The sequence below is a fragment of the Paracoccus tegillarcae genome (assembly GCF_002847305.1).
Taxonomy (GTDB): Bacteria; Pseudomonadota; Alphaproteobacteria; order Rhodobacterales; family Rhodobacteraceae; genus Paracoccus; species Paracoccus tegillarcae.
In genome coordinates, this window is record NZ_CP025408.1 from 2,634,312 (window position 1) to 3,092,165 (window position 457,854).

The following is a 457,854-nucleotide window of genomic DNA, read 5'->3' on the forward strand; positions in this document are numbered from 1 at the left end:
GCGAATTCCCCATGGCGCTGACCAGACCCGAAGGGCGTGCGATTGCCGAGCGTTGGCTTGCTGAATCGCGGGTTTCACGTGATGCGGCACGCTTTGCCCTGCCACCGTCTCTGGCGCATCTGGGTGCGGGCGACGTTGTTCGGATGCGCGCCACCGATGACCGTTCGCATTTATGGCGCATCGACCGGATAGAACGCGCAGGTGCGCTCATCGTTGATGCACAAAGGGTCGAACCGGGTATTTATGTGCCGGCACTTTCGGTGGAAATCAGCGGCTCGATCAAGGCATATCAGCCACCGCTGCCGGTCAGGTCGGTTGTTCTGGATCTGCCATTGATGCGGGGTGATGAGGTGCCTCATGCCCCCTATCTGGCGGCTGCGGCGAAACCCTGGCCGGGTCATGTGGCAGCGTATTTATCAAACGATGCGCAGGGTGGTTTCGAATTGAACCAGATCCTGCGTCAACCCGCCATGATCGGGGTTACGGAAACGCCGTTGTCAGCCGCGCGGCCCGGGATGCTGGACCGCGGTCAGCCCCTGCGTTTGCGACTGCAGGGCGGCGAGTTGAGTTCGGTCGCTCAATCCGCCTTGTTGAATGGCGCGAATTTGCTGGCCATCGGCGACGGCAGCGAGAACGGTTGGGAGTTGCTGCAGTTTACCAACGCCAACCTGGTCGCAGCGGGCGTCTGGGAGGTCAGCGACCGCCTGCGCGGGCAGGCGGGAACCGACGCGCTGATCCCTGCAGTCTGGCCGGTTGGCAGCACCGTCGTCATCGTCGACCGCGCTTTGCGGCAGTTCGATCTGCCGCCTTCCGTGCGCGGGCAACAGCGGTTCTGGCAGGTTGGCCCGGCCGAGCGTCCCTTGGGCGACATGACCTATCGGTCGGGCTCGTTCACGCTGCGCGGGATCGGCCTGCGGCCCTATGCGCCCTGCCATCTGCGCCGCGAAGGGCGGAAGATCACCTGGGTGCGGCGCACGCGGATCGATGGCGATGGTTGGGACGGCCCGGACGTGCCCTTGGGCGAAAGCCGCGAACAGTACTTGCTGCGGCTGCGGCAGCAAGGTGCCGTTCTTTACGAAGTGCGCACCGACGCGCCCGAGCATGAGGTCCCGCAAACGGTCTGGCAACAGGCCGCGACCGGCGGGGCATTCCATATCGAAGTGGCCCAGTTGTCAGATCAGTTTGGCGCGGGTCCGTTTGTCAGGAGGAAAATCGATGGCGAGCAATGATACCAGCAGGTTGGGCATGCCTCTGTTGCAACCGGCGCAGGCCCAAAAGCATGTGACCGTGAATGAGGCGCTGATGCGTCTGGACGGGATGGTCGGACTGGTGTTGCAAAGCGCCACCAGAACCTCGCCGCCAGCCAGCGTCACCGATGGGTTGTGCTGGTCGGTGCCCGCGTCCGCAACGGGCGCGTGGCAGGGACGACAGGGTCAGATCGCGATTGCCTCAAATGGCGGCTGGGTGTTCCAGCCCCCATCAGCCGGGCAACGCGCCTTTGTTGCGGACCAAGGCGTCAGCGCGATCCATGACGGCAGCGATTGGGCGGCGGGTGCGCTGACTCTTGGTCCTCTGGGCGGGGGGCTGTCTGCCGGGCTGGCCGAGGCAGAGGTGAACGTTTCGGCGGGGCCTAGCATCGTGACTGCCCTGCAGATACCCGCCGGCGTGATGGTCATCGGCGCAACAGCAAGGGTCAGTCAGGCGCTGACCGGCGGCTTGACCAGTTGGCAATTGGGCACCCAGGGGGCCGAGAATCGCTTTGGTCAGGGGCTGGGCAAGGGGCTGGGCAGTTGGGCGCGCGGTATCCTGAGCCAACCGGTGACCTACTGGAATGCCGAAAACCTGATCATGACCGCCGTCGGCGGCAATTTTTCGGGTGGTCGTGTCAAGATGGCGGTTCACTGGCTGTCGTTGCGCCTGCCGAATTGAAGTTTTGTCCGCCCGTCCTTTCACCCTCGCCGCCGATGGTATAAATAGGGTGCTGAAACAAGACGGGCGGGCATGCCATGAATATGCAGAGCAATGTGAAACCCGGCGTCGCGCGCGAGCGTCTGGCGATCTGGACACAGATCAATGACGAGGCGCGAGAAGCCGTGCAGGCAGAGCCGCTGCTGGGCGCGCTTATGCATGCGGGCCTGCTGCATCATCCCACTCTGGAAGCGGCCATGGCTTACCGGTTCTCGATGAAGCTGGCATCGGGCGAAATGAGCGAGCAACTGCTGCGCGAGATCGCAGATGCGGCCTATGCTCGGGATCCATCGCTGGGCGATTCCGCGCGTGATGATCTGCTGGCCGTCTATGATCGCGATCCAGCGACACATCGGCTGATCCAGCCTATTCTGTTTTTCAAGGGTTTTCAGGCCTTGCAGGCCTATCGCATCGCACATTGGCTGTGGCGCGAGGGTCGCAGCGACATGGCCTATCTGGTCCAGATGCGCTGCTCAGAGTGCTTTGGCGTGGATATTCATCCCGGCGCGCGCATCGGCAATGGCGTCATGATCGACCATGCGCATTCCATCGTCATCGGTGAGACCGCCGTCGTCGGCAATGATGTCTCGATGCTGCATTCCGTGACCCTGGGCGGTACCGGCAAGGAAGATGGCGACCGTCACCCGAAGATCGGTGATGGCGTGCTGATCGGCGCGGGTGCCAAGGTGCTGGGCAATATCAGTGTCGGCGATCATTCGCGGATCGCGGCCGGCTCGGTGGTCCTGCAGGATGTGCCGCGTTGCAAGACGGTTGCTGGCGTTCCAGCCCGCGTGATCGGTGATGCCGGTTGCAGCGAGCCGTCCATTTCCATGAATCAAGTGCTGGGCATCGAGGATTATCTCTGAGCCCAGTCCTTGGCGGCGCTACCGGTCAGATCCGATAGCGTCAGCCCCTCCTGATCCAGCCGTTCGCCCAATTCCTGCGCGATCCGGCTGGCCAACGAAAATCCCTGATAAATCAATGCCGAATACAGCTGCAGGGCGGTCGCGCCTGCTTGCAGTTTGTCCCATGCTTGCTGTGTGGTCGAGATACCTCCCACACCGATCAGCGGAATTTTCCCCTCCGTCGCAAGATACAACCGCGCCAGAATACCGGTCGATCGGTTGAACAATGGCGCCCCCGAAAGCCCCCCAGCCTGCGCCGTTTGCGGATCGTGCGCGCCATCACGCGATAGCGTCGTATTGGTTGCTATGATCGCGTCGATCCGGGCCTCGCGCGCAACGGCTGCGATGTCTCGCAGCGCGGTCTCATCCAGATCGGGCGCGATCTTGACAAAGACCGGCGGGCGGGTCGTCAGCGAATTTCGCGCGCTCATCACCCCATCCAGCAGCGCGGCCAGCGCCGCCGCGCCCTGCAGGTCGCGCAGTCGCTCGGTATTGGGCGAACTGATATTCACCGTCAGAAAATCGGCGCTATCCCCCGCAATCCGCACGACCTTGGCGAAATCGGCGGCACGATCGGCGCTGTCCTTGTTTGCACCGATGTTCAGGCCGACCGGGATTCCTTTTGGACGGGTGGCCAGCCGCGCGGCCATCGCGCGCGCACCCTCATTGTTAAAGCCGAAACGGTTGATGATCGCCCGATCCTGCGTCAGCCGGAACAGGCGCGGCCTGGGATTGCCGGGCTGCGCGCGCGGGGTCGCGGCGCCCAGTTCGATAAAGCCGAAACCCGCACGCATCAGCGGCGCTACCGCGCGTGCGTTCTTGTCATAGCCTGCCGCCAGCCCGACCGGGTTTGGCAGATCCAGTCCCGCCAGCCGCAGCCGCAGCCGATCCGAGGTTACGGGCTTGCCGGGCAGGGGCACCAGACCAGCCGCCAGCGCCTTCAGCGACAGATCATGTGCCCTTTCAGGGTCCAGCCGATGCAGCGCGGCCAGCCCCAGCTTTTCCAACGCACTCATTCAAGCGGCCCGGTTTCATGGCCGTCGGGGCCAAGCGTCACCGCGCGGGTCCAACGCAGGTCATCCATCCGTAATTCCCGGTACAGATGCGGGAAGTCCTGTCCCCCGCGAGAAACCTCCCACCGCAGATCCGGCCCCAATGCGTCAGCCTCGACAGCAAGCAGCATCAGCTCCGGCGCGCCGCCGAAATGCTTGGCCAGCGTTTCAGCCAACTGCGCGGCAGTGGAGAAATGAACATACCCATCGGCGCGATCAACCGGCGCACCGACCGTGCGGCCCTGGGCCTGCAGCTCTGCCCATTCGGCGGGGCGAAGAATCTTGTAAATCAGCATGGCGGCATTTGCCGTGCCTTGCCGGTTGCGGTCAAGTCCGCGTTGTCATCGCGTCGATACGAACTGACGTTAGGGCCGGCGCTGATAAGTTTGACCGCCGCGACCTGCTGCGCCAAGCTGTCAGGATAGACCAACAGGAACCCCGAAAGGAATCACGCATGAAAACCCGTCTTCTTCTGGCTGCATCGGCAGCGGCGCTGGCGGCTGGTACGGCGCAGGCCGAAACCGTTCTGCATATCCTGCACACGAACGATTTTCACAGCCGAATTGAATCGATCAACGCCTATGACAGCACCTGTGATGCCGAGACCGAGACCGCAGGCGAATGCTTTGGCGGCACCGCGCGCTTCGTGACCAAGCTGGCCGAGCTGCGCAACCAGTTCGAAGAGGCGGGCGAACCGGTGCTGTTGCTCGATGGCGGCGACCAGTTCCAGGGATCGCTGTTCTATACCACCTACAAGGGCGAGGCCGCCGCCGAATTCATGAACCAGCTGGGCTATGACGCAATGGCCGTCGGCAACCATGAATTCGACGATGGCCCCGAAGTGCTGGCGGGCTTCATGGACAAGGTCGAGTTCCCGGTGATCTCGGCCAATATCGACCCGTCGCAGAACGAGGCGCTCAAGGACAAGCTCAAGGGCAGCGCCATCATCGAGATCGGCAACCACAAGATCGGCATCGTCGGCGGCACCACGCTGGACACGCCCGAGATCGCGGCACCGGGCGATGATGTCATCTTCATGGACGATATCGAAAGCGTCACCGCGGATGTGCAGGAACTGACCGATCAGGGCGTGACCATGATCATCGGCCTGACCCATAACGGCTACCTGCGCGATCAGGAAATGGCGGCGGCGGTGCCGGGGCTGGATGCACTGGTCGGTGGCCACTCGAACACCTTCCTCAGCAATGACGACGACGGCGCGGACGGCCCCTATCCGACGCTCGTTGCAGGTGCGGATGGCCGTGACGTGCCGGTCGTGCAGGCCTATGCATATGGCAAATATCTGGGCCACCTCAAGCTGACCTTCGATGATGAGGGCAACGTGACCGCGGCCGAGGGCGGCCCCATCGTCATGGACGGCACCGTCACCCCGGACGAGGCGACGCTGACCCGGATCTCGGAACTGGGCGCGCCGATCGAGGAACTCAAGAACAAGCAGGTGGCCGAAATCGCAGCCCCCATCGACGGTGACCGCTCGAATTGCCGCGCCAAGGAATGCGAAATGGGCAATGTCGTGTCCGAAGCCATGCTGGAGCGGGTCAAGGATCAGGGCATCAGCATCGCGATCTCGAACGGCGGCGGTCTGCGCGCCTCGATCGACCAGGGCCCGGTGACCATGGGCGAGGTACTGACCGTGCTGCCGTTCCAGAACACCCTGTCGACCTTCGAGGTGAACGGCGCCGATGTGGTGACCGCGCTTGAAAACGGCGCCAGCCAGCTGGAAGAGGCCGGCGGCCGCTTCGCACAGGTTGCCGGTCTGAAATACACCATCACTGCGGGCAACGAACCGGGCAGCCGGATCAGCGATGTCACGGTGATGAAAGACGGCGAGTGGGCACCGATCGACGAGGCCGCCACCTACGGCGTGGTCTCCAACAACTACGTGCGCGGCGGCGGCGACGGTTATGAAATCTTCGAAACCAACGCCCAGAACGTCTACGACTTCGGCCCCGATCTGGCCGATGTGCTGGCCGAATACCTGGCCGCGCAGGGCCCCGATTTCACACCCGTTCTGGATGGTCGCATCACGGTGAACTGACCTTGGTCTGATCCACACCAAAAGGCCCCGGTTCACGCCGGGGCCTTTCCAATCCGAAGTCCCGCCAAACCAAGCCCATCAATGCCGCAATGGCGCGATGCGGTTTTGAATGGCGGGATTGCGCCCAACTTGACGTCTTTCTGCGATTGCATAAAGCTGATTGAAGAATTCAGTTAGGGTGTAAAATGCCTTTAGAAGTAAATCTCCCGCTCATACTCCTCGCAGCACTCGTCGCATCGGTCAGTCCTGGCCCTGCGACGCTTGTCTGGACCTGTCGCGGTTTGGTGCCGCTCCTTTGACCACGTAATGTGCAGCAAAGGAGATGAACCATGGGCACAGTCAGGACGGATGAATTTCGCAAGGATGCAGTGCGGATTGCGCTGACCAGCGGGCTTTCGCGGCGTCAAGTTGCGGATGATCTTGGGGTCGGCTTGTCGACCCTCAATAAGTGGGTGAACGCACACCGGGACACGGACGTAGTCTCAGCCGAGGATCGCGAGTTGGCGCGTGAGAACGAACGGCTTCGGCGCGAGAACCGTATCCTCAAGGAGGAGAGGGACATCCTAAAAAAAGCCACCCAGTTCTTCGCGGGCCAAAAGCCGTGAGGTTCAGGTTCATCGAAGAACAGCGCGGGGCCTTCCCGATCGACCGGCTTTGCCAGGTGATGAATGTCAGCCCGCGTGGATTACGGGCCTTCCGCAGCCTCCCAGCCAGCCACAGGCAGCGCATGGACATGGTCGTTCTGGCGCATATCAAGGAACAGTCGCGTCTGAGCTTGGGCAGCTATGGTCGGCCGAGGATGACAGAGGAGCTGAAAGAGGTTGGTGTCGATGTCGGGCATCGACGCGTCGGTCGCCTGATGCGCGAAAACAGGATCATCGTTGAAAGAACGCGTAAGTTCAAAGCCACGACCGACAGCGCCCATACGTTCAACATCGCCCCGAACCTGCTGGATCGCGACTTTAGTGCAGCCGGGCCCAACCAGAAATGGGCGGGCGACATCAGCTACATCTGGACCCGCGAGGGCTGGCTATATCTGGCAGTCATCCTGGACCTGCACTCCCGCCGCGTGATCGGCTGGGCTGTCAGCAACCGGATGAAGCGCGATCTGGCGATCCGGGCCTTGAAGATGGCGATTGCCTTCAGGTCGCCACCCAAAGGCTGCATCTTCCACAGCGACAGGGGCAGCCAATACTGTTCGCATGACTACCAGAAGATCCTGCGCCAGCATGGCTTCAAAGTCTCGATGAGCGGCAAAGGTAATTGTTATGACAATGCGGCCGTCGAGACATTCTTCAAAACCATCAAGGCCGAGCTGATCTGGCGGCGGTCATGGGTAACCCGGCGGCACGCTGAGATGGCGATCTTCGAATACATCAATGGGTTCTACAATCCGCGTCGACGGCACTCAGCACTGGGCTGGAAAAGCCCGGTCGCTTTTGAACGGAAGGTGGCTTAAACGAGCACTCGGAGCGGCACAAATACGTGACAGGTCCAGGCCGAGCGTCTGGGTCGGTTGACCACGGAGCTCGGGCCGGACGTTCTGGTGCTGCTGCGTTTCGATGGCAGCGACCACCTGAATGACCTCTTCGAATACCGCGTCGAAGCTCTGGCCATTCGCGACGATCTGGATTTCGATGCGCTTGTCGGCACTCATGCCACGGTCGAGATTGAAGCCCATGACCAGATGCGGCCCTTTGACGGGATCGTCACTTCGGCCAGATGGGCCGGCGTGGGCGAGAACGGGCATCGCTATGACCTGACGCTGCGGCCGTGGTTCTGGCTGGCCGGGCGGCGGCGGAACCAGCGGATTTTCCATAACAAGACCGTCGTGCAGATCGTGCAGGAACTGCTGTCCGATTATGCGTCCTTGGGCGATCCGGCGCTGGAGATCAGCCTGTCGAAGGATTATCCGACCCTTGAATACACGGTGCAATACCGCGAATCCGATCTGGATTTCGCCCGCCGCCAGTTGGAGCGGGCTGGTATCAGCTTCCATTTCCGCCACGCGATGGGCAGCCACACGCTGGTGCTGACCGACGATGCGCTGGCGCATGTGGACGTCGGCCCGCGCCCGTTCAAGCGCTATGACGGCCATCACCAGTATGAGCAGGAGCATTTCTGGGACTGGGCGCCGGAACGCAACATCACCACCGGGGCGGTGCGGCTGACCGACTATAACTTCAAGAAACCGACCCAGGCGATGGAGGTCGACCGTCTGGGTGACGCCCAGCACGCGCAGGGTCAGATCGAAAGTTTCGACTATCCGGGCGATTATCTGGCGCAGGATGTGGGTCGGCTGGTGGTGGGCCTGCGGACCGAACAGGAACGCGGCGCGGATCGGCGCAACCGGGCGGTGGGCGATTGTGTCAGCCTTGGCGCGGGCAAGCGGATGACCCTGTCCGGCGATCAGGTGCCGGGCACGGGCGAGACCTATCTGTGCCTCTCGGCCAGCCATCACTTCGTCAGTGAAGCCTATGGCTCCGGCGGTCAGGGCAGCGACGGCTATTCCTTCACCGGCAGCTATGTACTGATTCCCGACACGGCCCCGATGGCCCCGCCAAAGCGCACGCCGCTGGCGGTGGTACAGGGCCCACAGACCGCCGAAGTGGTCGGCGAAGACGAGATCGACTGCGACGAATACGGCCGGATCTTGGTGCGGTTCCACTGGGATCTGGACAAGGCTTATTCGATGCGCTGCAGGGTCAGCCAGAACTGGGCCGGCGCCGGCTGGGGCGGCATGGTCATCCCCCGCATCGGCATGGAGGTGCTGGTCGAGTTCCTCGAAGGCGATCCCGACAAGCCGGTCGTGGTGGGCAATGTCTTCAATGGCAAGAATGATGCGCCCTATCCGTTGCCCGCGCATAAGACCAAGGCCGTGTGGCGATCCAAGACCCACAAGGGCGAAGGCTTCAACGAGTTGAGCTTTGAGGACGAGGTCGGGCAGGAGAATATCGCGCTGCACGCGCAGAAGGACCAGACGCTGAAGGTCCTGAACAACCGCATGAAGCGGGTGGACAATGATCAGATCGAAAGCGTCGGCAGCAACAAATCCATCGAGATCGGCAGCAATCATCAGGAGCGTATCGGCGGCTCGATGAACCTGACCGTCGGCGGCGGCAAGATGGGGCTGTTCGCGGCGCTGGCGGGGATTGCCGGTCAGGCAACCAAGGACGCACTGAATGTGGCCGAAGAGGCTGGTGATCCGTCGATCCCGGCCTTTCTGGGCGGCGTCGTGGCCGCGACCGTGGGCGGCGAGATGGCATCGAGCCCGCTGATTTCGGCCTTTGACGGTGCGGGGCAGAACCGCGCGGTTGCGGGGGCCCAGCAGGTCGGCACCGGCACGGCGCTCGGGTCCGTGCTGTCGGCGATCATGCCGGTCTCGGGTGTGATGAACACGCTGGTCGAGAAATTCCAGGCCGACACGATCGGCCTGGCGCGGACCGAGCAGATTGGCCTGTTCAAGAACACCATGGTCGGCGCGGTGCGCAATACCATGGTCGGGCAGAAGGAGTTCACCAAGGTCGGCGTCGAGCAGCGCCTGCAGGTCGGCAAGACCAAGACCGTCGATGTCGGCGAGGAGTACACCACCCATACCGGCCAGCGCGCGGCGCATTCTTCGGGCAAGCTCTATCAGATTTCATCCGAGGAGAAGTTCGAGGGCAGCTCGAAGGTCTGGGAGATAAAGGCCGACGACACGCTGCTGCTGTCCGCCCCCGGCGGCTATGTCGAGATCAACAGATCCGGCGTCCGCATCCGCGGCCTGAAAGTGCTGATCGAGGGCAATGCCATCGACTTCAAATCCGGCGGCCCCGGCGAAGGCAGCAAATGCCTGCGCGCCATGGCCAAATCCGCAACGCCGTTCGTGAGGTAGGGGAATGGTCGGCATGAGCGACGCCGCCATCGGCGATCTGGCGAAATCATTGCACAAGAACGGGGTCACGGCCGAAGATATCGCATCTGCAGACGCAATGGCCGACGACGATCTTTCACCAGACAGCGACGACGTGCCGTGCAAGGCCTGCCAGGAAGATATCTGCAAGGCGTTAAAGAAACAGTCGGCCCGCAACAAGGACGAGCAGGAGAAGGCCCAACTGGCCGCCGCGACCTATGATCCGAACGCGCCCTTGCCCGAAGGGTATCGCCGGGCAACCGCGGCTGATCTGCAGAAAATGGGCCTGTCGGACGGGGCGGGGACCAACATTCTGGTGTTGAGTGATGAGCCGGATTTTCATGCCGAGGCTTTTGTCAAAACTGATCCGGTCAGTCGCGCCGAAAGCTATGTGGTCGGCTTCAAAGGGACGGAGATGCTGAGCGGCAGTGATTGGGGGACCAATTTCGGTCAGGGTCTCGGGCGCAAGACAGCATATTATATGCAGGCGAATAGCATCGGAGAGAAACTACGTGGAGGCGGGGTTAGCCCGATATCATTTGTCGGTCATTCGCTTGGTGGCGGTTTGGCGGCGACAGCATCTGGTGCCTCTGGCCTTCCGGCCCAGACCTTCAATGCCGCCGGCTTGTCAGGCAATACACTTGACGATTTATCGCTGGCGAATTCCGATTTGATCAAAAACACAAGCGTCACGGGAGATATTCTGACTGGCGTGCAAAATAGGACGATTGCCCCTGATGCCTTTGGTGTCAGCCGTAGCATTGCCGATGTTAAGGCGGCCAATTACTCGCGCGGAGCCTGGACCGGCAACACCTATAATTCTGGCATTGAAAACAACGCCAAGAGCGGGGTTTAATTGCATTTCATGGAAGAGGTGCAGAAATCCCTGGAGCAGGAAGAAACCGTGATCCGACGACAGATGGAGGCGAATCGATGCGGCAGGTGACAAGAGCCGTCATTGCTCTGGCGCTGATCGCATCGCTGGCGGTGGGATGGGCGGTTGCGAAGGATGAGGGGCGGAACACGGAGCAAAAAGTAGATATTTATGAAATGTATAATGATCTGCCGATCATCTTCTGGCGGATCAGTCAGCGGAACTATCCGGCAGTGGACGCCCTGCTTAAGGCCGGTGCCGATATAGAGACGCGTGGATTCTTTGGAATGACCCCTGTGATCGCGGCAGCAACAGGCGATGGTTGGGGCATGGTGAAGCTCCTGATCGAGCGTGGCGCGGATCTGAACGCTTACGCAGGAAATGGTATGACGGTTGCCAATCTGGCCCTGACCTCCCGCGTCCTGCTCGACAGCCCGAACGGGCAAGACCTGCAGGATGTCCGTGCCATCCTTGCCGAACGTGGGCTTTACGACGATATCCCGACCCCTGCCGAGCTGCGCGAACAGATGGAGGCCGGCACCTTGCCCCGCCCGCCCTATTTCGACGCATGGCGCGCAACGCATTGGCCCGCCGATGCCAATGCCCGCGCCGACAAGATCCGCGCCGCGAGATGAGAAACCTGTGGGGCGCACGGGATGAAAGAGGTGCAGAATTCCCTGAAACAGGAGGAAGCGCAGATCAAGCGCGAGATGGAGGCAAATCGGTGCGGCAGGTGACAAAAGTTGCGATTGCCCTGGCGGCGATCACATCGCTCGCAGTGGGCTGGGCCGTCGCGAATGACGAGAGGCAGGATATGACAAAGAAAGTCGATATTTACGCAGTGTATAATGACCTGCCGATCATCTTCTGGCGGATTGATCAGCAGAATTATCCGGCAGTCGACGCATTGCTTAAAGCCGGGGCCGATATCGAGACGCGTGGGATCTTCGGGATGACCCCCGTTATTTGGGCGGCGAGTGGTGGTAGTTGGGGTATGGTCAAATTCCTCATTGACCGAGGCGCAAACCTGACGGCTTACGCAGAAGATGGCATGACGGTTGCCAATCTGGCCCTGAACTCCCGCGTCCTGCTCGACAGCCCGAACGGGCAAGACCTGCAGGATGTTCGCGCCATCCTTGCCGAACGTGGGCTTTACGACAATATCCCGACTCGTGCAGAGCTGCGCGAACAGATGGAGGCCGGCACCTTGTCCCGCCCGCCCTATTTCGACGCATGGCGCGCGACCCACTGGCCCGCCGATGCCAATGCCCGCGCCGACAAGATCCGGGCGCAACAGTGATATTTCGCCTTCAGGCCGGGCGGTATTTTGAGAGCGAGGCAGACCTTGCAGCAGGACGACCATAGGCCATCGATTCTGATCCATGCGACCAATTTTACCGGTGATAGTCTGAGTCGTCTGCAGGACAGTTGGATTTCATGGAAGAGGTGCAGAAATCCCTGGAGCAGGAAGAAACCGTGATCCGACGACAGATGGAGGCGAATCGATGCGGCAGGTGACAAGAGCCGTCATTGCTCTGGCGCTGATCGCATCGCTGGCGGTGGGATTGGCGGTTGCAAAGGATGAGGGGCGGAACATGGAGCAAAAAGTCGATATTTATGAAATGTATAATGATCTGCCGATCATCTTCTGGCGGATCAGTCAGCGGAACTATCCGGCAGTGGACGCCCTGCTTAAGGCCGGTGCCGATATAGAGACGCGTGGATTCTTTGGAATGACCCCTGTGATCGCGGCAGCAACAGGCGATGGTTGGGGCATGGTGAAGCTCCTGATCGAGCGTGGCGCGGATCTGAACGCTTACGCAGGAAATGGTATGACGGTTGCCAATCTGGCCCTGACCTCCCGCGTCCTCCTAGACAGCCCGAACGGGCAAGACCTGCAGGATGTCCGTGCCATCCTTGCCGAACGTGGGCTTTACGACGATATCCCGACCCCTGCCGAGCTGCGCGAACAGATGGAGGCCGGCACCTTGCCCCGCCCGCCCTATTTCGACGCATGGCGCGCAACGCATTGGCCCGCCGATGCCAATGCCCGCGCCGACAAAATCAGGGCGCAGCCGTGAGTTAAGGTTCAATTAAGCGGTGCACGTTAGATTGTGAGGAAGGTGATGCAGCAGTACGACCCATGGGCGATTGACCCGGTCAGGCAGCCAGCACAGGCTAAATCTGAAACGGACGCACGGCCAAAACCGCCTGCATCGCTGGAAGAGGCGCTGTTGTCATTGGATCACAAGTCCGCGCCGGTCTTCGCGGTGCTCGATGGTGCGCAGTTCGACAACCTGCCGCAGGAGCTGCTGCTGGGCGATTTCGTCAGCCGCCCGCTCTACCTGGACCGCGGCGAGAACAACCCCGACCAGATCATCACCGCCCCGCATATGGTCTGGCTCGACGAACGCCCGGAGAAAGTTACCGGACGCGCGCCAAAAGACACCATCCCAGCTCTGCTGGCCCTCATCGTCAATCGCCCCGCCGCAGTGTTCTGGCAATGCCCGGACGGGGCGGATGCCCTCTACAAGCACCTCAGGGGCATCAATATGGTGATGATTCCGAAGGAATTTGCACCGCCTGCGGATTTTGCTCGTTTGGACGATGAGCAGCTCGGCCAATCTCCTTCCCATGAAGCGGTCTTGTTCCGCCATGCAGACGCCAATGTCATCGCGCAGACCCTGCCGGCGATGGACGCCGCCGAAATGGCACGCTTTTATGGCCCCGCCACGCACTTGTTCTTCGCGTCAGATCCGGACTGGGCAAATGGCCGGGATTGGCTGCAGGCAGATCGGTCTGACGGATTGCCAAAACCGCAATCAGGGCTGCTGACCCTCAGCGCCGCGACGATGGAGGGCATCAAGCACGCGCGAGAGCGCAGGTCACTTCAGCGAACCGCCGGCTTTCTGCGCAGAACGCTTCCTCGTGATTTTCAGGGTCTGTCAGATCATCAGCTTGAGCAGATCGCGCGCAACAGCCGGAAGTCGGGCAAGGAACTGGGCGTCAGTAGTGCAGGCGCGCATCAGAGGTGGGCATATCTGATGGCAATCACCGAGGGCCGCGTGGCAGAGGAACGCCGCGTGCGCGATTTTATTCGATCAGGCGATGACAAGCCTGATCGTCAGGTAAAGTTTGCTATGCTGGACACGCTGGAGCGCATGAAGGCAGTCGCGGCGGAGATCGACCCATGAGCACAGCGGGACCCGCGGGAGCCGCGGGAGAACTGGGTGGCAGGGTTGCCGGGGGTGTGATTGGTGGGGTCATCGGATCGTTCATTCCGCCGCCTGGTCTTGGAACCTTGCTCGGTCGCGCTGTCGGATCACGCCTCGGTGGGTTGGCTGGTCGTGCGGCGGCGACAGCACTGCAGGATCACATCAACAGCATGGAAGAGGCTGAAGACGAGGCAGAGGAGAGTGACCAGGCGACCACTGCAGAAGAAGAGGCGGTATGTCGCGAGTGCCGCGAGCGGTGTCAAAAAATTGCGGACGACATCAATCGCCTCATGTATCGGAACAAGCGAGGACCGGGCACCCAACGGGGGACTCATGGATTAGCCTTACGACGGGCAGAGCAAATTCGCGGTGAGTACGGCCCTGGGCAAGTGAAGATGGGATATAAAATCAAGAACGGTGTGCGGGTACCCGATATCAAAGAACCATGGCAAACACATCGCGAAGAGATTCAACGCCAGCAAGATCAGCTAAAAAAGAAAATCAACGAATATGACTCGGGAGACTGCAACAAGCATATTCCTGACGCATTCAATCGGCAAGAAGCTGATCGTATGATGGAAACATCTTTCAATCCGACCCCCGAGGAGTGGTTGGGGCCATACCATCCACTTTGTGATGGATTGGGTGAGGCAATCCGGCAGAACTCTACGCCAAAACTACCTAGATTTCTTCGCGCGGGGCAAGGAAGCGGAACCAGAGGATTGATGTCATGATAAAAAGGTTCGATTTCTCTCGCTGTAACTCAAGCGGCATACGATGGAGCCTTCCTTTTCATAGCACTGATTTGGTGTTTGATCATCGTGCCCTTATGGGTTTAGGCTTCATGTCCAAGGCACTGCAAAGCGCATTAAGGAAGTGGTTAGAAAACGAGAATTTTCTAATAACAGAGCGCCCTACATTTGAATCATTTCCAAATCACGGTCAGCTTTCGTTGTCAGAGGTATTTGAGATTTTTACACGAGAGAATGAAGCGCTAGGCTCGGAGCTCAATGAATATATTGAGTGGCTTGAAAGGGTGGGCGGACGAAAAGAAGACGGGTTTGAAGATAATCGTAGCGCTTGGGCATCTATCCTTACACTCCTTGCCTGTCGCCCAGAAAGGTTATCGGGTCACCAACCGTCCAGAGAACTGCTTCGTTTTTTGCAAGTGGTGCGGGAGAAGGTGGTTGAGCCAGACAAGCGACTAAAATCCCTTGAAGGAAAGCTTCAGCCAGACTGGGATCAATACGAAAAGATCTCTGATCCCGTCACTCCACGCAGCGACTGGGACAGCTTGATCTATGAGGAAGTCGTATTGGATTTCGATATCGATTTGGCAACGCCGCTAGTTATCGCCCCGGAAAAATACAATTTCTCTAAGGTTATAGACTGGTACGATGAAAATTTTAACAAATCGCAAAAAGAAGGATTATTTTCCGAAATTTCACAGATAGCAACTCGTGAGCGAACTGTGAACTTCGATCTTTTGACATTGCCGCTCGAACAGATGCGGTATCGACCCACAGGCAGTGTGGCCGCATAGCTATTTTCGCTCATGCTGCTTGACGCTGCTGTGGGAGACGTGTGACCTTAGAATCATTGAGGGGATAATCGTGTGTCGAAGCCAGTCGCACTTATTGGTCATCTTCACAGCTGCCCAGTCCACGGCGGTGGGCCGGTGATGAACCCCGGACAAACCCTTGTCAGGCTCAACGGCTTTCCGCCACTGCGGCTCGTGATACCTCACGCATGCGCGATTACTTGCGAATTGTCCGGCCTGCCAGCGGCTCGTCAGGTAATTGGCTAATATCTTGAATATCAACGAAAGAGGGGATCACCATCTCGATAAAAACGGAGTGCCTGTCCCGAAAAATTAAGGTGCTTCTCATATTTCTCCGGGAACCACGATACGAAACAATAGGAATGGCGGCCTAATGTCATGATGATGCACCTTGATGATTTCTTAGAAAAATACGATCTCTACGATAAGGCTGTTTTGTCCATAGCTGAGGCGTCTCAAGACAGTGTTCTTCTGAGTTTCGATCTCTATAGCGAGGACGATCCTGATCGGAATGACTATGGCAAAGAATATTTGCTTCTCGTTACGATTCCACGATCGCAAATAAAAGTCATCACGGGACCTCTCTTTATAAGTGAGCCGGAATGCTATGGTCAGGTGCTCGAAGATTCCTCGGAAGGAAAAGCACTGTTTATAGGAATTGAATGGTCAAGATATTCGAACAATTACTATGAATGGAGTAAACTGCAAATCGGGTCTGGGGCGCTAGATACAAAGGAAGTTATTGTTGAAAGAAAGCAATGATTAACTTTTCTCACGATCGACTGCTCAACGTGACGCCTGCTTGGTATTGGATGGTGTCAGACCGCGCTGGCGAATTCGATGACGCCTTATTGCGCCCTATAAAAAGGCTTGATGTCGTTCACGCTGCAACGGAGAGATTACTTCTCTAAGCAGCAGAGCATTGATCCGTCGGGATCTGATACCCAGATAAGTAATAATGTGCGCGAGATGCTTGAACGGCTGGAGGACGCCGGTGAAGACATTGATCGTATTTATGAATGGGGGCGCGCGTTAGATTCAGATATGTGGAGCTATGCAGAGTTCGAAGGACGCCCATCTGCTTCGCTTTGGGACAATACGATTGGTTGGTGGCGACCTGATGAACTCGCTAAGCTTGATCGGTCTGGCGTGGATGTGCGAGATCGGCTCTATGCCTCTTGGAATGAACAGGTCAATAAGCCCGCGGCTGCCCTGAAGCACCGTGTGAAGCTTGATCGAAAAGGGTGGCAGGAAGATGAAACTCGTCGATCGGAATGGGATAACTTTCTCTGGGACAAGTGGTTCAAGGAGTTTCAATACGATCCCGCTAAGGTCGCCGCAGATGGATATCGGCGGATGCTTTTCCGCGAATGGTGGCGCAAGATTGGGCCGACAATCACGCCGGAAGAGCGGGTCCAGATGGTGCGTTGGCATGAAGAGGGTTCACGAGCACGCGACAAGGATGGCTTTCTTCAAGCCAACGACATCGGCTGGATAGGAGATGCCGTGATGACGGACGTGTTTCCGCCCTTTTTCGACGTAGTTGCAAAGTCGCGATAGTCGCCATGATTGAGGAAAGCGATGTCCAAACCAGTCGCACTTGTCGGCCATCCGCACACCTGTCCGATCCACGGCGGTGGGCCGGTGATGAACCCCGGGCAGGCTTTCGTGAGGTTCAACGGCATTCCGCTAGCGGTCGAAGGTGGGCAATGCGGCTGTCCCGGGACGCCTCCGCTGCCCGACCCGATGGTGAAGGGCTCAGGCATGGTCAAGATCAACGGGCGCGGCGTCATGCGTATCGGCGACAAGACGGCGCATGGTGGCAAGATTGCGATGGGCGTTCCGACGCTGAAAGCCGACTGACCTCGGTCCGGTCGGGACGGTGATGGGGCAATGATACAGATGGTGGAACGCAACGACATATCGGGTCTGCTGGGCTTTATCGGCCGGGACGAGATCTGGCGCGAGCGGCTGCAGGATGCGGTCGCGGAGCATCTGTTGCCGGCGCTTGAGGAGTTCGATCTCGATCATGACGACCTGACCGATCTTCTGGGCGAGCAGTGGTCGGGCGTGCTCTGGGGCTGCGGTTTCGAGGATTTCCTTGGCCACCGCTACGGCGACGGCAATATCGTCGATCTTTACCTGAAGCGTCGAGGATGGAAGGAAAGCGTGCTGAACCGGGCCTATTTCGCGGCGCTGCGCGATAACCCGGTCAGCCTTTATGAGGTCAGTGATGTCCGGCCCGGCACCTCGATGGTGCTGCGCGATCTGCTGACGGATGCCGCGGCCGTCACCGTGCGCGAGAAATCCGCCAGCCGCACACTGAAACGATGGGACCGGATCGCTGTCCGCGTGGTGCCCGAGCGCGATCACCATGTGATTTCTGGTGCCCTGCTTCCCTTCTCGTCCGAGGCCACCGATCTGCTGCTCTCGGGCCTGCGCGATGCGTTGAAGATGAAGAAACGCGATCTGCTGCGGCTGACGTCCGAACAACTGTCGAGCTGCGCGCCGATCTTCACCGCCGCCTGGCTGTTCACGGAAATTGCCCGGACGCTCGATCCCGCCGTGCCGGAACTGTTCAATTCGGACGGCGATGAGGTGATGTTCCACGACCTGCGCTTCCCCTTCGCCGCCGGCGCGACGCAGAGACAGGTCGCGACGGGACTGGACAGGGTGAAGGCGCTTCTGCCCGAGGGGCCGAAATTCTGGAACTGGATTGCCGTGCGAAAAGGTCGAGGCGCCCGACCCGCAAGCGGCACCATGCTGGAAAGCCAGATGGAGAGCGGGGAAACGGTGCTGGGGAGGCTGGAGCTGAAGGGCAAAGCGCTGCTGGTCAGCGTCAATTCGGCCAGGCGCGCGAAGAAGGCCGAGGCGCTGGTGAGCAAGGCGGTGGGCGAGCTTTTGAAACCCCCGCTGACCAGGATCCGCACCGTCGAGCAGATGATGGCCGAGCGGCGAAGCGAAAAGCCTGGGGACGCGGCCGAAGACATCCCGCCCGAAATCGCGCGTCAGATCATGCAGGAATACATGGACCGTCACTATCGCGAAACGCTGGACGCGCCATTACCGATGCTGGGCGGCAAATCTCCCCGTCAGGCGGCACGCAGCGCGGCCGGGCGCGAGAAGGTGGTCGAGTGGCTGAAATATCTGGAGAACGGCAATGCCCGCGGTGAAGGGGGAGCCGTCGCCGAATACGATTTCGGCTGGATGTGGGCCGAACTTGGGCTGGAGGGGCACAGGAAATGAGCGCCATTTGCCTGACCTGCTGCGATGCTCCGATGGTGTCGAAAAACGCTTACCTCAACGCCACCTCAACCCTTGGCTGCAGTTTTCGCGCAGGTTGCGCCGTCCAAAGCCGCTTAATGCGGTCAAGCGTCGGAATGAAAATCGCTAGGAATCAAACGGTTGTCGAGTAAGATGCTGAAATCGCTCGGTTTTCAATTTTCTCCCCTGATCGGCTCAGAGCCTGAAGGTCGTAGCTTCAAATCCTACCCTCGCCACCAAAAAATACCAGGATATCAAACGCTTGAATGTCGACCGAAATGGTGAGGCATAGCCATCAGCAGTTTACATCAACGCCACGTCAACGCTTGGGGAGACGCGTGGACCCTATTCGGCCAACTAAATAGCACGACCATTGATTGCGGAATTCTGACAGGCTAGCGCCACTTGCAATGCTGCCCGTCCATCCAATGCAGTTGCCGATGGTGTACGGTCTTCTGTCACCGATGAATAAAACTCACCGAGCGCATTATAGAATGACATGTCGTAACGCTCGAGGAAGAAGTGCTTCAGGGGCTGCTTCGCCTCGGTGGCTGTGGCCCCCCAACGCAGGACATTTTCGTCACAATGATTAACCGTCTGCAGCAGCCCGTCGTCGCCGAATGCCTCAATCCGCTGATCAATTCCATAGGCACAGCTGCGCGAATTGTTGATGTGCACGAGCAGCCCTGAGGGCATTTTGAGCGTCGTCATTGGCAGATCATAATCGCCTTCGGCGCAGATCCGGGGGTCATGGACGCAGCTGCCAGTGGCGATGACCTGCACTGGCGATTCTCCGGCGATCCAGCACATTAAATCGATGTCATGGATTGTCGCATCGACGAAATAGCCGCCAGAATTGCGCACATATTCGATCGGCGGCGGGGCCGGCTCACGACTTGTGCTCACCAACATCGTAAGGCGTCCGATCTCGCCATTGCGCACGGCGGCAGCGAGCGCGGCGTTATCGGAATCAAAGCGCCTGTTGAAGCCCAGCATGAAGGGCACCCGATGCTCCTTTAGTGTTTCGAGGCATTCGTCAACCCGCACGAGTGACTGGTCCAACGGCTTTTCGCAGTAGATCGGCTTTCCCGCCTGCGCTGCGCGGACTATGTAATCCACATGCGTATTCGTCGGCGTCGCGATGATGACCGCATCGACGGCGGGATCGCCCAGCACGTCGTCCAGAACCGTCATCGCCCGGCCGCCATATTGATCGGCGACCGCATTGGAAGAGCTTTCGCGCGGATTGAACATAACCTCCAGCCTCAGCCCGTTATGTGCGTTGATCTTGGGGCCATAGACATGGGCCATGCGACTCGTTCCCAGCAATGCAACTCCCAGCATCGTTCTACCTCGCATCCTCATTGATCATCGCCGCGGCCTTTTCGCCGATCATGATTGTGGCCGCATTCGTGTTGCCGGTGACGATGCGCGGCATGATCGACGCATCGACGACACGCAGTCCATCAATTCCGCGCACACGCAGACGCGGATCAACTACCGCATCAGGACCAGCGCCCATCTTGCAGCTGCCGACAGGATGCAGCAAAGATAGACCCGAGCCGCGACAATATTCCAGCAATTCCTGGTCCGATTGCAGGTCTTCGCCCGGCGTAAGCTCGGTCCCTACGCAACGTGCCATCGGATCGGTCGCGGCGATGCGACGCCCGAATCTGAGACCTGCGATGGCGGCGCGCTGATCGACCTCATCTGCGAGGAAATTGAACTGGATTTCCGGTGCATCGCATGGCTTGGGACCGGTCAGCCGGACATGCCCGCGCGAATTGGGGCGCATATGTTCAGCAAGAATGGTGAAGCCGGAAAAGGGCAGAGGCTTCAGGTGTTCGTCGGTGCACCATGCCATGAAAGTTACCATCATGTCGGGGCGGTCAATGTCGGGTCCCGATTTTATGAACGTGTTCGAGTAGTTAACATTGTCCGCGAAAGGCCCGGTGCGGAACAGCAGATAGAGCAGCAGCTGCCCACCTTTCAGCTTGTTGTTGTAAAGATCGTTGACTGTCGATTTAACGGTAGAGCGATATTCAGCCCCGACGCAGAAGTGGTCCTGAAGGTTCTCGCCAACGCCGGGCAGATCATGCTGTGGCGAGACGCCATTCGATCGCAGCAGGCTGGCGGGGCCAATGCTGGAAAGCTGCAAAAGTTGCGGAGAGTTGAAGGAGCCGCCGCACAAGATCACCTCGCGCCGCGCGCGGGCGGAATGGCGGCCGGGAGGATCTGACCAAGTGACGCCTGTCGCACGTCGGCCGTCCAGATCGATCCGTTCGACCAAGGCTTTTAGCTGCATTTTGATGTTATTTTGCGCGGACCGCGCAGATATCCGGCTGCGGTGCTCCATCGGCGGCCTTTCCTGGTCGTGGTCTGGACATAGCCCATGCCCTCTTACCGGGCGCCGTTGAAATCATCACTACGTGGGACGCCCAAGGCTTCGGACGCGGCATGGAACCCCTCTCCCAATGCGTGCTCCGTGCGCAGATCAGATACCGCGACCGGTCCGCCTACGCCGTGATATTCGCTGGCACCGCGCTCCTGGTCTTCACAAGACTTGAAATCTAGCAAGACCTCGTCCTAGCCCCAGCCGATGCATCCATCCGCAGCCCAGCCATCGAAATCCTGCGGCTGGCCACGCATATAAATCATGCCGTTGATCGCACCGGTTCCGCCCAGCACCTTGCCACGTGGCTGGAACAGGCGCCGCCCGTTCACATGCGGCTCTGGCAGGCTTTCGTAACACCAGTTCACGGACGGGTTATCATAAAGCAGGGAATATCCCAGAGGTATATGGATGAACGGGTTGCGATCGCTTCCGCCTGCCTCCAGCAGCAAGACCTTGTGACCAGCTTCTCCCAATCTGCTGGCGACAGCGCATCCGGCAGAGCCGGCCCCGATCACAATGAAATCAAACTCCTCACCCATCCTTCTTCGCCCCCTGAATACCTTTCAGGCCAGAGGGTGACACGGGCTTGGAGCGCAACGGGACAGCCAACATATCAGATATGGACAAACCGGCGCCTTCAGAGATTTGCCAGAACTGAAATCATCGGTTCCGGATGGAATGCACCAGGAAAGGCGCTGTGATGACACGTGAAGAGCTGCTGCGAATCCTCAGCTTCGTGGATTCGAACCGCAGGATCGCTGAAAAGGATACGCGATTGTCCGCAGTTGACCCGAGATGGAACATTATCTCTTTCGCAATTCGCCGTCATCTGGAGGGAAAATTGATTACGGTGACTTCGGCTGGGTGACAATCTTGCCGACACGTGAGGTGCGTCGCGCAAAAGGACGCGCGATCGAGGCGATCTGGCCCGAGAACGTCCGGCGCGCGCAAGCGGGCGCCAAACATCGCCAACGGCAAACCGCGAGGTCAACCGTTACCTCGTTTCCATGCGCGGGATGATCCTGCAGCCACTGACGCCGCCAGCCGTGACGTCGTGGTGAATGCAATCCACAGTCTGGGCAGATGCCGTTTGGTGTCAGACTGCCCGATACAATCCACCTGCCGGTTTCACTTCGCTCAACGCTTTGAACCGAAACATCGCTCCCGGGCGACCAGTGGTGCTTCGAAATCATGACTATCCCTCCTGAATTTTCCAGTCTCAGGATAGTTGCGCCACACAAATTGAGGATGACCCGATTTTAGGGCAACGCGATACTCCCTCTTGAGCGGGTGGGGCCTTCGCTGTTTCGCGCGCCTTCATAGTTGCTGCGCCACGGTCTGAAGCCAACTGGCGAAGGCCTCCATCGCCGGGCTTTCGCCGCGCGCGGCGGGCCGGATCAGGGCGTAGTGGGTCATTCCCGGCAAAGGCCGCGCATGAACGCGGTGCAATGTTCCGGACGCCAGTGCCGCCTGCACAAAAATATCGGGCAATAGCGCAAGCCCCAGACCTGCCTGTGCCGCTGAAATGACCATATCGAAATGTTGCACCCTTGGCCCCTGCAAGCGCTCAGACGTTGCGTCTCCTGCACTGGCATACCAGTCATTCCAAAGTTCTGGCCGGGTTGTAAGCTGAATGAGCGGGTATTTCGCCAAGTCCGCTGTGGTCAGATCCCGCCCTTTGGCGACAAGGCGCGGGGACGCCACCAGGACCAGCGTTTCCTCTAGCAAGGGCATCACATCGGTGTCCTTGCGGGCCATTACCGCGCGTTGGATCGCGGCATCAAAGGGGCTATCTTCAAAATCCACGGGATGCAGGGCCGCGCCAAGGTCAATTGAAACATCGGGGTGCGTTTCCAGAAATTCCGGCAAACGCGGGATCAGCCATGTGGCGGCAAACGTGGGCAAAACCGCCAGCCGCAAAACATCACCGCCTTTGCCAAACGCCATCGCCATCTTGGCGGATCGGTCAAGTGCGTCCAGAATATCGCGGGCGTCTCGCACCATTGCGCGACCGGCATCTGACAATTGCAACCTTTTGCGGACCCGGTGGAAAAGCTGCACCCCCAGCCGTTCTTCCAGTGAGCGGATCGAGCGGCTGACAGCACTTTGTGTCAAGTTCAGCGTATCCGCTGCACGCGATACCGAGCCAAGATCGCTGCAAGACACCAATGCACGCAGTTCCTGAACGCTGGGAGTATAATTGGGGCGATAGATCATATCATGCGTAAAACTCATGAAGTGTGGAATTTCTATTGTTAGCATCCTGGCCCCGGCTTTGCTAGGACGAGGCAAACCAAAAGGAACCCGACATGCGGCTGAAAGCCAAAGACGCCCCCGATCTGAACCGGTTCAACTGGGAGGATCCCTTCTCGCTTGAAACCCAACTTACCGAAGAAGAGCGCATGTTGCGCAATGCGGCCAAGGCTTATGCGCAGAATAAGCTGCAACCGCGCGTCATTGCTGCTTACCGCGATGAGCAAACCGATGTGGAGATCTTCCGCGAGATGGGTGAGATGGGTTTGCTCGGTGTCACGATCCCCGAGGAATACGGTGGTGTCGGCGCATCCTATGTGGCGTACGGCCTTGTCGCGCGTGAGGTGGAGCGGGTCGACAGCGGGTATCGGTCGTTAATGTCAGTGCAAAGCTCGCTCGTGATGTATCCGATTTACGCCTACGGGTCCGAGGAGCAGCGCAAGAAATACCTGCCCAAGCTGGCAACCGGCGAGTGGATCGGCTGCTTTGGCTTGACGGAGCCTGATGCAGGCAGTGACCCGTCCGGCATGAAAACCGTCGCGAAGAAAACCGCGAATGGCTACGCGATTTCCGGCGCGAAGATGTGGATTTCCAACAGCCCGATTGCCGATGTGTTCATCGTCTGGGCCAAATCCGAGGCCCATGGCGGCAAGATTCGCTGCTTTGTGCTGGAAAAAGGTATGAAAGGCCTGTCCGTTCCAAAAGTAGGCGGCAAACTTTCCCTGCGCGCAAGCATCACTGGCGAGATCGTGATGGAAGGTGTGGAAGTTGGCGAGGATGCGCTGCTGCCCAACGTTGAGGGCCTGAAAGGCCCCTTCGGATGTCTTAACCGTGCGCGCTACGGGATCAGCTGGGGTGTGATGGGGGCGGCCGAATTCTGCATGGAGGCGGCACGGCAGTATGGCCTTGACCGCAAGCAGTTCGGCAAGCCGCTGGCGCAATCCCAGTTGCAACAGCTCAAGCTGGCCAACATGCTGACGGAAATCAGCCTAGGGCTGCAAGCCAGCCTGCGCGTCGGCCGCCTTTTGGATGAGGCCGAGGCCGCGCCGGAAATGATTTCGGTGATCAAGCGCAACAACTGTGGCAAGGCGCTCGACATCGCACGGATGTCGCGGGACATGCACGGCGGCAACGGGATTTCCGAAGAATTCCAGATCATGCGCCACATGGTGAACCTTGAAACGGTGAACACCTATGAAGGCACCCATGACATTCACGCGCTGATCATCGGGCGCGCGATCACCGGTTTACAGGCGTTTTTCTAGGCCTGCGACACCAGGCAGCGGCGGGCGTTTGTCCGCCTTGTCAATACCGCTTTGCCCGCGAAAGGTCGTATGATGACGAGAGCTGCGCTTATTCTCACGATCAATCCGGGCACAACCACAACCCGGTTTGGGTTGTTTGCGCCTGATGCCGGGGCTGTAACCCCTGTCACCGAGGCGACCATCGAGCATGATGAGAAGGCCATGGCCAGTTTCGCCGAGATTGCGGATCAGCTTGAGTTTCGCGCGCAGGCGATTGCCGAATTTCTGAGCACTATTCCCGGCGGTGTCACCCTGGGCGCCGTGGCCGGGCGCGGCGGTATGCTGAGCCCGGTGCCAGCCGGTGTGATCGCGGTGAACGATGCGCTGGTGGCGTTCGCCCTGCACACGCCGGTGTATCGGCATGCCTCCAACCTGGGCGCGCCGCTTGCGCAGGCTATCGCCCGACAGCACGGCATTCCTGCCTTCATCGTGGACCCTGTGTCGGTTGACGAACTGCCAGATGTGGCACGCGTTTCCGGCTTTCCGGAACTGCCGCGCTTTTCCTTCGTCCATGCTCTGAATATTCGTGCCTGCGGGCGGCGGCTTGCGGACGGGTTGGGCAAACCTTTTGAGGGGCTGAACGCGGTTGTGGCGCATATGGGCGCGGGCGTGTCCATTGCGGCGATTAAAAACGGGCGGATCGTTGAAAGCTCCAACCGGATGGAGAATTCGCCGTTCTCGCCAGAACGGGCGGGTGGCCTGCCGATCATGCCGCTGATCGAGCTGTGCTATTCAGGCAAATACACCCATGCCGAGTTGACCAGAAAGCTTTACGGGCAGGGCGGTGTCTTTGCCTATCTGGGCACGAAAGATATGCGGCAGGTCGAGGCAAGGATAGCGGGTGGTGACGCGCAGGCCGCCCTCGTCTGGGAGGCGATGATCTATCAATTCCGCAAGGCAATCGGGGCGATGGCGGCGGTGCTGGACTTTCAATCGGACGGGATCATCCTGACCGGCGGCATGGCGCATTCGCCCTGCGTGGTGGAGGCGCTGACCGCCGGTTGCCGCGCGCTTGCCCCCGTGCATGTCTATCCGGGCAGCCACGAAAGCGAGGCGCTGGCCGCCGGTGCCGCCCGCGTGATGGCCGGGGTCGAAACCGCCCTGAACTGGCCGGTTGTGCCGGGCGGAGAGCGCATCGCATGTTGATCAAGAGCTTTGCCGCGCTTGAGAGCGCTATGTCCGAGCGCGCGCCTTTGCGGGTTGTGGTCGCAGGGGCCGGTGACAGCCGCGTTCTGGATGCGCTGGCGGCGGCTGCACAGGATAACCTGATCGGCGCGGCGATCCTTGTGGGCGACGGCGTCGAGATAAAGCGCCTTCTTCCCGGATCACTCACAGACATTGCGGATATCATCAACGCGCCAGAGGCGGACGCATGTGCGGTCATGGCCGTGGCGGTCGTGCGACAGGGCCGCGCCGATGTGCTCGTGAAGGGCAGTGTGAACAGCGCCGCCTACCTGCGCGCCGTTGTGAACAAGGAAACCGGCCTGCGTAAATCCGGCCCCTTGTCGAACCTCACGCTGGCCGAAATGCCATCGCTGGACCGGCTGATTGGCGCGACGGACAATGGCATCATCCTGGCCCCGACACTTGAGCAAAAGCGCGCGATCCTGCGCAATACCCAGGCCCTGTTTCTGGGCCTCGGTATCAGCCATCCCCGCGTCGCCGCGATTGCCGCCTCCGAGAAAGTCTCGGAGCGGCAGCCCGCCACCACAGATGCCGCCGCCCTGAGTGCAGAGGCGCGCCAGGGTGATTTCGGGACGATGTCCATCGAGGGGCCTTTCGGCTATGACGTCGCCCTGTCAAAGGCCGCCGCCGAGGCCAAGGGGATCACCGACAGCGCGGTTGCGGGCCGCGCTGACCTGATCCTGTTTCCCAACATCGAGGCCGGCAATGCGACCGTAAAGGCGTGGAAACTGCATGGGCAGGCCCGCACCGCGAGCGTGGTGTTGGGCGCATCCGTGCCGGTGTTGCTGAACTCACGCTCCGATGCTGTGGAACAGCGCAGGCTGGGTCTGGTGCTTGCACAGGCCATCATTGCAGGATTGGCGCTTCAAGATGGAGATTGAAACGGTTGGCGGCATCGGCGCGGGTCAAATGGGAAACGGGATTGCGCAGGCCGGTTTTGATGTATTGCTCAACGATGTGAGCCAGGACCACCTCGACGATGCCGAGGCGCGCATCACCAAAAACCTCGACTGCTTGTTTGCCAAGGGCAAGCTGGATGGGGATGAGAAGGAGCGTACGCTAAGCCGTATCCAGACCACGCTGGAGCTTTCCGCCCTCGGCCCGATGGATCTGGTTATCGAGGCGGCGTCAGAATGCGAAAGCATCAAGAACACTATATTTGCGGACCGGCGTTGTTGCAAAACTCGGGCCACGAAGGATTCACTTCGCGAATCCATGCGGTTAGACGGGGTGGATGAGTGAGCCACCACCCGCCCGATATCGCACCACGAACTGGTCCAGCTACAACGCATCACTCAGGAAGCGTGGTTCGCTGCTGATCTGGGTCGATAAGGATATGACTTGGCTCGCGCCGCGCGACGGAAGGCCTCGTCGGCCCCCGGTTTTTTCCGATGCTGCGATCCAGTTTTGTCTCTCGATCAAAGTGCTGTTCAAGCTGCTTTTGCGCCAGACCGCCGGTATGGTTGCCAGCCTGCTGCGGATGGTGGGCATAGACTGGCCGGTGCCCGATTTCTCCACTCTGTGTCGTCGGCAGAGGACACTGGCAGTTCAGATGCCGTATCGCTGTGCTGGTGGGCCGCTCAACCTGCTCGTAGACAGCACCGGCATCAAATTCCTCGGCGACGGTGAATGGCAGGCCCGCAAGCATGGTGTTCAAGGGCGGCGTCAATGGCGCAAGGTACATCTGGCGATGAACACCGCCACGTCCGACATCCGCGCCATCGAGTTTACCCCCAGCCGCGATGGCGATAGTCCGGTGCTTCCGGACCTGCTTGGTCAGATCTCCGAAGACGAGGAGATCGGCACCGTGACCTCCGACGGCGCCTACGACACGCGCCGTTGCCACAAGGCTATCATCGAGTGGCAGGCTATCCCGATCATTCCGATCCGCAGGAACGGACGCCTCTGGAAAGACGACTGTCCGGCAGCCCGCGCGCGCAACGAAACCCTGCGCGCAACACGATACTATGGGAAGGCGTTTTGGAAACGCTGGACGGGATACCATGCGCGAAGCCGCGTCGAGGCGAAGATGCGCTGTCTCAAGGCCTTCGGAGAACGCATCGCCGCAAGAGACCCCGACCGACAGACGGCCGAAATCCAAATCCGCATCGCCCTCATCAACCGCTTCAATGCACTCGGCACCGCCGAAAACGAACGCGTGGCATAGCCCCAGCGGGGAAAGGGGCAGTCATGCCTCAAGCGGGAATTGCGCAACAACGCCGGTTTTGATGTTGCGTCATGTCGACCTCTTGATCTGATGGAGGCCACGCCCTCAGGCGTGAACCTTGTCGATTGCGGCTTCAATCGAGGCCTCAAGTTTGTCCAATGCCTCATCCACCTGGTTTGACGGCGTGGTCAGAGGCGGTAGAATACGCACCACGTTGCCCCGCGTGCCGCAGGGCAAGATGATCAGGCCGCGGTCTTCGGCTTGTGCGACAATCTCGTGGGTCAGCGCGACATCCGGCTCGCGGGTCTGACGGCTTGTGACCAACTCGAATGCGACCATGGCCCCAAGGCCGCGCACATCACCAATGGCTTCCATGCCTTGACGGCTGGCGATGGCCTTCAACCGTGCGGTGATCGCTTCGCCGATTTCGGCGGCCCGCACACACAGGTTCTCTTCCTCGATGATATCCAGCATCGCGTTTGCCGCCGCAACCGCCAGCGGGTTGCCCGCATAGGTGCCGCCGATGCCGCCGACAGGGGCTGCGTCAATCACTTCGGCACGGCCCGTGACAGCCGAAAGCGGGAAGCCACCGGCCAGCCCCTTGGCCATGGTGACAAGGTCCGCCGCCACGCCCGGATGTTCAAAACCAAACATCTTGCCCGTGCGCGCCATACCGGCCTGGACCTCATCGGCGATCAGGATGATGCCATGCTCATCGGCAATTTCGCGCAAGCGGCGCAGGAAGTCGAAATCCGCGACGTTGAAGCCGCCCTCGCCCTGAACAGGCTCCACGATGATGGCCGCGATACGCTCGGGATCGAGGCTCGATTTGAACACCATATCCAGGTTCGACAGGCTCATCTCGGGAGTCACACCGTGATAGGCGTTTGGAAAAGCGACATGATAGATTTCGGCCGGCATTGCCCCAAAGGCTTTCTTGTAGCCCGCAACCTTGCCGCCGAGGGCCATGCCCAGCAGGGTCCGGCCATGGTAGCCGCCCGAAAACGCAATCACGCCGGACCGACCGGTGAAGGCACGCGCCATCTTGATCGCGTTTTCCACAGCCTCTACGCCAGTTGTGGCCAGCATCGTTTTCTTGGGAAAGTCGCCCAATGTGAGATCATTCAGGCGCTCCGCCAGCCGTATGTAGCTCTCGTAGGGGGCGACGTGAAAGCAGGTATGTGTGAAAGCTTCGGCTTGTTTGGCGACAGCCGCCATCAGCTTGGGGTGGCGGTGACCTGCATTGTTCACCGCAATGCCAGCGGCAAAGTCGATGTAGCGTTTTCCATCGGCATCCCACAGCTCGGCATTTTCGGCATGGGTCACATAGATGCCACGCGTCGAGACGCCTTTTGCGACAGCGTTGTCGCGACGGATCTTCAGTTCAGCAGAATTTTCCATGACAGGTCTCCTTGAGTTATCTCGACCTGTACGCATGCTCAATATATTGAGCAAGAAATTTCTTTCTAATTGAGCAATCTTGTGCTGCCGGGTTATATGTCAGGCCGGAGGGTGGCATGCTTGAATTTGACGTTGGCGCAAGGCTCAAGGAGCTTAGAGTTCAGAACGGGCTTTCGCAAAGACAGCTCGCGGAATCGGCTGGCGTACCACACGGTCAGGTTTCGATGATCGAGACAAACAAATCTAGTCCGTCTGTCTCATCTTTGCGCAAGATACTGGGCGGATTGTCTATTGGAATGACCGAATTTTTTGAGCCTGAAGCTCAGGAAGAAGAACGGCCCTTCTTTACCCCCTCGGATCTGCGCGACCTCACCTCTCGACTGTATTCGGAGCAATGCCCCGAGGGGAAGATCACGTTAAAGCAGGTTGGCAATGCCAGATTGCACAACCTTCAGATCCTGCACGAGACCTACGAGCCCGGCGCGGACACCGGCGAAGACATGCTGGAGCACCCGTCAAATGAGGGAGGCATTGTCGTGTCGGGCGAAATTGAAGTCACTGTCAAAGGCAGTGTCAGTGTTCTCAAAGCCGGTGATTCCTATCTCTTCAACTCGCGCGAACCCCATCGCTTTCGCAACATCAGCGACCGCCCGGCCACCGTCATCTCTGCGTGCACGCCACCTTATCTTTAGAGGTTGGTCACTGTCTGCGTGAGCACGCGTCCGGCCGGGCTTTCCGGGAGCAGAAAAGTGTATCTACGCTCATGATTCTCGGCGGTTTCGTATAAGACTTGGCACAATCGCGTGCTCTACATGGCCGCGCGAGTATCGTTCTGAAACGTCTCACACGGATAGCAACGAGAACAAACGGAAAGAATATGACGTTAGGGCACTATTTTTAGTTGTTCACTCGAAAGCTGTTTCCCAGCCCGCCCCCGCCGCTTCTGTCCGAGCGGGTGTGTGCACAAGATTTTGTGCGTTTTTTTCCAAAGTGACACGCGAGGACCATGATAACGTCGCCGAAACACAAATCCTGTTTGGGGGGACCAGTTCGTGGGAGAGGGTACGGCATGACGTCTGATGCAAAAGCTAAAAAAGCGCTGATGACTGCTGCGCAATGGCAGGCTTCTGTGTCCGACACTTTCTTTCCTCTTGAGACGCTGATGTCTGACGAAGAGTCCTTTGCGGGTGACCTGGCGACATGGAGTCTTGGCGCCATCGGTCTGTCACAAATGCGGTGCGACGGGATTCTGTACAAACGGCACAAGCGCCATTTTCTCAATGAAGTTGACAGCAGCCTGCTGATCACCATCCCGCGTATGACCAAGGTTGGCTTTAGTCAGAACGCGCGGCAGGCAACGTGCTCACCCGGACAGTTTCTGGTCGAGCGAGGTGATTTGCCCTATGAGTTCTGGCACAAAGACAAAAATGAGCTGCTGGTTCTGAAGGTCTCGTCCGAAAATGTGCGCGCGCGCATCGGCTCCACTGACCGGCTGGGGGCGCTCAGTTTTGACGGCACCGAAGGTGTTGCGAATTTCTTCCTCGATGTGGTGCAGACAACAGCGCAGCACGTGGATTTTCTGGACGAAGCGGCGCGCGTCGCTGCTGGGGCGCATATCCTTGACTTGCTATGTCTTGCCATCCGCAACGACGATCGCGTCCTCGACAGCAACAAGTCGTCCATTCGGGCGGCCCACCTGCATCGCGCCGAACAATTCATCCGCAACAATCTGGGCGAGGAGGACCTGTGTTCCAGTCTGGTTGCGGAAGCTTGCAACCTATCGCAGCGCTATTTGCAGCAGCTGTTTTCGGATGCAGACAAAACGGTTTCCGGGTTCATTCGTGAAAAGCGGCTGATCAGGGCGCGCGAAGATCTGAGCGTCGGAAGCTCCACCACGATTGCCGAAATTGCCCACCGCTGGGGCTTTTCGGATCAATCTCAATTCAACAAGGCATACCGCGCCCGTTTTGGCTGCACGCCAACGGACACCCGCAAGGCCGGGCAGCAGAAACAAGGGACTGCACGGCCCTAAATACCTGAACAGTATCGAGAAACCTGAATTGGCGCAGCACGAGCTGGCGCCAGCCCGTTGCCCTATTGTCTTTTGAAGGATGACAGAATGAAAAACACCAGAGTAGCTGTCGATGTCGGCGGAACCTTTACGGACGTCTGCATCATGGATGAAACCACCGGCGCCATTCGCATCGAGAAAACATCGTCAACGCCCGATGATCCGATGCAGGCCATTCTCAATGGGATAGAGCAAGGCGGCATTGATCTGAGCACGGTGTCCATGTTCTCACACGGCACCACCGTGGCGACGAATGCCCTGATCACGCGCAATCTGGCGCGGACGGCCATGATCTGCACCGAGGGGTTCCGCGATGTCGTCGAGATCCGCCGCGCGAACAAGGAAGACCTGTGGGACACATATAAAGATGTGGCCAAGCCCTATATCCCGCGCCGCGACCGGCTTGTAGTCAAGGAATGTGTCGATGCGGACGGCACCGTTCTGGAGCCGTTGGACGAAGAAGGCGCATTGAGCGTCGCCCATATCCTGAAGAAGCGCAACGTGGCGTCCGTAGCGATTTGCTTCATGAACTCCTACACGAACGGCGCCAACGAAGAGCGGATGCGCGAAATTCTCCTGAGCGTGATGCCGGATATTCCCGTGTCGGTCTCCTCCCAGGTTCTGCCGGAGATTTTCGAGCATGAGCGGTTCTCCACCACGATGGCCAACGCCGCCGTGTCGCCGTCGGTTGTGGATTATGTCGAGCGGCTTGAGGGCAAGCTCTCGGACGGTGGCTATGAACGCGATCTGCTTTTGCTGCACACCGGCGGCGGCGTGATGACCCCGGCAAGCGTCAAGGATTTCGCGGCGCGTCTGGCGGGTTCGGGCATTGCTGCGGGCGCTATTGCCAGCCGCTTCATCGGCAACCTTTGTGGATTTGAGAATTCCATCGGGTTTGACATGGGCGGCACCAGCACGGATGTTTCGCTGGTCTATGAAGGCAAGTCGCGGGTCACCAAGGACTGGTATATCGAGTACGGCTACCCGATCCGGTTCCCCTCCATCGAAGTGTTGACCATCGGCGCGGGCGGGGGGTCGCTGGCCTGGAAAGACGAGGGCGGTTCGCTGCGCAACGGCCCGCAGTCCGCAGGCGCTTTCCCGGGGCCTGCCTGCTACAAGAACGGCAACAAGGTCGCGACGAACACCGACGCAAACGTTGTTCTGGGCCGTCTGGGCACGTCCCTTGCAGGTGGGAAAATAACGCTTGATCCCGATTTGGCGGAAACCGCAGTCAGGGAGTCCGTTGCGGAACCTTTCGGCATGGAGTTGCACGAAGCTGCGGAAGCGGTTGTCGCCGTCGCCAATGCGAACATGGCGAACGCTGTGCGCCTCTTGTCGATCAGCCGTGGATACGATCCGCGCGACTTTGCCCTGGTGGCCTTTGGTGGCGCGGGTGCCTTGCACGGCGCTGCAATCGCAAGGGAGCTGTCTATTCCAACAGTCATCGTCCCCCCAAATCCGGGCGTCACATCTGCTTTGGGCTGCCTGCTTGTGGATATCCAGCATGACTTCTCCGAAAGTTTCATGGCTGCTGCCGCCACAACCAAGCCTGCGGATATCGAGGCTGCTTTCAGTCGCCTTGAGGCCCTTGCCGCCGAACGTTTAAGTCACGAGGGCGTCGTGCCCAAAGACATCCTTATGCAGCGCACGGTCGAGATGATGTATCAAGGACAGTGGCGATCCCTCGCGGTGGCGGCACCTTCAGAAGTGACCGACATTGATGTGCTGATCGACGGGTTCCACAGCGAACACGAACGCGAGTTCAACTATCGTCGCGATGATGCGCCTGTGTCTATTTTCCGCGTCGGTCTTGCCGCCACGGGGATGGTGCCAAAGGCCGAGCTGCAAACCCACAAGATAGAAAAGAACACCCCCACAACAGACGCCATGCGAGACGTTTGGTTCGGTGGCAAGGCCTTCCCTGCGATGGTTTTTGAACGCGACAACCTGAGCGCCGGCGCGACCTTCGAAGGTCCGGCAATTGTCGAGCAGTTCGATTCAACCATCGTGATCCCGCCGAACACGACCGCCGAGGTCGACACTTACAAGAACATCCTCATCCGCGTTCAGGAGTAAAGATATGACTGATATGAAAACGCTTGATCCTGTCACGTTCGAAGTTCTCAAGAACTCGTTTATCACGTCCGTGGATCAGATGGCGGAGCAAATGCTGCGCACATGCTACTCCTTTGTGATTTACAACCGTGACTTTTCCAACGCGTTGCATGACGCCGAGGGCAACTCGGTCGCACAGGGCAATGCGGATATCGCGGTGCACGTCGGGACGCTGCACTTCACCTGCAAGGATGTCATTCGCGTCTTCAAGGGCGATATGTATCCGGGCGACGTCTATGCGATCAACGACCCCTACGCAGGGGGCACCCACTTCAGCGATGTGCGCCTGGTGCGTCCGATCTTTGACGAAGACGAGCTTATCGGTTTTTCACAGTCCAACGGTCACTGGTCCGATCTGGGGGGCTCTGTCCCGGGATCATTCGACGTAACGGCCAAAGACATGTTCCGCGAAGCAGTGCGCATCACACCCGTGCGCCTGTTCCGGGCCGGGGACTTTTGCTCGGATGTCGCGAATCTGATTGCAAACAACACGCGAGACCCTGCCTCGATCATCGGTGACATCCATTCGCAGGCACAGGCGACACTGGTGGCCGAGCGTGAGATCCTGCGCCTGGTCCGCAAGTATGGCCGCGAACAGGTGATGCAGGGCATGAATGAGGTCCAGGACTACGTTGAGCGCGCCGTGCGTCAACGTATTGCGGCCCTGCCGGACGGCACGTGGGAATCCGTGGATTACATCGACCGCGACCCGTCCGGCGGCGAGGGGATGATCCCGATCCATATCAAGATGACGATCAAGGGCGACCAAATCCACTACGATTTCGAAGGAAGCCATCCGACGATCGGGTCGATGTACAATTCGGCGCCGGGGGCCACGTTCTCGGCCGTTGTTGCGGGAATGAAGACCTTTTTCCCCGACTTGCCTCTGAACAGTGGTTTCTACCGCGTGATTTCCATCGACGCCCCGGAAAACTCGGTAGTAAGCGCACAATGGCCGGTGGCTGTCACAGGCTTCCTGATGCCCTTCGAGAAAATCATGAACTCCGTGTTCGAGATGTGGTCGGAAATCATACCGGAGCGGGCCATCGCCTGCGCTTTCAATCTGGAATATCTTCTGGCCGGTGGCACGGACAAACGTCGTGATGAAGACGCGACCTTCATGTTCTATGAATGGCTACCCGGTGGTTGGGGCGGTCGTCGGGGCAAGGATGGCAGCGATGTCACCACCGCGTGTTTCGGCACCGGGCTGATGTCGCAGCCCAATGAGGGCAACGAGCGGGTCAACCCGACCCGCACCCTGGAGTTCCAGATCAAGCAGGACAGCGCGGGCCCCGGCAAGTGGCGTGGCGGGACGGGGGTGCAGAAAACCTCGTTGTTGCTGGAAAGCGAAAAGTCGGTGATGTCCTATGTCTGTGATCGTGAACGGGCAGTTGTGTGGGGCGTTGAGGGCGGTCTGCCTTCCATGCCTCATGGCTTGACGATCAAGCGCGCGGGGTCTGACACCTCGGAATGGCTCGGCTCTGTCTTCTCAGACTTCCCGATGTATTCCGGCGATGAGTTTGCGCGCCCGACCGCTGGCGGTGGTGGCTTTGGCGATCCGCTTGAGCGGTCGACCGACAACGTGATGACGGATGTCATTGATGACTACGTGTCGGTGGAAAGGGCGGCACTGGATTATGGTGTCGTGGTCGAGGAGATCGACGCCGATCTTTGCGAATACAAGGTGGATGAGGCCGCGACCGAAAAGTTGCGGGCCCACATCCGGGCCAATCGGGTTGCCTGGGCGCGGATGGATCCCGACAAGGTCGCGCAGATGTATCGCAACGGTGAAATCAATGCGATGGATGCTGTCCGCCGCTATGCGGTGATCCTCGATTGGGAAACTGGCGAGCCTCTTCCGAAGACAATCGAACAGTTCCGCGAGAGCTTCGAGCGCCGCAGCGTGGCCCATTGGTCCTGAAGCGACCCTGCAAAGGCGATGGCCGCCATTGATCGGCGGCCATCAGCGTGGATGGTCACGCACGAACCAAAGGGGAAGAATGTGTCACTTGAACTGAAGTCAATCAGCGTTGCTTTCGGTGGCTTCAAGGCGCTGAACGATGTGACGCTGTCCCTCCGCAAGGCAGAGATCGTCGGATTGATCGGTCCGAACGGTGCTGGAAAAACCACTTGTGTAAACGTGATCACAGGCTTTCAGGAGCCCAGTTCGGGCACTGCCACGCTGGATGACGTGTCGATCAGCGGCAAGGCGCCCTTCGATATCCGGCGTCGCGGGCTTGCGCGGACCTTTCAGGCGGGGCGGTTGTTCACGGGCCTAGATGTTCTGGACAATCTGGCCGTGACCGGCGTTGGCCTTGGCCATTCGCGCAAAGCGTCCGAGGAGGAGGCTCTGCGCCTGCTGACATGGATGGGGGCCGCGCATCTGGCTGAATTGCCAGCTGCCGGCCTGCCTTACACCGATGAGCGGCGCGTCGGGATTGCGCGGGCCCTGATGCTCGCTCCGGACTTTTTGTTGCTGGACGAACCGGCGGCGGGGATGTCCGAGGCTGAGGCCGAAGACCTTGCGCAGATCATCCGGAGGATTGCGGAGGAACTTCAATGCGGTGTCTTGCTGATCGAGCATAACGTCGGACTGGTCCTGTCGCTCTCGAACCATGTCTATGTCCTTGATGCGGGCATGATCATCGAAGAGGGCGACAAGGATGCGATCCTTGGCAGCCGGGCGGTGCGTGAAGCCTATCTTGGCGCCGAACACACGGAGGACGCGTGATGTCGAAGCTGGGTATTTTCGATGTCTCGGTTCGCTACGGCAAGGTGCCGGCGCTGACAGAGGTTTCCTTCACCGTCGAGGAGGGCGAGCGATTGTTCATTTCCGGGTCCAATGGTGCTGGAAAGACGTCGTTGCTCAAGGCGGTCTGCGGTGCGGTTTCAACGACCCATGGGCGTATCGAAGTGGATGGTGACATGCTCACCGGCCAGTCGCCCGAGGCCATCGCCCGTCTGGGGTTGACGATGGTGCCCGAGGGTCGGGAGATATTTGGAACCCTCACGGTTGAGGAAAACCTGCGCGTCGGCACCGGTATCCGCCACGACACCGAGGCCATCGAGACCGACATCGACGAGGTTTACCAGAGTTTCCCAATACTTGGCGAGCGGCGCCATGCCAACGCCGGTGCGTTGTCGGGCGGGCAGCAACAGATGCTGGCGATCGGGCGCGGATTGATGACCAACCCCAAGCTGATGCTGGTGGATGAGCCCTCCCTTGGACTGGCCCCGAACATTGTCGATCAGGTCTATGAGACGCTGGTCAATTTGCAGAATGAACGCGGCCTCACCCTCATCATCGTCGAGCAAAGCTCGTCCCGCGCGGCCCGTGTCGGCGGGCGCATGGTTCTATTGGGCGGCGGTAAGGTGATGGGTGACGGCGATGCGGCAACCTTTGCGGAAAGCGACCTGCTCAAGGAAGCGTATTTCGGGCAGGACAAGTCAAAGGACGCGACATGAATGCAATTCCACAGCTTCTTTTTGACGCGCTCAGTCTTGGCGGCATCTATGCGATGGCGGCTTTGGGGATCGCGCTGATTTTCGGCGTGATGAAACTGGTGAACTTCGCCCATGGCGAATACATTGCCTTTTGCGTTTTTGCATTGATCGTGCCGTCCACGGATGCCGTGGCTGTCATGTTCCTTGGCAAAGCCCCGGCGATCCTGCTGATCCCGATCATGCTTTCGATTGGGGCCATCATCGCCGTCGCGTCTGAGTTCCTTGTATTCCGGCACATGCGCAATGCGACACCGGTCGCGATGATGATCTCATCCTTCGCGCTGGGTTTTGTGATCCAGAATGTCCTCTTGCTGGTCTACAGCAGCCGCCCCAAGGCGATCAGCCTCTGGCCAGAACTGAACCAGCCGATCAGCGTGGCTGGCGCCTCGATCCCGCTTTTGCAGATCATCGTGATTTTCACGGCCTTGCTCGTGGTCGTGTCGCTGGCCTTGCTTCTTAAGCGCACACGGCTCGGGCTGGAGATGCGGGCGGCGGCAGAGAATTTCACCATGGCGCGTCTGTTGGGTGTGCGCGCCAATGTGGTGATTACCGGTGCCTTCGCGCTGTCGGGCGCGCTGGCTGCGGCGGTCGCGCTGATCATGGTGACGCAAACCGGCGTTGCAGACATCCGGATGGGTGGACAGATCATGCTGGTTGCTTTCATCGCCACGGTGATCGGCGGTCTAGGGAGCTTGCCCGGCGCCGTCGCAGCGGGGTTCCTGATCGGTGCCGCTTCGGTGATGCTGCAAGGCTTCCTTCCGCTTGAAGCCCGCCCTTTCCGCGATGCGTTCCTCTACACGCTGGTCATCGTCAGCCTGCTGCTCAGGCCCGATGGGCTGTTTGCGCCCAAATCATCAAAGCCGAGGGTGTAACGCATGGCACACACAAATAAGCAAAAGCGCCTCAGCGCATGGTCCACGCCGTTTCTGTTGATCGCCGTTCTGGTCGTGTTCACGCTTCTTGTCACGTTTCTGGGGGACAATTCCCTTGCGCGCATGGCGGCGCAAACCATGATCCGCGTGACGTTCGTCGTCGGCCTTTGGATCTTCGTCGGAAACTCCGGCATCGTCAGCTTTGGCCATGTGGGGTTCATGGCGATTGGCGCCTATTGCTCGGCGTGGCTGACGCTCAGACCGCAGATGAAAGGCATGTTCCTGCCGGATCTATGGCCCTTCCTGGCAACGGCTGAATGGCCCGTCCTGCCAGCGGCCATCGCATCGGGGTTGCTTGCCTCCATCGTTGCGCTGTTGGCGGGTGCCGCCATCCTGCGGTTGTCGGGCATCGCCGCTTCTATCGCGACCTTCGCCTTTCTCGCCATCGTCTACACCGTCTACTCAAGCTGGGAAGGCGTGACGGGGGCCACGTCGTCGGTCGTCGGACTGGCGCGCTACGCGGATCAATGGGTCACTCTGGGCTGGGCCAGCGTCGCTGTCCTTGCGGCGGCCTGGTATGCGAACTCATCCTCCGGCCTTGCCCTGCGCGCCAGCCGCGAAGACGAGGTCGCAGCCGATGCAAGCGGCATCAACATGTATCGCCACCGTCTGATCTCATTGGTGATATCCGCCTTTTTCGCGGGTGTGGCCGGTGCCTTGTTCGGGCATTCGCTGGGGGTGCTGAACCCCAACAGCTTCTACCTCGGCGTGACATTTATAACCCTTGCGATGCTCGTCGTCGGGGGCATCGGCAGCCTGACCGGCGCTGTCGTTGGTGTGCTTGCGCTGTCGATCATCATCGAAGCGCTGGTACGCATGGAGCACGGGATGGAGATCGGGGAGGTGACATATGCGCTGCCTACGGGCGCCCAGGAAATCATCATCGGTCTCATCATGATCTTCGTGCTCATTCTGCGTCCGGCGGGTTTGAGCGGCGGAAAAGAACTCCGACTGCGGATCGGTGCCCGCTGATCGGGATAAAGTCACATCAACACCACTTTGGGAGGAAACAAATGAAACACTTACTTACAGCAACAATACTTGCGATCAGCCTCGGCGCGCCCGCGATAGCCGATGACATTACGGTCGGGTTTGCGATTGCAAAGTCCGGTTGGGTGGAAGCATACGATTCACCCGCGGTCGCTGCCGCGCGTATTCGGATCGACGAGATCAACGCAGCAGGCGGCCTTCTTGGCAAGCAGATCAAATGGATCGAGGCCGATACCAAGAGCGATCAGGCGCAATCGGCCAGTGCGGGCCTTGAAATGGTCGATGCTGGTGCGGACATGCTGGTTGTTTCCTGTGACTACGATTTTGGCGCTCCCTCAGCACTTGCGGCCGAGAGTGCGGGTCTGAACTCGTTCTTCCTGTGTGCAGAAGACATCAAGGCGGGGATTCAGGGCGTCGGCCCGAACAGCTTCTCCGCGTCGATTCTGGCTGCGGTTCAGGGCGCGACCGTTGCTGAATGGTCCGTGCAGGCCCGTGATGCAAAGACCGGCTACGTGCTTCTTGATACCACCATCGAATACGACAAGGGGATCTGCACCGGCTTTGACTGGATGTTCCCAAAGGCCGGCGGCGAGATCGTGGGCCGCGACACGTTTCTGAACAATGACGCCTCCATCGCCAGCCAGATCACGCGCATCAAGGGGCTGGAAGAGGAGCCCGATGTCATCATGCTTTGTTCCTACATTCCCGGGGCGGCTTCCGCTGTGCGCCAGATTCGCGCCGCGGGGATCAACTCGTTGATCCTGAACGGGTCGGCGGTGGATGGTTCCTATTGGCTGGATGCAGCCCCCGACCTGTCGAACTTCATCGTGCCGGTTCAAGGGTCGGTTTACGGGGATGACACACGGCCTGCGGTCAACGCATTCCGCGATGCATTCGCAGCCGAAACCGGCGCGGCGCCGGCCAGCACCTATGCCTATCCCGGGTATTTGCTGATCGACCTCTGGGCCAAGGCCGTGGAACGGGCGGGCACGGTTGAGGCCTCTGCCGTCACGGCGGAACTCGAAAAGATGGACAATGAGCCGACGATTTTCGGCCCGCGCAGCTTCTCCGATGAGCTTCACCATCAGAACACGGCCGAGATGCAGATTGTCGAAATCACCAACGGGACGCCCGGCGTGATCGACAGCTTCACAATCAGCGAGCCTGTCCCGCTTGATGTGCTTCTGCAATAATCAATAACGCAGGCTGCGCTCCGGCCGGGGTGCAGCCTGCTTTCCCAATAGCGCCATGCAGTTGGCGCAAGAGTGCTTCATTTGAGGAGGTCGTCGATATGTATGATGGCAAGCTGGACGTACTGCGACAAGCACTGTTCTGTTCAAGAACGAAAAAACGCGGGTGACCGAATAGCGGTTTCCGACAAGCGGAGACAACACCGGCTGGCATAAGTGCAGTGCCGTGCGCGGCAGGACCGCAGTAAAGCGCGCAAGGTCAGTGTCTTGTGTGTAGAGGTCTCTTTTTCCACCGAAATGCCGTTGTGAAATGGGGAGTGGCCACCGACGTCGAGCGAGGTAAAGCCCTCTCCCAGCCCGCCAGGACCGGCAAACAGATCGACAATCCCGAACGTGGCTGGCAAATCAGGAACCACTCGAATTCAGATCATTGGCAGTATACTAAGTCAACAAGCCGAAGCTAGGGGGCAATTGCCGGACAGCGTCGACAGTCGGACCCGATCCCGTTTGATGGCGGGGATAGGCGGGAAGGACACGAAGCCCGAACTGGTCCTTCGGCGATCCTTGCATGCGCTGGGCTTCCGATACCGTCTGCACGTCAAGGGTGTGCACGGAAAGCCGGATATTGTGATGCCAAAGTAAAAGGCAGTCATCTTCGTCCATGGCTGCTTCTGGCATCGACATCAGGGCTGCCGATACACGACAACCCCATTGACGCGACCGGACTTTTGGAAGGACAAATTCGACGCGAATGTCGCCCGGGACGAGGCCGTTAGATCGGCGCTGTCGCAGACCGCATGGCGGGTCGCCACGGTTTGGGAATGTACCCTGCGAACCGAGGCAGGTGTGGCTGCAGCAAGAGACGTCGTGGCGGCCTTGCTCCTTGACGGTGGCTCCGAACTTGCGATCGGCGAGGCCGATACCGCGACATCGAAGCGATCGAGGCGCAATGCGGCATCGTCAGGACGGCTCTGAAATCTTGCCGACATTGGTGCGAGCTGGCCAACGTCGTCGGAACGCCGAGGGGTAAATTCTGTCATACGGACTTTCTCCACGGCCGCACCTCGGGCATCGCCGCTGGCATTTCCACCTCCCGTAGCATGCCGCCTGCGATCAGCCCGTCACGGGCCCAGCCCAGCGCCTGCCACCAGTTGTCATAGGCACGGCGCGCGGCCTCGATCTGCTCAGCATGCGGCGGCCAGATGACGGGACAGGCCAGTATCTCGATCGCGCGCCACTTACCGCGGGTCAGTGCGCGTCCGGTTCCGACGATGATGGTGCTGGCGCGCTCGCCATGCTGGTTGCGCTTGGTCTCAACCGGCACGCAGCGCGGGACAGCGCCGGGCATCCAGTCCGGGGTCAGCCCCGCACGCGCCAGCTCCGCCACTCGGATCGCCATGCGCTTGCCGCCAAGGGTGTCCGGGATCCCGGCGATGGTGGCGGCGATCACCTCGGCGTCCGCGTGGGTGCAACCGCCGATCTTGCGCTGGCCCCCGTAAATCTTGCAGCCCAGCGCGGCACGCTGCAGGAGGACCTATTCTAGGCCAAAGCCGAAGCCTTCCTCGGTCACGTACTGGGGCGGCGGCAGCTCCTGCTGAGCCTTCTCGACTCGGAAGGCCCATTCCATCGCCGCCTGGACGCCCAGCGCGCGCTTCATTCCGGTGCCGCCGGTGCGGATAATCTGTCGATGTAGGGTCATCGCACGCCGCGGATTCGGAGGCGCTCTGGAGTGACCAGTCCGCGCGACAGCATGACGTCGCGCATGGTGTTGCTGATCGCGCTGACCGGCAGGTAGCGGCTGGAGTTCACCATCTCGGCGTAGAAGGCGGGCAGGTCGGTGATCGGTTATTCCGGAGGTGCGGCTCCGGCCTTCCGCTTGCGCCGTTTCCGCCCTGCATCCACGACCTTGCGCTGGGCGGCGCGTTGCATGGCGCGGTCCAGCGCCTTGGGGCCGTCGGGGGGCTTGGCGGGAGGCTTAGGCCAACCTCACGCAACACCCCGCCGTTCGCAGGCCAGCGTTGTCCGATCGCGTTGGCGGTCGATGGCTGACGGCGGCGTAACCTGGGCTGGACACGACTTAACCAATATCACGCTGTCGGGGCGGGTTTCAGATCGAGTTCCTCGATCATCGCGTCGCGCATGACGAATTTCTGCGCCTTGCCGGTCACCGTCATCGGCAATTCGGGTTTGAACCGTACGTAGCGCGGGACTTTGTAATGCGCCATCAGAGACTTGGCGAAATCCCTGATTTCAGCCTCATCCGCATCTGCGCCCGGTTTCAGCACGATCCAAGCGCAGACTTCTTCGCCATATTTGACATCGGGTACGCCGAATACCTGCACCAGTTGCACCGAGGGATGGCGGAACAGATATTCCTCAATCTCGCGCGGATAGATATTTTCGCCGCCCCGGATCAGCATGTCCTTGACCCGCCCGACGATGTTGCAGAAACCCTGATCATCCATCGTCGCCAGATCGCCTGTCTGCATCCAGCCGTCATCGTCAATGGCATCGGCGGTCTTTGCGGGCTCGTTCCAATAGCCCTTCATCACCGAATAGCCGCGGGTGCACAGTTCGCCTGTCGCGCCGACCGGAACGGTATTGCCATCATCATCGGTCAGCTTGACCTCAAGGTGAGGGTGAATGCGACCGACTGTGGTCACGCGCTTGTCGATCGGATCATCGGTATGGGATTGGAATGACACCGGCGAGGTTTCGGTCATGCCATAGGCAATCGTGACCTCATCCATATTCATGCGTTCGACCACGCGCTTCATGATCTCGATCGGGCAGGGTGCGCCTGCCATGATGCCGGTGCGCAGAGTTCTTAGATCGTGTTTGGCAAAGTCGTCGGAATCCAGCATGGAGGCAAACATCGTCGGTACGCCGTAAAGCGCGGTGCAGGATTCGTCTGCGACGGATTTCAACACCTGCTCGGGGTCGAACCCCTCACCAGGAAACACCATCGCCGCACCTTTGGAAACCGAGCCAAGCACCCCCATCACCATGCCAAAGCAGTGATATAGCGGCACCGGAATGCACAACCGGTCCTCATGCGTGAAACGCATGGTTTGGGTAACAAAATGGCCGTTATTGACGATGTTGCGATGACTGAGTGTCGCGCCCTTGGGCAGCCCCGTGGTGCCCGAGGTGAACTGGATATTGATCGCATCATCCGGGCGCAGGGCGCTGCTGATCGGTTCAAGACGGGCCGGATCGGCGGGTGTCGCGGCAATTTTTGCAAAGTTCAGAATGCCTGGAATATCGGTGGCGTCCCCCATGCGAATGACAATACGCAGATCGGGCAGGCGTTCAGACATCAGCGCGCCGGGACGACAGCTGTCCAACCCGGGCGCGACTTGCCGGATCATGCCCAGATAGTCCGAGGCCTTGAACCGATCTGCCAGAACCAGACAACGCACGCCCACATGACGCAGCGCGTATTCCAATTCGCCCACGCGATAGGCGGGATTGACGTTGACCAGGATCGCGCCGATCCGGGCTGTGGCGAATTGCGTCAGCACCCATTCGGGCCGGTTGGGTGACCAGATGCCGACCCTGTCGCCCGGACCGATGCCCAGATCCAGCAGACCCGTGGCCAGTCGGTCCACCGCCTGACCGAATTCGGCATAGCTCAGCCGCAAGCCGTGTTCGCGAAAGATCAGCGCATCGCGGTCGCCATACGCAGCGATCGCCGCTTGCAACAACCCGGCGATGGTTTCGTCGCGCAGCGGGCTGTCTGTCGGCCCGGCGACACGGCTTTCGCCGGCGCTGACGGGCGCTTCGTGATACATGCTCATCTCGTCCTCCTCATCTCAATCGACCCCATGGGACCGGATATCACTCAGTTAATTCTTGCCCCAGACCAACGCCGCCAGCACGACCCACAGACCGGCCCCGATGACAGGCGCGATCCGATAGGCAATGGCCGGCATCCGCCATCGGATCGTCCGGCGCGCAGTGGCTCCCTGGGATTGGATCAGCCAGCGCCGACAGGCCAAGGCCACATGGGTAATCGCCAGCCCCGCAAACAGCCACCAACTGGCAATGTGAAGGGCGCGCAGATTGGGGTCGGTCGCGAACCTTTCCGGAACGCCCGGCACGCGATCGCCAAAGGGCCACCAGATCGGGGCGTATCCCCAACCTGGCCCCATTCCATGCAGGATCGGCCCCGTCAGCGGAATGACCAATGCACCCACAAGCAACCCCCAGAATACCGCACGCCCAAGCGGCATTGCCCAACTGATCCGGCCAGTCGCAGCGGCCCTGCGCCGCCATGGCCTCATGCTCAGTGCGAAACCCACGGCAAGATACAGCATCGCCAGTCCGGCGGTCTTGTGCAATCCGTAAACCGTCACGGTCCACGCAGCATCACGCCCCGCCGCATAGGGCAGCGCGTCGCCGTAAAGGCCGATGCCGATGACCAGCACCAGCCCCGGCGCGATTACCCAATGCAGGGTCCGCTCTAACCGGTGACGCAGCTTGCGCTTGTCCATTTACAATGATCCTTGGACCGGAAAACTCGCCGGTGGCAGTTTGCAGTCAGGCCATTTTTGGCCGCCGAGGTGACGAAATTTATCATATGATTTTCAATCAGATATCCAGTATTCGGCCAACGGCGCGACTTACGTAATCGTTGACAGAATCCGCCGTGGGGCCTATTCCCAACGGCGGGAGATGTGACAGCATGGACAGCCCCTGGATTATCTCGGAGCCCCTGGCCGCGGTCGAGGCGATCACCACCGGCGGTGGTGACACCGACTGCCAGTCCAACAGCGTGATGCCGCTGCGCGTCTTTGTTTCCAGTCTTGAACGGTTGGCGGGCAATGCCGCCGATGCGGCGGCGCTGTGGCGCGCGGGCGAGGTCATGGATCTGGCCCATCTGGGTGCGATTGGTTGCGCCATGACTGCCGCGCCGACACTCGGGGCCGCGCTGCGCTGTTTCGTCAACTATTTCGGCACTGTGCAATCGGCTTCTTCGCTGTCGATGGAGCAGGATGGGGACATGGTTGCCCTGCGCTACCGGGTGCTGGACGAAGATATCTGGCCCCGTGCAGCCGACGCCCAACTGACGCTTGGCGTGATTTGCGGAACAGCGCGGCGATTTGCGCCCGATGCAGACCGCGCGCTGATCGCGCAGTTGGAAGTTGCCGAAAGCGCGCCGGCACGGGCCATTACTGCCCATCTCGAGCGGCAAGTTCGCGGGGGCATGGACAATGCGTTGTTCATTCCCGCACGACTGCTGGATCGCACGGTCCGGTTGGTTTCCGATAATCCATCTGCGGCGCATTTTCGTGACGCGGTTCAAACGCTGGATCAGCACCAGCGCAACGTCCGGCTTAAACAGCCCGTCAGTGATCGGGTGATTGACCTGCTGCTGCGGCGGATGGGCCAGGACGGCGCAGATCTGGGCGGCGATCAGGACGCCATCGCCCGCGCAATGGGCATGTCGCGCCGGACCCTGCGCCGCAAGTTGGAGGCCGAGGGGACATCGTTTCACGAACTGAACGAAAGTTGCCGGCGCAATGTCGGGCGTGCTCTGTTGGCGCGCAGTGACCTGCCAATGATCGAGATCGCATTGCGGTTGGGTTACTCTGATCATACCGCGTTCTCGCGTGCCTTCACACGTTGGTTCGGCGTGTCGCCGCGCGAGTTGCGCAAGACCGAGGGATCGGCGCGCAGCAACGCCACCTGATCGAAGGCCATCTCTCGTGCAGGCCCTGCATGGGCAATCACGATGATCGTGCGGTCAGGAAATCGGTCACGGATGACGGTCAGAATGGTGCGTGCTGTCGGGGTGTCGACTTCGGACAGGCATTCATCCAGCACCAGCACCCGGAACGGCAGCAACAGCGCGCGCGCCAGTGCGATCCGCTGACGCTCGCCCCCCGACAGGTTTCGGCCTGCCTCGTCAATGGCGACATCGGTGGTGAGGGACAGTCCGGCCATGGCCAGAACGGCTGTCATCTGATCGTCGCTGGCTTCTGGATCGGCCAGGTGCAAATTGTCGGCGACCGTGCCGCGAAACAGCAAGGCTGCCTGCGGAACCACAGCCACCGCCCGGCGCAGCGACTGGCGGTCAAGTCCGGCCACATCTTCGCCGTCCAGAAAGACCCGCGCGCCGGGCGCGGGCGCGACCAACCCGGCGGCCAGCGCAATCAGCGTCGATTTGCCAATGCCAGATGGGCCATCGATCAGCACTGTCTCGCCTGCATGGATGGTCAGATCGACGGGCAGATGGCGGCTTGCCATTGCGCGGGCCTGCACCAGACGCAATGTGCCGCTACCGGGCGAAGGCGCGCGACCACCGCGTTCATCGGCATCAGGCTCTGCAATGGCGGTCAGCCGCGCCAGTGCCACCTGCGCCTGCGCCTGCGCGTGATAAAGGCCCAGCAGGTTCTGCAATGGCCCCGTCATCATGCCGACATAGCTGAGAAAGGCGATCAACGCGCCGATCTGCCATTGCCCGGAAACCACCAGCCAGCCGCCGCCCAGCAGAATGGCGGTCCGCACCAATGCGCCGGTCAATTGCGGCACGAAGCTGACGAATTCAGACCAGCGGCGCTGGCGCAACAAAAGCATTACCTGTTGAGCTTGCAGCGGAACAAATCCCGTCAGTCGCGAGGGTTGTGCGCCAAGTGTTCGCAGTGTTGGCAACCCCGCAAAGCCCTCGGCCAGATAGGATGAAAGTTCGCCGCGATTGCTGCGCAACTGATCGGCGCGCTCGCGGGTGCGGGGACGCGCCCAGATCAGAAAGCCCAGATTGATCGGGGCTGCCATCAGCGGGATCAACGCCAGCCGCCAATCCAGGACGAACAGCATCACGGTCCCACCGACCAGCCGGAACACCGAGGAAGCGGCGGCCAGGACCGTGTCGAAGGCAAATCTCTGGATCTCGGCCGTATCGCCGTCGATGCGCGCCATTCCCTCACCTACGGTCAGGGCGGGACGGTCGGGGCGACGGTGCAGCGCGGCGTCCAGCATTCTTGAGCGCAGATCAATCAGCATCTGTGCCGAAAATCGCAGATGCAGCAGGCTGTTGACGACCGATCCGCAAAGGATCAGCAGACCGACCGCAAAGGCCATTGCGGCATAGCGCAGAACGGTATGCCAATCCTGCGCGACAAGGCCCTGGTCGATCAACAACTTGGTCAGCCATGGCGGCACCAGGGCAATCAGCGCCGCAGTCAGCGAGGTCGCCAGAACCAGCGCAATGCCCGGCAAGGCACGCGCAAGGACGGGCGTCAGCCAGGACAGAGCCGCAGGACCAAACAGCCCGCGCACCATCAGGGCGGCGATCCGCTCTCGCAGGGTCATCGGGCGGGAACGGCGGCCAGCCGCCGCTCAGGCCCGATATGGCGCGCGTGCTTGGCCAGCCATTGGAACGGATCTGACCCTGCCTCGGCAAAGCCGGCGGCCAGATGGCCGGCCACGCGTGCAGCGGCCAGGCTGGCCCCACCCATGCCTGTTCCGCCATGTTCGGGCGAGGCGCACCACGCGCCGATCACGCCGTCGGGTAGCAGTGACAGATCCGGCCAACCACAGCGCGCGTCGCCGGTCGCGGCGATGACACCGGGATAGGCCGCAGGCCAGCAAGGGCCGCCACGCGAAGGCGATGCCGCCACCAGCGAACAACCCCGGGCCAAAGCCGCCTTGCAGGCTTGTCGCAGCACGCGCCGATCAGAAGCCAGCCCAAGACTGAGAACGATTACCGCGCAGTCTGCCGACAACCAGTCGATGGCCCGCGCAACACGGTCGGCGCTGGTGATCGGGCGGTCGTCAAAAACCTGCGCGTGATGCAGCCTTGCATCCGGCGCGGCGCGGCGAATGATGGCCCCAACAGCCGTGCCGTGCCCCAGACGGTCGGGCATTGCAGGCCCGCAACCTTCGGCAAAAAAGGCCCGCGCATCAGCCATGGTATCAGGCGGCCCGCCGCTGTCGACGATGCCGACCGTCAGCCTGCGCACCACAGCCATGTCACTCTGCCCGTTGGAACACCCGGACCGAGGCCAGCGAGATTGCCGCCCCGTCCGGCATCATGACCTCGCCGGTTCTTTCCAGGGTTTCGGCGTCATATGCGGCCACATCCCCCATTGCGCCGCCCAGATAGACGGTCTTTCCATCCGATGACAGATTGACCGAATAATAGCTGTGGGGCAGGGGCACGCGCTTGATCGGGGCCGAGGCTTCAAGGTCAAAGCTCGACAGGAAGTTATAGGCGCCATAGACGCGGTTCTTGTCGGTCGGGCTGACGGCGGTCGAGAAATAGAAGATATCCGCAACCTCGACCTCTTGCATCTTCAATTCGCCGCTGGTCAGGTCCTGCGTCAGGATGCCGGTGCGGAACGCGGTCGGATCATCTGCTGCCAGATCCAGACGCGCAGCGTAGAACGGCGTCGCGATCACGTCGGCCTGTTCAAATTGCGACCACACATCCAGCACATCGGGTTGGGAATATTTCTCGGTCTGCCAACCGTGGATGGGCTTGTCCTCGATCTGTTTGCCAGTCGCGTCAAAGACATACATGTGGCGGCCCATGCCGTAGATCTTTTGGCCATCACTGGACCATGCAATCAGGGTGATCTGGCGCGGCACCTCGGCGGTGGATTTCAACGCACCTGTTTCCGCGTCGTAAAACGCCAGCCGCGTCGGTTGGACCTGAAATTCATCGGCCAGCATTTTCACCGGGCTTTGATAGACAGCCAGCGTCGTGCCATCGGGCGACAGATCCATGCCAAACATGCCCTTGACCCGTTCGTCGGCGGTGGTCATGTCGATCCTGTTGATCGTCTCGCCTGACATCAGATCGACGATGGCGATGCTTTCCAGCTTGTTCATCAAGACATAGGCGCGCGTGCCATCTGCGTTGACGACCGGCAGTTGCGGCAGCGGGCCTGCATCGGTCAGTGTGATCACCTTGTCGACGGACATGGCGGCGGCATCGACAACGACCAGCTTGTTCGGTCGCACCGGCACCATCAGGAAATCCTTGGCGATGGCGGGCAGCGTCATGCCCATCAGCGCGGCGATGGCGGCGGCGGTTCGTGTCAATTGCAGGGCCATGATCACACCTTGCTTTTCGGGAATACGGATTGCAGTTGCCGCCAGTCCTTGCCCACGTCAGAGGCATCGTCAGACCAGCCGGGATAGGTGTTCATCGTGTCTGCCACCTGCGCCGGCCACCAGCAGGGATCGGCGCAGCCGTAAAGGTCTGCCTCCATCGGCTGGCAGAGGTTGCTGACACCACCAAAGGCGTCGACCTCCCAACCGGGGTCGAAGGATGTTGTGCAGCCGACCATCGAGTTCATGGCGACCACTTCGTCTTCCTTGCCCTCGGCGGCAGCTTCCGTGAACTGGCGCGCCTTGGCATTCGCGGGGGTCAGATGTTTCATCAGGCGGCACTCCTGGGCTGAAGATGGGCGCGAAAAAAGGACGGGTTGGCGCGCATGATGCGGGTATAGGCCTCGATCCCGAAATCGACCCAATCGCGCAGCAGGTCGCAATAGTGATAGACCGGTGCGAAGGGATCGTTCTGGCGCGCATAGCTTTCGTGATAACAACCGCCCGCGCAGATAGAGCGGATGCGGCAGGTCTTGCAGCCAAAGGCACTGCGATCCTGCGCCGTCTCGACAAAGGTGGCCAGTTTCGGAACGTCGATCCCGGTGGTCACATTGCCATAGGTCGGCTGGTTCGATCCGACAAAGCGGTGGCACAGGTGCAGATCGCCGTCCTTGTCGACCGCCAGCAACCCCAGACCAGCGCCGCAGGGCACGGCCTTTTTCATGCCCTTGGCGATATCGGAGAGCAGCTGATGCATGTTTGAGAAACCGATATTCTCGCCCCGGATCGCGGCGTCAACATAGCGCCGGCCTAGGGTTTTCATATCCTCAAAGACGGATTTCAGCATGTCGGGCTGAAGGTTGAACACGGCAATCGGACCCGAGGTCGCGGGGCCAAAGCCGACCTCTGCAAAGCCCAGATCGTTGATCATGTGGTCGTGGATCGCCAGCACGTCGGTCACACCGGCGGTCAGCGTGACCCGCACACCCACGGGGCGAGAGCGATAGCGCGCCAGCAACATCCGGACCTTGCCGGCCACCACGTCATAGGTGCCGCGTCCGCCCACGGTCTTGCGGTTCTTGTCGTGCAGCGCGCGGGGGCCGTCCATGCTGACGGTCAGACCAAAGCGGTGCGCGTCGAACCAGTCGGCAAGGTCTTCGGTCAGAAGTGTGGCATTGGTTGTCAGGGTGAAATCCACCGCCTTGCCCAGTTCTGCCACGCGGGCCTCGGTGTAATCCACGACCTGCCGGATCAGCGGCATGTTCGACAGGGGCTCACCGCCGAAAAACACCACATTCACCTTGTCGCGCGACGCCGCCTGCACCAGCAGAAGATCAATGGCCGCGCGGGCGGTCTCAAAGCTCATCTTTTCGCCCTTTGCGGGCGTGGTCAGGTCTTCCTTGTAGCAATAGGTGCAGGCCAGATTGCAGCCGGTATTCACGTTCAGGATGATCGTCGACAGTGGAATGTCTTCGACTTTCTGTACGGTCAGCGGTTTGCCCGGATCAGCACTGTCGCGCAGGATATCCAGCGAGATCAGGCTTTGCAGGCAGTCGGCCAGCGCGTCAGGCGCAAACTGTTCGCCCAGTTCTGCGCGAAGCATTTCGGCATCGGCGACGCCCACCCGGCGGAACAGTTCATAGACCGAGCGGCTGACCTCATCCATCTCGAACAGGCTGGTTGTCGGTACATGCATCAGCATGGCCAACCCGTCGACATCGACGCGGTGGGCGTTGTGGGGAATTAGTGTCAGGGAACCCATGATATGTCCTCAGCGGATCGGAGTGTCGACAAAGCGCTGAACGGTGGCGTAAAGGTGCCCGCGTCCTTCCAGCGTCGCGTCGCCATCCTTGACCGTCGCGATAACGGCCAGATTTCCGGTATTGTTGGTGCCCATCACCCGTTCTGGATTGGGCCCTGCATCGGCGGGATGGAAGGTGCCGGTTTCGTCGATCTGCCCGGCAAACTCCGCATCCTTCATCGCAGCGGCGGCGGCGTCGAAATCCGTGACCTTCCACTCTGCCTGCAAGGTGCCGATGCGAATATCATCCTCGGTTTCGGGCTTGCCGTCTGGGCCGTTCAGCCAGCCAACCGCATCAAAGATAGCGGGCTGTTTCGGGATCGGCCCCTCATTGCCGCCAATGCGCGAATAGGTCATCGGTGGCTCGACCGTCACCCGGTCCAGCGCGGAATAGACCGCCACGCCGTCTGCCAGACTGGCATCGCCAACGCCCAGGGCGGCGCGGCCTTCGGTTGCATCTGCGGCAGCCGTTACCGTCAGCACGACGGCACCCGCATCACTGCTGACCACCTCGGCGGTCAGTCCTGCCGGCAACACCGGATCGCCACTTAGCCCGACACCAGAGATGCGCATTTCGACCGTTTCACCGGCTTTCACATGATCGGGCGCGACCGAGATGATCTGCGGCGCGGCGTCGGTTCTGACCGCATGAATGCGACCACCCATTGCGCTTTGTTCGGCGTGGAACCAACGGCCATCCATTGAACCGTCATCGCGCAGCGCCATGACCTCGCGCAGTTCAGCGTCACCCGATGTCATCGTCGCGCGCCATTCGCCCGCACCATAGAGATAGGCCTGGCCATTGCGCGTCTCGCTGTCGCCATTTGCGAAATTCAGGGTTTGGCTGGTGGTATAGCCGTCACCCTCGCGGGCAATCGTCAGCGTGCCGTCATAGGTGCCGCGTCCCGGCTGCCGACCTGCAACGCGCCATTCGCCAGACAGATCCGCATCGGATTTCGCCGGATTGTCGCCGTGCACATAGCGTTCGGTCAGTTCCTTCAGCACTTGATCATTGGCAACGGCCCACCAGTCGCGATCACGCGCCAGCGCCTGATACTCAAGCGAAGGAAACTGCCCCAGATGGAAGTTGATCAGCTTTTTCCAATCCTCGGGCGTCCGCCGCTGCAACGCCACGCGAGCATAGGAATGGCAACGCCCGCAGGTCTCGGTCATCAATTGATCGACGCCGGTGTCGCTGGCATTCGGTTCCTGCTCAAGGATATACCGGTAGCCGTCAGTTTCCTCGACCGACAGCCCGCGCGTATCCGACAGATAGCGCACGACCGAGACGAATTCGTCATCGCTGAGCGGCACACCGTAGTTCCGCATCATCCGGACCACGTTCATTTCCCACGCCTCCGGGGTGCGGCGACCATCATCGATGCGGGAATATTTTCCATCATCGCCCTGCACATGGCAGGCGGCGCAGATGTTCGAGACAATCTCTTCGCCAGTGTCGGCAATGGCGGGCGTGGCCAGCGCAAAGGCGGCGGATGTCATGAGGGTCGCAAATATCGTGCGGTGCATCGCTTTGAAAATCCTCTGGCTAGGCGGGTGGCCGCCGGACTGGGTAGCAGTGATTGAACCACCCCGCTGGCCAGCAAAGTTGACATTTCCGGACACAGTCGGTGTGCCGTGAAGATTGGCCGGAAATGTCAAGTTTCGTGCCGGCGGATGCGAAAGCTGGTCCGCATGGCAAAGCCTGGGGATCAAGAATTCGATGTAATCGTGCTGGGCGGTGGCCCCGCCGGGTCAGTCTTTGCATGGCTGGCGGCACGGGATGGGCGGCGGGTTGCGCTGGTCGATCCCTGCCGGGTGGTTCCGCGAACCGAAGGGCTAAGCCCGCGCCTGCGCGATTGGATGCAACGCACCGGGCTTTATGATCCTCAGGCAATCGGCGCGGTTGAGGCGCGGCGGACCAGCGACTGGAACGGGAATGCCACGGCCATCAATTCCGAACTGATCGTCGATCGCGCGGCACTTGATCACCACCTGCGCGACATGGCACGCCGCGCCGGAGCGACGCTGATCCGCGACAGTGGCGCACCCGGCCCCGGTCAGGTCCAACTCGCGGGGCAAAAGGTGATGCACGGGCGCTTCATCATCGACGCTCGCGGCAGACGGGCAGGGCAGGGCACGCGCCGATCACATCGCGGCCCGGCGACGATTGCCATCGGCGCAGGCGTGCAGCTTGAGACGGGACAGGGCGCGGGAACATGGGTGATTCCGCTGGATCAGGGCTGGCTGTGGCTGGCGCGGCGCGATGACGGATCCGGCTGGGTGCAATTGGTGCTGGATGCCGCCGATCCGATGGGCCAATCGCCTGACCAAAGGCTTCGATCGGGGCTCGAGGCAGCCGCCGAGCGACTGCCAGTCATTCACAGCGTCCATCAGGATCTGCTGGTCCGCGACGCAACCCCGGTGCTTGGCGCGCCGTCGGATGATCTGGGCGTGATGGCCATTGGCGACGCGGCCTCGGCCATGGACCCATTGTCGGGGCACGGGTTGTTCTGGGCCGTATCCTCGGCACTGACCGCAACGGCCGTCCGGCGCACATTGGAACAGCGCGAAGATGCGGAAACGGTCGCGATGGCCCGGCGCTTTTTGCGTCAGCGCCACGAGGACGTGTATCCCAGACAGGCCCGCCTTGGCCGGGATTTCATCCGCAGCCAGACCGCGCGCCTGCACCTGCCCTTCTGGCAGCGTCGGGCCGCGTTTCCAGATGATATTCCGATTGCCTCGGATCGCATCACTAGCAGCCTTGCCCGGCGCATCATTGTCGAAAACGGCTTGCTGACCGCAGCAGAGGTTGTGCTGACACCTCACGCGCCTGCCGGCGTGGCATGGGTCGGGACGCAAAAGGCCGCCGACCTTTTTCGTGCGGCGTCGGCGGGGCGGGACCGATAGGCGCGCTACGTCTCGTCTTGCCTGGCGGGTTCCGAGCTTGGCGATGGCTGACGTCCAAGGCTCGAATAACCTCAACAAACCGATCTCAAAGCGGCATGATCGGCCCCGCCTTCATGATGCCTGTCCAGCGACAGTAGGCGGCCTTCACGCGCTTGCATGTTTCAACCGCCATGGCGGTGCCAACGTTGAGGCCGCTTGCGCCGGCCAGCAACGAAGTCACTGGCGCCGGTTTGGCCGAAACTTGCTTTCATCTCTACTCCTCCGTCTGGCAGAGCCAGATCGGTGGCGTCCGACGATCAGCGCGTTGATGCTGAACAGCCTATTGCGGGTTGCGCGGAAAGGTCGGGGCGCCCTCTGGCACAGATACCCATGAAAGCTTTTGTTCGCACCAGATATGGGCAACCGGCGCGAATGGCTCTGGATTGTCCAGCGTGCCGCCCTTGATCATCTCGATCCCCTCATAGGCCGGCCCTTCGGAACGGAAATGCGTGCCGCAATTCGAACAGAAATGGCGATTGAACGGCTGGCCGCTGGCGCCGGTCGTGTCCACATATGTGGCGATGGTGTCGCCGGTGACAGTCACCGAGCCAAACGGCATCCCCAGATTGAAGCTATGCGTGGAGCCAGAGTTCTTGCGGCAATTCTCGCAATAGCAGTTCACCACCATGACGGGGTCGGTGTCGCTGGTGTAGCGAATGCTGCCGCACAGGCAGCCTCCTTCGATCTTGGACATTTCATTTCACCTTTCATTCGGTTTGGGTTTACGGGCTCATTGACCCCCAAGGGCGGCAAGGTGGCCGCCGGTTACGGGCTCGCGCCCGCCGCCGACCATTTAGGATTGCGCGAACTGTACTATACACCAGCACAGGTCCCTTCGTTCATTCCGGCAATGCGAAGGCGATGATGTAATCGGCCCAATCATTCGGATTGTACCGCGCACCGCCTGCGGTCAGCACGATGTACTGGCGACCATCAGGCCCGATATAGGTCATCGGGGTCGACTGAGAGCCAGACGGCAAGCGGCCTTTCCACAGAACGTCGCCCGTCTCGGTATCATAGGCGCGCAGGTAGTAGTCCTGCGTTCCCGAATGGAAGGTCAGACCCGATCCGGTCGTGATGGCACCGCCCAAAGCAGGCATGCCGACATAGAAGGGCAGCGGATTCTGCAGGCCAATCCCGACAAGCGTCGCGTCCTTTCCGGTTCCCGCTGGCTGCTGCCAGACCAACTCGCCGCTGGCGACATCCACGGCCGACACGGTCCCCCAGGGCGGCTGCAGGCAGGGGACGCCCAATGGCGACATGAAGTTGACGACCGAATGGGCGTAGGGAAGACCGAATTGCGCCGACAGAGCCCCATGAGGATCGCCCTCAAAGTCGGGGTTATCCTTGCGGAACTGTTCGCGCGGCAGCAGCTGCGTCACCACAGGCATCCGCATATCCGCCACGACCATGATATTGCGGCCCTGATCCACGGAGGCGCTGCCCCAGTTCATGCCGCCGTTATTGCCCGGATAGACAAGCGTTTTTTGCGTAGACTGCGGGGTGAAATCGCCCTCATATTTGTAGCTCTTAAACATGATGCGGCACATCATCTGGTCGATGGGGGTCGCGCCCCACATCTGCTTTTCGCTTAGCGGATCGCCACCGATGGCGGCCATGCCGGTCGAATAGGGCTGTGTTTCGGCGTAATATTCACCGTCGATCACGCCATCACCGGCCGGCACCGGCTTTTCCTCGACCGTCTTGATGGGCTGCCCATTGCGGCGGTCCAGCACAAAGATCTGGCCGCGCTTGGTGGTCTGGATCACGGCAGGAATGGCTCCGCCATTTCCGTCGGGCACATTGGCAAGGGCGGGCTGCGACGGCAGGTCATAGTCCCAGAGGTCGTGGTTCTGGGTCCGGAAATGCCAGGCTTCGCGCCCATCATCCAGCCGCAGCGCGACAAGCGACGCATTATATTCGTCGTCAAAGTCGCGCCGATGCCCGCCGTAATAGTCAGGCGTCGCATTGCCAAGCGGCAGATAGACCAGACCAAGTTCTTCATCGATCGAGATCCCGCTCCAGACATTGGGGGTGCCTCGCGTATAGGTTTCGCCTTCTGGGGGAAGGTTGGTGATCTCGGGGTTGCCCAGATCCCATGCCCAGACCTGTGCGCCGGTGCGTGCGTCAAAGGCACGCACGGCACCCGAAGGCTCGCCCATGCTCACATTGTCGGCGACCCATGCCCCGAGGATGATCTTGTCGCCACCGATGAAAGGCCCGGTTGTCTGGGCGAGAAAGCCGGGAAGCGGGGGGATCACCGTGTTTTCGTCGATGGGATCGCCGGGCACCAACTGGCCCATTCCGGCCGCAAGATCGAGCATGCCATTCGTGCCGAACGTCTCGCAGGTGCTGCCATCCGATGCCCTGAGCGAGATCAACCGCGTGTCGGTGGTCGTCATCACGATCCGGGGGCCACATGTATCCTGTGGGCCGGGATCGAAATAGGCCAGTGTCCGGCAACGTTTCCAATAGGGTGATGCGCCCTGCGGGTCGAACTGCCATTTGATTTCGCCGGTGATGCCGTCAAGCGCAGTTACCTGAGAGCCCGAGGCGCATTGATAAAGCGTGCCATCGACGTAAAGCGGCGTGTTCTGGTCCTGAAGGTTTTGCGACTGATCGGCGATAAAGCCGGTCTGCGCGACCCAGGCAACCTCTAGCTGAGAAACATTCTCGGGCGTGATCTGTTCGGCGGTGGAATAGCGCAGACCTTCGCTGGTCTTGCCCCAGGCAACCCAGTTCTCGCCCACGTTTTCGGTTGCTGCGGATACCTGACCGGGCGTGATGCTGACATCGTTTTGCACAACATCATGGGGCATGAACATCAGGGCCATGAAACCAGCGAATATCGCCGATAGCCCAATGCCACCGGCCACGAAGGGCCGCGCAGAGGCGGGTCGCCCCGCACCCTCACGGACAAGCGGCAGCAGCAACAACGCGCAGGCGGCAAGGAAGACGGGCGCAACCAGACGCGGGACCAGCGGCCAGAACGAGAACCCGACCTCCCAGATGGCCCAGAGGACTGTGCCGAGGAACACGAACAGATATAGGTAAAGACCGTTCGCCTGTCCGCGGAAGGTGCGAAAGGCCGCCAAGGACATGAGCAGCCCGGTGATCGCGTAATACCAGCTTCCTCCGAGGGTGATCAGGTAGATCCCCCCAAATGTCAGAATAAGGCCGACGACGCCGAGGACGAATCCGAAGACGCGCAGCAAAAGATGCGGGGCGGGTTGATGTGGTGAGGTCACGGTTATCTCCTGAGGTTTTCGTCTAGGATGTTTGCGACACCGCAATCGGGGCCATCTTCAGTGGTTATTGGGTGTGCGTCGGGACCAGCCGCCCCGGCAGGCAGGGCGGCCCGGCTTAGCGCCGCTTTTTGAGGAAGTTCGTGGTCCTGCCGGCTAGTCCGCCCCAAGGGGGGCCAAGCTTTTCGAACAGGTTGATAAAGCCGATCTTGTGGACCGACCGCGCATGGCTGAAGCGTTTGAACCCGGCATGGCCGTGATACCCGCCGATACCGCTTGCACCGACACCGCCGAACGACATGCTTTCCTGCGCCGCGTGAAGCATCGTCCCGTTCAGCGTCACGCCGCCGGAAATCGAGCGATCAAGGATTCCCTTCAACTGCCGCTTGTCCTTGCCGAAGGCGTAAAGCGCCAGCGGACGGTCCCTTGCGTTGATATATTCCGCCACCTCGTCAAGGGTCTCGTAGCCAATGATTGGCAGGATCGGCCCAAAGATTTCCTCGGTCAGCAGCAAGTTATCCTCGGGCGTGTCGATCACGACCGTGGGCGGGATCTTGCGAAATTCGGCGGTGCCATCGTCGTCCAGGCTCAGAACCCGGGCACCGGCGGCGCGGGCATCGCTGATCGCGACAGCCAGTCGGTCATAATGCCGTGGCGAGATGATCGAGGTATAGTCGCCGTTCTTGGCGAGACTCGGATATTTTACCCGTGCCTGTTCGATCACCAGCTTGGCGAACTCTTCGACCTTGTCCTTGGGAACCAGCGCGTAATCGGGCGAAATGCAGGTTTGCCCGGCATTCAGATATTTGCCGAACGAGATACTGCGGGCGGCGGCCTCCAGCGGGTAATCATCGCAGACGACAACCGGCGATTTGCCACCCAGTTCAAGGGTCACAGGCGTCAGGTTTGCTGCCGCCGCCTGCATCACCTTGCGTCCGACCGGGGTCGAGCCGGTAAAGACCAGATGATCGAATGGAAGACCGGAAAAGGCCTGCGCGATCTCGGCATCGCCGACAATCACGGCGACCTCGGTCTCATCGAATTTTTCGGCGATCTTTTCGGCCAACAGCGCCGAGGTGCGGGGCGTCAATTCGGACGGTTTGATCATCGCCCGGTTGCCGGCGGCAAGGGCATCGACCAGCGGGCCGAGCGCCAGAAAAATCGGATAGTTCCAAGGCGAGATGATGCCGATCACGCCAAGCGGCTCATACCGCACCCAGGCTTTTGCCGGCTGAAACGACAGGTCCACGTGACGGCGTTCGTCGCGCATCCAGCGGCGCAGGTTCTTACGGGCCGTGCGCAGCGAATTCAGCGTAAGGACAATATCCAGAAGTCGCGATTCATGCGCGGATCTGTTGCAGAAATCAGCCGAAATCGCCTCAACAAAAGCGGTTTCGTTTTCAAGCAGCATGTTCCGCAGGCGGTCCAGCCGGTCCAGACGTTCCTCGGCCGTGGCGGCGACGCCTGTTCGCGCCGCCTTGTGCATGTTGTCGAAACGTCTGCGAAGGGTCTGTTGGGTATCAGGCGATTGAGCGCCGATCTCGCGATCATGTTTCATTGCAGAGTCCACCATCTTGAAGGTTAGGGTTTCTTTGGCTCCGACAGCCCGCGCCTGTGCGGCTTTGCGTTGATCGGAGAACCGTGTGGGGCAGCCGGTCGCAAGCTCACGCATTTCCTTGCGCTGCCGGCTGCCCCATTGGCCTGCGCCATGCGCCTATTTCATCGCATCACGCACGACGCTTTCGATGCCGGCCTCATCCAGCTTGTAGTGCCCGTACAGATGCGTCGGCGGGCCGATCAGCGAGTACTCATCCTTGATCCCGTGACGGATCAGGCGGGCATTGCCGGGGTTCTCGGCCATCACTTCGGCCACGGCTGACCCCAGACCGCCAAGCACGTTATGCTCTTCGATCGTCAGGATGACCTTGGACCGCGAGGCGGCTTCCAGCACCGCGTCGACGTCCAGCGGCTTGATCGTCGCCATGTCCAGAAGCCCGACCGAGTGACCCTCGGCGTTCAGCTTTTTGGCCACTTGCAGCGACGGGTGAACCGGCATGCCACAGGCAATGATGGTGACCTCGTCGCCCTTCATATGCTCATGCGCCTTGCCGATCTCGAAGGTGAACGAACCCTCTTCATAGACCTCGGGATTACGTCCGCGCCCGGTGCGATAGTAGATCGGGCCGTCATAATCCTTGGATGCCATCATCGCGGCATATTGCTGGTTGTCATCCGAGGGCGAAATGATCGTCATGTTGGCGATCGACCGCAGCGCGCCGATATCCTCGGTCGCATGGTGCGATGAGCCGTAAAAACCAAAAGCCAGGCCGGTATGGTGCCCCAAAAAGCGCACGTTCTGCTGGCTATAGGCGACGTCCATCCTGATCTGTTCATTGCAGAGCAGCGCAAGAAAGGCCGACATGCCCGACACCCAGGGTGTCGCGCCGGTCGTGGCCAGACCCGCGGCCATCGACACGGTGTTCTGTTCGGACAGACCGGTATTGATGACGCGATCGGGATGTTTCTCATAGAACTTGGCCAGCCCGCCAGAATAGATCAGGTCAGGCGTCAGCGCGACGACGGGCGTGCCGCCCTCATACAGATCGATCAGCGCATCGGACGGACGCAGCAGGTCCGGAAAGATGTCGCCCATCATGCGGTAGTGCCAGGAGCCTTCGGACAGTTTTTCCAGTTTGGTCATTTCAAATCTCCTTGCTCATGATTTCCTGAGCGGCAATTTCGGAATCGCCGGGCGTCAGATAGCCCAGATGCCAGCCGGTTTCGTTTTCCATCAGGTCGATGCCACGGCCCTTGACCGTATGGGCAATGACGCAGGCGGGGCCTTGGCGGGTCTTGTCGGCCTTCAACCGGCGCAGCAGCGTCGTGACGGCCTCCAGATCGTGGCCGTCGACCTCGTGGGTCTCAAAGCCGAATGCGCGCCATTTCCCGGCGATGTCGCCGATATCGTTGACCTCGGTGACCGCGCCGTCCAACTGGTATTTGTTGTTATCCACGATCGCGATGAGGTTGTTCACCTTCTTCGCCACGGCAGCGGTTGCCGCCTCCCAGACCTGGCCCTCTTGCTGCTCACCGTCGCCCATCATCGCAAAGGCGGTGAAGTCCTTGCCCTGGAACCGTGCGCCGAGGGCCATGCCAAGTGCATTTGACAGCGCATGTCCGATGGACCCCGAGGAAAAGTCGATGCCGGGCACCTTGGTCATGTCCGGGTGGTCACCCAGCGGATTTCCAAGGCTGCAATAGCCATCCAGCACGTCTTTATCGAGCCAGCCCAGATCGGCGAGGATCGGGTAGAGGCCGATGGCCGCATGGCCCTTGCCAAAGGTGAACCGGTCGCGGTCTTCCCAATCCGGGTCGCCCTCCTTGACCGACATCACGCCGTAATACAGCGAGGCAAACAGTTCGGCGCAAGAAAAGACGGAACTGTAATGTCCGATCTTTGGCAGCATGATCAGCCGAATCGTTTCCAGCCGGACCATTCGCGCCTTCTCGCGCATGAGGTCGATTTCTTCAGCAGTCGGCCGCAAATCATTGCGGGCGACAGTGCCGGTTTGAGTAGAGGTCATTGTGTCTCCAGTGCGGTGATCAGGTTTCAGTCGTTGGCTGGCGGCATTGCGCCAGCCGAGGCTTCGCCGGTTTCCCCGGTCAGTCCGAATGCAAACCGCAGCAGTCGCGGCCTCGAAGCTGACACAAGCGCGCTCGACGGGACGCGCAGTGAATTTGCGTGATGTCGCGCGGTCGTTGCCCGCTGCTGGTTGACGTCACATCACATCGTGCAACCTGAATACGCCTGTGACGCATGCGGCAGTTGACGTTGGGCGATCAGAATTTGACCCTATGTGACAGGGGCGTGACCTTTTCAGTGTCAGCGCCCCCCAAAAGCGCGTCGCTGGGTGCTCTCGACCTTCAGCGTTGAGCTGGCAAAGCCGATCACCGCCCTCTGCGAAGGGTGATCCAAGAGGGAAAAGCGCTGGTCACGTCGTCAAATGCCGGAGCCATAGGCGGATCGACGTGATATCAATGAAGCCAAGGAAGCTTTCTGCAATCTTGTCGTGGCGGGTTGCGACCTGCCGGGCGTTCTTGAGCCTGTTGAAGCAGCGTTCGACCAAGTTGCGCAGGCGATACAGCCAGCGATCCACGCCGACGCGCTTCTTGCGAGGCTTGCGCATCGGGATCACCAGCAGCACATTTCGTGCTTACATATCGTTCCTGATCTTGTCTGCATCGCAACCACGATCTGCGAGAAGCACGCTCGGGAGAGGCATATTATCCGCCATCATCATATCGAAACCGAGAGAGTCCGACGTCTGGCCCGGCGTGAGCACTGACCTCAGAGGGGGCCTGTGCGCAGTGACGAGGAGGTGGATCTTGGTCGTCATCCGACTGAAGAGTTGGAGCCTCCGGCAAACCCGGTGCGGTTCAGATTCCCTTTTTTCAACACGACCTAGCGTTATGGCAGAACCTGTTTGTCATAGAACATGAATGCCTAAGCGATTTTCAGACACCTCGGACGCTACGCTTCCAAAACGCCCATATTGCAGCAAGGGCTATCGCAAATAGAGGAGCTTAGGGATTTCTCGGCAAGGCGTTCTACCAATTGCAAGCGCAGTATCACCCATGGTCGGAGCGCGCGATCGAGTGGACCTGTCACGTATTTGTGCCGCTCCGAGTGCTCGTTTAAGCCACCTTCCGTTCAAAAGCGACCGGGCTTTTCCAGCCCAGTGCTGAGTGCCGTCGACGCGGATTGTAGAACCCATTGATGTATTCGAAGATCGCCATCTCAGCGTGCCGCCGGGTTACCCATGACCGCCGCCAGATCAGCTCGGCCTTGATGGTTTTGAAGAATGTCTCGACGGCCGCATTGTCATAACAATTACCTTTGCCGCTCATCGAGACTTTGAAGCCATGCTGGCGCAGGATCTTCTGGTAGTCATGCGAACAGTATTGGCTGCCCCTGTCGCTGTGGAAGATGCAGCCTTTGGGTGGCGACCTGAAGGCAATCGCCATCTTCAAGGCCCGGATCGCCAGATCGCGCTTCATCCGGTTGCTGACAGCCCAGCCGATCACGCGGCGGGAGTGCAGGTCCAGGATGACTGCCAGATATAGCCAGCCCTCGCGGGTCCAGATGTAGCTGATGTCGCCCGCCCATTTCTGGTTGGGCCCGGCTGCACTAAAGTCGCGATCCAGCAGGTTCGGGGCGATGTTGAACGTATGGGCGCTGTCGGTCGTGGCTTTGAACTTACGCGTTCTTTCAACGATGATCCTGTTTTCGCGCATCAGGCGACCGACGCGTCGATGCCCGACATCGACACCAACCTCTTTCAGCTCCTCTGTCATCCTCGGCCGACCATAGCTGCCCAAGCTCAGACGCGACTGTTCCTTGATATGCGCCAGAACGACCATGTCCATGCGCTGCCTGTGGCTGGCTGGGAGGCTGCGGAAGGCCCGTAATCCACGCGGGCTGACATTCATCACCTGGCAAAGCCGGTCGATCGGGAAGGCCCCGCGCTGTTCTTCGATGAACCTGAACCTCACGGCTTTTGGCCCGCGAAGAACTGGGTGGCTTTTTTTAGGATGTCCCTCTCCTCCTTGAGGATACGGTTCTCGCGCCGAAGCCGTTCGTTCTCACGCGCCAACTCGCGATCCTCGGCTGAGACTACGTCCGTGTCCCGGTGTGCGTTCACCCACTTATTGAGGGTCGACAAGCCGACCCCAAGATCATCCGCAACTTGACGCCGCGAAAGCCCGCTGGTCAGCGCAATCCGCACTGCATCCTTGCGAAATTCATCCGTCCTGACTGTGCCCATGGTTCATCTCCTTTGCTGCACATTACGTGGTCAAAGGAGCGGCACCAAACCGCGACAGGTCCAATTACGGCTACAGCTACCGCGAGGCGGAGGTCGAGCTGATCACCCTGCGGGCCATCGGCTCCGCGACGGCCCGCAAGATCGAGATCCCAAAGGTGCAAAAGACCGACGGAAGCTCGGTGGATCGCGCGCTGATGTTCGTGCGCGCCACCACCTTCGACGACGGCAAGACGCTGGAAACCCCGCGCTATGACCGGATGAAACTTTACGCGGGCGATGTGGTCAATGGCCCGGCCATCCTCATTCAGCACAATTCCACCACGCTGGTCCCGCCGGGCTATGCGGCCGAGACGCTGGATCACGGCAATACCCGTATCTGCCTTGTCGCCGCCGCGTGAGAAAGGGAGAGACAGATATGAACGTCATGACAAAACCCGAGTTCACCGAGGTGGACCCGATCACGCTTCAGGTCATCCGCGGCTCGTTCGAGACTGTCGCCGAGGAACTGGGCCATGTGCTGTATCGCATGTCCTTTTCCTCGATCATCCGCGAAAGCCAGGATCTGGGCGCGGGGCTGTTCGACACTGATTACAACACGCTTTGCGAAAGTGAATCGACGCCGATGCATATAGGCTCGATCCCCGGTTATCTGCGCGGGATCGCGGAAACCATCGAGGACGGCGAATGGTATGAGGGCGATGTGGTCGTTCACAACCATCCCTATTACGGCGCTTCGCATACGCCCGATCTGGCTATCGTCGTACCGGTCTTCTTCAAGGGCAGGCTGGTGGGCTTTGCCGGGAATACGGCCCATCACGTCGATATCGGCGCGGCAACGCCCGGTCTGATCATCGACGTCCCCGATGTCTTTGCCGAAGGGATGTTGCTCGCGGGCGTTAAGCTGTACCGCAAGGGCGAGGCCAACACCGCGATGTGGAACTATATCCGCATGAACAGCCGCGCCGCACAGCAGCTTGTCAGCGATATCGAGGCGCAGGTTGCCTCGGCCCGACTGGGGGCAAAGCGGTTTGTCGAATTGCTGGAGAAATACGGCGAGGATGTCGTCTTCGGCTCGGCCAATCAACTGATGGATTACTCCGAGCGGATGACGCGCCAGCGCCTTTCCGAGATCCCCGATGGTGATTACGAGGCCGAGGGCTGGCTTGACGACGATGGCCGCAACCGTGGCCAGCGGCTGCGCGTCAAGGTGACGGTTCGCGTGCGTGGCGATGAGGTAGAGGTGGATCTGACGGGATCGGCGGACCAGACGCCGACCGCCTATAACGTGCCCTTCGAGGGCTCGACCAAGGTGGCGGCCTATGCAGCCTTTCGCAAGCTGCTGCTCGATACGGCGACATCCGAGATGCGGGTGCCGTCCAACGAGGGATCCTTCCGCCCGATCAAGGTGACCGCGCCGCTGGGTTCGATCTTCAATCCCAGATTCCCCGCCTCTGCCGAGGCACGCTTTACCCAGTGCAACCGGATGATTGATCTCATCATCCGCGCACTGGCCCCGGTTATGCCCGACACGGTGATCGCGGGCTCATCAGCGTCGATTTCATTCGCCGCCTATTCCGGGGTGCGACCCTCGGGCGAATACTGGGTGTTTCTGGAGGTCAACGAGGGCGCCTATGGCGGCAGGCCGCGGTCCGATGGGCCCGACGCGATCGACAACCTGATGGCCAATACGCGCAATAATCCGCTCGAAGATCTGGCGATGCATATCCCGATGATCTGCGACCGCTACGAGTTGCGTGACGACGTGCCGCCGGGGGCGGGGGAGTATCGCGGCGGTATCGGCGTGGTCAAATCGCAGCGCGTGCTGTCACCGGGTTTCATAACCCATGAAAGCGAACGGCATTCCGAGGCGCCTTGGGGTATCTTCGGCGGCCATGAGGGCGCGGTCGGCAAATGCCTGCTCTACAATGCCGCGACGCCTGATGACGTGACCGAGATGCATTCGAAGTTTTCGGGCCTCGAGGTCGGGGCCGGCGATGTGATGGCCTATTACAGCCCCAATGGTGGCGGTTTCGGCGATCCGCTGAAGCGGCGGGCGCAGAAGGTGCTGGAGGATGTCCTGGACGGGTTCTGCAGCGTCGACCATGCCCGCCGAGCCTATGGCGTGATCGTCGATCTGGAAGAAGAGACTGTCGATATCGAAGCCACCAACAAGCTGCGCGACAAGATGAAGGCCGCAAGCTGAACCATACCCCCGGCGCACAAAATGCGCCGGGATTTTTTTAATTATAACAAAGCACAAACAGACAACAGGGGATCAAAATGAGTGTCGCAGATCAAGTACGGGATGCCGAACACGAGCGCAGCGCGCTTGTCGAGGAATCCATTCTGCCCACCCTGCTGGGCCAACGACCCATCGGGATGCTGGGCTATGCCTGGATCTGGGTGGGTATTGCAGTAATAATCGCGACCTATTCGCTGGGCGCGGCTGGGGTAGAAGGCGGCGTGCCTCTGCTGACCGTGGTCCTGACAATATTGCTGGCCAATCTGTGCATTGGTGCCGTCATGCTGATGACCGCTGATATCGGTACCGAGCACGGCCTGACGTTTGCCGTCTACCTGCGCGCGCCCTTTGGGATCCACGGCACCCATCTGCCGGCGATTTCACGCGGGTTGGTGGCCGCCATGTGGTTTGGCATCCAGACCTATCTGGGCGCGCTGGCGTTAAACGGCATCGGCCAGTATTTTTTTGGCTTTGACAACTGGGCCATCTGGTATGGCGTCTTTGCCCTTGTGCAAGTGGCCAATACCGCATCCGGCATCAAGTCTGTGGAACGCCTGGCTTCGCTTGCCGCGCCGGCGATCATTGCGATCTCGGTTTGGATGTATTTCACCATTGAGGGCGTGGCCAATACACAAGGCATCAACATCTGGACCTTCGAGGCCACCGGAGAGATGTCGCTTCTGGTGCTGTTCGTCGCAAATCTGGGCTTCTGGTCCACTATGGCGATCGACGTCCCCAATCTGACCCGCTTTGTAAAAACCAAGGCCCACGCCCGAGGCTTTATGGCGCGCAATCGCAACATCTTTGTCGGTCAGATTCTGGCTCTGCCGATCACTCAGGCCTTTATCGCGGGGCTGGGTGCGGTTTCGTTTATCGCTACCGGCAACTGGAACCCGGTCGAGGTCATTCAGGGCGAAGGGCAGGGCCTGTCGCTGGTGCTGCTGCTGGCCCTGGTGGTGCTGGCGCAATGGTCGACCAACAACTCGGCCAACCTGATCCCCTCGGCGCTGACCTTCATCAACCTCGCGCCGCGTCTGATCAACTACAAGATGGCGGTGGTGATCGCAGGGATCGTCGGCACGCTTTGCTTTCCATGGCAGATCCTGAACAACCTTTTCGTTTTCCTGGGCTATTACGGCGCCTTCCTGTCGGCCATCGGCGGCATCATGGTGGCGGATTACTACCTGTTGCGCAAACGGCGGCTCAACGTGCCAGACCTCTATAAACTTGACGGGCAGTTTCGCTATGCGGGCGGTTTCAACCCGGCCGGAATGATCGCCTGGGTGGTCGCGGGCGGTATTGCGGCATGGTATTCGCAATATGCTTTTGTCCTCGGTTTTCCGCTGGGATTGGTGATCTACCTGATCCTCATGAAGGGCATGGTGCTGGGCGCCCATCCGCAACGGGAAATCGAAAGCGGCTTTTCGAACGAATTCCTGGCGACGTCCGAGGGCAAAAGCTGGGTCTATATGGGAAAGGGACAATTCCAGCGCATGACCGAGGCCGAGGCGCAGGGCAGCGCCGTGACGCGTGAAGACCTCTGAGCGTTCATTGTCACAAAGCCATATGAGCCGCCGCGCCCTCGGGCGCGGCTTTTTCGGCTATTGGGTCGCGGCTTGCGATTGCGACATGGCCCAATCCGAAAACTGCCGGATTTGCGCCTGCACAGCCAGTGGTGCGCGTTTCGATGTGATCAGGTAGTAGTCAAACTCGTCTATCATTGGCTTATCTGACAGGCTGACCAATGCACCGGTCGCGAGATCAGCCTCGATCATCGCGCGCGGGCACAGCGCCACGCCCTGTCCAGACAGCGCCGCTGCGCGCAGAAGGTTGAAATCTTCGAAGGTCGTGCCTGACAAAGGACCGGAAACGTCGTGACCCGCATGTGCGAACCAGCGCAGCCAGTCGGTCTCGTCGCCATCATGGAGCAGCCCCAACTGATTGAAATCGTCCGCCATGCCTTGTCGATCATGTTGCGCGAGTACGGCCGGGCTGCAGACGGGCACTCTGTCGCCGCTGAGGAAAAACCGCGCGTCGATCATCGCTCCGGTGGGCGCGTCAGGCAGAAAGGTGAAGGCGACATGAACATCAGAAAAATCGATGTCATAGCCATGTATAGCATAGACGATGCGCGTCTCGATCTCGGGATATGCGGCGCGAAATTGTGACAGGCGCGGGATCAGCCAGCACATCGCGACCGATGGAATGGCGGCGATCACCAGTGGCTGGCTGCCGGTGCCGACGCGCGCGTGGTGGCAGGCAGCATCAATTTCGCTCAGGGCCCGCGAGAGGGTATTGGCCAGTTCCAGCCCATGCGGCAAGAGGACCGTCCGGTTTCCCTCGCGGCTGAAAAGCGGACCGCCCAGCCAGGTCTCGAAGTTGCGAATCTGGTGGCTGACCGCAGACTGCGTCACGAACAGCGCATCGGCCGCAGCCTTAAAAGAGCCAACCCGCGCAACCGCTTCGAATGCCCGGATCGCGTTGAGGGGAGGTAAGGCCATGAAACCACCCGTTGATGAGAAAAACTAAACCTACCGTTACGTAACATCGTTTGACCGGCGCAGGCAAGAAATGCTGTTTTGACGCCAGATGCGGCGCTGTTCGCCGTGACGGGATCAAACGGAGGACTTTATGGAAAGAGAGCGCTTGCAGAATTACGTCGGCAATGGCGACAAGGCCAAGGCGACCTTTTCCGACGCGGAAATGCAACGTCGGCTGGATGGCATCCGCACCTACATGAGCAAGGCTGGCATCGATGCGGCGCTGTTCACCAGCTACCATTGCGTCAACTATTATTCCGACTTCATCTATTGCCAGTTTGGCCGTCGCTACGGCTTTCTGGTCGATCATGACATCGCGACATCGATCAGCGCCGGCATCGACGGTGGCCAACCCTGGCGCCGCAGCTTTGGCGGCAAGAACGTCACCTATACCGACTGGCAGAAAGACAATTATTTTCATGCCATCCGCACTCTGCTTCCCGGCGGCGCCAAGTGCATCGGGATTGAGTTCGACCACATCACCATCGACACGCTGGCGCTGCTGAAGGCCGAGTTCCCGCAGATCGAATTCGTTGATATTGCTGCGGCGTCGATGCGCCTGCGCATGATCAAATCTGCCGAAGAGATCGCCCATATCGAGAAGATGACCCGGATCGCCGATATCGGTGGTGCGGCCTGTGTCGCGGCAACCGCAGTGGGCGTGCCCGAACATGAAGTGGCGCTGCACTCGACCGCGACGATGATCCGCGAGATCGCGAAGGTCTGGCCAGATGGAGAGCTGCTGGATACCTGGACCTGGTTCCAGTCGGGGCTGAACACCGATGGTGCGCATAACCCTGTCACCAGCCGCAAGATCGAATCCGGTGATATCCTGTCGCTGAACTGTTTCCCGATGGTCGCAGGCTATTACGTGGCACTGGAACGGACACTGTTTGCCGAACATGCAAGCGACGCGCATATCGCCATGTGGGAGTTGAACTGCAAGGTGCATGACCGCGGCAAGGAATTGCTGGTGCCGGGTAACAAGTGCTCCGATATCGCCAAGGAATTGAATGATATCTACGCAGAGGCCGATCTGCTGCAATATCGCAGCTTTGGCTATGGCCACTCATTCGGCGTGCTCGGCCATTACTACGGTCGCGAGGCCGGTCTGGAACTGCGCGAAGATTGCGACACCGTGCTGGAGGAGGGCATGGTCGTGTCGATGGAGCCGATGATCACCATCCCGGAAAACATGCCGGGCGCCGGTGGCTACCGCGAGCACGATATTCTGGTGATCGAAGAGGCCGGCAGCCGCAATATCACCGGCTTTCCCTATGGCCCCGAGCATTTGATCGTACAGGGCGCCAGCAAGGCCGCCTGACCCCAAAAATCGCGCCCCGACCAACGGTCCGGGGCGCGTGTCATTTCAGATCATATCGAAGGGAGGAAAGATGTTCTTCGATTCCTGGGTTCTCGACTGGTTCACCATACTGAACCTCGCCACGCTGGCCTTGGCCGTGCTGGGCCTGATTGTCGAACGCGCCAAGCCGTAGAAGACGGCCTGACAGCTTTGGCGCGCGGGAGGCGCGCTTCCACCCATATTTGGAGGAGTAACAGGTGGACACCATTCCATATATCAACTGGCTGATCATGGCGGCGTCTTTTGTCGTGCTGATCTGGCTTGGCTGGAAGTCCAGCAAGACCGTTCACGCCAATAATGACGATGAATCCGGCTTTCTTGTCGCGGGCCGGTCACTCGGCCCCTTCGTGGGTGCCGCAACGATTGTGGCCACCGGTTATTCCGGCTGGGGGTTCATGGGCTCGCCGGGCGTGGCCTATCAATACGGGGCCATCGAATTGCTGGGCAACTTCATGTTTGCGCCGGCAATGGTCATCGCCGTGCTGTTCTTCGCCCGTTTCCTTGCGCGCCGCGCGGAAACGCTGGGCAGCAATACGATCCCTGAATATGCAGCGCAGCTTCATGGGACCGGCGGCATGGCCCGACTGGTGCACGGGGTGGCCGCACTTGTCACCATCGTCCTGTTGCTGGTGTTCCTGACCAGCCAGATCAAGGCGGTGGGTATTCTGGCCGCCGGCTGGCTTGATCTGCCGCAAGCCTGGGGCGCGACGCTGATGATTGCGATCATCATCCTTTACACGATGCTTGGAGGTCTGACGGCCGTGGCCTGGACGGACACGCTGATGCTGATGGGCATGTTGATTGCCGCCGTCATCATCTGCGTTCAGGTGTTCAGCGATATCCCGCTGGGCCAGATGATCGCCGATCTCAAGGCCATCGACCCGGCATTGGTCAACCCCGCAACCTCGGATCCCTATGGACCCGGTCGCGGATCGGTCTTTCTGGTGCTGCCCTACGCGCTGATGTTCTCGGCTGTGCTGCCTTACATGGCGGTGCGCTTTCTCGCCTTCCGGCCGGACGTCAAATTCTCGGTCGTGGCGATGTGGACAGCGCCCTTCGCCTGCATCCTGTCGCTGATCCCGATTGTCGGGCTCTATATGCGGATCAAGATGCCCGAACTGGCCGAGGCGGATCAGGCAATGCCGGTTTATCTGGAGACCTTCCTGCATCCGGTTCTGGGCGGGTTCATTACGCTCTGCATCCTGTTCGCCATGCAATCGACCGCCAACTCGCTGTTGCACACGGTGTCGTCGGCCGCATCGCATGACCTGCGTCTGGCTCTGTTCCCGACCCACGAGAACCCGCGCACGGTGCTGCTGATCAACCGGGTTGCGGTGGCCGCCTTTGGTCTCTTTGGTCTGGGCATGATGCTGTATACGCCGCCGTTCTTCCTGTCCTGGCTGGGTATTCTTGGCACCGGGACGCTGCTGGCCGCGCTTGTCGGTCCGGTCTTTGTCTCGGCCTTCTGGCGTGGCAATGCCTATGGCGCGCTTGCGGCGATGGTCGGGGGATTTTGCACCTCGGGCTATCTGCTGATCTGGACCGATGCGGGCTGGGTCGTCGGGCCGCTGGTCGGCTGCGCCATCTCGACGGCGCTTTATGTCGGCGTGAGCCTTGCGACAGTGGGATTGGCCGCGCGTCACGCCAACGCCTGATTTTAGGCAATGATAAGTGAGAAGGGGCGGCTCCTGGCGGGCTGCCCCTTATTTCACTGCCACCTGCGCGACGCGCCAGACCTGAGGTGTCTGATCGTGGCGCGCGCGGAAGATCCTGATGAAATGCGACGCATCTGTGAAGCCGGTGTCTTGCGCGATCTGTGTGATCGTTCGCTCGGACCGCGACAGCAGCCATTCCGCATGATTCAGGCGCAACAGCTTGCCGGCCTCGGACGGGCTGGTGCCCAGATGTTCGGCAAAATGACGTTCCAGCTTGCGGCGGCTGACCTTCAGTCGCGCGGCAAGCGCTGCAACCGTCAGCGGTGTGTCGATGGTCTGTTGCATTGCCAGCAGTGCCCGGCGCACCAGCGCGTCGCGCGTGGCAAGTTCGATCGGTAATCCCGGCTGTGGGCGCTCGGCGGCCTGCGCCTCGTCGATCATCATGATGGCAAGGCTTTTGCGGGCCGCTGCCCGGCCCACATGCCGATCCACCAGAAACGCCGCCAGATGCGCCGAACTGGTGCCGCCGGAACAGGTCAGCCGGTCACGGTCGACCACGAAGATCTGGTCCGAGACGGGGGTTATTCCATCGAAACTTTCAAGAAAGTCGTTGTGGTGAAACCAACTGACACAGCAGCGATAGCCGTTCATCAGCCCGGCGCGGTGCAGCACGAAGGCCCCGGTGCAGACGCCCACCAGCGGCACGTTTGCCCGCGCAGCCCGGCGCAAAAATTCGGTCGCCTCGGGCGGGACGCGCTCAAGCTCTTCCATCAGCCCGCCGACCACGACGATGTAGTCAAACCGCGCCGGATCGCCCAGCCTTTCATCCGGCTGCACAGACAGCCCACAGCTTGATGCGACCGGGTTCATGTCATGTGACAACACCCGCCAGCTGCACAGGATCGGTCGCGATCGGTCGCCCTCGTCGGCGGCCAGTCGCAGCACATCGACGAAATTCGCAAAGGCGCAGATCGTAAAGCGCCGGGTCAGGACGATACCGACTTTCAGGCGCTGAGAGGTGGAAACTGCGGATGCTGTGGGCATGGCGCATACATAACATTATTCTGGCGCAATTATACAGTTCAAAATGGCATGTCATCGGGCAAGGAAAGGAAACCGAGTTCGCCCGCGATGGAAGGCCCTGACATGACCCATTTTTCCGCGATGTCGCTGCTTAAGAACGCTTTGACGGGACACAAGAACTGGCCCGAACAATGGCCCGAGGCCCAGCCCAGGGCGGAATATGACGTCGTCATCGTGGGTGCTGGCGGTCATGGTCTGGGGGCCGCTTACTATCTCGCCAAGGAACACGGCATCACCAATGTCGCGGTGATCGAGAAGGGTTGGCTTGGTGGCGGCAATACGGGTCGTAACACCACGATCATCAGGTCGAATTACCTCTATGACGAAAGCGCCAAGCTTTACGATCATGCTCTGGACCTGTGGGAGAACCTGTCGACCGAGCTGAACTATAACGTCATGTATTCCAAGCGCGGCGTGATGATGCTGGCGCATAACGTGCATGACGTGCAGTCCTTCCAGCGCCATATCCATGCCAACCGTCTGAACGGCGTGGACAACCGCTGGCTTACGCCGGCGGAGGCCAAGAAATTCTGCCCGCCACTGAACATTGCGCCCGATGCGCGCTATCCGGTGATGGGCGCAGCGCTGCAACAGCGCGCCGGCACCGCGCGACACGATGCGGTGGCCTGGGGGTATGCGCGGGCGGCGGCGAAACGGGGCGTGGACATCATCCAGAATTGCCCCGTCATCGCGATCCGGCGCGGCCCAGATGGTTCGGTCGAAGGGGTCGATACCGCCAAGGGTTTCATCAAGGCCAAGAAGGTCGCAGTTTCCGCAGCCGGTCACACATCGGTCGTGATGGAAAGCGCGGGGGTGCGGATGCCGCTGGAAAGCTATCCATTGCAGGCGCTGGTCAGCGAGCCGGTCAAGCCGGTCTTTCCCTGTGTCGTGATGTCGAACACCGTGCACGCCTATATCAGCCAGTCCGACAAGGGCGAGCTGGTCATCGGCTCGGGCACCGACCAATACACCAGCTATTCGCAACGGGGTGGCCTGCCGCTGATCGAACATACCGTGGCCGCGATTTGCGAAGTGTTTCCGATTTTCACGCGAATGCGGATGCTGCGCAAATGGGGCGGCATCGTTGATGTGACACCTGACCGTTCGGCCATCCTGGGCAAGACGCCGGTCAAAGGGCTTTACGTCAATTGCGGCTGGGGCACGGGCGGCTTCAAGGCCACGCCGGGGGCTGCACATACGCTGGCCTGGACCGTCGCCAAGGATGAGCCGCACCCGATCAATGCACCCTTCACGCTGGAACGGTTCACCACCGGTCGTCTGATCGACGAAGCCGCCGCTGCCGCCGTCGCGCATTAAGGAGTCACACCCATGCTTTTGATCCATTGCCCCTATTGCGACGACACGCTGCCAGAGCTGGAATTTGCCTATGCCGGCGAGGCGCATATCGCCCGCCCGGTCGATCCGTCGGCGCTGAGCGACGAGGAATGGCGCGATTTTCTGTTCATCCGTACCAACGTCAAGGGTGTGCATGCCGAACGCTGGCGGCACATCAACGGCTGCGGACGGTTCTTCAACGCGCTGCGCGACACCGTCTCTGACCAGTTCCTGACCACCTACAAGGCGGGCGAGAAGCGCCCGGACCTCAACAGACTGGAGGCTGCGGAATGAACATGTATCGCGTTGCCGGACGGGGCCGTGTCGATCAGGGCCAGCCTGTCAAATTCACCTTCGATGGCCAGGCAGTTACCGGCTGTCAGGGCGACACGCTGGCCTCGGCATTACTGGCCAACGGTCAGCATTTGATGGGGCGCAGCTTCAAGTACCACCGTCCCCGCGGCGTGGTCACGGCCGGGTCGGAAGAACCGAACGCTTTGATGGGCGTCACCCGTGGCACGGGTCGGTTCGAGCCGAACACCCGCGCCACCATGCAGGAAATCTATCCGGGCCTGACCGCCGAAAGCCAGAACAAGTGGCCAACGCTGGCCTTCGATCTGGGTGCGATCAACGACCGACTGTATATGCTGTTTTCCGCAGGGTTCTATTACAAGACCTTCATGTGGCCGCGCAGCTTTTGGGACTCTGTCTACGAGCCCTTCATCCGCAAGGCCGCAGGTCTGGGCAAAGCGCCCACCGAGGTGGACCCCGACACCTATGCCAGCCGTTACCTGCATTGCGACGTTCTGGTCTTGGGCGCTGGCCCCTCCGGTCTTGCCGCCGCGCTGACCGCAGGGCGGGCAGGGGCCAATGTGGTGATCGTGGACGAACATTCGGAAATGGGCGGCACGCTGCTGTCCGAACCGCAGGCGCAGATCGACGGTATCCCGGCTTGGGAATGGCTTAAGGGCGCGGTGTCGGAACTGGATGCGCTGGACAATGTGCGTCGGATGACCCGGACCACGGCCATCGGCTATTACCATCAGAACATGATCGGCATGATCGAGCGGATCACCGATCATCTGGTTACCTTGCCCAAGGATGCACCGCGCGAACGCATGTGGCGGGTGCGTGCCGGCGAGGTAGTGTTGGCACAGGGGGCCATCGAACGCCCGCTGGTCTTCGACGGCAACGACGCACCCGGAGTGATGCTGTCAGGTGCGGCCCAAACCTTCCTCAATCGCTTTGGAGTGCTGGTCGGCAAAACGCCCGCAGTGCTGACCAGCCATGACAGCGCATGGCACACCGCCTTTGACATGGCCGAGGCAGGCGCCCGCGTCGCTGCCATCATTGACACGCGCGATATCGTGGAGATTGCGCTGCAGGATCGCGCAAAATTGCTGGGCATTCCGGTCAAGCTGGGGCACACCGCGACCGCCACCAAGGGCCGTCTGCGCGTCAAGGGCGTGCGGGTCAACCCGGTGCGCGCCGGGGCCGTCGGATCGGGCGAGTGGCTGGAATGCGATGCGCTGCTGGCCTGCGGCGGCTGGACGCCCTCGCTGCATCTTTTCTCGCATACCAAGGGCGCGCTCGACTGGGACGCCGATGCGCGGGTCTATCTGCCCGGACGCAAGTCCGAAGCGGTGCAGATCGCCGGCGCGGGCCGGGGTCTTTGGGGTATTGGCGCGGCTTTGGATGATGGCGCCAAGGCCGGTGCGGACGCGCTCAAGTGCCTTGGCACATCCGCTGCTGCATCTTCTTACGAGGTTGCGAATGATCGCGTGGGCACAGGCGAATTCCATAAGGAATTGCCGACCGACCGCAGCCCCGGCAAAGCCAAGGCCTTCGTCGATTTTCAGAACGACGTGACTGCCAAGGACCTGCGCCTTGCTGTCCGCGAGGGCATGCGATCGATCGAACACGTCAAGCGCTATACGACGAACGGCATGGCGACCGATCAGGGCAAGCTGAGCAACATGAACGGCCTGACGATTGCCGCTGATGCGCTTGGCAAGGAACCGCCGCAGGTTGGCCTGACCACGTTCCGTCCGCCCTATACGCCGACGACCTTTGGCGCATTCTGCGGCTATCACAAGGGTGGGCAATTCGAAGTGACGCGCCGCACGCCCATCGACAGTTGGGCCGCGGAAAACGGAGCAGAGTTCGAGCCGGTCGCCCTGTGGCGGCGCGCATGGTATTTTCCCAAGGTGGGCGAGGACATGCACAAGGCGGTAGCGCGCGAATGCAAGTCAACGCGCGAAAGTCTTGGTATCTTCGATGCCTCGACGCTGGGCAAGATCGAGGTTTCTGGCCCCGATGCGGTCGAGTTCATGAATCGCATGTATACCAACCCCTGGACCAAGCTGGGTGTCGGGCGTGCGCGCTATGGCCTGCTTTTGGGTGAGGACGGGTTCATCCGCGATGACGGTGTCATCGGACGCATGCGCGACGACCTGTTCCACGTCACCACGACGACAGGCGGCGCCGCGCGGGTGCTGAACATGATGGAGGATTACCTTCAGACGGAATGGCCCGATCTCAAGGTCTGGCTGACCTCCACCACCGAGGAATGGGCGACGATTGCAGTCAACGGGCCGAATGCCCGCAAGCTGCTCGCGCCGTTCGTTGAGGGTTGCGACATGTCGAACGAGGCCTTCCCGCACATGTCGGTGCGCGAATGCACCGTCGTGGGTTTCCCGTCGCGGCTGTTCCGGATCAGCTTTACCGGCGAGTTGGGCTTTGAAATCAACGTGCCCGCACGTCACGGACGCGCACTTTGGGAAAAGCTTTGGGAGGCGGGCCAGCAATACGATATCTGCCCCTATGGCACTGAAACGATGCACGTGTTGCGCGCTGAAAAAGGCTTCATCATCGTGGGTCAGGACACGGACGGCACCGTCACGCCGCAGGATGCCGGTCTGACCTGGGCGATCGGCAAGGCAAAGCCGGACTTTGTCGGCAAACGCTCGCTCGATCGCCCCGATATCGTGGCGCCGAACCGCAAGCAGCTTGTGGGCCTTCTGACCGAGGATCCCAAGACGGTTCTGATCGAGGGTGCGCAGATCGTCGACAATCCCAACCAGCCGAAACCTATGAAGATGATCGGGCATGTGACCTCATCCTACTGGTCCGAATCTCTGGGCCGGTCGGTGGCGATGGCGGTGATCGAAGGCGGGCATGACAAGATGGACCAGACCATCTTCGTGCCGCGCGCCGATGGCGTACCGATCAAGGCCAAGGTGAGCAGCACGATGTTCTATGATCCCAAGGGCGAACGCCTTTTGGTCGAATAACAGGGAGGACGGATCCATGAATGCACATGTGTCTAAGCTGGGTGACGTGACCCTGTCGGTGCTGCCGCCGGTGGCGCGTTTCAACCTGCGCATCGCGCCGGACGATCTCAAAGCCGCATCAGGTGCCTTTGGACTCGAGTTGCCCACCGGTGTGGGACAGGGCGCCCATAAGGGCTCTCGATCGGCGTGGTGCATGGGGCCTGATGAATGGCTGCTGCACGCCCCCGAGGCCCAGCAGGACGCCATCGAGACCGCCTTCGCGGGCATCCGCCAGACCGCCGCGCATAGCCTCGTGGTGATTTCGGACCGCGAGATCACCTATGGGCTGAGCGGGCCGCGTGCGACCGAGTTGCTCACGACCGGTTGTCCCATTGACCTCAGCCGTATCGCAGTGGGCAACGCCAAGCGCACGGTCTTCGACTATGCGCAGGTCGTTTTGATCCGCGATGGCGAGACCGACTGGCGGCTTGAGGTGTGGCGGTCCTTCGCGCCGCATGTCGAGGCGCTTCTAAGCACCGCACAACACGAGTTCGAAAGCGGTTTCTGACCGTTCAGCGTGACATTTCTCGTGCTATCCGCGTCGCGCGATACGCGCGGCGTGCAACCCCCGAACTGCCGGAGACACCCCCATGTTGACGACCCTCGACCGCAATGCCCTGTCCGATGTCGCCATTGCCGATGCCATCGGCCATGAACTTGACCGCCAGCAAGACCAGATCGAACTGATCGCGTCGGAGAACATCGTCAGCCGCGACGTGCTTTTGGCGCAAGGCTCCGTGCTGACCAACAAATATGCCGAGGGCTATCCGGGGCGGCGCTATTACGGCGGTTGTGAGCATGTCGATACAGTCGAGCAGATCGCCATCGACCGCGCGCGTGAATTGTTCGGCGCGGGCTTTGCCAACGTCCAGCCGCATTCCGGTGCGCAGGCCAACCAGGCGGTGTTTTTGGCGCTACTTCAGCCGGGCGACCGGATCATGGGTCTGGATCTCGCGCATGGCGGGCATCTGACGCATGGCTCGCCCGTCACCATGTCGGGCAAATGGTTTGACGTGGTCAGCTATGAGGTTTCCGAAGACGATCACCTGATCGACATGGACAAGGTGCGTGCCCGCGCTCTGGAGGCCAAGCCCAAGTTGATCGTGGCCGGCGCGTCGGCCTATCCGCGTCACATGGATTTCGCCGCTTTCCGCGCGATTGCTGACGAGGTTGGCGCCTATCTGATGGTCGACATGGCGCATTATGCAGGTCTGATCGCGGCGGGCGAATATCCCGATCCGATCCCCCATGCCCATGTCGTGACGTCCACAACCCACAAGACGCTGCGCGGCCCGCGCGGCGGGATCATTCTCAGCAATGACGAGGCGCTGGCAAAGAAGGTCAACTCCGCCGTCTTCCCTGGCAACCAGGGCGGACCACTGATGCATGTGATCGCTGCCAAGGCTGTGGCCTTCGGCGAGGCTCTGCAGCCGGGCTTCAAGACCTACGCACAAAATGTCATCGCCAATGCGCGCGCCCTGTCCGAGGTGCTGGTCGCGGGCGGTCTTGGCGTCGTGTCGGGTGGCACCGATTGCCATATGGTTCTGGTCGATCTGCGTCCCAAGGGCGTGACCGGCAAGGTGGCCGAGATCGCGCTGGAGCGCGCGGGCCTGACCTGCAACAAGAATGCCATTCCGTTTGATCCCGAAAAGCCTTTCGTGACCTCCGGTGTGCGGCTCGGCACTTCTGCGGGCACCACGCGCGGCTTCGCAGAGGCCGAGTTCCGCAAAATCGGCCATTTGATCCTGCGGGTGATCGACGCGCTCGCAGTGAACCCCGAGGGCGATGCGGATGTCGAGGCGGCTGTCCTGGCCGACGTCCAGGCGCTTTGCGCGGCGCATCCGATCTATGCGGATCTGGCCTGAGCCATGTTCCTGTCGGTCTTCGACATCTTCAAGATCGGCGTCGGCCCTTCGTCATCGCATACGATGGGGCCGATGACCGCCGCCGCGCGCTTTCTTGACGATCTGCGCGGTGGGGCCGAGAAAATTCCGGGCGCGGGCAAGCTTGCCCGCCTGAGCGCCTCGTTGCATGGCTCGCTTGCCTTTACCGGCAAGGGCCATGCCACGGACCGGGCGGTTATCCTTGGACTGATGGGATGTGAACCGGCCACGATCGATCCCGACAAGGCCGAAGAGCTAGAGGCCGAACTGCGCGCGACCGGCCGCATCAGCCCGCCCGGACTTTGCGTTCTGGACTTCGATCCAGAAAACGATCTGGTGTTCGACTACGGCCCGCCATTGCCGGGCCATCCCAATGGCCTGATGCTGCGTGCCTTTGACGAGCGCGGCAATCCCTACCTGACCCAGATCTATTATTCCATCGGCGGCGGTTTTGTCGTGACCGAGGCCGAGCTCGCGGCCGAAAAGGCCGCCAAAACGCAGTCGCTCAGTGCTGAAAAGGTTGCGATGGGCTATCCCTACCCCTTTGGCTCGGCTGCGGAAATGCTGGATATGGGCCGCGCCTCTGGCAAAAGCATCGCCGAGATGAAGCGCGCCAACGAATGTGCGCATCAGGATATCGCCCCCCGCGAACTGTCCAGGCAGATCACCCGCATCTGCGATGTGATGCATGCCTGTATCGATCGGGGTCTGAGGATGGATGGGATCTTGCCCGGCGGCCTCGGCGTCAAGCGGCGCGCAAAGGCGATCCATGAGCAGTTGCTGGCCGAGCGTGGCAGCAACCTGCGACAGCCCCACGCGGCAAACGACTGGCTCAGCGTCTATGCAATGGCCGTGAACGAGGAAAACGCCGCCGGGGGCCGTGTCGTCACATCGCCCACCAATGGCGCGGCAGGCGTGGTGCCCTCTGTGCTGCGCTATTACCGTGATCAATGCATCGGCGCGACGGAAGCCGGCGCCGAAACGCTGATGCTCACCGCGTCGGCGATCGGCGGGCTGATCAAACACCGTGCGTCGATCTCGGGGGCGGAATGCGGCTGTCAGGCAGAAGTGGGCAGCGCCTCCGCGATGGCTGCCGCAGGGCTCTGCGCGGCCCTTGGCGGCACGAATGAGCAGATCGAGAACGCTGCCGAAATCGCCCTTGAGCATCATCTCGGCATGACCTGCGATCCCGCCGCCGGGCTGGTACAGGTCCCCTGTATCGAGCGCAACGGGTTGGGCGCGATCAAGGCGGTCAGCGCCGCAAGCCTTGCCCTGCGCGGCGACGGCTCGCATTTCATGCCACTGGACAATTGCATCGAGACGATGCGCCAGACCGGCGAGGACATGAACACCAAATACAAGGAGACAAGCCTTGGAGGCCTTGCAGTCAACCTACCCGAATGCTGATCTTCCGGTCCCGCCCGTCGAGACCGAGCGGATGATCCTTCGCGTGTCGTGTCGGGCGCAGCCCGGTATCGTCGCGGCAATCACCGCGGCACTTGCGGATTGCGGGGCCAATCTGGTGGAAAGCAACCAGTTCTGGGACGAGGGTTGCGGCCGCTTCTTCCTGCGGGTCAGCTTTCTCGCGCCCGTTGCGGCAGATATCGCTGGCGCCTTGATGTCGGCGCGCGAAGCCTTCGACCTTGATCTCGACTTGGCGCCCGCCGCGCGCAAGCCCCGGTTGATCGTCATGGTGTCGAAATTCGATCACGCGCTCTTGCATCTTCTCTATCAAGCCCACAGCGGCTGGCTCAACGCCGAGATTTGCGCCATTGTGTCGAACCATCCCGACGCCGAGGGCGTGGCCGCGCGCGAGGGGGTGCCGTTTCATCACTGGCCCGTCACGCGCGATACCAAGCCCGAGATCGAAGCGCGACTTGTCGATCTGGCCGACGCGCTAGAGGCGGATCTCGTGGTGCTGGCACGTTACATGCAGATCCTGTCGGACGATCTGGCGCGCAAGCTTTCGGGCCGCGCAATCAATATCCATCATTCCTTCTTGCCCAGCTTCAAGGGGGCCAAGCCCTACCATCAGGCCCATGCCCGTGGCGTAAAGCATATCGGGGCCACGGCGCATTACGTCACCGGCGATCTCGATGAGGGGCCGATCATCGAACAGGATGTCGAGCGTGTGAGCCACACGATGATGCCGGATGATCTTGTCGCCATCGGCAGGGATATCGAATCCCGCGTATTGGCGCGGGCCGTAAAGCTGCATCTTGAAGGACGGGTTTTCATCAACGGCGCGAAAACGGTCGTGCTTTGATGCGCAGGACGACACTGTCTCTTGTATGAGAGCTTGGCGTCTGTCCCGCTTGCCAGCCATCTCTCGGTGCTGCTGCAAACGGGAAAAAACGAACGCCGTTTTTGGACCAGTTTAGTGAGGGCGCTTCAATGCAGACGCCTGGCAAATGCAGAACCAATTGTGTTTTGGTGCTGCCTGAAAATCCATGACGATCCAGCGCTTCCTTGCCTTGATCAGGTCAGCAGCTCCATCGGCCACAAGACGATCTGCGGGAAGGCCGCGACAAGGATCAGCACAAGGATGTTGATCGCATAGAAGGGCAGGGCCGCCTTGATCAGCGTGGGAATCGGCAGCTTTGACACATAGGCCGTCGCGAACAGGCATGTGCCGACCGGCGGTGAGGCCAGCCCCACCGCCAGTGACGCCGACATGAAGATCAGGAAATGCATCGGGTGCACGCCGGCCTGAACGGCTGCGGGCATCAGCACCGGGATCAGCATCAGGGCGGCGGCGACGATGTCCATCAGCATGCCGACGATAAGGAAGATCACGCCCATGAAGATCAGAACCAGAAACCCCGATCCGCCCAGTATGTCCAGCAGGCCGGATGCCTTTCGCGGCAATTGATCGACGGTAAAGATATAGGTCGCCGCGCTCGCGACCATCAGGATCAGCAGCACCGCGCCCGCGGTGCGCCCGGCCTGAATGGCCAGTTCCAGCACGTCGCGCCAGCCGATTTCACGGTGCAGCAGCCCGGCGACCAGCAGCGTGTATACCACGGCCAGACCTGCGGCCTCGGTTGGGGTGACGATGCCTGAAAACATGCCGGTCAGAATAATGATCGGCGCACCAACAGAAGGCAGCGCACGCATCAAGGCGCGGGCGGTTCGGCGTGGATCGAAGACGACTTGCTTGCCGTAACCTCGTCGGCGCGACACCCAATAGTTATAAAGCGCAAGGCTAAGTGCCAGCAGAATGCCCGGCCCCAGACCGCCGGCCAGTGCGCCGCCGACCGATTGACCGGACGCCGCCGCCGCGATGATGATCAGGATCGACGGCGGCACCAGCGTGGCCAGCGTGGCGGTGATCAGCGTCAGGGCCGCCGAATAGGGCAGGGGATAGCCCCGCGATGTCATCGACCGGATGGTGATCGGGCCTAGGCTGGCGATATCGGCGACCGATGAACCCGAAATGCCGCCGAAGACAAAGGATGATGCGATATTCACCTGTCCAAGCCCGCCCCGGAATCGCCCGATCAGGGCCTCGGCGGCATCGAAGATGCGTTCCGACAACCCGCCGCGTTCCATGATCAGCCCGGCCATGATGAACAGCGGCACCGCGATCAGCAGGAATGAATTGATGGACGTCGCCATGGTCTGCGTGATCATGCTGATCGGCAGGCCGAACCACCACAGCACCGACAGCGTACTCAGTCCCAAAGCGACCGCCAGCGGGACGCCCAGAACGGCGAGGACGAAGAATATGGCAAGCAGCGTAAGGCTCATTTGGCATTCCCTTCATGACTGGCAACGGCCTTCTGGAAATCGGACTTGTCGGCATGGCCTTGGCAGGCGTCGACCACGACACCGATGATTGACAGGGCAGAACCCAGTACCAGCGGCAGCGTGGCCCACCACATGCCGACCTGCAGGATCGGGGACTTTTCGCCGAACGTGATCTGCTGGGAGAGTAGTTTGTAGCCATAATAGGTCACGGCGACGAACAGGATGACGGTTGCGACCGCCGGCACGATTGTAAAGACCAGCCGCAGGCGGCGCGACGTCGACACCGGCGCGATTTCCAGTGCCGGATGTGCGCCTGCACGAAAAGAGGCCGCCAGCCCCAGCCAGACCGTCCAGATGAACAGAAAACGCGACAGTTCTTCGGTCCAGGGGATCGAGGCGCCAACCAGCCTTGATCCTACCTGCAAGGCGATCAGGGCGACCATGCCCAGCACCGCCAGCAGGATCGCGGCATCGACGATGCGCCAGAGCAACCTGTCAAGCCTTTGCATCTTCCCATCCTCCATATGCCGCCGCGCCGACCCTCCCGCCGGCGATCAGGTGCCCCGCACGCCGTCGCGGGGGCACCGTCTGTTCACTGGTTGACGAAATCCAGGCTTTTCTGCATGAACTCCGCGCCGATCTGGTCTTCGAACTCAGGATAGATGCTGCGGGCGATTTCCTGCACGCGCTCCAGTTTACCATCAGCGAAATGGTTCACCTGCATGCCCTCGTCCTGCAGCTTGGCGATGATATCCTGTTCGGCCGCGATTTCTTCGGCGTCATGTTCCGCGATCATCTCGTCTGCGGCTTGCTGCACGGCCTCGCGATGTTCTTCGGGGATGCTGTCCCAGGCGTTGCCAGACAGCGCCACCAAGAAGCTGTCGGCGAGGTGCTGAGTGATGTTCAACTGTCCCTGAACCTCCGAGAACTTGTTGTTATAGGGCACTTCGACCGGGTTTTCCTGACCGTCGATGGCGCCCAGTTGCAGTGCCGAATAGACCTCGGAAAAGGCCATCGGGGTCGGGTTGGCGCCAAGGGCTTCGAACAGCGCCACGAACAGCGGGTTGTTCGGGGTGCGCAGAGTTACGCCCTGAAAGTCCTCGGCCGTGGTGATGGCGGTGTCGCGCGTTGTCACGTCGCGGAAGGTGCGCAGGAAAAAGCCCAGCCCGTGGATGCCGAACCGATCCAGCGATGCCAGCAGTTCGTCGCCGGGTTCCCCGCCCAGATAGGCCTGAAGCTGATCGTAATCGGCAAACAGATAGGGCAGCGAGATCGCGTTCATCTTGGGTTCAAACGACGCGTAGACAGAGCTTGCAAGGATCAGCCCGTCAAGCGCGCCGGACCCCAACTGGTTGACCGCCGCATTCTGGTCGCCGCCGAACAGAACGCCGTCGGGAAAGACCTCGATTGCGACCTCACCATCGGTCTTTTCGCTGACCAGTTCGGCAAAACGGGTGGCCGCACGTCCGACGGAACTGCCGGCAGGATCAGGCACCGCCATGCGCAGCGAGGTCTGGGCATAGGCGCCCGACGCCAGGCCGGTCAGCGCAGTGGTTGCGATTGCCAAGGCGGCCAGGCTGCCGGTCAAAGCCCGGCGAGTGATGGATATGGTCATGTTTTCCTCCCTTGTTTCAAGATATTGGCGAATGGTGGCGCGCTTATGTCGCGCGCCCGTTCCGCCGCCGCAGTTCGATCAGAAGTGCGGAGTGGTCCAGATCGCCACCGCCATGGGCGATGAGATCGTCGAAAAGCCCGTCCACGAGATTGAGAACGGGCAGCTCAAGCCCCAGTGCTGCGGCGACATCGCGTGCGGCGCGGGTATCTTTCAGCTGATAGCGCGCCGGCCCGCCGGGTTCGAAGTCGCCTTCGATCATCCGCCTGCCGTGCAGGTCCAGGATCCGCGAATTGGCGAAGCCGCCCAACAAGGCCTCGCGGACCTTGGCCGGGGCTGCGCCGCCGGCCTCGGCCAGCAGCAGGGCCTCGGACACCGTCGCGATGGTCGATGCGACGGTGATCTGGTTGATCAGCTTGGTCAGTGCGCCGGTGCCCGCCGGGCCGATATGAACGACCGTGCCCATCGGGGACAGCAGCGGCATCGCGGCCTGCAAATCCGCAGCGTCCCCGCCTGCCATGATCGACAGGTTTCCGGCCTTGGCGGCAGGTGTGCCGCCCGATACCGGCGCGTCGATCCAGCGCAGCCCCAGATCCGTCGCCTGCGCGGCAAGATCGAGCGCTTCTTGATGACCAATCGACGACATGACGATCAGCAGCGCGCCGGGCGCAAGCGCCTTTGCCGCGCCATCCTTGAACAGGACCTGACGACAGGCTGCGCCGTCCGACAGCATGACAATGCAGGCCTGCGCATCCTTCGCGGCCTCTGCCGGGCTGGCGGCAACCGCTACACCATTGCCAAGCGCACGGGCCTTATCGACGCTGCGGTTCCAGGCGCGAATATCCGCACCGGCCCTGGCCAGATTGACGCATATCGGGCCGCCCATCAGCCCGGTGCCCAGGAACGCGACCGGCCCGATCACGGGATCAGCCTGTCGAAGAACTGGACCGGGCCTTCGGTGCACAGATGTAGGCTGTCGCGGAACGCGGCCAGATGCGGAGTTTCCAGATGGCGTTCGAACGCGGCGCGGTCGGTATAGACCTCATAGAAGGTGACGCGCGTCGGACTGGCCGCGCGGTCGATGCAAACGTCGAATTGCAGGCAATCGGGTTCATCCGCGACCGATTGCGTGGCGTCCGCGTGCGCAGCCTCCAGAAACGCGTCGAGGTTTTCGTCGCTGACCTCAAAACTGGGCAGGACAACATAGCTCATGCCGCCACCGAGGCTTTCGGCCCCATGGTTTGCACCTGTTCCTGACGCACGCTGACGACGTCCAGATCGTCGACCAGATCGACATCGTCCAGCGTCACGATCTGATCGCGCGGCACGTCGCGCTTCAGCTTGACCTTGTGGGCCAGACCGATCGGCAGCGCGTTTATCCGCGTGGACAGGGTTGCGGGAACCGCTTTTGCCCATGTCGCAAAGCCACCCTCGCCGTCCAGCCAGTCACCGGCCTTCAGATCGCTTTTGGCGGTGGCCACCGCGTCGCCGCGATATTCCTTGGATGAGCCGGTCGGTTCCCCGCGCAATACCGCCGACAGGACAGAGACAGAGGTTTCCAACCCGATCAGGTGGAAGGGCCGCCACATGGACCCGTACCAGCCGGAATCGTCGGTCAGCAGGCCATATTGTTCAAAGCAGCCGCGCGTATATTCATCAGGCGCGCGGAAGGTCACGAACATGCCGTATTGGATGTTGTTCAGCACGACGCGCCCATCCGGTTCGCGGCTGGCGGCGATGTCGGTCAGCCCGGCTTTGGGCAGGCGCCCGCCGTTGGATTCCGGCTTGAAGACCTGCGCCAGATCCTGAAGTCCTGCGGGATAGAAGGCCAGCCCGTCATCGGGGCAGTCCAGCCCGGTGCCATTGGCGATGGCGGCCATTTCGATGGCGGCCTTGGTGCCATCGGTGAACGAGTTGTACATCTTCGGATTGAAATCGCCCTGCGCCACGAATTCCTCGGACCAGCCGAAATAACCCCAGACCGTGTCGGGGGTGGAATAGCGATAGGGCGGGCGGAAATTCATGCCCTTGCCGGCCGAGACCAGTTCGAACCCGCAGGACCGCACCCAATCGACCAATTCGCAGCAGAACGCGGGCTGATCGCCGTAGGCCATGGAATAGACGACACCCTTTTCGCGCGCTTTCTGGGCGAGGATGGGTCCGCACATCACGTCGGCCTCGACATTGACCATGACGAGATGCTTGCCCGCGTCGATGGCTTGCAGCGCGTGGCGAACGCCGGCCAGCGGGTGGCCCGTCGCCTCGATGATGCATTCGATCCCGTCATAGGCGCACAAAGCCCCCGCATCGTCGGTCACGAAGGTCCGGCCGCTGTCCATGGCATCCCCGAACGACGTGGCGGCGTATTCTCCGTCTTCCCATCCAGTGCGCGCCAGCGATTTGCGAACCTTGCCGACATCCAGATCAGCGACCGCGACGATATGGTAACCCTCGATTTTTCGGGCCTGCGCAAGCACCATGGATCCGAACTTGCCGGCGCCGATCAGGCCAACCCGAATCGGCTTTCCATCGGCATTTCGTTCAGCCAGCATCGTTGACAGGTTCATGACGTTCTTCCTCTGCAGAGATGGCGTTATCGCGCCTGTTAATCTGACAGAAGGAAACGGCCCTGCGCATGCCTGCGGCACGCGACTGGAAGGGCGATCAACACCGCGCCTGCCATGACCGGGCCTGTTCCTCCTCCCACGGTCGGGGGAAGATTGGCGCAAGTTCGTCAGAAAGAAAAATTACATTTTCTTTTCGTTATTGTAGAAAATCTGCGCTGTTTGCGGGGCTGCTCTGGCGCCATTGGGCGGCTTCGTCACGTAGCCACTCGATCAACCGCATTACCCGGTGACGCCGGAGGTTGGAACGCGGACAGACCAGCCATTGCGTCGCGGTTTGCAGCATGGGCGTCTGTGCGACCGGCATGACCAGCCGGCCTGAGCGCAGTTCCTCTTCCATCATCAGCTCGCTTTCCAGTGCCACCCCCAGCCCGAGCGCTGCGGCGTCGATGGCCATATGCGACCGATCGAATGACAGTGCGGTGTTGTTGGCGGGCGGGGCGAGGCGCATCGCCTCGGCCCAGGCGCGCCACTGAATCTGCGCCTTGAGCGACCGGATAATCGGCAGGTCCAGCACCTCGGCCGGCGTCAGCGCACCTGGCGCCGCAAGTTGTGGTGAGCAGACGGGCAGAAAGCGTTCCTCGGTCAGCGGCTCGGTATAAAGGCCGGGCCAGCCGCCGAGCCCGTGGCGGATTTCCAGATCGACATTGTCGCGGTTGAAATCGACAGGCTCGTTGCTGCCATCAATGCGGATATTTGTGTCGGGCATCAGTTCAAGAAACCGGCCAAGACGGGGCAGCAGCCATTTGGTCGAAATCGTCGGCGTCGTGCGGATGACCATATTGGCCGTCTGCCGGGTGCCGCGCATCAGTTCCGTCGCCTGCATGACGCCTTCGACCTTGTCAGAGATCAGTTCGAAATAGCGTTCGCCGGCCTCTGTCAGGCGAATGCTGCGGCCATCGCGGGCCACCAGCGTGGTGCCGATCTGTTCCTCCAGCGCCTTGATTTGCTGGCTGACCGCAGATGGCGTGACGTTCAATTCGTTCGCGGCCTGCACAATCGAGTTGTGGCGAGCAACGTGATAAAAGACGGCAATGGCACGAAATGGCGGCAAGTCGGCGTATCCATATAAATGCGGTTCGGTTGCATTGTTGGAACTAAGCCTGCTTTCGAAGGATGAGGCAACGATCAGAAGGAGGTTTTTGGTCCGCAGTATTGACCGGGGTTTGCCGAAACCTAACGGGCCGGCTGACGGCTATCAGTCGTTCACGGCCCGTGGGGGCATCGCATTCGGAGCAGAGATCTCGCGCAGCACGCCGTCCACGATCTGATCGGATTGCGTCGATCATATGATGGTTCAGAAAGGCAGTTGGACGGTCAGCCATATGGCGCGTCACAGCAGGCGGGCAGCGCCGACCAATCGTGATGAACCCCAGGCCGCGCTGGTGGCATTTCACCTTGACCGGCAAGATGGCGCGACAAGGCCATGCTGAGCACGACACTGGTTAGAAATGGACCTGATCGTGGTGGCGTCGTCCTGTCCTAAAGATCTGTTGCCGATGACTGCCGAGGGTTCTGTGCCGTGCGATCTTTCGGTGATGAGCTTTTCCAGCGAATCCCGCAGCATCGGACAATACTGACCGCTCTTGGCTGTCAGCCCGATTTAGCTGTAGATCGGTCACGGGAGGCCGCGGGCAATTGGCAAGACAGCCAGCGAACGGCGTAGACGGTACCCTCTGGTGGTCCTCGGCCCATACCCTGAAATCGAGAGGTTGGCCTTATCGGCTCGCCCGGCGGTTACGTTCGCGGCCAAGACCCACCAACAGCAAGGCGGATCACTCTTGTCGCCCATCGCCCAGCATTTTTCGCGCTCGGGCAGCCTCGGCGCGCATGGCGGACGCGAAAAGTGTCACGTCGATCTCGGTCGCGACAAAGGTGGCGCCGATGTCGAGGCAGGCTTTCTGCATGTCGGCGTTCAGCGTGAGAATCCCGCCGGCCTTGCCGGCGGCCACGATCCGGCGCATCGCATCAAGGACTGTTTTTTCAACTTCTGGCGCGCCGGCATTGCCGATAAAGCCCATATCGGCGGCAAGGTCTGATGGGCCGATAAAGACGCCGTCGATGCCCTCGACCATGAGAATGTCGTCCAGCGCCTCCATGCCGGCATTGTTCTCGACCTGGACGAGAAGGCAAATCTCGTTTTGCGCCGTGGTCAGATAGTCGGATATCGCGGCAAAGCTGGACGCCCGGGCCAGCGCAGAACCGACGCCCCGGATGCCATGCGGCGGATAGGTGACGGCGCGCACGGGGTCTCTTGCCTGTGCTGCGCTTTCGACCATGGGGACAAGCAATGTCTGGGCGCCGGCATCGAGCAGTTGCTTGATCATCCAGCTTTCGCCGATTGTCGGGCGAACGACCGCATGGCTGTCAAAGGCTGAAATCACCTGAAGCTGCCTGATGATGGATCGCAGGTCGTTGGGCGCGTGTTCGGCGTCGATCAGCAGCCAGTCGAAACCGGCCCCGGCGCTGATTTCGGCGGCATAGCTGTCGGCAAGGCCGAGCCAGCATCCCAGTTGCGGCTTGCCCGACGTGATCGCGGCCTTGAACGGGTTGTGAGGGGCGGGCATGGCTGTTCCTTTAGGCGAAAGAGATATCAACGGCGCCGAAGGGACCGAAATCGGCCTCAATGCGGCTGCCCGGCGGACATTCAACCGGGCGGATGAAAGAGCCGGAGAGGATGATCTGACCTGGCTCGATCCGTTGGCCGTATTGCGCCATGCGCCGTGCCAGCCAGACCACGCTTTCGACCGGATCGTTCAGAACCCCTGCGCCCAACCCGGTTTCCTCGACCTCGCCATTGCGCGAGGTGATCGCACCGACCCATCGCAGATCCACGCCATCCACCGGATGGCGTTCAGCGCCCAGAACGATCCCGGCATTGGCGGCATTGTCGCTGATCGTGTCGAACACGGTTCGCGTTTTTCCGGTGGCCGGATCGGCGCGCCTGATCCGGGTGTCGAGGATCTCCAGCGACGGCGCGACGTAATCGGTTGCCGCCACCACATCGGCGTGGGTGATATCAGCCCCACCCAAGGCCGACTTCATGACAAAGGCGATCTCGGCCTCGATCCGGGGTTGGATGAACCGCCCCGCAGGCACGGTCGAACCGGGTTCAAACAGCATGTTGTCGAACAGAATGCCGCTATCGGGGATGTCGATGTTCAGCGCATTTTGCATCGCTTTCGAAGTCAGGCCGATCTTCCAGCCAATCACCTTGCGGCCCTCGTCCAGCTTGGCGCGGTAGATCGCGTTCTGCACCGCGTAGGCGTCGTCCATGCCCATTTCAGGGTGGCGGGCGGTCAGCAACCCGATCTGCTGGCCGGTGGCTTCGGCCTGCAACAGATCGGCTGCCGCGCGGGCGTGATCTTCGGGGGTCATATCGTCTCGTCCTCCACACCGTTGCGCAAAGTGCCGATGCCTTCTACCTCGACCTCGACCACATCGCCGGGCGCGAGATAGCGTGGCGGATCGAACCGCGCGCCAGCGCCGGTCGGCGTGCCGGTGACGATGATGTCGCCGGGCAACAGGGTCATGAAGGTCGAAATATACGCGATTTCCTCGCGGATCGGGAACATCATCCGGTCCAGCGTGTCATCCTGTCGGACCTCGCCGTTCACGCGGGTGACGATGCGGGCGTTGTCCAACTGGGCGGGATCGGTGAACGGAACCAGCCAGGGACCGATCGAGCCGGAACGGTCCCAGTTCTTGCCCTGCGTGACGTTGAACTTGGCGTGCCGAACCCAGTCGCGGATCGTGCCTTCGTTGCACAGCGTCAGCGCGGCGATATGATCGTAGGCACCCCCGGCCGCGATGCGGCGACCGGCCTTGCCGATGACAATCGCCACCTCGCCCTCATAGTCCAGCGTATGGTTCTCGGGCGGGCGTACGAGGTTCTGCCCATGTCCGGTAAAGCCGCTGGCAAAACGCGGGAACAGCGACATGTGTTTCGGCTGCGCGCTGCCATCCTTGTATTCGGCGTTGCGGTCGGGGAAATTCACGCCAACACAGAGGATGCGGCGCGCGTTCGGCATGACCATCTCGTGGGTAACGCCGGTATGGGTGATCCTGCCATTTTCCGCGGCTGCGATCAGGTCGTCCAGCCCGCCGGATGCAATGGCGTCATAGAGCGAGTTCCATTGCGGAAAAGCCGCGTTCAGCGCAATCGCGCCCTCTTGGGTGAAGGCGCCGTAGAACGTTTCGCCCCCGACGGAATAGGTTCCAAGCCTCATGAAATGCTCCTCCAGACATCGTCGATGACCTCTGCGGCCATCAGGACGTCGTTTCGTGTGGTGTCGAACTGGCCCACTTGCAGGCGAATGACCTTTCGTCCGCCAAAGGCCGCTTGGGTCAAATAGATCCGGCCATCGTCGTTGATGGCATCTACCAGCCTTTGCTGTGTGTGATCGTCGCCGGGACAGCGGAATGAGAACAGGCTCAGAATGGGTTCGGTGACGATCTCGAACCCGTCAAGCGCCCGGATCGCATCGCAGACCTCGCCGGCCCAGGCCACATGGTTGCGCATCCGTGTCCGCAGTCCATCCAGGCCGTAGCTGCGGATCAGAAACCAGATTTTCAGCGCCCGGAAACGCCGGCCAAGCGGGATCGTCCATTCCGAGTAATTGGTCACGGCATCGCCCGTGGTTTTCAGATATTCCGGTTCGATCCTCAGCGTGTTCAGCTGCGGTCCGGGATCCTTGAGGAACTGCACCGAGCAGTCGAACTGTGCGCCCAGCCACTTATGCGGGTTAAAGACGATGCTGTCCGCGCGCTCTGCGCCTTGCCAGAAATCGGCGCGAAATTCGGGGCAGATCATCGCAGAACCCGCCCATGCCGCGTCGAGATGGGTGTAAAGATCCTCTGCCTGGGCAATGTCGAAGAGGGGGGCCAGATCGTCTGCCGCGCCAATGCCGGTGCCGCCGGTGATGGCGATCAGGCCGGCGGGGATATGTCCGTCAGCGCGGTCTTGGGCGATCGCGGCCCGTAGCGCCGCGACGTCAAGGGCATAGCGCGGGCCTGTGGTGGGCAATTTGACAAGATTTTCCTGTCCGATACCCGCGACCCAGCAGGCGCGGTCGATCGAGGAATGGGCCTGGTCCGAGCAATAGATCCTCAGGTTGCCTTTGCGCGAAAGGCCGTCGCGATTGCCGGTATAGCCTGTTGCGCGTTCTCGCATGGTCAGGACCGCCGACAGAGTTGCCGACGAGGCGCTGTCCTGAATGACGCCAGTGAACGTTTCCGGCAGCGCCATGGCCTGACGCAGCCAGTCGATGACCACGGTTTCAAGCTCGGTGGCGGCGGGCGATGTCTGCCACAGCATGCATTGCGCAGCCAGCGTGGTCACCAGCATGTCTGCCAGCATCGATGGCGGGGCGGCATTTGCGGGGAAATAGGCAAAGAAACGCGGATGCTGCCAATGGGTCATTCCGGGCATCACGATACGTTCGAAATCCGCCATGATGGCGTCCATCGGCTCGCTGCCATCCGGTGGCATCGCGGGCAGTTGTGCCGCGATGTCGCCGGGTTTTGTCCGCGCACGCACAGGCCTGTCGGCCAGCGTCTGATGGTAACTGGCCGCCCAGTCAGAGATATGTCGGCCCCAGTGAGAAAATTCGTCCCAGTTCATCAAGCGATCTCCCTGTGGTCGGGTATTATGCCGCCGATGCAGACATATTTGAGTTCCAGGCAGTCATCGAGCCCGTGACGCGAGCCCTCGCGCCCAGGGCCGGACATCTTGACCCCGCCGAAAGGTGCTTTGGCCGTCGAGATCAGGCCGGGGTCACACAGCGAAAACATCTTCACCTCAGGGCGCAATGATCGGGCTTGCGGCCAGTTCCGAGTCCTTCACATCGGTGCCTGCAAACGGCGTGCCGTGCTCGAACCAGCTGCGAGGCGCAGGTGCGCCCCAAAGGGTCTGGCGCTGCGGGTCCTTGAGGTCCCACTTTATCGCCTCCAGATCCGGATCGACGGTCTGATAGTCCGAGCAGTAGATCTCGATCCGATGACCGTCAGGGTCCAGCACATAGAGGAAAAAGGCGTTCGAGATGCCGTGCCGTCCCGGGCCGCGCTCGATATTGTCGACATAACCAGAGGTGGCCATCAGATCGAGCAGATCGATGATGTTCAGCGGTGTCGGCACCCAAAAGGCGACGTGGTGCATGCGTGGGCCGGTGCCATTGGTGAAGGCCATGTCATGGACACCGCCCTTGCGATGCATCCAGGCGGCCCAAAGCTTGCCGCTTTCTTCGTCCTCGGTGTATTCTGTCACGCGGAAGCCGAAGTCGCTGTAAAAGGCCACGCTCTCGTCCACGCTGGTTGAAAAGCAGTTGAAATGGTCGATCCGCAGCGGCTTTACGCCCCGGTAAAGCGCATATTTCTGGTGGATCGGCTCGAGGCGATCCATCTTGTGATAGAATTCCAGCGGGATGCCCATATTGTCCGAGGTCAGAAGCGTGCGGCCCTGATAGGGGCGTTCGACCCATTCCGTCGGGCGCCCCTTGTCGGCAAAGTATGTTTGGGCCTTGTCGAGGTCAGCTTCGTCATAGGTCTTGAAGCCCATGACCTCGACGGTTCCGGGAATGTCGGACTTTTGCAGGATCACGCAGTGATGCCCGCGCTCTTCCATCGCGCGCAGATAGATGTGGCTGTCGCTTTCATCGGTCACCTGCAATCCAAGAATTTCGGTATAGAATTTCCGCGACGCGGCGAGGTCTGCGACGTTCAGGCAGACATGGCTCAGCCGGATTGTATTGAAAGTCGGGTAGAGGTTCGGGGCGGGAATGGGCATGTGAGTGTCCTCGGATCGGGTTTTCAGATCATGTCGCGGTCGGTTTCGACCATTGCGGCCTCGTCGAGCATATGCGCGCTGCGACCGCCGGTGGCGGGGCCGGCCCGTTGCAGCAACAGCGTCGCGGGCGCGCGCATGCGGTCAGTGGCGAGAAGTGTGGATGTCATTCTGTGTCCTTCCCCTGCCTGTCTCAGGCGCCGAGCCGCATGATCTTGTGCTGACCCAGGGCAAAGCCGATATGCTTTTGCTCCATGTAGAATTCGAACGACCAGTCGCCGCCGTCGCGACCGATGCCGCTGGCCTTCACACCGCCAAAGGGCGTGGGCAGATGGCGGACGTTTTCCGAATTCACCCAGATCATCCCTGCCTCAAGTTCTTCGGTAAAGCGCAAGGCGCGGGTCAGATCGTTGGTCCAGACATATCCGGTCAGCCCGTATTGCGTGTCATTGGCGATGGCCAGCGCCTCTTCCTCGGTCGAGAAGGGGATGGAGGTCAGAACCGGGCCAAAGATCTCCTCTTGCGCGATCCGCATCTGGTTGTTGGCGTTGGTAAACAGCGTCGGGCGGACGAAATAGCCCTCGTCGCCGATTGTGACACCGCCCGCAGCGACGGTCGCGCCGTCTTCCTTGGCGATGTCGAAATACGAGGTGACCTTGTTGTAATGTTCCTCGGACACTATCGGGCCGATTTCGGTCGCCGGGTCCAGCGGATGGCCGACCTTGATGTTGTTCACACGTTCGATCAGTTTGGCCTCGAACTCTTCGCGGATGTTGTCCTGCACCAACAGCCGCGATGACGAGGTGCAGCGCTCGCCGTTGATCGAGTAGATCATGAAGATCACCGCGTCGAGCGCGCGCTCCAGATCGGCATCCTCGAAAACGATCACAGGATTCTTGCCGCCCAACTCGAGATGCATCCGCTTGAGCGTGTCAGCGCCCTGTTTGGTGATGATAGAGCCGGTGCGGCTTTCCCCGACAAAGGCGATGGCCTTGATCGCGGGATGTTCGGTCAGGGCCTTGCCCGCGCCTTCGCCGAAACCGTTTACCGTATTCAGCACACCGGGCGGCAGACCGGCCTCTTCTGCGATCTCGACCAGCAGCCGGGCGGTCAGCGGTGATGCCTCTGCGGGTTTGTGAACTACGGTGCAGCCCGCGGCCAGCGCCGGGGCGATTTTCCAGGTGGACAACATGAAGGGCGTGTTCCACGGCGTGATGACGCCGACCGGGCCGATCGGCTTGCGCGTGGTCACATTCATCAGCGTCGGTGATTTGAGATGCTGTCCGTCACGAGCCTGCACCACCTGATCGGCGAAATAGCGGAAATTCTCGGCGCCGCGCAGCGCGGCCTTGGACATGAAGCGCAGGGTCTGGCCGGTGTCCCAGCATTCGCACAGTGCGATCTCTTCGGCGCGTGCCTCGATCGCCTCTGCCACATTGATCAGGATCTTCTTGCGCTCTAGCGCGGGCATGTCACGCCAGGCCGGAAAGGCATCGGCGGCAGCCCTGGCGGCGGCGTCGATATCCGTGGCCGTGCCGTGTGCCACGTCGCAGATCACGCTCTTGTCGACGGGCGTGGTGTTCTGGAACACGCCGCCGGAACCGGGGCGGTCCTGCCCGGCAATGCGGTTCAGGATGCCGCTTGTGCGAAACCGGGCCAGATAGCCGTCGAGCTTTTCGATATTTTCGGCGGGCTGAGACATGGAGAACTAATCCTTCAGATGGTCACGGATGGTGCCGGCCTTGGGCGACAGGGCAGGGTCGATGTCGCGCATCTCCAGCGACAGCGCGAGCGGACGCGACGCCATGAGCGGCGCGAGAAAGTCGTGGGCCGCGGCAAAGATCGCCTGCGTGGCGGCGGTCTTTACATCGTCGGGGCGACCGGCCCGCAAACGGATCGAGATATCGACATAGCCGTGATGCGGGTTGCCGTCGGCGATGCTCCAATGAGGGGCCGGGATTGCCCGAACCCGTATGCCGGCGTCGGGAAAGGCATCGATCTTGACCGCCGCCCGGCGAAGGTGATCGCAAAATGCAGACATGTCGATCTCTTGCTCGAGATTGGCCGAATAATCGACGATCAGATGGGGCATCAGATTTCCTTGCCAAGCTAATAGTTGCGATCTTAAGTTTATATTGCTTGCGATGTCAACTAAATTCATGGCCTATATGAGGTCAGGAGAAAAGCGGGCCATGGACGAGCAAGAAAAGATGAAGCCTTCGACGGAACTGCCGACGACGGCGCGGTCTCTGCCCATTGCCCTGATGCGCGCTCGCGAAAAGGTCATGGCGCCGATCCGCGAGATGCTTGCCCATTCGGGGATCACCGAACAGCAGTGGCGCATCCTGCGCGTGCTGTCAGAGCACGGCGATCAGGAGGCCAGCAAACTCGCGGAACGGGCAAGCCTGTTGCTGCCCAGCCAGACGCGGATCCTTCAGTCGATGCTGGAAAAGGGGTATGTGACGCGGACCGCCAGTGAGACAGATCGCCGGCGTCAGACCATCGGCATTACGCCCAAGGGCCAGGCCATCATCAAAGAGAATCTTCCGCAGGCGATTGCCATATCGGACAGGTTCCGGCAGGCGCTCGGCCCGGCGAGGTACGATCTGCTACTTGATTGTCTGGAAGAGCTGGAAGAGCGGCTCTGAGGATCGGGGACGGCTGGCCCCCGATCTGATTTGCAATGCGGGATCGTCAGATCGCCGCCAGTCCGGCCTCGGTTGCCGACAGGATCGTGGCGATGTCAGCGCTTTCGACGATCAGCGGCGGCGAAAAGATGATCATGTTGCCCGACACGCGCAGCATGGCACCGGATTCGTAGGCGGCCTTCTGGACGGCCATGCCAACCTCCTTGCCTGCGGGTTTCTTGGTTGCCCGGTCCGAGACCAGTTCGATGGCGCACATCAGCCCTTCGCCGCGCACGTCGCCGACCACATCAAAGCGTCGGCCAAGATCCTGCAGGCCCGCAATCAGTTCCTGCCCGCGCGTGCCCGCATTTTCCCAGATCCGCAGACGACGGATCTCTGCCAGAACCGCCAGCGCCGCCGCCGCCCCGACCGGGTGGCCGGAATAGGTGTAGCCGGTGTCGACCGAGGCAATGCCGGCCGTGTCGTTTTCGAATACATCGGCCACCTTTTCCGAAATCATCGTCGCGCCAAAGGGGAAATAGCCGTTGGTGATCGCCTTGGCTGTGCACATGAAGTCGGGCTGCACGCCCCAATGACGCGCGCCGCTTTCGCTGCCGGTGCGGCCAAAGGCGGTGATGACCTCATCCGAAATCAGCAGGATGCCATGCCGGTCGCAGGTCTCGCGCACCGCTGGCATAAAGGACTTATGCGGCGGGTAGACGCCGCCCGCGCCCAGCACCGGCTCCATGATGAAGGCGGCAATGGTGTCTGCGCCCTGAAATGCGATCTCGTCCTCAAGCGCCGCAATGCAGAGCGCGGCAAGCTTTTCCGGGTCGGATTCGTCGAACGGGTTGCGGTACGCGTTCGGTGCGGGGATGTGGTGGCATCCGGCAAGCAGCGGCTCGTAGGCGGCGCGGAACTTGGAATTGCCGTTGACAGAGGCGCCGCCGAAATGTGTGCCGTGATAGCCTTTCTTGAGGCTGATGAACTTGGTGCGGCCATTTTCGCCGCGCACGCGATGATATTGCCGTGCCAGTTTCAGCGCGGTCTCGACCGAATCCGAACCGCCTGATGTAAAGAAGGCGCGGGTCAATCCGTCCGGTGCGAAGAAATCGGCCAATTCGTAGCTGAGCTCGATGGCCTTGTCATTCGTCGTCCCGCGAAAGCAGGAATAATAGGGCAAGGCGGACAGTTGCTCGGCAATCGCTCGTTTGGCCGGTTCGCAGGAATAGCCAAGATTGACATTCCACAATCCGCCCACCGCATCGACCACCTTGTGACCATCTACGTCGATGATGCTGACACCCTCGCCACCGGTCACGATTGTCGGCGGGTTCATATGCGCATCGACCGGATGGGTCATCGGCTGCCAGAAGTTCCGGCCATTGTTTTCCTTGAGAAAATTCGAATCTTTCATGCTTTCCTCCTCAGGCGATTGCGGACACGCCAAGCAAGTCGAGGGCGCGGGCATAGGACGCGCCGGGGTTGGTGACATCGAAATGAACGGTTTGCATGCCGACACGTTCGGCGCCGGCAATGTTGCGCGCCTGATCATCCACAAAGACGCAATCGGCAGGCGCAAGCCCAAGCTGAATGATGCAATCTTCATAGGCGCGTGGATCGGGTTTCAGGATCCGGGTGTAGGTCGCATCGACCACCACATCGAGATCGTCCCAAAAGGGCAGGCCATGCCTGAAATCCGCGCCGTAAAAGAGATCAAGCTCATTCGAGAGAACGGCGAGTTTCAGCCCCGACGCCTTGACGGTCTTCATCGCGGCCAGCGCCTCGGGGCGCAGGATTTCGCTGGCCTCCGCACCGCGTGCGGCGATCACGAATTCCTGCATCAAGGTCCATTCCGCACCGACCAGGGCGCCCACCTCTTGCGTGCGGGTCAGCCAATAGTCACGCTCGCTGATCTCGTCGGCCTGCATCGCGCGCCAGAGCGGGTCACCCGCCGGGTCAAAGGGGCCGCGCCATGTCAGGCTGCCCGGTGCCAGTCCGAGCGCGCGTTCAGAATGCTCATGGGTTTCGAACATCGTGCGGCTGATGACGCCGCCGAAATCCAGGACAAGCGCGCCTTGTGGGTCAGTCATGCTGCCAAACTCTCTTGATCGATTGGGGAAAGACGCCGCCAAGCTCTTCGGTGACGTCAATGGATCCGGATTTGAGCGCGTCCCTGATCCGCGCTTCCAGTTCATCGGTATGGCGCGAGACCGGGATGGCCACCGCCAGTGAGCCGATGGACAATTCGCCGATGTCGAAGATCGGGGCGGCAAAGGAACGAACATCTGTCTCGAACCCCTGATCGACATGGGCGATGCCCGATGCGCGGGTCCGCGCGACCTCTTGGCGCAGGCCGCCCGGGTCGGTGATCGTGCGATCGGTCCATTGCTCCAACGGTTGGGACAGGACACGGTCCAGCAGATCCGGTGCCCCGAACGCAAGCTGACACAGGCCAGAGGATGTCGCGTGCATGGGCAGGATCTCTGAGGGTTTGAGATGCACCCGCGTGCCATGAATTGTTGCGTCATGATGATAGAGCGGCGACATCGCCGCGCCGTCAAACAGGGCAACATGCACCAGTTCGCCCAGTGTTTCGGATATGCGATCCACCAGTGGCTTGACCGCCGCACGGGTTGGAAACAGCATCTCGCGAACGGCCGCCAGCCTCAGAATCGCCGGGCCAAGGCGATACGCACGAGACGCCGTATTCTTTTCTAGAAAGCCTGATTCGGTCAGTTCGGTCAGATGGCGATGCACGGTCGCCTTGTCCTGTCCGCTGAGCTTGCGAAACTCGGTCAAGCCGATCTCTGGCCTCTCTGTCGAAAAGAAATTCAGCAAGTTCAGTGATTTGGTGATTGTACCCACGTTCAGACCTTGCCTGCTTGGGCGAGTGTTCGTCGCAAAAATCATGCGCCGGATCGCCGGGTTAATAGTTGCCTTGATAAATTGTTTGACAGATGTGCCTCAGTTGTTCAATGTATTTTTGCGACAATAGGTTCACATAATGAACCCTAAGAGCATGGCGTCTGATCCGCCAAAGGGAGTAGGAAATGAAGAAACGCGTATTGGTTCTCGCCGCAGCCTCGGCCCTCGCCGCAACGGCCGCGGTTGCGGAATACCCCGACAAGCCGGTGAGCTTCATCGTTCCGTGGCCGCCGGGCGATCTTGAGGATATTCTGACGCGCCTGATTGCCGACGAGTTCCAAGAGATGTACGGCGTTCCGGCAGCCGTCGTGAACAAGCCTGGCGGCGGCGGCGGTCCTTTCCCCGGTGCCGTGGACGTCGCGACCGCTGATCCAGATGGTTACACCATCGGATCTTTCGTGACCGATGTGCCCATCAGCGCCGCAGAGGTCGGGATTCCGCAACTGGACCCGAACCCTTTCGAACCCATCGGGATTTTCATGACCTACCCGTTCGTCATCGCCGTGGGCGCAGACGCGCCCTACAGCACCTGGGAAGAACTGGCCGCCTACGGCAAGGAAAACGACGTGGCCGTCGGGCATTTCGGCAGCTTTCTGCCCCCCACCCAGATCACCTTCGCCGCAGCGATCGAGTCGGGCTTTGACTTTTCCAGCGAGGCCGCTTTCGACGCGCTGGACTGCAATACGCTGGATTCGGGCGATGTCGACGTGATCAACACGACGCTGCAACAGATCTTTCCGTGCAAGGACAGCGTCAAGATCCTCGCCTCCATCGGTTCGGAACGGATCGGCATCACGCCCGATGTCCCAACCGTCCAGGAACTCGTGCCTGATCTGACGCTGTCGCTCTGGAACGGTCTTTTCGTGCACAAGGATGTGCCGGCAGAGGCGCGCGAAAAGATCGAGGCGGCGGCCAAATCGGCGCTGGAAAAAGAGGCGGCCCAGAAGCTGATCGAACAGACCGGTGTTCTGATCTACTGGCAGAACGCGGAAGAATCAGCCGCCCAGATCGAGGCTGACACGGCAGTGATCGAACGGGTCGCAGAAATTCTCGGAAATTAAGCCCGGATCACCAACGGGGTGGCGATGCAGCCGCCCCGCCAAATTTCAGGGGAGTGCCTCCGCGTGTCTCGCGTCCAGACCCTTCAAGAGTTGTTCAAACGCTATCGGCGGCCCGGCGACAAGGTCTTTGCCTTCGCCTTTTTCATGCTGTCATTGTTTCTGCTGACCCAACTGCCGCACGAGACGGAATGGGTTGAGAAACGCACCAACTGGTATGCGCAACCGATGCTGTGGTCATCGATCGGTGTGCTGGGGATGGTGTTCTTCGGCTTCCTGCATCTGGTCAGCACCTGGATTTCGCCAAAGATCCCGGGGCGCTGGAAAGAGGTTGGCTTTTGGCTGCAATCTCTGGAATTTGTTGTCTATTTCCTGATTTACGTCGCGATTGTTCCGCAATTGGGCTACCTGCCGTCGACGCTGTTCTTCTGCCTGTTTCTGGCTGTGCGAACCGGGTTTCGGACCGCGAACATGCTGCTCTATGCGGCTGTATTTGCCTGTGTCACCGCAATCTTCTTTCGTGGCTTTCTGCAGGTGAAGATCCCGGCAGGCGCCATTTACGATTACCTGCCCGAACCTCTGCGCGGCATCGCGCTGATCTACCTGTGAGGCGCTGATGGACACGCTGCTATCCTCAATTCAGATCCTCGCCCAATGGCAGGTTCTTGTCGCCCTGCTGATCGGCTCTGTCGGGGGTGTCATCATCGGCGCGCTTCCCGGTGTCGGGGCGCCTGTTGCCATCGCCATTCTGCTGCCCGCGACCTTTGCCTTTGAGCCCATTGTGGGGCTGACGATGATGCTGGGCGTCTATGGGTCATCGATGTATGGCGGGGCGCTGCCCGCGGTGCTGATCAACACGCCCGGAACGGCGGTGAACGCGCTGACCACCTATGACGGCTATCCGATGACCAAGCGCGGCGAAGGGCGTCGCGCGCTGTCGCTGGCCTATTCGGCCTCTTTCTTCGGCGGCATCTTTTCGATCCTCTGCCTGATTGTTCTGTCGCCAGCCCTCGCCGCCATCGCGCCGCATTTCGGCAGCCGAGAGATATTTCTGGCCGCTTTTCTCGGCATTGTGCTGGTCGTGCTCGCGCATCGCGGGCAGGTCTTTGCCGCCGCCATGCTCGCCTTTTTCGGTATTTTTCTCCAGACCGTCGGGCTGGAGCCGGTCAAATATACAGCGCGCTATACGTTCGACGTGGCCTTCCTGTCGGGCGGGATCGATCTGATTGTCGTGGTGCTGGGCCTGTTCGCCGTTTCACAGTCACTGCTGCTGCTGACCGACAAGGACCATGCGCCGGGCGAGGCCAAGATGGAGGGCAACCTGTTCTCGGGCATGAAGGAACTGATTGGCTACAAGCGGGTCGCCACGGTGTCGTCCAGCCTCGGCGTCATCATGGGCATGATCCCCGGCACCGGAGAGTTCACGGCGCAGTTCCTGTCCTATACCTACGCCCAGAAAACCTCGAAGGATCCGGACAAGTTTGGCGATGGCTCGCCCGAAGGGCTGATCGCGTCCGAGGCGTCCAACAATGCGGTGCCCGGCGCTGCGATGATCCCGTTGCTGGCGCTGGGGATACCGGGCGAGGCGCTGACGGCGATGATGCTGTCGGTGCTATATATTCACAACGTGACGCCGGGTCCGGCACTGTTCCAGAACCAGCTCGACTTTGTCATCGCACTCTATATCGCACTGATCCTGCTCAACATCATCGTTGTCGCCTTCCTGATGGTTTCGACCAACTGGCTGCTGAGGATCATCACCATTCCCACTCGTTTCCTCGGCATCATGATCCTGACGCTCGCGTTTGTCGGCGTCTATTCCATGCGGAACGCGATTTCGGATTGTGCTGTTGCCGCAGGTTTTGGCGTCTTCGGGATGATCCTGAAACGGCTGAATCTGCCGATCGTGCCGATCATCCTTGGCATGGTTCTGGGCGGGATCATGGAGGTAAAGCTGCGCTCGGCCATGGCGCGCGTCAACACGCCGCTAGATTTCATTGATCGGCCCATCGCGGCGTTTCTCTTTGTGATGATCCTGCTGGTCTTTGCCATCCACATCCGCGCCGCGATCCGCGAACACCGCCTGAAAGTGGGTAAGGGTAAGGTCGGGCCGGAAGAAAACACCCAACATGGATAAACGAAATGCTTGAACAATCTGCCATCGACGCGCTGCGCGTCGAGACGCTCTCTGCCCGTGGGCATTTTATCGATGGCCGGTCCGTGGATGCGGGCGACAGCCGGGCGCTGGACGTGGTGTCACCGATAGACGGGCAGGTGCTGACCACAATCGCCGACGGCACGCCGGCGGTTATGGACCGGGCGGTGGCTGTGGCGCGTGCTGCGTTTGAGGACGGACGCTGGTCGCGTCTGGCCCCGGCTGCCCGCAAGAAGGTGCTGCTGAAACTGGCCGATCTGATCGAGCGGCGGGCGCTGGCGCTGACGGTGCTGGGCGTGCGCGACAACGGCACAGAGATCAACATGGCCTACAAGGCCGAGGCGCTTTCGGCAGCGGCCACCTTTCGCTATTATGCCGAGGCCATCGACAAGGTCTTTGGCCAGATCGCGCCCACCGCGCCGGACATTCTGGGCCTTGTCCACCACGCGCCGGTGGGGGTCGTCGGTGCCATCGTGCCTTGGAATTTCCCGTTGATGATCGGCGCATGGAAGATAGCGCCGGCGCTGGCGGCCGGTAATTCCATTGTGCTGAAACCGGCGGAATCGGCGTCGCTGTCGCTTTTGATGATCGCAGAACTGGCCGCCGAAGCCGGTGTGCCTGACGGCGTGTTCAATGTGGTCACCGGCAAGGGCGCGGTCGTCGGTGAGGCGCTGGCGCTGTCGATGGATGTAGATATCCTGGTATTCACGGGCTCTGGCGCGACGGGGCGGCGGCTCATGGAATACGCGGCGCGCTCCAACCTCAAGCGGTGCTATCTCGAACTGGGTGGCAAATCGCCCAACATCATCTTCAACGACGCCAAGGATCTGGCACAGGCCGCCAAGGTTTCGGCCGCAGGGATCTTTCGCAATTCCGGGCAGGTCTGTGTCGCGGGTTCGCGGTTGCTGGTGCAGGAAGACATTCATGATGATTTCGTAGCCGAGCTATGTCGCCACGCCGAGGCGTTCCGGGTCGGCGATCCGCTGGATCTGAGCAGCCAGATCGGCGCGGTTCATTCACTGCCTGAACTGGAGGCAAACCTGTCTTTTGTCGAGAAGGCGGCCAGCGAGGGCGCCGAACGCGCCACCGGCGGCGACCGCATCCTGACCGAGACCGGGGGCTATTACATGCAACCGACCGTGATGACCGGGGTAAAACCGCAGGACACCCTGTCGCAACAAGAGGTCTTTGGCCCGGTGCTGGCCGTGACCCACTTCAAGGACGAGGCCGAGGCGCTGCGCATTGCCAATTCCACGGTCTACGGTCTGGCGGCTGGGGTCTGGACCGCAGACCTTTCGCGCGCGCATCGCATGGTGGCGGGCATCCGGGCCGGTGTGGTGCATGTCAACACCTATGGCGGGCCCGATATGACGGTGCCGCTGGGCGGGGTAAAACAGTCCGGCAACGGGCATGACAAGTCACTGCACGCGCTGGAGAAATACGTCGATCTCAAGACCGCCTGGATCCAGCTGTGAGGACATGACCATGACCCTGCCGTCTGCATCTGCCGCCCTGATCGAGCGCCGCGCGCGGTTGCTTGGACCGAATGTCGCGACCTTTTACGACGAGCCCGTGCATGTCGTGAAAGGCGAAGGCGTCTGGCTGTGGGATGCAGATGGGCGCAAATACCTGGATTGCTATAACAACGTGCCTCATGTGGGGCATTGCAACGAACGGGTCGTCGAGGCGATCTGCCAGCAGGCGCGCAGGCTGAACACCCATACGCGCTATCTGCATGACGGCATCCTCGACTATATCGAAAGGCTGACGGCAACCTTTGATCGCAGCCTGTCCACCGCGATCATGACCTGTACCGGATCAGAGGCGAACGACATCGCCCTGCGCATGGCCGAAAGCATGACCGGCAAGCGCGGGATCATCGCCACGGACGCCACCTATCATGGCAACACCGCGCTGGTCAGCCAGCTTTCCCGCAGCAACATCCCCGAGGTCGGGTTCGGTCTGGACCAATATTTCCGCCACGTCCCGGCGCCGGACAGCTATCGCAACCCTGACCCGGACGGCGCCCTTTTCGCGCAGGCCGTCGCCGAACAGATCGCCGAATTGCAGGCATCGGGCATCGGGTTTGCGGCACTGATCGTCTGCCCGTTCTTTCTCAACGAAGGGTTCCCGACGCAGGCCGATGGCTGGCTCAAACCTGCGGCAGAGGTGGTGCGCAAGGCGGGCGGGCTGCTGATCTGCGATGAGGTGCAATCGGGGTTCGGCCGGATCGGCAGTCATTTCTGGGCCCATCAGAAACAGGGGGTCGTGCCCGATATCGTCGTTCTGGGCAAACCGATGGCCAACGGGCACCCCGTTGGCGCCGTCGTCACCACGCCAGAGATCATGGCCGGGTTCCGGACCGCGTTTCGATATTTCAACACATTCGGCGGCAACCCGGTATCCTGTGCGGCGGCGATGGCGGTGCTGGACGAGTTGCAGGACAGGGACCTCATGGCGCACGCGGCCAGAGTGGGGGCCTATGCCCACGAGCGTCTAAAGGCATTGGCGCAGAAATACGATGTGATTGGCGATCTGCGTGGCTCGGGCATGGTTTTCGGGGCCGAGATGGTTCTCGACCGCGAAAGCAAGGCACCGGCCAGTGAATTCACCGACCGGGTCATCAACAAGATGCGGCAGCGCGGGATCATCCATTCCAAGCTTGGCCGACACAAGAACACGCTGAAGATCCGCCCTCCGATGCCCTTTGGCACAGAGCACGCGGACCTGCTTTTCGACACGCTGGACGCGGTTCTGGCCGAAACGCCGCTGGCCGCATGAACGACACGGCACAAATCGTCGAACGGGCGCTGGCATTATGGGGGCTGGAGGGCTCGGCCTGGTCGCTTGTCGCCGCTCGTGAGAACCGTGTCTACCGGGTGGACCATCCCGGCGGGCGACACGCGTTGCGCCTGCACCGCCCCGGCTATCGCAGCGACGCAGAATTGCGATCCGAGTTGCAATGGGTAGAGGCGGTTTCGCAAGGCGGGCTGTCCGTGCCCTTGCCAGTTCCGTCCATCTCCGGCGATTTTCTGGTGACGGTCGATGGCTGCCAGATCGACCTCGTGCACTGGCTGGATGGTCGGCAGATGGGCGCGACGGGGGTGCCGCTGGCGCTGGACAATCGCACCGGCCTCTTTCGCAGCATCGGTCAAGAGATGGCCCGTCTGCACCGTGCCTCTGACGCCTGGTCGCCCGCAGCCGATTTCACGCGCCCGGCATGGGATCGCGCCGGCCTGTTGGGGGCGGCACCGTTATGGGGGCGCTTTTGGGAGAATGCATCGCTTTCGCCGGCCGATCGGGATCTGCTGTGCCAGTTTCGGTCGCGCGCCGATCAAGCCCTGAAGGAATTGCAGCCGGACCTCGATTTCGGGCTGATCCACGCCGATCTTGTGCGTGAGAACCTGTTGATCGACGGCGACAGGATCCAACTGATCGACTTTGACGATGGGGGCTTTGGCTACCGGCTGTTCGACCTTGCGACAACATTGGGCAAGACCCTGTCCGAACCGGATTTCGATGACCTGAAAGCCGCGCTTGTCGAGGGATACAGAGCTGTGCGCCCTCTCGATACGACTCATCTCGACCTTTTCATGGCGCTGCGCGCGACGACCTATGTCGGCTGGATCATTTCTCGTCTGAACGAAGAGGGCGCGGAGGAACGGAGCGCACGTTTCATCCGGGACGCCACCGATCGGGTGCAAACCTGGATGGCGCAGGACCATGCGCCAGGGAGCAGAAGGACAGCATGAGCAAGAAAACGATCCTCGTTATCGGGACTTTCGATACCAAAAGCGTCGAGCTAGAATATCTGGCCGGTCGCATCCGTCAGCAGGGGGGCGAGGTGCTGACGATGGATGTCAGCGTGCTGGGCGAGCCGCAGCGCCCGACCGACCTGTCCAAGCACGACGTGGCGGCAGCCGGGGGGATGTCGATCGACGAGGTGATTGCGCTGGGCGACGAACACCGGGCGTTTCAGGTAATGACACGTGGCGCCGTCGATCTGGTGGCAAGTGGCCACCGGGAGGGCAAGTTCGACGGGATGATTGCGCTTGGCGGCACGATGGGCACAGATCTTGCGCTGGATTGTGCCAAGGCGCTGCCGATGGGCGTGCCGAAATACATCGTCTCCACCGTCGCCTGCTCACCGTTGATAGAGCCAAACCGCCTTGCCGCGGATGTGCAGATGATCCTTTGGGCCGGCGGATTGTTCGGGATGAACCAGATCTGCAAATCCTCCCTTTCCCAAGCCGCCGGTGCCGTGCTTGGCGCCGCCAGGGCGGTCGAGCCCCCCACATGGGACCGCTCTCTGATTGGCATGACCTCGCTGGGCTCGTCCTGCCTGAAATACATGAAGCGCCTGCAACCGGCCTTGGTCGAGCGCGGTTTCGACGTCGCGGTTTTCCACACGACCGGCATGGGCGGCATGGCCTTTGAGGCATTGGCGGCCGAGGGTGCCTTTTGTTGTGTGATGGATTTCTCATTGCAGGAATTCGTCAACGACCAGCATGGTTCGCTGGTCAGCAGTGGCGATCACCGGGTGACCTCGGCGGGGCGGATGGGCATTCCGCAACTGGTGGCACCGGGCGCGATGGATCTCATCGACCTCGCCGGGTGGCAGGATATTCCCGAAAGCCTCGCGGATCGGCCGTTCCATCAGCACAACCGGCTTATCAAAAGCTCGGTTTTCGCAGCCGAGGAACGCCGGGCATTGGCGCGCAGCCTTGCGGAACGGCTGGAGCAGGCGCAAGGGCCGACGCATTTCTTCCTGCCGGCAGGCGGTCTGGAGGAGTGGGACCGCGAGGGGCAGGAGGCGCATGATCCCGAAGGGCTGAAAGCCTTCGTCGACGAAATACGCCGCATCTTGCCGGGCAAGGTCGAGATGACGGATCTGGACTGCCATATCAATGACGAAGAATTCGTTCAGGCCGTTCTTTCAAAATTCGACCAGTGGGTTGATGAAGGGATCGTGAAGCGCAGGCAAAAGGCGCCGCAATAACTGCGCTTTTCGTACCTTCCGATGCGTCGAGCCCGCGCGGATGGCTGTGTTTCGACAGGGACGCGCTCTGCGGTTGGCATACGCCGTCAAATCGGCGGGCCCGTGCGGCTGACTTGGGTCAGAACATGGAGTTCGGTCGCGCGAGACCAAAGCCGTTTTGTTCGACCAGCATCGCTGTGCCGCATCTGATTATCGTGCGGCAGATCCTAGTAGGACGGCGGCGAGATGGCGCTGACGATCTCTGCCGGGGTTTTTCCTGCGTTGCGAAACCGGTGGGGTTGTCTGCTGTCGAAATAATAGCCGTCGCCTGCCTGCAATTCGCGTGTCGCCTCGCCCACTGTGACCTCGACGCGACCAGAAACAACATAACCGGCCTCTTGCGCGACATGGGACAGCAATTCGCCGCTATCTGCGCCCACGGCATAGCTTTCCTTGAGGAATTGAAAGCTGCGATAGGGGTGGTTCAGCCCGATCAGCCGGTAAGAGATGGTTTCGGGATTGCCGATTTCGGGCAGTTCCGCTGCCGGGTAGAAGGGGCTGCCAGCGCCCTGTTGGATGCCGCCCAGAAACTCGGCCAGCCGGCTGCCAAGCGCGTCAAGAATGGCCTGTAGTGTATCAATTGTCGGGCTGACGGCATCGCGCTCTATCATTGAAATCGTGGTGTGCGAGACGCCAGAGCGTGCCGCCAGCTCACGCATGCTCAACTGGCGGCGTTGCCGTAGCTGAGTAAGATCTTTGCCAATTCTGGCCACTATAATCACCGTTATCATCGCACATATATCGTAATATTGTACCCGTACCGACCCAATTGGAAACTATATTTTCCGCACGCCTAGCGCCGACTATTCAGGGCGCATCTGTCCGCTACACTTCCTCGAACCTGCACATGCCACCGGCCGGGTCCGGTTTGAGTTTCGACGAAAGGGAACGCCATCATGTCCGATACCGCCTTGCCGCAAGGTGTGAGCCATCTCAAGGCACCGGCCCGCAGCGCTGCGTCTGACAACGCGCCCGTTGCCGAAACCGTGGCTGACGTGCTGGACCGCGTCAAACGCGAGGGTGATACAGCCGTGCGCGACTTTGCGCAGCGTTTCGACAAGGTGGATCTTGCCGATCTGGAGGTCACGCCTGAGGAACGCGATGCGGCAGTTGCCGCACTTGATCCGCAGACGCGCGCAGACACAGAGTTTGCCATCGAGAATGTGCGGGCCTTTGCGCAGGCGCAGTTCGCGACGATTGGCGGATTGGACGACTTTCAGCCGCGTCCGGGCGTGCATCTGGGGCACAGGGTGATCCCGCTGCAGCGTGTGGGCTGCTATGTGCCCGGCGGTCGCTACCCGCTGCTATCCGCACCGATCATGACCATCGTTCCGGCCAAGGTCGCGGGCGTGGATGAGATCATCGCCTGCCTTCCGCCCAATGCCCATCAGGCGATGATTGCAGGCTGCCATCTGGCGGGGGCTGATCGGGTGTTCAGGATCGGCGGCGCGCAAGCCATCGCGGCCATGGCCTATGGCACCGAAACCGTGCCGCGCGTGGACAAGATCGTGGGGCCGGGCAATGCCTATGTGAACGAGGCCAAGCGGCAGGTCTTTGGGCCCGTGGGCATCGATCAGCTGGCCGGCCCTTCGGAAATCTACATCCTCGCCGATAGCAGTGGTGATGCGGCCATGATCGCCACCGATCTGCTGGCCCAGGCCGAACATGACGTGCGCACGCGGGTCGGCCTGATCACCACGGATGAGGCTTTGGGGCGCGCCGTTCTGCAAGAGGTCGAGGCGCAACTAGGCGAACTGCCGACGGCGCATACCGCAGGCCCCGCGTGGCGCGATTATGGCGAGATCGCGATTTGTGCCGATGAGAATACGATGATCGCCTATTCCGATCAGATCGCCGCCGAACACCTACAGGTTCACACCAGGGATCCGCAGGCCATGGCAGGCAAACTGCGCAATTATGGATCACTGTTTATCGGTGAATTGGCCAGTGTTGTGTATTCCGACAAATGCGCCGGCACCAACCACACGCTGCCCACCATGGCGGCGGGGCGCTATACCGGCGGGCTTTGGGTCGGGGCCTATCTGAAGGTGGTGACGCATCAGTGGCTGACGCCGGACGGCGTGCGCGAGGTTGCACCCGCCGCCGTCCGCCAAAGCGCCAGTGAAGGGCTGGAGGGCCATCGCCGCGCAGCGCAGCTGCGGCTGGACCGGCTTCAGACCAGATAGGGGCTGCGTGCCGAATGGTCCGTGGCGGCCTCAAAGGCCGCGCCGACACGGCAGATCATCGCCTCGGCGTGGTGGCGCGCGAGGATCTGCATCCCCAGGGGCAGGCCGCCCGAAAAGCCGATCGGCAGCGACATCGCCGGATGGCCGGTCAGGTTGAAGGGCAGGGTGCGCATCGCTGTCCACACTGTTTCATCGCCCTGCAACGCGGCAACCGGGGGTGCCGGCGCAAGCGTCGTGGGCGTGACGATCACATCGTGATCCTGAAACAGCAGTTCGGTTTCGGCGCGGATGCGAATGCCGACGGCGCGTGCGCGTGCCACGTCTTCGGCACTTAGCCCGACGCCGCCCATCAGGGATTGCCGCGCCTGTCGTCCGTAAAGATCGGGGCTTTGTCGCAATCCCTGCTGATGCTGTGCCAGCGCCTCGGCATGCAGGATGACGGCGCCTGCAGCCTCGGCAATGTCATAATCCTGCATGGTGATCAGATCGATGCGCGCGCCCAGCAGCGACAGATCCGATACGGCGTCGTCCATTGCCCTCGTCAGATCCGGGGTGGCCTCTGGGTCGTGCGCGAACCAGTCGCGTGCGTAGCCGATGCGCAGCCCCTGGATACCGGCACCAAGCGCCGCACACGCGCCCGCCGTTGGGGCCATCGCGTCCAGCATCAGCGCGGCCTCAGTCACGCTGGCGGTCATTGGCCCGACGTGATCCAGGCTGGGTGACAGCGGGAAAACGCCCTCGGTCGGCACCAACCCAAAGGTCGGCTTTAACCCTACCAGCCCGCAATAGGCGGCCGGGCTGCGCACCGACCCGCCGGTATCCGTTCCAATCGCCATGCGAACCAGCCCGGCGGCCACCGCCGCCGCTGAGCCTGACGACGAGCCGCCAGTGATGTGATCGTGGCTACATGGGTTCTTGGCAGGCGGATAGGCGGCATCATGGCTGGGTCCGGTCAGCGCGAATTCATAGCTTGCAAGCTGGCCGATCGGGATCGCGCCTGCCTTGCGCAGCCGCGCGACCACTGGGGCATCCCGATCCGCGATACGATCCGCGAACAGGCGGCTGCCGCAGCGGGTATCCGCGCCCTCGACGTCGATCAGATCCTTCACGCCAAAGGGGATGCCGTGCAAGGGGCCGGCATCTTCACCGCGGCGCAACGCCAGATCGGCCTGATCGGCGGCGTTGCGCGCGCCCTCGGCATCCAGCGCAACGAACGCGCCCAGATCCGGGTCGCGCGCGGCGATGCGTTCCAGATGCGCCTCGATCAGATCGCGACAGCTCAGACCGCCCCGCCGCAGCGCAGCGGCGGTTTCGGGGATAGGCAGGTCAGCGGGGTGCATCGGTTTTGCTTTGCGCCGTGGACAACAGGGCGGCGGCTTTTTCGAGGCTTAGAAAGACGCGCAAGCCTGCCTGCGCGTCGCGCGGGTCCAGCGGCAACCCTTCCTGCGCCAGCGCCTTTTCAAAACGCGTCATATCATCCCGCGCTGCCATCCTAAGTCCGCGCCTTTTCAAAGGCGGTCCAGGCGGCTTCGAAGGCGGCAAAGTCAAAACCCGGCGCGCTTGCGGGTTCAAGGACCAGCCGCTCTGTCTCTAGCAGCCGGCGGATCGCCTCGCCCAGTGTGGGGATCACCTCGGGCGGAACGACCAGTGCACCGTGGCGGTCGGCATGGATCAGATCGCCATCTGCAACCTGCATCCCGAAGACGCGCACCGGCTGGCCGATGCTGCGGATATGCACGAAGCCATGGCTGGGACCGACCGAACCGGCGATCACCGGATAGCCCTTTGGCAGATCGCCCAGATCGCGCACGACACCATTGGTCAGCGTGCCGGCGATGCCAAAGCCCTTGTGGACGGTCGTGTTGATCTCGCCCCAATAGGCGCCGATGGCATTGGGATAATCCAGATCCTCGACCACCGCGACAGACGGTTGCGCGGCCTCGGCCATATAGCGGTAGTAATCCATCCGGCGGGTGCGGATCACCTCTGGCGCCTCGGTTGGCGGCGCAATTGCCGAAAGGCTGGCGGTGCGGGCAAATCCGACCAACGCGCCGCCCTCGGGTTCGGTGCAGACGACCGTGCCACGGGTGAACTGGTCAAAGCCGCGCCGCCCCTGCGCGACCTCTATCGCATTGCAGACGGTCGGCGTGTCGACAGATTTCAGTAGCTTGAGAAGATCGGTGTCCATCATGCCTCCAACCAGCGGGCCAGCGCCGCTGTCGTTTCCTGTGGTTTCTCGAGCACCGGCAGATGCGCGGCGCCATTGATGATTTCCAGCGTCGAGCCGGGGATCAGATCATGCATCAGTTCGTGCCTCTCGACCGGGCAAAGGCGGTCGTCGCGGCCACACAGGACCAGCGTCGGCACGCTGACGTTGCGCAGCACATCTTGCCGGTCGGGCCGGTCGCGCAGGGCAAGTGACTGGTTCTCGAAGACTGCGGGGCCCAGGTCCATGGCCATCTTCATGCACAGATCCAGAATGGCCTGCTTGCCGGGACCATCGGCCAGATAGTTCGGCTTCATCTCGTCGCGGATCACCTCTCGCAACTGTCCGGCCTGCACGGCGGCAATCTGCGGCGCGCGACGGGCCTGCACCTCGGGCAGTTCAGCGCGAGGGTTGGTGTCCAGCAGGGCCAGGCGTTCGATCCGGTCGGGCGCCTGGGCCAGGACCTCCATCGCGACAATCCCGCCCATGGACAGCCCGGCCAATGCGAAACGTGGCGGGGCATGGGCCAGCACCTCGGCTGCCAGCGCGGCCATCGTGGCGTGCCCTGCAATCGGCGGCAGATGTAGCGTGCGATCCAGTCCGAGTGCGGCGATCTGCGGGGCAAACAGCCGCGCGTCGCACATCATCCCGGGCAGCAGGACCAGCGGCGTCATGAGACCAGCGCCGCCCCATCGGCCATGGCTTTCAGCTTGGCATAGGCGATATCGGGATCGACCGCGCCAAAGCCTGCGAATGTTCCAAAACCGCAATCCGACCCCGCGATTACCCGATCATTGCCGACAATCTCTGCAAAGCGCGTCAGGCGCTGTGCCACCAGTTCCGGGTGCTCGACGAAATTGGTCGTGGTATCTACCACACCGGGAACGAGGATCCGGTCATCAGGAATATCGGCTTTGCGGTCCCGAAAGGTGGTCCATTCGTGCCCGTGGCGTGGGTTCGAGGTTTCAAAGAGCAGATAGCGCGCCTTGACCGACATCAGCGTGTCGAACATCTGGGCCATCGGAATGTCGCAGATATGCGGCCCCTCGTAATTGCCCCAGCAGATGTGAATGCGCACGCGATCCTGTGGAATATCGGCCAATGCGTGGTTCAGCGCCTCGACATGGCTGTTGGCGACGCGCACGAATTCCGCATCCGTCAGATCGGTGAACAGCATGTGGCGTGACAGGGCCAGATCCGGGCAATCCAGTTGCAGATCCAGCCCGGCGGCGACGATGGTTTCGTATTCGGCCTTCATGGCATCGGCCAGCGCGGCCAAATAGGCCTCGCGCGTCTTGTAGTAGTCGTTCTGCAGGAACAGCGAGATCACGCCCGGCGAGGCTGCGTTCATAAAACCGCGCGACACACCATGTTCGGACATCGCGGCCTTGAGGTTGGCGATGTCCTTTTGCAGTTCGTCCTGACCTTTGGATTTCACCTCGCCCACGCACATCGGCCGCGCGTATTGCGGTGTGCCACCGGACTCGGCGATCCGCTTCAGAAAGCCGGGAAACCGCTTGAGATCGGCGGGCGCGTTGCGCGGGCTATCGCCGTCAAAGCCGGTGTAGCGGTCCTTCACATAGGTCGCATAGCTGATCTTTGACGTCTCGCCATCCGAAACGATATCAACGCCGGCCTCGACCTGTTTGCGCACGGTGTCCGAAACAGCACGGGTCATTGCAGCGTCGAACGCGTTCGGGTCGAACGGCGTGCCGTGTTCGCGGGCAAAGATGAAATCGACGACCTCTTGCGTGCGGGGCAGGCTGCCGACATGGGTGGTCAGGATGGTCATGGTCACCTCGGGGTTCGGGGCGCCAACCAGCGCCCCTTTGGGATCAGGGTTGCCAGGTCAGACCGGCCGGATCGCTGGTGCCGACTGCACGATACAGCGCCGCCTCTCCAGTCATGGAGGGGGTGACCGCATAGTCCAGATTTTCCGGCACACTCATGGTGTCGCCCGGTGCCAGCGTCGCCGCGCCGCCATCCCAGACCACCTTCCAGTGTCCCGTGACCGGCATCAGCACAGCGGGGTAAGCATGGCCTGAGGGCGTGTCCCGGGCTGAAGCGCGGGTGATGAAGTCCACCTCGAAGCCGGGCTTGTCGCGCAGCTTGGCATCCGCGCCGATGACCTTGGCGGGCTGCCGATCTGCAAGCGCCACCAGATCCAGATATCGCGCAACATAGTTCGGCACGACATCTGCCGTGGTCGGCTCGGGGATGGCTTTCAACTGCTCGTCCGTCAGCAGCGGCATGGGCTTTACGCCGTCGGGCAGCGTCTGGCCCTTCTTGCTGTCGTAAAGCTTGCCTGTTTCGGACAGGATCAGCCCGTGATCCTTTGCGTCTTCGATCACCTGCGGCGCCCAGATGACGCCGCCGCCGGCATCGTCACCGCCAAGGATCGCCATGATCATGCCGTAATCCGTGCCGATATTCTCGAACCCGCGAAAGATGCCGGTCGGGATGTTGAAGATATCACCCGGCTCCAGCACCACCTCGCCGGCATCGCCCCACCGGCCCCAGAAAAAGCGCCAGCGTCCCTTGAGCACAAAGAAAACCTCGGCGGTGCGGTGGACATGCAGGCTGTTGCGGCATTTCGGCGGCTGACCCGCTGCACCGATATTAAAGCCGTGCGGGATCGAGATGTGGACGTGCTGGTCAGGGCTTTCGCTGACGCCCCCGCCGATGATGGTGAAGTTTTCCTTTTGGTCCGATCCGGGCGTGTGGGCGTCAATAAAGGCTGTTTTGCAGGGCTGCAGATCGCCGTAGCGGACGATGCGCTCTTCCATGTCCAGGGGTGTCATATCTTTGTTCCATATCATTTATCCGTTGCGGGCAGGGCTGTTGGATTCAGCCGCCCGGCGGATGCGGGTTCAGCCTTTTGGCGCGCAAGGCGTGGCGCCAGACATGGAAACGTCGCAAAGCAGCACTTTCGCGCAGCATCACAGGTCCCCCGTGTGCAGAAGGATCTGTTTCCAGATTGCGGTTTCGTCGAACAAAACCCATTCGCGGCGCAGACCCCATGGCCCGAATTCCGCGTGGGAGAGGCCCAGCAGATAGACCTCGGCGCCGGTCGGTCGGCCGAATGCGCCCCAACCGGAATGGGTGCCGTGCAAGCTCCAGCGCAGCGCGGCGCGCGGCGGCATCAGCGGATCATCCTGTCCGATGCGGTGGTGAATGGTGAAATTGGCGTCGGGAAAAGCTGCGCGTAGCCCCATCCAGAACTGATCGGCGGCGTCCGGGCCGTGGCCGGTGATCCCGCCCGGATGTTCAAGCTGACAGGCGCGGTCGTATTCGGCCGGGATCGCCGCCATATCCGCGCCCATGATCCGGCCCAGCAGATCGGCGTAGCGCTGCCCCCATTCATTGTCATTGCCACAGCCCTGATAGGGGCCGGGCCGGTCGGTCATGGGCGACAGCGGTGCGATGCAGGCATCGGGGCCGCCCTGCTGGGCGATCTGGTCGCGGGCATAGGCGGCGGGGTCCAGCCCCATCTGGCGCACGATGGCGCCCTGATCGCGGATCAGCCATTCGTCGTCGATCATGTTATTGCGGGCATGACAGTCGGCAATGATGCGATAGCGCAGCTTGCGCCCGCTGGCCTTGCCATAGACACCATCGCCCGTATGCGTCGCCAGCGAGACGATCCGATGCGAGGACAGCATGCCGTCTTCGGGTGTCCCCGACCAGATCACATCCTCGCCCAGCAATTGCCGGTCGGGAAATTCGGCCAGCGTTGCCATGGTGGCTGCGATCACGCCCTGATTGCCGACCACGACCGATGCCGGTGAACGCACGACGATATCGGGCGCGTAGTAATGGTGCAGCGTCGCGACGCCGCGGTCTTCCCAGATCTCGCGGGTGATCCCGAGGATGTAATCGGGAAAATCGCGGAACTTCGGATCAAATCCCTTCATCAACTCCAACCTTCTGGAATGCGGGCCGATCCGCGCAGGATCAGCGGCCCGTCGATCTCGATCTTTTGTGGAACGCGCCGGCGATCCTGTATCTTGCCCAGCATCGTCTCGACCGTGGCGTCGACCATGCGATTGACCGGCTGGCGAACGGTGGTCAGGTCAAAGGCGGGCCAGCTGGCCAGCGGCACGTCGTCATAGCCCACGACAGAGATGTCCTTGCCCAGTTGCAGCCCCAATTCGATCCGCAAGACGTCCATGACCGCAAAGGCCATATGATCGTTGCCCACGAAGATCGCGTCGGGCGGTTGGGGCAGGGCCATCATCTGCCGCGCGGCCTCGGCCGCATGGTCGCGCTGATACATGCCGTCGATCACCGAGATGGGCGCATGGCCTGCCGCGGCCAGCGCGGTTTCAAACCCTTCGCGACGGTCGCGGCCTGTCGACGACCCGGACCACCCGGCGATATGGGCGATCCGCTGATGCCCGCCTGCCACCAGAAACTCGGCAACCTTGGCGCCGCCGGCGCGATTGGCCGAGGTCACGGCGGAATGGGCGGGACCGTCCTGGTCACGGTTGAACAGCACGACGGGAATGCCAGCGTTCTCGCATCGTTTGGACAGATCATGTGTCATGGCGACCGAGGCCGCGATGATCCCGTCGACCTGATAGTCGATCAATTCCTGCACCACATCATCGACCTGCGCCTCTGAGTTCTCGGCCATGAAGATCAGGATGTGATAGCCCTCTGCCTGCAACGCACGCGACAGATGCTCGATAGCCACGGGGTAGAACTGGTTTTCCAGATAGGCGACGACCAGACCGATGATGCGCGACCGTCCCGTGATCAGCGAACGCGCCAGAACATTTGGCCTGTAACCCAGTTGCTCTGCCGCCGCGCGAACCTTTTCGGCCATGGCAGATGAGACCGAGGCACCGGGCGTGTACACCCGGCTGACAGCCGATTGGCTGACGCCTGCCAGTCGCGCCACATCGGTTGAGGTAGCTTTTTCCATTGTCATCAATCCGCCGTCCATCCGCCATCGATCATCATGGCCGTCCCCGTCACCAGGGCCGACGCATCCGAGGCAAGATAGACCACCGCCCCCATAATGTCCTCGACCTTGCCGACGCGGCCCAGCTTGATCTTTTCCTCCAGCCATTTCACGCGCTCGGGGTTGGCGAATGTCTGTTCGGTCAGCGGTGTACGGATAAAGGTGGGGCAGACGGTGTTGATACGCACCTGCTGCGGCCCCCACTCGATGGCCATGGATTTGACCATGCCCTCCAGAGCGTGCTTGCTGGCCGAGTAAACCGCCCGGTCGATCCCGCCGACATGGCCCATCTGACTGGAAATATGGATGATCGAGCCGCCCCGGCCCGAACCGATCATTCCGCGTGCAACAGCAGATGACAGGAAATAGGCGGCGCGCAGGTTGACCGACATCACCGCGTCAAAATCGTCAGCCGTGGTTTCGACAGCCGCTGAATGCCGCGCCAGCCCGGCCGAGTTTACAACAATGTCAAAGGGCGCCTCGGCCTGTAGCGCTGCGTTCAGGGCATCGAGATCCGCGATGTCCAGCACCATCGCGCTGGCGCTGTCGCCGCGTGCGGTGATCTGATCCACGACCGTTTGCAGACGCTCGGCCCCGCGTGCGGCGCAGGTGACATGCGCGCCCTGTTCGGCCAGCGCGGCCGCGCAGGCCGCCCCGATGCCCGATGATGCGCCGGTCACCAAAGCGCGGCGTCCGTCCAGCCTGAAAGAGGGTGCGGTCGGCAGGCTCATCACTTATTCCGCCGCCTCGCGATAAGGCGCGGCTGCGCCATAGGGGACGTTGATCCCGCCATAGCGGCGGACCCGGACATTGCATTGCTCGGCATGGCCGACAAACCCTTCCAGCATGCACAGCCGCGATCCGTATTCACCGATCAGCGCCGCGGCCTCATCGGTCGTTACCCTCTGATAGCTGTGGGTTTTCAGAAATTTTCCGACCCACAGCCCGCCGGTGTATCGCCCGGCCTTTTTGGTGGGCAAGGTGTGGTTGGTCCCGATTACCTTGTCGCCATTCGCCACATTGGTGCGCGGCCCAAGGAACAAGGCGCCGTAAGAGTGCATGTTCTCAAGGAACCAGTCGTCGCGGTCGGTCATGACCTGCACATGTTCATAGGCCAGATCGTTGGCGAGGCTCAGCATTTCGTCATAACTGTCACACAGATAGATATCTCCATAGTCGCGCCACGAGGTTTCCGCCGTTTCACGCGTCGGCAAAATCGCCAGCAGCCGGTCGATTTGGGCCAGCGTCGCCTCGGCCAGATTTCGGCTGTTGGTGATCAGGCAGGCGGGCGAGTTGTAGCCGTGCTCGGCCTGCCCAAGCAGATCGGTGGCACACAACTCGGCATCGACGGTGTCATCCGCGATCACCATGGTTTCGGTCGGTCCGGCGAACAGGTCGATGCCGACGCGGCCATAAAGTTGCCGTTTTGCCTCGGCCACAAATGCGTTTCCGGGACCGACCAGCATATGCACCGGCTCTATGGTCTCGGTGCCAAGCGCCATCGCGCCTACAGCCTGCATCCCGCCCAGAACATAGATCTCATGGGCGCCGCCAAGATGCATGGCCGCAACGATGGCCGGATGCGGTGCGCCGTTGACCGGCGGGGCGGATGCGGCGATGCGCGGCACGCCTGCGACCGATGCGGTCAACACCGACATATGAGCCGAGGCGACCATGGGGAATTTGCCGCCGGGCACATAGCAACCCACCGATTGCACCGGGATATTGCGATGGCCAAGGATCACGCCCGGCAGCGTTTCGACCTCGATATCCACCATCGAGGCACGCTGCGCCTCGGCAAAGCGGCGGATCTGGGTCTGTGCGAAACGGATATCGTCCATGTCGCGGGTGCTGACTTTTTGCATCGCCGCCTCGATCTCGGACGGTGTCAGCCGGAATGCGGGCGGGTCGTATTTGTCGAATTTCGCCGATAGTTCGCGGATGGCTGCATCGCCGCGTGTCTCGATATCCTTCAGCACCGTCTCGACCGTGGCGCGCACCTTGGCGTCATCCTCGGCGCGTTGTTGCTCGGGTTTGCCGGATTTCAGATGTTCAATTGCCATTGGCCGCTACCTTCTGTGGACGCGGCGCCGTTCGGTCGCCGCGATCATATGCTTCCCAGCCTTCGCCCGCGAACACGTCGCGGCCAAGCTGGGCGAGGACAGAGGCGAAATCGACCGAGACCCAATTGTCCCGAATGCGCCCGTCCTCGACTTTCCAGAAATCCATATAAGGGATCTTAACCCGCTTGCCGGTCGCCGCGATGCCCATGAACTCACCGGAATGTGTCGCCTCGATATGGCCGAAACAGGATGCCCAATCGCCCTCGCAGACAAAGCGTTCGGTCTTGTATTCCCGGTCGCTAAAGGCCGCGCGCAGCGGCAATTGCCAATGCGCGCGAAACGCGGCCAGATCCGGTTTAAAGCCGCAGCCGTAATTGCCCATCCAGCGGAATTCCTCATGGAAATGGGCGGCCATGTCATCGGAATTGGCGGCCAGCGCGGCCTCCATTCGGGTGATCACCTGACGCGTCGCGCGGGCGTGTTCTTCCGGGGTCATCGCACGCCTCCGTCGAGCCTCTCGCCGGTTTGCGCGTCGAAGAGGTGGCAGATTGCGGCGGGGATGGTCGCCCCGACCTCTTCGCCGATCTCGATGCGGAAATCCTTGGGCGCCTTGATGGACACCAGCGCATCGTCAATCCGGTAAGAGATCATCGACGCTTCGCCCAGCAGTTCGACCGAATAGACCGGCGCACGCAGATCGCCCCCCTCGGCTGCCAGCGTCACATCCTCGGCGCGAAAACCAAGCGTGACGGGACCGGAATGATCACTTGGCAGCCCGGCGATGCGAATGCCCGGCGCCTCAAAAACGCCACCGCGCAGCGTGCCCGGCACAAGGTTCATGGCGGGACTGCCGATGAAGCTGGCGACAAAGGTATTTGCGGGATAGTCGTAGATGTCGGTCGGTGTGCCGACCTGCTGGATCTTGCCCTTGTTCATCACCACCACGCGGTCGGCCAGTGTCATGGCCTCGATCTGGTCATGGGTCACATAGATCGTCGTGGTGCGCAGCTTGTGTTGCAGGTTCTTGATCTGCGCCCGCGTCGAGACGCGCAGCTTGGCGTCCAGGTTTGACAGCGGCTCGTCCATCAGAAATACGGTCGGCTTTCGCACGATGGCCCGGCCAAGCGCCACGCGCTGACGCTGACCGCCCGACAGCGCGGCAGGGCGGCGTTCCAGGAGATCGGTCAGTTCGACCATTTCGGCAGCGCGCATGACCCGGTCGTGATGTTCCTCTTTTGGAACCTTGCGGACCTTCAGCGGGAAGCGGATGTTTTCATAGACGGAAAGCTGCGGGTAGAGCCCGTAGGATTGGAACACCATCGCGATGTCGCGGTCCTTGGGCTCCAGTTTGTTGACCACGCGGTCGCCGATCCAGATCTCGCCTTCGGTGACGTCCTCCAGCCCCGCAATCATCCGCATGGTCGTCGATTTGCCACAACCCGACGGGCCAAGCAGAACGATGAATTCCTCATCGGCGATATGCAGGTCAAAATCGTCAACCCCCACAAAGCTGCCCCAACGCTTGTTCACATTCTTCAGATGCATCTCTGCCATGGGGATTATCCTTTCACTGCGCCTGCGGTCAGGCCGCTGACAATCTGACGCTGGAACACCATGACCAGCACGAACAGGGGGGCCATCGCAGAAACGGCGGCGGCAACGGCGTACATCACCTTGCCCTCCTGCTGCGTTGACCCGAGGAAACCGTTGATTTTCGGGATCATGGTCTGGTTTTCTTGGCTGAGCAGCATCGAGGTGACCGTAAAGTCGTTATAGGCCAGCAAGAAGCTGAACAGCCCGGTGGTCACGACGCCCGGCCACATCACCGGGATCACCGCCAGCCGGAAAGCCTGGAACCGGGTGCAGCCATCGACCATCGCGCTTTCATCCAGATCCTTGGGAATGGTCAGGAAAAAGCTGTGCAGCATCCACAGGGTAAAGGGCTGATTGATCGCCACCAGAACGATGATCGTCGTGGGCAGATAGCCCCAGATGTTCATCTCGAAGAACGGCAGCAGATAGCCAGAGACCAGCGTGACATGCGGCATGGCCCGAAAGATCAGCGCGGCGATCAGCAGCCAGAAGGTATAGCGAAACCCCGACCGGGCGAGGGCGTAGCCGCCTAGCGTGCCGAAGGTCAGCGAGATAGTGACAACGGCAAAGACGACGATGCCGGTATTCAGCACAGCCTTCCAAAAGCCCTGTTCGACCCAGGCGCCGTAATAGCCCTGCATGGTGAAGGCGTCGCCTGTCTGCCGGGTTGTCGCCGGGCCAAAGATCGCATTCATCCAGTCGGTGCGGGAAAAGAAGTCGGCCTCGACCTTAAAGGATCCCCAGGCCGTCCAGATGAACGGAAACGCCGCCAGAAACAGCCAGAAGAGCACAAAGCCCGTGGACAGAAGGACAAGCGGCAGCGGCTTTTGATGCAGAGTTTTTGCCATGATTTCAGGCCTTTCTCTTGAAGTCGCGCCAGGTGCGGATCAGCACCGGGAACAGCAGGATCACGACGCCCAGAATGGTCAGCATCGAACTGGTCGCAGCCGAGCCGAATAATGGGAAATCGCCAGAGCGCAGATCGGAATAGATCAGATAACTGAGCGAGGTCGCGTTGGCCTCGGCCGAGAAGCCGATGATCGGTTCGAACACCCGGAAATTATCCATCAGCTGCATCAGCGCGATAAAGGTCGCCAGCGGTGCCAGATAGGGGATGGTCACAAAACGGATACGCTCCCAACGGCTGGCGCCATCAACCATGGCGCTTTCCAGCGTGTCCTGCGGCACGGTCTGCAGACCGGCATAGAACACCACAAAGGCAAAGGGCGCGCTATGCCAGACCCCATAGACGAACAGCGTCACCCATGTCAGCGTCGGCGAGGCCTTCAGTGATAGCTGGGGATTGTCGAACAACACCTGCAGCGATGCGCCGATCACCCCGCGCGAGTCGATCATCCAGAACAGGACCAACGCGCCAATGAGCGGCGTCACGATCATCGGAAGCAGCGAGAAAAAGATCACCGGCCCCTTGAGCCAGCCCGAGACCGAGTTCACGGCAACCGCAATGGTAAAACCAAGAATGATGACCAGCGGAGTGACGATGAACGTGTAGGCCAGCGTAAAGATCAGTGCCTTGTAGAAAGGCAGGTTCATCACGCGCGACATGAAATCGCCAAACCCGTCGCTGTTGCGCCAGGCGCTGCCCAATTCGGAAAAGGCCAGATGGCTGGCGTTGGAATAAGTGCCCATGCCGTTGAAGCGCCCCATCGGGCTTTCTTCGCGCAGGCCGGCCATGGCCGAGGAATCGACGCGCATTTCGGATTTGCACCCGAACGGGCCGCAGGATTCGACCTGGGTCATGATTTGCTGATGTTCGACAAACAGCGACTGATAGGCGACCGAGATGATCGGGATGGCAATGAACAGGATCATTGCAATCAGCGATGGCAAGACAAATGCGAGAAACGTTCTGTGCGGCATGGGTTACTCCGTCGAACGTGGCGGGACAGGGCCGTGCCGCTGCGGGCGGCACGGTGGACTGGGCACAATAGGTCGGGGCGCGGGGCTGCGGGAATGCAGTCCCGCCCGCCTGTTATTTGATAAAGCCGGCCTCGGTGGCAGCCGTCATATAGGCGGCGCTGACATCGGAAAGCGCCTGTTCAGCACTTTCCTGGCCTTGCATGAATTCGGCCAGATTGTCGCCAAGCGCCGTGTGCAGCAGGCCCATATAGGGCAGCATCGGATAGGGCCGTGCGCCTGCCTCCAGATCAGCCGCGACGCCAATAGCAGCCGGTGTCGGCTCGTATCCCGCGACCAGCCAGACGGCGGCCTCTTGGTTCTCGGCGACGGTTTCGGGCGAAATGCCAACCATCATCGCGCGGAACGAGGCCTCGGCGTCTTCGTCCGAGATATTCTTTGCAATCACGAACCCGTCCCACCACAACGCGGCGGCCGGGATCGTGCCACCGTCGAGGGTCGGCGATGCGGCAAAGCGCGTGACATTCGCAACCTCCGGGGCAGGGCCCTCGGCATCGGCATATTGACGTGTGCGAGAACCCCACTGGATCTGGATCGCGGTATCGCCCGCCTCCCATAGCGGGTACATGGCGTTGCTGTCATAGGTGACGAAATCCGGGCTCATATACTCGCTCATGGCTTTCAAAGCCTCCAGCGTCTTCAGGCCGTTTTCGTTGTTGATATCGACCTCGGCGGTGCCGTCCTTAAAGAACTCACCGCCCGTCGCCAGATAGGTGTTCACGAATTCCGCCGCCAGATCCCAGCCCGGCTTGTAGCCCGCCGCGATCGGGTTCTCCATCACGCCATTGTCGCGCAGGGTTTTGGCCGCTGCGATGATCTCGTCATAGGTGGTCGGCACCTCGATGCCGTTTTCGCTGAGGATATCCTCGCGATAGAACAGGTGCTGGGCATTGGCCATAAAGGCGATCGCAACGACATTTCCGTCAATGCGGATCAGTTGCTGCTCTTGCAGATCCTGTCCCCATTTCTCGATATATTCGTCGAGCGGCCGGACCAGATCGGCCGACAGCAGCGGCATGATCGAATTGGTCGCGATCACTGCCACGGTGTAGCTGGCCGGATTGGTCGTCAGCGCGGGAACCTGGATGTTCTTGTGTTCGGTCGTCTGGTTCTTGGTCACCTCGACCGTGTCGCTGGCGCAGGTCTCGGCTGCGGTGGCGATCACATGCAGAGCGTCGAAATCATTCGACAGGATTCGCACGGAACCCTCTTCGATGCCGCAATCGGCCATGGCAGCGCCGGCGCCGGCAATCAGGGCAACAGTGGCGGCCGAGGCTTTCAGAAACTTGTTCATCTATCGTCTCCTGTTGAGAGAATGACCCATTTCCAGGGCATGAATACTCGACCGTAGTGCAAAACAGGGTCGATGAAGGCAGTGCCTGTTATTGGCGATGAGGCTTGAATTTGCATCTCGCAAGAGAGATGCTAGCAATGTTTGCATACGAATGCAATAAATTTTGTTACCTAGCGTCAATTGCTGCCCGGAGCCGCCATGAAAGACCCTCATCTGATCAATAAGCATCTCTTGCGCGACGGGTTGAACCGCCTGGCAGAGGCAACGCCCGCAGCGCTACCTGGCATTCTGGACGGGCTTTATGCCAAGGATGCGGAATGGCGCGGGGCGCATCCTTTGAACGAAATGCGCGGGACAGCGGCGCTGGCGGAACAGGTCTGGTTGCCGCTGCTGTCGTCCTTTCCCGACCTCGAACGCCGCGATGTGATTCTTGTGGGCGGCAGGTACGAGGGGCGGGATTATGTCGCGATGGTTGGGCATTACTGCGGCACCTTTCGCCACGACTGGCTGACGATCCCCGCGACCGGGCGGCCGGTCTATATCCGCTATGGCGAGGTGCATGAGGTCAGGGATGGCAAGATTATCCAATCGAACTGCCTGTGGGATATTCTGGATGTCATAAGACAGGCCGGTTTCTGGCCGCTGGCACCCAGCCTTGGCACCGAAGGGATGTGGCCCGGACCGATCACTTCCGATGGCATCGTGCTGACGCCGCAAGCCGCTGAACACAGCGCCGCCAGTATTGAGCAGACGCTTGCCATGCACGGCACCCTAGGCGCCTATAACGATCAGGGCGCGTCAGGTCGCGACGGCCTGCTGAACATGCCGCAAAAGCAGCACTGGCATCCCAAGATGATGTGGTACGGCCCAAGCGGGATCGGGACGACGCGTGGTTTGCAGGGCTTTGTCGATTATCACCAACTGCCATTTCGCACAGCCTTTCCGAACCGCAAGGGCGGTGGCCAGTGGGACGAGATCGGGGCGCTGAAGGACCAGCATGGTGGCGGGCATTACATCCGCATCGGCGATGGCCCCTATTCCGTCACCGGAGGCTGGCCCAGTGTCTTTGCCATGCATAATGGTGGCGGCTTTCTGGGGCTTGGCCCAACAGGTCGGCCCGTCACCATGCGGGTGATGGATTTCTATCTGCATCACCAGGGGCTGATCCGCGAAAACTGGGTGCCGCTGGATGTTCTGGACCTGCTGATGCAGATGGGCGTCGACGTGTTCGCCCGGATGCAAAGCCATTTCCGGCGCGGCGTTTAGCGCGCCGGAAATGCCCGGGCGCGGTCAGTCTGCCGCGCCGTCCATTATCTGCGCTGAGGGCGCGTCGGCCAACTGCGCCAGCTTGACCTGAACCAGCAGCGACAGTTCATCATAGACGCGCCACTCATCGACGATCTTGCCGTCCTTGTAGTGGAAGTGGCTGATCCCCATGACCTGCACACGCTTGCCGGTTGGTTCGCCAAGCTCATGCAGCAGGCCGTAGCCCAGATGGTGCCCTTCGAGGATCCAGCGCACCGCCACCTTGGTCCCGCCTTGCTCGCATGGGGTAGAGCAGACATGCTGGGCAGAGAACCCCGCATCAGGCAACGAGCCAAGCAAGCCCAGGGTCTGGTGGGTGACGGCGGCCACACCGTAAAGCTCGCTCATCAGCGGGCCGTGATATTGGCAGGTCGGAGCATAGACGTCCTTGATCCGGCCCAGCATCCGCCGGTTCCAGACATCGTGCAGCCATTCCAGCGTTTCGCGCTCCAGATCGGTCTGCGCGATGGACAGATCCGTCTTTGCCTCTGGCGGATATTGTCCGATCATCCGGCGGCTTTCGCCGATATCGATCGAGACCAACCCCTTGTCGAACAGTTTCTCCGCCAGCTTTTCTGCATAGGCTTGCGGGTCCAGCCCCAGTTGCTTGATGATCGCCATCTGATCGGAAACCACCCATTCGCGGTAGATCTTGTTGGCATGGATCATGCAGTCGGCGATGGTCCGCGATACGAAAGTGCGGCCCGTGGGCGGCCCGTAATGCCCGTGCTGGGTGTGGCGTCCCGATCCCGTCACCAGATGCGAGGTGTAAAACCCGTCCTGATCGTCGCCATTCCAGATGACCTGAGTGGCCATGCCGCGCCGTTCTGGCAGGCTGACAAGGCGCTGGATCGTGTCGCGCACGACCTCTTCGCGATCATACATCGTGCCCATGGTGCCATATAGCACGCAATTATGCGTGTAATGAGTATAGATCAGTCCGATATCACGTTCGTCCCAGATTCTGTGCGTGCAGCGCACGATGTAGTCGACGATGTCGGTATAGATCTCGTCGAAGCCTTCCATCGGCTGCGCACGTTTGCGGCCTTCGGGCACCAGATCGACGAAATCTCTCCGCTCAACCTGCAGGACGCTGTCGGTCGAACCCTTTCCGCCTGCCTTACCCTCATCAGAGCTTTTGTCACTCGCGGCCATTTCTAACCTCATCTCAGTCGATCTAGGACGGCTTCTGTCATCTCATCCTAGCAGGAGTGCATACGAATGCAATCGTGATCTGGGCGATGCTTTGAAAGGGCAAGCGAAGCCCGTGTGCGCCCGTTCCTTTTCGTTTCCGGCCCGATTTTCCGGTGTGATCAGCACGGCCAAGAGCCGGACCAAGATTTCGCGGTGCAGTCTGGACCGATTCGGCATAGCAAGGCGCCAATAATGGACAGACGAGAGGCATGGCATGACCCAGATCAACAAAACCGCAATCGTGACGGGCGGGCTGTCAGGCATGGGCCTGGCCATTGCGCGCAGGCTTGGTCGTGATGGCGTCGACGTGACGATCGGCACGCGCCGGGGTGGCGATGCAAAGGCGGCGCGGGAAATTCTCGCGCAGCAGGGCGTTCAGGCACATGTCGCCGCGCTTGACGTTCGATCGGGCGATAGCGTGGCGGAATTCGTGGGTGATGTGGTGTCGCGGCGGGGTGGCGTGGATATCCTGATCAACACCGCAGGCGTTTATGAAGAGGCGGCGATCATCGACCATCCCGATCAGGTCTGGGACGATCAGATCGACACGAACCTTTCAGGGACGTTTCGGATGATCCGCGCGGTCATGCCGCATATGAAGTCAGCAGGCTGGGGGCGGATCGTCAATATGGCCTCGGTTGCAGCCCATAACGGCATGGCCAATAACGCCGCCTATTGTGCATCCAAGGCCGGGCTTTTGGGGCTGGGGCGGTGTGTCAGTCTGGAAGGTGCGGCGCATGGCATCACCTGCGTCTCGATCAGCCCGACCTGGGTCGAGACCGAGATGCTGAAACAGTTCATCGATGCCGATATCGAGGCCACAGGCAAGTCGCGCGAGGCGGTCCGCGCGGACTATGCGGCCTCTAACCCGCAGCACCAGCTCGTCCAGCCCGACGAGATCGCCGAACTGGCCGCGTTTCTTGTCAGCGATGCCGCGCGGGCCATCACGATGGAGGATTTTCAGGTCAACGCCGGATCGCTGTGGTAGGTCGCGCGGCGCCGCGCCATCAGCGTGGGCGCGTCACAGATCGCGTCGAACGCCGTGTTCGACATTCTTGTCCAGATGGCTTGGGCATCGTCCGCCGCGAATGCCGCATCTGCCAGCAATGTGTCGGGAAACTCTTTGATCACGCGGGCGATGCCGGGCGGCAAATCAACGGCTTTCAGCCACTCGGCCGCGGGCGGCATGTTCTGGCATGACGGCGTCACGCGCGCGTCGGCGATCAGATTATAGATTGGCGCATCCGGCCCCGCTATCTCGCCCAGAAGGAACGCGGCGGCGGCTGTCACGTCGGTCATGGGAAATTGCAGATCCTTGGGAAACGTATCTGCGCGAAGGGACGCGGCCAGGATGATCTCGTAGATGTCTTGCGGATTTGGCGCATCCAGATCGTAAAGCGAGGGTAGCCGGACGATGGCTGAGGGGATGCGCGAGGCCGTGATGGCGGCCTCGGCTGCAATCTTGGCCGCGCCGTAGCCGGTGCAGCCATCCCACAACTCTGCCTGAGCTTCGGGCCATGGGCCGCCCCGGTCGGGAAAGACCGCACTGGACGAGGTGAACCGCAGATCGGCACCGGCCGCGCGGCAAAAGGCCAGGACGGTGTCGATCCCGCGTGCAGACCAGTCCAGCATGTCGTCCCGGCCAATCGCCATATTGACCATCGCGGCGCAGTGGACAACCGCGCCCACCGATGCGGCCAGCGCGTCATGCGCGGCGTCTTCCAGCCCAAAGCGCGGCGCGTCCAGCGTGCCCGGCACCATGACATAGCGATCAGACGCGACGCCATGCGCCCTGGCCACATCGTCCAGCCGGTCGCGCGCGCCGCGCCGCTTGTCGCGGACCAGGCAATAGACAACCTGACCCATTGGCAGATCCCGCGCCGCGCGTGCCAGCACATGCCCGCCCAGAAAGCCGGTGGCGCCTGTCAGCAAGATGCCGGGACGGTCGAAGCCATCGGTCGGGGCCGGTGCATCCGCCTGCTGCGTCAGCAGCTGATCCAGCCGGTGCAGCGGCACGTTCATCGCAAGCTCGAAATCGACCGGCCTGCGATAGGTCTTTTCCAGTTCCAGCATCAGGGTCACGCACATCAGGGAATCGCCGCCCTGATCGTGAAAACTGAGCGCGGGGTCGATCTGCTCGGGCGCGCAGCCCATCGCAAGCGCCGCCGCAGCGATCACGGCGTCCTCAGCGGCGGCACCTAAAACCGCGTCCTCTGTCACGGGTGGCAGCGACCGCAGATCGGCCTTGCCGGATACGGGGTGCAGCGGGATCGCCTGCATCTGGACCAGATAGGCGGGGACGCAATAGCTGGGCAGCACATCCCGCAACTCTGCCGCCAAGGCGGCGGGGATGCGGTTGGTGCCGAACTGCAAACCCCATCGATCCGCATTGATGCGCGCCTGCGCGGCATCGGCGGCAAAGTAAAAGATCAGCGCTTTTCCCCGCCTGCCTGCCTCGGCCACCCAAGGCGCGGCCTGCGAGAATGCCAGCCGCGTTTGCATCGTGTCGGTCAACTCGCGCGTCTGGATGGAAAAGCCGCGCAGCTTCAACATATGTGCGATACGTCCGACGATATGCAGCGCACCGTCATCATCCAGCCAGGCCTGATCGCCCGTGTCGTAAAGCCGGGCATTGCGCCCCTCGATGGTCAGGTTGCGAAACCGCAGCCGCGTTTCTTCGGGGCGGTTCACATAGCCGGGGCCCAGCATGCGTGGCCCTTCAAAGTGCAACTGTCCGGGCGTGCCCGTCGGGGCAGGGGCGTCGGCCTCGTCCAGTATGACAGCGCGCAGGTGGTCCATCGGCACGCCCACCGAGACCAGGCCGCCGCCCGATGGCGCGCTTAGCCGTGACATGCAGACGTCATGGGTTTCGCAGATGCTGTACAGATTCCACAGCGCGGCGCCCGACACCTTGTCGAGCGAAGCGGCAATCAACTCGTCGCTTACGACCTCGCCATTCAACACCACGCGGCTGAGCGGCAGGGCCGCGGCAGTGGCACGGTCGATCGCAGTCAGGAAGCTGTCGTAGAAAGAGGGCGTGAACAGCATCTCGTCAATGTCATGCCGGATCAGGAAATCGGCCAATCCGCGTGGCGCCATCAGCGTGCCGGGATCGGGGAACCAAAGCTCTGCGCCCATGCGCAGCGGCCGGAACATTTCCCAGATGGCAAAGATGTAGATGCCCACGCGGAACCCGGGACCATAGGGGGTGAATGCATCGCGCCAGTCATAGGAAAGATAGGCGGCATCCTGGGTGACGGGGATGCATTTGGGCCGCCCGGTCGTGCCCGATGTCGCGACCAGATAGATCGGATCATCTGGCGCCACAGTGCCCGCGCGCAGCGCCGCCGATGGCGCGTCCGCGATCCCGTCCAGCACCGCAAGTGCGTCCAGCGTGCTGCAATCGCCCGGCAGGTGGCCTGCATTTGCTGGCTGACACATGATCACCAGCGTCACCTGCAGTTCCGAGATGATATTGTGCAGCACCATCTGCGGCATCGCGGGATCAAGATGCACAAACGGCCGTCCATGGATCACGCAGGCGGTCGCACTGGCCGCCATCGCAATGCCCGGCGCCCCGAAAATGCCAACCACCTGCGGTTGGCTCAGATGCGCGGTGAACTGTTCGGCAAAGCTGCCCAACTGGCCATATGTCAACTCGTGCCCGTCATCCGCCAGAGCAGGGCGGCCTTCGTGCTTTCTGATGGCAAAAAGCAGATCGGCGGCGACTGTCTGGGTCTGAGACATGGGGCAGGCTCCTGAAACTCCGGACTAGGGCTGGTATATTCCTGTTATCAATGGCCTGGCCAGTGAAGATCGTGTGGTGCGGCAATAAAGATTGCACCTGATTTCAGTCTGACCACTTGAACTGTTGTGGCGACGCGCGACCCTATCAAGGTCTAGGGTGAAGGTGAATGAAACACGCGCAAGCATCGCGGCCCAGAGCGTGACCTGAGCCCCATATCTTCCTCCAGTTTGAGGTAGCTTCCGTACCAACGGTGAGACGGACAATGAAGCGATCGAGGTTCACGGAAGAGCAGATCATCGCGATGCCGAAAGAGCAGGAAGCCGAAATGCTCAGGGCTGAAGTCTGCCGCAAGCATGGGGTCTGGTCGCGGACGCGTCGCTGGCGGGCTTGTGTGTCGTCCGAGAACGCGATGCTTTAATCGCAGGGCGCGGCCGCTGCCCGTGCGGGCGAATTGCTCGACCGGGTGGGTCTGTCGCATCGCGCGGATCACAGGCCCGCCGAATTGTCGGGCGGCGAACAACAGTGGGTGGCGTTCTGCCGCGCGCTGGCCAATGCGCCGGCTCTGCTATTGGCGGATGAGCCGACGGGCAACCTTGATCCCGAAACCTCGGACAAGGTGTTTGGCGTGTTGATGGATCTGGTGCGCGAGACGGGGCTAAGCGCGCTGATCGCGACCCATAACCATGAGTTGGCGGGACGGATGGATCGGGTCATCCATCTGGGTGCGGCTGGTTAACCCTTTGCGGTGCAACCACAGCGCACGCTGTTGCGCAACACCGCCCGGAGGTTGACGCGGAAATGCCAGCAAATGCTGGGTTTTTGGCTGTGACTTCCGTACACCGCGCGTACACAGGGCGTACACTACCTGTACACAGGCTGCGCGCGTGCGGTTCGGGATGGGTTAAGAGATGTTGCGCGCGATCTCGAACGGCGGAAGGGTGCGAGGTTTTTTTATTTTGAAGCGGTCGTCCGTTACTGGTTTCTGAAGCTCAGATGCAGACACTGCTACAGGGATAGGACTTTTTTATTTCACTTGGCCGTCTTACTGCTTGACGGAGCCCATCCATCAATCTCTGCCGCCACCAAATCCTGCAGATCCCAGATATACGGATCGAAAATGCCCGCCTGTTCCAGCCCTTGCGCCGTGCGCAGCAGATATTCGCAGCCCGATCCTGCCGCGCCATTGGCATGGGCCAGACGCCGCGCCTGATCCTGCATCGGCAGGTCTATCAGGTCGATATCCACCGGATCGGCATAGAAGGTCAGGGCCTGACTGCGGCCGTGAGCGGTTTCGACCTCGATCCAGCGGGCGTTGCGGGCCAGCTCATGCACGACCAGTTCGCGCTTTAGAATGGCGCGCATCGACACGTGCTCGGTCCCCGGCTCGATTTCCTAGACAAGCCCTTCGCATGTCCCGCCCGACGCCAGCGCAAGCATCAGACCTGGCTGTTCGGGGGACCCGCGGAAATGATCCAGCGGAATGTTGAACTGACGATGCCAGCCAAGTGCGGTGGCGCGGTGGCACGCGCCCACAGCAAAGCCCGGATTCCAGATCAACGAGCCATAGGCAAAGATTGGAATGGGGCGCGGTTGATCGCGGATCAGCGCCTCGGCCAGCCGGTCGAGATCGGCGTCCTCAAGCATCTGCCAGGCCGGATTATGGCGCGGCGCATCGACAAAGCGCGAGGCACGACGCACGTGATCCTCGGTCAGTCGCAAGGGACGCATATCGCCGGCGTGATCAGACATCCAGCTCTTCGACAAACCGGGCGTTTTCCTGAATATACTCAAAGCGCAGTTCCGGCTTCTTGCCCATCAGCCGTTCGACCAGATCGCCGGTTTCGCCGCCCTCGTCATCGTCGATGGACACGCGGATCAGACGGCGTGTCTTGGGGTTCATGGTCGTGTCTTTCAGGTCCTTGGCGTCCATTTCGCCCAGACCCTTGAACCGTTGCACGTCGATTTTTCCCTTGCCGCCCAGACCCTTTTCCATCAGCCGCTCTTTCTCGGCGTCATCTGCGACATAGATGCGATGCGGCCCCTGGGTCAGCCGGTATAGCGGCGGGCAGGCCAGATAGAGATGGCCCTTGTCGATCATCGGGCGCATCTGGGTAAAGAAGAACGTCATCAGCAGCGCCGCGATATGGGCGCCGTCCACGTCGGCGTCGGTCATGATGATGACCTTGTCATAACGCAGATCATCGACGTTGAAGCGACTGCCCATGCCGACGCCAAGCGCCTGACACAGATCGTTGATTTCGGCGTTCTGGCCCATCTTGGAACTGGCCGCGCCCAGCACGTTCAGGATCTTGCCGCGCAGGGGCAGCAGCGCCTGTTTGACCCGGTCGCGCGCCATCTTGGCACTGCCGCCGGCGCTGTCGCCCTCGACGATGAACAGTTCGGTGCCTTCGCGGTTGGTCGCGCTGCAATCGACCAGCTTGCCGGGCAGGCGCAGTTTCTTGGTGGCGGTCTTGCGCGCCGTTTCCTTTTCCTGCCGGCGGCGCAGGCGTTCCTCGGCCCGCAGGACAAGGAAATCAAGGATCGCGCCGGCGGATTTCGTGTCCGCCGCCAGCCAGTTGTCGAAATGATCGCGCACGGCATTCTCGACCAGTCGGGCGGCCTCGCTGGTGGCAAGCCGGTCCTTGGTCTGGCCCACGAATTCCGGTTCCCGGATAAAGCAGGACACCAGCGCACAGCCGCCCGTCAGCAGGTCATCGCGGGTAATCTGCGCGGCCTTCTTGTTGCTGACGCGCTCGCCATAGGCGCGAATGCCCTTGAGAATCGCAGACCAGAAGCCCGCCTCATGCGTGCCGCCCTCGGGCGTGGGCACGGTGTTGCAATAGGACTGGATGAAGCCGTCGCGCGACGGCGTCCAGTTGATCGCCCAGTCGACTTTGCCCGGCGTGTTGAACTTTTCCTTGAAATCGACACTGCCGGCAAAGGGGCGTTCGGAATAGGCGGTCGCGCCAGACAGGGTTTCGGCCAGGTAATCCGCCAGACCGCCGGGAAAGTGAAACACCGCCTCAGCCGGCGTTTCCCCGTCATCGATTTCCGATTTCCAGCGGATTTCGACGCCGCTGAACAGGTACGCCTTGGATTTCACCATCTTGATCAGCCGCGCCGGTTTGAACCGATGATGGCCAAAGATGTCTTCGTCCGCGTGGAAGGTGACGGTCGTGCCCCGGCGATTGGGCGCCGCGCCGATCTTTTCGACCGGCCCCAGCGGGATGCCGCGCGAAAACCGCTGCTCGAACAGTTCCTTGTTTCGCGCAACCTGCACCACCATGCTGTCGGACAGCGCGTTCACGACCGATGCGCCAACGCCGTGCAGACCGCCCGAGGTCTGATAGGCATCGCCCGAAAACTTGCCGCCCGCATGCAGGGTGCACAGAATCACCTCCAGCGCCGACTTGCCGGGAAACTTGGGGTGGGGATCAATCGGGATGCCGCGACCGTTGTCACGGATGGTGACACTGAAATCGGCGGCCAGTTCGATCTCGATCCGGGTGGCGTGGCCGGCGACGGCCTCGTCCATCGAGTTGTCCAGAACCTCTGCGACCAGATGGTGCAGCGCGCGTTCGTCGGTGCCGCCGATATACATGCCGGGGCGTTTGCGCACAGGTTCCAGCCCCTCCAGTACCTCGATCGAGGCGGCAGAGTAGCTGTTGACGCTCGCATCGGCGGCGGAAAGAAGGTCGTCGGCCATCGGACTGCTCATTATTCTTGTTGTGCTGGGGGGAATTATCTCACGACCGGGGCGGCAGGGGCAAGCGTTTGTATCTGCCACCCTCAGCGACGCAATCCCTTGCGGTGGCAGTTGCGCGCCCCGTTGATGCGATCATTCGGCCTCGGTCAGCCGCGCCTCCCACATCTTGCGGAATGCCGGGCGGGACTGGCAGTCGTCGAGCCAGTCGCGAATGGCAGGAAAGCGGCCTGTCAGTTGCTTGTGGCCCTGCGCATAGCGGATGACCTCGGCCATGTTGATATCGGCCACGGTAAAGCGCCTGCCGACCATGTTTCCGTTTGCAGCAAGATGGTCCTCGACCACCTGCATGGGGCGGGCGAGGCGGTCGCAGGCGGCCTCTATCGCGGCCTTGCCACTGCTGGTCTCGGCATCGCCTGTGCTGTGCAGGAACAGGATCGTCAGGGCGTCGATCTCGATCGCTGAGCAGGCATAAAAGCTCCATTGCGACATCAGCGCGTCTTCGCGTGGATCGGCAGGGCCGAAGGGCTGGCCGTGCTTGCGCGCGAGATACAGCGTGCAGGCCATCGATTCGGACAGGACCAGCCCCTCATCCTCGATGACCGGGATCGCGCCGGCCGGAGACAGCTTGAGAAACTGGGGCGAGCGTGTGTTCAGCGGCGCATTGTCGGCAGAAGCGTCAGGCAGGCGATAGGCCTGGATCACGGGGATCTGGCGAAAGGGCAGACCGATCTCGTGGCAGAGCCAGATGATGCGCGAGGCGCGCGAACGGGTGACGCCGTGAATGGTCAGCATGTGCAAGCTCCGATGGATGTGCCGTCAGGTTATGTCGGCCTTATTGCGTCGTGAAGGGGGTATACGCGGCGGGTGACGCAACCTGCGGAAAAGACAGGGGCGCGGTCGGTTCCGACCACGCCCACTGTCATTTCAAATGTTTTCGGCTGTCGCCTGTCTGGTCAAGGCGAAATCAGGCTGCAGGTTTCCTGCCGGGCCGTCGCGCGGTCGCAAACCAGTTGCGCCGATGCTTTGGTCAGGCCAAGGAAATTCGCCTCGAAGCCGCGGATCGTATTGGCGACGTGACGCCGACCGCCTTCGACTGCCGGGCCACCCTGCAATGCCACCTGCAGCAACAGCCGGTCAGCCTCTGCCTGCGAGCGATAGCGCCCGAGGTTTACACCCCAGTTGGACGGGCCTGCCGCCGCGCGCGAGACAATCTCGGCGGCTGCCGGGTCAGAAATATCACCCTCGCCCATCGCAGCCAGGATAACGGTTTCGGTCCGGCGCTTTGGTGCCTCGGATGCTACCAGCGTCAGATCGCCGCTTGGGGCCGATGCCGGTGCCGCTGCAGCCGCAGGTTCGGCGGCTGCGGTCTGTACAGGCGTTTCGGCCTGACTGCGGGCGCGTGGTGACGGAACCGGGCGGTTGGATGCTGCCAGAACCGGCGCGGCCAGACTGGCGGATTGCGCGGCTGGCGCCTTTTCATCCTCGGCCACGGCCATGCGAACGGCCTGATCGACGGCTTCGCTGCGGGCCGCGGGGCGTAGCCGGGGCCGGATGCTGCTGGACAGGGCCAGTTTGGTCGCCGAGGGCGCCGGCGTGGCCTCGCGCAGCGCATTGACGATCTGTCCCGGTGCGACGGATGCCACAACCGGCGCAGGGGTCGGCGCGACCTTGACGACGCGCCGTGTGCGCTGTGGCGGGTTGGAACTGGCCAGGGTCAGCGTCCGTGGCTGGGTCGCGGCAGGTTTCGGCTCGACCTGGGCCTTGCGAACGACCTTTTGCGCCAGCAGTTGCGGCGTCTCCGGGCGCACTTCACGTGCGTTTGCGGGGACCTTGCCAAAGCCGGCATCCAGCAGCTGCGCCATCACCTGATTGCGCTGTGCGGTCGAGGTGCCACCAAAGACAGTTGCGACGATGCGTTTCTTGCCGCGCTGCGCCGAGGCCGTCAGGTTGAACCCTGCGGCACGGGTGTAGCCGGTCTTGATGCCGTCAGCGCCTTGATACGCATCCAAAAAACGTTTGTTGGTCGACGAAACCTTGGCAATCCCGGCATCGGCGGAACGGCGCGAGAACAGCGAATAATATTGCGGGAAATCATAGAACAGCCGGCGACCAAGGATGCTCATGTCATGAGCCGTCGAATAGTGACCCTGCTGCGTCAGACCGTTCGCGTTGCGGAAATTGGTGTTCCGCATGCCAAGCGCGCGCGCGGTCGCGGTCATCTGCGCGGCAAACGCCTCTTCCGAGCCGGTCAGACCTTCGCCGATTGCCGTTGCCGCGTCATTCGCGGATTTGATCGCAGCGGCGCGGATCAGATAGCGCAATTCGATCTTTTGCCCGGCCTTGAGCCCCAATTTCGAGGGGGGCTCGGCGGCTGCATTGGACGAGATCGGAAATTTGGAATCCAACCGAACCTGACCACGCTCTATCGCGGCAAAGGCCAGATAAAGCGTCATCATCTTCGTCAATGATGCGGGGTGAAGTTTCGTATCGGCGTTCTGTGTATAGACCGGCTTGCCCGTTCGGGCGTCCATCACATAGGCGGCAAAGGGTGCTGCAGTTGCGATGGCCGGTGTCAGAACCGCCAATGATATGAGTGCCCAGGCACGGGCGAATCGTGTGATGCGGGTCACTGTCTAGATCTCTTCTGCCTCGGGAGCGTATCTTTATTCGCACGCTCTTCATTAATATTATGACAATAGCACGCAAGAATCGTGCTGGGAACCTGACATTTGAACAAAAAAAATCCAACCGGATGGGTTGGCGCCGGGCGAAGGGCAGGCGGGGGGCTTTCTTCGGCGACGATTACGCCTATATTGTGGCACTCAACCACCAGCGCCGCGCGACATTGCGCCAGACTTAGAGGCCTTGATGACGCATTGGATGTCCGAGCCACCGGACCACAAGGATCAGACCGATATTGCAGTCAAGCCGCGCGCCAAGACGCAGCGGCCGCCACTGTACAAGGTCCTGTTGCTGAACGATGATTTCACGCCGATGGAATTTGTCGTGCATGTGCTGGAACGCCTGTTCAACATGACCCATGCGCAGGCGATCGAGATTATGCTGACCGTGCACCGCAAGGGAATTGCCGTCGTCGGGGTCTTTTCGCATGAGATCGCCGAGACCAAGGTCGCGCAGGTCATGGAACTTGCACGGCGACAGCAGCATCCGCTGCAATGCACCATGGAAAAAGAATAGAAATTGATCGATCCACGTCTTGATCTGGCCTTCGGCGATCAACCGCCCGATGGCGATGTGCTTATCCTGGGGGCCGGTGGCCAAGCCGGGCTGGGCTGCTTTGACCCGGCGCGCAGCCTGCTGGTGCAGGGGCAGTTTGCCGACCACCAGGCGCTGACCGCGCAGGGCTGGACGGTCGTGACCGAGCCGCCCGAGGGGCAGGTTTTCGATATTGCGCTGGTCTGTCTGCCGCGCGCCAAGGCCGAGGCGCATGCGCTGATCCACGCGGCATCGCGGCGCCTGCGCCCCGGTGGCGCGCTGTGGATCGACGGGCAAAAGACAGACGGCGTGGATTCGCTGCTGAAAGACCTGCGCAAACGGGCTGAGATTGTTGAACAGCACAGCAAGGCGCATGGCCGCATCTTTCGCATCGACCGGCCCGAGGGGGATTGGCTGCCGGATGAATGGGCCGCGCAGCCGCACACCGTTGATGGCGGTTTCGTCACCGTGCCGGGCGTGTTTTCAGCCGATGGTGTAGATCCGGGGTCTGCCCTGCTGGTCCGCCACTTGCCGAAACGCCTGCCCACGCGGATGGTCGATCTGGGTGCTGGCTGGGGCTGGCTGGCCGCGCAGGTGCTGGCGCGCGACGGCGTCTCGCAGCTGCATCTGGTCGAGGCCGATCATGCGGCCCTGGGCTGCGCGCGGCAGAACGTCACCGATCCGCGCGCCAGTTTTCATTGGGCCGATGCCCGCGATTTCGCTCTGCCAGAGCCGGTCAATGGCGTGGTGATGAACCCGCCCTTTCACATTGGGCGCGCCGCCGATCCGGGGTTGGGCACCGCCTTTATCGCAACCGCCGCGCGGCTGTTGACGGGGGCGGGCAGGCTGTGGATGGTGGCCAACAGGCATTTGCCCTATGAGACCGCCCTGACGCGCCATTTCTCGCGCGTCGAAGAAATCGGCGGCGATGCACGCTTCAAGATCATCGAGGCGACCGGCGCGCAACAAAGCAAGGGTCGTGGCAGCAAAGGGGGCAAGGGATGAGCCTTTCGCTACAGGGTAAGACCGCCATCGTGACCGGGGCAGGGCGTGGCATTGGCCGGGCCGTCGCCCGCAATTTCGTTGAGCGCGGCGCCAATGTCATGTTCGCCGATAGCGACGAGGCATTGCTGGAGGCCGAACTGGGTGCCAATCTGGACAGCGACGGTCCCGTGCGCGCCTTTGCCGGCGACATGAGCGAAAAACTGGCGATGGCGAACCTGCTGTCGGCGACGCTGGACGCCTTTGACCGGGTGGACATGCTGGTCAACGCGCATCGGCTGGTGCGCGCATCGGACCCGCTGGATACCGATGTCGATACGCTGGACGAGATGATGCGCCAGAACATGATGTCCGCGCTGCGCATGTCGCAGATCGTCGCGCGCCGGATGATCAAGCAGGGCGAGGCGACGCCTGACGAGGACGAGATCGGTTCCATCGTCAACGTCTCGACGCTGGCCGGCAGCCGGCCGATCCCGGATCTGTTGGGCTATTCCATCGCCTGCGCGGCGCTGGAGCAGGCGACGCGCGGGCTGGCACTGACGCTGGCGCCGCACCGGATCCGGGTGAACGGCGTTTCCTTCAGCAGCGTCATGTCGCACGAGTTGAAGCAGGCGCTGCGAGAGGAAACCGAACTGCGCGACCGGGTTATCGCCGGGACGCCCATGGGGCGCATCGCCGCCGCAGACGAACTGGCAGATACCGTGCTGTATCTTGCCGGCAGCGGCGCCAGCTTTGTCACCGGACAGATCCTGACCGTCGATGGTGGGCGCAGCCTGCCCGACCCGGTGACATCGAGAATGCTTTGAACGCCGCTACTGACTGGGTGCAGGTGCGGCTGTAACGGTGCTGTCCTCTTCGGGAAAGGCGGTCCGGCAGGCGCGCACATAGGCCTCGGCTTCGGCTGTCAGTTCAGATTTGCGCGCAGAAAGGTTGTCACGCTTGCGGCTTTCGGCGGCCGGGTCGATTGCCACCCGGAAGCGTTCCGTATCCGTCACGTCGCGCCAACAGGGCGTCGAGACCATGCGCGGTTCATCATCATCGCCGCGCTCGATGCGGCGACAGGTGCCCCAGACGGTGCGTGAAACGGTCCGTTCTTCCCAGGCATAGCCGCGGGCCAGATTGCCCTCGACCTCGGATAACAGGTTGCTGACATTGCGATATTCGGCCGTGTGCTTGCGAATGCAGCGTTCCTGCGGGGTACCGCATGCGGCCAATAGTAGCGGCAGGGCGATGGCGGTCATTGCGATATTGCGGGTCATGAGACTGGCCTTTAGGTGTTTGCCCGGATGCTAGCCGGAAACTGTGCATTCCGGCAAATCAACAAATGAGGCCGCCGCATGGACGAACAACGCCACATCGCCGCCAGCTGGTTCCGCGACCTGCGTGACCGTATCACCGCAGCGTTCGAGGGACTGGAAGACAAGGGCCCCGATGGCGCAGCGCCGGGCAGGTTCGAGGTCACGCCAACGGAACGCGCAGAGGATGGCGGCGGCGGGATCATGTCGGTCATGCGCGGCGGGCGTGTCTTTGAGAAGGTCGGCGTCAACTGGTCCGAGGTGCACGGCACCCTGTCGCCCGGTGCACAGGCGGCGATGGCCGCGCGCGGCGTGCCGGGGATGGACGCCGATCCGCGCTTTTGGGCCAGCGGCATCAGCCTGGTCGCCCATATGCAGAACCCGCACGCCCCGGCGGTCCATATGAATACCCGTATGTTCTGGACCCCCGGCGCCTGGTGGTTCGGGGGCGGCGCGGATCTGAACCCCTGCATCGAATATGCCGAGGACACCGCCCATTTCCACGACACACTGCGCCGTGCCTGCGACGCCCATGGCGCGGACTACTATGATCGATTCAAGGCCTGGGCGGATGAGTATTTCTTTATCCCCCACCGTGGACGCGCGCGTGGCGTGGGCGGGGTCTTTTTCGATGATCTGAATACCGGCGACTGGTCTGCCGACTTCGCCTTTACCAAGGCTGTGGGCGAGGCGTTTTTGCCCGCCTTTCTGCCGCTTGCCGAACTGCGCATGGCGCGGGACTGGGGCGATGCCGACAAGGATGCCCAACTGATCCATCGCGGCCTCTATGCCGAATACAATCTGGTCTATGATCGGGGCACCAAGTTCGGGCTGGAGACGGGTCACAATGCCGATGCCGTGCTGATGAGCCTGCCGCCTCTGGCGAAATGGGTCTAGCCGGCGCTCAGGCGCGGTCATCCTTTGGGCTGCCCATGACAACATGGGTGGTGATGCGCGCGATATCCGCGAAATCGCCCAGCACGTCGCTGTGAAACTGCTTGTAGGCGGCCAGATCGCGGCATTCGACGCGCAGCAGATATTCCACGGTGCCGGTGATGTTATGGCATTCACGCACCTGCGGTGCCGCCCGACAGATCCGTTCGAACGCCTGTTGGGCGGCGTTCGTATGCCGCGCGAGGCCGACCGTCACATATGCGGTAAAGCCGATGTCACGTGCCTCGGCGCTGATGATGGCGCGATAGCCGGCGATGATGCCGCGCCGCTCCATCTCCTGGACCCGGCGCAGGCAGGCTGAAGGCGACAGCCCGACCTTGGCTGCCAGTTCCAGATTAGAGATGCGGCCATCCTGACCCAGGACGCGCAATATTTGATCGGAAATCTGCTCTGTTTCACTCATTGATTGTGAGTATCCGGCATCACTGAGTAAATCAGCAATAAAATTGTGAAGATTCCATCGTATTTATTGCGCCTGACATTCATGGGGTGAGTCGATGCAAACCGAGCTGCTGTTGGCCTTTTCCGGGTTCGCCGCCGTGACCCTGTTCACGCCGGGTCCCAACAACATGATGCTGATGGCATCGGGGGCGAATTTCGGAATTCGACGGTCATTGCCGCATCTGTTCGGGGTGGCGCTTGGATTTCCGGCGATGGTCGCGCTGATGGGGCTGGGCATCGACCGGCTGTTTGCGGCCTTTCCTGCGCTGGTGCCGGCGATGCAGATCGCCAGCTTTGCCTATATGATCTATCTCGCCTGGCGGATCGCGCATGCTGGCGCGCCGCGCGACAAGGCGGCTGAAGTCGAGGCGCGCCCGTTCACCTTTCTGCAGGCGGCGGCCTTTCAATGGGTCAACCCCAAGGCCTGGGCGATGGGGCTCGGCGCGCTGTCTGTTTATGCTGCGGGCCTTGGTGGCAGTCTGTGGGTCGTCGTGCTGTTTGCCGCGATCGGCATTCCGTCAGCCGCAACCTGGACGGCGATGGGGCAGGGGTTGCGGCGTTGGTTGGCGCGGGGCAGCCGGCTTGTCTGGTTCAATCGCAGCATGGCGGTGCTGCTGGTCGTGTCGATGCTGCCCGTCCTGTTTCACTAGCCCACAACGGCCAGCAACAGCCAGGCGACGCCGAGGACGATCAGCCCCATGCCGGCCCATTGGCGCGCCGAGACGCTTTGGCGAAACACGCGGCCTGAAATCACCTGCGCGAGCGGCACCTCGATCAGGGCCAGCGTGCGCACATTCGCCGCCGAGGTCAGCGCGAAACCCGAGAACCAGAACAAAGATGCCAGCGCGCCAAGCGCGCCTGCGGCCAGCGAAACGCGCCATTCCCGCAGGATGCCGCCCAAAGCGGCGCGGTCGAACAGGATCAGCCAGATCAGCGCCAGAACGGTCTGGATTGCCAATGACAATGCCAATGCGGTCAGCGCGCGGAGGAAGAACCCGCCCTCGGGCAGGGCCAGAATCGCGCCGCGAAAGCCGATGGCCGCCAGCCCGAACAGCGCACCCGCCGCGACGCCCTGAAACACGCTGCGCCGCCCCAGACGCGACCAATCCGCCCCCGAGACCAGCAATACCCCCGCCACAGCAATCGTGATCGCCGCGATGCGCGACCAGCCAAGCGGTTCGGCCAGCAGAAGCGCACCGATCAGCGCCAGCGTCACCGGCTCGGTCTTGCTCAGCGCGGTCGCGACGCCAAAGCCGCGCCCCTGCATCGCCAGCAACAAAAAACCCGTGGCCAGCATTTGCGCGATCGCGCCGGTTACGGCCCATCGCAGAACAGTGCCGTCCGGCATGGGCAGGGTTGTCACCGCCGCCGCCACCGCCAGCGCGATCAGCGCGAAGGGCAGGCCAAAGATGAACCGCACCGCTGTCGCCCCGGCCGTGCCGATACGCCCGGTCAGCCCCGCCTGTGCCGCGTTGCGCCCGGTCTGCGCGACTGCCGCGATCAGCGTTGTGGCAACCCACAGCATTCAGACGCTGCGAACGGCGTCGATCATGCGTGCGACGTTATCGGGATCGGCGTCTGGCGTGATCCCATGGCCCAGATTGAAGATATGCGGCCCCTTGGCGAAGGTGCGGGTGATGTGCTGCGCCTCTCTCACCAGATCGTCGCCGCCCGTGACCATATGACGCGGGTCCAGATTGCCCTGCACGCAGCCACCCGGCTGAACATGCGCTGCCGCCCAGTCTGCATCGACAGAATTGTCCAGCGCCACCGCATCGGCGCCGGTTGCCTTGGCAAATTCGATATAGCGTTCACCCGCCTGACGCGGGAAGGCGATGATCGGCACTTCCGGATGGCGCTCTTTCAGCGCCGCGATGATCTGCGCCGTGGGCGCCAGCGCGAAATCGTCGAAATCCTGTCCCTTGAGGCTGCCTGCCCAACTGTCGAACAGCTTGACCACCTCGGCCCCGGCATCGATCTGCGCGGACAGATAGAGGATTGTGGCCTCGGTGATCCGCTGGATCAGTGCGGTAAATGCGGCGCGATCAGCGTCCTTGAAGGCGTGGGCGGGGCCCTGATCGGGCGTGCCACGGCCCGCAACCATGTAAGTCGCCACCGTCCATGGCGCACCCGCAAAGCCGATCAGCGTGGTGTCGCGCGGCAGTTCACGCGACAGGATGCGCACGGTTTCATAGATCGGGGCCAGCGTTTCGTGCACCGTCTCAGCCGGTTTCAGCGCGTCCACACCGGCGGCATCGGTGATCGTCGACAGGCGCGGACCTTCGCCTGTCACGAACCAGAGGTCGGCCCCAAGCGCCTGTGGTACCAGCAGGATATCGGCAAACAGGATCGCCGCGTCAAAGCCGAAACGGCGGATCGGTTGCAGCGTCACCTCGGCGGCGAGTTCGGGGTTGTAGCACAGCGACAGAAAGTCACCGGCTTTTGCCCGTGTGGCGCGATATTCGGGCAGGTATCGACCCGCCTGTCGCATCATCCAGATCGGCGGGGTCGGCAGGGTCTCGCCCGCAAGGGCGCGCAGCAGCAATTTTGTCATCAGGCCTCCTGTTCGCGCCCCATTCACGGGCCGGGCGGGGCATTGTCAAGCAGCGCCGCAGCGACTAAGCCCTGCCGCATGAACGATATACCCTCCTCCGAACGTCCGTTGCGCATTGGAACGCGTGGCTCTGTCCTGGCGCTTGCGCAGGCGCAAGAGACCCGTGCGCGGCTGATGGCTGCCCATGATCTGCCGGTCGATGCCTTCGAGATCGTGGCGATCAAGACCACCGGCGATCGGGTGACCGACCGGCCGCTGAAAGAAATCGGTGGCAAGGGGCTGTTCACCAAGGAAATAGAGGATGCGATGCAACGCGGCGATATCGATATCGCTGTGCATTCCTCGAAAGACATGCCGACGATGCAGCCGGAGGGGTTGGTGCTGGACTGTTTTCTGCCCCGTGCGGATGTGCGCGATGCGTTTGTCAGCCTGCATTACCAGTCGATCGCAGACCTGCCGCAGGGCGCGGTTGTGGGATCGTCCAGCTTGCGGCGCCGGGCACAGCTGGCACATCGCCGGCCTGACCTGAAACTGGTCGAATTTCGCGGCAATGTGCAGACGCGCCTGCGCAAACTGGACGAGGGTGTGGCCGTCGCCACGTTCCTGGCCATGGCGGGGCTGGAGCGGCTGGATATGCTGCATATCGCGCGCCGCGCCATCGATCCGTCCGAAATGTTGCCCGCTGTTGCGCAGGGCGCCATCGGGATTGAATGGCGCGAAGGCGATGCGCGGGCCGATGCGCTGTTGCGGCGGATCAATGATGTCGAGACGCAGCAGCGCGTGCGCGCCGAACGTGCCTTTCTGGCGCGGCTGGACGGGTCGTGCGAGACGCCCATCGCCGGTCTGGCCGAGGTGCAAGGCGACCGGCTGCGCCTGCGCGGTGAGATCCTGCGTCCCGATGGCAGCGAGGCTGTGGCAGGCGAGCGCGAGGGCAGTGTGGCCGATGGCGTCTCGATGGGGGTGGATCTGGCCAATGAATTGCTGGGCCGCGCCGGTCCTGATTTCCTGACGCTGGCCTAATCAGACCGACGCCGCTGCGCAGCCCGGATTAACAGCTAGGTGGGGCGTGGCCGGGTGCGCGGCTAAAATCGCAGCCGCGCTTTCGCGATGTCAGGATATCCGACTGTTCGGCATGGTCCCGCAAAGCGGCCATCCATACCGCATCAATAGCTGCGGATCAGCCCCACCAGACGCCCCTGCACACGCACGGATTCCTCTGGCAGGATGCGCGTCTCATAGGCGGGGTTTGCCGCCTCAAGCGCGATCATCGCGCCGCGGCGGCGATAGCGCTTCAGCGTGGCTTCATGACCTTCGACAAGCGCCACGATAATGTCACCGTTCTCGGCGCTGTCCTGTTCGCGGATCACGACCACATCGCCGTCGTTGATCCCGGCCTCGATCATGGAATCGCCTTTGACCTCCAGCGCATAGTGACTTTCGCGCCCTGACAGCATGCTGCCCGGCACGGCGATGTGGTGTGACACCTCTGAAATTGCCTCGATCGGCACACCGGCTGCGATCCGGCCCATCAAGGGCAGTTCGACCGCCGCGCTGCCTGTCACCGACATGGCACCGCGAGGTTGCTTGGGGCGATCATTGCTGATCACCCGTGGCGAAAAGCCCGTGTCGCTGTCTGCGCGCATTGCGCCGGGGATCGCTGCTGCGCCGCCCATGCTGTCGGGCAGGCGGATGATTTCCAGAGCGCGAGCGCGGTGCGGCAAACGCCGGATAAAGCCGCGTTCCTCAAGCGCTGTGACCAGCCGGTGAATCCCGGATTTGGAGCGCAGGTCCAGCGCGTCCTTCATCTCATCGAACGAGGGCGGCACGCCGTCCCGCGCCATGCGTTTTTGAATGAAATCCAGCAGTTCGATCTGCTTTTTTGTCAACATCTGCTCTGATCTCCACGCGGGCCGAATTGCGGCGGTGTTCGATGAATGTTCTACACCGTTTGACGAATCACGTCAACAATCTGCACCGCCGCACGTGAACAAACTGTTAACTTCCGTTTTGCAGGGCGATGTAATCGACGATCTCTCCGGCCTTGCGGGGGCCGTCTTTCGCAGGACGGATCATCAGGGCATCCGCCTGCGACATCAGCAAGAGCCGCGCCGAGTCCTGATCGTCAAAGCTGTCGATCGTGGGAAGGTCGTCGCCCTCGCCAAGCTTTGCGCGCAGGTAATGTTCGCGTGGCCCCTCGGGGCGCAGATCGCGGATCAGACGAGCGCGCCGCAGCGGGATATTTGCAGCCAGTCCCTGCATGCGCAAGATGAGAGGTTGCACGAATATCAGTGCGCAAACAATTGATGAGACGGGATTTCCGGGCAATCCAAGCATCGCGGATTTGCCGATCTTTCCGGCCATCAACGGTTTGCCGGGGCGCATGGCGATTTTATAGAACGCGCGCTGCATTCCCAGTTCCGAGGCAACCTGACCGACCAGATCGTGATCGCCGACAGAGGCGCCACCAATGGTGACGACCAGATCGGCGTCGGCCGCGGCGGCAAAGCTGTCGCGCAGGCTGGCTTCGGTGTCGCGTGCGATTGGCAGCAGATCAACCTGGGCACCGACATCGCGGGCAAGTGCCGCGATGGCGATGTCGTTTGAGCAGATGATCTGGCCCGGCTGCGGCTCCTGGCCGGGGCGCAGCAATTCGTCGCCGGTCGCCAAGATTGCGACGCGGGGGCGTCGCGCGACGGTGATTTCGGGGATGTTCATGGCCGCCAGCAGGCCGATATCGGACGCCGTCAGCAGGCGTTGCGGGTCAAAGCTGTCGCCTTGAGAGAAATCGTTTCCGCGCAGTCGGATATGTGAAGGACCTGAAGCGTCGGTGACGGTCAGGGTGTCGCCGTCCCGCTGCGTGTTTTCCTGCATGACCACACGATCATAGCCGGCCGGGACGCTGGCACCGGTGAAAATGCGGATGGCCGTGCCGGGTGCGGCCTCGCCGGACCATGGGTGGCCGGCGGCTGCCTCGCCAATGACTTGCAGCGTCTGGTCAATATCCTCGGCGCGAAGGGCATATCCGTCCATCGCGGCCGCATCGAACGGGGGCTGCGTCAGGCGCGCGCGGACCGGGCCAAGCAAGGCGCGGCCGGCTGCGTTGGCGATGCCGATATCTTCGCCTTGCGGTGCTGGTGCGAGGGCCAGAACGAGGTCGCGCGCCTCTTGGACGGTAATCATCAATCTGCCTCGTAGTTGCCTGATTTTCCGCCGGTTTTCGTGACAAGACGAATGCCTTCGATGCGCATGCCCTTTTCGGCGGCCTTGAGCATGTCATAGATGGTCAGGCAGGCGACGGATACGGCGGTCAGCGCCTCCATCTCGACGCCGGTTTGCCCGGTCGTGCGCACGGTCGCGGTTACCTGAACGCCCGGCAGTTCTGCATCGGGGGTCAGTTCCAGCGCCACCTTGGTGATGGGCAGAGGGTGGCACAGGGGGATCAAATCGGATGTGCGTTTCGCGCCCATGATGCCGGCCAGTCGCGCGACGCCCATGACGTCGCCCTTTTTGGCGCCGCCAATGGCCAGCGCCAGCGTTTCGGCGGTCATGATGACGCGGCCTTCGGCCACGGCTTCGCGCGCGGTGACGGGTTTTTCCGAGACGTCGACCATATGCGCCTGACCGGCGGCATCGAAATGTGTCAGGCTCATGCGAAGACCTGCAGGATATTGCGCGTGGCCGCGGTGACATCGTCCTGACGCATCAGGCTTTCGCCGATCAGAAAGCGGCGGATGCCGATCTTCATCATCTGGGCCACATCTGCGTGGGTGAACAGCCCGCTTTCGCAAACGATATCACGATCATCCGGGATGCGCGGCGCGAGTTCTCTTGATACATCAAGAGACAGTTCGAACGTCTTGAGATTTCTGTTATTTATCCCAATCAACGAGGATCTGAGCCGCAGCGCCCGGTCCAGTTCGGCGGCGTCATGTACCTCGATCAGCGCGTCCATTTTCCAGTGACGGGCCGCGTCTTCCAACTCGGCTGCCAGCGTGTCATCGACAGAGGCCATGATGATCAGGATGCAATCGGCACCCCAGGCGCGGGCTTCGGCCACCTGATAGGGATCATAGAGGAAATCCTTGCGCAGTGCCGGCAGATTGCAGGCATCGCGCGCCGCGGTCAGGTATTCGGGTGCGCCCTGGAAACTGGGCGTATCGGTCAGGACCGACAGGCAGGCGGCGCCACCCGCCTGATAGGCGCGCGCCAGCGTGGCCGGGTCGAAATCGGCGCGGATCAGCCCTTTGGAGGGGCTGGCCTTCTTGATTTCGGCGATCAGTGCCGGGCGCTTTGCGGCCTTGTTGGTCAAAGCAGCGGCAAAACCGCGCGTCGGTGTGGCTGAACGGGCGGCGTTTTCCACTTCGGCCAGCGGACGCGCTGCCTTGGCGGCGGCGATCTCTTCCAGCTTATAGGCCTTGATCTTGTCGAGAATATGCATGTGTTGGTTCTAGCCTTGGCTTTGCCGCAGGGGAAGGGGGATTGCCGCCCGGTTTGGTCGACGGCGCGGATGCGTCATCCGGTCCAGTCAATCGGCGGGCGCCCTTGCGCCGTCAGCCAGTCATTGACCCGGCTGAAGGGGCGGCTGCCAAAGAAGCCACGGCGCGCCGATAGCGGCGAGGGATGCGCGGTGCTGATGCACAGATCCTGTTCGCGCGGCAGCCCCGCCACCGCCTTTTGCGCATGTGCGCCCCACAGCACAAAGGCGACCGGGCCGTGGGACTGCGCCGCCGCGACCGCCTGACGGGCGAGCTTGCCCCAGCCCCATTTCGCATGGGCACCGGCCTTGCCCGGCAGAACCGACAGCGCCGTGTTCAGCAGCAGCACGCCTTGCTGCGCCCAGGGTGTCAGGTCGCCGGTATAGGGCGCGCGTCCCAGATCGCTGTGCAGTTCAGCAAAGATATTCCTCAGCGAACGCGGCAGCGCGATGTCGGGCGCGACCGAGAATGCCAGCCCGTTGGCATGGCCGGGGGTCGGATAGGGGTCCTGGCCCAGGATAACGACAGAGGTCTGCTGCGGCGTGGTGGCCTCGAGCGCCGCGAAAAGGCGGTCGCGGCCCGGCAGCCAGTCTGGCTCGGTCGTCAGCCTGTCTCGGATCGCGGGCCAATCGTGCTGAAAGAAGGGCAAATCCGCCCATGCCTTGGGCGGGATCATGCCTCGGGCGGGCCGGTCACATCGGACAGTGCCGTCAACCGGGCCTTGGCCGCGCCGCTGTCGATGGATTCGCGGGCGATCTCTGCGCCCTCGGTCAGGTCAGAGGCGCGCTCGGCGATGACCAGCGCGGCTGCAGAGTTCAGCAGAACCGCATCGCGATAGGCGCCGGCCTCGCCGTCCAGCAGCGCGCGGAAGGCGGCGGCATTCTGGGCGGGTTCGCCGCCGATGATGGCGTCGAACGGATGGCGCGGCAGGCCGGCATCTTCTGGCGTGACCACCATTTCGGTGATCTGGCCATTCTTCAGCGCCGAGACCCAGGTTTCGCCGACAATGCTGATTTCATCGGTGCCATCGCTGCCATGCACCAGCCATGCCGCATCGCTGCCCAGATCCCGCAGCACCTCGGCCATGGGCCTGATCCAGTCCTTTGAAAATGCGCCGGTCAACTGGCGCCGAACCGAACCCGGATTGGTCAGCGGTCCCAGCAGGTTGAAGATCGTGCGCGTGCCCAACTCGGCGCGGGGCGGACCGACATGGCGCATCGCGGGGTGGTGCATCGGCGCCATCATGAAACAGATGCCGGCGCTGTTCAGTGCCTTCTGGGCGATTTTCGGGCCGCCCATGACATTTATGCCCATCTTGGTCAGCGCGTCTGCCGCACCGGATTTGGATGACAGGTTGCGATTGCCATGCTTGGCCACCGGCACGCCGGCCCCAGCCACGACAAAGGCCGTGGCGGTCGATATGTTCAGTGTGCCTTTGCCGTCGCCGCCGGTGCCGACGATATCCATGGCACCGACCGGGGCCATGATCCGGTGCATCCGCGCACGCATTGCCCGCGCGGCAGCGGCGATTTCGTCTACGGTTTCACCGCGAACACGCAGCGCCATCAGCAAGCCGCCGATTTGCGCAGGCGTGGCGGCGCCGTCGAACAGGGCGGAAAACGCTGCCTCTGCCTCGGGGCCGGTCAGCGGACGGGAGGCGGCAAGGCCGATCAGCGGGCGGATATCGTCAGTGATCATGCGGCCTCGGCGCGTGGGGTGCAGCGGGACAGAAAGTTGCGGATCAACGCATGGCCGTGTTCGGACGCAATTGATTCGGGGTGGAATTGAACACCCTCAATCGGCAGCGCCTCGTGGATCAGGCCCATGATGGTGCCATCGTCGCTGCGCGCCGTCACGCGCAGGCTGTTGGGCAGCGTTTCCGGTTCGACCGTCAACGAATGATAGCGCGTGGCCTTGAGCGGCGAGGGCAGGTCGGCAAAGACGCCGCTGCCGTCATGGGTGACCTCGTCCACCTTGCCATGCATCACGCGCACGGCGCGGACGACCTTGCCGCCGAACGCCTCTCCGATCGCCTGATGGCCCAGGCAGACGCCAAAGACCGGCAGGCCTGCCTCGGCGGCGGCCCGGATCAGCGGCACGCAGATCCCCGCTTGCGCCGGATCGCAGGGGCCCGGTGAGATCACGATGCCGTCAGGGTGCAGGTCCAGTGCCTGTTCGACGGTCAACGCGTCATTGCGGTGAACCGACACATCGGCCCCGGCCTCGCCCAGATAATGTACGAGGTTCCAGGTAAAGCTGTCGTAGTTATCGATCAGCAGGATTCGGGGCGTGGCCATCGGCGGTCCTCGTCGCTTGGCGCGGGGGCGGTTTCCCCCGGATTTCGGACCCGCTATAGATGGGCCAAAGCGTGCCGGGGGGTCAAGCCCGGCCAGCAGGGAAACGAGGCGGATGGCAAAGGGATTCGGAACGGGGCTGATCCATGGCGGGCTGCTAAGCGCCGCCGCGCTTGCTGCGCTGTCATTGGCGCTGCCCTTGCCGCAGCCCGAGCAGCCGGCGTCGGTTGCAGCCCCCGATGTCCCGACGAGCGGTGATTCCGAGCAAAGTGTTTCCGCAGATCAGTCTCTGCCTGTGGCGCAGGAACCGGCGATTGCCCCCGATCCGGTGGTGTCGCCGGAAGACGTGGCCGATACGTCCGCGCCTGCGCCCGATGCGGAAACGTCGCCAATGCCTGAAACGCCTGACGCCGAGACCGACACCGTTCCGCGCGCCGCGGCGGTTGATCTGCCCGTCGGGTCGGAATTCGGGCGCGGCATTGATATGGCGCCACCGGTGCCCGCTATCCCGCAAGGCCCGCAGGCCGGGGCTGGCCTCAGCGAGGCACCCGCGGTTGTAGCACCTGCTGCAGAGCCTGCGCCGGTGGCCGCGGCAGAGCCGGTTGAGATGCGCGATCCGGTGGCGGGCGCGGTCCCGCGTGACGCCCTGGCCGCGCCCGATACGCCTGAGACGCCGCAGGCCGCGAGAATGCAGGCACCACAAGCGCCCGCGCAGCCCGAGGGTCCGGCGGGGCTGAGTGGCGGCGCTGCGCCAGATGCCGCGCCGCAGATGCCTGCGCCCGTTTCGCTGCCCGCGGCAACCCGATCAGATGCCACGGTCGGTGAGCCAGAAGACGACGCCCCGCCTGAACCTGTTGTTGCGCCCGAGCCCGATCCGGCGCCCCAGCCCGAGCCCGACGATCAGCCTGCCGCTGCCACGGGGGCGGGAACGCCGGCGCCGACGCTGCCGCCCGCCCCGTCGCTTGATCTTTCGACGCCGCCCGATCTGACCGATCTGCGCGCATTAGAGCGGAACTGACATGACAGCACCGATGAACCCGGCACTTGCCGCAACCTTCAGCCCGCCGGTGATGGAGGCGCGGCGCTGGTTGAACGGCGTCGATTTTCCAGCCGACCGCCCGCTGATCAATGTCAGCCAGGCCGCCCCGGTCGAGCCGCCCCCCGAGGGGCTGCGCCAGGCCATTGCCGAGGCCGCACTCAACCGCCCCGAGGCGCATCTTTATGGTCCGGTCCTGGGCAATCCCGAACTCAGACAGGCCGTGGCCGAAGAGTTTTCTGCCGGCTACGGAACGCCGTTTCAGGCCGGACAGGTGGCGATCACGCAGGGCTGCAATCAGGCATTCTGCGCCGCCATGACCATGCTTGCGGGGGCAGGGGATGAGGTGATCCTGCCAGTGCCGTGGTATTTCAATCACAAGATGTGGCTGGACATGATGGGCATCGTCACGCGTCCCCTGAATTGCGACGATGCGATGCTGCCCGATGCGCAGGCGGCCGCGCGACTTATCGGGCCGCGCACCCGCGCCATCGTGCTGGTTACGCCCAATAACCCGACCGGCGCTGAATATCCGGCAGATCTGGTGGCGCAGTTCTATGACCTGTGCCGCGTCCATGGGATCGCGTTGGTGCTGGACGAAACCTATCGCGATTTCGACGCGCGCGACGGCGCGCCGCATGACGTGGCGGGGCGCGCCGGTGCCGATGAGACGCTGATCCAGCTTTATTCCTTTTCCAAGGCCTATCGCCTGACGGGGCACCGTGTGGGGGCGATGATCACCGGGCCAGATCGCCTGGCCGAGGCCGAGAAATTTCTGGATACGGTCGCGATTTCGACCTCGCAGCTTGGCCAGATCGGGGCGCTGTGGGGGATGCGCAACCTGCAGGACTGGCTGGCGGGCGAGCGGCTTGAGATCCTGTCGCGCCGGGCCGCTGCCACGCGCGCTCTGTCGCAAATGCCGGGCTGGCAGTTGCGCAGCTGCGGCGCCTATTTTGCCTGGCTGAGGCACCCCTATGCCGGGTCATCGGCAGATCTGGCGCCAAGACTGGTGCGCGAGGCCGGCGTGCTGGCTTTGCCAGGCACCATGTTCATGCCCGAGGGTGATCAGCAGGGCGCGACCCATTTTCGCATCGCCTTTGCCAATGTCGATGCAGCCGGGATCGAGGCTCTGGCAGGACGGCTGACCGGATTTGACGGCTGATCGCAGATCCTGACGATCCCGTGCAGCAGGCCGGGGGGCCTTGTCGCCGGTTGACGTGGGCCCTAAAGACGCCGGGACAACAATCACGAACCGACAGAAACGAGACGCGCGCTATGGCAAACCTGCGGACCAAGGGCAAATCAACCATCGTCTGGATCCTGATGGGGATGCTGATCCTCGGCCTGGGCGGATTTGGTGTCACCAATTTCGGCGGTGGCCAGACAGAGGTCGGGCGGGTTGGTGAAACCAAGATCACCGCCGAGGATTATTCTCGCAGTCTGCAAAACCAGTTGAACGCCTTTAGCCGGCAGGCGGGCCAGCAATTTACCATGGCACAGGCGCAAAGCATCGGCCTGCCGCAGCAAGTGCAGGCGCAATTGCTGGGCTCGGCGGCGCTGTCAGAGGATGCGCGCCGCATTGGACTGTCGGTCGGTGATCAGCGCGTGGCCGAGGTGATCACCTCTGCGCCCAGCTTTCGCGGACCGAACGGCCAGTTCGACCGTGTGGCTTACGGCGAAATGCTGCGCCGGCAGGGGATGAACGAGGCCGAATTCGAGGCCGAGATCCGCGAAGACGAGGCACGGCTGATCCTGCAACGCGCCGTGACCGAGGGCGCGCCCGCACCCGCGCCGATGGTTGACCAGACGGTGCAGTGGCAGCTGGAAAGCCGCGATATCACCTGGCGTGAACTGACCGCCGATCAACTGGCCGAACCCGTCGCCCGCCCGGATGACGAAACACTGCAAGCCTGGCATCAGGCGAATGCAGAGCGTTTCACCGCGCCCGAATTGCGCAAGATCACCTATGCCTGGCTGACGCCGGAAATGCTGGAGGATGAGGTCGAACTGGACGAGGACGCATTGCGCGCCGAATATGACCGCCGCATCGACGAGTTCCAGCAGCCTGAACGCCGCATGATCAGTCGTCTTGTCATGCCCGATATGCCCGCCGCCGAGGCCGCCAAGGCGGGGCTGGACGCGGGCGATGTACCGTTCGAGGCGCTGGTGCTGCAACGCGGCCTGACGCTGGATGACATCGACCTGGGTGAGCTGAGCCAGGCAGAGCTGGCAGGCGAGGCCGGCGAGGCTGTGTTCGCACTAGAGCAGCCGGGTGTGGTCGGGCCGTTTCAGACCAATCTGGGTCCGGCATTGTTTTCCATGAATGCGATCCTCGAGCCGGTCGATATTTCGTTCGAACAGGCGCAGGACGCCTTGCGCGGCGAGGCGGCGCTGGCCCGCGCAGGCCGCATGATCGAAGAACTGACCAGCGATTTCGAGGACCGGCTGGCCTCTGGCGCAACGCTGGAGGATCTGGCCGAAGAAACCCAGATGCAGGCGGGTCAGATCGACTTTGATGCTCAGACCGCGCCCCAGCACACCGGCATCGATGGCTATCAGGCATTTCGTGAACGCGCGGCCGCCGTTAACGAGGGGGATTTCCCGCAGCTTTATCAACTGGACGATGGCGGCGTGTTCGCCCTGCGTCTGGACGAGATCGTGCCGCCGACGCTGAAACCGTTCGACACGGTTGCCGACGAGGTTGCCGAGGACTGGATTGCCTCGGAAACGCGCGGCATGTTGCAGGTGCAGGCCGAAGAATTCGCCATTGATGCGGAATCGCTTGCGGCCACGCAGGCGCCCGCGCCGAATGCTGCAGAGGACGCCACGGTCGAAGAACCCGAGCAGACCGAGGCGCAGCAGGCCGCAGCAGCAATTCCCGAAGGTCGGACGCTTGAGGGGCTGACCCGTGACGGCTGGATTGATGGCGCGCCGGTCGAACTGATCAGCCAGGCGTTTGCCATTGCCGAACCCGGCACCACCCAGGCCGTGACCGCGCAAGGGCGGGTCTTTCTGGTGACGCTGGATGCGGTGCATGCGGCAGACCCGCAGTCAGACGCGGCCAGCGAGGCAGCGAGCGGCGTTTCCGAGCGGTTGCAGCAGTCGCTGCAGGACGATCTGTTCGACTATTATGTGCGCGCGGTTCAGGCCAAGCAGGGGATGCAGCTTAATCCCTCGGCCATCGCTGCCGCAGAATCCATGGTTCAGTGATGGACCTGTCGCCCGATTTCGACGCTTTCGAGAAGGGCTGGGCCGAGGGCCGCAACCAGTTGGTGACCATCCGTCTGGCCGCCGATCTGGATACGCCCGTCAGCGTGATGCTGAAACTGGCCGAGGCCGCGCCGAACAGCTTCATGCTGGAAAGCGTGACCGGGGGCGAGGTGCGGGGGCGCTATTCCATCGTCGGGATGAAACCGGATCTGATCTGGGATTGCCGTGATGGCCATGCGCGGATCAACCGCCACGCCCGCTATGCCGATGACTTCCAGCCCGAGGATCGCCCGGCGCTGGACAGTCTGCGTGCGTTGATCGAAGAAAGCCGGATCGACATGCCTGACGGCGTGCCGCCTGCCGCGGCCGGGCTGTTCGGTTATCTTGGTTATGACATGATCCGGCTGGTCGAGCGTCTGCCGGATGTGAACCCCGATCCCTTGGGTCTGCCCGACGCGGTGATGCTGCGTCCCTCGGTCGTGGCAGTGCTGGACGGGGTGAAGGGCGAGGTCACGCTATGCGCGCCCGCATGGTACGCCGCCGATGTGCCTGCCCGCGCCGCCTATGCCCAGGCCGCAGAGCGCGTGATGGAGGCGCTGCGATCGCTGGATCGTCAGCCCGCCCAAAGCCGCGCCCTTGGCGATGACGCCAGGGTGGGCGAGCCGGTGTCGAACTTTGCCAAGGCCGATTATCTGGCCGCGGTCGAGACGGCCAAGGATTACATCCGCGCGGGCGATATCTTTCAGGTCGTGCCATCGCAGCGCTGGTCGATGGATTTCCCTCTGCCGCCGTTTTCCCTCTATCGCAGCCTGCGCCGCACCAACCCGTCGCCCTTCATGTTCTACCTGAACTTTGGCGGCTTCCAGATCGTCGGCGCCAGTCCCGAGATCCTTGTCCGCCTGCGCGAGGGCGAGGTCACTGTCCGCCCCATCGCGGGCACCCGCCCGCGCGGCGCCGATGAGGCCGAGGATCGCGAGCTGGAGGCCGATCTGCTGGGCGATCACAAGGAACTGGCCGAACACCTGATGCTGCTTGACCTTGGCCGCAACGATGTGGGTCGCGTGGCCAAGATCGGCACCGTCCACCCGACCGAGGAATTCAAGGTCGAGCGTTACAGCCACGTCATGCATATCGTGTCCAACGTGGTCGGCGAATTGCGCGAGGGCGAGGACGCGCTGTCGGCCCTGCTGGCCGGTATGCCCGCGGGCACGGTCAGCGGCGCGCCCAAGGTCCGCGCCATGCAGATCATCGACGAGCTGGAGCCCGAAAAGCGCGGTGTCTATGCCGGCGGCGTGGGTTATTTTGCTGCAAATGGCGAGATGGACATGTGCATCGCCTTGCGCACCGGCGTGATCAAAGGCCAGACGCTGTACATCCAGGCCGGCGGCGGCGTGGTCTATGACAGCGACCCCGAGGCCGAATTCATGGAAACCGTGAACAAAAGCCGGGCCTTGCAGCGGGCTGCCGAGGATGCGGCGCGCTTTGTGCGAGGGAACGGCTGATCCGTCAGCTTGGCTGTCGGGTCAGGCCGGCTCGGCAGCACCTGGAAATAGACAGAACGATGTAAGGTCCGACCGTGAAATCCGCTGTCGGAGGCCTCGGCATATTTATCTTTTGTTTAAAATGCACACCACATGGTTTATAATTCAGGGTGCTGCGCACGACAATTTAACAAGTTTGGTATCAGATCATGCCCAATACCCTCATCCAGCCATCGACATTGTATCTTGGCGAGACGACGCTTTCCGGATCATCGGCGGCAGGAACGGTTCTCAACAGCTCGAATTCCACCCTGACCACGGGGCAAGCCTGGACCGATCCCGCGCCCTCAGATGTCGGTGGCATGGATGCGAGCAACACGTCGGACAGCTATCGCGGAAATGCCTCGACATTATACGCTGAAAACCACCCCAATGATGATGTGTATCTCGAGCTGGGCGAAGGCATTCGTATCGACCGCAATGCAGATGGGGACCTGACGGACGAGCCGTGGCTGCGCATAACCGAGATTGCCCGTTATGGCGGCACCCAGATCCAGTTAAGCGACGGAACAGTAATCACCGGTGCAGTCAATCTGGTGACTGCCGTCGGCCCCGGAGGCACGGATTTCTATCAGACGATCTTGTTCGGGGATGACCTGGTCGCCAACATAAATGCCGTGACGGAGGGCGGCGGCGTTGCCATTGCGCGCATCACGCTTGGCAATTACGTCGGCTACGGGGGCGGGACCGCCGACCTGACGCAGGTGATGTTGGCGAGCAATTTCGACAGTGAGGTGTTCTCGGAAGATGTTGAAATCATTTGCTTTGCAAACGGATCACAGATCGAGACGGAACTTGGCCCGCGACCTGTCGAACAGTTGAACGTCGGCGATCTGGTTGCCACGAAGGATCAGGGGCTTATGCCGATCCGCTGGATCGGCCGCAAAAACCTGGACGCAGCGACTCTGAAAGCCAATCCCGGGCTGTTTCCGATCCGTATCGGGGCAGGGGCGTTGGGCAAGAACAATCCCGATCGCGATCTTCTTGTCAGCCCGCAGCACCGCGTTCTAGTGAACAGCAAGATCGCCCGGCGCATGTTCGGGTCAGATGAAGTTCTGGTCGCCGCCAAGCACCTGACAGCGCTAGAGAATGTCGAGGTAGCGACGGATGTTGCTGAGCTTGCCTATTTTCACATCCTTGTGGATGGGCATGAAATCGTCACGGCGAACAATCTGGCCTGCGAAACGCTGTTTCCGGGGCCGATTACACGCAAGAACATCGGCGATGCCGCATGGGAAGAGGTGACCACCCTCTTTCCGGATTTGCTGGACCCGGATTTCATACCCAATCTCGCACGCACCACGCCTTCCGGCCGAAAGGCTGCGCAACTGATCCTCAGGCACCAAAAGAATGAAACGCCGCTGGTCAACAGCGACGTCGCCGCCTGACTGCCTGACGCGCCCCGGAAGATGAGGGTGAGGCTGGGCGCGACAAACTGCCGCGCGGATGGACATGCGCGATCAGATATCCGCAATTGTGATGTCAGGCGACTGTCCGGCGCGTGTCGTGCGGCGGGACATTCTTTGATCTGGCAGAGCCATTTCAGCGACAGGGCCAGCGTTTGCGCAGATTACCGCTGAGAGACCCGCTCAATCCTCGCCGCGATACGGCTGCACATATTGCAGCGCCATATCCCACGGGAAGAAGATCCAGGTATCCTGCGATACCTCGGTCACGAAGGTCTGCACCATGGGCCGGCCCTTGGGCTTGGCATAGACGGTGGCGAAATGCGCCTTGGGATACATCTCGCGGATCAGTTCCAGGGTGCGGCCAGAATCGACCAGATCATCGACGACCAGAATGCCATCCCCGTCGCCCATCAGCGTGTCGTCAGGCTTTTTCAGCACCTCCAGCTGGCCCTGACCAGCCTCTGTGCCGACGCCCTTGTAGGAACGGATGGAAATCGTATCGATGGTGCGGATGTCCAACTCGCGGGCCACGATCATCGCGGGTGCCATGCCGCCGCGGGTAACTGCGACAACGGCGCGCCAGTCGGTGCCGTCCAGTCGCCATGACAGTGCCCGCGCATCGCGGTGCAGCTGATCCCAGCTGACGTGAAAGCCTTTCTCATGGGGCAGACGGTCCATCATATCTCTCCTTCAGTGCCGCAAGATCAGGGATCTGCCCAACAGGACGATTGGCCCTGTTGAAATCCGGTTGATCCAGAATTCGGCGCCATCATAGCGTTGCCGCCGCAAAGGCAAAGACCACAGTCTTCTTCTTCATCCAAATATCCACTGGGCGGCACCGCTTGGCGCGCGCTCAGCCTTTGGTGACCGTCGCGATATCGGGGGCGTCCACGGCCTTCATGCCGACGACATGATAGCCGGCATCGACATGATGCGTCTCGCCCGTTACGCCGGACCCCAGATCCGACAGCAGATACAGCGCCGATTTGCCCACGTCGGCCTGCGTCACGTTGCGGCGCAACGGCGAGTTCAGCTCGTTCCACTTCATGATATAGCGGAAATCGCCGATCCCGCTGGCGGCCAGGGTCTTGATCGGACCGGCACTGATCGCGTTCACGCGGATGCCGTCCTTGCCAAGATCCTCGGCCAGATAGCGCACAGATGCCTCGAGGGCCGCTTTGGCCACGCCCATCACGTTGTAATGCGGCATCACGCGTTCGGCCCCGTAATAGGTCAGGGTCAGCAGACTGCCACCGTCGGGCATCATCGCGGCGGCGCGCTGGCAGATGGCGGTGAAGGAAAAGACCGAGATGTCCATCGTCATGGCGAAGTTGTCGCGGGTGGTATCGACGTATCGGCCGCGCAGCTGTTCCTTGTCGGAAAAGCCGATGGCGTGGACGACGAAATCCAGTTGGCCCCACTCGTCCTTGAGCTTGGCAAACAGGTCGTCAATCGAGGCGCCATCACCGACATCGCAAGGCAGGATCAGCGACGATCCGACCTGCTCGGCCAGCGGTCCGACGCGCTTTTTCAGCGCCTCGCCCTGATAGGAAAACGCCAGTTCCGCACCTTGGGCGGCGACCGCCTGCGCGATGCCCCATGCGATCGACTTGTCATTCGCCAGCCCCATGATAAGCCCGCGCTTGCCAGCCATGAGCCCGGATTTCTGCTCGCTTGACATGAGATCACCCTCGCTTTTTCAACCTTTTGGGATTTGATTAGGCCAAAGGTCGGTGGGCATCAAGCTTAAGGGGACGGTGATGACAGCACGAGACGGTATCTTTGCGGGAGAAGATCCCTTTGTCATTGCCCGGCGTTGGCTGGGCGAAGCGACCGAAACCGAGCCGAATGATCCCAACGCCATGGCGCTGGCGACCGTGGATGGCGAGGGGATGCCTGATGTCCGCATGGTATTGCTGAAAGAAATAGAGGCGCAGTCGTTTGTTTTCTATACGAATTACGAAAGCGCAAAGGGGCAGCAGCTTGATCTGACTGGCAAGGCGGCACTGGTGCTGCACTGGAAATCTTTGCGGCGTCAGATCCGGGTGCGTGGGGTGGTGACACGTGAAGAAGGCCGTCAGGCGGATGCGTATTATGCCAGCCGTCCGTTGCAAAGTCGCATCGGTGCCTGGTCGTCACCGCAATCGCGGGCGATTTCGGGACGTGAGGTGCTGTTGGCCGAGGTGGCGCGGCAAGGGGTGAAGCAGGGACTGAGCCCGTCTCGGCCGCCTTTCTGGGGCGGCTATCGGATCCGGCCCGTGCAGCTCGAATTTTGGGCAGATGGCGCCTTCCGGCTGCATGATCGGTTTAATTGGCTGTATGATGACAAGAAAAGAACTTGGCAGATACGGCGTTTAGCCCCATAAAGCTGACGAAATGGTTCACTTTCTGGGTATGATCGGTCAACCTGCCGAAAAGGCTAGGAAAGCAGTCGCTTTTACCCTGCGGCACGCTGTCCCAGCATGGTTGATGATAGCCCTCGGGAGGAGTAGTTTCATAAGATCGAGTGAACCAAGCGACAGAAAGTGTATCGCAGAATGACCAGGGACAACCCTGACGAAAGAACGGTAACGGGTCTGATCAAGTGGTTCGACCCTACCAAAGGCTATGGCTTCATCTACAATGATGAAGGCGGCCCGGACATACTGCTGCACGCCAATGTGCTACGTAACTTCGGGCAAGGCTCGGTTGCGGATAATTCACAGGTGACCGTTCGGGTACTGACGACAACGCGTGGTCTGCAAGCCGTCGAAGTGCTGGAGGTCAGTCCGCCCGAAAATCAGGGACTTCCGCCGATCGCGGATCTGCCGCAATCGGTCATCGACGATCTTCAATCGCTGCCGCTGCAGCCAGCGCGCGTAAAGTGGTTCGACAAGGCGAAGGGCTTTGGCTTTGCCAATATCTTCGGGCGCGGTGATGATGTCTTTCTGCATATAGAGGTGCTGCGCCATTCAGGACTGGCGGATCTGACCGTCGGCGAAGGCGTGGCCTTGCGCGTGGTCGAGGGCCCGCGCGGTCTGATGGCCGCGCAGGTTGCAGGCTGGGACGAGGTGTTGGGCCGGCAGTTCGACGGGCCGACAGATGCGGGCCTGGATGCGGATGGTGAGGCCTCGACAGCGCAGGACGCTGGTGCCGAGGCCGGGTCGCACGCCGCGTTCGGCTGAGACGATGGGCTTGCTGAGGCAGATGCGATCGGGCGCGTTGATCCTGTTGATCGCGACGACCGGTGTGGGCTCGGCTGCGGCCGACCAGCAGCAGCCTGCCTGCGACATGAACCAGACCATCTTTCAAACGGACGGGGGCTGGTTGTCGGTGACAGTCGAACTGGCCGATGATCCGCAAGAGCGCGCGCAGGGGCTGATGTTTCGGCGCGAACTGGACGAAGGGCATGGGATGCTGTTCGTCTACGAAAAGCCGCAGCCCGTCAGTTTCTGGATGCGCAACACGCTGATCCCGCTGGATCTGATTTTCATGGATGCGACCGGAACCGTGCGCCACATCCACGAGAACGCGCGCCCACTGGATGAGACCCCAATTCCGGGCGCGGCCATCGGCGATCCTGACCCTTTGCGGCTGATGGTGCTGGAGGTCGGCGGCGGTGAGGCACGCGAACTGGGCATAGAGGCGGGGCAGGCGATGGCCCATCCACTACTGGATGACGACAAAGCCGCGATTTCGTGTGACTAAGCTCTTTCCCCCCGCGCAATGGCGCGCTAGAAGGCGCCAGTTCGGGGCGTAGCGCAGCCTGGTAGCGCGACGGTTTTGGGTACCGTAGGTCGGAGGTTCGAATCCTCTCGCCCCGACCATTCCAGATTTCAGCAGATCAGACAGCGCCGCTTGCGGTGGTCAGCAGGCGCGACTTCTGTCTTGCGGCACAGCGTTGGTGCTAGCGACACGGGCAGCTTGGGCGGTCCGGTCCTTTAGTCCTGACGCCGTTGGGCAAGGGCACGCCTGACATGCCCGGGCAGGATCATGAAACCGCGGGCATATCGCCCGGCCAATCGCTTTGGATTGGACAGCATGCGCCACAGCCACTCCATCTTGACGCGTCTGACGGCCATCGGCGCGCGCTGCTGTTGGCCAGAGATGAAATCAATCCCTGCGCCGATCGAGACAAATCCAACACCTGGCAACGCGTCACGTGCACGAATGGCAAAGCGCTCTTGCCGGGGGGCGCCCAGGCCCAGCAGGCAAAGGCGTGTGCCTGACTGTCGGATCTGCTGAATCAACGCATCGGCTTCGGCGCCGTCGGGGTCGAAGGGAAACCCGGGTACCGCGATCAATGCCACCTGCAGACCTGTATAGTCGGCCGTCAATCGTTGGGCCGCCAACTGCATCGATGCGTCGTCGCCGCCAAGCAGTGCAATCGGCGCGCCGTGACGTGCCGCCAACCGGGTCAGCGGGCGCACCAGATTCGAACCCGGAACCAGACTGACGGGCCGATCTGCCAGGCGCGACAGCCAGACGACGGGGTTCCCATCCGCGACAACCAGATCATGTGCTGCATAGGCACGGCGGAATGCCTCATCCTTGGCCAGCCGTTCGAGATGGTCGACATTCAACGTGGCCAGCGCAAACCCCTTGCCCTCAGCCAAAAGTTCATCGACTCTTTCAAGCAACTGTTCCTGATCCGGGCAGTTGACCTGAACCGCTTGGCCGTCTGGAAAGTTGAATAGCATGTGAGCAACCTGACCGTTGGAGTTGATCGTTATTACTTGTATGGTCGTCACGCTGGCCTCGCCAGAGTGTTCAGTGACCTCTTTTCAATCGGTTAGTAAATGCCTCCGTATCCCGTCGCCGCGATAATGCTTTTGATCTGGCCGATTATCACGGCCATCATGTTTGCGCGGATGGAGCGAACCAGCGCCTTCATCTGGTCGATGTTGGCTGGATATATGTTTTTGCCCCCGAACATCGCGATTGACTTGCCCACTTTGCCCGGGCTGGGGAAAAATGAGATCATGTCCATGTCAGCGATGCTGATGCTGTGGTTGGGCATGGGAAAGAAGTCGGGCGAGCGCGATCCGATGGAGGCGGATCTCGCACCAGTCATCCCCAGATCGATGGTGTTGATGATATCGATGATGTTTCTCTCGATAATCCTGACGGGAATCAGCAACGGCTCGCCACTTGTCGAAGGTGTCAGCTATAAACCTGGGGTCGATACCACTCAGATCATAGGTAATTTGCTGCTGCAATATGTCGAATTGATCCCATTTTTCGTCGCCTTCAAGCTGCTGTCAACGCCTTCTCAGACCAGAAAACTGCTTCGGGCGTTCATGATCGCCTTCCTGATCTATTCGCTGCCGATGCTGATGGAGGTGCGGCTGAGCCCACAGCTGAACACCTGGATCTATGGGTATTTCCAGCATGATTTCGCCCAGACATTTCGTTACAATGGCTACCGCCCGATCGTCTTCATGAATCACCCGATCTGGGTCGCCTCATTCGCCACAACCGGTTTTCTGGCCGCCTTGTGTCTGGCGCGGGCCTATGGCGCCGGGCCGCGGATGATTTTCCTCTTGTTGTATCTCGCGGCGGTGTTGGTGCTCTGCAAGACAATGACGGCGATCCTGATGTCGCTGATGGCCGCGCCGCTGATCCTTTTCGCTGCGCCGAGAACAGTGCTGACATTCAGCATGATACTGACATTGATCATGGTCTCATATCCGGTGCTGCGGCTATTCAACGTGTTGCCAACCGACGAAATCGTCGCGTTTATCGAGGAATCGCAGCCTGAACGTGCTGGATCACTGGCCTTTCGCTTCGACAACGAATTCGTCCTGCTAGAGCGCGCGATGCTGCAGCCGCTATTCGGTTGGGGGCCTTGGGGGAGGAACTTTCCGGTGAATCCGGAGACCGGCCGGACACTTGCCATTGCTGATGGCTATTGGGTGATAACGTTCGGAACACGCGGGATTTTCGGGTATTTGGCAATGTTCGGGGCGCTGGCGACGCCCGTTTTCATCATTTGGCGACGGCGCTACGAACTTCTGCTACGACATGACCGGCCGGCGGTCTTGATGGTCGCCACCGTGACTTTGTTGCTGGCAATCAATCTGTTCGAGTTGATCCCGAACGCGACGTTGACGCCGCTGACCTGGCTGGTGACTGGCACGGTGCTGGGGCATGCCTGCCGTTTGCGCTATATTCGTGATGCACGCGGTCGCTGGAAGAAGCGTCAGGAGGAAACGCCGGAAAAAACTGGCATAAGGCACGCTCTTTGATGAATATTGTAATTTGACGTGTCGCCTATAGATGAACAGGTCATGCGATGTAAAAGTTGCTCTTGCCGGCGCAATGACGACGATATGGGAATGGAATGAACGATAACCGCGATCCTCAATACGGACCCAATGACATCGCGATCATCGGCATGGCGGCCCAACTGCCGGGTGCCAGCGATGTCGCGGAGTACTGGCGCAACCTCTGCGAAGGTGTGGAATCGATCCAGCCTGTCAGCCGAGAGGATCTGCTTTCGCGCGGTGAATCGCCCGCGGCGCTGTCCGATCCGAATTACGTGCCTGCAGCGGCAATTCTTGGCCAGTTCGACGAATTCGATGCCGAGTTCTTTGGGCTGAGCCCCAAGGATGCGGCCATCATGGACCCGCAGCACCGCAAATTCCTTGAGACCTGCTGGCACGGGTTGGAAGATGCCGGCCATATGCCAGATCGCTTTGACGCGCCCATCGGCGTCTATGCGGGCTGCGGCATGGGAAGTTATTTTTACTTCAATGTGTGCGCAAATCGCGAGCTTGTCGAAAATGTCGGGCATTTTCTGTTGCGCCATACCGGGAATGACAAGGATTTCCTGTCGACCCGCGTCAGCCATATCTTTGACCTGACCGGCCCCAGTGTGAACATCCAGACGGCCTGCTCGACCTCTTTGGTTGCGGTTCATGCTGCCTGCCATTCGCTGTCTTCGGGCGAATGTGACATGGCGCTGGCCGGCGGCGTCACCATCGAGATGCCGCATGGGCGCGGATATCTGTACAAAGAGAATGAAATCCTGTCGCCTGACGGCCATTGCCACGCCTTTGACCATCGCGCGGCGGGGACCGTCTTTGGCAGCGGCTCGGCCGTGCTGGTCTTGCGCAGATTGTCCGACGCGCTGGCCGATGGCGACAATATCCGCGCCGTGATCCGGGGCAGCGCGATCAACAATGACGGCGCATCAAAGGCCGGCTATCTCGCGCCCAGCGTCGAGGGGCAGGCGCAGGCGGTGGCCGAGGCCTTGGTCATGTCGGGCGTCGGGCCAGAGCAGGTGGGTTACATCGAATGCCACGGCACCGGCACCGCGCTTGGCGATCCGATCGAGATCGCGGCGCTGAACCAGGCTTTTGGTCGGGTTGAGGCAGGCGGCGAACGCGACGGGCCCTGCTATGTCGGCTCGGTCAAGACGAATATCGGACATCTGGATACGGCTGCTGGCGCGGCCAGCGTGATCAAGGCAGTGCGCGCCTTGGAAGAGGGGGTGATCCCTCCGACTCTGGGCTTTCAGGCGCCGAACCCCGCCATCGATTTTGACGGCGGACCGTTTCAAGTCGCCGATAGACTCATCCAGTGGGAATCGTCGGGGCCGCGCCGGGCGGGCGTGAACTCTCTGGGCGTCGGCGGCACAAATGCGCATGTGGTGCTGGAGCAGGCACCTCAGGCGGCGGCGTCCGAGGAATCCGATTGGCCGTTTCAGATTTTCGCCGTCTCGGGCCGCAGCAAGGGGGCAGTCGACGGGAACGCCGCGCAACTGGCGGCCTGGCTGCGTCAGAACCCCGAGGCTGACATCGCAGATATTAGCCATACGCTGATCAATGGCCGCCGTGCCTTTGATCGTCGCAGGGTGCTGGTGGCGCGCGATGCGGCCGAGGCCGCGGCGCTTCTGGATGGCGGCGACCCCCATCGCGTCTTTGATCACCAGCCGCTTGGCCACGCGCCCGAGGTTGTCTTCATGCTGCCCGGCGGTGGCTCTCAATATGCGCTGATGGCGCGTGATCTTTACCAGACAGAGCCGGTTTTCCAGGACTGGATGGATCGCGGGTTGGATCATCTGGCGACGATTTCGGATCACGCGATCCGCGATATCTGGCTGGCCTCTGATGGTGACGCCGTCGCGGCGGATCGGCGGTTGCTGCAGCCTTCGGTTCAATTGCCGCTGCTGATGATCACCGAATATGCGCTGGCGCAGCTGTGGATGTCCTGGGGTGTCCAGCCCGCCGCGCTGATCGGGCACAGCATGGGCGAAAACACCGCCGCCGCCATCGCGGGGGTGATGCGGTTCGAGGATTGCATCGGTCTGGTGCATCTGCGCGGGCGGCTGTTTGATACGGTGCCCGAAGGCGGAATGCTGTCGGTGCCGATGCCTGCCCAGCAATTGCAGGCGATTCTGCCCGATGAGCTTGATCTGGGCGCGATCAACGCGACCGATCTGTGCGTCGTGTCAGGGCCCAAGGCGGCGCTGGACGACTTTGCCGCGCAGCTTCGCGGGCAAGAGGTCGAGGTTCAGGTCATCCCGATCAGCATTGCCGCGCATTCGCGGATGCTCGACCCGATCCTGTCCGATTTTCGCGCCTATCTGCAGTCTATCCCGCTGACGCCGCCGCAGATCCCGATCATCTCGAATCGCGATGGCGAACCGCTGCCCGATGCGGATGCCTGCGATCCGGAATACTGGGTCAGCCATCTGCGTGGCACGGTCGATTTCGCGGCGGGGATCGAGGCCCTGGCGCAAGACGACGCGCGCATCTTTCTGGAGGTCGGGCCGGGGCGGGCCATGTCCGGACTGGCGCAGGCCAATGCCGGGGTCAAGGCGCAGCAGGTGATTTCCAGCCTGCGCCACCCCAAGCACGAGGTCGCGGACGATCTGTATTTCATGACCGCGCTGGCTCGGGTCTGGGCGGCGGGCGGTCAGATCGACTGGCCGCAGATCTGGGGCGATGCGCGGCGTCGCCTTGTTTCGCTGCCCGGCTATGCGTTCCAGCGCAAGAGGTACTTTGTCGAGCCGACGGCCGGCACGCAACCCGCGCAGACCGCCCTGTCGCGGATCGAGGACCCGACAGATTGGGGCTGGCGGCCAAGCTGGCGTCTCTCTGCGCCGGATCTGGAACTGGACCATGCCGGCAACCCGCGTGGCGACGCACCAAAAGACCTGCTGATATTCGCCGATGATGCCGGTCTGGCCGATCGCGTGATCAGCCGGTTGCGCGATCTGGGCCACCGTGTCGCGACCGTGCGCGCGGGCGACCGGTTCGAGCGCGTCGGCAAGGGCGACTATCGCCTGCCACCCGAGGAACAGCGCGACGGTTACGAATTGCTGTTGGCCGGGCTGGCCGAGGACGGCGCACAGATAGACCTGATTGGCCATTTCTGGTCGGTGACAACCGGCCAAGAGGCGCGGGCCGGGTTCAGCGAGTTTCAGGACAGAATGAACCGTGGGTTCTTCAGCCTGCTGCATCTGGCGCAGGCGCTTGGTGATGAACTGGCGGATCAACCGGTCACGCTGACCGCATTTTCAAACGACGCTTTGCGCGTTGCCGATGAGGACGCGCAGGCGCCCGACAAGGCCACCATTCAGGGGCCGCTCAAGGTGATGCCGCGGGAATACCCGGCGCTGTCGACGCGGTTGGTTGATCTGCGTTTGCCGCAGCCCGCTCGCGGGTTTCTGCCCTTTGGCTCGCGCGTTGATCGCGCCGGGCTGGATCGGCTGGCCGCGCAGATGGTCCTGGAATTGCTGGGCACACCCGGCGAAGCCGTTGGCGAAACCGTGGCCTGGCGAGATGGGCGCAGGCTGGTCCAGCGTCTGACGCCCCAGGCTCTGACGCCGACCGAGGATGTGACCTTCGGGGTGACCTTTATCACCGGTGGCTTCGGCGGCATTGGTCAGGCGGTTGCACGCGATCTGGCGGCGGCGGGCGCTGCCCGGATTGCGCTGCTATCGCGTGAGGCACTGCCCGCAGACGGCACGATTCCCTTTTCTGCACGAGCGCGCCGGATGGCGGGCTTTGTCGAGGAATTGCGCGCCGCTGGCGCCGATGTCATCGCCGTGCAGGGCGATGTGACTAGCCCCGAGGATATGGCGCAGGCAGTTGCTACCTTGCGCGATCATTTCGGCGGACTGGACACGGTTATACATGCCGCCGGTATCATCAACGACGCGCTGATGGCGGGCAAAGCCGATGGCGAGGCTTGGGATGTGCTTGCCCCGAAGGTTCACGGCACCAAGGCGCTGATCGAGGCGCTGGCCGATGCGCCGCCTCGGCAGACGGTGCTGTTCGCCTCGACCAGCACGGCGACCGCGCCGGCAGGGCAGGTCGATTATGTCGCGGCCAATGAATATCTGAACGCCGTGGCCCGCAGCGCGCCGCCCGCGCTTGGCCGGGTGGTGGCGGTCAATTGGGGTGTTTGGTCCGATACCGGCATGGCCGCGCGCGCGATGCAGACCGAAGTGGCCGCGCCGTCTATTGCCTCGGAACAGAAGAATGCGGGTGAGGCGGCACCGCTGCTGGGCCGCGAGGCGGATGGCGGCGGCGGAATGCGCGAATTCCAGCGCCTGCTGACGACGAATGATTGGGTCATCGGCGGGCACCGCACCGCGCAAGGACAGGCGCTGATGCCGGGCACTGGCAATCTGGAACTCTTCGCGCAGGCTCTGGTTGCAACCGGCACGCCCTTGCCGCTGCGGCTAAGTGATGTGCTGTTCTTGCGCCCGCTTTATGTCGAAGATGGTGAGCCGACCGCCGTTTCGGTTCAGATCGAGACCGTCGAAGGCGCATCGCGCATCACCATCGTCGATCCTGACAGCGGCGATGCCTATGCCAGCGCGATGGGCGAAGCTGGCGCGGCCTCTGATCGCCGGCTTGAGGTTCCGACCGACTGGCAAGAACAGGCTGCAGCCGATGGCCCGGCGTTGGAATCTGCGCAGGAAACTGTGATGAACTTCGGCCCGCGCTGGAAGGTTCTGCGCGCCACGCGCCTGCACGGTGCGGAAGGCTGGGCCGAATTGCGCCTGCCGGCTGATCATGCGGCCGAGGCATCGGACCATCAGATGCATCCTGCGCTGCTGGACATCGCGACGGGTTGGGCCATGGGCCTGATCCCCGGTTGGTCGGGGGCGCATCTTTGGGTGCCAACGGGCTATGAGCGTCTGACGCTTTACGCGCCATTGGGTGCAGATCTGATCAGCCATGTTCGGTTGGCGGCTGGCAGCGCGGCTGAGGGGACGGCGCGTTTCGATGTGACGCTGGCGAGACCCGACGGTACCGTCTGCGCCGAGGTCACGGGTTTCACCCTGCGTCGGATGCAGGCGGGTTTGACCACGCAGCCCTCTGCAAAACCATCACGCGGGGCCGAGACACCGGGCGAAAAGCGGCTGCGTCACAATGTGTCGCAGGGCATTCCGGCGGCCTTTGGTCCGCAGGCGATGCGTCGTGCAATGGCGACGGGTGTGGCGCAGGTCTATGTCTCTTCGCTGGATTTGCCCGCGCTGGTGGCAGAGGCAGCCGCGCCCTCGACCCCGGCGGTGACCGGCGATCAGGGCTTTGAGCGTCCCGATCTGGACGGCGAATTCGTCGCGCCGGCTGCCGGCACGGAAAGCGAGCTTGCCTCGATCTGGGCCGACCTCCTGGGCGTTCGTCAGATCGGTGCAGAGGACAGCTTTTTCGATCTGGGCGGCCATTCGCTGGTCGCCGTGCGGATGTTCGGTCAGGTGCGCAAGGTGTTTGGCGTAGATCTGCCCATCTCGGCGCTGTTCGAGGCACCGAATGTGGCCAAGCTGGCGGCGCTGATCGAGGCGCGGGTTGGTCCGCGTGCAGGCACGCCTGTGACGGCGGGCGTGGACGGTGCGGCACCGGCGCAGACCGGGCCGTCGCGGCGCTATATCGTCGATATGGGCGGGCGCGAGGGTGGCACGCCGTTCTTCATCGTCGCCGGGATGTTCGGCAATGTGATGAACCTGCATCAGCTGGCACAGCGCGTCGGACAGGATCGCCGCTTTTTCGGCTTGCAGGCGCGGGGTCTGTTTGGCGAAGACAAGCCACATGAAAGCTTTGCCGAAGCCGCGCGCGATTATCTGGCCGAACTGCGTCAGGTGCAGCCCGAGGGGCCGTATCTGCTGGGCGGATTCTCAGGCGGCGGCTTGATCGCGCTGGAGATGGCGCGGCAATTGCGCGAGGTGGGCGAAGAGGTGGCCATGCTGGTCATGCTGGATACGCCTTTGCCGATGCGCGCGGCGCTGAGCCGCCGCGACAAGGTGCTGATCCGTGCGCAGGAAATGCGCGAGCAAGGGCTGACCTTCTGGACCGATTGGGCCCGCAACAAGCTGCGCTATGAACTGCAGAAACGCCGCAAGGAACGCGATGCCGGACAAGAGGCAGAGGCCGCCGAAGGCTTTCAGGATCACGCCATCGAGGCCGCTTTCCGCGGTGCACTGCCCAAGATGGCGATGTCGGAATGGGATGGGCCTGTGACGCTGTTCCACCCGCCGCTGGATCACCGCTACAGGGTTTCGGGCGGCCAGTGGGTGACCGCAGGGCGCGAGTATCTGATCCCCGACAATGGCTGGGGGCGCTGGATGCCCAAGCTGCAGGTGATCGAGGTGCCGGGCGATCACGACTCGATGGTGCTTGAACCAAATGTCCGCAGGCTAGGGACGCTGCTCTGCGACATCCTGCGACGCCATGACAGCCCCGGTGGCCGTCAGGCCGAAGCCGCGGAATAGGATCCAAAAAATGGCGCTGTTGCATGTCATCATCCTGAACTATCGCACGCCCGATATGACCCTGCGTTGTGTCGAGGCGGCCCTTGGCGCGATGGAGGGAATCGACGGCGGGATCACCATCGTCGAGAACGGATCAGAGGACGGATCGCTGCAGCGCTTGCAGGACGAGGGCAAGGCTCGGGGGTGGCTGGACGGCAACCGCGTGGCGCTGGTCGATAGCGGTCGCAATGGCGGTTTTGGTGCCGGCAACAATGTGGGCATTCGCGCGGGCCTGCCAGATGGTCGTCAGGCCGATCTGGTCTATCTGCTGAATTCGGATGCCTTTCCTCGCACCGACGCGATACGCGTCCTGATCGACTATCTTGCGGCCCATCCTGAATGCGGGATTGCCTGTTCGCGGCTGCGCGGCGACGATGACGTGCCGCATGATACGGCTTTTCGCTTTCCATCGGCTGGCGCTGAGTTCGAGGGTGCTGCGCGGTCTGGCCCGATCACGCGGATGTTTCGCGGCAAGGTCGTCACCATCCCGCAGCCCGATGCCTCGCGTGCCGTCGATTGGTCTGCTGGTGCCAGCATGATGATCCGGCGCGAGGTGCTGGACGAGATCGGTCTCTTTGATGAGACCTTCTTTCTGTATTTCGAGGAAACGGATCTGTGCAGGCGGGCGGGTCAGGCCGGCTGGCAGACGCATTACGTCTGGGACAGTCTGGTGACGCATATCGGTTCGGCCAGCACCGGTGCAAAGACCTGGGCAACGGTGCCCGAATACTGGTACGCGTCCCGACAGCATTATTTTCAAAAACATCACGGTCGGGCCGGGGCGTTTCTGGCCACGCTGGCCTGGCTAACGGGTGACGGTTTGTGGCGGCTGCGTTGTCTGGTGCAACGCCGCGATCACGACACGCCCAAGGGGCATGGCGGCCAGATGCTGAAGCGTGCGCTTGGACGCGGTTGACGGGTAAGTGGGATTAGAAGGGCGAGACATGAGTAAATTCAGCGCAATCCTTGTCGGAAACGAGGCCCTGCTGCGTCACGCGACCGAGGTCCTGTTGGAACGCGGTCATAGCGTCGCAGCGATCATCACCCGCAATCCCGAGCTGCGATCCTGGGCCGAAGGGGCGGGCCTGCGGGTCGAGGATCAGGACGCGGGGGTGCCCGCCGATGGCCCGGTTGCCGATTGGCTGTTCAGCGTTGCCAACCTGTCGATCCTGAAACCCGGCATGCTGGCCCGAGGCCGCCGGGGCGCAATCAATTTTCATGATGGCCCGTTACCGGCGATGGCGGGGGTCAATGTCCCGGTCTGGGCGATAGCCGAGGGCAACACCCGCCACGCGATCACCTGGCATCTGATCGCCGAGGGGATTGATACGGGCGATATCCTGGCCAGCCGCGAGTTTGACATTGATGCCGAAGAAACCGCACTGACGCTGAACGCGAAGTGCTTTGCCCATGGCGCCGAAAGCTTTGCCGAGATCGTGTCGGACATCGAGAAGGACAGCTTGCAGCCTGCGCCTCAAGGCGACGGCGCGCGCAGCTATTACGCCCGCGATCAGCGCCCCGAGGCTGCGGCTATGCTGGATCTGCGGCAACCGGCGGGTGAATTGCTGACATTGGTCCGGGCGCTGGATCACGGTGATTACTGGAACCCGCTATCGGTGCCGAAGCTGGCGATTGATGCGGATCGTGTGGCCTTGATCGCTGCGGCGCAGATGGCCGAGGGCTCGGGCGTGCCCGGCACCGTTCTGTCGCGGGATGGCGACAGCGTGACGGTCGCGGTCGGGCAGGGTGCGCTGCGCCTGATGCTGAAACCGGGGCAGGGCGAGTTGCCGGATAGATTGCCGGTTCTGGATGATGCCGAACGCGCAGAGTTGCAGGCGATGTCGGTCCTTGCCGCCAAGTCCGATGGGTTCTGGCGCAAACAACTTGGCCGCACCGAGCTTGGCCGCGCCGATGCTGATCGCGGCACATGGGCCAGCCTGCCCTTGGGTGGCCAATTGGGACCGGATGCCGCCGCCGCTGCGCTGGCGCTGTTTTCACGGCGGGGATCGGGTGGCGCGATCTCGGTTGCCTTGCGTCCCGCTGATCACCCTGAAACCAAAGCGATCCTTGCCGATTGGGTGCCGTTGACCGTTACGCCCGCCGGCAAACTGTCTGAATTTTCCGCCGCCTTGTCGAAGAGCATTGACGATCTCAGCGCGCGCGGCCCGTTTGCCGCTGATCTTCTGCAGCGCGCGCCCGAATTGCACGGTGCCACCGCGCCCGAAATCGGTCTGGATCTGGCCGGGCGCGGCGCGATACCCGACACGGCGATGACGCTCAGCCTGACGCCGGAAGGCGCAGTTCTGCACCATGACACAGCGCTGCTCGACAGTGACGAGGCACAGCGATTGGCGGATCGTCTGTCGCGCGCCCTCGTGGCCGCCGGCGATACCGATGTGACGGCCATCGGCGCGCTGGACCCGGCAAGCCGGGATGAATTGCTGACTCGGCGCAATGACACCGCCGCCGCTTTTGACGAGGCCTGTATTCACACGCTGATCGCCCGAACGGCCGGTCAGGATGGTGCTGCGACGGCGCTGGTTTTTGAGGATCGCAGTCTGTCGCGCGCGGAACTTGAGGCGGCCAGCAACGCATTGGCGCATCAATTGTTGGCCCAGGGTGTCAGCCCTGACCAGCCGGTCGGCCTGTTTGCCAGGCGCGGGCCAGAACTGATCATCGGCGCATTGGCCATCTTGAAGGCCGGCGGTGCCTATCTGCCGCTGGACCCGGACTATCCTCAGGACCGGCTGACGCATTACCTTGCAGATAGCGGCGCCGGAATCGTTCTGGTGCAGTCGGGCCTTGCCGGGCTGCCGGCCGGCCACGGCGCGCAGTTGATCCAGATTTCGGCGACCCCGCCCGCGCAAGACCCCGGTGCGCCAGAGGTGGCGGTCGGGCCGGAACATCTGGCCTATCTGATCTATACTTCTGGTTCGACCGGCAAACCCAAAGGGGTGATGGTCGAACATCGCAACGTCGCGAATTTCTTTGCCGGCATGGATGCGGTGATCCCGCATCAGCCCGGTGACACCTGGCTGGCCGTGACCAGCCTGTCCTTTGATATTTCGGTGCTGGAGATCTTCTGGTCGCTGGCGCGCGGGTTGAAACTGGTGATCGCGGGCGAGGATTCGCGGTTGGCGGTCTCGGGCAATCCAGCGCCCAAAAGCCGGGCCGCCATGGATTTCAGCCTGTTCTACTGGGGCAATGACGATGGCGTTGGCCCCAAGAAATACGAATTGCTGCTGGACGGCGCGCGCTTTGCCGATGATGCGGGTTTCGCCGCATTATGGACGCCAGAGCGGCATTTCCACGCCTTTGGCGGCCCCTATCCCAACCCTTCGGTGACCGGTGCAGCGGCGGCTGCGGTGACCAAGCGCCTTGGTATCCGCGCCGGCAGTTGCGTCGTGCCATTGCATCATCCCGCGCGCATCGCCGAAGAATGGGCCGTGATCGATAATATCACCGGCGGTCGCGCGGCGATTGCGGTTGCCTCCGGCTGGCAGCCGGATGATTTCGTTCTGCGCCCTGAAAACACGCCGCCCAAGAACAAACAGGCGATGATCGACGCGGTTGATGTGCTGCGCCGGTTGTGGCGCGGCGAAGAGGTTGAGTTCGCCAAGGCCGACGGCACCATGCACGCGGTGCGCACGCAGCCCCGGCCGGTCTCACCGGAATTGCCGATCTGGGTGACGGTGGCCGGCAACCCCGAAACGTGGCGCGATGCCGGACGACTTGGCGCGAATGTGCTGACGCACCTGCTGGGCCAGTCGGTCGACGTGGTCGAGGAACGGATCAAGGATTACCACGCCGCATTGCGCGAAGCCGGTCATGATCCAGCTGACTTCAAGGTCACGCTGATGCTGCACAGCTATCTGGCCCAGGATCGTGACACCGCGCGAGAGGTCGCACGCGGCCCGATGAAGGATTACCTGCGCGCCGCCGCTGCGCTGGTCAAGCAATATGCCTGGGACTTTCCGGCCTTCAAACGGCCCGAAGGCATGACAAATCCGATGGCGATAGACCTTGGCAGCCTGTCCGAAGAGGAAATGGACGGCATCCTGGAATTCGCCTTCATACGCTATTTCGAGGATTCCGGTCTGTTCGGCACCGTGGATGAAGCCGTGGCCCGCGTCGAATATCTGCAAAAGATCGGCGTAGGCGAGATTGCCTGCCTGATCGACTATGGAATCGCGCCGGATGTGGTCAAGGCATCCTTCCCACTCTTGGGACAGGTAGCGGCTGCGTTTGCTGGTGCGGATGATGACGTTGCGCCGGGCGATTATTCGATTGCCGCTCAGATCAGACGCCACACGGTCACGCATCTGCAATGTACGCCCAGCATGGCGCGTGTTCTGGTCACCGATCCGGCTGTGGCCGATGAGATGGCCGGCCTGCGTTGCATGATGATCGGCGGTGAGGCATTGCCGCCATCCCTGGTGCGCGATCTGCGCGCTGTGACCAAAGCCCAGATCCTCAATATGTATGGACCGACCGAGACGACAATCTGGTCCTCGGTTGCGCGATTGGCGCCCGATCAGGACACGACACCGCTTGGCCCGCCCATCGCGAATACCCAGCTTTACGTCTTGGACGATGCCGGTGAACCGCTTGGCGACGGCGAAGAGGGCGAATTGTGGATCGGCGGGCATGGCGTGACGCGCGGTTATTGGAACCGCGCTGATCTGACCGATGCCGCCTTCCGTCCTGATCCCTTCGTGCAAGCGGACCGTGCCGCACCCTGGGGCGCGCGCATGTATCGCACCGGCGATCTGGTGCGCTGGCGCAGCGACGGGCAGATGGATTTTCTTGGCCGTGCGGATGGCCAGATCAAACTGCGCGGCTTTCGCATCGAGTTGGGTGAGATCGAGGCACGTCTGGCCGAGCAACCGGGCGTCCGCGAGGCCGTGGTGATCTTGCGGTCCGATGCCTCAGGGCAGGGTCGTTTGCTGGGATATGTGACGGGTGAGCCCGCGCTGGATGAGGCGCATCTGCGTGCCGGTCTGCAAGATGTGCTGCCGCAGCACATGCTGCCGGCGCGGATCACCCGGCTGGATGCGATGCCGCAGACACCCAATCGCAAGATCGATCGCAAGGCACTGCCCGATCCGGCCGCGCCAGCTGCGCAGACAGCCGCCAAAGCGGCTGCCCCGCAGCAGGCGTCGGCACCTCAGGCGCAGACCGGCGAAGATCCGAGCCAGCTGGTCCACGAGGTCTGGGCGGAAACGCTTGGTCTTTCGACAATTGCGGCAAAAGACAATTTCTTTGCCATTGGCGGGCATTCGTTGCTGGCGATCCAGTTGCACCGCGTGTTGCGGGATCGGTTGGCTGTTTCCGGGCTGGGCGTGACAGATGTGTTCCGCTTTCCCGTGTTCGGTGATTATCAACGGCATGTCGCCGGTTTGACCGGCTCTGCTCAGCCGCAGAAACCGGCAGCACCGGCTGCCCCACAGCCCCGGGCAGAAAGCACTGCGCCGCAAGCGGGCGCGGATGATCCAATGGCGCGACGGCGGGCGATGCGCGCGCAATTGCGCCAGCGCGAGTGAACACCGCCGACCAGCTAGCAGATGCGGCGCGGTCGATGCTGGGTCCCGGTATCAGTTGCGCCGTGGTGCCGCTGGGGCAGGGCAATTTGCTTCCCGCCGAGGCCAAGTCCATGCGCAATGCTGTCACGGCGCGCCGGGATGAATTTGCCTCGGGTCGTCTTGCTTTGAGGTTGGCCATTGCAAGGGCGGGCTACGATCTGCCTGCCGATCTGCCGATTCTGTCGCGCGCTGATCGACAGCCGGATTTGCCGACCGGTTTGGTCGTGAGTTTGGCCCATGCCGGCGGTCTGGCCATCGCGCTGGCGAGCTGTCAGCCGGGCATCGGCCTGGGTGTCGATATCGAGCCGGTTCATGCGATGCGCCCCGAAGGATTGGAAGATAGCGTTCAACCCTTTCGGTTTCGCGACAGCCATCCCGATCCGCTGGCTGTGTTTTGCGCCAAGGAGACGCTGTTCAAGCGCCAGTTCCCAGTGACGGGCCGGATGTTGGACTTCTGTGAGGTGAGCCTGGCGATGGATGCGGCGCGCTTTGCCGCCTGCATCCCTGACCTTGGCCTGATGCGTGGAAAATGGGCGCGAATCAGTGGTTTTTACCTGTCTGTAAGCGCCGGAAATACCTGCAAGAATCGGCACCCCTCCTGACCGATTCGATTATCTTGCAACCAAAGCGTTAGCGATCTTGAAAAATATCGCTCATGTGGGGTAGTTCGCGCGCACAAAAGGTTGTATACCACAAGTGAACTGCTTCGTACTGGGGGCGTTTTGGTGGTCAAGCTATCCTTTTTTGCAATTTAAGGCGGCTTTTTGCCAAGCGTTAACCATTCGTTAAGCGATTTTGAGGAAACTGCTTCTTAGGCGATTCTTTTCTGTGGAGTGCACGCGCAAGCTGCGGCAGTCTAGATGTTATGAGAGGGGTAGAAGACTGATACCTTTATTGGGCATAGGTGCGGCATGCGGTGCCGCTGCAGCTTTCGCAGCCGTCCATTTTTTCGGAGCGGGGCTTCTGGCTGCCTTCTTGATCTATTCGTTTGGCGGCGCCTTTTTCACGATCCTTGCAGCTTGGCTGCAGGTTCGGTGCATCGAACGCAACGAAGACAAAAACGAAATTATTGCGGCCCGGTGAACTTTTCAGTTAACTAGGCCGCAATGTATTTCTGTGAACGCCGAGATTATTCGGTGATCTTAATAGCCGGTGCAGCGCAGGACTACGCCAAAGGTTTTTCTCAGGATCATCGTGTCATTGCGCAGTGACAGCGTACGGGCATATTCGGCATCGAATGTCGCGCGCTCGGCAAAGGTGCTGTCATTGCGATCGGTGATTTGCCACAATCCGGTCACGCCAGGACGCATGTGGTAATAATCAGCGCCCGGGTAATGGACGGCCTGTTCCACCATCATCGGTCGAGGGCCGATGATGCTCATGTCACCGCGCAGCACATTCCAAAGCTGCGGCAGCTCATCGAGCGACGACTTGCGTATAAAGCGACCGATACGGGTGATCCGGGGATCCTGCTTCAGCTTCTGGGTACTGTCCCATTCCTGCCGAGCCGCCGGATCCGAGGCCAGGTAGGCCTCCAGTTGCTGATCAGCATTGGCGACCATACTGCGGAACTTCCACATGCGGAAATGCCGGCCACTCTTGCCGAGGCGCGTTTGCGTATAAAAAGGCGAGCCGCCATCATACACAATCAAGACCAACACGCCGATGACGATTGGAAGGAGGAGCGGAAGGGCCAACAACACCAACATGATGTCGAGGGGCCGTTTAAAGAAGCGACTGTAGGGTCCGGAAACCGGGCCGCACGCCGCTGCTGGTACCGCTTCGGAAGAGCCCGATGCTACCAGGATGTCAGGATAGTACTTCATTCGATAAAAACACTCAGGGGGGGTTACAACACTTAACGACTATACACCGACCGTTAAAAGAAAAAACAAATTTTATCCTTTTCGACGCAGTTTGCCGTGTGGCGCGCCCAAAACCTGACTAAAACATCAGGTTGACCTTAGCTGATTTCAGTTCGGCCAATTGTCACGCAGCGTCAGACTGATCGGTTCAAATAAAACTTTCTCGTTTGGCTTTAATTAAAATAGGGCTAAGCAACCAAGAGTTGTGAAAGTCGTATCTGCCAAGGATTGCCGATTCTCGTTTGGATTTGCGGTCGATGCCTGCCGAGGCAAGCGTATGACCTGATCAACGACCGCGTGACCATTCGGTTCCACCGCGCTTCGTCCGCACAGCAAGAGAGACCGTCGCGTAGACGGCAAAGCCCAAGGGATCGCGGAACGCCAATCCGACCACTTCGCGGACTGAGGGACGAACGTGGCCCTGCCTTTCCAGCAACTCGGGATAGAGTTCGGCGATTTGCTGTCCACCGCGGTCCTGGCGTCGGCGTACACGAACTAGGCGTGAAAAGCCCTCGGTCAGGGGCCAGAGATAGGATGATGCGACCCGCAGGCGCTCATCCTCGTGAAATTGCAGCCGGGCATAGGAATCATCGGCGATGATCTGCGGGAAACGACCCCAACGCGCGCGACCAGCGGGGTTCACGGCAAGCAATCCCGCAGCGGTGACATTGTTCGTCATGAACGGCAACCGGGACCAAAAACGTCCGTAGGCCCTCGAAATCCAGCTGCTGGCAGGAGCAACGATCAATTTGCCACCGGCAAGGCGGGGCATGTCGACGGCAAGTGCCGCGACCAGGGCGCCAATCATATTGGCATCCACGATGATATCGGCATCCATGTACATACGCGTCGGATAAACCGCTGCGTCGTCGGCGCGATTTATTGCAGCTGCCTTGCCGCCTTCTGGCCAGTCAACAATATCCAGCGCCCAGCCACGAGCCGCGAAACTCTCTGTCAAAGTGGCGGCGCGAGCCACGGTATCATCCGTGCAGCCATTGGCCGAGACAATCACCTGCGCCGGGCCTTGATAGTCTTGTGCCAATAGTGCTTTCAGGCAGCCTATAATATAATCAGACTCATTGTTTGCGGCGATAATAATGCTAATGCCCGTCATATAAAGACCGTTATTTATATTCGATTAGGCGACGTTTTCGCCCGATTAGCTGACGCAGATAAAATTCGATTATGCCCTGTGCCTCGGGAAATTTGGCCAAGGTGAGAAACAGGCTGCGCGACCAGCCAAGCCGTCCGGCGAGACGGGCAATCTGAAACGGATAAACCAGCAGTATCAGCAGCGCCCATGCCCCTTGAAATATTGCCGCAACGAGAAAAATAAGCGGGATGACTGCACCCCACAGGATGGCGCGGCGCACCTCGTGTTGCCAGAACGCTTCGGTTTTTGAACCGTGTAGCCAGTTTCCTTCGGCAAAGGCATGACCGGCGCGGCGAGCGCGACGCCACCATTGGCCAAATCGGTGAATATCGGCATCATGCAGCGTCATCGGTGCATCCAGTCGTGCGATACGCCAGCCAGCACGCGCCAGCCGCAGGCACATCTCTGGCTCTTCACCGGCAATCATATCGTCGCGAAAGCCGCCGATCGCCGCAAGCGCGTCCAGTCTGGCCATCATGTCGCCACCGACCGCCTCAGCGGGTCCTATCGGCGTATCCCATTCCGCGTCGCAAAGCCGGTTATAGACCGAGGCCTCAGGAAACCGCTCGCGTCGGCGACCTGCAACAATGGCCAACTGCGGGTCAGACGCCAGCGCATCACGGGCGATATCGATCCAGCCCGGTTCTACCTCGCAATCCCCATCGACGAATTGGACCAGGCCCTGATCCAGCCCGCTATCAGTCAGATGGCGCAACCCGGCATTCCTGGCGCGCGCGGCAGTAAAGGGTATGGTGGTGTCCAGCATCACCACCTTGGCGCCCAGTTTCGTGGCGTTCTCTGCGCTGCCATCCGTTGAGCCCGAATCGACATAGATGATCGGATCTGCACGCCCCCTCAGCGAGGTCAGGCACCTTGTCAGGCGCTCACCTTCGTTTCTGCCGATGACAACCGCTGCGACCGAATGAACATGCTTGTTCATTTCGGGAACTTTGGAGGTATTTTCAGTATTTGGTGTTGTGAGGTTCATGCGCCAGACGTTATCATAGCGTATACCGAGGCAGTATCGTTTTCGTTTGTGCGGTTAGGAGTGCATAAAATTTGACTGCGCATCAAGACGAAGATCAGTACTTCGAGGATTCTCCTACCCTTGCGTCGCGTTTGCGCGGTGTGATCGGTAGACCCGCCAGAGAGCGGCCCCAGATGGATATCGGTGGGCGCTTTTCTGTGCTGCGAACACGGTTGCTGCAAGAGATGGGCAGGCAGGGCGCGCGACGGTTGGGGGTTTGCCCGATCAGTGACGGTGCCGGCGCGACCTATGTCGCCGCCAATCTTGCGCTGGCAACGGCGCGGCTTTCGCATCTGGACGTGCTGCTGGTCGATTTGGCACTGGGGCATCCGACGATGGGGGTGCAGCTTGGTCTTTCCGGTCATCCAGATTTCGTACCCTATCTGCGCGGCGATGGCGGTCAGGCCTCCGATCTGATGATGCGGATCGAGAGCGAGGGAAACCTGAATTGTCTGTTGCCCGATCGCCCGACCGACCGGGGCGCCGAGATCCTTCAGGACGAGCGCGCGCGTGAGCGGATCGGACAGTTGGTCGAAAGCTCGGATTGCGATATTGCCATCTTCGACCTGTCACCTGTACTGCGCACGGATGAGGGGCTGGCCGCCCTGCCGATGATGGACGCGATTTTGCTGGTGGCCGATGGCCGTGCCGGCACCGGCCGAGATGTTGCCGATTGTCAGCGCCTGATGGCAGACATGCCCCCGCTTTTGGGTGTGGTGCTGAACAAGGCAGAGCTGTTGGGATAAAATAGTGGGTCCGATTCAATCCTTAGCCGATGTCTGGTCGCTGATACGGCGGCGTTTGCCGCTGATCATGACGGTTCTGATCATAGGCCTGCTCTGGGCGTTGTATGTGGCGATCACGTCGCCCTCGTCTTACGAGGCGCGGGCGATCATCCAGGTCAACGCACCTGTACTTTCTGATCCGCTGACGCGGTCTGCACCACCAGCCTCGCTGCGCATGCAACAGATCGAGCAGCGCCTGATGTCGCGGGGCAACCTTGTGCGTCTGATAGATAATTACAATCTGTTTGCCGAGATGGAGGGAATACCGGATTCAACCAAGCTGGAAATCATGCGCGAGAACACGCGGATCCAAAGCGTTGCGGCCTCGGGTGGTGGCATGGACAGTGTCACCAACCTGTCATCCATCATCGTGTCGGCGCGGGCCGGAACGGCGCAGACAGCGGCCGATATCGCAAATGACCTTGCCAATGATGTGGTTAACAGTGATCGCCGTGATCGCGAGGCGCGCATTGCCGAGGCAGACCAGTTCCTCTCAGCCGAGTTGACGCGTGTCGAACGCGATCTGGATATTCAAGACCGCAATCTGGCGACCTATTCCAGCTTGAACGAGGACTCTATGCCCGAGTCCCGCACCTTTCTACAGACCGAGCAGGTCAGCCTCACCGATAGGCAAGCTGCTACCGAACAGGCGCTGATGGATCTGCAGCGTGAACGCCTTTTGCTGGAACGGACCGATGCGACCGCCGACAATGCGTCGATTGTGCAGCAGTTGCGCGGTGCTGAACTGGCACTGGCTCAGGCCCGGCGGACGCTGCCAGCGGGGCATCCCGAAATCCAGCGCCTCGAGCGGACGGTAAGTGCTATCACAAGGGGTGAGACCGATACGGTTTCCACAGGAATTGGGCCTCAGCTCAGTCTGATCGACTCCCAGGTTCGCAAGCTGGAGGACGATATCGAACAGATCCGCGCCCGCAGGCTGGAAATCGACGTGGCCAGAAATCGCTCGGGCGAGGTGCTGCAGGCTTATCAGCAGATGCAGCGCGACCGCCAGAACACGCAGGACCAGTTCGCCGATCTGTCGCGCCGACTGGCCGAGATTGAATCGCTCAGGTTGCTCAGCCAGAATGATCAGACCGAAAACATGGTCATTCTGGAACCGGCTGTCGCGCCGGAATTTCCGGTCGCCTCAAATCGCAAGCGCAGTGCCATTCTCGGGGCATTTGGCAGCTTCGCGATCGCCGCCGGGATGGCGTTGCTGCTCGATCTGCTCAATCCTGTGCTGCGCAATACCACGCAATTCGAGGCGATTACGGGCCTTCGTCCGGTCATCGCGCTGCCCTATCGGGCGTCAGAGAGCGACCGTTTCAGGCGGACTGTGGCCTTGACCTATGTGGTGGTCATTAGCGTCATTGGCCTGATCCTGGCTTTATGGATGATCGACCTGATGCCCGCGTGGCTTCGCAATATGCTGCCGCCATCGATCAAAGCCTAGCGGCAGGGCAGAACCTTACAGTTCCGAACTCATGTACGGCAGCTATGCGCCCAGCGTCATGCTGCGAATAGAGTCTGACCGAAACAGCAAGACCAAAGCCGCGCCGAGCAAGCCTAGCACGGCGAAGGTGGCATCGTGCAGCGGGTCCCACGCCTTATGCCGGCGAACCAGGAGAGCCAGGAAGGGATAGTGAAGGACGCTTGCAACAAACTGACCGACCAGCGCGCCATACAGCCCGCCAAAATGCAGTCCCAGCCAGAACATGCTGACAAACAGCACGGCACGAATGCTGACCTGAACAAAATGACCCCGTGAGTCGCCGGCGGCCAGCACCATATTGTCATAGCCCATGGAAATGATCTGCGGCAGCATTGCGCAGGCGATAAGCGACAGGATGGTGCCCGCCTGCAGATAACGCGCGTCATAGAGCAGACCGACAATCCAGGGGCCCAGCAGGGCGACCATCAGCGTCGTCGCCATCATGCCACCGGTCAGGGCAAACCGAATGCGTTGAATGCGTCCGAATTGCTCGGGTCCCTCGCTTGGCGGCGATTCCCGACACAGCGGGATCATGATGCGTGACATGATGGCGCCGCCCAGCATCATCGGAAATGCGGCGAGCAGAAAGCCGATGTTATAAAGGCCCAGTTGCGCCAGCGAGAGATAGCGGCCAAGCATGGCCTTGTCGCCCAGACCGAGCAGCGACGACATGAGGGTGCCGGGGAAAATCCATTTGCCAAAGCTGGTGAGTTCGTGCACCGCCGCGCGGTCCCAATGGAGCCTGTCGCGATGCCCGGGAATAAGCCAAAGGATGATCATGTTTCGAATGATGTGCCCGATGGGTAACATGACCACCAGCGCCCAGACCGAGCCGGTAGCCCACACCAGCAACAGCAATATCGCGCTGGTGACGACCTGCGAAAGCATGTCGGCTTTGGTAACCTGCCTAAAGGTCATATGCCGTTCTGCGGTCAGGCTCCGCATTGGTGTCATCCCCTGAATGACGGTGCCGAAGCCGGCGACCATCAGATAGGCTGCCAGTTCGGGTGCGCCATAAAAGCGTGCAAAGGGCACTGCCACCGCGCAGCAAGCAAGCCACAGGCCGATGCCGCGAATGATCTCGATCGTCCAGGCGGTATTCAGGAAGTCCGGGTCATCGCCGCGATCGCTGCGAAGGATCGAGGGGCGGGTGCCGACGTCGGAAAAGTTGTTCAGCGCCTGTATGACAAGCATGAGCAGCGACATGGTGCCGAAGGCACTGGGAAACAGCATTCTTGCAAGCAGGAGATTGACCAGTAGACGGATGATCTGCCCGCCGCCAAAACCTGCGATGGTCCACAAGCCACTGCGCATGGCACGCCAAGACAGGCCTTCGTCATGGCGCAGCCTTTCGGTCAGTCGTTTGATCATTGTCGGACTTATCCCGATCTACCCGCAGGCGTAGCAGAGAGCTTTGGCTAAGCCGGAGCAGTGGCCAAGGTCAACAGCCAAGATGTCTGGTAAAGATACACTTGTACGTAAGCACAAGGCTAAACCGCCCGTCGTGGTGCTAGGCTGCATCCAGCGCACTGACGATCGGGCCGAAATCGCTGGCCTTGAGGCTGGCACCGCCGACAAGGGCCCCATCGACATCGGCAATCGCAAAGATCTCGGCTGCGTTGCCCGGTTTGACGCTGCCACCATAAAGCAGGGACAGATCAGCACCGTCCCCAAACCGCTCTGCCATCAGCCGACGCATCAGCGCATGGACTTCGGCAATCTGGTCGGTTGTCGGCGTGCGTCCGGTGCCGATGGCCCAGATCGGCTCGTAGGCGACGACCGTATTTTTTGCGCTTGCACAATCAGGAACCGAGCCTGCCAGTTGCGATGCGATCACATCCAGCGTTTCCCCTGCGTCGCGCTGCGCCTCGGTTTCGCCCACACAGATGATCGTCGTCAGCCCGGCCTGATGCGCCGCCACCGCCTTTGCGGCCACCATTTCATCGGTTTCACCATGATCGGTGCGCCGTTCGGAATGGCCGATGATGACATGGCTGGCCCCCGCGTCGCGCAATTGCTCGGCCGAGATATCGCCGGTATGCGCGCCCGAGGCGGCGTGGTGACAATCCTGACCGCCAACGGCGATGCCGGTCGCCCGCTCTGCCATCGGGTGAACCAGCAGTGCTGGCGGGCAGATCAGCACATCGCAATTGGCAGCGGCATGATCGCGCGCGAGGATATCAATCTGTTCCAGCGCGGCCAGATCGCCGTTCATCTTCCAGTTTCCAGCGGCAAGTTTGCGCGGGGCCATGTGCATCTCTCCCATAATCTGTTGCTATGGGATTAGGACTTCAGCCTCGCAGGATCAAGCATCGGCTCAGCTTTCCTGAGCGCGCGTGCCCTCGATTGGCTCAAACCGGATGGATTCGCCGCATCCGCAGGTGTCGGTGACGTTGGGATTGCGGAACTTGAAGCCGGATTCCAGCAGCCCGCTTTCGTAGTCGATCTCGGTTCCGAACAGAAACATCTGGGCCATCGGCGCGATCAGCACGCGGGCATCGCCCTGTTCAACGACCTCATCTGCCTTTTCCGCTTCTGCTGCCAGTTCCATCGTGTATTCCATCCCGGCGCAGCCGCCCTTTTTCAGGCCGATCCGCAGCCCGACAGACTGTTTTCCAGCCATAAGCCGCGAAATCTGCCGCTCGGCGGCGGGGGTGATGGTGACAGGGTTTTTGCCCGGAATGGCGAACATGAGGTGACCTTTCGACGTCTGTCTATAAAAATAGGCGCTGTGCGGCCCGGTCTCAAGGGTGGCGTTTCACCTCGTTCGAACAAGTTACCGAACTTGCCCCCGCCGGTCGCGATGTTCGGGCAGCCCGGATGCATCAAAAGCGCCGTTTTCGCAGGCAATGCCGGACCCTTGGCGCAGCTGACGGTCAGCCATGCGCTGATCCTTCAGTCTCGCGCAAGCAGCGCGGCCTACATGAACCCCAGTTCAAGCCGTGCCTCATCAGACATCATATCCATGCCCCATTGCGGCTCAAAGGTCATGGCCACATCGACCTGCTTCACGCCGGGCAGCGGTTCGATGGCATCGGCGACCCAGCCCGGCATTTCGCCGGCCACAGGGCAGCCGGGTGCCGTCAGTGTCATGATGACGTTGACCGCATTCTCGGCGTCGATCTCGATCGTGTAGATCAGGCCGAGATCATAGATATTGACCGGAATTTCGGGATCATAGACGGTCTTGCACGCCTCGACGACCTGTTCATACAGGTCGTGTTCGGTCGTGGACGGCTTGATCAGCGGCGCGCCTTCCATCATCGGCTCGGTCGTCATGGCATATCCTCGGTATTTCCGAGAGTTTATATAGGTGATACCTCGGCTCTGGTCCAGAGGGCGGTCGGCGCGTTGCGCGACCGGAACAAAGCCGCTAAGGACTGCCGGTCCCAGATTTCGGATTTCGCAATGACCGGCCGCTTTTCCTTTACCCTGAACGCCACCGATGGCCAAGCGCGCACAGGCGTGATTCAAACGCCCCGTGGCGACGTGCGCACGCCTGCCTTCATGCCTGTTGGCACTGCCGCGACAGTCAAGGCTATGTTGCCGGGATCGGTGCGCGAGACCGGGGCGGATATTCTGCTGGGCAATACCTACCACCTGATGCTGCGCCCGGGCGCCGAGCGGATCGACCGGCTTGGCGGGTTGCACAAATTCATGAACTGGGACCGCCCGATCCTGACCGATAGCGGCGGGTTTCAGGTGATGTCGCTGGCCTCTTTGCGCAAGCTGACCGAGGACGGGGTCACGTTTTCCAGCCATATCGACGGCAGCAAGCACTTTCTGTCGCCAGAAACCAGCATGGAAATCCAGCGCCTGCTGGGCAGTGATATCGTGATGGCCTTTGATGAATGCCCCGCGCTGCCGGCCAGTGAAGAGGATGTCGCGAAATCCATGCAGCTGTCGATGCGTTGGGCGCAGCGCAGTCGCGACGCTTTTGGCGACCGGCCCGGACATGCGCTGTTCGGCATCATGCAGGGCGGCGTTACCCCCGAATTGCGCGAGGAAAGCGCCAAGGCGCTGACCGCGATAGGGTTCGAGGGCTATGCCGTCGGCGGTCTGGCAGTGGGCGAAGGGCAAGAGGCGATGTTCGGCGTGCTGGACTATGCGCCGGGTTTTCTGCCGCAGGACAAGCCGCGCTATCTGATGGGTGTGGGAAAGCCTGACGATATCGTCGGTGCAGTACAACGCGGCATCGACATGATGGATTGCGTGCTGCCCTCGCGTTCGGGTCGGACGGGGCAGGCATGGACGCGGCGCGGCCAGGTCAACATCAAGAACGCGCGCCATGCCGATGATCCGCGTCCCGTGGACGAGGCCTGCACCTGCCCGGCGTGTCGCGGCTACAGCCGTGCTTATCTGCACCATGTGTTTCGCTCGGGCGAGATGATCAGCGGCATGCTGCTGACCTGGCACAACCTGCACTATTATCAGGAGTTGATGGAGGGCATGCGGCAAGCCATCGCCATGGGCAGGTTGGACAGTTTCGTTGCAGAATTCCACGCAGAACGGGCCCAAGGCGATATCGAGCCGGTCTAGGCGATGGTGACACTTTCCTTTTCTGTGTCATCGGCCTAAGGGAGGCAGTCAAGGCGGACGAACCGCCCCGGAGAGACTGTAGCGAATGACCGATAAAATCATAACGATTACAACGACCGATCACCTGGCAGAGTTTTGCGAACAGGCAAAAACCGCGCCCTATGTCACGGTCGACACCGAATTTCTGCGCGAGCGCACCTATTACTCCAAGCTGTGTCTGATCCAGCTTGCGCTGCCGCCGGCCTCTGCCGCAAAGGGCGATGGCGGTCCGGCTGTGCTGGTCGACCCGATGGCTGACGGGCTGTCGCTGGAACCGCTTTATGATCTGTTTCGGCACAAGGCGACGGTGAAAGTCTTTCACGCGGCGCGCCAGGATCTGGAAATCTTCTTTCATGAGGCCGGGCTGTTCCCAGAACCGCTGTTTGACACGCAGGTCGCCGCGATGGTCTGCGGTTTCGGCGAGCAGGTTGGATATGAGACACTGGTGCGCAAGATCCTGCGTGCCGATCTGGACAAGTCCTCGCGCTTTACCGACTGGTCGCGCCGGCCCCTGTCTGACGCGCAGAAAACCTATGCGCTGGCAGATGTGACCCATCTGCGTGCGATCTATGAATTTCTGGCCGCAGAGTTGCGCAAATCGGGCCGCGAAGCCTGGCTGGCCGAAGAAATCGGCGTTCTCGAAAATCCCGAGACCTATATCACGCGACCGGAAGAGGCATGGCAGCGGGTGCGCACGCGCTCTAACTCGCCGCGTTTTCTGGCGATTCTGCGGGAATTGGCGCGCTTCCGCGAGACCTATGCGCAGGCACGCGACGTGCCGCGCTCTCGGGTCTACAAGGATGACGCGATGATCGAGCTGGCCTCGACCAAACCGGCCAACGAGGCCGATCTGGCCAAGTCACGGCTGTTGCTGCGCGATGCGCGGCGCGGTGATATCGCAGCCGGTATCCTGGCCGCGGTCAAGGCAGGGCAGGCGACCAGCGATCTGCCGCAGCCCGAAAAGGCGCCTCCGGGCCGTCCTGGCAATCCGGCGCTGTCTGATCTGTTGCGCGTGCTGCTGAAGGCCAAGGCCGATCAGGCAGGGGTGGCGGCCAAGTTGATCGCCTCGGCCTCTGATCTGGATGAAATCGCCAGCGGCGGCCGTGATGTGCCCGCACTCTCTGGTTGGCGTGCCGAGGTCTTTGGCGACGATGCGATGCGGCTGGCGCGCGGCGAAATCGCCCTTTCTGCCGAGGACGGCGCTGTGCGCGTCATTTCCATAGGCTAATCCGAATGGCTGCTCGGGTCAGCCTTTGCGCACACAGGCCCGAGCATATTCCTGCCCTGGCCGAGGCGCTGTCGGATTTTGAAACTGCGCGCTGGCTGTCCGCGGTCCCCTGGCCTTACGGGGCGGATCAAGCCGCAAGCTTTATCGCGCAGGTCTCTGCCGATGATTTTGCGATCCTGGTCGATGGTGATCTCGCTGGCGGTATACGCTGTGGCGATGAACTGGGTTATTGGGTGCATCCGCGTTTTCGCCGTCAGGGCGTGGCGCTGCGGGCCGCGGTTCTGGCGATAAGCCGCAGTTTCATGGCGGGGCGCGAGGTGGTCTACGCCTCGCATCAGGTTGAAAACCATGCCTCGGCGTCGCTGCTGGCACGGTTGGGTTTCAGCGATCCGCAGCCGACCACAGTGTTCGCAAATGCGCTGCAACGCGAGGTGCCGCAGATCCGCCTGCGCCTGACCCGCAACGAATTCAGCGCGCGACATCCCGTTGCGATTGGCACCGAGCGGCTGGTCATCGATCAGATGGGGCAGCAGGACTTCGCGCCGCTTTACGATATCGCGACCGATCCGCGCGTGGCGCGTATGTTGTTGCGATTTTATCCGGGCATGCCGATGGCCGAATTCCGCGCGATCATATCCCCGCAAGCCGCGATTCCGCCGTTCCGTTTGGCGATCCGTCATGAGGGGCGGGTGATCGGCTCTATCGGGATTGGCGATGCGGGCGCCGGGCCGCCGGTCTTTTACTTCCTGTCGCCGGATCACTGGGGGCAGGGTCTGGGTGGCGAGATTTTGGCGGCCTTTCTGTCCGAGATCGACACCCATTTCGCCTTGCCCAGCCTGTCCGCCGAGGTCTTTTCCGACAATCCCGCGTCTGCGCGCCTGCTTGAACGACACGGGTTTCAGTGCATCCGCCGCGAGATGTTGCCCTCCAAGGGGCGCGACGCGCCGGCGCCGGGGCTGCTTTTGCAGCGTCAATTGCCGGTTTTGGCGTGATCAGTCTCGTTGCGCCACGATGCGAAAGCCGGCGCGGCGTTCTTCGGGGGTCTGGTTCTCTGGCGTGATGCGGACCGCTGGCGTTGACGTCGGCGCAACGGGACGATCGGGTTTGACGGGTTTGCGCTGGCGTGGCTTGCCCTGCCAGTCAGCGGGCTTTTCGGCAAAGGCGCGCGGCGAGGGCTCGATGGCCTCGGCGCCATCGAAAACCGGCATCACCTGATCGGATTTCAGATCAAAGCGGCGTGGCCCGCTGCCGATGTCACCCTCTGATATGAGGCAGCCCAGGGCGCGCGTGACATCGCCCAGATCCGAGCGTAACGGCATCAGCAACATGCGCCCGCGCAGTTCCGGGCGCGCATATTCGCCCGGTGCATGCAGCGACAATTCGGCCAGTTGTGGCGTGCGAAAGACCGTTTCCAGCACATCGGACAACCGTCCGCGCGAGGATGGGTTCAGGAAGGAACAGAGCGGCATGCCGCGCACCTCCATCCCCATCAGGTCGATCAGATGACGGCCCGCCAGACGAAAACGCGCGGCACCCGGCGCGACCCGTTCGAGGATAAAGGCATAATCCAGCGCGCGGCGAATGCCCTGCGGCTCGACATCCGCGCGAGAGGGAATGGCGCGACCCTGCCGCAGACCGTTCCAGTATTCCCGCAGTTCCGAAAAGATCAGGGCGGCGTTGCCGTGATCATAATCGGCCAGATGCAGCACGGCACCTTTCTGGGGCGGCAAGGGATTGCCTGATTTATCTTTGTCATCGGACACAGGCTGATTCCCTGAACACCGGGGCGAATATCATTACGAACACGCTACAACATAACCGCTGCCACGCCACCTTCCGAGTCTCTTGTTAACAGATGGTTAAGCGCGCCTGTGGCGATGGGTGCGACAGCCGACGGGCTTGACCGCAGCGGGTCACTGGGCCATGTGAAGGCGATGCGCCGATCAGGGGAAAGCATGGAACGCACAGGTCTGCTGATCATCCTGTCATCGCCTTCGGGTGCCGGCAAATCGACGCTGGCTCGCCGGTTGATGCAATGGGATGACAGCCTCAGCTTTTCCGTTTCCGCCACGACCAGACCGCCACGGCCCGGCGAGTTGGACGGCCAGCATTACCATTTCACCACGCCAGCCGAGTTTCGCGATCAGGTCGCCGGCGATCAGATGCTGGAACATGCCGAAGTCTTCGGCAATCTCTACGGCAGCCCGCGCGCGCCCGTTGAAATCGCGATGCGGGCGGGCCGCGATACCCTGTTTGACGTGGACTGGCAGGGTGGCCAGCAGATCCGCGCCTCTGCCCTTGGGGGGCATGTCGTCTCGATCTTTGTGCTGCCGCCGTCGCTGCCGGAACTGGAACGCCGCCTGCGCTCGCGCGGGCAGGACAGCGATGAGGTGATCGTGGGCCGCATGGCAAAAAGCCGGGCCGAGATCAGCCACTGGGCCGAATATGATTACGTGCTGGTCAATGATGATCTTGATCAGACCGAGGCCGATTTGCGTGCGATCCTGACGGCTGAACGCCTCAGGCGGGATCGCTGCGCTGGGCTGGGGGCATTCGTCAAGCAACTGATGGAGGGTCAGGAATGATCTGGGAATTGGACGGGGTAAAGCCGCAACTGGCGGATGAGACCTGGATTGCGGCTGATGCGCAAGTCATGGGGCGCGTGGTCCTGGAAGAGGGTGCGAGCATCTGGTGGGGCGCGGTGCTGCGCGGCGACAACGAGGAGATTCGCGTTGGCCGCGGCAGCAACGTTCAGGATTTGTGTGTCTGTCACACCGATCCCGGTCATCCGTTGAGCATCGGGCAGAACTGCACCATCGGTCACCGCGCTATCTTGCATGGCTGCACCATTGGCGACGGGGTTCTGGTCGGCATGGGCGCGACCATCCTGAACGGTGCAAAGATCGGCGCGGGCGCGTTGATCGGTGCCGGCGCGCTGGTGGGCGAGGGCAAGGATATCCCGCCGGGGGCGCTGGTGATGGGCGTTCCGGGCAAGATCGTGCGTCACTTGGATGACGAGGCGCAGGCGGATCTGCTGGCCTCTGCCGACCGTTATCGCCGGAACGCGGCGCGGTTCCGTGCCGGGCTCAAGCAGATCGGCTGATGCAGCCGGGGACGCGCCAATCCGATCAGATAGCGCAGTTTCTGCAGACGGTGCCGCTTGCCATGCTGGCGGTTGACCTGCGCGCCCGCGTCATCGCCGCGAATGCGGCTGCCGAGGCGATGCTGGGAACGGTGCCGATCGACCGGCCTTTCGTCACCGTGCTGCGCCACCCGGCGGTGAATCAGGCGCTGGAATGGGTGCTGGACCCGGAAAACCACGCGACCCCGCCCGCCGATACACAGATGCCGCCGCCGCCGCCCGGTGGCCATGCGCTGCGCGCCACCATTTCGATCGCCGGACGCGATATTCCCAGTGATATCACCGTCTCGCCGATGCCCATTTCAATGGGAGAGGGCGCGCTGATCGCCTTCGCCGATGGCTCGGGGATCGAACAGGCGGGGCAAATGAGGCGCGATTTCGTCGCCAATGTCAGCCACGAATTGCGCACGCCGCTGACCGCGCTGATCGGTTTTATCGAGACGCTGCGCGGACCCGCGCGCGACGACACCGCAGCGCGCGAGCGTTTCCTGACCATCATGGAAACCGAAGCCGGACGGATGAACCGGCTGGTTGGCGATCTCTTGTCTCTAAGCCGCGTCGAGGCGGAAGAACGCCGCCGCCCGACCGGAAAGGTCGATCTCAACGCCTTGCTGCAAGGCGTGGCCGATACGCTGGACCGCGCGGCGCAGGCGGGTGGCGTTCGGATTGAGATGACATTGCCCAGCCAACCCGTGCAGGTCGTGGGCGAGAGCGATCAACTGGTGCAGGTGTTTCAGAACCTTGTCGAAAACGCGGTGAAATACGGTGGCAGTGGCGGTTGGGTCGGCATCACGCTGGATCATGTGGCGCATGAACCCAGACTGCGCGGCCCCGGCTGGTCGGTCACCATTCAGGACCGCGGTGAGGGCATCGAGGCACTGCATCTGCCGCGCCTGACCGAGCGGTTCTACCGGGTCGACGCCCATCGTTCGCGCAATCAGGGTGGCACCGGGCTGGGGCTGGCCATCGTCAAGCATATCGTCAACCGCCATCGCGGGTTGCTGAAGATCGACAGCAAAAAGGGGCAGGGCAGCACCTTCACCGTGATCCTGCCCGAACGGCATCACGGCGCTTAGGTGCGGCGGGCAGGGCAATCTGCCCTCGCCCCCTGCAAGCCATCGGCCTATAACAACGCCCAAAGATTGCCAGCGAGGATACCATGCCTGACCAGACCAACCTTTCCCCCGCAGACGCCGCCAAGCTTGCCGCATCCCGCGCCGCAATCGCGCTGGTGAAAGACGGCATGAAACTGGGCCTTGGGACCGGTTCGACCGCCGTGATCATGGTGCGCGAACTGGCGGCGCGGGTTAAGGCCGAAGGGCTGAACCTGCGCTGTGCGGCAACTTCGCAAGGCACGGCGGATCTGGCAACAAGTCTGGGCCTGACGGTCGAAAGCCTTGATCAGATCGGCTGGCTCGACCTGACGATCGACGGCGCTGATGAGGTCGATCCGGATCTGAACCTGATCAAGGGCGGCGGGGGGGCGCATCTGCGCGAAAAGATCGTTGCGAGGGCCAGCGACCGCATGGTTGTGATCGCCGATCCCGCCAAGGTGGTCGAAACGCTTGGCGCCTTTCATCTGCCTGTCGAGGTCATCCCGTTCGGCGAACAGGTGACCGAACGCCTGATCCGCGAAACCCTGCAGGCACAGGACCTGGGCAAACGGCCGATCCTGATGCGCAAGCGTGACGACCAGCCCTATGTCACCGACGAGGGCAACCATATCTTTGACCTGTCGCTGGAGGCCATTCCCGACCCGGTCCATCTGGCCCGCAGCCTGGCCGCGATTCCGGGCGTTGTCGAACACGGCCTGTTCCTGGGGATCTGCGATCTGGCGATTATCGGGCAGCCCGACGGTAACGTTATCGAACTTCGCGGCGAAGAGGCAGATGACGTCTCAGACGACCTGTTGTTCGGCGAAGGAGAAGATGAATGAGTTTCGATTATGATCTGTTCGTGATCGGCGGCGGTTCCGGCGGGGTCCGTGCTGCGCGGATCGCAGCCAGCCAGCACGGCGCGCGTGTCGCGTTGGCAGAGGAAAGCCGTATGGGCGGCACCTGTGTCATTCGCGGCTGCGTGCCCAAGAAACTGATGGTCTTTGCCTCATCCGCACATGTGCTATCCGCCGAAGCACGCGGCTATGGCTGGCCAGAGGCGCAGGCGGGCGCATTCAGTTGGCCCGATTTCAGCGAAAAGCTGCATGTCGAACTTGATCGGCTAGAGCGCGCCTATACTGCGGGGCTGACCAAGGCCGGGGTCGAGATCTTTCCCCATCGCGCGCGTCTTGTTGATGCCCATACGGTCGAACTGGCCGATGGCAGCCGCAAGAGCGCGAAACATATCCTTGTCGCCGTCGGCGGCCGCCCGCAAAAACTGGACATCCCCGGTGCCGAACTCGGTCTGATCTCGGATGATCTGTTCGTGATGTCCGAACTGCCGCGCCGGGCGCTGATCATCGGCGGCGGATTTATCGCCTGTGAATTCGCAGGCATTCTGAATGGGTTGGGCACTGACACGGTGCAGGCTTATCGCGGCAATGCCGTGCTGCGAGGCTTTGACCGCGAGGGGCGCGAGTTGATGACCCGGCAATTGATGGCGGCTGGCGTTGATCTGCGGCTGGGTCTGACCCCGACGAGGCTGGAAAAACAGGGCGAGCGCGTCGGCGTTCATTTCGAGGATGAAAGCCACGAGGCGTTTGACGCGGTGTTCTTTGCCACGGGCCGCGCGCCCTATACCGGCGATCTGGGACTGGCCGATATCGGCGTGGGTTTACAGCCGAACGGTGCCATCGAGGTTGATGAGTGGTCGCAGACTGCAGTGCCCTCGATCTTTGCGGTGGGCGACGTGACCGACCGGATCAACCTGACCCCGGTGGCGATCCGTGAAGGCCACAGCTTTGCTGACACGATCTTTGGCCGCCAGCCACGCAAGATGGATCACAGTCTGGTGGCCAGCGCTGTCTATACGCGCCCGAACGAATTGGGCGCTATTGGCCTGACCGAAGAAGAGGCCGTCGCCCGGGGTCCGGTCGATGTTTATGCGACGACCTTCCGCCCGATGCGTTCGGCTTTTGCCGGATCGGATTCGCATGTGATGATGAAGCTGATCGTTTGCTGCACGACCGACAAGGTGCTGGGCTGTCACATCTTTGCCCCCGAGGCGGGCGAGTTGATCCAGCTTGCCGCCATCGCGATCACCATGGGCGCGACCAAGGAACAGTTTGACGCGACCGTCGCGGTGCATCCCACCATGGCCGAGGAATTGGTCACCATGCGGCAACCGACGCGGCGTTTTCACGACAAGGCTGCCGCGACCGGGTGACGGCATCAAAAGGTGATTTCGACGCCGTTTTCGTCGAGGTCCGATGTCAGCGGACGGTTTGCCGCCGCAGCGGCCTGCGCCAGCAGCGCAAAATGGACTTTGGCCGGAGGCGGGGCCTGCAAGGCATCCCCGCCCTGGCCACCCAGCCAGCTCCAAAGTTCAGGCTCCGGTTTGACCCGCTCGGCCTCGCCGACGAGTCGCCATTGCGAACCGTTTCGCACAACCAGAACGCGCCCGCCCCAGGGCATCGCGCTTTCCATGCACATGATCGCCAAAAGCAGCATCTGCACCTCGTCGCGCGGCTGGTCGCCGTCTGCGTCCATCTCGACCGTCAGGCGGCTCTGGCTGGCCATTGCCTCTATCAGCTTGGCAATTTCCACACCGCTGATCCGCTGGTCGCCGCGTGACTGGCCAAAGGCCATGCGAAAGGTCTGAAGGCGCGCGCGTGCGGCCTCGACCGAGTCGGCGATCAACTGCATTTCCGGGCCGGCGCTCTGGCCACCCATTTGCAGCAGTTCGACCCCGTTGGCGATGGCGCCAAAGGGCGAGATCAGATCATGGCAAAGGCGAGAGCCCAGACAAAGGGCGAGGTCGAAATCGTCGATCCTCGTTGCGCTGACAGTCATGGCGTCCTAACTTCTGACCCTGCGAGAGGGAATTGGAATGAATGAGATTCTGGAACCCGGCATGATCGTGCGCCACCCGCATGCGCCCGAATGGGGCGAGGGGCAGGTGCAGTCGCGGATCGGCGACCGGATCACGGTGAACTTTGCCGATGCGGGCAAGCAGGTCATAGATGGCCGCCGGGTAGAGTTGCAGATCGTGTCGGTCGACGATGCCGGATGAGCGAAACACATATTGTCGTTTGTGCAATTCTAACGCGACGCGCGCAAGCAAAACTCTGCCTGTGGTGGCCGGCTTGCTGATCTCGCACGACGCGCTGTTGCGGATGGTACGCTTGCATTGCAGCGGATGCGTCCATAGACAGCGGGCCGCAGCGTAGCAGAAGGGTCCTCTCGTCGCATGACGCCAGACACCAATTTTTTCCAGATCAGAATCGCCACGAGCGAGCGCGATCTAAAGGCTGCGCAGCGCCTGCGCTATCGTGTTTTCGTCGAGGAACTGGGGGGCGATGGCCCGCATGTGGATCATGAGAACAGGTTGGAACGCGATGAATTCGACCCCGTCGTCGACCATCTCTGCCTGATCGATTCTCGTCGCAGCGCCGAAGATCTGGATCACGTCGTCGGCGTCTACCGGCTGTTGCCCGGCATGCGGGCGGCTGAAATGGGCCGTTTCTACTGCGATGGCGAATACGACCTGACGCCGCTGCGCGAATCCGGTCGCAACCTGCTGGAACTGGGCCGCTCTTGCGTGGATCCGGCCTATCGCGGCGGCACCAGCATGTTCCTGCTATGGAACGCGCTGGCCGATTATGTGCTGGATCTGGGCGTCGAGGTGCTGTTCGGCGTCGCCAGTTTTCACGGCACCGATATTCAGGCGCTGGCACCCTCTCTCAGTTGGCTGCACCATCATCATCTTGCGCCCGAGGCCCTGCGCCCGGTTGCCAAACCCGATTGCTATCAGTCGATGGACCTGATGCCGGCAGGTCAGGTCGACCGTCGCGAGGCAATGGTGAACATGCCGGCGCTGATCAAGGCCTATCTCCGCCTTGGCGGCGTGGTCGGGCAGGGCGCCTATCTGGATCGTGACTTCAACACAACCGATGTATTCCTGTTGATGGATACGGCGGCCATGTCGGACAAACACCGTAAATTCTACGAAACGCGTTGGCAGCAAGCCCAATGATCGATCCCGGGCGCGGCACGGTTACATGGCGCGACGAAGGGCCGATTGACCTGAACCGCCCTCGCGGCTTGTCCGGTTGGTTACGCGTCATTCGGCGTGGCCTGCCCGCAATTCTAATGCTGCTGATCGGGGTTGTCCTGATCCTGCCTCTGCGTCTGGTCGAGCGCCTGTTTCACGGCCCCCGGCGGCCCTGGACCGGCCCCTATGTGCAGATCATCTGCCGGCTGGTCCTGTTCTTTATCGGGCTGCGTTGGCGGCGCGAGGGCCGGCCGATGCGCGGTCCCGGTGCTGTGGTGGCAAACCATTCAAGCTGGCTGGATATCTTTGTGCTGAACGCGGCGCTGCCGATCTTTTTTGTCAGCAAGTCCGAGGTCGCGGGCTGGCCGGGCGTCAATATTCTGACCCGCGTGACGGATACGCATTTCGTGGTCCGCGACGCCCGGCTTGCGCGGCAGCAGGCCGAGGAATTCGCAGCCCGCGTCCGTGTTGGCCACCGGCTGCTGTTTTTCCCCGAAGGCACCTCATCCGATGGTCGCCGGGTCTTGCCCTTTAAGCCGACGCTGTTTCAGGGGTTTCTGGACCCCGCGCTGCCTGTGGATCTGGCGATCCAGCCCGTCACCGCCGCCTATCACGCACCCCGCGGAGAGGATGCGCGCTTTTATGGCTGGTGGGCGGATATGGAGCTGACGCCGCATCTGCTGCATGTCCTGTCCGTGCCGCGTCAGGGCAGCGTCACGGTTGCTCTGCACGATCCGATCCCGGTGTCGGGCGAGACGCGCAAATCTCTGTCCGCCAAAGCCGAAGAAGCGGTCAGATCGGCTTTGACTTAGGCGCACGCCTGCCATATCTTGTTAGTCTTTCCCGAATTCTGTCCACATATCCGTTGAGGTCACGCCTATGAGCCGTTTTGCCGCCCCCATTGCTGCACAGATCTGGGACATGAAATACCGGATGAAAGACGCCGAGGGGCAGGCAGTCGACGCAACGGTCGAAGACAGCTGGCGTCGTGTCGCGCGTGATCTGGCCCGCGTCGAAGCGGACCCCTCTGCCTGGGAAGACAAATTCTACGCCGCGCTGGAGGATTTCAAATTCCTACCCGCCGGTCGCATTCTGGCAGGGGCGGGCACGGGCCGGTCGGTCACGCTGTTCAACTGCTTTGTCATGGGCACCATCCCCGACAATATGGGCGGCATTTTCGAAATGCTGAAAGAGGCCGCGCTGACCATGCAGCAGGGCGGTGGCATCGGTTACGACTTTTCCACCATCCGCCCGCGCGGGGCCGAGGTGAAGGGTGTGGCCGCAGATGCCTCTGGCCCGCTATCCTTCATGGATGTCTGGGACGCGATGTGCCGCACGATCATGTCGGCAGGCTCGCGTCGCGGCGCGATGATGGCCACGATGCGCTGCGATCACCCCGATATAGAGGCGTTCATCGAGGCCAAGCAAGACAGCGCCCGTTTACGCATGTTCAACCTGTCGGTGCTGATAACCGATCCGTTCATGCAGGCGGTGAAGGATGGCAAAAGCTGGGATCTGGAATTCGAGGGCCGGGTTTTCCGCACCGTCGACGCGCGCGATCTGTGGAACAAGATCATGCGCGCGACCTATGATTTTGCTGAACCGGGCGTGATCTTCATCGACCGCATCAATCAGCAGAACAACCTGCATTACACTGAAACCATCGCGGCGACGAACCCCTGCGGTGAGCAGCCGCTGCCGCCTTATGGGGCCTGTCTGCTGGGCAGCATCAACCTTGCGCGGCTGGTGGCCGACCCCTTCACCGACGCCGCCCATCTGGATCAGGACGCGCTGGACGATCTGGTCCGCACCGCCATCCGGATGATGGATAACGTCGTCGATGCCAGCCGCTTCCCGCTGGAACAGCAGGCCGCCGAGGCGCAGGCCAAACGCCGCATCGGGCTGGGTGTGACCGGGCTTGCCGATGCGCTGCTGATGCTGGGCCTGCGTTACGGCGCGGATGATGCCGTTGCGCAGACACGCAAATGGATGAAGGCGATTGCGAATGCTTCCTACCTGGCCAGCGCCGATCTGGCAGCGGAAAAGGGTGCCTTTCCGCTGTTCGATGCCGACGAATATCTGAAATCAGGCTTCATGAGCCGGATGGACAAGGATGTCCGCGACACGATCCGCAAGAACGGCATCCGCAATGCCCTGCTGACATCCATCGCGCCCACGGGCACGATCAGCCTGTATGCGGGCAATGTTTCCTCGGGGATCGAGCCGGTCTTTGCCTATGCCTATACCCGCAAGGTGCTGCAGAAAGATGGCTCGCGCACCGAAGAAGAGGTCGTGGATTACGCCGTCCAGATGTGGCGCGATCTGCATGGCGATGCGCCGCTGCCCGATTATTTCGTCAATGCCCAGACCCTCGCTCCGCTGGATCACGTCGCCATGCAGGCGGCAGCGCAGGAATGGGTCGACAGTTCCATTTCCAAGACCATCAACTGCCCCGAAGATATCAGTTTCGAAGGGTTCAAGGACGTCTATCTGGCCGCATGGGACAAGGGCTGCAAGGGCTGCACGACCTATCGTCCGAATGATGTGACCGGCAGCGTGCTGTCGGTGGCCGAGACCAGCGAATCCGTGCCCGAGGCCGATAAGGGCGCCGATGTCGTCTACCTGACCGAGCCGCTGGATCGTCCCGCCGCTTTGGACGGCGCGACCTATAAGCTGAAATGGCCGGGCAGCGAACACGCCATCTATATCACCGTGAACGACGTTGTGCATGGCGGCCACCGCCGCCCGTTCGAGGTGTTCATCAACTCGAAAAACATGGAGCATTTTGCCTGGACCGTTGCCCTGACCCGAATGATTTCGGCAGTATTCCGGCGCGGCGGTGATGTGTCTTTCGTGGTCGAGGAGTTGAAAGCCGTGTTCGATCCGCGCGGCGGGGCATGGATGGCTGGCAAATATGTGCCCTCGATTTTGGCCGCAATTGGCGGAGTGATCGAGCGCCACATGATCGCAACCGGCTTTCTGGAAGGCGAAGGCATGGGCCTGAAAACCGACCCGCAAGCCGAGGTAATGGCCATCGGCGAACGCCCGCGCGGCGCCGCCTGCCCAAGCTGCGGCCAATACGGCATGCGCATGATCGAAGGTTGTATGACCTGCCCAAGCTGCGGCCATTCCAAATGCGGCTGACCGCGGGATAAGGGGGATGAGCCAGAGACAGGAATAGTCTTCTCAAAACCAAGCAATAGCGTGCGCAAGGCCTGTCAAGTTTTAATTTTCTTGGCGGGCCTTCGTCTTTTTGCGAAATTGATTTACATAAAACAAAGACTTACCGGCGATCTGCACTTTGAGGATTGCTGCGGCCCACATTAGCCGCAGTAGCATCTGTCTTGGCTCTCCCGATTTTCAGAAATGGGATTGCATCAGGGTAGAGTGCTTGCGCCCTGCTCATCGCCTAAGGGGACCCTTTGGACGCTTGAAGAATAATTAGACCTAGATCATTGATTTTCGCGGCAGCCTTTCAGATGAGCGCCGGATCGGCGGGGAGTTGACATAGACCGACGGTGTGGCCTATCCGGTGAGCACTATGACTTTCAATAACCGGCATATTCAGGGCGCAATACGCGCGATTTGAACCCCACCTTAGGGGCCGGTCACTACTGTCATTTTTCCAACAGCTCTGACGCCATCATGGCCGGGCCTTTGCCCGCGGCCCTCCCGGTTTTTCAACCAGAGGAGACCACACCATGTCCATCCAACGTAAATCCGAAGCCAGCAACAAGATCGTCAGTATCAGCGCCACATCGTGCCACTCCCATCGGCATCGAGTGGGGGACGGTCATGGATAAGCTTCAAACCCGTCGCTTTGCTGTGTTGTCCCCAGATCTGAATGTGCCGCAACTTCAGGATATGGAGCGCGATTTCAAAAACGCATGGATCCGCATGAAAGGGAACCTCCTGTCAGGAGGCGCACCAAAGCTTGCCTACCGAGAGGAGAAGAAGGCGAAGGACCTCGCGGCTGACGCACATTCCCGCCGTTTGCGTCAAGTCGGTTTAAGCGCGCTTGCAAAGGAAGCCCGCGCTCAGGTCACAGCTCTCGCCCGTGCTGGCGCTGCACTTTCGGGACCCTCAACGAGGGACGAGGTTTACCAATTTGCCGCGGATCTTCATGCGGAGAGCCCGTGGATGCGGGGCGTGTCCGCGTGGATTATGCACCAAATGCTGGTGCATGTTGACGTTGGCGGCTGCGGACTTACCGTGCTGCCTGTGATCCTTGCCGGCCCGCCGGGCATCGGCAAATCGCATTATGCGCGGCGTCTGGCAGAGCTTGCTGGGGCACCCTCACGCCTGATCGACGTCGGCAGCGGCAGCCGGGTTCCGGATCACAGGGACGGAGAAAGGTTGGAGCACGGCTCAGGCGGGTATTCCTGTCGAGACCAACTTGTCTTTACAGGCCGCAAATCCGGTGATGGTGGTTGATGAGGTCGACAAGGCCGGAACGATGCGGACCAAGAGCGGAAACTCGACGAGCTTGACAACAGCATTGCTGCCGTTGCTCGACCCGGGAACAGCGCAACGATTTGAGTGCCCATTCCATCGGGTGCCTTTCGATATGTCCCGCCTGATTTGGATCATGACGGCCAATGACGCGCAGCACATTCCTGCGCCTTTGCGCGACCGTGCAAAAGTGTTTCACCTATCTGCGCTGACGGCCAAAGACGCGGTTGAACATTTTGACCGATTGACGGCGCGTTGTGGCGATCAACCCCAACGCGATGATTGCCGCGCCTTTGTCGCACAGATGTCAGAGACCCCGCGCGGAATCAGCCTGCGCCAGATCGGCCAGCTTGTTGAAGCGTTACGGGCGTCGATGGCGCCAAAGGTTCATTGACCGTCTGCCGGTTCCTTACGTGGAGCCGGCATCTAACGTCATCCCAGAGACCTTCCAACTTTACCGCCGAGCTTAGCGCCTTTCCTCATGAGATTTGGGCCGGTGTGCAATGCCACTCTCTTCCAAAATCGTCCATTGATACAAAGGACCGTAGTCAAAGCCATCGGGGCTGAATGGCGCAATTTTATGTTCTCGGAGCGCCGCGCCCAAGGATTGCCAACTTTGCCCTCGCAAGAACGCCAGCTCCCGAAGCGTGACAAAGTTCTCCTTGAAATCAATGATATCCTGCTCTTGCATGTGGTGTTGTCGTGCTCGGGTTTTAGGATTGCGGCCAACGCTTGCCGGGGTGTGTCCCTTTTTGATCAATCTTCCAGTTTGGGGCGGCTTCAGGCCGACAGAAAGTGCGAATGCCTCGATGGTCATCCCGGGGGCATCTGGCAGATTCAGAGCGTTTTCGAGTTCTTCAAAACGAACATGGATGCTGGCGTAATCGTTCTCACTTTCCAGTTTGCCAATACGGGTGAGCCGACCCTCAATAATAAGCCTGACCACTTGTCCGGGCCGGATTTTCAACCGCTGGCCGGCTTTGGCCAAATCGACCCAGTTTTTGCCAGGTGACAGAACCGTTTCAGCGCCGCGCAACCAACCGTTGATGAAAGAGCGCGCTTGCGCGACGTCCCACAATGGCTTGTGGCCAGCGGCTGAAAGGCTGGGAGGGGAATATCCGTCTTTCCGAAGCAGCTCGAATTGCGAACGTGACAGGTTTAGTTCGTTCTGTAACTCCAAGGCACTCACCTGCCGATTGAGGCTGTTCAAAAAAGGGAGCCGCGAGATCGGCGTCGAAAACGTCCCAGCGATCATCACCTTCTGTGCCTATTATTCCTTCTTCAGCCAACAGCTTACGCAACAACCGTGCATCCATCCCCACCTCGTTGGCAGCCGATATGATCGAGTGTTTGCGCCTTTTCAGCACTGGTTCGCCCATCACCTCGTCTGCGGGCCCAGCGCCCAGGTTTCCAGAATATGGTCACGCAAAAGCGCTCTTCCCAACAGGTCGCAAAAAACACACGCCGCATAAAGCCGATGTTGATCGAGCCAGCCCTTGCCGGGTCCATCCATCAGGCGGCGGTGAAGGTATTCGTCAAAGTCGGTCGCTTCCCTGGCATCTCCATCCATTTCTCCGGACAGGATTGCGGGTGCTATTTCTTTCAATCTTTCTGACGTGTCCAAACGGCGTGTCAGATTTGGATCTTGCCAAAGGTCGACCAATGAATGCCCGTGCAAATGACAGTAAGTAGAATGCCTGGGCAACCAGTTCCCTCTGATCGCCATTGAAAGATGGGGAGGCAAATCGGAAGCTTCTACATCTGTCCGCAGGCAGGCCGGGCAGCCCCGCACAATAGTGTCCCGGATTCCGCGGGCGTGATACGGCTCGCCCCTGAAAACGTAACTTCGAGCGGCGATGTAATGAGGCGACCATGCGCGAAGATAAGCGCTGTTAGTCCCCGACAAGTCCGCCAGCTTCTGCAATGCTGCGGGACCGCCGTCTATAACCTTCTTGAACGGCAGCCCCATATCCCGTCCGAATTCGGCGACCTCAATGCCGTTCCGGGCCGCGAGACGCGACATCAAGGAGAATCCGGTTTCGCATGAGTTCAAAGAAACCGTGAGGGGTAGGCGACTGGGCACTTGATGTTCCGTGGTGTTTTGGGTTGCACATAGTGCAAGTTATAGCCCGGCTTGATATCCCGCTCTTAGCGTTGATCAGCCATTGAGTGACCGTGTGGCGTTGGATCGGTCATGTGGCGCGGTGCATGCATCGCATTAACGTCCAGCAGACTGCTTTCTGGCAAGGCGACGTCGCTTCGGCGACAAGCCTCGTCTATCTGGCCTATGGCTTTATGTCTTGTATGGGCGGTAAGCCGACTTGCCGCGGCGCAGCATGGCATCCGCAGCAATCCGGCTAAGCCGACATTCAACGGACTGAATTACGGTAGGCCAGTGCGATGCGCAGATCGGGGCGGAATTCCGTCATAACACGGTGCGGCACCACATTGACAACTGTTTTAAGATCCGGCCTTCCCAAGACGCCTGTCGTCGCTTCGCGCCTCAGGATAAGATCGTTCTGATAATTGGCTGTTGTGGTGGATCAGCTGTAAAGTCATTGTCTAGGCCATCGTAGAAGAACGATGAAAGGTCAGCAAAGGATGAAAAGAACAAGCGTAACGCTTGCTGATCTGGCGAAGCAGTTGGATCTTTCGGCGGCGACGGTTAGTCGTGCCTTGAATGGGTTTCCCGAAGTCAATGCGAGAACCAGGGCGCGGGTCGAACAGGCGGCGGCGCGGCTGGGATATCGGCCGAATGTAAGCGCGAAAAGTCTGGTCAAAGGGCTGGTGGGTGCCATCGGTCTGGTGCCGCGGAAAGAGGAGCAGGGTTTCATTGACCCGCTGCTGGCCGAATTTCTGGACGGCGCTACCGCGATTACCGCAAAACGCGGTCTTCAGTTGTCGCTTCTAGCGCCAACCGTAAACGATGAGCCGGCAGCTTACCGTCCGGCCATCGCCGGAAATGTGGTTGATGCATTTATTGTAAGCTCGCCTGATGTTACGGATTCCCGCGTCGATGAGCTGATCAGGACTGGCTTTCCCTTCGTACTTCATGGTCGGACCATGGCTGATCAGCCATACTGGTCCTATGACATTGATAATTACGACGGATTTCTTCGTGCTGCGCGGCTTTTGCAGGATTACGGACATACGCGCATGGCGTTCCTTGGAGGTCGTGCCAATGCGCGCTTTGCAACGGACCGCCTAGCCGGTGCGCGCGATGCTCTTGCCGAAAAGGGCCTGACGTTGCCTGACGAAAATATCCGGCATGGTGAGATGACCGAGGATTTGGGCTATCAGGCCGGCCGTCATTATCTGGCATTGCGAAGCGTACAGCGGCCAACGGCATTCCTGTGCCTGAATATCTATGTCGCGATGGGGTTGATGCGCGCCGGCAGAGGATATGGTTTGCGCTGCCCCGATGACTTCTCGATCATCGTGCATGACGACCGCGCGCCGTATCTGCGAGCCGAATTCTCGGACCCACCGCTGACCGCCGTGCAATCCTCGATCCGAGAAGCGGGTGTACGTGTCACAGAGTTGGTAATGGAACTTCTGGAAAGCCCCCAGGCACCTCCCAGACAGGTTGTCGCGCCAGTTGAACTGGTGCTGAGGGCGTCTGTTGCGCGGGTTTCAGGAGATAGCTGACAAGATGCGCGCATGAAAAATGCGCCGACCGAAATCGGCGCATTTTCATCTTGTCTGGCGTGTTCTAGCCGCGACTACGCCGCATCAGAACATTCAGATCGTCGCTGAGCAGTTGAACACCTTCGTCCGCCGACCATTCACCCTTCAGGATACGATTGAAGGTCAGCGAAATCCGCGGCGAAACCTGCGGATAGATGACCGATGCCGGGCGGGTTCGCGAGGTTTCAACCGCTGTCCTGCCCAGTTCGACCAAGGGCACATCCGCAGCAAGCGACGCGTCCTCATACAGTGCGCCCCGGGTCGGCAGGAATGCCCCGGTTCGGGCGCGGGCAGATTGCGCCTCTGCCGAGGTTGCATAGCTGATGAACTGCCACGCGGCATCGACCTTGGATGAGAAGGCCGAGATCATCAGATTCCACCCGCCAAGGCAGCTTGTCGATTGCTGACCGGCTTCCACCGCCGGGATTAGCATGATCCCGATCTGGTCCCGCGAGACCGCCGACCCAGTGCCAGCCAGAGCGTAAAGCGAGGGCCAACTGCGCAGAAATACCGCATCACCAGCAAGGAAGGCATCGTTGGACATGGTTTCGTCCATCGCCGTCACCTCAAGCGGCGAGGCACCGCTTTCGACCAGCGAACGGGCGGCGTTCAGCCCCGCGACGGTGGCAGCGCTGTTGAGGCTGATATCGTTCGGATGCGAGCTGTCCGTCGAATAGGCATCAAAGACCTGCCGCTGCTGGGTCATGATCCTGCCGCCGCCGCTCCAGATGAATTCGCAGGCATTGGCGGTGCCGCCCTCGTATGACGCGCCCTGAAACAGGAAGCCGTGGGCGGTTCCGGTCGCCTGACGAACGGTATTCGCGGCCTCTTGCAATTCAGCCCAGGTGGTCGGCACCGCAACGCCTGCCTGTTCCAGCAGATCACGGCGATAAAAGACCATGCCCGCATCGGTGAACCACGGCACGCCCCACATCTGATTGCGGAACAGGATCGAGTTCATCGGCGCCTGCAGGAATTCGCCGGGATCGGCCTCTGCATAGAACCGGCTGGTCAGGTTGCGCACCCAGCCGTTTACGGCCAGTTGCGAGGTCCAGACCACATCGGCCGCGAACACGTCGATTTCCTCGCGTCCGACATTCAGTTCGGATTCGATCAGCGTGCGGTGTTCATCCGAGCGCGCGGGCATTTCGAAAATGACCACTTCGATGCCCGAGCCGTTGGACTGGTTGAACGCCTCGACCAATTCGCGGTTAGCGCCGGAATTGTCCACTGGCACGGCAAAGACAAGCCGCTGCACATCTTGACCCATGGCCGACCGGGTCAGCATCGGGGCCGCGATTGCCGCGCCTGCCGCGCCGCCAATAAACTGGCGACGGGTAGGACGCATGGATGGAATTTGGTTGTTCATCTTAATGCCTCCCTTCATTCGTCGTCACGGAAAACGATAACATCGCAGGGCGCGTGCCGGACGATGCTTTCGGCATCGGAACCAAGCAGGATACGCTCTAACGCGCCCATGCCGCGATTGCCGATGGCGATCATGTCGGCGCCAATTTCTTCGCCAAGCCGGATGACTTCGCTGTCGACCCGTCCCATCCGAAGATGGGACTTGGTGACCTTGATGCCGTTTTCCTCGGCAAATTCCAGCTCGTTATCCAGCCGGGATCGTGCCTCGGTCTTCAACCGGTCATACTGGTTCGAGTTCATCTGATCCGGGTTCGTATAGCGGGACAAAAGCCCCACATGGATCACATGCAGATCGGCACCGGTGGCCTTGGCAATGGCCCCTGCGCGCAGCAGCGCACGGCGGGAGTTCTTGGACCCATCGCTGGCGACAAGGATCTTTTTCAGTTCTATTGTCATCTCAGATCTCCTTTCTAGGCATCAGCGATAGATGTAGACGATGGTGGCGGTGGTCAGCAGCAGAAGCACCGAAAGGACGCGATAGTTCTGCCACAGCGGAACGCCTTTCAGCTCTTCCGTTTCCTCTTTCAGATACTGGGTTGACCAGATCATGTTGCCAATCTCGGCCTCGGGCCGCGGCTGCGTAACCAGCGAGATACCGATCATCAGCGTGCAGGAGATCAGGAAGATGATGAATCCGGCATAGAGGAAATGGATGTCCACCAGCCCGCCGATCTGGATCAGCAGGAAGCCCGCGATACCAATGATGAGTGAGATCACGAAGGTATAGAAGGCTGCGTCCGGCGTTGCCCGCTTCCAAAGAAGTCCGGCAAAGAAGATCGCGACGACAGGCGGCACGATATAGCTGAAGACCGACTGCACATAGGACCAGAGCGATTCGAAATTCGCGATCTGAGGTGCCCAGAGGATGGCAAAGACTGTCGCAACGCCAACGGCCAGACGACCATGAAACACCAGTCTGCGATCATCGATATCCGGGTGACGGGTCTTCACGAAGTCCAGCGTATAGATCGACGAGACCGAATTGAGGATCGAGTCGATGGACGACGTCATTGCAGCCAGCAGGGCAGCCAGCACGATCCCGCGCACACCTACCGGCAACAGATCGAAGACCAGCGTTGGGTATGCGTAATCGGGTGCGGGAAGGTCGGGATACAGCGCCACCGCGATGACACCCGGCATGATCATAAGGAACAGGATCGGCAGTTTCAGCGCACCTGCGGCCAAAGCCCCCCAACGACCGTGGTTAAGATCCTTGGCACCCAGAACACGCTGCACCATCGTCTGGTTCGTGGTCCAGAAGTACAGACCAATGATCAGCAGACCCGTAAACAGGCCGGGCCACGGCACACTGTCGGAATCGGCGGGTTGAATGATGTGCATATAGTCGTCCGGCACCTGGCTGTAGACCGATTCCCACGAATCCAGAGCGTTATAAGCCGCGATCATGACGATCGTGCCGCCGATCAGCAGCACGATTGACTGGATGGTGTCCGAAAGAACGACCGCTTTCAGGCCGCCTGTCATCGACAATGCAGCCGACAGGATCATGATGATCACGCAGCCAATCCACAGCGGAAGGTCCGGATACAGCATCTGGATGATGACCGCGCCGACATACAGACCGCCGGACAGCAGAATGCCGCCCTCAAGGAAGATCAGCATCGCCGCGAAGATGTGCCGTGATCGCCGGTCGAATCGGCGTTCAAGGAATTCGGGCATCGTGAAGACGTTGGCCCGCAGATAGAAGGGCAGCATGAAGGTGATAAAGATCACCAGAATGACCGCCGCCATCCATTCATAGCTATAGACGGCGATGCCCCCCGAATAACCTGCCCCGGCTAGGCCCACGAACGAGCCGCCAGAGACGTTGGTCGCAAACAGTGAGAAGGCAATCATCGGCCAGGTAAAGCTTTTCCCGCCAAGGAAAAATCCGTCGCTGGTCTCGCTGCTGCCGCGGGTCATCCATATGACCAGAACGCGGCTGAGGATGATATACAGCAGCACGACCGCAAGGTCGATCGGGCTGACTTCGAATGTCGCCATAGTGGTTTCCTCCCATTAAAATTTAAATCGTTTGCGCTTGCAATTTCCCTTTATACGCTGGCTTTAGAAAGCCATGTTAGCGCTAATATCACAAACGATTTGAATTTTACATATGAATTTTGCTGAGCAACGTTGAAGCTGCTTGCTTTATCGCTGTTGACCCTCAACTTCCGCATTGTCAGGCGTCACGGTGCCCGGTCGGTCGAAGCGACAGTCCGAGACACTCTGCCAGATCGTGACTATGCAGCGACCGTGTTTGCGAGTTTGGTCGTCAGGCCGCCGCGCGGATGCATCGAACCCGGCACTGGCTATTGGCGGAAACACAGAGCTATTGAGCCTGCGGCACCGACGGCGACAATGCGGCAAGCATTCGCTGAATATGTTCCCGACGCAAGAAATCATAAAAACCCTGAGGTAGTAGCCGCTTGTCAAATCGCTCGACTGACCAGAAATGCGTTCTCGCACCACATGCTGGTACCAATATGGTCCATTGACCATGATTGCAGAAACCGCGTGTTCGAGGTGGGAGATATAAACAGTCTGGCAACGTCAGATTTCGACGGCAAGAATTTGCGGTGGGAGCACTATGGTGGGCATCTCGCGATCTGGAGGCTATGCTAGTGGGTTCGCTTCAACGTCCTTGATGATACCCCTCCTGTTGACCGCGTGCTACCCGAACGGCCAACAATTGAGGTGATAAAGCAAGGCAATGTCTTGGCAAGGACGATTGGCGACCTCCTCCCCGACGACGGCTAGAAACGGGCATTGGCGCAGCCGCTGCGAAATGGCGCTTCGTCCGCAGACTGTAAGTTCGCATCACCTGAGATCTGGCGTTTGCAGCGAATTGCGGGTTCGACGGGCCGCACCGCAGCATCGAACACAGCGGTCAACCGCGGCTTTCGGAGGATTTGTTTCCCGGTGGCGAAAAACTCGGATGGTGGCTTGGTGCTGTCCGTCTCGACCTTGACACCCGCATTCAGCCCTGGGCGGCCAGCCTCCGGCGCTTGTCTATTGGCAGAGAAATGATATCAACCAACCCGATCAGCAGGTGCAACGAGTAGCTTAAATTACGCCAGATCTTGTCCAACAGATGGGGAGTAGCTCAGCCCGGAGGGGCGCGTCGTCGCCGTAAGCAATCGGAACCGCCCCCTTTGGGAAACGGAAAATGAACCCGAACCCATCATCAGGCCATTGGAGTGAATATGCGCGAAGAGTTTGAAGAAATGCTGGAACAGCTCGAAGCTGGCAAATTCGTGTATGTTGAGCCCTCAAGCGTAATGCTCGAGTTCAACGAATTCATGGCGTCGCGGGGCTATAGCGTTGCGCGGCTGGAGGTCGTTAGAGTTCGGGGCGGTAGTAGAACCGGGCGCACTTTCGAGTTCGACTTCCTGGCGAACGCAGGCCCAGACTACGAGAAGGAATGGCAGATTTTTCTCGATCCACAGCGATCTGCCGCCAATATCCGCGACATCGTTCAGCGCGCCTTGAGCGAGGGCGGGGAATACCAATACCTGGTTTGGGCAGAGTTGCCACCATCAGACGCATGACCGGGATTCCTGCCGGGTGAAGAAAAACCAAGGCCCCAGATGGACGGCAAAGAAGCAATCAACATGCTTGAGAAGCATATCATGGCAGTGTCTGACGTCAGCACCCTTGGGACAGATTTGCGTAATTGAACAACGGAGGATTTCTGGTTCATCGTAGCCTTGATGGAGTGAAGATGAACAAGAAATCCGGAACGTCGCAGGACGCAGCTGACAAGCTGGTTAAGAACATCCGCCGCAAGACCCGTCAGACCTATTCGGCGGAGGAGAATATCCGCATCGTCTTCAGACATAGCAACCGGACGGCGGCTTTCCAACGCAACACACTATCCCACACTTTCTATGGCAATGCGCCCTCTTGGCCCCAAACCCACTCTACAGCCCCCAACGCAACGAAATCGGATCCAGCGGGCGCAGCAGGCCGAGCAGTTCCGCGCGTGTCTCGGGCGGCAAGGGCGGTACCGGGTGGCGGCAGAAATCGGATGCGATCACGCCGCCTTCCTTCATCGCGGCTTTGGCTGAGCGGAACCCGCCTTGCCGGTTCTCGTGGTTCACGGCGGGCAGGATGCGGGTGTACAGATCAACGGCGCGGTCGCGGTCGCCGCTGGTATGGGCTGTGACCACCTCGCGGATCAACTCGGAAATCATCGCTGAGCACATGGTGCCCGTGGCGCCTGCGTCCAGGTCGGCCAGCATGGTGATGCCTTCTTCGCCGTCCAGCGGGCTGACAATGGCATCGCCGCCCTGTGCGATCAGCGCGCGCAGCTTGGTTGCGGCGCCGGGGCATTCGATCTTGAAATGCTGCACCATCGGGATCTCTTGCGCCATGCGGACCAGCAGCGGCACCGGCAGATCGACGCCGGACAGCGGTGCATCCTGGATCATGATCGGGATGCCGACATCCGAGACGCGGGCGAATTGTTCATAGGTCTGCTCGGCCGTGCCTTTCAGCAAGGCGCCATGATAGGGCGGCATGATCATCACCCCGATCGCGCCCAGATCCCTGGCCAGTTTTGCGCGCTCGACCACGATGGGCGTGGCGTAATGCGAGATGGTGACGATCGCCGGCAGGCGGCCTGCCAGATGTTCAAGGCAGAGGCGGGTCAGCGTTTCGCGTTCCGCATCCGAGATCAGGAACTGCTCGCTGAAATTGGCAAGGATGCACACACCGTCGATGTCCTGATCGACGATGCAGTCCAGAACCCGGCGCATACCCTCCAGATCAAGGCTGCCATCGTCGTGAAAGGGGGTCGGGGCGACCGGCCATGCGCCGGTCAATGCGTCGGGATGTGCCATCATCGTCCTCCTCTGGGCGGGCAATCCCCTAATAACCCCGGTACGAGCCGTGGTCAAGATTTGGTATACCAAAATTAACGGGGCTGATCGGCGGCTAGGGTTGGGCCGGATTGAGGCGCGTGATCCCGGTCGCGGCGGCCCGCGCCAGAGCGGGGTCCAGCGACATGCCGATATACTCGCCGCGCCGCCAGCGTCCGGCCAGATCGTCATAATGGCGCGACAGCGGGTGGCCGGATTGGCCGGTCGAAATGACAAAGACCGAACTGTCGGGATCGGCCAGATCGTAGATGCCGCGATAGCCCGCGCCGGTGACATTACGATAGGGGTTCGGACCGTTGCCCAGCATGCCCGCCTGCGCCAGTGTAAAGTTGCCGCCCGAGGTCGATTGCGTCAGGTTCATCACCCAGCCCAGACCGGGCAGGTGCCCAAGTGCGGGGTGCAGGTGGCTGGCGACATGCAGGTCGCCCCATCGCCAACTGGTCACGTCGGGGCCGTACCGGTCCGTCAGATCCAAAATCGCGGCGTCCAGCGCCTGTCGCGCCACGGTGGCACAATCCTCGACCGGGGCGCTTTGGTTGACGTCGCACCAGACAGCGGCGCCGCCACGGTTGCGAAAGACCGATTCCAGAAATGCGGGATAGATGGTGGTGATGTCATCGGCCATCGGTCCAAGCTCATCGCGGATCAGTCGGTCCTGCAGGGCGAACATCCAGGCTGAATAGATGACCGGCTCTGGCAGGTGCTCGTTCATCGCGCCGTCCCATTCAGCCAGCAGTGACAGCGCATCCTGGCGCTGACGCTCGGGCGTGCCAGAGGCTGCAGGCTCGCCCGTGAACCAGAGATCCGCACCGACCAACGGCAAGAGGGCACGGGCCACGGGGCTGACGATATCCAGCTGGATCGCGATAAAGCTTTCGCGGGAATGCACCTCGCGATCATCGGCAAGGCGGGTCAGGCGTGACAGACGGGATCCGCCGGAGCCTTCGCCCGTGGCCAGCACGACCCCGTCCGTGCCGCCCTGACCGGGCGAGCTGTTGCCCAGAACTTCCGATGCCGGCGCAGTCCCTTGCCAGGTGGAGGCGCGAACCCAGCCGGGCGCGGGCAGATAGCCGCCGGTCGGATGTGCCGCGTCGCGGCGCGGGACGTGGCCGGCCAGAACCTGATCGACGCCCCTGCGATCGGCCAGCGTCACCTGCAGCACAGGCGCGACGATCCCGTCCAGCGTGGCGGTGGCGGCGGCGCGGTCTGTGGATCGCATCAATCCGACAAGCGCGCTCATAGTCGTGTCACTGTCGGATGCGCCGGTCCAGGACAGGGCGGCGACATGGCCGCGTGGTGTCACCTCGGCAAGCGAGAAGTCGACCGAGGGCAGCACCGCGCCATTCGCCGTCCAGCGCAGCGTCATCGTCTGATCCTCGGCGTCGCGGATGCGAATGACCTCGCGGCGGGTGGTGAACTCGGTCCAGCCGTCGGCGCCGCGATAGCGGGTGAAGTCGCCGGGCTGCAACTCCTCGATGAAGACGTCGGTATCATCGACCCCGGCGGGGGTGATGCCCCAGGCCATCTCGGTATTTCGACCCGACAGGATTGCGGGAATGCCGGGGATCGTGCCGCCGATGATGCCGCCGCCCTGCAGTTGTAACCGTGCCAGATACCAAAGCCCCGGCGCGGTCAGCGGTCCTTGCGGATCATTTGCCAGCAGCGAGCCTTGTGCCGCCGTGCGATCGGGGGCCGCGGCAAGGCCGGTGCCGGAAAGGCCAAGCCCCGGTTCAAGATAGCCGGCCAGCGTCTGATCCCATGTCGGCGCCGTCTCGTTGGTATGGCTTTGCGGTTGCAGCCGTGCGCCGGGGAACAGGCTGGCATAATCGGGCAGGGCGGGATCGCCCGGACGGGCCACCAGTTGCGGGCCGATATCGGGGCGGGCGATGGCCAGACGGGCGCGCAGGATCTCTTCGCGGATCGCGGTCGAGGAACTGGCGGCCAGCAGCTTCAGGATCGCAAGCGAATCTGCGGGTTTCCAGGCCGCGATCTCGTCGGGATACATAAAGAACTCGGGCGCGCCTCGACCCGATGCATCGCGGTTGATCTGTGTGATCCATTCGTTGACGCCGGTGGAATAGGCCTCGAGTGCGGCGCGGGTATAATCATCCTGCGCCGCCAGCGATGCGCGCCCATGCCGATAAAGCCCAAGCCGTCGCGCCAGATCATCGCCGCGATAAGCGCTGACGCCATACAATTCTGCCAGCCGGCCCTGCGCTGCGCGGCGCAGCACTGTCATCTGAAACAGCCGGTCCTGCGCATGGGCGACGCCGAGGGCAAAGAACGCGTCGGTGTCGCTGTTGCCAAAGATATGCGGGACATTTTCGGTCGAGCGCACGATCTCGACCGGGCCGCCGAGGCCCGCCATCTCGTAGGTCGCATCATAGTCAGGCAGCGAACGGGTCGCGAAATACCAGATCAGCAAGGTCACAACGACCATGCCGATGATCAGCCCGATTGTCAGGCGCAGCAGCCAGCGGAACAGGGTCAGCATCGTCGGTCGCGCGATCCTTGGCATTGGGCCGGTGCGGCTTGACCTGCGCGCGCCGGGATGATGGTGTGCTGTCTAGGGCAGCGGCACGGGCAATACAACGCGGGCCGCGCAGGGATCAGGGGAACGACATGGCAAAAGTGACATTTCTGGGACTGGGCGTGATGGGTTATCCGATGGCGGGCCACCTTCAGGCGGCTGGTCATGAAGTGACCGTCTATAACCGCACCGCCGCCAAGGCCGAGAAATGGGCCGCCGAACATGGTGGTAACTGGGCATCGACCCCGCGCGAGGCGGCTGAGGGCGCGGAATTCGTCATGGCCTGTGTCGGCAATGACGATGATCTGCGTTCCGTCTGTCTGGGTGATGAAGGGGCATTTGCGGGGATGAGCGAGGGCGCGATCTTCGTTGACCACACGACCGTATCTGCCGCTGTCACCCGCGAATTGGCCGAAGTGGCAGGCGAAGCCGGTCTGGGCTATGTCGACGCGCCGATTTCAGGCGGGCAGGCCGGGGCCGAAAATGCGGCGCTGTCGGTCATGTGCGGCGGTGATGCCGGCGATTACGACAAGGCCGAGCCGGTCATTGATGCCTATGCCAAAATCTGCCGCAGGCTGGGTGATACGGGTGCCGGGCAAATCACCAAGATGTGCAACCAGATCGCCATTGCCGGGCTGGTCCAGGGCCTGTCGGAATCGCTGGCATTCGCGCAAAAGGCCGGGCTGGACGTAGAAAATGTGGTCGAAGTGATCAGTCAGGGTGCCGCCGGCAGCTGGCAGATGGTCAATCGTCACAAGACCATGGCAGCGGGCGAATTCGAGCACGGCTTTGCCGTCGACTGGATGCGCAAGGATCTGGGTATTTGCCTGGATGCAGCCGACGAGATGCAGGTTTCTCTGCCCGTCACCGCCCTGATCGACCAGTTCTACAAGGAAGTGCAGGCGATGGGCGGGGGGCGTTGGGATACGTCGTCGCTGATCGCGCGGCTGACGCGCTGATCGGATTTTTGCACCGTCCGATGCCTCCGGCGGGGATATTTGGATGAAGAAGAAAGGGCGCGGCCTCAAGAGGGCGGCGCCCGTTTTATGTCAGCTATCGGCGGCGATTTCCGCCAGCAGGAACTGGCGGAAGGCGCGGATCGTGGGGCGGTTGCGGCGTGCCTCGGGATAGACCAGCCAATAGGCCTTGCCGTTGCCGGCCAAGAGTTGAAAGGGCTGGATCAGGCTGCCGCTGGCCAATTCATAACGGAAAAAGCGCGGGCTGAGCATGGCGACGCCCTGATCGGCGATGGCGGCGCGGGCCTCGTTGACCTGAGTGCCAAGCACCGGGGTCTGGCGCGAATAGCAAGCGCATGAGGTTACGCCCGCCTTTTTGATCCACAACTCCCAATTTGGGTCCTGCGGATCAATCCATGGCAGGTCGCGCAGCTGTTCGGGCGTCTCGAGGCAGCAGGTCTTGAGCAGGTTTGGCGACAGCATCGGTGTCACCTCGAAATCGAACAGGTGCTGGGCCGTCAGGCCGGGCCAGTCGCCGTCGCCGTGGCGGATGGCGATGTCGACATCGTCATGAGCGAAATCGACCAGTCTATCATTGGCATCCATCTTGATGCTCAGCGCAGGGTGTTCCATCTGAAACCGCCCCAGACGTTCCCCCAGCCAGTTGCCGGCCAGCGTGATCGGTGAACTGATCGACAGGGTTTTGCCACTGTCTGTCGGATCGGCATAGGCGTGGCGCAGGATCTTAAAGGCCTGGCTGGTGGGCGCCGATAGCTGCGTTCCAAGCCGTGTGAGTTGCAGGGCGCGCGGTTTGCGCAGGAACAGCGGCGTGCCAAGCCGTTCCTCCAGCAATTTGATCTGATAGCTGACCCCGGCCTGGGTCATCCCCAACTCGGTTGCAGCCTTGGTAAACGAGAGGTGGCGGGCGGCGGATTCAAAGACCCGGATCGCGGCAAGTGGCGGGAGTTGCATAAGTGTGGCTTATATACGGTTGCGGCGCTTTTGTTGGAGTGCTGAGCGAATAGATAGCACGATCAGGATATGGATCAACCGCCTGCATCAGTCAGGCTTTAGGAGGAAACATATCATGCAGGTCAATCTTCTGGCAGCCGGTCAGCCTTCGGCGCTGACGACGTGGTTCGCGCAATGGGTTCAGCGCCGGGCCGAGAAAAACCGGCGTTTCAAGGTGCCGGGCCATCTGTTGCGCGGGAACGAAAGTCGCTCGCGCCCGACCATGCGCGACACTGATCGCGATCTTTCGCATGCCCTGGCGGATGTGCCGGAGCATCTGCGCAGCGATCTTGGGCTCGATGGCGGTGCGAGGTTGCGCCCGAGCTCAGAGCAGAGCGTCAGCATGTGGGAACTGGGCGGCAGCATGGTCTACTACGACCGCATTATCGGGGCGGCTGATCGGCGCTGATCAACTGCACCCTTCGCAAAAACGCTTGATGCGGGCGATGGCGTCGGTCAGCTCCTCATCGCTTGTCGCGTAAGAGATGCGGAAATGCGGTGACAGTCCAAACGCCGCGCCAAAGACCACGGCAACGCCGGTCTCTTCCAGCAGCGCGTTGGCGAAGGCCTCGTCATCTGCGATCACCGTGCCGCCGGCCGATGTCAGGCCAATCAGCCCTCTGATCGAGGGATAGACGTAAAACGCGCCCTGCGGCGTCGGGCAGTCAATGCCGGGACAGTCGTTCAGACCAGCCACAACCAGGTCGCGGCGACGCTGAAAGGCCGCGCGGCTTTCGGCGATGTAGTCTTGCGGTCCGTTCAGCGCGGCCAGCGCGGCGTGTTGGCTGATCGAACTGGGATTCGAGGTCGATTGCGATTGCACCATCGCCATGGCGCGAATCAGCTGCTGCGGTCCTGCGCCATAGCCGATGCGCCAGCCGGTCATGGCATAGGCTTTGCTGACGCCGTTGACGGTCAGGGTGCGGTCCTTCAGGCGCGGCTCGACCTGGGCGGGTGTCACGAATTCGAAATCGCCAAAGACCAGATGTTCGTACATGTCATCCGCCATCACCCTGACATGCGGATGATCCAGCAGCACATCAGTCAGCGCCTGCATCGCTGCGCGGTCATAGGCAGTGCCCGATGGGTTCGACGGCGAATTCAGCATCAGCCATTTCGTGCGTGGCGTGATGGCCGCGGCCAGGGCCTCGGGTGTCAGCCGAAAATCCTGATCGGCGCCGCAGGGAACAGGGACGGGCTTGCCACCAGCCAGCAGGACCATATCGGGATAGCTGACCCAATAGGGGGCAGGGATGATCACCTCATCGCCCGGATTAAGCGTGGCCATCAAGGCATTATAGAGGATCTGCTTGCCGCCGGTGCCGACGCTGACCTGCTGCGGTGTATAGTCCAAATCATTGTCGCGCGCGAATTTCTGGCAGATCGCTTGTTTCAGCGGTGCGATGCCATCCACGGGGGTATAGCGCGTATGGCCTGCGTCGATGGCCGCCTTGGCCGCGTCGCGGATATGCGACGGTGTGTCGAAATCAGGCTCGCCCGCTGACAAGCCTATGATATCTTTGCCCTCGGCGCGCAGCTCGGCGACGCGTCCGGTCATGGCGATTGTCGGTGACGGTTTGACGCGCGCGAGTGTATCGGACAGAAACCCCATGACATCCCCGATTTGAAATGGCCCGGCGCCTGTCTTAGGCTGGGGGCCTTCGCAAAACAAGAGAGGTTCATGTGACCGAGAATTGGTACAGCGACGACAAGGCAACCATGGGCGACCGGATCAGTGCTGCGCGCGAAAACGCTGGCCTGTCGGTCAAGGATCTGGCGCAGAAACTGGGCGTCAGGGTCAAGACGCTGACCGGGTGGGAAGGCGATGAGCGCGAGCCGCGGGCCAATTACCTGCGAACCTTATCCGGTGTCCTGGGTGTGTCGCTGATCTGGCTGCTGACAGGCGAAGGTCATGGTGTGGGTGGCGAGGATGTCGGTTCCGATGCCGCGCCCGGGCGGGAGGTCGTGCTTTCCGAGATCAGGGCATTGAAGCAGTCCGTAGCCGAGACGGCCCGACGGCTGGATCGTCTGGAAAGGTTGATGGCCGATGCTTGAGGTAGATGACAACCGCTTGCGGCGTTTGCGCATGCGCAGTTGGCGGCGCGGCATGAAAGAAATGGACCTGATACTGGGTCCGTTTGCAGATGGCCCCCTGGCCGCACTGCAAGGGGACATGATCGCGCAATACGAGGCGCTGATGGGTGAGAATGATCAGGACCTCTATCGCTGGATCACCGCCCGAATTTCGGGGCGCGACGAAGGCCCCGAGGCGCTGGCGCCGCTGCTGGATGTCATCGCCCGTCACGCGAGCGACCGGCTGCATGGTTAATGCAACAATGTGAATTTTAGACAAAGCGGGAACAAACCGGCGGCCGATTAACTGAAGATTCGTTTTTGTCGGTCAGTGTCATTTTCCAGAAGATCAGATCAGGACGGATAATGACGATGCTTGCACCAGCGCGACGGGAATTTCCGCAGTCGTCGCCCCTCGTTTTAGAATCGACGGCGGCGACCGCCTACCTAGAATGCTTGCAACAGTTGGAGCGTTTGCACCGGCTGATGCACGATCTGGTCAAGGACGAATTCGAACGCCTTGGCCGACATGACCTGAACCCCGTGCAGGCGTTGATCCTGTACAATCTGGGCGAGGCAGAGGTGTCGGCGGGGGAATTGCGATCCCGCGGCATGTATCAGGGCAGCAATGTCAGCTATAATCTGAAAAAGCTGGTGACGATGGGCTATGTTCACCATGAGCGCTGCGATCTGGATCGCCGCTCGGTTCGTGTGCGACTGACCGAGGCCGGGCAGGACGTGCGCCAGATCGTCCTCGACATGTTTCACGGCCATGCCGCGCAACTGGCGGTGTCGGGGGTTCTGGATGATCCGCCCCTGGATCAGGTGAACCTGCAGGCACGTCGGATCGAACGCTATTGGACCGAGCAGATCCGCTATATCTATTGATGGTTTTCCGAGTAAGCGGAAAGACCCGCGCGGTTCGCGCGGGTCTTGTTGCTTTCTTCATAACAGTTTGCTGCGCCGCGATGCGTGGCTGACATACGCCGGGTGCGGTCAGCGCGGCTGATGCAGCAGCGTGCGCCCTACCAGTGGCCGGTGTTTTCCATGCTGGCCCAGGGTTCCTGCGGCGGCAGATGGTCGCCTTCCTGCAGCAGTTCGATCGAGATGTTATCGGGGCTGCGCACGAACGCCATATGTCCATCGCGTGGCGGGCGGTTGATGGTAACGCCGGCATCCTTCAGCAATTGGCACATCTCGTAGATATTCTCGACGCGGTAGGCGAGATGCCCGAAATGGCGGCTGTCGCTGGGCAAGGCGTCATCGCCGTCCCAGTTATACGTCAACTCGACCGGGCAGTCGGGCTGATCCGGCGGCGCCATGAAGACCAGCGAAAAGCGGCCGTCCTCGTTGTCGATGCGACGGGTTTCCTCAAGACCGAGCAGCTGGAAGAACTGCATCGTCTTTTCGAGGTCCTTCACGCGGACCATGGTGTGCAGATAGCGGACTTTCATGAGACCTCCGATCCTGTTCTTTTCAGCGGCAGAGTGACACGGCCCGGATGCGGGGGCAATCCGATCCCGTTTGCCGCAATTCGGTTGAACGACTCACGCGCGGATGGCACAAGATGATGTGGATCTAGAGGATGTGAACACCATGAATACGCCCGTCACCGCTGACCAGCAGGCCGAGATTGACGTGCTGCGCGACACCCCGCAGTCGACATTGCGCGCCGTCGCGCCGGGGATGGAGCAGCACCTTTATACCGCCCATCCGGTGCTGGACCACGGTTTCGTGCGGGTTGTCGACTATATGGGCGACGACGCGGCGATCTGTCAGGCTGCGCGCGTCAGCTATGGGCGCGGCACGAAATCGGTCCAGAACGATGAGGGGCTGATCCGCTACCTGATGCGGCACTGGCACTCGACCCCGTTCGAGATGTGCGAGGCCAAGTTCCACGTCAAGCTGCCGGTCTTCGTCGCGCGCCAGTGGATTCGCCACCGCACCGCCAACGTCAACGAATATTCGGCGCGCTATTCGATCCTTGATCGCGAATTCTATATCCCCGCGCCGGAACAACTGGCCGCGCAATCCGACATCAACAATCAGGGCCGGGGCGAGGTACTGCAGGGTGAAGAGGCCGCCCGCGTGCTGGACTTGCTGCGCGAGGATGCGATGCGCAGCTATGACCATTACGAGGCGATGCTGTCACAAGACGGGCAGCAGGGTCTGGCGCGCGAATTGGCGCGGATGAATCTGCCCGCGAATATCTATACGCAATGGTATTGGAAGGTCGATCTGCACAATTTGCTGCATTTCCTGCGCCTGCGCGCCGACCCCCATGCGCAATATGAGATCCGCGCCTATGCCGACGCGATGTGCCAGATCGTGGCCGATTGGGTCCCGGCGGCCTATGGCGCGTTCAAGGATTACCGCATGGACGCGGTCAGCCTGTCGGCGCAGGCGGTCGCGGTGTTGCAGCGGCGTCTGGCGGGCGAGACGGTGACGCAAGAGAGCAGTGGAATGAAGGCGCGGGAATGGCGGGAATTTGAAGAGGTTTGGGGGTGATCCGCGCATTGATCCTGCGGTCACCAATTTAAAGTCGAGGCAGACACCAAGATTGGTGCAACTTGTCCGGGCTGCGATCCGTTTCTAGGGCATGGTTCAACTCACGCCGCATATTCTGCACCGCTTTGGCCCCGGCGCCTTTGTCGTCGGGCTGGTCACGCTTCTTCTGTCAGGCTGCGGCGGGTCCGATGTTCTGAACGCTCTGGCATCGGAACGCGGCGTTGCCGTCCAGCGCGACATTTCCTACGGACCGGAGGATCGGCAGGCCTATGATCTGTACCGTCCGACGAACGTCCAGCCGAAGGGTCTGGTCATCTTCTACTACGGCGGCAGTTGGGATTCCGGGTCGCGCGGGATGTATGAGTTTCTGGGAACCTCGCTGGCGAAACGAGGCTATGTCACGGCAATCCCCGATTATCGTTTGTATCCCGAAGTGACCTTCCCGGCCTTTGTCGAGGACGGCGCGCTGGCGTTCCGGGCGATACGGGCGCGAGTGGGCGACACGGTTCCGACATTCGTGATGGGGCACAGCGCCGGGGCGCATATCGCGGGTATGATCGCCCTTGCGCCGCGTTATCTGAATGCGCAGGATCTGTCGCCCTGCGGCTCGATTGCCGGGTTTATCGGGCTGGCCGGCCCCTATGATTTCGAGATCAGCGAACGCTACGGCCCCACCTTCCCGGCGCAGACGCGCAATTTCAGCCAAGTTCTGCCCTTTGCGAAAGAAGGGAGGCATCCGCCGACGCTGTTGCTGCATGGCACCGCGGACACCACGGTCGAGCCGCGCGATTCCCAACTGCTGGCACAGGCGCTGCGGGCGAACGGCAACATGGTCGAACTGAAGCTGATGGAGGGCACCGGCCATATCGGGATTGTCGCGGCATTTTCGGGGGCGCTGCGCTTTACCGCGCCGACGCTGCCGCTGGTGACGGATTTCATGGATCGTATCGCCGCCGATCCGCCGGGGTGTCGCTAGACGGACTTGGTCGCCGTTGTTTCAGCGCGAACTTAGGCCGGGATCTGCGCTGCCAACCGCCTCAAGCTGAGATGCCCCCAGATCTGTCGACCCTTTGCGTGACAATTCTGGAAACAGGGAGAAGCATGAAGTTCATCGCAAAATCGATTTACGGACGAGTTCAAAAGGGACGCTGAGGCGCGGGTTTTTGATCGCGGCCATGCGGTCAGCGAGGAGCCCGGGACTGACGGTTCAAAGTGGCCGCCCCCGACAGGGTTTGGCTAACAGATATCACCTGGATCGAGACCCAGGCTGGCTCTGCCCGTCCGTTATCATTGAACTATTCTCAAGGTGGGTCGTCAGCTGGTCAGCCCAGTCGCGGATGAGAACTGACCAGGCGCTGCAGGCGCTGCCAACTGCCGTCTGGCGGCGCAAACTCGAAACGCAAGCAAACGGACAAAGGCATGCCGTCGCACGTTGACGTCGAGGTCAAGCAGTAGAAACTGAACGAGGCAGGGGGTTAGGAAGCCAGGTGCGGCCCAGTTTGATGCAACAGCCCCCATGATACAAAACTGTAGGCAGGTGCATCATATCTGGATGCGATATCTGATACCTGATCGTGCGATAAAGAAACTAAACTGTCGTAGTCCGGCTTGATTCTTATGACGAAAAATCAGTCGCTTATTTAGATATCAGAGTGTCTCCAAGGCTTGACATTATGGATCAAAAACAACAATCGACATACTAACGTAACGTTAAGCCTCAAGGGATCCCTCATGCCAACTTTCACCGGTCTTTACCTCGGTACGCTCTACGCGTCCGGGCCCTTCGACCCGACCGAGGGAAACACGACCGTCGAAAACCCGGACCGGTTTGAGGACCGCACCTTCGGCTCATCGTCGAACCCGCTATACGAGATGTCGACGGGTGTTGCGGATGCAGGTGCCGTGAACATCACCCTCGGTTCAGCCGATCCGGGTGGCGATGGCCTGCTGACGCAGAATAACGCCGGAAGCGTCTACGACGAATTCCAGGTGAACGGCGCGAGCGGCGGCTATCGCGCTGCCTTCGACATGGGGATCCGCTACGACGCCACCATCACCTATGCGGACGGGTCAACCGCGACGGTCCAGGTCTGGCTTGTTCAGGCTGAAACCACGGCGGTCAATTCCGCGGCGGGTTCGGCTGGACAGGTTTATGTCTTTCCCGACACCTCTGCCGGCGCAAATGCCGACGCCTTGTCCGCCAAGCCGATCGCGTCGATTGCGCTGGGATCCCATATCCCGGGTTCAGAGGTCAGCGCCGGGCTGGCGAAATCCAGTATCCTCGCGACCGATTTCAGCTATGACGGCGTCGTCAACGGGACATCCGGCAGCGACCTGATCGATGGCAATTACCACGAGGCACTTGGAAGCGGCGGAGCCGACCAGGTCGATGGCGGTGACGCCGTTGTCGGGCAATTCGGCAACAATGATTCCATCAGGGGGCTGGGCGGCAATGACACGATCTTTGCCGGTGAAGGCCGCGACACCGTTTCCGGTGGCACCGGCGCTGATCAGATTCACGGCGGGGCGGAAAACGACGTTATTACCGGGGATGCCGGCACCGATACGATCTACGGAGATGGTGGCGACGACACCATCAATGCCGGGTCCGAAAACGACGTTGTGTTCGGCAACGAAGGAAACGATTCGATTCTGGGCGGGGCGGGCAACGACAACCTGTCGGGCGACGGGGTCAGTGACCCGAATTATCACACCTATACCGGTTATGTTTTCGGGAACAACTTTCAGGATTCCGGCTCTGTCGCGGCGACCAATTATGACGGGATGCAAATCACCGGCGCAGCGACCACGATCACGATCCGCGACGATGACAACACCCTGCTGTCGGACTACCTCAACGAAGAGCAGTTCGTAGACGCGAACCAGGTCGTCCTGATCAACGGCGTCGAACACAAGGCATTTCTTGAACAGATCGTGACCATGGAGGATCCGGCGACTGGCGAGCAATATGTGTTTGCCCAGTTGGATGTCGATATCAACAACAACGATGCCGCTGGCGCGGGCGAACAGGGCAACGTCAACATCCTGCTTTCAGATAATGCGCCGCCGCCGGGCGCGACGCTGGTCTCGGTTTCGGGAACGGCCGTCAACGATCAAAATCTGGTCTATCCGCCATCATCCAGCGACGACACCATCCTGGGCGAGGCGGGGAACGACACGATCCACGGCCAGGCCGGCGACGACTCGCTGGATGGTGGTGCGGATAGTGATTCTATCGAAGGCAATGATGGCGACGACACGCTGCTAGGCGGCATAACGGGCGATGATACTCTGCTGGGTGGGTCGGGCGAAGATTCCATCATCGGCGGCGTTGGTTCGGACAGCATAGACGGTGGCGCCAACAACGACATCATCGACGCCGGAACCGGGGCTGACCAGGTCTTTGGTGGCAGCGGCGACGATACCATCACTGCAGGCGACGGCAATGATCTGGTCTATGGGGACAGCAACATTCCCGGTAGCCCGCAAGGTTATGAATACAAAGCCTATTACTTAGGCCAGAACTTCGCGGATCTGCTGCCCGGCCAGGTCGCGCATTATCTTAACGGGATCAATATCACCGGGACGCCGATCACGGTGACGATCAACGATAATGACCTGGAACTTCTGACCGATGACAATTCCGCGAATGGGGGCGTAAACGACAGCTTCAGCGACCTCGACCAGACAGTGACGATCAACGGCATCACCTATAATGTGTTGCTGGAGCAGCTGGTCACCTATCAGGACCAGTTCGGGAATACCTATCGCTTCGCTCAGCTCGATATCGACTACAACAACGACGGGATAGCAAACAACTCGCTCTCGCCCGAACAGGGCTCTCTGCAGCTGCTGCTATCGGATACGCCGCCACCTATTGGTGCCGATTTGACCCTGGTGCCCGGCTCAATCGACGGCTCGAACGACCTTCTTTATGACGACAACTGGGATGACTCGATCCTCGGCGGGGCTGGCGAGGACACGATCTATGGCGAGAAGGGCAACGACACCATCGACGGTGGTGCCGACAATGACACGATCAGCGGCGGCGACGGCAACGACTTGATTTTCGGCGGTGCCGGAAACGACTCGCTGATGGGCGATCTCGGTAATGACACCATCAACGCCCAGGACGGCAACGACACGGTCCTTGGCGGTGCCGGCGACGACAGTATCCAGGCAGGATCCGGTGACGACAGCCTCATGGGCGAGGCCGGCAATGACACGATCGATGGCGATGTCGGCATGGATACGATCGAAGGCGGCGCAGGCAGCGACACCCTGCTTGGCGGGGCGGATGCCGACTACATCGATGGCGGGGCAGATGCCGACGACATTGCAGGCGGCACCGGCAACGATACCATCTTGGGCGGTACCGGCGCGGATATAATCGATGGTGGCGCCGACAACGACAGCATCGACGGCGGTGCCGGCGACGATAGTCTGGACGGTGGCGATGGCGTCGACAATATTTCCGGCGGCACCGGCAGCGACGCGATTACGGCTGGCCGTGGCGACACCGCGACGGGCGGGGATGATCGGGATACGTTTACGCTTGATGTCAATCAGGTGGGAAGCGGCTCAGTCTTCACAGTCGATGGCGGCGCCGGCGTCGGCACCACGGCTGACTATGACTCGATCGTCCTTGGGCCCGGCCTGACCTATGCTGGCAATTGGAGCGGAGTGCGTGATGCTGACGACAACTCCTGGAGCGGCAGCTTCGACGTCGTCGACGACGCCTCAAATACCTACACCGTCAACTTCACGGAAATCGAGGGGCCGATCTGCTTTGCACGCGGCACCGAGATCCAGACCGAGACTGGCGTAAGAAAGGTCGAGCATCTTCGCGAAGGCGACATGCTGATGACCCGTGACAACGGGCCAAAGCCGATATCCTGGATAGGGTCGCGCGGCTTCGTGAATGATCAAAGCGAAAACGCCAGGAAGTTTTCGCCGATCCTCATCCGCAAGGGTGCGCTTGGCAGCGATCGCCCCAATCGCGATCTTTTCGTTTCGCCGCAGCACCGGATACTGGTCCGCTCGAAGATCGCACAGCGGATGTTCGGCGAGGACGAGGTGCTGATCGCAGCCATCCTGTTGCTGCAGATCGACGGGATCGAGCAGGTCTCGGATTTCGATGAGGTCGAGTATTTCCACATCCTCTTCGATCAGCACGAGATCGTCTATGCCAATGGCGTCGAGGCGGAATCCCTGCATACCGGCCCGGAAGCATTGAAGTCACTTCCGCTGGAGGCACGTCAGGAAATCTTCGCGATCTTTCCCCAACTTGCCGAGATGACGGGCGGCAGCTCGCGAAGCCTCGCCCGGTTCTCGCCAAAGGGGAAAAAGGCACGAAAGCTGGCCGAGCGTCAGCAGATGAAGCGGATGCCGTTGCAGTAAAAACCGACGGCTGTTGCGCGGCGGACAGTTCCGCCGCGCAACAACCACGGACGGCGTTTGGGGAACCTTCATGCTCGCCAAACTGCTTTCATTTCGTCAGATGGAGCTGTTCACATCGCACGACTGCGGGAACGACTTTTGTCGGGGCGGATGTGGACGAGATTAACAGTCTGTTGAAGAAGGCCACTCTCGACGCGGTTTCGAGAACATAATTCGCTTTTCGGCACAGTACGCGCTGCGTTCGATCCGTGGGATCGTCAACGCAGCGCTGGCAAGCCTCGATGCTGAAGTCGATGGACTCTAACCGATTTCGGCCGTCCCACCATCGCTCCAGAGCGCCTGATCCGGACGGACCTGCTGCAAATCCCGATCTCGATTCGATCCGAGTGGCAGTTGATGGAGCAGAGGGACGACAATTTGCGGCTTCGGGCGGTTCGTCTGGCTTGGCATGGACGACCCTCTCAGGGTCCCACGGCCCTCAAGAAGAACCGCGACTGTCGCTCTAAGACGAGCACTTTCGGTAGACGGTAATTTGGTCGAGGCGTGGGCGTCGATAAAGAGCCTTCAGCCGAAGGAAGGCAGGGCGACACCGGACAGGAACGATCCGTGCGGGCCGCCGCCATCAACTGACGAGACCTCCACCACCGCCGATCTAAACTAGCAGACCGAAGCCAACTGATGCTCGACCCGTCCCGCCCGACGCGCAACACCGAAGTGAGCCTTTGCGAGACAGGTGACGTCGCTCGGTTTCGATTCATCGCAGCGAATATCGCCGAGCGCAAAACCCTTCTGGATCTCGCGCAGCACTTGGCTCTTTGTTCGGCCGATGTTTCAGCCAGTTCCTTTTCGAGACGTTTCAACCGCGCTTTTACGGTGGCCAGCCGATCAAGGGTTGACGACTCTTGGTGGACGATCCGGTCCTTCGACTTTATAGGGATCTGCGCGCAATAGCTAACCTTCCCATCCCTGCATTTGCGTCTGACGATTAAGCTCATTTCAGTCGTCCTCGACAAGATTTTGGTAGTCCTGACGATTGCTGATGGCGACGAATAGGTCCGATGATGCCAAAACAACACCAAATAGGTCCGCGTGAGAAGTGCTATCCATGACTGATTCATCAATGAAAAAATTGGTCACCGGCGCACATCTCCTTAGCGTCGCGCCGATGATGGACTGGACCGACCGGCATTGCCGGGCGTTTCATCGGCTGATGTCGCGCCGGGCGTTGCTTTATACGGAAATGGTGACCGCGCCGGCTGTGATCCATGGTGATCGGGGGCGTTTGCTGGATTTTGCGGCGGCCGAGCAGCCCCTGGCGCTGCAGCTTGGTGGCTCGGACCCCGATGAGTTGCGCGCGGCGACGCGGATCGCGGCGCAGTGGGGTTACGATGAGGTCAACCTCAATGTCGGCTGCCCCAGTGACCGGGTGCAGTCGGGTTGCTTTGGCGCGGTGCTGATGAAAACGCCGCAGCTTGTGGCCGATTGTGTGGCCGGGATGATTGCGGAAAGCCCGGTCGAGGTTACGGTGAAATGCCGCATCGGGGTTGACGATCAGATCGCCGATGAGGTGCTGCCGCAGTTTCTGGCCACGATGCGCGCTGCCGGCATCAAGCGCATAGCCATTCACGCACGCAAGGCCTGGTTGCAGGGGCTGAGCCCCAAGGATAACCGCGAAATCCCACCGCTCGATTACCCTTTGGTTCACCGGATGAAAGCAGAGTTTCCCGATCTGCATCTGTCGATCAATGGCGGGATCGAGACGCTGGATCAGGCGCGCGATCATCTGCGGGTGATGGACGGGGCGATGCTTGGTCGGGCGGCCTATCAGCGACCGTGGGACATTCTGGGTCAGGCCGATCAATTGTGGGGCGACACGCCTCCGATGACCGGCCCGGTCGATGTGGCGCGGGCGATGCGGCCTTATCTGCAGGACCATCTGGCCGCTGGCGGGCGGTTGCATCAGGTCACGCGGCACATGCTGGGGCTGTTTCACGCGCTGCCCGGTGCCCGGAACTGGCGGCGTGTGCTGTCCGAGGGGGCCTCGCGCGGCGGGATCGAGGTATACGATGCGGCGCTGGCCGAAATCACCGATCTGGCCGTCGCAGATTAGGCCGTCGGCGTATCAGCCATGCGTCTCAACGGTCATCTCATGCGCCCATGGCGGGTTGGCGCCGTGACGAGAGACGGTGACCGCCGCCGCCTGTGCCCCCAGTGTCAGCGCCTTGTTCAGATGATCGGTCGTCAGCTCGCCAAGAGCTGATTTCTTTAGCATCCCTTGTTGCATCAGGCTGGCCAGCACGCCCGCATTGAAGGTGTCACCCGCGCCGATCGTGTCGGCCACCTCGGTGCGCACCGAGGGGGCAAAGACGGTCTCGCCGGCCCAATAGGCCCGTGCGCCTGCAGAGCCGCCGGTTTGCAGCACGACCCGCGGACCCTGATCCAGGACATGGCGCGCCGCATCCTCGTGCGATTTCTCGGGATGCAGCCATTCCAGATCGTCGCCGGACAGTTTGACAATATCGGCCTGCGGGATCAGCCGCGACAAGCGGGCGCGATAGGCGGCCTCGTCCTGAATGAAGAAGGGGCGGATATTCGGGTCCAGCATGACCGGAAGGCGCGCGGCCTCTCGTGTGATCAGCGCCTCGACGGCCGCACCGCAGGGATCGGGCACAAGGCTGATCCCGCCGGCGAAAAGCGCCGAGATGTCAGCGGGCAGGGCGGGCAGATCATCGGTGGCCAGCATCCGACCGGCAGAGCCTTCGTCATAGAAGGAATAGCGCGCCTCGCCGCCCGTCAGGGTGACAAAGGCCAGGGTGGTCGGCCGATCCGTTCGGGGGCACAGGTCGATGTCCACAGCCGCCTCGACCAGCGGGCGCAGCAATTGCTCGCCAAAGGGATCGCGAGAGATCGGCCAGAAATAGGCGGTCGGCACGCCCAATCGGCCAAGGGCGACGGTGGTGTTATAGACAGCCCCGCCCGCCAGAGGGCGGAAGCAGCCATCATCCGGCACCATATCAATCAGTGATTCGCCCGTGCACAGGATCATTTCGTCCTCCCTCGTTAGCTGCGAATGTTAGCGCCTGACAGCGGAAAGAAACAGCCCCGATCTGGGTTTAGGTGACTTGGACTTCGCTCATTGGCCGGCCGGCGCCTCTTGTGGTCAGCGGTTTGTGGTGGCACAGGGCGGGCATGAGTGAGAACACGCAGAAACTTGCCCTCGTTACCGGCGCCTCGCGCGGGTTGGGTTCGGCACTGGCCGAGGCGCTTGCCGCGCAGGGCTGGCATATCCTGGCCGTCGCCCGCACGACTGGCGCGCTGGAGGAACTGGACGACCGCATCCGCGCGGCAGGTGGCAGCGCCACGCTGGCACCGATGGACGTGACGGTGCCCGAGGCGATGGTGCAATTGGCCGCCTCGGTGCAGCAGCGGTGGGTCGGGCTGGATCTTTGGGTGCATCCGGCGATTCATGCCGCGCCACTGACGCCGACGCCGCATATCGACGCCAAGGATTGGGCGAAATCGGTCGAGGTGAACCTGAACGCGACGCGTGGGTTGATCGGCCTGATCGAGCCCTTGCTGATCGCGCGTCGGGGCACGGCGCTGTTCTTTGATGATCCCCATGCGGGCGATCCGTTTTTCGGCAGCTATGGTGCGACCAAGGCGGCGCAGATCGCGCTGGCGCGCAGCTGGGCCTCGGAAACCGCCAAACTCGGACCTCATGTCGCGATCGCCAAGCCTGCACCGATGCCCACAGCGACAAGGGCACGGTTCTATCCGGGTGAGGATCGTGGTGCATTGACGCCATGCCGCGTTGAGGCTGCGCGTATTCTGACAGAGCTGCAGGCCCGCTAGACGGCATCGCCCCGCCGCGCGGACTGAGAGAGGGACGGGAACAGGTCCTTGCCGTCAGTCCCGCCCAAGCGGCCGCGTTTCGCGCATCAGCCAAGCGGTGGTGTCACCACTGACCAGCGGTCCGATCTCGGTCGCGACGCGGGCGTGATAGGCATCGAGCCAGGCGATATCGTCGGGCGAAAGTGCCGCAGGATCGATCAGCCGGCGGTCGATGGGGCACAGCGTCAGCGTCTCGAAACCCAGCATCTCGCGCCCGTCTTCGGCCTCTGCCGGCTGGATGGCCACAAGGTTTTCGATGCGGATGCCAAAGGCGCCTTCGCGGTAGTATCCTGGCTCGTTTGACAGGATCATGCCCTCTTGCAGCGCGACATCGCTGGCCCGGCTGATCCGTGCGGGACCTTCATGCACGCACAGCGCCGCGCCAACACCGTGCCCGGTGCCGTGGTCGAAATCCAACCCCTCGGCCCAAAGGAACTGCCGTGCCAGCGCGTCCAGATGCGCGCCCGTCACGCCAGTGGGAAATCGAACCCGGCTAAGTGCGATCATGCCGCGCAGGACGGCGGTATTAGGGCCAATTGCATCCGGGCGTGCGCGACCTATGGCCAGCGTCCGGGTGATGTCGGTGGTGCCGTCGATATATTGACCGCCCGAATCGACCAGCAGGATCTCGCCCTCGACCAGCGGGCGATTGCTGTCGCGGGTGACGCGGTAATGGGGCAGCGCCGCATTGGGGCCGACGCCGCTGATCGTGTCGAAACTGATATCCAATATGCCCTGATCGCGGCGAAAATTTTCCAGCTTTTCAACAATGTCGATCTCGGTCAGGCCATCGGGGCCGTGGGCGTCCAGCCATGCCAATAGATCGGCCATGGCGACGGCATCGCGGCGGTGGGCATCGCGCATTCCGGCAAGCTCGGCCGCGTTCTTGCGGGCCTTGGGCAGAATGACCGGATCGCTGCCAGAGGCGATGCTGATCCCGCTAAGTTCCAGCCTCAGAAAGGCAGCCTCGGGCGCGGTGGCGGGATCCAGACGCATGGGGCCGGCTGCATTGTCCAATGCCGTGATCAGCTGCTCGGGCGGTTCGATCGTGACTGCATTGCCCAGATGTCCGCGCAGCGCGTCGTCGAACTTGGCGGGGTCGGCAAACAGCGCGACATGGCCGTCATCGCCCAGAATGGCAAAGCTTTGCACCACCGGATTGCGCGGCAGGTCGCTGCCCCGGATGTTCAGCAGCCAAGAGATCGAATCGGGCAGCGTCAGCAGTGCCGATTTCTGGCCGGCCTCGCGCAGGTCGGCGGCGATGCGGTCACGTTTTTCCATTGCCGTTTCGCCCGCCAGATCGTCGGGATGCAGGCGCGCGGCGCCAATTGCCGGGGCGGGGCGGTCGGTCCAGGCCGCGTCCAGCGGGTTCTGATCGGTCGCCAGCAGCGCAATGCCGCTGCCCTCAAGGCCGCTGCGCATGGCCTTGATCTCTTTGCGGGTGTGCAGCCACGGATCAAAGCCAACCGTGCCGCCCTGCGGCAGTGCCTCGCGCAGCCAATCGCTGGGCTTGGTCGCGGGCCAGTCGAGCACCGAAAACTGCGCCGGATCAACCTGCGCCCGTGCCTGCACCTTATAGCGGCCATCAACGAACAGCCCGGCGGTGCGCGTCGTGGCGATGGCAAATCCGGCGCTGCCGGTAAAGCCCGTCAACCAACGCAACCGCGCGTCTGCATCGGCCACATATTCGCCCTGATGGGCGTCCGCGCGCGGCACGATAAAGGCATCGAGCCCGCGATCGGACATCTTTCCGCGCAGGGCGGTCAGGCGGGCGGCATGATCGCCCTCGGCGCCTGCATCCTCGAATTGCTGGAAGGCGGTCACAGGCTTACGGTCTCCATCACTTCGGGGGTCAGAACGGTGACGCCGGGCAGTGCATCGACCAGCGGCTGCGCCGATTGTTCCAGCAGCGGGAAGGTCTTGTAGTGGCACGGGATCACTGTCTTGAAGTCAAAGTACTTCCTGGCCGCCCATGCCGCGCGGTCCATATCCATGGTGAAATGACCACCGGCGCAGAGGATGCCGATATCGGGCTGATGATATTCACCCATCCAGCCCATATCGGCCATGATATCGGTGTCGCCGCTGACATAGATCACATGGCCTTCGCCTGCGATCATGTAACCGGATTCGTGGCCCGCATAGACCGGCCCCTCATTGCCATCCAGCGATGAAGAATGGCTGGCATTGACCATTGTGACCTTGGCGCCGCCCAGATCGACCGTGCCGCCCTTGTTGAAACCCACGCCCTCGATCCCCTGATGCGTGGTCCAGGCATTGATCAGATCATAGATGCCGACAATCGGGATGCCCTGATCCTTGGCGATGGACAGTGCGTCGCCGGTGTGATCGCCATGGCCGTGCGTCAGCAGGATATGAGTGGCCCCAGCCAGCGCCTGATCGCGCTGATCCTCGGGAAAGACCGGGTTGCCGCTGAGCCAGGGGTCGATCAGGATCACGGCGTCCTCGATCTCTAGTCGAAAGCCCGCATGGCCAAGCCAGGTCAGTTTCATGGGAATCTCCTTGCTGGTTTTGTCGCAGGTTAGCGAGGGTTGCGGGGCAGGGCCAGCGTCACAAAAGGGGCCGGCGCGGAAATGGGCGTCCGGATATTGCGGACCCGGTCTGAATTTACGCAGGCGCGGCGTCGTCCAGCCGAAGGCGCAGGCGTTCGCGACCGCCCCAGGTGCTGATTTCCAGTTTGCCCGCCAGATGAAACCGCCGCCCGCGTGCACCCAGCAGCGCCGGACCAAGCGCCGTGTTCATGGCCCCCCAGGCAACCGCCTGCATCGGCGGGGTGCCGGGGCTGCGGAAATTCAGGCGCAGATGGCTGTCGCCCATGACGGCGGCGCTGTCGATCAACATATCCGCAAAGGCAAATCGCGGCGCTGGTGCCGCCTGTCCGAACGGGCCGGCATCTTCCAGCTGGCGCAGCATCGGTATGCTGGCGCCTGAGGGTTCGATCAGGCCAGAGATGCGCAGATCATGGATCCCGCTGCGCGCATCCAGATCGCGCGCCAGCAGTTCGGCCAGCCGGATCATTGCGGGCTCGATCGCATCCTGAGCGACGGTCAATCCGGCCGCCATGGCGTGCCCGCCGCCCTTGATCAGCAATCCTTCGCGGGCCAGCCGCTGGATCGCGCGGCCCAGATCGACGCCGGGCACAGAACGCGCGCTGCCCTTGCCGACACCGTCGTCAATGCCGATCACGACCGAAGGCAACCCGGTCGCCTCTTTCACCCGCGCCGCGACGATACCGACCACGCCCGGATGCCAGCCATCGCCCGCAGCCCAGCTAAGACCAGCGGTGCCGCGTGCCTCGACCTGGGCCAGCGCCTCTTCGCGTACGGCGGCCTCGATGGTGCGGCGGTCGCGGTTCAATTCGTCCAATTGCGCGGCCAGGTGTTCGGCCTCGGCTGCCTCGCGCGCGATCAGGCAGCGCGCACCCAGATCGGCACGGCCGACGCGCCCACCGGCATTGATGCGCGGCCCCAGAAGAAACCCCAGATGAAAGGCACTGGGCGCGCCGTCCAGCCGCGCCACATCCGACAGCGCCACAAGGCCCGGCCGTTCCCGCCGCGCCATGACCGACAGACCGCTGCGCACAAAGGCACGGTTCACGCCGACCAGTGGCGCCACATCGGCCACGGTGGCCAGCGCCACCAGATCGGTCAGGGCCATCAGCGCGGGCTCGGCATTCCCGGCCTTGCGCAGCCCGCGACCTGCCTGCACCAGTGTCAGAAACACGACCCCGGCGGCGCAAAGATGACCTAGCGCGCCGTCCTCATCGGCGCGGTTCGGGTTCACGACGGCTAACGCCGGCGGCAAGGTCTCGCCGCCCTGATGGTGATCCAGTACCATCACATCGGCTATGCCCTCGGCGGCCGCCAGTGCCTCATGCGACAGCGTGCCGCAATCGACGCAGATGATCAGGTCATGGGACGATGCCAGTTCGGCAATGGCTGGCGCATTGGGGCCATAACCCTCGTCGATCCGGTCGGGGATATAGACGGTCGGGTCGGGTTGCCCGAGGGCGCGCAGCCACCAGACCAGCAGCGCCGCCGAGGATCCGCCATCGACATCGTAATCTGCAAAGACCGCGATCCGTTGCCTTTGAAGCGCCGCAATCACCAGGCGTTCCGCTGCGATCGCCATATCGCGCAGGATCAACGGATCGGGCAGCAGGTCGCGCAGTTTTGGCGTCAGAAAGGCGTCCGCCTCGGCCGCCTCGACCCCGCGTTCGGCCAGCACGCGCGCCACCGGCAAGGGCAGCGATGCGGCCTGCGCCAGACCTTCTGCCAACCGCGAGGCTGCCGGGTCCGGGCCGATCCAGCGTCGCCCGGTCAAAGATTGCTCGACACCCAGAAACACCCTCATGACTGCAATGACGCCCAGTGCATCATCCGTCGGCATTTGCTGCTAGTTCTGTTGTGTTTCATCTGCGACTGCACCCCGTTTCGCAGCCCAGCTATGCACCGCCATGCGCAGAAAGTGAAGCGCGGGCCTGACCAGTTTCCCGTGAGCGGGGGGCAGCTCATCGCAACTGCCGAATGCGGGTGCGGGCTATTGTCGACGGCGCGTGATCAAGGCAAAGTCCGCCGGATTTGAAAGCCGGGTCGCGGTGCTGGGGGCCGTTCATGATGCAAGATTGGGCCGGATTGCTGCGCGACAACTGCGGTATCGAGGCCGCCCTGACGCGGCTCAATGGCGAATATGATCTGAACTTCAGGGCAGAAACCACGGAAGGCGCGGCCTTTATCCTCAAGGTGATGCACGCGGGCTGCGATCCGGCATTGATCGACATGCAGATCGCTGCACTGAATCATGTGGCGCAGCAGGCACCCGATCTGCCGATGCCTCGGGTAATCGCGGCCAGGGATGGGGCGCAGGTGGTGATGGCCACGGATGCGGATGGGCAGCAGCGGCTGGTCTGGCTGCAAACCGTTCTGCCGGGCTGTTGCTACGCCGATTTCTCGCCGCATTCGCCTGCGCTGATCCATGATCTGGGCGCTCAGGCGGGGCGGCTTGCCGCAGCCCTGGCCGGATTTGAGCATCCGGTGCTGGCGCGCGATTTCAAATGGGATCTGATGAAGGCGCATTGGGTCGGGGCCAAGCTGTCGGTGATCGACGACGGGGCGCGGCGCGAGTTGCTGGAACGGATTGTTGAAGATTTCACTGCCTTGCGCCCGGACCTTGCGGCGCTGCCTCTGCAGGCGTCGCATAACGATCTGAACGACTATAATATTCTGGTCGGCCTGCAGGATAACCGACCGCTTGTGTCAGGGTTGATCGACCTTGGTGACATGTGCGCGACGCCGCGTATCTGCGATCTGGCAACGGCTGCGGCCTATGTCGTGCTGGACCACCCTGCGCCAGAACATGCGCTGGCAGCGCTCGTGGCGGGTTATCATGGCCAATATCCCCTCTCTGGCTCAGAGGTCGACCTGGTCTGGCCGTTGCTGCGAATGCGGCTGGCGCTGAGCGTGGTGAATTCGACGCTGATGGAACGGGACACGCCGGACGATCCCTATGTCACCATCTCGCAAGCACCTGCCTGGCGGTTTCTCGAAGGCAACAGGATCGATCCCGAATTGCTGCGCTGCCGCCTGCGTACCGCCTGCGGCCTGCCGCTGAATGCCGCCGCCCGACGCATCACCGATTGGCTTGCACAGGCGCGCGGCAGCTTTGCCCCGGTGATCGGCACCTCGCTGGCGCAGGCGCGCATGGGGGCGTTGTCGGTTGCGTCATCGACCATTCCGCGCAACCCGTTCGACATCACCCCGGCAGAGGCGGCGACCCTGGGCGGCGACCGCTTCGGGCCAGACGAAATCTGGCTGGGTCACTACGGCGAGCCGCGCCTGATCTACACCGCCGCCGCCTTTCGCGCGGGTCCGTGGAAGGCCTCATCTCGGCGCAGCGTTCATCTGGGCGTCGATATCTTTGCGCCTGCGGGTCAGCATATCCACGCGCCGATGGACGCGATTGTCGCGGTGGTCGAGAATCGAACCGGACCGCTGGATTATGGCGGCATGGTGATCCTGCGCCATGAAACGCCGGCTGGCGATGCGTTCCACAGCCTGTACGGGCATCTCGATTTCGACAGTTGTGCCGGGCTGCGTCCGGGCGAGCGGATTGACCGGCGTACGGCTTTTGCCCGGCTTGGGGCGGTAGATTGCAACGGTGGCTGGGCGCCGCATCTGCATTTCCAGCTTGCGCTGAGCCTTGCCGGCATGGGTGCCGACTGGCCCGGTGTGGCCGATCCCGATGACATGGGGCTGTGGGGGACGATCTGTCCAAACCCCGCCGCGCTGCTGAACCTGCCAGATGATCGTGTCGCCCATGTCGCGACCGACAAGACCCATGTCCGCGACGTCAGGGCGCGGCACTTTGGCGGCAATCTCAGGCTGAGCTATTCCGATCCGGTGATGCTGATGCGTGGCTGGCGACATCATCTGTTCGACGAATGGGGCAGGCCCTATCTGGACGCCTATAACAATGTGCCGCATGTGGGCCATGCCCATCCGCGTCTGCAGGCGGTGGCCGCAGATCAATTGCTGCGGATGAATTCTAACACCCGCTATCTGCACCCTGCCCAGACAGGGTTCGCAGAAAAGCTGCTGACAAAACTGCCGCCCGAGCTGTCGGTTTGCTGGTTCGTGAATTCCGGCAGCGAGGCCAACGAACTGGCCCTGCGGCTGGCGCGCGCGGCAAGCGGTGGCAAGGCGATGATCACGCCCGATCACGGCTATCATGGCAACACCACCGGCGCGATCGACCTCTCGGCCTACAAGTTCAACGCACCCGGCGGGGTTGGTCAGCCTGACTGGGTCGAGTTGGTCGACATTCCCGACGACTATCGCGGCGCTTACCTGCGCGGTGATCCGCAGGCCGGCGAAGGCTATGCGGCGCAGGTCGATGCGGCGATTGCGCGGCTGACGGGCAGGGGACAACGACTGGCCGGTTTCATCGCCGAGACCTACCCCTCGGTCGGGGGGCAGATCATCCCGCCGCCGGGTTATCTGCAAGGGGTCTATGCCCGCATCCGCGCGGCGGGTGGCGTCTGCATCGCCGATGAAGTGCAAACCGGACTGGGGCGGCTCGGATCGCATTATTTCGCGTTCGAGGCGCAGGGTGTGCTGCCCGATATCGTGGTGCTGGGCAAACCCATCGGCAACGGCCACCCGATCGGTGTGGTCATCACCACGCCCGCGATTGCACGCGCCTTTGAAAAGGGCCCCGAGTTCTTTTCGACCTTTGGCGGCTCTACCCTCTCATGCCGGATGGGCAAGACGGTGCTGGATATCGTGGATGACGAAGGGCTGATGCAGAACGCGCAGGCAATGGGCGAACGGCTGATGCAAGGGCTGGCCGGGCTGGCGGCGCGGCATGCCCTGATCGGCGATGTGCGCGGCCAGGGGCTGTTCATCGGGGTCGAGATGGTCACGGATCGCGACCTGCGCCATCCCGCCACACGCCAGACCAGCTATGTGCTGAACCGGATGCGCGAAGAGCGTGTCCTGATCGGCTGCGAAGGGCCTGACAACAATATCCTGAAAATCAGGCCGCCGCTGACCATCGACGCCGAAGATGTGGACATGCTGCTGGACCGGCTGGATCTGATCCTGTCCGAAAACGGCAGTCAGCCGTGATCTAGTATCACCGCCGCTCGGCGCGGTTCGATGCAGCCACCCGCGCTATCAGCGGACCATATCGACGAACCAATTGTGGTTCTGATCCTTGATCTGCTGAATCAGCACCTCGATGCGAGACAGATGCCGTGTCATGGCCTCGGCTGCTGCCTCGCTGTCGCGCGCCGCGATTGCGGCGAGGATCACGATATGCTCGCGCAGCGCCAGTTGCTGCGAGGTGGAACTGAGCGACAGCATCCGCACCCGATCCATATGCGCCTTGTGATCCTGGATCAGATCCCAGACATAATCATGGCCGGACAGTCTGCAGATCCCGCGGTGAAAATCTTCGTCCAGCTTGTGAAACAGCGGGGCGTCGTTGCTGTCGACGGCGACGCCCTGCTGGTCAAGAATGGCCTGCAACATCGCGATATCTTCGGCTGACAACACCTCGCAGGCGGCGCGCGTTGTCTGCGTTTCCAGCGCAGTGCGAATAAAACGCGCGCGCAAGATCGCCTCTTCCGAGATCAGGCTGACGACCGATCCGCTTTGCGGTCTGATCTGTAGGAAGCCAAGCCTTTCCAACCGCTTGAAGGCCTCTCGGACGGGTTGGCGCGAGACCCCCATGCGCTTGCCGATATCGGTTTCGCTGATCTTTGCCAGGGGTGGCAGCTCCAGTGTCAGGATGCGCTGCTGTAGCACGTTGAACACCTGATCGGCGACGCTTGGCCGGGTGGGCGGATCCAGCGTGGGCAGGACCAATTCTGTCTCGTGCTGGGTTACGGCTTTTTGCAAGACCCGTCCCTCCTGTTTCTCGTTGCCGCCAATATAACACATCTTTCTGCCAACTTCACAACTAGAATATTAGTTGACAAATTCTGAACCCGCAAACTAGGATATTAGTTATCAAGGGCGCAGACGCGATGCGAATCGGCCGGCGCAAAGGGGGGATGATGACACTGCTTGACGAAGATCGACTGTTTCCGACCGAGCCCGCAGTCCGCGGTCTGGCTCGTGCGCTTTATGACGAGATAAGCGATCTGCCGATCATCAGCCCCCACGGTCACACCGACCCGCGCTGGTTTGCTGAAAACCAGCCGTTTCCAGACCCGGCCCAATTGTTCGTGACGCCTGATCACTACGTATTCAGGATGCTGCATTCACAAGGCATCCCGTTGGAAGATCTGGGTGTCCCGCGTGTCGATGGTGGCGCAACAGAAACGGATTCGCGCAAGATCTGGCGGCTGTTCGCCGAGAATTTCCACCTGTTCCGTGGCACGCCGTCGCGCATGTGGGTCGAACATGCGTTCCAGGAGGTGTTCGGCGTCACCAAACGGTTTTCCGCCGAGACCGCAGATGAAATCTATGACCAGATCAGCGATTGCCTTGGCCGCGACGATTTCCGTCCCCGTGCCCTGTTCGAGCGTTTCAATATCGAGGCGATCTCGACGACCGAAAGCGCGCTGGACGATCTGAAATGGCACAAGATGATCCGCGATAGCGGTTGGGGCGGCAACGTCGTGACCGCCTATCGTCCCGATGCCGTGGTCGATCCCGAATTCGACGGTTTCGCGCAGAACATCGCGCGGTTGGGCGATTTGGCCGGGGAAGATGCGACCAGCTGGACCGGATACCTGGCCGCGCATCGCAACCGCCGTGCATTCTTCAAATCCTTCGGCGCCACCTCCAGCGACCATGGCCACGCAACCGCGCGCACAGAGGATCTGCCGCAGGATGTGGCGGCCAAGCTGTTTGACAAGGCGCTGCAGGGCAAATGCTCGGCGGACGAGGCCGATATGTTCCGCGGTCACATGCTGACCGAAATGGCGCGGATGAGCCTGGATGACGGGCTGGTTCTGCAGATCCATCCGGGATCAGCACGCAACCACTCGGCCGATATCACCGCGCGGTTCGGCCGCGACAAGGGCTACGATATTCCGACGCGCACCGACTATGTCACTGCGCTGCGTCCGCTGCTGAATGCGGTGGGCGAACGGTCCGATATGACCGTCATTCTGTTTACGCTGGATGAGACCAGCTACACGCGCGAGCTCGCGCCGCTGGCTGGTGTTTATCCGGCGCTGAAACTGGGGCCGCCATGGTGGTTCTATGACAGCTATGAAGGGATGATGCGGTTCCGCGAAATGGCGACCGAGACCGCCGGTTTCTACAACACCGTCGGCTTCAATGACGACACCCGCGCATTTTGTTCCATCCCCGCAAGGCATGACGTCGCACGGCGGGTGGATTGTTCGTTCCTGGCCAATCTGGTCGCCACAGGGCGGCTGGCCGAGGACGAAGCACCAGAGGTCGCACATGACCTTACCTACCGGCTTGCCAAGCAGGCCTACAGGCTCTGAAAACCAAAAAACTCTGGGAGGAGAAACATGTTTAAATTGGTGATCCCGACGCTGCTTGCCAGCACCGCGCTCGTATCGGCGGCAAACGCCTGCGAGACGACATTGCGGTCCTCGGACACGCATCCCGACGGCTATCCCACGGTGGTCGCCGTGGAGAGGATGGGCGAGATGCTGGAAGAGCGCAGCGAAGGCCGTCTGTGCATCGAGGTTTTCCACTCGGCGCAATTGGGTGAGGAAAAGGACACGATCGAACAGACGCAGTTCGGCGTGATCGACATGAATCGCGTTTCTCTTGGGCCGTTCAACAACATCATCGAGGAAACCCAGGTGCCCTCGCTGCCCTATATCTTCCGCTCGGTCGAGCACATGCACAAGGTCATGGACGGCCCCGTAGGCCAGCAGATCCTGGATGCCTTTGGCGATCACGATCTGGTCGGGCTGGCGTTTTATGATGGTGGCTCGCGCAGCTTCTACAATTCCGAAAAGCCGATCACCTCGATGGCCGACATGGAGGGGATGAAGTTCCGCGTGATGCAGTCGGACATGTTCGTCGATATGGTCAGCGCCCTGGGCGCCAATGCGACGCCCATGCCTTACGGCGAGGTCTATTCCGGGATCCAGACCGGCGTCATCGACGGCGCCGAGAACAACTGGCCATCCTATGACAGTTCCGGCCATTTCGAGGTCGCGAAATACTATACGATGGACGAGCATCTGATCGTACCCGAAGTGCTGGTCATGTCGCGTACCGCTTTTGACGGCCTGAGTGCCGAAGATCAGGAACTGGTCCGGCAGGCAGCCAAGGATTCGGTGCCGGTCATGCGCGAGTTGTGGGCGGCCCGCGAGGCAGAGTCCGAGGCCAAGGTGCGCGAGGCCGGCGTCGAGATCGTGACCGATATCGACAAGACCCCGTTCATCGAGGCGATGGTGCCGGTCTACGAGAAATATGTCACCTCGCCGGTGCTGCAGCAGATGGTGCAGGACATCCAGGCGACCGAATGACGTCACGCAGGCCCGCGCCATTCGGTGCGGGCCGATCCACTTCGGATCAGGGGTAAACGCATGCAAGACAGGATGAAGTCCATCGCCGAGGCAACCGGCCTGCTGGCCCGTGCGGCGCTGTGGCTGGCCGGGATCGGTCTGGTCCTGATGACCGCGCTGATCGCGGCGCAGGTTTTCTGGCGCTATATCCTGAATGACAGCATCATCTGGACCGAGCCTGCCTCGGTCATGATCATGGGCTGGTTCATCTTTCTGGGTGCGGCCGTCGGCATCCGCGAGGGCTATCACCTGTCCTTCGACGTGCTGCTGTATGTGCTGCCCGATACCGTCAAGAAAATCCTGCATTCAGTGTCCGATCTGGCGGTCGGCGGCTTTGGCGTCGGCATGATCTGGTATGGCTGGCAACTGGCCGCCAAGACCGCCGGGAATACGCTGCCCAGCCTTGGCATTTCAGGCGCGTTCGACTTTGCCCCGATCATCGGAGGCGGCGCGCTGGTCGTGCTGTTCTCGATCGAGCGCATCTTGCGACGTGCAGCCGGTCTGCACACCGCTCGCTTTGGCGAAGAGCCGTTGGAGGACGGGTGATGGAACTGTATGTCCTGTTTGGAACCTTCGTCTTTCTCCTGCTGATCGGCACGCCGGTGGCCTTTTGTCTGGGCGTGGCCAGTTTCGCGACCGTCATCTATCTGGACCTGCCGCCCGTCGTGGTGTTCCAGCGGCTGAATTCCGGTGTGTCGGTGTTCGCGCTGATGGCCATTCCGTTCTTTATCTATGCCGGCGACCTGATGGTGCGCGGTGACATTGCCCGCCGTCTGGTCGCTCTTGCGGGCGCCTTTGTCGGGCATCTGCGCGGCGGGCTGGGGCAGGTCAACGTGCTGTCCTCGGTCATGTTCGGCGGGGTTTCGGGTTCGGCCGCGGCCGATGCCAGCGCCGTGGGCGGGCTGATGGTGCCGCAGATGAAAGCGCGCGGATATGATGTCGATTATGCGGTGAACATCACCGTGGTCAGCTCGATCATCGCGCTGTTGCTGCCGCCGTCGCATAACATGATCATCTATTCCATCGCGGCAGGGGGACGGATCTCCATCGCGGATCTGTTCACCGCCGGGATCGTGCCGGGATTGCTGCTGGCCCTGGTGCTGATGATCGCATCCTGGTGGGTTGCCGTGCGCAAGGGCTATCCCGTTCAGGCCTTCGAGGGCTTTGGAAGGATCGGCCATTACTTCGTCTCGGCGCTGCCCGGACTTGTGTTGGTAGCGATCATCTTCGGGGGCGTACGCTCGGGTATCTTTACCGCCTCGGAATCGTCGAATATCGCGGTGGTCTACGCGCTGTTGGTGACCTTCTTCGTCTATCGCAGCCTCAGCTGGCACGATTTTGTCGAGGCGACATTCGCGGCCGTCCGCACCACAGCCATGGTACTGATGGTGATCGGCTGTGCGGCCTCATTCGGCTGGCTGCTGGCATTTCTCAAGGTGCCGGCCTCGATGGTCACGCTGCTGCAGAACGTATCGGACAATCCGATCGTCATCCTGTTGCTGCTGAACGTCGTTTTGCTGATCCTTGGCACTTTCATGGACATGTCGCCGCTGATCATCATCACCACGCCGATCTTCTTGCCCGTCGCCGTCGCCTTTGGCATCGACCCGGTGCATTTCGGGGTGATCCTGATCCTGAACCTTGGCATCGGTTTGTGTACGCCACCGGTGGGTGCGGTTCTGTTCGTCGGCTGTGCCGTTGGGCGCATACCGATCTGGGACGCCGTTCGCACGATCTGGCCGTTCTACGGCGCCGCCTTCGCTGTGCTGATGCTTGTCACCTATATCCCTGCGCTGTCGCTGTGGCTGCCCGCGCAGTTCCGCTGACCCACGTGGCGTCTGACCGCAGACCCGAGAAGGAGTAAACCCGATGACCTTGATGCGAAACCTTGCTGCCATCTGTGCGCTCTGCTGGTCCTCTGCTCAGGCGCAGGAGATTCCGGCCGAACATCTGGCCGTCGCAACGCAGCCGGCCACTGTCGGATGGGCCAGTGTCGAGGGTGAGACAACCGGCGGTGCGGCGGCGACCGCCGAGCAGGTCCATGTGGTCTCGTCGCGCGCTGAACTGGTCGCGGCACTGGGTGGCGACAACGCCGGCAACGCGACCAATGATACCCCTGCGATCATCTTTGTCAGCGGCACGATTGATCTGACCGCCGATGATCAGGGCGGCGCGCGGGACATGTCTGCATTTGCAGATCCCGAATATGACGAGGCTGCCTATATCGCCACCTACGACCCCGAGGTCTATGGCCGCGAAAACGAACCCGAAGGCCCGCTGGAGGACGCACGCAAACGTTCGCAGCAGGCGCAGGCACTGGTCAGCGTCATTCGGGTGGGTGCCAACAAGACGCTGATCGGTCAGAACGATGCCCGGATCATCAATGGCACCTTGCTGCTGAAAGAGGTCAGCAACGTCATCATCCGCAACATCACCTTCGAGGATTCCTACGATTTCTTTCCGCAATGGGACGCGACGGATGGCAGCGAGGGGAATTGGAATTCGGAATATGATCTGATTTCCATCGAGACGGCGACCCATGTCTGGATCGATCATTGCAGCTTTTCCGACGGCGCTCGGCCGGACGATCACACCCCGCCGGTCTTTGGTCGCGTCAAGCAGCACCATGACGGGTTGGTCGATATCAAGACCATGGCCGACCATATCAGCATCACCAACAATCGGTTTTTCGACCATGACAAGGTCCACCTGATCGGATCCTCCGATAGCCGGACCGAGAACCGTGGGCATCTGAAAATCACCCTGACCGGTAACTGGTACGACAATATCGGCCAGCGCACCCCGCGTGTGCGGTTTGGCCAGGTTCATGTCTTTGGCAATCTCTTCACGCCGCGCGCGGATGGTCCCTATGCGTTTTCCTATGCTTTGGGTGCCGGCATCGAATCCCACATCCTGTCCGAAGCCAATGCGTTCGAACTGCCCGATGCTATTGCGCCTGCCGCCATCCTGCGCAGCTACAAGGGCGACAGGGCGCAGGACAATGGCTCGATCGTGAACGGCGAGGCCGTCGATCTGGTGGCCGCGCATAATGCAGCCAACCCCGACACGCCGCTGGCACCGACGGTCGACTGGACGCCGCCCTATGACTATTCGCCCGCCGACCCTGCCACCATCGCAGAACAGATCCGCGCCGATGCCGGTGCCGGGGCGCTGTTGCCCCGGTAATCGCTGCAAACCCTGACCGAACCGAAAGACTGAACCATGCCCAACACCCATCCCGTTGTCCCGACCGATCCCGGCGTTACCCGCCAGGTGCTGGCCGAAAGCCCGGACATGATGGTCGTCGCCTTCCGCTTTGACACCGACGCCGAGGGGGCCTTGCACCATCACCCTCACGTGCAATCGACCTATGTCGAGGCGGGGCGCTTTACCTTCATCCTTGAGGGTGCCGAGCATGATCTGGGGCCGGGCGACAGCCTTGTGATTCCCTCGGACGCAGCCCACGGTTGTGTGTGCCGCCAGGCGGGCACGCTGATCGACACCTTCACACCCCGCAGCGACGATTTTCTCTGATTGGAAAGACTGAACAATGCTCAAGACACAAACACGCCATGCCATCGACCCCGCAACCACCAAGACGCTGGATACCGATCAGCTGCGCGATCATTTCCATGTCGGCGGGCTGTTCAGCGATGGCGAGATCGATCTGGTCTACAGTCACTATGACCGCCTGATCCTTGGTTCTGCCGTGCCCGCTGGCGGGTCGCTGGTGCTGGATGCCGTCGCAGAAACCGGGACGCCCTCCATTCTTGACCGGCGCGAAATGGGTGTGCTGAACATCGGCGATACTGGCAGCGTCAGCGTTGGCGGGCAGGACCATACGCTGGAAAACGGCGAAGTGCTGTATATCGGCATGGGCTCTGGTCCCGTGACCTTTGGCGGCAATGGCCGCTTTTACGTCCTGTCCGCGCCGGCACATCAGACCTATCCGACCAAACTGATCAAGCTGTCTGACGCCCGCCGTGTCGAGTTGGGCTCGCGCGAGACGGCGAATGAACGCGTGATCATCCAGTTCCTGCATCCCGAGGTCTGCCAAAGCTGTCAGTTGCTGATGGGCTATACGCAATTTGCAGAAGGCTCGGTCTGGAACACCATGCCCGCCCACCTGCATGACCGCCGGATGGAGGCCTATCTGTATTTCGGCCTGCCGCAGGATCAGCGCGTCTTTCACTTCATGGGTGAGCCGTCGCAGACCCGCCATATCGTCATGGCCAATGAAGAGGCCGTGATCTCTCCGCCCTGGTCGATCCATTCGGGCGCGGGCACCTCGTCTTACACGTTCTGCTGGGCGATGGCGGGCGACAATGTCGATTTCACCGACATGGACATGGTCGCGATGGAGGATCTGCGCTGATGGCGGGCCCGTTTTCCCTTGAAGGTCGCCATGCGCTGGTCACGGGTGCGAATACCGGGATCGGTCAGGCCATTGCCGTGGGGCTGGCCGAGGCCGGGGCGAAGGTCATCTGCGCCGGTCGCCGGGCCAGCGACGAGACGGTCGATCTGATCTCCCAGGCAGGTGGCACCGGATCGTCGGTGCTGGTGGATTTTGCCGATCCGATGGCGGGCAATTCGCTGTTTGACGGGCAACAGATCGACATTCTGGTCAACAATGCCGGCATCATCCGTCGCGACGATGCCGTCGATTTCTCAGAGGCCGATTGGGACGATGTGATCGACGTCAACCTCAAGGCGCTGTTCTTTACCACGCAGGCCTTTGCCAAGCCGGTTCTGGCGCGGGGCGGTCATGCGTCGGTGGTGAATATTGCGTCGCTTCTGTCGTTTCAGGGCGGCATCCGGGTGCCGTCCTACACGGCCTCGAAACACGGGGTCGCCGGTCTGACCAAGCTGATGGCGAATGAATGGGCGGCCAAGGGCATCAACGTGAATGCCGTCGCGCCCGGCTATATCGCCACCAACAACACCGAGGCTCTGCGGGGTGATCCCGCGCGCAATCAGGCAATCCTTGATCGCATCCCCGCCGGTCGCTGGGGCGAGGCCTCTGACATCGCCGGGGCGGCGGTTTATCTGTGCACGCCGGCGGCGCGCTATGTCCACGGTGCAATCTTGAACGTTGATGGAGGCTGGCTTGCCCGCTGAAAGACTGACCCATTCGGGCGCCCCGCGCCCCGGCACCGGCATCGTCCATCTGGGACTGGGTGCGTTCTTTCGCGCCTTTGGCTGCGTCTACATCGCCGATGCGATGGCATCTGGTGGCGGCGACTGGGGTATTGTGGGCGTATCGCTGCGCAGCCCTGACACGCGCAACGCGCTGTCGCCGCAGGGCTGGGCCTATAATTCCGTCACGCTTGGTCCGGATGGCGAGAAGGCTCGGGTGATCGAGGTGCTGAACGATGTGCTCGTTGCACCGAAAAACCCCGAGGCGGTTCTGTCCGCCATGGCTGACCCGGGCGTAAAGATCGTCACGCTGACGGTCACGGAAAAGGGCTATTGCCACAATCCGGCCACCGGCAGGCTGAATGCCGATCACCCCGATATCCGTCACGATCTGGAAGATGCCCTGCCGGTTTCGGCCGTCGGCTATCTGGTTCGCGCGTTGCAGCGCCGCCGTGACGCGGGTCTGGCGCCTTTCACCGTGCTGACCTGTGACAACCTGCCGGAAAACGGCAAACTGGTGCGCGGGCTGGTGCTGGATTTCGCCCGGCTGCTGGACCCATCGCTTGCCAGCTGGATAGAGGCAGAGACGCGGTTTCCATCGACCATGGTCGACCGGATCACACCGGCCACCACCGATGCCGATATCGCGCGCGTCGAAGAACTGACCGGCAGGCATGACGCCGCGCCGGTGATGCATGAACCCTTTGCGCAATGGGCGGTCGAGGATGATTTCGTCGGCGGTGAGCGACCCGATCTGGCCGCCGCGGGCGCCGAAATGGTCAGCGATGTCACCGCGCATGAGCACATGAAGCTGCGGATGCTGAACGGCACCCATTCCTCGCTGGCCTATACCGGCTATCTGGCGGGGCATGAAACCATCGCGGCGACTGTCGCCGATCCGGTTTACGCCGATTTTGTCCGGCAGTTGTGGTCCGAGATCATCCCGACCGTCGAGGCTCCCTCGGGCGTCAGTCTGGACGCCTATGCCGACGCGCTGTTTGATCGCTACGCCAACCCGGCGGTTCGTCACCGGACCTGGCAGATCGCGATGGACGGCAGCCAGAAGCTGCCTCAGCGCCTGTTGGGGACACTGCGCGAGAACCTGGATGCCGGGCGCGCTTCGCCCGCGCTTTACCTCGCCGTTGCGGCCTGGATGCGCTATGTCGGCGGCATCGACGAGGCGGGCGGCGCGATCGAGGTCAAGGACCCGCTGGCAGCGCACTTGCGCGAATTGTCCGATGCAGCCGATACACCTGCTGACACAGTTGCCGCCCTGCTGGCCGTCGACGACATCTTTCCACCCGAACTGGCCGCACGTCTGCAACAGCCTGTGACACAGGCGGCTGAACTGCTGTGGGCCAAAGGTGCGCGCAAAGCCGTGCAAGAGACGACTGCATGATCCGTACCGACCCCCCGTACCGGCACCAGAACGGAGCTGCAAAATGAGCAAGAGAGCTGTGACCATCGCCTATATCGGTGGCGGTTCGCTGAACTGGGCCTTTCGGCTGATGGCCGATCTGGCGCATGATACGACGCTTGCGGCGCATGTGCGGCTGTACGATATCGACCACGCCGCGGCAGAACGGAACGCCCGGATCGGCGCCCGCTTTGCCGAGGTGTCCAAGGGTCAGCCTGCGACCTATCAGGCGGTGCCCGATATCGCGCAGGCGCTTGCCGGGGCCGATGTCGTGGTCGTCTCGATCCTGCCGGGGCAGTTCGACGATATGGCGCAGGATGTGGATATCCCCGCGCGATTTGGCATCCTGCAATCGGTTGGCGACACGGTCGGGCCGGGCGGGTTCTTCAGGGCGCTGCGCTCGATTCCGATGATTGCGCAGATTGCGCGCGATATCCGCGATCACGCGCCAGAGGCCTGGGTCTGCAACCTGACCAACCCGATGAGCGTGCTGACCGGCGCCATGTACAGCGCCTTTCCCGAGATCAAGCTGTGGGGCGAATGTCACGAAGTGACCAAGCTGCGCCATCAGGTCGCCTGGATCGCCAACAACGAGGCGGGTGGGCCGCAGGTCAGCCATCGCGATGTCATCGTCAACGTGCTGGGGATCAACCATTTCACTTTTGTCGACGCCATCGGGCTGAAAGGCCGCGACATGCTGCCCGCCTATCAGGAATTTGTGAACCAGCACGGCAATAGCGGCTGGTCGTCGCGCGAGCCCGACCCCGAGGACGATCACGACACCTACTTCATGGATCGCAGTCGGGTGAAGTTCGATCTTTATCGCCGCATCGGCATACCGGCGGCGGCGGGTGACCGGCATCTGGCCGAGTTCATGCCGCAAGGCGACTATCTGGATACTCATGCCGATTGGGGCTTTGCGCTGACGCCGGTTGCCTACCGGATGCGCGATCGCGACAGCAAACGCGAACGCGCCGCCGCGCTGGCCGCAGGGCAGGGCACGCCGCAGGCAGAACGCTCGGACGAGGCGCTGGTGGATCAGATCAAGGGTCTGCTGGGGCTGGGGCATTTCGTCAGCAATGTGAACCTGCCGAACCGGGGCCAGATCGACGGATTGCCGCATGGCACCATCGTGGAAACCAACGCGCTGTTTTCCTCGCTTGGGGTGACACCGCTGGTCGCCGGGCGGCTGCCCGATGCGTTGCAGACGATCACCGCCGATCACGCCGCGCGCCAGACTGCGCTGACGCAGGCCGTCATGACCGCAAGCTGGGGCGATCTGTTCGATCTGTTCCGATCCGATCCGCTGGTCGTGCCGCTGAGTGATGCGTGCGCGAAAGATCTGTTTGTCGAGATGGTGCAGGCCACGGCCCACCATCTTCCTGAGGAATTGCAGAGGGAGGCCGCATAATGGGTGGTGACAGCCGCTTTCTGGGGATCGCTTACGTATCCCCATACATCATTGGACTACTCGTCTTTACTGCATTCCCGTTTCTGGCATCGCTTTATTTGTCATTCACGGATTACGATCTGCTCTCCGCCCCGAAATGGGTCGGTTTGGACAATTACGAACGCCTTTTCACGCGCGACCGCACTTTCGACAAATCGCTTTGGGTGACGTTGCTTTACGTTTTCATGACGGTGCCTCTCAAGCTGGCCTTCGCGCTGCTGGTCGCGGTCGTGCTGAACTACAAGCTCAAGGCAATCGGCTTCTTTCGCACGGCCTATTACGTGCCCTCGATCCTCGGCGGCTCTATCGCGATCGCGGTTCTGTGGCGCTATATCTTTGCCGAGGCGGGGCTGGTGAACATGGCCCTGACCGGGTTGGGCATGGATCCGATCAACTGGTTCGGTGATCCGCAGAATGCGATGTTCACGCTGGTTCTGCTGCGCTGCTGGCAGTTCGGTTCGGCCATGGTGATCTTTCTGGCCGCCCTGCAATCGGTGGACAAGTCGCTTTATGAGGCGGCGTCGATCGACGGCGCGAACAAGTGGCATGTGTTTCGCTATATTACCGTGCCGCTGATCACGCCGGTCATCTTCTTCAACCTGATCATGCAGACGGTCCAGGCGTTTCAGGAATTCAACGGACCCTACATCATCACCAATGGCGGGCCGCTGAAATCAACCTATCTGCTGCCGCTTTATATCTACGACAAGGCCTTCAAGAGCTTCGACATGGGTTACGCCAGCGCCATCGCCTGGATCCTGTTCGTCATCATCATGGTGCTGACGGTGCTCGCGTTCTGGTCTTCGAAAAAGTGGGTCTATTACGCCGGCGACAAGAGGAGCTGAGGATATGGTAGACGTCTCAAACTTACCCGGACCATTCCCCGAAAGCGACCGCAGGCCGCCGACGGCAATGGAACGCAAGCTCAAGCGTCAGGAACGGCGCAGTGCAATCATCCGCTATGCCGTCCTGACGGTAGTGGGCCTGATCATGCTGTATCCGCTGTTCTGGATGATCGGCGCATCGTTCAAGACCAATAGCGAGATCTTTTCCAGCCCCTGGTTCTGGCCGCAAGAGCCGACCGTTCAGGGCTATATCGATGGCTGGAGAACATCGACGCCCTACACCTTTGGGCATTTCTTTCTGAACTCGCTTTATATCGTGATCCCCAAGATGGTGGGCGTGGCGATCTCGTCCGTGGTGGTCGCCTACGGCTTTGCCCGGTTCGAGTTTCCGGGCAAGAAGATCCTGTTCGGCATCCTGATCGCGACGCTGCTCTTGCCCGATGTGGTCACCCGCATCCCGCAATACCTGCTGTTTCGTGAACTGGGCTGGCTGGATACCTATCTGCCGCTCTTTGTGCCGCAATGGTTCGCGATGGAGGCCTTTTTCGTCTTCATGCTGATCCAGTTCATGCGCTCGGTTCCGCGCGACATGGAAGAGGCGGCGCGGGTCGATGGGGCCAACACATTACAGGTTTTGTGGTATGTGGTGGTGCCGATGATGCGGCCGGCGATCATCTCTGTCTGTCTGTTCGTGTTCATGTGGACGATGAACGACTTCCTTGGCCCGCTGATCTATATCTCGTCGGTCGAGAACTATCCCATCAGCCTTGCGCTGAAACTGTCCATCGACGCGACCGAGGCATTCGCCTGGAATCAGATCCTGGCAATGACAGTGCTTGCACTGACACCGTCGCTGGTCGTGTTCTTCATCGCTCAGAAATACTTCATCGAAGGCATCTCTACTGGGGGGGTCAAAGGATAATGGCTGATCTGCAACTTAAATCCGTGGAAAAGGTCTATGGCGGCGGCTTTAAGGCTGTCCATGGCATCGACCTCAAGGTGGAAGACGGCGAATTCATGGTTCTCGTGGGTCCGTCCGGCTGCGCCAAATCAACCACGCTGCGCATGATCGCGGGGCTTGAGACGATTACCGGCGGCGAAATCAGCATCGGGGATCAGGTCGTGAACGATCTGGTGCCGGGCAAGCGTGGCATCGCGATGGTGTTTCAGAACTATGCGCTTTACCCGCATATGAAGGTGCGCCGGAACCTGTCCTTCGGCCTCAAGCTGAAGAAGGAGCCGCAGGACAAGATTGAACGCTCGACCCAAGAGGTCTCGGGGATTCTCGAGATCGAGCAATTGCTGGATCGCCTGCCCAAGCAGCTGTCTGGCGGTCAGGCACAGCGCGTCGCCCTGGGCCGTGCGCTGATCAAATCGCCCGAGGTGTTTCTGTTCGACGAACCGCTGTCGAACCTGGACGCCAAGCTGCGCGCCTCCATGCGCGTCAGGATCACCGATCTGCACAAGCGCCTGCGCGACGAGGGTCGGCCCGCAACCGTGGTCTATGTGACCCATGATCAGGTCGAGGCCATGACCATGGGTGACCGGATCTGCGTGATGAAGGACGGGCATATCATGCAGGTCGCCGATCCGGTGACGCTGTATGAACGCCCCGCAAATGCCTTTGTCGCCGGGTTCATCGGCATGCCCGAAATGAACCTTGGCTCGGCGGTACTGACGACTGACGGGGTGCCAACGATCACCATGGCGGGGCAGACCATCACCATCGCGGAAGGCCTGGCCGAGCGGTTGCAGATGCGCGAGGGGCCGGTGACCTTCGGTATCCGCCCTCAGCATATCGAGCCGGTGCCGCCTGGCACGCCAGACGCGCTGGTCGGCAAGGTGCACAACCTCGAATTCATGGGTCACGAGGTGAATATTCACGTGACCATCGGCGACACGGATTTCATTTCCGTGGTGCCAACCGAACGCTTTGACCATTCGCTCAAGCGCGGGGACGAGGTCGCTTTGCGGCCATCCGGCGCACGCGTCCATCTGTTCGACAAGGACAGCGGCGAGAACATCTCGCTGGCCAATCTCGACACTCAGAATTGATAGGGAGGATATCATGAACTGCATCAAGACCATTCTGGCCGCCGCATTGGCCACCACGGCCATCGGCAGTACCGTCAACGCCGAAGAACTGCGCATGAGCTGGTGGGGCGGCGACAGCCGTCACATCGCGACGCAAGAGGCCGTAAAGGTCTGCGGTGACAAATATGGCCACACGATCAGCCCGGAATTCACCGGTTGGGACGGCCATTTCCAGAAGGTCGCCACCCAGCTTGCCGGTGGAACCGAGGCCGATATCATGCAGATCAACTGGCCCTGGCTGCCGATCTTTTCGGAAGAGGGCACCGGCTTTGCCGATCTGAACGACTTTTCCGATACGATCGACCTGTCGCAATGGTCCGAGGACGAGCTTGCCGCGACCACCCGCAACGGCCACCTGAACGGGCTGCCAGCATCCGTGTCGGGACGTCTGTTCTTCTTTAACAAGACCACCTGGGACAAGGCCGGGCTGGCACTGCCCACCACGATGGAAGAGGTCATGGCGGCCGGGCCGATCTTTGCCGAGAAACTGGGGGACAACTACTATCCGCTGGAGGGCATCGGCCTTGATGCCTCGCTGATGATCCAGATGATCGTGACCCAGCAGACCGGCAAATCCTTCATCAACCCCGAAACCAACGAGGTTCAGTGGACGGCCGAGGAACTGCAGGCCGGCATCGACATGTATCAGAAGATGGTCGATGAGCACGTTGTGAAATCATGGCCCGATATGGCGGCAGCGGGCAATGTGCCACTGTTTGAAAACGCCGACTGGTCCAATGGCATGATCGGCGGCAGCTATCAGTGGGATACGACCTATTCCAAGATCAATGATCCTCTGACAGAGGGTCAGGAACTGGTGGCCGTGGGCCTGCTGCGCGTCGATGGCGCACAGAATGACGGCGTCTATCGCAAGCCCTCGATGGTCTTTTCGATCTCGTCTCATTCGGACAAGCAACAGGCCGCAGCAGAGGTGCTGAACTGCCTGCTGAACGAGCCTGAGGGCATCACCGCGATGGGTTCGGAACGCGGTGTTCCGTCGTCGAACGCCGCTGCCTCGCAGCTGCTTGAGACCGGCGGGATCGAGCAGATCCAGGTCGATGCGCAGGACATGGTGATGGCCGCCGAAGCCCCCGCGATCAGCCCCTTCAACGAGGATCCGGATGTCCGCGCGGGCATCGAGGATACGCTGGAACTCTTCGCTTATGGCGAGCTCGACAGCGCAGAGGCATCCGAGGAAATCCTCATGCTCGTCAACGAGGCGATGGAAGACAAGTAAGACGACAGGCGGCGCCGGGCAAACCGGCGCCGCCCCCTGACCTGCAAGGAAAAACCGATGCCCGAATTACGCGCCATCGCCGTGACCGCGCGGACTGCGGTTGTCATGGTCGATGCCGAAACCTGCCGCTATCACCTGCCCGCAGCTCTGGATTGGGTGCTGAATGACGGGGCGCAGCGCGGCCAGACCTTTGTCGTTCCACTGTTTCTGGAGGGGCTGGCACCCGATACCGAACACCGGCTGGATGTGGCGGGCGATCTGCTGACGTTTCGCACCGCGCCCTGTGCCGGGCTGGTCGATGCGGCGGATCACGGGGTGTCGGTCGATGCTGACGACAATGCGCAAGCCTTTGCCGCAGCCATCGCGGCAGTGCCCAGGGGCGGCACGCTGAGCGTTGCGGCCGGGCTTTACGTCAGCGGCCCGATCTTTCTGAAATCCGACATGACATTCTATCTGCCCGAAGGCGTCCAGATCGCCGCCCCGGGCTCGCGCGAGGGCTGGCCGATCTTGCCCGAGCGTGACGGTGAGGGCCGCGTCATCGGCACCTGGGAGGGGCTGCCGGCGGCGTGCTTTGCCGCGCCCGTCACCGCCATCGGTTGCGACCGCCTGACCCTGACCGGGCGCGGGATCATCGACGGCGGCGGCGATCGCGGCGACTGGTGGGATTGGCCCAAGGAACGGCGGCAGGGGGCATATCGCCCGCGTACGCTGTTTATGGCCCATTGCCGGGATCTGGTGATGTCGGGTGTGACCGTCCGCAACTCGCCCTCATGGACGGTGCATCCTTTTCATTGCCATGGCCTGATGGCCGCAGCGTTACGGATCGAAAACCCTGCCGATAGCCCCAATACCGACGGCTTCGACCCCGAAAGCTGCACCGATCTGCAATTGCGAGGATTGTCGATCAGCGTGGGCGACGACTGCATCGCCGTCAAATCCGGCAAGCGCGGCACCGGCGCCGACCGCCGGGTCGATCACATCGCGCCGACCCGGCATATGACCATCGCCAATTGCCTGATGCAGGACGGACATGGCGCGGTCGTCATGGGCTCTGAAATGAGCGGCGATATCACTGATGTCGACATTAACCGCTGCGAATTCAAAGGCACGGACCGCGGTTTGCGCATCAAGACCCGCCGGGGCAGGGGCGGGCAGGTCGCCCGTATCACCATGCGCGATGTGACCATGCAGGGCGTGGGCACCGCCTTGGCGGCCAATGCCTTTTACTATTGCGATGCCGATGGCCGCTCGGACGCGGTGCAGTCGCGCGATCCGGCCCCGGTAGATGAGACCACGCCGCAGATCGCCGATATCACCATAGAGAACCTTACCCTCACAGACGTGCGTCATGCCGTCGCCGCCTTTCTGGGCCTGCCCGAGGCCCCGCTGACCGGGATCCGGCTGTCGGATATCCGCGTCAGCTATGACGACGACGCCCAGGCAGGCGATACGCTGATGGCCAGCTATCTGCCGCGCGTCCGGCATGGCGGCATCCTGCATCGCTTTGCTGAGCTGGAGACCGACGCTGCACTGCGCCCGCTGCTGGAGGACCTGAACGATGCTGGCTGATTATATTGATGACTACGTGACGCGCTATCAGCCCTACAAGGGCGGCAACTGGTGCTATGAGGATGGCTGCATCTATCGCGGCCTTGAATTGCTGCATATCGAAACCGGCGATCCGCGCTGGCTGGATCACCTGCACCGTCTGGCCGATGCGCAGATCGGCGACGATGGCAGTTTGGCTGGCTATAACCTCAGCGATTACAACATCGACAATGTGCTGCCGGGGCGCGCGCTGCTGTATCTGCAGCAGCAGACAGGCGAGCCGCGCTACATGACAGCCGCCGATCTGTTGGCCCGCCAGTTGCAGACCCATCCGCGCACCCAGTCGGGCGTCTACTGGCACAAGTTGCGCTATCCGTGGCAGATCTGGCTGGACGGCATCTATATGGGCCAGCCCTTCCGCATTGCCCATGCCCAGGCAAAGGGTCAGCCCGAAGATGTGGCCGATTCACTGCGCCAGATCGACATCGCCTTGAAGGCTTTGTTGGATGCCGAGGCTGGTCTCTACCGGCATGCCTTTGACGAGGCGCGCGAACAGCCTTGGGCCGACAAGAAAACCGGCCAGTCGCCCGCCTTCTGGGCGCGCGCGATCGGTTGGCTGGCCATGGCGCTGGTCGATGTGGCGGATCTGGTCGGTGATGATTTCGCGCCCTTGAAGGGCCGGACCGTCGATCTGCTGAACCGCCTGCAGGCGCTGCGCCAGCCAGATGGGCTGTGGCTGCAGGTGATCGACAGGCCCGATCTGACGGGCAACTATCAAGAGATGTCGACCTCGGCCATGTTCGCCTATGCACTGCTGCGCGGGGCGCGGCTGGGGCTGGTGGACCAGCCGTCGGGTCTGGCCGAAACCCTGTTCGCACAAGCCGTCAAACCGAAATCTGGCGGCGGGCACGAAATGGTCGAGATCTGCGAAGTCGCCGGGCTTGGCATGTTCGAAAACCGCTATCGCGATGGCAGCGCCGAATACTACCTGACCGAACGCCGCGTCGCCGACGATGCCAAGGGCGTCGGCCCGCTGATGATGGCGGCGGCGCTGGCGGGGGTCTGATGCGGCCCCAGCTTACCGAGGAACAGGCCGCGCGCTACAGCCGCGATGAGGTGCTGCGCTACACCGGCGCCGCCGGGAATGATGTGACCGACCCGTGGTTGCCCGCGCCGCTGGTCGCGACCGCGATCCTGCTGGATTTCACCGTCGGGCAGGGCGGCAGCCATGCCACGGTTCAGCAGGCGGTGAATGCGGCGCTGGTTCAGGGCCGGGGCGGTCGCGTGGCAATCGGGATCATGCCGGGTGTGCATGAGGGGCTGGTTTACGTGCCGCCCGCGCCCTTCGCGCTGACCCTGATCGGGTTGGGGCGGCGTGCCGATGATGTGATGTTACTGAGCAATATAGACGCCGAGATGCCGGGCCCCGAATACAGGCGACGATTCCAGGCACAGTTTGCGGATGCACCGGCGCAGGTTGCCAGCATCTTTCGCCGCATCGCCGCGACGGACAGGATCACGACGGCCAACGCCTCGGTGGTCCGCGTCGAGAATAACGACTTTCAACTGCTCAACCTCACCATTCGCAACAGCTACGGCGCAGATCGGGTGCAGCCGGACTCGACCGAAACGAATGCAGCAGGCCAGTTTCGCAAGGGGCAGCATCAGGCCGTGGCACTGCTGATCGCCGGGGCGGACCGTGTGCAGGTGCAGGACGTCGCGCTGCGCAGTTTTCAGGACACGCTTTACCTGCAATCGCCCGCCAGGGGCCGGACGGTGCGGACCTGCCTGACCGGCTGCGATATCGAGGGCGATGTCGATTTCATCTTTGGCCAATCAACCGCCTGGTTCGAGCGCTGCCAGATCCGATCTCTGGGGACGCGTGCACCGCAGGCATGGGCCACTGCACCCAGCACCGATATTTGCACGCGCCATGGTTTTGTTTTCAACGATTGCGACTTTACGCATGACGGATCGCCTGCGGCACTGGCAGGCAGGTTCAGCCTTGGCCGGCAATGGTTCGAAGGCGTGCGCGCCACGCCTTACGGGCAGCCAACCGTGCCCGGCTATCGCTGCGATCTTGGGGCGGTGTCTGGCTATGATCCGCCCTCGGGCACGATCAGCCGCGCCACGCTGCAATCGGTGGGCAAATGCGTGATCCTGCGGTCACGGATCGGTGCGCATATCAACCGCGCGGCACCTTGGGACGATTGGAACGGGAACAGCTGGAACCCGCGCTATCGCCCTGCGCAATACCGCGCGTCGGACATGCTGGATGCCTTGTCAGGCTGGCTGCGGGGGCAGGATATCACCTTTGAGGACGTCGATCCGGCGATGGTCTTTCTGGGCGAATATGACAATCAGAACAGCTAGGTAAGGCAGTTCTGCGGATTAAATCAATTCAGGGCTGACACGGATCAGGCTGGCGTCAGAGATGCCGGCATCCAACTGACCGAAGGCCTCGCTGATGATCAGGTCGGCGCGCTGGCGGATCATGCGCAGCGGAAAGCGCGACAATGTCGCGAAGGGATCATAGTCATAACACCCAAGCCGCGCGCCGCAGATCTGCGCCTCGGGCAGGCGCGACAGATAGCGCATCACCCCTTCGAAACAGCCGATCGAGTTCACGAACACGCCCGCCGGCAACCGGCCCAATTCGTCATGCAGGTCCGCCAACGCCTGTTCGGCCTTTGTGTCTTCATATCCGCAGGCAATGATCTGATCCTCGCTGAAGAATGCCTCGGCAGCCTGCGTCCGCTGCCGGAAACCCTGAATGCGTTCGGCCGAGGCGGGCAGGTGCATTTCGCCACCCAGAAAATACAGCCAGGAACCCGGATCGCTGATCACGGGCTGGGGCATTTCGTTCAGCAAGGTGTCAGTCAGCAGGGACGCACCATGGGTGTTGTCGGTCACGACAGAGGGTGCCTCGGCGCAGGGGTGGTCCACGAAAACATGCGGGACATTGGCGGCGCGGCAGGCGCGTGCCAGCGCCAGCGGTTCGGTCGCGCCCGCGATCACCACCAGATCGACCGAATAGGCGATCAGGCTTTCAACCGCGCTTAGCTGTGCCTCGGCGTCGCGGCCCGCATGAACGGTGGCGGGACACAGCCCGCGTGCATGGGCCTCGCGCGCGAATTGCTGGCTCAGTTCGGCAAAAAAGCGGTTCTCGTGATCGGGTAGCACCATGCCGGCAAGCCCGGATTCCGCCTTGCGCAGCCCGCGCGCCTGACGATTTGCGGTATAGCCCTCTTGCCCGGCGATCTTGCGAATCCGGTCGACGGTTTCCTTTTTCAACCGCCGCTGCTTCCACTTGCCGGTCAGTGCCGCAGAGACAGCCGAGGGCGATGTCCCCGCCTTTTGCGCGATGTCGTAGATCGTGCTTTTCTGCCTTGGCTTCTTTGGATCGCGTTCTTGCAATGAACTTTCTCAACACTCTGCTTGACGGGAATTATCTTTCGCGTTTAACCTTGCTAAATCGATTGAGCAATCTTTTCAAGCTCGGCGATTCTGGCCCCGATCAACGCGGGGTCGCGGACATGGCGGCGTGGAGGCGCCGTGCTAGGGAGGAGAAGAATGAAAAAATTTCTGAACGCGACCGCAATGGTCGCCCTGCTGACCGGCGCCAGTGCTGCCGGCGCGGAAACCACCATGGGCGTGGTCGTCAAGATCGGCGGCATCCCGTGGTTCAACGCAATGGAAGAGGGCATCAGCCAGCGCGCCGAAGAACTGGGTGTCACCGCCGAGATGATCGGCCCGACCTCTGCCGATCCGGCGCTGCAGGTGCGCGCCATCGAGGATCTGATCGCAAAGGGTGTCGACGTCATCGGCGTGGTTCCCAACGATGAGGCCGCGCTGGAGCCAGTGCTGAAAAAGGCCATGGATGCCGGGATCAAGGTCATCTCTCATGAGGGGCCGGGGCTTGAGAACGTCGACTGGAACTTTGAGCTGGCATCGGCCGAAGGATTTGGCGAGGCGCATGCCAAGCTGCTGTGCGAGATGACGACAGAGCCGGGAACATATGCGGTCTTTGTCGGATCCCTGACGGTGCCGCTGCACAATGCCTGGGCGGATGCCGGGATTGCCTGGATCGAAGAAAACTGCGCTGAAAAACTGCAGCCGGTCGGTGACCGCTACGGTGTGGCGGAAAACGTCGATGACAGCCGCTCGACCGCGCTGGATCTGTTGGCGGCCAATGACGATCTGCGCGGCTTTCTGGCATTCGGCAGTCAAGGTCCGATCGGCGCCGGTCGCGCCGTCGAGGAACGCCGGCTGGGTGGCCAGGTCCATGTGATGGGTCCGTTTTCGCCCGGACAGGGGCAAAAGCTGCTGGAAAGCGACGTGATCTCGGGTGGCTTCATGTGGAACCCGGCCGAGGCAGGGCGCGTCTTTGTGACCTTGGGCGATATGCTGGCCAAGGGCGAAGAGATCGCCGATGGGGCCGAGATCGAAGGTCTGGGTGTGGTTCATCCCGATGTCGAGTCGCACAACATCATCACCGACAATCTGCTTGAGATCAACAAGGAGACGGTGGGCGAGTTGGCAGCAAAGGGGCTTTGAGGCCCGGTGGCTGCCACCCGATAAACCGATAACCAGGGGTCCGCAGTTCTGCGGGCCTCTGTCTGACAGGCAGAAAATTCATGGCAAGTGATCCCGACAAAGCCCCGGCATTGCGGCTGCGCAACGTCTCCAAGACCTTTGGCGGCGTCAAGGCGCTGCAATCGGTCGATTTCGAGGTGCGCGCTGGCGAGGTTCATTGCCTGGCGGGTGAGAATGGCTGCGGCAAGTCGACTTTGATCAAGATCGTGACCGGCGTCTATACGCCCGATCCCGGGGCTGAGATCCAGCTTTTCGGTGAGGACGTCGCCCAGATCACCCCGACGCGGGCGCGGGCCATGGGCATCGCTGTCATCTGGCAGGATCTGGCGCTGTTTCCGCATATGACCGTGGCCGAGAACATTGCCTTTGACGAAATGGTTGGCACCATGCCGCGCCTGGCCTTTGGCGGTCGCTACAAGGGTCGTGTCCGTGCCGTGCTGGACCGGCTGAACGTGCCGCTGGATCTGGACGCGCGTTTGGGTGAACTGCCCATCGCACAGCGTCAGATAGTGGCCATCGCGCGGGCGCTGATGGGTGATGCGCGGCTGGTTTTCATGGATGAACCCACGGCCTCGCTGACGCAAAGCGAAACCGACGCGCTGCTGGATGTCGTTCGCAATCTGTCGGCACAGGGGATTGCGGTCGTCTTTGTCAGTCACAGGCTGGCCGAGGTGCTGGACATCGCCGAGCGCGTGACCGTTGTGCGCGACGGCAAGCTGGTCGGCGTTTATCCGACCGAAGGCATGACCCAATACCGGCTGGGCGAATTGATGACCGGCGCGCAGCTTGAATATACCGTCACCGCGCGGGATCGCTCGGATGCCGAGCCCGTGCTTGAGGTCGAGGGCCTGTCGCGCGGGGGAGAGTTTCACGACATCGACTTGACCATCCGGCGAGGCGAGGTGCTGGGACTGACCGGGCTGATCGGCGCAGGCCGGACCGAGTTGGCGCATGCGCTGATCGGCATGACCGCAGCGGATGCCGGAAGCGTCCGGCTAGAGGGCAGGCTGGTCCGGTTCCACTCCATCCGCGAGGCCATCGCTCACGGCATCGCCTATGTGTCCGAGGACCGTTTGTCGCTGGGCCTGATCCAGCCGCAATCCATTTCGGACAACACCGTGATTTCGGTGCTGGGCCGCATTCTGAACCGGGCAGGCCTGATCTCGCCCGAGCGGCAGTCGGAACTGGTGCGCTATTGGATCAACGAACTGGCGATCAAGATCGGCTCGCCCGAAGATGCCGTCTCGACCCTGTCGGGCGGCAACCAGCAGCGTGTCGTGCTGGCGAAATGGCTGGCGACACAGCCCCGGCTGCTGATCCTCGACAGCCCGACGGTGGGCGTCGATGTGGGCGCCCGGGCGGGCATCTTTCGGATCGTGCGGCAATTGGCCGAAGAGGGGCTGTCGATCCTGCTGATCTCGGATGAGGTCAGCGAGGTGATGTTCAACGCCGACCGGGTCCTGCACATGGCCGATGGCCGCATCGTTGGCGAATACGACCCGCGCCAGACCGATGTTCCCGAACTGGAGGCGCGGATCTATGCGTGATCTCTTTCACAACTATCCTGTCGAGGCCCGCATCTTTGTCGTGCTGCTGTTGATGATCATCGGTCTGTCACTGGTTACTGACAGCTTCATGACGCTGGGCAACATCACCTCGCTTTTCAACAGCAATGCCGTGAACCTGATCTGGGCCATGGGCTTGCTGGTAGTGCTGATCGCGGGCGGCATCGACATCTCATTCGCGGTTGCGGCCTCGGTCGTGCAGTATGTCGCCGCGCAGATTTTCATCGGCATGGGCGGCGGCAACTGGGCCATCGGCTTTATCGTGGCCGGCACGCTTGGGATCGGGCTTGGCCTGATCAACGCGGCATTGATCCATGGTTTTCGGGTGATCTCTATCGTTATCACCATCGCCACCTTCAACGCCTTTTTCGGGCTGCTGATGTTCTTTACCAAGGGCCGCAATATCTACAATCTGCCCGACTGGTGGACCGAACGGATCTATATCTTTGAACATCAGGCGGCCAATGACACCTGGTCGGAACTGAACCTCGCGGTCGCGGTCATGCTGGGCTGCGTGCTGGCAACATGGGTGCTGATCCGGCTGACGACACTGGGCCGGCAGCTTTACGCCTTTGGCGACAATCCCGAGGGCGCGCGCCGTGCCGGCGTGAACATCTGGCAGATGCAGATGGTCGCCTTTGGCTGGTGCGGCATGATGGCCGGCATCGGCGGGCTGATGCAGGTGAATATCGCCCAGGAGGTCGTGCCCAATGCGCTATATGGTCGCGAACTCGAGGTTCTGGCAGCCGTTGTTCTGGGCGGTGCGCGACTGGGCGGCGGGCGCGGCACGGTGATCGGCTGCATTCTGGGCGTCATGTTCGTGGCGATCACACAGAACGGGCTGAACCTGATGGGTGTTTCGCCCTTTGCCTTCCAGATGATCATCGGCGCGACCATCCTGATCGCGATCTCGTCCTCCAACCTCAATCTGGGTTTGGGGCGTCGCAAGGGCGATGCCGAGGCGCGGCTGAAAGGGGGGACGGCATGACCAGCACCTTGCGCGAACGCATCACCGCCCGCCTTGGCCCCGAAACCCTGCCGCTGCTGGGATTCCTGCTGCTGGTCGTGGTCGCCTTCGCAGTGGCGACCCCGCTGTTTCTGACCGGTGCAAACCTGCGGTCCATGGCCTTTCAGATGCCCGTTCTGGGGCTGCTCACACTGGCCATGCTGGTGCCGATCCTGTCGGGTGGGCTGAACCTGGCGATCATCTATCAGGCCAATATCTCGGGCCTGGCGCTGGCCTGGGTGCTGATCCAGTTCGGCGGGCCTGATGCCGGTATCGGTGCGTTCCTGCTGGGCTCGGCGCTGGCGATCATCGTCGGGGCCTTGTCAGGCGCGCTGATGGGCGCGGTGGTGGCCTATATCGGCGCGCATCCGATCCTTGTGTCGCTGGCGATGATGATCTTTCTGCGCGGTCTGGGTGAATTCATGACCCGTGGCGGCGATATTTCCGGTTTTCCCAGCTATATGACCACCTTGGGCCATGGCAGCCTTGCGGGGATCCCCGTGCCGTTGATCCTGTTTCTGGCCGCGGCAGCCCTGTGGCATCTGATGCTAAAGCGGACCCGGCACGGGTTTTCCGTCTATATGGTTGGCTCGAACATCCGCGCCACGGAATATTCGGGCCTGCCGACACGGCGGACCCTGACGCTGATCTACACGCTTTCGGGGGTGATCTGCGCTGTGGCGGGCATCCTGATGGCGGCGCGGTTCAATTCGGTCCGCGTGGGCCATGGCGAGGCGCTGCTGCTGGTCACGGTGCTTGCCTGTTTCCTGGGCGGGGTCGATCCGTTTGGCGGCTTTGGCCGGGTTTTGCCGGTGGTCATCGCACTGGTGATCCTGCAGGCGCTGTCCTCGGGGCTCAGCCTGATCGGCGCGAACCAACATCTCTCGACGGCCGTCTGGGGCCTGTTCCTGATCGGCGTCATGGCGCTGCGATGGGCCGGCGGCCGGTGGCGAAGCAGACAGCGAAAGGCAGGGTAGAAATGGAAGGTTTCGGCGTACACACAAGCATGTGGACCATGCATTGGGATCGGGCAGGCGCAGAGCGGACGATCCCCTCTGCGGCCGCCTACAAGATGGATTTTATCGAGATCGCGCTGCTGGACACGTCGATCGTTGATGCCGCCCATACCCGCGACCTGCTGGCCAAGCACGAGATGCGGGCGGTCTGTTCGTTGGGCCTGCCAGAGGAAAGCTGGGCCTCTGTCAATCCCGACGGTGCCATCGCCCATCTGACCGATGCCATGGACATGGCCAAGGAAATGGGCGCCGAGGCGCTGTCAGGCGTCACCTATGGCGGCATCGGCCAGCGCACCGGCCTGCCGCCGACCGAGGCGGAATACGACAATATCGCGCGCGCATTGGCGGCGGCGGCGAAACATGCCAAGGGTCTGGGCATCGCCTTCGGGATCGAGCCGGTCAATCGCTATGAAAACCACCTGATCAACACGGGCTGGCAGGCCCGGCAGATGATCGAAAAGGTGGGCGCGGACAACATCTTCATCCATCTCGACACCTATCACATGAACATCGAGGAAAAGGGCGCTGGCAACGGCATACTCGATGCGCGCGAGCATCTGCGCTATATCCACCTGTCCGAAAGCGATCGCGGCACGCCGGGCGAGGGAACCTGTGACTGGGACGAGGTTTATGCCACGCTGGCCGCAATCGGTTATAAGGGCGGGCTTGCGATGGAAAGCTTTATAAATATGCCGCCTCAGGTCGGCTATGGGCTGGCGGTCTGGCGTCCGGTTGCCGAATCCTTCGAAGAGGTGATGGACAAGGGCCTGCCGTTCCTTCGCAACAAGGCCGCACAATATCGCCTGATATGAGCCGCCAGATCACCCTCGCTGCGCTGGCCCGGCACCTGTCAGATCTGGATCACGGTGATCGGGTGATCTGTGCGGTCGCCGGTGCGCCGGGTTCGGGCAAATCGACACTGGCCGAGGCGCTGGCTGCGCAGTTGAACAAGGGTCAGCCGGGGACAGCCGAGGTCGTTCCGATGGACGGGTTCCATTACGACGATCTCTATCTGGTCCCCGCAGGCCTGCGCCCCCGCAAGGGCGCGCCCCATACCTTTGACGTGGGCGGTTTGCGTAATGTGCTGGCAAGGCTGCGCACCCGTGACGAGGATGCTGTCGCGGTGCCGGTCTTTGACCGCGACATGGAAATCGCCCGTGCCGGTGCGCGGCTGATCGACCGATCGGTCCGGATCATTCTGGCCGAGGGGAACTATCTGCTGCTGGACAGCCCGCCCTGGCGCGACCTGAGCCCGCTTTTCGATGTGACGGTGATGATCGACGTGGACGAGCAGGTGCTACGCGCCCGCCTGACCCGGCGCTGGACCCGCTATGGCCTGACCGATGAACAGATAGAGGAAAAGCTGGAGGGCAACGACCTGCCCAATGGCCGGGTCGTCCGTGAAACCAGCGCACCCGCCGATTTCGTGATCCGGCAGAACCGATGAGCGACCGCGCGACCATCGCTGTGCTCGATGTGGGCAAGACCAATGTCAAGCTTTGGGCTGCCAGTGCGGACGGTGCTTTGCTGGAACAGGCAGAGACCCGGAACACGGTGCTGCCCGGCCCGCCCTGGCAGCATCACGATCTGCAGGGGTTGGGCGATTGGGTGGGCGAAACGCTGGCCGGCTTTTGCCGCCGCCATCCGATAGAGGTGATCGTGCCGGTCGGACATGGCTCTGGCGGGGTGTTGGTGGGGGCCGATCCAGATGCCAGGGGTGGTGGCGCAGCACTGCCGATGATCGACTATGAGGATGGATGCCCGCCGGAACTGGATGCGGACTATGCCGCGCTTGCAGGGTCGTTCGAGGATCGCGGAAGCCGCGTGATGATGGCGATGACCCACGCCGCGCGCCAGTTGCTGCGGATACAGCGGGCCGATGCCGATGCCTTCGCGGATGCGCAGCACTATCTGAATGTCGCGCAGTATTGGGGTTGGTGGTTCAGCGGGGTTGCGGCATCCGAGTTCTCGGCAATGGGCGCGCAAACGCATCTGTGGAACGTCCCCCGCCGCCGTTGGACACCCATCGTCGAGGCGCAAGGCTGGGGCCGCCTGCTGCCCGATTTTCGCCCGGCATGGGCGCCGCTTGGCCCGTTGCGCGACAGTCTGGCACAGCGGTTCGGATTGCCTCGGGGGCTGACCATACTGACGGGCGCGCATGATTCCAGCATCAATTTCCATCGCTACCGCGCCGCCGGGCTGACCGATTTCACGCTGGTCTCGACCGGCACCTGGATCGTCGCGATGTCACGCGAGGCCGATACCGCCGCATCCGATCAAAGCCGCAGCGCCACGATCAATGCCGATCTGACCGGCGAACCTGTCGGCGGCGCGCTGGCGATGGGCGGGCGTGAATTTTCCATGATCGCCGGCAAGGATTGGCAGGGCGAACACGTCGATCCCGCCGCGTTGGCCCGGATCGTGCAGCAGGGCACCATGGCGCTGCCCAGCTTTAGCAACAACGAGGGTCAGTTCCCGGGCAGCGCCGGGCGCGGTCGCATCATCGGCCCGCCGCCCGCAAACCCATCCGAACGCGCTGCGCTGGCGTTGATGCAATCGGCGCTGTTGACGGTGACCTGTGCCGATGTGCTGGCGGGCGGAGAGCGGCTGATCCTGGACGGCACCTTCCTGCGCGAGCCGCTTTATGCCCCCCTGGTCGCGGCGCTGCGGCCGGGCAGGCCGACCGCCTTTTCGGATGAGCCGCAGGGCGTGGTGATGGGGGCGCTGCAATTGGCAGGTCACGACGCGCCGTCCCGGCCTGCACTTACGCTAGATCCCGTGACCCCCATCCAGATCCCCGGCCTTGCCCAATACGGCAGACGCTGGCGCATAAATGCAGAAGAACAAGGAGCCTGATCCAGATGACCCAAGCCGAGCTTAGACAGGCCATGGTCGAGACCTGTCGCCAGATGAATTCGACCGGCATCAATCAGGGCACGGCAGGCAACCTGTCTGTCCGTTCAGGCGACGGCTTCCTGATCACGCCCTCGTCGCTGCCCTATGATCAGATGGGACCGGACGATCTGGTCGAGATGGATTTCGACGGCAGCTACGGCGGGCGCAGGCCCTCGTCCGAATGGCGCTTTCACCGCGATATCCTGAAGAACCGCACCGATATCGACGTGGTGCTGCACTGCCATTCGGTCTACGCCACCACGCTTGCCTGCCATCACCGCGAGATACCGGCCTTTCATTATATGGTCGGCGTTGCCGGCGGCACCACGATCCGCTGCGCCGATTACGCGACCTTTGGCACGCAGGCCCTGTCCGATGCCGCGCTGAAGGCGCTAAAGGGGCGGCTGGCCTGCCTGCTGGGGCAGCATGGCCAGATCTCGCTCGGGCGCACGCTGGATCAGGCATTATGGCTGGCGATCGAGGTCGAGACGCTGTCGCGGCTTTATGTGCAGGCCCTGCCTCTGGGCGACCCGCCGGTTCTGCCGGATGAGGAAATGGCGCGGGTGATCGAACAGATGAAGCGGATGAGCTACGGTCAGGGGCCAGAGCCCGAGGGCAGCAACGACATCGCCCGCCCGCGCGGCTGATCAGGAGGCGCAAGATGACCTGTTTCATGGGGATCGATGTCGGCACCGGCAGCGCGCGCGCCGGGATTTTTGATGCCGTGGGCAGGTTGTTGGGCAAAGCTGCATCCGAGATCGAGACCTTTCGCGAGGGCGCCGATATCGTCGAACAGTCATCGGCGCAGATCTGGTCGGCCGTCTGTGGTGCCTCGCGCGCAGCCATCGCGCAGGCAGGCGTCGATCCCTCGGATGTGGTTGGCCTGGGCTTTGATGCGACCTGCTCGCTGGTGGTGCTGGATGAGACGGGCAACGGGCTGCCGGTCGGTGCCAGTGAAGATCCGGCGCGCGATATCATCGTCTGGATGGATCACCGCGCCACAGCCGAGGCCCGCGATATCAACGCCACCAAACATCCGGTGCTGGCCTATGTCGGCGGCGTCATCTCGCCCGAGATGCAGACGCCAAAGCTGCTTTGGCTGCGGCGGCACCGGCCTCAGATCTATGTCAATGCGGCGCATTTCTTTGACCTGACCGATTTCCTGACCTGGAAGGCCACGGGATCACTGGCGCGTTCGGATTGCACGGTGACCTGCAAATGGACCTATGTCGCAGGCGAGGGCGGATGGAACGCGGACTATTTCGACCAGATCGGCCTTGAGGATCTGGCCCGGGAAGGATTTCGCCGCATCGGCGCGCAGATCGTCCCGCCGGGCACACCGTTGGCGCAGGGGCTGACAGACGAAGCGGCGCGCGCGTTGGGTTTGGCGCGCGGGACCGCCGTTGCCGCGGGTCTGATCGACGCTCATGCCGGGGGCTTGGGCACAGTGGGCGCCAGCGGGCTTGGGCCGGCGACGCAGAACATGGGATATGTGTTCGGCACATCGTCCTGCACCATGACGACCACCACCGATCCGGTCTTTGTGCCGGGTGTCTGGGGTCCCTATTTCTCGGCCATGCTGCCGGGCATGTGGCTGAATGAGGGCGGGCAATCCGCCGCCGGTGCCGCGATCGACCGGCTGATCCGGCTGCATCCGGCCTTTGATCAGGTCTCAGCGCTGGCCGGGCGAACGGGTCAGTCCACCCCCGACTGGCTGATGCAAACCGCATTGGCTGGCGCCGGATCGGCCAGCGATGCCGCTAGGCTGGCCGACGGGCTGATCGTGGTGCCGGAATTTCTGGGAAATCGCGCGCCCCATGCCGATCCAGATACCCGCGCGGTGATCGCGGGGTTGGGGATGGGTGATACGCCAGACAGCCTCGTCGCGCTGTATATCGCCGGAATCTGTGGTCTGGGCTATGGCCTGCGCCAGATCCTGCACGCACAGGCTGCACGTGGTGCGGCGGTCGAGCGGATCGTGATTTCAGGCGGGGCGGGGCGAAACCCGGCGCTGCGTCAGCTGCTGGCAGATGCGACAGGCACGCCGGTGGTCGCCCCCGAAAGCGATGAGCCGGTCTTGCTGGGCGCCGCCATGTTGGGGGCCTGTGCCTCGGACAGCTATGACAGTCTGGCGAAATGCATGCCGGCCATGTCGCGCGTGTCCCAGACCCATGAACCGGCCCAGGGCGAGACCGCGCGGCTGCATGCCCGGCGCTTTGATCTTTACGAGCGTCTGCACGACGTCGCGCGCCAGGTGGCGGTTCAGGCGCGCTAGGGCGGCTGTTTGGCGGTCGCCAGCGTGGAGGCATGCGCAGGTGCGCGGCGCAGGCGGCCACCCGTCCGGGCAGCCGCGCGCCGATGGCCTCAGCGAATGGGGTTGCGGTAAACCATGCGACGGACAGAGCCGGTCTTGGATCGCATCAGGATCGTTTCGGTGGTCAGATAGCCCGGTTCGCGCTTGATCCCGGCCACGACCGACCCATCGGTCACGCCAGTGGCGGCGAAGATCACATCCGCGGTCACCAGATCGTCCTTGGAATAAATGCGGTTCAGATCGGTGATACCCGCCTTGGCCGCGCGGCCGCGTTCGTCGTCATTGCGAAACAGCAGCCGGCCCCACATCTGACCGCCCATGCATTTCAACGCCGATGCGGCAAGCACGCCTTCGGGTGCACCGCCCGAGCCCATATACATGTCGATGCCGGTCAGTTCAGCCTCGGCGGTGTGGATGACGCCGGCCACATCGCCATCGGTGATCAGACGGATCGCGGCGCCGGTCTGGCGAACCTCGGCGATCATGTCCTCGTGCCGGGGGCGCTCCAGGATACAGACGGTGATGTCGCTGTCCTTGACGCCACGGGCCGTTGCCAGTGCGCGCACACGCTCGGCCGGCGACATGTCCAGATTGACCACATCCTTGTCATAGCCCGGCCCGATGGCCAGCTTGTCCATGTAAACGTCAGGCGCGTGCAGCAGCGTGCCGCGCGGCGCCATGGCGATCACGGTCAAGGCGTTGGGCATATCCTTGGCGGTCAGCGTGGTGCCTTCCAGCGGGTCCAGCGCGATATCGACCTCGGGGCCGTTTCCAGTGCCGACCTCTTCGCCGATATACAGCATCGGGGCTTCGTCACGCTCGCCCTCACCGATGACGACGACACCCTTGATGTCCAGCATGTTCAACTGATCGCGCATGGCATTCACGGCGGCCTGATCGGCGGCCTTTTCATCGCCGCGTCCGATCAGCAGGGCCGAGGCATGTGCCGCCGCCTCTGACACGCGGGCCAGGCCCAGGGACAGCATGCGATCGTTGAAATCCTTCTGGGTGCTCATCGGCTTTCCTCTGTTGCCTGGGGCTTTACCCGGCTTCTACGCGGCCACTGCCGGGCGGGCAAGGCTGTGTGGCACATAACGGGCACGCGCAGGGCTCATGCCGCGTCCAGTTCCAGCGCCAGCGCATGAATGCGCGGCACGATATCGCCAAGCGTGTTGTGCACCAGCCGGTGGCGCTGCAGCCTGCTGAGTCCGCCAAAGGCCGCGCTGTTCATGCGGATGCGGAAATGGCTTTGACCGCCGTCCTGATAGCCTGCGTGGCCGCGGTGGTCCTCGCTTTCGTCGATGATTTCCAGTGCCGTCGGGGCCAGTTCGGCCAGCCGTTCGGCCATCTCATCTGCAATCAATCGCTGATTGGTCATATAGGCCCCCTTTCATGTCCCGTGAAAAACCCTAAACTGCCTTTCCCGAGTCGCATAGGTGCTTGAGCATGACCAACAACGACCCGTTCGATTTTGATATATCGGCCGCCAAAGACAAGAAACGCAGGTCCAAGGGCCGGCGCGGCATGTCTGGCGCGTTCGAAACCTCGACACGCATGTGCGATAAGGAAGGCTGTGATCAGCCCGGCAAGTATCGTGCGCCCAAAAGCCCGCGCAACCTCGAGGACTATTACTGGTTCTGCAAGGATCACGTGCGCGAGTACAATCTGAACTGGAATTACTTTCAGGGTCAGTCCGAGGCCGAGTTCCAGGAGTTCCTGGACAACGCCACCGTGTGGGAACGTCCGACCAAACCCTTTGGCAAGGCCACCGAAGAACAGAAATGGGCGCGCCATGGGGTCAGCGATCCGCTGGAAATTCTGGGCGCCAATGGCACCAACCCCGAGGCACGGGCCAAAACCGGCCGCAAGCTGCCGCCGACCGAACGCAAGGCGCTGGATATTCTTGAGGCCAAGGACAACTGGACAAAGACCGAAATCAGAAAGCAATACAAATCACTGGTAAAGGTTCTTCATCCAGACATGAACGGCGGTGACCGCTCGGATGAGGACCGTCTGGCCGAGGTGGTCTGGGCCTGGGATCAGGTCAAGGAAAGCCGGTTCTTTCGGGACTGAGGCAGGCGAGGTCCGCTAGCAATAGTGTCTATCGGCACAACCTATCGGTGCCGCAACAGGGGCTTTGGCTGCGCGTGTGATAACTGAACGCGGTGGCATCGCCACGCCACCGCAAAGCATGGCTTGCGGTGGCGCAGTTATGTGATGGGCTTGGTCATTACCGTTCCGGCACCAGCCCGCGTGGCGAGAAGCGCAGCACCAGCAGCAGCACCAGACCCATGGCGATGAAGCGCATATGGGCCGCGCTATCCAGAAGGTGTTCCTTTAGCCCGCCCTCGGGCAGCGGTGTCACCAGCACGCCGATCAGAGAGGGACCCCAGACCTCGACCTTGATCCAGAGGAACCAGATCAAGATCGCGCCCAGCACGGCACCCCAGTTATTGCCCGATCCGCCGACGATCACCATGACCCAGATCAAAAAGGTATAGCGCAGCGGATTATAGCCCGTGGGCGCCATCAGCCCGTCCAGCGTGATCATCATTGCACCCGCAATCCCGATCACGGCCGAGCCGATGACAAAGACCTGCAGATGCCGGCCGGTGACGTCCTTGCCCATCGCCTCGGCTGCGGTTTCATTGTCGCGGATCGCGCGCATCATCCGGCCCCAGGGCGATTTCAGCGCCAGTTCGGCCAAGAGGATGATCGACAACAGCACAACGAGAAACAGCGACATGTAGCACAGCTTGACCCAGATGCCCGACGCCTCGGCCAGCGGGAAACCCCAATTGGCGGCCGCGGTCTGGAATTCCGGGTTCTGCTGCAACGCGATCTCATAGGGGACCGGGCGCGGGATCGAGGTGATGTTCTTGACCCCTCGCGCCAGCCATTCCTCGTTTTTCAGCACCGCCACGATGATTTCGCCGATGCCAAGCGTCGCGATGGCCAGATAGTCAGAGCGCAGTCCAAGCGCGACCTTGCCCACACCCCAGGCGGCAGCAGCGGCGAACAGCCCGCCGACGGGCCAGGATATCAGCACTGGCCAGCCCAGACCGCCCAGATTGCCATATTGCGCCGACTGGTTCGCCTCGATCGCGATCACGGCGGGATCAAAGATATTGCGATAGAGCACAAAGCCCGCGATCAGCGCGCCGGTCACGGCCAGCCCGCGCACCCAGCCCCGCCTGAGGCGTTGCCACAGGGTCACGGCCAGTCCCAACGTCCCAAGCCCCACGACAAGGGCCGTCAGCACGCGCAGACCGCCCGAGGACCAGCCGCCGTCGACCGGGGGCAGGGACACCAGCACCGGAGCCAGCCCGCCAAGCGCCAGGAAACCCACGACGCCGACGTTGAACAGGCCCGCATAGCCCCATTGCATGTTCACCCCAAGTGCGGTGATGGCCGAGATCAGGCCCATGTTCAGGATCGCGAGAGAGGTGTTCCAGCTGCCCGAGAACATGGCGCTGCGCCAACTGCCCTCAAGGATGAACAGGATCGCGAGGATGGCGAACAGGATCGGCGCGCGCCAGGGATTGGAGGATTCGGCTTGGCGGTTGGTGGACATAGCGCGGGCCCCCTTACACGGATTTGCCGCTGAACAGCCCGGTGGGCTTGAACAGCAGAACGATGATCAGGATGACGAAGCTGACGGCGAACTTGTACTCGGTCGACAGCAGCTGCAGCAGCCCGTCCGGCTGCCAGTCGGGGAACAGATAGCCCGCGATCTTCAGCCAGGGATAGGTGATTGCCACCTCGGAAAAGGCCACCACAAAGCCGCCTGCGATGGCGCCAAGCGGGTTGCCCAGACCGCCCACGATGGCGGCGGCGAAGATCGGCAGCAGGATCTGGAAATAGTTGAAGGCCTTGAAGGATTTATCCAACCCGTACAGCACGCCGGCAATGGTCATCAGCGCGGCGGCGATGATCCAGGTCAGGCGCACGACGCGTTCGGGATCGACGCCGGAGAGCAGCGCCAGATCCTCGTTGTCGGAATAGGCGCGCATGGCCTTGCCCGATTTGGTGCGGTTGAGAAACCAGAACAGCGCCCAGACCACCACGACCACGACGACCAGCGTCAGTGCCTGCGTGGTTTTCAGCGCCAGCCCCTCTGTCAGGCCCGACCATTCGCGGAAATCGCGGACATTGATCACGAAACGCGCGCCATCGGCAAATCGCTGCTCGTCCACGCCGATCAACAGGCGCGTGAACCCGTTCATCAGGAACATGACGCCGACAGAGGCCATCACCAGAATGATCGGCGCGGCCCGTTGTGCGCGGTAAAAGCGATAGACGGTGCGGTCGGTCAGCAGCACCACCGCCGCCGTCCCCGCAATCCCCACCGGCAGCGCCAGCAGCGCCGTGGGCAGCGGCCCGAGCGAGATCCCAAGCGATTGCAACCCCCATGTCACGATGATGGTGATCGCGGTGCCAAAGGCCATGGTGTCGCCATGGGCAAAGTTGGAAAATCGCAGGATGCCGTAGATCAGCGTGACCCCTAGCGCCCCAAGCGCAAGCTGCGCGCCATAGGTCGCGGCGGGGATGAAGACAAAGTTCAGAAAGGCCACGAGGGCGTTCAGGATATCCATCAATGGGCCTCTTCGCAGCGTCCGAGATAGGTCATGACCATGGCCGGATCGGCGATATGGGTTGTGTAGCGCGCGGTTCCGTCGGGCGAGAGCGTCAGCAAGCGCGCGCCGGTGGCGTTTTCGATATTGAAAAGTCGAACCAGACCGTTCTGGTCCATGCCGGCAAGCGGCAGGTTCTCGGCACTGTCTTCCAGGCGCCCGCTCAGCGTGGCGATACCGGCGTCGATGCTGCTCGCAAGCAGCACCAGGCTGGCCTCATAACCCGAGGGCGCGCATTCCTGGTCGAGACATTCGTTGTCAAAGCTGCAATGCCAGCTGGCCTCTTGCGCCAGCACGCCCAGGGGCATCAGGCTGCACAGGGCCGCTGCAAGGGCAGGGATCATTCGCATGTCTCAGCCCCCCAGGAAGGTGCGGCGCACCTCGTCATTGGCCATCAGCTCCTTGCCGGTGCCGGTATGTGCGTTGCGGCCCTGAACCAGCACATAGGCCTTGTCGGCGATCATCATGGCCTGCTGGGCGTTCTGTTCCACCATCAGCACAGGCAAACCGCCTCGGGCGATGGCGATGATACGATCGAACAGCTCGTCCATGACAATGGGCGACACGCCCGCGGTCGGCTCGTCCAGCATCAGCAGGTCGGGCCGGGTCATCAGCGCGCGGCTGACGGCGACCTGCTGGCGTTGGCCACCTGACAACTCGCCTGCCGCCTGCTTGCGCTTGTCGGCGACGGCGGGGAAAAGCTCGTACACCTGTTGCAGCGTCTCGCGAATGTCATCGTCGCGGATAAAGGCGCCCATTTCCAGGTTTTCCTCGACCGTCATCGAGGGAAAGATGTTGTTCACCTGCGGCACAAATCCCATCCCGGCCTTGACCCGGTCCTGCGGATTTAGCGCCGTGATGTCACGCCCGTTCAGCCGGACCGAACCCTGCCGCAGATCCAGCATCCCGAAGATCGCCTTCATCGCGGTGGACTTGCCGGCGCCATTGGGGCCGACGATGACGGCGATTTCGCCCTTTTCGACCGCGATCGTGCAATCGTGCAGAATGTCCGGGCCGCGCCCGTAGCCGCCGGTCATGCCGTCGCCGATCAGAAACGGATCGCCTGCGCGTCCGGGACCGGTGGGCCCGGATTTGCGGGTGCCGTCAACCGTGCCTGGCGGGCGTGGGTTCACGATCGACGCGTCGCGGTTGCCACGCTTTCCGAATGCCTTGTCGGCGTCGCTGTCGCTCATGCGCCGATCATCTCCTTGTTTTTCAGGCCGCGGCCCAGATAGGCCTCGATCACCTGTTCGTTCTGCATGATCCCCTCTGCCGAACCCTGCGCCAGCACCTTGCCTTCGGCCATGACGATCACCGGATCGCAAAGCTTGCCGATGAAATCCATGTCATGCTCGATCACGCAGAAGGTATAGCCGCGTTCCTTGTTCAGCCGGATGATCGCGTCCGAGATCGTGCCCAGCAGGGTGCGGTTCACACCTGCGCCGACCTCGTCGAGAAAGACGATATTGGCATCGACCATCATCGTGCGGCCCAGTTCCAGCAGCTTTTTCTGGCCACCCGAAAGATTGCCGGCCTTTTCGTGCGTCAGGTGTCGGATGGTCAGAAAGTCCAGCACCTCATCAGCGCGCTTGCGCAGCGCCTCTTCTTCGCGGTCGATCTGGCCGCGCCGGAACCAAGTGTTCACGATGGTTTCGCCGGTTTGTTTGCCAGGCACCATCATCAGGTTTTCGCGCACCGTCATCGACGAAAATTCATGGGCAAGCTGGAACGTGCGCAGCAGACCCTTGTGAAACAACTCATGTGGCGGCAGACCGGTGACGTCTTCGTCGCCCATGAAAACGCGACCGGAAGTTGGCTTGAGAACCCCTGCGATCACATTGAAAAGAGTTGTCTTTCCAGCCCCGTTCGGGCCGATGAGCCCGGTGATCGAGCCCTTTTCGATGGTCATGCTGGCACCGTCAACCGCACGGAATCCACCAAAGTGTTTATGCAGATCCTCAACGCGGATCATGGCAATTTTCCCCTGTCAGATTGCGCCGTTTGTGGCGCAGCGGACCTTTGCGGCCCTGTCATTTATTGCAATCAGGCCCGATGCAGCGCGCATCGGGCCTGATCAGATCTAACCGAAAGGCTTAGTGGAAACCAACCACGCTCAGCTCGCCTTCGGGGAATTCCACCTCGCGGTAGACGCCGGCGCTTTCGCCTGGGCCGACCAGCTCGACTGCGGTGGCGCCGACATAGTCGATGTCGGTGCCAGCAGCCAGCAATTCCAGACCTTTGGCCAGTTCACCCGGCATGATCTTTTCGCCCGGCTCGTTGGCGATTTCCATCACCTTGTCCTTGTAGGCGGCAGGGTCCGAGGAACCGGCAGCCTGCATTGCCAGCAAGATCATCGCGGCGGCGTCATAGGCTTCGGCCGAAAAGGCCGAGCTGCCGTCAAAGCCTGCGGCTTCGGCGGTGGCGATATAGTTGTCGCGGCCTTCACCTTCGGCGGCCGGGTTCTGTCCGAACGAGGTTGCCAGTTCGGTGCCGAAATTGTCGACCAGAGCCTGGCTGATCATGCCGTCGGGGAAGACAAAGGTTTCAAAAGCGCCCGTGTCCAGCGACGCGCGGGTGATGCCCGAGCCACCCTGATCGACATAGCCTGCCACGACCAGCGCATCGCCGCCTGCTGCGGCCAGTGCTGCGACCTCGGCCGAATAGTCGGCCTTGCCGTCGTCATGCGCTGCATTGATGGTCACAGTGCCGCCAGCAGCCTCGTATGCTGCCTGAAAGCTGTCGGCCAGACCCTTGCCATAGTCATTATTGGTATAGGTCAGTGCCACGCTTTCGATGCCACGGCTTTTGATGATGTCGGACATCACTTCGCCCTGACGCGCATCCGAAGGCGATGTGCGGAAGAACAGGCCCTGATCTTCGATCGTCGACAGCGCCGGCGAGGTTGCCGAGGGCGAGATCATGACGATGCCGTTCGGCACGGCCACATTTTCCAGCGAGGCGATGGTTTCGCCCGAGCACATGCCGCCGACGATGCCCTTGATGCCTTCGGCCACGACGCGTTCCAGCGCCGAGACGGCCGCAGCGGCATCGGTACAGGTCGAATCGGACTGAACGATTTCAACGGTCGAGCCGTCCAGCAGATTGCCGGAATCGGTGACTTCCTTCGCGGCCAGTTCAGCACCACCCAGCATGTCGGGTGCCAGCGATTCCAGTGCACCGGTAAAGCCAAGCGAGGCGGCGAGTTTGATATCCTCTGCACCGGCAATGCCGGCTGTGAAGGTCATCGCCACACTGGCAAGAAGAAGTTTTTTCATAATTTTGTCTCCCAATTGGAACAAGTTCCTGCGGCGCAGGTTAGAAGCGCCAATTCCAAAAGAAAAGCACCATGTCGCTGCGTCCTGCCTATCAATTCAGTCAATTTGACCCAGTTTCGGGCGGAATGCGGGGTCAGCGCCAGCCCAGGCGGTCGTCGCGCCGGCGAAACGGCAGCGCCAGCAGGCCAAATAACAGCCAGCCCAGCAGAAAGCCGATGCCCCCGGCCGCCAGTCCCGCAAATGTAACCGGGATCGCAGGGCTGAAATCGCCCCAGGTCGCGCTGAGTGTTTCAGGGTCGCGCAGCCTGTGAGGCAGCAGCATTCGCTCCAGCGGGCCGGCCAGGCGCAACATTGCCAGATCGGCCTCGGCGTGGTCCAGCCGGTCGAAGGCTCTGGTCATATCGGCCTGATGCAACTCGCGAAAGGCGCTGCCGCTCAGATCCGCAAGCGCCTCGGCGCGGGTCACGCCGGCGCGCTCGGCGCTGGCATCGAAGTCCCGCGCGATTCGGCCAAGCGCATCGACCTGGCCGCCAAGCCGCTGGACATATTGGTCGGAAAAAGCGGGAAACTGCGACAGCGCGACGGCGCAGGCAAGCGCCATCGCCAGTCGCAGAAATCCGGTCATACCGCGTTCGCCGCCAGGATCGGCTCATAGATCTGGACCAGACGTGCCACCGCGTCCTTGGGCGACATTTCCTGGCTTTCGCCGGTGCGGCGGCTGGTCAGTTCCACCTTGTTATCGGCCAAACCGCGCGGGCCGACGGTGATCCGCCAGGGCAGGCCGATCAGGTCCATGGTGGCGAACTTGGCGCCGGCGCGCTCGTTGCGGTCATCATAAAGCGGGTCCAGTCCACGCGCCTTCAATTCAGTATACAGCGCCTCGCAGGCGCTGTCGGTGCTGGCGTCACCCTGTTTGAGGTTGGCAATGCCGACATGGAAAGGGGTCACGCCCTCGGGCCAGACAATGCCCTTGTCGTCATGGCTGGCCTCGATGATCGCGCCCAGCAGTCGCGAGACGCCGATGCCATGGCTGCCCATATGCACCGGCACCTTGGCCCCGTCCGGACCGACCACGGTGGCGCCCATCGGTTCGGAATATTTGGTGCCGAAATAGAACAATTGGCCGACCTCGATCCCGCGCGCGGAACGGCGGCGCTCTTCGGGGACCTTGTCGAACACGTCCTGATCGTGGGTCTCATCGGTGCGCGCATAGCGGCTGGTAAATTCCTCCAGCACGGCCTGGCACTGGCCCACATCATCATAATCGATCTGCCGGTCGCCAAAGCTCAGATCGGTGATTTCGCTGTCATAGAACACCTCAGACTCGCCGGTTTCGGCCAGGACCAGAAACTCATGCGTGTAATCGCCACCAATCGGCCCGCCATCGGCGCGCATCGGAATGGCCTGCAGCCCCATGCGTTCATAGGTGCGCAGATAGGCCACCAGATGCCGGTTATAGGCATGCAGCGCGTCTTCCTTGGTCAGATCGAAGTTATAGCTGTCCTTCATTAGGAATTCCCGCCCGCGCATCACCCCGAAACGGGGGCGGCGTTCGTCGCGGAATTTCCACTGGATGTGATACAGCGTCAGTGGCAGATCCTTGTAGCTGTTCACCCCGGACCGGAAAATATCGGTGATCATTTCCTCGTTGGTGGGGCCATATAGCAGATCGCGCTTGTTGCGATCCGTGACGCGCAGCATTTCTTCGCCATAGGCGTCATAGCGGCCCGATTCCTTCCACAGCTCGGCAGGCTGCAGCGTGGGCATCAACAGCGGGATATGCCCGGCGCGCTGCATTTCCTGATGCACGATCTGCTCGATCCGGCGCAGAACCTTGTAGCCAAGCGGCAGCCAGGAATAGATCCCCGCCGTCTGCTGCTTGACCATGCCCGCACGCAACATCAGCCGATGGCTGACGATCTGGGCCTCTTTGGGGTCCTCTTTCAGGACGGGCAGAAAATAGCGCGACAGACGCATGGGGCGGCCCTTTCGGCGGCGATTGGCATTATTCTGGCCTTCTGAGCCAAGCCGGCATGCGATGCAAGGGTCGCGCGGCCGTGCACCTTGCCGTCGGCGGGCGAGGGCCGTCATAGTGCCGTGAACAGTTTGCGAGTATCGGCGCGATGAAAAAGAACGAGCCGCCCAAGGATCTGCTGGATTGGCTGGGCATCAGCGAAGCACCCAACTGGGGCGTGTCGCGGCCATTGGGCGGGTTGATTGCGATGCTGATCGGCCTGCTGGTGATTCTGGCGCTGTCAGCGGCGGTTGTCATGCTGGTGCAAGTCGCCGGGGGCGCCGCGGCCTCGCTTGGGGCAGGGGCACTGATCGTGGCGGTGCTGTCGGCGCCGTTTCTGATATGGGGCACGTGGATCAAGCACCGGGCTCTTGGCTTTCAGAAAGAGGGCCACCTGACGGACCGGCTGGCCAAGGCTGTTGAACAGCTTGGCGCGGAAAAGACGGTCAAGAAAATCGTCGATGGCACGACGCAGGAAACCAGCGAACCCAACCTGGAGGTTCGCATCGGCGGTCTGCTGTCGCTGGAGCGCATCGCGCAAGACAGCAGCGCCTATGACCAAGGCCGCGATCATGTCCGGGTGATGGAGATCATCTGCGCCTATATCCGCAATAATGCGCCGGCAAGCATGGCGCAGGATTTCCCCGAGGGCGATCTGGAACCGCTGGATGATGAGGCCGACGCCGAACAGATCAAGGCGCATATTGACCTGATCGGGAACCGGAGGACGGAACGCCGCAAATGGCTCGCCGGCCTCAAGAAACCGACCGAGGATATCGCGCTGGCCCTGCTGATCCTCGAACGTCGCAGCGACCGGCAGCGCCGGTCCGAGGCTGCGCATGGGCAGGACGGCGTGACCGCGGCCCAATGGGTCTTTGCCGAAGCTTGTCCGACTCTGCCCGAACCGCCAAAGGACCAGCCGCACCCACCCGGTGCGATCAAGGATTTCGAGGAACGCTTGGCGGATTGGAAGCGAAAGTTGGCTGACTATCGTGGCTATCGCCCCGATTTGCGCGGCACCTGCCTGCAGCGCGCCGATCTGGCGGGCTTACACCTCGGAGGTGTTCGATTGGAAAGCGCGCGGCTGGAAGGGGCGGAGCTTTGGGGCGCGCGGCTGGAAGGGGCGGAGCTTTGGGGCGCGCGGCTGGAAGGGGCGAGCCTTGGGCGCGCGCGGCTGGAAGGGGCGGAGCTTTGGGGCGCGCGGCTGGAAGGGGCGAGCCTTGGGCGCGCGCGGCTGGAAGGGGCGGAGCTTGGGCGCGCGCGGCTGGAAGGGGCGGAGCTGTGGGGCGCGCGGCTGGAAGGGGCGAAGCTTTGGGGCGCGCGGCTGGAAGGGGCGGAGCTTGGGCGCGCGCGGCTGGAAGGGGCAGAGCTTTGGGAGGCGCGGCTGGAAGGGGCAGAGCTTTGGGAGGCGCGGCTGGAAGGGGCGGAGCTTTGGGAGGCGCGGCTGGGTCGCACCATCCTCACGGCTGCTAAGTGCAATGGTGCAGCCTTGAGGATGGTAGATCTGTCTTCAACTGTCGATTTGACGGGCGATCAGGTCAAATCAGCTTTTGGCGATGCCAGTGTGACATTGCCCGAGCATCTGCGCCCGCCGCCGGATCATTGGCCGGATTGGGTTATGGATCGTGAAGATTTTGACAACGAATGGGCCGAATTCCGCGACAACCCCGACAGTTACACCCCGCCACCCCGGCCCGCGGAATCCGCCAGTGACTAACCCACACTTGCAACCTCGCAGCCAACCGGCCACATAGTTCCGAAGGTCGAAAAGGTGGTCATGATGCGTATTCCCGTTCAACGGCAGCTTATCTGGTGGGGCATTGCCGGCATTTTGCTGCTGGTCACCATGTGGCTGCTGGGCAGCGCCATTCTGCCCTTTATCCTGGGGGCGGGCGTTGCCTATCTGCTGGATCCGGTGGCGGACCGGCTGGAACGGATGGGGCTGTCGCGGACCATGTCGGTTGTCGTGATCACCGCAGCTGCCGTGCTGGTCTTTGCGCTTGCGCTGTTGCTGGTTGTGCCGCTGCTTGTGCGTCAGGCCTCGCAATTGATCGCCACCGCGCCCGAGATGCTGGACGGGCTGCGCAGTTTTCTGGCCAGCCAGTTCCCCAATCTGATGCCCGAAGACAGCACCATCAACGTGGCCATCACGCGCGTCAGCAGCGCCATTGGCGAGCGCGCGGGCGAGGTGATCAGCACCGTCATGGGTTCGGTCGCCGGCGTCTTTGGGGTGATCGCGCTGTTTGTGATCGTGCCGGTGGTGGCGTTTTACCTGCTGCTGGACTGGGACCGGATGGTCGCCCATATCGACACGCTGCTGCCGCGTGAACATGCGCCGACGCTGCGCCGGCTGGCCCATGAGGTCGATGAGGCGCTGTCGGGATTTCTGCGCGGGCAGGGGCTGGTGATCCTGATCCTCGGCACGTGGTATTCGTTCATGCTGATGCTGGTTGGCCTGCCCTTCGGCTTTTTCATCGGCATCATGGCGGCTGTGCTGTCCTTTATTCCCTATGTCGGCGTCTTGGTCGGCGGGGCCACGGCCATCGGGGTGGCGCTGTTCAGTTTCTGGGGCGATCCGCTGTGGATCGGCGCGGTCGTTGCCATCTTCGCCATCGGTCAGGTGGTCGAGGGCAATTACCTGCAGCCCAAGATCGTCGGCGAAAGCATCGGTCTGCATCCGGTCTGGCTGCTCTTGGCGCTGTCGGTCTTTGGCACGCTGTTCGGCTTTGTCGGACTGGTCATCGCGGTGCCGCTGGCGGCGGCGCTTGGTGTGCTGGTTCGCTTTCTCACCCAAAGATACCGCGAAAGCAGTCTTTATACCGGGCAGGGTGCGCCGGCCGAACCGGCCGAACCCATGCGGGTTGAACTGGTGCCGCGCGGCACCGTCGAGGCCAGCCGGCAAGATGCGGCGACCAGCCCGTCCAGCGCGGACATCGCCTGATCCCCGTGCCCCGGCAACTGACCCTTGATCTGGCCGGCGATCCGGCCCATTCGCGCGCCGATTTTCTGGTGGCTGATGCCAATGCGCTTGCGGTGGCGGCGCTGGACGCGCCGGATGCCTGGCCGCAGGGCCGGATGCTGCTGATCGGAGAGGCAGGCGCCGGCAAGACCCATCTCGCCTCGTTCTGGGCGGCCGAGCGTGGCGCGATGCGTGTCTCGGCCCCGGCGCTGACCCCTGAGGCCGCCGATGGGCTTGCCTGCCAGAACGGCGCGCTGGTGATCGAGGATGCGCATTGCGCGGGCGGGCTGCCGCAGGCCGAGCAAGCGCTGTTCCATCTGTGGAACATCTGCCACATGCGCAACTGCCTGCTGCTGCTGACCGCGCGCAGGGCGCCGCGCGATTGGGGCGTGGTCTTGCCTGATTTGCGTTCGCGCATGGATGCGATGCCGCAGACCCGGATCGCCGCGCCGGACGAGGGTTTGCTGGCCGCGGTGCTGGTGAAACTGTTCGCTGATCGCCAGCTGTCGGTGCCTGCGGGGCTGATCGACTGGCTGGTTCTGCGCATGGATCGCGATCTGGGACTGGCCAGAAAACTGGTCGCGGCGCTGGACGAATCTGCTATGGCGGATCAAAAGCCGGTCACGCGCCGTCTGGCCTCGGATCTGCTGGACCAGCTGACGGCACCTGACCCATGATCCGCCCTCTTGCGCGCAATAGCCTGACATGACCCAAGCTGATTTTCTGCACAATCCGTTTCCGCCCGCCCGCGAGGTGCCCGGCGGCACGCCCGAGGGCCCCGCGCGCTTTTTCAACCGCGAACTCAGCTGGCTAAGCTTTAACTGGCGGGTGCTGGATGAGGCACGAAATGCCCGTGTGCCATTGCTGGAACGTCTGCGCTTCCTGTCGATCAGCGCCACCAATCTGGATGAATTCTATACCGTTCGCGTGGCCGGGCTGCGTGAATTGATGCGCAGCGGGAATGCGGGTCCGTCGGATGACGGGCTGACCCCGGCCGAGCAGCTTGCACTGATCAACGCGGATGCGCGCCGGTTGATGGGCGCGCAGCAATCGGTCTGGAACCGGCTCAGCGATGAGATGGCGCAGGCGGGCATCACGATCCTTGAACGGGGTGAGGTGACGCCCGAGCAGGCCGACTATCTGACGCATTATTTTCAGGATAGCGTCTTCCCGGTCCTGTCGCCCCTGGCCATCGACCCGGCGCATCCGTTTCCATTCATTCCCAATGCCGGGTTCTCGCTGGCGCTGGAACTGGTGCGAGACCGCGATGGGCGCAAGATGCAGGCATTGTTGCCCATTCCGGGCCAGCTTGCGCGGTTTATCCGTTTGCCGGGCAGCCGGGATTTTCTACGGCTCGAAGACCTGTTGCTGATGAACCTGGCCAGCCTGTTTCCGGGGTATCGCGATGGCGGACACTGCGCGTTTCGGGTGCTGCGCGAAAGCGATCTGGAGGTCGAGGAAGAGGCCGAGGATCTGGTGCGCGAGTTCGAGACCGCCTTGAAACGCCGCAGGCGTGGCAGCGTCGTGCGCCTGAAGATCACCGCGGGTGCCCCGCCGGCTTTGCGTGACCTGATCATGCAGGAACTGGAAGTCAGCCCTGACGAGGTGGTCGAGGTCACCGGCTTGATGGGCATGACGGATCTGGCCGAGTTGGTGCTGGACGACCGGCGCGATCTGCTATGGCCGTCGTTTACGCCGCGCGTGCCCGAACGCGTGCAGGATCACGGCGGCGACATGTTCGCGGCGATCCGGCAAAAGGACATGTTGCTGCACCACCCCTATGAGACGTTTGACATGGTGGTCCGCTTTCTGCAGCAGGCGGCGCGCGACCCCGACGTCCTTGCAATCAAGCAGACGCTCTATCGCACCAGCCGCGACAGCCCCATCGTTGACGCGCTTTGCGAGGCGGCCGAGGCGGGCAAATCCGTCACCGCCTTCGTCGAACTGCGCGCCCGCTTTGACGAGGCGGCGAACATCCGTCAGTCGCGCCGGCTGGAACGCGCGGGCGCGCATGTCGTTTATGGTTTCGTCAACTACAAGACACATGCCAAGATCAGCAGCGTCGTGCGCCGCGAGGGCGACCGGCTGGCGACCTACAGCCATTGGGGCACCGGAAATTATCACCCGATCACCGCGCGCATCTATACCGATCTGTCGATGTTTACCTGTGATCCGGCGCTTGGGCGCGATGCCACCAAGGTGTTCAACTACCTCTCGGGCTATGTGAACCCCGAGCGGCTGGAAAACCTGTCGATCAGCCCCATCGACATGAAGGACAACCTGATCGCGCTGATCCGGCGCGAGGCCGAAATCGCCCGGCAGGGCCGACCAGCCGCGATCTGGGCCAAGATGAATTCGCTGATCGAAAAAGACGTGATCGAGGCGCTGTATGACGCCGGCACTGCCGGGGTAAAGATCAGCCTGATCATTCGCGGCATCTGCGGCATCCGGCCCGGCATCAAGGGATTGTCCGAAAATATCCGCGTGAAATCGATCGTCGGGCGCTATCTGGAACATTCCCGCATCGTCTGCTTTGGCAATGGCGGGGGCCTGCCATCGGACAGGGCGCGGGTCCTGTTTTCTTCGGCCGACTGGATGAAACGAAACCTGCTTTATCGCGTCGAAACATTGGTCGAATGCCACAACCAGACGGTCAAGGCGCAGATCGTCAATCAGATCATGGCAGCCAATCTGGCGGATGAGGCCCAAAGCTGGATCCTGCAGCCTGACGGGCGTTATGTCCGCTATTTGCCTGCCGAACGGGATGACCTGTTCAATTGCCATGTGTTCTTCATGGCCAACCCCTCGCTCTCTGGGCGCGGCACGGCGGGGTATCGCGATGTCCCCGCCCTGACGCATTCGACCGGCTAGGCCGACGCGGCGGATGACACCCCATGGGTGGTAAATGAGCCCGCGACATGCCGCTGATATCGCCAATTCATGCCTGCCAGCGGATTGACCCGGTGCCCGCCTACGTCCATGAACACACCAAGATCGAATCTTGGCCTATCCGATTGCAGGCAAAGGGGAACACGCGATGAACGGCGTTCTGACAGCCAGTGGCAAGGTGATCGAACCACTACGAGAATCGATGATGATGGACGACAAGGCACGTGCGCTCAGCCGTGTCGGCGTTGTCGATGTGGGTTCGAACTCGATCCGTCTGGTTGTGTTCGAAGGGGCTGCGCGCAGCCCGGCCTATTTCTTCAATGAAAAGGTCATGGCTGGTCTGGGTCAGAAAATGGCCGAAACCGGCCGCCTGAACCCGCAAGGGGTCGAGCGCGGTTTCGAGGCGCTTCGCCGCTTTGCGGTGCTGGCCGAGGGGATGAAGGTCAAGCCGCTGAGCTGTGTGGCCACGGCCGCCGTGCGCGACGCCGAAGACGGCCCGGAATTTCGCAAGCGCGTGGAAAAGGAACTGGGCCTTAAACTGCTGGTCGTCGATGGCGAGGAAGAGGCGCGGCTGTCGGCCCAGGGTGTGCTGTTGGGTTGGCCCGAGGCCAGCGGTCTGGTCTGCGATATCGGCGGCAACTCGATGGAGTTGGCGGTCCTCAAGGATGGCAAGGTCGGAAAATGCGCCACCTCGCAACTGGGCCCCTTTCGGTTGCAGCAGGTTGCGGGCGGCAAGGCCGGGCTGCGTGACTATATCAAGAAGACGATGCAAGAACTGGCCGAAGAGGTCGGCACCGATCACCAGTGCATCTATCTGGTCGGCGGCAGTTGGCGCGCCATCGCCCGGCTGGATATCGAGCGTGTGGGCTATCCGATGACGGTCTTGCATGAATACCGGATGCGCCCGCAGGCCGTGGGGCAGACGGTGAAATGGATCCTGGAAAACGACCCCGAAGAACTGCGCAAGAGCGTCGGCATCGGCAGCGCCCGGATGGAATTGGTGCCCCTGGCCAGTCAGGTGCTGCGCGAACTGGTGGCAACCTTCAAACCCAGGGAACTGGCGGTCAGCAGCTACGGTATCCGCGAGGGGCTGCTGTACGAGCATATGTCAAAGGCCCTGCGCAAGCGCGATCCGTTGATCGAGGGCGCGCGTTTTACCGAACGCCAGATGGCGCGGATGCCTGGTTTTGGCAAAAAGCTGTATAAATTCCTGCAGCCCTTGTTCGAAAACGCCAAACCCGATCGTGACCGGCTGATCCGCGCAGCCTGCATGTTGCATGACACGACCTGGCGCACCCATCCCGACTACCGCGCCGAAGCCTGTTTCGACAATGTGACGCGCGCCAATATGGCAGCGCTCTCGCATCCCGAACGTGTCTTTCTGGGCCTGTCCTTGCTGCACCGATACAAGAACAGCCGTGAAGATTCCCCGATGGAGCCGATCTTCGCCTTGCTCAATGATCGCCAAAAGCAGGATGCCGAGGTGCTGGGCAAGGCGATGCGCTTCGGCGCCATGTTCTCGGTCAAGGACCCCTCCAAGGCGGGCAGCCTCAAGCTGTATCCCAAGAAGAAGAAGCTTGAGTTGCACCTGACCAAGATCGGACAGGCGATGTTCGGAGAGGTCGCGCTGTCGCGGTTTGAATCGTTGTGCAAGGCGATGGAAGTCGAGCCGGTCGTGGTAGGATAGGGACGAGGCCCGCGATTGGTGGATGTCGCTTCCGCGGGACCTTGCGGGCTTTCGCTGCAGATTCGCCAATTTCCGGTTCGGCGAACCGTTCAACAAATGGTCGGTTTTGGAATGGCTGTGCGGATGCGACGGATGGCAGATTCGGGGCCATGAAAATGATCCACACGCCTTGCTGCATCATACTATAAGGCGCCTGAACCAGTCTAATTGCAGGAGGACAGTGCCATGGCTGTTACCAGGATAGTTGCAAACCTTTCCGCGCCAGACCCGCTCGCGCTCGCGCAATTTTACCAAGAGGTTTTCGATATGGACTTGCCGCTGGATATGGGATGGATCTCGTTCTTAGCGAACAATTCGACACAGAAGATTGAGTTGCATACTGCCTCCGAAGGAGGCTCAGGCACGGAGTTGCCAGTGATCTCAATCGGTGTTGATGATCTTGATGCCACTGAAGCGGCAGTCCGCGCAGCCCGAGCAGAAATTGTCTATGGCCCGATCAAAGAAGATTGGGGCCTTCGAAGGTTCTACTTCCGCGACCCGGCAGGCAATCTTGTCAACGTTGTTGACAGCTAACCGCACAACGACAGGCCTTCATTGGGGTGGCCCTAAGGGCACCGATCCGCGCGATAAGCAAACTTTCGACGTCGGGCCCGAACGGCAATTTTTTCTCGCATAGCGAACCTTGGGGATTCACATATCCACCTTTTTGGCACGTCTTGAGAGGCGACGGTTCTTCACTGCCACAAACCCCGCTCAAAACCCCGGCAGTTGTTGCAGGGTTTTGCTTCACTGTTGATTGCAGCCATTCGAACACATTGCGGCATCGGTCACTCTGGGCTCTAAGCCGACCCCGACTATTTGAAAGAAGTCAGATCAAGCGGCGCTTGCCTCTGACAAGACTATACCTGCCAGTGCAGAAAATTCGTTATAATCCGCAGGCCCACCGCCTGCGATTTTTCGGGGTGGAACTGGGTGCCGACGATATTGTCGCGGCCCACAACCGCCGTGATCGGTCCACCGTAATCCGCATGGGCCAGACGGTGTTTGGGATCTTTCACCTGAAACTGCCAGCTATGGACGAAATAGGCGTGATCGCCGGTGGCCACGCCTTCCAGCACCGGGTGCGGATTGTCGATGAGAAGATCGTTCCAGCCCATATGTGGCACTTTCAGGTCCGGGGCGTCGATGGCCACGACCTCGCCGCCGATCCAGCCCAGCCCCTCGGTGGGGCGGTATTCATGTCCCAGATCGGCCAGCATCTGCATGCCGACGCAGATGCCCATGAAGGGCACGCCGCGGTTCAAGACCGCCTCGCGCAGGGCATCCGCCATGCCGTCCACTTCGCCCAGGGCGGCGCGGCAGGCGGGGAAGGCGCCGTCGCCGGGCAGCACGATGCGGTCGGCGCGGGCGGCAACATCGGGGTCCGAGGTCACGGTGATCTCGGCCCCGACCTCGCGGCCCATCAGCTGAAACGCCTTTTCCGCCGAATGCAGGTTGCCGCTGTCGTAATCAATCAGCGCAACCTTCATAGCGCGCCCTTGGTCGAAGGCAGCACACCGGCCATGCGCGGATCGGGCTCGACCGCCTCGCGCAGGGCGCGGGCGACGGCTTTGAAGGCGGCCTCGGCGATGTGGTGCGAATTGATCCCGTGGATGCGATCAACATGCAGGGTAATGCCACCATGCGTGGAAAGCGCCTGAAAGAATTCGCGCACCAGTTCGGTGTCGAATGTGCCGATCTTGGCCGTCGGGAAATCGACATTCCACACCAGAAAGGGACGTGCCGACAGGTCCAGCGCGGCGCGCACCAGCGTATCGTCCATTGCCAGCAAAAAGCTGCCATAGCGCCGGATGCCACGCTTGTCGCCCAGAGCCTGCGTCAGCGCCTGACCGATGGCAATGCCGGTATCCTCGACGGTGTGGTGATCGTCGATGTGCAGATCGCCCGTCGCGCGAACGGTCAGATCTATCAGCGAGTGGCGCGACAACTGGTCCAGCATATGGTCGAAAAAGCCGACGCCGGTCCGGTTGTCATAGGTCCCGGTGCCGTCCAGATTGACGGTAACCTCGATCTGGGTTTCGGCGGTGTCGCGGGTGATGGTGGCTGTGCGCATCGGCTGATCCTTCATCTTACGCGGCGCTTATAGGCCGTGCGGGCCGGTCAGCCAAGATGCACTTGTCCCTCGGGATAGCGGACCCGCGATGCAACCCGCGTGGCCAGGAAAACCCCCAGAGTCAGCGGGCCGACCCGGCCCAGAAACATCATCACCATGATCGCGATGCGGCCGAAATCGGACAACTCGCTCGTATAGCCGCGCGACAGGCCGGTGGTGCCGAAGGCGCTGGCGACCTCGAAGGCGATATCGAGGAAATGCCCGTCATGCGTGGCGGTCAGAATGAACGTGGCGGTAAAGGTCAGCATCGCGGCGATGGCCATCAGGGCCATGACTTTCATCACCTCTTCCAACCCGACCGATCGGCCAAAGGCCCAGACATGGGTGCGGCGTCGAAAAAAGGCGATGGTGGCCAGCACCATGACCACGACGGTTGTCACCTTTATCCCGCCAGCAGTCGATGTCGGGCCACCGCCGATGATCATCAGCGCCATATACAACAGTGACGTGGAATCGTGCAGCCCCCCGATATCGGTGCTGTTAAAGCCTGCCGTGCGCGGTGTGACCCCCTGAAACCAGGCTACCGCCATGCGTGCGGCGGCGCTGTCATATTGCCCAAGCGTGCGCGGATTGTTCCATTCGAGCAGTGCTGTCAGCCCGACGCCCAGCACGATCAGCACCGCGGTTCCCACCAGCATCAACCGTGTGTGCAGCGTATAGCCGCGCCAGAAGGGGCGGCCTGCAATGTCGGACACCACGAGGTAGCCGATGCCCCCGGTGATGAACAGCGCCGGGATCACGATATTGACGATCGGGTCAGTGGCATAGCGCACGAGCCCGGTCGAAAAGGTCGAGAAACCGGCATTGTTGAAGGCCGAAACCGAATGAAAGATCGCGTGCCAGATGCCCTGATGGAACCCGTATATTGGCACAAAGGTCAAAGCCAGCAGCATCGCGCCGGCCACTTCAGCCAGCAAGACAACGCGAAAGATTGTCCGGACCAGCCGGGTCAGGCTGTCATAAGAGGTCTGGCGCAGATCCTCGCGCAGGTATTGATGATGGGTGACACCCATTGGCACGCCAAGCGCCACAAAGATCAGCACTGCAAAGGTCATCAGCCCCAGGCCACCCAGCTGGATCAGCAGCATGACGATCAGCTGGCCCCAGAAGCTCAGCGTCAGTTCCGTGTCCAGCACCGCCAGCCCGGTCACCGTCACCGCCGAGGTCGAGGTGAACAGCGCGTCCATCGCCGTGATCGGACGGGTGGTGGCAAAGGGCATCGACAGACCAACTGCGCCCAGCAGGATCAGTGCCAGATACAGCGTGGCCAGCACCGCCGTCGGTGGTGTCCGGTTCAGCCAGCGCCGAAAACCGCGACGGGTTGGGCGGGGCAGTTGGATCACAACCGATCGCCAAAGGCCGTCAGTTCGGATCGCTTGCCCAGCAACAACAACCGGTCGCCTTCCTTCAGGCGCAGCTGCTGATCGTCGGTTGGCAGGAATTCGGTCCCGCGCATCAATCCGAGCAGGCGAATGTCCTGCCCTTTGCTCAGATCGGCCAGCGCCGAGCCGTCGTGACGTCGGGGGATCAGCAGGTTCACCACGCTGAACCCGTTCCCGAGTGCGACATAATCCTGAACCGCCGGATTGTTGAGCATTTGCGCGGTGTGACGACCCATTTCCAGCGCAGGCAGGATCACGCGGTCGACCCCGATCTTGGACAGGATACGATGCTGAGTCCGGTTTTCGGCTTTGGCCCAGACCGTGCCCAGACCGATCAGCCGCAGGTTCATCGAGGCAAGGATACTGCCTTCCAGGTCATTGCCGATGGACACCAGGGCGACATCGTAATTGCCGGCGCCGGCCTCGCGTAGCGCGCCTTCATCGGTTGCGTCCAGAATGACGGCATTGGGCAGGGTCTCGGCCAGCATGGCGACACGCTTTGGGTCCTTGTCGATGCCCAGCACCCGATTGCCGAAACGCGCCAGTTCGGTTGCGATCACGCCTCCAAAGCTACCCAGTCCGACGACGACGAAACTGCGATTTCTGCGACTCATTTCGTGGCTCCGGTCCTGGCGGCGGCGATAGTGGGTAGCTCGGAGATCGGGGTCAAGGCGCTTCCGCCGTTACAGCGGCGCTGGCTGATTCGGTCGTTTTGTGGCTGAATACTGTCGCGGACCCTATAGTGCCGGGCGACCGGGTGGCCATTCTGAACAAGATGTGACAGCTTGGCCGTCCTTGGCGGAAAACCGCTGATCGGCCGCGATGAGACGACCGAAATGACAAACAAAATAAGGAAAGGGACGGAATGAAAGACCCAACCGATCCACGCAAGGGCCTCAAGGGGCGCCCTGAAGACCGCGAGGCGCAGCGCCGCGTTCTCAAGGGCGAAGCCGAGATCGTGGAAACCGATGACGAAGCCATCCCCTCACCCGAAGGCGTGACCGAGGTCATCGATACCGATTATGAAATCGGTCAAGACAATATCTCCAGCGATGGCAAGGTTCCCTTCGACATTCACAACCCTGTCTTTGTGATCTCGGCGACGGCCATCTTGATCTTTACCGTGGTCACGATGCTGTTTGCCAGCGCGCTGGAACCGTATTTCACGGGCATGCGCGATGCGCTAACGGGCGGGCTGGACTGGTTCTTCCTGATCGCAGGCAATATCTTCGTGCTGGTCTGTGTTGTGCTGATCCTGTCGCCTTATGGCAGTGTCCGACTGGGTGGCCCAGATGCCACGCCTGACTTTACCATGACCGGCTGGTTCGCGATGTTGTTCGCGGCAGGCATGGGCATCGGCCTGATGTTCTATGGCGTCAGCGAGCCGATCAGCCATTTCGATACGTCACTGGCCGGACCGGTCGTCGAAAACGGCGTTCGTACCGACTGGGCACCCTTGCAGGGCGCACCGGGGGATGAACTGGGGGCACGCCGTCTGGGCATGGCCGCGACCATCTTCCACTGGGGTCTGCACCCTTGGGCGATCTATGCCGTTGTCGCGCTGGCGCTGGCATTGTTCAGCTATAACAAGGGTCTGCCGCTGACCATGCGGTCGATCTTTTATCCGATCTTCGGCGAACGCGTCTGGGGCTGGACCGGCCACTGCATCGACATTCTTGCTGTGTTTGCAACGATCTTCGGTCTTGCAACCTCGCTTGGCTTTGGCGCCGAGCAGGCGACCGCAGGCCTGAGCTACCTGTTCGGCATCCCGAATACGACACTGACCAAGATCATCCTGATCATCGCGATCACGGGTGTGGCGATGCTGTCGGTTGTTCTGGGCGTCGAAAAAGGTGTGAAACGCCTGTCCGAGATCAACATGGGTCTGGCCCTGTTGCTGCTGTTGTTCGTCATTGCTGTCGGCCCGACCGCCGACATCATCAGCGGGTTCTTCGGCAATCTGGGCGCCTATGCCAAAGAGCTGATCCCGCTGTCGAACCCATTCGGGCGTGACGACGACAACTTCCGTCAGGGCTGGACCGCGTTCTACTGGGCGTGGTGGATCAGCTGGTCACCGTTCGTGGGCATGTTCATCGCGCGGGTTTCGCGCGGGCGGACTGTGCGTGAACTGCTGGTCGCTGTGCTGGTCGTGCCGTCGATCGTCTGCGTGTTGTGGATGACCGCGATGGGTGGCACCGCGATCTCGCTGACCCTGGGCGGCTTTACCGGCATCTCTGACGCGGCGCTTGAACTGAAGCTGTTCCAGATGCTGTCGCAACTGCCGCTGGCAAGCATCACCAGCTTTGTCGGTATCATCCTGGTGATCGTGTTCTTCGTGACCTCGTCGGATTCCGGTTCGCTGGTCATCGACACGATCGCTGCAGGCGGCAAGATCAACGCGCCCGTTCCGCAGCGCGTGTTCTGGTGCACCTTTGAAGGGCTGGTCGCGATTGCGCTGATGCTGGGTGGCGGCCTTGGGGCGCTGCAGGCGATGGCGGTTTCGACGGGCTTCCCGTTCACCATCGTGCTGCTTGGCGCGGTCTGGGCGATCTTCAAGGGATTGCATGCTGAAAGGCGCGAAACCGCCTGATCAGAGGCTGTTTGGAAAAAAGGACGGGCGGGTAACTCCGCCCGTCCTTGTTTTATGAAGCGGGGAATGTCAAAAAGTCTGTTAAAGCTAAGCTCGCGAATGCCGTAAGGACTGAAGTGATGAGTGATATAAAGGCCAGTGAGCGCCGGCTGGCGGCTGCGCTTGACCGTATCGACTATCTTCTGGAAACCGCCGCTGCTCCGAAACGGGGCGATCTGGGTCAGGGGACTGCAGCAGATAGCGCGCCGCCGCAGGCTGACGCTGCGCTGCAGGCCCAGATGGCCGAAGTGTTGGCCGATAATCAGCGCCTGCATTCCGCGCTGGAGGCGATGCGACCGCAATTGCAATCGACACATGACGCCGGCGACGACGGCGAGAGTTACCGGGTGGCGGAACTGGGCGATCAGGCCGCGCGCCTGTCATCGGCAAACGAGGAATTGGTGTCCGCCAATCGCGGACTGATCGAGGCCCTTGCCGGCACGAATGATGGCGTCGAGGCCGTGGCTGTTGCTTTGGAGGCCGAAATAGAGGGGCTGCGCGCCGCCCGCGCTGCCGAGATTTCGCAGTTTGCCGATCTCATGGCCGAATTGCAGCGAATGCTGACCGAATCCGCCGCAGCAGATGCGCCCTTCGCCGCAGATGTTGCGGTGGCCGAGGTTGAAAGCCGCGATGCCGATATCGTCAGTTTCGGCGATGAAGGCGGCGTGCCAGAGCAGTCGCGCGAGCGCGAAACGACTTTTGATGCCGTCTATGGCGACGAACCCGACGATCCGGGCGCCGATCTGGACGATGCAGAGAATGGGGGCCGGTAAATGGCGGAAGTTGATTTCACGATCGGACACAAGGAATACCGCCTTGCCAGTCAACCGGGCGAAGAGCGCCTGCTAAAGCGCGCCGCGGCGCTGCTGGACACAGAGGCGCAGCAGATCCTGGAACAGGCCGGGCGGATGCCCGAGCCGCGCTTGCTGCTGCTGGCGGGCCTGATGCTGGCCGATAAGTTCAACACCCTGGAAGATCGCGCCGACAAGGCCGAAAAGCAGTTGCAACGGCTGCAATCCAACCCGGCCAAGGTCGAGGTCCCGGTGATCCCCGAGGACCTGAAAGAGGCGATGGCCGAACTCGCCGCCCGCGCCGAATCGCTGTCCGAGCAGCTTGAAGAACGGATGGGCGACTGACGCGCCAAATCGCCGCTTTCATCCGCTGCGGCGATCCTCTATTCCCTCATGCGGCGAATTTCGGACCGGAAGGGGGCATTTCATGGCCAATGTGGTGGTTGTCGGCGCGCAGTGGGGCGACGAGGGCAAAGGCAAGATCGTCGACTGGCTGTCAGAGCGGGCCGATGTGATCGCGCGCTTTCAGGGCGGCCATAATGCCGGCCACACGCTGGTCATCGGCGGCGAGGTCTACAAGCTGAACGCGCTGCCCTCGGGCGTTGTGCGTGGCGGCAAGCTGTCGGTGATCGGCAATGGCGTCGTGCTGGACCCGTGGCACCTGGTCAAGGAAATCGCGTCGATCCGAGAGCAGGGCGTCGAAATCACGCCCGAGACGCTGATGGTGGCGGAAAACACACCGCTGATCATGCCCTTCCACGGCGAACTTGATCGCGCGCGCGAGGCACAAAACAGCGTCGCCCGCATTGGCACCACCGGTCGCGGCATCGGCCCTTGCTACGAGGATAAAGTTGGTCGCCGCGTCGTTCGCGTGGCTGATCTGGCGGATGAGGAAACCCTGCAACTGCGTGTGGATCGCGCGCTGGTTCACCACAATGCGCTGCGTTCGGGCCTTGGGATGGAGCCCATCGACCGCGAGGCCGTACTGAACAGCCTGCGCGAGATCGCGCCCGAGATCCTGAAATACGCAGCCCCCGTGTGGAAGGTAATGAACGAAGCCCGCCGTGCCGGCAAACGCATCCTGTTCGAGGGCGCGCAGGGCAGCCTGCTGGACATTGATTTCGGCACCTATCCCTATGTCACCTCGTCGACGGTCATTGCCGGGCAGGCGGCGGCTGGTACCGGCATGGGGCCGGGCTCGATCGATTTCGTGCTGGGCATTGTCAAGGCCTACACCACCCGCGTCGGCGAAGGTCCGTTTCCGACCGAGTTGGACGACGAAGACGGCCAGCGTTTGGGCGAAAGGGGCCGCGAATTCGGCACCGTCACCGGGCGCAAGCGCCGCTGTGGCTGGTTCGATGCGGTTCTGGTGCGTCAGACCTGCGCGATTTCCGGGGTGAACGGCATCGCGCTGACCAAGCTGGACGTGTTGGACGGGTTCGAAACGCTAAAGATCTGCGTCGGCTATGAAATCGACGGCGAGCGTTTCGATTATCTGCCCACCGCCGCCGCATTGCAGGCCAAGGTGACGCCGATCTACGAAGAAATGAAAGGCTGGAGCGAATCCACCGCTGGCGCGCGCAGCTGGGCCGATTTGCCGGGCGAGGCGATCAAATATGTGCGCCGGATCGAAGAACTGATCCAGTGCCCCGTCGCCATGCTGTCCACCAGCCCGGAACGCGACGACACGATCCTTGTGACAGACCCGTTCGAGGATTGATCCGATGCGCGTCCTGCTGATCGACGGCCATCCCGATAGCGACCGGCTGTCTGCGCATCTGATGGACAGCTATCAGAAGGCACTGCCCGCCGATGCACAGATCACGCGCCTGGCTTTGCGCGATCTGGATTTCAACGCCGATCTGTCGCGCGGTTACGCGGACATGCCCGATCTGGAACCCGATCTGGCGGCGGCGCTGGACCACATCGAGGCTTGCGATCATCTGGTGCTGGCCTTTCCGCTGTGGTGGGGCGCCGAGCCGGGGCGAATGAAGGGCTTTTGGGACCGCATCCTGCTGCCGCGCCGCGCCTTTCGCTATCACCAGAAGGATCTGTTCTGGGACCGGCTGCTCAAGGGCCGTTCGGCCGATGTGATCGTCACGATGGACACGCCGCCGCCCTATCTGCGGTTGGTCTATTTCGACCCGATCGGTTGGCGTTATCGTCGGCAGGTGCTGGGCTTTGTGGGCTTCAAGCCGATCCGAATGGCCTATTTCGGCATGGTGCGCCGGGGTGGGGCCGAAAAGAACCTGCCCAAATGGCGCAACAAACTGCAGCGCCTGGCCAAGACGGCCAGCGGCCTGCGGCGCGGAGAGAAACTGTAATGGATCTGAAAACCCGCAAACGTCTGTCGATCCTGGTGCTTTTGATCGGGCTGCCGGGCTATATCATCATAGCCTGGATGCTGTTGGGCTGGTTGTCTGATACATATGGCCGGCTGAGTTGGTGGACAGAGCTGTTGGTGGTCATCGGGCTGGGCGTCATCTGGATCCTGCCGCTAAAGCGCCTCTTCAGCGGCGTTGGCAAGGATTAGGGGTGGCTGCGGCGGTTGTCTCTTCGGCGGGCGGTGTCACGCTGATTGGTGGCGGGGCGGTCACGCCCGAGGATATGTCGCAGGCATTGGCGGTCGCACCGGTGCTGGTCGCCGCTGATGGTGGGGCGGATGCCGCGCTGAAACTGGGGCAACGCCCGACAGCTGTTATCGGCGATTTCGATTCGTTGTCGCAGGAGGCGCGGGCGATTTTGCCGCCCGAAACCCTGCATCACGTCGCCGAACAGGACAGCACCGATTTTCAGAAATGTCTGTCGCGCATCGACGCGCCATTCGTGATCGCCATCGGCTTTTCCGGTCTCAGGCTGGATCATACGCTGGCTGCGCTGAACGTGATGACGCGATTTCCGGCACGACGCGTGATCCTGATCGCTGCCGAGGACATCATCTTTCTATGCCCGCCCAGGTTGTGTCTGGACCTACCCCCCGGTTCAAGGTTATCATTGTTTCCAATGGGTTCCTCGCGCGGAACCAGTCAGGGTCTGGAATGGCCCATTGACGGGTTGGAATTTGCACCGGATGGCCGCAGCGGCACCTCGAACCGCGTGACCGGACCGGTGCAGCTGACGATGCAGGGTCGAATGCTTGTACTCTTGCCGCGCGACATGCTGGGTGCCGCCCTTGCGACGCCTTTAGAACGGTAAACACGGGCCAATCAGGCGTTCCGACTGCGCGGGCGCATAGTTTCAACGAGAGGACACCCGGCCGTTTCATCCAAATCAACTGTTAAAGGTGAGATGAAGATGACTGATCAGCGACCAGAAGATGCGACAACGGTTCCGGACAACAAACGACATCGCAAAGACGCCGTCTCCGCCTGGGTGCGGTTTGTGGCTGCCTTGCTGTTCATTGCGGGCATCCCACTGCTGCTGGGCGGTGTTTACCTGATCACCCTGGGTGGATCATGGTACTATGCGCTCGCCGGAGCGGGCATTTCCTATGCCGCCTGGCATATCTGGAAAGGCCGGATGTGGGGCGTCCATGTCTATCTGGGCGTCTTTCTACTGACAGCCCTCTGGGCATTTTACGAAGCGGGCCTGACCTATTGGCCACTGGTGCCCCGGCTGATCGCGCCGCTTTTCCTGGCCGGTCTGGCGATGCTGATCGTGCCCAAATTGTCGGCGGCTGAACGTCCGGGCAAGGCGCGCGGCTATGTCTGGGGCGGTGTTGCCGCACTGGCAGGTTTCGTCGTGTGGCTGGTCTCGATGTTCTTCCCGCATGATATCATCAGAAATCCGGTCGCCGTGACGGCAGGGCAGGCCGCGCCGACGACAGTTGAGGCCGGCGACAACTGGTACGCTTATGGCCGCACCGGCAGCGGCACACGCTTTGCGCCCGACACGCAGATCACCGCCGATAATATTGACCAGTTGGATGTTGCCTGGACCGCCCAAACCGGCTTTGTCGCCGATCAGGCAAAGAGCGAACAGGACCAGACGGTGCCGCTTTATGTCGATGGCACGGTCTATCACTGTGGCCCGGTGGGGCAGATCACTGCGCTGGACGGTGTGTCGGGCCAGATCAAATGGCAGTTCGATCCGCAGGCCGCATCCACCGACTGGAAGCGCTGCCGATCCATCGGCTATTTCGATCCCGGCCCCGGCGATGCCTGCGGTCCGCGTATTGTCGAGACCACGGTCGATTCGCGGCTGATCTCGGTCCGGGCCGAGGATGGCCAGCCGTGCGAAACCTTTGGCGAGGGTGGAACCGTCGATCTGTGGACGGGCATGGGTGAGACCGATGCCGAATATCTGACCAGTTCCAGCGGGCCTTTGGTGGCGGGCGACAAGATCATCGTGGCCGCGCGTGTGACAGACAACGTCACGGTGGGCGAGCCATCGGGTGTGATCCGCGCCTACGATGCGTTGACCGGCGATCTGGCCTGGGTCTGGGATCTGGGCAATCCCGACTTGAAGGGGCTGCCACCGACGGGCGAAAGCTATACCCCCGGCACGCCCAATGTCTGGTCGCTGATGGCCTATGATCTGGAACTGGGCATGGTTTATCTGCCGCTTGGCAATGCCACGCCCGATATCTGGGGCGGCGGCCGGCGCGATTTTGACGATGCCTATAGCTCCGCCGTCGTGGCGCTGGACCTCGAGACCGGGGACGAGGTGTGGAAGTTCCAGACCGTGCGCCACGACCTGTGGGATTACGACCTCCCCGCGCAGCCTGTTCTGGCCGATATTCCCGATGGCAATGGCGGCGTCGTTCCGGGGCTGATCCAGACCACCAAACGGTCGCAGATCTTTGTACTGGACCGGCGGAATGGTGCGCCGATCAAGGCAGTTGTGGATCGCCCCGCGCCGCCATCGGATGGCACGATCGAGGGGGAATATTACGCCGAAACACAGCCCTATTCGGTTGAAATGGCGGCCATCGGCACCGAGCCGCTGGAAGGGCGCAAGATGTGGGGCGCCACCCCCATCGACCAGATGCTGTGCCGCATCATGTTCCAGAAATACCGCTATGAGGGCGAGTTCACCACGCCATCGACCGAATGGTCGCTTGTCTATCCAGGCGCCATGGGTGGGATGAATTTCGGCAGCACCGCCGTCGATGAAACGCGCAACATTATGGTTGCCGCCGAAATGACCATGCCACTGGTGCAGCGCCTTGTTCCGCGCGCCGAGGTGACGCCGGACATGCAATATACCGGCGAAAGCGGTCCCTATGCCCCGATGGATGGCACGCCCTACGGGATGGAGCGCAGCAACTTTACCTCGCCGCTTGGTATTCCCTGCCTCGAACCCAGCTGGGGCGCCATCGTCGGTGTCGATCTGGCCACGGGTCGGCAGATCTGGGAGCATCCTGCGGGCACCGCCAGGGATCTTGCCTTTGGCGACGTCACGCCGGGGCTGGGCTTTTACGTCGGCCTGCCGCCGCTTGGCGGGGCGATGATCACCGGCGGCGGTATTGCCTGGTATGCCGGCACACAGGATTTCGTCTTGCGCGGCTTTGACGTCGAGACCGGCGACTTGCTGTGGGAAGGCGATCTGCCGACCGGATCACAGGGCACCCCGATGAGCTATGTCGGACCCGATGGACGGCAATATATCGTTATCTCGGCCGGCGGCGCGCGGTATAATTTCTCTAATATGGGCGATTACATCGTTGCCTTTGCCTTGCCCGGCTGACCGGCGGCTGGCAGCGCACAGATTAGTGACGGGCGGCTGTGGTTGCCCGTCATTTGCGTTTGGCGTATCTGCAAGGGCGAAACCCGGAGGTCCAGATGACCCACAATCCGATCCGTCCCTGGCGCAATATCGAACGTCGCAAATCGCGGCAGATCATGGTTGGCAATGTGCCGGTCGGCGGCGATGCTCCGATCTCTGTGCAAACCATGACCAATACCGATGGCCATGACGTGCGCGCGACGCTGGCGCAGGTGATCGCAGCCGCCGATGCCGGCGCCGATATCGTCCGCATCAGTGCGCCTGATGTGGAGACGACGAAGGCACTGAAGGAAATCTGCCGCGAAAGCCCGGTGCCGATCGTGGCCGATATCCATTTCCACTATAAACGCGCGATCGAGGCCGCCGAGGCCGGTGCCGCCTGCCTGCGCATCAATCCCGGCAATATCGGCGATGCCACCCGCGTGCGCGAGGTCATCAAGGCCGCCCGCGATCACGGCTGTTCGATGCGGATCGGCGTCAATGCCGGCTCGCTGGAAAAGCACCTGCTGGAAAAATACGGCGAGCCTTGCCCCGACGCGATGGTCGAAAGCGGTCTGGATCACATCAAGCTGCTGGAAGATAACGACTTCCACGAATTCAAGATCAGCGTAAAGGCCAGCGACGTGTTTCTGGCCGCCGCAGCATATCAGCAATTGGCCGAGGCCACAGACGCGCCCATCCATCTTGGTATCACAGAGGCCGGCGGCTTTGTCGGCGGCACGGTGAAATCGGCTGTCGGGCTGGGCAATCTGCTGTGGTCGGGCATTGGCGATACGATCCGGGTGTCGCTGTCGGCGGACCCGGTGCAAGAGGTCAAGGTCGGCTTTGAAATCCTGAAGACGCTTGGCCTGCGCACGCGCGGCGTGCAGATCATTTCCTGCCCGTCCTGCGCGCGACAGGGCTTTGACGTCATCAAGACCGTCGAGGCGCTGGAAATGCGGCTGGAACATATCAAGACGCCGATGTCGCTGTCGATTATCGGCTGCGTCGTGAACGGGCCGGGCGAGGCGCTGATGACCGATATCGGCTTTACCGGCGGTGGCGCGGGCAGCGGGATGGTTTATCTGGCGGGCAAGCAGGACCACAAGCTGAGCAACGATCAGATGGTCGATCACATCGTCGAACTGGTCGAGGAACGCGCGGCCCGGATCGAGGCAGAGGCGACGAAAGCCGCCGAATAGCCCGACCGTCAGGCCCGCCTGTCAGCTATGTTCTTCGGCGGCAGCTTCGGCCAAGGCCTGATTCAACGCACGCAGGGCGTCGACATGATAGACGATCCCGATGATCTCGGGGTCGGGGGCTGCCTCACTGTCATCAACTGGTTCCTCTGACGGGCGGATCACCGGAAGGAACGCGGCCCCGATGCGCTCGAACTCGGCCAGCGCCTGATCGAGCCGCATCCCCTCATCCAGCGCGTTGCCCTTGATCGCCAGATTGCGGACCAGATCGGATGACGGCCCCTCATCCTCTGTCACCGGCCGCATGACCGTCGAGATACGCATTTTCTGGGGCAACCAGACCTGCGGGCCCTCAGCCACATGCACATCGCGGTTTTCCAACTGTGTCAGGAAGAACGACCGATGGACCAGCCGCGAGGCCAGCGCAGAAGACAGCGACACCGCCGTCATCACGGCGATCCCCGTTTGCCAGTCGCCGGTCATCTCGAACACGATCAGCGCGGTCGAGATCGGCGCGCCCAGCACCGCCGCCGCCACAGCACCCATTCCGGCCAGCGCATAGAGGTTCTCCGAGCCGGAAAGCTCGGGCAGAAAACCCGTGGCCATGATCCCAAAGGCCAGCCCGGTCAGCGCCCCCATGACCAGCGAGGGCGAAAAGATCCCGCCGCCCATGCGCCCGCCAAGCGTGATCGCCACCGCGACGGCCTTGACCATGGCGATGATGATCGCCTCGCCAAAGCCAATGCGACCGGTCAGCGCCGCCGAGGTCGTCTCGTAGCCGACGCCGATGATTTCAGGGAAGGGAATGGCGATCAGGCCCAGAAACCCGCCCGCAATGGTCGGCAACAGCCAGCGCGGCCAGCCGGTGCGGGCCAGGACATAGCGGCCCAGATCATCGGCGCTGAAAACAGCCTTCATCAGGGCCGCGGCGACCAGCGCGCAAAGCAGCCCCAACAGCATGAAAGCCGGCAATTCGACATAAAATCCCAGATCATTTCCGTGCGGCAGCGAGAATTCGGCAACATTTCCGAATTCCAGACGGTTTATGACGGTGCCCGCGACGGCGGCGATGGCGATGGGGGCAAAGGCGTGGATGGCGAAATGGCGCAGCACGACCTCATGGGCGAAAAGCGCGCCGGCAATCGGTGCGTTAAAGCTGGCAGCAACAGCGCCCGCCACCGCGCAGCCCAGCAGGTCGCGCCCGGTCATCGGGCTGGCCTTGATCCGTTCGGCAACCATGGTCGAGATCACGGCGGCCAGATGCACCACCGGACCCTCGCGGCCCGAACTGCCGCCGCTGCCCAATGTGATCAGCGATGCGGCAGCCGAGGCAAGGCCGGCCTTTGTCTCGACGCGTCCGCCATCCAGCGCCGCGCCTTCGATCACGTCCGAGACCGTGCGGCAGCGCCCGTCAGGGGTAAAGCGGTGAAGGATCTGGCCCACGACAAAGCCGCCGATGATCGGCACGGTCAGCACCCAATACCACGGCAGATGAAAGGCCGTGCTGGCCATGGTCAGATCGTCAGCACCATAGATTGCCCGCTGCAATGCACCGATGCCCAACCGAAAACCCAGTGCCGCGAAGCCGGCACAGATCCCGATCATCAGCGCCATGAACCAGAACTGCAACTGACTGGGGCCGCGATCGCGCATGACCTGCATCGCATGGGTGCAGCGCCCCGTCGTGTAGCGCCACCCTCTTTTGATCCAGCTTTGTTGCTCTGAACTCATGCCGCCATCCCTTCGACAGGGCCAGCGAATCACAAATGCCGCGTCGGGTCCAGCATCCTTGGCAGGCTGGCGCGCAGCTTTGTCATCCCGCCCGGCCGCCAGCCCAGCCGTGCCAGCCCGCTGCAATCGGGCAGACGCAGGGTTGTCGCGTCCGCGCGTGGGGGCAGGGGGTGGGCGCAGCCGGTCAGCTGTGCCACCTCGGCCAGCAGGTCACGCCGGTCCAGCACAAGATCACTGACGTTCAGCGTGGCGGGCGCATCCTCGCGCAGTGCCAGCAGCGCGGCGGCGGCAAGATCCTCGCCGTGAACCTCGGTCGCGATGCGCGCTGCAATCGGATGACCCGCCAGATAATCGCCGAACAGGTCGCGCCACTTGTTCCCGCGCCCCGGCCCATAGATGCCGGTCGCGCGCAGCGAGGTGCTGGCGATGGGCAGATCTGCCAGCGCGGCCTCTGCCAGCGCCTTGACCTCGCCGTAAAGCGTGGTTGGGCTGGGTGACAGATCATCGAACAGTGCGGTGCCCGCTGGCTGGCCGTCATGAACGGCGCGCGACGACAGGAACACGACGCGGCTTACCCCCGCGCCGACCGCCGCATCGAACAGGCGCAGCGTGCCGTTCAGATTGAGCCGCCGAAAACGCGCATGATCATCGCCTTCGCCGCCACGATAGCGACCTGGGGCATGCGCAAACGCTGCATGTATCAGTGCGTCATGGCCTGTCAGATCGGGCCTGTCGCCTAGTCGATAGTCGGGCAACGGATTCAGGTGATGCCCGGCCTCGCGGACGGCATGGGCGATAAACCCTCCGACAATGCCGGTAGCGCCGGTCAGGGCGATCCTCACGGTTGGATCGCGTGGCAGTGCAATCGGCGGATCATGCGGCGGGGCGTCTTTGCTGCGTCAGATCGGGGATCGGTTCGCCCGCCGCGATCTGGCGCCATAGCTGGATAAGGGGCGCCAGCGCCTGTGCCTTGTCGTGGTCCTGCCACGGCTTTTCATATTGGTAATGCAGAATATGAATGTCGCGCCAGTTCCACAGCGCGGGCAGGTTCATCCAGACATATTGCAGCAGATTGTACTGGATCGGCAGGCCGTGCCAGTCGGGAAAGAAATCCTGCAAAAAGCTCTGATCGGTGCGCGCCCAGAACTGGCCTGGCCGGTCCAGCCGTGCCAGCATCAGACGAAAGGTTTCGGGATCGGGCCGCGCTGTGAAAACGCCGGAGTTCATCCGGTGAAACCCATCCAGCCCATCATAGACATTGGGTGCCGCGCAAAATTCAGGAAAGTCGAACAGCTTGTCGACGGGCCGCAGCACCAGCGCATCGGCGTCGATGAAAACGCAGCGCGCATAGTCCAGCTGCCACAGCCGCAGCTTGACGAAATTGTCCAGAGGGGTATGAAAATCCGGCTTGCCGCCGCGGGTGAAAGCCGCGCGCCGATGCAAAGCATCGCGGGCATGGATGCCGTCGAATTCGGCGCTGGTGGGCAGCAGGTCGGCCGCGATCAGCCGCGCCCCAAGCGCGCGCAACCGCGCCAGCCCGTCCGCCGGGACATGGCGATGCATCACCGCAATATCTGCGCCGGTGCCCGACAACCTGAGCGAGCGTATCAGCGCCTCGGCACCGGGCAGGTAGTCATTGTTTGTGACCAGTGTCACAAAGGCGCGTTCGGCGCGTGCGGGCAACTCGGCCCGCAGCCCCGGCGCCACGCGATAGCAACTGCGCGCCTGCGGCTGGTCTGCGATCTGGCTGATATGCGGTGATGTCATGGCCGTTGAATCCCTGACTCTTTGCTGCTCTTTCCTGCCCTTTAAAAGGCTAGGTTGCTGGTGTTACGCCCTCATGACGCAGGCTTGACGTATTTATGACAGGCTCATGGGTTCTTTCCTAGTCTCGCAACCGCCGATAAGCTGAGGGTCACCAGTCAGAGGTTGCGCCATGCCGATACCCGCCCCCGTCCTTTCCGAATTGCAAACGCTGCTGGGCGAACGCCTGTCATCGACGCAGGCTGACCGCGATCATCACGGCGGATCCGAAAGTTATCACCGTGCGCCGCCGCCCGATGCGGTCGCCTGGCCAGAGACAACGCAAGAGGTCTCGGCGATCCTGCAACTGTGCAACAGACATGGCGTGCCGGTGATCGGCTGGGGCACGGGCACCTCGCTAGAGGGACATGCGCTGGCCGTCGTCGGCGGTCTGTCGCTGGATATGGCGCGGATGAACAAGGTGACCGAGGTTCGGTCCGAGGATATGCAGGCCAGCGTCCAGCCCGGTTTGACGCGCGAGGAACTGAACACCGAACTGCGCACCACGGGGCTGTTCTTTCCGGTCGATCCGGGTGCCAATGCCAGTCTGGGCGGCATGGCGGCGACGCGGGCCAGCGGCACCACTGCGGTGCGCTATGGCACCATGCGCGACAATGTTCTGGCGCTGGAGGTCGTGCTGGCCGACGGGCGCATCATCCGCACCGGCAGCCGGGCCGCGAAGTCCAGCGCAGGCTATGACCTGACCGCGCTGATGGTGGGGTCAGAAGGCACGCTTGGGATCATCACCGAACTGACCTTGCGCCTGCACGGGCAGCCGGAAAAGATCGCCGCTGCCGTCTGCGCCTTTCCGACGCTGGAGGGCGCGGTCGAATGCGTGACGGCGACGATCCAGTCGGGCATACCGATGGCCCGGATCGAGTTCATCGACGAAGTGTCGGTCCGCGCCTTCAACGGCTATGCGGGCCGGAATTTCCCCGAGCAGCCGCATCTGATGATCGAGTTTCACGGCAGCGAGGATGCCGTCGCCGCCGATGCCGAGCGCTTTGGCGAACTGGCCAATGACTTTGGTGGCCAGGGCTTTGAATGGGCCGCCACGCCCGAAGATCGCAACGCGTTGTGGAAGATGCGCCATCAGGCCTTTCCGGCGCAGCTTTCGGTGCGCCCGGGCAGTACCGCTGTCGTGACCGATATCTGCGTGCCGATGTCGGAACTGGCCGGCGCTGTGGCCGCCGCACATGAAGATATTGCAGCCGACGGCATGGTTGGCCCGATACTTGGCCATGTGGGTGACGGTAATTTTCACTCGGCGCTGCTGGTCGAACCGGGCAATGAGGACGAGTTGAAACGCGCCAAGGCGCTGGCCCGGCGGATGGCCGAACGCGCACTTGCGGTGGGCGGAACGATCAGCGGTGAACACGGCGTTGGCATCGGCAAGCGCGCGTTGATGGCCGATGAACATGGCGAGGGTTGGCAGGTCATGGGTGCGATAAAGGCGGCGCTTGACCCGAACAATATCCTCAATCCCGGCAAGCTGGTGCCGGAGCGGAACTGACGAGGTGAGCATGTGTACAACCGGTGAATGCGAATGTGGCGAGATTGGCTACAGCGTGACAGAGGATGGGCCGATCCATGTCTATGCCTGTCACTGCCTCAACTGTCAGACCCGCAGCGGCAGTGCCTTTGGCGAACACGCCCTGGTCGCAGCCAGCGACTTTGACTGCAAGGGCGAGACCGTCACACATGACCGCCACTGCGATGGCATCGACTTTCAAGAGGTCTTTTGCGCAAATTGCCGGACCCGCATCTTCAATCGCAACAGCGCCATGCCCGATATGATCTTCCTGCGCGCCGGCACGCTGAACGACAGCCAGCGGCTGAACCCGATTGCGCATATCTGGACCAAACGAAAGCAGCTTTGGCTGCTGCTGCCCGATGGCATCCCGCAATTCGATGAATCGCCCACGCCGGAAGAATTCGGGCAGGCAGTGCAGGCAGCACTTCGGCGCGGATCCGACGGGATCTAGGGGATGAGCCCTGGTCGGGTGCGCTGAATTCGGTCATCTGACGCATACGTGACCGACACGTCCCGGTGACTTTCAGTCACGGCTTTGCGATAAAGCTGAAAAGAACAAGGTAGTCAATTTTGGGGCAGGGATGAAACTTCTAGCAAAGCTTGTGATGGCCATGATGCTGGTCACGATGGTTGTCAGCTGTGGCCGGACGCCGCCGCGCGGTGGCGGGGGCGGCGCGACCTATGTTGGTGGCAATACGCCGCAGCTTGGTGACAACGATCCGCACGTCTGGCGCAGCGGGCATCCTTATGGCCATCAGGTGCACGGGATCGACATCTCGCGCTGGCAGGGGGACATCAATTGGGGGCAGGTGCGCGGTGCGGGCATCAGTTTTGCCTTCATCAAGGCGACCGAGGGCGGCGATCACAGCGATCCCAATTTCCAGCGTTACTGGCGTGAGGCGGGTGCGGCGCGTATCCCGCGCGGCGCTTATCATTATTACTATTTCTGCCGCACGGGCGCCGAGCAGGCCGCCTGGTTCATCCGCAATGTGCCGCGTGAACGTGGTGCGCTGCCGCCGGTGCTCGATCTGGAATGGACCAATTCGCGCACCTGTCCGCGCCGCCCGGCAGCCGCCGAGGTCAAGCGCGAGGCCGAGGTCTTCATGAATATCGTGGGCCGTCATTACGGCCAGCGCCCGATCATCTATACGACGGTCGATTTCTACCGTGACAACCAGCTTGGCACCATGCGCGCCGAATTCTGGCTGCGCTCGGTCGCTGATCACCCGCGTGCGCGCTATCCCGGCCAAAACTGGAGCTTCTGGCAGTATACCGGCACCGGCACCGTTCCGGGCATTCGCGGCGATGTCGATCTGAACGCGTTTGCCGGCAACAGTGCGGAGTGGGCGCGATGGCTACAGACGCATCTGTCACGCTAAGATCGCGATCCTGGCTTTGGGCCGAGTTTGCGGCGCTCTATATCGGGGCGCCGCTGGCCATTGCTCTGTTTCTGCCGCCCGAGCGGATGTTTGCGGCTCTGTTCGCGCTGACGCTTGTGGGGCTGGTCCTGTTGTGGCGGACGGGTGGTTTCGACTGGCGCTCGCTGATCGGAGGCTGGGACCAGATAAACTGGCCGTTCGCCGCGCTCTTTACCGTCGGCGTGGCCGCGGTTGGCTATGCGATCATGCGCGCGACCGAGCCGGACTATATCCGCGAACTGACCGGACCGCGCCTGCGCTTTCTGTTTCTGATCTGGCTGCTCTATCCGATCCTGTCGGCGCTGCCGCAGGAACTGATCTTTCGCCCGCTGTTCTTTCATCGTTTTGGCAGCCTGTTTCCCGATGGACGCGTGGCCATTCTGGCCAATGCGGCGATCTTCAGCTTTGCCCATCTGATGTATTGGAGCATCGTCGTCGCGATCATGACCTTTCTGGGCGGGCTGTTTTTCGCCAGGGCCTATCAGCAGCGCGGCTTTCTTTCGGCGTGGCTGTTGCACGCTTTGGCAGGCAATGCGTTGTTTGCGGTCGGCATGGGCTATTATTTCTGGTCGGGCAACGTCGTGCGCCCGTTCTGAGCGGTTGACTTCGCCGCGCCGTCGCTGTTCATGCGAGGGCTGAAAGAAAGAGGTCCGCCATGCACGCCTATCGCAGCCATACCTGCGCCGATCTGACCGCCGCCGATGCCGGGGAAACCGTCCGCCTGTCGGGCTGGGTTCATCGCGTCCGCGATCATGGGGGCGTGCTGTTCGTCGATCTGCGCGATCATTATGGCATGACGCAGGTGCTGGCCGACAGCGACAGTCCGGCCTTTTCCGCAATGGAAAAGCTGCGCTCCGAGACCGTGATCCGCATTGATGGCCGCGTGAAACTGCGCGATGCGTCGCTGATCAACACCAAGCTGCCCACCGGCGAGATAGAGGTCTATGCCACCGATCTGGAGGTGCTGGGCCCGGCGGATGAGCTGCCCTTGCCGGTCTTTGGCGATCAGGACTACCCCGAGGAAACCCGGCTGACCTACCGCTTTCTGGACCTGCGCCGCGAGTCGCTGCATGACAACATCATGCTGCGGTCCAAGGTGATCCGGTCGCTGCGCAACCGTATGTGGGACACCGGCTTTACCGAATTCCAGACGCCGATCATCACTGCCAGCAGCCCAGAAGGCGCACGCGATTTTCTGGTGCCCTCGCGCCTGCATCCGGGCAAATTCTACGCACTGCCGCAGGCCCCGCAGCAGTTCAAGCAGCTGATCATGGTTGCCGGTTTCGACCGCTATTTCCAGATCGCGCCTTGCTTCCGTGACGAAGACCCGCGCGCCGACCGCAGCCCCACCGATTTCTACCAGCTTGACGTGGAAATGAGCTTTGTGACGCAAGAGGATGTGTTTGCCGCCGTTCAGCCCGTCATTCAGGGCGTCTTCGAAGAATTCGGCGGCGGTCGCCCGGTCGATACCGACTGGCCGCTGATCCCCTATGCGGAATCGATGCTGAAATACGGCAGCGACAAGCCCGACCTGCGCAACCCCATCGAGATGCAGGTGGTTTCCGATCATTTCCGCGGCTCGGGCTTTGCGATCTTTGCCAAGCTGCTGGAACAGGACGGCACCGAGATCCGCGCCATTCCAGCGCCCACCGGCGGCAGCCGCAAGTTTGCCGACCGGATGAACGCCTTTGCCCAACGCGAAGGTCTGCCGGGCATGGGTTATATCCTGTGGCGAAAAGCCGAAGATGGCAGCACCGAAGCCGCAGGCCCGGTTGCCAAGAACATCGGTCCCGAACGCACAGAGGCCATTCGCCAGCAGCTTGGTCTGGATGAGGGCGACGCAGCCTTCTTCCTTGGCGGCAAGCCGGAAACGTTCGAGGCCGTCGCAGGGCGTGCGCGCAACGAGATCGGCAAAGAACTTGGCTTGACCGAGGAACACCAGTTCAAGTTTGCATGGATCGTCGACTTCCCGATGTATGAGAAGACCGACGAGGGCAAGATTGACTTTAGCCACAACCCGTTTTCCATGCCGCAGGGCGGGATGGAGGCGCTGTCGGCCGACCCGCTGGCGGTCAAGGGCTATCAGTATGATCTGGCGTGCAACGGCTATGAACTGGTCTCGGGCGCGATCCGGAACCACAAGCCGGAAATCATGTTCAAGGCGTTCGAACTGGCCGGCTATCCGGCATCAGAGGTCGAAAACCGCTTTGGTGGTATGGTCAAGGCGTTCAAATACGGCGCGCCTCCGCACGGTGGTTGTGCGGCTGGCATCGACCGGATCGTCATGCTGCTGGCGGATGAGGCGAATATCCGCGAGGTCATCATGTTCCCGATGAACCAGCGCGCCGAGGACCTGATGATGGCCGCGCCAAGCGAACCCAGCAACGAACAGATGCGCGAATTGCGCCTGCGGGTTCTGCCAAAAGAGTGATCTGACATCCTGCCTGCGGCCATGCGATAAGTCCGGCGGGGGCGATTGCCCTCGCTGATCTGGTCTGTGGTAACGATATGGACGTGTCATTTCCTCTGCTTGCGGCGATTCGTCTGGGCTATGGCCTGTCGCCGCTGATGCCCGCGCCGCCGAATGCGCAGGCCGTGTTGAACAGCGTGCAGCGCGCCTGCGATCCGGGCACTGACGCTGTTTCACATGCAGACATACGCGAACAGACCAAGCAATTTGCGGCCCTGGCCAAGGCACGCAAGGGCGGCGACAAGGCTGCCATTCAGCGCTATCGCGAGATGAACCGGGCGATGGCCGCTCTGCCGCGTCAGGATCTGCAGCGCAGGCTGGCCCGCGCGGTCGAGGCGCCGGCGGGCTTTGGCGAGAGGCTGGTTCAGTTCTGGGCGGATCATTTCACCATTCGCGCGGATGGCGCGGCCAATCAGTTGATGGGTATGGCTTTTGTCGATCAGGCAATCCGCCCCCATCTGAATGGCAATTTTGCCGATCTGCTGATCGCGGCCGACACGCATCCAATGATGCTGCGCTATCTCAACCAGAACAGCTCTTTCGGGCCGAATTCCCGCTCGGCCCAGAACAATCCCGAGCGTGCCCTGGGCCTGAACGAGAACCTCGCGCGCGAAATGATCGAATTGCACACTCTGGGCGCCGGTGCCGATTACAGCCAGGAGGACGTGCGTCAACTCGCTGAATTGCTGACCGGGCTGACCTGGCGCCGCAACGATGACCGCCGGTTTGTTCCGGCCATGGCCGAGCCCGGCGCCGAGACGGTGCTGGGTCGCAGTTACGGCGGCGATGACCGCGCGGAAATGCAGGATATCCATGCCGTGATGGCCGATCTTGCCCGGCACCCGCATACGGCGCAGCACATGGCCGGCAAGCTTGCCAGGCATTTCGTGTCGGATACACCATCGTCCGCGCTGGTGCAGGATCTGGCGGCAAGCTGGCGCGACAGCGATGGCCATCTGCCCACGGTCTATGGCGTGCTGGTCGCACATCCCGATCTGGCGCGCGATTTTCGCGCCAAGGTGCGCCAGCCCTTCGACTATCTGGCCAGCGCGACCCGTGCCCTGGGGCTGAGCGGGGATGATATTCGCGCGCTGACAGGGCAGCAGATGCGCCGCTTTTATCACGTGCCGATCAACCGCATGGGTCAGCCCTGGACGCGCCCGACGGGCCCGGATGGATGGCCCGAGGCGGCCGCTGCCTGGATCACGCCGCAGGGTTTGGCAGAACGCATCGAATGGGGTTTGCAGATGCCAGCCAAGCTGCTGAAAGAACTGCCAGATCCGCGAAAGCTGGTGTCGACTGCACTGGGCGATACGGTGGGTGATCCGCTGCAATGGGCCGTGCCAAAGGCGGAATCCACGCTTGAGGGGGTGGCCATGGTGCTGTCCTCGAACGACTTTAACAGACGCTGAGGGGTATCATGCTGAGCCGCCGGCTATTTCTGAAATCAACTGCGCTTATCGGCTGTTCCGCCGCCGCGCATCCGCTGCTGTCGACCGTCAGCTTTGCCTCGGCGCCGGGCGAGAATCGGCTGGTGGTGATCATCCTTCGCGGCGCGATGGATGGCTTGGACGTGTTACAGCCCTACGGGGACCCCGCGCTTAGGGGTCTCAGGCCGGGCCTGTCGACCGGGCCGGCGGATGGCGCGACGGATCTGGATGGGTTCTACGCGCTGCATCCGGGGTTGGGCGCGCTTTATCCGCTGTGGCAGGCGGGGCAGTTGGGCTTCGTGCCTGCCGTCTCGACCCCGTATCGCGACAAACGCAGCCATTTCGATGGGCAGGATCTGCTCGAATCCGGGACCGGCCATGACCTGCCGGTCCGCATGCAGCAGGGCGGCTGGCTGAACCGGTTGTTGCAGGACATGCCCGATGCGGTGTCGCAAACCGCCTATTCGGTGGGGGTTGAGGATATGTTGATCCTTGCCGGGCAGGCGCAGGCGCGCAGTTGGGCGCCAGACGCGCAACTGCGGATGTCTCCGCAGGCGCAGATGCTGCTGGACCATGTCTATCACGACGATCCGCTGTTTCGTGATGCGGCATCCCTGGCGGGCGAAATCGCGGCCGAGCGGATGGATGGCGGCCGCCGGGGCGGTGGGGCAACCGCCGGCGCGCTTGGCCGGTTCGCGGCATCGCGCCTGAATGAAGCGACGCGGATCGCCAGCTTCTCGATCGGAGGTTGGGACAGCCATGCCAACCAGCCGCAAGTTATCGGCAGGGCACTGCAACGGCTGAGCGACGCCATCCTTGCATTGCGCGAGGGGCTGGGCGGGAACTGGGATCGCACCACGGTGCTGGCAATGACCGAGTTCGGACGGACCGCGCGGCAGAATGGTTCAGGCGGGACCGATCACGGCACGGGCGGCGCGATGCTGATGGCGGGCGGCGCGATCCGGGGCGGCCGCGTGATCGGTGATTGGCCGGGCCTGGGCGAGGGCGATCTTTACGCGGGGCGTGATCTGATGCCGACGCGCGATGTTCGGGCCTATGCGGCCTGGGCGATGCGCGGCCTGTTCGGCACCGAACGCAATGCGCTGGAACAGTCGATCTTTCCGGGGCTGGACATGGGCGATGATCCGGGGATGCTGGCCTGAGATCAGCACACGGAGCATCCGATGCAGCAGTCGCAACCCGTCCTTGGCGCGGAACTGGCCGGCTTCACCCTGCCACCCGTGCCGGGCCCCGATGAGATTGCAGGCCGTCTGGCGCGGCTTGAACGCTTGGATGCAGATGCCCACGCGCCTGATCTGTTTGCGGCCAATCGCGGTGCCGACGAGGTTTTCGATTATCTGAACTATGGCCCATTCGATCAGCTGGACGACTATCGCGACTGGCAGGCAGGCATGGCAGAGAAATCCGATCCCTGTTTCTATGCGATCCGGGACCTGGCAGCGGGTCGTGTGTTGGGTATCGCGTCCTTCCTGCGGATCGAACCGCCCAATGGTGTGATCGAAATCGGCCATATTCAGATGTCGCCACCCTTGCAGCGCACAGCCGTTGCCAGCGAGGCGCTGATCCTGATGATCACCTGGGCGTTCGAGGCAGGCTATCGTCGGGTAGAGTGGAAATGCAATGCGCTGAACGCAGGATCACGGCGCGCGGCGCTGCGGCTTGGATTCACAGCCGAGGGGATCTTTCGTCAGCATATGATCAACAAGGGTCGCAATCGCGACACGGCCTGGTATTCGATCATCGACCAGGAATGGCCGTTATTGCGTGGCGCGTATCAGACCTGGCTGTCGCCCGATAATTTCGATGCGGGTGGTCGGCAAAGGCAAAGTCTCTCTGACCTGACCGCCCGCGCGGTTCCGGGCCGCCAGGATGCGGGCTGAACAGCGCGGGCCGCGCGGACCAGTTGCCCGCTTGCAAGATGCCCGTGTCGTGCCTAGAGACCCAGTCATGCCACGCCGGTGCCAACCGGTTGGCGCCCCGGCTAGACACCGCCCACAGCCGCCAGTCTTTCGTGAACCAGACCACTGATCCGGCTCAGGTCAGAGGCCAGTGCGCGACCGTCGGCATGGTCACATGCCAGCGCGTTGGCGGCGTTTTCCAGCGCCGTATCATGGGAAGAACGTCCCAGGCCCGCCAGAAAGCGCGCAATATAGTCGATGGCGGTCGTGTCCTCGGCTGCGGCCATGACCTCGACGATGTGGGCAAGGTCGTCGCGCAAAGCCGAGCTGTCGGGCGCGATCACGTCATCGGGCAGCAATCGCAGCCCCGTCGTCCGCGCCTCTGGCGGCAGGTGGCGCAGAATGATCTGCTGAAAGGCAGCCAGACTCTCGACAGGTTTCGCCAGAAAGCCATTGGCACCCGCAGCCATTGCCGGTTGTTCATTGTCGGGATCACCCGACATGCCCAGGATCACAGGCACACGCGGCTGCGCTGCGGCGACAGAGGCGATCAGATCCGCGCCATCGCCATCGGGCAGGCCAAGATCGACGATCACCACCGAGGGGCGATAGGTTTGCAGATGCCGTGCCGCGGATTTCAGACAATCCGCGCGCCGGATCCGCGCGCCGGATCGCAGACAAAGCAATCGCACGGCTTCGCTGGCAAATCGCGAGTCCTCGACCACCAGCACTGTCAGCCCGCTCAGCGGCCTGTTTGGTATGCTGGCATTCCACAGCGGCAGCGCCGCAACCGTAGTTCCATTCCCGACTTCTGTCAGCATCGCCTTGTCCCCGTCATGATTCTCGTGACCAGTCCAGATAAAGCGCGATTCGCTAAGATCGGGTTAATCGGGTTTGGCAGCGCAATTGCGGCGCCGGAGGTTTGGGTTGCGGCAAGGTCATGAGCAAAATAGGCGGTTGTGATAGTTGGACCTATTCCGCAGCGATGTGCCGCGTAGCCTGAGGGACATAGTTCAGAATGGGTGCCAGCCAGCGTTCTGCGTCCTCCAGCGAAATGTTCTTGCGGGCGGCGTAATCCTGAACCTGATCGCGTTCGACCTTGGCCACGCCAAAATAATAGCTGTCGGGATGCGCGATATAGAGGCCAGAGACGGATGATCCGGGCCACATCGCCATGCTTTCGGTCAGTTCCACCCCCGTTGCCGCCTCGGCATCCAGCAGCCGGAACAAGGTCAGCTTTTCGGTATGATCGGGCTGCGCGGGATAGCCCGGCGCGGGGCGAATGCCCTGATAGGGTTCGCCGATCAGGTCAACAGGCGCAAAAGTTTCATCGGGCGCGTAGCCCCAATAGTCCCGCCGAACACGTTCATGCAGCATCTCGGCCATGGCTTCTGCAAAGCGGTCGGCCAGCGCCTTGACCAGGATCGACGAGTAGTTGTCATTCGCGCGATCAAAGCTTTCGGCGATCCTGGCCTCTTGTGGTCCCGCCGTGACCACAAAGCCACCGACCCAATCGGCGACCCCGTCAGGTGCCACAAAATCCGACAGCGCGACATTGGGCCGCCCGGGCCGCTTGGCGTGTTGTTGGCGCAGGGTGTGCAGTGTTGCAAGCGGCGCTGTCCGATCCGCATCACCGAACAGGCGAATGTCATCGCCATCGCGATTGGCGGGCCAAAAGCCGACGACCGCGCGCGGCCCGAACCATTTCTCATCGATGATCCGCGCCAACATTGCCTTGGCATCGTCAAACAACCCACGCGCGGCCTCGCCCTGCCGTTCGTCCTGCAAGATCGCGGGATAGACGCCTTTCAGTTCCCATGTGCGGAAGAACGGCGTCCAGTCGATATAGTTGGCGATTTCGGCCAGGTCCCAGTCATCAATCACCCTGGCGCCGGTAAACCGGGGGGCCGGCACGCTGTAATCCGACCAGTCGATCTGCTTGGCATTGGCCCGCGCGGTTGCCAGTGGTACCCGTTGCTTTGCACGTTCGCCGCGTTCGTGGCGTTCTGTCACCTCGACATATTCGCTGCGGATACCGTTGACATAGCCAGCCTTTTGTTCGGGCGACAAAAGCTGGCTGACCACGCCCACGGCGCGGCTGGCATCCAGCACATAGATCGCCTGTCCGCGCTTGTATCGCGGTGCGATCTTGACCGCCGTATGCACCTTGGACGTGGTTGCCCCGCCAATCAGCAGGGGGATGTCAAAACCTTCGCGTTCCATTTCGTTGGCCAGATGGGCCATTTCATCAAGGCTGGGGGTGATCAGGCCGGAAAGCCCGATGATATCGACCTTTTCCTCGATCGCGACCTGCAGGATCTTTTGCGGCGGGACCATGACGCCCAGATCGATGATCTCGTAATTGTTGCAGGCAAGGACGACGCCGACGATGTTCTTGCCAATGTCATGCACATCGCCCTTGACCGTGGCCATCAGCACCTTGCCGGCGCTTTGCCGCCCCTGACCGCCATTCAGGCGCTTTTCTTCTTCCATATAGGGCAGCAGGACCGCCACGGCCTGTTTCATCACCCGGGCCGATTTGACCACCTGCGGCAGGAACATCTTGCCCGCACCGAACAGATCGCCCACGACGTTCATCCCGGCCATCAACGGCCCTTCTATGACATGCAGCGGGCGTTCAGCGGCAAGGCGGGCTTCTTCGGTATCGGCCTCGATGAACTCGGTGATGCCGTTGACCAGCGCATGTTCCAGCCGTTTGTCGATGGACCAGTCGCGCCATGCCAGATCGCGGACCTTTTCCTCGCGCGTGCCGCCCTTGAAGCGTTCGGCAATCTCCAGCATCCGCTCGGTCGCGTCATCGCGGCGGTTCAGAACGACATCTTCGCAGCGCTCGCGCAGGTCGGGGTCGATCTGGTCATAAACCGCCAATTGGCCCGCATTGACGATGCCCATATCCATGCCCGCCTGAATGGCGTGGTAAAGGAAGACGGCATGCATCGCCTCGCGCACGGGTTCATTGCCGCGGAAGCTGAAGGACAGGTTCGAGACCCCGCCCGAGACGTGGGTATGGGGCAGGTTGGCCCTGATCCAGCGGGTCGCCTCGATGAAATCGACGCCGTAATTGTTGTGTTCCTCGATCCCGGTCGCGACGGCAAAGACGTTGGGATCAAAGATGATGTCTTCGGGCGGAAAGCCGACCTCATCGACCAGAATGCGATAGGCACGGGCACAGATTTCGGTCTTGCGGGCGCAGGTGTCGGCCTGACCCTGTTCGTCGAACGCCATCACGACCACCGCGGCGCCGTAAGCAAGGCACAGCCGGGCGTGATGGCGGAACGCGTCTTCGCCCTCTTTCATGCTGATGGAATTGACGATGGATTTGCCCTGCACGCATTGCAGCCCGGCCTCGATCACCTCCCATTTCGAACTGTCGATCATCACCGGCACGCGGGCGATGTCGGGTTCCGAGGCGACCAGGTTCAGAAACTCGACCATCGCGGCTTTGGAATCGATCAGCCCTTCGTCCATATTGATGTCGATGATCTGCGCACCGTTTTCGACCTGATCGCGCGCCACATCCAGGGCCGCGGCGTAGTCGCGGTTGGTGATCAGTTTGCGGAACCGGGCAGAGCCGGTCACATTGGTCCGCTCGCCGACGTTCACGAAGGGAATGTCGGGTGTCAGAACAAAGGGCTCCAGACCGGAAAGTCGCAGATAGCGGTTCATGCTGCGGCCTCGAATTTGCGCGGTTGGCGTGGGGCGAAACCGGCCAAGGCATCGGCGATGGCGCGGATGTGGTCCGGCGTGGTGCCACAGCAACCGCCCACGACATTGACCAATCCTTCGCGGGCAAATTCGGCCACCTGTCGCGCGGTATCATCGGGGCCTTCGTCATATTCGCCAAAGGCGTTGGGCAGTCCCGCATTGGGATAGGCGCAGGTAAAGGTGTCGGCCACGCCCGCCAGTTCCGCCATATGCGGCCGCATCGCCGCCGCCCCAAGCGCACAGTTCAGTCCGACGGTAAAGGGCCGCGCATGAGAGACCGAATGCCAGAATGCGGTCGGCGTCTGCCCTGACAGCGTGCGCCCGGACGCATCGGTGATGGTGCCGGAAATCATGATCGGCAGGCGCTGGCCATGTTCGGCAAAAGCCTCGATACAGGCAAAGATCGCGGCCTTGGCATTCAGCGTGTCAAAGATCGTCTCGATCAGGATCAGGTCCGCGCCGCCGGCAATCAGCCCGTGCACCTGTTGGCCATAAGCGATGCGCAGATCATCGAAGGTGACGGCGCGATAGCCCGGATCATTCACATCCGGCGACAGGGATGCGGTGCGGTTCGTCGGCCCCACCGCGCCCGCGACAAAGCGGGGCTTGCCGTCGATGGCCGTCGCGCGATCCAGGGCGCGGCGCACGACCCGCGCGCCCTGTTCGTTCAGGTCATGCACGGCAGCCTGCAGCCCGTAATCAGCCTGCGCGATGGTCGTGGCGGAAAATGTGTTGGTTTCAGCGATATCCGCACCCGCCATGGCATAGTTGAAATGGATCTCTTCCAACGCCTCGGGTTGGGTCAGGATCAACAGATCGTTGTTGCCCTTTTGCGGATGATCGCTGTGGTGCCGGCAGACATGGCCCGAGCCGTGTCCGGTGAAATCATCCTCTGACAGGCCCAGTTGCTGGATCTGCGTGCCCATTGCCCCGTCAAGGATCAGGATTTTCTCATGGGCCAGCGCGGTAAGCTGCGCTGTGGCGGGATGGGCTGGAAGCTGGGACATGTGCAGAATCTGACCGTGATGGCTGAAAGTCGGGCCTGACTAACAGCCTGAGCGGCGTTAGGCGAATTCATAATCTGCAGGATAATTATGAATATGACGCATGGTTCTGATGTCGGCGGTTCAGTCCGGCACGCTGCGAGCGGGGTCAGATGCCGTGGCGCGAAACCCGGCCCTCTAGAAACTTCGATGTCAGAAATCCCAACCCACCTGTTCCCGCGTACCAGCGGCGATGGAGTTGCCAAGGCCGTTTTTACCGGTCACCCTGCGCCTATCGGCTGGCGGCGCAAAAGAGGCAGAGAATCGACGGTCCTTGCCGATATATCCGCGCGCCTGACCAGTGATCAGATGACCCGGATACTGACACCAAAAGCGGCGCCTTGCCCAGCAATGTAAGGGTTTTCTTTGATATCAATTGGATAGGATGGTGCTGTGAGAGAGGATTGAACTCTCGACCTCACCCTTACCAAGGGTGTGCTCTACCACTGAGCTACCACAGCGCCGTGCAGGGGCGTTTAGACAAAGCGGCGCGGCGGCGCAAGGGGCTGCTGCGCAAAAAGTTCGGCGGGTTTTCTCCGGCTTCGCCGTGACCGTGCGGCAAGGCGTCGGGAAAACTGGACTGTCGCCGGCGGCGCGGGTAACAGGGGCGCATGGCTGAGGCGCGCAACACCGGATCGCAACAGGGCAGTCGCGAAGAGCGGCTGCGCGCTGCGCTGCGGGCCAATCTGGCGCGGCGCAAGGCGCAGGCGCGTGCGCGCGCCGATAATGAAGAACAGGCCGAAACGGCCAAGTCGGATACGGGCGAAACCGAAGGGGACGAATAGATGGATCAGATCATCGTGCAAGGCAACGGGGCGCTGCATGGCGAGATCCCGATTGCCGGGGCCAAGAATGCCTGTCTGGCGCTGATGCCGGCGACGCTGCTCAGCGATGAGCCGCTGACGCTGACCAACGCGCCGCGTCTTTCGGACATCCGCACCATGACCGAGTTGCTGCAATCGCTTGGCGCCGAGATCACGACGATGCAGGACGGCCAGGTGCTGACCCTGTCGTCCCATGATCTGAACAACCTGACAGCCGATTATGACATCGTGCGCAAGATGCGGGCCTCGAACCTTGTGCTGGGTCCGCTGCTGGCACGGGCGGGGCAGGCTATCGTGTCGCTGCCCGGCGGCTGCGCCATCGGTTCGCGGCCGATGGATCTGCATATTTCGGGGCTGGAGGCATTGGGCGCCGAGATCGAGCTGAAAGACGGCTATCTGCATGCCAAGGCGCCCAAGGGGCTGAAAGGCGCGGTGATTGATCAACGTTTCGCCTCGGTCGGGGCCACGGAAAACATCGTCATGGCGGCCACGCTGGCCAAGGGTACGACCGTGCTGAAGAACGCCGCGCGCGAGCCCGAGATCGTGGATCTGGTCAAATGCCTGCGCGCCATGGGGGCGCAGATCGATGGCGAGGGCACCGAGACCATCACCATTCAGGGCGTCGACCGCCTGCACGGCGCGACCCACCCTGTCGTCGTCGATCGGATCGAACTGGGCACTTACATGATCGCGCCCGCCATTGCCGGCGGAGAGGTCGAGCTGCTGGGCGGCCGCATCGAACTGATCGAGGCCTTTTGCGAGAAACTTGACGCAGCCGGCGTCTCGGTCGAGCAGACAAATCGCGGCATCAAGGTCGCGCGCAAGAATGGCCGCATTCGCGCCGTCGATGTGAAGACCGAGGTCTTTCCCGGTTTCCCGACCGATCTGCAGGCGCAGATGATGGCGCTGATGTGCACGGCGGAGGGCACCAGCGTGCTGGAGGAAACCATCTTCGAGAATCGCTTCATGCACGCGCCCGAGCTGATGCGCATGGGGGCCAAGATGGATGTCCATGGCGGCCATGTGACCGTCACCGGCGTCGAAAAGCTGAAGGGCGCGCCGGTCATGGCGACCGACCTGCGGGCATCCGTCAGTCTTATCCTCGCGGGACTTGCGGCCGAGGGCGAGACCGTTGTCAGCCGCGTCTATCATCTGGATCGAGGTTACGAACATGTGGTGCGCAAACTACGCGGCGTGGGTGCACTGATCGAGCGTGTGAAGGAGGGTGGCGCCAATGGCTGATGCCAGCTTTCTCGATGCCGGTCCCGATACACCGCTGACGCTCAAGGCCGAGGATGCGGGCGATCTCAGCATCATCTCGACGCTGGTGCAGGACGCTGTGCTGCCCGGCAGCGAAATCTCTTATGACCGCAAGGCACGCCGGCTGGCGCTCTTGATCAACCGGTTCCGCTGGGAGGATGCCGAAGCCGCGAAACGCGATGGTCGCCCGTTCGAACGGGTGCGCTCACTGCTGATCATCGGCGATGTGTTGCGCCTGCAAAGCGACGGTGTCGAACAGGATGCCGATACCGTGCTGGAACTGCTGGCGCTGTCCTGGCAACCCGATGCCGACGGCACCGGGCGCCTGATGCTGGAATTCGCGGGGGATGGCACGCTGGTCGCCCATGTCGAGTGCATCAACCTGGATCTGCGCGACGTCACCAAGCCCTATGTCGCGCCGTCGGGCAAGGCGCCCTCGCATCCCGAATGATCGTCTGGCAGCTTGGGCCGGACCGGGCCGAGGAATGGCGACATTTGCGATTGGCCGCCCTGCGCGATGCACCCGATGCCTTTGGGTCCAGGCTGGCTGACTGGCAGGACCGCCCGCTGTCCGATTTCGCCGCGAGGCTGACTGATGTTCCGACCTTTGCTGCGGGCGAGGTTCTGGGGCAACCACTGGCCTCTGCCGCTTGGGTGGCGGGCGGTGATCCGCGCCATCCCTATCGCGGACAGTTGATCTCGGTTTATGCCCAGCCCGAAGCGCGCGGTCGGGGCTATGCCGAAGCCGCCATTGATGCCGCGTTGCGCGATGCGGCGCTGGCCGGGATGACCTCGATGGCGTTGAATGTCCGCAAGACTGCGCAGCATGCGCAGGCGCTGTATCATCGCATCGGGTTTCGAGCCGCCGCATGTGAAGGCCCCGCCAAGGGCTGCTGCGAGACGGAAATCCAGATGCTGAAAGACCTGCCATGATCCTGACTGCTGATGCGCTGGCCTTTGACATGGACGGCACGCTGGTTGATTCCCGTGATCTCATCCTTGAGGTTTGGTCCGGATGGGCCGCGCGGCGGGATCTCGACGCGGCGCAGGTTCATGCGTTTTGTCACGGCAGGCCGCTTCACCGCATTATCGCTCATTTCGCCCCCGATGCGGATTTGCCAGCCGAGGCCGAATGGGTTCTGGGCCAGATGCGTCCACGTGAAAGCCTGCTGCGCCCGGTTGCCGGTGCGGCCGATCTGCTGGCCAGCCTTGATCCCGTTGAATGGGCGCTGGTGACCTCGGCGCCGGCTGAACTGGCGCGGCGCTGGATGGCGATCTGCGGCCTACCTTTGCCGCCGGTCGTGGTGACCGCTGATGATGTCGCACACCCGAAACCCGATCCCGAACCGTTTGCGCTGGCCGCGCGCGGACTTGGGCATGCGCCGGCTCGCATCATTGCATTCGAGGACGCGGCCGCCGGTCTGGCCTCGGCGAAGGCCGCTGGCATGGAAACGGTCGGGCTAAGCGGCGCGACAGGCAGTCTGGCCAGCATCCCCGATTACCGCCGCCTTAGCCGCGATGACGGCCACCCGATCAGATTGTCATTGGTGGATTAGGCGCAGCGCGTCTGACGGCTTCGCCGCAGGCAGGCCCGCGCTGCGAACAATCCTTTGGCAAACATACTGCAGCTTGAGGCGCCACGCGCGAGCCGCTAACAAGTCGCCACCAGCAGAGAGTCATCATGCCGATCACCCTGAAGACGACCGATCCCGATTTTGACCGCCGCTTTGCCGATATTCTGGTGATGAAGCGCGAGGATTCGACCGATGTGAACGACGCCGTGGCCCGGATCATCGCCGATACGCGCAAGCGAGGCGATCTGGCGCTGTGCGAGCTGACGGCCCGTTTCGATCGCCTGGAACTGACGCCGGACAGTTTGCGCTTTGGCCCCGAGGAAATCGCGGCCCAGATTGCGAAAGTCAGCGATGAAGATCGCGCCGCCCTGTCCATGGCTGCGGAACGTATCCGCGCCTATCACGCGCGCCAGATGCCCGAGAATGCCGAATGGACTGATCCCGAGGGCGCGACGCTGGGCTGGCGCTGGTCCCCGGTTTCGGCAGCGGGCCTGTATGTGCCGGGCGGTCAGGCGACCTATCCGTCATCGGTGCTGATGAATGCGGTGCCCGCGCGTGTGGCCGGGGTGCGGCGTCTGGTCATGTGCGTGCCGGCGCCGGACGGTGTGATCAACCCGCTGGTGCTGCTGGCCGCGGAACTGGCTGGCGTCGATGAAATCTACCGCGTCGGCGGGGCGCAGGCGGTGGCTGCGATGGCTTACGGGACCGATACGATCGCGCCGGTCGACAAGATCACCGGCCCCGGCAATGCCTATGTCGCTGCCGCCAAGCGACAGGTCTTTGGCCGCGTCGGGATCGACATGATCGCCGGGCCGTCCGAAGTGCTGATCATCGCCGAGGGCGGGCAGAACCCCGACTGGATCGCGCTGGATCTGCTGGCGCAGGCAGAACATGACGCCGATGCGCAGTCGATCCTGATCACGACCGATCCTGCGCTGGCCGACGCCGTCGCGGGGGCCGTCGACCGACTGCTGCCCAGCTTGCCGCGCGCCGAGATCGCAGGCGCCAGCTGGCGCGATTATGGCACCATCATCATCGCCCGCGATCTGGACGAGGCGGCGGCGCTGTCCGACCGCGTCGCACCGGAACATCTGGAACTGCTGGTCGACGATCCCGAGGCGCTGGCCGGTAAATGCACCCATGCGGGCGCGATCTTTCTGGGCGCCTTTACCCCCGAGGCGGTTGGCGATTATGTCAGTGGCCCCAATCACGTGCTGCCCACAGCGCGCTCGGCCCGGTTTTCATCCGGCCTGTCGGTGATGGATTTCCTCAAGCGCACCACGATTGCGCGGCTCAGCCCCGGCGCGCTGGCGCAAATCGGCCCCGCTGCGGTCCGCCTTGCTGCATCAGAGGGGTTGCAGGCGCATGGGCAATCGGTTCAGGCTCGGCTGGATCAGTTGAATGAGGGGCAGGGATCATGAGCATGACGACCATGATCGGCGTTCTGGCTGCGATCTTCAGCACGATTTGCTGGATCCCCCAGGTGCTGAAGACCCTGCGCACCAGAGAGGTCAAGGATCTGTCGCTTGGCACCAATGTCATGGTGCTGACCTCGGTGTCGCTATGGCTGGCCTATGGGCTCAGTCTGGGCGAATGGCCGCTGATCTTGGCCAATATCTTTTCGATCATCTGTGTCGGGACCATTGTCCTGGCGAAACTGGCATGGGGTCGCGCATGAGCCGTCTAAGCAAGATCGAGATCGACGACAGCGCGATCCCGCCCGCCACGCCGGAAATGGAACAGGAGCGCAAGGTCGCGATCTTCGATTTGCTGGAAGATAACAGCTTCGAGGTTCCGGGCCGCGACGGCCAAGCTGCGCCCGATGGCCCCTATGTGCTGGATCTGGCGATCCGCGAGGGGCGGCTGGTCTTTGATCTGGACAGTGAGGCCGCCGAAAAGGTGGCTGAATTTCACCTGTCGCTCGGGCCGTTCCGGCAGGTGGTCAAGGATTACTTTCAGATCTGCGAAAGCTATTTCGATGCGGTGAAAAAGCTGCCACCCGCCCAGATCGAGGCCATCGACATGGCCCGGCGCGGTATCCACAACGAAGGTGCGCGCACCTTGCAGGAACGGCTTGAGGGCAAGGCCAGTCTTGATATCGACACGGCAAGACGCCTGTTCACCCTGATCTGTGCCCTGATTCCGCAAAAGGCCTGAACGATGGCGGCGGAGATTCCCGGCTCGGTGCTGTTCTGCTGCGATCACAACGCCATCCGTTCGCCCATGGCGGAAGGGATGATGAAGAAATTTTACGGCCGCTCTGCCTATGTGCAGTCCGCCGGGGTCAAGAATGATCTGGAAATAGATGGCTTTGCGGTGTCTGTTTGCGACGAGATCGGCGTGACGCTGACAAACCATCGCACCCGCAGCTTTGAGGAAATGAAGGCCTGGGGCGATGATCTGGGCGGGTTCGATCTGGTCGTGGCGCTGTCTCCGGCCAGTCAGCGACTGGCGCTGGAACTGACGCGGCTTTACCACCTGCATGTGGAATATTGGCCGATCATGGACCCGACCGGCATGGCCGAAGGACGCGAGGCCAAGCTGAACATGTACCGCCAGACCCGCGATCAGATCCGCAAGACGATGATCAACCGCTTTGGCGAGCCGGCAACCGAATAGCGCAAATCCCGGCGATCACTTGACCGCCAGGTTCGCCCCGTGTTCCTCGCGCGCCAAGAGCCAAAGCGACGCCCCGACGATCAGCGCCGAGCCCAGCCACATGCTGCCCGGCGGCACGAAGCCAAAGGCAAGGATGCCCAGACCGACATTGAAGGGCAGTTTCACATGGTCGAAGGGCTGCAGAAAGGCCGCGTCGGCGGTCGCATAGGCGCGGGCCAGCGCGTATTGCGCAAGCGCGGTCAACAGGCCGGCCACAGCCAGCGTTGTGATGGCCGCCGCGCCGGGCAGGGCAAAGCCGCCGGCACCCGGAAACAGCGCCAGCCCCGCGTTCAACGGTGTCAGCAGCGCCAGCAGATAGAGGGTCAGTGCCTCGGGGCTTTCGGTGGCGGTCATGCGCTTGGTCATCAGCGACGACCCCGCCCATAGCGCCGCGGCCGCCACCGGCGCCAGTGCCCAGGGGGTAAAGGCATCAGACCAGGGTTGCAGGATCACCGCACCGCCCAGAATGCCAAGGGCAACGGCGATCCAGCGGGGCGAGGTCACACGCTCGCCCAGCAGCAGTGCGGCACCAGCGGTCACGAAGAACGGTGACAGCATGATCAGCGAAATCGCCTGCCAGATCGGCACATGTGCCAGACCCAGCACCCATAGCTGCACGCCGCCCACGGCCAGCCCGACCCGCAACAGATGTGCGCCGAACCGGCGCGTGCGAAAATCGGCCCGGCTGACGGCCAGCCAGGGCAGGGTGAACAGCAGTGCTGTCAGATATTGCCAGAATGTGATGGTCGGCGCGGCAATGCCCAGCCCCATGGCGGCATATTGCACCAGCGTGTTGACCACGGCGAACATCGCGCCGGCCAGGATCATCAGCGCCGCACCGGTGGCGGTTGGCGACGAGAACATACGAGTCATGGCGTCATCCCTTCGTTACGCACATAACCCAAGGCAAACAGGATGACGTTGCCGCGCGACCGGCGGCAAGGTTTCCCGTTCTCTTTCATCCGGACTGTGACCGTCGGCCCTGGAATTGCACCAGATCTGCTGACCCTTGACCATCGCCAAGGCGCTCGCGGGCTGTAACCGCCGGTGGGGAATTTCGCCCCGCCCTGAGAACGACGCGGCCCAAACAGCCGCGTCGTTCAGTTAGGGTGAAGCTGGCCATTCGACAAGTGCCTAGCTGCGGGCGCGAAAGTATTCCGGTGCGTCCCACATCGTTCGTTTGGCCTCGTCCTCGGCCTGCTCGCGGGTAATGCCAATGTCGTGCAACTGTTCATCGGTCAGTCTGGACAGGTCAGCGCGCGTCTTGCGAACGTCGAATGCGGTCAGGATACGCTCTAACCAGTTCGGACGCGGGATGATGCCGGTCCCGGTAACGACACGGGCCATCGCGGTTGATCTATAGGCCATCGTTCAATCCTCCTGATACGACTTATCATTAACAAAGATGAATGATTTGTTTGAATTCATCTGTTGTATTGATAAGATGGCACCTGACAGAGCATTCGTAAAATGAATGATTTTGATCCGATGTATCAGGGGTTCTGAACGATGAGAAATCTGGATATCGCCACGCTGAGGTCGTTGCAGGCGGTTGCCGAATATGGCGCGGTCACCCGCGCGGCAGAGGCGCTGAACATGACCCAAAGCGCATTGTCCATGCAGATCAAGCGGCTGGAAGAGGTGTTTGACCGGCCATTGCTGGAAAAGGCAGGGCGCGGGGTGGTGCTGACCGATTTCGCGCAACTGCTGCTGACCGACAGCCGCAAATTGGTCGCGCAGAATGATGCGATCATCAGCCGGTTCACGGGCGTGCTGCCCGATAGTCGACTGCGGGTCGGACTGACCACCGACTGGCCACCCCTGCATCTGACCCATGCCGTGCGGCGGTTTCGCGCGGCGCATCCAAATGTCGAAATCGTACTGACCGACGGTGGCAGTATTGATCTGCTGAAACAGTTCGGGCGCGGTGAGCTGGACGTGATCCTGACCACAGAGGCCGATTGCAGCGAGGGAGGTGTCAACCTGATGCAGGTTCCGCTGGTCTGGGTCGGGGCGCATGGTGGCACCGCCTGGCAGCAGCGTCCTCTGGCTCTGACCAATGGTCTATACTGCGCCTTCCTGACGATCGGGGTTGCGCAACTGGAGCGCGCCGGCATGGCATGGGAACATGCCTCCGGTATTGGCGGATGCGAACGCAATCTGATGCTGACGGCTGCGGATCAGGGGGTCAATATCCTGCTGCAGACCCAGACGCGCGATGGCCTGCAGCGCATCGACCACGGTGGTGCATTACCACCTTTGCCGCCGGCGTTTCTGAACATGTATCTGACCGACGGCAATGTCGGCGACATGGCAAGCGAGTTCGGCTGCTACCTGCGCCGCGCCGTGAAGGAAGAGGTGCAAGAGCAGGCGGCCTGAGATTGCGGGTCATCTGCTGGGGGGGTGGGTGAGAGGCTGGACAGCGACCCAAGCGAAAACTCGTTGCGGCTGCTTCCTTCCGGACCTGACCGGGTTGGCGAGATGCATGCCCGCGCCAACCTCTCACCGCGATAGATATGTCAGCCCGTCGTCGGGTTCAACCCCGTGAAAGATTCAGGCGAATGCGGATAAAGCCGTCTTCGGTCTTGCCCGCACATTCAAGGCCATAGCCGCTATCATCCCCAGTCCGTTCCAGATAGCGCATGGCAGAGGGACCGGTTTCGAGGATGGCCGAAGCCCCTTCGACGGGGACAAAGCCCCAGGGACGCACATCCGATGGGCGCACCCGGCGACGGCGGCGGACATAGCGGCGCAAAACATCGCGGGTCAGCGATTCGTCATCCAGAACGACGCGATTGCCGCCCACCAGCGGACCGAACAATCCGCAGGTTGCCAGCCGATAGGAATTTGTCGCCAGCAGGAATTTATCGTCGTCACCGACCTTGCGTCCGTGATGGGTTAGATCGCGGATGCGCGAGGCCTCGGGATTGATCAGCCGGCCCGTGGGGCTATAGCGGCGCGGGCTGGTCAGATCGATCTGCCAGCCAAGCCCGTCGATCACGTCGAAATTATAGCTGGGGAAATCGGGCTCGATCAAAGGCTGATCGGTCTGTCCGGGCTCGACCTGGCGAAAGATGCTGGCGGACCGTTCCAGCCAGCCACGCAACTGGGCGCCGTAGGTTTCGATCGCGCAGACGCGGTTGGGATAGAAATAAAGATCGGCCAGACTGCGCAGCGTCAATATGCCGGCGGGCACGTCGGTATAGCAGTCGGGTCCACCTCGCCCGCCCGCCCGAAAGGGTGCGACAGCAGACAGGATCGGCAGCCCGTCCCATTCCGTACCGCGCAACATGCGCCGCACATGCCAGCGCTGCGCCATGGCCACCAGCCTGAGGCCGGGATCCTGACCGATCAAAGAGAAATAACTGGTCAACGGCGCCTCGGTCCGACCCACGCGGCGGCGGATGTGGCGCAAGGTTTCGCGGTGAGGGGCCAGCGTGGCTGAATAGACCCGCTTGACCGGCTGGTGTTTGCGGTCGACCGGCTCTGCCGCCACCTTGAAGTTCGTGATGCTCCACTTGCCGTCCGTACCGCATTGCAGGTCGAGGTCAACGACCCCCAGATGCGAGCCGCCAAAGCCTGCCATGACAGCGGGTTTGCCCATCAGCGTGCCCCGTGCCGGGTCGACGCCCGGCGCCCGGGCAAAGGCCGCCGAGGGGAAAACCTCATGCGTATGACCGGCGATCACCACGTCGATTTCGGGCAGGGCGGCCAGAGCGGTCGATGCCTGATCGCCCGGGTGAATTGGGTGTACGGGCCCGATGCCATTATGGGATAGGGCGATGATCAGGTCTGCACCCGCCGCCTTGAGTTGGGGCAGCACGCGCTTGGCGCTGGCCACGATGTCTTCGCCGTCCAACTCGCCCATCAGGTGACGATCCCAATCGACCGTCTGGGGCGGCGCAAAGCCGACCACCCCGATGCGTATAGGATGCAACAGGCCGCGGGCGTCGCGCAGGTCGCGTTGCAGCAGCAGCCACGGCGCAAAGCCCGGCCCCGCCGTCGGCATCAGATTGGCGACGGTAAAGGGAAAATGCGCGGCACCCAGTACGCGACGCAGGAAACTGAGGCCAAAATTGAAGTCGTGATTGCCCAGAGTGGCCGCGTCATAGCCAAGCGCGTTCATCGCCGCGATCGCCGGGTGCGGGCTGCGAGACGATACACCGCGCACTTCGGCAATATATTCGCCGAGTGAATTCCCCTGCAGGAAATCGCCGTTGTCCAACAGCAGTGAATTGGGTTGTTCCGCGCGCCGCGCCTCGATCAGGGATGCGGTGCGCGCAAGCCCGATGCGGTCAGACGGCTTGTCAGCCAGATAGTTGTAGGGCAGCACGTGCATATGCGTGTCGGTTGTGGCCATGATCCGCAGAGCAAGCGTTGTCGTGTCGCTTACCCAACCTTGAGGCCCCGCCGCTGTTGTCATGCCACTGTGTCCGTCCGCCACCTCTGATACCTTATTCGCGTCATCTTTGACCGGCACTGTCGAGTGCCGGACCGCTTTAGCCACGCGGCAGGCAAGACCGCGACTTCCGCCAGCGATTTTCTGCCAATTCGTCGCAGTTCACAACTATTGATTGATCAATTGCGGCGATGGGGCCAGCGAAATAACGTTTTCGCGACGAATCAGTTGCGCAACGACCACGATTTTACGCAACAATTGCTTGAAAATTCTTGCATGACCACGTAGACGGCTCGACGCCCATGCGGCGATGTTAACTCCTTTTATGCGTCAGGCTGGTTGTATGAAGTTTTCGACACGCAAGGAAACCGAACTGGCCGCAGAAGACCTGTACCGGTCGATCAGCGATTTTGACTGGTTCGAGCATATAGTGCAGCGGCGCGGAGCCGCCATCACCCGCAGCGACAAGTCGAAGCCGGCCACGGGTGGCAGGGCGTGGGATATTCGTTTTCAGTGGCGCGGTCGTCGGCGCATGCTGCACCTTGTCGTGACCGAGATCGACCGGCCCGAGCGGCTGATCATGAAAGGCGAGTCCGAGGCCTTTGATCTGACCATCACGATGACCGTTGTTGCATTGGGCAGGACGCGTTCGCGTCTGATCTTTGAAATCGATCTGCGCCCGCGCACCATGCGCGCGCGCCTGATGTTGCAAACTGCCAAGCTGGGCAAATCCCAACTGGACAAGCAATTCGACCGCGGTATCGAAACGCTGCTGAACCAGATGACCGCCGAACGCGCCTGAGGCGCTATTCTTCGGGCAGGGCCGGGGCGTGCTCTGCGCGCAGGGGATCGGCCGGGTAGACGCCAAGAATGGTGAGGCTGGACGAAAAATAAGCCAGTTCATCCAGCGCGCGCCGCACATTCGCGTCATCGGGATGGCCCTCGATATCGGCGTAAAATTGCGTCGCGGTGAAAATGCCGTCGGCCATATAGCTTTCCAGCTTGGTCATGTTGACGCCATTGGTCGCGAAACCACCCATCGCCTTGTACAGTGCCGCCGGAATGTTGCGGACGCGAAAGACGAAGGTCGTCATCATCACCTTGGCGCGGCGTTGATGATTGTCGGCGCGTGACATGATCAGAAAGCGCGTTGTGTTATGGGCGTGATCCTCGATATGGCGGGCCAGAATCTGCAGGCCATGGATCTCGGCGGCCAGATCCGAGGCCAGAACGCCTGTTCTCCGCTCTCCGCTTTTTGCCAGTTCGGCTGCCGCTCCGGCGCTGTCCGCCGCCGCCTCACCGATGATGCCATAACGCGACAGATAGCTTGCCGATTGCGGCAGCAACACCAGATGGGCACGGACCTTGTTAATCTCTTCGATCTTGGTGCCGGGCAGCGCCATCAGGCTGATATGCACGCGCACAAAGGCCTCGTCCACGATATGCAGCCCGGATGCCGGCAGCAGGCGATGGATGTCGGCCACCCGCCCATAGGTCGAGTTTTCGACCGGCAGCATTGCCAGATCGGCTTGCCCGCTGCGCACGGCCTCGATCACATCCTCGAAGGTGCGGCAGGGCAGCGGTTCCAGTTCGGGGCGCGCGTTACGGCAGGCTTCGTGGCTGTAGGCGCCAAGCTCTCCCTGAAAGGCGATGCGATTGGTCGGGGCGTGTTGCGTCATCCTGCGTTCCCTGCGACACTGCCGGGCGACAGTTTGTCACCTGCTTTCTGCGATATCGGGGCTAACTATACCTTGATCCCGCAAAGAGAAAGCGGATAGATACAGGCCAAATTCAAGGCTTACCATTCCGGGGATCGCTGGCAATGTTCGATACGATGACCATCACCAAGACAGCAGGCGCGCTGATCGGTGCACTTCTCTTTCTGTTGCTCGCGAACTGGGCTGCCAGTGCCGTCTTTCATGTCGGCAGCAGCGCCAGTCACGGTGAAGAGGGCGAAGAGGGCCATCAACAGGCCTATACCATCGAGGTGCCGGAAACCGGCGAAGGCGGCGAGGCAGCCGTGGAAGAAGAGATCGATTTCGACGCGCTCATGGCCTCGGCCGATGTTGCTGCAGGCGAAAAGGATTTCGGCAAATGCAAGGCGTGCCACAAGCTTGACGGCTCCGATGGCGTTGGCCCGCATCTGAACGGCGTGGTCGGTCGTGCCGTCGCCAGTATTGGTGGTTTCGCCTATTCCGATGGCATGGTCGAGCATGGCGGCGACTGGACCCATGACGCGCTGCAGGAATTCCTTGCCGATCCCAAGGGTGTCGTTTCGGGTACGAAAATGTCTTTTGCCGGTCTGAAAGATCCGCAGGACCGCGCCGACCTGATCGCCTATCTGGAAACGCAGTAACAGGCCGCGACGATCTCATCGCGAGTTGAAAACAGGGGCGCGGCCAATGGCTGCGCCCTTTCTCGTTCACGAAAACGCGGCTTGATCCTGTTGCCTGCGCTGCCTAGCGTTAAGAAAATTAGCCAAACGGGGATCGTTATGCGCGCCTTTCTTCCTGTCTTTGCTGTCATGGCCGGTGTCTCGTTGCAGCCAGCCGCCGCGCAGGAAACCACGCTGACGCCGCAAGACAGCGACGACGCGGTCACGGTGTCGCACGGCTATGCCATCATCGGCGACCTGAAACTGCCTGCCGATTTCAAGCATCTGCCCTATGTGAACCCGGAGGCGCCGAAAGGCGGCTATATCGTTGAATCGGTGCCCAACACATCGAATTTCGACAATTTCAATCCGTTTACCTTCAAGGGTCGCCCGGCGGTGTTTTCGGCCCAGATGCTGGAAACGCTGATGGGCCGCGATTCCAGCGATTTCGGCGCGTCCTATTGTCTGCTGTGCGAGACGCTGGAATATCCCGAAAGCCGCGACTGGGTGATCTTTCACCTTCGCCCCGAGGCGCGCTTTGCCAGTGGCAATCCGGTCACCGCGGATGATGTCGTCTTTTCGGTCGAGGCGATGCGCGATGACGGATCGACCGGCACCAGACTGTCGATCCAGCAGCAGATCGCCAAGGTCGAGGCGATTGACGACCTCTCGGTCAAGTTCAGTTTCGTCGAGGGCTATCCCCGCCGCGAGGTGGTGTCCTTCGTGGGCGGCTTACCGATCATGTCGCGCGCCGATTTCGAGGAACGCGGCCTGGGGCTGGATGAAACCATGGACAAACCGCTGATCGGTTCGGGGCCCTATGCACTGACCGGCTGGAGCATGGGGCGTTGGGTCGAGGTGACGCGGCGCGACGATTACTGGGGTGCGGATCTGCCTCTGAACATTGGCCGGAACAATTTCGACCGGATGCGCTATGAATATTTCGCCGATTATGATGCGGCGTTTCAGGCTTTTACGGCTGGCGAATATACGTTCCGGCGCGAAAACAGTTCAATCAAATGGGCCACCGCCTATGATTTTCCGGCGCAAGACAAGGGTTGGGTCAAGGTCGAGACCATGCCCGATAACGGCAGCGTTTCTGGACAAGCATGGGTTTTTAACCTGCGGCGTGAAAAATTTCAGGATGCGCGCGTGCGTCACGCCATCGGGCTGATGTTCAATTTCCAATGGATCAACGACAAGATGTTCTATGGTCTCTATGCGCGTCCTGACAGCTATTGGGAGAACCAGCCGCTTGAGGCCGAAGGGATGCCAACCGAGGGCGAACTGGCCTTGCTGGAGCCGCTGCGCGCCGATCTGCCCGACGCCGTCTTTACCGAAGAGGCCTATGTCTGGCCTGTGGGCAACGAACAGCCCCGCGACCGCCGCGCCATGCGTCAGGCGGGTGCATTGTTGGACGAAGCAGGTTGGACCATTGGTGATGGCGGCATGCGGCGCAATGCCGACGGCGAGGTCTTGAGCGTCGAATTTCTGAATGATTCCGTAACGCTGGACCGAATTCTTAACCCTTACATCGAGTCCCTGCGCAGCATCGGGATCGACGCGGTGAATGCGCGTGTCGACAATGCAGAGCTGGAATCGCGCGAGCGTGCGCATGATTTCGACATTACTTCGGCTTTCATGGGTCAAAGTCCGATCCCCGGCGCCGAGATGCTGCCGGTGTTCGGCAGCGAATTCGCCACCTCAGAGAGCAACCTGATCGGCCTCAAGAACCCGGCCATCGACAAGCTGATGAAGGATGTCGAACACGCGCAGACCCAAGAGGAAATGGAGACTGCTTCCCGCGCGCTGGACCGGTCGCTTCGGGCGATGTTCCTGACAATACCGCAGTGGTACAATTCGGATCACTGGCTGGCCTATTACGATATGTATGCCCATCCAGAAGAACTGCCGGCATTCGCACTGGGCCAGATGGATTTCTGGTGGTTCCTGCCAGAGCGGGAAGCAAAGCTGAAAGCCGAGGGCGCGTTGCGCTGAACATGGGATGGCGAACGGTGACGTGACCGGGGAAAACGGGGCAAATCGCTTGCTTTTCCGGGCCGAAACGTCGACAAGACGTGAAATCCGAACAGGGCCGCAAAGGCCCGGACAGGGCTAGAGGGCAGGGCTTATGGGTGCCTATATTCTGCGGCGTTTGCTGCTGATCATCCCGACGATGATCGGGATCATGGTGATCAACTTCACCCTGACCCAATTCGTGCCCGGTGGTCCCATCGAACAGATTGCGGCACGACTGCAGGGCGAAGGCGATGTGTTTCGCAATATCGCGGGTGGCGGTGCCGATGCGGGGGCGGCTGCATCCAGCGAATATGCTGGTGCGCGGGGGTTGCCGCCGGAATTCGTGGCGCAGCTGGAAAAGGAATTCGGCTTCGACAAGCCGCCCTTGCAGCGTTTCATGACGATGATGGGCAATTACCTGACCTTTGATTTCGGCAATAGCTGGTTCAGGTCGATCAGCGTGCTGGAACTGGTCAAGGAAAAGATGCCCGTCTCGATCACGCTGGGGCTGTGGACGACGCTTTTGGCCTATGTGGTCTCGATCCCTCTGGGCATCCGCAAGGCCGTGCGCGACGGCACGCCCTTTGATACCTGGACCTCGGGCGTGATCATCATGGGCTATGCGATCCCGGCATTTCTGTTTGCCGTTGTGCTGATGGTGCTGTTCGCAGGGGGCAGTTACTGGAAGATCTTTCCTCTGCGCGGCTTGGTCAGCGATAATTTCTATTCGCTGTCCACATGGGGGCAGATCAAGGACTACCTGTGGCACATCACGCTGCCGGTCGTCGCCATGTCGATTTCCGGGTTCGCCACGCTGACGCTGCTGACCAAGAACAGCTTTCTCGATGAGATCAACAAGCAATATGTGATGACCGCCCGCGCAAAGGGCCTGACCGAGCGGCGGGTGCTGTATGGCCACGTTTTCCGCAATGCCATGCTGATCGTGATCGCCGGTTTTCCGGCACTGTTTCTGGGCGTGTTCTTCGGCAGTTCGATCCTGATCGAGACCATCTTTTCGCTTGATGGCCTTGGACGCCTGGGCTTTGAGGCCGCCGTGCAGCGCGATTATCCGGTGATCTTCGCCACGCTTTATGTCTTTGGCCTGATCGGCCTGCTGGTCGGGATCCTGTCGGACCTGATGTATGTCTTTGTCGACCCGCGCATCGACTTTGAAAAAAGGGCCGGCTGATGGCGCTGTCGGAACTGAACCGCCGCCGCTGGCGCAATTACCGCCGCAATGGCCGCGCCTTCTGGTCGCTGTTGATTTTTGCGGTCCTGTTTCTGATCGCGATCTTTGCCGAGGTCGTGGCCAATGACAAACCCATCGTCGCCAGCTATCGCGGAGATCTGTATTTCCCGGCCTACAATTTCTATCCCGAAACCGCCTTTGGTGGCGATTTCGGGACCGAGGCGATCTATAGCGACCCCGCCGTGCAATGCCTGATCGTGACCGGCGGACGCGACGAGTGCTGGGATGATCCCGAGGGGCTGATCGAGGCCGTGGACAATGGCAGCAGCGATGTCCCAAGCGCGGAACAGGGCTGGATGATCTGGCCGATCGTTCCCTATCATTACAAGACCATCAACAATGTCGGCACCGCGCCAAGCGCACCTGACGCTGATCACTGGCTGGGCACCGACGACACCGCACGCGACGTGCTGGCCCGCGTGATCTACGGTTTTCGTACCTCGATCATGTTCGCGCTGATCGTGACGGTGGTGGCCAGCGCCATTGGTATCACGGCGGGCGCCGTTCAGGGCTATTTCGGCGGGCGCATCGACATCGTCTTTCAGCGCCTGATGGAGATCTGGCAGTATACGCCCTCGCTATATGTGATCATCATCCTTTTCGCGATCCTGGGTCGCAGTTTCTGGCTGCTGGTCTTTGTGACGATCCTCTTTGGCTGGCCTGCGCTGGTCGGCGTGGTCCGGGCCGAATTCCTGCGGGCGCGCAATCTGGAATATGTCCGCGCCGCCCGCGCCCTTGGGGTGGGCGACCGGGTTATCATGTTCCGCCATATGCTGCCCAACGCCATGGTTGCGACGTTGACCATGCTGCCCTTTGTCGTGACCGGCGCGATCAGCGGCCTCGCGGCGCTGGATTATCTGGGCTACGGCCTGCCGGCATCGGCACCGTCTCTGGGCGAACTGGCCTTGCAGGCCAAGCAGAACCTGCAGGCCCCGTGGCTGGCCTTTACCGCCTTTTTCACCTTTGCCATCATGCTGTCGCTGCTGGTCTTCATCTTCGAAGGCATCCGTGACGCCTTCGACCCGCGAAAGACCTTCAAATGAGTGCTGGCGAAGACGATGCCGAACTGAACCCGGTCAGCCCCGCCGTCGGCGCACCTGCAGCCGTGGCTGAAAGCAATGATCCATCGCGCGGTATGCCGGGCGACGAGCAGGGCCATGCCATCGCCGCCGCGCCCTCGGATGCGGTGTTGGCGGTTAGGGATCTGCAGATCAGCTTTCGCAGCGAGGGTCAGCTGTTTCCGGCGGTCAAGGGCGTCAACTTTCACATCAGCCGGGGCGAGACCGTCGCGCTGGTCGGCGAATCCGGTTCAGGCAAATCCGTGACCGCACTCAGCACCGTGCAATTGCTGGGCGATGCGGCGGTGGTCAAGGGATCGGTTCAGTATGAGGGGCGCGAGATGGTCGGCGCCTCGGATGCCTTGCTGCGCGAGATCCGCGGCAATGACATCAGCTTTATCTTTCAAGAGCCGATGACCTCGCTCAACCCGCTGCACACGCTGGAAAAGCAGCTCAGCGAATCGCTGGCGCTGCATCAGGGGCTGAAAGGTCAGGCATCGCGCGCGAAAATCGTTGATCTGCTGACCAAGGTGGGCATTCGCGACCCGGAAACCCGGCTGGCCGATTACCCGCATCAGCTGTCGGGCGGCCAACGTCAGCGGGTGATGATCGCCATGGCGCTGGCCAACGGTCCCGATCTGCTGATCGCGGATGAACCGACCACCGCGCTGGACGTGACGATTCAGGCCCAGATCCTTGAACTGCTGGCCGAGTTGAAGCGGGACGAAGGCCTGTCGATGCTGTTCATCAGCCACGACCTTGGCATCGTGCGCCGCATTGCCGACCGTGTGTGCGTGATGAAAGATGGCGAGATCGTCGAGCAAGGCCCGGTCGAGGATATCTTTGCCAATCCACAGCATCCCTATACCCGCAAACTGCTGGAGGCAGAGCCGACCGGCACCGTCGAGCCGCTGGTCGAGGGCGCTGAGGAAATCGTCAGCACGGATGATCTGAAGGTCTGGTTTCCGATCAAGCGCGGCTTTCTTCGTCGCACCGTCGGCCATGTAAAGGCGGTGAACGGCGCCACCATTTCGGTGCGCGCGGGCGAGACGCTGGGGATCGTGGGCGAATCCGGTTCGGGCAAGACGACGCTGGCGCTGGCGATCATGCGGCTGATCGACAGTGACGGGCCGATCGTTTTCATGGGGCAGGATATATCGGGCTGGGCCAGCAAACGGCTGCGCCGGCTGCGTCGCGACATGCAGATCGTGTTTCAGGATCCCTATGGCAGCCTGTCGCCCCGGATGACGGTCGAGCAGATCATTGCAGAAGGTCTGGGCGTCCACGGGGTCGAGCCGGGCGCGGACAAGCGGCAGATGGTTTCGGACATCATGACCGAAGTGGGGCTGAACCCGCAGATGATGCACCGTTATCCGCATGAATTCAGCGGCGGTCAGCGCCAGCGCATCGCCATCGCCCGGGCGATGATCCTGCGTCCCAAGGCCGTGGTTCTGGATGAGCCGACCTCGGCGCTGGACATGACGGTGCAGGTCCAGATCGTGGAATTGCTGCGTGGTTTGCAGCGGAAATACGGGTTGGCCTTTCTGTTCATCAGTCATGATTTGCGCGTCGTGCGTGCCATGTCACATCAGATCATGGTCATGCGCGCGGGCGAAGTGGTGGAACAAGGCAGCGCCGCTGCGGTCTTCGACGCACCGCGCGACGATTATACCCGTGCGCTGCTGGATGCCGCGATGAACCCCGCCCGCATCGGCGCCTGACGGCGCATCCTGACGCGGTTGAACAGGATCAACCAGCGCGGGTAAAGGCTTCGTGAGGCTGGCCAAGGCCGTTTTATGGCAAAATGAAGTCATGGGACCCACGGCAAGGATAGCGCGCGTCTGCCCAGTTATGCTCTGGGCGGGATTGGCAACGGCGGCGGCTCAGACAGAGCCGGCGGAATTGGGCGTTGGCGCCGAACTGGTGATTGCCGTCGATATCTCGCGCTCGATTGACCCCGATGAGCAACTGATCCAGCGGCAGGGTTATGCGGCAGCCTTTCGCAGCAAGGATGTGCAGGACGCCATCATGCACGGGGGTTGGGGCAGGGTGGCCATCACCTATGTGGAATGGGCGGGCGAGCCGATCCAGAACATCATCATTCCCTGGACGCTGATCGACAGCGCCGATGCTGCCCATGGATTTGCCGACCGCATCGAGCAGGGCAGTCCGCGCAGCGCCTCGCGAACGTCGATTTCGGGGGTGATCTCATTCTCGGCCGAGATGTTTGAACAGAACGGCTATACGGGATTGCGCCGCGTGATCGACGTGTCGGGCGATGGTCCCAACAATCAGGGGCGCGGCGTTACCGAGGCGCGCGATGCAGCCCTGATGCGTGGCATCACCATCAACGGGCTGCCGCTGATGACCAACGGCCGCCGAGAGGCCGCTTTCGGTTTTGGCCGTTGGAGCACGATCGCCAATCTGGATGCCTATTACGCGGATTGTGTGATCGGGGGGCCGGGCGCTTTCGCGATCCCGGTGACCGCATGGGATCAATTTGCAAATGCCGTGCGCCAGAAGCTGGTTCTGGAACTGGCGGGCAGACAGCCACCCCAGCCAGAGAGGCTGATCCAGGCGCAGGCCCGGATGCCCATTGATTGCCTGATCGGCGAGAAGATGCGGGCCGAACGTCAGCGCGATTTGGGCCGCGATTGAGGTCCGTATCTCTGCCTTGGGCGGTGTGCCAGCCCGTCAGGTTTAAGATGTAGCAGACCGGCCGCTGGTGTCTGAATCGCTTGGCGGAACCGGGTCCTCGTACAGGTCTTTGCGGCCCAGCAGGCGGCGCATCAACACATAGAAGAGCGGCGCGAAGAGGATACCAAGAGCCGTGGCCGCCAGGGTTCCGCCCAGCACGGTGGCACCGATGGCGTTGCGGCCATTGGCACCTGCGCCCGAGGACAAGACCAGCGGCAGCACACCCAGAGAGAATGCAATCGAGGTCATGATGATCGGTCGGAAACGCTGGCGCGCGGCCTCGACCACTGCGCGGTAGAGCGGCACACCTTGTTGCGATTGCTCGCGGGCGAATTCGACGATCAGAATGGCGTTCTTGCCTGTCAGTCCAATCACCGTCAGCAAACCGACCTGAAAGAAGACGCCATTGTCGAACTGCCCCAGATAGGCCCCGATCAGCGCGCCCAGTATCCCGATAGGCATGACCAGAATGACGGCCAGCGGGATGGACCAGCTTTCATACAGCGCCGCAAGACACAGGAATACGGCGGCCAGCGACAGAGCATAGAGCAAAGTGGTCTGATCGCCCGAATCGCGTTCCTCCAGCGAAAGCCCGGTCCAGGCCACGTCAAAGCCGGCGGGCAACTGGCTGGCCAGGTTCTCTATTTCGGCCATGGCGTCGCCTGAACTGACGCCGGGCGCGGGTCCGCCCTGTATCTGCATCGCCGGCACGCCGTTATAGCGGTTCAGACCCTGCGGCCCAAAGGTCCATTCGCCCTCGGCGAAATTGGAGAAAGGCACCAGCCCGCCGCTGCTGTTCTTGACGCGCCATTTGTCCAGGTCAGAGGGAACCGCGCGGCTGTCGGCCTCGCCCTGAATGTACACCCGCTTGATGCGACCGCGATCGACGAAGTCGTTTACATAGGAACCGGTCCAGGCGACTTGCAGCAGATTGGCGACGTCGGTGGCGCTGACGCCCATCGCGCCGGCCTTGCGCCAGTCGATGTTCAGGCGGAACTGGGCCGCATCTTCCAGCCCCGACGGGCGCGCCTGCGCGATCAGCGGGCTTTGCGCGGCCATTCCCAGCAACTGGTTGCGCGCCTCGACAAGTTGTTCGTTCGACTGACCGCCCCGCGCCTGCAGGAAGAAATCAAAGCCCGAGACGTTGCCCAGTTCGATCACAGAAGGGGGCACGATTGGAAACACCATGGCGTCGCGAATGCCCATCAGCGCAGGAAAGGCGCGGCCTGCCACGGCCTGCACGGATTGATCGGGGCGAAGGCGCGCGGACCAATCCTTCATCCGCACAAAGGCCATCCCGACGTTCTGACCCTGCCCGGCAAAGCTGAAGCCGGCCACCGCGAACATGGAATCGACGTTCTCGGCCTCTTGCGTCAGGAAATACTCTTCGACCTGATCCAGCACGGCGGTGGTGCGCTCGGTCGTGGCGCCGGTCGGGCCCTGGATCAGCACGAACATGATCCCCTGATCCTCGTCGGGCAAAAAGCCTTCGGGTGTGCGCAGGAACAGCAGCACCATGACGGTGCCAAGTCCGACATAGATCAGAAGGGTGCGCAAAGGGCGGCGCACGATCCAGCCGACGAGGCCGACATAGCCATCGGTCGTGCCATCAAAGCCCCGGTTGAACAGGCGGAAAAAGCCGTTCTTCTTGCCATGCGACGGACGCAGCAGCGAGGCGCAAAGCGCCGGCGTCAGGGTCAATGCGACGACGACCGACAGGCCCATGGCCGAGACGATGGTGATCGCAAATTGCTGATAGATCACCCCGGTCGATCCGCCAAAGAAGGCCATCGGCACGAAAACCGCCGACAATACCAGCGCGATGCCGATCAGCGCGCCGGTGATCTGACCCATGGATTTGCGTGTCGCGTCGCGCGGCGACAGCCCCTCTTCTTCCATGATCCGTTCGACGTTCTCGACCACGACAATGGCATCATCGACCAACAGGCCGATGGCCAGCACCATGGCCAGCATGGTCAACGTGTTGATGCTGAAACCAAAGAGACCCATGATCCCGAACGTGCCCAGCAGCACGATGGGAACGGCAAGCGTAGGGATCAGCGTTGCCCGCCAGTTCTGCAAGAAGATGAACATGACGAGGAAGACCAGAACGATCGCCTCGATCAGGGTCTTGACCACCTCTTCGATCGAAATCTCGACAAAGGGCGAGGTGTCGAAGGGGATCACATGCTCGACCCCCTCGGGGAAGAATTCGGCGAATTCGTCCATCTGCTCCTTGACCCGCTCAGCCGTGTCCAGCGCGTTCGCGCCCGGCGCAAGGCTGAGCGCCATCCCCGATGAGGGGCGCCCGTTATAGGTCGCCTCGGCCACATAGCTTTCTGATCCGATCTCGACCCGCGCGACATCCTGCAACAGAACCATACCGCCGCTTTCCTCGGCGCGCAGGACGATCTGGCGGAATTCCTCGGGCGTCGACAGCAGGGATTGCGCGGTCACGGTGGCGTTCAACTGCTGGCCATCGACGGTAGGCAACGCACCAAACGAGCCTGCAGAGATCTGCGTATTCTGGGCGGACACGGCGGCAACCACATCCGAGGGCGCGATCTCATAGGCGGCCAGTCTGGCGGGGTCCAGCCAGATGCGCATGGCATATTGCGCGCCAAAGACCTGCACGCTGCCGATACCCTCGATCCGGCTGAGATCGTCGACCAGATTGGTGACCATGTAATCGGCCAGATCGGTCTCGTCGTAATTCTCGTCCCCGATCAGGCCGATCACCATCAGAAAACCCGATGTGGATTTCTCGACCGTCACACCCTGTCGCTGCACCGGCTGCGGCAAAAGCGAGGTCGCCTGCGCAAGCTTGTTCTGTACCTGCACCTGCGCGATATCGACATCGGTGCCGGTCTCGAATGTCAGCGTGGTCGAGGAACTGCCAGCAGAACTGGAACTGGAGGACATATAGCGCAGCCCGTCCAGCCCGGTCATCTGTTGTTCAATGACCTGGGTGACGGTGTTGGACACGGTATCGGCAGAGGCGCCGGGATAAACAGCCCGGACAGTCACCGAGGGCGGCGCGATTTGCGGATATTGCGCGACCGGCAGCGACAGGATCGACAGAATGCCGATGCCCATGATGATGATCGAGATGACCCAGGCAAAAACCGGACGATCGATGAAAAAACGGGCCATGGTTTATCTTTCGATGATCCGGGTCGGTTAAGGCGGCGGCGTATCAGTTGGTTTCGCTGCTGTCAGGCTGTGCTTCGGCTGCGGCGGCATCCTCGGCGGGGGCCTCGCCTTCGGGTGCAGCCTCTGCTGAGGGCGCTGCGTCGGCCTCGGGCGCAGCTTCGGCTGGGGCCGCTTGCAGTTCCTCGGGCGTCACCGGCATGCCTGCGCCAATCCGCTGGAAGCCCGCGACGATCAGCCGGTCGCCTTCGGCCAGCCCGTCGCGAACGACCCATTGATTGCCGCGGTCCTGCACGATGTCCAGCATCCGTTCCTCGACCACATTCTCGGCGTTGACGACATAGCCCACCGGGCGACCGCGCCGGTCGCGTGACACGCCCTCTTGCGGGGCAAGGATCACGTCGCGCAACTCTGCCTGCGGGATATTGGCCAGCACATACATGCCGGGCAGCAACAGATTGTCAGGGTTGGAGAATTCCATCCGCAGGGTGACGACGCCGGTGGTTTCGTCCACATGCGGCTCGGCCGCGGTGATAGAGCCGGTATGCTCGTAATCGGTGCCGTCGGCCAGTTGCAATGTCACGGTGCGGTCGACGCCGTCGGGCAGCGCGGCCTGCGCGCCCTGACGTTGCCAGCGGACGATCTCGGCTGCCGATTGCGTTACATCCACCCGCACCGGATCAATGCGGCGGATCACGGCCAGCGGTGCGGCCTGCCCAGCCGTGACCAACGCCCCCTGCGAGGTCTGCGCCAGCCCGATCACCCCGTCCAGAGGTGCCTCGATGGTCGTGCGGTCAAGGTCAAGCTGGGCGACGTCGCGCTGTGCCTCGGCTGACTTGACCGCCGCGTTGGCGGCATCGCGGGCGGCGATTGCACTGTCCTGGGTTTGCTCGCTGGCAACCCGCCGGTCGCGCAGCGCGGCCACTCGCTCGGCATCTCGATTGGCCGAATCCGCCTGCGCAGTCGCCTGCGCCAAAGCGGCATCGGCCTGCGCCACGGCGGCCTCATAGGTGCGCGGATCAATCCGGTAAAGCGGGTCACCTTCGGCCACAACGCTGCCTTCGTCGAACAGGCGCTCCGTGATGATGCCGTTGACCTGCGGGCGCAGTTCTGCCTCGGCCGAGGCCAGCACGCGCCCCGGTAGCGTCGCGGTCAGGGTGACATCTTCGGCATGCAGCGTCACGACGGTCACGGCTGGGGGCGGGGCCTCGCCACCCGGCTGCTGCGCCATCGATACACTGGCGCCGAAGGCGGAGGCGACAAGGCATGTCCTTGCGAATAAAGAAAGATATTTCATGATCTCTGTCGGCGCAACAAAAGGGGACGACCGTCCTGTCGCAGGATCTGCGGTGGGGGCGTGTTCAAAATCACGTTATGCGCAATCTGCGCAAGCTGCAATCGCCGCCAGATAGCAGGGCAGGAATTAGCGCGGCAAACACTGTGAAATGGATGATCTGGCTGGGGCGGTCGATGCCCCAGCTAACTTCCAAGAAAAGCACATGATATCAGGTGCCTGTTCATGCCGTCCGGGCCTGCCGACCGAAGGACACATAGTGGACATGATGTAGCAGGTCGCGGGCCACGACGCAAACGATGCGTTGTCGCTTTCGGCGTGCGCAACAAGACGCTATCGTCACGGTCATGATCTATGGCGGAGTTCAGAATGCTCAAAGAAGAAATCGATGAAGCAAAGCGTGCGGTCAATACAGATACCGTTCAGATAACCATCGGAGAAGTGAGCAACATGTATGCCTCCGAAGAGCTGAACATTCTTCCAGATTTTCAACGACTTTTTCGCTGGACCAACGAACGGAAGTCGAATCTCGTCGAATCGATACTGATCGGAATTCCTATTCCGCCAGTTTTTGTTTATGAGGACCAGTATGGCACTTGGGAACTGATTGATGGGCTCCAGCGGATATCCACTATCCTCGAATTTATGGGAGTTCTGAAAGATGTAGATTCTGGGAGCGCCCTTCGATCCACGCTTCAAAAGACAAAATACCTACCATCACTTGATGGGGCTGTCTGGGAGCGAAAAAATGATGACGAAATTCAGTTAGACAAATCTCTTCAATTATTTTTTCGTCGCGCGCGAATTGATTTTCAGATACTAAAACATCCAAGTGACCCAAAGACGAAATTCGATCTCTTTCAACGCCTCAATCGGGGTGGTGCCTACGCAAATGAGCAGGAGGTGAGGTCTTGCTCGATGGTATTGGCGAATCCAGAGTTTATGAAGAGAATTCGAGATTTTGCAAAGCGCGATGATTTTAAGAAGATATTCCAAATTAAGGGTCAGGAGCAAATAAACAAACAGAAGGATATTGATTATTTGGTCAGGCTGATAGTTCATATATACGCTGAATATGACCGTCGCTTTGATGTTCAGGAGTTTCTTGATTCAAAAATTGTTGATCTATTGGTCGAGAAAGAGGTGGATGATGTAATGGAAACAATATCGTGGACTGTGGAAGCGCTTTACAGGGCGTTGGGTGAGAACGCTCTTGTGCCCCCAAATGGGCTGGCTGATGATTTTGCAAATAGGTTTTCGTTGCGAGCACTTGAGGCTATTGCCGTTGGGGTTGGGCGAAATAAAGTAAGAATTACATCCCAGCCAAATATCGACCAATATATCAAGGATAAAGTCGATTCCTTTTGGCAGCAGCCCGGCGTGCCTGAAATGAGTGCTTCCGGACTTCGTGGCACAGTGCGATTGCAGAAAACTATTCCGTTCGGAGATCGTTGGTTCAATCCGAATGCCTAAGCTGGATAGTTTTTTCGACGAAATAGACTTGGCAAGAGTGCGCCGTGCGAGGGAGTTGTCCGAGATAAAGAGGTCATTTGTTTCATTGGTTGCAGATGATATTCATGGGGTGGCGTCGAAAGCGGTTGTGGTTCTCACCTACGCCAGTTGGGAGGGATTTTATAACGAGTGTGTTCGTGCCTACCTGCGGTTCTTGACTGAATCCGGCGGAAAGGTCAGGGACAAAGATTGGATGCTACTGGTTAGTGCTCTGAATTCTGACCTTGAAAGTATGAGAAATAGGAACCATTCAACGGCGTCACGTCATGATTTTGTTGGTAAGCTGCGTTCAAAGATTGAATGTGGTTATGATTCGGTTGAATCGAAAGCTGTCGAAGCTCGCTCCAATTTGGATTTTTCGAGGCTTTCAGAGAACTACGCCCTCCTAAGCTTTGATCTGTCTTCGATGCAGGCGGTTCGGAATCGCCTTGATAAGGAGTTGGTCGGCTGGCGCCATGCTGTAGCTCATGGAGATTCGCCTGACCTAACCGCCATGGATATACGCGCTCACGTTGACTTTGCTTCCTCTCTGCTCATAATGATCGCCGACCGGTTTCAATACGCTATGCTGGAAAGAATTTGACGGAAGAGAAATTCTTGACTTGGCTGAACTTACCTCAACGGAGTTGGCTCCCGGCAGGGTGAGCGGTTTAGGGGTGGTCGTCAGACGGGACCCTAAACCCAAAGCGAGTTTTGGCTTTGCCAAAAAATTTATTCGGATTTTCTCCTGACTGTTTTAACCGGCTCCCAGGAGGAATAAGAAATGAAAGGGTCAGTAAGATGTGAATCCGTTGACATGGCCGGTCTGACAAGGGCCGAGAAACATGGAAAGCGTGAGGATTGGATAGGAAGGCAGAGACAGGTCAGGGACCAGAAACCGCTCTATGTGGGCGGTCTCGATTTAGTGGCCCTTTATATCGAGCATACAGACGGCGCAAGACAGAATAAGGGGGCGAAGAAGCCGGTGCTTCATTTCATCGTCCGCTTCCCGCCAGAGGTCCTCACAGATGAGGGGCCCACACCATACGCCAAAAGGGACCGCGCCGGGCGTGAGAAGCTGATGGTCCGCCAAGCGGTAAAGTTCATCAATGAGAACCATGGCGGTCAGGCAGTCTTCTCTGCCCGCCTTGACAGGGACGAGGTTGGGGAAACCATCGTCGATGTGTTTGCCTGTCCGAGGTATATGAAGCCTTCAAGATCGGGACGGAGAGAACCGACCTTATGGACTTCAGCGACGAAGTTCGGGGAAGAACTCGCCCGGAAACACCAGGACCATATCAAGACGCGAATGACCGGTGCCGAAACCGTCAAGCCGATTACATCGCCCAGAGCTGTGGGTATGGCACTTCAACAAGAGTTCGCGGAGTTTTTTGAACGCGAGAACGGGATGAAGCTTGCTCCTCGGAATCTGAAGGACAGCCGGGCAAAGGACCGGCTTGAGGTCGAAGAATGGAGGCTAAAACAGATACAGGCAGAGGCCCGCATGGTTGAAGAAAAGCGAGATAAGAAACTTGCCGAAGCTTGGAGTGAGGTCGAAAGGGCAAGAAAAGAGGTGCGGGCGTTGAGACGGCAACTGCTAAACCTGATTGACCAGGCTCGAACGCTTCTGAACCGTCCTGACCTGTCCAAACCTGCCCGCATGGCAGGGAATACCCTGATGAACCTCGCTCGCCCTTTTGCCAGTAAGAAAAAAGAATCTGGGGTCAGGTCAATGATTGAGCGGATGGTGAATGAACCGCATCATGTGAGGCCGTTGCCCGAGGTCGCGAGACCCGAGGCAGATGGACCGAGTCTTTAAGGTAACAAGGGTTCATGTGACCTTTGCTTGCGGTCGGGGTCCGGGGTGTCCCCGGTCGCTGGTGATGTCGCAGTCAACAAGGAACGAAGACATCACCAGCGACGGCACGCAGGGCCGTTCCAAGTAGAATGTCACGGCCAGGCCATCATCAGGATTTCATCTGATTTTCTACTTCTTGAACCAATACTGTAAGAGATACGCCCAAAGACCCCGCGAGGGCATGAAGCGTGGCCAGGCTTGGCTGGTGTCTCCGGCTTTCCAGAAGCGAGACATAACGCATGCTCAACCCGGCCCGATGGGCAAGTTCCTCCTGTGAGAGCCCCGCCTCTCTTCGGCGGTCCCGCAAGACTTTCGCAAAAGCGTTGAGAATCGTTGTGTCGGGTTCGGTAATCGATCCGACACGCAGGAAAAATCCCTCTTGCGCTATGAAGTATTCTGTGAATTTTTGATGTCGAGCGTAAAGAAAGGAACTGTCATGAGTGAAGACGCGATGATTGAATGCCCGTTCTGTGCGAGCGCCCTGAAAGCACATGCCACCGTCTGCCCAAACTGCCAGGCTGTGAGGGGGGCTGGAGCAGACACGCACGGAAACGTTCGCGGGAGTGGGTATGTCGCTTTCATTCGCGTTCTGCTTGGCGGGTGGGCGATGGTAATCGTCATCAGTTTGATGATTGGCATTTTCAGGAACGAGGGGGGGCCGCTTGTTCTGTCGATGGTCCTTGGGATTACCTGGCTCCCCTTGTTCCTTAAAAATATCGGACTTATTTTCAACAACGGGCAAGAAGACCGTTGGTATCGAAAGACGTAACCTCCGTCAGCAATAGCATCATTGGAAAAAGCCCCGCCGAAGCGGGGCTTTTCTGCCTTTAAGGCAACAGGCGACAGCGTTTGTGCTGTGGTTTCCTGATGGAGTAGGTAAATAATACCCGCTGTCGCTATACCTAAATATTCTCTCCCTCAATATTTTCAATGGGAGGAGGTGTATTTTCAAAAATATTTCGCCAAAACCTTGAAAATATTTTTTTCTGGGACATTAGCCCTCGGTGGTTTCAGATATGGAGGGTTAGATGAACTTTAAAAACTCACAATGTATTTTTGATATTATTTATAATGACGCACAGCCAATAGATGTTTTAGCATCATTTTCGAATATACCGCCAGAACTGGACTTTGTATTGCCGGGCATGACAGCCGGAACGGTCGGTAGTATTGTCGCACAGGGTGGCGTTGGTAAGTCCTGGCTTGCTCTTGAAATCGCATCAGCGGTTGCTGGTGGCCCTGATTTGCTTGAAATTGGCGTCGGCAAGACGGGGCCTGTTTTATACTTGCCCGCCGAGGACCCGACGGAAGCCGTTCAGCATCGACTTCACCAACTTGGCCAACATCTGACACCGGAAGGCCGTGAAGCTGTCGCAGATAATCTGACAGTCCGCCCGCTCATGGGTGTTCCGACTGACATCATGAAGCCAGAGACAGCAGAGGCGATTATACGCCTCGCAGAAGGCTCCCGCCTGATTATCCTCGATACACTTCGACGCTTCCACACAGCAGACGAAAACGCCGGCGGTCCAATGGCCGAGCTTCTGGGCGTCCTTGAATGTATATGTTCGAAAACCGGGGCCTCCATTCTGTTTCTTCATCACACTGCCAAAAGTGCGTCCCTCAATGGGGGCGGTGGCGAACAGCAGGCAAGCCGGGGCTCGTCGGTTCTGGTGGATAATATCAGGGGTGGTCAGATGAACCTCTGCGTCATGTCGGAAGCGGAAGCGACAAAAGCAAAGCTCGATTTGGCAACGCGGAAAAGGTTCATCAAACTGGTCCAGGCAAAGACCAACTTCGGCCCGCCAATGCCAGATAAGTGGCTGGAAAGGGGGAAAGGCGGGATTTTACTCCCGAAGGCCGAAATCCCTGCCGTCAAGCCAGACAGCAGAACCGCCGGGCGTCGCCGTCGGGAGATTGAGCAATGAGCTACCTCCCGGATACCGACATTACGTTCATCGACCATGCCCGCGTTCACTATTCGCATGCCCTAACTTCCGGGCTTTTCCGCAGTCTGGCACCAGGGGACCGCAGGCGATTGAAGCTTGATGTCAGCTACGACAATGAGGGCCGTCGGGTTGAGTTCAGAGGTTTCGAGCCATTGGGTGCGATTGATTTGAAGGTCCTCCAAGCTCTGGTCGCACTGTCAGGGCCATTTGGGAACGAACTGATGGAACCGGCGGGAGATGATGCCTCATCGCCTGCTGAGGCGTTCCGACAACTTTACGCACTCGATATGGACCAGGACCGTAGCCCTGGCCAAAGACCACATGCCGTTGTCACAAGGGCCACGCTTCGAAAAGTTGCCCGACTGGCAGGCCTGGGCGAAGGTGGGACCTCTTTGAAACGGGTTAGGGATAGTATTGAACGCATGTCCTGCGTGGCGGTTCTGTTTGAAAAAGATTCAAAGAGATTCATCACGCACTTCATGACACAATATGCTTCCGAAGCAAAATCCGGAGAGTTTAAAGTAGCCTTGAACCCTGTCCTATCCGAAGTCTTTTTTGAAGGCGGTCGATATGCCCGCTTGAGTCTCGATGAAATGAAAGCTCTCAAGTCAGACCCTGCTACTCTGATACACTTCCATTTGTGTGGAAGAGTCGATTGCGGGAGGAGTTTGGACATCGGACTAAAGAAGCTCATGGGATATATCTGGCCGGATGACGCCAATACAGCGTCAACATACCGGCGTCGCAAGCAGGCCCTGCTTGTCGCCTTGAAGGAGGTTGAGGGATTGGGTTGGGGCGTAAATAAAGTGCGTAGGGACATCTGGAAAATCACCCGACCCGCATTAAGAGCTGGCAACATGGCACCAGTGCCAGTTCTGGAAGGATAATAGAATGCGTTCTTTAATGAACGCATCCGCGTTCAATCGTGAACAGAACTGCGTCTCTTTGTGAACGGGTTCACGGTAATATTTTATGATAACGCAATGAATAATATTGATAATATCACGCGTCTCATTTTCGCCCTATACTAATCTAAATCTTCCAAAAGATTTAGATTAGTATAGAGGGGACAAACCCCTCGGACGCCGACATCAATACTTGAAGCATTGACGTCGAAGTTCTCAAAAAAATGAGCATCAGCAAGTGCTGACATAATCTGCTTCGCATTCACATTATTACATGACTCTGGGCAACGCCTCGACGGCGGAACGAAGGGAAGCAATAGGAGCTCGCCCGCCGTAACGGTCATCCTCAATGTCACCGACAAGGTGACCAAAGAGCTCCGCCCGGACATGTTTTTCAACATTGGATTCGGCACGAAGCCCTTGGACAGCGTAGTGGCGGAAGGAATGGAATGACTTCTTCGGCTGGGACCCGAGGCGGTCGCTTTGGATGTTCCGCCAGAGGTAGTCCATCGAGTCGCCGATTTGTGAAGCGGAGCTCTTGCGTCGCAGGTCATTGAAAAGGTCGCTATGCCCTGCCTCGCGTTGCTTGTCCGCGAAATCGAGAAAGCCGAGTTCCACCAGATGCGGATGAACAGGAACAATCCGTTCTGACTGCGGGTTCTTGAGCCCGCGTCGGGCATTCGGGCGGATATGAAGGACGGGGATGCCGTCAATAGCACTGACGTCAGCCGTTTCAAGCCCGCAAATCTCCTCACGCCGGGCCCCGCTATATACGGCGATAAGAGGCACCCAATAGAGCCAATCCTTCACAATCACTTCACCCGGCTCACGGCGACGCTTGACGCTCTTACAGCCTTGCCAAGCTGGAGCCGAGAAGATGCGGGTAACATCGTCGGGCGTGAACGGTTCCCTCTCCTCTTTGGCGGTCCGTTTCAAGTAACGGCGAAGAAGCGACGGATTGACGGTTGCGTCCACCGTGATGCCCTCCGCCCGCGCTGCTTTCACAACTTTGCCAAGGTGGACAATATTGCGGTTGATGGTGGCGACGGAAAGCCCGACAGACGCGCCGGAAGCCTCGGCCTCTGCGATAATCTCGGAAATCGGCTTGTCTCGCTCTTTGGCACTACGCCGGTAAGCGGGCGGTAGCTTGTCGAGGGTCGCAACGAAATAGGCAAGGTGGCGTTGGTGAAGATCTCGTATGTCATCCACGCTGGTGATTTCGCAGAACAAATCAACAACCGCACGCATTTGCGTGAGCGTCTTGGCGTTCGCCCGTCCCGAACGCTCATGCGTATCGGTGACACGGGCAACGATATCGCTTATCCGGCTCGAGAAGCCCGTTGCCGTTCGGGCGGGCTTCCGGCGTGGAGGAACGGGCCGAGCCGGGGGCGGTTCGATTTTTGCGGTCGCGGGTCCGCTGTTCGACGGCTCGCTTTGTTTCTTGCGAGGTTTGGGTTCGTCGTCTTCTGCGTCGCCGTGGTTAAAGAAGAAGAAGAAAGCACGCCCTCCCGGAGTTTCTGCTGACATTTTTCCGATGGCTTCACAGTCTATCAAGGCACGTTCCTGCCTGATTGCCGTGGTGATGGCATCCCGAACAGACAACAGGTCCGTCTTGCCCCGGTCAAGCAGATTCCAGCCATGGTTAGCCACCGCGGAAGCCACTCCTGAAAGTCGTTTTGCTTGAACGGGGTCAGTTGTGGCCAGCGGAACCTGAACGGCTCTACCGCGATAAATCCGACGCCAGGCATAAAACCGGCCCCGCCGGATGACATAGTTTGCGATGCCCACCGCACCCCCTGATTTCTGGGGTCGGCAGGCGTTTGCCCATGTCACAATAGTGACATCGTGTCACCATTTCCCGAAACCGGGAAGGCGTCTGAACTCACGGGATTTTCAGGATGTCTGGCTGGGGCGGTAGGATTCGAACCTACGGTACACGGTACCAAAAACCGATGCCTTACCACTTGGCTACGCCCCAACTGTGCGGCGCTGTCTATCCAACGGTGACGAGGGCTGCAAGTCGAAAATCCGGCGCTTGTCGAACTTTCCGGCGGCGGGTATGCGCAGCATATGGAGCAGGCAGACGTGGTCATATTGGGCGGAGGCGCGGCCGGACTTTTCTGTGCTGGCGAGGCGGCCGCACGCGGGTTGAAGGTGGTCGTTCTGGAACACGCCGCGCGCGCCGGAGAGAAAATCCGCATCTCGGGCGGCGGGCGCTGCAACTTCACCAATCTGGCGACCGCACGCGACCGGTTCTTGTCGGAAAATCCACGATTTTGTGCCTCGGCATTGGCCGGTTTTGCAGCCCGGGATTTCGTCGATATGGTCGATCGGGCCGGGATTGCCTGGCACGAAAAGACCATGGGGCAGCTTTTCTGCGACGGGAAGGCCACGCAGATCATCGACATGCTGTTGCAGCGCATGGGTGAGGCTGATCTGCGGTTGCGAACCGCGGTGACGGGGGTGAGCCGGGGCCAGGCGGGATTTGTCGTTGACAGTTCCGCGGGCCAGATCGCCGCGCGGCAGGTCGTGGTTGCGACCGGCGGCAAGTCGATCCCCAAGATGGGTGCCACCGGCATCGCCTATGATATTGCAGCGCAGTTCGGGCTGCGGGTGGTCGAAACGCGACCGGGCCTCGTTCCCTTGACATTCGCCGAGCAGGATCTGGATCTGTGCCGCCCACTGGCCGGCATTGCCGTTGATGCCGAGATTGCGCATGGGGGCGGGCGCTTTCGCGATGCATTGCTGTTTACCCATCGCGGGCTGTCGGGGCCGGTGATCCTGCAGATCTCCAGCTATTGGCAGCCGGGCGATGATCTGGTCATCGATCTGGCCCCGGGGGTCGATATGACTGCGCGGCTGAAGGAGTGGCGGGGGCAGGGCGGCCGGGTTGCGGTTGCGACGGTACTGGCCCGCGATCTGCCCGAGCGTCTGGCGCATGCGCTTGCAGCCGAGGTCGGTCTGGCCGACGCCCGGCTGGCCGATCAGAACAACAAGACATTGGACCGATTGGGCGCGCGCGTGAACCGTTGGCGGTTGCGCCCGGTCGGCTCTGAAGGATATCGCACCGCCGAAGTGACGCTGGGCGGCATCGATACCCGAGATCTGGATGCGCGCACCATGCAGGCGCGGGACGTGCCGGGGCTGTTCTTCATTGGCGAATGCGTCGATGTCACGGGCTGGCTGGGCGGCTACAATTTCCAGTGGGCCTGGGCCTCTGCCTATGCGGCAGGGCGCGCATTTCAGACCGACGCCTGAGCCAAAGCTGTGATTGCCGCACCCGAAGAAGGTCTGGCGTAAAGTATCCGACGCGGCCACTCGCAGCAGCGTCGAGGGGCCTTTGATATGGGCGGAGCGCCCCCAGAACCTTTCCTGTCTTCTCTGAGGATCGATCGGGAACGCAGCTACGCCATGTGCATGAGGTTGCTGTCTTTCACCCCAAGCTTGATTGCGGCAATATCAAAGCTTAGGCGAAAGGCTGCTGGACCACCCGAACTGCGGACCAGAAGTGGTGGCGCGGGTTTTGGGCAGGCCTTTGCGGGCCGCCTAACCCATCACCGGATCGGCCTTGGCCAGGGCGTCGAATTGCATCAGCGATGAGATCAGCGCGGGCATTCGGTCCAGCGGGATCATGTTCGGGCCGTCAGAGGGCGCGTTGTCCGGGTCTTCATGGGTTTCGATAAACACCCCCGCAACACCAAGGGCGACCGCCGCGCGCGCCATGACCGGGGCGAATTCACGCTGCCCGCCGGAACTGCCGCCTTGTCCACCGGGCTGTTGCACCGAATGCGTCGCATCCATGATGATCGGATAGCCGGTCCTCGCCATGATCGGCAGCGACCGCATGTCTGTGACCAGCGTGTTATAGCCAAAGCTGGCGCCGCGTTCGGTGAGGAGGATCTTGTCATTTCCGGTCGAGGCGACCTTGTCGGCCACATTGGACATGTCCCACGGCGCGAGGAACTGACCTTTCTTGATGTTGACCACCGCGCCGGTTTCGCCTGCCGCCAGCAGCAGATCGGTCTGGCGGCTAAGAAAGGCCGGGATCTGGATAATGTCCACCGCTTGCGCTGCCGCACGGGCTTGATCGATGTCGTGCACGTCCGTTACTACCGGGCATCCGATGCGGTCGCGGATGGTGGCCAGCATTTGCAGGCCCTCGTCGATACCCACACCACGCTTGCCGGTCAAAGAGGTGCGGTTCGCCTTGTCATAACTGGCTTTGAACACATAGCCCGCGCCGGCATCGGCACAGGCCTTGGCCATGGTTTCGGCGATCATCAGCGCGTGGTCCAGCGTTTCCAACTGGCAGGGGCCAGCGATGATGGTCAGGGGCAGGTCATTTCCGACCTCGAAATCGCCAATGGGAACGGTTTTCGTCATGAGGATACCTGCTCGCGGAGGATGGAGGCTGTCAGTGACATCATCAGGTAAATTCCTGAAAAGACAAGGAAGGCGACCAGTGTATTCTGGAACGCCTTTGGATATGTGGGTTCGTCCGGTGGGGTAGGCGAAACGGACATCGACAGATAGCGCACCTGCTTGTTTGCCTCGATTCTGGCCGTTTCCAGCTGGGCGGCAGATTGTGCCAGCAGTTCCTGGCGGGTCGACAGGTCACCCTCGGCGATGCGCAACTCGCCCGAGATCGCGGCCAGCGACGACCGCGTCTCATTGCCCTGCGTCAGTTGCTGTCGGGTCTGGGTAATCATCTCTTGCAGCCGGCCGATTTCGCCGTTCAACGCATCGACGCGACTTTGTTGCGGACGTGGATTGGCCAACAATGAGCCCAGTTCCAGCTCTTTGGTGTTCAGCTGTATCTCCAACTGGCTGATCTGCTGCATGACCACGCCGCCCTCGGCCGCCGGGTCCAGAACACCCAGTTCCTGCTGCAATTTCTGGACCTGACGCTGCGCATCCAGCACTTTTTGCTCGGCGTCCTGATAGGATTCCATTGCACCGGTCATCTGGTCATCGCGCAGGCGCGAGGTCATCTGGTCGACCTGGCCTTCTGCATATTCGATCAGCGCCAGCGAGAATCCTTCGCTCAGCTGTGGGTCTGGGGCGATGACTTCCATATTGATCATGCCTTCGGTCGGGTCGTAGCCGATTTTGACCGATTTCTGATATACCTTATAGGCGGCTTCGTTGCTGGCGTCAGGACTGAGACGTTGCACGGGGTCGATCAGCGGGTCCTGAAACGCCCGCTTGAAGCCCATGTCCCGATCCAGCCGCAACATGGCGTCCCGCGAGGTCAGATAGCTTTGCACCGCGATCGAGTCGGGGTTGGTTGCCATTTGCATGCCTGCCAACATTCCGCCGGCTTCACTGCCACCGGCACCATTGGCTTGCTGGATCTGGAATTGCGATTTGGTTGCGTAAAGCGGCGTTGCCAGCGTGTAGTAATACCAACCGGCGATTGCGGTCGGCAGAAACACAAAGAACGCCAGGCGAATGAAAACCATGGCCAAGCGACGTCGGCGGCGGCGGGCGATATCTCGCTGGATGAGATAGATCTCTGCCGCGCGCTTGTCCTCGGTCAACTCCTCGCGAGAGCGCAGGCCGTTGTTCTCTTTTGGCTCCGGCCGGGCGGGGGCGGTCACCTTGGGTGCGGCGGGCAGGTTCGAGGGGCGTGAAAGAACCGTTGGCGCATTCGGTGACGGCGCGGCTTGAGCGCGCGCACCCTCGGCCGACAGGACCCGGCCGACCGCTGTGCGATGCGATGGGTCGATGCCGCGTTCGCGCAGCAGCAACACCGCCTCTTCGTCGCTTTCGACCTCGATCTGGTGCAGCGCGGCGATGCGGCGGGCAATGCGCAATTGTCGAACGGTCAGGTTTTCTGCCTTGATCGCCGCGATTTTGCCTGCGTGGTCGTCGCTGCTTGTGCCTGCCGCCGCTGTGGTCGCGGATGCCGCAGGGGCGTCCTGGTTTGCCGGCCGATCGCCCTCTGACTGCGGGGCGGGTTCTGCGGTGGGAAAGCGGCGGTCGCCAAAGCCGTCATCAATCGGCCCGCTTTGCATCAGAGATTCGGCCGAGGGGATCCGACCATCATCACCGCGCGTGTCGACATCATTTGCCGGTTCGTCCGGGTTTTTCTTGCGCACTGAAATAGCGATCCTGGAACTGCTGAACGGCGTCGAACCAGCCGTGCCGGGCTTGGGCGGATCGCCGGCGCCTGCAGTGTCGTCTTGCGTGGTTTGCGCAGGCTCAGCGGCAGACGGCTGGCCGCTGCGCCTGTCGTCAAACCCGGTTCCGACACGGTCGATATGAAACCGTCGGGCTCTAGGCGGTGTAGTCATAATACTGCTTCGCCTCGTCAAGTGTCTCGAACATATACAGTTTCCCGTCTCGCATGGTTGCGGCAGAACGACAAAACTTTTCGATCGTGCCGGGCTGGTGCGAAACGATGATCACGGTCGCGTTGCGCAGCCGGTCATGCAGAACCGAGCCTGCCTTGCGATTGAACTCTGCGTCGGTGGTCTGCGGCATCCCTTCATCGATCAGATAGATGTCGAACTCCAGCGCCAACAGCAGTGAAAAGGTGAACCGTTGTCGCATGCCGGTGGAATAAGTCCCGATGGGCATGTCGAAATATTCGCCGATATCCGTCAGCCAGCGACAGAATGCCTCGATATAATCGGGGTCCAGTCCATAGATGCGCGCAATATAGCGCGCATTTTCATTGGCTGAATGTCGCGCGATGACGCCGCCCATGAATCCCAAAGGGAAAGAGATGCGGCAATCGCTGCGAATCTCGCCCTCATCGGGCTTTTCCAATCCGCACATCATGTTGATAAGGGTCGTCTTGCCGGTGCCATTTGGTGCCAGAATACCAAGCGAGTTGCCCAGTTCGACCCTGAAGGATGCCTGGTCAAGTATGACCTTGCGTTGTTTTCCGGTCCAGAAAGACTTGGAAACATTATCAAATTCCAGCATTGGCGCGGTGTCCGTTCCGTCCTTGCATCCCGTTCCGGGCATCTTCACGCCAGTAGCCGGCGGCGGCTTGCCGGAACATAAGTCCGCATATCTTCGCTGTCCAGTTTGACCTCAAGTTGCTGCGAAATCGTTACCAACGCTCGATTTTTATACAGAGAATTCGATATAGCCTGTCGGTATGGACAGGCTTGCCAATGATATCAGCAGCTGCCGGCTTTGCGCGGAAAGGTTCGCGGCGACGGCCACCGCGCATCGCCCCCGCCCGGTCGTGTGGTTCCGACCCGCGGCGCGTTTGCTGATCGCAGGACAGGCACCCGGCCTGCGCGTTCATGAAAGCGGCCGGCCGTTTGCCGACCGTTCCGGTGATCGACTGCGCGAATGGATGGGGCTGGATCGGGCCGCGTTCTATGACACTGCGCGGGTCGCCATCGTGCCCATGTCCTTCTGTTTTCCGGGCTATGACGCGAAGGGTGCCGATCTGCCGCCACCGGCCATTTGTGCTGCGACCTGGCGCAAGCGGGTGCTGGCAGACTTGCGGCCTCGTTTGACCCTGCTGGTGGGCGCGCATGCGCATCGCTGGCATCTGGGCGCGCGGGCTTCGGTCTCCGAAACCGTGGCGGGCTGGCAAGCGCACGCGCCGACCGTCTTTCCCTTGCCGCATCCCAGTTGGCGCAACAATGGCTGGCTGAAACGCAATCCCTGGTTCGAGGCCGAGTTGCTGCCCGCCCTGCGCGCCGAGGTCGCCCGCCTGTTGGCCGATCAAACCGCCTGAGCGATCCCGATGGCCAGCCGGTGCAACTGATCGCGATAACCCGTCCGCGCCGAGGGTTGATCGGGGTCAGAGGTCATTGCAATGGCAAGCGGTGCGTTCCTCGAACCGCCGGGGAACACATAGATCATCTGTCCGCCATAGCCCCAGCCATAGCGCAGATCGCGGCCCACGATACGGGTCAGGAACCAGCCATAGCCATAGCCCTGTCCGCTGAAAATCGAGGCGGTGCGGCGCTGCCAGCTTGTCTCGATCCAGTCCTGCGGCACGATCTGCTGACCATTGGCGCGACCATCCGCCGCGTAAACCGCGCCGAAATTCATCAGTGACCGCGTGCTCATGGCCATCTGATTGCCGCCCAGATAGATGCCCTGCGGATCCCGTTCCCAGCCGGTGATGCCAAAGCCGGGGATCGGCGCCAGCCAGTCGCGGGCCAGATCCAGTGTGCTGCGCCCGGTCACACGGGTCAGGACGGCGGAAACCAGATGGCTCGAGGCGGTGGAATATTGCATCCGCCCACCGGGATCTTGCGTAAAGGGCGCGGCCAGTGCTGTGCGCACCCAATTCCCGCTGCTGACCCAACGTCCGTAATTCGCGCCCGATTGGCGCTCCAGACCGGCCTGCATGGACAGCAGATTGCCAAGCGTGATGCGCGACAGGCGCGGATCGGGGTCGCCGGGCAAATCGGCCGCCAGTATCGGCGCAATTGGCTGGTCGGGGCCGTCCAGTGCACCTCGCTGAACGGCGATGCCTGCCAGCGCAGAGATGATCGATTTCGAGGCCGATTTGATATTTGTGGGCTGGTCCGGGGTCCATCCGTGATAGCCGCGCGCTGCAATTTCTGCGCCGTCGCGCCAAATGGCCACGGCACGAATGCGATCCAGCGCCTCGACCTCGTCCAGCAGGCGGCCAAGCCGGTCCTGAGCCAGGGAAGGTGCGGCCAGCAATGGGCTGAGGGCGGCGGCGGTGATCAGGGTTCTACGGTGCATTTTGCGGTTCTAGCGAGCCGCCCGACAATGCAGAAATCAAGCCTGCGTGTGTCTTGCCCTTTGGCCGCCCAGGGCTTAGCGAGGCCCGATGACCGCTCTTGATGATCTTGCCGAAACGCCGTTTCACGAAGCTGATGCGCAGACCCGTTCGCGGATGATGTCGCGACTGGCCGATACGCGGCTGGCGGTCGCGCTGACGACCCAGCCCATGGGCGATGAGATCGAGTTGCAGATGTTCCCGTTTGAGGGCAATCAGGCCGCGCTGGCGTGTGATACCGAAGAACGTCTGGCCGATTTCCTGAATGGGCCGACGCCCTATGCGGCGATGCCGGGCCGCGTTCTGGCGGGGCTGTTGGCCGATGCCGGTGCGGGTTTGCTGGTCAATCCGGGCCATCCCTCGCAAATGTTGCTGGATGCGGGCTCGCTTATGTGGTTGCGCGGCGCGCTGGCTGCCCGACCCGAGGCCGAGACGGCGCGGCTGGACCTGTGCGCACCCTCACCCGAGGCGGTGGCGGCGCTGGCGCCGCCGCTGGCCGAACGGCTGGGCGATCTGCGCGACCTGATCACCGGTGCCGCGCTGGCCGGAATACGCGGCGAGCGCGATCAACCGGTGGCTCAGCTGTTGCTGATCGCGGGCGCGCCCGAGGACCAGCAGCCCGCCATCGCAAAGGCGCTGGCCGAAACGCTGGCCTTTCTGCCGCCGCAGCCCGGCGGCGTGGATATCAGCTTTTCCGATGCCGCACCGCCTGCCGGGGCATTGCGATTTGACCTGACAGCGCAAACGCCCCCCGCCGTAGCCCGTCCAAAGGGGCCACCGAACCTCCGTTGATCGGTTGCCAGTTGCAGCGCAACCTGCGACAACGCCTGCATGATGACAGCACGTGCCAAGGCTCTCTTCGTCCATCTGCTGACCGCAACAGGGGTCATCTTCTCGATGCTCGCCATGCTGGCGGCGGTCGATGGCGACTGGTCGGAAATGTTTATGTGGCTGCTGGTGGCCTTTGTGGTCGATGGCATCGACGGCCCGCTTGCCCGCCGCTTTGATGTCAAGGCAAACTGGCCCGCCTATGATGGCGTGCTGATGGACCTTATCATCGACTATATCACCTATGTCTTTATCCCGGCCTTTGCGCTGTTCCAGTCGGACCTGCTGTCGGGCTGGACGGGGTGGTTTCTGTGCTTTGTCATCGTTTACGGCAGTATCATATATTTTGCCGACACGCGCATGAAGACAAAGGATAATTCATTCGCCGGATTTCCTGCCTGCTGGAATATGGTGGTGCTGGTCCTGTTCGCGATCAAGCCGCATTGGGCGGTGATTGCTGTCATCGTCGTGCTGCTGACGGGCGCGATGTTCACCAATATCAAATTCATCCATCCGGTGCGCACGGAACGCTGGCGGGCGATATCGCTGCCGATGGCTGTGGCCTGGATGGTCTTTGGGCTTTGGGCGATTGCGGTCGATTTTCATCCGGCAAGCTGGGCAGTCTGGGGGCTGGTCATCACCTCGGTCTGGCTGCTCTGCGCGGGCGCGGTGCAGCAGTTGCTGCCAGACCGTGACTGATCGATTGCGCCTGCTTGAAAAAGCTTGATCGAACAATATCAAGCGGCCAATGATCACCATCATTACAACAGTGGGGGCTGGGATGCTGAAAAGACTGATGAATGCCACGGCAGGTTTGGCGCTGATGGCAAGCGGTGCCTGGGCCGCGCCCGATGCGATCACGCTGGGTATGGTTCTTGAGCCACCCAATCTGGACCCGACAGGCGGTGCCGCTGCCGCGATTGACGAGGTTGTTTACGCCAATCTGTTCGAGGGACTGACGCGCTTCGGCCCTGACGGCAGCATCCAGCCGGCGCTGGCCGCAAGCTGGGACGTCGAACAGGACGGCCGCGTCTATGTGTTTCACCTGCAGGACGGCGTGACCTTCCACGACGGTGCCGAATTCACGGCCGAGGATGTGGTCTTTTCGCTTGATCGTTCGCGGGCCGATGACAGCACCAATGCACAAAAGGCGCTGTTTGAGGGGATCGAAAGCGTCGAGGCCGTTGATCCGGCCACCGTCCGCGTTACGCTGACGGCGCCAGACGGCAATTTCATCTTCAAGATGGCCTGGGGCGATGCGGTGATGGTCGATGAGGCCAGCGTGGCGGATATCGCGACGCATCCGGTGGGCACGGGCCCGTTTCAATTCAGCGAATGGGTGCAGGGCGACCGGATCGAGCTGAGCGCATTTGATGGCTATTGGGGCGAAAAGCCGGCGCTGAAGACGGCAACGTTTCGCATCATTTCCGACCCGACCGCCGCATTTGCGGCGATGATGGCGGGCGATATCGACGCCTTTCCGAATTATCCCGCGCCCGAAACTTTGCCCCAGCTGGAAGCCGATCCCCGCTTCAAGGTGATTGTCGGCACGACCGAAGGCGAGACGATCCTGGCGATGAACAATACCCAGCCGCCGCTGGACGACGTGAAGGTGCGTGAGGCCATCGCGCATGCCATCAACCGGCAGGATCTGGTGGATGGTGCCATGTTTGGCTATGGCACCCCGATCGGATCGCATTTCGCGCCGCATCACCCGGATTACGTCGATGAAACCGGCAAATCCGCCTTTGACCCCGAGGCGTCGCGGGCATTGCTGACCGAGGCCGGGCAGAGCGATCTGAACTTGCGCCTGGCGCTGCCACCGCCTCCCTACGCGCGGCGCGGCGGCGAGATCGTGGCAGCGCAGCTGCGCGAGGTCGGGATCCAGACCGAGATCACCAATATGGAATGGGCGCAATGGTTGGAGACAGTGTTCAACGGCGGTGACTTCGACCTGACCATCATCAGCCATACCGAGCCGATGGATATCGATATCTATGCCCGGCCCGACTATTATTTCCACTATGCGCGGCCGGAATTCGTCGCCTTGATGGATGAGCTGAAGGCGACGGTCGACCCGGCGCAGCGCAGCGAATTGCTGAAACAGGCGCAGGCCATGATCGCGGATGACTACGTCAATGCGTTCCTGTTCCAACTGGCCAAGACAGGCGTCGCCAATGCCAAGATCGAAGGGCTATGGGAGAACGCTCCAACGCAGGCCAATGACCTGACACGAGTGCATTGGCTGGATTGATCCCGATCTTTGACCGCTGATCAAATTGAAAGGCTGGGCGGGTGCCCGGCCTTGCTGTTTCTTGCGTCAATGCGCATTAGCGCGCATTGAGCGCTGCAATCTCATGGGGCAGCAGGCCCAGGCGAAAGCGGTTGCGGGTCGTGCCCTTGCCAAGATGATCGACGAGGCGGGTGCCATAAACGGCGAAATAGCTGAGCATCATTCTTGTCCTGCAATTCTGTTTGTCCCGCTCAAGGTCGATGCGGCGACGCAGAAAAACAAGCACCACCCGCGAAAACCTGGTTTGCGTGTGGCGCAAGGCCCGACAGCTTGTCATTCGGGCTGAGCATGTCGACGCTGGCGCGATCTGAGGTCAAACAACGCAAAGGCCGCGACGACCAGAAAGCACAGCGCCGGTACGATATAGGAAAAGGCAGCACCACGGGCATCCATCACCGCGCCATGCACCAGTGGCAACAGCGCCCCGCCAAGGATCGCCATGACCAAGCCGGCGGCCCCGAATTTGGTATCTTCGCCCAGGCCGTGCAGCGCGATGCCATAGATGGTCGGGAACATCAGCGACAGACAGGCAGAGATCATCACGATCGCCCAGACGCCCGAGATGCCGGGATTGGCCATGGCGTAGAGGCAAAGTGCCGAGCCACCGATCGCCATGACACCAAGCAGGGCAGCGGGGCGCAGAAAGCCCATCAGCCAGACCATGACAAAGCGCGAGACCAGAAAGACCAGCAGACTGGCTTGCAGATACCAGCCTGCCTGCGCCTCATCGCCGCCAATGGCCTCGATCACGTATTGAATGGTGAAGGTCCAGACGCAGGTTTGCGCGGCGACGTTGAAAAACTGCGCGATCACACCGAAGGAATAATGTCGGTTGGCCAGCAGCCGCTTGAGTGTGGCGCCGAAATTGACGTCGCGCGGGCCTTGGGCGACGGCCTCGCGTTCGGTGGGCATTCTGGTCAGGAAAATGGCGACCCAGATGGCCAGCAAAACGAAGGCGAAGCCGACATAGGGCACCATCACCGCCGAGAGTTCATCGGCCTGTATCGCCTGCAGGGCTGCGGGTGCCATTGCGGCGCGTTCCTCGGGTGTGGCGGGATTGAGCTGCGGCAGGATCAGCGCGGCTGACAGGAACACGCCGATATTGGTGCCCACCGGGTTGAAGGCCTGGGCAAAGTTCAGCCGCCGGGTCGCATTGCCCTCGGGGCCCATCGAGATGACGAAAGGGTTGGCCGAGGTTTCCAGGATCGACAAGCCGCCGGCCAGCGTGAACAGCGCCAGCAGGAAAAAGCCAAACGTCATGGATTGCGAGGCCGGATAGAACAGGAACGCCCCCGCAATCGCGCAGCCCAGCCCGACCAGAACACCGGTCTTGTAGGAATAGCGGCGATTGATGAAGGCCGCCGGCAAGGCGAGGCAGAAATAGGCCCCGTAATAAGAAAACTGCACGAAAGAGGCCTGCAGCGTGCTCATCGAAAAGATCTTGGAGAACACCTTGACCAGCGGATCGGTCATGTTCGCGGCAATTCCCCAGGCCGCAAAACAGGTCACGATCAGGATGAAGGGGAAGCGCATGCCATCATAGACAAATTTGCGTTCGTTACTCATTGTGACCTCCCAGAGGTTGAAAATTACTCACGCATTGCAACTGTTGCATGCTTGTTGCCTGGAATGAAGCGAATTGCGTTCTGGCGGAGTGGGCGTCCTTCGCAACCGAAAGCCGCGATCCGAGGCCGCACACGGGCAAGGCGCCGGCTGGGCGCGCAAACCGCGCTGCGGACACCAAATCAACTGGCAGGCCGTTCTAGTCGCGCGTGAACTGCGCGCCGCAATTGGGGCAGGTGCAGTCCCTTCGGTCGCGTTCGCGTTGCAGAACCTCTTCACGGATCCCCGAGGCGATCTCGTAGCTGATGCCCATTTCCTTGCGCGCTTTTTCGATATGGGCCGCCTCGTGCAGGTCAATGCGGCCATCCTCCAGCGCGCGGCGAAACTGATTGCGCAGGTTGTCGCGGCGGCGGTGCAGATGGTCGTTCAGCCCGCTGGCCAGAATGCCAGCGGGCAGGGCGGCCACGCCGATCCCCAGCACCGTGACCAGCCCGCCAAAGACGCGCCCCAGTGGGGTGATCGGCGTCACGTCGCCATATCCCACTGTGGTCAGCGTCACCATCGCCCACCACATGGCATGCGGGATCGAGCCAAAGGCATCGGGCTGGGCCTTGTGCTCGACCAGATAGGCGCCGGTCGATACCAGGATCAGCAGGATGAAGAGGATAAAGAAACCGGCAAAGAAGCTGCCGGCCTCTTCTCGGAACACATCGCGCAGCAGGGTCATCGCGGACGAATAGCGTGTCAGCTTGAAGATACGCAGCACCCGCAACACCCGCAGCAGGCGCAGATCGAAGGGCACGAACATCGCCAGATATGAAGGCAGGATCGCGATCAGGTCGATGATGGCCATTGGCGAGCGCGCCCAATTCCGGCGCGCCTGACCTTGCGGCATCTGTGGGTGGGCCTCGGGTGCGATCCAGATACGCAGCAGATATTCGACGGTAAAGACAAAGACCGAGACCACCTCGAAGAGGTTGAAGGCGGCACGGTATTGCTGATGCAGCGAAGCCACCGATTCCAGCAAGACCGCTATGACATTCAATACGATCAGCACGATCAGGCCCAGATTGACCAACATGGCCCAGCCCCGCCCGATGCCATCGGGAGGGTCCAGTATCAGCCAGACCCGGTGGCGCAGTGTCGTTTGCCGGTTCTCGTCGGTCATTGCCTGAGGGTCGGAATCGCTCATCCTAATGCCGGTCCGGCTTGGCCGTGTCCCAGTCATCCGCGCTCATCTCGCGGATGGCGCGGTAAAGTGGCCAGGCGATCTGTGAGAACAAGGCCGTGCCCCAGAGCAGATTCCCGATGATCGAGGGAATGTAGGGCACCAGCAGCAAGGTCAGCAGCGTCACCGCGATACCAAACAGACGCACGCGATTGGTGTGGTATTTGCGGGTCAGGTCGCGGTCGACGATCACCGACTGGATGATCGTCAGCGAACCCAGAAAGCCCACCAGGCCGATGCAGCCGATCACCGCGTAGTCGTAGGGGTATGGCTCGAGAAAGCCGACATAAACCTCGCCTGCCAGCGCAACGCCCATCAGGACGCAGCACAGCATCAGCACGATATGGGCGAACCAATAGGTCAGCATCTGGCCCTTGGAGTCGGATTTGGGTTTGGCATTGCCGGCGCTGTCGAAATAGACCCAGGCCATGACGAACAGGGAAATCCCGCCGATGGCCAGATTGAACAATGTGCCGAAACTCACCTTGTAGATGCCCTTTTCGGACAGGGTCACGACGAGTTTAAAGAACCCTTCGCCGATCAGGATCAGGATCAACAGCGCAAAGCGCTCTGAGATATGGCCGAGCCGGGGGGTGATGCGGGTGTTCCAGAAGGTGCCCACCCGCGGCAGCACATATTGCAACTGCACCGAGAGCAGGCCCAGCCCAAAGACCCAATAGGCAAGCGGCCGGGGCAGGATCGCGCTGAGGGCAAAGACAGCGGCGAGAATAGCGAAGTTTCGCGCAACCGCGCGGGCGGCATTGTCAGGGTGATCGGGATCGACGCCTGCCGCACGCAGCCACATTGCGGCCGTAATCGCGCGGTTCATGGCGTAGCCTAGCGCAAAGAAGGGCCAGCCCCCGGCGCCGATCGCAGGAATAGAGGCCGCAACGATCATCACCGTGATGATTTGCAGGGCCATGCCGATGCGATGCAGAATATCGGTCGAGACATAGACCGAATTGTAGATCGTGTTGTCCGCCCACGCATACCAGACGGCAAGAAACAGGCCGGTGAAGACCAGAAACCCATGCACATCCAGATGGTGCGACAGGTAATTGCCCAGCATGAAGATCGTGACCACATGGATCAGGTCATAGAACAGCTCGACCCAGTGGACGTGATCGTTCGTGTGCTCGGCGTCCAGGTGGTGCTTTGGCTTGCGCCAGAAGGGGTGGTCATGCTTGGCCATTTCGTTTGTCCTTCTGCAGCATGTCTGTGTGTTCGGTGCCATCTTTGAAGCCTGCGTGAACAGCGTCAACGCCGGATTGGCAAGCGGCCTGGCAAAATAAAAGACCCAGCCGCGCGAACGGCTGGGTCCTGTTTCAGCGCCCGCCTGTCACAGGCAGGGGCGTCGGGCGATCAAACGAACTTCTTGATCTCGCCCGATTTCAGCCGCGACACATAGCTGTTCAGCTCACGACGCACGATCGGCATCAGCGCATAAAGGGCGATGATGTTGACGACGGCCATGGCAAAGATTGCCGCGTCCGAGAAGTCGATAACCGGGCCAAGGCTGGCTGCGGCACCAATCCAGGTGAAGATGCAGAAGATCACCTTGAAAACGATCTCTTTCGTGTGGCCTTCGCCAAAGAGGAAGGTCCAGGCTTTCAGGCCGTAATAGCTCCATGAGATCATGGTCGAGAAGGCGAACATGATCACCGCGATGGCCAGCACATAGCGGAACCAGCTGAAGGTACTGCTGAAGGCCGCCGAGGTCAGCGCGACACCGGTATTGCCGTCAACGGTCTGAATTGCGCCACCGGCTTCAGCCAGCAGATAGTTGCCGGTGTTGGGGTCGCTGACCAATTGTCCGGTGATGATAATCACCAGCGCGGTCATGGTGCAGATGACGACCGTGTCGATGAACGGCTCCAGCAGCGAGACAAAGCCTTCGGTGATCGGCTCTTTCGTCCGCACAGCCGAGTGGGCGATGGCCGCCGAACCGACGCCAGCCTCGTTCGAGAAGGCCGCGCGGCGGAAGCCCTGGATCAGTGCGCCGACAAAGCCGCCCGCAACGCCCAGCCCGGTAAAGGCACCGGCGAAGATCTGGCCAAAGGCCCAGCCGATCTGATCAAAGTTCAGCAAGATGATGGCCAACGCGGTGATCACATACAGCACGCCCATGAAGGGCACGACTTTTTCGGTGACTTTCGCGATGGATTTCAGGCCACCGATGATGACCGCAAAGACCAGAAGTGCGAAGATCAGGCCGGTGATCCAGCCGGGGAAGTCGCCAAAGACGGTAACCAGTTGCGCATGCGCCTGGTTCGACTGGAACATGTTTCCGCCGCCGAACGAGCCGAGGATACAGAAGATCGAGAAGAGAACGGCAAGGATCTTGCCGCCGAAGAAACCGCGCTCGGCAAAACCCTTGGTCATGTAATACATCGGACCGCCAGAGACCGTGCCGTCCTCGTATTCGTTGCGATACTTAACGCCCAGCGTACATTCGGTGAATTTCGTTGCCATGCCCAGCAGGCCGCACATGATCATCCAGAATGTGGCACCCGGGCCGCCAATGCTGACGGCAACTGCCACACCGGCGATGTTTCCCAGACCGACCGTGCCCGACAATGCGGTGGCCAGCGCCTGAAAATGGCTGACTTCGCCGGCGTCATTCGGGTCGGAATAGTCACCTTTGACCAGTGCGATCGAATGCGGGAAGGCCTTGAACTGGATAAAGCCGAAATAGGAGGTAAAGATCGTCGCCGCGACAACCAGCCAGCCGACGATCCAGGGGAAACTGGTGCCTGGGAAATTCGAGAAGATCAGGCTGACGAACCAGCCCGTCGAACTGGCGAAGGCGTCGTTAACGGTTTGGTCCAGGCCACCTGCAGCCTCTGCCTCTTGGGCGAGAACGGCGCCGGTCGACAGCGCGACCATGGCCAGAGCGGCGGCCGGTATCAGTGCCGCTTTGCGGATCGGATATGTCATGTTGTCCCTCCTTGCGGGCTGCGTTTATGGCACGATGGTCACAGGGGCGGGTGCCATCTGTGCCAATGTTCCTGCTGTCGATCCGAACAGACGCGAGCTCATGCCCGACTGGCCCTGCCGCCCGATGACGATCTGCGTCGCGCTGTGATCGGTGGCGATCTTGCACAGGGTTTCCGCAATATGGCCGTATTTCATCTCTGATTCGACCGTCAGCCCGCTGGTATCCAGAGCCGTCAGGGCGGGCGTAATGACCGCCTCTTCCGCGCGCTTCAGTTCTTCCGTGCGGCGCTTGTGACGTTCTTCCAGCTCTGTGGGGGTAAGGAAGGAATAGGGCGACCACTCCAGCACATGCGCGACCACGAGCGTTGCGCCGCTGGTCTTGGCCTTGTCGGCGGCAAAGGCCAACGCTCGTTTGGAACTCGCACTGCCGTCGTATCCGACGACTATTTTTTCAACCATGTTTTTCCTCTTTCTGTTGTTGGTCGATTGGCGTTTTTGCCCTTAGTTGATTGTTTTATGACGATTGCACTGTAACACGGGTTTGTGAATTGCCTAGTAACCATGCAATTGGCCGATTTTCTTCGTTGCCATCCGGCTGGGCGGTTCCGCGCAAAGACAGGCAATGCGATTTTCCCCTTTTCAATTCTGTGCGCTGCGGCCATAGTCCGGGCCATGACACGGACGCGACATATCGCCTCGGCCCCGCATGCGCTTTCCGGCGCGCCCATGGCCGTGCACCTCCGCGGTCTATTGCTTCTTACGCTGCGCTGAGCGGGTCCCGCCGGGCCACCGCTCTTGCCTGCGCAGCGCCCGGCACATCCCATCAAGCCAAGGAAGCAGCAGCAATGACCGATACAAATTACGTCAAGATTTTCGACACCACCCTGCGTGACGGTGAACAATCGCCCGGCGCGACCATGTCACATGCCGAAAAGCTGGAAATCGCCGCCATGCTGGACGACATGGGCGTCGACATCATCGAGGCGGGTTTCCCCATCGCCTCCGAGGGTGATTTCGCCGCCGTCAGCGAGATTGCGCGACAGGCCAAGACCAGCACCATCTGCGGGCTGGCGCGCGCGCAACTGCCCGATATCGACCGCTGCTGGGAGGCGGTGAAACATGCCCGCCGCCCGCGCATCCACACCTTTATCGGCACCTCGCCGCTGCACCGGGCCATCCCCAATCTGGACATGGACCAGATGGCAGAGCGGATCGAGCAGACCGTGACCCATGCCCGCAACCTTTGCGAGGACGTGCAATGGTCGCCGATGGATGCCACAAGAACCGAGCATGACTACCTGTGCCGGGTTGTCGAGATCGCGATCCGATGTGGTGCCACCACCATCAATATCCCCGACACGGTGGGCTATACCGCCCCGCGCGAAAGCGCCGATCTGATCCGGATGCTGCTGGAACGCGTGCCGGGCGCCGATACGGTCACCTTCTCGACCCATTGCCATAACGATCTGGGCATGGCGACGGCCAACAGCCTGGCGGCAGTCGAGGCGGGTGCCCGCCAGATCGAATGCACCATCAACGGTCTGGGCGAGCGCGCCGGCAATACCGCACTGGAAGAGGTCGTGATGGCAATGCGCGTGCGTCACGACATCATGCCCTTTGACACCGGGCTGGACACGACCAAGATCATGGGCCTGTCGCGGCGCGTGGCGCAGGTATCTGGCTTTCCTGTCCAGTTCAACAAGGCCGTCGTCGGCAAGAACGCGTTTCTGCACGAATCCGGTATCCATCAGGATGGCGTGCTGAAAAACGTCGAAACCTTCGAGATCATGAAGCCCGCCGATATCGGCCTGAACGAAGCCAATATCGCCATGGGCAAGCATTCGGGCCGCGCCGCGCTGCGCGCCAAGCTGGCCGATCTGGGCTACGAGGTGGGCGACAACCAGCTCAAGGATGTGTTCGTTCGTTTCAAGGCGCTGGCCGACCGCAAGAAAGAGATCTTTGACGAAGACCTGATCGCGCTGATGCAGGACAGCGCCGCCAATACCGGCGAAGATCATCTGCAGGTCAAGCATCTGCGTGTCGTGTGCGGCAGCGACGGACAAGAGGCCGATCTGACCATGACGGTTGATGGTGTGGAAAAGACCGTTCACGCCACAGGCGACGGACCCGTCGATGCCTGTTTCAATGCGGTCAAGCAGATCTTTCCGCATAATGCGCGGCTGCAACTGTATCAGGTTCATGCCGTGACCGAAGGCACCGATGCGCAGGCCACGGTCTCTGTTCGGATGGAAGAGGACGGCCGCATCGTGAACGGTCAGTCGGCGGATACGGATACGATCCTGGCGTCGGTCAAAGCCTATGTCGGTGCGCTGAACCACCTGATCATGCGTCGCGAACAGATGGGCAAGGACGGCGATTCCAAGCAGATCAGCATGTATTCGCACTGATCTGATCTGATCTGAACTGGTCTGGAAATCACGCGCTGGGCGGTATCCGCCCGGCGAAAATGTTGGCTCGTCCGGGCTGGGCGTCATGCCCGCCTGCAAGAGCGACAGATCAAGTTCGTCCGGAAACGGAAACTCTTGCTCGATCACCCGCATCAAGCAGGCGAGGCGGATCTGCCTCTCATGCGATCGCGCCTGTCCGGGGCCTTGATCGCTGTCGCTGTTTGACCAGCGCTGATCTGGGAAACTGACCTGCCGCCGGTCCATCATCGCCCGATAGCGCCGCGCCAACTTGCGGTGGTGGCGGTGAAAGATCGAGACACTATCAGGCAGGCGCGCGGCGGTGCCGACACTCATGAAAGAGTTCTCGGTCAGCCGCATTCCGACCGGCTCGCCATCCCAGTTGTTCAGGATCAGCCCCGTTGACAGCGACAGCGCGTAGACCGGGAACAGTCGAAGCCGCAGGGGGTTCTGAAGCAGCCGCGCCCTGAATTTCACCGATAGCGCGTCCTCGACGTCGTTTTCCTCCGAGACCAGAGCCTCGGCCCCCGGCAGCCGCGCGCACAGCCCGCGCAACCGCTGCAAATAGACGGCGGGCATCTTCGGTGAGGTCAGTACGACCGTGCGGAAATCCCGGTCGCTCTGCCCCAGCAAAGAGGGCAGGGTCAGCATCTCGAAGGACTGGAATCGCCGTTAGGTCCGGTCGGGGTCGAACAGTTCAACCGCAATCCGATCGCGGTCGGAGCCGTCTGGTTCATCCTCGCGCAATCGCAGCCGGTCTCCGCGTTCGACAAAGGAAAAGCGGATGTACACGACAAGGGCAGGGGCGTTATCGCCGGGCTGGGCAATGATGGGCAGTGCTATCCAGGATCCAGACGCGACATAAGATCAAAAAGCGCGGGGCCGTTGGCCCTGGACCTGTCCAAAACAGGGCTTTCGTCCTGCGCCTCGTGCTTTTATATGAGGTCAGTTGTAACCGAGGGCGATTCCTCGGCCAATACAACATTGAATGAGGCAGGCCGGGTCAACCGGCGCGAAAGGACCACGGGCATGGCATTCGGCGGGTTGTTTTCGACCGACATCGCGATTGATCTGGGCACGGCGAATACGCTGATTTACGTCAAGGGCAAGGGCATCATCCTCAACGAGCCTTCGGTCGTCGCCTATCACGTCAAGGACGGCAAGAAGCAGGTTCTGGCCGTGGGTGAGGACGCCAAGCTGATGCTGGGGCGCACACCGGGCAGCATCGAGGCGATCCGTCCCATGCGTGAAGGGGTCATCGCCGATTTCGACAGCGCCGAAGAGATGATCAAGCACTTCATCAAGAAGGTGTTCAAGCGCACGGCCTTCTCCAAGCCCAAGATCATCGTCTGCGTGCCCCATGGTGCGACGCCGGTGGAAAAACGTGCGATCCGGCAGTCTGTTCTGTCCGCCGGCGCCCGCAAGGCCGGTCTGATTGCAGAACCCATCGCCGCTGCCATTGGCGCGGGCATGCCGATCACCGAACCGACCGGCAGCATGGTTGTCGATATCGGCGGCGGTACCACCGAAGTGGCCGTTCTGTCGCTGGGCGATGTGGTTTATGCGCGTTCGGTCCGGATCGGCGGCGACCGTATGGACGAAGCGATCATCAACCACCTGCGCCGCCAGCAGAACCTGCTGATCGGTGACAGCACCGCCGAGCGCATCAAGACCAGCATCGGCACCGCCCGTATGCCCGATGACGGGCGCGGGGCCACGCTGATGGTTCGCGGCCGCGACCTGCTGAACGGCATCCCCAAGGAAATCGAGATCAGCCAGGCGATGGTGGCGGAGGCGCTGTCCGAACCGGTCCAGGCAATCTGCGAGGCGGTGATGGTCGCGTTGGAGGCAACGCCCCCGGATCTGGCCGCAGACATCGTTGATCGTGGAGTGATCCTGACCGGTGGCGGCGCGATGCTGGGCGAACTGGATCTGGCGCTGCGCGAACAGACCGGCCTGTCGATCAGCCTGGCCGACCAGCCCATGAGCTGCGTGGCCCTGGGCACCGGCAAGGCGCTGGAGTTTGAAAAGCAGCTTCGCCACGTGATCGATTACGATAGCTGATACCGTCCGTGCAGAGGCCCTGAATGGCACGCAAGGGACATGATTTCGCCACCCCCGTCAGGCGCGTTCTGATCGCGCTTCTGGCGCTGATCCTGATTGCGCTGTTCCTGTTCTGGCGCATCGACAGCCCGCGGGCCGAACGCATGCGCACCCAGATGATCGACCGTTTCGTGCCCAGCTTTGAATGGGCGCTCGTGCCTGTGACCAAGGTCAGTCAGATGGTCGCCGGGTTTCAGTCATACGCCAGACTATACGAACAAAATCAGGAACTTCGCCGCGAATTGCAGAAAATGCCAGCCTGGCGCGAGGCTGCGGTTCAGCTGCGGCAGGAAAACGACAAGCTGCTGGCGTTGAACAAGGTCCGCATCGACCCGGCGCTGACCTCTGTGACCGGCATGGTGCTGACCGACAGCGGCAGCGCGTTTCGCCAGTCGGTGCTGCTGAATGTCGGGCAGCGCGACGGCATCGTCGATGGCTGGGCGACCATGGACGGGCTGGGGCTGGTGGGCCGCATCGCGGGCGTTGGTTACCAGACCAGCCGGGTTGTGCTGCTGACTGATCCCTCGTCGCGCGTGCCGGTGACAATTCTGCCGTTGGGTCGGCGGGCCCTGCTGACGGGCGACAATACGCCGCTGCCGGTCATGGATTTCATCGAGGGCAATGAGGGCATTCGCCCGGGCGAACGGGTGGTAACCTCGGGCGATGGCGGGGTCTTTCCCGCCGGGCTTCTGGTCGGCCATGTGGTCGAAGCCAGCGATGGCCGCCTCAGGCTGTGGATGGCGGCCGATTACGACCGACTGGAATTCCTGCGTGTGCTGCGCTCGCATCCGGCCGAGGCGCTGGATGATACAGGGGCGCTGATCCCGCCGGGCGATGCCGGCTTTATCGGTCCGATGCTTCCTGAAAACCCGGTGGACCCCGATGCCACACAGGGCTTGATCGGGGCGGCCAACGATGGTTGAGGCGCGCACCCGCGACCTGCTGCGCGGCGCGGCGCTGTTCACGGCCTGCTTTCTGGCGATCCTGTTCCTGCGTATCTTGCCGCTGAACGCCGCCTTTATCGGATGGCCCGGCCCTGACCTGGGCCTGTGCCTGACCTTTGCCTGGGTCCTGCGCCGGCCCGATCTGCTGCCCGCGCCGATGATCGGGCTGCTGTTCCTGCTCGAAGATATCATGCTTTACCGTCCGATCGGGCTGTGGGCGGCGTTTGTCCTTGCCGGCTCCGAGGCCGCACGTCTGCGCGAGGCCCGTTGGCGCGAACAGCCTTTCATGATTGAATGGCTGCGCGTGGCTTTGCTGATCGGTGCGATGGTGCTGGGCTACCGGGTCGTGCAGATCCTGTTTCTGCTGCCGGTGCCGGCTTTGGGGCAGGTGATCCTGCAATATATCGCAACGGTCGCAAGCTATCCTGTCGTCGTCTGGGCCGCGCGCTGGTTGATCGGGCTGCGTCGGGTCACGCAGACCGAGGTCGAAATGATGAGATACCGTTAGGGGCGGCAAAAGATGCGCAAATCGCCAGCCGAAATACTGGAAAGCACCAGATTGATTGGCCGAAGGGGGCTGATGCTGGGCGGCATTCAACTGTCTGTCGTGGCCGCCCTGGGTCTGCGCATGCGCAGCATGCAGTTGGATCATGCTGACGAGTATCGGCTGCTCAGCGATGGCAACTCGGTCAAGATCCGGCTGATCCCGCCCGCACGCGGGTTGATCCACGATCGCAACGGGCTGATCCTCGCCGCGAATGAGCAGAATTACCGGGTGACGCTGACCCGCGAGGATGCGGGCGGCGATGTCGCGCCTGTTCTGCGCCGGCTGTCGCGGCTGATCCCGATGACACCCGAACGGATCGACGAGTTGATGGAGGAATTCGGCAAGCGCAGCGCCATCACGCCGATCATTCTGGCCGACCGGCTCAGCTGGCAGCAGTTTTCCTCGATCGCCGTGAATGCCCCCTCATTGCCCGGTGTCGCGCCCGAGGCCGGTCTGTCGCGGATCTATCCGCGCGCGGGCGATCTGGCGCATGTCATGGGCTATGTGGGGCCGGTCTCTGATTATGACCTGTCCAAGATAGAGGACCCCGATCCCGTGCTGATGCTGCCCGAATTCCAACTGGGCAAGGTCGGCGTCGAGGCCAAGATGGAACAGCCCCTGCGCGGCAAGGCCGGTTCGCGGCGGGTCGAGGTCAACAGTGCTGGTCGCGAGATGCGAGAGCTGGGCCGCCAAGAGGGCCAGCAGGGCGCGACCGTTCAACTGACCGTCGATGCCCGCTTGCAGAACTATGCCGCGCAACGCCTGGGCGAGGAAAGCGCGGCGGCTGTGGTCATGGACGTGCAGACGGGCGATATCCTGGCGATTTCGTCGTCGCCTGTTTTCGACCCCAACAAATTCGTGCGCGGCATTTCTGGGCCCGATTATCGCGCGCTGATGGAACATGACCATCGCCCGCTGGCCGACAAGACCGTGCAGGGCGTCTATCCGCCGGGTTCCACCTTCAAGATGGTCACACTGCTGGCTGGTTTGGATTCGGGCATCATCAACGGTGGCTGGGGCGCCTATTGCCCAGGCTATACCGAGTTGGGAACGCGCAGATTCCACTGCTGGCGGCGCGGCGGGCATGGCTATATCAACCCGCTGGCCAGCCTAGAACAAAGCTGCGACGTCTTCTATTACGAACTGGCTCAGCGCGTGGGCATCGACCGGATCGCCGCGATGGCGCGCAAGCTGGGCATCGGCGTTCGCCATGATCTGCCCATGTCGGCAGTGGCCGAGGGTATCGCGCCCGACCGGGACTGGAAGATGGCGCGCTATGATCAAAGCTGGATGATCGGCGACAGTCTGAACGCGAGTATCGGGCAGGGTTATGTGCTGGCATCGCCCCTGCAATTGGCGGTGATGACCGCGCGTGTCGCCACGGGCCGCAGCGTAGCGCCGCGGCTGATCCGCGCCATCGACAACGTCGCTCAACCGCAGCCGGAAGCCGAAGATCTGGGCATAGACCCGGCACATCTGTCGCTGGCCCAGCGCGGCATGGAGGCGGTGATGAACTCCAATCGCGGCACCGCCATGCGATCGCGCATCATCACGCCAGAATGGCGCATGGCGGGCAAGACCGGAACCAGCCAGGTGCGCAACATCACCGCGGCCGAGCGTGCGCGCGGCGTCGTCAGCAATGATCAACTGCCCTGGAACCGCCGCGACCATGCGCTGTTCGTCGGTTACGCGCCGTTTGATGCGCCGCGCTATGCTGTTTCGGTCGTGGTGGAACATGGCGGCGGCGGATCTGCCGCGGCGGCCCCTGTTGCCCGTGATATCCTGCTTTTCGCACTGGCGGGCGGATTGCCGCCCCTGTCGTCGGTGCCCGATGGCGAGCGTGCGGCGATGCAGGCCCGCAATGAGGCGATGACGCTTTATGACCCCGAGGCGCGGCCCGCCTCTGGCAGTACGCGGGCATAAGGGACGCCGATGGCTTATCTGGACTATAAGGTCACGCATACGCCGACGGGGTTGCGCAAGATCCTCTATCTCAACTGGCCGCTGGTCTTTCTGCTGGCGGCCGTCGCCGCGGTCGGCTTTCTGATGCTGTACTCGGTCGCAGGCGGCAACCCCGATACCTGGGCGCGCCCCCAGATGGAGCGTTTCGCGATCGGCATGGTCGCCATGATCGCGCTTGCCTTTGTGCCGATCTGGTTCTGGCGCGGCATTTCTGTGTTCGCCTATATCGCCTGTCTGCTGCTGCTGGTCGCGGTCGAGTTCTTTGGCGATGTCGGCATGGGCGCGCAGCGCTGGATCGAGATCGGTCCCTTGCGACTGCAACCCTCCGAGATGACAAAATTCGCCCTGGTGCTGATACTCGCGGCCTATTACGACTGGCTGGATATCGAAAAGACATCTCGTATTCAATGGGTTATCGTTCCATTGGCGCTGATCCTGCTTCCCACATTTCTGGTCCTTACGCAGCCCGATCTTGGCACGGCGATCCTGTTGGTCGCCGGCGGCGGGATCGTGATGTTCGCAGCCGGGGTGTCGCTGTGGTATTTCGCGGGCGTCATCGCGGCTGTTGGCGGGCTGGTCTTTGCGGTGCTGGAAAGCCGCGGGACCGACTGGCAATTGCTGAAGGATTATCAGTATCGCCGCATCGACACATTTCTTGATCCGGCCTCGGACCCGCTAGGGGCCGGCTACAACATCACGCAGGCGCAGATCGCGCTTGGTTCGGGCGGATGGTCGGGCAGGGGCTTCATGCAGGGCACGCAGTCGCGCCTGAACTTTCTGCCCGAAAAGCATACCGACTTCATCTTTACTGTCCTGGCCGAGGAATTCGGCTTTGTCGGTGCCTTCTCTCTGCTGCTGCTTTACGCGCTGATCATCGGCTTTTGCCTGTATTCGGCGCTGACCAACCGGGATCGCTTTGCCAGCCTGCTGACAATCGGCGTTGCCGGTGCCTTCTTTCTGTATTTTGCCGTGAACATGGCCATGGTCATGGGGCTGATGCCAGTGGTCGGGGTGCCGCTGCCGATGGTCAGCTATGGCGGCACCGCGATGATGATCCTGTTGATGGCCTTCGGAATGGTTCAATCAGCGCATGTCCACAGGCCGAGGTAGCACGCGATGAAGGTTCTTTTTGCCGCGCCAGAGGCGCAATGGGCGGAATGGTCCGCCGCCATTGCGGAAACTTGCCCAGAGGCCCAGTTGCACCGGGACGGAGATCCGGCCAGCTTTGATGCCATCATTTATGCGCCCGGCGGCGAGATCGAGGATCTGTCGCCCTATCGCAACGCGCGCCTTGTCCAAAGTCTGTGGGCAGGGGTCGAGCGGATCGTCACCAATCCAACCCTGACGCAGCCGCTGGCGCGTATGGTCGATCCCGGCCTGACCGAAAGCATGACCGAGTATTGCACCGGCTGGGCGATGCGGGCGCATCTGGGCATGGATCGCTATGCGCAGGATGGTGATTGGCGAAACGATCTGATTCCACCTCTGGCGCGCGACCGGCGCGTCACCGTGCTGGGCATGGGCGCGTTGGGCGGTGCCACGGCGCAGATGCTTGCCGGGATTGGCTTCGATGTCGCAGGATACAGTCCTTCGGGTCGTGGTCCTGAGGGCATCCAGATCTTTCGCGCCGGTGAATTGCCGCAGGCGCTGGCGCGCGCCGAGATCCTGATCACCCTTCTGCCCGATACGGCCGAGACGACGAACCTGCTGGATGCGGATAATCTTGCGCGGCTGCCCAAGGGTGCCACGATCATAAACCCCGGGCGTGGCAAAGTGATCGACGACGATGGGCTGCTGGCCGCGCTGGATCAGGGGCATATCGCCCATGCGGTCCTGGACGTATTCCGGACCGAGCCACTGCCCGGCGATCACCCGTTCTGGGCGCATCCTGGCATCACCGTCACGCCGCATATTGCCGCCGCGACCCGGGCGGAGACCGCTGCGGTTCTGGTCGCCGAAAATCTGCGCCGCGCGATGTCGGGTCGGCCGATCCTGCATCTGGTCGACAGGACCAGGGGCTATTAGATCAATCGGGCTGGTCTAGCTGTTCCGCTTGCGATCCGGGGCAGTTGCCGGCGGTTTGAGCTCGCCTTGTCGCGCCTGGATCTGGCGCAGCTTGGCGATCCGATCTTCCATCTTTTTCACACGCCGTTTGTGATAGGCGCGGATCACAGGCACGGTCAGGTAATGGCAGGCGGCGCCGATGATGGTTCCCCAGATGAGGCCGCCGATCATATACGGCCAGAATATCTGCTGAAAGAAGTCGGCCAGATGCCCCCAATGCGCGTCACGCGGGCCAAAGGGGGCAAGGATATTGTTCCACAACTCCTCGCTGGCGCGCGAGAACTCGCCAAAGATCATCTGCGGCCCCAGATCGCCGTGCAGTCCCAGGATGAAGCGGCCCGTCGTCAGGCAAAGCACGGCAACAAAGGGCACCGTGACCGGATTGATCGCAAAGGTTGCCAGCAGAGCTGCCAGCACATTGCCGCCGATCAGCCAGGCCATCGCTGCCGCACACAGGAAATGAAATCCGAAAAGGGGTGTAAACGACACCCCAACGCCGGCGGCCACGCCACGTGCGATGCGGTGCGGATGGTCGGGCAGGCGGCGCACCCGATGCAAGACATAGGTTCCCGCACGGCGCCAGCCGCCGCGGGGATAGATCATGTCGCTGGCGATCTGCCCGTAACTGCGCGGTGTGCGGCGTTTGAACAAGGCTGGCTCTCTTGACTGCTCTGGGCGATCAACGCCTGTGCGTGACCTAAGGTTTCAGCACCGGGTCGCGCACCCGATTAACCTGCGCGACGTCGCTTTCTGCTTCGAGCGCGGTCAGCAGTGTGTGCAGATGCTCGCGGTCGCGCAGTTCGATCTGTATCCGCAAACGGTAAAAATCGGGTTTACGGTCGATGAATTCCAGATCCGAGATATTGGCGCCCTGCACGCCAATCAAGGTGCAGATGCGCCCCAGCACGCCCGCGTCGTGGCGGATGGTCAGCGACAGCATGGTCGAATAGGCCGCCGGATGGCGTCCTTCATGCCAATGCAGATCGACCCAACGCTGCGGGCTGTTCTCGAATTCCGCCAGTACCGGGCAGTCGATCGCGTGGATCACCACGCCCTTGCCGCGATAAGTGATGCCCACGATCCGCTCACCCGGCAGCGGGTTGCAGCAGGGGGCGCGGGTGAACGAGGTATCGGCCTCTAGTCCCGCGATGGGACGGTTGGGGTCGATATCGTCCTGCTTGTCCGCCAGTTCGGGATAAAGTGCGGCCAGCACATCATGCGCCGATATCTCGGCACTGCCGATATGCGCCAGCAGTTCCTCGGCCCCGCTCAGGCCCATCTGTTTGGCCGCGGTCCTGAGCGCCTTGTCGGTCACACGTCGGCCCACATGCTCAAAGGCCACCCGCGCCAGTTCGCGGCCCAGCTTGACGAAGCGGTCGCGATCCTCTTCGCGCAGGGACCGCCGGATCGCCGCCTTGGCACGGCCCGTCACCACGATGTCCAGCCAGGTCGCCTGAGGGCGCTGACCCGAAGCCGAGATGATCTCGACCGATTGACCGTTTTTCAACCGGGTCCACAGCGGCACCCGGATGCCGTCGATCTTGGCGCCGACGCAACTATTGCCCAGACGTGTATGAATTGCATAGGCAAAATCAATCGGCGTCGCGCCGCGCGGCAGCTGGATCACATCGCCCTTGGGCGAGAAACAGAAGACCTGATCCTGATACATCTCTAGCTTGACGTGCTCGAGAAACTCGTCGTGATCCTCTTCGCCAAAGCGGTCGGTCAGGCTTTCGATCCATTCTGCCGGGTCGACGGCAAAGGGGTTCTTGGTCCTGACCCCGTCGCGATAGGCCCAGTGCGCGGCAACGCCGGCCTCGGCGACCTCGTGCATCTGGCGGGTGCGGATCTGGACCTCGACCCGCTTGCCATCGCGCCCCGAAACGGTTGTGTGGATCGAGCGATAACCGTTCGATTTGGGCTGGCTGATGTAGTCCTTGAACCGGCCCGGAACGGCCCGCCAGCGCCGGTGGATCACGCCCAGCGCCCGGTAACAATCGGCCTCTGAACGGGTGATGATGCGAAAGCCGTAAATGTCGGAGAGCCGCGAAAAGGCCAGCTGCTTTTCCTGCATCTTGCGCCAGATGCTGAAGGGCTTTTTCGCGCGGCCAAAGACATCCGCATCAATGTCCTCTTTCTCAAGCTCTGCCTGGATATCGGTGGTGATCTGACTGATCACATCACCCGATTCCTTTTGCAGGCTGACAAATCGGCGGATGATCGAGTTGCGGGCCTCGGGATTGATGACCTTGAAGGCCAGATCCTCCAGCTCTTCACGCATCCACTGCATCCCCATGCGTCCGGCCAGCGGCGCATAGATGTCCATCGTCTCGCGCGCCTTTTGTGCCTGCTTGTCGGGACGCATCGACTTGATCGTGCGCATATTGTGGAGGCGGTCGGCCAGTTTGACCAGGATCACACGAAGATCCCGCGACATCGCCATGAAAAGCTTGCGGAAATTCTCGGCTTGCTTGGACTGCGCACCTGAGAGCTGAAGGTTGGTCAGCTTGGTCACGCCATCGACCAGATCAGCGACCTCTTTGCCGAACAGCTTGGCGACATCGCCCCAGGTCGAGCGCGTGTCCTCGATCGTGTCATGCAGCAGGGCGGTGACGATCGTGGCGTCGTCCAGCCGCATCTCTGTCAGGATGGCGGCGACGGCGACGGGATGGGTGAAATAGGCCTCGCCCGAATGACGGAACTGGCCCTCATGCATCCGCAACCCGTATTCATAGGCATCACGGATCAGGTCGGAATTGCTGCGCGGGTTATAGTTCTTGACCAGCGCAATAAGGTCTTCGACGTCGATCATAGAATGTCGAAGACCCCGCTTGTTCCGTCAGCTGCGCTCGTTGGCTTCCAGCATCATGCGCAGCATGCGCTCTTCGCTTTCGTCATCGGCGGGCTTGGGCCGATCGACTTCAGCACCCAACAGAAGCGCCATCGCGTCTTCTTCGGGTTCGTCTACCTCGATCTGCGTCTGGGTCGATTCGATCATCCGCTCGCGCAGATCGTCGACGGGCTGGGTTTCGTCGGCGATTTCGCGCAGGGCGACAACCGGATTCTTGTCATTGTCGCGATCAATGGTGGGCGCGCTGCCTGCGGTGATCTCACGCGCACGGTGCGATGCCAGCATCACCAGATCGAAACGGTTTGGAACCTTGTCGACGCAATCTTCGACGGTTACGCGGGCCATATGCTACCCCTTTGGCTTGCGAATCGGACTTGCACTGCGAAACCGGATAACTGGTGGTGTGGGGTCTGAATGTCAAGCATCCTTCCCTAATTTCGCCAGCATTGCCGTTACGGTCAGCCCGGTCAGCGGGTGGCGCCAATGCGGAGCGATCTCTGAAAGGGGACGCAAAACGAAATCGCGGTCCTGCATTCGCGGATGCGGCAGGATCAGCGTCTCGGGGACGGCGGCGGCCTGACGTGCGGGTGGCAGATCGCGCCACCAGTTTTGCGTGGCGGCATCCGGCAGCACCAGATCGCCGGCGGCGATCAGGTCCAGATCCAGTGGCCGCGCCTGCCAGCGCCTGCCTTGGCGCAATCGTCCCAGCCCTGCTTCTATCTCGTGCAGGCGGGCCAGCAGCCGGGCAGGTTTCAGGTCCGAGCAAAGGATCACGGCAGCGTTGATGAAATCCGGACCAGAGCCCTCTGGAAAGGCCGCGGTTCGATGAAATCGGCTCACGCCGGTGATTGTAATATCCTGATCAGAATGCAAGATTGTCACGGCATGCCGCAGCGTTGCTGCGGGATCACCAAGGGCGGAAGGCAAGTTGCCACCAAGTGCGACAATGTAATCGATCATCTGTTTTACCTTGTGAACCTGCTGCCCAGAATTTGCTGATCTTTGTTTCGGGTGCCCTCACATCCAGAGCGAGGACAGGTTCCATGATTTTATTTCGGAAGGCTATGACAGATGTTCTACAAGGATGACAGATTGGCCCTGTTCATCGATGGCGCCAATCTGCACGCTGCAGCACGGTCGCTAGAGTTCGACATAGACTACAAGCTGCTCAGGCAAGAGTTCCAACGCCGTGGCAAGCTGGTGCGCGCATATTACTATACGGCGCTGCTTGAGGGCGAGGAATATTCGCCGATCCGCCCGCTGATCGACTGGCTGAACTATAACGGTTACGCCTTGGTCACCAAGCCGGCCAAGGAATATACCGACACCCTGGGCAGGCGAAAGATCAAGGGCAACATGGATATTGAACTGGCCGTCGACGCCATGGAATTGGCGCCGCGTCTGGATCATATCGTGCTGTTTTCGGGCGACGGTGATTTTCGTCCCCTGGTCGAGGCGCTGCAGCGAATGGGTGTGCGGGTGACGGTGGTCTCGACCATGCGCAGCCACCCACCGATGATCTCTGATGAATTGCGTCGTCAGGCGGATAATTTCATCGAGCTGAATGATCTGCGCGAGGTGATCGGCCGTCCGCCGCGTGAGACCACGCAGGTCTAGCGCAGGGCAGGCTTTCAATGGCGCGGCGGCCCAACCCGCTGCGCCAGCCACGCCATGAAATCGGCAATAGCTGCCTCGTCGCGTTTGACGTTGGTCCAGCCGCGTGGACGTGTTGATCGCTGCTTTGGCGGCGGATCGCGCCGTTGCTGGCGCGGCTGTGGCGGCTGGAGCGCCGCATGGACGGCCCGGTGCAGGTGTTGTGGGGACAAGCGGACCAGTGGTTGCCCGCAGCACAAGGCGACGCGTTGGCCGCCTTGAAATCAGATCAGCCGATGATCCGGGTTCCCGGTTGTGGTCATCTGATGCAAGAGGATGCGCCAGAGGCTGTGGTCGCGGCTGTCATGGGCACGGCGCGATAGGGTGTGCCCCGCCGTTTCCAGCGGGGCGGGCCATGTCAGCTTTTCGGCGTCACGCGATACATACCGCCGTCGGCCTCATCCGTCACCACCCAGAGCGAGCCGTCAGGGGCCTGCTGCACATCGCGGACGCGCCCGATATCCAGCGGGAATTGCTCTTCGCCGGTCACACGCTGACCGTCCATTTCCAGCCGAACCAGCATTGCCCTGCTGAGCGAGGCAATCAAGACGTCGCCCTGCCAATCGGGAAACATCGCGCCGTCATAAAAGATCATGCCAGAGGGTGCGATCACCGGGTCCCAGTAATAGACCGGCTGCTCCATCCCGTCGCGCGCCGAGATGCCTTCGCTGATCGGCTCGCCGCTATAGTTGATCCCATATGAAATCGCCGGCCAGCCGTAGTTTTTTCCGGCCTCGATCCGGTTCAACTCATCCCCGCCACGCGGGCCATGCTCGATGGCCCAAAGCTGGCCGTCCGCGTCCAACGCCGCGCCCTGCGGGTTGCGCACGCCGTAGGCATAGATCTCGGGCAGGGCGCCCTGCTGGGCCAATGGGTTCTCGGGCGTCTGGCCGGGCTGTTGGCCGATGCGGACCACCTTGCCCAGATGACCGTCCAGTTCCTGCGCCAGTTTGCGGGGTTCTGGGTCGGATCTTTCGCCCAGGGTCACAAAGAGATTGCCATCGGCAGTCGGGACGATGCGGCTGCCGAAATGCTGGGCCCCGCCATAGCCGGGCTGTTGTTGAAACAGCACCTCGACATTTTCTACGGCAGTGCCGTCCTCGGTCAGCGTCATGCGCGCGACGGCGGTGCCGTTCAATTCGCCGCGAGGTTCCGCGTAACTGAGAAAGATCGTCCGGCTGCTGTTGAAATCAGGGGCGATGGCCACGTCCAGCAATCCGCCCTGACCTTCGGAAAAGACCTCGGGAATGCCGGCCACGTCATTCACGGCGCCGTCCTTGTACAGTTTCAGCCGGCCCGGGCGTTCGGTGATCAGCACGGACCCATCGGGCAAAAAGGCAAGCGCCCAGGGGTTTTCCAGCCCCTCAACCAGCGGTTCGACCTGCAATTCCAAGTCACTAAGGACTGCGTCCGCGCGGGTCTGCCCCTCGAATGCGGGCTGGAATTGCGTATTCGGTTCGCCCTGCGGCCAGGGCTCGGCGGAAAGGGTGGTGGCGGTTAAAGCTGCGGCTGCGGTGTAAATAAAGGTTTTCATCAAAAAACTCCTGTGAATGTCGGGCTTGGCTATGTCCCGACGTCAACGCCCCAGCTGCCGTTCAGGTCCACTGGATTTTCCCGGCGCGTCGCGCTAGGCAACCCGCTATGGAACATGCAAAGCCTCCCTTGACCCTGTATCTGGCCGCCCCGCGCGGCTTTTGCGCCGGCGTGGATCGCGCCATCAAGATCGTCGAGATGGCGATCCAGAAATGGGGGGCACCCGTCTATGTCCGCCACGAGATCGTGCACAACAAATACGTCGTTGATTCCCTGCGTGAAAAAGGGGCGGTCTTTGTCGAGGAACTGGACGAATGCCCTGATGATCGCCCGGTGATCTTTTCGGCCCATGGCGTGCCCAAGGCGGTTCCAGCCGAGGCGCGGCGTCGCGACATGGTGTTCGTCGACGCGACCTGTCCGCTGGTCAGCAAGGTCCATGTCGAGGCGGCCCGCCATCATGCGGATGGGTTGCAGATGGTCATGATCGGCCATGAGGGTCATCCCGAAGTGCTGGGTACGATGGGACAATTGCCGCGGGGCGAGGTGATCCTGGTCGAAACGGTCGAGGATGTGGCGACGATCACACCGCGCGATCCGGATCGACTGGCCTTCATCACCCAGACCACCCTGTCGGTCGATGACACGGCGGCCATCGTGGCAGCTTTGCAGGCGCGCTTTCCGTCGATCATCGGCCCGACCAAGGAAGACATCTGCTACGCGACGACCAACCGGCAGGCTGCGGTCAAGTCGGTCGCGCCCCTCATTGATGCGCTGCTGGTCATCGGCGCGCAAAATTCCAGCAACTCCAAACGGCTGGTCGAAGTCGGCAAGGCCGCGGGCTGCGATTATTCGCAACTGGTGATGCGGGCCGACCAGATCGACTGGCGCGCCATGTCGGGCGTGCGCGCCGTCGGCGTGACTGCAGGGGCCAGTGCGCCTGAGGTGCTGGTCAACGAGGTCATCGACGCCTTCCGTGCCCGCTTTGACGTGACGGTCGAGGTGGTCGAGACCGCACAGGAGAACGTCGAGTTCAAGGTGCCGCGCGTCCTGCGCGAGCCGGCATGACCGGGTCCAGATCCGAGCATGTTGATTTCGTTTAGCAACAGATTTGTATATATAAAATCCCGCAAGACCGGGGGGACCAGCCTTGAGATCGCCTTGTCCTGCATCTGCAGGCCGCCTGACCTCAGAGCTGCGATCTATGCGCCCGACGAAGCCCTTCTTCGCGAGATGGAGGGCATTGCTTCGACACCGACATTTAACGGCGTGCCCTTGGGGCCGCACATGTCTGCGAACCGCATTCGGGCATTGATCCCTGAAGAGTGGCCCAATCTCTATCGATTCACGGTCGAGCGGCATCCCTACGAGAAAGTGGTTTCAAGGGCGTATTGGTGCTTGGGTAGAAGCGGCAAAGAGGTCGAGGATTTGTCCGCGACAATCGACGATATCATTGACAGGCATGTTGCCAGTGATCGAGAACTTTACACGATCGACGGTGAACTCGCTGTAGATCGGGTCTTTTTCCACGAGCGACTGGAAGAGGCGCGTGAGGAACTGTCTCAAAAATTCGGGCGCCAACTGCCGCCTCTGCCCCGGGCCAAAGGCCAGTTCCGCCAGGATCGGCGCCCCGCGACCGAAATCTTGTCCGCCGTGCAGAAACGTCGTATCCGCGACCTGACAGCATGGGAGTTCGAACAGTTCGGCTTCGCCCCCTGAAAAAGACCGCCGCCACGGGTGGCGCCATTAACATTTCGCGCCAGATAACAGGAGCGTCCGATGATCCTATACTCCATGCCGTCGTCTGGAAATTCCTACAAGATCAGACTGCTGCTGGCGCTTGCGAACAAGGCGGCTGATATTGTCGATTGCGAGTACGGATCGGAGCGGCTGAACCGCGCGAAGGCTGACGGAACTCTACCTTACGGCAAGGTCCCGGCCTTGGCATTGGACGATGGAACCGTACTGGGCGAATCCGACGCGATCCTATGGTATCTGGGCGAGGGGACGGATTTCATCCCCGCCAATCCGGTTACGCGGGCGCAGATGCTTGGCTGGATGTTCTGGGAACAGTACAATCACGAGCCGGTCATTGCCGTGCGCGCCGCGCTGATGACCTATCCGCACCGCGCCGCGGATGCCACGCCCGAGCGGCTGGCCGATCTGTTGGATCGTGGCCATGCGGTCTTGCAGGCGATGGAGGATCGTTTGTCAGGCCATGACTGGTTGGCAGGCGACGCGATGAGTCTCGCCGATATTTGCCTTTATGGTTATACCCATACCGCAGGCTCGCTTGGCGGTTTCGACATGCAGCGTTTTCCGGCGATCAATGACTGGCTTGCCCGGATCGAGGCGCAGCCCGGCTATCAGGCGCTCTCCGCATGATGGCCGCAACCTGCATGACGGACCGGCTGTCTGATGTCTGAACTTTACGCCTGGACCGATGGCGCTTGCAGCGGCAATCCCGGCCCTGGTGGCTGGGGTGTGCTGATGCGTGCCATGGATGGCGAGCGCGTCGTCAAGGAACGCATGCTGAAGGGCGGCGAGGCCGGCACCACCAACAATCGCATGGAACTGATGGGTGCAATCTCGGCGCTGGAGGCGCTGACGCGGCCCTCAGAGATCACCATCATCACCGACAGCGCCTATGTAAAGAACGGCGTCACCGGCTGGATCCACGGCTGGAAACGGAACGGCTGGCGCACGGCGGCCAGAAAGCCGGTCAAGAATGAGGACCTCTGGCGCCGGCTGGACGAGGTGCAGGCACGCCACACGGTGACTTGGGAATGGATAAAGGGCCATGCAGGCCACGCCGAAAACGAACAGGCCGATGAACTGGCCCGCGCCGGGATGGAGCCCTTCAAGTGAACCTTGCCGCCAATCTGCCGGTGCTGGTCTGGACGCTGGATTATGCGTCGGTGCTGATCTTTGCGCTGACCGGCGCGCTGGTGGCCAGCCGGCAGCAGCTTGATCTGGTGGGCTTTATCTTCATGGCCGCGATGACGGCGGTGGGCGGCGGCACATTGCGCGATCTGATCCTGAACCGGGATCTGGTTTTCTGGGTCGCGCGACCCTCGATGATCATGGTGGCGACGCTTGCGGCTTTTGTCGTCTTCTGGACGGCGCATCTGATGGAAAGCCGTTATCGTGTGCTGCTGTGGCTGGACGCGCTGGCGCTGGCCATCGCGGTGCCGGCGGGCGTTGCGGTGGCGCTGGCCAGCGGGGTCAGCCCGCTGATCGTTGTCATCATGGGGGTGATCACCGGCACCTTTGGCGGTCTCATGCGCGATGTGGTCGGCAACGAGGTGCCACTGGGCCTGAAGGCGGGTGAGTTGTATCTGACCGCAGCATTTGGCGGCGCGGTCATGGCCGTTCTGCTGGTCTGGCTGGGCCTTGGCCGGGGCGAGGCGCTGCTGGGCTGCGGCGTGACCACCTTCAGCCTGCGTGCGGGCAGTTTGATCTGGGGATGGAAACTGCCGGGATACCGGCCGCGTCCACCCCGGACGCGTGGCTAGGTTTCCGACCAGACCGCCATTTCTGTGCCGCCGGGTTCAATGAACTGGAACCGCCGCCCGCCGGGAAAGTCAAAGATTTCATGCGTGATCTTTGCGCCGGCTGCACGAATGCGCTGCAACGCGGCCTCGAGATCATCGGCTTTCAGAACGACCAGCGGCGGACGCGTCGCCGCGCGTTCGATCCCGCCACCGATACCTGCGCCCTGGATGTCGCGGTAGTCGGGGCCATATTCGATAAAATCCCATCCGAACGCTCGGGCCATGAAGGCCTGCGTCTCTTCCAACTGGGGTGAGGCAATCTCGATATAATCAATGGCCAGTTTCGGTTCGCTTTCCATCGCGCTCTCCTGCGGTTTTGCGGCGATGGTGCACCGTCGCCGCATCTAGCGCAAGCTGGGCGGGCCGCTGTGTTGCGGGCGAAAATCCTCGACCCCCATGCGCAGCCCGCGCCCGATCCGATGGGCCAATTGCGACCAGGCAGCGGCCGCGTCCGCAGGCAGGGTGCGGCGCAGCGTTTCATCGAAAAGCGCCAGCCATAGCGTGAAATGTTCGGGGCGCACATCGCCCGCCGCCATATGGACCTGCATCGGATTGCCGTCATAGCCGGGCTGATACAGGATCGCCTTTTTCCAGAAGCCGGCGATCTTTTCCTCGTGGCTTGGCCAATCCTCGACATGGCCGCCAAAGACCGGCCCCAGCACCTCGTGGCGGCGGATTGCGGCGTAAAAGACCTTGACCACCTGGTCGATCTGGTCAGCGGTAATATCAAAACGAGCGAGCGACATACGGCCTTATTGGGCTTTTCCGCGCGGCGCAGCAAGGCGGCAGGGTGACGCAGCGCCGCTGACCCAAGCGCCGGCCTCTCGCGCGGACCCCTCAGCCGAGCCGGCTGACGGAGATTTGCCCTGATCGGCCCTTTTCCCTGCGGCCCGTGCGCCCTACAAGGCTGCAAACGGAGGCCAGTATGATCGGACGACTGAATCACGTAGCCATCGCGGTGCCTGACTTGCAGGCGGCTGTGGCGCAGTATGAAACCACTTTGGGCGCATCGGTCGGCGCGCCACAGGACGAACCGGACCACGGCGTCACGGTGGTGTTCATCGAATTGCCCAACACCAAGATCGAACTGCTGTATCCTCTGGGTGAGAACAGTCCGATCCAGGGCTTTCTGGACAAGAACCCGTCGGGGGGCATTCATCATATGTGCTTTGAGGTCGAGGATATCATCGCGGCACGCGACCGGCTGAAAGGCGAGGGCGCACGCGTTCTGGGTACGGGCGAGCCCAAGATCGGCGCCCATGGCAAGCCGGTCCTGTTCCTGCACCCCAAGGATTTCAACGGCACGCTGATCGAGTTGGAGCAGGTCTGATGAACCTTACAGGCGGGGTCGTCCTTTACGCTGTGCTTTGGTTTCTGGTGCTGTTTATTATCTTGCCAATCGGCGCTCGTAGTCAGGCGGATGCGGGCAAAGTCGTGCCCGGAACACATGCCAGCGCGCCCGACAACCCGCAGCTCAAGCGCAAGGCGCTGTGGACCACGCTGATCGCGGCCGTCATCTGGGGCTTTTGTGCGTGGATCATTCTGGGCGGCGTGATCACCCGCGAGGATATGGAAGCACTGGGCCGCTGGTCGACTGAACATATTGGAACAGGTGAGTAAACACCGCTGCGGCCAGAACAGGCACAGCGATGTTCAACACCGGGATCGTCAGCAAAACCGCGATGGCGATGCCGGCCAGTGTGATCTGGGTGGCATTGGCCTTGCGCAGAGCGGTTGCCTGCGGTTCGTGCAGATGGCGGCGCGCGGCCATTTGGAAAAATTCACGCCCGAGTAACCAGCCATTCGCGGTATAAAACAGCAGCGGTGCAAAGGGGCCGAGAAAAGGTGTTGCCAGCAGCGTCAGCAGCAACACGCCCAGCATCGCCGCGACCACGGCGACGGATTCCAGAAGACCATCCATGAAATCAATGCTCTGACCGCGGTTTTTCGGGTAATGGATCTCCTCTACCTGATCCGAGACACGCTCGGCAAACAGGCCGGAAAACGCGGCAGCCACAGGACCCATCAGGAAAAAACCCATCAGCGGAAACAGCGCCAGCGAGCCCCAGGACAATGCGTTGCCGACATCGACCGTTCCGATCCATGGCAGGCTGAACTGTCCCGGCGTCAGGGCACGGACCAGCGCGAAGACCCCAGCCTGCAGCGCGATGAAAAGGGCGATAGTCAGACCGACCCCGATCAGCAGCAGGTTCAGGATGCGGGGCCGCAGCAGATCCGCCCAGCCCCTTGCAAGGGCGCGCCAGCCGATCATGTCTGGTTATCCGCCGGCCACACCGTCTTGGCGGCAATATCGGGGCGTGGCCGCTCTGGCGGTGTTTCGCGGCGTGTGCCGATGTGGATCAGACCGGCGACGCGCTCGTGCTGTCTCAATCCCAGATGGGCGCGACCAAAGCCTTGATTCAACGCAGCAAAACCCGTCAGCCACGACGCGCCCCAGCCCGAGGCCAGCGCCGCATTCACCAGCCCCAGGCAGACCGCACCCGCCGACAGGATCTGCTCCCATTCGGGGACTTTTTCACTGGCCACCGGCGAATAGACCACGCCAAGGATAACGGGCGAGCCAAAGGCTGCGACGGCCTTTTCGGCCAGGGCGCCATCCTGTGTTTCGGACAGAACCTCTTGGCGCAGGATCGGTTGCAGCCGGTCCAGTTCCGCGCGCTCCAGCACCAGAAAGCGCCACGGCTCCAACTTGCCATGATCGGGCGCGCGTGCCGCTAGTGTCAGCAACCGCGTGATTTCATCGCGGTCCGGTGCAGGATCGGTCAGCAGTTTTGGCGGGTGTGACCGGCGTGTCGCCAAAAACTCCAGCGCGGCGTCATTGCGGTATTCCATGGACGTCTCCTGCATCTTTCGAGGCAGATTTAGGTGCAGCGGCGGCGGATGAACAGGGGTTGTGATGCAGAACAGCTGCTGTGCATATCACGCCCATGTGCGAACTCAGCCATATGGCCCGCCCGGGCAGCACGCTTGTCGTGCGCGTGACGCCAAAGGCCGCGAGAAACAGCCTGCAGGTCGAGGACGGGCTGATCCGCATTCATGTGACTGCAGCGCCAGAGCGGGGCAAGGCGAATGCGGCGGTTCAAAAGCAACTGGCCAAGGCCCTGGGCGTGGCCAAGTCGCGATTGGTATTGGTCCGCGGGGAAACCACGCGGACCAAGCTGTTCCGCATCGACTGATCCGCCTTACAGGTTGAGCGGCGCGAAGCCCTTGAAACCCAGACTTGGCTGAATCTGCTGCAATGTCGCGGGATCCGTAACCGAAGACGGTGCTACCTGAACGCAGGCAGCAAGAAACGCCGTTGTCAGCAGCGCAATGAAGGCGGGATGGGGGATGAAATTGTGCATTAGTGCGTCCTTATGCATGGTTTGAGGTAAAAAAACTCAGTTTGGATTATCGCTGCAATCAGAGGCCGCCATGCCGCGCATTTCGGTCACGATTGCCTCGAACTGTGCCACGGTCTTTTGCGATTCGAGCTGATAAAAGACCTGCCGCCCGTGCTGGTGGCTGCTGACGATGCCAGCGCGTTCCAGAACCTGCAGATGGCGCGAAATCACAGAACGGTCCTGCGGCATGACGTCGGCAAGGCCGGTTACGTCGGAACATCCCACCCGCACAAGCTGCACGATCAGTTGCAGGCGAACAGGCTCGCAGAGGGCGCGAAAGAAATCAGCGTCCAGAATGCCCGACAGGCGCTCCGCGACATCCAGTCGCGCCGGGCAGACATCTGCAGTGAATGGAAGGTTCTGGTTCATGGGTCTAATATGTGCACGTCGGCGCACATGTCAAGACTATCGTGACAGGCGGTAATTTCCCTCGGGCAGATCCAGCGCGACGCGCAATTCGGCCAGCTGCTCCATGGTGAAGGTGATGCGCGCGACATTGCTGCCTTCGGCGTCCATTTGCTCGACCACAATCCGATCGTCGAAGCTGAGGATGACCACATCCTCGTTCAATGGGCGGCCGCCTGCCTCTGCTTCGTCGATCAGGGTGATCACGGTGGCGTCGAAATCATGCTCGATTGTGAACATTACGGCATTCCTTGTCTGTGGCAGTGGCGGGCAGGGGGCCCGGTTCGCTGAAACCTATCAGAGCCTGTTCCCGCAACCGGCGCAACCGCACCGACAATTGCGTGAGCAAGGTTGAATCTATCCTCTCGGGGGCTTTGCGCGCGTCGCGCCACAGGTTAGGATGGGCAAAAAGTTGCCGAGCAAGGCGATATACAAAAGAACGAGGCAGTGCGATGCGGATCATGAAACTGACGGGCGCGTTATTGGGCACGGTTTGGGGCGTCACGGCTTGCGCGCCAATCCCCGAAGGCGCGGTCACAACACCAACTCAGCCGGGCAGCGGCGGTACGCCCGTGCTGGCAACCCCATCACCGGACCGCGGCGGTTCGGCGACCGAGGCCGCGCGATCCTTCGTCACGGTCATGCGCAAGATGGAACCGGCCGTCGAACGCGAATGCATGCAGCGCCGCACGCAGCCGATCAATTGCGATTTCCTGTTCGTCGTGGATGACCGCGCCGGACTGGAACCAAACGCCTTTCAGACCGTCGACTCGACGGGCCGGCCGATCATCGGCTTTACCCTTTCGCTGATCGCGGCCACCCGCAACGCCGATGAACTGGCCTTCGTCGTTGGCCACGAAGCCAGCCACCATATCCTTGGGCATCTGGGCCAGAAATCCCGCGCCGCGACGGCAGGTGCGGCACTGGGAACGATCCTGGGCGCCTATACCGGCGATGCGACAGTGGTTCGGACGGCGCAGCAGATCGGTGCCTCGATCTCGGCTCGCAGTTTCTCGAAGGAATGGGAGTTGGAGGCCGACTATCTGGGCGCGATCGTCACGCTGAATGCCGGCTATGATCCCCGCAACGGCGCACGCTTCTTTGCGCGTATCCCGGACCCGGGCGACCGTATCCTGGGCACCCACCCGTCACGTGCGTCGCGAATCGCGCAGGTGGATCGTGCGGTCGAGGATTACCGGACTGGCCGCAGCCGCTAAGGCCTGTTCGGGCGCTTCCTGAGCCGAGGACAGACTGCCCCTGCGCTTTCGGGATTCACTGCGGCGCCAATGCCGCACCCGTGAATTTGTATGAGAAAACTGTGATTCGCAGGCCAGATTCTTCTTTCATACTATCTTTTTGGTTAATAAGGTCGCCTCAGAAGCAGCGGCCCTTTTCTCTGTGCCGGGCTGCCTGTGACGAAGTGAGAGGAGTCCCGGATGATCGGCGTAGTGGTTTGGAGCAATGGTGAGCGACAAAAGGCCGTTATCTGGTGCGAAGACCAAGGTGCGCTGGCATATTTGCAGGGTTGGGAGTCGCTAACGCCGGGTACAGGCTGGCCGGCGACGGGGGATCTGCTGGAACTCGACAGCGAAATGGTTGGTGACCTGCGCTTTGCCCGATCCGTCTCGATGCTCAACCGTCACCACTATGTCGAACTGCCCGATATGCTGATGGACGCTGTCAGCGAAGAGCGCCCGATGCGGCTGGCTGCATCGGGCGGCAAGCGGATCGAGGATTCGCCCAACGACGTGGCCCGTCACGGCCGGCTGGCGCGCCATCTGGCGGTTTGCGCAAGCTGACGTGATCCGCTGAGCCTGCGAATTCCCTCAAGCTGTCACAACTGGTCAGGCGCCCCGTGACAGAGCCGCGACCCCGGTTCTGGCCAGATCGACCAGACCCAAAGGCTGCATCAATTCGGCAAATGCGTCCAGTTTGGCCGGCGTACCGGTCATTTCAAAGACGAAACTTTCCAAGGTCGAATCCACCACATTTGCCCGAAAGATCTCGGCGATGCGCAGCGCTTCGACGCGCTTGTCACCCTGGCCGGTGACCTTGAACAGACCCAACTCACGCTCGACAGCCGGCCCTTCGACCGTCAAGTCGTGCACCTCATGCACGGGCACGATGCGCCCGACCTGCGCCTTGATCTGTTCGATCACCGCAGGCGTACCCCGCGTGACAATCGTGATCCTTGACCGATGGCCGCTGTGATCAACCTCGGCCACCGTCAGACTGTCGATATTATAGCCGCGCCCCGAAAACAGACCGATCACGCGCGCCAACACGCCCGGCTCGTTCTCGACCAGCACGGCAAGGGTATGGCTCTCCTCGACCTGGGCATTCGGATCGCGCAGATCATAGGCGGAGTGGCTGCTTGCGCCCTTCTGGATGTTCAGTGCATTCATCGCGAGATCTTTCTTCTTCATCCAAATATCCTGGGGGTGCGGGGGCAAGGCCCCCGCGCTTGCTACCCTATACCAGCGCTTTGCCAGCGCCCTGGATGGCGCCGTCGGTTTCGGCCTCACCCAGCAGCATTTCATTATGTGGCCGCCCTGACGGGATCATCGGAAAGCAGTTCTCGTGCTTTTCGACCAGCACATCCAGAATGAACGGGCCGTCATAATCCAGCATCTCCTGGATCGCAGCGTCCAGATCCTTGGGATCTCGCACCTGCGCGCCCTTGCAGCCAAACGCCTCGGCCAGCTTGACGAAATCGGGCAGGCTGTCCGACCATGACTGGCTGTAACGCTCGCCATGCAGCAATTGCTGCCATTGGCGGACCATGCCAAGCCGTTCGTTGTTCAGGATGAACTGCTTGACCGGCAGGCGGAACTGCACGGCAGTGCCCATTTCCTGCATGTTCATCAGCCAGCTGGCATCGCCTGCAACATTCACCACCAGCGCGTCGGGATGTGCCATCTGCACACCAATGCTGGCCGGCAGGCCATAGCCCATCGTTCCCAGCCCGCCCGAGGTCATCCAGCGGTTTGGTTCGTCGAAATGCAGATATTGTGCGGCCCACATCTGATGCTGACCGACTTCGGTCGTGATATAGCGGTCGCGCCCCTTGGTCAGTGCCTCAAGCCGCTGCAGCGCGTGTTGGGGCTTGATGATCTTGTCGCTGTTCTTGAACGACAGGCAGTTCTTCGACTTCCAGCCTTCGATCTTTTCCCACCACTTGCCCAAGGCCGCACTGTTCACCTTGCGACCGCGCGATTTCCAGATCTTCAGCATGTCCTCCAGCACATGGCCGACATCGCCGACGATGGGCAGGTCCACATGGATGACCTTGTTGATGCTGGAAGGGTCGATATCGACATGCACCTTGATCGAACCGGGGCTGAAATCGGCCACGCGCCCGGTGATCCGGTCGTCGAAACGCGCGCCCAGATTGATCATCAGATCGCAGTCATGCATCGCGAGATTGGCCTCGTAGAGGCCATGCATCCCCAGCATGCCAATCCAGTTCTTGCCGCTGGCAGGATAGGCACCCAGACCCATCAGGGTCGAGGTGACCGGAAAGCCCGTCGCATCGGCCAGTTCGCGCAACAACTGGCTGGCGCCAGTGCCCGAGTTGATGACGCCGCCGCCGGTATACAGAATGGGCCGCTCGGCCTTTTCCATCAACTCGACAAGCTGGGTGATCGCATGGGTATCGCCCTTGCGGCTCGGCTGATAGCGCGGTGGCGCGATCTGTTTGGGGCCCAGATACTCGGCCTCGGCGAATTGAACGTCCTTTGGCACATCGATCAGAACCGGCCCCGGGCGACCCGAGGTGGCGACGTGAAATGCCTTGTGCAGCGTTTCGCTGAGATGCGCGGTGTCCTTGACCAGCCAGTTATGCTTGGTGCAGGGGCGGGTGATACCGACGGTGTCTGCCTCTTGAAAGCCATCGGTGCCGATCAGAAAGGTCGGAACCTGACCCGAAATCACCACCAGCGGGATCGAATCCAGCAGCGCATCGGTCAGCCCGGTGACCGCATTGGTCGCGCCGGGCCCCGAGGTCACCAGAACCACGCCGGGCTTGCCGGTCGAGCGGGCATAGCCTTCGGCCATATGAACGGCGCCTTGTTCATGGCGCACCAGAACATGGGTGATGTCGTTCTGCTGAAAGATCTCGTCATAGATGGGTAGCACGGCCCCACCCGGATAGCCGAATACGGTATCTACGCCCTGATCTCGCAAGGCTTCGACCACCATTTTCGCACCCGTCATGACTCGGGACATATCCGTGTCTCCCATCGCTGAAAAATAAGGCGCGGAGTTTCGCCGCGCCGCCGCAAACTATGGGCGTGCACCCGCAGCGTCAATGCCCATTCGTGGAGGAAATGACCCGTTTTGGCAATTTTTTGTAATTATGTTGCGAAAAACATGGCGTCTTGGCAACTATTACTCTGGCCGTGGCAGCGAGATTCGCGCGACCTGTTCGACAATGGGATCGACCGACAGCGGATGGGTTTCGCTGCTATGGGTCTGCGGATCGCCAATGTTCTGCCAGACGCCGCCCTTGTAGATCTCCAGCGCCGAGAACCGCGCCTTGTAGTCCATCTTGCGGCTGCCGGGCACCCAATAGCCCAGATAGACATAGGGCAGGCCGGAACTGCGCGCCAATTCGATATGGTCCAGAATGATATGCGTCCCAAGGCTGGCCTGCGCCATGGACGGATCATAAAAGCTGTAGACAAGGCTCAGCCCATCATCCAGCACGTCGGTCAGGCAGACGGCGGCAAGACGATCGACATCCGCATCATGCGCCGTGGGTCCGCGATATTCGATCACCCGGCTTTTGACCGGCGTTTCCTCGACCATCGCGGCAAATTCAAAGATATCCATATCGGCCATGCCGCCATCGGCATGACGCTGGTCCAGATACCCGCGGAACAGTTCATACTGCTCTTCGGTTGCCCAGGCGCTTGTCGACAGCCGGCGCAGCGCGGCATTACGTCGCAGCAACCGCCGTTGCGTCCGGGAGGGCTTAAAATCCGCCACCCGGATGCGCGCCGACATGCAGGCGGTGCAGCTTTCACAACTGGGCCGGTAAAGCACGTTCTGCGAACGCCGAAATCCTTGCCGGGACAGGGCATTGTTCAGCTCTGATGCATTCTCGCCATGCAGCGCGGTGAACAGTTTACGTTCAGCGCGGCCATGCAAATACGGACAGGGCTGCGGGGCTGTCACATAAAATTGCGGTGCATGTGGCAGGGTATGGCGCATCAGCAACCCGCCGCATGAAGCAAGAGAAATTCGTTCGCCATGCACCCTGCCGGACCGCTCCGGCTTCCCATCCGTTTCATGCCATGAGCGAAACCCTAGCAACCTTTCCGCCAAGCGCCAAGCGTTCTTGGGGTTAACGCGAGGCCCGTTGACGCGATTTGGCCGATGGCTAGTGTCGGACCATGGATTTTGTCTCTTCGATCAATCGCCTGCCTCTGGCCCACGATTCGGTTCGCGCCGATGATGCACGCCAGACCCTTGCCGGTCTGCCCGCCGCATTTGTCGATCTTGCGGCAGGGGCGGCGGGCTCGAGCCCCTATCTTGCCGGTCTGATCAACCGCGAAGCCGAGTGGCTGGCCGAGGGTCTGGACCGGCCGGATCTGGTGGTCGAGGAAATGGCCGGTTTCGAAGATCTGGATGCCGATGATCTGGGCGTGGCCTTGCGCCGAGCCAAACGCCGCGTCGCCCTGTATACCGCGCTGGCCGATCTGGGCGGCGTCTGGTCTTTGGAACAGGTCACCGGCGCTTTGTCCGATCTGGCCGACCGCGCCAGCGATCTGGCCCTGCGTGTGCACATCGCGGTCGAGGAAAAGCGCGGCAAGCTGCCAACCGCCCGCGAAGGCACCGACGCGGCTGGACTGTTTGCCCTGGCCATGGGCAAGGGCGGCGCGCGCGAGTTGAACTATTCCTCGGATATCGACCTGATCGTCTTTTACGATGACGAAGCCTACGCGCCCGATGATCGCCACGAGGCGCGCGCCGCCCTGATCCGCGCCACCCGCAAGGCTGCGGCCACATTGTCGGACAATACCGAGCACGGCTATGTTTTCCGCACCGATCTGCGCCTGCGCCCCGATGCGGCGGTGACCCCGGTCTGTATCTCGGCCTCAGCCGCGCTGGCCTATTACGAAGCCGAAGGCCGCACCTGGGAACGCGCCGCCTATATCAAGGCGCGGCCCTGCGCTGGCGATCTGGCTGCCGGACAGCGGTTTCTGGATGAATTGCGGCCCTTTGTCTGGCGCAAGCATCTGGATTTCGCGGCCATTCAGGACGCCCATGACATGCGGCTGCGTATTCGCGACCACAAGGGACTTGGCGGGCGGCTGGAGGTGCCCGGCCACAATATGAAACTGGGACAGGGCGGTATCCGCGAGATCGAGTTCTTTACCCAGACCCGGCAATTGATCGCCGGTGGCCGCGATCCCGATCTGCGCCTGCGTGACACGGTGGGCGGCCTGACGGCGCTGGCGGAAAAGGGCTGGGTTCCGCCCGAGGCGGCAGCCGATCTGGTGGAACATTATCGACAGCACCGCGAGGTCGAACACCGTATCCAGATGGTGAATGACGCCCAGACCCACACCCTGCCCAAGGATGACGAAGGCCTGACGGTGATCGCGCAGCTGATGGGGCAGTCGGATGTCGCGGCGTGGTCGGATAACCTGAAATCCCGTCTGGTGCGCGTGCATGAACTGACCGAAAGCTTCTTTGCGCCCGGCGATACCGGCGAGTTGCCTGACCTGTCCGAAGAAGCCGAAAAGATCATTGCGCGCTGGTCCGAATATCCGGCGCTCAGATCGGATCGGGCGCGGGCGATCTTTCGCCGCGTCCAGCCCGAGTTGTTGGCGCGGATGAAACGTGCGTCCCATCCCGACGAGGCGCTGGCCCGTTTCGACAGTTTCCTCTCTGGCTTGCCTGCCGGGGTGCAGCTGTTTTCGCTGTTCGAGGCCAATCCGCAACTGATCGAACTGATCGTCGATATCTGCGGCACCGCACCGGGGCTGGCTGGTTATCTGTCGCGTCATCCGGCGGTGCTGGACGCGGTCCTGGTCGGCTCTTTCTTTGCGCCATGGCCGCGTGCGCAAGGCTTGCAGGAAAGCCTGACCCGCGCCTTGCGTGCGGCGCTGGATGCCCCCGATGGCGGCTATGAGCGCGCCTTGGATGCCGCCCGGCGTTGGGCGCATGAATGGCATTTCCGCGTTGGCGTGCATCTGCTGCGCGGTCTGATCGATGCCGATGAGGCGGCGGTGCAATATGCCGATCTGGCCGATGCGGCGATTGCGGCGCTGTTTCCTGCAACCGCCGAGGAATTCGCCCGCCGCCATGGTCCCTTGCCCGGACGCGGGGCCGTGGTTCTGGGCATGGGGTCGCTTGGGGCAAGGCAGTTGAACACAGGCTCGGATCTGGACCTGATCGTGATCTATGACGCAGACGGCGAAGACAGTTCCGAGGGGCCGCGTCCGCTTGCCGTTCGGCCCTATTATGCGCGGCTGACGCAGGCGATGATTACCGCCGTCTCGGCGCCCACAGCCGAAGGGCGGCTTTACGAGGTCGACATGCGCCTGCGACCCTCGGGGCGTCAGGGACCTGTTGCGACCAGCATCGGCAGTTTCGAGAACTATCAGATGACCGAAGCCTGGACATGGGAGCATCTGGCCCTGACCCGCGCGCGCCCTGTCGCCTTTGCGGGTGGCGACGGCGCGGAGCTGGCCGATCGGATCGAGGCCCTGCGGCTAGAGGTTCTGCAAGAGCGCGGCACCGATCCTCGCGTCATGCCCGATCTGGCCGAGATGCGTGACCGCATCTTTCGCGCCAAGGCGCAGGACGGCGAATGGGAGGCCAAGATCGGCCCGGGTCGTCTGCAGGATATCGAGCTGCTGGCGCAGTCCTTTGCCTTGCGCGGGGCGGAACCTGCACGCGGGGCCGCAGCGCAGATCCGCGCCGGCAAGAAAGCCGGGTTGATCGAGGCCGAACAGGCCGACCGTCTGCTTTCGGCGCATCGTTTCCTGTGGCGACTGCATGCTGCGGGGCGTCTGCTGACAGACCGGCCGCTGAACATGACAGAGCTCGGCGTGGGCGGTCAGGATCTGCTGCTGCGCGAAACCGGCTGCGATACGCTGGATCAACTGGCCGCGCGGCTGTCAGAGCTGTCGGCTGAGGCTGCGCAGATCATCGCGGAACAGTTGCCCGCGTCCAGTGAGGCTGAGTGATGATCTGCCGGGTCGGTTGGCGGGTCGGATAGCCGGAAAGATCAGGGACGGCCGGTAGATTGCCGCCCGCCTAAAGCCGCCGCCTTGCCCGCAGCGCCGCGCTGATGGTCCCGTCATCCAGATAGTCCAGCTCACCGCCGATGGGAACGCCCTGGGCAAGGCCGGTCACGGTCACGCCGGTGCTGTCCAGCGCATCGGCGATGTAATGGGCGGTGGTCTGGCCGTCGACGGTCGCGTTCAGCGCCAGGATCACCTCGGTCGCCCGTTCGCGCTGGATGCGGTCGACCAGGTTGGGGATGCCCAGATCCTCGGGGCCGATTTCGTCCAGCGCCGACAGTGTGCCACCCAGCACATGATACCGGCCTTTGAAAGCATGGCCGCGTTCCAGCGCCCAAAGATCGGCGACATCCTCGACCACGCAGATCTCGCCAGTTGCGCGGTCAGGATCGGCGCAGATCGCGCAGGTGTCGCGGTCTGTGATATTGCCGCAGGTCATGCACTCGCGCGAATGCTGGGCCACGCTGTCCAGCAGTTGCGCCAGTTGCGCCATCTGGCCTGCGCGCTTGCGGATCAGATGCAGCACGACACGGCGGGCCGAACGCGGCCCAAGGCCGGGCAGGCGGCTCATCAGCGCGATCAGCGCCTGAATGTCGTCGCTGCCCTCGGCCATCCGGTCAGAACGGCAGCTTCATATCGGCAGGCAGGCCCAGTTCCTGGGTGATCCGCGACATTTCCTGCTGGCTGCGATCCTGCGCGCGACGCTGCGCATCCTTGATCGCCGCCAGGATCAGGTCCTCGACCACCTCTTTTTCCGAGGCGACAAAGATCGAGGGATCGATCTCCAGCGCCGTCAACTCGCCCTTGGCGGTTGCGGTTGCCTTGACCAGACCAGCGCCGGATTCGCCGGTGACCTTGATGGCCTCCAGATCTTCCTGCATCTTCTGCATCTTGTCCTGCATGTCCTTGGCGCTCTGCATCATCTTGGCCATGTCGCCAAAGCCGCCCAAACCTTTCAGCATCTCATACCTCGTCCTCGAAAGGGTCCCATTCTTCGACCTCGGCTACCACGCCATCGACCGTCTCATGCAGGGATGTAGCGTCTGGTTCCGGTGATTCAACCGCCTCTGGCAGGATGGTGACCTTGACCGGTCCGGCAGAGGGAAAGGCCTGATAGATGGCCTTGACCACAGGCAGATCCATCGCATCGGCTTCGTCCTGACGCTGGCGGGCGGCTGTGGTCTCGGCGATCGTGGCTGCGCCGCCGGTATTGACCACGCTGACACCCCAACGCTGGCCGCCGGTCCAACCGCGCAGCCGGTCAGCCAGTCGCTGCGCCAGATCGCGCGGCGCGTCGCCACTGGGCTGGAACTCTATCCGACCGGGGGAATAGCGGACCAGCGCGACGTGATTTTCGACCTGGGTCAGCAGGACCATGTCGCGCATGCGGCGGATCAACTCTACGACCGACTGAAAATCCGGATAGGCCTCGAACGCCTCGGGCGACAACGCCAGCGCGGTGGCCTGACCCGAAGGTTGGGCGGCGATGGCTGAAGGCCGGGCGGCAGCGGACGGCGCCTGCCCTGCAGGTGACGAGCCACCGTTCGATGCAGCCGGCGTTGCGGGCCTTGCGAATTCGCCGGCTGCCTGCGCCTGCTGGACCTTGCGGATCAACGCCTCAGGGTCGGGCAGATCGGCGACATGGGTTAACCGGATGATCGCCATCTCGGCGGACATCATGGCGTTGGGCGCGATCGAAACCTCTTCCAGTGCCTTCAGCAGCATCTGCCACAGGCGCGTCAGCGCCCGCATCGGCAGCTTGTCTGCCAGTTCCTTTCCGCGGGTCCGTTCATCGGGGGAAACGGTAGGGTCTTCCACGGCTTCGGGCGTGATCTTGACCACCGAAATCCAATGCGTGATCTCGGCCAGATCGCGCAGCACGGCAACCGGGTCGGCGCCGTCGGCATATTGCGCGCCCAGTTCGGCCAGCGCCGCTGCCGCATCGCCGCGCAGGATCATCTCGAACAGGTCAATGACGCGACCGCGGTCGGCCAGACCCAGCATGGCGCGCACCTGGTCGGCGGTTGTCTCGCCCGCACCGTGGCTGATCGCCTGATCCAGCAGCGAGGTCGCGTCGCGTGCCGAGCCCTCTGCGGCGCGTGTGATCAGGGCCAGCGCGTCCGCAGTGATCCGGGCGTTTTCCGCTCCGGCGATCTTTTCCAGCAGCGCAATCATCACCTCGGGCTCGATCCGGCGCAGGTCGAAACGCTGGCAGCGCGACAACACCGTGACCGGCACCTTGCGGATTTCGGTCGTGGCGAAGATGAATTTCACATGGGGCGGCGGTTCCTCCAGCGTCTTGAGCAGCGCGTTGAAGGCGCTGGTCGACAGCATGTGAACCTCGTCGATGATATAGATCTTGTAGCGCGCGCTGGCGGCCCGGTAATGCACGCTTTCGATGATTTCGCGGATATCGCCAACGCCGGTGCGCGACGCCGCATCCATTTCAAGAACGTCGACATGGCGGCCTTCGCTGATCGCCACGCAATGTTCGCAGGTGCCGCAAGGCTCGGTCGTGGGGCCGCCCTCGCCATCGGGGCCGATGCAGTTCATGCCCTTGGCGATGATCCGCGCGGTGGTCGTTTTCCCGGTTCCGCGAATGCCGGTCATGATAAAGGCCTGCGCGATGCGGTCGGCGGCAAAGGCATTCTTCAGCGTGCGCACCATCGCATCCTGACCGACCAGATCGGCAAAGGTCTCGGGCCGGTATTTACGGGCCAGAACCTGATAGGCCGCCGGTGCTGTGGTGGAGTCGCCGCTTGTCATTCCAGTATCCGATTGAACCGCGATCAGACCCTAGCGGCTGGTCGCCGGGGCGGCAAGCGGCGCGCGGCCCGGAATTCATCTGGCGGGATGGACGGCCTGTCACGCGGCGGCAAGCCCCGACAAACGCTGGTGCAGGTCGCTGCGCTGCAAATCTGCCTTTGGCCCGCCCATCACAACCGCGCCACGTTCCATCAGCGCAAAGCTGTCGCCCAGATCCCAGGCAAAGTCGAAATATTGTTCGACCAACACGATGGCCATGTCGCCCTGATCGCGCAGCGCGGCGATGACCCGGCCGATCTGGGCGATGATATTGGGCTGGATGCCCTCGGTCGGCTCATCCATCAGCAGGATCTTTGGGCGGATGACCAGCGCACGGGCGATGGCCAGTTGCTGCTGCTGACCGCCGGACAAATCGCCGCCGCGCCGATGCGCCATTTCGGCCAGCACCGGAAAGCTGTCATAGATCTCATCGGGCACCCTACGTTCGCCGCGCGGCAGGCAGCCATAACCGGTTTCCAGATTTTCGCGCACCGTCAGCATCGGAAAGATCGCGCGCCCCTGCGGGACATAGCCCACGCCACGGCGCGCCATATCCTGCGCCGTCACCTTGCACAGCTTTTCGCCCAGAAGGCGCAGCTCGCCATCCGAGCGCGGATGCCGTCCCGCCAGCAGGTTCATCAGTGATGTCTTGCCGACACCATTATTGCCCATGACGCAGGTCACCTGACCGGGATGCGCTGCCAGCGACACCCCATTCAGAATCTGCGAGCCGCCGTAATGCAGGGTCACGTTTTCTGCTTCGATCATCTCAGCGCCCCAGATAAACTTCGATCACGTCGGGATTTGCCGACACATGGTCCAGCGACCCTTCGGCCAGAACCGAGCCCTGATGCAGCACGGTCACCCGACAATTCAGCCGTCGCACGAAATCCATGTCATGTTCGACCACGACCACCGCGCGCGTCTCGGCCAAGCGACGCAATAGGGTGGTCGTCTGTTCGCGCTCGGCCAGGGTCATCCCGGCTGCCGGTTCATCGACCAACAGCAGTTGCGGCTCTTGCGCCAGCAACATTCCGATCTCCAGCCATTGTTTCTGGCCGTGGCTCAACTCGCCCGCCTTGCGGTGCAGGCGATCGCCCAGACCGACCTCATCGGCCAGTTCCGCGATGCGCTTGCCGCTGTCTTCGGTGGGTTTCCAGCGCAGCACCCTGAACGGACCGCGCGGGGCCTTGAGCGCCATGGTCAGGTTATCGGCAAGCGACTGATCCTCGAACACCGTCGGGCGCTGGAACTTGCGGCCAATGCCCGCGCGGGCGATCTGCGCCTCGCTCAGCCTGAGCAGTGAATGCGACATGTCGCCCCACAGCACCTGCCCCTCATCAGGGCGGGTCTTGCCGGTGACGATATCCATAAAGGTCGTCTTGCCCGCGCCATTTGGACCGATCACGGCGCGCAATTCGACCGGGGCAATGGCAAAGGACAGGTTGTTGATGGCCTTGAACCCGTCAAAGCTTTTCGACACGCCTGACACTTCCAGCAGCGTTTTCATGCCTCGGCCTCCTTTTCGCGCAAGGCACCCAGATCGGGGCCAAGATCGTTGCCATGACGGTTTGGCGGGCGCAGATGCTTGGCGGCATCGATGATCGAGGACAGCCCGCGCGGTGCAAACAGTGTGACCAGCACGAAGGACAGGCCCAGCAGCACCTGCCACCAATCGACCCAATCGACCGTGTAAAAGCCAAGGTTCAGGTCAGGCGCGCGTCCGCCGGTGAACCAGCTTGACAGCAGCGACACGACGACCGCGCCGATCACCGCGCCATAGAGACGCCCCCGCCCGCCGATGGCCACCCAGACGGCGAGATAGATAGAGGCGATGGGCGCCAGTTCCGCCGGGTTGATGATGCCCGCCTGCGGATAATAGAGCGCGCCGGCCACCGCGCAGATCATGGCCGAGACGGTGAAGACCGTCAGCTTGTAGGCTTCGACCGAATAACCCAGAAACCGCACGCGGCTTTCATCGTCGCGGATGGCGCGGATGACGCTGCCGAACTTGCCGCCGACCAGCCATGCGGCAAAGACATAGGCCAGCCCCAGTGCCGTGGCAGAGGCCCAGAGAAACCAGATCGAGATATCGGATTGCGGCGCCTGGGTCAGCCCGGGGATGTTCTGCAGCCCCGACAGCCCGTTATTTCCGCGAAAGCCGCTGTCGTTCTGGTACAGCCACAGCGCCAGCGCCAGCGTCATCGCCTGCGTCAGGATCGACAGGTAGACGCCATTGACGCGCGACCGAAAGGCCAGCCAGCCAAAGACAAAGGCCAGAATACCGGGCACCGCAAGCACCAGCAACAGTTGCACCGGCAGGCTGCCCGCAAAGGTCCATGTCAGCGGCAGATCAGCCGAGCCGACGACGCCAAATATCTGGCCCGAGATACCGTCACGGATTTCCGCAGGCGTGGGCGGGATCTGTGCATTCATCAGTGTCGCCGTGATGATCTCGCCGGTGCGCGCATACATCAGCCACTGGCCGATCATATAGCCGCCAAGTGCAAAAAAAGCCATGTGACCAAGCGACAGGATGCCTGCGTAACCCCAGACCAGATCCATCGCCAGCGCCGCCAGCGCAAGGCAAAGTGTCTTGCCCAATGTCTTGACCATCGAGGTCGGGATCGCGCCGGTGCCGTAAGCCTCGGACAGGACGGTGACGGTGATCGTGAACAGCGCCAGAATGGCCAGAAAGATCAGGACCGAGGGGTTTTTTCTGATGAACATGGCTCAGGCCTCTGCCGCGCGGCCTTTTTGCGGCATGATGCCGCGTGGCCGGAACTGGATGAAGATGATGATGAACAGGATCATGTAGGTCTGGGCGGCCAGCGTATTGGCCGGGTTCAACACCTCGATCCCCTTTTGCAGCCCGCCGATCAGTGCGGCACCGGCAAGCGTGCCCCAGATATTTCCGACACCGCCGACAACCACCGTCATGAAGCTTTGCACGATATAGTCCTGCCCCAGTTCGGACGTGACCTTGGCAAAGAGCCCGATGGCGACGCCGGCAATGCCCGCGATGCCCGAACCCAGACCAAAGGTCATCATCGCCACCCGATCGGGATTGATACCCATGGATGCGGCCATGCCGGGGTTTTGGGTGACGGCGCGGACTTGCAGCCCCAGCCTCGTGCGGTTCATCACAAAGAGGAACAGCCCCAGAAACACCAGCGCCAGCACAAAGATCGCCACCCGGATCGAACTGATCGAGACGACCTCGCCAAAGCTGATCGACCCCTCCAGCCAGGCTGGAGCCGTCAGCGGGCGGGCCTGCGTGCCAAAGATGTTCTTGGCGATCTGTTGCAGCGCGATGGACACACCGAAGGTGGCCAGCAGGGTTTCCAGCGGGCGATTGGCCAGATGCCTGATCACCAGCTTGTAGAGCAGCACCCCGGCAAGGAAGGTCACCGCAAAAGCCAGCGGCAGGGCCACGATCAGCGATGTCGTGCGATCACTGATGACCGTCTGCACGACATAGCCGGTATAGGCGCCCATCATGATGAATTCGCCATGCGCCATATTGATGACGCCCATCACACCAAAGGTAATGGCCAGCCCGATGGCGGCCAGAAAATAGATCGAGGCCAGCGACAGCGCATCCAGCGCCACATCCACCGCCTGCAGCGAACCTTCGCGGACCGACATGCCGCGCAGGGCGGCGCGGGCCGCATCGGTGACCTCCGTCGCAGGTTCGGCGTAAAGGTTGGCAAAGACGTTTGCCTCTAGTGACGCGGTTACGTCGTCTGCCGTTGCGGCTGTCTCGACCATTCCTGTCGCAACCAGCGCGGCATAGGCATCGTCACGGCGGGCGGGATCGGTCAGCTGCGCCACCGGCACGCCACCGACCGTGCCGCCCTGAATGTGCTGCGACAGCGTGGCCTTGATATCGGCGGCGCTGGGTCGGGCAGGGGCCAGCCCGGCATCGACCAGCAGCGCGTAGGCGTCGCTGCGGGGCAGGTCGTCGCTGCCCGGTGTCAATGCGGCGGCGATATTGGCATGGGCGGGCAGGTCGGGCCCGGCAAAGCGTGTCGAGGTCAACAGCGGGTTCAGCACCGCCTGATAATCCGTGCCGGTGTCGCCGCCAAAGCTGTCGATGGCGTCCAGCCGGGCCTGGGTATCGGCGTCGAATGTGATGGTCAGCAGCCGTTCCAGCCGGTCCCGGCGCGCGGCCATCGACGGATCGGGGTCGGGTGCGTCCAGTTGCGCCGCACGCAGCGCCTGCAGGTGGCTTGCCTCTGGTCGGCGGGCGATTGCATCCAGCGCGTCGCGACGCCTTGTCGCATCGGGGTCGGTCAGTTGGAACTGCACCAGCGTCGCCCCGATCAAGCCGCGCACGCCAGAGTTCGGCCGCAGGGCACTGACATCGCCTGTGACGGGGGCGCCTGTCACCGCATCGGTCAAACCATCGCCATCGATGATGACAAAGCGGTCGCCCACCATGCCCAGTCGGCGATCGGCCCAGGCCTCCAGCAAGTTGGCAGCCTCCGGGCCGATGGCGGCCAGTTCCTCGATCACCGGACCGATTGTCTGGCGCGACGGCTTGGCGATCTGGTCGCGATTGGCATCCAGAACCGCTGTCAGATCCTGTGCCCCAACGGGCGTGCCGATCAACAGCAGCATGATAAGAATAAGGTGACGCATCTGTTCCGCTCGAAAGGATTCATGGGGCGGCGGCCCAGGACTGCCGGGCCGCTGCCATTGGTGTCAGTAGTTCGACTGGACCTGCACGCAGCTATCGGTCTGCGTGTTCCACATGCCGCAGTCCTTGCCCGGCCAGTCCGAATCCAGCACCGCGCTGTCAGGCAGGAAATCTGTCCAGGCATCACCCGGCACCGGGTCGGTTTCGCTGACGATATCGAACTGCCCGTCATCGCGGATCTCTCCGATCAGCACGGGCTTGGTCAAGTGATGGTTCGGCAGAACCTCAGCGGTGGAGCCGGTCAGGTTTGGCACCTCGACGCCCACAATGGCGTCCAGCACGGCATCGGTATCGGTGCTGCCGGCCTTTTCGACGGCGGCGACCCATGCGTTGAAGCCGATTATCGTGGCTTCCATCGGATCGTTGGTCACGCGCGTGCTATCGCCGGTAAAGGCGTGCCATTCCTCGATGAAGGCGGCATTTTCGGGCGTGTCTGCGGTTTCAAAATAGTTCCAGGCGGCCAGATGGCCGACGAGGTTCGCGGTATCCAGCCCCGACAGTTCCTCTTCGCCAACCGAGAAGGCCATGACTGGGATGTCGTCTGCCGAAACGCCGGCTGCTGCCAATTCCTTGTAAAAGCCGATATTGGCGTCGCCATTGATGGTCGACACCACGCCCACCTGCTTTCCGTCATTGGACAGCGCCACCACGTCGGCAACGATCCTGGACCAGTCGGAATGCCCAAATGGGGTGTAGTTGACGAAGATATCGTCGGGTGCGATGCCCTGATCCTTGAGATAGCTTTCCAGAATGGTGTTCGTGGTGCGCGGGTAAACGTAGTCCGTGCCCAGCAGCGCCCATTTCTCGACGCCCAGCTCATTGGTCATGTATTCGACGGCGGGGATCGCCTGCTGGTTCGGCGCGGCGCCGGTGTAGATCACATTCTTTGACGACTCCTCGCCCTCATATTGCACCGGATAGAACAGCAACCCGTTCAGTTCCTCGATCACCGGCAGCACCGATTTGCGGCTGACGCTGGTCCAGCAGCCAAAGATGGCATCGACCCCCTCGACCGAGATCAGCTCTCGCGCTTTTTCGGCAAATAGCGGCCAGTCCGAGGCCGGATCGACGACGACTGCCTCGATCTGCTTGCCCAGAATACCGCCTTTGGCGTTTTGCTGATCAACCAGCATCAGGACGGTGTCTTTCAGCGTGGTTTCCGAGATCGCCATCGTGCCGGACAGCGAATGCAGCACGCCGATCTTGATCGTGTCATCCTGCGCCCATGCGGCACCGGCAAAGGCAAGGCAGGTGCTGCTGGCCAGCAGGCCCTTCATCAGTCGCGTCATTCTTCATCCCCAGATTTTTGCCAGCAGTCAGCCCACCGCTTTTCCCCATCGGGACGCGGTGATAGTCTGTCGCGGCAACCATGTTGCATCCGTGCGGCGGTGTCGTTTTCCAAGGCGTCTGCCGCCGCACACTTCTGGTCGGTTTTCGACCTTTCGCAGGTGCAGAAAACCGGGGGCGGGTGGCCAAGGCAACGCTGACGCCCAATTTTTCATCGGCCCTGCAAAAACTGATCGTTTTCGCGTCAGTTGGGCTGGCTGGTGGTCACTAAGCGGGCAGCGCGTTTCGCAACTGCGCCTTCAAGCCGCCATCACGGATCAGGAAATCGGCAATCTGCTGAACGCCATCGCCGTTGCGTAGCGCGGCCATGATCACGGGGCGCGACCCGCGCGACGCACGCGCGTCATGTTCCAGCAGGCCGACATCCACACCGACATGGGGCGCAAGGTCGGTCTTGTTCACAACCAGCAGATCCGAACGTGCCAGCCCTGGCCCCTTCTTGCGCGGGATGTCCTGCCCGGCGGCGGTGTCGATCACATAGATCGTCAGATCGGCCAGTTCCGGGCTGAAGGTCGCGGCCAGATTATCCCCACCCGATTCGATCAGGATCAGATCGAGATCTGGAAATTCGGCGTTGAGATCAGCGATGGCAGCCAGATTGATCGACGCATCCTCGCGGATGGCGGTGTGCGGGCAACCGCCCGTCTCGACGCCGCGAATACGCCGCATCGGCAACACCTGAGCACGCATCAGTGCCTCGGCATCCTCGCGGGTATAGATGTCATTCGTCACCACAGCCATCGACAGGCGAGGGGCCAGCAGTCGGGCCAGTTGTTCGGTCAGGGTCGTCTTGCCCGCGCCGACGGGACCGCCGATGCCGACGCGAAGGGGGCCGTTGCTCATGTTCTGAAGATCCTCGTTTCCATCGTTTCATGTCGTGCCGATGCGATCTCGGCCCCGATAGCGCAGCCGCCCAGATCAGCTTCGCAGGCATCTGCCGCGCGGGCAGCAAGCCGCAGGATCGTGGGGGTCAGATCGGACAGAATGCCTTGCCCCTCGCTTTGACCAAGAGGCAGATAACGCACCGCAGCCTGCACCAGGGCCAGGATCTGAGCCTGCAGATACAGCGCGATCACCTCTGCTCGCGACACGGCCAACCCGGAACAGGCACGCCCGACCGCGACGGGCAGCGGCGCGGGTGTCGCATCGCCGCCAACCAGCAGCGCGGCGGTGCGGGAAAAGGCGGCACCTTGTTCGGTGGTTTCGGCCAATCGTTCCGAAGTCAGGCACATGGAAGCGCTCAGATCGGCCAGTGCCGCATGATCCGCATCCGGACGCAAGGCCAAGGAAAGGATCACGGCATCCGACCAGCCGGTGCCGTATTCCAGAATGTCGCCCAGCCAGTCGGCCAGCGACGCGCCATCGGTTACCGCGCCAACATCCATCGCCCATTCCAGCCCCTGTGCATAAGCGAAAGCACCGGTCGGAAATGCCGGAGACAAGAGCTGTACCGCCAAAAGCCGGCCCGTTTCAGTGGCTGTGTCCAAAGGTCCGACCATGTCCATAGGCGCCGCCTTCGGGGTGAAAGGGCGCGAAACTTCGGGTGATGCCAGCGCCCATCTGTTTCAGCATTGCCTCCAGCACCGGATCTGCGCGGATCACCAGATGATCGCCCGCCATCTCGCAGGGGCAGTGTCGGTTGCCGATATGCCAGGCGAGGCGCGGCAGATCGCCCCTGATCAACAGAACCTGCTCGCGCGCCTCGACCACCTCGACGGCGCGCCCATCAGCCAATGCAAAGGCCGCCCCTGCAGGCAGGCTGACCGCCTGGGGCAGATCGACCAGAAAGCCATCACCCGCATCCGTCACCAGGCGTTTGCGGCGCAGGCAGCGCGCGTCGTAATCCAGTACGACCCGCCCGGCAAGTTCGCGGCCATGGCCGGCCTCAAGCACGGCGCCCGCCGTCCCGAGATCTGCCTGTTTCTTCTTCACACAAATATCCATGCCGACCTCAAAACAGGAAATAACGTTGGGCCAGCGGCAATTCGGTTGCCGGCTCGCAGGTCAGCATTTGACCATCGGCGCGCACTTCGTAGGTTTCGGGATCGACCTCGATCACCGGGGTCGCGTCATTCAGCCGCATGTCGGATTTGCCGATGCCGCGCGTGTCCTTGACCGCGACAGCAGCCTTGCCCAGCCCGTCCGTGCACCCCGCCGCCAGACCTGCCGCGCTGACGAAATGCACTGCCGCAGACCCGAGCGCTCGGCCAAGCGCGCCGAACATGGGCCGCGAATACATCGGTTGCGGCGTCGGGATAGAGGCGTTGGGGTCGCCCATCTGCGCCATCACGATCTGTCCGCCGATCAGCGACAGTTCCGGTTTTGCGCCGAAGAATGCCGGGTTCCACATCACCAGATCGGCGCGTTTGCCAACCTCGATGCTGCCGACATGGCCCGAAATTCCATGCGCGACCGCCGGATTGATGGTGTATTTGGCCACATAGCGCCGGGCGCGCAGGTTGTCGTTTGCGCCGGTCTCACCCGCCAGCCTGCCGCGCTGCAGCTTCATCTTATGTGCGGTCTGCCATGTCCGGATGATGACCTCGCCCACACGACCCATCGCCTGACTATCCGACGAAATGATGCTGAACGCACCCAGATCGTGCAGGATATCCTCGGCCGCGATCGTCTCGCGCCGGATGCGGCTTTCGGCGAAGGCCACGTCCTCGGGGATGGCCTGGTCCAGATGATGGCAGACCATCAGCATATCCAGATGCTCTTCAATGGTGTTCCGGGTATAGGGCCGCGTCGGGTTGGTAGAGGACGGAATCACGTTCTGCGATCCGACCACGCGCATGATATCGGGCGCATGTCCGCCGCCCGCGCCTTCGGTGTGATAAGCGTGGATGGTGCGCCCGCCGATCGCGGCCAGCGTATTCTCGACAAAGCCAGATTCGTTCAGCGTGTCGGTATGGATCATCACCTGCACGTCCATATCCTCGGCCACGGTAAGGCAGCAATCGATGGCGCCGGGCGTGGTGCCCCAGTCCTCGTGCAGTTTCAGCGCGCAGACCCCGGCGCGGACCTGTTCGATCAGCGCCTCGGGGCGGCTGGCATTTCCCTTGCCCGCCAGTCCGATATTCATCGGCAAGGTATCGACGGCTTCCAGCATCCGCCGGATGTGCCACGGTCCCGGCGTGCAGGTCGTGGCCAGCGTCCCATGCGCCGGGCCGGTGCCGCCGCCGATCATGGTGGTGACGCCGGAATGCAGCGCGTCGTCGACCTGTTGGGGGCAGATGAAGTGGATATGACAGTCGATCCCGCCCGCCGTCAAAATGCGGCCCTCGGCTGCGATGATCTCGGTTCCGGGGCCAATGATGATATCGACGCCCGGCTGCGTATCGGGATTGCCGGCCTTGCCGATGGCGGCGATGCGCCCGCCGCGCAGGCCCAGATCGGCCTTGTAGATGCCCGACCAGTCAAGGATCAGCGCATTGGTCAGCGCCGTATCCATCGCCCCGCCCTCGCGGGTGATCTGCGATTGCCCCATGCCGTCGCGGATGACCTTGCCGCCGCCGAACTTGACCTCTTCGCCATAGGTGGTCAGGTCGCGTTCCACCTCGATCACCAGATCGGTATCGCCAAGCCGAACCCGGTCGCCCGTGGTGGGGCCGAACATGTCGGCATAGGCCGCGCGCGAGATTTCAACCGCCATTCAAAGCGCCCCCATGACCTGTTGATTGAACCCCCAGACCTGCCGTGCGCCGGCATAGGTGATCAGGCGCACGTCGCGGCGCTGGCCCGGCTCGAAACGGGCGGCGGTGCCTGCGGCGATGTCCAGCCGCATGCCACGCGCTATGGCCCGGTCGAAATCAAGGGCGGCATTGGCCTCGGCAAAGTGATAATGGCTGCCGACCTGAACCGGGCGGTCGCCGGTATTGGCGACCATCAACGTGACCGCCCTGCGGCCTGCATTCAGCGTGATGCTGCCGGCGGCGGGGATGATCTCACCGGGGATCATCGGATCAGCCCGCCACTGCGATGGCCACACCGGACAGGGCAGCGATAAGGCCCGTTCCGCGCAGCAGCAGCGCAGGTAGGCCGCGCCCTGCGGCAAGGCCCGCGCCATGCAGCAGCGCGGTCGCGACCGCAAAGCCCATCGCATAGACAGCCATCCCCGCTGCGGGCCCCTCGGCCCCATGCGCCCATCCATGCGCCGCACCGAAAATCGCGGCCATGCCGATCAGAGCCGTCAATGGCGGGCGCAACGCCAGGGCAGCCGCCGCGCCGATGACGATGACAGAGGCAAGGATTACAGGCTCGACCGCAGGAAATGGCATTCCCGCAAAGCCCGACACACCGCCCAGCAGCATGGCTGTCACAAAGCTGAGCGGCAGCGCCCAGATTGCGCGACCTCCGATCTGCGCGGCCAGCAGGCCAAGGGCGATCATGGCCAGCATATGATCCGCGCCGCTGAACGGATGGGCAAACCCGCCCGGAAAGCTGCCCGCATCATGGCCCGGATGGGCCAGCGCGGCGGTCGGCAGCGCCACAGCGGTGGCGATGGCAAGGATGCGTTTCACGGCGTTCTCCTATCGAATGGGATGGTGGACGGTAACCAGTTTGGTGCCGTCGGGAAAGGTGGCCTCGACCTGGACGGTCTCGATCATCGAGGGGATGCCAGCCATGCACTGATCGGCCGCGATAACCTCTGCGCCCGCAGCCATCAGATCGGCCACGCTGCGACCCTCGCGCGCGCCCTCGACCACGAAATCGGAAATCAGGGCGATGGCCTCGGGGTGGTTCAGTTTGACACCGCGCGCCAGCCGACCGCGCGCCACCATGGCAGCAAGCGAGACCAGCAGTTTGTCCTTTTCGCGTGGTGTGAGGTTCATCGGTTACTCCTGGTTCTGCCAGACGCGGGGCAGGGCGCCGGGGCGCAGCTTCTCGATCAGGCGCAGCATCTGTCGTCGCAGGGGCCAGGCATCCGGTGCCATGCATCGCGCGATCAGCAGACCATCGCGGGCCGAAGCGGCCCCGTTTACGCCCGGTTCATCCAACACCTCGCGCAGTGGCGTCAGCGCATCTGAGGCGGCTTTGCAGACCAGAACCAGCACGGCGACAGCCCGCATTCCGCCCAGCAGGGCTTGGCCGTGGCCTCTCGCCAGCGCCGCATCATCCAGCCGGAACGGGTCCATCACAAGCAGCCGGCCATCGCGTCGGATCGTCCGACGATCCAGCAGCCGCAGACGCGTCACGGTTTCACCCATCGCGGCGCGACCCAGCACAATGATTTCAATGCCCAGATATTCGGAATCAGCCCTCAGATTGACAGTCGTTTGACGCGTCAGCGCCGCACCATCGAACAGGATGGTTTCCTGCGGCAGCCAATCCAGCCTCGCGCCTTGCCCGATTTCCAGATCTACGCGGGCATCTGCGGGCGGGCCGTCAGCGCGATAGGCGCGTTCGGCGGTTTGGGTGGTGGCGGTGGCGCGCTGGCCGTCGCCCAGCCTGACCTGAAATCCCAGCCGATCCCCCGAGGTCAGCCCGCCCGAGGTGTTCAGAAACACGATCTCGGGGTGGGGTCCATGGCAGCGTGGCAGCATCGCCTTGGCCGAGCCTGACTGGTCCAGCTGCGTCAGCCGACCGCCATCAAAGGCGATCCGGGCCAGACCGATGCTGCGTTGATGAGGCATGGCGTCAAACATGTCCCGTGAATTGGCACGGTGTCAGATCGAGGGATAGGATGCCCGGCGATTGCAGATGCGCGCATCAATCAGATTCTGGGCTGCAGCCTGAAATTTGGGCAGCGCGGTTACGATTCAGGCATCTTGTGTCGCTTCGCCCTGCGCGCGGGCAGCATCGCCGCCAGCCAGCCTGCCTTGATCCGGAAAACGCGGTCAGGTCGCGACGCATATGCCGGGTTTCAAGAAGGGCTTGGAATTTTTTAGCGGACCATTTTCTATTAATTAACGGTGAGTGATATTGAAATGTCCGAAATATATAAAATGGTCGCGCCGGGAACGCCGATATATATCAAGCCCTGAAACGGTCAGCATTTTCAAGAATGGGGTTTGTTTGAGTTTCTGAGATCGACGGCAGCGCGATCGAACAGCGTTCTCCAAGGCGAGGCAGGCCGGTGGGCGATAGGCAGGGACAGCGGTTCTGACGAGCGTTAAGTTCGTCCATCGCCGCGGCTTGCGCATCTTTGCCTGCGCAAGTGACCGCATTTCCGACTGCGCCGACCCGGCCAGGAGGCGTTGCGCGAAATGCCCCTTCCCGCGCGCGCCAAGCCCTTGTATAGCCCCGCTATGACCGACCTTGATCTCATCCGAAATTTCTCGATCGTGGCCCATATCGACCACGGAAAATCCACGCTGGCCGACCGGCTGATCCAGCTGACGGGCACTGTCGCCGAGCGCGACATGAAAGCCCAGATGCTTGACAGCATGGATATCGAACGCGAACGCGGCATCACGATCAAGGCCAACACCGTTCGCATCTCCTATCCGGCCAAGGACGGGCAGACCTATATCCTCAACCTGATCGACACGCCGGGCCATGTCGACTTTGCCTATGAGGTCAGCCGCTCGATGCGCGCGGTCGAAGGCAGCCTGCTGGTGGTCGATGCCACGCAAGGCGTCGAGGCGCAGACGCTGGCGAACGTCTATCAGGCCATCGACGCCGATCACGAAATCGTCCCCGTCCTCAACAAGATCGACCTGCCCGCCGCCGAACCCGACCGCGTCAAGCAACAGATCGAGGATGTGATCGGCATCGATGCCTCTCAGGCGGTGCCGATCAGTGCAAAGACCGGACTGGGCATTCCCGATGTTCTTGAGGCCATCGTCACAAGGTTGCCTGCGCCCAAGGGCGACCGCGACGCGCCTCTCACCGCGATGCTGGTCGACAGCTGGTATGACGCCTATCTGGGCGTTGTGGTCATGATCCGGGTGATGGACGGCACCATTCGCAGGGGCGATCAGGTCAAGATGATGCAGACCGGCGCGACCTACAAGCTGGACAAGCTGGCCGTGCTGACCCCCGCGATGAAAGACATCGCGGAGTTGGGGCCGGGCGAGATCGGCGTGTTCACCGCATCCATCAAACAGGTGCGCGACACCCGCGTCGGCGACACGATCACCCATGAGCGCAAGCCCGCACAGCGCGCCCTGCCGGGTTTCAAACCCGCGCAGCCGGTGGTGTTTTGCGGCCTCTTTCCCGTCGATGCGAATGATTTCGAAACCCTGCGCGACGCCATCGAGAAACTGGCGCTGAACGATGCCAGCTTCAGCTATGAGATGGAAACATCCGCCGCACTTGGCTTTGGCTTTCGCTGCGGTTTCCTTGGGCTGCTGCACCTTGAGGTGATCCGCGACCGGCTGGAACGCGAATACGATCTGGACCTGATCACCACCGCGCCCTCGGTTGTGTTCAAGCTGCATATGCGCGACGGCGAGATCCGCGACCTGCACAATCCCGCCGACATGCCCGATCTGACGCTGGTCGACCACATCGAGGAACCGCGCATCAAGGCGACCATCATGGTGCCCGACGAATATCTGGGCGATGTGCTGAAGCTGTGTCAGGACCGCCGTGGCATCCAGCTGGACCTGACCTATGCCGGCAGCCGCGCGATGGTCGTCTATGACCTGCCGCTGGCCGAGGTGGTGTTCGACTTTTACGACCGGCTGAAATCGGTGACCAAGGGCTATGCCTCGTTCGATTACCAGATCAGCGAATATCGCGAGGATTTCCTGGTCAAGATGTCGATCCTTGTGAACGACGAACCCGTCGACGCGCTGGCGCTGATGGTTCACCGCGACCGCGCCGAGGCGCGCGGCCGCGTCATGGTCGAAAAGCTGAAAGAACTGATCCCGCGCCACATGTTCAAGATCCCGATCCAGGCGGCAATCGGTTCCCGCGTGATCGCGCGCGAAACCCTGTCAGCGATGCGCAAGGATGTGACCGCCAAATGTTATGGCGGTGATGCCACGCGCAAGAAAAAGCTGTTGGAAAAGCAGAAAGCGGGCAAGAAGAAGATGCGCCAGTTCGGGAAAGTAGAGATCCCGCAGACGGCGTTCATTCAGGCATTGAAGATGGAGTGATCGGACCGCCGGAGCAAGCCGTGTGAAAACGGCCCGGCGGACCGTTTCCGAGGCTAAGATGGTTCTTGTCCACAGCCCATCCCGCCACGCCCAAGCGCGACGTGTGAACGGTCAGCGACAATCCGCATGCAGACGCTCAGTTCCTGCGCGAACCGGGGAACCAGACCTGCATCCAGCCGTCGATCCAGGCGCGTTGCCATTCCTGCATCAACTCGGTCTGGGCCTTGTTCATCTCGGCCATCATGACGCCACGGGTGGCATTGGTCATGCTGTTGGCGGCCGACAGCCATGCGCTCATCCAGGGGTTTTTCATGAGATGCTCTCCGCGTGATCAGCAGGGGGAATTTCCCCGGCATTGGCAGCATATCACAAGCTTGAGGGCAGAGGGTAGATGCTGATGACGGTTCCAAGCGGCTTGCGGCCGATGCGGCAAGAAAATGCCCTCTGCAAACCAATGCAGAGGGCAAAACCGGTCAAAAAAGCAATCGTGGTTTACTCGGCGGTGATCGTGACCATCACCAACTCGTCGTTGAGGCGGATCGGGCCGTCTTCGGTGGCGCCAAGCGTGTATTCAAACCCGCCCGTGGTCATACCGCCGTCTTCGCCATGGACCATCAGCATCAGCATGTCGCCGCTGGCGACGTCTTCGGTCAGAATCGCTGCGACATCAGCGGTTTCACCCTCGCGGATGGGGGCGTAACCGACGACGGGGCCCGGCTTCATCTCGGCATCGGTGCGATGCACGACCAGCCAGCCATTCGCGGGTGCGACGACTTTGGTGGCGCTGACGACACCGTTGGCGACGCTTTGATCAGCGGCTTCAACCATCGGGGTCATGTCCTGCGCAAAAGCAGTGGTGGCAAGGCCAGTGGCCAGGGCGGCAATTGCAAAAACTTTCATATCATCCTCCATTAGATGCTGACCAAATCTGGCCAGTTACTCCTATGCACGGAATGTGGCGCGCTAAGTTGCGGGCGCTGACGGTTTCGTGATCAGGTGGCGTTAACGCCGCATTAACCCTGACACGATAATGCTGGCGGCCATGCGCTATTGGCTTTCCCTGCTGCTTATTCTTGCTGCCTGCGATAGGCCGCATCCCACCATGATGGGTGCGGTGCGCCATGAGGTCACGATCGAGGGCATTCGATTTGTGGTCTTTCAGAAAGGAAGTGAGGCAGAGGTGCTGCGCATGGGCTATCTGACCCGCAGTCAGCGCGGTGCGGTCCCGGCGTTGATGGTGCGGGCCGTGGCCCAGACGACAGGCTGCCGCGTGATCCCCGACAGCCTGCGCACCCGCATTCCGGGCGATACCGGCGAGGCGATGGTCGATCTGGACTGCTAATCCTGCGGCAGAAAATCCGCGATGGCTTCGGCTGTCTCGGCGGGCTTGTCGCCATGCAGCCAGTGATCGGCGCCTTCGATACGCTGGATTTTCGCCTGCGGGAACAGCCGCATGATTTCGGCCTCTCCGTTCGCATCGACATAATCGGACTGTGCGCCAGCCAGGCACAGAACCGGGCCAGAGAAATTGCCGGCTGTCACCTGATCGTCCGGCCAGCCGACCAATTTGTCCATCTGGTCGCGCAGCACCTTGAGGTTCAATGTCCAGCGCGGCGGCTGTGACTTGAGATCAAGCGATTGCAGGAAGAACGCGCGCAGGCTGGGGGCGTGCAAGGTTTCGGCCAGCCGGCGGTCAGCCTCTGATCGGCGGTCGACACCGCTCAGATCCAGTGCCTCCATCAGGTCGATATAGCCGCTTTGGTCATGGGTATAGGCAACCGGTGCGATATCCATCACCACCAGTCGATTGACCAGATCGGGCTGGGTCAGTGCCAGCATCATCGCGGCCTTGCCGCCCATGGAATGGCCAATCACATCAGCCTGACCGCCATTCGCCTCGATCACCTGTGCCAGATCATCCGCGAGTGCGGCGTAGCTGTGATCATCGTCGTGAAAACTGTCGCCATGATTGCGCATGTCGACGCTGATCACCCGGCGTCCTTCGTCCAGGCGTCGGGCGATTCCACCCAGATTGCGTCCCTGTCCGAATAGCCCATGAGCCAGCAGGATCGGCGTGCCGGGCCCGTCGCCCGATATCGTTGTATTCAGCATCATGGGCGGCACCATAGACCGGCTGGCGCCGGCCTGCCAACGCGTTTATGGTCCCGCTCATGAGCAGGATTGCCGAAACACCCGATGATATCCGCGAGATGGCCGATGAGGTCGCGCGTCTGATGGTCGATCGCTTTGGCGGCGCGCGCCGGGGCGAGTTTCCGTCGCTGACTGATATGATCCGTCGACGCGGCGGGGCGCTGCCGCGCAGGCTGCGGGGGCAGGCGCGACAGTTGGCCAAGGCCGATCAGATGGTGGCCCAACCGCGTGCTGCGCTGCAGATGGACAAGCGGTCTGCATCGCGCGCTCATGCGGCGCTGTTGGCTCATCTGCGACCACTTGGCAGCGTCAGTCGGTGGAAGAACCGAACGGTGAATTTCGCGGCTTCGGTCGCGCTTGGTCTGCTGGTTCTGGCGGCTGTGGTGATCTGGGTGATGGTGCGGCGCGGTCATTTATGACCGCTGGCGCGGCCAGTGTCACGGTGACAAAGCTGACATAAAGCAGCAGATACCACGACCCCATCTTGGCAAAGCTGACCATCTGCGCCTCATGCTGCCCGGCATATAGCCATGTGCCCGAACGCGTTCCGATATTCTCGGCGATCCACAGGAACAGGCTGGACAGGCCTGCCGCCAGAACCAACGGCATCCGGTAATAGCTGGTCAGCCTGAACCAGACCCATGTACGTCCATAGATGGCGATGGTCGCGGCAAACAGCAGCCAGCGGATGTCGGGCAGGAAATGATGCGCGAAGAAGTTCACATAGATTGCCACCGCCAGCCCGACCGTCAGCCAGAACGGCGGATAGGGCCGAAAGCGCATGTCAAAGATGCGCATCGCGCGGGCCATGAACGACCCGACGCTGGCATACATGAATCCCGAAAACAGCGGCACGCCCTCGATCCGGAACAGCGCGGCTTCGGGATAGGACCATGATCCGGCCCAGGTCTTGAACAGCTCCATCGCGGTGCCGGTCAGGTGAAACAGCAGGATCACCCGCGCCTCGGCCCAGCTTTCCAGCCGAAAGATCAGAAACAGCGCCTGCACCGAGATCGCAAAGAGAAAGAGCGCATCATAGCGTTCAACGGGCCAACCCGGCTGCCAGATGGACTTGCTGACCAGAATGGCGATCAGCAGCAGCCCGCCAAACAGCGCGGCCCAGCCCATTTTCAGCGTGAACATCGCCAGATCGACAAGAGGGCCGGGCAAACGGGCGCGTGCCCAATCGCCAAGCCTGCGTTCAAGGCTGCGGGTCGTGTTGACCCGCAGATCAGGCGCCGTCACATGCCCTCATAAAGATGGAAGCGGGCGCAAAGTTCGGCCACCTCGGCCTTCACCTTGTCCTCGACCGCGGCATTGCCGTCTTCGCCATTGGCGGCAAGCCCGTCGACAACTTCGGTGATCCAGCGCGCGATCTGGCGGAACTCGTCTTCCTTGAAACCGCGCGTGGTGCCTGCCGGTGTGCCAAGGCGGATGCCCGAGGTCACGAACGGCTTTTCAGGATCAAACGGCACGCCGTTCTTGTTGCAGGTGATATGTGCGCGGCCCAAGGCGGCCTCGGTTGCCTTGCCGGTCACGCTTTTGGGGCGCAGATCGGCCAGCATCAGGTGGTTGTCGGTGCCGCCCGAGACGATGTCGATGCCGCCCTTCATCAATTCATCCGCCATTGCCTGCGCGTTCTTGACGACCTGGGCTGCGTAATCCTTGAAGCTGGGGTCCAGCGCCTCTTTGAACGCCACGGCTTTGGCGGCGATGACATGCATCAGCGGGCCGCCCTGCAGGCCGGGGAACACGGCCGAGTTGATCTTCTTGGCAATGTCGGGGTTGTTGGTCAGCACCATGCCGCCGCGCGGACCGCGCAGTGATTTATGCGTGGTGGTGGTGACGACGTCGGCATGGGGCAGGGGCGAGGGGTGCTGCCCGCCTGCGACCAGACCAGCGATATGAGCCATGTCGACCATCAGATAGGCGCCGACCTCGTCCGCGATCTTGCGGAAGGCCGCCCAATCCCAGACGCGGCTATAGGCGGTGCCGCCAGCCACGATCAGCTTGGGCTTGTTCTGGCGGGCGGATTCGGCAATCGCCTCCATATCCAGCAGTTGATCCTGCTTGCGCACGCCGTAGCTGACCACGTTGAACCACTTGCCCGACATGTTCACGGGCGAGCCGTGGGTCAGGTGACCGCCAGAGTTCAGGTCCAGCCCCATGAAGGTGTCGCCGGGCTTCAGCAGCGCCAGAAAGACCGCCTGGTTCATCTGGCTGCCGCTGTTCGGTTGAACGTTGGCGAATTCGCAGTTGAACAGTTCTTTGGCCCGGTCGATGGCCAGGTTTTCCACGATATCGACATATTGGCAGCCGCCGTAATAGCGCTTGCCCGGATAACCTTCGGCATATTTGTTCGTCAGAACGCTGCCTTGCGCTTGCAGCACGGCGCGGCTGACGATGTTTTCCGATGCGATCAGTTCGATTTCGTCGCGCTGTCGGCCCAGTTCCTGACCAATGGCCTTGGCGATCGCGGGATCGCTGTCGGCCAGCGCTTCGGTAAAGAAATCATGTGTCTGGTTGTTCATCTGCTGTCTCCCGGATCGACTGCTGCTGTCGCCGTCTCTTTAGCCGAGTGCCGCGGGTGTATAAACAGCGAATCCGACCTGAAACGGGCAGGAAGCGGTATCGCGCGTCAGTGCAGGCGTTCGGAGGGCAGAAACTGCGAAACCAGCCAGCCCATCATGATGCCGATCACCAGGGGCAGCGGGGCGAGATTGGTGACCATGAAGATCAGCACCAGCAACACGACCAGCGGCTTGTTCATGCCGACCGTGCAGCAGGCAGCCACCCCGGCGGCGGCGGCGAGGCCCAGATCCATGCCGGGGATCATCGCGGCCAATGCAGCCCCCGCGGCAGCCCCGCCCATGGCCAGCGGCATGATCGGCCCGCCCAGCCATTTCGATGACAGGCACAGCGCCAGTGCCAGGACCTTCAGCAGCGCCAGCAGGACAAGATAGCCGGCCCCAAGGGCAGTGCCATGCTCTGACAGATGCGCCAATTCGTGCTGGCCGTTGAAACGCAGCACCGGGAAAGTCGCAGCCAACAGCGCAAAAACCGCCGTGCCCACGATCACCTGCAACCGGACATCGCGCGAGATGGCGCGTAGCCCGTGCGAAAACCAGTGCAGTCCACCGACATAAACGGCACCCGCCAGTGCGCCTGCCAGCCCTGCCGCAAGCGCGTGCAGCATTTGCAGCGGGGAAAAGGGCAGCGTGGTCGCCGGCAGCGGAATGCGCATACCGGGCCCATCGGGCAGAACCATGCCGGCCAGCATGATCCCGGCCAGCCCGGCCAATGCTGCCAGAACTAGCAGCGGCCAGGGCGCATCGGGGCCGTCATTGGTATAGCTGGCCGCACCGGGGGGTGAGCCATACAACCCGCCAAGCGCCCCTGCGGCACCGATCTGGCCGATCAGCTGCGCCTCTTTTACGTCCTGCGCAATCCGCATTGAAATCAGCGCCGACAGCTCGGCCACCACTGCAAGAATGCCTGCCTCGGGGCCGATCGCGCCGCCGAAGCCGACCGAGACGATCCCCAATGCCGCCATGGATGCCGCCTTGCTGGGTGGCGCGCGCGCGCCTTCACGGCTTTGGTCAAGCTGGGTGTCGAAATCGTCGTCGGGAATGCGAAAGCGCAGCACGGCGATCAAGGCGCCGCCCGCCAGAATGGTCAGCGCGATCCGCAATGCACCCGGTTCACCGAACCAGATCAATTGCTCAAACGCGTGCATCAAGGTCAGGACGATTGCCGTCACCATGCCAGCCGCGAGCCCCAGCAGAACGGAGGTCAGAATTGGGCGCGTCATCACATCCCTCGCTTTGCAGTCTTTTTCCTGATTATGGCAAAGAATCGTGCCGGCGAACATAACCCCTTATCGGGGCTTGCCATCCTGCCCTGCAGCAGAAAAGCTGAGCGGGGATTTCGAGGGCGGTGAAAGCGATGCGCAATATCATGTTCGTGGCAAGCGAGACGCCGGTGGCGCAGGACTCGCTGGCGCGGCTGACAGAGCGTTATGGTCAGGTGTCGCTTGATCAGGCCCAGGTAATTGTGGCGCTTGGCGGCGATGGTCTGATGCTGGCCACCTTGCATCGCAACACGGGCCTGCCGGTCTACGGCATGAACCGCGGCACCATCGGCTTCATGATGAACGACTTTTCCGAAAACGACCTGCCTGATCGCATCGCCCGGGCCGAGCCCACGGTGACCAACCCGCTGGCGATGCTGGCGGGTTCGGCAGACGGGCGCGAACAGCGCGCGCTGGCCATCAACGAGGTCGCCCTGCTGCGCGCCGGCCCGCAGGCGGCCAAGCTGCAGATCACCGTCAATGGTCGCATCAGGATGGAAGAACTGGTCTGTGACGGGGCCTTGCTGTGCACGCCAGCGGGATCGACCGCCTACAATTATTCCGCCCATGGTCCCATCCTGCCGATGGGGTCCGATGTTCTGGCCCTGACCGCTATCGCGGCCTTTCGTCCGCGCCGCTGGCGTGGTGCGATCCTGCCAAAATCCGCGACGGTCCGCTTTGACGTGCTGGAACCGGACAAGCGCCCGGTCATGGCGGATGCGGATTCGCGCGGTGTCGAGTCGGTGCAATGGGTCGAGATCCGGTCCGAACCTGCGATCGAGCATCACATCCTGTTCGATCCCGGCCACGGGCTGGAAGAGCGGCTGACCCGCGAACAGTTCGTCTGACTTCTCCTTTGGGGCTCTCGGCGCCGCCGCGGTCTCAACGACCGACCGTTGATCGGGCCGCATTGCGCAGCCTCTCAACACAGACTACATCCGCGCCTATGGAAAACCGCGCCGACCTCCCGCCCGAAATCGCCCGCCGCCGGACCTTTGCGATCATCTCGCATCCCGATGCCGGCAAGACGACACTGACCGAAAAATTCCTGCTGTTCGGCGGGGCAATCCAGATGGCCGGTCAGGTCCGTGCCAAGGGTGAGGCGCGGCGCACGCGCTCGGATTTCATGAAGATGGAACAGGATCGCGGCATTTCGGTCAGCGCATCGGCCATGTCGTTCGAATATGACGGGCATCGCTTCAATCTAGTCGATACACCGGGCCACAGCGACTTTTCCGAAGACACCTATCGCACACTGACCGCAGTGGATGCCGCGATCATGGTGATCGACGGGGCAAAAGGCGTCGAATCGCAGACACGCAAGCTGTTCGAGGTCTGCCGTCTGCGCGATCTGCCGATCCTGACCTTCTGTAACAAGATGGACCGCGAAAGCCGCGATACATTCGAGATCATAGACGAGATACAGGAAAATCTGGCCATCGACGTGGCACCGGCAAGCTGGCCCATCGGCGTTGGCCGCGAATTCATCGGCGCCTATGATCTGCTGCATGACCGGCTGGAAATCATGGACCGGGCCGACCGCAACAAGGTTGCAGAAACGGTCAAGATCACCGGGCTCAATGATCCCAAGCTGGCCGATCATATCCCCGCAGACCTGCTGGAAAAGCTGCGCGAAGAGGTCGAGATGGCACGCGAATTGCTGCCGGCCTTTGATCGCAAATCATTCCTCGAAGGGCATCTGACGCCGATCTGGTTCGGCAGCGCCATCAACAGTTTCGGCGTGCGCGAGTTGATGGACGGAATCCGTCAATACGGCCCCGAACCGCAGCCGCAATTATCGGCAGAGCGTGAAATCGCGCCCGAGGAAAAGGCCGTCACCGGCTTTGTCTTCAAGGTGCAGGCGAATATGGACCCCAAGCACCGCGACCGTGTGGCCTTCGTGCGTCTGGCATCGGGTCATTTCGAACGCGGCATGAAGCTGACGCATGTGCGCAGCAAAAAGCCGATGGCGATCAGCAACCCCGTGCTGTTTCTCGCCGCCGACCGCGAACTGGCGGATGAGGCATGGGCCGGCGATATCATCGGCATCCCGAACCACGGCCAGTTGCGCATCGGTGACGCGCTGACCGAAGGCGAGGGGCTGCGCTTTACCGGTATTCCGTCCTTTGCGCCGGAACTGCTGCAATCGGTTCGCGCGGGCGATCCGATGAAGGCCAAGCATCTGGAAAAGGCGCTGATGCAATTCGCCGAAGAGGGTGCCGCCAAGGTTTTCAAGCCGATGATCGGGTCTGGCTTTATCGTCGGCGTCGTCGGCGCCCTGCAGTTCGAGGTGCTGGCCAGCCGGATCGAGATGGAATACGGCATCCCCGTGCGGTTCGAGGCCAGCCAGTTCACCAGCGCCCGTTGGGTGACCGGCCCGACCGCCAAGCTTGACGGTTTCGCCAATGCCAACAAGCAGCACATGGCGACCGATCATGACGGAGACCCGGTTTTCCTGACGCGGTTGCAGTGGGATATCGACCGGGTGCAACGCGATCATCCCGATCTGAAACTGTCCTCGACCAAGGAAATGATGGTCTGACGCAGCGGCCGCGCGGATTTCCGCGCGACTGCCCGTTTGTCCTCAGGCGGCGTTTGCCTTGTCCAGCATCTGATCGACCATCGCATTCGCGATCTCGTTCGTGGTGCGGCCCTCGGCATCGGCGCGTTGCAGCATCTCTTGAACACGGCCCGCGATTCCGTCCAGCCGCGCGCGGCGGTAGTTTTCGCCGCGGCGATGGATCTCGCCGGCCGCGCTGATGATGCCGCCGGCATTCACCACATAATCGGGCAGATAGGTGATGCCGCGATCTTGCAGGACGCGTGCCATCTCGGGCGTGGAAAGCTGGTTGTTCGCCGCGCCGCAGACCAGTCGCGCGGTCAGTTGCGGCACCGTACCGGCGTTCAGCGCGCCGCCAAGGGCACAGGGGGCAAAGATATCCATCTCTTGCTGAAAGACCTGATCGGGGGCGATCACCTCGGCGCCGAGCCGGGTCGATGCATCCTCGAGGGCGGCATCGTTGATGTCGGTCACGATCAGATGGGCACCGGCATCTTTCAGCTTTTCGGCCAGCGACATGCCGACATGGCCCAGACCCTGTACCAGAACCTTGCGTCCGGTCAGATCGTCGCTGCCAAAGACATGTGCTGCGCCAACTTTGAGACAGCGAAACACCCCTTCGGCAGTCCAAGGCGAGGGATCGCCCGAACCATGATCACCGCCTGCCAGTCCGACGGCATAGCGCGTCTCTTCGGCGGCAAAGGCCATGTCCTCGGTCGAGATGCCGACATCCTCGGCGGTGTAATAGCTGCCTTGCAACGACTCGACCGCACGACCAAAGGCACGCATCAGATCGGGTGTCTTGTCACGGCGCGCGTCGCCGATGATGACCGATTTGCCGCCGCCCAGACCCAGGTCGGCCATGGCGTTCTTGTAGGTCATGCCGCGCGCCAGCCGGGTCACGTCTGCCACGGCTTCGTCGTCGCTGGCATAGTCCCACATGCGGCAACCGCCAGCGGCCGGGCCAAGGGCCGTCGAATGGACGCAGATCAGGGCGCGCAGCCCGGCATCGCTGTCTTCGGCCAGCACCAGTCGTTCAAAATCGGGCTGTTCGAGTTCGGTCAGTTTCAGGCTCATCCCGGTGTCTCCTCCCTGAGGGCGCGCCATGACAGGGCGCAGAATGGGTGCAGAAATGCGGCATTGGAGGGGCATTGCAAGCCTAGCATCCTTTGCAAAGAAGCCTTCATTTTGCCGGTATTTTTTGGCCAATATGTCAGGCCTCCGCGCAATTTTCGGGAAGGGCGGCTGCGGGTTTCCGGTTGGCTTGCGGCCGGTCCGATTCGCTTTGCTTTGGCGATTGCCGCTGCGGTGCAAATGGAAACGCCGCAAGCGGATGGCTTGCGGCGTGGTCTGTCCGGAAAGGTGTGCTGAAGTCAGAACGGGATTTCGTCATCGTAATCTGACCGGCCACCGCCGCCGCCACTGCTGCTACCGCCGCCAGAGGACGGGCCGTCGCCATATCCGCCGCCCTGATCGCCATAGCCGCCACCGCTGCTGCCGCGTCCACCGCCGCCGCCCGAACCGCCGCCGCCTTCACCGCGGCCGTCCAGCATTGTCAGTTCGCTGCGGAAAGGGCGCAGCACGACCTCGGTCGAGTACCGATCGTTGCCCGCTTGGTCCTGCCATTTGCGGGTTTCCAGCTGGCCCTCGATATAGACCTTGCTGCCCTTCTTTAGATATTGTTCGGCAACGCGGCCAAGCGGTTCGGAAAAGATCGCCACCGAATGCCATTGGGTGCGTTCCTGACGCTCGCCGCTGTTGCGGTCTTTCCATTGTTCGGATGTGGCGATGCGCAGGTTTACCACCTTGCCGCCATTCTGAAAGGTCCGGACCTCGGGGTCCTGACCCAGATTGCCGATCAGGATGACCTTGTTGACGCTGCCTGCCATATTTGCCTCGAAGTTCTTGCGTGTCGTGTTGGTCTAACCCGTGCTGGCAGCAAGCGGCAAGCAGTAATAGACGAGGCGGGATAGCTGTCGAAGGTCGTTCGAGGTAGGCAAGTTTCCGCCTATATGGGGCGGGGGTACAGGACCGAAATGCGACTTGCTGGCCCGATCAGCCATGGTGATGTATAGTTCGGTAAAAATCTGAGGGCGGTGACGAATGACAATTTCCAAAACTGGGCGCTTTATCGCGCTGGCTGTGCTTGGCGCAGCGGTCGCCATGCCGGTGGCCGGGCCTGTCCATGCCGAGGGGCTGAGGCTGTCAGGGTCATCGTCGAAATCGCGGGCTGAACAATTCGCGCGCCAGACAAGGCTGATGGATTCGCGACTTGCCGGCCAGTATCAGCAATCGGCCCGGCTGCAGCCCGGCGCGAACAACAAATCGGTCGTCACGATTGAATTGTCGCCGAACATCCCTGCCTATCGCGGCAAAAAGACGACATACATGCCCCATGCGCAGGCTGCGGCCCGCAAATACGGCATCCCCGAAAACCTGTTCCTGAGGCTGGTGCAACAGGAAAGCGGCTGGAATCCTTCGGCCCGTTCGCACAAGGGCGCCATGGGTCTGGCGCAGTTGATGCCCGGAACCGCGGCCAATCTGGGTGTCAACCCGCGTGATCCGGTGCAGAACCTCGAGGGCGGGGCGCGTTACCTGCGGATGATGTACAACCAGTTCGGCGATTGGCGTCTGGCGCTGGCGGCCTACAACGCAGGCCCGGGCGCTGTGGCCAAGTATCGCGGCATCCCGCCTTACCGCGAGACGCGCAATTACGTGCGGATCATCGCGGGCAGCTGAGCGGCTGCAAACCCGATCCGAAAGGCGCCGTCGCTCGACTGGCGCCTTTTTTCATGCGCGCCGTGCGGCCTCGGAACGGATGGGTTTGCTGTGACCCGCAGGCATTCAGCGGCGTGACAAACGCCAATGCGGGCCGGCGTCAACGGCCGCCCATGCCGCCACGCATCAGCAGGCGGCGCAGGGGCGCGATCCCATGCAAAAGGCCCAGCCCTGCAGCGCGCATGTCCTGAAGGGGTCTGCTGCCGGCCATGCTGGCGCGGTTCAGCGTGTCGATGCCCATCAGCCGCGTCATCGCCTCGGGTCGGCGCGCGCGGTTATAGGCCGCCAGCGCCTGACGATTGCCCGGATCATCCGCCGACAGGTCAACCAGCGCGGCCAGATCGGCCAGGCTCATGTTCAGCCCCTGCGCACCGATGGGCGGCACGACATGCGCGGCCTCTGCCACCAGCGCGACCCGTGGGGCATCGAAACGGTCCGCGATCTGACTGATGATCGGCCAGACGCTCAGGCGCGTGACCGGGGTCAGCCAGCCCAGCATTCCGGCCGAGCGCTGGTTCAGCGCTTGGGCGAAATCCGCGTCGGGCAGGGCGGCGAGCCGGGCGATTTCCGGGCCGCGATCCATCCAGACGATGGCCGAACAGGGCAACCCGTCCCGGTCGGGCAGCGGGACCAGCGTGAAGGGGCCGCCGCTGCGATGCACCTCGGTCGAGACATTGTTGTGCGGCAATTCATGGGTCACCGCAAAGGCCAGCGCCTTCTGGCCATAGCGAAAACGCCGCACCCCGATGCCCAGTGCCTGCCGCACCGGGCTATTGCGCCCATCGGCGGCGACCACCAGCCGGGCGCGAACCCGCGTGCCGTCGCCAAGCGTCACAAAGGCCGCATCGTCACGCGCGATCAGGCCGGCGGTGCCGGTGCCGGTCAACAGCCGCACGCCCGCCAGATCATCCAGCAGCGCCATAACCTCGCGCCGGATCAGCCAGTTGGGCAAGTTCCAGCCAAAGGGCTGGTCGTCGCGCAGATCGCTGGCATCGAAATCGCGGATCAGTCGCGCGCGTGGTTCGGCCCCGCCCGCATCGACGATGCGCATCACCCGCAGCGGCGTCGCATGGGGTGCCAGCAATGGCCACAGACCGATCCGGTCCAGAAACTCGACCGAAGGGGTCAAAAAGGCGGTGCTGCGCAGATCGGCGCCGGCATCTGTCTCGGTTGTCACCGGCGGCGTCGGATCAACGCATAGCACTTGGTATCCCTGCAGACCAAAGGCCGCAGCCGCGATCAGGCCAGCAGGCCCGCCGCCCGATATCAGGATATCGACCTGCTGATCTGCCGCACTCATCCCAACCCCCGCAGAAATGCCGTCAGATCGTCGGTGCGATGCTGGACATGGGCACCATGCTGGTGGTCATGGGCCAGTTCGTCAGGCCCATGCCGGCCATTGCCGACCAGCACGGTGCGCATTCCCAGATCATGCGGCACCTGCAGATTGCGGGGATCATCCTCGAAAAAGGCAGCACGCGCCGGGTCGAAGGCCTCGGCCTCGATCACGGTCGCATAGGCGCGCGGGTCGGGTTTGGGGTGGAAATCCACCTCTTCGACACCCCAGATCGCGTCGAACAGCATCAGGCCGCGCCGGTCCAGCACGCGGATCGCATAGGCGCGGTCGGCATTCGTGTGCACGATCTTGCGGCCGGGCAGGGCGCGGATTGCCTCGGCCAGTGCGGGGTCGGGCTGCAGCGCGGAAAAGTCGATGTCATGCACATCGGCCAGATAGGGGCCGGGTTGAATGCCGTGTTCGGACATCAGCCCGGCCAGGGTGGTGCCGTGGTTGCGCCAGTAATCATCGCGCAGCCGTGCCGCCTGTTCCTTTGAGACGCCCAATTGGCGGGTGACGTAATCCGTCATCCGCTGCTCGATCTGCGCAAACAGCGCGACCGAAGGGTCATAAAGCGTGTTGTCCAGATCAAAGATCCAGGTGTCGACATCTGCAAAACTCATGACACATGGCATAGCCCGCGCGATCAGCGCTTGCAATTACGTCCGGTGCGGCCGATTTTCGCAGGCATGAAGGATGCTTACTCGATGATCCTCTCGGCCATTGATGCCGGGGTCTATCAACCTGGTGACCGGCTGGTCGAATCAGAGCTGGCCGAGCGCTTTGGCGTTTCGCGCACGCCGATCCGCGAGGCGCTGCAGCGGTTGGAAACGCAGGCCATGCTGTCACGCGACGGGCGCAGCCTGATCGTCGCGACGCTGGATCACACCCAACTGGCCGAGCTGTATATCGTGCGCGCCGAGTTGGAGGCGCTGGCCGCGAGGCTGGCCGCGCGCCATGCCACACCCGAAGAGGTTCGGGTGATGGCCCAGATGGTCGCGGATGATCGCAAACACCTGAACGAGCCGCGCCTGCTTGCCCGCACCAACCGGCGGTTTCACCACCAGATCCATCTGGCCTCGCACAACCGTTATCTGGTGCAGCAACTCGATCTGGTGCATCGCAGCATGGCGCTGATGGCGCGCACCTCGCTGGCAGCCGAGGGCCGAGGTGCGGTGGCGCTGGACGAACATCAGGACATCGTCGATGCCATTGGCGCCGGCGATGCGCAACGCGCCGACAAGGCGCTGCGCCACCATATCTCGATGGCTTGGGAAACGCGCCTGAAACAGGACGCCGCCGCCGATGTCTGAACCTGTCCCTGGCCTCGACGAGGCTGATCCCAAGCATCTGATCCGCGAAAGCTTTCGCATCGACGGGATCACGGCCGAGGAATGCCGGTCGATCTTTGTCGATTGGGCCCTGTCGCTGCCCGCTACTCTGGAACCCTCACAGGCGGCCCGCGTACTGCTGGATCATTATGCGCCCCTCGCCCGGGCGTCGGGGGGCGCGGCGCATCCGATGGTGCAGATGCTGGTCGAGGGTGCCCGCAACCCGGCGGATAATCCACCACGACGACGCGGTGGGCGCGCCGGGCGCTTTTCGCGGTGAGGCTGATCACGTCGGACGAGGATCTGGCCGAGGGTGCGGCGCATCTGGCGCGCGTCTGCCCGGTCTGGGCGCGTGTATTGCCCGAACTGGGGCCTTTGCCGCTGCAGCGGCGGGCGGACGGGTTCAGCGCGATCATGGATGCCATCGTGTCGCAGCAAATATCGACGCAGGCCGCAGCGGCGATATCGGCGCGTATGGTCGCAGCCGGTCTGAATGATGCCGCAAGGATTGCCGCTGCTGATGATGAAACCCTGCGCGCCTGCGGGTTATCGCGCCCCAAGATCCGTTATCTGCGCGCCATTGCGCAGGCCGGGGTGGATTGGGACGGATTGCGCGCCATGCCCGATGCTCAGGCAATTGCCGCGCTGGTTGCCTTGCCGGGCATCGGCGAGTGGACGGCAGAGATCTATCTGAAATTCGCGCTTGGCCGCGCCGATGTCATTGCCGCAGGCGATCTGGCGCTGCAAGAGGCCGCGCATGTCATGTATGATCTGCCCGAACGTCCCAGCCCGGCTGCCTTGCGCCAGTTGGCCGAGCCATGGCGCCCCTGGCGTGCGGTTGCGGCGCGTGGGCTGTGGGCCTATTACCGGCTGGCAAAGGGGCGCGAGGGCGTTCGTTAGACAGCCGGAGGGACAATGGTTCGGGAATTGAAATCACAGCGCCGCGGGCCGGAAAAAGCCGATGCCGTCGTCGTTTTTCTGCATGGCTATGGCGCAGACGGCGCGGATTTGCTGGGTCTGGCCGATCCCTTGTCGCCGCATTTGCCCGGCACGGCGTTCTATGCCCCGAACGCGCCCGAGCCTTGCGTGAACAATCCGGCGGGCTACCAGTGGTTTCCGATCCCGTGGCTGGACGGCTCGACCGAAGCGCAGGCAAAGGCGTCGATGGGACAGTCTATTGACGATCTTAACGCCTTTTTCGACAAGGTGCTTGGCGATGAAGGCCTGACCGCTGACCGGATGGTCGTTTTCGGCTTTTCGCAGGGCACGATGATGGCGCTGCATGTACTGCCGCGTCGCGATCAGGCTGTGGCGGGGATCGTCGCCTGTTCGGGCCGCCTGCTGGAACCGGAACTGCTGGAGGCCGAGTTACAGGTCAAACCGCCCGTGCTGTTGATGCATGGCGATCAGGACGAAATGGTGCCCTTTGACGATATGGGGGTTGCAGGCGAGGTTCTGGTCGCTGCCGATTTCGAGGTCTACGCCCATGTGATGAAGGGCACCGGTCACGGGATCGCGCCGGACGGGCTGTCGGCCGCGCTTGGCTTTATCACGCAGGTTCTGGGGAAATAGCCACGTCAGAGCGGATCGTCGGCCAGGGCCGCGGCAACATCGCTGTCCACCGGCGTTTCGCAACTGTTCACGATGTATCCCAGCACTGAATAGAACCCCACCGTCGCCATCACGTCGAACATCCCCTTGGCCCCCACCGCCGCGATCAAATCGGCGCGGGTCGAGGGCAGCAGGCGTGCATCCTGCGTCAACTCGTCCACCGCGCGGGCGAGGATGCGATCTTCGTCGCGGACCCCGTCCAGCGGGCCTGACAGGGCCTCGATGCGGCAATCCGACATGCCGGTCTTGCGCGCGCGGACGATGTGATGCGCCCATTCATAAGGCGCGCGCAGGTTGTGACCCGTGCGCAGGATCACGACCTCGCTTTGCTGATCGCTCAGCGCGCGGTCCAGAACCACATGCTGGCGCAGCGGAGCCCAGGCTTGCAGCAGTGCCGGATGATGCGCCATGGTTCGATAAACATTCAGCCCGGTGGCAAACCCGCCCTTCAGTTGCGCCGCGCTTTCGGGCCAGTCGTTGTCGCTTAGGGGTTGGAACTGATCCGGCATCTGCGCATCCTCATGGTGCGAATCGAAATGTTGATATCATCATGTCCCATGTCTTTCCCCGCCATTGCCATAGTCAGCTGCCAACTGCCGTGGGCGGCGAAGGGGTCTGGCTGATAGATGCGGATGGCAAACGCTATCTGGACGGGTCGGGCGGGGCGGCTGTGTCCTGTCTGGGGCATGGCGATGCAGAGGTGACGCAGGCGATCAAGGATCAACTGGACAAACTGGCCTTCGCCCATACCGGCTTTCTGACATCCGAGCCCGCCGAGGCGCTGGCCGATCTGCTGATCGCCCATGCGCCGGGTGATCTGGATCGGGTCTATTTCGTTAGCGGCGGGTCCGAGGCGACCGAGGCCGCGATCAAGCTGGCGCGGCAGTTTTGGGTCGAGAAAGGTCAACCGCAGCGGTCGCGGCTGATCGCGCGGCGGCAAAGCTATCACGGCAATACCATCGGTGCGCTGTCTGCGGGCGGCAATGAATGGCGGCGGCAGCAATTCGGGCCGTTGCTGCTGGATGTCAGCCATATCGCGCCCTGTTATGACTATCGCGACCGGCAGGACGACGAGACACCCGAGGAATACGGTCTCCGCGCCGCCGATGCGCTGCGCGACGAAATTCTGCGCGTTGGCCCCGAGACGGTGATGGCCTTTATGGCCGAACCTGTAGTGGGGGCGACCGCGGGCGCGCTGCCGCCTGCTCCGGGATACTTCCGGCGTATCCGCGAAATCTGCGACGAGTTCGACATTCTGCTGATCCTCGACGAGGTGATGTGCGGCATGGGCCGGACCGGCACGCTGTTTGCCTGCGAACAGGACCACGTCGACCCGGATATTCTTTGTATCGCCAAGGGATTGGGGGCAGGTTATCAACCAATCGGTGCGATGCTCTGCTCGGCCGGGATCTATGACACGATTGCAGGTGGCAGCGGCTTCTTTCAGCATGGGCATACCTATATCGGCCATCCGGTCGCCACGGCCGCCGGTCTGGCGGTCGTGAGCGCGATCCTGGATCGCGGTCTTCTGGCGCAGGTGCAGGCCAAGGGCGAGGCGCTGCAGCAAAAACTGGAGGCACGTTTCGGTCAGCATCCGCATGTCGGTGATATCCGCGGTCGCGGGCTGTTCCGGGGGATAGAACTGGTCGAGGATCGCGCGACCAAGGCCCCGTTCGATCCGGCGCGGGGCGTTGCGGGCAAGCTGAAAAAGGCGGCCTTTGCCAATGGTTTGATCTGCTACCCGATGGCCGGCACCATCGACGGGCGCAGGGGCGACCATATCCTGCTGGCGCCGCCCTTTATCATCTCGGATGAGGAAACCGATATTCTGATCGACCGGCTGGCGGGCGCGATAGAGACGGTTCTTGGCTAAAACGCCGGTGGCTCACGCAATTTCGAATCGGAATTTACCTGACAGGTCTCAGATAATTGACTGATATGACGGCATAAACGAGATAGGTATTCTTACGGATTGCCAATCGCGGTGCTTGCGCTACCGTGTGTAGTAACCCGCATGTGAGTTGCGGGACGAATATGACCAAAAGTGGGAGATCTACATGACCATCGTCAAACCGGCTCTGCTGACAGCAGCTTTCGCGCTCGGCGCGACAGCGGCGCATGCGCAGGAAGAGCGTTTCATGACCATCGGCACGGGTGGCCAGACCGGCGTTTATTACGTCGTCGGCCAGTCAATCTGCCGTCTGGTAAACCGCAATACCGCTGAAACCGGCATCAAATGCACCGCGCCCTCGACGGGTGGTTCGGTCGCCAATGTCAACGCCATCAAGGCGGGCGACATGACCATGGGTGTGGCGCAGTCCGACATCCAGTACCACGCCTATAATGGCAGCTCGGAAGAGTTCGACGGCGACAAGAAATTCGACGGCCTGCGTTCGGTGTTTTCGGTTCACCCCGAGCCCTTCACCGTTGTCGCCCGTCAAGACGCCGGGATCGCCAGCTTTGACGACCTCAACGGCAAGCGCGTGAACGTCGGCAACCCGGGTTCGGGTCAGCTGGCCACCATGGAAGTCGTGCTGGACGCCAAAGGCTGGACGATGGACGATTTCTCGCTGGCCTCGCAGTTGAAGCCGGCAGAACAGTCCGCAGCCCTGGGTGACAACACTGTGGATGCGATCATCTACACGGTCGGTCACCCGAACGGCTCGATCCAGGAAGCAACCTCGACCGTAGAGGCCAATCTGGTGCCGGTCGAAGGCCCGGAAATCGACGCACTGGTCGATGAAAACCCCTATTACGCCAAGGCCGTGATCCCCGGCGGCATGTATGCCGGCAGCGATGACGACACCAACACCTTTGGCGTCAAGGCGACCTTTGTGACCTCGGCCGATGCAGACGAGGACATGGTGTACGAAGTCGTCAAGGCGGTCTTTGACAACTTTGACCGCTTCAAGGGTCTGCACCCGGCATTCGCCAACCTTGAGCCCGAGGCGATGGTTTCCGAAGGCAACAGCGCGCCGCTGCATCCGGGCGCCGAGAAGTACTACAAAGAACAAGGCTGGATCGAGTAATTCAGGCATGTTCGGGCGGCCCTTGCAGGGGCCGCCCTTTCTTTATCCCGGTTCCAACAGCGGGAGGGACAGATGAGCGACCAAGACAATAATAATCACAAAGATAACCCCAGAAAACGCGATGATAACCAATTCGACGCAGCTGCCGTCGAGATGGAGGCATCCGGTGCTGGCGGGCTTTCCCAACTTGAACTGGACGACCTTGTTGCGTCCTCGGATACCGGGGCGCGAACGCCGCCGGGCTGGGTTGGCAAACTGATCCTGATCACCGCGCTCTGCTGGTCGCTTTTCCAGTTGTGGATCGCCTCTCCGCTGCCGTTCATGTTCAATTTCGGCGTTCTGGACAGCACCGAGACCCGCTCTATCCATTTGGCCTTTGCGCTGTTTCTGGCCTATATGGCCTATCCGGCCGAACGCTCGCCCTTCCAACTGGGACTGGCCCTTTTGGTGCCGGCTCTTCTGGCCGTTCTGTTCATGTACGGCTCCAAGGCCGGTGTGCCGGCATGGTGGATACCGATTGTCGCCGTTGCGGTGATTGGGGCAATCCTTTTGGGCAGCCCGAAAAACTGGGTGCCGCCCTGGGAATGGGCGCTGGCGATCATCGCCGCGCTGTCCTCGCTGTATATCGTTTTCTTCTATTCCTCGATCAGCACGCGTATCGGCGCGCCGATCCTGCAGGATTACGTTGTCGCCGTCATCGGCTTGATGCTGCTGCTGGAGGCCACGCGACGCAGTCTTGGCCCTGCGCTGATGATCGTGGCCACCCTGTTTCTGGCCTATACCTTCCTTGGCCCGTTGATGCCCGGCATCATCGCCCATAAGGGCAACACGCTGTCCGAGGTGGTGAACCACCAGTGGATCACGACCGAGGGTGTGTTCGGCATCGCCCTTGGCGTGTCGACCAGTTTTGTGTTTCTGTTCGTGCTGTTTGGCGCGCTGCTGGATAAGGCGGGGGCAGGCAACTACTTCATTCAGGTGGCGTTCAGCCTGATGGGGCACATGCGCGGCGGACCGGCCAAGGCGGCTGTTGTCAGCTCGGCCATGACCGGCCTGATTTCAGGGTCCTCCATCGCCAACGTTGTGACCACCGGTACGTTCACCATCCCGCTGATGAAAAAGGTGGGCTTCAGCAGTGAAAAGGCCGGCGCGGTCGAGGTTGCATCCTCGGTCAACGGCCAGATCATGCCGCCCGTCATGGGTGCTGCGGCCTTCCTGATGGTCGAATATGTGGGCATTCCCTATTTCGACGTGGTCAAGCACGCCTTTGTGCCGGCCACGATCAGCTATATCGCGCTGGTCTATATCGTCCATCTCGAGGCGATGAAGGCGAATATGCAGGGTCTGCCCCGCGCCTATACGCCCGGCCCGCTGATGCGCCGGTTGGTCGGCTTTGTCTTCGGGATCGTCGTGATCTGCGCGCTGGCATTTATCGTCAATCTCACCATGAGCTGGATCAGGCCAACCTTTGGATCTGCATCGATCTGGGTGGTGTTTGCGCTGTTGACGGCGGTCTATATCGGGCTGCTATACCTCGCATCGCGCGAAGAACCGCTGGAGCTGGATGATCCCAACGCACCGGTCAAATCGCTGCCATTGCCGGGACCCACGGCGCGGTCGGGTCTGCACTTTATCCTGCCGATCGTCGTGCTGGTCTGGGCGCTGATGGTGGATCGTCTGTCGCCGGGCCTGTCGGCATTCTGGGCGACGGCGTTCATGATCTTCATCCTGTTGACCCAACGTCCGCTGATGGTGATGATGCGTGGCGCCGATCGTACCGGCAACACCAATACCGGCGGCGCCTTCGCCTCGGGTGTGGGTGATCTGATCGACGGCCTGATCTCGGGCGCGCGCAACATGATCGGCATCGGCATCGCCACGGCGACCGCTGGCATTATCGTGGGCGCGGTCAGTCAGACCGGTGTCGGTTCGGCGCTGGCAGATGTGGTCGAGGTGCTGTCTGGCGGCAATCTGCTGGCCATCCTGTTCCTGACCGCGATCCTGTCGCTGATCCTGGGCATGGGCCTGCCGACAACGGCGAACTATATCGTCGTCTCGGCGCTGCTGGCCCCGGTCATCGTCACGCTTGGTCAGCAAAACGGACTGATCGTTCCGCTGATCGCGGTGCACCTGTTCGTGTTCTACTTTGGCATCATGGCCGATGTGACGCCGCCTGTGGGGCTTGCCTCATTCGCGGCGGCGGCCGTTTCGGGGGGCGATCCGATCAAGACGGGGGTCGTTGCCTTCTTCTACAGCCTGCGGACCGCGGCGTTGCCCTTCCTGTTCATCTTCAACACTGACCTGTTGTTGATCGACGTCGACTGGATACATGGCATATTCGTCTTTGTCACAGCGACGATCGCCATGCTGCTCTTTGCGGCGGCGACACAGGGGTGGTTCCTGACCAAGAGCCGGATCTGGGAATCGGCGCTGCTGTTGATGATCGCCTTCTCGATCTTCCGGCCGGGCTTCTGGATGGACATGATCTATCCGCCCTATGAGGACCTGCCGCCTGCGCAGTTTGAACAGGCCATGGGCGATGCTGCGGTCGGCAGCGAGATGCGACTGCGTATCTCGGGGCTGAATGCGGTGGGCGATCCGGTCGAGTTCGCAGCCGTCCTGAACGTGCCCGAGGGCGCCGACGGGGCAGAGCGGCTGGCAAATGCCGGTGTCGTTGCGTTGCGAAGCGAAGGCGAGGATGTATTCATCGACGACGTGGCCTTTGACAGCCCCGCACAAGAGGCCGGTCTGGACTGGGATCAGCAGGTGCTGATGGTGCGCTCGCCTGCGGCCGCACCGTCGAAATACTGGATCTATCTCCCGGTTGTTATGCTGTTGGCGCTGGTGGTCTGGCTGCAACGTCGACGTGTCGGGCCGGACGATGCGGCGCCGCGCAAGCGTCAGGAAGAGGAACTGAGCCATGCATGACAACATCCTTCTGCCCATCGACATAAACCAGAAGGCCAGTTGGCAACACGCGTTGCCGGCTGCGGTGCGGCAGGCTGGTGAAAACGGCACGATCCATCTGCTTGGGATCGTGCAGGATTTCGGCAGCTCCATGGTGGCGACCTTCCTGCCCAAGGGCTATGAAAAGAAGGTGCTCGAGACGATGAAGGCGAACTTGAACGAGTTTGCCGAAGCCCATCTGAAAAATCTCGAGGGCGTCAATGTGAAAACCCATGTCGGCCACGGGCACGTGGCCGAGACGATCCTGAAAAGCGCCAAGAAGCTGGGCGCCGATCTGATCGTCATGGGCAGTCACAAACCCGATGAACTGCGCAGCATGCTGATCAGCAGCCATGCCAACGCCGTGGTGCGCCACTCTCCGGTTTCGGTGATGGTGGTGCGCTAGCCGGGACTGCGATCTGGATCTGGCCCGGCTGTTGCCGGGCCAACCGACGGCCCCGAAATCCTGGAAAATGTTGCGCGATGCTGCATGATCGTCTGGCTTGGCTGTCAGGCGTGCAGGTGCGTCCGGGCCTGACTAGCCGCCGGTATGGCTCATGTGGCGGGTCATTTGGCCGGCGACGGTCTGGCGCGAATAGTCAAAGTCATGGCCCTTGGGTTTGCGCGTGATCGCCTCGCGAATGGCACTGACCAAGGTTGCGTTCTCCGGGCTGGCGCGCAGCGGGGTGCGCAGATCGGCGCGATCCTCCTGGCCCAGACACATGAACAGATCGCCGGTACAGGTGACGCGGACCCGGTTGCAGCTTTCGCAGAAATTATGCGTCAGCGGCGTGATAAAGCCGATCTTCTGGCCGGTCTCGTGCAGCTTGACGTAGCGTGCAGGCCCGCCCGTGCGTTCGGCCAGTTCGATGAGCGTGAAACGCTCGGCCAGCCGCGCGCGCAGATCCGACAGCGGCCAGTATTGGTCCAGCCGGTCCTCTTCTTCGCCCAGTTCGCCCATGGGCATGACCTCGATGAAGGTCAGATCGTGATCCTCGTCGGCGCACCACTGGACCAGCGAGAACAGTTCATCCTCGTTGAAACCTTTCAGCGCGACAGCGTTGATCTTGACACGCAGCCCGGCACTTTTGGCAGCCTCGATCCCCTTCAGCACCTGTGGCAGGCGGCCCCAACGGGTGATGGCGGCGAACTTGTCGGGATCAAGCGTGTCCAGCGACACGTTCACCCGCTTGACGCCGCAATCGGCCAACTCGCCGGCAAAACGGCCCAACTGGCTGCCGTTGGTGGTCAGGGTCAATTCGTCCAGCCCGTTGCCCAGGTGGCGCGAGGCCTGCCGAAAGAACTCCATGATGCCGCGGCGCACCAGCGGTTCTCCGCCGGTGATGCGCAGCTTGCGCACGCCCAGCCCGATAAAGGTCGAGCACAGGCGATCCAGCTCTTCCAGTGTCAGCAGCTCTTTCTTGGGCAGGAACTGCATATGCTCGGCCATGCAATAGGTGCAGCGAAAATCGCAGCGATCCGTGACCGAAACCCGAAGATAGGTGATCGGTCTTGCGAATGGGTCGATCAGTGGCGTTGTGTTCATACGGACATATCTATCCCCGTGGCGGGCAAGGCACAAGCTTTTGCCGATCACGCAAGCGGCAGTGGACGGTGAGACGAGGCGTGGCTAGGCTGCCGCGCAAATTGATTTCTGGGAGAATTGTTCCAATGACCCTGTTTGGCAAGACAATGATGCTTGTTCCCGCCGCTGCCCTGGCCGCCTGTACCGGGATGCACGAAGGGGCTAAGCGTCCCGAGGGCGATCCGCAGCAGGTCGCCGCCGCGGCCACCGCAGGCCCGCCGCCCACACCCGAAGAGGTCAGCGCCGCAGCAGCCATCACCCAGGCCCCGGCGCCGCGCCCGCGTGCACGTTCTACCGCCGCGCAACTGGATACGACCACGGCTGCACAGAAGGTGGCGGCCGCCGCGCCCGCCGCGAAAGCCGAGACCAAACTGGGCACCACCATCGCCTCGCTTGGCGATGTGGCCGAGCCGGGCTTTTGGATCAAGACGCCACTGGTCAAGAGCCGCGGCATCGGTCGGATCGTGAACCCGGCCAATGGCAAATCATCCAAGGTCGATCTGATCCCGCTTGACGGACCCGCCAGCGGCGGCAGCCAGCTTTCGCTGCCCGCCCTGCAATTGCTGGGTATTTCATTGACCGATCTGCCCGAGATCGAGGTTTACCGGTCCTGAAGCAGTCGTCCGGCCTCGCGCCGGGCAAAGGGTTTCATGCGCGCCCCGTATTCGGCCAGAAAGGTCTGAACGCGGGGTGCGTCGCGTTTGGACAGGTCGCGCAACCACCAGGCGATGGCCTTCTGAATGAACCATTCGCGGTCATCGACCATGCTGGCGGCCCAGCCCAGAATGCGTTCGCGGCGGTCCAGATCATCGGCTTTCGGGTGGTTCATCTTGGCCCAGGGCAGGGTGCCCACCAGCGCCGCGCGTCGGGTCCACATTTGATCCGAGCCGGTCCAGCCCGCGACCTCGTCCAGCCTTGCCGGATCAGCGATCAGCCGGCGCGACGCAGCCGACATGGTCTGATCGGCAATGGCCCAGCCATCGAAATCGGGCACCCATCCCGCCAGAACCGCCCAGACTGCCCCATCATCGGAGATTCGGGCCTGTGTCAGCAGCTTGGCGGCGGCAATGCGGGCCTCGTGGATATTGCTGTCCCATAGTTGGCCGGCCAGCGCCACGCGACCGGCAATGTCGCGCTCGCTGCGCCATTGCGCCACCAACGCCTCGATCTGCGGCACCGCGATGCCCAGATAAGGCCGCTCTGCCTTGTGATAGGCGGCCATTTGCGCGGCTTTCGCCTGGTCGGCCAGTTCTGTCAGCGCAGTCAGTTCGGTCATGCTGGTCCTCCTGCCCGCGCTTCTAGAAAGCTTGCAGCCCCGCCGCAAGAAGGTGGTGGCAGCATCCGGATGGTAGCGGTAAAAGAGCCGCAACGATCGCCGCCAAGATCAAGGAGCGCCTATGTCCCACGCCAGCGAACCCCGCCCGATGACCGCCCGCCGCCGGGGTGCCTTGACCGGTGTGGCCAACGTGCCGGGTGACAAGTCGATCAGCCATCGCGCGCTGATCCTCGGTGCTCTGTCGGTAGGCGAGACCCATATTACCGGCCTGTTGGAAGGTCAGGATGTGCTGGACACCGCCAAGGCCATGGCGGCATTTGGCGCGGATGTGCAGCGCATCGGCGATGGGGAATGGCGGGTGCACGGTGTGGGCGTCGGTGGGTTCGCCGAACCGGCCGATGTCATTGATTGCGGCAATTCCGGCACCAGCGTGCGGCTGATCATGGGGGCGATGGCGACGACGCCGATCACCGCCACCTTCACCGGCGATGCCAGCCTGTCCAAGCGACCCATGGCCCGGATCACCGATCCTCTTTCGGAATTCGGTGCGCAGATTGCCGCACGTGAGGGCGGACGGTTGCCGGTCACCATCGGCGGTGCCACCGATCCGGTGCCGCTGCGCTACAAGACGCCGGTGGCCAGCGCGCAGATCAAATCGGCGATTCTGCTGGCAGGGCTGAATGCACCTGGCGAAACCGTGGTGATCGAATCCGAACCTACGCGCGATCACTCGGAACGGATGCTGGCCGGTTTTGGCGCGACGATCCGCACCGAGCAGACCGAAGAAGGCCATGTCATCACTTTGACCGGCCGACCGGAACTGCGGGGCCAGCCGGTCGCCGTGCCGCGCGATCCCTCTAGCGCGGCTTTCCCCGTTGCGGCGGCGCTGATCGTTCCCGGCTCCGAGATCCGGGTGCCCGGTGTCAGCCGCAATCCGACCCGCGACGGGCTATATGTGACGCTCAAGGAAATGGGCGCCGATATTGGTTTTGAAAACCAGCGTGAAGAGGGTGGCGAGCCGGTTGCCGATCTGGTTGTGCGCCATTCGCCCCTGAGCGGCGTTGACGTGCCGGCAGACCGCGCTGCCAGCATGATTGACGAGTTTCCCATCCTGTCGGTCGTTGCAGCCTTTGCGCAGGGCAAGACGGTGATGAACGGCGTGGCCGAGCTGCGCGTCAAGGAAAGCGACCGGATCGATGCCATGGCCCGGGGGCTGGAGGCCAACGGCGTCACCATCGAGGAAACGCGCGACAGCATGACGGTTCACGGCATGGCGAAAGTGCCGGGCGGGGCCGAGGCGGCGACGCATCTGGATCACCGTATCGCGATGGCCTTCATGGTGCTGGGGCTGGCCAGCGAAGCGCCGGTCAGCGTCGACGATGGCAGCCCGATTGAAACCTCGTTTCCCGATTTCATTTCGCTGATGCAGGGCTTGGGCGCGGATTTGGGTTAGCGCCGGCGATCCGGTCGGCGCGTATCGCCCGGCTCAGTTGCCCAGCAGGATACCCAGCACAACCGCCATCAACCCGATGGTCGAGGCACCCAGTGCGGCCATGTTGATCGCCAACACACGCCGCATCTTTTCCTTCAGCGCCGCATCGTCCAGTCCGGCGCGGCGGGCCCTTGATACCGAGACAATGCACCAGATCAGCAGCCCGACGCCCAGCAGCGTCAGCGCCGCGCCGGCCCAGATCAGCAGATCGAAAACTGTCATCGCATCCCCCTCATTTCGCCCATGGCCCTAGCCCCGATTGCGCGGCGCGGCAAGAGCGCCTATGGCTGCGCCCCGAAAAGGCAAGAACCCAACCGGAGAGTAAAAGAAGATGACCGATCCCTATAGCGTCACCGCAGACGAATTGCGCCAGTTCATCGAGCGGATCGAACAGTTGGAAGCGGAAAAGAAGGACATCGCCGAGCAGATCAAAGAGGTCTATGCCGAGTTGAAGGGTCGCGGCTATGACAGCAAGGCGATCCGCAAACTGGTGACGTTGCGCAAGCAGGACCCCGAAGAGCGCCAGGAAGAAGACGCGATTCTAGAGCTTTACAAGAACGCTCTCGGCATGGCGTGATAACGGCGGTTGTCGATTGAATCCGTCGGTTATTCGGATTGACATTGTCGACTGTTTAACTCAGTTATCAGGGCGATTGATTGGAAGTTGTCCCGAAAGGAAGCCTGATGTTCCGTGATTTGTCTGTGCGCGCGATGCTTGTAACAGGGGCATCGGCGCTTTTCGCCGCGCCCGGCCTGGCCGCCGAGCCCGAGGCCGTCTTGCAAAACTACGCCGATATTGCACAGGCCAGCTATGGTGACAGCCTGACCACTGCGACGGCTCTGCGCGAGGCGGTGGGTGCGCTGGTCGAACAGCCCTCGGAACAGGCATTGCTGGCCGCGCGGCAAGCATGGCTAGCGGCGCGGGTGCCCTATCAGCAGACCGAGGCGTTCCGCTTTGGCAATCCCATCGTCGATGACTGGGAGGGCAGGGTGAATGCCTGGCCGCTGGACGAGGGGCTGATCGACTATGTCGACGCCTCTTACGGCGGCGCCACGGATGAGAATGATCTTGCCGCGCTGAATGTGATCGCAAACCCGGAATTCACGTTGTCCGGCGAGCAGATCGACGCCGCGACGATCACGCCTGAACTGATCCAGGACAGCCTGCACGAGGCCGGTGCGGTCGAGGCGAATGTGGCATCGGGCTATCACGCAATCGAATTCCTGCTTTGGGGTCAGGATCTGAACGGCACCGAGGCTGGCGCGGGCGAACGCCCGTGGACTGATTACGCCAGTGGCGACGATTGCACCGGCGGCAATTGCGATCGGCGCGGTCAATATCTGGTGGCAGCGACAGATCTGCTGATTGCCGATCTGGAATGGATCACCGAACAATGGGCCGCAGAGGGCGAGGCGCGCGCGGCCGTGACCGCCGATCCGCAAGCCGGACTGTCGGCCATGCTGACCGGGATGGGCAGTCTGTCATATGGCGAAATGGCCGGCGAACGGATGCGGCTTGGCCTGATGCTGAACGACCCCGAGGAAGAGCATGACTGTTTCTCGGACAACACCGCGAACAGCCACTATTATGACGGGCTGGGCATCCAGAATGTCTATCTTGGCAGCTATACCCGCGTGGATGGCAGCACGGTCAGCGGCCCCTCGCTGTCCGAACTGGTGGTTGCCGCTGATCCGGCTGTGGATGAGCAATTGCGCGCCGAACTGGATGCGAGTGTCGCGGCGCTGGACGCGCTGCGTCAGGCAGCCGAGAACGGGTTGGCCTATGATCAGATGCTGGCACGCGGCAATGCCGAGGGCGAAAAATTGATCATGGCAGCGGTGGACGGTCTGGTCACGCAGACCCGCTCGATCGAGCGTGCAGTGACGGCGCTGGATCTGGGCAATGTCGATCTGGAAGGGTCCGACAGTCTGGATAATCCCGAGGCCGTGTTCCAGTAGACAGGACTGATCTTGGCGCCACGTCACGGATATAAACAGGCAGCGGCGCTGATCGCGATTGGTCTGCTGCTTGTCGCGCCGACTGGTGCGCTGGCCCAGCCGATCAGTGACGATCTGGCCGTCGACCCGCATCTTGCCATTGTCCCGCGCAGTGAGGACGAGGTTGCGCGGATCCGCAACGCGACCGAACCGACCACCGATTTCAGTGCGCCGGAACCGTTTGAGGCCAATCCCGGCGGTGCCGCAACGGTGCGCGCCACTGGCACAGCCGACGCGTTTTCCTTGCCCTCGGCCAATCTGGCATTCGAGGATGAGTTGCGGTTCAAGGTCGGCAATGGCCTGTTCCGAAAGCTGTGGGTGTCCTCGCCTTCCTCGACATTGGCATCGGATGGGTTGGGGCCCATGTTCAACGCGCGCGGTTGCCAGTCCTGTCACCTCAAGGACGGGCGCGGTCAGCCGCCTGCGACCGCCGACACAACCGCGCTGTCGATGCTGATGCGGCTCTCTGTACCCGTGGCCGGGGATGCGGCCCTGGACGAGGTGGCCGAATATCTGGCTGGCCGGGATGACACGCCCCCGCAGCCAGTTGTCCCGCATCCGGTCTATGGCAGCCAGTTGCAGCCCTTGGCGACACCGGGCCAGACCCCGGAGGGCCGGATCGCGGTTGATTGGACCGAAGAACCCGTTGCCTTTCCTGATGGTCAAACCGCCAGCCTGCTGCGGCCCGAATGGCGGATCGAAAATCCGCATTTCGGCCCTCTGGGCGATGATGTGATGCTCAGCCCCCGGATCGCGCCGCAGATGATCGGACTGGGACTGGTCGAGGCCATACCGGCCGCTGAAATCCTTTCGGGCGAAGACCCCGAGGATGCTGATGGCGATGGGATTTCGGGTCGCGCAGCAGTGGTGCACAGCCCGGAATTTGACCGCATGATGCTGGGTCGCTTTGGCCTCAAGGCCGGGGCTGCGACCATTCGCGAACAATCTGCCGCCGCATTTTCGGGCGATATGGGCATCTCATCGCCGCTGTTTCCCGATCCATGGGGCGAATGCAGCCCAAGCCAGGCGAAATGTCGTGCCGGACCGCATGGCGACGGCGATGCACGCGGAACAGAGATCGACGAGGAAGGGCTGTCGCTGGTCAGCTTCTACGCCCGAAACCTCGCGGTTCCGGCGCGCCGCAGCGTTGATGATCCTCAGGTTCTGGCCGGCAAGCAGCTGTTTTATGACATCGGTTGCGTCGCCTGCCACCGACCGAAATTCGTGACGCATCGCCTGTCAGATCGCGCCGAACAAAGCTTTCAACTGATCTGGCCCTATTCCGATTTTCTGCTCCATGACATGGGCGAGGGACTGGCCGACAACCGCCCCGAGCACCGCGCGACGGGCCAAGAATGGCGCACGCCGCCGTTGTGGGGGATCGGGTTGACCGAACAGGTCAGCGGGCATACCCGCTTTCTTCACGACGGTCGTGCGCGTAACCTGACCGAAGCAATTCTGTGGCATGGCGGCGAGGCAGAGGCCGCGCGTGACGGTTTCGTCAGCCTGTCGGCCCGGGATCGCGCGACGCTGATCCGTTTTCTGGAAAGCCTGTGATGACCCCGATAAAGACCATGATCTTCGCAACCAGCCTGTCGCTGCTGGCCGGCGGCACCGCGATTGCCGATGTCGCGCAGGCGGTGCAGGACCAGATCCTGCCCGGACTGAGTGATTTTGCTGATGCCACTCTGGATCTGGCGGATGTGGCCGTGACGGATTGCGATGTCGCGGCGATCCAGCCCGCCTATGATAGGGCTTTTGATGCATGGTTGCAGATTGGCCATTTGCGGCTTGGGCCGGCTGAGACGGCCGTGATTTCCATTGCGTTCTGGCCCGACAAACGTGGAACGACGCCGCGCGCCTTGGCGCAAATGATCGCCGATCGCGACCCGATTGCTGAGGCTGCCGCTGACTACGCACAGGCATCGGCTGCCGCGCGCGGCTTTTTCGCGCTGGATGCGCTGCTGTTCGATGAGGCGCTGTCGGTGGACGAAGACGAACCTGCGATGGCCTATCGCTGCGGTTTGATTGCAACGGTGGCCGCCGATCTTGCCGCGCAGGCGGATCAGTTGGACCGGGACTGGCGCGACGGTTTTGGCCAAACGCTGACGACCGCCGGTCAGCCCGAGAATGCCGTTTATCTGGCCCCAGAAGAGGCGATGCAGGCGCTGTATACCCAGCTGATGGCCGGGTTGGAATTCACAGCCGATCAGCGGCTTGGCCGGCCATTGGACAGTTTCGATCAGCCGCATCCGCGCCGGGCCGAGGCTTGGCGTTCAGCGCGATCACTGCCCAATATCCGCGCCTCACTGGAAGGGCAACGGGCGCTGGCCGCCGCTTTGTCTGATGCGCCGATCCCGGTGACGCAGGCGGCCTTTGACGCAGCTTTCGCGGCGGCTGACAGGGTCGTCGATCCCGGGTTTCAGGACATTACCGACGCTCAGGCCTGGTTTCGCCTCGATGTGCTGCGCCAACGTGTGCAGGCCGTTCGCACTGCGGTCGAGGCCGAACTGGGCGCCGCGCTCGGCGTCTCGGCGGGGTTCAATTCAGCGGATGGGGATTGAGATGGCGACCAGTCGACGCAGGTTTCTGGGCGCATTGCTGGCCGCATCGGCAATCCCACGACTGAGTTGGGCCGACGCCGGCAGTCCGGCCTTTCTGGCCTGCGCGCGCGAGCCGGATGACAGCTTCGCGCTCTACGGTCTAAGTGCCGCGGGTGAGGACCGTTTTCGTGTACGTCTGCCGGCACGGGGTCATGCCGGCGCGGGGCATCCGCTGCGGCCCGAGGCCGTCGTTTTTGCGCGGCGTCCGGGCACCTATGCGCTGGTCATCGACTGCGCCGGCGGCAAGGTGATGCATCGCCTGACACCGCCCGAAGGGCGGCAGTTCAATGGCCACGGCGTCTATCTGGATGGCGGGGACGTTCTGGTGACGACCGAACAGCGCAGCAGCGATAGCGTTGGCATGCTGGGTTATTGGTCGGTCGCAGAGGGTTATCGCCGCATCGATGAACGCCCTACCGGCGGGATCGGCCCGCATGAGGTGGTGCGCCTGTCCGACAATCTGCTGGCGGTGGCCAATGGTGGGATCGCCACCGACCCAAGTGACCGGCGCAAGCTGAACATTGCCGTGATGCGCCCCAACCTTGCCTATCTGGACGGGCAGGGCACGTTGATCAGGACTGTGGAACTGGCCGAAGACCTGCGCTTCAATTCGATCCGCCACCTGGCGGTCGGTGCGGATGGGATAGTGGCCTTTGCGATGCAATGGGAGAGGGACCCGGATGAGGTTGTTCCCCTGCTGGGATTGCATCGCGGCGATGGCGCGCCGATCCTTGCCGCTGCGCCGCCGGCCGAGCAGCGCGTGATGCAGGGCTATGCGGGCAGCATCGCCTTTGACCTCGCAGGCAGTGAAGTGGCGATCACCTCGCCGCGCGGTGGGCGGCTGCATCGCTTTCGCCCCGATGGCCGCTTTATCGCGGCGACGACGCGCGCCGATGCCTGCGGATTGGCCGGGATATCGGGGGGTTTTCTTCTGACCGATGGTGGCGGCGGGGTGCTGACGGCAGAGCAGGGTCGAATGCGATCCCTGGGTTTGCGGCGGCGTAGCTGGGACAATCACGTGATCGCGCTGAATCGCGGCTGAGATCTGTGCCTTGATCGTGTCTGCGTCAGGGCCGCGACAGGGGATCATTTGCGACGGGCATGCCGTTGCAGACCGCTTACCATTTGAACGGCCGAAATCCTGCGTTTTGGGTGCCGGCAGCGGCCTTGCGACGGCAATCGGCAGCATAGACCCCGACCCAATACAGCCGGTCATCCGCGCCACGCGCCACGCCAAATCCCATCGCATTGGCCCGTGGGTCCTGCTGATTTTGTGCATGGCCGCGGGATTTTTGCCAACTGCCCACGGTGCCCGCAGCCGAGGCGGTTCCCATTGCGACATTCTCGGCAGAGAAACAGGCCGCAAAGCCCGCGCGCTTGATCCGTGCCATGGGGCTGCGTCCGCGTGTGTCGCGATGGCTGACGACCTGTCGCCGCGCCAGTTCGCAGGCATGTCGCTGCGCCGCCTGGTTCAATCGAGGGTCGATGCGCAGCTTGTGCCGTGCGCCAGCAGTGCGCATCTGGTTGGTCTGCTGCGCCAGCTGGCTGACCACCTGCGCCACGTTCTGCGCGCTGCAATTGCTGTTGGCGGCCAGCACCGGGCTTGAAATCAAGGCCAGAAGCCCTGCAAATAAAAGATATCGCATCGATTCACATCGAACAGTTCATTTCACTTTGTTCTACCAATGATTGTCTTAATTTTTAGTTAACAACTAAAAAGGTAGCAATTTCTTGCTCATGCAAGCGACTTGCCGCCGGGGCGCTCATGGCGTAGGCCCAAGGCATGCGGATACTCTTTTTAGGCGACGTGATGGGCCGCGCCGGCCGCCGCGCCATCACTGAACATCTGGCCGATTTGCGCGCGCGTTTGCGGGCCGATTTCGTCGTGGTGAATGGCGAAAATGCCAGCGGTGGCATGGGGCTGACGGCGTCCCATGCGCGGTTGCTGCTGGATGCCGGTGCCGATTGCCTGACACTGGGCGATCATGCCTTCGATCAAAAGGACATGCTGGGCTTCATCGACAGCGAGCCGCGTGTGATCAGGCCTCTGAACTTTGCCCGCGAGGCGCCAGGCAAGGGCGCGCGCGTCTTTCAGGATGCGCGTGGTCGCAAGGTTCTGGTCGCGCAGGCCCTGGGCCAGGTATTCATGAAGCGGCCCTTCGATGATCCGTTTTCGGCGCTGGATACGGTGCTCAAGGCGCATCCTCCGGGTGGGCTGGTGCAGGCCGCGCTGATCGACATTCATGCAGAGGCGACCAGCGAAAAGATGGCTGTTGGGCATTATTGCGACGGTCGGGCCAGCGCGGTTATTGGAACGCACACCCATGTGCCCACCGCCGATGCACAAATCTTGAATCGCGGCACGGCATATCTGTCGGATGCAGGCATGTGCGGCGATTATGACAGCGTGATCGGCATGGACAAGGCCGAGCCGATGCGCCGTTTTCTGACGGGAATGACGCGCGAACGCTTCACCCCCGCCAATACCGAGGCGACACTGTGCGGTGCCCTGATCGAGACCGATGACCGCAGCGGTCTTGCGCTGTCAATCACGCCGATCCGTCACGGGCCAAGGTTGCAGCCGTCAGCGCCGCCTGCGGGCTGATTGCCCCGTTTATCGCCGCAGCCTGACGCAGCCGATGCGCCGTTGACGGTTCACGGTTGTCCGATTGTCGCTTCCTCGCCCATTCGCGCTATTTCCGCCGCGCGTGTGCTCTGCTGTCTTGCGGGTGGCGGATGAATCAGGGAAGAATGCGCTGGATATGCTGAGGGGACCGTCCACGGTCGCCAGTAAAATGGGTGCGAATGTTCGGAATTGAACTGACGGGAACAAGCGCGGCAATCGCCACGATTTTCATCATCGTGGGTATGCTGACCCTTTTCATCCGCGAAACTTATCCGCCCGAGGTGACCGCAATATTGGGCGCCACTGTCCTGTTATTCATAGGCATTCTTGATCCCAGTCATGTCGCGGGTGTGTTGGCCAACCCGGCACCCTGGACGATTGCCTTCATGTTCATCATCGTTGGCGGGCTGGTACGTACGGGTGCGCTGGACTGGATCGGGCAAAAGGCCGCCCTGCATGCGAGCGACCATCCAATGCTGACATTGGGGCTGGTTTCGGTCGTGGTCTGCGCCATGTCGGCCTTTGTGAACAACACGCCGCTGGTCGTGGTGATGATGCCGATCTTCATGCAACTGGCCAAGGAAATGCAGACATCGCCCTCCAAGCTGCTGATCCCGTTGTCATATCTGTCGATTCTGGGCGGAACGGTCACGATGATCGGCACCTCGACCAACCTGCTGGTCGATGGCGTCGCGCGCCAATCGGGGCTGGAACCTTTCGGCATTTTCGAGATCTCGCCCGTGGGCATTCCGATGGCGATCGTCGGCATCACCTATCTGATGCTGGTCGCACCGCGCCTGCTGCCCGAACGCGATTCGATGTCGCAGCTGATGTCGGGGCGTTCGAAGATGAAATTCTTCACCGAGGTCGCCATTCCCGAAGAGTCCGCGCTGATCGGCAAGGCGCTGGACGAGGTCGACATCTTTACCCGCGACACTGCACGGGTGATCGACGTCCTGCGCGGCGATGCCTCGCTGCGGCGGGATCTGGCATCGGTGCTGCTGGAGGCGGGGGACCGTGTCGTTCTGCGCACGCCCATGTCCGAGGTTCTGGGCCTGCAAGGCAACAAGAATCTGCGCATGGTCGATAAGCTGAGTTCGGTGCAGACCAATACGGTCGAGGTGCTTATCACGCCCGGCTGTCATATGGTCGGGCGCAGCCTTGGTTCCATGCGGCTGCGGCGTCGCTATGGCGTCTATGTGCTGGCCGCGCATCGCAAGAACCAGAATATCGGACGCCAACTGGATGATCTGGTTGTGCGCGTCGGCGATACGCTGCTGCTGGAGGGCGCGCCCGCCGATATTCAGCGTCTGGCCACCGATATGGAGATGGTCGAGGTCACCGCGCCGTCGGATCGCGCCTTCCGCCGCAAACACGCACCCATTGTTGTGGCCACGCTGGTCGGTGTCGTTGGACTGGCCGCGCTGAACGTCGCGCCGATCCTGTTGCTGGCCTTTGTCGGCGTCTGCGTCGTGCTGGTGACGCGTTGCATCGATGCCGATGAGGCGCTGAGCTTTGTCGATGGGCGGTTGCTGGCGTTGATATTTGCGATGTTGGCCGTCGGGGCCGGGCTGGAAAATTCGGGCGCGGTCGAACTGATCGTGACCCGGGTCGCGCCCTGGCTGGAAACCCTGCCGCCATGGGGGCTGGTGCTGTCGGTCTATCTGCTGTCGATGGCTTTGACCGAGACGGTGACCAATAATGCGGTCGCGGTAATCGTGACGCCGGTTGCCATCACCCTGGGCAACCATCTGGGCATTGATCCACGGCCGCTGGTCATCGCCGTCATGATGGGCGCGTCGGCCAGCTTTGCGACACCGATTGGCTACCAGACCAATACGCTTGTCTATGGCCCTGGCGGATACCGCTTTACCGACTTTATCCGGGTGGGGCTGCCGTTGAACATCCTGATGGCGATTACCGCCTCGACGGTCATTCCGATCTTCTGGCCGATCTGACTGGGGTGACGCCACGTCAAGCATTTGCCGCCATGTGCCTGATGCAATGCGGCTTTGCGGCATCGGTCATTGTAAAACATGCCGCGGCGCAGCATCTTCATTGGCAAGGGAGGGACGAGGCGAAAGATGCAAGGAGTCCTAATCATGGCCGATATCACCAGCCAAGCCCCGAAAACCAATAGCTTTGACGCAGACAACCGCAACAAGCTGACCCAGGTCCTGACGGCACCGTTCCGTGCGCTCTTCAACGGGCTGATCGCTCTGGCAGAGGCCGGCCCGCGCATGAAGCAGGTCCGCAAGCTGAACGCGCTGAGCGACGAAGAACTGGCCGCACGCGGTACCACCCGTGTCGAGGAAGTGCGCCGGATCTTTGGCGATCAGATGTATATCTGACGCCATACCGAGAGCTTTTCAGATAACAGCCGCGCTGCCCCATCCCGGGCGGCGCGGCTTTTTCATCGGCTTCGGGCATTTCAGCCTGGTTCAAGCAGCTTTGGGCCTGGCCCACAGCTGCAAACCGGCGCCGGTTTCAAGATAGGACTTCATGCTGGACAGCACCACTGGCCAGCCCTGACCGATGGCCTTTGCCATCCCACTATCGCTTTGCAACTGGTCATGGGTGACCGTCAGGCGGCTCATGTCCTCGTATTCCTCGATCTCGAATGTTACCCGGCTATAGCCGTCCGGATCATCAGACTGCGATTCATTGGCCCATGTCATGACCAGACGGGCAGGGGGCTTGACCTCGATCACCTCGCCGACGATCTCGACGGTTTGCGCATCATTGTCGCGGACATGTTCCCATTTCGATCCGGCGCGCCAGTCCGACACGTTTCCATGACCCCAATATCGCCGGGCGATTTCGGGCTTCGTGATCGCCGCGAATATCTGCTCGGGCGTGGCCCGAATATATGTCACATAGACGAAGCTTGTGGTCTTGCTGGTCATTTATCGTCTCCTTCCAATTCTCGTTTCAAGTCGTGCAGCAGGCTCAGCCTTTGGGTCTCGAATTTCTGGACCCATCGCGCATAGACGTCGTGCAGTGGCACGGGATTGATGAAATGCAGCTTTTCGCGGCCCCGTTTCACCGTGGTGACAAGATTGGCGACCTCCAGCAGCCCCAGATGCTGCGTGACCGACTGGCGGGACATATCGATATGTTCGCAAAGCTGGCCCAATGTCTGCCCGTTTTCCCTGCACAGCAGATCAAGCAGCTTTCTGCGGGAGGGATCGCCGAGTGCCTTGAAGACCTTGTCTGCATCCATCGCCAACCTCCTTGCCACTGCGTTTATGCAGGTAAATACCTGCATGTCAAGCCAGCCTTTGATCCTCGCTGCCGGACCTTGCCGGCAGCGTGTCAGGTTAAAGCAGAGAAATCAGGCTCAGAGCCCCCAGACCATGATCAGCATGGGCACGGAAACCAGCATGACGATGACCTCAAGCGGCAGGCCCATCCGCCAATAGTCGCCAAACCGGTAATCGCCCGGACCCATGATCAGCGTATTGTTCTGGTGCCCGATCGGGGTCAGGAAGGCGCAGGCAGCCGAAACGGCAACCCCCATCAGAAAGGCGTCGGGATTGACCTCAAGCTGCTCGGCCAGCCGGATCGCGACGGGTGCTGCAAGAATTGTCGTGGCATTGTTGTTGAGCACATCTGACAGGAACATCACCACCATCATCAGCAGAGCCAGCGCGACCCAGGCCGGATAGCCTGCGGTCAGCTTGACGATCATTGCAGCGATCAGGGCGGTACCGCCGGTGGAATCCAGCGCGAGGCCGAGCGGGATCATCGAGCCCAGCAGTACCACGACCGGCCAGTCGACATGGTCATAGACCTCGTTGACCGACAAGACACCCGACAGCACATAGGCAACCAGCACACAGCCAAGCGCGATGGGCATCGTGATCAGGCCAAAGCTGGTCAGCACGACTGCAAGGACAAACCACCCAAGCGCAAAGAACATTTGCGCCTCGCGCATGACCGTGCGCTGAGCGCCGTCCAGTCGCAGCCCGCCCATTGACCTGACCGCCTCTTCGGTGCGGCTTTCCGAGACGAGCAACAACAGCAGATCGCCCGCCCGGATCTTTTCGCGCAGCAGGGTCCCGGTGATGATCACGCCGCGGCGACGCATGCCGATCAGCACGGCATCATGGCGATTGATCAGGCCGACGCTCTGGGCGGTGCTGCCGACGATTTCGGCCCCCATGGGGATCAGGCATTCGATCAGGGACTGGTTTTCCCGGCGTTGCCGTGCCCGGGGTTCCGAGCGCCCATCAGGAAAGGCCAGCTTGGAGGCAGAGCGGAAATCGTCCAGCTGATCGGCGCCGCTGCGCAGAACAAGCGCATCGCCGACGGCAAGCACAATCTCATTCAGCGGCGTATCCAGGGTCTGACCATGGCGCTGCACGCCGCGTATGCTGACCTCGGCCTTTTCCGCGTCAGCAATCAGATCACCGACCGGCTGGTCGCGCATCGTGCTTTCTTCGGTCACGATCAACAGCGATTCATAGTCGCGCATCGTGGTGTGTTCGTCATCGGGGGATTCGTTGTCCTCATGCAGCGGAATCAGGCGCCAGCCGACCAATGCGATGAACACCAGACCAGCCGCCGCCACGGCTCCGCCGACCGGTAGAAAATCGAACATCCGGAACGGCTCGCCCAGTACATCCTGCCGGAAACCCGACACGATCAGGTTAGGCGGCGTGCCGATCAGGGTCAGCATCCCGCCCAGAATCGTGCAGAAGGCCAGCGGCATCAGCGTCAGGGCGGCGGCGCGGCCTGCCTTGCGCGCCATCTGGATGTCGATCGGCATCAGGATCGCGAGCGCGGCGATGTTGTTCATAAAGCCCGACAGAACGCCGCCGATGCCGCCCATGACCGCGATATGCAGGCTGACGGGGCGGTTTTCCACCACCAGCATCCGGGTCAGTGCCGCGACAACGCCAGACCGCCGCAGACCGGCCGTGACGATCAGGATCAGGGCCACAACCATGGTTGCAGGGTTGCCGAAGCCCTCGAATGCTTCTGTTGCGGGGACGACGCCGAACAGCACGCCGGCCATCAGTCCGGCAAAGGCTATAAGATCCGGGCGCAACTTGCCTGAGAACATCAGCACCATCACGGCTCCGAAAATCGAAAAAAGCACGATCTGATCAAACGTCATCGGTTCACCCGCCAGTTACCTTACAATCTACAGGATAGTCTTGTTGCCGGATTGCGCAATTGCTTGTGTCAGCCAGATCTTGCGATCCGGCTGCAGGCTGGACTAAAAGCCTTCGGAACCCGATTGCCGCAGACCCGAAGGACCATCGACCATGGCAGGCCATTCCAAATGGGCGAATATCCAGCACCGCAAAGGTCGCCAGGATGCCGCGCGCTCGAAACTGTTTTCCAAGCTCTCGAAAGAGATCACGGTCGCCGCCCGGATGGGCGACCCCGACCCCGAAAAGAACCCGCGTCTGCGGCTGGCGGTCAAAGAGGCCAAGTCCAGCTCCGTTCCAAAGGACGTGATCGACCGCGCGATCAAGAAGTCGCAGGGCGGCGATGCCGAGAATTACGACGAGATCCGCTATGAAGGCTATGGTCCCAACGGGATCGCGCTGATGGTTGAGGCAATGACCGACAACCGCAATCGCACGGCCAGCAATGTGCGCAGCTATTTCACCAAGCATGGCGGCGATCTGGGTCAGTCGGGCTCGGTGTCCTTCATGTTCGACCGCGTGGGCGAAATCATGTACCCCGCCAGCGCGGGCGACGCCGATACGGTGATGATGGCCGCCATCGAGGCTGGCGCCGAGGACGTCGAATCGGATGCCGACGGTCACTGGATTTATTGCGCGGACACGGATCTGAACGACGTCTCGACGGCGCTGGAGGAGGCGCTTGGCGAATCCGAGACGGCCAAGCTGATCTGGAAGCCGCAAGCCGCGACCGAGATCAGCGATATGGAGACCGCGCAAAAGCTGATGAAACTGATCGAAACGCTGGAAGATGACGACGACGTCCAGAACGTCACCGGCAATTTCGACCTTTCCGAAGAGATAGCAGAACAGTTGTGATGGCCTGACCGGACCGGGGGCCTTGCCCCCGGACCCCCAGGATATTTGAATGAAGAAGAAACAGGCGACAGCCTGTTCCGGTCGCAGCCCACCCGGTCAAAACAGGAGCCCAGGAATGAGCCACTATACCGATGCGCTGACCCAGCTTGGCCAGGACACACCCTTGCCTCAAAGCCCGCAAGAGGCCGTGCTGGAGCGCGTGCCGAACCCGCAAGGCGACACGCTCTATCTGGTGCGCTTTACCCAGCCCGAATTCACCAGTCTGTGTCCGCTGACTGGGCAGCCCGATTTCGCGCATCTGGTCATCGACTACGCGCCCGCCGACTGGCTGGTCGAGTCAAAATCGCTGAAACTGTTTCTGGGAAGTTTTCGCAATCACGGCGCCTTCCACGAGGACTGCACCGTATCCATCGGCCGCCGTCTGGTTGATCTGCTGGCGCCACAATGGTTGCGGATCGGCGGCTATTGGTATCCGCGTGGCGGCATGCCCATCGATGTCTTCTGGCAGACCGGCCCTGTCCCGAGCGGGCTGTGGGCGCCCGATCAGGGGGTGCCCGGCTATCGCGGTCGAGGCTGACCGGGCTTTCTTTTTCACACAAATATCCCGGGGTGAGCCGCCGTCAGGCGGCGAGGGGCAGCGCCCCTTTGCTACCGCAGCGTTGCCAGAATCCGCGCCCAGGACCGTGCACCCTTTGCAAAGCTCTCCACGTCATATTTCTCATTGGGCGAATGGATGCGGTCATCTTCGCGGCCAAAACCGATCAGCATCGAGTCCATGCCCAGCATGCGCTTGAAATCACCGGCGATGGGGATCGAGCCACCAGCCCCGATAAAGGCCGCCTCGCGTCCCCATTCCTCGGTAAGCGCCTGTTTCGCGGCGGCAAAGGCCGGGTCGGTGATGTCCATCACGCTGGCAGGGCTGCCGCCATGTTCATGGAACTCGATCTCGCAATCCGCCGGAAGCACGCCGCGCATATGTTCGCGGAAGGCTGCGCGGACACGCGCGGGGTCCTGCGTGCCGGTCAGCCGGAAACTGACTTTGGCGCGTGCCTCGGCTGGCAGCACTGTCTTGAAGCCATCGCCTGCATAACCGCCGGCGATCCCGTTGATTTCGGCCGTGGGCTGGTTCCATTGCATGTCCAGCGGCGTGCGGCCCTTTTCTCCGATGGGGTGTTTCAGGCCGACCGAGGACAGAAAGTCCTCGGCGTCGAAACCAAGTGCGTCCCAATCGCTGCGCAGTTCGTCAGACAGCTCTTCGACGCCGTCGTAAAAGCCGGGCAGGGTGACGCGGCCCTGATCGTCTTTCAGCGCGGCCAGGCCTTGTGCCAGCACCATGATCGGGTTGGCGGCCAGCCCGCCGAAATGGCCCGAATGCAGGTCGCGGTCGGCGGCGCGGATCACCACCTCTTCGCCGACCAAACCACGCAGCTGTGTGGTGATGGCCGGGCGCCCGTCAGCATACAGACCAGTATCGCAGATCAACGCCAGCGAGGCGCTGAGTTCCTGGGCATTGGCCTCGAGGAAAGGCAGCAGCGAGGGTGAGCCTGATTCCTCTTCGCCCTCGAACAGCAGGGTCAGACCGGCGGGCAGGGCGCCATGCACCGCCTTCCAGGCGCGGCAGGCTTCGACGAAAGTCATAAGCTGGCCCTTGTCATCGGACGCGCCACGCGCGCGGATCACCTTGCCGTCTGGCGTGTCCTGCAGCTCTGGCTCGAACGGGGGGCGATCCCACAAATCCAGCGGATCGACGGGCTGGACGTCGTAATGCCCATAGAACAAAAGCGACCGCCCCTCGCCCGGTTGCGAGGACGCCACGACCATCGGATGACCCGTCGTGTCGCGAATATCGGCCGTGAAACCCAATGTTTGCAATTCGTTGCACAGCCATTCAGCGCCAGCGCGCACATCAGCCTTGTGCGCGGGATCGGTCGAGATCGAGGGAATGCGCAGGAATCCGATGAGACGGTCCAGTGCCTCGTCCAGCCCTTGATCCAATTCTGTCAGAACCTTGTCCAGCTTGCCTGCCTGTGTCATCTCCGTCTGGTCCTTCCCGACTGATTTACTTGATTTTCGCCCTGCGCCTTTCGGCTTATTGCGACAAATTGGCCCTGTCATTTTTGATTTTTGACATGTATCAACGACAGGCCTCGCGTGATCCGCAACATGATCGCACCCAGCCAGCTATGCAAGGGAACGCAAGCGATGAATTATGATGCTGCCCTGGACCAGGCCATCGGTAAATTGCACGATGAGGGTCGCTATCGGACCTTCATTGATATCGAGCGCGCCAAGGGCCGGTTTCCGCAGGCTGTCTGGAACCGCCCGGATGGGGAAAAACAGGACATTACTGTCTGGTGCGGCAACGACTATCTGGGCATGGGCCAGCATCCTGCCGTTCTGGCCGCCATGCACGAGGCGCTGGATGCGACCGGCGCAGGCTCGGGCGGGACGCGCAATATTTCCGGCACAACCGTCTATCACAAGCGTCTCGAAGCCGAGATCGCTGATCTGCACGGCAAGGATGCCGCGCTGGTTTTCAGCAGTGCCTATATCGCAAATGATGCAACGCTTTCGACGTTGCCCAAGCTGTTTCCCGGGCTGATCATCTATTCCGACGCGCTGAACCATGCCTCGATGATCGAGGGAATCAAGCGCAATGGCGGCGCCAAGCGGATTTTCCGGCACAATGATGCCGAGCATCTGCGCGAGTTGCTGCAAGCCGATGATCCGGCAGCGCCCAAGTTGATCGCATTCGAATCCGTCTATTCGATGGATGGCGATTTCGGACCGATCAAGGAACTTTGCGATCTGGCTGATGAGTTCAACGCGCTGACCTATCTGGACGAGGTTCACGCGGTGGGCATGTACGGTCCGCGGGGCGGTGGTGTGGCCGAGCGGGACGGGCTGTCGGGCAGAATCGACATCATCAACGGCACGCTAGGCAAGGCATTCGGCGTCTTTGGCGGCTATATCGCGGCCTCGGTCAAGATGTGCGACGCGATTCGATCCTATGCGCCGGGCTTTATCTTTACCACTTCTCTGCCGCCGGCTGTTGCGGCTGGCGCTGCCGCCTCGATCGCGTTTCTCAAGGGCGAGGGCGGGCAGGAATTGCGCGACGCGCAGCAATTGCACGCCCGCATCCTGAAAATGCGCCTGAAGGGGCTGGGCATGCCGATCATCGATCACGGGTCGCATATCGTGCCGGTGCATGTCGGCCATCCGGTGCATTGCAAGGCGCTGTCGGACATGTTGCTGAGCGATTTCGGCATTTATGTGCAGCCGATCAATTTCCCGACCGTGCCGCGGGGCACCGAACGACTGCGTTTCACCCCGTCGCCGGTTCATGACAGCGGCCAGATCGAGCATCTTGTCCGTGCAATGGATGCTCTGTGGTCACGCTGTGCATTGAATCGCGCCGAAATCGTCGCGTAATTCTTGCCGGGGGGTGCGAGGCTCTCGCATCCGTGATAACATTTCCTTAGATAATAGACGTTATCCTCGTGATTCGCGGGGGTTTTTATAACGCACTGTGAGGCAGACGATATGAGCGGTGCTCGGGCAGAACGCCCGGAATATGAGGTGGATCCCATGGCGGACACCGCTGATCTTTACGACGATGACACCCGGCTAGGGGACATCATGCGCGGTGAGCGTGCCACCAAGGGCAAGTCACTGCTGGATGTGCAACGCGAATTGCGCATCCGCGCCTCTTATGTCGCGGCCATCGAGAATTGCGACATAACCGCCTTTGATGCCCCCAGCTTTGTATCGGGCTATGTGCGGTCTTACGCGCGCTATCTGGATATGGATCCGGATTGGACGTTCCGTCGGTTCTGCAGCGAATCCGGCTTTCAGCCGACGCATGGCATGGCGCCCGCCGCCGCCGGTCCCAAACCGACCCGCAGACCGTCCGATCCGGCAGAGGCGCTGGCGAACCCGCGTGCTCTGTTCATTCCTCAGCCAGAAAGCTTCTGGTCGTCGATCGAGCCTCGCGCCATCGGTTCTTTGGCGGTGTTGGTCGCGCTGATCGCGGGCTTGGGCTATGGTGGCTGGTCCGTGCTGCAAGAGGTGCAGCGTGTGAACCTGACCCCGGGCGATGATGCCCCGACCGTTGTTGCGGATCTGGACCCGGTGCAAAGCGGTGGTCTGCCGCAGCCCGAACTGGATTCCTCGGAAGGGGTCGATCTGGCCGCGAATATGCCACAGCCCGAATCGCTGGATCGTAATTATCGTCCCCAGATCCTTGAGGCCCCGGTGCTGACGGCGCGCGATGGTCCGATTTCGGCCATTGATCCCGGTTTGACGCAGCCTCCGGCCCCCGCTGATACGGTGCTGGCCAGTAACGACCAGACCGGCGCGGTTCCGAATACGGTCAGTGCTTCGAAGGCAGAGCTCACGGCATATGGTCCGCAATTGCCTGCCGAGCAGTTGGCAGTGCGCACGCTTGCGCCCGATGCCCCGGAACTGGAATTGCTGGCGGCGCGGCCGGCCTGGGTTCGCGTGACCTCGGCGGATGGCACGGTGCTGCTGGAAAAGATCATGGATGCGGGCGAACGCTTTTCACTGCCCAGCCTCGAAGAGCCGCCGATCTTGCGCACAGGCAATTCCGGTGCGGTATATTTCGCGGTCAATGGCCGCACTTACGGCCCGGCGGCGCCCGGTCCGCAGGTGGTCAAAAATGTCGAGCTGTCCTCGACCAGCCTGACCGCGAATTACGCCTTTGCCGATCTCAGCAAAGATCCTGAACTCGCGCAGATGGTTTCTGTGGCTCAGGCCGGGCCGATGCCGGGCGATGAGGTTGCACCAGCGGGCGGCAGCAGCGTAACCGACTGATTGGCAAAGGACGCGCGGCCGATGGTAGCGCGTCAGCCGTGGTCGAAATGTTCCAATACCGCTTTGAAGAACTTGTCCTGAACGGCGGACGTTTCCATCATCGCTTCATGCCGGCACTGCGCCAGTTCAAGCAGATGGCTGCCCTGCCATTGCCCGGCGCGTTCGCGGATCGCTGTCGATGAGACGATCTTTTCGCCATCACCAAGCGTGATCAGCACCGGATAGTCCGGCGAGGGCAAGCGCGCCAGCCGGGTGCATTCGTTCAGCGCTTTTCCGGCCCAGTCAAAGCTTGCACCTCCGATGGTCAGGTCGGGCCACAGCGCGGCCTGTTGCACCAGGCTGCCCCACTCTGCTCCGTCATGGGTCAGCAGGTTGGCACTGAAAGCTTCGTCCAGCACATAGGTGCCAGCCCCGCCACTGCCCGGCGTGGCGCGGCCCCCGCGACCAAGCCTGCCCGCGATATAGGACAGACCAAGCGCCAGGCCTTCGGGCATCTGACGCAGATTGATGCCCCACATCGGCGCCGAAAACGCCGCGCGCTCAACCGGCAGCTCATTGTGCAGAGCCGCAAGGCCGATGCAGCCGCCCATCGAATGGGCCAGCAGATACCAGGGCCGTGGCAGGTCGAGCTCAGAGGCGCTGACCACCATTTCGACAACATCGCGCTGATAATCGCTGAAGTCGCCGATATGGCCGGGGCGCGGATCGTCCTGAAGGCGATCAGACAGACCCTGACCGCGCCAGTCGATGGCCAGCACCGCCAGTCCGGCGGCATTCAGGCGGGCAGCGACATGGGCATATTTTTCGACATATTCCGTGCGGCCGGGAAACAGCAGCACGGTGCCCGTGGCACGGCCATCGCCATGCCAGCAGGCCAGGCGCAACTGCACCCCGTCATCGGCCTTGACGAAAAACGTTTCAGCCGGCGGCAGATTGTCGTCCGGCAGGCGATGAAAGGGGGCAGGTATCATCCGGGATCAGGACAGCGCCGCGCCAAGCTGCATGGCCAAAGGCATCGAGCCTTCGATCTTGAGCTTGCCGGTCATGAAGGCACTGGTGGGGTTCTCGCTGCCGTCCAGGATGCCTTCAAAGGTTTCCCGCGAGGCGATCAGCGTCACTTCGGCCTCTTCGTCGCCGGCGCGCGCGCCATCGGCGTCGATCATGATCGCGCCCTCTTCCTCGATTACGAATTTGGCGGTGTTTTCAAAGCCGCCCAGCCTTTCGTTCAGCTTTTCGACTGCCTTGTTCACGACTTCGCTCATCTCGGGTCCTCCGTTGCGCTTTGACTGGCCCCCGCCCATGAGACTGTTTACACTGGGTCCCATGAAGGCGGAAGGCAGGAAAATGGTTCGTTTCGCAGCATTACTGCTTGCCGCAAGCGTCAACATTTTTGCGCTTGGTGCAAGTGGTGGCGTAGCGTCAGCACAAGCTGCGCCTGACATGCAGCAGCTGTTTTCGCAACTTGCCCAGCCCGAGGGCGAGGGCTGGCGCATTGCGGAAAGCGATATTTTACGCGAATGGTCGAAATCAGGGTCCGCGACGATGGATCTGCTGCTGATGCGCGGCGAAGAGGCGCTTGATCAGGGCGACGTGCTGGGTGCCATCGGGCATCTGACCGCGCTGACCGATCACGCGCCAGAATTTGCCGCAGGCTATCAGGCGCGCGCCGTGGCCTATGCGCTGAATGGCGATTACGGTCCCGCCGCGGCCGATCTGGCCCGCACTCTGGAATTGGAGCCTCGTCATTTTGCCGCGATGACCCAGCTGGGCGCGATGCTGGAGGAAATGGGTGACGACCAGCGCGCCATGGCCGCCTATCGCGAGACCCTGTCGATCCATCCGCATCAGCAAGAGGCCATCGACGGGCTGGCACGTCTGGAAATGGCCAACCACGGCACCGATATCTGATCCCATGAGCATGATGAATTCGGGCCGCGTGACGGCCGTCCTTGGGCCGACCAACACC

General features: G+C 61.7%; 426 protein-coding genes, 3 tRNA genes, 1 other RNA gene, 9 pseudogenes and 1 riboswitch (2 of these 440 running past the window's edge). Of the genes and pseudogenes, 239 read left to right on the top strand and 200 right to left on the bottom strand.

What is annotated here, in order from left to right:
- From CUV01_RS12875 to cysE, 3 genes are all read left to right on the top strand, one after another.
- Positions 1–1,229: the final stretch of a baseplate multidomain protein megatron gene (locus CUV01_RS12875; protein ID WP_101460832.1), read on the top strand. 2,653 nt of this gene lie to the left of the window's left edge; 1,229 of the gene's 3,882 nt are visible here — the last part of the coding sequence; its start codon lies off the left edge, out of view; its stop codon occupies positions 1,227–1,229.
- Positions 1,216–1,929, top strand: coding sequence for a DUF2793 domain-containing protein (locus tag CUV01_RS12880; RefSeq protein ID WP_101460833.1), 714 nt, complete (start codon positions 1,216–1,218; stop codon positions 1,927–1,929). Before CUV01_RS12875 ends, CUV01_RS12880 begins: the two co-directional genes overlap by 14 nt.
- A 77-nt stretch (positions 1,930–2,006) precedes the next feature.
- Positions 2,007–2,834, top strand: coding sequence for a serine O-acetyltransferase (gene cysE / locus CUV01_RS12885; RefSeq protein WP_101460834.1), 828 nt, complete (start codon positions 2,007–2,009; stop codon positions 2,832–2,834).
- Here the strand turns inward: cysE and CUV01_RS12890 are convergent.
- Both CUV01_RS12890 and CUV01_RS12895 read right to left on the bottom strand, forming a co-directional pair.
- Complete coding sequence (locus CUV01_RS12890; RefSeq protein ID WP_101460835.1) at positions 2,825–3,889, bottom strand: quinone-dependent dihydroorotate dehydrogenase; 1,065 nt, start codon at positions 3,887–3,889, stop codon at positions 2,825–2,827. The genes cysE and CUV01_RS12890 overlap by 10 nt on opposite strands.
- Complete coding sequence (locus CUV01_RS12895) at positions 3,886–4,221, bottom strand: DUF952 domain-containing protein (protein ID WP_101460836.1); 336 nt, start codon at positions 4,219–4,221, stop codon at positions 3,886–3,888. The genes CUV01_RS12890 and CUV01_RS12895 overlap by 4 nt, the downstream gene beginning before the upstream one ends.
- Before the next feature lie 158 nt (positions 4,222–4,379).
- Between CUV01_RS12895 and CUV01_RS12900 the strand changes: the two genes are divergently transcribed.
- The 14 genes from CUV01_RS12900 to CUV01_RS12970 all read left to right on the top strand — a co-directional run bounded on the left by CUV01_RS12900 (position 4,380) and on the right by CUV01_RS12970 (position 18,772).
- Complete coding sequence (locus CUV01_RS12900) at positions 4,380–5,984, top strand: bifunctional metallophosphatase/5'-nucleotidase (RefSeq protein ID WP_101460837.1); 1,605 nt, start codon at positions 4,380–4,382, stop codon at positions 5,982–5,984.
- 329 nt (positions 5,985–6,313) lie between these two features.
- A protein-coding gene (locus CUV01_RS12910; RefSeq protein ID WP_101458713.1) for an IS3 family transposase occupies positions 6,314–7,443 on the top strand; the annotation gives its coding sequence in 2 pieces (ribosomal slippage) (positions 6,314–6,548 and positions 6,548–7,443; 1,131 coding nt in all).
- Between the two features lie 57 nt (positions 7,444–7,500).
- Complete coding sequence (locus tag CUV01_RS12915) at positions 7,501–9,858, top strand: type VI secretion system Vgr family protein (protein ID WP_232962222.1); 2,358 nt, start codon at positions 7,501–7,503, stop codon at positions 9,856–9,858.
- Between the two features lie 13 nt (positions 9,859–9,871).
- On the top strand, positions 9,872–10,732 hold the full coding sequence (locus CUV01_RS12920; RefSeq protein WP_157994855.1) for a Tle-like phospholipase domain-containing protein: 861 nt from the start codon (positions 9,872–9,874) through the stop codon (positions 10,730–10,732).
- 77 nt (positions 10,733–10,809) lie between these two features.
- Complete coding sequence (locus CUV01_RS12925) at positions 10,810–11,385, top strand: ankyrin repeat domain-containing protein (RefSeq protein WP_101460840.1); 576 nt, start codon at positions 10,810–10,812, stop codon at positions 11,383–11,385.
- A 179-nt stretch (positions 11,386–11,564) separates the two neighbouring features.
- Positions 11,565–12,050, top strand: a complete 486-nt coding sequence (locus CUV01_RS12930; protein ID WP_157994856.1) for an ankyrin repeat domain-containing protein — start codon at positions 11,565–11,567, stop codon at positions 12,048–12,050.
- A gap of 205 nt (positions 12,051–12,255) precedes the next feature.
- Positions 12,256–12,831: an ankyrin repeat domain-containing protein gene (locus CUV01_RS12935; protein WP_101460842.1), complete on the top strand. Its 576-nt coding sequence runs from the start codon at positions 12,256–12,258 to the stop codon at positions 12,829–12,831.
- A 45-nt stretch (positions 12,832–12,876) separates the two neighbouring features.
- Positions 12,877–13,944: a DUF4123 domain-containing protein gene (locus CUV01_RS12940; RefSeq protein ID WP_101460843.1), complete on the top strand. Its 1,068-nt coding sequence runs from the start codon at positions 12,877–12,879 to the stop codon at positions 13,942–13,944.
- The gene (locus CUV01_RS19675; protein WP_157994857.1) at positions 13,941–14,699 is read left to right on the top strand and encodes a hypothetical protein; all 759 of its coding nucleotides are present in this window, start codon (positions 13,941–13,943) and stop codon (positions 14,697–14,699) included. Before CUV01_RS12940 ends, CUV01_RS19675 begins: the two co-directional genes overlap by 4 nt.
- Positions 14,696–15,508, top strand: a complete 813-nt coding sequence (locus CUV01_RS12950; protein WP_157994858.1) for a hypothetical protein — start codon at positions 14,696–14,698, stop codon at positions 15,506–15,508. The genes CUV01_RS19675 and CUV01_RS12950 overlap by 4 nt, the downstream gene beginning before the upstream one ends.
- Positions 15,509–15,904: 396 nt before the next feature.
- Positions 15,905–16,288 carry a hypothetical protein gene (locus CUV01_RS12955; RefSeq protein WP_101460846.1) on the top strand — a complete coding sequence of 128 codons (384 nt, stop codon included), beginning with the start codon at positions 15,905–15,907 and terminating at the stop codon, positions 16,286–16,288.
- A gap of 111 nt (positions 16,289–16,399) precedes the next feature.
- Positions 16,400–17,086 carry a hypothetical protein gene (locus tag CUV01_RS12960; RefSeq protein ID WP_101460847.1) on the top strand — a complete coding sequence of 229 codons (687 nt, stop codon included), beginning with the start codon at positions 16,400–16,402 and terminating at the stop codon, positions 17,084–17,086.
- A gap of 21 nt (positions 17,087–17,107) precedes the next feature.
- Complete coding sequence (locus CUV01_RS12965; RefSeq protein WP_101460848.1) at positions 17,108–17,389, top strand: PAAR domain-containing protein; 282 nt, start codon at positions 17,108–17,110, stop codon at positions 17,387–17,389.
- 39 nt (positions 17,390–17,428) lie between these two features.
- On the top strand, positions 17,429–18,772 hold the full coding sequence (locus CUV01_RS12970; RefSeq protein WP_101460849.1) for a DUF7986 domain-containing protein: 1,344 nt from the start codon (positions 17,429–17,431) through the stop codon (positions 18,770–18,772).
- A 375-nt stretch (positions 18,773–19,147) separates the two neighbouring features.
- Here CUV01_RS12970 and CUV01_RS12975 read toward each other — a convergent pair whose 3' ends face one another.
- The 5 genes from CUV01_RS12975 to CUV01_RS12990 form a co-directional block, all read right to left on the bottom strand.
- The gene (locus CUV01_RS12975) at positions 19,148–20,134 is read right to left on the bottom strand and encodes a Gfo/Idh/MocA family oxidoreductase (RefSeq protein ID WP_101460850.1); all 987 of its coding nucleotides are present in this window, start codon (positions 20,132–20,134) and stop codon (positions 19,148–19,150) included.
- Positions 20,135–20,138: 4 nt separating this feature from the next.
- A complete protein-coding gene (locus CUV01_RS20250) occupies positions 20,139–21,095 on the bottom strand; it encodes a GMC family oxidoreductase (protein ID WP_277869371.1) in 957 nt (318 codons plus the stop codon).
- A 281-nt stretch (positions 21,096–21,376) separates the two neighbouring features.
- Positions 21,377–21,724, bottom strand: coding sequence for an FAD-dependent oxidoreductase (locus CUV01_RS20100; protein WP_338418315.1), 348 nt, complete (start codon positions 21,722–21,724; stop codon positions 21,377–21,379).
- A 306-nt stretch (positions 21,725–22,030) separates the two neighbouring features.
- Complete coding sequence (locus CUV01_RS20365; protein ID WP_157994859.1) at positions 22,031–22,378, bottom strand: transposase family protein; 348 nt, start codon at positions 22,376–22,378, stop codon at positions 22,031–22,033.
- Positions 22,379–22,502: 124 nt separating this feature from the next.
- The gene (locus CUV01_RS12990) at positions 22,503–23,420 is read right to left on the bottom strand and encodes a LysR substrate-binding domain-containing protein (protein ID WP_232962224.1); all 918 of its coding nucleotides are present in this window, start codon (positions 23,418–23,420) and stop codon (positions 22,503–22,505) included.
- A 74-nt stretch (positions 23,421–23,494) separates the two neighbouring features.
- Here CUV01_RS12990 and CUV01_RS12995 point away from each other — a divergent pair, with 74 nt between their 5' ends.
- The 5 genes from CUV01_RS12995 to CUV01_RS13015 all read left to right on the top strand — a co-directional run bounded on the left by CUV01_RS12995 (position 23,495) and on the right by CUV01_RS13015 (position 28,094).
- On the top strand, positions 23,495–24,703 hold the full coding sequence (locus CUV01_RS12995) for an acyl-CoA dehydrogenase (protein ID WP_101460852.1): 1,209 nt from the start codon (positions 23,495–23,497) through the stop codon (positions 24,701–24,703).
- A gap of 69 nt (positions 24,704–24,772) precedes the next feature.
- Positions 24,773–25,888: a butyrate kinase gene (gene buk / locus CUV01_RS13000; protein WP_232962226.1), complete on the top strand. Its 1,116-nt coding sequence runs from the start codon at positions 24,773–24,775 to the stop codon at positions 25,886–25,888.
- Positions 25,882–26,808 (top strand): phosphate acyltransferase, encoded by a 927-nt coding sequence (locus CUV01_RS13005; protein ID WP_101460853.1) that lies wholly within the window; start codon positions 25,882–25,884, stop codon positions 26,806–26,808. Before buk ends, CUV01_RS13005 begins: the two co-directional genes overlap by 7 nt.
- Positions 26,798–27,169, top strand: coding sequence for a 3-hydroxyacyl-CoA dehydrogenase NAD-binding domain-containing protein (locus CUV01_RS13010; RefSeq protein ID WP_157994860.1), 372 nt, complete (start codon positions 26,798–26,800; stop codon positions 27,167–27,169). Before CUV01_RS13005 ends, CUV01_RS13010 begins: the two co-directional genes overlap by 11 nt.
- The gene (locus CUV01_RS13015; protein WP_101460855.1) at positions 27,162–28,094 is read left to right on the top strand and encodes an IS5 family transposase; all 933 of its coding nucleotides are present in this window, start codon (positions 27,162–27,164) and stop codon (positions 28,092–28,094) included. Before CUV01_RS13010 ends, CUV01_RS13015 begins: the two co-directional genes overlap by 8 nt.
- Before the next feature lie 105 nt (positions 28,095–28,199).
- Here CUV01_RS13015 and gabT read toward each other — a convergent pair whose 3' ends face one another.
- The gene (gene gabT / locus CUV01_RS13020; RefSeq protein ID WP_101460856.1) at positions 28,200–29,495 is read right to left on the bottom strand and encodes a 4-aminobutyrate--2-oxoglutarate transaminase; all 1,296 of its coding nucleotides are present in this window, start codon (positions 29,493–29,495) and stop codon (positions 28,200–28,202) included.
- 116 nt (positions 29,496–29,611) lie between these two features.
- Between gabT and CUV01_RS13025 the strand changes: the two genes are divergently transcribed.
- From CUV01_RS13025 to CUV01_RS20315, 10 genes are all read left to right on the top strand, one after another.
- Positions 29,612–30,187 carry a cupin domain-containing protein gene (locus tag CUV01_RS13025; RefSeq protein ID WP_101460857.1) on the top strand — a complete coding sequence of 192 codons (576 nt, stop codon included), beginning with the start codon at positions 29,612–29,614 and terminating at the stop codon, positions 30,185–30,187.
- Between the two features lie 377 nt (positions 30,188–30,564).
- Positions 30,565–31,527, top strand: coding sequence for a helix-turn-helix domain-containing protein (locus CUV01_RS13030; RefSeq protein ID WP_101460858.1), 963 nt, complete (start codon positions 30,565–30,567; stop codon positions 31,525–31,527).
- An 87-nt stretch (positions 31,528–31,614) separates the two neighbouring features.
- The gene (locus CUV01_RS13035; protein WP_101460859.1) at positions 31,615–33,642 is read left to right on the top strand and encodes a hydantoinase/oxoprolinase family protein; all 2,028 of its coding nucleotides are present in this window, start codon (positions 31,615–31,617) and stop codon (positions 33,640–33,642) included.
- Between the two features lie 13 nt (positions 33,643–33,655).
- On the top strand, positions 33,656–35,602 hold the full coding sequence (locus tag CUV01_RS13040) for a hydantoinase B/oxoprolinase family protein (RefSeq protein WP_232962228.1): 1,947 nt from the start codon (positions 33,656–33,658) through the stop codon (positions 35,600–35,602).
- An 81-nt stretch (positions 35,603–35,683) separates the two neighbouring features.
- Positions 35,684–36,412, top strand: a complete 729-nt coding sequence (locus CUV01_RS13045; RefSeq protein WP_101462079.1) for an ABC transporter ATP-binding protein — start codon at positions 35,684–35,686, stop codon at positions 36,410–36,412.
- On the top strand, positions 36,412–37,146 hold the full coding sequence (locus tag CUV01_RS13050; RefSeq protein WP_101460861.1) for an ABC transporter ATP-binding protein: 735 nt from the start codon (positions 36,412–36,414) through the stop codon (positions 37,144–37,146). The genes CUV01_RS13045 and CUV01_RS13050 overlap by 1 nt, the downstream gene beginning before the upstream one ends.
- Complete coding sequence (locus CUV01_RS13055) at positions 37,143–38,057, top strand: branched-chain amino acid ABC transporter permease (protein WP_101460862.1); 915 nt, start codon at positions 37,143–37,145, stop codon at positions 38,055–38,057. The genes CUV01_RS13050 and CUV01_RS13055 overlap by 4 nt, the downstream gene beginning before the upstream one ends.
- A 57-nt stretch (positions 38,058–38,114) precedes the next feature.
- Positions 38,115–39,089: a branched-chain amino acid ABC transporter permease gene (locus CUV01_RS13060; RefSeq protein WP_232962230.1), complete on the top strand. Its 975-nt coding sequence runs from the start codon at positions 38,115–38,117 to the stop codon at positions 39,087–39,089.
- Positions 39,090–39,130: 41 nt separating this feature from the next.
- Positions 39,131–40,300, top strand: a complete 1,170-nt coding sequence (locus CUV01_RS13065; protein WP_101460864.1) for an ABC transporter substrate-binding protein — start codon at positions 39,131–39,133, stop codon at positions 40,298–40,300.
- A 507-nt stretch (positions 40,301–40,807) separates the two neighbouring features.
- The gene (locus CUV01_RS20315; protein ID WP_338418351.1) at positions 40,808–40,939 is read left to right on the top strand and encodes a hypothetical protein; all 132 of its coding nucleotides are present in this window, start codon (positions 40,808–40,810) and stop codon (positions 40,937–40,939) included.
- A 394-nt stretch (positions 40,940–41,333) separates the two neighbouring features.
- On the opposite strand, the pseudogene CUV01_RS13080 reads toward CUV01_RS20315, so the two are convergent.
- The 3 genes and pseudogenes from CUV01_RS13080 to CUV01_RS13095 all read right to left on the bottom strand — a co-directional run bounded on the left by CUV01_RS13080 (position 41,334) and on the right by CUV01_RS13095 (position 44,793).
- Positions 41,334–41,996, bottom strand: a pseudogene (locus CUV01_RS13080) (hypothetical protein).
- Between the two features lie 388 nt (positions 41,997–42,384).
- Positions 42,385–44,097: an AMP-binding protein gene (locus CUV01_RS13090; RefSeq protein WP_101460865.1), complete on the bottom strand. Its 1,713-nt coding sequence runs from the start codon at positions 44,095–44,097 to the stop codon at positions 42,385–42,387.
- A 48-nt stretch (positions 44,098–44,145) separates the two neighbouring features.
- Entirely contained in the window at positions 44,146–44,793 is a 648-nt protein-coding gene (locus tag CUV01_RS13095) for a cytochrome b/b6 domain-containing protein (RefSeq protein WP_101460866.1), read from the bottom strand.
- Positions 44,794–44,984: 191 nt separating this feature from the next.
- Here CUV01_RS13095 and qhpR point away from each other — a divergent pair, with 191 nt between their 5' ends.
- Positions 44,985–45,992, top strand: a complete 1,008-nt coding sequence (gene qhpR, locus CUV01_RS13100) for an AraC-like transcriptional regulator QhpR (RefSeq protein ID WP_101460867.1) — start codon at positions 44,985–44,987, stop codon at positions 45,990–45,992.
- Here qhpR and CUV01_RS13105 read toward each other — a convergent pair.
- From CUV01_RS13105 to peaA, 6 genes are read right to left on the bottom strand one after another with little or no spacing between them, the layout of a single operon-like run.
- The gene (locus CUV01_RS13105) at positions 45,896–47,614 is read right to left on the bottom strand and encodes an ABC transporter ATP-binding protein (protein WP_101460868.1); all 1,719 of its coding nucleotides are present in this window, start codon (positions 47,612–47,614) and stop codon (positions 45,896–45,898) included. The genes qhpR and CUV01_RS13105 overlap by 97 nt on opposite strands.
- Complete coding sequence (gene qhpE, locus CUV01_RS13110; RefSeq protein WP_101460869.1) at positions 47,611–48,273, bottom strand: subtilisin-like serine protease QhpE; 663 nt, start codon at positions 48,271–48,273, stop codon at positions 47,611–47,613. The genes CUV01_RS13105 and qhpE overlap by 4 nt, the downstream gene beginning before the upstream one ends.
- A 1-nt stretch (position 48,274) precedes the next feature.
- Entirely contained in the window at positions 48,275–49,360 is a 1,086-nt protein-coding gene (gene peaD / locus CUV01_RS13115) for a quinohemoprotein amine dehydrogenase subunit beta (protein WP_198731819.1), read from the bottom strand.
- Positions 49,361–49,362: 2 nt separating this feature from the next.
- The gene (gene qhpC / locus CUV01_RS13120) at positions 49,363–49,689 is read right to left on the bottom strand and encodes a quinohemoprotein amine dehydrogenase subunit gamma (RefSeq protein WP_101460870.1); all 327 of its coding nucleotides are present in this window, start codon (positions 49,687–49,689) and stop codon (positions 49,363–49,365) included.
- Complete coding sequence (peaB, locus tag CUV01_RS13125; protein ID WP_101460871.1) at positions 49,689–51,119, bottom strand: quinohemoprotein amine dehydrogenase maturation protein; 1,431 nt, start codon at positions 51,117–51,119, stop codon at positions 49,689–49,691. Before peaB ends, qhpC begins: the two co-directional genes overlap by 1 nt.
- A 9-nt stretch (positions 51,120–51,128) precedes the next feature.
- Positions 51,129–52,685: a quinohemoprotein amine dehydrogenase subunit alpha gene (gene peaA / locus CUV01_RS13130; RefSeq protein ID WP_101460872.1), complete on the bottom strand. Its 1,557-nt coding sequence runs from the start codon at positions 52,683–52,685 to the stop codon at positions 51,129–51,131.
- Positions 52,686–52,850: 165 nt separating this feature from the next.
- On the opposite strand from peaA, the gene qhpG reads away from it, so the two are divergent.
- The gene (gene qhpG / locus CUV01_RS13135) at positions 52,851–54,065 is read left to right on the top strand and encodes a flavin-dependent monooxygenase QhpG (protein WP_157994861.1); all 1,215 of its coding nucleotides are present in this window, start codon (positions 52,851–52,853) and stop codon (positions 54,063–54,065) included.
- Positions 54,066–54,384: 319 nt separating this feature from the next.
- Here the strand turns inward: qhpG and CUV01_RS13140 are convergent, their stop codons facing one another.
- The 7 genes and pseudogenes from CUV01_RS13140 to CUV01_RS13170 all read right to left on the bottom strand — a co-directional run bounded on the left by CUV01_RS13140 (position 54,385) and on the right by CUV01_RS13170 (position 63,174).
- Positions 54,385–54,798, bottom strand: coding sequence for a GFA family protein (locus tag CUV01_RS13140; protein WP_101460874.1), 414 nt, complete (start codon positions 54,796–54,798; stop codon positions 54,385–54,387).
- Between the two features lie 145 nt (positions 54,799–54,943).
- Positions 54,944–57,352 (bottom strand): membrane-bound PQQ-dependent dehydrogenase, glucose/quinate/shikimate family, encoded by a 2,409-nt coding sequence (locus CUV01_RS13145; RefSeq protein ID WP_232962232.1) that lies wholly within the window; start codon positions 57,350–57,352, stop codon positions 54,944–54,946.
- A gap of 115 nt (positions 57,353–57,467) precedes the next feature.
- Positions 57,468–58,907 (bottom strand): coniferyl aldehyde dehydrogenase, encoded by a 1,440-nt coding sequence (locus tag CUV01_RS13150; RefSeq protein ID WP_101462082.1) that lies wholly within the window; start codon positions 58,905–58,907, stop codon positions 57,468–57,470.
- Between the two features lie 156 nt (positions 58,908–59,063).
- Positions 59,064–60,050, bottom strand: a complete 987-nt coding sequence (locus CUV01_RS13155; protein ID WP_101460875.1) for a transketolase family protein — start codon at positions 60,048–60,050, stop codon at positions 59,064–59,066.
- Position 60,051: 1 nt separating this feature from the next.
- Positions 60,052–60,933: a transketolase gene (locus CUV01_RS13160; protein WP_101460876.1), complete on the bottom strand. Its 882-nt coding sequence runs from the start codon at positions 60,931–60,933 to the stop codon at positions 60,052–60,054.
- A 408-nt stretch (positions 60,934–61,341) separates the two neighbouring features.
- Positions 61,342–61,743 (bottom strand): annotated as a pseudogene (locus CUV01_RS13165) (transposase); the annotation flags it as partial.
- A 301-nt stretch (positions 61,744–62,044) separates the two neighbouring features.
- Positions 62,045–63,174 (bottom strand): IS3 family transposase gene (locus CUV01_RS13170; protein WP_101458713.1). Its coding sequence is split into 2 segments (ribosomal slippage): positions 62,045–62,940 and positions 62,940–63,174, totalling 1,131 coding nucleotides; the frame shifts between segments, so codons are not numbered across the junction.
- Positions 63,175–63,200: 26 nt separating this feature from the next.
- On the opposite strand from CUV01_RS13170, the gene CUV01_RS13175 reads away from it, so the two are divergent.
- The 3 genes from CUV01_RS13175 to CUV01_RS13185 all read left to right on the top strand — a co-directional run bounded on the left by CUV01_RS13175 (position 63,201) and on the right by CUV01_RS13185 (position 66,960).
- Entirely contained in the window at positions 63,201–63,572 is a 372-nt protein-coding gene (locus tag CUV01_RS13175) for a hypothetical protein (protein ID WP_232962234.1), read from the top strand.
- Between the two features lie 17 nt (positions 63,573–63,589).
- Complete coding sequence (locus tag CUV01_RS13180) at positions 63,590–65,377, top strand: hydantoinase B/oxoprolinase family protein (protein ID WP_101460877.1); 1,788 nt, start codon at positions 63,590–63,592, stop codon at positions 65,375–65,377.
- 77 nt (positions 65,378–65,454) lie between these two features.
- Positions 65,455–66,960 carry an NCS1 family transporter gene (locus CUV01_RS13185; RefSeq protein ID WP_101460878.1) on the top strand — a complete coding sequence of 502 codons (1,506 nt, stop codon included), beginning with the start codon at positions 65,455–65,457 and terminating at the stop codon, positions 66,958–66,960.
- 57 nt (positions 66,961–67,017) lie between these two features.
- On the opposite strand, the gene CUV01_RS13190 is transcribed toward CUV01_RS13185, so the two are convergent.
- Positions 67,018–67,917, bottom strand: coding sequence for a LysR substrate-binding domain-containing protein (locus CUV01_RS13190; RefSeq protein WP_101460879.1), 900 nt, complete (start codon positions 67,915–67,917; stop codon positions 67,018–67,020).
- Positions 67,918–68,047: 130 nt separating this feature from the next.
- Here CUV01_RS13190 and CUV01_RS13195 point away from each other — a divergent pair, with 130 nt between their 5' ends.
- The gene (locus CUV01_RS13195) at positions 68,048–69,280 is read left to right on the top strand and encodes an aminopeptidase P family protein (RefSeq protein ID WP_101460880.1); all 1,233 of its coding nucleotides are present in this window, start codon (positions 68,048–68,050) and stop codon (positions 69,278–69,280) included.
- A gap of 236 nt (positions 69,281–69,516) precedes the next feature.
- Complete coding sequence (locus CUV01_RS13200; protein WP_101460881.1) at positions 69,517–70,974, top strand: sodium:solute symporter family protein; 1,458 nt, start codon at positions 69,517–69,519, stop codon at positions 70,972–70,974.
- Between the two features lie 48 nt (positions 70,975–71,022).
- Here CUV01_RS13200 and CUV01_RS13205 read toward each other — a convergent pair whose 3' ends face one another.
- Positions 71,023–72,018, bottom strand: a complete 996-nt coding sequence (locus CUV01_RS13205; protein WP_101460882.1) for a GlxA family transcriptional regulator — start codon at positions 72,016–72,018, stop codon at positions 71,023–71,025.
- Between the two features lie 102 nt (positions 72,019–72,120).
- Between CUV01_RS13205 and CUV01_RS13210 the strand changes: the two genes are divergently transcribed.
- The 7 genes from CUV01_RS13210 to purU all read left to right on the top strand — a co-directional run bounded on the left by CUV01_RS13210 (position 72,121) and on the right by purU (position 80,873).
- A complete protein-coding gene (locus tag CUV01_RS13210; RefSeq protein ID WP_101462083.1) occupies positions 72,121–73,374 on the top strand; it encodes a sarcosine oxidase subunit beta family protein in 1,254 nt (417 codons plus the stop codon).
- Positions 73,375–73,386: 12 nt separating this feature from the next.
- Positions 73,387–73,686, top strand: coding sequence for a sarcosine oxidase subunit delta (locus CUV01_RS13215; protein WP_101460883.1), 300 nt, complete (start codon positions 73,387–73,389; stop codon positions 73,684–73,686).
- Complete coding sequence (locus tag CUV01_RS13220) at positions 73,683–76,685, top strand: sarcosine oxidase subunit alpha (protein ID WP_101460884.1); 3,003 nt, start codon at positions 73,683–73,685, stop codon at positions 76,683–76,685. Before CUV01_RS13215 ends, CUV01_RS13220 begins: the two co-directional genes overlap by 4 nt.
- Positions 76,686–76,701: 16 nt before the next feature.
- Positions 76,702–77,232 (top strand): sarcosine oxidase subunit gamma, encoded by a 531-nt coding sequence (locus CUV01_RS13225; protein WP_101460885.1) that lies wholly within the window; start codon positions 76,702–76,704, stop codon positions 77,230–77,232.
- 82 nt (positions 77,233–77,314) lie between these two features.
- Complete coding sequence (gene glyA, locus CUV01_RS13230) at positions 77,315–78,589, top strand: serine hydroxymethyltransferase (protein WP_101460886.1); 1,275 nt, start codon at positions 77,315–77,317, stop codon at positions 78,587–78,589.
- Between the two features lie 3 nt (positions 78,590–78,592).
- Positions 78,593–80,014, top strand: a complete 1,422-nt coding sequence (locus CUV01_RS13235; protein ID WP_101460887.1) for an L-serine ammonia-lyase — start codon at positions 78,593–78,595, stop codon at positions 80,012–80,014.
- Positions 80,015–80,045: 31 nt separating this feature from the next.
- Complete coding sequence (gene purU, locus CUV01_RS13240) at positions 80,046–80,873, top strand: formyltetrahydrofolate deformylase (RefSeq protein WP_101462084.1); 828 nt, start codon at positions 80,046–80,048, stop codon at positions 80,871–80,873.
- A gap of 212 nt (positions 80,874–81,085) precedes the next feature.
- On the opposite strand, the gene CUV01_RS13245 is transcribed toward purU, so the two are convergent.
- From CUV01_RS13245 to CUV01_RS13275, 7 genes are all read right to left on the bottom strand, one after another.
- Complete coding sequence (locus CUV01_RS13245) at positions 81,086–82,357, bottom strand: TRAP transporter large permease (RefSeq protein WP_101460888.1); 1,272 nt, start codon at positions 82,355–82,357, stop codon at positions 81,086–81,088.
- Entirely contained in the window at positions 82,354–82,866 is a 513-nt protein-coding gene (locus CUV01_RS13250; RefSeq protein WP_157994862.1) for a TRAP transporter small permease, read from the bottom strand. The genes CUV01_RS13245 and CUV01_RS13250 overlap by 4 nt, the downstream gene beginning before the upstream one ends.
- 83 nt (positions 82,867–82,949) lie before the next feature.
- The gene (locus tag CUV01_RS13255) at positions 82,950–83,972 is read right to left on the bottom strand and encodes a DctP family TRAP transporter solute-binding subunit (protein WP_198731820.1); all 1,023 of its coding nucleotides are present in this window, start codon (positions 83,970–83,972) and stop codon (positions 82,950–82,952) included.
- Positions 83,973–84,015: 43 nt separating this feature from the next.
- On the bottom strand, positions 84,016–84,891 hold the full coding sequence (locus tag CUV01_RS13260; protein ID WP_198731821.1) for an NAD(P)-dependent oxidoreductase: 876 nt from the start codon (positions 84,889–84,891) through the stop codon (positions 84,016–84,018).
- Positions 84,888–85,181 carry a putative quinol monooxygenase gene (locus CUV01_RS13265; RefSeq protein WP_101460890.1) on the bottom strand — a complete coding sequence of 98 codons (294 nt, stop codon included), beginning with the start codon at positions 85,179–85,181 and terminating at the stop codon, positions 84,888–84,890. The genes CUV01_RS13260 and CUV01_RS13265 overlap by 4 nt, the downstream gene beginning before the upstream one ends.
- Positions 85,178–86,536 carry an NAD(P)H-dependent oxidoreductase gene (locus CUV01_RS13270; RefSeq protein WP_101460891.1) on the bottom strand — a complete coding sequence of 453 codons (1,359 nt, stop codon included), beginning with the start codon at positions 86,534–86,536 and terminating at the stop codon, positions 85,178–85,180. The genes CUV01_RS13265 and CUV01_RS13270 overlap by 4 nt, the downstream gene beginning before the upstream one ends.
- A gap of 196 nt (positions 86,537–86,732) precedes the next feature.
- Positions 86,733–87,647: a LysR substrate-binding domain-containing protein gene (locus tag CUV01_RS13275; RefSeq protein ID WP_101460892.1), complete on the bottom strand. Its 915-nt coding sequence runs from the start codon at positions 87,645–87,647 to the stop codon at positions 86,733–86,735.
- 397 nt (positions 87,648–88,044) lie between these two features.
- Here CUV01_RS13275 and CUV01_RS20255 point away from each other — a divergent pair, with 397 nt between their 5' ends.
- Positions 88,045–88,173, top strand: coding sequence for a hypothetical protein (locus CUV01_RS20255; RefSeq protein WP_277869372.1), 129 nt, complete (start codon positions 88,045–88,047; stop codon positions 88,171–88,173).
- A gap of 195 nt (positions 88,174–88,368) precedes the next feature.
- Here CUV01_RS20255 and CUV01_RS13280 read toward each other — a convergent pair whose 3' ends face one another.
- The 9 genes and pseudogenes from CUV01_RS13280 to CUV01_RS13310 form a co-directional block, all read right to left on the bottom strand.
- A complete protein-coding gene (locus tag CUV01_RS13280) occupies positions 88,369–89,160 on the bottom strand; it encodes an aldolase/citrate lyase family protein (protein WP_101460893.1) in 792 nt (263 codons plus the stop codon).
- A 10-nt stretch (positions 89,161–89,170) separates the two neighbouring features.
- On the bottom strand, positions 89,171–89,971 hold the full coding sequence (hpaH, locus tag CUV01_RS13285; RefSeq protein WP_101460894.1) for a 2-oxo-hept-4-ene-1,7-dioate hydratase: 801 nt from the start codon (positions 89,969–89,971) through the stop codon (positions 89,171–89,173).
- A complete protein-coding gene (locus CUV01_RS13290; RefSeq protein WP_101460895.1) occupies positions 89,968–90,822 on the bottom strand; it encodes a fumarylacetoacetate hydrolase family protein in 855 nt (284 codons plus the stop codon). Before CUV01_RS13290 ends, hpaH begins: the two co-directional genes overlap by 4 nt.
- Positions 90,819–92,216, bottom strand: coding sequence for a pyridoxal phosphate-dependent decarboxylase family protein (locus tag CUV01_RS13295; RefSeq protein WP_101460896.1), 1,398 nt, complete (start codon positions 92,214–92,216; stop codon positions 90,819–90,821). The genes CUV01_RS13290 and CUV01_RS13295 overlap by 4 nt, the downstream gene beginning before the upstream one ends.
- Positions 92,216–92,365: pseudogene (locus CUV01_RS19685) on the bottom strand (aldehyde dehydrogenase family protein); the annotation flags it as partial. The gene CUV01_RS13295 and the pseudogene CUV01_RS19685, both read right to left, overlap by 1 nt.
- A gap of 28 nt (positions 92,366–92,393) precedes the next feature.
- Positions 92,394–93,377, bottom strand: a complete 984-nt coding sequence (hpaD, locus tag CUV01_RS13300) for a 3,4-dihydroxyphenylacetate 2,3-dioxygenase (RefSeq protein ID WP_101460897.1) — start codon at positions 93,375–93,377, stop codon at positions 92,394–92,396.
- Positions 93,378–93,400: 23 nt separating this feature from the next.
- The gene (locus CUV01_RS19690; RefSeq protein WP_157994864.1) at positions 93,401–93,544 is read right to left on the bottom strand and encodes a hypothetical protein; all 144 of its coding nucleotides are present in this window, start codon (positions 93,542–93,544) and stop codon (positions 93,401–93,403) included.
- Positions 93,545–93,567: 23 nt separating this feature from the next.
- A complete protein-coding gene (gene hpaE, locus CUV01_RS13305) occupies positions 93,568–95,076 on the bottom strand; it encodes a 5-carboxymethyl-2-hydroxymuconate semialdehyde dehydrogenase (RefSeq protein WP_101460898.1) in 1,509 nt (502 codons plus the stop codon).
- Between the two features lie 6 nt (positions 95,077–95,082).
- Positions 95,083–95,466, bottom strand: coding sequence for a 5-carboxymethyl-2-hydroxymuconate Delta-isomerase (locus tag CUV01_RS13310; RefSeq protein WP_101460899.1), 384 nt, complete (start codon positions 95,464–95,466; stop codon positions 95,083–95,085).
- Between the two features lie 100 nt (positions 95,467–95,566).
- Between CUV01_RS13310 and hpaR the strand changes: the two genes are divergently transcribed.
- Positions 95,567–96,022 carry a homoprotocatechuate degradation operon regulator HpaR gene (hpaR, locus tag CUV01_RS13315; protein WP_232962235.1) on the top strand — a complete coding sequence of 152 codons (456 nt, stop codon included), beginning with the start codon at positions 95,567–95,569 and terminating at the stop codon, positions 96,020–96,022.
- Between the two features lie 46 nt (positions 96,023–96,068).
- Here the strand turns inward: hpaR and CUV01_RS13320 are convergent, their stop codons facing one another.
- Genes CUV01_RS13320 through CUV01_RS13330 form a run of 3 tightly spaced genes read right to left on the bottom strand, consistent with a single transcriptional unit; the run spans position 96,069 to position 98,869 of the window.
- Entirely contained in the window at positions 96,069–97,418 is a 1,350-nt protein-coding gene (locus CUV01_RS13320) for an aminotransferase class III-fold pyridoxal phosphate-dependent enzyme (protein WP_101460900.1), read from the bottom strand.
- 10 nt (positions 97,419–97,428) lie between these two features.
- Positions 97,429–98,094: an HAD-IA family hydrolase gene (locus CUV01_RS13325; RefSeq protein ID WP_101460901.1), complete on the bottom strand. Its 666-nt coding sequence runs from the start codon at positions 98,092–98,094 to the stop codon at positions 97,429–97,431.
- Positions 98,087–98,869: an IclR family transcriptional regulator gene (locus tag CUV01_RS13330; RefSeq protein ID WP_101462088.1), complete on the bottom strand. Its 783-nt coding sequence runs from the start codon at positions 98,867–98,869 to the stop codon at positions 98,087–98,089. The genes CUV01_RS13325 and CUV01_RS13330 overlap by 8 nt, the downstream gene beginning before the upstream one ends.
- A 185-nt stretch (positions 98,870–99,054) precedes the next feature.
- Here CUV01_RS13330 and CUV01_RS13335 point away from each other — a divergent pair, with 185 nt between their 5' ends.
- The 7 genes from CUV01_RS13335 (at position 99,055) to CUV01_RS13365 (ending at position 107,141) form a co-directional block, all read left to right on the top strand.
- Positions 99,055–99,990 carry a tripartite tricarboxylate transporter substrate binding protein gene (locus CUV01_RS13335; RefSeq protein ID WP_101460902.1) on the top strand — a complete coding sequence of 312 codons (936 nt, stop codon included), beginning with the start codon at positions 99,055–99,057 and terminating at the stop codon, positions 99,988–99,990.
- A 63-nt stretch (positions 99,991–100,053) separates the two neighbouring features.
- On the top strand, positions 100,054–100,596 hold the full coding sequence (locus tag CUV01_RS13340; protein ID WP_232962238.1) for a tripartite tricarboxylate transporter TctB family protein: 543 nt from the start codon (positions 100,054–100,056) through the stop codon (positions 100,594–100,596).
- A gap of 7 nt (positions 100,597–100,603) precedes the next feature.
- Entirely contained in the window at positions 100,604–102,124 is a 1,521-nt protein-coding gene (locus tag CUV01_RS13345; protein WP_101460904.1) for a tripartite tricarboxylate transporter permease, read from the top strand.
- A 5-nt stretch (positions 102,125–102,129) separates the two neighbouring features.
- Positions 102,130–103,617, top strand: a complete 1,488-nt coding sequence (locus CUV01_RS13350; RefSeq protein ID WP_101460905.1) for an aldehyde dehydrogenase — start codon at positions 102,130–102,132, stop codon at positions 103,615–103,617.
- Positions 103,618–103,627: 10 nt separating this feature from the next.
- Positions 103,628–104,923 carry an aspartate aminotransferase family protein gene (locus tag CUV01_RS13355; RefSeq protein ID WP_101462089.1) on the top strand — a complete coding sequence of 432 codons (1,296 nt, stop codon included), beginning with the start codon at positions 103,628–103,630 and terminating at the stop codon, positions 104,921–104,923.
- Entirely contained in the window at positions 104,920–105,894 is a 975-nt protein-coding gene (locus tag CUV01_RS13360; protein WP_198731822.1) for a phosphotransferase enzyme family protein, read from the top strand. The genes CUV01_RS13355 and CUV01_RS13360 overlap by 4 nt, the downstream gene beginning before the upstream one ends.
- Positions 105,891–107,141 (top strand): Tm-1-like ATP-binding domain-containing protein, encoded by a 1,251-nt coding sequence (locus CUV01_RS13365; protein WP_101460906.1) that lies wholly within the window; start codon positions 105,891–105,893, stop codon positions 107,139–107,141. Before CUV01_RS13360 ends, CUV01_RS13365 begins: the two co-directional genes overlap by 4 nt.
- Before the next feature lie 206 nt (positions 107,142–107,347).
- On the opposite strand, the gene CUV01_RS13370 is transcribed toward CUV01_RS13365, so the two are convergent.
- Positions 107,348–107,839 carry a cupin domain-containing protein gene (locus tag CUV01_RS13370; RefSeq protein WP_232962749.1) on the bottom strand — a complete coding sequence of 164 codons (492 nt, stop codon included), beginning with the start codon at positions 107,837–107,839 and terminating at the stop codon, positions 107,348–107,350.
- A 237-nt stretch (positions 107,840–108,076) separates the two neighbouring features.
- On the opposite strand from CUV01_RS13370, the gene hisD (CUV01_RS13375) reads away from it, so the two are divergent.
- Entirely contained in the window at positions 108,077–109,366 is a 1,290-nt protein-coding gene (gene hisD, locus CUV01_RS13375; RefSeq protein WP_101460908.1) for a histidinol dehydrogenase, read from the top strand.
- Here hisD (CUV01_RS13375) and CUV01_RS13380 read toward each other — a convergent pair.
- The 15 genes from CUV01_RS13380 to CUV01_RS13445 all read right to left on the bottom strand — a co-directional run bounded on the left by CUV01_RS13380 (position 109,354) and on the right by CUV01_RS13445 (position 123,426).
- Positions 109,354–110,706 carry an amidase gene (locus CUV01_RS13380; RefSeq protein WP_101460909.1) on the bottom strand — a complete coding sequence of 451 codons (1,353 nt, stop codon included), beginning with the start codon at positions 110,704–110,706 and terminating at the stop codon, positions 109,354–109,356. The genes hisD (CUV01_RS13375) and CUV01_RS13380 overlap by 13 nt on opposite strands.
- Entirely contained in the window at positions 110,693–110,839 is a 147-nt protein-coding gene (locus CUV01_RS19695) for a hypothetical protein (protein WP_157994865.1), read from the bottom strand. Before CUV01_RS19695 ends, CUV01_RS13380 begins: the two co-directional genes overlap by 14 nt.
- Before the next feature lie 19 nt (positions 110,840–110,858).
- Positions 110,859–111,554: an RraA family protein gene (locus CUV01_RS13385; RefSeq protein ID WP_101460910.1), complete on the bottom strand. Its 696-nt coding sequence runs from the start codon at positions 111,552–111,554 to the stop codon at positions 110,859–110,861.
- Positions 111,554–112,246, bottom strand: coding sequence for an alpha/beta fold hydrolase (locus tag CUV01_RS13390; RefSeq protein WP_101460911.1), 693 nt, complete (start codon positions 112,244–112,246; stop codon positions 111,554–111,556). The genes CUV01_RS13385 and CUV01_RS13390 overlap by 1 nt, the downstream gene beginning before the upstream one ends.
- Entirely contained in the window at positions 112,243–113,364 is a 1,122-nt protein-coding gene (locus CUV01_RS13395) for a cobalamin-independent methionine synthase II family protein (protein WP_101460912.1), read from the bottom strand. Before CUV01_RS13395 ends, CUV01_RS13390 begins: the two co-directional genes overlap by 4 nt.
- Before the next feature lie 43 nt (positions 113,365–113,407).
- Positions 113,408–114,373 carry a cupin domain-containing protein gene (locus CUV01_RS13400; protein WP_101462091.1) on the bottom strand — a complete coding sequence of 322 codons (966 nt, stop codon included), beginning with the start codon at positions 114,371–114,373 and terminating at the stop codon, positions 113,408–113,410.
- A gap of 138 nt (positions 114,374–114,511) precedes the next feature.
- Positions 114,512–115,486, bottom strand: coding sequence for a nuclear transport factor 2 family protein (locus tag CUV01_RS13405; protein WP_101460913.1), 975 nt, complete (start codon positions 115,484–115,486; stop codon positions 114,512–114,514).
- Positions 115,486–116,505 (bottom strand): LacI family DNA-binding transcriptional regulator, encoded by a 1,020-nt coding sequence (locus tag CUV01_RS13410; protein WP_101462092.1) that lies wholly within the window; start codon positions 116,503–116,505, stop codon positions 115,486–115,488. Before CUV01_RS13410 ends, CUV01_RS13405 begins: the two co-directional genes overlap by 1 nt.
- On the bottom strand, positions 116,505–117,269 hold the full coding sequence (locus CUV01_RS13415; protein WP_101460914.1) for an SDR family NAD(P)-dependent oxidoreductase: 765 nt from the start codon (positions 117,267–117,269) through the stop codon (positions 116,505–116,507). The genes CUV01_RS13410 and CUV01_RS13415 overlap by 1 nt, the downstream gene beginning before the upstream one ends.
- Positions 117,270–117,272: 3 nt before the next feature.
- A complete protein-coding gene (gene hisD / locus CUV01_RS13420) occupies positions 117,273–118,601 on the bottom strand; it encodes a histidinol dehydrogenase (protein ID WP_101460915.1) in 1,329 nt (442 codons plus the stop codon).
- On the bottom strand, positions 118,591–119,097 hold the full coding sequence (locus tag CUV01_RS13425) for an ester cyclase (RefSeq protein ID WP_101460916.1): 507 nt from the start codon (positions 119,095–119,097) through the stop codon (positions 118,591–118,593). Before CUV01_RS13425 ends, hisD (CUV01_RS13420) begins: the two co-directional genes overlap by 11 nt.
- Complete coding sequence (locus CUV01_RS13430) at positions 119,094–120,155, bottom strand: ABC transporter ATP-binding protein (protein ID WP_101460917.1); 1,062 nt, start codon at positions 120,153–120,155, stop codon at positions 119,094–119,096. Before CUV01_RS13430 ends, CUV01_RS13425 begins: the two co-directional genes overlap by 4 nt.
- 5 nt (positions 120,156–120,160) lie before the next feature.
- Entirely contained in the window at positions 120,161–121,042 is an 882-nt protein-coding gene (locus CUV01_RS13435) for a carbohydrate ABC transporter permease (protein ID WP_101460918.1), read from the bottom strand.
- A gap of 4 nt (positions 121,043–121,046) precedes the next feature.
- Positions 121,047–122,075, bottom strand: a complete 1,029-nt coding sequence (locus tag CUV01_RS13440; protein ID WP_101460919.1) for a carbohydrate ABC transporter permease — start codon at positions 122,073–122,075, stop codon at positions 121,047–121,049.
- A gap of 112 nt (positions 122,076–122,187) precedes the next feature.
- Positions 122,188–123,426, bottom strand: a complete 1,239-nt coding sequence (locus CUV01_RS13445; RefSeq protein WP_101460920.1) for an ABC transporter substrate-binding protein — start codon at positions 123,424–123,426, stop codon at positions 122,188–122,190.
- 198 nt (positions 123,427–123,624) lie between these two features.
- Between CUV01_RS13445 and CUV01_RS13450 the strand changes: the two genes are divergently transcribed.
- A complete protein-coding gene (locus CUV01_RS13450) occupies positions 123,625–124,692 on the top strand; it encodes an ester cyclase (RefSeq protein ID WP_101460921.1) in 1,068 nt (355 codons plus the stop codon).
- Positions 124,693–124,716: 24 nt separating this feature from the next.
- Here the strand turns inward: CUV01_RS13450 and CUV01_RS13455 are convergent, their stop codons facing one another.
- On the bottom strand, positions 124,717–125,886 hold the full coding sequence (locus CUV01_RS13455; RefSeq protein WP_101460922.1) for a nuclear transport factor 2 family protein: 1,170 nt from the start codon (positions 125,884–125,886) through the stop codon (positions 124,717–124,719).
- A gap of 253 nt (positions 125,887–126,139) precedes the next feature.
- Between CUV01_RS13455 and CUV01_RS13460 the strand changes: the two genes are divergently transcribed.
- Positions 126,140–126,913, top strand: a complete 774-nt coding sequence (locus tag CUV01_RS13460; protein ID WP_101460923.1) for an SDR family NAD(P)-dependent oxidoreductase — start codon at positions 126,140–126,142, stop codon at positions 126,911–126,913.
- Here the strand turns inward: CUV01_RS13460 and CUV01_RS13465 are convergent.
- Entirely contained in the window at positions 126,886–129,672 is a 2,787-nt protein-coding gene (locus CUV01_RS13465) for an AMP-binding protein (protein WP_101460924.1), read from the bottom strand. The genes CUV01_RS13460 and CUV01_RS13465 overlap by 28 nt on opposite strands.
- 263 nt (positions 129,673–129,935) lie before the next feature.
- On the opposite strand from CUV01_RS13465, the pseudogene CUV01_RS19930 reads away from it, so the two are divergent.
- Positions 129,936–130,061 (top strand): annotated as a pseudogene (locus tag CUV01_RS19930) (transposase); the annotation flags it as partial.
- 33 nt (positions 130,062–130,094) lie between these two features.
- Positions 130,095–130,409, top strand: a pseudogene (locus tag CUV01_RS13470) (ATP-binding cassette domain-containing protein); the annotation flags it as partial.
- A gap of 293 nt (positions 130,410–130,702) precedes the next feature.
- Here the strand turns inward: CUV01_RS13470 and CUV01_RS20105 are convergent.
- From CUV01_RS20105 to CUV01_RS13495, 4 genes and pseudogenes are all read right to left on the bottom strand, one after another.
- A pseudogene (locus CUV01_RS20105) lies at positions 130,703–131,422 on the bottom strand (gamma-glutamylcyclotransferase).
- On the bottom strand, positions 131,415–133,379 hold the full coding sequence (gene parE / locus CUV01_RS13485) for a DNA topoisomerase IV subunit B (RefSeq protein ID WP_101460927.1): 1,965 nt from the start codon (positions 133,377–133,379) through the stop codon (positions 131,415–131,417). Before parE ends, CUV01_RS20105 begins: the two are co-directional and overlap by 8 nt.
- A gap of 132 nt (positions 133,380–133,511) precedes the next feature.
- A complete protein-coding gene (locus CUV01_RS13490) occupies positions 133,512–134,171 on the bottom strand; it encodes a glutathione S-transferase family protein (protein ID WP_101460928.1) in 660 nt (219 codons plus the stop codon).
- Between the two features lie 161 nt (positions 134,172–134,332).
- Positions 134,333–136,009 carry a D-alanyl-D-alanine carboxypeptidase family protein gene (locus CUV01_RS13495; RefSeq protein ID WP_232962240.1) on the bottom strand — a complete coding sequence of 559 codons (1,677 nt, stop codon included), beginning with the start codon at positions 136,007–136,009 and terminating at the stop codon, positions 134,333–134,335.
- A gap of 250 nt (positions 136,010–136,259) precedes the next feature.
- On the opposite strand from CUV01_RS13495, the gene clpS reads away from it, so the two are divergent.
- The 3 genes from clpS to CUV01_RS13510 are packed head-to-tail and all read left to right on the top strand — an operon-like array spanning position 136,260 to position 138,403.
- A complete protein-coding gene (clpS, locus tag CUV01_RS13500; RefSeq protein ID WP_101462094.1) occupies positions 136,260–136,577 on the top strand; it encodes an ATP-dependent Clp protease adapter ClpS in 318 nt (105 codons plus the stop codon).
- 3 nt (positions 136,578–136,580) lie between these two features.
- On the top strand, positions 136,581–137,600 hold the full coding sequence (locus tag CUV01_RS13505) for a class I SAM-dependent methyltransferase (protein ID WP_101460929.1): 1,020 nt from the start codon (positions 136,581–136,583) through the stop codon (positions 137,598–137,600).
- Entirely contained in the window at positions 137,597–138,403 is an 807-nt protein-coding gene (locus CUV01_RS13510) for an SDR family NAD(P)-dependent oxidoreductase (RefSeq protein WP_101460930.1), read from the top strand. The genes CUV01_RS13505 and CUV01_RS13510 overlap by 4 nt, the downstream gene beginning before the upstream one ends.
- A gap of 6 nt (positions 138,404–138,409) precedes the next feature.
- Here CUV01_RS13510 and CUV01_RS13515 read toward each other — a convergent pair whose 3' ends face one another.
- Positions 138,410–138,856 carry a hypothetical protein gene (locus tag CUV01_RS13515; protein WP_101460931.1) on the bottom strand — a complete coding sequence of 149 codons (447 nt, stop codon included), beginning with the start codon at positions 138,854–138,856 and terminating at the stop codon, positions 138,410–138,412.
- Positions 138,857–138,934: 78 nt separating this feature from the next.
- On the opposite strand from CUV01_RS13515, the gene hemF reads away from it, so the two are divergent.
- Positions 138,935–139,789 (top strand): oxygen-dependent coproporphyrinogen oxidase, encoded by an 855-nt coding sequence (gene hemF, locus CUV01_RS13520; protein ID WP_101460932.1) that lies wholly within the window; start codon positions 138,935–138,937, stop codon positions 139,787–139,789.
- A gap of 7 nt (positions 139,790–139,796) precedes the next feature.
- On the opposite strand, the gene CUV01_RS13525 is transcribed toward hemF, so the two are convergent.
- Positions 139,797–140,249: an Lrp/AsnC family transcriptional regulator gene (locus tag CUV01_RS13525; protein WP_101460933.1), complete on the bottom strand. Its 453-nt coding sequence runs from the start codon at positions 140,247–140,249 to the stop codon at positions 139,797–139,799.
- A 94-nt stretch (positions 140,250–140,343) separates the two neighbouring features.
- On the opposite strand from CUV01_RS13525, the gene CUV01_RS13530 reads away from it, so the two are divergent.
- A complete protein-coding gene (locus CUV01_RS13530; RefSeq protein WP_101460934.1) occupies positions 140,344–140,937 on the top strand; it encodes a LysE family translocator in 594 nt (197 codons plus the stop codon).
- On the opposite strand, the gene CUV01_RS13535 is transcribed toward CUV01_RS13530, so the two are convergent.
- Both CUV01_RS13535 and hemE read right to left on the bottom strand, forming a co-directional pair.
- Positions 140,934–141,812, bottom strand: coding sequence for an EamA family transporter (locus CUV01_RS13535; RefSeq protein WP_101460935.1), 879 nt, complete (start codon positions 141,810–141,812; stop codon positions 140,934–140,936). The two genes, CUV01_RS13530 and CUV01_RS13535, sit on opposite strands and share 4 nt — an antisense overlap.
- Positions 141,813–142,841 (bottom strand): uroporphyrinogen decarboxylase, encoded by a 1,029-nt coding sequence (gene hemE / locus CUV01_RS13540; protein ID WP_422385840.1) that lies wholly within the window; start codon positions 142,839–142,841, stop codon positions 141,813–141,815. It abuts the gene before it with no gap.
- Positions 142,842–142,919: 78 nt separating this feature from the next.
- On the opposite strand from hemE, the gene hemC reads away from it, so the two are divergent.
- Positions 142,920–143,861: a hydroxymethylbilane synthase gene (gene hemC / locus CUV01_RS13545; protein ID WP_101460936.1), complete on the top strand. Its 942-nt coding sequence runs from the start codon at positions 142,920–142,922 to the stop codon at positions 143,859–143,861.
- A gap of 143 nt (positions 143,862–144,004) precedes the next feature.
- Here hemC and lexA read toward each other — a convergent pair whose 3' ends face one another.
- The 7 genes from lexA to CUV01_RS13580 form a co-directional block, all read right to left on the bottom strand.
- Positions 144,005–144,730, bottom strand: a complete 726-nt coding sequence (gene lexA, locus CUV01_RS13550; protein ID WP_101460937.1) for a transcriptional repressor LexA — start codon at positions 144,728–144,730, stop codon at positions 144,005–144,007.
- Between the two features lie 106 nt (positions 144,731–144,836).
- The gene (locus CUV01_RS13555; RefSeq protein ID WP_101460938.1) at positions 144,837–146,021 is read right to left on the bottom strand and encodes a molybdopterin molybdotransferase MoeA; all 1,185 of its coding nucleotides are present in this window, start codon (positions 146,019–146,021) and stop codon (positions 144,837–144,839) included.
- Complete coding sequence (gene moaC, locus CUV01_RS13560; protein WP_101460939.1) at positions 146,021–146,491, bottom strand: cyclic pyranopterin monophosphate synthase MoaC; 471 nt, start codon at positions 146,489–146,491, stop codon at positions 146,021–146,023. The genes CUV01_RS13555 and moaC overlap by 1 nt, the downstream gene beginning before the upstream one ends.
- Positions 146,488–147,279, bottom strand: a complete 792-nt coding sequence (gene trpC / locus CUV01_RS13565; protein ID WP_101460940.1) for an indole-3-glycerol phosphate synthase TrpC — start codon at positions 147,277–147,279, stop codon at positions 146,488–146,490. Before trpC ends, moaC begins: the two co-directional genes overlap by 4 nt.
- Before the next feature lie 74 nt (positions 147,280–147,353).
- Positions 147,354–147,992 (bottom strand): uracil-DNA glycosylase, encoded by a 639-nt coding sequence (locus tag CUV01_RS13570; protein ID WP_101460941.1) that lies wholly within the window; start codon positions 147,990–147,992, stop codon positions 147,354–147,356.
- Positions 147,989–149,014, bottom strand: a complete 1,026-nt coding sequence (gene trpD, locus CUV01_RS13575; RefSeq protein WP_422385841.1) for an anthranilate phosphoribosyltransferase — start codon at positions 149,012–149,014, stop codon at positions 147,989–147,991. Before trpD ends, CUV01_RS13570 begins: the two co-directional genes overlap by 4 nt.
- Complete coding sequence (locus CUV01_RS13580; protein ID WP_101460942.1) at positions 149,011–149,613, bottom strand: anthranilate synthase component II; 603 nt, start codon at positions 149,611–149,613, stop codon at positions 149,011–149,013. The genes trpD and CUV01_RS13580 overlap by 4 nt, the downstream gene beginning before the upstream one ends.
- A 112-nt stretch (positions 149,614–149,725) precedes the next feature.
- On the opposite strand from CUV01_RS13580, the gene CUV01_RS13585 reads away from it, so the two are divergent.
- The 5 genes from CUV01_RS13585 (at position 149,726) to CUV01_RS20110 (ending at position 156,785) form a co-directional block, all read left to right on the top strand.
- On the top strand, positions 149,726–150,628 hold the full coding sequence (locus CUV01_RS13585; protein ID WP_101460943.1) for a hypothetical protein: 903 nt from the start codon (positions 149,726–149,728) through the stop codon (positions 150,626–150,628).
- Position 150,629: 1 nt separating this feature from the next.
- Entirely contained in the window at positions 150,630–151,808 is a 1,179-nt protein-coding gene (locus tag CUV01_RS13590) for an aminotransferase (RefSeq protein ID WP_101460944.1), read from the top strand.
- A gap of 113 nt (positions 151,809–151,921) precedes the next feature.
- Complete coding sequence (locus CUV01_RS13595; protein WP_232962242.1) at positions 151,922–153,856, top strand: peptidylprolyl isomerase; 1,935 nt, start codon at positions 151,922–151,924, stop codon at positions 153,854–153,856.
- Positions 153,856–155,358: an anthranilate synthase component I gene (gene trpE / locus CUV01_RS13600; protein WP_101460945.1), complete on the top strand. Its 1,503-nt coding sequence runs from the start codon at positions 153,856–153,858 to the stop codon at positions 155,356–155,358. Before CUV01_RS13595 ends, trpE begins: the two co-directional genes overlap by 1 nt.
- Before the next feature lie 188 nt (positions 155,359–155,546).
- Positions 155,547–156,785, top strand: coding sequence for a Hint domain-containing protein (locus tag CUV01_RS20110; protein WP_232962244.1), 1,239 nt, complete (start codon positions 155,547–155,549; stop codon positions 156,783–156,785).
- Positions 156,786–156,986: 201 nt separating this feature from the next.
- Here the strand turns inward: CUV01_RS20110 and gpt are convergent, their stop codons facing one another.
- Positions 156,987–157,487, bottom strand: coding sequence for a xanthine phosphoribosyltransferase (gene gpt, locus CUV01_RS13610; RefSeq protein WP_101460946.1), 501 nt, complete (start codon positions 157,485–157,487; stop codon positions 156,987–156,989).
- Between the two features lie 172 nt (positions 157,488–157,659).
- Positions 157,660–158,487 (bottom strand): enoyl-ACP reductase FabI, encoded by an 828-nt coding sequence (gene fabI / locus CUV01_RS13615; RefSeq protein WP_101460947.1) that lies wholly within the window; start codon positions 158,485–158,487, stop codon positions 157,660–157,662.
- A gap of 79 nt (positions 158,488–158,566) precedes the next feature.
- On the opposite strand from fabI, the gene pdxH reads away from it, so the two are divergent.
- From pdxH to CUV01_RS13635, 4 genes are all read left to right on the top strand, one after another.
- Positions 158,567–159,172, top strand: coding sequence for a pyridoxamine 5'-phosphate oxidase (pdxH, locus tag CUV01_RS13620; protein WP_101462099.1), 606 nt, complete (start codon positions 158,567–158,569; stop codon positions 159,170–159,172).
- A gap of 171 nt (positions 159,173–159,343) precedes the next feature.
- Positions 159,344–159,970, top strand: coding sequence for a cold-shock protein (locus CUV01_RS13625; protein ID WP_101460948.1), 627 nt, complete (start codon positions 159,344–159,346; stop codon positions 159,968–159,970).
- Positions 159,971–159,974: 4 nt separating this feature from the next.
- A complete protein-coding gene (locus CUV01_RS13630) occupies positions 159,975–160,493 on the top strand; it encodes a DUF192 domain-containing protein (RefSeq protein ID WP_101460949.1) in 519 nt (172 codons plus the stop codon).
- A gap of 42 nt (positions 160,494–160,535) precedes the next feature.
- Positions 160,536–160,612 (top strand) — tRNA-Pro (locus tag CUV01_RS13635).
- A 114-nt stretch (positions 160,613–160,726) separates the two neighbouring features.
- Here CUV01_RS13635 and CUV01_RS13640 read toward each other — a convergent pair.
- Positions 160,727–161,485 carry a WecB/TagA/CpsF family glycosyltransferase gene (locus CUV01_RS13640; RefSeq protein ID WP_101460950.1) on the bottom strand — a complete coding sequence of 253 codons (759 nt, stop codon included), beginning with the start codon at positions 161,483–161,485 and terminating at the stop codon, positions 160,727–160,729.
- Between the two features lie 132 nt (positions 161,486–161,617).
- Here CUV01_RS13640 and CUV01_RS13645 point away from each other — a divergent pair, with 132 nt between their 5' ends.
- The 5 genes from CUV01_RS13645 (at position 161,618) to CUV01_RS13665 (ending at position 175,738) form a co-directional block, all read left to right on the top strand.
- Entirely contained in the window at positions 161,618–163,033 is a 1,416-nt protein-coding gene (locus CUV01_RS13645; protein WP_157994866.1) for a hypothetical protein, read from the top strand.
- A gap of 95 nt (positions 163,034–163,128) precedes the next feature.
- Entirely contained in the window at positions 163,129–169,515 is a 6,387-nt protein-coding gene (locus CUV01_RS13650; protein ID WP_101460952.1) for a type I polyketide synthase, read from the top strand.
- Between the two features lie 10 nt (positions 169,516–169,525).
- Positions 169,526–170,470 carry a glycosyltransferase family 2 protein gene (locus tag CUV01_RS13655; RefSeq protein ID WP_101462100.1) on the top strand — a complete coding sequence of 315 codons (945 nt, stop codon included), beginning with the start codon at positions 169,526–169,528 and terminating at the stop codon, positions 170,468–170,470.
- Positions 170,471–170,498: 28 nt separating this feature from the next.
- Entirely contained in the window at positions 170,499–175,097 is a 4,599-nt protein-coding gene (locus CUV01_RS13660) for a MupA/Atu3671 family FMN-dependent luciferase-like monooxygenase (RefSeq protein WP_101460953.1), read from the top strand.
- Between the two features lie 35 nt (positions 175,098–175,132).
- On the top strand, positions 175,133–175,738 hold the full coding sequence (locus CUV01_RS13665; protein ID WP_232962246.1) for a 4'-phosphopantetheinyl transferase family protein: 606 nt from the start codon (positions 175,133–175,135) through the stop codon (positions 175,736–175,738).
- A 540-nt stretch (positions 175,739–176,278) separates the two neighbouring features.
- Here CUV01_RS13665 and CUV01_RS13675 read toward each other — a convergent pair.
- The 3 genes from CUV01_RS13675 to CUV01_RS13685 form a co-directional block, all read right to left on the bottom strand.
- Complete coding sequence (locus CUV01_RS13675) at positions 176,279–176,962, bottom strand: sugar transferase (protein ID WP_101460956.1); 684 nt, start codon at positions 176,960–176,962, stop codon at positions 176,279–176,281.
- Positions 176,963–177,287: 325 nt separating this feature from the next.
- The gene (locus tag CUV01_RS13680) at positions 177,288–178,115 is read right to left on the bottom strand and encodes a glycosyltransferase (protein WP_101460957.1); all 828 of its coding nucleotides are present in this window, start codon (positions 178,113–178,115) and stop codon (positions 177,288–177,290) included.
- A gap of 10 nt (positions 178,116–178,125) precedes the next feature.
- The gene (locus tag CUV01_RS13685) at positions 178,126–179,094 is read right to left on the bottom strand and encodes a glycosyltransferase family 2 protein (RefSeq protein WP_101460958.1); all 969 of its coding nucleotides are present in this window, start codon (positions 179,092–179,094) and stop codon (positions 178,126–178,128) included.
- 221 nt (positions 179,095–179,315) lie between these two features.
- On the opposite strand from CUV01_RS13685, the gene CUV01_RS13690 reads away from it, so the two are divergent.
- Both CUV01_RS13690 and CUV01_RS13695 read left to right on the top strand, forming a co-directional pair.
- On the top strand, positions 179,316–179,927 hold the full coding sequence (locus CUV01_RS13690) for a P-loop NTPase family protein (protein ID WP_101460959.1): 612 nt from the start codon (positions 179,316–179,318) through the stop codon (positions 179,925–179,927).
- Between the two features lie 4 nt (positions 179,928–179,931).
- Complete coding sequence (locus CUV01_RS13695) at positions 179,932–181,419, top strand: GumC family protein (RefSeq protein ID WP_157994867.1); 1,488 nt, start codon at positions 179,932–179,934, stop codon at positions 181,417–181,419.
- 42 nt (positions 181,420–181,461) lie between these two features.
- Here the strand turns inward: CUV01_RS13695 and CUV01_RS13700 are convergent, their stop codons facing one another.
- From CUV01_RS13700 to CUV01_RS13715, 4 genes are all read right to left on the bottom strand, one after another.
- Positions 181,462–182,829 (bottom strand): oligosaccharide flippase family protein, encoded by a 1,368-nt coding sequence (locus CUV01_RS13700; protein WP_101460961.1) that lies wholly within the window; start codon positions 182,827–182,829, stop codon positions 181,462–181,464.
- A gap of 139 nt (positions 182,830–182,968) precedes the next feature.
- Positions 182,969–183,709: a triose-phosphate isomerase gene (gene tpiA / locus CUV01_RS13705; RefSeq protein WP_101460962.1), complete on the bottom strand. Its 741-nt coding sequence runs from the start codon at positions 183,707–183,709 to the stop codon at positions 182,969–182,971.
- A 66-nt stretch (positions 183,710–183,775) separates the two neighbouring features.
- Positions 183,776–184,150, bottom strand: a complete 375-nt coding sequence (locus tag CUV01_RS13710) for a HesB/IscA family protein (protein WP_101460963.1) — start codon at positions 184,148–184,150, stop codon at positions 183,776–183,778.
- A gap of 227 nt (positions 184,151–184,377) precedes the next feature.
- Entirely contained in the window at positions 184,378–184,737 is a 360-nt protein-coding gene (locus tag CUV01_RS13715; RefSeq protein WP_101460964.1) for an SUF system Fe-S cluster assembly protein, read from the bottom strand.
- A gap of 129 nt (positions 184,738–184,866) precedes the next feature.
- Between CUV01_RS13715 and tgt the strand changes: the two genes are divergently transcribed.
- From tgt to CUV01_RS13730, 3 genes are all read left to right on the top strand, one after another.
- Positions 184,867–185,997 carry a tRNA guanosine(34) transglycosylase Tgt gene (gene tgt, locus CUV01_RS13720; RefSeq protein WP_101460965.1) on the top strand — a complete coding sequence of 377 codons (1,131 nt, stop codon included), beginning with the start codon at positions 184,867–184,869 and terminating at the stop codon, positions 185,995–185,997.
- Between the two features lie 97 nt (positions 185,998–186,094).
- Positions 186,095–187,264 carry a ribonuclease D gene (rnd, locus tag CUV01_RS13725; RefSeq protein WP_101462101.1) on the top strand — a complete coding sequence of 390 codons (1,170 nt, stop codon included), beginning with the start codon at positions 186,095–186,097 and terminating at the stop codon, positions 187,262–187,264.
- 5 nt (positions 187,265–187,269) lie between these two features.
- Positions 187,270–188,256, top strand: coding sequence for a GNAT family N-acetyltransferase (locus CUV01_RS13730; protein ID WP_101460966.1), 987 nt, complete (start codon positions 187,270–187,272; stop codon positions 188,254–188,256).
- Here the strand turns inward: CUV01_RS13730 and CUV01_RS13735 are convergent, their stop codons facing one another.
- Positions 188,257–189,027 (bottom strand): PAS domain-containing protein, encoded by a 771-nt coding sequence (locus CUV01_RS13735; RefSeq protein WP_101460967.1) that lies wholly within the window; start codon positions 189,025–189,027, stop codon positions 188,257–188,259.
- Between the two features lie 192 nt (positions 189,028–189,219).
- Between CUV01_RS13735 and gmk the strand changes: the two genes are divergently transcribed.
- From gmk to gorA, 5 genes are all read left to right on the top strand, one after another.
- Positions 189,220–189,849: a guanylate kinase gene (gene gmk, locus CUV01_RS13740; RefSeq protein WP_101462102.1), complete on the top strand. Its 630-nt coding sequence runs from the start codon at positions 189,220–189,222 to the stop codon at positions 189,847–189,849.
- Complete coding sequence (locus tag CUV01_RS13745; protein ID WP_101460968.1) at positions 189,846–190,367, top strand: gamma carbonic anhydrase family protein; 522 nt, start codon at positions 189,846–189,848, stop codon at positions 190,365–190,367. The genes gmk and CUV01_RS13745 overlap by 4 nt, the downstream gene beginning before the upstream one ends.
- Complete coding sequence (locus CUV01_RS13750; RefSeq protein ID WP_101460969.1) at positions 190,367–191,482, top strand: sensor histidine kinase; 1,116 nt, start codon at positions 190,367–190,369, stop codon at positions 191,480–191,482. Before CUV01_RS13745 ends, CUV01_RS13750 begins: the two co-directional genes overlap by 1 nt.
- Before the next feature lie 83 nt (positions 191,483–191,565).
- On the top strand, positions 191,566–192,342 hold the full coding sequence (gene rpiA / locus CUV01_RS13755; protein ID WP_101460970.1) for a ribose-5-phosphate isomerase RpiA: 777 nt from the start codon (positions 191,566–191,568) through the stop codon (positions 192,340–192,342).
- Positions 192,339–193,727 (top strand): glutathione-disulfide reductase, encoded by a 1,389-nt coding sequence (gene gorA / locus CUV01_RS13760; protein WP_101460971.1) that lies wholly within the window; start codon positions 192,339–192,341, stop codon positions 193,725–193,727. The genes rpiA and gorA overlap by 4 nt, the downstream gene beginning before the upstream one ends.
- Positions 193,728–193,732: 5 nt before the next feature.
- Here gorA and CUV01_RS13765 read toward each other — a convergent pair whose 3' ends face one another.
- Entirely contained in the window at positions 193,733–194,353 is a 621-nt protein-coding gene (locus CUV01_RS13765; protein WP_101460972.1) for a histidine phosphotransferase family protein, read from the bottom strand.
- A gap of 37 nt (positions 194,354–194,390) precedes the next feature.
- Between CUV01_RS13765 and CUV01_RS13770 the strand changes: the two genes are divergently transcribed.
- The 6 genes from CUV01_RS13770 (at position 194,391) to CUV01_RS13795 (ending at position 200,400) form a co-directional block, all read left to right on the top strand.
- Positions 194,391–194,573 (top strand): DUF3553 domain-containing protein, encoded by a 183-nt coding sequence (locus CUV01_RS13770; protein WP_101460973.1) that lies wholly within the window; start codon positions 194,391–194,393, stop codon positions 194,571–194,573.
- A 177-nt stretch (positions 194,574–194,750) separates the two neighbouring features.
- Positions 194,751–195,536 carry an L-ornithine N(alpha)-acyltransferase gene (gene olsB, locus CUV01_RS13775; RefSeq protein WP_101460974.1) on the top strand — a complete coding sequence of 262 codons (786 nt, stop codon included), beginning with the start codon at positions 194,751–194,753 and terminating at the stop codon, positions 195,534–195,536.
- Positions 195,533–196,366 carry a lyso-ornithine lipid O-acyltransferase gene (gene olsA / locus CUV01_RS13780; protein WP_101460975.1) on the top strand — a complete coding sequence of 278 codons (834 nt, stop codon included), beginning with the start codon at positions 195,533–195,535 and terminating at the stop codon, positions 196,364–196,366. Before olsB ends, olsA begins: the two co-directional genes overlap by 4 nt.
- Before the next feature lie 67 nt (positions 196,367–196,433).
- Positions 196,434–198,698, top strand: a complete 2,265-nt coding sequence (locus tag CUV01_RS13785; protein WP_101460976.1) for an adenosylcobalamin-dependent ribonucleoside-diphosphate reductase — start codon at positions 196,434–196,436, stop codon at positions 198,696–198,698.
- Positions 198,699–199,349: 651 nt separating this feature from the next.
- Positions 199,350–199,988 carry an ATP-binding protein gene (locus CUV01_RS13790; RefSeq protein WP_101460977.1) on the top strand — a complete coding sequence of 213 codons (639 nt, stop codon included), beginning with the start codon at positions 199,350–199,352 and terminating at the stop codon, positions 199,986–199,988.
- Complete coding sequence (locus tag CUV01_RS13795) at positions 199,978–200,400, top strand: AAA family ATPase (RefSeq protein WP_101460978.1); 423 nt, start codon at positions 199,978–199,980, stop codon at positions 200,398–200,400. The genes CUV01_RS13790 and CUV01_RS13795 overlap by 11 nt, the downstream gene beginning before the upstream one ends.
- A 72-nt stretch (positions 200,401–200,472) precedes the next feature.
- Here CUV01_RS13795 and CUV01_RS20115 read toward each other — a convergent pair whose 3' ends face one another.
- Both CUV01_RS20115 and CUV01_RS20120 read right to left on the bottom strand, forming a co-directional pair.
- Complete coding sequence (locus tag CUV01_RS20115; protein WP_232962248.1) at positions 200,473–201,261, bottom strand: hypothetical protein; 789 nt, start codon at positions 201,259–201,261, stop codon at positions 200,473–200,475.
- A 123-nt stretch (positions 201,262–201,384) separates the two neighbouring features.
- Positions 201,385–202,029 carry a TniQ family protein gene (locus tag CUV01_RS20120; RefSeq protein ID WP_232962250.1) on the bottom strand — a complete coding sequence of 215 codons (645 nt, stop codon included), beginning with the start codon at positions 202,027–202,029 and terminating at the stop codon, positions 201,385–201,387.
- Positions 202,030–202,607: 578 nt separating this feature from the next.
- Between CUV01_RS20120 and CUV01_RS13805 the strand changes: the two genes are divergently transcribed.
- Complete coding sequence (locus tag CUV01_RS13805; RefSeq protein WP_198731826.1) at positions 202,608–203,654, top strand: LacI family DNA-binding transcriptional regulator; 1,047 nt, start codon at positions 202,608–202,610, stop codon at positions 203,652–203,654.
- Between the two features lie 64 nt (positions 203,655–203,718).
- On the opposite strand, the gene CUV01_RS13810 is transcribed toward CUV01_RS13805, so the two are convergent.
- The 3 genes from CUV01_RS13810 to CUV01_RS13820 are packed head-to-tail and all read right to left on the bottom strand — an operon-like array spanning position 203,719 to position 207,125.
- Positions 203,719–205,062 carry an ABC transporter substrate-binding protein gene (locus CUV01_RS13810; protein WP_157994868.1) on the bottom strand — a complete coding sequence of 448 codons (1,344 nt, stop codon included), beginning with the start codon at positions 205,060–205,062 and terminating at the stop codon, positions 203,719–203,721.
- A 14-nt stretch (positions 205,063–205,076) separates the two neighbouring features.
- Entirely contained in the window at positions 205,077–205,517 is a 441-nt protein-coding gene (locus CUV01_RS13815) for a universal stress protein (RefSeq protein WP_101460981.1), read from the bottom strand.
- Positions 205,518–205,538: 21 nt separating this feature from the next.
- The gene (locus tag CUV01_RS13820; RefSeq protein ID WP_101460982.1) at positions 205,539–207,125 is read right to left on the bottom strand and encodes a sodium:solute symporter; all 1,587 of its coding nucleotides are present in this window, start codon (positions 207,123–207,125) and stop codon (positions 205,539–205,541) included.
- 908 nt (positions 207,126–208,033) lie between these two features.
- Between CUV01_RS13820 and CUV01_RS20370 the strand changes: the two genes are divergently transcribed.
- Together CUV01_RS20370 and CUV01_RS13825 are read left to right on the top strand one after the other, a co-directional pair.
- Positions 208,034–208,186: a hypothetical protein gene (locus CUV01_RS20370; protein WP_422385842.1), complete on the top strand. Its 153-nt coding sequence runs from the start codon at positions 208,034–208,036 to the stop codon at positions 208,184–208,186.
- Positions 208,187–208,327: 141 nt separating this feature from the next.
- Complete coding sequence (locus tag CUV01_RS13825) at positions 208,328–208,672, top strand: hypothetical protein (RefSeq protein ID WP_101460983.1); 345 nt, start codon at positions 208,328–208,330, stop codon at positions 208,670–208,672.
- A gap of 372 nt (positions 208,673–209,044) precedes the next feature.
- Here CUV01_RS13825 and CUV01_RS13830 read toward each other — a convergent pair whose 3' ends face one another.
- Complete coding sequence (locus tag CUV01_RS13830) at positions 209,045–209,968, bottom strand: dihydrodipicolinate synthase family protein (RefSeq protein ID WP_422385843.1); 924 nt, start codon at positions 209,966–209,968, stop codon at positions 209,045–209,047.
- Positions 209,969–210,059: 91 nt separating this feature from the next.
- Positions 210,060–212,498 carry a penicillin acylase family protein gene (locus CUV01_RS13835; RefSeq protein ID WP_101460984.1) on the bottom strand — a complete coding sequence of 813 codons (2,439 nt, stop codon included), beginning with the start codon at positions 212,496–212,498 and terminating at the stop codon, positions 210,060–210,062.
- A 128-nt stretch (positions 212,499–212,626) separates the two neighbouring features.
- On the opposite strand from CUV01_RS13835, the gene CUV01_RS13840 reads away from it, so the two are divergent.
- Complete coding sequence (locus tag CUV01_RS13840) at positions 212,627–213,493, top strand: NAD(P)-dependent oxidoreductase (RefSeq protein WP_101460985.1); 867 nt, start codon at positions 212,627–212,629, stop codon at positions 213,491–213,493.
- Positions 213,494–213,583: 90 nt separating this feature from the next.
- Here CUV01_RS13840 and CUV01_RS13845 read toward each other — a convergent pair whose 3' ends face one another.
- Positions 213,584–214,462, bottom strand: coding sequence for a LysR substrate-binding domain-containing protein (locus CUV01_RS13845; RefSeq protein WP_101460986.1), 879 nt, complete (start codon positions 214,460–214,462; stop codon positions 213,584–213,586).
- A gap of 115 nt (positions 214,463–214,577) precedes the next feature.
- Between CUV01_RS13845 and CUV01_RS13850 the strand changes: the two genes are divergently transcribed.
- Positions 214,578–214,910 (top strand): hypothetical protein, encoded by a 333-nt coding sequence (locus CUV01_RS13850; protein WP_101460987.1) that lies wholly within the window; start codon positions 214,578–214,580, stop codon positions 214,908–214,910.
- Here the strand turns inward: CUV01_RS13850 and CUV01_RS13855 are convergent, their stop codons facing one another.
- Complete coding sequence (locus CUV01_RS13855) at positions 214,911–216,113, bottom strand: pyridoxal phosphate-dependent aminotransferase (protein WP_101460988.1); 1,203 nt, start codon at positions 216,111–216,113, stop codon at positions 214,911–214,913.
- 71 nt (positions 216,114–216,184) lie between these two features.
- Here CUV01_RS13855 and CUV01_RS13860 point away from each other — a divergent pair, with 71 nt between their 5' ends.
- The 3 genes from CUV01_RS13860 to CUV01_RS13870 all read left to right on the top strand — a co-directional run bounded on the left by CUV01_RS13860 (position 216,185) and on the right by CUV01_RS13870 (position 217,462).
- On the top strand, positions 216,185–216,556 hold the full coding sequence (locus tag CUV01_RS13860) for a helix-turn-helix domain-containing protein (protein ID WP_232962252.1): 372 nt from the start codon (positions 216,185–216,187) through the stop codon (positions 216,554–216,556).
- Positions 216,549–216,830 (top strand): succinate dehydrogenase assembly factor 2, encoded by a 282-nt coding sequence (locus tag CUV01_RS13865; RefSeq protein ID WP_101460989.1) that lies wholly within the window; start codon positions 216,549–216,551, stop codon positions 216,828–216,830. Before CUV01_RS13860 ends, CUV01_RS13865 begins: the two co-directional genes overlap by 8 nt.
- A gap of 110 nt (positions 216,831–216,940) precedes the next feature.
- The gene (locus tag CUV01_RS13870) at positions 216,941–217,462 is read left to right on the top strand and encodes a MarR family winged helix-turn-helix transcriptional regulator (protein WP_422385844.1); all 522 of its coding nucleotides are present in this window, start codon (positions 216,941–216,943) and stop codon (positions 217,460–217,462) included.
- A 137-nt stretch (positions 217,463–217,599) separates the two neighbouring features.
- Here CUV01_RS13870 and CUV01_RS13875 read toward each other — a convergent pair whose 3' ends face one another.
- Positions 217,600–218,028 carry a VOC family protein gene (locus CUV01_RS13875; protein ID WP_101460990.1) on the bottom strand — a complete coding sequence of 143 codons (429 nt, stop codon included), beginning with the start codon at positions 218,026–218,028 and terminating at the stop codon, positions 217,600–217,602.
- A gap of 142 nt (positions 218,029–218,170) precedes the next feature.
- Here CUV01_RS13875 and thyX point away from each other — a divergent pair, with 142 nt between their 5' ends.
- The 6 genes and pseudogenes from thyX (at position 218,171) to dusA (ending at position 226,592) form a co-directional block, all read left to right on the top strand.
- Complete coding sequence (thyX, locus tag CUV01_RS13880; RefSeq protein WP_101462106.1) at positions 218,171–219,082, top strand: FAD-dependent thymidylate synthase; 912 nt, start codon at positions 218,171–218,173, stop codon at positions 219,080–219,082.
- Between the two features lie 91 nt (positions 219,083–219,173).
- Positions 219,174–220,058 carry an alpha/beta hydrolase gene (locus tag CUV01_RS13885; protein WP_101460991.1) on the top strand — a complete coding sequence of 295 codons (885 nt, stop codon included), beginning with the start codon at positions 219,174–219,176 and terminating at the stop codon, positions 220,056–220,058.
- Between the two features lie 227 nt (positions 220,059–220,285).
- Positions 220,286–220,473, top strand: a pseudogene (locus CUV01_RS20125) (DDE-type integrase/transposase/recombinase); the annotation flags it as partial.
- 340 nt (positions 220,474–220,813) lie between these two features.
- A complete protein-coding gene (locus CUV01_RS13890) occupies positions 220,814–224,482 on the top strand; it encodes a Hint domain-containing protein (protein WP_101460992.1) in 3,669 nt (1,222 codons plus the stop codon).
- Positions 224,483–224,690: 208 nt separating this feature from the next.
- Positions 224,691–224,954: pseudogene (locus tag CUV01_RS20130) on the top strand (transposase); the annotation flags it as partial.
- A gap of 648 nt (positions 224,955–225,602) precedes the next feature.
- The gene (dusA, locus tag CUV01_RS13895; RefSeq protein ID WP_422385845.1) at positions 225,603–226,592 is read left to right on the top strand and encodes a tRNA dihydrouridine(20/20a) synthase DusA; all 990 of its coding nucleotides are present in this window, start codon (positions 225,603–225,605) and stop codon (positions 226,590–226,592) included.
- Between the two features lie 12 nt (positions 226,593–226,604).
- Here the strand turns inward: dusA and CUV01_RS13900 are convergent, their stop codons facing one another.
- Positions 226,605–227,528 carry a carbohydrate kinase family protein gene (locus tag CUV01_RS13900; protein ID WP_101460994.1) on the bottom strand — a complete coding sequence of 308 codons (924 nt, stop codon included), beginning with the start codon at positions 227,526–227,528 and terminating at the stop codon, positions 226,605–226,607.
- Between the two features lie 143 nt (positions 227,529–227,671).
- Here CUV01_RS13900 and CUV01_RS13905 point away from each other — a divergent pair, with 143 nt between their 5' ends.
- Positions 227,672–228,334 (top strand): SDR family NAD(P)-dependent oxidoreductase, encoded by a 663-nt coding sequence (locus CUV01_RS13905; RefSeq protein WP_101460995.1) that lies wholly within the window; start codon positions 227,672–227,674, stop codon positions 228,332–228,334.
- A gap of 54 nt (positions 228,335–228,388) precedes the next feature.
- Here CUV01_RS13905 and CUV01_RS13910 read toward each other — a convergent pair whose 3' ends face one another.
- From CUV01_RS13910 to recJ, 3 genes are all read right to left on the bottom strand, one after another.
- On the bottom strand, positions 228,389–230,197 hold the full coding sequence (locus tag CUV01_RS13910; RefSeq protein WP_232962254.1) for an aminopeptidase P family protein: 1,809 nt from the start codon (positions 230,195–230,197) through the stop codon (positions 228,389–228,391).
- Positions 230,194–230,886, bottom strand: a complete 693-nt coding sequence (locus CUV01_RS13915; protein ID WP_101460996.1) for a metal-dependent hydrolase — start codon at positions 230,884–230,886, stop codon at positions 230,194–230,196. Before CUV01_RS13915 ends, CUV01_RS13910 begins: the two co-directional genes overlap by 4 nt.
- Positions 230,887–231,001: 115 nt before the next feature.
- Positions 231,002–232,747 carry a single-stranded-DNA-specific exonuclease RecJ gene (recJ, locus tag CUV01_RS13920; RefSeq protein WP_101462108.1) on the bottom strand — a complete coding sequence of 582 codons (1,746 nt, stop codon included), beginning with the start codon at positions 232,745–232,747 and terminating at the stop codon, positions 231,002–231,004.
- Positions 232,748–233,010: 263 nt separating this feature from the next.
- Here recJ and CUV01_RS13925 point away from each other — a divergent pair, with 263 nt between their 5' ends.
- Positions 233,011–236,019, top strand: a complete 3,009-nt coding sequence (locus tag CUV01_RS13925) for an aminotransferase class III-fold pyridoxal phosphate-dependent enzyme (protein ID WP_101462109.1) — start codon at positions 233,011–233,013, stop codon at positions 236,017–236,019.
- A gap of 48 nt (positions 236,020–236,067) precedes the next feature.
- Here CUV01_RS13925 and CUV01_RS13930 read toward each other — a convergent pair whose 3' ends face one another.
- Complete coding sequence (locus CUV01_RS13930; RefSeq protein WP_232962256.1) at positions 236,068–236,793, bottom strand: GntR family transcriptional regulator; 726 nt, start codon at positions 236,791–236,793, stop codon at positions 236,068–236,070.
- Positions 236,794–236,951: 158 nt separating this feature from the next.
- Here CUV01_RS13930 and uxaC point away from each other — a divergent pair, with 158 nt between their 5' ends.
- From uxaC to CUV01_RS14015, 17 genes are all read left to right on the top strand, one after another.
- Complete coding sequence (uxaC, locus tag CUV01_RS13935; RefSeq protein WP_101462110.1) at positions 236,952–238,358, top strand: glucuronate isomerase; 1,407 nt, start codon at positions 236,952–236,954, stop codon at positions 238,356–238,358.
- A 27-nt stretch (positions 238,359–238,385) separates the two neighbouring features.
- Positions 238,386–239,360: a TRAP transporter substrate-binding protein gene (locus CUV01_RS13940; protein ID WP_101460998.1), complete on the top strand. Its 975-nt coding sequence runs from the start codon at positions 238,386–238,388 to the stop codon at positions 239,358–239,360.
- Positions 239,361–239,420: 60 nt separating this feature from the next.
- On the top strand, positions 239,421–239,945 hold the full coding sequence (locus CUV01_RS13945) for a TRAP transporter small permease (RefSeq protein ID WP_101460999.1): 525 nt from the start codon (positions 239,421–239,423) through the stop codon (positions 239,943–239,945).
- A complete protein-coding gene (locus CUV01_RS13950; protein ID WP_101461000.1) occupies positions 239,945–241,225 on the top strand; it encodes a TRAP transporter large permease in 1,281 nt (426 codons plus the stop codon). The genes CUV01_RS13945 and CUV01_RS13950 overlap by 1 nt, the downstream gene beginning before the upstream one ends.
- A 43-nt stretch (positions 241,226–241,268) precedes the next feature.
- Positions 241,269–242,585, top strand: a complete 1,317-nt coding sequence (locus tag CUV01_RS13955) for a pectate lyase family protein (protein WP_101461001.1) — start codon at positions 241,269–241,271, stop codon at positions 242,583–242,585.
- Positions 242,586–242,621: 36 nt separating this feature from the next.
- Positions 242,622–242,933, top strand: a complete 312-nt coding sequence (locus CUV01_RS13960) for a cupin domain-containing protein (protein WP_101461002.1) — start codon at positions 242,622–242,624, stop codon at positions 242,931–242,933.
- A 16-nt stretch (positions 242,934–242,949) separates the two neighbouring features.
- The gene (gene kduI, locus CUV01_RS13965) at positions 242,950–243,774 is read left to right on the top strand and encodes a 5-dehydro-4-deoxy-D-glucuronate isomerase (RefSeq protein WP_101461003.1); all 825 of its coding nucleotides are present in this window, start codon (positions 242,950–242,952) and stop codon (positions 243,772–243,774) included.
- The gene (gene kduD / locus CUV01_RS13970) at positions 243,774–244,517 is read left to right on the top strand and encodes a 2-dehydro-3-deoxy-D-gluconate 5-dehydrogenase KduD (RefSeq protein ID WP_101461004.1); all 744 of its coding nucleotides are present in this window, start codon (positions 243,774–243,776) and stop codon (positions 244,515–244,517) included. Before kduI ends, kduD begins: the two co-directional genes overlap by 1 nt.
- A complete protein-coding gene (locus CUV01_RS13975; protein ID WP_101461005.1) occupies positions 244,495–245,934 on the top strand; it encodes a mannitol dehydrogenase family protein in 1,440 nt (479 codons plus the stop codon). The genes kduD and CUV01_RS13975 overlap by 23 nt, the downstream gene beginning before the upstream one ends.
- 43 nt (positions 245,935–245,977) lie before the next feature.
- The gene (locus CUV01_RS13980) at positions 245,978–247,363 is read left to right on the top strand and encodes a family 4 glycosyl hydrolase (protein ID WP_101461006.1); all 1,386 of its coding nucleotides are present in this window, start codon (positions 245,978–245,980) and stop codon (positions 247,361–247,363) included.
- A complete protein-coding gene (locus CUV01_RS13985) occupies positions 247,363–248,247 on the top strand; it encodes a carbohydrate ABC transporter permease (RefSeq protein WP_101461007.1) in 885 nt (294 codons plus the stop codon). Before CUV01_RS13980 ends, CUV01_RS13985 begins: the two co-directional genes overlap by 1 nt.
- Before the next feature lie 67 nt (positions 248,248–248,314).
- Positions 248,315–249,169, top strand: a complete 855-nt coding sequence (locus tag CUV01_RS13990) for a carbohydrate ABC transporter permease (RefSeq protein ID WP_232962258.1) — start codon at positions 248,315–248,317, stop codon at positions 249,167–249,169.
- Positions 249,169–250,302 (top strand): ABC transporter ATP-binding protein, encoded by a 1,134-nt coding sequence (locus tag CUV01_RS13995; protein WP_101461009.1) that lies wholly within the window; start codon positions 249,169–249,171, stop codon positions 250,300–250,302. The genes CUV01_RS13990 and CUV01_RS13995 overlap by 1 nt, the downstream gene beginning before the upstream one ends.
- Positions 250,303–250,315: 13 nt before the next feature.
- On the top strand, positions 250,316–251,578 hold the full coding sequence (locus CUV01_RS14000) for an ABC transporter substrate-binding protein (RefSeq protein WP_101461010.1): 1,263 nt from the start codon (positions 250,316–250,318) through the stop codon (positions 251,576–251,578).
- 57 nt (positions 251,579–251,635) lie between these two features.
- Positions 251,636–253,147, top strand: coding sequence for a polygalacturonase PglA (pglA, locus tag CUV01_RS14005; RefSeq protein ID WP_101461011.1), 1,512 nt, complete (start codon positions 251,636–251,638; stop codon positions 253,145–253,147).
- Complete coding sequence (locus tag CUV01_RS14010; protein WP_101461012.1) at positions 253,137–254,192, top strand: glycoside hydrolase family 88/105 protein; 1,056 nt, start codon at positions 253,137–253,139, stop codon at positions 254,190–254,192. Before pglA ends, CUV01_RS14010 begins: the two co-directional genes overlap by 11 nt.
- On the top strand, positions 254,192–255,499 hold the full coding sequence (locus CUV01_RS14015) for a pectinesterase family protein (protein ID WP_101461013.1): 1,308 nt from the start codon (positions 254,192–254,194) through the stop codon (positions 255,497–255,499). The genes CUV01_RS14010 and CUV01_RS14015 overlap by 1 nt, the downstream gene beginning before the upstream one ends.
- An 18-nt stretch (positions 255,500–255,517) precedes the next feature.
- On the opposite strand, the gene CUV01_RS14020 is transcribed toward CUV01_RS14015, so the two are convergent.
- Complete coding sequence (locus CUV01_RS14020) at positions 255,518–256,543, bottom strand: substrate-binding domain-containing protein (protein ID WP_101461014.1); 1,026 nt, start codon at positions 256,541–256,543, stop codon at positions 255,518–255,520.
- Positions 256,544–256,699: 156 nt separating this feature from the next.
- Between CUV01_RS14020 and CUV01_RS14025 the strand changes: the two genes are divergently transcribed.
- The 9 genes from CUV01_RS14025 (at position 256,700) to CUV01_RS14065 (ending at position 266,479) form a co-directional block, all read left to right on the top strand.
- A complete protein-coding gene (locus tag CUV01_RS14025) occupies positions 256,700–257,683 on the top strand; it encodes a substrate-binding domain-containing protein (RefSeq protein ID WP_101461015.1) in 984 nt (327 codons plus the stop codon).
- Between the two features lie 80 nt (positions 257,684–257,763).
- Positions 257,764–259,269: a sugar ABC transporter ATP-binding protein gene (locus CUV01_RS14030; protein ID WP_101461016.1), complete on the top strand. Its 1,506-nt coding sequence runs from the start codon at positions 257,764–257,766 to the stop codon at positions 259,267–259,269.
- Entirely contained in the window at positions 259,262–260,275 is a 1,014-nt protein-coding gene (locus tag CUV01_RS14035) for an ABC transporter permease (RefSeq protein ID WP_101461017.1), read from the top strand. The genes CUV01_RS14030 and CUV01_RS14035 overlap by 8 nt, the downstream gene beginning before the upstream one ends.
- On the top strand, positions 260,272–261,270 hold the full coding sequence (locus CUV01_RS14040; protein ID WP_101461018.1) for an ABC transporter permease: 999 nt from the start codon (positions 260,272–260,274) through the stop codon (positions 261,268–261,270). The genes CUV01_RS14035 and CUV01_RS14040 overlap by 4 nt, the downstream gene beginning before the upstream one ends.
- 2 nt (positions 261,271–261,272) lie before the next feature.
- Positions 261,273–262,121 (top strand): sugar phosphate isomerase/epimerase family protein, encoded by an 849-nt coding sequence (locus CUV01_RS14045; protein ID WP_101461019.1) that lies wholly within the window; start codon positions 261,273–261,275, stop codon positions 262,119–262,121.
- Positions 262,118–262,756: a nucleoside triphosphate hydrolase gene (locus tag CUV01_RS14050; protein WP_101461020.1), complete on the top strand. Its 639-nt coding sequence runs from the start codon at positions 262,118–262,120 to the stop codon at positions 262,754–262,756. Before CUV01_RS14045 ends, CUV01_RS14050 begins: the two co-directional genes overlap by 4 nt.
- Complete coding sequence (locus tag CUV01_RS14055) at positions 262,753–264,165, top strand: FGGY family carbohydrate kinase (protein ID WP_101461021.1); 1,413 nt, start codon at positions 262,753–262,755, stop codon at positions 264,163–264,165. Before CUV01_RS14050 ends, CUV01_RS14055 begins: the two co-directional genes overlap by 4 nt.
- 5 nt (positions 264,166–264,170) lie before the next feature.
- Positions 264,171–264,851 carry a class II aldolase/adducin family protein gene (locus CUV01_RS14060; RefSeq protein ID WP_101461022.1) on the top strand — a complete coding sequence of 227 codons (681 nt, stop codon included), beginning with the start codon at positions 264,171–264,173 and terminating at the stop codon, positions 264,849–264,851.
- A gap of 14 nt (positions 264,852–264,865) precedes the next feature.
- Positions 264,866–266,479: an FGGY-family carbohydrate kinase gene (locus tag CUV01_RS14065; protein WP_101461023.1), complete on the top strand. Its 1,614-nt coding sequence runs from the start codon at positions 264,866–264,868 to the stop codon at positions 266,477–266,479.
- An 89-nt stretch (positions 266,480–266,568) separates the two neighbouring features.
- Here CUV01_RS14065 and glpX read toward each other — a convergent pair whose 3' ends face one another.
- On the bottom strand, positions 266,569–267,534 hold the full coding sequence (glpX, locus tag CUV01_RS14070) for a class II fructose-bisphosphatase (RefSeq protein WP_101461024.1): 966 nt from the start codon (positions 267,532–267,534) through the stop codon (positions 266,569–266,571).
- 95 nt (positions 267,535–267,629) lie between these two features.
- On the bottom strand, positions 267,630–267,896 hold the full coding sequence (locus tag CUV01_RS14075; RefSeq protein WP_198731827.1) for a BolA family protein: 267 nt from the start codon (positions 267,894–267,896) through the stop codon (positions 267,630–267,632).
- A 68-nt stretch (positions 267,897–267,964) separates the two neighbouring features.
- Here CUV01_RS14075 and CUV01_RS14080 point away from each other — a divergent pair, with 68 nt between their 5' ends.
- The gene (locus tag CUV01_RS14080) at positions 267,965–268,591 is read left to right on the top strand and encodes a J domain-containing protein (protein ID WP_101461025.1); all 627 of its coding nucleotides are present in this window, start codon (positions 267,965–267,967) and stop codon (positions 268,589–268,591) included.
- 157 nt (positions 268,592–268,748) lie between these two features.
- Here CUV01_RS14080 and CUV01_RS14085 read toward each other — a convergent pair whose 3' ends face one another.
- From CUV01_RS14085 to proS, 8 genes are all read right to left on the bottom strand, one after another.
- Positions 268,749–270,092 carry a branched-chain amino acid ABC transporter permease gene (locus tag CUV01_RS14085; protein WP_101461026.1) on the bottom strand — a complete coding sequence of 448 codons (1,344 nt, stop codon included), beginning with the start codon at positions 270,090–270,092 and terminating at the stop codon, positions 268,749–268,751.
- A gap of 13 nt (positions 270,093–270,105) precedes the next feature.
- The gene (locus tag CUV01_RS14090) at positions 270,106–271,113 is read right to left on the bottom strand and encodes a branched-chain amino acid ABC transporter permease (RefSeq protein ID WP_101461027.1); all 1,008 of its coding nucleotides are present in this window, start codon (positions 271,111–271,113) and stop codon (positions 270,106–270,108) included.
- Complete coding sequence (locus tag CUV01_RS14095) at positions 271,113–271,496, bottom strand: hypothetical protein (protein ID WP_101461028.1); 384 nt, start codon at positions 271,494–271,496, stop codon at positions 271,113–271,115. The genes CUV01_RS14090 and CUV01_RS14095 overlap by 1 nt, the downstream gene beginning before the upstream one ends.
- 9 nt (positions 271,497–271,505) lie before the next feature.
- Positions 271,506–272,345 (bottom strand): ABC transporter ATP-binding protein, encoded by an 840-nt coding sequence (locus CUV01_RS14100; RefSeq protein WP_101461029.1) that lies wholly within the window; start codon positions 272,343–272,345, stop codon positions 271,506–271,508.
- Positions 272,342–273,124, bottom strand: a complete 783-nt coding sequence (locus CUV01_RS14105; RefSeq protein ID WP_101461030.1) for an ABC transporter ATP-binding protein — start codon at positions 273,122–273,124, stop codon at positions 272,342–272,344. The genes CUV01_RS14100 and CUV01_RS14105 overlap by 4 nt, the downstream gene beginning before the upstream one ends.
- 121 nt (positions 273,125–273,245) lie before the next feature.
- On the bottom strand, positions 273,246–274,427 hold the full coding sequence (locus CUV01_RS14110) for an ABC transporter substrate-binding protein (RefSeq protein ID WP_101461031.1): 1,182 nt from the start codon (positions 274,425–274,427) through the stop codon (positions 273,246–273,248).
- Positions 274,428–274,560: 133 nt separating this feature from the next.
- Positions 274,561–275,052: a DUF2937 family protein gene (locus CUV01_RS14115; RefSeq protein WP_101461032.1), complete on the bottom strand. Its 492-nt coding sequence runs from the start codon at positions 275,050–275,052 to the stop codon at positions 274,561–274,563.
- Positions 275,049–276,404, bottom strand: a complete 1,356-nt coding sequence (proS, locus tag CUV01_RS14120) for a proline--tRNA ligase (protein ID WP_101461033.1) — start codon at positions 276,402–276,404, stop codon at positions 275,049–275,051. The genes CUV01_RS14115 and proS overlap by 4 nt, the downstream gene beginning before the upstream one ends.
- A gap of 146 nt (positions 276,405–276,550) precedes the next feature.
- Here proS and CUV01_RS14125 point away from each other — a divergent pair, with 146 nt between their 5' ends.
- The 6 genes from CUV01_RS14125 to CUV01_RS14150 all read left to right on the top strand — a co-directional run bounded on the left by CUV01_RS14125 (position 276,551) and on the right by CUV01_RS14150 (position 284,549).
- Positions 276,551–278,158, top strand: coding sequence for a pentapeptide repeat-containing protein (locus CUV01_RS14125; RefSeq protein ID WP_101461034.1), 1,608 nt, complete (start codon positions 276,551–276,553; stop codon positions 278,156–278,158).
- Between the two features lie 60 nt (positions 278,159–278,218).
- Positions 278,219–279,382, top strand: a complete 1,164-nt coding sequence (locus CUV01_RS14130; protein ID WP_338418316.1) for an AI-2E family transporter — start codon at positions 278,219–278,221, stop codon at positions 279,380–279,382.
- A 5-nt stretch (positions 279,383–279,387) separates the two neighbouring features.
- A complete protein-coding gene (locus CUV01_RS14135; RefSeq protein WP_101461035.1) occupies positions 279,388–280,077 on the top strand; it encodes a P-loop NTPase family protein in 690 nt (229 codons plus the stop codon).
- Between the two features lie 28 nt (positions 280,078–280,105).
- Positions 280,106–282,271: an RNA degradosome polyphosphate kinase gene (locus CUV01_RS14140; protein ID WP_101461036.1), complete on the top strand. Its 2,166-nt coding sequence runs from the start codon at positions 280,106–280,108 to the stop codon at positions 282,269–282,271.
- Between the two features lie 166 nt (positions 282,272–282,437).
- Complete coding sequence (locus CUV01_RS14145) at positions 282,438–283,976, top strand: Ppx/GppA family phosphatase (RefSeq protein WP_101461037.1); 1,539 nt, start codon at positions 282,438–282,440, stop codon at positions 283,974–283,976.
- 225 nt (positions 283,977–284,201) lie between these two features.
- Positions 284,202–284,549 (top strand): VOC family protein, encoded by a 348-nt coding sequence (locus CUV01_RS14150; protein ID WP_101461038.1) that lies wholly within the window; start codon positions 284,202–284,204, stop codon positions 284,547–284,549.
- Positions 284,550–284,875: 326 nt separating this feature from the next.
- Here the strand turns inward: CUV01_RS14150 and hisH are convergent, their stop codons facing one another.
- From hisH to CUV01_RS14170, 4 genes are read right to left on the bottom strand one after another with little or no spacing between them, the layout of a single operon-like run.
- Entirely contained in the window at positions 284,876–285,505 is a 630-nt protein-coding gene (gene hisH, locus CUV01_RS14155; protein WP_101461039.1) for an imidazole glycerol phosphate synthase subunit HisH, read from the bottom strand.
- Positions 285,502–286,089, bottom strand: coding sequence for an imidazoleglycerol-phosphate dehydratase HisB (hisB, locus tag CUV01_RS14160; protein ID WP_101462113.1), 588 nt, complete (start codon positions 286,087–286,089; stop codon positions 285,502–285,504). The genes hisH and hisB overlap by 4 nt, the downstream gene beginning before the upstream one ends.
- A 47-nt stretch (positions 286,090–286,136) precedes the next feature.
- Complete coding sequence (locus CUV01_RS14165; RefSeq protein ID WP_422385880.1) at positions 286,137–287,483, bottom strand: TrkH family potassium uptake protein; 1,347 nt, start codon at positions 287,481–287,483, stop codon at positions 286,137–286,139.
- 5 nt (positions 287,484–287,488) lie between these two features.
- The gene (locus tag CUV01_RS14170; protein WP_101461040.1) at positions 287,489–288,145 is read right to left on the bottom strand and encodes a potassium channel family protein; all 657 of its coding nucleotides are present in this window, start codon (positions 288,143–288,145) and stop codon (positions 287,489–287,491) included.
- Positions 288,146–288,396: 251 nt separating this feature from the next.
- Between CUV01_RS14170 and CUV01_RS14175 the strand changes: the two genes are divergently transcribed.
- The 9 genes from CUV01_RS14175 (at position 288,397) to ispG (ending at position 297,859) form a co-directional block, all read left to right on the top strand.
- Positions 288,397–290,121: a BCCT family transporter gene (locus tag CUV01_RS14175; RefSeq protein WP_101461041.1), complete on the top strand. Its 1,725-nt coding sequence runs from the start codon at positions 288,397–288,399 to the stop codon at positions 290,119–290,121.
- Positions 290,122–290,240: 119 nt separating this feature from the next.
- Positions 290,241–290,933 (top strand): hypothetical protein, encoded by a 693-nt coding sequence (locus CUV01_RS14180; protein ID WP_101461042.1) that lies wholly within the window; start codon positions 290,241–290,243, stop codon positions 290,931–290,933.
- Positions 290,934–291,296, top strand: a complete 363-nt coding sequence (locus CUV01_RS14185; protein WP_101461043.1) for a cell division protein ZapA — start codon at positions 290,934–290,936, stop codon at positions 291,294–291,296.
- An 82-nt stretch (positions 291,297–291,378) separates the two neighbouring features.
- Entirely contained in the window at positions 291,379–292,671 is a 1,293-nt protein-coding gene (locus CUV01_RS14190; protein WP_101461044.1) for an adenylosuccinate synthase, read from the top strand.
- Between the two features lie 4 nt (positions 292,672–292,675).
- Positions 292,676–293,275, top strand: a complete 600-nt coding sequence (locus tag CUV01_RS14195) for an NAD(P)H-dependent oxidoreductase (RefSeq protein ID WP_101461045.1) — start codon at positions 292,676–292,678, stop codon at positions 293,273–293,275.
- On the top strand, positions 293,275–293,484 hold the full coding sequence (locus CUV01_RS14200) for a DUF2842 domain-containing protein (RefSeq protein WP_101461046.1): 210 nt from the start codon (positions 293,275–293,277) through the stop codon (positions 293,482–293,484). The genes CUV01_RS14195 and CUV01_RS14200 overlap by 1 nt, the downstream gene beginning before the upstream one ends.
- A 2-nt stretch (positions 293,485–293,486) precedes the next feature.
- On the top strand, positions 293,487–294,146 hold the full coding sequence (locus tag CUV01_RS14205) for a thiamine diphosphokinase (protein ID WP_232962263.1): 660 nt from the start codon (positions 293,487–293,489) through the stop codon (positions 294,144–294,146).
- Positions 294,147–294,245: 99 nt separating this feature from the next.
- Positions 294,246–296,639 (top strand): membrane-bound PQQ-dependent dehydrogenase, glucose/quinate/shikimate family, encoded by a 2,394-nt coding sequence (locus tag CUV01_RS14210; RefSeq protein WP_157994869.1) that lies wholly within the window; start codon positions 294,246–294,248, stop codon positions 296,637–296,639.
- Positions 296,640–296,734: 95 nt separating this feature from the next.
- Positions 296,735–297,859, top strand: coding sequence for a flavodoxin-dependent (E)-4-hydroxy-3-methylbut-2-enyl-diphosphate synthase (gene ispG, locus CUV01_RS14215; RefSeq protein ID WP_101461048.1), 1,125 nt, complete (start codon positions 296,735–296,737; stop codon positions 297,857–297,859).
- 21 nt (positions 297,860–297,880) lie between these two features.
- Here ispG and CUV01_RS14220 read toward each other — a convergent pair whose 3' ends face one another.
- From CUV01_RS14220 to CUV01_RS14230, 3 genes are read right to left on the bottom strand one after another with little or no spacing between them, the layout of a single operon-like run.
- Complete coding sequence (locus CUV01_RS14220) at positions 297,881–299,587, bottom strand: chloride channel protein (protein ID WP_101461049.1); 1,707 nt, start codon at positions 299,585–299,587, stop codon at positions 297,881–297,883.
- Between the two features lie 29 nt (positions 299,588–299,616).
- Positions 299,617–300,429 carry an NAD-dependent epimerase/dehydratase family protein gene (locus tag CUV01_RS14225; RefSeq protein WP_101461050.1) on the bottom strand — a complete coding sequence of 271 codons (813 nt, stop codon included), beginning with the start codon at positions 300,427–300,429 and terminating at the stop codon, positions 299,617–299,619.
- Between the two features lie 31 nt (positions 300,430–300,460).
- Positions 300,461–301,354, bottom strand: coding sequence for a glycosyltransferase (locus CUV01_RS14230; protein WP_157994870.1), 894 nt, complete (start codon positions 301,352–301,354; stop codon positions 300,461–300,463).
- Between the two features lie 169 nt (positions 301,355–301,523).
- Between CUV01_RS14230 and CUV01_RS14235 the strand changes: the two genes are divergently transcribed.
- The 8 genes from CUV01_RS14235 (at position 301,524) to CUV01_RS14270 (ending at position 310,143) form a co-directional block, all read left to right on the top strand.
- Positions 301,524–302,903, top strand: a complete 1,380-nt coding sequence (locus tag CUV01_RS14235) for an FAD-binding oxidoreductase (RefSeq protein WP_101461051.1) — start codon at positions 301,524–301,526, stop codon at positions 302,901–302,903.
- 10 nt (positions 302,904–302,913) lie between these two features.
- The gene (locus tag CUV01_RS14240; RefSeq protein WP_101461052.1) at positions 302,914–303,375 is read left to right on the top strand and encodes a GFA family protein; all 462 of its coding nucleotides are present in this window, start codon (positions 302,914–302,916) and stop codon (positions 303,373–303,375) included.
- A gap of 130 nt (positions 303,376–303,505) precedes the next feature.
- Complete coding sequence (locus CUV01_RS14245; RefSeq protein ID WP_101461053.1) at positions 303,506–304,303, top strand: glycoside hydrolase family 25 protein; 798 nt, start codon at positions 303,506–303,508, stop codon at positions 304,301–304,303.
- Positions 304,276–304,938 carry a CPBP family intramembrane glutamic endopeptidase gene (locus CUV01_RS14250; RefSeq protein ID WP_101461054.1) on the top strand — a complete coding sequence of 221 codons (663 nt, stop codon included), beginning with the start codon at positions 304,276–304,278 and terminating at the stop codon, positions 304,936–304,938. Before CUV01_RS14245 ends, CUV01_RS14250 begins: the two co-directional genes overlap by 28 nt.
- Positions 304,939–304,997: 59 nt before the next feature.
- Positions 304,998–306,773, top strand: coding sequence for an aspartate--tRNA ligase (aspS, locus tag CUV01_RS14255; protein WP_101461055.1), 1,776 nt, complete (start codon positions 304,998–305,000; stop codon positions 306,771–306,773).
- 77 nt (positions 306,774–306,850) lie between these two features.
- Positions 306,851–308,224: a DUF1800 domain-containing protein gene (locus CUV01_RS14260; RefSeq protein WP_101461056.1), complete on the top strand. Its 1,374-nt coding sequence runs from the start codon at positions 306,851–306,853 to the stop codon at positions 308,222–308,224.
- 8 nt (positions 308,225–308,232) lie between these two features.
- Positions 308,233–309,405: a DUF1501 domain-containing protein gene (locus tag CUV01_RS14265; RefSeq protein ID WP_101461057.1), complete on the top strand. Its 1,173-nt coding sequence runs from the start codon at positions 308,233–308,235 to the stop codon at positions 309,403–309,405.
- Positions 309,406–309,426: 21 nt separating this feature from the next.
- Complete coding sequence (locus CUV01_RS14270; protein ID WP_101461058.1) at positions 309,427–310,143, top strand: GNAT family N-acetyltransferase; 717 nt, start codon at positions 309,427–309,429, stop codon at positions 310,141–310,143.
- A 101-nt stretch (positions 310,144–310,244) separates the two neighbouring features.
- Here CUV01_RS14270 and CUV01_RS14275 read toward each other — a convergent pair whose 3' ends face one another.
- The 4 genes from CUV01_RS14275 to CUV01_RS14290 all read right to left on the bottom strand — a co-directional run bounded on the left by CUV01_RS14275 (position 310,245) and on the right by CUV01_RS14290 (position 315,391).
- Positions 310,245–310,982 (bottom strand): response regulator, encoded by a 738-nt coding sequence (locus CUV01_RS14275; RefSeq protein WP_101461059.1) that lies wholly within the window; start codon positions 310,980–310,982, stop codon positions 310,245–310,247.
- A gap of 151 nt (positions 310,983–311,133) precedes the next feature.
- Entirely contained in the window at positions 311,134–313,848 is a 2,715-nt protein-coding gene (metH, locus tag CUV01_RS14280; protein ID WP_101461060.1) for a methionine synthase, read from the bottom strand.
- A complete protein-coding gene (locus CUV01_RS14285) occupies positions 313,845–314,894 on the bottom strand; it encodes a homocysteine S-methyltransferase family protein (protein WP_101461061.1) in 1,050 nt (349 codons plus the stop codon). Before CUV01_RS14285 ends, metH begins: the two co-directional genes overlap by 4 nt.
- Positions 314,895–315,316: 422 nt before the next feature.
- Positions 315,317–315,391 (bottom strand) — tRNA-Thr (locus CUV01_RS14290).
- Positions 315,392–315,541: 150 nt separating this feature from the next.
- Between CUV01_RS14290 and CUV01_RS19935 the strand changes: the two genes are divergently transcribed.
- The 9 genes from CUV01_RS19935 to CUV01_RS14330 all read left to right on the top strand — a co-directional run bounded on the left by CUV01_RS19935 (position 315,542) and on the right by CUV01_RS14330 (position 321,207).
- The gene (locus CUV01_RS19935) at positions 315,542–315,715 is read left to right on the top strand and encodes a hypothetical protein (RefSeq protein ID WP_198731828.1); all 174 of its coding nucleotides are present in this window, start codon (positions 315,542–315,544) and stop codon (positions 315,713–315,715) included.
- Entirely contained in the window at positions 315,716–316,996 is a 1,281-nt protein-coding gene (gene murA, locus CUV01_RS14295) for a UDP-N-acetylglucosamine 1-carboxyvinyltransferase (RefSeq protein ID WP_101461062.1), read from the top strand.
- Positions 316,989–317,465: a DUF2948 family protein gene (locus CUV01_RS14300; RefSeq protein WP_101461063.1), complete on the top strand. Its 477-nt coding sequence runs from the start codon at positions 316,989–316,991 to the stop codon at positions 317,463–317,465. The genes murA and CUV01_RS14300 overlap by 8 nt, the downstream gene beginning before the upstream one ends.
- Entirely contained in the window at positions 317,462–317,947 is a 486-nt protein-coding gene (locus CUV01_RS14305) for a GNAT family N-acetyltransferase (RefSeq protein ID WP_101461064.1), read from the top strand. The genes CUV01_RS14300 and CUV01_RS14305 overlap by 4 nt, the downstream gene beginning before the upstream one ends.
- Positions 317,944–318,570, top strand: coding sequence for an HAD-IA family hydrolase (locus CUV01_RS14310; protein WP_101461065.1), 627 nt, complete (start codon positions 317,944–317,946; stop codon positions 318,568–318,570). The genes CUV01_RS14305 and CUV01_RS14310 overlap by 4 nt, the downstream gene beginning before the upstream one ends.
- Before the next feature lie 125 nt (positions 318,571–318,695).
- A complete protein-coding gene (gene hisD / locus CUV01_RS14315; RefSeq protein WP_101461066.1) occupies positions 318,696–320,009 on the top strand; it encodes a histidinol dehydrogenase in 1,314 nt (437 codons plus the stop codon).
- Positions 320,006–320,266, top strand: coding sequence for a SemiSWEET family sugar transporter (locus CUV01_RS14320; RefSeq protein WP_232962266.1), 261 nt, complete (start codon positions 320,006–320,008; stop codon positions 320,264–320,266). Before hisD (CUV01_RS14315) ends, CUV01_RS14320 begins: the two co-directional genes overlap by 4 nt.
- Positions 320,263–320,745: a UPF0262 family protein gene (locus CUV01_RS14325; RefSeq protein WP_101461068.1), complete on the top strand. Its 483-nt coding sequence runs from the start codon at positions 320,263–320,265 to the stop codon at positions 320,743–320,745. The genes CUV01_RS14320 and CUV01_RS14325 overlap by 4 nt, the downstream gene beginning before the upstream one ends.
- A gap of 3 nt (positions 320,746–320,748) precedes the next feature.
- Positions 320,749–321,207 (top strand): arsenate-mycothiol transferase ArsC, encoded by a 459-nt coding sequence (locus CUV01_RS14330; protein ID WP_101461069.1) that lies wholly within the window; start codon positions 320,749–320,751, stop codon positions 321,205–321,207.
- A 15-nt stretch (positions 321,208–321,222) separates the two neighbouring features.
- Here CUV01_RS14330 and CUV01_RS14335 read toward each other — a convergent pair whose 3' ends face one another.
- Entirely contained in the window at positions 321,223–322,119 is an 897-nt protein-coding gene (locus CUV01_RS14335; RefSeq protein WP_101461070.1) for a DMT family transporter, read from the bottom strand.
- A gap of 73 nt (positions 322,120–322,192) precedes the next feature.
- A riboswitch (FMN riboswitch) is annotated at positions 322,193–322,325 on the bottom strand.
- Between the two features lie 55 nt (positions 322,326–322,380).
- The gene (locus tag CUV01_RS14340) at positions 322,381–322,614 is read right to left on the bottom strand and encodes a DUF1127 domain-containing protein (RefSeq protein WP_101461071.1); all 234 of its coding nucleotides are present in this window, start codon (positions 322,612–322,614) and stop codon (positions 322,381–322,383) included.
- 141 nt (positions 322,615–322,755) lie between these two features.
- Between CUV01_RS14340 and CUV01_RS14345 the strand changes: the two genes are divergently transcribed.
- Positions 322,756–323,625, top strand: coding sequence for a LysR family transcriptional regulator (locus tag CUV01_RS14345; RefSeq protein ID WP_101461072.1), 870 nt, complete (start codon positions 322,756–322,758; stop codon positions 323,623–323,625).
- 27 nt (positions 323,626–323,652) lie between these two features.
- Here CUV01_RS14345 and ffs read toward each other — a convergent pair.
- Positions 323,653–323,750, bottom strand: an RNA gene (gene ffs, locus CUV01_RS14350) — signal recognition particle sRNA small type.
- Between the two features lie 32 nt (positions 323,751–323,782).
- Positions 323,783–325,669, bottom strand: coding sequence for a bifunctional 2',3'-cyclic-nucleotide 2'-phosphodiesterase/3'-nucleotidase (locus tag CUV01_RS14355; protein ID WP_101461073.1), 1,887 nt, complete (start codon positions 325,667–325,669; stop codon positions 323,783–323,785).
- Positions 325,670–325,988: 319 nt separating this feature from the next.
- Between CUV01_RS14355 and CUV01_RS14360 the strand changes: the two genes are divergently transcribed.
- Complete coding sequence (locus CUV01_RS14360) at positions 325,989–326,447, top strand: SRPBCC family protein (RefSeq protein WP_101461074.1); 459 nt, start codon at positions 325,989–325,991, stop codon at positions 326,445–326,447.
- A 4-nt stretch (positions 326,448–326,451) separates the two neighbouring features.
- Here CUV01_RS14360 and CUV01_RS14365 read toward each other — a convergent pair whose 3' ends face one another.
- A complete protein-coding gene (locus CUV01_RS14365; RefSeq protein ID WP_101461075.1) occupies positions 326,452–327,324 on the bottom strand; it encodes a prephenate dehydratase in 873 nt (290 codons plus the stop codon).
- Between the two features lie 143 nt (positions 327,325–327,467).
- Here CUV01_RS14365 and CUV01_RS14370 point away from each other — a divergent pair, with 143 nt between their 5' ends.
- The 6 genes from CUV01_RS14370 to CUV01_RS14395 all read left to right on the top strand — a co-directional run bounded on the left by CUV01_RS14370 (position 327,468) and on the right by CUV01_RS14395 (position 335,003).
- Positions 327,468–328,001, top strand: a complete 534-nt coding sequence (locus CUV01_RS14370; RefSeq protein ID WP_101461076.1) for a c-type cytochrome — start codon at positions 327,468–327,470, stop codon at positions 327,999–328,001.
- 138 nt (positions 328,002–328,139) lie between these two features.
- Entirely contained in the window at positions 328,140–330,017 is a 1,878-nt protein-coding gene (locus CUV01_RS14375; RefSeq protein WP_101461077.1) for an extracellular solute-binding protein, read from the top strand.
- 133 nt (positions 330,018–330,150) lie between these two features.
- Entirely contained in the window at positions 330,151–331,227 is a 1,077-nt protein-coding gene (locus CUV01_RS14380; RefSeq protein ID WP_101461078.1) for a microcin C ABC transporter permease YejB, read from the top strand.
- Positions 331,227–332,330, top strand: a complete 1,104-nt coding sequence (locus CUV01_RS14385) for an ABC transporter permease (protein ID WP_101461079.1) — start codon at positions 331,227–331,229, stop codon at positions 332,328–332,330. The genes CUV01_RS14380 and CUV01_RS14385 overlap by 1 nt, the downstream gene beginning before the upstream one ends.
- A 92-nt stretch (positions 332,331–332,422) precedes the next feature.
- Positions 332,423–334,066 (top strand): ABC transporter ATP-binding protein, encoded by a 1,644-nt coding sequence (locus CUV01_RS14390; protein ID WP_101462117.1) that lies wholly within the window; start codon positions 332,423–332,425, stop codon positions 334,064–334,066.
- A gap of 181 nt (positions 334,067–334,247) precedes the next feature.
- Entirely contained in the window at positions 334,248–335,003 is a 756-nt protein-coding gene (locus CUV01_RS14395; protein WP_232962268.1) for a DUF1194 domain-containing protein, read from the top strand.
- Positions 335,004–335,045: 42 nt separating this feature from the next.
- Here the strand turns inward: CUV01_RS14395 and CUV01_RS14400 are convergent, their stop codons facing one another.
- Positions 335,046–338,195 (bottom strand): efflux RND transporter permease subunit, encoded by a 3,150-nt coding sequence (locus CUV01_RS14400; RefSeq protein ID WP_101461081.1) that lies wholly within the window; start codon positions 338,193–338,195, stop codon positions 335,046–335,048.
- Positions 338,196–338,238: 43 nt separating this feature from the next.
- Positions 338,239–339,423, bottom strand: coding sequence for an efflux RND transporter periplasmic adaptor subunit (locus tag CUV01_RS14405; protein ID WP_232962270.1), 1,185 nt, complete (start codon positions 339,421–339,423; stop codon positions 338,239–338,241).
- A gap of 432 nt (positions 339,424–339,855) precedes the next feature.
- Between CUV01_RS14405 and CUV01_RS14410 the strand changes: the two genes are divergently transcribed.
- From CUV01_RS14410 to CUV01_RS14420, 3 genes are all read left to right on the top strand, one after another.
- Positions 339,856–340,959: a DUF262 domain-containing protein gene (locus tag CUV01_RS14410; RefSeq protein ID WP_101462118.1), complete on the top strand. Its 1,104-nt coding sequence runs from the start codon at positions 339,856–339,858 to the stop codon at positions 340,957–340,959.
- On the top strand, positions 340,952–341,581 hold the full coding sequence (locus CUV01_RS14415) for an MAE_28990/MAE_18760 family HEPN-like nuclease (RefSeq protein WP_101461083.1): 630 nt from the start codon (positions 340,952–340,954) through the stop codon (positions 341,579–341,581). The genes CUV01_RS14410 and CUV01_RS14415 overlap by 8 nt, the downstream gene beginning before the upstream one ends.
- Before the next feature lie 180 nt (positions 341,582–341,761).
- Entirely contained in the window at positions 341,762–342,796 is a 1,035-nt protein-coding gene (locus CUV01_RS14420; RefSeq protein WP_157994871.1) for a hypothetical protein, read from the top strand.
- 148 nt (positions 342,797–342,944) lie between these two features.
- On the opposite strand, the gene CUV01_RS20135 is transcribed toward CUV01_RS14420, so the two are convergent.
- On the bottom strand, positions 342,945–343,577 hold the full coding sequence (locus CUV01_RS20135; RefSeq protein ID WP_232962272.1) for a helix-turn-helix domain-containing protein: 633 nt from the start codon (positions 343,575–343,577) through the stop codon (positions 342,945–342,947).
- Between the two features lie 286 nt (positions 343,578–343,863).
- Between CUV01_RS20135 and CUV01_RS14430 the strand changes: the two genes are divergently transcribed.
- Both CUV01_RS14430 and repC read left to right on the top strand, forming a co-directional pair.
- Complete coding sequence (locus CUV01_RS14430; protein ID WP_101461086.1) at positions 343,864–344,763, top strand: helicase RepA family protein; 900 nt, start codon at positions 343,864–343,866, stop codon at positions 344,761–344,763.
- On the top strand, positions 344,760–345,671 hold the full coding sequence (gene repC / locus CUV01_RS14435) for a replication protein C, IncQ-type (RefSeq protein WP_101461087.1): 912 nt from the start codon (positions 344,760–344,762) through the stop codon (positions 345,669–345,671). The genes CUV01_RS14430 and repC overlap by 4 nt, the downstream gene beginning before the upstream one ends.
- Before the next feature lie 288 nt (positions 345,672–345,959).
- Here the strand turns inward: repC and CUV01_RS14440 are convergent, their stop codons facing one another.
- A complete protein-coding gene (locus tag CUV01_RS14440) occupies positions 345,960–347,477 on the bottom strand; it encodes a site-specific integrase (protein WP_157994872.1) in 1,518 nt (505 codons plus the stop codon).
- Between the two features lie 115 nt (positions 347,478–347,592).
- Positions 347,593–347,667 (bottom strand) — tRNA-Gln (locus tag CUV01_RS14445).
- Positions 347,668–347,759: 92 nt separating this feature from the next.
- On the opposite strand from CUV01_RS14445, the gene CUV01_RS14450 reads away from it, so the two are divergent.
- The gene (locus CUV01_RS14450) at positions 347,760–348,947 is read left to right on the top strand and encodes a BaiN/RdsA family NAD(P)/FAD-dependent oxidoreductase (RefSeq protein WP_101461089.1); all 1,188 of its coding nucleotides are present in this window, start codon (positions 347,760–347,762) and stop codon (positions 348,945–348,947) included.
- Between the two features lie 288 nt (positions 348,948–349,235).
- On the opposite strand, the gene kdsA is transcribed toward CUV01_RS14450, so the two are convergent.
- The 3 genes from kdsA to CUV01_RS14465 are packed head-to-tail and all read right to left on the bottom strand — an operon-like array spanning position 349,236 to position 352,622.
- Entirely contained in the window at positions 349,236–350,072 is an 837-nt protein-coding gene (gene kdsA, locus CUV01_RS14455) for a 3-deoxy-8-phosphooctulonate synthase (protein WP_101461090.1), read from the bottom strand.
- On the bottom strand, positions 350,069–351,985 hold the full coding sequence (locus CUV01_RS14460) for a KpsE/RkpR family capsule polysaccharide export protein (protein WP_101461091.1): 1,917 nt from the start codon (positions 351,983–351,985) through the stop codon (positions 350,069–350,071). The genes kdsA and CUV01_RS14460 overlap by 4 nt, the downstream gene beginning before the upstream one ends.
- Positions 351,969–352,622, bottom strand: a complete 654-nt coding sequence (locus CUV01_RS14465) for an ABC transporter ATP-binding protein (protein WP_101461092.1) — start codon at positions 352,620–352,622, stop codon at positions 351,969–351,971. Before CUV01_RS14465 ends, CUV01_RS14460 begins: the two co-directional genes overlap by 17 nt.
- Positions 352,623–352,800: 178 nt before the next feature.
- Here CUV01_RS14465 and CUV01_RS14470 point away from each other — a divergent pair, with 178 nt between their 5' ends.
- Positions 352,801–353,394, top strand: coding sequence for a uracil-DNA glycosylase family protein (locus CUV01_RS14470; protein ID WP_101461093.1), 594 nt, complete (start codon positions 352,801–352,803; stop codon positions 353,392–353,394).
- On the opposite strand, the gene CUV01_RS14475 is transcribed toward CUV01_RS14470, so the two are convergent.
- Positions 353,382–354,380, bottom strand: a complete 999-nt coding sequence (locus CUV01_RS14475; protein ID WP_101461094.1) for a serine hydrolase domain-containing protein — start codon at positions 354,378–354,380, stop codon at positions 353,382–353,384. The two genes, CUV01_RS14470 and CUV01_RS14475, sit on opposite strands and share 13 nt — an antisense overlap.
- Before the next feature lie 88 nt (positions 354,381–354,468).
- Between CUV01_RS14475 and CUV01_RS14480 the strand changes: the two genes are divergently transcribed.
- The 3 genes from CUV01_RS14480 (at position 354,469) to CUV01_RS14490 (ending at position 357,499) form a co-directional block, all read left to right on the top strand.
- Positions 354,469–355,209, top strand: a complete 741-nt coding sequence (locus CUV01_RS14480; protein ID WP_101461095.1) for an SseB family protein — start codon at positions 354,469–354,471, stop codon at positions 355,207–355,209.
- Between the two features lie 42 nt (positions 355,210–355,251).
- Positions 355,252–355,944: a CDP-alcohol phosphatidyltransferase family protein gene (locus CUV01_RS14485; RefSeq protein ID WP_101462119.1), complete on the top strand. Its 693-nt coding sequence runs from the start codon at positions 355,252–355,254 to the stop codon at positions 355,942–355,944.
- A gap of 82 nt (positions 355,945–356,026) precedes the next feature.
- Positions 356,027–357,499, top strand: a complete 1,473-nt coding sequence (locus tag CUV01_RS14490; protein WP_101462120.1) for an ABC transporter substrate-binding protein — start codon at positions 356,027–356,029, stop codon at positions 357,497–357,499.
- 76 nt (positions 357,500–357,575) lie between these two features.
- Here the strand turns inward: CUV01_RS14490 and CUV01_RS20260 are convergent, their stop codons facing one another.
- The 6 genes from CUV01_RS20260 to CUV01_RS14520 all read right to left on the bottom strand — a co-directional run bounded on the left by CUV01_RS20260 (position 357,576) and on the right by CUV01_RS14520 (position 363,725).
- Positions 357,576–357,701: a hypothetical protein gene (locus CUV01_RS20260; RefSeq protein WP_277869378.1), complete on the bottom strand. Its 126-nt coding sequence runs from the start codon at positions 357,699–357,701 to the stop codon at positions 357,576–357,578.
- 110 nt (positions 357,702–357,811) lie between these two features.
- Positions 357,812–359,104, bottom strand: coding sequence for an L-fucose:H+ symporter permease (gene fucP, locus CUV01_RS14500; protein WP_101461097.1), 1,293 nt, complete (start codon positions 359,102–359,104; stop codon positions 357,812–357,814).
- Between the two features lie 196 nt (positions 359,105–359,300).
- The gene (locus CUV01_RS14505; protein WP_232962275.1) at positions 359,301–360,293 is read right to left on the bottom strand and encodes an ion transporter; all 993 of its coding nucleotides are present in this window, start codon (positions 360,291–360,293) and stop codon (positions 359,301–359,303) included.
- Position 360,294: 1 nt separating this feature from the next.
- Positions 360,295–361,521 (bottom strand): low temperature requirement protein A, encoded by a 1,227-nt coding sequence (locus tag CUV01_RS14510; RefSeq protein WP_101461098.1) that lies wholly within the window; start codon positions 361,519–361,521, stop codon positions 360,295–360,297.
- Positions 361,522–361,691: 170 nt separating this feature from the next.
- On the bottom strand, positions 361,692–363,215 hold the full coding sequence (locus CUV01_RS14515; protein ID WP_232962759.1) for an alanine/glycine:cation symporter family protein: 1,524 nt from the start codon (positions 363,213–363,215) through the stop codon (positions 361,692–361,694).
- Between the two features lie 75 nt (positions 363,216–363,290).
- Positions 363,291–363,725 (bottom strand): universal stress protein, encoded by a 435-nt coding sequence (locus CUV01_RS14520; protein ID WP_101461100.1) that lies wholly within the window; start codon positions 363,723–363,725, stop codon positions 363,291–363,293.
- Between the two features lie 386 nt (positions 363,726–364,111).
- On the opposite strand from CUV01_RS14520, the gene CUV01_RS14525 reads away from it, so the two are divergent.
- Positions 364,112–365,674, top strand: a complete 1,563-nt coding sequence (locus CUV01_RS14525) for a 2-isopropylmalate synthase (protein WP_101461101.1) — start codon at positions 364,112–364,114, stop codon at positions 365,672–365,674.
- A 258-nt stretch (positions 365,675–365,932) separates the two neighbouring features.
- On the opposite strand, the pseudogene CUV01_RS20375 reads toward CUV01_RS14525, so the two are convergent.
- Positions 365,933–366,343 (bottom strand): annotated as a pseudogene (locus CUV01_RS20375) (glycosyltransferase); the annotation flags it as partial.
- 378 nt (positions 366,344–366,721) lie between these two features.
- Between CUV01_RS20375 and CUV01_RS14535 the strand changes: the two are divergent.
- The 6 genes from CUV01_RS14535 to CUV01_RS14560 are packed head-to-tail and all read left to right on the top strand — an operon-like array spanning position 366,722 to position 373,273.
- Positions 366,722–367,756, top strand: a complete 1,035-nt coding sequence (locus tag CUV01_RS14535; RefSeq protein WP_101462122.1) for a rod shape-determining protein — start codon at positions 366,722–366,724, stop codon at positions 367,754–367,756.
- A 23-nt stretch (positions 367,757–367,779) separates the two neighbouring features.
- Positions 367,780–368,718: a rod shape-determining protein MreC gene (gene mreC, locus CUV01_RS14540; protein ID WP_101461102.1), complete on the top strand. Its 939-nt coding sequence runs from the start codon at positions 367,780–367,782 to the stop codon at positions 368,716–368,718.
- Positions 368,711–369,247: a rod shape-determining protein MreD gene (locus CUV01_RS14545; protein WP_101461103.1), complete on the top strand. Its 537-nt coding sequence runs from the start codon at positions 368,711–368,713 to the stop codon at positions 369,245–369,247. Before mreC ends, CUV01_RS14545 begins: the two co-directional genes overlap by 8 nt.
- 12 nt (positions 369,248–369,259) lie before the next feature.
- Positions 369,260–371,209: a penicillin-binding protein 2 gene (gene mrdA / locus CUV01_RS14550; RefSeq protein ID WP_101461104.1), complete on the top strand. Its 1,950-nt coding sequence runs from the start codon at positions 369,260–369,262 to the stop codon at positions 371,207–371,209.
- A 9-nt stretch (positions 371,210–371,218) separates the two neighbouring features.
- Positions 371,219–372,358, top strand: a complete 1,140-nt coding sequence (gene rodA / locus CUV01_RS14555; RefSeq protein WP_101461105.1) for a rod shape-determining protein RodA — start codon at positions 371,219–371,221, stop codon at positions 372,356–372,358.
- A 6-nt stretch (positions 372,359–372,364) separates the two neighbouring features.
- Positions 372,365–373,273 carry a 2-hydroxyacid dehydrogenase gene (locus tag CUV01_RS14560; RefSeq protein WP_101461106.1) on the top strand — a complete coding sequence of 303 codons (909 nt, stop codon included), beginning with the start codon at positions 372,365–372,367 and terminating at the stop codon, positions 373,271–373,273.
- A 15-nt stretch (positions 373,274–373,288) separates the two neighbouring features.
- Here CUV01_RS14560 and CUV01_RS14565 read toward each other — a convergent pair whose 3' ends face one another.
- From CUV01_RS14565 to folK, 4 genes are all read right to left on the bottom strand, one after another.
- Positions 373,289–373,963 (bottom strand): DUF2062 domain-containing protein, encoded by a 675-nt coding sequence (locus CUV01_RS14565; protein ID WP_101461107.1) that lies wholly within the window; start codon positions 373,961–373,963, stop codon positions 373,289–373,291.
- 46 nt (positions 373,964–374,009) lie between these two features.
- Positions 374,010–376,124 (bottom strand): RelA/SpoT family protein, encoded by a 2,115-nt coding sequence (locus tag CUV01_RS14570; RefSeq protein WP_101461108.1) that lies wholly within the window; start codon positions 376,122–376,124, stop codon positions 374,010–374,012.
- A 27-nt stretch (positions 376,125–376,151) separates the two neighbouring features.
- Positions 376,152–376,508, bottom strand: a complete 357-nt coding sequence (gene rpoZ, locus CUV01_RS14575) for a DNA-directed RNA polymerase subunit omega (RefSeq protein WP_101461109.1) — start codon at positions 376,506–376,508, stop codon at positions 376,152–376,154.
- A 72-nt stretch (positions 376,509–376,580) separates the two neighbouring features.
- On the bottom strand, positions 376,581–377,123 hold the full coding sequence (gene folK / locus CUV01_RS14580; RefSeq protein ID WP_101461110.1) for a 2-amino-4-hydroxy-6-hydroxymethyldihydropteridine diphosphokinase: 543 nt from the start codon (positions 377,121–377,123) through the stop codon (positions 376,581–376,583).
- A 111-nt stretch (positions 377,124–377,234) separates the two neighbouring features.
- Here folK and CUV01_RS14585 point away from each other — a divergent pair, with 111 nt between their 5' ends.
- Positions 377,235–377,780 carry a LabA-like NYN domain-containing protein gene (locus tag CUV01_RS14585; protein WP_101461111.1) on the top strand — a complete coding sequence of 182 codons (546 nt, stop codon included), beginning with the start codon at positions 377,235–377,237 and terminating at the stop codon, positions 377,778–377,780.
- Positions 377,781–377,923: 143 nt separating this feature from the next.
- Positions 377,924–378,139 (top strand): alpha/beta fold hydrolase, encoded by a 216-nt coding sequence (locus tag CUV01_RS14590; protein WP_101461112.1) that lies wholly within the window; start codon positions 377,924–377,926, stop codon positions 378,137–378,139.
- A gap of 35 nt (positions 378,140–378,174) precedes the next feature.
- Here CUV01_RS14590 and CUV01_RS14595 read toward each other — a convergent pair whose 3' ends face one another.
- Positions 378,175–379,350: a PQQ-dependent sugar dehydrogenase gene (locus CUV01_RS14595; protein ID WP_101461113.1), complete on the bottom strand. Its 1,176-nt coding sequence runs from the start codon at positions 379,348–379,350 to the stop codon at positions 378,175–378,177.
- A 107-nt stretch (positions 379,351–379,457) separates the two neighbouring features.
- Here CUV01_RS14595 and ispH point away from each other — a divergent pair, with 107 nt between their 5' ends.
- The 5 genes from ispH to CUV01_RS14620 are packed head-to-tail and all read left to right on the top strand — an operon-like array spanning position 379,458 to position 382,861.
- The gene (gene ispH / locus CUV01_RS14600) at positions 379,458–380,414 is read left to right on the top strand and encodes a 4-hydroxy-3-methylbut-2-enyl diphosphate reductase (RefSeq protein WP_101461114.1); all 957 of its coding nucleotides are present in this window, start codon (positions 379,458–379,460) and stop codon (positions 380,412–380,414) included.
- Between the two features lie 18 nt (positions 380,415–380,432).
- Positions 380,433–381,065, top strand: coding sequence for a hypothetical protein (locus tag CUV01_RS14605; protein WP_101461115.1), 633 nt, complete (start codon positions 380,433–380,435; stop codon positions 381,063–381,065).
- 60 nt (positions 381,066–381,125) lie between these two features.
- Entirely contained in the window at positions 381,126–381,731 is a 606-nt protein-coding gene (locus CUV01_RS14610; protein ID WP_101461116.1) for a glutathione S-transferase family protein, read from the top strand.
- A gap of 33 nt (positions 381,732–381,764) precedes the next feature.
- Complete coding sequence (rnhA, locus tag CUV01_RS14615; RefSeq protein ID WP_101461117.1) at positions 381,765–382,214, top strand: ribonuclease HI; 450 nt, start codon at positions 381,765–381,767, stop codon at positions 382,212–382,214.
- Complete coding sequence (locus CUV01_RS14620) at positions 382,211–382,861, top strand: trimeric intracellular cation channel family protein (RefSeq protein ID WP_232962277.1); 651 nt, start codon at positions 382,211–382,213, stop codon at positions 382,859–382,861. The genes rnhA and CUV01_RS14620 overlap by 4 nt, the downstream gene beginning before the upstream one ends.
- On the opposite strand, the gene CUV01_RS14625 is transcribed toward CUV01_RS14620, so the two are convergent.
- Together CUV01_RS14625 and CUV01_RS14630 are read right to left on the bottom strand one after the other, a co-directional pair.
- A complete protein-coding gene (locus CUV01_RS14625) occupies positions 382,858–383,199 on the bottom strand; it encodes a VOC family protein (protein ID WP_101462124.1) in 342 nt (113 codons plus the stop codon). The genes CUV01_RS14620 and CUV01_RS14625 overlap by 4 nt on opposite strands.
- Before the next feature lie 45 nt (positions 383,200–383,244).
- Entirely contained in the window at positions 383,245–383,646 is a 402-nt protein-coding gene (locus CUV01_RS14630) for a group III truncated hemoglobin (protein WP_101461118.1), read from the bottom strand.
- A gap of 179 nt (positions 383,647–383,825) precedes the next feature.
- Here CUV01_RS14630 and mce point away from each other — a divergent pair, with 179 nt between their 5' ends.
- Positions 383,826–384,230 (top strand): methylmalonyl-CoA epimerase, encoded by a 405-nt coding sequence (gene mce / locus CUV01_RS14635; protein WP_101461119.1) that lies wholly within the window; start codon positions 383,826–383,828, stop codon positions 384,228–384,230.
- Positions 384,230–384,520, top strand: coding sequence for a DUF1467 family protein (locus CUV01_RS14640; RefSeq protein ID WP_101461120.1), 291 nt, complete (start codon positions 384,230–384,232; stop codon positions 384,518–384,520). The genes mce and CUV01_RS14640 overlap by 1 nt, the downstream gene beginning before the upstream one ends.
- Here CUV01_RS14640 and CUV01_RS14645 read toward each other — a convergent pair.
- Both CUV01_RS14645 and CUV01_RS14650 read right to left on the bottom strand, forming a co-directional pair.
- Positions 384,456–385,172 carry an EI24 domain-containing protein gene (locus CUV01_RS14645; RefSeq protein ID WP_232962279.1) on the bottom strand — a complete coding sequence of 239 codons (717 nt, stop codon included), beginning with the start codon at positions 385,170–385,172 and terminating at the stop codon, positions 384,456–384,458. The two genes, CUV01_RS14640 and CUV01_RS14645, sit on opposite strands and share 65 nt — an antisense overlap.
- Positions 385,169–385,753: a nitroreductase family protein gene (locus CUV01_RS14650; RefSeq protein ID WP_101461121.1), complete on the bottom strand. Its 585-nt coding sequence runs from the start codon at positions 385,751–385,753 to the stop codon at positions 385,169–385,171. The genes CUV01_RS14645 and CUV01_RS14650 overlap by 4 nt, the downstream gene beginning before the upstream one ends.
- Before the next feature lie 95 nt (positions 385,754–385,848).
- On the opposite strand from CUV01_RS14650, the gene CUV01_RS14655 reads away from it, so the two are divergent.
- Positions 385,849–386,097, top strand: coding sequence for a DUF167 domain-containing protein (locus CUV01_RS14655; RefSeq protein WP_101461122.1), 249 nt, complete (start codon positions 385,849–385,851; stop codon positions 386,095–386,097).
- A gap of 6 nt (positions 386,098–386,103) precedes the next feature.
- Here CUV01_RS14655 and CUV01_RS19710 read toward each other — a convergent pair whose 3' ends face one another.
- From CUV01_RS19710 to CUV01_RS14665, 3 genes are read right to left on the bottom strand one after another with little or no spacing between them, the layout of a single operon-like run.
- The gene (locus tag CUV01_RS19710) at positions 386,104–386,265 is read right to left on the bottom strand and encodes a hypothetical protein (protein ID WP_157994873.1); all 162 of its coding nucleotides are present in this window, start codon (positions 386,263–386,265) and stop codon (positions 386,104–386,106) included.
- A 36-nt stretch (positions 386,266–386,301) separates the two neighbouring features.
- The gene (locus CUV01_RS14660) at positions 386,302–386,673 is read right to left on the bottom strand and encodes an ArsR/SmtB family transcription factor (RefSeq protein ID WP_101461123.1); all 372 of its coding nucleotides are present in this window, start codon (positions 386,671–386,673) and stop codon (positions 386,302–386,304) included.
- A gap of 36 nt (positions 386,674–386,709) precedes the next feature.
- Entirely contained in the window at positions 386,710–386,949 is a 240-nt protein-coding gene (locus CUV01_RS14665) for a hypothetical protein (protein WP_101461124.1), read from the bottom strand.
- A 212-nt stretch (positions 386,950–387,161) separates the two neighbouring features.
- Here CUV01_RS14665 and CUV01_RS14670 point away from each other — a divergent pair, with 212 nt between their 5' ends.
- Together CUV01_RS14670 and CUV01_RS14675 are read left to right on the top strand one after the other, a co-directional pair.
- A complete protein-coding gene (locus tag CUV01_RS14670) occupies positions 387,162–387,926 on the top strand; it encodes a M48 family metallopeptidase (RefSeq protein ID WP_101461125.1) in 765 nt (254 codons plus the stop codon).
- Between the two features lie 219 nt (positions 387,927–388,145).
- On the top strand, positions 388,146–388,508 hold the full coding sequence (locus CUV01_RS14675) for a hypothetical protein (RefSeq protein ID WP_101461126.1): 363 nt from the start codon (positions 388,146–388,148) through the stop codon (positions 388,506–388,508).
- 45 nt (positions 388,509–388,553) lie between these two features.
- On the opposite strand, the gene ilvN is transcribed toward CUV01_RS14675, so the two are convergent.
- The 3 genes from ilvN to CUV01_RS14690 all read right to left on the bottom strand — a co-directional run bounded on the left by ilvN (position 388,554) and on the right by CUV01_RS14690 (position 391,923).
- Complete coding sequence (gene ilvN / locus CUV01_RS14680) at positions 388,554–389,114, bottom strand: acetolactate synthase small subunit (RefSeq protein ID WP_101462126.1); 561 nt, start codon at positions 389,112–389,114, stop codon at positions 388,554–388,556.
- A gap of 67 nt (positions 389,115–389,181) precedes the next feature.
- Positions 389,182–390,936 carry an acetolactate synthase 3 large subunit gene (locus CUV01_RS14685; protein ID WP_198731829.1) on the bottom strand — a complete coding sequence of 585 codons (1,755 nt, stop codon included), beginning with the start codon at positions 390,934–390,936 and terminating at the stop codon, positions 389,182–389,184.
- 162 nt (positions 390,937–391,098) lie between these two features.
- Positions 391,099–391,923: an arginyltransferase gene (locus tag CUV01_RS14690; RefSeq protein WP_101461128.1), complete on the bottom strand. Its 825-nt coding sequence runs from the start codon at positions 391,921–391,923 to the stop codon at positions 391,099–391,101.
- Positions 391,924–392,105: 182 nt separating this feature from the next.
- On the opposite strand from CUV01_RS14690, the gene CUV01_RS14695 reads away from it, so the two are divergent.
- Complete coding sequence (locus tag CUV01_RS14695; protein WP_101461129.1) at positions 392,106–394,910, top strand: [protein-PII] uridylyltransferase family protein; 2,805 nt, start codon at positions 392,106–392,108, stop codon at positions 394,908–394,910.
- Between the two features lie 70 nt (positions 394,911–394,980).
- Here CUV01_RS14695 and recR read toward each other — a convergent pair whose 3' ends face one another.
- The 16 genes from recR to CUV01_RS14780 form a co-directional block, all read right to left on the bottom strand.
- Entirely contained in the window at positions 394,981–395,580 is a 600-nt protein-coding gene (recR, locus tag CUV01_RS14700) for a recombination mediator RecR (protein WP_101461130.1), read from the bottom strand.
- A 4-nt stretch (positions 395,581–395,584) separates the two neighbouring features.
- Positions 395,585–395,929, bottom strand: coding sequence for a YbaB/EbfC family nucleoid-associated protein (locus CUV01_RS14705; protein WP_101461131.1), 345 nt, complete (start codon positions 395,927–395,929; stop codon positions 395,585–395,587).
- Position 395,930: 1 nt separating this feature from the next.
- A complete protein-coding gene (locus tag CUV01_RS14710; protein ID WP_101461132.1) occupies positions 395,931–397,733 on the bottom strand; it encodes a DNA polymerase III subunit gamma/tau in 1,803 nt (600 codons plus the stop codon).
- 99 nt (positions 397,734–397,832) lie between these two features.
- On the bottom strand, positions 397,833–398,540 hold the full coding sequence (urtE, locus tag CUV01_RS14715; RefSeq protein ID WP_101461133.1) for an urea ABC transporter ATP-binding subunit UrtE: 708 nt from the start codon (positions 398,538–398,540) through the stop codon (positions 397,833–397,835).
- A gap of 1 nt (position 398,541) precedes the next feature.
- Entirely contained in the window at positions 398,542–399,282 is a 741-nt protein-coding gene (urtD, locus tag CUV01_RS14720; protein ID WP_101461134.1) for an urea ABC transporter ATP-binding protein UrtD, read from the bottom strand.
- Positions 399,279–400,502, bottom strand: coding sequence for an urea ABC transporter permease subunit UrtC (urtC, locus tag CUV01_RS14725; RefSeq protein ID WP_101461135.1), 1,224 nt, complete (start codon positions 400,500–400,502; stop codon positions 399,279–399,281). Before urtC ends, urtD begins: the two co-directional genes overlap by 4 nt.
- Before the next feature lie 3 nt (positions 400,503–400,505).
- A complete protein-coding gene (urtB, locus tag CUV01_RS14730; RefSeq protein ID WP_101461136.1) occupies positions 400,506–402,416 on the bottom strand; it encodes an urea ABC transporter permease subunit UrtB in 1,911 nt (636 codons plus the stop codon).
- Between the two features lie 63 nt (positions 402,417–402,479).
- The gene (gene urtA, locus CUV01_RS14735; protein WP_101461137.1) at positions 402,480–403,763 is read right to left on the bottom strand and encodes an urea ABC transporter substrate-binding protein; all 1,284 of its coding nucleotides are present in this window, start codon (positions 403,761–403,763) and stop codon (positions 402,480–402,482) included.
- A gap of 265 nt (positions 403,764–404,028) precedes the next feature.
- On the bottom strand, positions 404,029–404,664 hold the full coding sequence (ureG, locus tag CUV01_RS14745; protein WP_101461139.1) for an urease accessory protein UreG: 636 nt from the start codon (positions 404,662–404,664) through the stop codon (positions 404,029–404,031).
- The gene (locus tag CUV01_RS14750; RefSeq protein WP_232962281.1) at positions 404,661–405,326 is read right to left on the bottom strand and encodes an urease accessory protein UreF; all 666 of its coding nucleotides are present in this window, start codon (positions 405,324–405,326) and stop codon (positions 404,661–404,663) included. Before CUV01_RS14750 ends, ureG begins: the two co-directional genes overlap by 4 nt.
- Positions 405,292–405,765 (bottom strand): urease accessory protein UreE, encoded by a 474-nt coding sequence (locus tag CUV01_RS14755; RefSeq protein WP_101461140.1) that lies wholly within the window; start codon positions 405,763–405,765, stop codon positions 405,292–405,294. Before CUV01_RS14755 ends, CUV01_RS14750 begins: the two co-directional genes overlap by 35 nt.
- A 7-nt stretch (positions 405,766–405,772) precedes the next feature.
- Positions 405,773–407,476, bottom strand: coding sequence for an urease subunit alpha (ureC, locus tag CUV01_RS14760; RefSeq protein ID WP_101461141.1), 1,704 nt, complete (start codon positions 407,474–407,476; stop codon positions 405,773–405,775).
- The gene (locus CUV01_RS14765) at positions 407,477–407,782 is read right to left on the bottom strand and encodes an urease subunit beta (RefSeq protein ID WP_101461142.1); all 306 of its coding nucleotides are present in this window, start codon (positions 407,780–407,782) and stop codon (positions 407,477–407,479) included. It abuts the gene before it with no gap.
- Between the two features lie 4 nt (positions 407,783–407,786).
- Positions 407,787–408,344: a HupE/UreJ family protein gene (locus tag CUV01_RS14770; RefSeq protein ID WP_101461143.1), complete on the bottom strand. Its 558-nt coding sequence runs from the start codon at positions 408,342–408,344 to the stop codon at positions 407,787–407,789.
- A gap of 9 nt (positions 408,345–408,353) precedes the next feature.
- Positions 408,354–408,656, bottom strand: coding sequence for an urease subunit gamma (locus CUV01_RS14775; RefSeq protein WP_101461144.1), 303 nt, complete (start codon positions 408,654–408,656; stop codon positions 408,354–408,356).
- Between the two features lie 3 nt (positions 408,657–408,659).
- Positions 408,660–409,457 carry an urease accessory protein UreD gene (locus CUV01_RS14780; protein ID WP_232962283.1) on the bottom strand — a complete coding sequence of 266 codons (798 nt, stop codon included), beginning with the start codon at positions 409,455–409,457 and terminating at the stop codon, positions 408,660–408,662.
- A 615-nt stretch (positions 409,458–410,072) separates the two neighbouring features.
- Here CUV01_RS14780 and lepA point away from each other — a divergent pair.
- On the top strand, positions 410,073–411,869 hold the full coding sequence (gene lepA, locus CUV01_RS14790; protein WP_101461147.1) for a translation elongation factor 4: 1,797 nt from the start codon (positions 410,073–410,075) through the stop codon (positions 411,867–411,869).
- 136 nt (positions 411,870–412,005) lie between these two features.
- On the opposite strand, the gene CUV01_RS19715 is transcribed toward lepA, so the two are convergent.
- Positions 412,006–412,182, bottom strand: a complete 177-nt coding sequence (locus CUV01_RS19715) for a hypothetical protein (RefSeq protein ID WP_157994874.1) — start codon at positions 412,180–412,182, stop codon at positions 412,006–412,008.
- 179 nt (positions 412,183–412,361) lie between these two features.
- Positions 412,362–412,769, bottom strand: coding sequence for a DUF7282 domain-containing protein (locus CUV01_RS14795; RefSeq protein ID WP_101462128.1), 408 nt, complete (start codon positions 412,767–412,769; stop codon positions 412,362–412,364).
- A gap of 142 nt (positions 412,770–412,911) precedes the next feature.
- On the opposite strand from CUV01_RS14795, the gene CUV01_RS14800 reads away from it, so the two are divergent.
- The gene (locus CUV01_RS14800) at positions 412,912–413,211 is read left to right on the top strand and encodes a hypothetical protein (protein WP_101462129.1); all 300 of its coding nucleotides are present in this window, start codon (positions 412,912–412,914) and stop codon (positions 413,209–413,211) included.
- On the opposite strand, the gene CUV01_RS14805 is transcribed toward CUV01_RS14800, so the two are convergent.
- The gene (locus tag CUV01_RS14805; protein WP_422385881.1) at positions 413,208–413,981 is read right to left on the bottom strand and encodes an alpha/beta fold hydrolase; all 774 of its coding nucleotides are present in this window, start codon (positions 413,979–413,981) and stop codon (positions 413,208–413,210) included. The two genes, CUV01_RS14800 and CUV01_RS14805, sit on opposite strands and share 4 nt — an antisense overlap.
- A gap of 59 nt (positions 413,982–414,040) precedes the next feature.
- Here CUV01_RS14805 and CUV01_RS14810 point away from each other — a divergent pair, with 59 nt between their 5' ends.
- Positions 414,041–414,439 (top strand): hypothetical protein, encoded by a 399-nt coding sequence (locus tag CUV01_RS14810; protein ID WP_101461148.1) that lies wholly within the window; start codon positions 414,041–414,043, stop codon positions 414,437–414,439.
- Here the strand turns inward: CUV01_RS14810 and CUV01_RS14815 are convergent.
- The 3 genes from CUV01_RS14815 to CUV01_RS14825 all read right to left on the bottom strand — a co-directional run bounded on the left by CUV01_RS14815 (position 414,330) and on the right by CUV01_RS14825 (position 417,831).
- The gene (locus CUV01_RS14815) at positions 414,330–415,265 is read right to left on the bottom strand and encodes a DUF817 domain-containing protein (protein WP_338418317.1); all 936 of its coding nucleotides are present in this window, start codon (positions 415,263–415,265) and stop codon (positions 414,330–414,332) included. The two genes, CUV01_RS14810 and CUV01_RS14815, sit on opposite strands and share 110 nt — an antisense overlap.
- Complete coding sequence (glyA, locus tag CUV01_RS14820) at positions 415,262–416,551, bottom strand: serine hydroxymethyltransferase (RefSeq protein WP_101461149.1); 1,290 nt, start codon at positions 416,549–416,551, stop codon at positions 415,262–415,264. The genes CUV01_RS14815 and glyA (CUV01_RS14820) overlap by 4 nt, the downstream gene beginning before the upstream one ends.
- A 107-nt stretch (positions 416,552–416,658) precedes the next feature.
- Positions 416,659–417,831 (bottom strand): chloride channel protein, encoded by a 1,173-nt coding sequence (locus tag CUV01_RS14825; protein ID WP_157994875.1) that lies wholly within the window; start codon positions 417,829–417,831, stop codon positions 416,659–416,661.
- A 134-nt stretch (positions 417,832–417,965) separates the two neighbouring features.
- Between CUV01_RS14825 and CUV01_RS14830 the strand changes: the two genes are divergently transcribed.
- Positions 417,966–418,718, top strand: a complete 753-nt coding sequence (locus CUV01_RS14830) for an NAD kinase (protein ID WP_198731830.1) — start codon at positions 417,966–417,968, stop codon at positions 418,716–418,718.
- Positions 418,719–418,816: 98 nt separating this feature from the next.
- Positions 418,817–420,412 carry a peptide chain release factor 3 gene (locus CUV01_RS14835; RefSeq protein ID WP_101461151.1) on the top strand — a complete coding sequence of 532 codons (1,596 nt, stop codon included), beginning with the start codon at positions 418,817–418,819 and terminating at the stop codon, positions 420,410–420,412.
- Positions 420,413–420,454: 42 nt separating this feature from the next.
- On the opposite strand, the gene CUV01_RS14840 is transcribed toward CUV01_RS14835, so the two are convergent.
- Both CUV01_RS14840 and ssb read right to left on the bottom strand, forming a co-directional pair.
- A complete protein-coding gene (locus CUV01_RS14840; RefSeq protein ID WP_101461152.1) occupies positions 420,455–421,507 on the bottom strand; it encodes a Glu/Leu/Phe/Val family dehydrogenase in 1,053 nt (350 codons plus the stop codon).
- A 296-nt stretch (positions 421,508–421,803) separates the two neighbouring features.
- Complete coding sequence (ssb, locus tag CUV01_RS14850) at positions 421,804–422,319, bottom strand: single-stranded DNA-binding protein (RefSeq protein WP_101461154.1); 516 nt, start codon at positions 422,317–422,319, stop codon at positions 421,804–421,806.
- Positions 422,320–422,593: 274 nt separating this feature from the next.
- On the opposite strand from ssb, the gene CUV01_RS14855 reads away from it, so the two are divergent.
- Positions 422,594–423,169 carry a lytic transglycosylase domain-containing protein gene (locus CUV01_RS14855; protein ID WP_232962761.1) on the top strand — a complete coding sequence of 192 codons (576 nt, stop codon included), beginning with the start codon at positions 422,594–422,596 and terminating at the stop codon, positions 423,167–423,169.
- Positions 423,170–423,308: 139 nt separating this feature from the next.
- Here CUV01_RS14855 and CUV01_RS14860 read toward each other — a convergent pair whose 3' ends face one another.
- Both CUV01_RS14860 and CUV01_RS14865 read right to left on the bottom strand, forming a co-directional pair.
- Positions 423,309–424,508 carry a UbiH/UbiF family hydroxylase gene (locus CUV01_RS14860; RefSeq protein ID WP_101461156.1) on the bottom strand — a complete coding sequence of 400 codons (1,200 nt, stop codon included), beginning with the start codon at positions 424,506–424,508 and terminating at the stop codon, positions 423,309–423,311.
- Entirely contained in the window at positions 424,505–425,167 is a 663-nt protein-coding gene (locus CUV01_RS14865) for a pyrimidine 5'-nucleotidase (protein ID WP_101461157.1), read from the bottom strand. The genes CUV01_RS14860 and CUV01_RS14865 overlap by 4 nt, the downstream gene beginning before the upstream one ends.
- Positions 425,168–425,233: 66 nt before the next feature.
- Between CUV01_RS14865 and CUV01_RS14870 the strand changes: the two genes are divergently transcribed.
- The 4 genes from CUV01_RS14870 to CUV01_RS14885 are packed head-to-tail and all read left to right on the top strand — an operon-like array spanning position 425,234 to position 427,447.
- Positions 425,234–425,857 (top strand): GntR family transcriptional regulator, encoded by a 624-nt coding sequence (locus CUV01_RS14870; protein WP_101461158.1) that lies wholly within the window; start codon positions 425,234–425,236, stop codon positions 425,855–425,857.
- Positions 425,850–426,155 carry a hypothetical protein gene (locus tag CUV01_RS14875; protein WP_101461159.1) on the top strand — a complete coding sequence of 102 codons (306 nt, stop codon included), beginning with the start codon at positions 425,850–425,852 and terminating at the stop codon, positions 426,153–426,155. The genes CUV01_RS14870 and CUV01_RS14875 overlap by 8 nt, the downstream gene beginning before the upstream one ends.
- Positions 426,152–426,775: a DNA-3-methyladenine glycosylase family protein gene (locus tag CUV01_RS14880; RefSeq protein WP_101461160.1), complete on the top strand. Its 624-nt coding sequence runs from the start codon at positions 426,152–426,154 to the stop codon at positions 426,773–426,775. The genes CUV01_RS14875 and CUV01_RS14880 overlap by 4 nt, the downstream gene beginning before the upstream one ends.
- A 15-nt stretch (positions 426,776–426,790) precedes the next feature.
- Complete coding sequence (locus CUV01_RS14885) at positions 426,791–427,447, top strand: alpha/beta hydrolase (RefSeq protein WP_101461161.1); 657 nt, start codon at positions 426,791–426,793, stop codon at positions 427,445–427,447.
- Between the two features lie 5 nt (positions 427,448–427,452).
- Here CUV01_RS14885 and CUV01_RS14890 read toward each other — a convergent pair whose 3' ends face one another.
- The gene (locus tag CUV01_RS14890; protein WP_101461162.1) at positions 427,453–427,995 is read right to left on the bottom strand and encodes a carboxymuconolactone decarboxylase family protein; all 543 of its coding nucleotides are present in this window, start codon (positions 427,993–427,995) and stop codon (positions 427,453–427,455) included.
- A gap of 41 nt (positions 427,996–428,036) precedes the next feature.
- Between CUV01_RS14890 and CUV01_RS14895 the strand changes: the two genes are divergently transcribed.
- From CUV01_RS14895 to CUV01_RS14910, 4 genes are all read left to right on the top strand, one after another.
- The gene (locus CUV01_RS14895) at positions 428,037–429,359 is read left to right on the top strand and encodes an aspartate aminotransferase family protein (protein ID WP_101461163.1); all 1,323 of its coding nucleotides are present in this window, start codon (positions 428,037–428,039) and stop codon (positions 429,357–429,359) included.
- Between the two features lie 184 nt (positions 429,360–429,543).
- Positions 429,544–430,515 (top strand): TAXI family TRAP transporter solute-binding subunit, encoded by a 972-nt coding sequence (locus CUV01_RS14900; protein ID WP_101462133.1) that lies wholly within the window; start codon positions 429,544–429,546, stop codon positions 430,513–430,515.
- Between the two features lie 72 nt (positions 430,516–430,587).
- The gene (locus CUV01_RS14905; protein ID WP_198731831.1) at positions 430,588–433,440 is read left to right on the top strand and encodes a TRAP transporter permease; all 2,853 of its coding nucleotides are present in this window, start codon (positions 430,588–430,590) and stop codon (positions 433,438–433,440) included.
- Complete coding sequence (locus CUV01_RS14910; protein ID WP_101461164.1) at positions 433,433–433,864, top strand: universal stress protein; 432 nt, start codon at positions 433,433–433,435, stop codon at positions 433,862–433,864. The genes CUV01_RS14905 and CUV01_RS14910 overlap by 8 nt, the downstream gene beginning before the upstream one ends.
- A gap of 132 nt (positions 433,865–433,996) precedes the next feature.
- Here CUV01_RS14910 and moaA read toward each other — a convergent pair whose 3' ends face one another.
- Positions 433,997–435,004: a GTP 3',8-cyclase MoaA gene (gene moaA, locus CUV01_RS14915; protein ID WP_101461165.1), complete on the bottom strand. Its 1,008-nt coding sequence runs from the start codon at positions 435,002–435,004 to the stop codon at positions 433,997–433,999.
- Between the two features lie 125 nt (positions 435,005–435,129).
- Between moaA and CUV01_RS14920 the strand changes: the two genes are divergently transcribed.
- The gene (locus CUV01_RS14920) at positions 435,130–435,657 is read left to right on the top strand and encodes a hypothetical protein (protein WP_101461166.1); all 528 of its coding nucleotides are present in this window, start codon (positions 435,130–435,132) and stop codon (positions 435,655–435,657) included.
- On the opposite strand, the gene CUV01_RS14925 is transcribed toward CUV01_RS14920, so the two are convergent.
- Entirely contained in the window at positions 435,645–436,319 is a 675-nt protein-coding gene (locus CUV01_RS14925) for a DNA alkylation repair protein (RefSeq protein ID WP_101461167.1), read from the bottom strand. The two genes, CUV01_RS14920 and CUV01_RS14925, sit on opposite strands and share 13 nt — an antisense overlap.
- Before the next feature lie 121 nt (positions 436,320–436,440).
- On the opposite strand from CUV01_RS14925, the gene aroA reads away from it, so the two are divergent.
- A complete protein-coding gene (aroA, locus tag CUV01_RS14930) occupies positions 436,441–437,772 on the top strand; it encodes a 3-phosphoshikimate 1-carboxyvinyltransferase (protein ID WP_101461168.1) in 1,332 nt (443 codons plus the stop codon).
- Positions 437,773–437,805: 33 nt separating this feature from the next.
- On the opposite strand, the gene CUV01_RS14935 is transcribed toward aroA, so the two are convergent.
- Entirely contained in the window at positions 437,806–438,033 is a 228-nt protein-coding gene (locus CUV01_RS14935) for a hypothetical protein (protein ID WP_101461169.1), read from the bottom strand.
- 109 nt (positions 438,034–438,142) lie between these two features.
- Here CUV01_RS14935 and CUV01_RS14940 point away from each other — a divergent pair, with 109 nt between their 5' ends.
- The 5 genes from CUV01_RS14940 to CUV01_RS14960 all read left to right on the top strand — a co-directional run bounded on the left by CUV01_RS14940 (position 438,143) and on the right by CUV01_RS14960 (position 443,454).
- On the top strand, positions 438,143–438,388 hold the full coding sequence (locus CUV01_RS14940; protein WP_101461170.1) for a DUF2312 domain-containing protein: 246 nt from the start codon (positions 438,143–438,145) through the stop codon (positions 438,386–438,388).
- Between the two features lie 107 nt (positions 438,389–438,495).
- Entirely contained in the window at positions 438,496–439,770 is a 1,275-nt protein-coding gene (locus tag CUV01_RS14945; protein WP_232962285.1) for an imelysin family protein, read from the top strand.
- Between the two features lie 63 nt (positions 439,771–439,833).
- Complete coding sequence (locus CUV01_RS14950) at positions 439,834–441,366, top strand: di-heme oxidoreductase family protein (RefSeq protein WP_101462136.1); 1,533 nt, start codon at positions 439,834–439,836, stop codon at positions 441,364–441,366.
- Entirely contained in the window at positions 441,366–442,373 is a 1,008-nt protein-coding gene (locus CUV01_RS14955) for an imelysin family protein (protein ID WP_232962286.1), read from the top strand. The genes CUV01_RS14950 and CUV01_RS14955 overlap by 1 nt, the downstream gene beginning before the upstream one ends.
- Before the next feature lies 1 nt (position 442,374).
- Positions 442,375–443,454, top strand: a complete 1,080-nt coding sequence (locus tag CUV01_RS14960) for a DUF1513 domain-containing protein (RefSeq protein ID WP_101461171.1) — start codon at positions 442,375–442,377, stop codon at positions 443,452–443,454.
- A 76-nt stretch (positions 443,455–443,530) separates the two neighbouring features.
- Here the strand turns inward: CUV01_RS14960 and CUV01_RS14965 are convergent, their stop codons facing one another.
- Positions 443,531–444,058, bottom strand: a complete 528-nt coding sequence (locus CUV01_RS14965) for a CAP domain-containing protein (protein WP_101461172.1) — start codon at positions 444,056–444,058, stop codon at positions 443,531–443,533.
- 137 nt (positions 444,059–444,195) lie between these two features.
- Between CUV01_RS14965 and CUV01_RS14970 the strand changes: the two genes are divergently transcribed.
- The 3 genes from CUV01_RS14970 (at position 444,196) to CUV01_RS14980 (ending at position 447,389) form a co-directional block, all read left to right on the top strand.
- Complete coding sequence (locus CUV01_RS14970) at positions 444,196–445,017, top strand: TIGR00282 family metallophosphoesterase (protein ID WP_101461173.1); 822 nt, start codon at positions 444,196–444,198, stop codon at positions 445,015–445,017.
- Positions 445,018–445,217: 200 nt separating this feature from the next.
- Entirely contained in the window at positions 445,218–446,996 is a 1,779-nt protein-coding gene (locus CUV01_RS14975) for an SLC13 family permease (RefSeq protein ID WP_101461174.1), read from the top strand.
- Between the two features lie 144 nt (positions 446,997–447,140).
- The gene (locus CUV01_RS14980; protein ID WP_232962288.1) at positions 447,141–447,389 is read left to right on the top strand and encodes a DUF1127 domain-containing protein; all 249 of its coding nucleotides are present in this window, start codon (positions 447,141–447,143) and stop codon (positions 447,387–447,389) included.
- Positions 447,390–447,479: 90 nt separating this feature from the next.
- On the opposite strand, the gene CUV01_RS14985 is transcribed toward CUV01_RS14980, so the two are convergent.
- The 3 genes from CUV01_RS14985 to CUV01_RS14995 all read right to left on the bottom strand — a co-directional run bounded on the left by CUV01_RS14985 (position 447,480) and on the right by CUV01_RS14995 (position 450,160).
- Entirely contained in the window at positions 447,480–447,944 is a 465-nt protein-coding gene (locus tag CUV01_RS14985; protein ID WP_101461175.1) for an SRPBCC family protein, read from the bottom strand.
- On the bottom strand, positions 447,941–448,261 hold the full coding sequence (locus CUV01_RS14990) for an ArsR/SmtB family transcription factor (protein WP_101461176.1): 321 nt from the start codon (positions 448,259–448,261) through the stop codon (positions 447,941–447,943). The genes CUV01_RS14985 and CUV01_RS14990 overlap by 4 nt, the downstream gene beginning before the upstream one ends.
- A gap of 117 nt (positions 448,262–448,378) precedes the next feature.
- Entirely contained in the window at positions 448,379–450,160 is a 1,782-nt protein-coding gene (locus CUV01_RS14995) for an SLC13 family permease (protein WP_101461177.1), read from the bottom strand.
- Between the two features lie 151 nt (positions 450,161–450,311).
- Here CUV01_RS14995 and CUV01_RS15000 point away from each other — a divergent pair, with 151 nt between their 5' ends.
- Together CUV01_RS15000 and queF are read left to right on the top strand one after the other, a co-directional pair.
- Complete coding sequence (locus CUV01_RS15000; RefSeq protein ID WP_101461178.1) at positions 450,312–451,055, top strand: YebC/PmpR family DNA-binding transcriptional regulator; 744 nt, start codon at positions 450,312–450,314, stop codon at positions 451,053–451,055.
- Between the two features lie 115 nt (positions 451,056–451,170).
- Entirely contained in the window at positions 451,171–451,632 is a 462-nt protein-coding gene (gene queF, locus CUV01_RS15005; RefSeq protein WP_101461179.1) for a preQ(1) synthase, read from the top strand.
- A 71-nt stretch (positions 451,633–451,703) separates the two neighbouring features.
- Here queF and CUV01_RS15010 read toward each other — a convergent pair whose 3' ends face one another.
- The gene (locus tag CUV01_RS15010; RefSeq protein WP_101461180.1) at positions 451,704–453,089 is read right to left on the bottom strand and encodes a M20/M25/M40 family metallo-hydrolase; all 1,386 of its coding nucleotides are present in this window, start codon (positions 453,087–453,089) and stop codon (positions 451,704–451,706) included.
- Between the two features lie 168 nt (positions 453,090–453,257).
- On the opposite strand from CUV01_RS15010, the gene hemA reads away from it, so the two are divergent.
- Positions 453,258–454,487: a 5-aminolevulinate synthase gene (gene hemA / locus CUV01_RS15015; RefSeq protein WP_101462139.1), complete on the top strand. Its 1,230-nt coding sequence runs from the start codon at positions 453,258–453,260 to the stop codon at positions 454,485–454,487.
- 156 nt (positions 454,488–454,643) lie between these two features.
- A complete protein-coding gene (locus CUV01_RS15020; RefSeq protein WP_232962770.1) occupies positions 454,644–455,888 on the top strand; it encodes a helix-turn-helix domain-containing protein in 1,245 nt (414 codons plus the stop codon).
- A 32-nt stretch (positions 455,889–455,920) separates the two neighbouring features.
- Here the strand turns inward: CUV01_RS15020 and CUV01_RS15025 are convergent, their stop codons facing one another.
- Complete coding sequence (locus tag CUV01_RS15025) at positions 455,921–456,859, bottom strand: alpha/beta fold hydrolase (RefSeq protein ID WP_101461181.1); 939 nt, start codon at positions 456,857–456,859, stop codon at positions 455,921–455,923.
- A gap of 6 nt (positions 456,860–456,865) precedes the next feature.
- The gene (locus CUV01_RS15030; RefSeq protein WP_101461182.1) at positions 456,866–457,150 is read right to left on the bottom strand and encodes an SCP2 sterol-binding domain-containing protein; all 285 of its coding nucleotides are present in this window, start codon (positions 457,148–457,150) and stop codon (positions 456,866–456,868) included.
- Between the two features lie 178 nt (positions 457,151–457,328).
- Here CUV01_RS15030 and CUV01_RS15035 point away from each other — a divergent pair, with 178 nt between their 5' ends.
- Both CUV01_RS15035 and CUV01_RS15040 read left to right on the top strand, forming a co-directional pair.
- Positions 457,329–457,796: a tetratricopeptide repeat protein gene (locus tag CUV01_RS15035; RefSeq protein ID WP_232962290.1), complete on the top strand. Its 468-nt coding sequence runs from the start codon at positions 457,329–457,331 to the stop codon at positions 457,794–457,796.
- Between the two features lie 10 nt (positions 457,797–457,806).
- Positions 457,807–457,854: the beginning of a helicase-related protein gene (locus CUV01_RS15040; protein WP_101462142.1), read on the top strand. It continues 2,772 nt past the right edge of the window; the window shows 48 of its 2,820 coding nt (coding positions 1–48); the start codon lies at positions 457,807–457,809; its stop codon lies beyond the right edge, outside the window.

Coding starts and splice junctions, on each gene's coding strand:
- CUV01_RS12880 (WP_101460833.1), top strand. CDS start 1,216: ATGGCGAGCAATGATACCAGCAGGTTGGGCATGCCTCTGTTGCAACCG.
- cysE (WP_101460834.1), top strand. CDS start 2,007: ATGAATATGCAGAGCAATGTGAAACCCGGCGTCGCGCGCGAGCGTCTG.
- CUV01_RS12890 (WP_101460835.1), bottom strand. CDS start 3,889: ATGAGTGCGTTGGAAAAGCTGGGGCTGGCCGCGCTGCATCGGCTGGAC.
- CUV01_RS12895 (WP_101460836.1), bottom strand. CDS start 4,221: ATGCTGATTTACAAGATTCTTCGCCCCGCCGAATGGGCAGAGCTGCAG.
- CUV01_RS12900 (WP_101460837.1), top strand. CDS start 4,380: ATGAAAACCCGTCTTCTTCTGGCTGCATCGGCAGCGGCGCTGGCGGCT.
- CUV01_RS12920 (WP_157994855.1), top strand. CDS start 9,872: ATGAGCGACGCCGCCATCGGCGATCTGGCGAAATCATTGCACAAGAAC.
- CUV01_RS12925 (WP_101460840.1), top strand. CDS start 10,810: ATGCGGCAGGTGACAAGAGCCGTCATTGCTCTGGCGCTGATCGCATCG.
- CUV01_RS12930 (WP_157994856.1), top strand. CDS start 11,565: ATGACAAAGAAAGTCGATATTTACGCAGTGTATAATGACCTGCCGATC.
- CUV01_RS12935 (WP_101460842.1), top strand. CDS start 12,256: ATGCGGCAGGTGACAAGAGCCGTCATTGCTCTGGCGCTGATCGCATCG.
- CUV01_RS12940 (WP_101460843.1), top strand. CDS start 12,877: ATGCAGCAGTACGACCCATGGGCGATTGACCCGGTCAGGCAGCCAGCA.
- CUV01_RS19675 (WP_157994857.1), top strand. CDS start 13,941: ATGAGCACAGCGGGACCCGCGGGAGCCGCGGGAGAACTGGGTGGCAGG.
- CUV01_RS12950 (WP_157994858.1), top strand. CDS start 14,696: ATGATAAAAAGGTTCGATTTCTCTCGCTGTAACTCAAGCGGCATACGA.
- CUV01_RS12955 (WP_101460846.1), top strand. CDS start 15,905: ATGATGATGCACCTTGATGATTTCTTAGAAAAATACGATCTCTACGAT.
- CUV01_RS12960 (WP_101460847.1), top strand. CDS start 16,400: ATGTCGTTCACGCTGCAACGGAGAGATTACTTCTCTAAGCAGCAGAGC.
- CUV01_RS12965 (WP_101460848.1), top strand. CDS start 17,108: ATGTCCAAACCAGTCGCACTTGTCGGCCATCCGCACACCTGTCCGATC.
- CUV01_RS12970 (WP_101460849.1), top strand. CDS start 17,429: ATGGTGGAACGCAACGACATATCGGGTCTGCTGGGCTTTATCGGCCGG.
- CUV01_RS12975 (WP_101460850.1), bottom strand. CDS start 20,134: ATGCTGGGAGTTGCATTGCTGGGAACGAGTCGCATGGCCCATGTCTAT.
- CUV01_RS20250 (WP_277869371.1), bottom strand. CDS start 21,095: ATGCAGCTAAAAGCCTTGGTCGAACGGATCGATCTGGACGGCCGACGT.
- CUV01_RS20100 (WP_338418315.1), bottom strand. CDS start 21,724: ATGGGTGAGGAGTTTGATTTCATTGTGATCGGGGCCGGCTCTGCCGGA.
- CUV01_RS20365 (WP_157994859.1), bottom strand. CDS start 22,378: ATGATTTCGAAGCACCACTGGTCGCCCGGGAGCGATGTTTCGGTTCAA.
- CUV01_RS12990 (WP_232962224.1), bottom strand. CDS start 23,420: ATGAGTTTTACGCATGATATGATCTATCGCCCCAATTATACTCCCAGC.
- CUV01_RS12995 (WP_101460852.1), top strand. CDS start 23,495: ATGCGGCTGAAAGCCAAAGACGCCCCCGATCTGAACCGGTTCAACTGG.
- buk (WP_232962226.1), top strand. CDS start 24,773: ATGATGACGAGAGCTGCGCTTATTCTCACGATCAATCCGGGCACAACC.
- CUV01_RS13005 (WP_101460853.1), top strand. CDS start 25,882: ATGTTGATCAAGAGCTTTGCCGCGCTTGAGAGCGCTATGTCCGAGCGC.
- CUV01_RS13010 (WP_157994860.1), top strand. CDS start 26,798: ATGGAGATTGAAACGGTTGGCGGCATCGGCGCGGGTCAAATGGGAAAC.
- CUV01_RS13015 (WP_101460855.1), top strand. CDS start 27,162: ATGAGTGAGCCACCACCCGCCCGATATCGCACCACGAACTGGTCCAGC.
- gabT (WP_101460856.1), bottom strand. CDS start 29,495: ATGGAAAATTCTGCTGAACTGAAGATCCGTCGCGACAACGCTGTCGCA.
- CUV01_RS13025 (WP_101460857.1), top strand. CDS start 29,612: ATGCTTGAATTTGACGTTGGCGCAAGGCTCAAGGAGCTTAGAGTTCAG.
- CUV01_RS13030 (WP_101460858.1), top strand. CDS start 30,565: ATGACGTCTGATGCAAAAGCTAAAAAAGCGCTGATGACTGCTGCGCAA.
- CUV01_RS13035 (WP_101460859.1), top strand. CDS start 31,615: ATGAAAAACACCAGAGTAGCTGTCGATGTCGGCGGAACCTTTACGGAC.
- CUV01_RS13040 (WP_232962228.1), top strand. CDS start 33,656: ATGAAAACGCTTGATCCTGTCACGTTCGAAGTTCTCAAGAACTCGTTT.
- CUV01_RS13050 (WP_101460861.1), top strand. CDS start 36,412: ATGTCGAAGCTGGGTATTTTCGATGTCTCGGTTCGCTACGGCAAGGTG.
- CUV01_RS13055 (WP_101460862.1), top strand. CDS start 37,143: ATGAATGCAATTCCACAGCTTCTTTTTGACGCGCTCAGTCTTGGCGGC.
- CUV01_RS13065 (WP_101460864.1), top strand. CDS start 39,131: ATGAAACACTTACTTACAGCAACAATACTTGCGATCAGCCTCGGCGCG.
- CUV01_RS20315 (WP_338418351.1), top strand. CDS start 40,808: ATGGCGGGGATAGGCGGGAAGGACACGAAGCCCGAACTGGTCCTTCGG.
- CUV01_RS13090 (WP_101460865.1), bottom strand. CDS start 44,097: ATGAGCATGTATCACGAAGCGCCCGTCAGCGCCGGCGAAAGCCGTGTC.
- CUV01_RS13095 (WP_101460866.1), bottom strand. CDS start 44,793: ATGGACAAGCGCAAGCTGCGTCACCGGTTAGAGCGGACCCTGCATTGG.
- qhpR (WP_101460867.1), top strand. CDS start 44,985: ATGGACAGCCCCTGGATTATCTCGGAGCCCCTGGCCGCGGTCGAGGCG.
- CUV01_RS13105 (WP_101460868.1), bottom strand. CDS start 47,614: ATGACCCTGCGAGAGCGGATCGCCGCCCTGATGGTGCGCGGGCTGTTT.
- qhpE (WP_101460869.1), bottom strand. CDS start 48,273: ATGGCTGTGGTGCGCAGGCTGACGGTCGGCATCGTCGACAGCGGCGGG.
- peaD (WP_198731819.1), bottom strand. CDS start 49,360: ATGGCCCTGCAATTGACACGAACCGCCGCCGCCATCGCCGCGCTGATG.
- qhpC (WP_101460870.1), bottom strand. CDS start 49,689: ATGAAACATCTGACCCCCGCGAATGCCAAGGCGCGCCAGTTCACGGAA.
- peaB (WP_101460871.1), bottom strand. CDS start 51,119: ATGGGTTCCCTGACACTAATTCCCCACAACGCCCACCGCGTCGATGTC.
- peaA (WP_101460872.1), bottom strand. CDS start 52,685: ATGCACCGCACGATATTTGCGACCCTCATGACATCCGCCGCCTTTGCG.
- qhpG (WP_157994861.1), top strand. CDS start 52,851: ATGGCAAAGCCTGGGGATCAAGAATTCGATGTAATCGTGCTGGGCGGT.
- CUV01_RS13140 (WP_101460874.1), bottom strand. CDS start 54,798: ATGTCCAAGATCGAAGGAGGCTGCCTGTGCGGCAGCATTCGCTACACC.
- CUV01_RS13150 (WP_101462082.1), bottom strand. CDS start 58,907: ATGAAACATGATCGCGAGATCGGCGCTCAATCGCCTGATACCCAACAG.
- CUV01_RS13155 (WP_101460875.1), bottom strand. CDS start 60,050: ATGACCAAACTGGAAAAACTGTCCGAAGGCTCCTGGCACTACCGCATG.
- CUV01_RS13160 (WP_101460876.1), bottom strand. CDS start 60,933: ATGACCTCTACTCAAACCGGCACTGTCGCCCGCAATGATTTGCGGCCG.
- CUV01_RS13180 (WP_101460877.1), top strand. CDS start 63,590: ATGAACGTCATGACAAAACCCGAGTTCACCGAGGTGGACCCGATCACG.
- CUV01_RS13185 (WP_101460878.1), top strand. CDS start 65,455: ATGAGTGTCGCAGATCAAGTACGGGATGCCGAACACGAGCGCAGCGCG.
- CUV01_RS13190 (WP_101460879.1), bottom strand. CDS start 67,917: ATGGCCTTACCTCCCCTCAACGCGATCCGGGCATTCGAAGCGGTTGCG.
- CUV01_RS13195 (WP_101460880.1), top strand. CDS start 68,048: ATGGAAAGAGAGCGCTTGCAGAATTACGTCGGCAATGGCGACAAGGCC.
- CUV01_RS13205 (WP_101460882.1), bottom strand. CDS start 72,018: ATGCCCACAGCATCCGCAGTTTCCACCTCTCAGCGCCTGAAAGTCGGT.
- CUV01_RS13210 (WP_101462083.1), top strand. CDS start 72,121: ATGACCCATTTTTCCGCGATGTCGCTGCTTAAGAACGCTTTGACGGGA.
- CUV01_RS13215 (WP_101460883.1), top strand. CDS start 73,387: ATGCTTTTGATCCATTGCCCCTATTGCGACGACACGCTGCCAGAGCTG.
- CUV01_RS13220 (WP_101460884.1), top strand. CDS start 73,683: ATGAACATGTATCGCGTTGCCGGACGGGGCCGTGTCGATCAGGGCCAG.
- CUV01_RS13225 (WP_101460885.1), top strand. CDS start 76,702: ATGAATGCACATGTGTCTAAGCTGGGTGACGTGACCCTGTCGGTGCTG.
- glyA (WP_101460886.1), top strand. CDS start 77,315: ATGTTGACGACCCTCGACCGCAATGCCCTGTCCGATGTCGCCATTGCC.
- CUV01_RS13235 (WP_101460887.1), top strand. CDS start 78,593: ATGTTCCTGTCGGTCTTCGACATCTTCAAGATCGGCGTCGGCCCTTCG.
- purU (WP_101462084.1), top strand. CDS start 80,046: ATGATCCTTCGCGTGTCGTGTCGGGCGCAGCCCGGTATCGTCGCGGCA.
- CUV01_RS13245 (WP_101460888.1), bottom strand. CDS start 82,357: ATGAGCCTTACGCTGCTTGCCATATTCTTCGTCCTCGCCGTTCTGGGC.
- CUV01_RS13250 (WP_157994862.1), bottom strand. CDS start 82,866: ATGCAAAGGCTTGACAGGTTGCTCTGGCGCATCGTCGATGCCGCGATC.
- CUV01_RS13255 (WP_198731820.1), bottom strand. CDS start 83,972: ATGACCATATCCATCACTCGCCGGGCTTTGACCGGCAGCCTGGCCGCC.
- CUV01_RS13265 (WP_101460890.1), bottom strand. CDS start 85,181: ATGAGCTATGTTGTCCTGCCCAGTTTTGAGGTCAGCGACGAAAACCTC.
- CUV01_RS13270 (WP_101460891.1), bottom strand. CDS start 86,536: ATGAACCTGTCAACGATGCTGGCTGAACGAAATGCCGATGGAAAGCCG.
- CUV01_RS20255 (WP_277869372.1), top strand. CDS start 88,045: ATGGACCTGATCGTGGTGGCGTCGTCCTGTCCTAAAGATCTGTTGCCG.
- CUV01_RS13280 (WP_101460893.1), bottom strand. CDS start 89,160: ATGCCCGCCCCTCACAACCCGTTCAAGGCCGCGATCACGTCGGGCAAG.
- hpaH (WP_101460894.1), bottom strand. CDS start 89,971: ATGACCCCCGAAGATCACGCCCGCGCGGCAGCCGATCTGTTGCAGGCC.
- CUV01_RS13290 (WP_101460895.1), bottom strand. CDS start 90,822: ATGAGGCTTGGAACCTATTCCGTCGGGGGCGAAACGTTCTACGGCGCC.
- CUV01_RS13295 (WP_101460896.1), bottom strand. CDS start 92,216: ATGAACTGGGACGAATTTTCTCACTGGGGCCGACATATCTCTGACTGG.
- hpaD (WP_101460897.1), bottom strand. CDS start 93,377: ATGCCCATTCCCGCCCCGAACCTCTACCCGACTTTCAATACAATCCGG.
- CUV01_RS19690 (WP_157994864.1), bottom strand. CDS start 93,544: ATGACATCCACACTTCTCGCCACTGACCGCATGCGCGCGCCCGCGACG.
- hpaE (WP_101460898.1), bottom strand. CDS start 95,076: ATGTCTCAGCCCGCCGAAAATATCGAAAAGCTCGACGGCTATCTGGCC.
- CUV01_RS13310 (WP_101460899.1), bottom strand. CDS start 95,466: ATGCCCCATCTGATCGTCGATTATTCGGCCAATCTCGAGCAAGAGATC.
- hpaR (WP_232962235.1), top strand. CDS start 95,567: ATGGACGAGCAAGAAAAGATGAAGCCTTCGACGGAACTGCCGACGACG.
- CUV01_RS13320 (WP_101460900.1), bottom strand. CDS start 97,418: ATGAAAGATTCGAATTTTCTCAAGGAAAACAATGGCCGGAACTTCTGG.
- CUV01_RS13325 (WP_101460901.1), bottom strand. CDS start 98,094: ATGACTGACCCACAAGGCGCGCTTGTCCTGGATTTCGGCGGCGTCATC.
- CUV01_RS13335 (WP_101460902.1), top strand. CDS start 99,055: ATGAAGAAACGCGTATTGGTTCTCGCCGCAGCCTCGGCCCTCGCCGCA.
- CUV01_RS13345 (WP_101460904.1), top strand. CDS start 100,604: ATGGACACGCTGCTATCCTCAATTCAGATCCTCGCCCAATGGCAGGTT.
- CUV01_RS13350 (WP_101460905.1), top strand. CDS start 102,130: ATGCTTGAACAATCTGCCATCGACGCGCTGCGCGTCGAGACGCTCTCT.
- CUV01_RS13355 (WP_101462089.1), top strand. CDS start 103,628: ATGACCCTGCCGTCTGCATCTGCCGCCCTGATCGAGCGCCGCGCGCGG.
- CUV01_RS13360 (WP_198731822.1), top strand. CDS start 104,920: ATGAACGACACGGCACAAATCGTCGAACGGGCGCTGGCATTATGGGGG.
- CUV01_RS13365 (WP_101460906.1), top strand. CDS start 105,891: ATGAGCAAGAAAACGATCCTCGTTATCGGGACTTTCGATACCAAAAGC.
- CUV01_RS13370 (WP_232962749.1), bottom strand. CDS start 107,839: ATGCGTGAGCTGGCGGCACGCTCTGGCGTCTCGCACACCACGATTTCA.
- hisD (WP_101460908.1), top strand. CDS start 108,077: ATGTCCGATACCGCCTTGCCGCAAGGTGTGAGCCATCTCAAGGCACCG.
- CUV01_RS13380 (WP_101460909.1), bottom strand. CDS start 110,706: ATGCACCCCGCTGACCTGCCTATCCCCGAAACCGCCGCTGCGCTGCGG.
- CUV01_RS19695 (WP_157994865.1), bottom strand. CDS start 110,839: ATGACGCGTTTTGAAAAGGCGCTGGCGCAGGAAGGGTTGCCGCTGGAC.
- CUV01_RS13385 (WP_101460910.1), bottom strand. CDS start 111,554: ATGGACACCGATCTTCTCAAGCTACTGAAATCTGTCGACACGCCGACC.
- CUV01_RS13390 (WP_101460911.1), bottom strand. CDS start 112,246: ATGACGCCGCTGGTCCTGCTGCCCGGGATGATGTGCGACGCGCGGCTG.
- CUV01_RS13395 (WP_101460912.1), bottom strand. CDS start 113,364: ATGACCATCCTGACCACCCATGTCGGCAGCCTGCCCCGCACGCAAGAG.
- CUV01_RS13400 (WP_101462091.1), bottom strand. CDS start 114,373: ATGACACCCCTGGACATGGAAGAGCGCATCGTCCGCTACGGCGATCTG.
- CUV01_RS13405 (WP_101460913.1), bottom strand. CDS start 115,486: ATGAAGGGATTTGATCCGAAGTTCCGCGATTTTCCCGATTACATCCTC.
- CUV01_RS13410 (WP_101462092.1), bottom strand. CDS start 116,505: ATGACAATGGAAAAAGCTACCTCAACCGATGTGGCGCGACTGGCAGGC.
- CUV01_RS13415 (WP_101460914.1), bottom strand. CDS start 117,269: ATGAGCCTGCCGACCGCACCCTCTTTCAGGCTGGACGGACGCCGCGCT.
- hisD (WP_101460915.1), bottom strand. CDS start 118,601: ATGGCAATTGAACATCTGAAATCCGGCAAACCCGAGCAACAACGCGCC.
- CUV01_RS13425 (WP_101460916.1), bottom strand. CDS start 119,097: ATGACCCCGGAAGAACACGCCCGCGCGACGCGTCAGGTGATCACCCGA.
- CUV01_RS13430 (WP_101460917.1), bottom strand. CDS start 120,155: ATGGCAGAGATGCATCTGAAGAATGTGAACAAGCGTTGGGGCAGCTTT.
- CUV01_RS13435 (WP_101460918.1), bottom strand. CDS start 121,042: ATGGCAAAAACTCTGCATCAAAAGCCGCTGCCGCTTGTCCTTCTGTCC.
- CUV01_RS13440 (WP_101460919.1), bottom strand. CDS start 122,075: ATGCCGCACAGAACGTTTCTCGCATTTGTCTTGCCATCGCTGATTGCA.
- CUV01_RS13445 (WP_101460920.1), bottom strand. CDS start 123,426: ATGAACAAGTTTCTGAAAGCCTCGGCCGCCACTGTTGCCCTGATTGCC.
- CUV01_RS13450 (WP_101460921.1), top strand. CDS start 123,625: ATGAAAGACCCTCATCTGATCAATAAGCATCTCTTGCGCGACGGGTTG.
- CUV01_RS13455 (WP_101460922.1), bottom strand. CDS start 125,886: ATGGCCGCGAGTGACAAAAGCTCTGATGAGGGTAAGGCAGGCGGAAAG.
- CUV01_RS13460 (WP_101460923.1), top strand. CDS start 126,140: ATGACCCAGATCAACAAAACCGCAATCGTGACGGGCGGGCTGTCAGGC.
- CUV01_RS13465 (WP_101460924.1), bottom strand. CDS start 129,672: ATGTCTCAGACCCAGACAGTCGCCGCCGATCTGCTTTTTGCCATCAGA.
- parE (WP_101460927.1), bottom strand. CDS start 133,379: ATGGCCGACGACCTTCTTTCCGCCGCCGATGCGAGCGTCAACAGCTAC.
- CUV01_RS13490 (WP_101460928.1), bottom strand. CDS start 134,171: ATGCTGACCATTCACGGCGTCACCCGTTCGCGCGCCTCGCGCATCATC.
- clpS (WP_101462094.1), top strand. CDS start 136,260: ATGTCCGAGCCACCGGACCACAAGGATCAGACCGATATTGCAGTCAAG.
- CUV01_RS13510 (WP_101460930.1), top strand. CDS start 137,597: ATGAGCCTTTCGCTACAGGGTAAGACCGCCATCGTGACCGGGGCAGGG.
- CUV01_RS13515 (WP_101460931.1), bottom strand. CDS start 138,856: ATGACCCGCAATATCGCAATGACCGCCATCGCCCTGCCGCTACTATTG.
- hemF (WP_101460932.1), top strand. CDS start 138,935: ATGGACGAACAACGCCACATCGCCGCCAGCTGGTTCCGCGACCTGCGT.
- CUV01_RS13525 (WP_101460933.1), bottom strand. CDS start 140,249: ATGAGTGAAACAGAGCAGATTTCCGATCAAATATTGCGCGTCCTGGGT.
- CUV01_RS13530 (WP_101460934.1), top strand. CDS start 140,344: ATGCAAACCGAGCTGCTGTTGGCCTTTTCCGGGTTCGCCGCCGTGACC.
- CUV01_RS13535 (WP_101460935.1), bottom strand. CDS start 141,812: ATGCTGTGGGTTGCCACAACGCTGATCGCGGCAGTCGCGCAGACCGGG.
- hemE (WP_422385840.1), bottom strand. CDS start 142,841: ATGACAAAATTGCTGCTGCGCGCCCTTGCGGGCGAGACCCTGCCGACC.
- hemC (WP_101460936.1), top strand. CDS start 142,920: ATGAACGATATACCCTCCTCCGAACGTCCGTTGCGCATTGGAACGCGT.
- lexA (WP_101460937.1), bottom strand. CDS start 144,730: ATGTTGACAAAAAAGCAGATCGAACTGCTGGATTTCATTCAAAAACGC.
- CUV01_RS13555 (WP_101460938.1), bottom strand. CDS start 146,021: ATGATTACCGTCCAAGAGGCGCGCGACCTCGTTCTGGCCCTCGCACCA.
- moaC (WP_101460939.1), bottom strand. CDS start 146,491: ATGAGCCTGACACATTTCGATGCCGCCGGTCAGGCGCATATGGTCGAC.
- trpC (WP_101460940.1), bottom strand. CDS start 147,279: ATGCATATTCTCGACAAGATCAAGGCCTATAAGCTGGAAGAGATCGCC.
- CUV01_RS13570 (WP_101460941.1), bottom strand. CDS start 147,992: ATGATCCCGCCCAAGGCATGGGCGGATTTGCCCTTCTTTCAGCACGAT.
- trpD (WP_422385841.1), bottom strand. CDS start 149,014: ATGATCACTGACGATATCCGCCCGCTGATCGGCCTTGCCGCCTCCCGT.
- CUV01_RS13580 (WP_101460942.1), bottom strand. CDS start 149,613: ATGGCCACGCCCCGAATCCTGCTGATCGATAACTACGACAGCTTTACC.
- CUV01_RS13585 (WP_101460943.1), top strand. CDS start 149,726: ATGGCAAAGGGATTCGGAACGGGGCTGATCCATGGCGGGCTGCTAAGC.
- CUV01_RS13590 (WP_101460944.1), top strand. CDS start 150,630: ATGACAGCACCGATGAACCCGGCACTTGCCGCAACCTTCAGCCCGCCG.
- CUV01_RS13595 (WP_232962242.1), top strand. CDS start 151,922: ATGGCAAACCTGCGGACCAAGGGCAAATCAACCATCGTCTGGATCCTG.
- trpE (WP_101460945.1), top strand. CDS start 153,856: ATGGACCTGTCGCCCGATTTCGACGCTTTCGAGAAGGGCTGGGCCGAG.
- CUV01_RS20110 (WP_232962244.1), top strand. CDS start 155,547: ATGCCCAATACCCTCATCCAGCCATCGACATTGTATCTTGGCGAGACG.
- gpt (WP_101460946.1), bottom strand. CDS start 157,487: ATGATGGACCGTCTGCCCCATGAGAAAGGCTTTCACGTCAGCTGGGAT.
- fabI (WP_101460947.1), bottom strand. CDS start 158,487: ATGTCAAGCGAGCAGAAATCCGGGCTCATGGCTGGCAAGCGCGGGCTT.
- pdxH (WP_101462099.1), top strand. CDS start 158,567: ATGACAGCACGAGACGGTATCTTTGCGGGAGAAGATCCCTTTGTCATT.
- CUV01_RS13625 (WP_101460948.1), top strand. CDS start 159,344: ATGACCAGGGACAACCCTGACGAAAGAACGGTAACGGGTCTGATCAAG.
- CUV01_RS13630 (WP_101460949.1), top strand. CDS start 159,975: ATGGGCTTGCTGAGGCAGATGCGATCGGGCGCGTTGATCCTGTTGATC.
- CUV01_RS13640 (WP_101460950.1), bottom strand. CDS start 161,485: ATGCTATTCAACTTTCCAGACGGCCAAGCGGTTCAGGTCAACTGCCCG.
- CUV01_RS13650 (WP_101460952.1), top strand. CDS start 163,129: ATGAACGATAACCGCGATCCTCAATACGGACCCAATGACATCGCGATC.
- CUV01_RS13655 (WP_101462100.1), top strand. CDS start 169,526: ATGGCGCTGTTGCATGTCATCATCCTGAACTATCGCACGCCCGATATG.
- CUV01_RS13660 (WP_101460953.1), top strand. CDS start 170,499: ATGAGTAAATTCAGCGCAATCCTTGTCGGAAACGAGGCCCTGCTGCGT.
- CUV01_RS13665 (WP_232962246.1), top strand. CDS start 175,133: ATGCTGGGTCCCGGTATCAGTTGCGCCGTGGTGCCGCTGGGGCAGGGC.
- CUV01_RS13675 (WP_101460956.1), bottom strand. CDS start 176,962: ATGAAGTACTATCCTGACATCCTGGTAGCATCGGGCTCTTCCGAAGCG.
- CUV01_RS13680 (WP_101460957.1), bottom strand. CDS start 178,115: ATGACGGGCATTAGCATTATTATCGCCGCAAACAATGAGTCTGATTAT.
- CUV01_RS13685 (WP_101460958.1), bottom strand. CDS start 179,094: ATGAACAAGCATGTTCATTCGGTCGCAGCGGTTGTCATCGGCAGAAAC.
- CUV01_RS13690 (WP_101460959.1), top strand. CDS start 179,316: ATGGATATCGGTGGGCGCTTTTCTGTGCTGCGAACACGGTTGCTGCAA.
- CUV01_RS13700 (WP_101460961.1), bottom strand. CDS start 182,829: ATGATCAAACGACTGACCGAAAGGCTGCGCCATGACGAAGGCCTGTCT.
- tpiA (WP_101460962.1), bottom strand. CDS start 183,709: ATGGCCCCGCGCAAACTTGCCGCTGGAAACTGGAAGATGAACGGCGAT.
- CUV01_RS13710 (WP_101460963.1), bottom strand. CDS start 184,150: ATGTTCGCCATTCCGGGCAAAAACCCTGTCACCATCACCCCCGCCGCC.
- CUV01_RS13715 (WP_101460964.1), bottom strand. CDS start 184,737: ATGACGACCGAGCCGATGATGGAAGGCGCGCCGCTGATCAAGCCGTCC.
- tgt (WP_101460965.1), top strand. CDS start 184,867: ATGACCGGCCGCTTTTCCTTTACCCTGAACGCCACCGATGGCCAAGCG.
- CUV01_RS13730 (WP_101460966.1), top strand. CDS start 187,270: ATGGCTGCTCGGGTCAGCCTTTGCGCACACAGGCCCGAGCATATTCCT.
- gmk (WP_101462102.1), top strand. CDS start 189,220: ATGGAACGCACAGGTCTGCTGATCATCCTGTCATCGCCTTCGGGTGCC.
- CUV01_RS13745 (WP_101460968.1), top strand. CDS start 189,846: ATGATCTGGGAATTGGACGGGGTAAAGCCGCAACTGGCGGATGAGACC.
- CUV01_RS13750 (WP_101460969.1), top strand. CDS start 190,367: ATGCAGCCGGGGACGCGCCAATCCGATCAGATAGCGCAGTTTCTGCAG.
- rpiA (WP_101460970.1), top strand. CDS start 191,566: ATGCCTGACCAGACCAACCTTTCCCCCGCAGACGCCGCCAAGCTTGCC.
- gorA (WP_101460971.1), top strand. CDS start 192,339: ATGAGTTTCGATTATGATCTGTTCGTGATCGGCGGCGGTTCCGGCGGG.
- CUV01_RS13765 (WP_101460972.1), bottom strand. CDS start 194,353: ATGACTGTCAGCGCAACGAGGATCGACGATTTCGACCTCGCCCTTTGT.
- CUV01_RS13770 (WP_101460973.1), top strand. CDS start 194,391: ATGAATGAGATTCTGGAACCCGGCATGATCGTGCGCCACCCGCATGCG.
- olsB (WP_101460974.1), top strand. CDS start 194,751: ATGACGCCAGACACCAATTTTTTCCAGATCAGAATCGCCACGAGCGAG.
- olsA (WP_101460975.1), top strand. CDS start 195,533: ATGATCGATCCCGGGCGCGGCACGGTTACATGGCGCGACGAAGGGCCG.
- CUV01_RS13785 (WP_101460976.1), top strand. CDS start 196,434: ATGAGCCGTTTTGCCGCCCCCATTGCTGCACAGATCTGGGACATGAAA.
- CUV01_RS13790 (WP_101460977.1), top strand. CDS start 199,350: ATGGATAAGCTTCAAACCCGTCGCTTTGCTGTGTTGTCCCCAGATCTG.
- CUV01_RS13795 (WP_101460978.1), top strand. CDS start 199,978: ATGGTGGTTGATGAGGTCGACAAGGCCGGAACGATGCGGACCAAGAGC.
- CUV01_RS20115 (WP_232962248.1), bottom strand. CDS start 201,261: ATGATCGCTGGGACGTTTTCGACGCCGATCTCGCGGCTCCCTTTTTTG.
- CUV01_RS20120 (WP_232962250.1), bottom strand. CDS start 202,029: ATGTCGCGTCTCGCGGCCCGGAACGGCATTGAGGTCGCCGAATTCGGA.
- CUV01_RS13805 (WP_198731826.1), top strand. CDS start 202,608: ATGAAAAGAACAAGCGTAACGCTTGCTGATCTGGCGAAGCAGTTGGAT.
- CUV01_RS13810 (WP_157994868.1), bottom strand. CDS start 205,062: ATGAACAACCAAATTCCATCCATGCGTCCTACCCGTCGCCAGTTTATT.
- CUV01_RS13815 (WP_101460981.1), bottom strand. CDS start 205,517: ATGACAATAGAACTGAAAAAGATCCTTGTCGCCAGCGATGGGTCCAAG.
- CUV01_RS13820 (WP_101460982.1), bottom strand. CDS start 207,125: ATGGCGACATTCGAAGTCAGCCCGATCGACCTTGCGGTCGTGCTGCTG.
- CUV01_RS13825 (WP_101460983.1), top strand. CDS start 208,328: ATGCGCGAAGAGTTTGAAGAAATGCTGGAACAGCTCGAAGCTGGCAAA.
- CUV01_RS13830 (WP_422385843.1), bottom strand. CDS start 209,968: ATGATGGCACATCCCGACGCATTGACCGGCGCATGGCCGGTCGCCCCG.
- CUV01_RS13835 (WP_101460984.1), bottom strand. CDS start 212,498: ATGCTGACCCTGTTCCGCTGGCTGCTGCGCCTGACAATCGGGCTGATC.
- CUV01_RS13840 (WP_101460985.1), top strand. CDS start 212,627: ATGGCAAAAGTGACATTTCTGGGACTGGGCGTGATGGGTTATCCGATG.
- CUV01_RS13845 (WP_101460986.1), bottom strand. CDS start 214,462: ATGCAACTCCCGCCACTTGCCGCGATCCGGGTCTTTGAATCCGCCGCC.
- CUV01_RS13850 (WP_101460987.1), top strand. CDS start 214,578: ATGCAGGTCAATCTTCTGGCAGCCGGTCAGCCTTCGGCGCTGACGACG.
- CUV01_RS13855 (WP_101460988.1), bottom strand. CDS start 216,113: ATGGGGTTTCTGTCCGATACACTCGCGCGCGTCAAACCGTCACCGACA.
- CUV01_RS13865 (WP_101460989.1), top strand. CDS start 216,549: ATGCTTGAGGTAGATGACAACCGCTTGCGGCGTTTGCGCATGCGCAGT.
- CUV01_RS13870 (WP_422385844.1), top strand. CDS start 216,941: ATGACGATGCTTGCACCAGCGCGACGGGAATTTCCGCAGTCGTCGCCC.
- CUV01_RS13875 (WP_101460990.1), bottom strand. CDS start 218,028: ATGAAAGTCCGCTATCTGCACACCATGGTCCGCGTGAAGGACCTCGAA.
- thyX (WP_101462106.1), top strand. CDS start 218,171: ATGAATACGCCCGTCACCGCTGACCAGCAGGCCGAGATTGACGTGCTG.
- CUV01_RS13885 (WP_101460991.1), top strand. CDS start 219,174: ATGGTTCAACTCACGCCGCATATTCTGCACCGCTTTGGCCCCGGCGCC.
- CUV01_RS13890 (WP_101460992.1), top strand. CDS start 220,814: ATGCCAACTTTCACCGGTCTTTACCTCGGTACGCTCTACGCGTCCGGG.
- dusA (WP_422385845.1), top strand. CDS start 225,603: ATGAAAAAATTGGTCACCGGCGCACATCTCCTTAGCGTCGCGCCGATG.
- CUV01_RS13900 (WP_101460994.1), bottom strand. CDS start 227,528: ATGATCCTGTGCACGGGCGAATCACTGATTGATATGGTGCCGGATGAT.
- CUV01_RS13905 (WP_101460995.1), top strand. CDS start 227,672: ATGAGTGAGAACACGCAGAAACTTGCCCTCGTTACCGGCGCCTCGCGC.
- CUV01_RS13915 (WP_101460996.1), bottom strand. CDS start 230,886: ATGAAACTGACCTGGCTTGGCCATGCGGGCTTTCGACTAGAGATCGAG.
- recJ (WP_101462108.1), bottom strand. CDS start 232,747: ATGAGGGTGTTTCTGGGTGTCGAGCAATCTTTGACCGGGCGACGCTGG.
- CUV01_RS13925 (WP_101462109.1), top strand. CDS start 233,011: ATGCAAGATTGGGCCGGATTGCTGCGCGACAACTGCGGTATCGAGGCC.
- uxaC (WP_101462110.1), top strand. CDS start 236,952: ATGACACTGCTTGACGAAGATCGACTGTTTCCGACCGAGCCCGCAGTC.
- CUV01_RS13940 (WP_101460998.1), top strand. CDS start 238,386: ATGTTTAAATTGGTGATCCCGACGCTGCTTGCCAGCACCGCGCTCGTA.
- CUV01_RS13945 (WP_101460999.1), top strand. CDS start 239,421: ATGCAAGACAGGATGAAGTCCATCGCCGAGGCAACCGGCCTGCTGGCC.
- CUV01_RS13950 (WP_101461000.1), top strand. CDS start 239,945: ATGGAACTGTATGTCCTGTTTGGAACCTTCGTCTTTCTCCTGCTGATC.
- CUV01_RS13955 (WP_101461001.1), top strand. CDS start 241,269: ATGACCTTGATGCGAAACCTTGCTGCCATCTGTGCGCTCTGCTGGTCC.
- CUV01_RS13960 (WP_101461002.1), top strand. CDS start 242,622: ATGCCCAACACCCATCCCGTTGTCCCGACCGATCCCGGCGTTACCCGC.
- kduI (WP_101461003.1), top strand. CDS start 242,950: ATGCTCAAGACACAAACACGCCATGCCATCGACCCCGCAACCACCAAG.
- kduD (WP_101461004.1), top strand. CDS start 243,774: ATGGCGGGCCCGTTTTCCCTTGAAGGTCGCCATGCGCTGGTCACGGGT.
- CUV01_RS13975 (WP_101461005.1), top strand. CDS start 244,495: ATGGAGGCTGGCTTGCCCGCTGAAAGACTGACCCATTCGGGCGCCCCG.
- CUV01_RS13980 (WP_101461006.1), top strand. CDS start 245,978: ATGAGCAAGAGAGCTGTGACCATCGCCTATATCGGTGGCGGTTCGCTG.
- CUV01_RS13985 (WP_101461007.1), top strand. CDS start 247,363: ATGGGTGGTGACAGCCGCTTTCTGGGGATCGCTTACGTATCCCCATAC.
- CUV01_RS13990 (WP_232962258.1), top strand. CDS start 248,315: ATGGAACGCAAGCTCAAGCGTCAGGAACGGCGCAGTGCAATCATCCGC.
- CUV01_RS13995 (WP_101461009.1), top strand. CDS start 249,169: ATGGCTGATCTGCAACTTAAATCCGTGGAAAAGGTCTATGGCGGCGGC.
- CUV01_RS14000 (WP_101461010.1), top strand. CDS start 250,316: ATGAACTGCATCAAGACCATTCTGGCCGCCGCATTGGCCACCACGGCC.
- pglA (WP_101461011.1), top strand. CDS start 251,636: ATGCCCGAATTACGCGCCATCGCCGTGACCGCGCGGACTGCGGTTGTC.
- CUV01_RS14010 (WP_101461012.1), top strand. CDS start 253,137: ATGCTGGCTGATTATATTGATGACTACGTGACGCGCTATCAGCCCTAC.
- CUV01_RS14015 (WP_101461013.1), top strand. CDS start 254,192: ATGCGGCCCCAGCTTACCGAGGAACAGGCCGCGCGCTACAGCCGCGAT.
- CUV01_RS14025 (WP_101461015.1), top strand. CDS start 256,700: ATGAAAAAATTTCTGAACGCGACCGCAATGGTCGCCCTGCTGACCGGC.
- CUV01_RS14030 (WP_101461016.1), top strand. CDS start 257,764: ATGGCAAGTGATCCCGACAAAGCCCCGGCATTGCGGCTGCGCAACGTC.
- CUV01_RS14035 (WP_101461017.1), top strand. CDS start 259,262: ATGCGTGATCTCTTTCACAACTATCCTGTCGAGGCCCGCATCTTTGTC.
- CUV01_RS14040 (WP_101461018.1), top strand. CDS start 260,272: ATGACCAGCACCTTGCGCGAACGCATCACCGCCCGCCTTGGCCCCGAA.
- CUV01_RS14045 (WP_101461019.1), top strand. CDS start 261,273: ATGGAAGGTTTCGGCGTACACACAAGCATGTGGACCATGCATTGGGAT.
- CUV01_RS14050 (WP_101461020.1), top strand. CDS start 262,118: ATGAGCCGCCAGATCACCCTCGCTGCGCTGGCCCGGCACCTGTCAGAT.
- CUV01_RS14055 (WP_101461021.1), top strand. CDS start 262,753: ATGAGCGACCGCGCGACCATCGCTGTGCTCGATGTGGGCAAGACCAAT.
- CUV01_RS14060 (WP_101461022.1), top strand. CDS start 264,171: ATGACCCAAGCCGAGCTTAGACAGGCCATGGTCGAGACCTGTCGCCAG.
- CUV01_RS14065 (WP_101461023.1), top strand. CDS start 264,866: ATGACCTGTTTCATGGGGATCGATGTCGGCACCGGCAGCGCGCGCGCC.
- glpX (WP_101461024.1), bottom strand. CDS start 267,534: ATGAGCACCCAGAAGGATTTCAACGATCGCATGCTGTCCCTGGGCCTG.
- CUV01_RS14075 (WP_198731827.1), bottom strand. CDS start 267,896: ATGACCAATCAGCGATTGATTGCAGATGAGATGGCCGAACGGCTGGCC.
- CUV01_RS14080 (WP_101461025.1), top strand. CDS start 267,965: ATGACCAACAACGACCCGTTCGATTTTGATATATCGGCCGCCAAAGAC.
- CUV01_RS14085 (WP_101461026.1), bottom strand. CDS start 270,092: ATGTCCACCAACCGCCAAGCCGAATCCTCCAATCCCTGGCGCGCGCCG.
- CUV01_RS14090 (WP_101461027.1), bottom strand. CDS start 271,113: ATGGATATCCTGAACGCCCTCGTGGCCTTTCTGAACTTTGTCTTCATC.
- CUV01_RS14095 (WP_101461028.1), bottom strand. CDS start 271,496: ATGATCCCTGCCCTTGCAGCGGCCCTGTGCAGCCTGATGCCCCTGGGC.
- CUV01_RS14100 (WP_101461029.1), bottom strand. CDS start 272,345: ATGAGCGACAGCGACGCCGACAAGGCATTCGGAAAGCGTGGCAACCGC.
- CUV01_RS14105 (WP_101461030.1), bottom strand. CDS start 273,124: ATGATCCGCGTTGAGGATCTGCATAAACACTTTGGTGGATTCCGTGCG.
- CUV01_RS14110 (WP_101461031.1), bottom strand. CDS start 274,427: ATGAAAAAACTTCTTCTTGCCAGTGTGGCGATGACCTTCACAGCCGGC.
- CUV01_RS14115 (WP_101461032.1), bottom strand. CDS start 275,052: ATGACCGGATTTCTGCGACTGGCGATGGCGCTTGCCTGCGCCGTCGCG.
- proS (WP_101461033.1), bottom strand. CDS start 276,404: ATGCGTCTGTCGCGCTATTTTCTGCCCGTCCTGAAAGAGGACCCCAAA.
- CUV01_RS14125 (WP_101461034.1), top strand. CDS start 276,551: ATGAAAAAGAACGAGCCGCCCAAGGATCTGCTGGATTGGCTGGGCATC.
- CUV01_RS14130 (WP_338418316.1), top strand. CDS start 278,219: ATGATGCGTATTCCCGTTCAACGGCAGCTTATCTGGTGGGGCATTGCC.
- CUV01_RS14140 (WP_101461036.1), top strand. CDS start 280,106: ATGACCCAAGCTGATTTTCTGCACAATCCGTTTCCGCCCGCCCGCGAG.
- CUV01_RS14145 (WP_101461037.1), top strand. CDS start 282,438: ATGAACGGCGTTCTGACAGCCAGTGGCAAGGTGATCGAACCACTACGA.
- CUV01_RS14150 (WP_101461038.1), top strand. CDS start 284,202: ATGGCTGTTACCAGGATAGTTGCAAACCTTTCCGCGCCAGACCCGCTC.
- hisH (WP_101461039.1), bottom strand. CDS start 285,505: ATGAAGGTTGCGCTGATTGATTACGACAGCGGCAACCTGCATTCGGCG.
- hisB (WP_101462113.1), bottom strand. CDS start 286,089: ATGCGCACAGCCACCATCACCCGCGACACCGCCGAAACCCAGATCGAG.
- CUV01_RS14170 (WP_101461040.1), bottom strand. CDS start 288,145: ATGAGTCGCAGAAATCGCAGTTTCGTCGTCGTCGGACTGGGTAGCTTT.
- CUV01_RS14175 (WP_101461041.1), top strand. CDS start 288,397: ATGAAAGACCCAACCGATCCACGCAAGGGCCTCAAGGGGCGCCCTGAA.
- CUV01_RS14180 (WP_101461042.1), top strand. CDS start 290,241: ATGAGTGATATAAAGGCCAGTGAGCGCCGGCTGGCGGCTGCGCTTGAC.
- CUV01_RS14185 (WP_101461043.1), top strand. CDS start 290,934: ATGGCGGAAGTTGATTTCACGATCGGACACAAGGAATACCGCCTTGCC.
- CUV01_RS14190 (WP_101461044.1), top strand. CDS start 291,379: ATGGCCAATGTGGTGGTTGTCGGCGCGCAGTGGGGCGACGAGGGCAAA.
- CUV01_RS14195 (WP_101461045.1), top strand. CDS start 292,676: ATGCGCGTCCTGCTGATCGACGGCCATCCCGATAGCGACCGGCTGTCT.
- CUV01_RS14200 (WP_101461046.1), top strand. CDS start 293,275: ATGGATCTGAAAACCCGCAAACGTCTGTCGATCCTGGTGCTTTTGATC.
- CUV01_RS14210 (WP_157994869.1), top strand. CDS start 294,246: ATGACTGATCAGCGACCAGAAGATGCGACAACGGTTCCGGACAACAAA.
- ispG (WP_101461048.1), top strand. CDS start 296,735: ATGACCCACAATCCGATCCGTCCCTGGCGCAATATCGAACGTCGCAAA.
- CUV01_RS14220 (WP_101461049.1), bottom strand. CDS start 299,587: ATGAGTTCAGAGCAACAAAGCTGGATCAAAAGAGGGTGGCGCTACACG.
- CUV01_RS14230 (WP_157994870.1), bottom strand. CDS start 301,354: ATGACATCACCGCATATCAGCCAGATCGCAGACCAGCCGCAGGCGCGC.
- CUV01_RS14235 (WP_101461051.1), top strand. CDS start 301,524: ATGCCGATACCCGCCCCCGTCCTTTCCGAATTGCAAACGCTGCTGGGC.
- CUV01_RS14240 (WP_101461052.1), top strand. CDS start 302,914: ATGTGTACAACCGGTGAATGCGAATGTGGCGAGATTGGCTACAGCGTG.
- CUV01_RS14245 (WP_101461053.1), top strand. CDS start 303,506: ATGAAACTTCTAGCAAAGCTTGTGATGGCCATGATGCTGGTCACGATG.
- CUV01_RS14250 (WP_101461054.1), top strand. CDS start 304,276: ATGGCTACAGACGCATCTGTCACGCTAAGATCGCGATCCTGGCTTTGG.
- aspS (WP_101461055.1), top strand. CDS start 304,998: ATGCACGCCTATCGCAGCCATACCTGCGCCGATCTGACCGCCGCCGAT.
- CUV01_RS14260 (WP_101461056.1), top strand. CDS start 306,851: ATGGACGTGTCATTTCCTCTGCTTGCGGCGATTCGTCTGGGCTATGGC.
- CUV01_RS14265 (WP_101461057.1), top strand. CDS start 308,233: ATGCTGAGCCGCCGGCTATTTCTGAAATCAACTGCGCTTATCGGCTGT.
- CUV01_RS14270 (WP_101461058.1), top strand. CDS start 309,427: ATGCAGCAGTCGCAACCCGTCCTTGGCGCGGAACTGGCCGGCTTCACC.
- CUV01_RS14275 (WP_101461059.1), bottom strand. CDS start 310,982: ATGCTGACAGAAGTCGGGAATGGAACTACGGTTGCGGCGCTGCCGCTG.
- metH (WP_101461060.1), bottom strand. CDS start 313,848: ATGAACCGCTATCTGCGACTTTCCGGTCTGGAGCCCTTTGTTCTGACA.
- CUV01_RS14285 (WP_101461061.1), bottom strand. CDS start 314,894: ATGTCCCAGCTTCCAGCCCATCCCGCCACAGCGCAGCTTACCGCGCTG.
- CUV01_RS19935 (WP_198731828.1), top strand. CDS start 315,542: ATGGCTGAGGCGCGCAACACCGGATCGCAACAGGGCAGTCGCGAAGAG.
- murA (WP_101461062.1), top strand. CDS start 315,716: ATGGATCAGATCATCGTGCAAGGCAACGGGGCGCTGCATGGCGAGATC.
- CUV01_RS14300 (WP_101461063.1), top strand. CDS start 316,989: ATGGCTGATGCCAGCTTTCTCGATGCCGGTCCCGATACACCGCTGACG.
- CUV01_RS14305 (WP_101461064.1), top strand. CDS start 317,462: ATGATCGTCTGGCAGCTTGGGCCGGACCGGGCCGAGGAATGGCGACAT.
- CUV01_RS14310 (WP_101461065.1), top strand. CDS start 317,944: ATGATCCTGACTGCTGATGCGCTGGCCTTTGACATGGACGGCACGCTG.
- hisD (WP_101461066.1), top strand. CDS start 318,696: ATGCCGATCACCCTGAAGACGACCGATCCCGATTTTGACCGCCGCTTT.
- CUV01_RS14320 (WP_232962266.1), top strand. CDS start 320,006: ATGAGCATGACGACCATGATCGGCGTTCTGGCTGCGATCTTCAGCACG.
- CUV01_RS14325 (WP_101461068.1), top strand. CDS start 320,263: ATGAGCCGTCTAAGCAAGATCGAGATCGACGACAGCGCGATCCCGCCC.
- CUV01_RS14330 (WP_101461069.1), top strand. CDS start 320,749: ATGGCGGCGGAGATTCCCGGCTCGGTGCTGTTCTGCTGCGATCACAAC.
- CUV01_RS14335 (WP_101461070.1), bottom strand. CDS start 322,119: ATGACTCGTATGTTCTCGTCGCCAACCGCCACCGGTGCGGCGCTGATG.
- CUV01_RS14340 (WP_101461071.1), bottom strand. CDS start 322,614: ATGGCCTATAGATCAACCGCGATGGCCCGTGTCGTTACCGGGACCGGC.
- CUV01_RS14345 (WP_101461072.1), top strand. CDS start 322,756: ATGAGAAATCTGGATATCGCCACGCTGAGGTCGTTGCAGGCGGTTGCC.
- CUV01_RS14355 (WP_101461073.1), bottom strand. CDS start 325,669: ATGACAACAGCGGCGGGGCCTCAAGGTTGGGTAAGCGACACGACAACG.
- CUV01_RS14360 (WP_101461074.1), top strand. CDS start 325,989: ATGAAGTTTTCGACACGCAAGGAAACCGAACTGGCCGCAGAAGACCTG.
- CUV01_RS14365 (WP_101461075.1), bottom strand. CDS start 327,324: ATGACGCAACACGCCCCGACCAATCGCATCGCCTTTCAGGGAGAGCTT.
- CUV01_RS14370 (WP_101461076.1), top strand. CDS start 327,468: ATGTTCGATACGATGACCATCACCAAGACAGCAGGCGCGCTGATCGGT.
- CUV01_RS14375 (WP_101461077.1), top strand. CDS start 328,140: ATGCGCGCCTTTCTTCCTGTCTTTGCTGTCATGGCCGGTGTCTCGTTG.
- CUV01_RS14380 (WP_101461078.1), top strand. CDS start 330,151: ATGGGTGCCTATATTCTGCGGCGTTTGCTGCTGATCATCCCGACGATG.
- CUV01_RS14385 (WP_101461079.1), top strand. CDS start 331,227: ATGGCGCTGTCGGAACTGAACCGCCGCCGCTGGCGCAATTACCGCCGC.
- CUV01_RS14390 (WP_101462117.1), top strand. CDS start 332,423: ATGCCGGGCGACGAGCAGGGCCATGCCATCGCCGCCGCGCCCTCGGAT.
- CUV01_RS14400 (WP_101461081.1), bottom strand. CDS start 338,195: ATGGCCCGTTTTTTCATCGATCGTCCGGTTTTTGCCTGGGTCATCTCG.
- CUV01_RS14405 (WP_232962270.1), bottom strand. CDS start 339,423: ATGGCGCAGCAGCCGGGTGGCGAGGCCCCGCCCCCAGCCGTGACCGTC.
- CUV01_RS14410 (WP_101462118.1), top strand. CDS start 339,856: ATGCTCAAAGAAGAAATCGATGAAGCAAAGCGTGCGGTCAATACAGAT.
- CUV01_RS14415 (WP_101461083.1), top strand. CDS start 340,952: ATGCCTAAGCTGGATAGTTTTTTCGACGAAATAGACTTGGCAAGAGTG.
- CUV01_RS14420 (WP_157994871.1), top strand. CDS start 341,762: ATGAAAGGGTCAGTAAGATGTGAATCCGTTGACATGGCCGGTCTGACA.
- CUV01_RS14430 (WP_101461086.1), top strand. CDS start 343,864: ATGAACTTTAAAAACTCACAATGTATTTTTGATATTATTTATAATGAC.
- repC (WP_101461087.1), top strand. CDS start 344,760: ATGAGCTACCTCCCGGATACCGACATTACGTTCATCGACCATGCCCGC.
- CUV01_RS14450 (WP_101461089.1), top strand. CDS start 347,760: ATGGAGCAGGCAGACGTGGTCATATTGGGCGGAGGCGCGGCCGGACTT.
- kdsA (WP_101461090.1), bottom strand. CDS start 350,072: ATGACGAAAACCGTTCCCATTGGCGATTTCGAGGTCGGAAATGACCTG.
- CUV01_RS14460 (WP_101461091.1), bottom strand. CDS start 351,985: ATGACTACACCGCCTAGAGCCCGACGGTTTCATATCGACCGTGTCGGA.
- CUV01_RS14465 (WP_101461092.1), bottom strand. CDS start 352,622: ATGCTGGAATTTGATAATGTTTCCAAGTCTTTCTGGACCGGAAAACAA.
- CUV01_RS14470 (WP_101461093.1), top strand. CDS start 352,801: ATGGACAGGCTTGCCAATGATATCAGCAGCTGCCGGCTTTGCGCGGAA.
- CUV01_RS14475 (WP_101461094.1), bottom strand. CDS start 354,380: ATGCACCGTAGAACCCTGATCACCGCCGCCGCCCTCAGCCCATTGCTG.
- CUV01_RS14480 (WP_101461095.1), top strand. CDS start 354,469: ATGACCGCTCTTGATGATCTTGCCGAAACGCCGTTTCACGAAGCTGAT.
- CUV01_RS14485 (WP_101462119.1), top strand. CDS start 355,252: ATGACAGCACGTGCCAAGGCTCTCTTCGTCCATCTGCTGACCGCAACA.
- CUV01_RS14490 (WP_101462120.1), top strand. CDS start 356,027: ATGCTGAAAAGACTGATGAATGCCACGGCAGGTTTGGCGCTGATGGCA.
- CUV01_RS20260 (WP_277869378.1), bottom strand. CDS start 357,701: ATGATGCTCAGCTATTTCGCCGTTTATGGCACCCGCCTCGTCGATCAT.
- fucP (WP_101461097.1), bottom strand. CDS start 359,104: ATGAGTAACGAACGCAAATTTGTCTATGATGGCATGCGCTTCCCCTTC.
- CUV01_RS14505 (WP_232962275.1), bottom strand. CDS start 360,293: ATGAGCGATTCCGACCCTCAGGCAATGACCGACGAGAACCGGCAAACG.
- CUV01_RS14510 (WP_101461098.1), bottom strand. CDS start 361,521: ATGGCCAAGCATGACCACCCCTTCTGGCGCAAGCCAAAGCACCACCTG.
- CUV01_RS14515 (WP_232962759.1), bottom strand. CDS start 363,215: ATGGTCGCGCTGTCGACCGGCGCCGTTCTCGCCCAAGAGGCAGAGGCT.
- CUV01_RS14520 (WP_101461100.1), bottom strand. CDS start 363,725: ATGGTTGAAAAAATAGTCGTCGGATACGACGGCAGTGCGAGTTCCAAA.
- CUV01_RS14525 (WP_101461101.1), top strand. CDS start 364,112: ATGACCGATACAAATTACGTCAAGATTTTCGACACCACCCTGCGTGAC.
- CUV01_RS14535 (WP_101462122.1), top strand. CDS start 366,722: ATGGCATTCGGCGGGTTGTTTTCGACCGACATCGCGATTGATCTGGGC.
- mreC (WP_101461102.1), top strand. CDS start 367,780: ATGGCACGCAAGGGACATGATTTCGCCACCCCCGTCAGGCGCGTTCTG.
- CUV01_RS14545 (WP_101461103.1), top strand. CDS start 368,711: ATGGTTGAGGCGCGCACCCGCGACCTGCTGCGCGGCGCGGCGCTGTTC.
- mrdA (WP_101461104.1), top strand. CDS start 369,260: ATGCGCAAATCGCCAGCCGAAATACTGGAAAGCACCAGATTGATTGGC.
- rodA (WP_101461105.1), top strand. CDS start 371,219: ATGGCTTATCTGGACTATAAGGTCACGCATACGCCGACGGGGTTGCGC.
- CUV01_RS14560 (WP_101461106.1), top strand. CDS start 372,365: ATGAAGGTTCTTTTTGCCGCGCCAGAGGCGCAATGGGCGGAATGGTCC.
- CUV01_RS14570 (WP_101461108.1), bottom strand. CDS start 376,124: ATGATCGACGTCGAAGACCTTATTGCGCTGGTCAAGAACTATAACCCG.
- rpoZ (WP_101461109.1), bottom strand. CDS start 376,508: ATGGCCCGCGTAACCGTCGAAGATTGCGTCGACAAGGTTCCAAACCGT.
- folK (WP_101461110.1), bottom strand. CDS start 377,123: ATGATCGATTACATTGTCGCACTTGGTGGCAACTTGCCTTCCGCCCTT.
- CUV01_RS14585 (WP_101461111.1), top strand. CDS start 377,235: ATGTTCTACAAGGATGACAGATTGGCCCTGTTCATCGATGGCGCCAAT.
- CUV01_RS14595 (WP_101461113.1), bottom strand. CDS start 379,350: ATGAAAACCTTTATTTACACCGCAGCCGCAGCTTTAACCGCCACCACC.
- ispH (WP_101461114.1), top strand. CDS start 379,458: ATGGAACATGCAAAGCCTCCCTTGACCCTGTATCTGGCCGCCCCGCGC.
- CUV01_RS14605 (WP_101461115.1), top strand. CDS start 380,433: ATGTTGATTTCGTTTAGCAACAGATTTGTATATATAAAATCCCGCAAG.
- CUV01_RS14610 (WP_101461116.1), top strand. CDS start 381,126: ATGATCCTATACTCCATGCCGTCGTCTGGAAATTCCTACAAGATCAGA.
- rnhA (WP_101461117.1), top strand. CDS start 381,765: ATGTCTGAACTTTACGCCTGGACCGATGGCGCTTGCAGCGGCAATCCC.
- CUV01_RS14625 (WP_101462124.1), bottom strand. CDS start 383,199: ATGGAAAGCGAACCGAAACTGGCCATTGATTATATCGAGATTGCCTCA.
- CUV01_RS14630 (WP_101461118.1), bottom strand. CDS start 383,646: ATGTCGCTCGCTCGTTTTGATATTACCGCTGACCAGATCGACCAGGTG.
- mce (WP_101461119.1), top strand. CDS start 383,826: ATGATCGGACGACTGAATCACGTAGCCATCGCGGTGCCTGACTTGCAG.
- CUV01_RS14640 (WP_101461120.1), top strand. CDS start 384,230: ATGAACCTTACAGGCGGGGTCGTCCTTTACGCTGTGCTTTGGTTTCTG.
- CUV01_RS14645 (WP_232962279.1), bottom strand. CDS start 385,172: ATGATCGGCTGGCGCGCCCTTGCAAGGGGCTGGGCGGATCTGCTGCGG.
- CUV01_RS14650 (WP_101461121.1), bottom strand. CDS start 385,753: ATGGAATACCGCAATGACGCCGCGCTGGAGTTTTTGGCGACACGCCGG.
- CUV01_RS14655 (WP_101461122.1), top strand. CDS start 385,849: ATGTGCGAACTCAGCCATATGGCCCGCCCGGGCAGCACGCTTGTCGTG.
- CUV01_RS19710 (WP_157994873.1), bottom strand. CDS start 386,265: ATGCACAATTTCATCCCCCATCCCGCCTTCATTGCGCTGCTGACAACG.
- CUV01_RS14660 (WP_101461123.1), bottom strand. CDS start 386,673: ATGAACCAGAACCTTCCATTCACTGCAGATGTCTGCCCGGCGCGACTG.
- CUV01_RS14665 (WP_101461124.1), bottom strand. CDS start 386,949: ATGTTCACAATCGAGCATGATTTCGACGCCACCGTGATCACCCTGATC.
- CUV01_RS14670 (WP_101461125.1), top strand. CDS start 387,162: ATGCGGATCATGAAACTGACGGGCGCGTTATTGGGCACGGTTTGGGGC.
- CUV01_RS14675 (WP_101461126.1), top strand. CDS start 388,146: ATGATCGGCGTAGTGGTTTGGAGCAATGGTGAGCGACAAAAGGCCGTT.
- ilvN (WP_101462126.1), bottom strand. CDS start 389,114: ATGAATGCACTGAACATCCAGAAGGGCGCAAGCAGCCACTCCGCCTAT.
- CUV01_RS14685 (WP_198731829.1), bottom strand. CDS start 390,936: ATGTCCCGAGTCATGACGGGTGCGAAAATGGTGGTCGAAGCCTTGCGA.
- CUV01_RS14690 (WP_101461128.1), bottom strand. CDS start 391,923: ATGCGCCATACCCTGCCACATGCACCGCAATTTTATGTGACAGCCCCG.
- CUV01_RS14695 (WP_101461129.1), top strand. CDS start 392,106: ATGGATTTTGTCTCTTCGATCAATCGCCTGCCTCTGGCCCACGATTCG.
- recR (WP_101461130.1), bottom strand. CDS start 395,580: ATGGCCGAGGGCAGCGACGACATTCAGGCGCTGATCGCGCTGATGAGC.
- CUV01_RS14705 (WP_101461131.1), bottom strand. CDS start 395,929: ATGCTGAAAGGTTTGGGCGGCTTTGGCGACATGGCCAAGATGATGCAG.
- CUV01_RS14710 (WP_101461132.1), bottom strand. CDS start 397,733: ATGACAAGCGGCGACTCCACCACAGCACCGGCGGCCTATCAGGTTCTG.
- urtE (WP_101461133.1), bottom strand. CDS start 398,540: ATGATCGAAGCAGAAAACGTGACCCTGCATTACGGCGGCTCGCAGATT.
- urtD (WP_101461134.1), bottom strand. CDS start 399,282: ATGAAAACGCTGCTGGAAGTGTCAGGCGTGTCGAAAAGCTTTGACGGG.
- urtC (WP_101461135.1), bottom strand. CDS start 400,502: ATGTTCATCAGAAAAAACCCCTCGGTCCTGATCTTTCTGGCCATTCTG.
- urtB (WP_101461136.1), bottom strand. CDS start 402,416: ATGCGTCACCTTATTCTTATCATGCTGCTGTTGATCGGCACGCCCGTT.
- urtA (WP_101461137.1), bottom strand. CDS start 403,763: ATGACGCGACTGATGAAGGGCCTGCTGGCCAGCAGCACCTGCCTTGCC.
- ureG (WP_101461139.1), bottom strand. CDS start 404,664: ATGAGCAACGGCCCCCTTCGCGTCGGCATCGGCGGTCCCGTCGGCGCG.
- CUV01_RS14750 (WP_232962281.1), bottom strand. CDS start 405,326: ATGGACATGGTCGGACCTTTGGACACAGCCACTGAAACGGGCCGGCTT.
- CUV01_RS14755 (WP_101461140.1), bottom strand. CDS start 405,765: ATGGATATTTGTGTGAAGAAGAAACAGGCAGATCTCGGGACGGCGGGC.
- ureC (WP_101461141.1), bottom strand. CDS start 407,476: ATGGCGGTTGAAATCTCGCGCGCGGCCTATGCCGACATGTTCGGCCCC.
- CUV01_RS14765 (WP_101461142.1), bottom strand. CDS start 407,782: ATGATCCCCGGTGAGATCATCCCCGCCGCCGGCAGCATCACGCTGAAT.
- CUV01_RS14775 (WP_101461144.1), bottom strand. CDS start 408,656: ATGAACCTCACACCACGCGAAAAGGACAAACTGCTGGTCTCGCTTGCT.
- CUV01_RS14780 (WP_232962283.1), bottom strand. CDS start 409,457: ATGCCTCATCAACGCAGCATCGGTCTGGCCCGGATCGCCTTTGATGGC.
- lepA (WP_101461147.1), top strand. CDS start 410,073: ATGACCGACCTTGATCTCATCCGAAATTTCTCGATCGTGGCCCATATC.
- CUV01_RS19715 (WP_157994874.1), bottom strand. CDS start 412,182: ATGAAAAACCCCTGGATGAGCGCATGGCTGTCGGCCGCCAACAGCATG.
- CUV01_RS14795 (WP_101462128.1), bottom strand. CDS start 412,769: ATGAAAGTTTTTGCAATTGCCGCCCTGGCCACTGGCCTTGCCACCACT.
- CUV01_RS14800 (WP_101462129.1), top strand. CDS start 412,912: ATGCGCTATTGGCTTTCCCTGCTGCTTATTCTTGCTGCCTGCGATAGG.
- CUV01_RS14805 (WP_422385881.1), bottom strand. CDS start 413,981: ATGCTGAATACAACGATATCGGGCGACGGGCCCGGCACGCCGATCCTG.
- CUV01_RS14810 (WP_101461148.1), top strand. CDS start 414,041: ATGAGCAGGATTGCCGAAACACCCGATGATATCCGCGAGATGGCCGAT.
- glyA (WP_101461149.1), bottom strand. CDS start 416,551: ATGAACAACCAGACACATGATTTCTTTACCGAAGCGCTGGCCGACAGC.
- CUV01_RS14825 (WP_157994875.1), bottom strand. CDS start 417,831: ATGACGCGCCCAATTCTGACCTCCGTTCTGCTGGGGCTCGCGGCTGGC.
- CUV01_RS14830 (WP_198731830.1), top strand. CDS start 417,966: ATGCGCAATATCATGTTCGTGGCAAGCGAGACGCCGGTGGCGCAGGAC.
- CUV01_RS14835 (WP_101461151.1), top strand. CDS start 418,817: ATGGAAAACCGCGCCGACCTCCCGCCCGAAATCGCCCGCCGCCGGACC.
- CUV01_RS14840 (WP_101461152.1), bottom strand. CDS start 421,507: ATGAGCCTGAAACTGACCGAACTCGAACAGCCCGATTTTGAACGACTG.
- ssb (WP_101461154.1), bottom strand. CDS start 422,319: ATGGCAGGCAGCGTCAACAAGGTCATCCTGATCGGCAATCTGGGTCAG.
- CUV01_RS14855 (WP_232962761.1), top strand. CDS start 422,594: ATGCCGGTGGCCGGGCCTGTCCATGCCGAGGGGCTGAGGCTGTCAGGG.
- CUV01_RS14860 (WP_101461156.1), bottom strand. CDS start 424,508: ATGAGTGCGGCAGATCAGCAGGTCGATATCCTGATATCGGGCGGCGGG.
- CUV01_RS14865 (WP_101461157.1), bottom strand. CDS start 425,167: ATGAGTTTTGCAGATGTCGACACCTGGATCTTTGATCTGGACAACACG.
- CUV01_RS14870 (WP_101461158.1), top strand. CDS start 425,234: ATGAAGGATGCTTACTCGATGATCCTCTCGGCCATTGATGCCGGGGTC.
- CUV01_RS14875 (WP_101461159.1), top strand. CDS start 425,850: ATGTCTGAACCTGTCCCTGGCCTCGACGAGGCTGATCCCAAGCATCTG.
- CUV01_RS14885 (WP_101461161.1), top strand. CDS start 426,791: ATGGTTCGGGAATTGAAATCACAGCGCCGCGGGCCGGAAAAAGCCGAT.
- CUV01_RS14890 (WP_101461162.1), bottom strand. CDS start 427,995: ATGCCGGATCAGTTCCAACCCCTAAGCGACAACGACTGGCCCGAAAGC.
- CUV01_RS14895 (WP_101461163.1), top strand. CDS start 428,037: ATGTCCCATGTCTTTCCCCGCCATTGCCATAGTCAGCTGCCAACTGCC.
- CUV01_RS14900 (WP_101462133.1), top strand. CDS start 429,544: ATGACCATCGTCAAACCGGCTCTGCTGACAGCAGCTTTCGCGCTCGGC.
- CUV01_RS14905 (WP_198731831.1), top strand. CDS start 430,588: ATGAGCGACCAAGACAATAATAATCACAAAGATAACCCCAGAAAACGC.
- CUV01_RS14910 (WP_101461164.1), top strand. CDS start 433,433: ATGCATGACAACATCCTTCTGCCCATCGACATAAACCAGAAGGCCAGT.
- moaA (WP_101461165.1), bottom strand. CDS start 435,004: ATGAACACAACGCCACTGATCGACCCATTCGCAAGACCGATCACCTAT.
- CUV01_RS14920 (WP_101461166.1), top strand. CDS start 435,130: ATGACCCTGTTTGGCAAGACAATGATGCTTGTTCCCGCCGCTGCCCTG.
- CUV01_RS14925 (WP_101461167.1), bottom strand. CDS start 436,319: ATGACCGAACTGACTGCGCTGACAGAACTGGCCGACCAGGCGAAAGCC.
- aroA (WP_101461168.1), top strand. CDS start 436,441: ATGTCCCACGCCAGCGAACCCCGCCCGATGACCGCCCGCCGCCGGGGT.
- CUV01_RS14935 (WP_101461169.1), bottom strand. CDS start 438,033: ATGACAGTTTTCGATCTGCTGATCTGGGCCGGCGCGGCGCTGACGCTG.
- CUV01_RS14940 (WP_101461170.1), top strand. CDS start 438,143: ATGACCGATCCCTATAGCGTCACCGCAGACGAATTGCGCCAGTTCATC.
- CUV01_RS14945 (WP_232962285.1), top strand. CDS start 438,496: ATGTTCCGTGATTTGTCTGTGCGCGCGATGCTTGTAACAGGGGCATCG.
- CUV01_RS14955 (WP_232962286.1), top strand. CDS start 441,366: ATGACCCCGATAAAGACCATGATCTTCGCAACCAGCCTGTCGCTGCTG.
- CUV01_RS14960 (WP_101461171.1), top strand. CDS start 442,375: ATGGCGACCAGTCGACGCAGGTTTCTGGGCGCATTGCTGGCCGCATCG.
- CUV01_RS14965 (WP_101461172.1), bottom strand. CDS start 444,058: ATGCGATATCTTTTATTTGCAGGGCTTCTGGCCTTGATTTCAAGCCCG.
- CUV01_RS14970 (WP_101461173.1), top strand. CDS start 444,196: ATGCGGATACTCTTTTTAGGCGACGTGATGGGCCGCGCCGGCCGCCGC.
- CUV01_RS14975 (WP_101461174.1), top strand. CDS start 445,218: ATGTTCGGAATTGAACTGACGGGAACAAGCGCGGCAATCGCCACGATT.
- CUV01_RS14980 (WP_232962288.1), top strand. CDS start 447,141: ATGGCCGATATCACCAGCCAAGCCCCGAAAACCAATAGCTTTGACGCA.
- CUV01_RS14985 (WP_101461175.1), bottom strand. CDS start 447,944: ATGACCAGCAAGACCACAAGCTTCGTCTATGTGACATATATTCGGGCC.
- CUV01_RS14990 (WP_101461176.1), bottom strand. CDS start 448,261: ATGGATGCAGACAAGGTCTTCAAGGCACTCGGCGATCCCTCCCGCAGA.
- CUV01_RS14995 (WP_101461177.1), bottom strand. CDS start 450,160: ATGACGTTTGATCAGATCGTGCTTTTTTCGATTTTCGGAGCCGTGATG.
- CUV01_RS15000 (WP_101461178.1), top strand. CDS start 450,312: ATGGCAGGCCATTCCAAATGGGCGAATATCCAGCACCGCAAAGGTCGC.
- queF (WP_101461179.1), top strand. CDS start 451,171: ATGAGCCACTATACCGATGCGCTGACCCAGCTTGGCCAGGACACACCC.
- CUV01_RS15010 (WP_101461180.1), bottom strand. CDS start 453,089: ATGACACAGGCAGGCAAGCTGGACAAGGTTCTGACAGAATTGGATCAA.
- hemA (WP_101462139.1), top strand. CDS start 453,258: ATGAATTATGATGCTGCCCTGGACCAGGCCATCGGTAAATTGCACGAT.
- CUV01_RS15020 (WP_232962770.1), top strand. CDS start 454,644: ATGGCGGACACCGCTGATCTTTACGACGATGACACCCGGCTAGGGGAC.
- CUV01_RS15025 (WP_101461181.1), bottom strand. CDS start 456,859: ATGATACCTGCCCCCTTTCATCGCCTGCCGGACGACAATCTGCCGCCG.
- CUV01_RS15030 (WP_101461182.1), bottom strand. CDS start 457,150: ATGAGCGAAGTCGTGAACAAGGCAGTCGAAAAGCTGAACGAAAGGCTG.
- CUV01_RS15035 (WP_232962290.1), top strand. CDS start 457,329: ATGCAGCAGCTGTTTTCGCAACTTGCCCAGCCCGAGGGCGAGGGCTGG.